The sequence below is a fragment of the Sorangium sp. So ce295 genome, from assembly GCF_051527405.1.
In the GTDB taxonomy this organism is placed as follows: domain Bacteria; phylum Myxococcota_A; class Polyangia; order Polyangiales; family Polyangiaceae; genus Sorangium; species Sorangium cellulosum_B.
Genome location: NZ_CP150324.1, coordinates 11,002,844 through 11,464,216, shown reverse-complemented (window position 1 = coordinate 11,464,216; position 461,373 = coordinate 11,002,844). Strand labels below are relative to the sequence as shown.

Below are 461,373 nucleotides of genomic sequence, written 5' to 3'. Positions count from 1 at the left end.
CGAACAGGAACCGCACATGGTAGCGGCCCGTCTCGTCGACCTCGGCGTACTTGCTCTTCGCGGCCGCCTCGACGACGCCCGTGATCACCCCGTGCACCCGCGGCTTGGGCGTCACCCGAGGCGGCCTGTACGCCGTCTTGAAAGGGATCGCCCGGAACTCGTTGGCATACGCGTCTTCGTGCCCCGTGCCCGTGCCGAGCGCCCCCTGTTGCAGGCGATGGCGCACCTCGACGAGCAAGAGCTCCATGTCCCCTCGCGGGTGCCCCTCCAGCGTGAAGCGCGCGCCGGCGCCGAGGACCTGCACGTCGCTCGCCCCCGCGAAGACGCGCCGCGTCGCCCGGAGCTCCTCGGCGCGGATCCGGGCGAGCTGCTGCGCCTCGTCCGGCGTCTTGAAGTGCGCCCCGTACTCGACGATGTCGCCGCCCGCCGCGCCGGAGACGGTGGCGGTCGCCATGAGCGGCAGGTGCGGCGTCCTGTAGTTGTAGTCCTTGACCACGTACCGGTTCGGGATCGTGCGCGTCGTCCCCTCGAACCGGTGCACGCCTCTCCGATCGCCGCGAGCGTAGAACGGGACGTGCTCGTCCCCCGCGATCGGGTGAAAACCGCTGTTGTCGTCGGTGAAGACGATCACGTCGCGACCGCTCTGGTGCTCGAAGAAGAAGGAGATCCCGAGGTGCTCCGCCAGGCGCGACACGAACTGGAGGTCGGTCTCCTGGTACTGTACGACGTATTCGCGCGGTTCGTAGGAGCCGTTGAGCCGGAGCTCGAAGTCGTCCGCCTCCGACAGGCCCGCCCGCTCGAGCTTTCTCTTGATGATCTCCGGCACCGTGAGATCCATGAAGATCTCCGACGTCTCGGTGAGGCTCAGCCTCCAGGCGCGCGGCACGAACGTGAGCGAGTAGCCGAGGTGCATCGTCTCGGTATGCAGCGCGTCGTTGACCACGGAGACCATCCCGAAGAGCTTTCGCTCCTCGTGTCCGCCCCGGGAAAAGACGAGCGCCGCGGGCTCCGTGAGGAGCGCCTCCTCGTCGATCCCGCCCGGATCCTTGCACACGACCCGGATCTCGAACGCGAAGAGCTGCGCCAGCGTCTCGTGCCCCGAGAGCTCCACGAGCTCGACGCTGCCGGCGGGGAATGCGCCGGAGTCCAGGCGCGCGGAGAGGATGTCTTTCACGAAGGCCTCTAGATGTCAGAGTGGAAGGATGCCCGTTCTTCGTCCTTGCCCGGCGCGCCGGGGTGCGCACGGCGTCCGTCGGGGAGGATACTGCTGTCGGACGTCATGGTGCCGGTCTTTCCGAGGACATCGAGCCAGGCGTGGTTCAGGACGAGCATGGTTCCCGGCTGCCACGCGGTGTGGGCCTGCGGAGACACCCGCCCCCTGCGCGGCGCGGCCTTTCCTGACGGCGCCCTGCGGCACGCGCCGTGCTGTTTCGGGCCGGCATGCCGCGCCCCCGACTCGCCACGTCGATCGCTTTGCTTGCGCTGATCTCCGGCTGCGCCGCCCGCCCGCAGTCGGCTCTTCCCGTTGCCCTCGAGGTCCCGCCTTCGCCTGCCCCGCGTTCGTCCGAGTCCAAGGGCGCTGAGGGCGCCGCGCTCGGCGGGGAGATCCTCGTCTGGGGCCGCACGGGCGATGGGCCGCCGAGGACATGGCACCTCACCGAGGAAGGCGCGGTGATCCGCGAGGAACCGGGGATCGTCGTGGCGACCGGTCGAGGGGAGTGGCGCTGGGAGGTGCGCGAGGTGAAGGTGGAGACCTCGGCCTGCGACTTCGGGCCCGACGAGACGCGCGAGCCGGGCGAGGGCACCGCGAGCCGCGCGGAGCTCGTGCTGCGCGGGACGGGCGCGCGCCAGCAGGTGATCGCGCCGTCGGACGCGGACGGGAGCAACGTGATCCAGCACGAGGCGGAGGCGATCGGGAGCGTCGGGCCGTACCTGTTCATCGAGGAACGGACGTACACCTACGCGTGCGGCGCACACGGCTTCGTGGGCGTGGGGTTCACGGTGTGGGACGCCGACAAGGGGGCGATCGTCAACCTGCTCGCCGAGGTGTCCGGCGTGCCGGCGCTGCAGGGCGAGGCCGAGGCGCTCCTCGACGAAGACGAGGACGACCCGGAGGCCGCCCGGCAAGAGCGGGATGCGCCGGAGCTCGTGCAGATCGCGCCGGCCTACGACGCGCGGGGGGCGCTCCGGGTGACCGCGAAGCTCGCGCGCGCTGCGTGTTATGCCTGCGGCGACGGCGCGTGGAGCTCTTACTCGCGCTCGGCGGTGGTGCCCGCCAAGAAGGCGCCGGAGCGCCTCGCGGCGTGGGCGTCCCCGCCGCCCGGCCTGCAGAGCTTCCTGGCGGAGCACCCGGACCTCAACGTCGGCGGCTGGTCGCGGGCCGGCCGGGAGGAGTGAGGCGAGCGAGCCCCGCTGGCCGGCCGGCCGCGTGAGGGCGGCGGGCGGCGCGGCGCCGTCACGGCCCGGCGTCAGAGCAGGTCGTCGAGGTCGTCCATCGCCTGCGACAGGTCCTCGCTCATCTCCTTCAGCTTCTCGCGGTCCTTCTCCAGGAGCACGGCCTGCGCCGCGCGGGCCTTGTCCCCGAGCTTCCGCGAGGCGAGCACGTTCTCGAGCAGGTACCGCCGCTCGGTCGCGCCGAGCGCCCCGAACGCGCGCCGCAGGACCGGGAGCGTGTCCTTGAAGCGCTCGGGAAGGATGCCCCCGAGGAACGCGTCGAGCGCCTCGACCACGGGGCGGCTCTTCACGAGCACCAGCGCGTTCACCTCGAGGAAGCCGGCCAGGAACGACGCCGCCGCCTCGGGCGGGGCCGCGCTCCCGAGCCGCAGGCCGACGATCCGCGCCACCTCCGCGTCATCGATCACCTGCGCCAGGTAGAGCAGCCCGCACGCGAGGCCCGACGCCGTGGGGTTCACCGCGTCGCTGTCCACGAGCGCCCGCGCCGCCTCGAACCACGCGGCGCGGTCGACGATCGGCTGCGACAGGGCCACGTCGTGCAGCGTGCGCAGCGCCTCCTTGGCCGGGGCGACGGCCTCGTCGCTGCCCGTGCAGCCGCCGTGGACGCGCAGGACCGCGCGCGCGTACGTCTTCTCCAGCATCGTGGCGATCACCCCGTCGCCGAGCGACGACAGCGAGCGCGACGATCCGAACGACGCGAGCCCCGCGAAGGCGCGGCACGCCCGGGCGAGCGACGGCAGATCGCTGTCGCCCGCGGCGAACCGGTCGCACGCGTCGAGCGCCGAGGCCGCCGCGCGGGCGCTCGACGCGAGCACGGCGTTCAGCAGCACGTCGGCGGCCTCGCCGGTCGTGTGGCACGCCGCGAGATCCTCCTCGAGCAGCCGCGTCGCCACCTGCTCCAGCGTGTCGCCGAGGACGATCTTCTCGACGAGCGCCACGTCGGTCGCCGGCGTCCACTGCGCCTCCCACGTCTCGCTCAGCTGCCGGAGCAGCTCGTCCGGCGGCACCTCGTTCGCCGCCTGCCCGCGCCGCTGCCCGCGAGCGCCCGCGCCGCCCCGCCCGGCCGCCCGGGTGCCGGCGTACGCCGCGTAAGGGATCTTCGCGATGCGGAGCCGGTGCAGGAGCACGCTCGTCCCGACCTCGACCTCGTTCGTGAGCGACAGCCGGAACGACTCGGGCGCGTCGGTGGCGGGGAGCCTGCGCTCGCGCACCTCGCGCCAGAACTCCTCCTGGAGCGAGTTCTTCCCGATGCCGCCCCCGACGCGGCCCACGTTGCGCCCGATGACGGCCGGCCAGAGGAAGCCGTCGACGTGCGTGGCGTCGCCGCGGCACATCGTGGCGATCGTCGCCTCGCGCACCTCGTCGAGGCCGGGCTCGGCCTTGCCGCGGAGCTCGGCGAGCGAGACCGCGAGGCGGAAGGCCTCGATGGTGTCGGCGAGCGAGGCCATGAAGCCGCGGAGGCGGAGGTGCTCGGTGAAGTCGATCAGCACCTCGAGGGTGGCGCGCCGGAAGTCGCCGCCCGCGTCGTGCGCGCGCTGGTAATACTGCGGCGCCCGGTTGCCCGCGCCGTAGCCGAGCTGCTCGGAGAGCCGCGGAAAGCTGAACGGGATGAGCGTCACGGCGCACGGGATCGGCGCCGGCAGCCGCGCCTCCAGCGCCGGATCGACGTCGCGCGCCGCGAACGCCGCCGCGTGCGCCGCGCCGAGCACGGCCGCGACCTCGTTCGGGGCGAGGTCCGGCCCCATGCGCTCGAGGATGCTCCGCGCCATGTACGCGTCGCGCGCCCGGTGGATCAGCCGGTCCCCGTCGCTGCGCACGAGGTCCGCGTACGCGAGCAGGGCCTCGCGGAACGGCTCGGGATCGTAGCGGGGCGCCTCGAACGACGCCTCCCAGAACTCCTCGAACGAGCGGAAGCCCCGGGCGCGCGCGCACGCCGCATAGATGCTCTCCTGCTCCCCCTCCGCGCTGGCCGGCCCGCCGTCGCCGCCGTCCCCTGCGCCGCCATCCCCTTCGCCGCCGTCGCCCGCGGGCTCGCCGGGTTCCCCTTGCTCGCCGCGGTCCTCGTCGATCTCGCGCTCGTGGCCGCCCGGATCGTCGGCGTCGTCGTGGCCGACCAGGGCGCCGTCGAACGGCGCGAGCGTCGTGCCGACGGGGATGTCGATGAGCTCGACGCGCACGCCGTGCTCGAAGGCCCATTTCACCGCGACGTACTCGGGCGAGTAGGCGGCGAACGGCCACAGGGACGACGCGGGCTCCCCGTCGGTGCGGTAGCCGAGGATCGCCACGGGCGGGACGGTCTTCGGGTCGACGAGCGCCTCGAGGAGCGAGGTGGCGTCGCTCGGGCCCTCGACGAAGATCGCCTTCGGGCGCACCTCGTCGAGGTAGGCGCGCAGCGTCGCGCTGGAGCGCGGCGAGTGGTGGCGCACCGGGAAGAGGTGCACGGCGGCGAGCCGGTCGAGGTCCATCGGGTCCCTTCCGTCAGATCGCGAGGCGCTTCTTGGCGGAGGCGTAGAACTCCTTCCAGAGCCCTGCGCGGCCCTTGGCCACGGTCTCGCAGTACTCGCGGACGGCCTTGAGGTCGTCGCCGCCCTCCTTGCTCACGGCGCCGAGCAGCGAGCGGGAGAGGTCGTCGGCGGTCACCTTCCCGGTGCCGAAGTGCTGCGCGAGGATGCCGCTGTTGAAGAGCACGCTGATGGCCTCCGCGGTCGACAGGACGGAGCCCGGGGTCTTCACCTTGGTCTTGCCGTCCTTGGTGACGCCGGCGCGGAGCTCCTGGAAGAGCGTGACGAGCAGCTTGGCGAGCTCGGCGGGCGGCTCGACGCCGACCTGGTAGTCGCCGCGGAGCTCGGCCTCGCGCTTCTGCACGATGCTGATCTCCTGCTCGAGGTCGTCGACGACGGGGACGGTGATGAAGTTGAAGCGGCGCTTGAGCGCGGCGCTCATCTCGTTGACGCCGCGGTCGCGGGTGTTGGCGGTGGCGATGAGGTTGAAGCCGCGCTGCGCGGGGACGACCTGGTCGAGCTCGGGGACGGCGATCTGCTTCTCGGACAGGATGGAGATGAGCGCGTCCTGGATCTCCGACGAGGTGCGGGTGATCTCCTCGAAGCGCGCGAAGCGCCCGTCGCGCATGGCGCGGAGGATGGGCGAGGGCACGAGCGCCTTCTGCGAGGGCCCTTCGGCGAGGAGCAGGGCGTAGTTCCAGCCGTATTTGACGTGCTCCTCGCTGGTGCCCGCGGTGCCCTGGACGACGAGGGCGCTCGTGCCGCTGATGGCGGCGGAGAGGTGCTCGGAGAGCCAGCTCTTGGCGGTGCCCGGCTCGCCGACGAGCATGAGGGCGCGGTCGGAGGCGAGCGTCGCGAGCGCGACCTGCACGAGGGCGCGATCGCCGATGTACTTGGGGGTGATCGCGACGCCGCCGACGGGTTTGTCGCTGCCGAGGATGTAGGTCTCGACGGCCCTCGGCGACAGGCGCCACCCGGGCGGCCTCGGCGCCGTGTCGTTGGCGGCGAGGGCCGCGAGCTCGTGTTCGTACTTGGTCTCGGCGGGCTGGCGGAGGTCGCTCATGGGTGGCGCAGGAGGTTACCGCAGAACGGGGCGGAGAGAGGGGGGGAGAACGGCGCGAGCGCTTTCGATCTCCTCGCCATCACAGCACCTGCTCGACGATGGGGTCGAGCTCCTCCTGTGGAAGCCCAGGATCGGGCACGCGCCGCCCGAGCCGCTCGATCTGCTCGACGGTCGGGTACCTGAGGTTCCTCAGGTCGGTCGCGTTCACCTGGGTGTGCCCGTTGAACTGCCGAACGTGCGTATCGACGAGCGTCGAGTTCAAGAAGGCCACGAGGCCGCGCGCCATCACCGCCGGCAGCCCCTTGCCGCTTCGGTGAAGCACGTTGAGGTGGTTCTCGAACCCGATCCTGTCTCCCGGCGCGCTCTCGGGCGTGAAGAGAGCGGCGACGACCCGCCGCCGCTCTTCCTTCGACGAGAAGCGCTTGACGAGCACGTAGTTCCCGCTGGGCATCCAGAGATCGGCCGTCTCAGGCGCCTCTACGAGGGCGTTCGGCTTCTTGCCGCGTTTGGGCCAGCGAACGATGCCCGACGCGAAGTGCGTCGGGTAGATCAGCGGGCCGGTGCTCCTGTCGGGCTCCTGCCGCAAGAACTCGCGCGCTCGGAAGTCGACGACCTTGCCCGTCGAAACGCTGATGTTCAAGTCCTTCAAGCGGGACGGCATGCGGGCGAACGTGGCCGCGACCCTCTCCCCGGCGTCGTCCGGCACCACATGGACAAACAGCTCGGGATCTCCAGGCCGGACGACGTCTTCAAACGGCACGGAACGGACTGACAGCAGCCCGTCTGCGGGCCCACGCGACGACGAGATGGTGACGGACGTGCACCGGCCGCCCTTGACGGCGTGAATGATGACGTTCTCTTGAAGGACCTCGTCCTCCGCGAACGCCGCTTTGCGCGACTCGAAGACGTGCACGCGTTTCAGCGCCATCTCTCGGAAGAACAGCCCCCGGAACGCTCGAAAGTAAGGACCGTTGCAGAAGCTCCGAGGGGTGAGCGCCACGAGCTCCCCGCCCGGCTCCAGGAGGAGGATCGCGAGCCCAAGAAAGGCCGTGTACAGGTTGCTGGTCTCGATGCCCACGCGCCGCAGCGCCGCCCTGGCCTCGGTGCCCGAATTGAGCTTCTTGTACGGCGGATTCAGTATCGCGTGCGTGAACGAGCGCGGCAGGCTCGGGCGAAGCCGTCCGCCATCGAGCTGCTCGACGGCCGACCGGATGAAGTCGGCCTCGATGATGTGGGCAGTGAACTTGATCCTGGCGCCGGTGCACTCGTCGCGACACGCGCGCGCAGTCCGACGCAGGCGCGCTGCAAGTCGCGGGTCGATCTCGAAGCCCGTCGCGCGGATCGCGCTCGGGCGTACCTCGCGGGCACATGCCTTGGCCGTGAACGCTGCAAGGAGGCTGCCTACGCCTGCGCCGGCGTCCAGAACGCGGACTTCCTCGCAAGACCGCTCGAACAGCGACGCCATGAACGACGCCACCGGCGGTGGCGTGAGGAACTGGCCCAGCTCGGACCGCGTGCGGGGATCCAGCGCCCGCGCGGCTTCGATGCGGTGGAGGTCAACGCGGTCGAGGAGCGGCGGCGGGGGGACTGCTTCGGATCTCGCGGCCCGGCTCATCGGCGACGTGGCTACCCCAGGTGGGGCGTTGAGCCAACCGTGCCCGGACGGCAAGTGTCCCTGGTCGCCTCGCCAAGAAGGCGATGTTCGCGGCGGTCGAGCTCGACGCGCACCGGGAGGCCCCCTTCTGTCGCCCGGAGGCCTCATGGACGCCGCGCAGGCGCGCCCTTCAGGCTGCCTGTTGTCGCGGCTCCCTCGCGGCGAGCGGCGGGATCCCGAACCGCTCGCGCACCTCGCCGAGCGGCAGGTGAACGACGCCCCAGAAGTCCCAGCGATCGCTCAGATCGACCTTGCAGGCCGCGCCGCGCGCCACCGCGCGCAGCACCTTGCGCGCCTCGAAGAGCCCGACCTGCGGCGCGGCGACGGGCGTGATCTGGATCCCGAGGTGGAACTGCAGCATCACGAAGAGCAGGAAGGCGAACCCGTCGCGCCGGACGAACCCCGCCTGGAACGAGCCGGCCTGGATCTCGCCCGCAGGATCGGTGTCGTACTCCGCGAGCACGTGGCCGAGATCGTGGAACACCATGCGCTCCGGGATCGCGTCCCGGCTCTCGCCGGGAAACAGGAAGCCGCGCGCTGTGCAGTGCTCCCAGAACACCCGGCCGAACGTGCCCTCGGGCAGGAGCCCGAGCTGCTTGTAGCGGAGAGCCCGCGAGCGATCCTCGACGCCCGCGCGGAAGAAGGGCCCGAGGAGCCTGCGCACGCCGGCCAGGCCCTCTTTCCTCAGGACCTCGCCGGCGAACGCGCCGACGAGCCGGCGCCTCACGGCGGCCTTGGCGAGCCCCCTGTGGCCGCGCGCCACGAGGCGGAGCACGCCCACGCCCTGCTCGCGCACGCCGAGCGCCCGGGCGAGCGCCTCGATCGCGTCCACCTCGGCCGCCGTCACCTCGCCGTCCGCCATCGCGGTCAGGAGCGCGAGCTGCACCAGCCGCTTGCGGCGGTGCGGATCCGGGATCGCGCTGGCCACCGCCCCGGGCGCGACGCGCGGCAGCCCGTCGACGTCGGCGCGGGCGCCGTGCAGGGCCGCGAGCTCCTCCAGGACGGCGCGCTGCTCCGGGTCGAAGCGCGCGAGCGGGCCGTCGGCCAGGGCCACCTCCCGGAGCGCGCCGAGCGCCGCCGGGAGCTCATGAGACAGAAACACGACGATATCCATGCTGACCTCCTCTTCGGACAAGGGGTTTCACGCACCACGTTCCGTGAACGTGGCTCACTCTCGCTGGAACGCGCTGATCGCTGACAGGATCGCCGCCGAGATCTCCGGCGGCAGCGACCTGGCCGTCTCCATGATCACCCGGACCCGCTCCGCGCTCGCCTGGTCGACGAAGCGGCGGCCGAGCGGCGTGAGCGCGAGCGTCTTCGCGCGGCGATCCTCGGGATCCTCCTGCCGCGCCAGGAGCCCCCGCTGCACCAGGCCATCGACGAGCCGGCTCCCGGCCGAGGCCGAGAGCCCGAGCGACGTGGCGAGCGCGGTGACGCGCACCGGGCCGTCCTGATCGACGAGGTGCAGCGCGGCCACCTGCGCCACGCTGAAGTCCTCCTCGTGCAGCGCGCGCGCGAGCCCCGCGATGATGCGCGAGAACATCATCCGCGTGAACCGCTCGAGCGGCGAGCCCAGGACCTTTTGCTTACTCACAATATTGTCTATTACGCATTAGTTGCTAATGAGCAAGTAATTTCCGGCGCGTTTGCGCGAGCCCAGCGCGGGTCCGTCCGCCGCCGAGGGCGGACCCGCGCGCCGCGCGGCCGGCCACACCGACCGGCGCTGGCGGTCAGCCGCACGGGCCGGCCGCGTCACGGGGCGGTCGCGTCGGGTGGCGGTTACCTGCGGGCGCCGGTCACTTGCGGGGGCCGGTCACGTGGACCTCGCGGAGGCGCGCCCGCGCCGCCGCGTAGTACGGCTCGATCTCCTTCGCCGCCGTCGTGCCCCAGAGGTTCTTCCGCTCCTCCGGGTCGCTCGCCAGGTCGTAGAGCTCGAACCGGGCGCCGCCCGAGATCGTCAGCTTCATGTCGCCCCGGAGGAACGACCGCCGCGCGTCGTTGTACGGCCCCGCCGGCATGTCGATCAGCACGTCGCGCGCCTGGGCCTGCTCGCCCGGGGCGAGGAACACGTCGGGCAAGAGCGACGCGCCCGACAGGAAGTCGTTCGCGGCCGCGCCCTCGGCAGGCCCGGGCACCCGCATCAGATCGAGCAGCGTCGGCGCGATATCGATCAGGCTGCGCCGCGCCGAGACCCGGGACGGCGCCGCGCCCGGCACGTGGACGACCAGCGGCACCCGCACGAGCTCCTCCCAGAGCTCGAAGCCGTGGCGGAACATCTTGTGCTCGCCGAACGCCTCGCCGTGATCGCTCGTCACGACGATCGCCGTGCGCCCGCCGTAGGGCGCCGCCGCGATCGCGTCGAGCAGCCGGCCGATGTGCCGGTCCGTGAAGGCCACCTCGCCGTCGTAGAGATCCCGCTGCGAGGCGGCGCCGAAGCCCGCAACGTCGTCGTGCCGGAGGTAGTCGGCGTGCGGGTCGAGGTAGTGGACCCACAGGAAGAAGCGCCCGCCCGTGTTGTCGGCCGACCCGATCAGCCGCAGCGCGGCGTCGGTCAGCGCGGCGCTCGTCGCCTTGTTGTCGACGTCCCAGGGCGCGCCCTCCGGCGGCGCCGCGGACATGTCCACCACGTCGAAGCCGCGATCGAGCCCGCCGAAGCTGCCGAAGTAGCGGTGCCCGTGCACGCTCATCGTGCGCACCCCGGCGCGCTTCAGGCGCTCGGCGACGAACGTGTCCTCCTCGCTGAACTTGTTGAAATGCCCCCAGTTCCTGTGGGTCTCGCTCCCGTACTTGCCGATGAGCATCGGGCCGACGCTCTTGCCCGTGTAGGACGCGAGCGAGTACGCGCGCTCGAACACGGTGGAGCGGGCCGCGAGGCCGTCGAGGTTCGGCGACACGGGCCGCGGGTTGCCCGCGTAGCCGAGGTCCCAGCGGAGCGTGTCGACGGTGACCAGGACGACGTTCAGGTCCGCCGGCAGGCGCGCGGTGGACGACCCGCGCGAGTCGGCGCCCGGGGCCGCCTTGGGGGCGGGGGCGAGCGCGGCGAGCGCGGCGGCCGTCAGATCGCCGCCGGAGCAGTCGTCGTCGACGCCGTTGTCGAGGATCTCCTCGGCCAGCGGGTGGACGCGCGCGTCGCGGTCGTCGCAGTCCCCGCCGCCGAACAGGGCGGCCGCGCGGTCGCCGTCGCGATCGGCGAGGCGGCGCAGGACCGCGAGGCTCTTGCCTCCGACGGGCGCGCCGCGCTCGATCGCCTGCGCCACCGCGGGCTCCGCGTTGAGCGCCGAGGCGGCGCGCGCGGTGAGCGCGAGCGGCAGGAGCGCGGCCAGGAGCGCGACCGGCGCGCGCGCCGTCCGGACGGCGACCGGCGCGAGGAAGGCGGCGAGCGCGACGACCAGGAGGAGCGCCGGGGCGCGCAGGTCGAGCTCGGGGCGCTTGAAGATGCCGTAGACGCCGAGGACGCCGCCCTCGCCCGAGACGCCGCCCGTGGCGACCCCGAACGCGAACAGGGCCGCGGCGATCGCGAGCGCGACGCCGCCCGTGACCGCCGGATCGACCCAGGCGGGGCGGCCGTCGCTGGCCTTGGCGAGCGCGCGCCGGAGCGGCGGCGTGAGGGCGAGCACGGCGAGGCCCGCGATGAGGCCGAGGCCGAGCGCGCCCGCGGCGACGGCGGTGCCGACCAGGAGGGGCGCGGCCTCGAGGCCGAGCAGGGCGCGGGCGAGGTGGGCGGACAGGGTCATCCAGAGGAAGGCCGCGAGCACCGCGAGCGGCACGAACGCCGCGATGTCGGCGGGCCGGCCGATCGCCCGCACCCGCAGCGCGCCCACGAGCGTGGCCGGCGACGGCGGGCTCGACGGGTCGACAACGATCGCGGAGGCGCCCGCGAGCACGCCGACGACGAGCGCGACGGGCGCGAACACCCCGGTGTCCGCGAGGTAGGTGGCGAGCTGGAAGGCGGCGTCGTCGCCGGCGCCCGCCGTGGCCCACCCGGCGTCGAGCGACGCGGCCACGACGCCGAAGACGCTGGCGCCGAGCGCGCTCCTGGCGAGCCGCCCCGCCCACGCGCGGGCCAGCGTCGGGACCGCGGGGCCCGGCGAGCTCGAGGCGCGCTTCACGCCGGGCCCCGCTTCCGCGCCATGGGGTGAGCGGCGTCGTAGACCTTCAGCAGGTGGTCGATCGAGACGTGCGTGTACCGCTGCGTTGTGGCGAGCGAGGCGTGCCCGAGCAGCTTCTGGATGGCCCGGAGGTCGGCGCCGCCGTCGAGCAGGTGGGTCGCGCAGGTGTGCCGGAGCGCGTGGGGGTGCAGGTCGGCCCGGCCGGCGCCGAGCGCGCCGTAGCGCTGGACGAGCGCCTGGACGCGGCGCACCCCGATGCGCGCGCCGCGGCGGGACAGGAAGAGGGCGCGGGGATCGCGGGCGCCGGTCGTCGGATCGGCGAGCTCGTCGCGCCGCTCGAGGTAGCGCTCGATGGCGGCGAGGGCGTGGGAGCCGAGCGGGACGATCCGCTCCTTGTCGCCCTTGCCGACGACGCGCACCGCGGCCCTGTCGGCCGGGCGCCGGTCGACGTGGGTGAGGTCGAGCCCGCAGAGCTCGGAGACGCGCAGGCCCGCGCCGTAGAGGGTCTCCAGCATGGCGCGGTCGCGGAGCCCCTCGGCCGTCTCGGCGCCGGGGATCTCCATGACCTCGGCGGCGGCGTCGACGTCCAGGAAGGTGGGCAGCGGGCGCCGGACCTTGGGCAGGGCGAGCTGGGCCGCCGCGTTCTTGTCGACCTCGCCGCGCCGCTCCAGGTAGCGGAGCAGGGCGCGGGCGGCGCCCACCTTGCGCGCGATCGAGGCGGGCGCGTGGGTGCGCGCGAGCGAGCCCAGCCAGCTGCGCAGCAGGAGCACGTCGAGGCCATCCACGGCCGTGGCCTCGTCCGGAGAGGGGGCCTCGCCGGTGGCCGGGGCCTTGCCGGTGGCCGGGGCCTTGCCGCGCGCTCGCGCAGGGCGGTGATCGGCGTTCGCGGCCGCCTTCTCGCGGGCGAAGCGCGCGAGCTGCTCGAGGTCGCGCCGGTACGCCGCCACGGTGTGGCGCGAGGCCCGCCGCTCGGCCGTAAGGTAGGTCAGGAAACGCGCGATCGCCTGCTCCAGCGTGGTCCCGCCGGATCGATCGCCGCTCCGCCGCGCGTGCATCACGGGGTTTGCCCTACCATCAGGACGGCGCCGCAGGCAAAGACTCGCCGGCGGCCGAGGTGGAGCGCCGCTCGGCCGGCGCCGCTGCGCGGCACGGCAGGGGAGGCGGGCGCTGGTCGGACGGGACCGCGGTCGCCACGTCCCGCGGCAGGCAGGTGGAGGTCGCGGGGCGTGTCTCGCCATGCCCTGACAAGAAACGCCCCTCACGGATCACGAGCGAACCACCCACCCGGTGGGCGACATGGCGCGAGCGCCGCTCGCTCCCGGCTCCGCTGTCCAGGATGATCCATGATCTGCGCTGTCGAGGCGTGAATCGGACTGCAGAGCGCGGCGGTGAATACCGGCTGTTTCGACGCGCGTGAGACCGGCGCCCGCTCGCTCGCCGCGAAGGAGCTGCTCAATCGTAGTTGCCCCTGACGGACCGCGGCGGGACGCGCCTGTGATCCAGGTGTGGACGCTGCTCTCGGTGTGGTACGAGGGCTTGCCCGGGGCCCGGGCGCACGAGGAGCATGAAATGACCAACGCCGCCGTGAGCGAGCCGGCCGTCGAGGCGCCGCCGAAGCTTTCCTTTGCTCAGACCCTGAAAAGCCTGCCGCGCTCCTTCTGGATGGGCTGCACCATGGAAATGTGGGAACGGCTGGCTTACTACGGCGTGCGTGTCGTCATGCCCATCTATATCGCGCAGGCCGACGAACCTGGAGGGCTCCACTTCAGCCAGCAGGACAAGGGCACCATTTACATGGTCTGGGCCCTCATCCAGTCGCTGCTCCCGATGATCAGCGGCGGTTACGCCGACCGGTACGGCTACAAGCGCACGATCTTCATCACGGTGTGGCTGAAGATCATCGGTTATCTGCTGATGGCGACGCAGCGGAGCTTCACCGGCTTTCTGCTCGGCGTGGTCATCCTCGCGACGGGCACGGCCCTCTTCAAGCCCGGTATCCAGGGCACCCTGGCCCAGTCGATGGACAAGTCGAACTCATCGGTCGGCTGGGGCCTCTTCTACTGGCTCGTGAACGTGGGCGCGGCGATCGGCCCGCCGCTCGCCGGCTACCTCCACGGCAAGAGCTGGCCGTGGGTCTTCTATGGCTGCGCCGCCATCATCTCCCTGAACTTCCTGATGCTGTTCACGTACAAGGAGGTCGACTCCGGCGCTGACAAGACCTCCGGGGCGTGGAAGGTCTTCAAGGACACGATCAAGAACATCTGGGACGCGCGGCTCATCACCGTGATCCTGCTGCTCTCGGGGTTCTGGCTGATGATGTACCAGCTCTGGGACCTGATGCCGAACTTCTACACGGACTGGATCAGCAGCACCTCCTTCGTGCAGAACAACCCCTGGCTCCCGGCGTCATGGCTCGAACTCAAGGATCCGCGCGGGGTCCAGCTCAAGCAGGAGAACGTGATCAACCTGAACTCGGTGAGCATCGTCCTGCTCCTCGTGCCCTTCTCGTACCTGGTGGCGAGGATGAAGGTGCTCTCGGCGATGACGCTGGGCATCCTCGTCGCCATCTTCGGCATCCTCGTCGCAGGGACCACGACGTCGCTCTACGTCCTCTTCGTGGGCATCCTGCTCTTCTCTATCGGCGAGATGCTGACCGGCCCGAAGAAGAGCGAGTATTTCGCGCTCATCGCGCCGAAGGGAAAGAAGGCGCTCTATCTCGGTTACGTCAACATCCCGGCGGCGATCGGCCCCGCGATCGGCGCGCAGATGGCGGGGATCCTCTATGGGACCCGGGGCGAGAAGGCCACGCTGGCCCTGCGCTACCTCGCCGAGAAGACCGATGTCGCCAAGGGGAAGGCCTGGGACGGCGATGTGGCGTCGCTCTCGGAGCTCCTCGGGGTGTCGCGCCAGCAGGCCTTCAGGACGCTGCAGGAGACGCTGCACATCGACGCCGCCGAGGCCACGCGCCTGCTCTGGGACACCTACCGGCCTTACGAGATCTGGTATTCGTTCGCGGCGATCGGGGTCGCTTCGCTCGTGGGGATGCTGATCTTCTCCCGGCGCTCGAGGCGGTGGAAGGACCTCGACGTGTAGGGCGCGTGGCCGCGCCGGTGCGGGCGAGGCGGGGGGGTGTAGGGCGCGTGGCCGCGCCGTCGCGGGCCTGGCGCCGGCTGGCGCGGCCAGTCGCCGCACGAGTGGCGCCTCCAGGCAGGGCAGCTCGCGGTTACGTCAACGCTTCGGCCGCCATCGTGGCGGTGACGGCGCGCTCGAGCCACCGTTCCAGGACCTCAAGCTCGGCGCAGCCCTCGATGCGTGCGTCCTCCTCAGGACGCAGCGCGAGCTGCCGCTGCGCGAGCACTCTGCGCAGCGCGGTTCGGGCCTCGGAGAGGCGACCCCGCTCGATGCCCTTCTCGACCAGTTTCTGCTGTACGTCCGGGTTTGCCCCGAGCAGAGCCTGAAGGATCTCTCGCTCCCGCGCCTTGACCTCGGGGTCCTCACCCTTGCCAACCCACCACAACAGCTCTTCGCGCACGGTCGCCGACATCGCGGTGAATCTTACCATGCCGAGCACCCACGCGAGCGGCATTCGCGAGGCGACCCACCGGGCAAACTCGTCGAGCGCCCGTCCGGAGCGGGCAACCAGGGAGGGCACGAGCTCGTCGCGCAGCGGAAGGTCGTTGGCTGCGATCCACAGGAAGGGGAAGCTCGACGGCTCCACACGGTAGCAAGCCGGCCCGATCGCGACGAGCGCGCGTTGCGCCCGCAGCCAGTCGGGCACGTGCGGCGCGACGAGCCAGAGCGGCTCCTGGCCCGACCACGCATGCGTGCTCTCTTCCGCCCGTTGCACCTGCCTTGCCTGCCGCCGGAGCAGCGCGCGCTCCACGGCCGGGAAATCGAGATGATCTCCTGGCATTTTCAGCTCGACCAGGACTTCCTCGTGGCTCCCGGCCTCTGGCCACGGGGCGGGCAGCGCTGCAATACGGTCGGGGTGGCGTACGAGCAGGAGCCCATCGCTCTGCACCTTCACCAGGCCGATCTCGGGCGGATCCTGCCATGTGACAGCGCCGCCAGTGATCCGCTCCGTCTCCGCGGCAAAGGTGCGTTTGGCGAACTGGTCCGGCTGCCCCACGCGCGGCTCAGTAACAGAGCGTGTCCACGGGAACCAGCGCGTTTTGCCGTGTTCTTCGCCGCTTCGTCTCTTACGCGCGGTGGTGCATGCGCATCACGAGATCGCATTGCGAACGATTTTTTATTTTTCGGATCATCCGCTCCGCTGCTGGACTCGCAGCGCTCCGGCCTACTCGCACGCCTCGCCGAGGACGTACCCGTGCTTGCAGATGCAGCGGCATTCGACCTCGAACTCGGGCTCGTTGCACGCCGGCCGGACCTGCCGCACCTGCTTCGCCGTCCGGCCCTCCCTGTCCTTCACCTGCACCTCGATCTCGTAGTCGTGATCGAAGATGTCGCTGCCCGACCAGTTGTTCGGGCAGACTCCCACGTTCGCGAAGGTCGAGATGTCGGCGTCGACGCTCGCTCCCCAGCCGTCGCCGGTCGGCCTGAGGTTGACCGTCCTCGACTCGGACATCACACGCCCGGACACGGGATCGCGGAGCGAGCCGGACAGCTGGACGCCGCAGGCGCTCAGGTTCGTCGCCCGGACGCCCAGGAAGAGCACCCGCCCGCCCTGCGGCGGCATGATGATGTCGATCCCGTCGCCGTCGCTCACCGGGTGCGCCGCGTCGCTCGAGTCGAGCGCGATGACCTCCATGCGGATGTCGGCGCCCTCCTCGCCCAGGTACCCGAGCTTGCAGGGGTGCTCGACCGGCGGGGGATCCCCGCCGTCGTCGGCGCACGCCGGCGCGGCGAGCAGCAGCGCAGCGAGCCCGCGGCTCGCCGCAGCGGGCCAGGCCATCAGCGGTCCCGCCCCTCCGGCGCCGGAGGATCACCCCCGTCGTCCTCGGGCTCCTCCCGCGGGATCGGCGCGCGCGGGCGCCTCGTGGCGCCCAAGGAGCTGGAGCTGATCGGCGCCATGGTGATCGGCGCCATGGTGATCGGCGCCACCGCCCGCGAGTCGGGCGCCGGGCGCTGAGACAGCGCGTCGCCGCGCCACCTGCCGTCGACGTCCGCCTCGGCGCGCCCCGGCGCCTCGCTGGGCGCCGAGCTCCATTCATGAAGACCAGCCTGCGGGAAGGGCGTGCGCTCGGCCAGGTACGCCGCGAGCAGCCGATCGCGCTCGAGCTCTTCCGTGCTCGGCGGCGGGGGAGGATCGAGCGTCGGCAGCTCGTCGGTCCACGTCAGGTCCGCGTCGTCCAGGCTCGATCCGGACCCGGCGCTGGAGAACGCGCGCGGCGCGTTCCGCTCCGTCGGGACAGGCTCCGGCGCGTAGCTCAGGGCACCGCCCGGCGCATGGCTGGAGGCACGGGCCGGCGGCGGGCTGGGGGTACGGGGCGCCGCGTGACCAGGGGCGCGGTCCGACGCGTGGCTGAAGGCACGGGCCGGCGTGGGGCTAGGGGTGCGGGGCGGCGCGTAGCCAGGGGCACGGTCCGACGCGTGGCTGGAAGGACGGGCCGGCGGATAGCCAGGGGCACGGTCCGACGCGTGGCTGGAAGGATGGGGCGATGGATAGCGAGGGGCAGGGGCGCGGTCCGACGTGTGGCTGGAAGGATGGGGCGATGGATAGCGAGGGGCAGGGGCGCGGTCCGACGCGTGGCTGGAAGGATGGGGCGATGGATAGCGAGGGGCAGGGGCGCGGTCCGACGCGTGGCTGGAAGGATGGGGCGATGGATAGCGAGGGGCAGGGGCGCGGTCCGACGCGTGGCTGGAAGGATGCGGCGGCGGATAGCCCGGGGCGCGGTCCGACGCGTGGCTGGGAGGACGGGGCGGGGTGTACGTGGGCGCGTGATCGAGCGCGCTGGCGGGCGGAGGCTCGGACGCGAAGGAAGGGCTCCGCGAGGTCGGCGGCGGCCCCGGCGGCGGCGGATCGATGGTCGGGAGCTCGTCGTCCCAGTCCCAATCCTCCGGATCAACTCGGGAATCCGACCGGCGCGACGACGCGCCGAGCCGGAGATCCCCCGACCTCCGCGACGCCGGGAACGCCGCCGGAGGGCCGATCGTCGGCAGCTGGCCCACGCCCGGGTCCCGCGCCGGCGCGTCGTCCCGGCGCTCGATCTGCCGCGACGGGCGCGTCGGCTCGGGCGCCGGCACGGAGTACCTCGTCGACGCGACCTGCCCGAAGGGCCGCGAATCCCGCGGCAACCGCGGCGGAGGAGGGACGGCCATCGCCGCGCGCGCCGCCGCCGTCGAGGGGGGCGGCTGCGTCGAGATGAGGTTCTCGTCGCGACCCCGCTCGGCCGGCGCCGGGCGCTCGGCCGGCGCGGGCTGCCGGGGTTGCATGCTGGTCGGCGACGACCCGGCCTGCGCGGAGCCCGCGAGCGGCCTGCCGAGCCACGCGGCCTCCTTGCGCGCCTGCGCGGAGCGCGCGCCTTCCTCCGAGCGGACCGCGCGCGGCGCGAGCGTGTCGCCCGGCTCCGTCGGCGGGACCTCGTCGCCGAAGAGCACCGGCGCGGCGGCCGTCACGCGCGACTCCACCCCCGCGGCGCCCCTCCCGGAACGGAAGCCGAACGCGGCGCGGATCGCCCGCTCGTGGTGAGGCTCGACCTCGACGGGCCGGACGATGAAGCACGGCTCCGCGCCCGGCGCCCGCTGCGAGAGGTCGACGTCGAACGGCGCGCCGAGGAGGTGGCCCTGCTCGTCGAACAGGACGCGCACCGGCGGCTGCGCGAAGTGCGCGGGCGACAGCGGCGTCGAGAGCACGACCCCGAGCTCGCCGGTGCTCAGCTGCACGAACGTCCCGGTCGGGATGATGCCGAGCGCGCCGACGAGCAGCTTGCCGATCGCCCGGTCGGTCGCGCTCTCGGCGCCCGTGATCATGCGCTGGAGCACGGCGTCGAGCGACGAGGCGCCGCCCGATGCCGTCTCGATCGTCGGGAACGGCGCCGTCCGGAGCTCCGTGAACTGGCGGGCCGCCGCCAGGATGCGCGCGAGCACCGTGGGGCTGCGCCGGCCGCCGTAGAGCGGGCCCTGCCGGCCGCCTTGCCGGAGCGCGAGCGCCTCGTAGGCGATGACCGTGCGCGTGATCGAGGGCGCGTGCAGCTTGCCGAGCGCCGTCAACATGACGGCCGCGCTCGCGGGCAGCCGCTCCTTCTCGTCGTCGCTCAGGCCGCGCTCGAGGAGAGAGCGCGCGACAGGCTCCTCGCCGTCGGCCGAGCCGGCGAGCACCCCCGTGAGCCGCAGCCGGCTCACGTCGTAGAGCAGCGCCGCGGTGACGAGGCCCCCGAGCATCCTCCTGTCGGTCGTGAGCTGCCGGGCGATGCCCAGCGCGACGATCGCCGTGGACACGCTGAGGCCCCCCTCGTCCGGGTCGGCGATCTTGCCCGCGGCGACCGAGAGCAGCAGGCGCGCGTCCTCCTCGGCCGCGGCGACGAGCTTCTGCGCGACGCGCTTCACCCGCTGCGGCAGGATCACCGGGGACGAGCGCAGGGCCGCGTAGAACGACCGCATCACGAGGATCGCCGCGGCGTAGGTGCGGCTGATCCGGCCGATGCGGGTGCCGTCGCCGTCGATGGCCCCGCCGGGGAACGGGTTCGTGAGCTTGCGGACGCGGACGCCCCGCAGGCTCGACTGGAGGAGCCGCGCGGCGATGCTGCGGTCGCGCTGGGCGTCGGCGAGGAGGCGGGCGAAGGCGGCGAGCTCGGCCCGACGGACCGCCTTGTCGAGCACGAGCTCGGAGACGTCGCAGGCCTCGAAGAAGCTGCCGAGCTCCAGGGCGACCTCGTACGTCTCGCGCGAGGCGCGGAGCATCTGGCCGTTGATGAAGAGGGTGTTGCCCGCGAACACGATCGTCGCGGCCTCGCTCCCCGACAGCTCGCAGAACTGGACGATGCTGTCGATCGCGGACGGGACGAGCGACAGCACCGCCTGGTTCGAGTCGCTGTGCAGGAGGCACGCCTTCGCGAGCCGGTAGATCATCTGCACCAGGCCGAGCGCCGCGCGGCGCCGCCCGTCGGCCTTCACGCCCGAGATCGCCGTGTCGCCGGTGCTCTCGTGGAGGTTGGCTTTCTCCTCGCTCACGGCTTCCTCCCGCCGCGGGGCGACGGAGACGGCCCCGGCTTCGTCGAGGGCACCGCGCTGCCGGGCGTAGGCTCGATGGCCGTGCGGGACGGCGCGCCGAACGGCAACGAGGCGGGGCCCTGCCGCGCGCTGTACGGCGCGACGCTGGCGCTCGAGGGCGGGGCGGGGGACCTCGGCGGCATGGCCGGGCGCGGCATCGACGGCGGCATCGGCGGCGGCGCGGCCGTCGGGGTGGACGACGACGTGGAGGAAGGCGGCGGCCCACGCCGGCTGAACGGCACGGAGGTGGGAGGCGCCGAGGCGGCGCTCGTCGAGGCGGGCACCGGCGAGACGAGCGGCGGCCTGTAGGCGGATCGGCCGGCGTCGCCGTTCGGGGCCATGGATCCGGGGCGCGGGGTGCTCCACGGCTCGAGCTGATCCGGCAGGCTGAGCGGCCCGCCCGGGCTCACGCGCCGGACCGAGACGGGCGAGTACGAGCGCTTCGCGCGGGAGGGCGGCGCGCTCGCGTCCGGGTGCGCCTGCGCCAGGGGACGATCGCTCGGGCGGGTCGGCGCGACGAGGCGCGCGGCGATCGCGACCGCGGCGCGCGCTGCGGCGTCGCGCACCGGCGGGGTGTTCCACCAGCGCGGCTTGGTCGCCTCCTTGACCGCGCGGAGCGCCTCGTAGCTCCGCGCCTGGCAGAGGAAGTGCGCGGCCAGCTCGCGGGTCTGCTCGATCGCCTCGGACGGGATGAGCTGGCGCTTCTCGAGCAGCTCGATCGCGAGCTTCTCGGCCCGCGCGGGGTTCAGCTGCGCGACGGTCTCGATCCACTGCCGCCGCTCTGCCCCCGAGAGGTCGTGGAACGACGGCGCGACGATCCGCCGCACGAGCGTCGGGCCCGCTGCGAGGACGCCGAGCTTGCCGATGAGGCGCAGGGCCTCACAGCGCACCAGCGGCGCGGGGTCGTCGAGGAGCTTCTGGAGCTCCTCCCGGACGCGGTCGGCGGCGGAGCCCGCGGAGCCGCCCTCGCCCGCGGCGGCGTCGGGGAGCTCGGCGAGCGCGTTGATGCGCACCTCGACGTGCGGGCTCGCGAAGCCGGCCTCCAGCGCGGCGAGGGCGCCGGGGGTCTTGAGCTGCGCGAGCAGCTGGAGGAGCGTCAGGGCGAGGGGGGCCGGGGCGCGAGAGAGCAGGTCCCCGAGCTCGGCCTCCCGGCCCGGCGCCCACCGCCGCATGTAGACGAACAGGACCTCGCGCAGGCGCTCGGACTGCACGGCGCCGTGGCACTGGCATGCGGCGCTGAAGAGCGAGCCGTCCTCGAGCGCGTCGAGCGCGTGGGCCAGCCCCTCGACGATCGCCGGGTCGAGCGGCGCCACGCTCCGGCTCGCGCCGGCCTGGGCCGCGCTCCGGCTCGCGCCGGCCTGCAACGTGTTCCGGCTTGCGCCGGCCTGCGCCGCGCTGCGCCCTGGGTCGGCCTGCGCCGTGCTCCGGCCCGCGTCGACCTGTGTCGCGCTCCGGCTTGCGCTGGCCTGCGCCGCGCTCCGGCCCACGCCGGCCTGCGCCGCCACACCTGCGGCCGCCCCGCCGTGGCCCGCCGCGCCGGTGGCCGACGCTCCCGTGGCCGCCGCGCCGGTGGCCGCCGGCTCCTCCGGGTGCGCCGTCGCGAGATCGTTGAGGATCGCCCGGAGCGCCTCGACCGGGAACATCGCCTGCGCGAGCGTCCGGTCGACGGCGCGCGCCGAGAGCTGCGGCAGCGCGGCGCTGGATCGACCTGCCGCGCCCGCCGCGCCGCGCTGCATGCCGTCGAGCCGCGCGAAGAACGCGCGCCGGAGCATCGTCTGCACCTCGAACGCGAGCTCGTAGCTGTGCAGGACGATCTGGTCGGCGGTCCACGCGGTGAGCGCCCCCGTCATGCGGTCCTCGTCGCCGTGCCGGACGGCGTCCACGTAGCCGTCGACGAACGCGTCCATGTAGCGCTCGTTCCACTGCTCCGACGGCAGCGCGATCTGGGCGCCGAGGGTGCTCCGGGTCAGCGGGTCGATGGCGAGCGCCGAGGCGGCCGCGCCCGTCTCCGCGAGCGCGGCCTCGACGTTCCGCTGGAGCGCCCTGCCCGCGAGCGAGCTCTCGTCCCACAGGCTCTCGATCTGCGCGAGGGCGCGCGCCCCCACCGCGACCTCCCGGCACTGCTCCTCGAAATCCTCCAGGTCCGCGTCGCCCTCGGCGAACTGGTCGATCGCCATGTACGCGATGTGCTCGAAGCGCCGGTCCCAGAGCGCGGTCACGGCGTCGTCGTCCTCGCCCATGCCGAAGCTCTGGTCGCGGAGCAGGATGGCCGCGAAATCGCGGAGCTCGGCCTCGGTGATGCCGGCCTTGATCTGGATCTTCCGGACGCCGTCGGCGAAGAGCTGGTAGGGGATGCGATCGAACGGGGGCCTGTCGGGCTGCCAGATCGGCTGGCCGCCCGAGGTGAACGCGCTCGGGGTGACCTCCCAGCGGACGCCGAGGGGGTTCTGCGAGAGCGTCCGCGTGATCTCGTCGAACGCGAAGTGGATGCCCTTGTTCACGTGGGGGTGGTTCCACCCGTACTGGCGGATGTTGCTGAGCACGAGCGCGAGCTGCCTCCAGACGCCGACGAGCCGCTGGCAGGTCTGCTCGACGATCGACGGCGGATCCTGGTCCTCGTCGATGGTGTCGTTGCCGCGGACGAGCACGCGCGGCGCCTTCTTCTCGCGCGAGGGCGTCAGCTGGCCGGCGGCGTGCGCGGCCGTCAGCCGGCGGAGCTCGCCGCGCATCGCGGCGGCGCTCTGGAAGCGGCCCCCGCGCTCGAAGGCGAGCGCCTTGTCGACGAACGCCACGATCTCGACCGGCAGGTCGGGGACCTCGGTCGCGATCGACGGCGCGGTCTGCGTCGCGGCGAGGAAATACGACTCGGACTCGCTCCGGCCGCGGTTGAGCCGCTTGCCCGACAGCAGGGTGAACAGGCTCGCGCCGACCGACCAGAGGTCGGACCGTCCGTCGATGCCGGACACGCCCATCGCCTGCTCGGGCGACATGAAGGCCGGCGTGCCGAACGTGAGCCCCGCGCGCGTGGCCTGCCGCTCGGGGTCGCGCATCCGGGCGATGCCGAAGTCGAGGACCTTCACGTGGCCGGCGCTCGTGACGAAGATGTTCGCCGGCTTGATGTCGCGGTGGACGATGCCGATCGAGTGGCACTTCTCGAGCAGATCGAGCACCACGTCGAAGACGGGCAGCACCTGGGCGAGGGGGAGGGTGCCGCCGGCGCTGCTCGCGAGCCGCTGGAGCGTGGTGCCGGAGAGCAGCTCCATGACGAGGAACGGCTCGCCGCGGTCGCTGAGGTCGTCCTCGACCACGGCGACGCGCGCCGGGTGATCGACCCGGTTCGCGATCTTGCCCTCGCGCAGGAAGCGGTCCCGCAGCTCGGCGTTGCGCGCGAACTCGATGTGGAGGACCTTGACCGCCGCGCGCGTCCCCCTGCGGTGGGTCGCCGCGAACACCGCGCCCATGCCGCCGACGCCGAGCAGATCGTCGAGCCGCCACTTGGCGTTCAGGGCTGTCCCGATCCGCGAAGCGGCGGTGTCCACGAGGTTCGGCTCCTCGGCGTGCGGGTCGAGCGGGGCCATAGACCGGGCAGCGATCAGGGGCCGCGCAGTGCGCGGCAGAGGGCGAGCAAGCCTGGCCGAGCATACATGGTTCCCGCTGAAGCGCGAACCATGACAAGAACGTCCGCCCCCACGGAACAAAGGTGGGAGAGGCATCCTGTGGGGCTGCTGCCAGGCGCTTCGCAGCGCGCAGCGCGCGGGTCACACGGGGTCACGCGGGGTCACGTGGGTTCATGTTGGTTCACGTTTCCGCGTGCAGCCGATAGAGACGATCACGGCCCGCCGCGGAGCGCGCCGACACGCTCGGACACTCACCGACGATTCCCTGCTTCAGCGCACGTCCAGCCGCGGCGCTGCGCCGGCGTCCTGCTCGGGGGCGCCTGGCCACTCGGGGCACGTGGCGCGGTAGTCGATGCCGGGCATGAGCTGCGCCCATTCCTCGCGCGTGAAGTTGCGCCCGGCGTAGGCGCACGCGCGCGCCATCAGCGACTCGGCCGCGATCGAGAAGACGCGCGCCGCGCCGTCGTTCGCGGCGGTCACGACGCGGGTGGCGTCGGGGCTGAACACGGCGTCCGTCAGCGTGACGCCCTCGGCGCGGAGGGTGATCGCCTCGCCCTGCCCGTCCACGGGGAGCACCCGCGCGATGCCGTCGCTCGACACCGCGACGAGGCGCGCGCTGTCGCTGCTGAACGCGACGGTCCGGACCGCCGCGCCGAGGCCGCTCAGGAGGACGGGCTGGCCCTGGCCGTCGACGCGGAGCAGCCGCACGCCGCCGTCGAGCGCGGCGATCGCGACATGGCTCCCGTCCGGGCTCACCGCGATGGCGGCGATCGCCCGGTCCTCGTACCCCGACGGGAGGACGCGCGGGACGCCGCGGCCGTCCGCGGGCCAGACCTTCACGTTGGGCCCCGACGTCGCCACGATGTGCTGGCCATCCGGGCTGAACGCCGCCCGGAGCAGCCCCGCGCGCTCGTCGCGCAGCACGACGGGCTCTCCCGGGACGCCGTCCTCGAACACGCGCAGGATGCCGTTCCACGAGGTCGTGACGATCCGGGTGCCCTCCGGGCTGAAGGCGACGCCCACCACCCGGTCGTCGTGGACCCCGAGCACGATCGGCTCGCCCCGCCCATCGGCGCGCCAGATCCGCGCCGTCTTGTCGGCCGAGCCGGTGACGAGGCGGCTCCCATCGGGGCTGAAGTCGACGCTGAGCAGGTGCTCCGCGTGCCCGCGGAGGACGACGGGCTCGCCCGAGCCGTCGGTCCGGAAGACGCGCGCGGTCTTGTCGGTCCCGGCGGTGGCGATCCTGCTGCCGTCGTGGCTGACGGCGATGCCGGTCAGCGGCCCCTCATGGCCGCGCAGGAGCAGCGGCTCGCCCGGCCCGCCGAGCCGCCACACCCGCGCGGTCCCGTCCTCCGACGCGGTGACGACGCTCGCGCCGTCGCGGCTGAAGGCGGCGCTGTTCACGACCCCCTCGTGGCCCTCGAGGACCATCGGCGCGCCCTTGCCGTCCGCGCGGAAGACGCGCGCGGTCCCATCCGCGGAGGCCGTGACGACCGCGCCGCCGTCGGCGCTGAACGCGGCGCTGCGCACCGCGCCCTCGTGCCCGCGGAGGACGACGGGCTCGCGCCGGTCCGCGCCGGGGATGCGCGCCGTTCCGTCGCCCGTCGCGAGGACGATGCGGTCGTCCACCGGGCTCGTGTCCGCGCTCTCGACGCCCGGCCCGTGCCCCTTCAGCGCCGCGGGGGCGCCGTGCCCGTCGGCGCGGACGACGTGGACCGTCCCGCTGATGGCCGTGGCGAGGATCCGGGCCCCGTCGTGGCTGAACACCGCGCGCCGGATGAGCCGCTCGCCCAGGGGCACGACGAGCGGCGGCTCGCCCTCCATGCCGAGGCGCCACACGTAGATCGCGCCGCCCGTCGTCCCCGCGACGACGCGGCTGCCATCCGGGCTGAACGCCACGCTGGTCGGCGCGGCGTCCCTCGTGCCGAGCGCGCGAACCTCGTGGCCGTCGGGGCGCCACAGGCGCACCGCGCCGTCGGTCGACGCGGTCGCCAGGAGGCTCCCGTCGTGGTTGAAGGCGACGGCGACGACGCCGCCGGGGGTGGCGGCGCGCAGCACGAGCGGCTCGTCGCGCCCGCCGAGGCGGAAGATCCTCGCGGCCCCGTCGGCCGAGGCGGTGGCGACGAGGCGGCCGTCGGGGCTGAAGGCCGCGTGGTGGACCGCGCCGCCGTGCCCGACGAGCACCTCCTGGTCGACGGCGGGGCCCCAGACCGCGTCGCCGAGCGCCTGCACCACGGCGGGGCCCGCGGGGCGGCCGCTCGCCCTGGTGGCGAGGGCCGCCTCCACGGCGAGCAGGCGCGCGCGGGGCAAGAGGCCCTCGGCGCGCTCCTTCGCCGACTGGGCCGCGAGCCGCCGGGCGTCGTTCTCGCGCGACTCCTGCCGCGCGCGGACCAGCGCCCGCTCCTCCTTCCCCATCTGCCAGAGCAGCACGAGGGTCAGGCCGCCGAGCAGCGTGACGGCGACGGCGAGCACGCTGATGAGCCGCCGCGTCGACCGCTTCTGGCCCTCCGCCCGCGCGCAGGCGGAGAGGAACGCCCTCTCCTCCGCCGAGAGGTCCGCTCGCCCATCGCACCACGACGTGAGCTCCGCGAGCGCCGCGCCGCCCACGAGGTAGTCGTCTCTCCGGCCGTGCGACAGCCAGCGCGCGAGCGGCTCCCTTGTGGCTCGGTCCGCCTCCCGTGACAGGACCCACGCCCGGTCGAAGACCCTGCGGACGACGCGATTGCGCACGTCGAGGTACGGCGCGCCCGAGGCCGCCGTCCGCTCCACGGAGAGCCCCGAGAGCAGCAGCGTCCGCTGGACCGGGTCGCCGGCGTCGACGCCCACCCGGTGGCCGTCGAGCAGCTGCTTGTAGAGCTGGAGGAGCGCCGGCGCCCGCCCGCAGCGGGGCCACTGCGCCTCCAGGCACCGCTCCGCGTGGCGCAGGTTCGGGTCCTCGGTCCGGCCCTGGTCAAGGAACCGCCGCGCCACGGCCTCGTCGACGTCGAGATCGCGCCGCTCTCCGGCGAGATCGGCGCAGAGCCGCTGCGTCATGTAGGGGTGGCCCGAGGTCCACGCGAAGACCGCGTCGAGCAGCGCGTCGGGGTCGGCCACGAGCCCCTCCAGGCCCGCGCGGAAGCCGCGCGCCTCGGCGCGGGTGAAGTCGTCGAGCCGGATCGGGCGGCCGATGTTGAACGGCGCGCGCGCCGGATCCGCGACGAGCTCCGAGGGCGCCGCCGCCCCGAGCAGGCAGAACGTCAGCCGGCTGTTGGCGGGGCGCTCCGCGCGCCGGTTCACGAAGGCCCGGAGGATGGCGAAGAAATCGTCCCGCGAGAACGGGAGGGCCAGCGTGGCGTCGACCTCGTCGATGAACAGGACGATCGCGGAGGAGATCTCCACGAGCACGACGTCCTCGAGCCAGCGCAACCAGCAGTGCACCGGCCCGAGGTGCCAGTGGGCGTCCCAGAACTCGTCCGGCGGCTCCAGCCCGAGCTGCTCGGCGATCTCCGACGCGATCCCGAGGTACCAGCTCACCGGCGAGGTGGTGTCGGTGCCGAGCGCCCCGAGATCGACGCTCGCGCACTCCACCTGCTCGGCGCGGAGCCGCGTCGAGACCTGGAGTCGCAGGCTGGACTTCCCGGTGTGCCGGGTCGAGAGCACATAGCAGAGCTCTCCGCGCAGGAGCGCCTCGAAGAGCTCCCTGTCGGCGGGGCGCTCGATATAGATCACGCCCTCGCCCACGGTCCCGCCCGCCTGGAACCGGCGCCTGTGATCTCCGGCACTGGCCTTCGCCTGAACGAGGTCGGGAGGCGCCGAGAAGGTCACGAATCTGACGGTGCCATGCGACGCCAGGACCGTCAACGGAACGACAGCCCGTGTCGCTGGCGTCCGCGGCGAAACAACAGGGCTCGCGACGGCGCGGTGAATGTCACGCGAATGTCGCGTCGACCGGATGGGCTGGCGCTCACACGATCGGGATTCGCCGGCGAAGGCGCAGGCGACGCGCGCCCCGCCTGCGCGCCTGCGCGTCTGCGTTGCGCGCGGCGCGATTGCGTGTGCGTCCATCGTGTCGCGCCGAGAAAACCCGCTTTTTACGTCCAGAAATTGTGGACCGGGCCACCGCTGCTGGTGTAGCGTTCGCGCCGTGCGAGGCGTGTTGAGGGCGGGGCAGAATCGCGTCGTGGTCGCGCCGGCCGCCGTGCCGCTGCTCGTCTGGGCATTGCGCTCCGCGGCTCGGAAGGCTCCTGCAGACACTACGGCTTTGCCTGACACTCCAGAAGCTCCTGCCGGAGCGCGCGGGGGGCCTGACCCGCACGCGCTCGCGCCGGCCGCGCCGCTGCCCATCGGGCTCATCCGTCGAGATGGGCTCTCGTCCGGCGCGTGTGTCGGCTCGCGTGGATGCGTGATGGCTCGACGCGCCGAGCTATGGTGATCACGATGGACCGGCGGCGATCGAGACTCTCCCTCTGGCGGACGGCGCGCGCGGCCGCGCTCGCGCGGACGGCCGGGGTCGCCTCACTGGCGCTCCTCGCGGCGGCGTGCGCCGAGCTCGACGAGGAGCCCGTGCGGTCGGCCTCGCTCGCGGCGCACGCGAGCGACTGGCGGGAGGAGATCATCTATCAGGTGCTGATAGACCGCTTCGCCGACGGCGACGCGGGGAACAACCACCGGGTGTCCTCGGCGCCGGGCAGGTGGCACGGCGGCGACTGGAAGGGGCTCGAGGAGGGTCTGCCCTACCTCGAGGCGCTCGGCGTCACCGCGCTCTGGATCTCGCCGATCGTCAAGAACGTCGACACCGACGCCGGCGTCGACGGATACCACGGTTACTGGACGCAGGATTTCACCGAGCTGAACCCCCATTTCGGCGACCTCGCGTCGCTGCGCCGCCTCGTCGCGTCGGCCCACGATCGCGGCATGAGGGTCATCCTCGATATCGTGACGAACCACGTCGGCCAGCTGTTCTATTATGATATCAACGAGAATGGGCAGCCCGACGCGGACGTCCACGGCGGCGGCGAGGACGGGCGCCTCCAGCTCGAGGCCGTGAACGAGTACGATCCGGAGTTCGACCCCCGCGGCGTCCAGGCGCGGACGTCGCCCGGCAAGTCGGGCCCGGCGCCGATCGTCTTCCGCCACGAGCCCGCGACCAACCACCTCCCGCCGCAGCCCGAGCTCTTCCAGGACCCCGAGGTCTACAACCGCAAGGGGCGCATCCTCGATTTCGAGGATGTCGACCAGCTCGTGCACGGCGATCTCCCGGGCGGCCTCAAGGACATCGACACCTCCCGCTGCGACGTGAAGCGGGAGATGGTCGACGTGTTCGTGCGCTGGGTCGAGCTCACCGACGTCGACGGGTTCCGCATCGACACGCTGAAGCATGTCGAGCACGAGTTCTGGCGCTATTTCACGCAGAACGTCCGGCTGCAGCTGGCGGCGATGGGCAAGACCGATTTCTTCATGTTCGGAGAGGCCTTCGACGGCAAGGACGACCTCGTCGGCAGCTTCACGAAGCACGAGGTCCCGGCCCACCCGCACGACGAGGCGCTCGGCGGCAACCTCGAGCGCGAGAACGCCGACGAGGCGGAGGGGGGCTGTCCGGGCGCCGCGCCGATCACGGGGGACTCTGTCGACTCCGTGCTGTATTTCCCCCAAGCTTATCGGGTCTTCCGCGACGTCTTCCGCGACGCCCGGTCCACGCGGCGGATCGAGGAGCTCTGGGACGCGCGGGCGCTCAACTACGGCGCTGAGCCGAACGCGAACGGCATCGGCGTCCCGCCGCTGAAGGCGCTCGTCAACTTCATCGACAACCACGACGTCCCGCGCTTCCTCCATGTCGGCCCGGGCGCCTCGCCCTTCAAGGCCGATCCCGAGGCGGCGCTCAAGAATGCGCTCCTGTTCCTCTTCACGGAGGAAGGCATCCCTTGCCTGTACTACGGCACGGAGCAGGGCTTCAGCGGCGGCGACGATCCGGCGAACCGCGAAGATCTCTGGGAGAGCGGCTATGACACGGAGCGCCCGCTCTTCCGGTGGATCCAGCGGCTCACGGCGCTGCGCAGGGGCTACCCGGCGCTCACCGCCGGCGAGCAGCGGGTGCGCTGGTCGACGGAGCGGACGGGCGAAGGGGACGAGGACGCGGGGATCTTCGCGTTCGAGCGGGGGGAGCCGGACGGCGACTATGCGCTCGTGGTGCTCAACACGCACCCCCGGAAGCAGAGCGCCACGAGCTTCAACGGGGCGGCGATGACGACGGGGCTGACGCGGGGGACCGTGCTCGTCGACGTGCTCTCGCCCGAAAAAAAGACATATAGGGCGGGCGCGAACGGCGCTGTCACCGTCAAGCTGCCCCCGGTGAGCGGGGCGCTGCTCATCCCGGAAGACCAGATCATCCATGGTCTCTGATCCTGCCTGGCACTCCTCCCTTCCAAGAGAGTCTCCAACATGGCGTCTGTCAAAGTGCGCGGACTCAACAAGCGATTCGGCCAGACCCACGTGCTGCGCGGCGTCTCTGTCGACGTGCCCGACGGCTCGTTCGCCGTCCTCGTGGGACCGAGCGGCTGCGGCAAGTCGACGCTGCTGAGGCTGCTCGCCGGGCTCGAGGAGGCAGACGACGGCACGATCGCGCTCGGTGACCGCGACGTCACGCGGCTGGAGCCGCGCGATCGCGACATCGCGATGGTGTTCCAGTCGTACGCCCTCTACCCGCACCTCACGGTGCGCGAGAACCTCGCCTTCGGCCTCAAGCTCCGGAAGACACCGCCGGCCGAGATCGAGGCGCGCGTGAAGGAGGCGTCGGAGATGCTCGGGCTCGGCCCGCTCCTCGACCGGCACCCCCGGGCGCTCTCCGGCGGCCAGCGGCAGCGCGTGGCCATGGGCAGGGCCATCGTGCGGCGGGCGCAGCTCTTCCTGTTCGACGAGCCGCTCTCGAACCTCGACGCCGCCCTCCGCGCGCAGGTGCGGGTCGACATCCGCAAGCTGCACGACCGGCTCGGCGCGACCAGCGTCTACGTCACCCACGATCAGGTCGAGGCCATGACGCTCGCGGACGAGATCTTCGTGCTCAACAAGGGCGTCGTCGAGCAGTCGGGGCCGCCCCTCGAGGTCTTCGCCCGGCCTCGCACCCGGTTCGTGGCGAGCTTCCTCGGCAGCCCGGCCATGAACTTCGTCGAGGCGCGCCTGGAGAGCCGGGGCGGCCGGTGGGTCGCGGCCCAGGGCGACCTCGCCATCGACGTCGACGCGGCCGACTTCCCGGGCGCGCTCTCGTCCGGGCGGCAGGTGACGGTCGGCGTGCGCCCGCACGAGGTGGACCTCGCCCCGGGCGACGGCGGCGCCCCGTTCGAGGTGGCGATCGTCGAGGCCCTCGGGGCCGAGTCGTACGCGCACGGCACCGTCGCGGGGGCGCCGTTCGTGGCGCGCCTCGACCCGGCCGCGCGCGTCGCGAAGGGCGACACCGTGCGGGTCGCGCTCCGCCAGGTGCACCTCTTCGACGCGGACTCCGGGCTGAGCCTGCGAGAAGCGTGAGGCGACCGTGCCGAGCCGTCGCTGTCGTCTCGCGCTCGCGCTCGCGCTCGCTGCGCCCGCGCTGATCCTCCTCTTGCCCGCGCTCGCGGCCGCCGCGCCGATCCGGCTGTGGCACGCCTACCGCGACGACGAGGCCAGGGCGCTCGACGCCATCGTCGCCGCCTTCGAGGGCGAGGAGGTCGAGGTCCTCGCCGTCCCGTTCGACGCCTACGCCTCGAAGCTCCAGGCCGCGATCCCGATGGGGGAGGGGCCCGACCTGTTCATCGACGCCCACGAGCGGCTCGGCGACTTCCGCGCGCGCGACCTCGTCACGCCCGTGGGCGACGCGCTCGAGCCGGGCGGCGAGGCCGTGTTCCTGGGGCCGGCGCTCGCCGCGGTCCGGCAGGGGGGCGAGATCCTCGGCCTGCCGATCAGCCAGAAGTGCGTGGCGCTCTACATGAACACCGCGCTCGTGAAGGAGGCCCCGGCGACCCTCGAGGACATCGCGGCGCTGGCCGGCTCGCTCCCCGAGGGCGTGTACCCGCTCGCGTACGAGGCGTCGAACGCCTACGCGCACATGCCGATCCTCGCGGCGTTCGGCGGCGCGATGCTGGGCGAGGACGACCAGTTCGGCTTCGTCGGCCCGGGGCCCGAGCGCTCGCTCGAGCTCGTCCGCGCGTTGATCCAGCGCCGGGTCGTCCCGGAGGACGCGAACGGCGCGCTGGTGACCGACCTGTTCAACGCGGGCCGCGCCGCGTTCGTGATCAGCGGGCCGTGGTTCGCGGGCGGCCTCGGGGAGGAGGCGCGGCGGCGCGCCCGCGTCGTCCCGCTCCCCAAGGTGCGCGAGACCGGCCTCCCGATGCGGCCGTTCCTGACCGTCGAGGCGGTGATGCTCTCGCCCCAGGGCGCGCGGCGCGCCGGGGCGCGGGCGCTCGCGCGCCACCTCGCGGGCGCCGCGGCCGCGGCCACGCGGCTCGAGGTCGCGCGCACGCCGCCGGTGCGGAGCGACGTGGCCGTCCCGGCCGGCGACGCCTTCATCGCGGCGTTCACCGAGCAGGCCAAGGCGGCCATCCCGATGCCGACCTCGCCGGCGATGCGCTCGACCTGGGAGCCGGCCACGCGCGCGATCCGCAAGGTGCTCCGGGGCGACGCGCCCCCCGACGTCGCGCTCTCCGAGGCCAAGCGCCGCTTCGACGACGTCCGCCGGCCGCTCCCTCCCCCCGCCTCGCCGGCGCCGCTCCTCGTCGCGCTCGGCGCGCTCGCGCTGCTGCTCGCTCTCCGGTGGGTCCGCGCCGCGAGGGGCGCGGCGCCCGGCACCGGGCGCTGGCGCTCGTTCCGGCGCGCGCTCGGGCGCTCGATCGGGCGCTCGATTCCTGCCTACAAGTACGTCGCGCACGCGGTCGTCGCGATCGGCGTGCTCGTGGTGATCCCGCTCGTCATCGGCGCGGCGACGTCGCTCTTCGCCGGCAGGGGCGAGGGCCTCCGGTACGTCGGCCTCGCCAACTTCATCAGCATCCTCACGGCCCGCGGCGGGCCGCTCTTCGCGAGCGGCTCGTTCTACCTCGTGCTCGCGGTGACCGTGCTCTGGACCGCGGTGAACCTCTGCCTCCACGTCCTCCTCGGCGTCTCGCTCGCGCTGCTCCTGCACCGCCCGACCCTGCGCCTCCGGGCGCTCTACCGGGTGCTCCTCATCGTGCCCTGGGCCGTGCCGAGCTACGTGACCGCGCTGTCCTGGAAGGGCATGTTCCACCGGCAGTTCGGGGCCGTCACCGGCCTCATCGAGGCGGTGAACTCCGCGCTCGGGACGAGCATCGAGCCCATCTCCTGGTTCTCGAGCTTCACGACGGCGTTCACGGCCAACGTGACGACCAACGTCTGGCTCGGGTTCCCGTTCATGATGGTTGTCACGCTGGGCGCGCTCACCGCCGTGCCGGAGGACGTGCTCGAGGCCGCCGAGGTCGACGGCGCCACGCGGTGGCAGCGTCTGCGGATGATCACGTTGCCCCTGATCAGGCCGGTGCTCGCGCCCGCGGTGACGCTGGGCGCGATCTGGACGTTCAACATGTTCAACGTCGTGTTCCTCGTGTCCGGCGGCGACCCGGACGGCACAACGGACATCCTCGTCTCCGAGGCGTACCGGTGGGCGTTCACCCGCGAGGCCCAGTACGGCTACGCGGCGGCGTACTCGGTGCTCATCTTCCTGCTCTTGACGCTCGCGACGCGCGACTGGCATTTCCGGCGGCGGCGGACGCCCGTCTCCGCCATCCCGCAGGGCGGGGCCGAGGCTGGATCGGCGCCCCTTCCGGCGGCGGCGACGGAGGTCGCGTGACGCGGAGGCCCTCTCCTGTCGAGTCGATCGCGGTGCACGCCGCGCTGGTCGCGGCGGTCGCGTTCGCGCTGTACCCGGTGCTCTGGGTCGCCTCGATCGCCTTCTCCGGGGCGCGCCCGCCGGTGCCGGAGGTGCTGCCCATCCCGAACCAGCCGACGCTCGAGCACATCGTCGCGGTGGTCACGACGTCGAAGAAGGTCGGCGGCGAGCCGATCTGGCTCTTCCCCCGCCAGCTCGCCAACTCGATCGTCGTCGCGCTCGCGACGGCGGCCGCCGGCGTCTCCGTCGCGGTCCCGGCGGCGTACGCGCTCGCGCGCTTCCAGTTCCTCGGCAAGGACCGCGGCCTGCGCGCGCTGCTCGCGACGCAGATGTTCCCCACGGTGGCGAGCGCGATCCCGCTGTACCTCCTGCTCGACGCGCTCGGCCTGCTCAACTCGCGGACCGGGCTCGTGCTCTGCTACGCGTCGACGGCGGTGCCGTTCTCGATCTTCCAGCTCCGGGCGGCGTTCGAGGCGATCCCGGTCGACCTGGAGGAGGCGGCGATGGTCGACGGGGCGACGCGCTTCCAGGCGTTCCTCCGGGTCGTGCTCCCGGCGGCGCGGCCGGCGATCGCCGTGACGGCGCTGTTCGCGATCATGACGGCGTACAACGAGTTCATCCTCGCGGCGACGCTGCTCGGCAAGGAGGAGATGTTCACGCTGCCGGTGGTGCTGCAGCGGTACATCGGCGAGTACGACGCGCAGTGGGAGCGGTTCGCGGCGGGGGCGCTCCTCGTGTCGCTGCCGGTCATGGCGGCGTTCTATGTGGTGCAGCGCCACCTGATCGCGGGGCTGACGACCGGCGGCGTGAAGGGGTGAGCGCGCCGCGGTGAGCGTGGCTGCGGGCGCCCCGGACGCGGCCCCGGCGGCGCGGGCCGCCAGCGCCGCGTCCGCCGGCGACGCGACCCGCGCTGCCCGGCCTTGTGCTGCCCGGGGCCGAGGGGCGTCCCTCCTACTTGCCCGCCGTGCCCGGGCGCCGCCCGTTCATGGGACCCGGCCCTCGCGGCCGTGGACGCCCGATCGCGACCCCGCTATCTCCATGAAGCCATGCCGAAGGCCGAGGATCCCCCGCCCGCCGCCGCGCCGGGGACCGCTCACGCGGACCCCCGCGCATCGGTGGGCGTGGGCGGCGAGCCCCGCCCGTCGCTGGGCGGCGAGCCGCGCCCGTCGCTGGGCGGCGAGCCCCGCCCATCGCTGGGCGGCGAGCCCCGCCCGTCGCTGGGCGGCGACGCCGAGGGCCGCGGCACGTTCCTGCCGCTCCCCACCGCGCTGCAGCGGCGCCTCAGCCGGCCCTCGTGGGAGAAGTTCGTGCTCCCGCTGCTCGGCCCCCTGCTCGCGCTGCTCGTCATCGGCGCCGTCGCCACGCTCGAGGCCGCGCTCGACTGGACCGTCCCGAACCCGCCCGCGATCCTCTCGATGATCATCGTCTTCGCGGCGTTCAGCGGCGGCCTCTGGAGCGGCATCGTCACGGCGCTCATCTCGTGCGTCTTCTTCGCGCTCTACTTCTCCAAGGAGGGCGTCCTTTTATCGTACGACGAAGACAACCTCCTCCGGGTCATCGTCTACGCCGTCACCACCCCCGCCATGGCGGTGATGGCGAGCATCGCCAAGCGCCGCGCGGACGCCATGGGCGAGGCCTCGCTCGAGAACGAGCGCGAGCACTCCGCGAGCCTGCGCGCCCTGCTCATGCAGCGCCAGGCGGTCGAGGACGAGCTCCAGCAGGCCAAGGAGGCCGCCGAGGCGGCGAGCCGCGCGAAGAGCGAGTTCCTCGCCAGCGTGAGCCACGAGATCCGCACCCCGATGAACGGCATCATCGGCATGACGTCGCTCGCGCTCCAGACCGAGCTCACCCCGGAGCAGCGCGAGTACCTCGAGATGGTCAAGATCTCGGCCGACGCGCTGCTCTCCATCATCAACGACGTCCTCGACTTCTCGAAGATCGAGGCCGGCAAGCTCGAGATCGAGCCCGTCGTCTTCGACCCGAGCGAGATCATCGGCGACGCCGTGAAGACGCTCGCGCTCCGCGCCCACGAGAAGCGGCTCGAGCTCGCCTACGACGTCGGCCCCGACGTGCCCGAGGCGCTGGTCGGCGATCCGCTGCGCCTGCGCCAGGTCCTCGTCAACCTCGTGAGCAACGCGGTGAAGTTCACCGACGCCGGCGAGGTCGTCGTCCGCGCCGAGGTCGTCTCGCGCGCGCCCCTCACCGCCGAGGAGGATGCCAGCGCGGACAGCCAGGGCACGCCGAGCCTCTACGCGGGCGAGGCGCTCGGCGACGCCGTGGTGCTGCGCGTGAGCGTGATCGACACGGGCATCGGGATCGCCCCGGACAAGCAGCGGCTCGTCTTCGACGCGTTCGCCCAGGCGGACGGCTCGACCACCCGCAAGTACGGCGGCACGGGGCTCGGCCTCACGATCTGCGCCCGCCTCGTCGAGATGATGGGCGGCAAGATCTGGATCGAGAGCGAGGTCGGCAAGGGAAGCACGTTCCACTTCACCCTCCAGCTCCGCGCGCTCGATGGCGCCGCCCGGTCGCGCCGCCTGGAGATCCCGAAGGACCTCCTCGGCACGAAGGTCCTCATCGCCGACGACAACGCGACCGCGCGGCGCATCCTCGCCGAGACCATCGAGGGCTGGGGGATGAAGGCGGTCCCCGTCGACTCGGGGGCGGCGGCGATCGCGGCGCTCTCGGAGGACTCGGGCGTGTGGGCGCTGCCCTGGGGCAAGCCGGGGGGCAACGCGGTCGGGCCGAGCAGCTCGTTTGGCCTCGCCATCGTCGACGCCCGCATGCCGAAGGTCGACGGCTTCGCCGTGGTCGAGCACTGCCGGAAGCGCGAGATCTTGAAGGGGCGCGTCCTCATGCTGCTCAGCTCGACGTCCGCGCAGGCGGACGTCGCGCGCTGCCGCGATCTCGGCGTCTTCGCCATGGTCACGAAGCCCGTGAAGACGTCCCACCTCCAGGAGGCCGTGTTCCACGCCTTCGGCGTCCCGACGCGGACCTCGCTCCGGTCGGCCGACCCGCGCCGCGCCGCGCCCGGGACGCGCGCGCGCGGCCTGCGCGTGCTCGTCGCCGAGGACAACGCGATCAACCAGAAGCTGATGCGCCGCTGGCTGGAGCGGCAGGGCCACCACGTGCACATCGTCGAGAACGGCCGCCTCGCCGTCGAGAAGATCGCGGGCGGGCAGTACGACGTGGCCCTGCTCGACGTGGAGATGCCCGAGATGGACGGCCTCCAGGTCGCGCGGGTCGTCCGGGCCCGCGAGCGGCGCGAGGGCGGGCACATGCCGCTCATCGTCGTGACCGCGTACGCGATGAAGGGCGACCGCGAGCGCTGCCTCCGGGCCGGCTTCGACGGCTACCTGTCGAAGCCGGTGCAGGTCGACGAGCTCTACGACATGATCGACCGGCTGGCCGCCGGGCCCTCCGCCCTGGAGATCGAGGACCCGGCGCGCATGTCGCTCGGCGCGCCGAGCTCGTATACGTCGGCGCCCTCGCCGGCGTCCGACAGCGGGCCGCCGAGCACCCGATCGGAGGAGCGGCTCCTGCCTTCGCCCTCCTCGATCGCGGCCCGGCCGATGTTCGATCGCACGAAGGCGCTGGAGCGGACGGGCGGCGACGCCGACCTCCTGCGCGAGCTCGCCGAGGTCTTCCTGGAGGAGTGCCCGCGCTGGATGGGCGACATCGACGACGCGGTGGCCGCCGGCGACGCCCGCAAGCTCCAGCGGGCCGCGCACAGCCTGAAGGGCGGGGTCGACAGCTTCGGCGCGCGGGGCGCGTTCGAGGCCTCCTTCGCGCTGGAGAAGATGGCGCGCGCGAACGAGCTCGGCAGCCTGGCCGAGGCGCAGTTCGCGCTGCGGGCGCAGATCGAGCGCCTGCTCCCCGAGCTCGCCGCGTTCGTGCGCGAGGGCGCGCCGGCGGACCCGGCGCCGCCGGTGCAGGGCGAGCGGCGCTCTGATAGCGAGGTGACGCGATGGTGAGGGTGCTCGTGGTGGACGACTCCCCGATGGATCGGCGCCTCTCCGGGAGCTTGCTCAAGAAGCGCGCCGGGATGGAGCCCGTGTACGCCGAGAACGGCGTCGAGGCGCTCGAGACGATCGCCAGGTCGATGCCCGAGATCGTGCTGACCGATCTCCAGATGCCGGAGATGGACGGCCTGGAGCTGGTCGAGGCGATCCGCCGCGAGCACCCGTACCTCCCGGTGATCCTGATGACGGCGCACGGCAGCGAGGAGATCGCGGTGCAGGCGCTGCGGCGCGGCGCCGCGAGCTACGTCGCGAAGCGGAACCTCGCGGCGGAGCTCGTGAACACGGTCGAGAACGTCCTCGCGGTGGCGCGGCTCGATCGGCGGGAGCAGCAGCTCCTCTCGTGCCTGACGGCGACCGAGTCCCATTTCGAGCTCGACAACGACGTGGCGAAGGTCCCCGCGCTGGTCGGCCACGTCGAGCAGAGCCTGGGGCGGATGCGGCTGTGCGACGAGACGGGCCGGATCCAGGTCGCGGTGGCGCTGCGCGAGGCGCTCGTGAACGCCATCGTGCACGGCAACCTCGAGGTCAGCTCGACGCTGCTCGACGAGCAGCCGAGCGCCTTCTCCGCGCTCGTCGAGCGCCGCCGGGCGGAGAGCCCGTACCGGGATCGGCGCGTTGTCGTCGTGGCGCGCGAGACGCGCACCGAGGCGACGTACGTGGTGCGCGACGAGGGGCCCGGCTTCGACCCGCGCAACCTGCCGGATCCGACCGATCTCGCCAACCTGGACAAGCCGAGCGGCCGCGGCCTGATGCTGATCCGCACGTTCATGGACGAGGTGCGGCACAACGAGAAGGGCAACGAGATCCGCATGGTGATGAAGTGCCGCTCGCCGGGGGCCGGCGGCGAGCCGGGCGACGACGGCGGCTGACGCGGTCCGTCGGATCGCCCGGGGGAAGGCTCGTGGTGATCTTCAGGACGAGCGCTAGCGTTCCGTGTAGCAGACCGTGAGCCACGGACGTCGGCCCGCGTTGGTCTGCTCGCTCGCTCCGAATGCGGTCCGCGCCCCTGGATCCTCCTCGAGGAGGAACCCGAAGTTGGGAGCCGCGCCGTCGAGCCACGCCTGCACCAGATCGGTCAGATCCAGGGTCACATCCCCGTACGGGACCCCTGTCACGGTCGCTTCGACGGCCGTGTCGTAGCTCGCGCCGAAGCTGCTCCAGGTCACCGTCGCTTCTTCCCATGGCGCAGTGATCCGGTGCGCCCGGATCGCCTGTGCGCCCGAGCTCACCGCGAAGGCCCCGAACGTGCTCGATGCGACCGCCGCGCCGGCGGGGAAGCCGCCGAGATCGAAGCGGAACAGCGCCCGCTTGGGGAAGCCGCCGCTGTGACCCGAGTGGGCGTAGGGCATATTCCCTTCGTTGTAACGGGGGTATGCCTCCCAGACCGTCGTGTCGGAGACCTCGCCGAAGAGCCCGCGCTGGATCGTGACGCACACCGGATCGCAGGCGTCGCCGACGCCGTCGTGGTCCCGGTCCTCCTGCGACGGGTTGGCGGCCTCGAGGCAGTTGTCCTCGGGATCACACACCCCGTCGGCGTCGCCGTCCGCGCAGGCGACGCAGCTCGCGCTGCACCCGTCGCCGTCGATGAGATTCCCGTCGTCGCATGACTCCCCGGGATCGACCTCGCCGTCGCCGCACGCGGGCGCGCGCTCCGCCGCGGCGTAAGCAAACACGTAGTCGAGCTCATCCCATGTCATCCGGCTGAGGGCGTAGGCCTCGGCGCCCACCGCCCCGAGCGCGGCGAGCGTCTCCTCCCGCGTGTCCGCCGAGCCGTAGAACAGCCGGAAGACGTGGGACTCGCCCGGACCGAGCGCGCCGAAGTCGAAGTCGAAGAGCGACCCGAAGTCCCCGGGTCCCACGTCGCTCACCGGCTCGGGCGGCCCTCCCGCGGCGACGAGCGGGTCGGCCGGGTTCCAGGGGCTCGTGCCCGTACCGAGGAGCGCAGGCGTCGTGCCCGGCTGCATCGTGACGTGCTCGCCCCCGCGGTACTCGATGATGTTCCAGTTCATCACCCGGCGGTAACGCAGGTCGACCGGGCTCGCGCTGATGTTCTCGATCGTCACCTCGACCTCGTACAGCGAAGGGGTCGCGGGCGACGGCCGATAGGCGTGCGTGACGAGGAACGTCGAGCCCACCTGGACCGTGGAGACCGCCGTGCTCTCCGTGGCCGAGAAGCTGACGAGCGTCATGTTCGCGGGGGCGCTGTCCAGGCCATCCGTCACGAAGCCGGAGACCTGCGCGATGGCGTCGCCGACGCCCCACCCCTCGGAGCCGGGGGTGCCCTCCAGGCCATCGATGGGAGAGTCACGACCCAGAGGCTCGCGGGAGATCCCGATCCACTCGTCCCGCATGTACGGGTCGAGCACCAGGTTCAGGTGGCCTTCGCAGTTGATGCCGAGCTGAACCCGACCGTTCCAGATCGCCGCGCCGCAGCGATCGCAAGGGTCGCCGATGCCGTCGCCGTCGCGGTCGCGCTGATCCGGGTTGAAGTGCCACCCGCAGTTGTCCAGGGTCTCGCATATCCCATCGAGGTCGTAGTCGTAGGCTGCGGTGCCTACGCAGTCGTTGCAGGCGTCGCCGAGCCCGTCGCCGTCCGCGTCCTCCTGTCCTGGGTTGTAGGTGGCGTAGCAGTTGTCGGTCCGGTTGCAGAGGCCGTCGCCGTCGTGGTCCCGGTCCCCCACGGCGAAGCAGGCATCACACGCGTCGCCGACGCCGTTGTAGTCGTTGTCGGACTGTCCCGGGTTGGGCGCGAGCGGGCAGTTGTCCTCGAGGTCGATCACCCCGTCGGCGTCGGCGTCGGGCTCCGCGAGGCACCCCGCGCTGCAGCCATCGCCGCTGCTGCGATTGCCGTCGTCGCATTCCTCGTCGGGCGCGAGCTCCCCATCGCCGCACATCGGCGCGTGATCCGAGCCGTTGTACGCCAGGATGAAGGTCGGCGGCGCTGGCCACTCCTCCAGTCGATCCAGGGAGTACGCCTGGGCGTCCACCGCCTCGAGCGCGGCGAGCGCATCCGCCTGCGTGCCCGCCGCGCCGTAGAACAGCCGGAATGCATGCGCGTCCCCCGGATCGAGCGTGCCGAAGTCGAAGTCGAAGAGCGCACCGTAGTTCCCGGGGCCCAGGTCGCTCACCGGTCCGGGCTGTTCCCCCACGAAGCCGAAGGGATCGTGCGAGCCCCAGGGCGCCGTGTCCGTACCGACGAGCTCGGGCACCGAGCCCGGCTGGAGGGTGACGAACTCCGAGTGGTAGACATACCCGAACCAGTCGATGCTCCGGCGGTAGCGCAGATCGACCGGGCTCGCCCCGATGTTTTCGATCGTCACCGCGACCTCGTACAGCGACGGCGTCGCTGGCGACGGGTGGAAGTCGTGCGTGACGCGGAAGGTCGAGCCCACCCGGACCGTGGAGACCGCCGTGCTCTCCGTGGCCGAGAAGCTGACGAGCTCCATGTGCCCAGGATGGCTGGAGATCAAGGTGCGCGCGTCGCCGACGCCCCACCCCTCGGCGCCGGGTATCCATTCGATGCCCTCGGCGACAGAGCGTCCCTCGCGCAGATAAACGATGCCCGTATAGGTGGGCACCGTCCACCACCCGTCGGACAGGTTCAGCTGACCGTTGCAGTTGACGCCCAGCCGGACCGTGCCGCTCGAGATCACCGCGCCACAGGGGTCGCAGGCGTCGCCGCGCCCATCGCCGTCGCGGTCCCTCTGGTCTGGATTGAATCCATCGAAGCAGTTGTCCTCGTTATCGCAGACGCCGTCCGTGTCGTTGTCCCAGACGCCGAGCCCTGCACAGTGGTCGCAGGCATCCCCGTCCCCGTCGCCGTCCGCGTCCTCTTGCCCGGGGTTGATCTCCCCGTCGCAGTTGTCGATGCGGTCGCAGACGCCGTCGCGATCGGGGTCCTGATCCCCCGCCGCGAAGCAGGGGTCGCAGGCGTCGCCGACGCCGTTGGCATCGCTGTCGCGCTGCTCGGGGTTGGGCGCGCTCGGGCAGTTGTCACACGCGTCGCCCCGCCCGTCGGCGTCGCTGTCCTCTTGCCCCGGGTTGTGGCGGTACCTGCAGTTGTCCGCGTTGCCGCAGATCCTGTCGCCGTCGTCGTCCCAGCCGTCCGCCTGCCCGCACGAGTCGCAGGCGTCGCCGAGCCCGTCGCCGTCGCGGTCCTGCTGCCCAGGGTTGCTGGCATGGACACAGTTGTCGGTCTCGTCGCAGACGCCGTCGCGATCGTCGTCCCGGGCTCCAGGGCCTGCACAGGCGTCGCAGGCGTCGCCGCGGCCATCGCCGTCGGCGTCTTCCTGGCCGGGGTTGAACCGGCCGTCGCAGTTGTCGATGTCGCTGCAGACCGTGTCGTGATCCGAGTCGGACTGGCTCGCTCCCCGGCAGGCGTCGCAGGCGTCGCCCACTCCGTCGCCGTCGCCGTCCTCTTGCGAGGGATCGAAGTTGTACAAGCAGACGTCGGCCAGGTCGCAGACGCCGTCGCGGTCTGCATCCCAGTCTCCCGCGGCCCCGCAGGTGTCGCACGCGTCACCGACCCCGTTGAGGTCGACGTCGAGCTGCTCCGGATCGGGCACGAGCGGGCAGAGGTCGCAGGCGTCGCCCACCCCGTCGCCGTCGCTGTCCTCCTGCTCCGGGTTGAAGACGTCAGGACAGTTCTCCACCCCGTCGCACAGCCAGTCCCAGTCCCGGTCCGAGGCCCCGGCTCCGTCGCAAGAGTCGCAGGCATCGCCGAAGCCGTCGCCGTCCCAGTCCTCTTGCCACGGATTCATGGCGTTGGGGCAGTTGTCCATGTCATCGCAGAGCGCATCGTAATCCCCGTCGTACTCGCTGAGTCCGGTGCAGGAATCGCAGACGTCGCCGCGGCTGTCGCCGTCGCTGTCCTGTTGCCAGGGATTGAAGTCGTACGGGCAGTTGTCGGCTTGATTGCACACGCCGTCGCGGTCGACGTCCCCGTCTCCCGCGGCAGGGCAGAGGTCGCACGTGTCGCCAATGCCGTTGTGGTCCCAGTCGACCTGATCCGGGTTGGGCACCGTCGGGCAGTTGTCGCACACATCGCCCACCCCGTCCGCGTCGCCGTCCTCCTGCGCCCAGTTGAAGGCGTAACGGCAGACGTCCGCCTCGTCGCAGAGCCCGTCCCAGTCCGAGTCCCGGTCCCCCGCCCCATCGCAGGAATCGCAGGGATCACCGTAGCCGTCGCCGTCGCTGTCGCCGTCGTCCTGCGCCGGGTTGTAGAGGTAGACGCAGGTGTCCGCGTCGTCGCATGCGCCGTCGCGGTCATAATCACCGATCCCGGCTCCGTCGCAATAGTCGCAGGGGTCACCGTAGCCGTCTCCGTCGGCGTCCTCCTGCTGTGCGTTCCACGATCCGTTACAGTTGTCGATATCGTCGCAGATCCCATCGTAATCATAGTCGTTCTGGCTCCATCCACGGCAGCGGTCGCAGGCGTCGGCATGGCCGTCGCCGTCGGTGTCCTCTTGCCACGGATTGAAGTCGTAGACGCAGCTGTCGTCCCGATCGCAGACGCCATCTCTGTCGGAGTCCTGGTCTCCCGCGGCTCGACAGACATCACACGCGTCGCCGATGCCATTGTTGTCTGTGTCGAGCTGCTCCGGGTTGGGCACGCGTGGGCAGTTGTCGCACGCATCGCCTACCCCATCGCCGTCGCGCTCCTCCTGCTCCGGGTTGAAGACGTAAGGGCAGTTGTCCTCCTCGTCGCACAGCCGGTCCCCGTCCGAGTCCCAAGCCCCGGCCCCGTCGCAATAGTCACAGGCGTCGCCGGATCCGTCGCCTTCGCTGTCCTGTTGCCAGGGATTGAAGTCGTACAGGCAGTTGTCGGCTTGATTGCACACGCCGTCGCGGTCGAGGTCCCAGTCTCCCGCCGCAGGGCAGAGGTCGCACGTGTCGCCAATGCCGTTGAAGTCCCAGTCTTGCTGATCCGGGTTGGGCACCGTCGGGCAGTTGTCGCACACATCGCCCACCCCGTCGGCGTCGCCGTCCTCCTGCTCCGGGTTGAAGACGTAACGGCAGACGTCCGCCTCGTCGCAGAGCCCGTCCCAGTCCCAGTCCCGGTCCCCCGCCCCATCGCAGGAATCGCAGGGATCACCGTAGCCGTCGCCGTCGCTGTCGCCGTCGTCCTGCGCCGGGTTGTGGATATAGGCGCAGGTGTCCGCGTCGTCGCAGGCGCCGTCGCGGTCATAATCCCCCATCCCGGCACCATCGCAATAGTCGCAGGGGTCACCGTAGCCGTCGCCGTCGGCGTCCTCCTGCCGTGGGTTCCGCGGTCCGTTACAGTTGTCTATCTCGTCGCAGATCCCATCGTCATCATAGTCCTGCTGGCTCCATCCACGGCAGCGGTCGCAAGCGTCGGCAAGACCGTCGCCGTCGGTGTCCTCTTGCCACGGATTGAAGTCGAAGACGCAGTTGTCGTCCCGATCGCAGACGCCATCCAGGTCTCTGTCCTCGTCTCCCGCGGCCCGACAGACATCACACGCGTCGCCGATGCCGTTGCTGTCTGTGTCCAGCTGCTCGGGGTTGGGCACGCGTGGGCAGTTGTCGCACCTGTCGGCGACGCCGTCGCCGTCGCCCTCCTCTTGCCCGGGGTTGAAGCGGTAGACGCAGTTGTCTGTCTCGTCGCAGACGCCGTCCCAGTCGCTGTCCCAGATCCCGAAGCCTGCACAGGAGTCGCAGGCGTCCCCGTGGCCGTCCCCGTCGGCGTCCTCTTGCCCAGGGTTGTACCAGCCAAGACAGTTGTCCACTCCACCGCAGACGCCGTCGCCATCGTGGTCCCACCTCCCGGGACCCACGCAGCGGTCGCACGCGTCCCCGAAGCCGTCGCCGTCGACGTCCGCCTGATCGGGGTTCGCCGCGTCGCCGCAGTTGTCGCAGCCGGCGCCGAGCCCGACCCTCACCCCATCACCGTCGATGTCCGCCTCGACGGCCCAGCCGAAGACGCTGTTTCCTTGGCACAGGTCGCGATCCGAGCAGCGCCCATACGGGTTGTCGTCCCATGCGTCGAAGATGCACGCGCTCTCGGAGCCGGCGGTCGACTCGACGGTCACGCGGACGAACCCCCAGCCGACGCCGTCGAATCCGCCGATCGCCTCCACGCCGAAATCGTTGCACTGCGCGGGGTCGTACAGCGCCAGCGCCGCTGGATCGGTGATCGTCCGCACGAGCGGCGTCGCGTTGCAGTAGCACCCATTGGAGCTCGGCACCGTCTCTAGGAGCATGCCGTTCATGAACAGCTCGAAGCTGTTCTGTCCGCAGTCTGCATGGTTTATCGTGAACGTGATGGAGCTCGGCGCCCCGTATGCCGGTCTCAAGCACACGAAGGACGCGAGCAGCGCAATGACGCTGATGAATCCCGCCCTGCCGTTTCGGCCCATAGGCCCTCCGCCTCTCCCCGCCCTGGGTGGACGGGTCAGCGTTGACGCGTTGTATACGGCTCAAGTTCGAAATGTCCCTGAGCGTAATCCATGATCTTCGCGCCTTGGCGGTGTTCTCGTCAACAGAAAAACCGGCGCGGGTGTGTTCGTCTCGTGTCCTCACGTGGCCGCGGGGCAGGCGCCGCCGCTGTCGAGCCTCTTCGACTTTCTTCGACATCGCCCCGTCGCAGAGAGATACGTCCGGACCGTGGTATATAGGTGGGTACGCGAGCGCAGCCGTGGGACGGGGGAGCAGGGAGACCGGGGCGATGGTTCAGGGTAGCCGGGGCAGTGAAGTCGAGTTGCCGGGGCAGCGGGGCGGCAGAGCTGACGGCTCGGCCCAGGAAGATGGAGCGGGCGGGCAGCCGGCCGCGGGAGGAGATGCCGGCCGCTCGACGCGTGATGTGAATCGCCTTGCAGAGCCGCCCCCCGGCGGTACAGGCGTTCATGGGATGCGACGTGGGATGACCGTGGGCGTCATCACCCCCTACCTGGACGGCTCGTTCTGGAACCCGGTCCTGACGGGTATCCACGAGGCGGCGCGAAAGCACGGCTGTCGCATGCTGGTGATGCGCGGCACGGCCGCCTCGCTCCAGGCCCCTTCGCTCGCCAGAGAACAGGTGGATGGATGGATCGTCGTGATCGGGGTGGACGGCATCGAGCAGCTCGCTGCCGCGCGGGTCCCGCTCGTCGTCGTCGGCACCCATGTCCACAAGGGCGACTGCCCGTCGGTGATCCCGGACAACCACAGCGGGATCCGGGGCGCGGTGCGCCATCTGATCGGACACGGTCACCGGCGCATCGCGTTCGTCGGCTGCTTCCACGAGTCCGATGTGCGCGAGCGCTTCGACGCCTACCGAGAGACGCTCGCCGAGGCGGGGATACCGCTCGACCCGGAGCTGGTCATCCGGACCGACGACAACTGGTATACCGGCGGCGAGAACGCTGCCCCGCAGCTCATCGCGCTGCGGAACGCGTGTACAGCTGCGGTCTTCGGGACGGACAAGAACGCGATCGGGATGATGCCGTCGCTGAAGGCGGCGGGCGTCCGCATCCCCGAGGAGCTGGCGATCGTCGGCTTCGACGATGTGCCGGAGGCGCAGACCTCCGACCCACCGCTGACCACGGTGCGCCAGCAGTTCGAGATGCTGGGGAGCGCCGCGTGTGAGCTCGTCGTCTCGATGCTCTCCGGCGAGACGGCTGTGCCAGAGCTCGTGCTCACGCCGAACACGCTGATCCAGCGGATCTCGTGCGGATGCGACGTGGTCCAGAGCTTCCTCGACGAGGACGCGGCGCCCGGGGAGCACGGCGGCGGCGACCTGGATCGACGGATGGTCGAGCTGCTCCTCGCGCCCCGGCCCCTGGCGCCCGATACACCGCCTGCCGCGGTATGGCCGGGGGTCGCCCTGGTGCTCGAGGCGTATGAGGCGGCGATCGAGGGCGCCGCGCCCCCTCCGGCGAAGGCGCTGGAGCGCGCCTACAAACAGGCCGTCGACATCTCCTCCGATATGGGCACCTTGATGGCGATCGTGCGCCTGCTCCGCCGGTCCCACGAGCGGCGCCGCGAGCGGCTGGGCGGGGATGCGGCGTCGGCGCAGCGGGTCGAGTCGTTCCTGGACGGCGCGCACCTCTCGATCGCGCGGGCTCGGCTCAGCGTCGAGGCCGAGTTCGTGGCGCAGCTCGGGATGCTCGTGCGGTCCAATCACGACGTGGGCCTCGCGCTGGTCAGCGCCTCGCAGGAGGAGTCCATGTCGCTCTCATGGCTCGCGAAGACCAGCGCGACCTGGGCCTGCCTTGCGCTCCGGGAGGACGCGAAGACGCTCGTCGTCGCCGGCGCCTTCAGCCGTGACGGCAGCGCGACGCCCCCGATCGGCGGCCGCCATCGGCTGGAGGCGTTTCCGCCGGAGCACCTGCTGCCGCCCGCGGCCGCGAGCGGCGCGCTCATGATGATGCTGCTGCCGATCCGCACCGAGCGGCGCGACTGGGGGGTCGTTGCGCTCATGGGGCCGACCCTCCGCGAGCTGGCCGGCGACGAGGGCACCGTCGGGGTCTGGGCGTCGCTGCTCGCCGCGGCCCTCGAGCGCGGCGAGCTCGTCCAGTCGCTCTCGACGAAGAACGCGGAGCTGCAGATGGCCTATGCGAGCGAGCGGACGCTCTCGGAGACGGTGCGCGAGCTCGGCTGCCCGCTCATCCCGCTCCTGCCCGGCGTGCTGCTCGTGCCGCTGATCGGCGCGATCGACCGGGACCGCGCCCTCCAGGTGCTCACGGCCGTGGTCGAGGGGGTGGGCCGGCACGAGGCGCGCTTCGTGCTGCTCGATATCACCGGCGTGCCGGCGGTGGACGCCCAGGTCGCCCACGCGCTGGGCCAGACGAGCCGCGCGGTCGCCCTGCTCGGCGCGCGCCTCTTCCTGGTCGGCGTGCGCCCCGAGCTTGCCAGGAGCCTCGTGGACGTGGAGCTAGGCAGTCTGGCCACGTACTCGTCGCTGGCGGGAGCCCTTCACGAGCTGACGACACGAGGCCTCCGCCCTGGCGGCGCGAGGCGCGGCGCAGCGCGCATCGCCTGATCGCCGGTATGCTTGAACTCCGGTGCAGGTCAGCGTTGACAATGGAAACCCGTGAACGACGATGCGCGCCTCGGAACAGTCCTTGATGAGATCGGTGCAGGCGCTCGTCCAGCCGGCGGACGTGCAGCGCGCTCTGTTCCCCGATTTCGTATGTGTGGGTGACGAGCTCGCGAATGGCTTCGACGTCAAAGCCGCAAATCAGAACGATTCGTGCATTTTTGCGCCTTTGCGCTCTTGGCGTCTTTGCGTTGAGCTCTCTCTTCGCTCGCGAGACCACGCACGCGCCCAGGCCGCGCAGGACCAGCGCTCATAGACACGAGTACACCGCCTCGATCAGCGCCGGCCACCGCGGATCGCCGCCCTGGCCGCTCGCGATCGTCTGGTTCGGCGTGTAGCCGAACCCGAGCCCCGCGTCGGGGTCGGCGAAGCCGAGCGCGCCGCCCGCGCCGGGGTGGCCGAAGGTCCGTGGGCCGCGCCCGAAGGGGCGCAGGGCGCTCGGCAGCATGAACCCGAGCGAGAACCGGCTCTCCGCGAGGAGGACGGCGTCGAGCCCGGCCGAGCGCTCCGCCAGCGCGGCCTCGACCGCCTCCGGCGACAGCACGCGCGCGGTGCCGGCGAGGGCCCCGCCGTTCGCGAGCGCGCCGTACATCCGCGCGAGCGCGCGCGCGTTCGCGTGGCCGTTCAGCGCGGGGATCTCCGCGCGCCGGGCGCGGGCGGTGTTGACGAGGCCCGGCGTCACGAGGTCGCGCGGCCTGGTGAAGGCCATCGAGGTGAGCGACGCCGGGTCGCGGAAGCTCGCGCCGAACGCGCCGCCCAGGCCGTTCGGGCTCGCGACGGTCGGGGGCACCTCGGCGATCCGCCCGTCGTGCTCGGCGCCGGTGCCGATGTGGAAGTCCAGCCCGAGCGGGCCCGCGACGGCCTCCCGGAGGAACGCGCCGACCCGCTGGCCGCTCGCGCGCCGGATCACCTCGCCCACGAGGAAGCCGAACGTCACGGCGTGGTAGCCGTGGCGGGCGCCCGGCTCCCAGAACGGCTCCTCCGCGGCGAGGGCGGCGGTCATGGCCTGCCAGTCGTAGAGCGCGCCCTCCTCCGGCTCGGCGCGGAGCGCCGGCAGGCCGGCGCTGTGGTCGAGCAGCTGGGCCACGAGGACGCGCCCCTTGCCGGCCGCGCCGAACTCCGGCCAGGCGGCGGCGACCGGCGCGTCCACGTCGAGCGCGCGCCGCTCCGCGAGCGCGTGGGCGCAGAGCGCCACGGCGCCCTTCGTCGCCGAGAAGACGTTCACGATCGTCTCAAAGCGCCACGGCACGGTCTTCGCCGCGTCCCGGAAGCCGGCCCAGAGGTCGACGACCACGCGGCCGCGCACGGCGGCGCACACGGCGGCCCCGAGCTCGGGAAACCGCTCGAAATTCGAGGCGAACGCCGCGCGCACGGGCGCGAACGCCGGGTCGCAGGAGCCATGGATCGCGAGGTGCATCGCTCGTCCCTTCGTCCCTTCCTCGGGGCAGCACGGGCCCGGGCGCGCGCGGGCGAGCCGCCCGGCCCTTTCGCGCCCGACCCCGATGATGCGCACCCTATATTGCGCAACCTTGGTTGATGAATAGGGCCGCCGCCCGCGGCCGTCAACGTCATTTGCGCAACCTCGGTTGCGGGTTACACGCTCCGGCCGTGAAGCCTGCGCGCCCGGACGAGGATCTCGTGCTGCTCTTCGCCGCCATCGCGGCCGCGAACAGCGACGAGGTGATGCGCCGCGTGGAGCGGGCCGGCCACGGGGATCTCCGGCCGAGCCATGGATACGTGTTCCAGCACCTCGTCCCGGGGCCGGTGAAGGTGAGGGAGCTCGCGGAGCGGCTCGGCATCACGGCGCAGGGCGCCTCGAAGGCGGTGGCGGAGCTGGAGGAGCTCGGCTACGTGCGCCGGCGCGTCGCCGAGGACGACCAGCGCAACCGGCTCGTGGAGCTCACCGACCGCGGGTGGGCGGCGGTCGAGGCGGGGCGCGCCGCGCGCGCCGCGGTGAACAGGCGGCTCCGCGCGCTGCTCGGCGAGGAGCAGGCCGGCGCGCTGCTCGCGTCGCTCCAGCGCATCGCGGAGCGCACGGGAGGGCTCGAGCTCCTGTCCTCGCGCCGGCTCCGCCAGCCGTAGCGCGCCCGGATCCGACCCGGCGGCTGCGCGGCCGGGTCGAGGACCGAGGCGTCGACGTGCAGCGCGCGTCTCAGTCGCCTGGCGCGGCGGGCGCGAGGAGCGATGTGTCGATGCGCAGCACGCGGGCCGTGAAGGGCCCCTCGCGTGACGCCTGCGTGCGCATGGCCACGGTGAGCTCCGTGCCGAACGCGGAGACATCGACGAGCGGGTGCTGCTCGTGCAGATCGTTGAAGTAGCTCCGTCCTGCGATCGCGGGGAGCGGCAGCGTCACAGCGACCTCGGGCGCGCCTCCGGCGGCAGGCACGCGCACGAGGCGCAGCTCGCCGCGGCTCTCGTCCGCCACGGTGTGGCCGACGCACACCCGGTCCAGACCGGTGTCCTGCAACTCGTACGTGAGCGTCTCGTCGATGTGGCTGATCAGGAGCGCGACCCACGCGTCGCCATCGCTCGTGCGCGCGGCCGCGAAGGCCGACCATTCGAGCCCGGAGGCCACCATGTGGCATTCGGCAGGGCAGCTCGTAGCGCCCGGGAGCGGGCCGTCGACGCCGTCCTGGCAGCGGTACGTGGGCGTCTCGGTGCCGGGGATCGCGACCTCGTCGAAGCCGCCGTCCTCGCTGGCGCTCGCCAGCCGCAGCCCGTCGGTGTGCTGCACGACCGCCGCGAAGCGCGGAAACGTCGCCTGTCCGGCGGGCTGCGGCGGCGGGACCGGCTCGTAGTCGAGCAGGAAGCTCGCCGATTCCGGGGCGCCAAGGCTCCGCTCCGTGGTGCCGTCGAGCACCGTGAGCTGCCGTTCCCCTGGGAGCGGTTCGACGAGCCCGAACGCCAGCGGCGCGTCGTCGGGCGCGAGGGCGAAGCGGGTGTAATCGCTGCCGCTCGGCCGGCTCGCCGGCGCGACGTCCCAGGCGCCGCCGGACGTGCGCGTCGCGTGCGCGACGCCGTCGTCCGCGCCCGTGTCGATCCAGATGTGGGGCTCGCCCCGGGAGTCCACCGCGACATCGAGGACCGGCACGTGGCCGTCGTCGCGATCGAACACCGCCTGCTTCTCCGCCGCGCTGCCGGCCAGCGGCAGGAACACGACACCGCCAGGATAGCCGTCACCGCTGCCGTTCGTCTCATCCACCGCGGCATACGCCCTTCCGTCCGGCGAGAGCGCCACGCTCACGGTGTTGGACTGCACGTCGAAGTCTCGTTGCGTCGCCCCATCGTCGTCGAGCTCGAACAGCCGCGTCGGGTCGTTGCTGCTCGTCACGAGGTATGTCGCGCCCGCCGCCGGCACAGCCCGCACCCCGCCCGCTGCAAACGTGGCATCGGTGCATGTCACCTCCACGTCGAGCGTGATCGCGCAAGGCGCGTCCGCGGGACAGGCATCGTCGTGATCGCCTCGCCGCGATTCACACGTCGCCGGGGCGTCGCCCGCGCCGCCTTGACCGCCGGCGCCGCCTTGACCGCCGGCGCCGCCTTGATCCTCGGCGCCACCGGCCCCTCCCGTGTCAGCTGGCGCGGTGGTATCGCCCTGGCACCCGAGCGTCACCGACAGGCCGGCGAGCATGCCGGTCCCGAGCATTCGAAGGATGTGGTTTTGCAATTTCTGACGCATGAGTGATCGCCTCCCTGTGATGCGCGTCTCAGTCGCCTGGCGCGGCGGGCGCGAGGAGCGATGTGTCGACGCGCAGCACGCGGGCCGTGAAGGGCCCCACGCGTGACGCCTGCGTGCGCATGGCCACGGTGAGCTCCGTGCCGAACGCGGAGACCTCGACGAGCGGGTGGCGCTGGTACACATCGCTGAAATGGCTCTCGCCTGCGATCGCGGGGAGCGGCAGCGTCACAGCGACCTCGGGCGCGCCTCCGGCGGCAGGCACGCGCACGAGGCGCAGCTCGCCGCGGCTCGCGTCCGCCGCGATGTTGCCGACGCACGTCGGCAGATCGGCGTTCTGCACCTCGTAGGCGATCGTCCAGTCGAGGTGGCTGATCAGGAATGCTATCCACACGTCGCCGTCGCTCGTGCGCGCGGCCGAGAAGGCCGACCATTCGAGCCCGGAGGTCACCTCGTGGCAGTCGGCCGGGCAGCCCGGCGACGGGGAGTCGCCGAAGCCGCGCTGGCAGCTGTACGCCGGCGTCGCTGTGCCGGGGATCGCGACCTCGCCGTCGCCCTCGCCGGCGCTCGCCAGCCGCAGCCCGTCGGGGTGCTGCACGACCGCCGCGAAGCGTGGGATCGTCGCTTGAGCGGCGGGCTTCGGCGGCAGGACGGGCTCGTAACGGATCGGCGAGCTCTCGGGGACCGGAGCGCCAAGGCTCTGCTCCGTGGCGCCGTCGAGCACCTGGAGCTGCCAGCTGCCGGAGCCCGCTTGGACCATGCCGAACGCCAGCGGCGCGTCGTCGGGCGCGAGGACGAAGCGGGGCCAACCGCTGTCGGCCAGCTGGCTCGCCGGCGCGACGTCCCAGGCGCCGCCGGACGTGCGCGTCGCGTGCTCGACGAGCTCCGGCGCGTCCGTGAGGATCCAGATGTGCGGCTCGCCCTGGGAGTCCACCGCGACATCGATGACCGGCACGTATTTGTCGTCGCGATCGAACACCATCTGCTTGTCGGCCGCGCTTCCGGCGAGCGGCAGGAACACCACACCGCCGGGGTAGCCGTCCCCGGTGCCTTGCGTCTCATCCACCGCGGCGTACGCCCTTCCGTCCGGCGAGAGCGCCACGCTCACGGTATTGGACTGCACGTCGAAGTCGCGTTGGGTCGCCCCGCCGCCGTCGAGCTCGAACAGCCGCGTCGGGGCGTTGCTGCTCGTCACGAGGTACGTCGCGCCCGCCGCCGGAACGGCCCGCACCCCGCCCGCTGCGAAGTCGTGCCCGGCGCACGTCACCTCCACGTCGAGCGTGATCGCGCACGGCGCGTCCGCGGGACAGGCGTCGCCGTGGTCACCCCGCTGCGACTCGCACGTCTCCGGGCTGCCGCCTTGACCGCCCGCGCCGCCCTGACCGCCGGCGCCGCCCTGACCGCCCGCGCCGCCTTCACCCCCGGCGCCGCCGGCCCCTCCTGTGCCAGCTGGCACGCTGGTCTCTCCCTGGCACCCGAGCGTCACCGACAGGCCGGCGAGCATGCCGATCCCGAGGATTCGAAGGATATGGTTAGGCAATTCCCTGCTCATGAGCGCTCGCCTCCTTGCGATGCGCTGCCACTCAGCACCAAATGTGCCAGTCGCGCTCCTTCGCAAAAGCCCCGGTTACGCTCGATGGCCTGTGCCGTTCTGTGTCGGAACGCTCGTGGTGTTCGCTGCCCGTTGCAGGCGCGGGCCCGACGATCACGCGCCTGCCGCGAGCTCGGAGCGCCTCAGAGGTTCATGCCGCCTGACGCCTCGATGCGCTGGCCGGTGATCCACTGGCCCTCGGGCGCGAGCAGCACGGCGACCGCGCCGCCGATGTCATCGGGGAGGCCGACCCGGCCGAGGGCGGTCTGGGCGGCGATCATCCTGTTCAGCTCGGCGTTGTCGCGCACGACGCCTCCCCCGAAGTCGGTCTCGATCGCGCCGGGCGCCAGCGTGTTCACCGCGATCTTCCGCGGCCCGAGCTCCTTCGCCAGGTAGCGGGTGAGCACCTCCACGCCGCCCTTCATCGCGGCGTAGGCGGCGTAGCCCGGGAAGCTGAACCGCGTGAGCCCCGACGAGACGTTGAGGATCCGCCCGCCGTCCGCGATGAGCGGAAGGAGCTTCTGCGTGAGGAAGAACGTCCCCTTGAAGTGGACGTTCATGAGCGCGTCGAACTGCTCTTCGGTCGTCTCGGCGAAGCTCGCGTTGCCGCCCATGCCGGCGTTGTTCACAAGGTAATCGAAGCGATCGCGCTTGAAGCGACCGGCGAGCTCCGCCTTGACCGCGGCGGCGAACGCGTCGAATCCGCGGGTGCTCCCCAGATCGAGCGCGATGGCCGCCGCCGTCCTCCCCTTGGCCTCGATCTGCTTCACCACATCCGCCGCCTCGGCCGCGGCGCCGCGGTAGGTGATGATGACGTCCACGCCGCGATCCGCGAGGTGGAGCGCCATGCTCTTTCCGAGCCCGCGGCTTCCGCCGGTGACGAGGGCGACGGGGCTACGCTTGGATGTGCTCATGGTCGGGTCCTTTCGATGGCGACGCGGCGGCTCGCCGCTGTCCGCGGCGGCTGCGCGCCGTTGTCTGCGACAGTGAATAGCGATCCGATCCCGGTTGCGGAAGGCGCGAGGCTCCGACACACTGTTTCGCCAATCGAAACAATGACCATCGACGTCGGATCGCTGAAGATCTTCGTGAAGGTGGCGGAGCTCGGCAGCTTCACGCGCGCCGGCGAGCACCTCGGCATGCCCAAGGCGCGCGTGTCGCTGCGGCTGAAGGCCCTGGAGGCCGAGCTCGGCACCCGGCTCCTCCAGCGGTCGACGCGCGTCGTGCGCCTCACGCCGGACGGGGAGGAGCTCCTCCCGCGGGCGCGGCGCCTCGCGCTCGAGGCCGACGAGCTCGGCGCGATGTTCCAGGCCGCGCGGGGCCTGCGCGGGCGGGTGCGGATCGATCTGCCGGTGAACTTCGCGCGCGACGTCATCATCCCGCGCCTGCCCGAGCTGCTCGCGCGCCACCCCGAGCTCGAGGTGCTCCTCAGCACGACCGATCGGCGCGTCGAGCCGCTCCGCGAGGGCTTCGACTGCGTCCTGCGCGTCGGCGCCCCGGGGGGCGACGGGCTCGTCGGCCGCAGGCTCGGCCTCCTGCGGATGGTGAACCTCGCGAGCCCGTCCTATCTGCGGCAGTACGGTACGCCTCGCCGGATCGAGGATCTCGATCGGCACCTCCTCGTGCATTACTCGTCGACGCTCGGCGCCGAAGCGCCGTCGTTCGAGTACCCCCACGACGGCGGCTACCGCGAGTGGCCGATGCGCAGCGTGGTGACGGTCAACAGCGCGGACGCTTATCTCGCGGCGTGTGTGGCGGGCCTGGGCATCATCCAGGCGCCGCGGGTAGGCAAGTTCGCCAGCATCACCGCGGGTGAGCTCGTCGAGGTCTTGCCCTCCCTCACCTGCGCGCCGATGCCCGTCTCGCTCCTCCACACGCACGGCAGGAGCGTGCCGCGCCGCGTGCGCGCGGTGATGAGCTGGATCACCGAGGTGCTCTCTCCGCACCTCGCGTCGCTCGCCTAGAGCGGCGGTCACCCGCTTCGGAGACGGGCCCATCTCGACGTTTTCGGTGCTCAGCGCACAGGAGTGCGCTTCCGCGCCGAAAACGCCGATCTGGACCCGTCTCCTGTGCGGGTGACCGCCGCTCTGCGACGCTCGTGTCGGGGGCGGGTGGGGACCGCTCTAACCTGCGCGCCCCGGGGCGATCCGGAGCAGATCGAACTCGGCCACGAAGCCTTCGCCGAGCGGGCTGCAAGCGTAGAGGCCGCACTCCACCTGGCGCGCGCCGTCGTCCTCGTGCAGGTGGGCCATGCGGATCTGCGTCCACGCCGCGCCGTCGTTCGAGCTGTCGACGAGGTAATCCGGCCCCTCCCGCCGGACGCGCAGCCAGATCTCGCGGCGATCCGAGGGAAATGGCTGGGTCGACCAGTCGCTGTAGCCCGCGTTCGTCACCACCGCGCCGAGCCGGCTCGGGCCGTCCGGCTCGAACTCGACCGACGTCTTCAGCCAGCACGACGCCGCGATCCGCACCATGAGCCCTGCCTGATCGTACTGGTGCGCCGGCCGGAACCGCACATGGCAGGTCATCACGAAGTCGCCGCCGGCGCGGGTGAAGAGGAAAGGCCCGTTGTCGTTGCGAAAGCCGTAGTGCGTCCGCTGCCAGTAGTCCGTCTTCGCGGCGGGCTCGACGACGAGCACGCCCCGCTCCGGCGCCACCGCCCAGCGCGCCGGCGGGTTGCGCCACGTGAGCCGCGGATCGATTCCAGGGTTGGTAAAGCCCTCTTCCAGAAGCTGTCCTGTCATGACGCAGACCTCCGAGCGCCGCACGGCGCGCGGTCCGCCCGCGCGCGGCGAGGGCCGGGAGGCTACCACGGAGCGCGCCGCGTCCAGGTGCGCCCCGCTGCGACCGGCCGCGCCGCTCACGCCGAGGGCTCGCGCGGGCCGAGCACCACGTCGTGGAGCTGGTCGAGATCGAAGGGTTTGGGGAGGAACCGCGCGAGCCCGAGCTCCGCGGCCAGCGCCGAGACGTCCACCGCCGCGCTCACGAGCACCACGCGCACCGCCGGATCGACCCGCGCGAGGATCGCCTTCGCGCAGACGCTGGGAGGGAGCCCTGGCATGAAGTAGTCGCACAGCACCGCCCGCAGCCCGTCGCGCTCGCGCTCGAGGAGCGGGAGCGCCTCGGCGCAGTCGGCGACCTGGAGGCAATGGAGCCCCCACCCGGTCAGGCTGAGGGCGACGAGCTCCCGGAAATCGGGGTCATCGTCGATGACCAGCACGCGGTTTCGCAGCATGTTCTCTCTGCCGGCTAGCGCCTCAGTTCCAGCGAAAAGACCACGAGGTCATCGGGCCTCCGCTCGATCCAGAACCTCGCGCCGTGGAGCCGGGCGATCCCCTGGGCGAGGTGGAGGTCGATGCCCGTGCTGCGCGGCCCGTCGCGCCGCCCCTCGAACGCGACGACGCCGAAGGGCTCCAGCAGCTTCTCGAGGTCCTCCGGGAGATCCTTCCCGCCCCGGACCTCGATCGTGATGAGCACGCGCGCGGCGGAGTCGGCATCGATCGTGACTAGCACTGGATCGTGCTCCAGCGCGACCGATATGGCCTGGACGAGCAGGCTCCAGAGCGCCTGCTCGAGCAGCTCAGGATCGCCCAGGATGTGCGCGTCTCCCCGAGGCACCAGGCGAATGCTGTGATCGCTGGCCACGAGCTCGAACTCTCCGATCACGCGGCGGGCGAGCTCCTCGACGTCGATCGCCTCGGGCTTGAAGGGGAGCTCGCCTCCGGAGATGCGCGCCGACCACAGGAGATCCTGGACCAGGCGGCCGAGGCGCGTCGCCTGGCGATCGATGATCGTGAGGGCGCGCTCGCGGATGGCCGTGTCGTCCCGGTGGGTGAGCGCGACCTGCGAGAACCCCTTCATGGTGGTGAGCGGCGTCTTCAGCTCGTGCGCGGCGACGGCGAGGAACCGGTCGCGATCCTTGTCGCGCTCGGCGATGGCCTTGAAGCTCGTGTTCAGCGTGCTGGCGAGCACGGCGAGCTCGTCGTCCCCCCGGTCCCCGAGCGGCTCGTAGACGCCGCGCTCGCGGAAGCGCTGGACGGCGGTCACCATCCGGTGGATGCGCGGCGCGATCGCGCGGCGCACCGCGAGACCGAAGAGCGACGCCGCCGTGACGCCCCCGAGGCCGACGGCCATGAAGACGAGGAGGATGCGCCGCCGGATGCGGTCGAACGCGTCGAAAGCGATCTCCATGTAGCGCAGGTTGATCCTGTGCAGCCTGACGAGGGCGTCGCTGAGGTGGTCCACGTCGGCGCGCCGCACGTGCGGCGCGGCGGGCGTCGGGCCCGTGAGCCCGGTCGTGCGCTCGAGGTGCATCACGACAGCGGAGATGGTGTCCGCCGCCTCGCGCTCTTCCTCCAGGAGCACGAGCTCACCGGCCCGAGCGAGCGCAGCGCGGAGGTGAATGGCCTCCGGTAGGGTCGAGGTCGCTGTCAACCAATCGCGCTGGTACCGATCGATGAAGGAGCGGAGCCGCATCATGGGCTCCCGGACCTCCACCGAGACGTCCGACGGCGGGCGAGCGAGCAGGGCATAGAGAGCGTTCGATGACTCGATGCCGCTGCTGATGACGATGAGCGGTTGGAAGACGTAGTGGCGCAGGTAGGTTGTCTCGGTAGCCAGCCGCTTGAGCGCGACGATGGACATCGTGATGCCCAGGGCGGCCAGGATCAGCTGGCTCAACACGAGCAAGGAAAGACGCCTTCCAATGGACATCCTCCCCGGAGCCCCGTTGCCTCCGCCGCTCGGAGGCGAGCCCGCGTGCTGAGCGCGTTGAGACCACCGAGGCATTGGCCACCTCCTCGGTGTCACCGTGGAAGCAAGGGGGGCACCACGACAAGGCCGGAGCGACCCTGGCGATCGCCCCCTCCCGCTCGTTCGCTATTGCGGCCGCCCCTGCGCGATCCAGCTCTCGACGAGCTGGATCTCCTCCGGCCCGACCGCGGGCAGCCCGAGCGGCATCCCGCGCACCGCCGGAGCCGCGTGGCCCGCCTCCTCCGCCTGCCGCGCCAGCAGCGCGGCGACGAGGCGAGGGGCGCCGTCCGGCCCGCGCGAGAACACGCTCCGCCGCTCGCCCTGATCGTCGATGTAGCCCGCGGCGATCCCCTCGTACGTGGCGAGGTTCAGCCCGCGCGGCTTGAACCCGAAGCCACCCGTGTTCCCGGGCCCGCCGTCGCCGAGCGCGTAATCCGGCTCGGAGTGGCAGTGCCTGCACGTGACGCGGAACACCCGGCGATCTACCTCGGCGTACGTCACCCGCCGCGACAGCAGCGGCAGCCGCTCGGGCGCGCTCGCCGGCGCCCGCGGCGAGAGCTCCGCGGTCGTGACGAAGGCCGCGATGTCCCGCGCCTCGGCGGGTGACATCGGCACCTGGGGCATCGGCGTGCCCGGCTTGATCGCCGCGGGGTCGAGCACCCACGCGGCGAGATCGGCGGGCTCCATCCGGTCGCGCGCGTGCCTCAGATCGGGCGCCAGGGCGATCGCGGCGCGCGTCTCCTTCTCCATCCCCTTCACGGGCGCGACCGCCGTCACCCCGGCCGCGCCGGAGAAGGCGTGGCACGTCCCGCACCCCTTGGCCTCGTAGAGCTCGCGCCCCCGGGCGGCGCTCGCGCCCTCCAGCGGCGCACTCGGACGTTCGCGCCGTTCGCGCGCCTCGCGGCGATCGCGGCGATCGCGCGTGAGGTAGGCCGCGATATCGCTCGCCTGCTCGGGCCCGATCGGGAGCCGCGGCATCGTCGCGTGCAGGCGCGGGCGCACGTCGTGCGGTGACAGCAAGAAGGCGCGGATCCAGTCGCGGCGCAGCCTGTCGCCGGCGGCGGCGAGCGACGGCACGTCGCGCAGCTGCACGAGGTTCTCGTTCCACCGCTTCATGGCCGCGGCCGGCGCCTGGAACCGGCCCGCCGCGATGTCCTGGTGGCACTGGACGCAGTGGGCGTCGCGCGCCGCGGGCGCCTGCCCGGTCCCGTCGTGGCAGCGGTTGCACTGGAGCTCCGCGACGAGCCGCTCCCCGCGCGCCGGATCGCCGGCCGGCGCCGCGGCCACGGCGGCCGGAGCGGCCGCCCCGGCGCCCTGGTCGCTCGCACGCGGCGCCGCGGCCAGCGCGGGGCCCCGCGCGTCCTCGGAGGTACACCCCGCGGCGCCCGAGGCGAGCGTTGCGAGCAGGGCGAGCAGCGGACGGGCGCGCATCGGCGTCAGCTCTGCGGTCCGACAGCGCCGCTCGTCCGGCAGAGCGCCTTGTTCTGCGCCATCGTCTCGCACCGGGTGGCCGCGGCGTCGTGCCCCGCGTTGTCCCCCGAGAGCGCGCGCAGCCGCGCCAGCGTCGCGTACGCCTCGGGGCTCGTCAGGAGGTCCTTCTCCGCCAGATCGCCGAGCAGCTTGAGCGCCTCGCCGCGGTGCTCGGGCGCCCTGGCGAGCGCCTCGCCCAGGTCGGTCTGGAGCGCCGGATCGTTCTTCCGCTGCTCGTTCAGCCGGCGCAGCGCGCGGATCGACCAGTCGATGTTCCCCTTGCGCTCCTCGGCCGACGCCCCGCCCCACGTCTCGAGCAGCTCGCGCGGCAGCTGCGGTCCGACCTGGAGCGCCCCGTCTGCGCGCGCGGTGGCCACCGCGAGGACGCGGAAGGCCCGGTTGATCAGCGGGTCCTTGTCATAGGAGATCCGCCGGATCTCGGGGAACATCCGGATCACGCTCCCCGCCGCCGCGGTGAACCGGCCGTCGTGAAGCGTTTGCTCGGCCTGGGCGATCCCCATCACGCGGTGGTCGATCGCGGGCATGATCTCGACTCCACCGCAGGCCGACGCGTCCGCCGAAGGGATGACGGCAGACGCGATGAGTGCACAAAAAAGCGTGAATCGAACGGCGGGACCATTCATGGAAGGACCTCCTCGGGAAGGCTGCGCCGGCGCGCCCCGTCGCTCATCGGGCGCTGCCGATCGACTGTGACAACGCTCGAGGAAAAAATGTTGCTCCCCCGATCGCGATCTCGAGGCGCGCCGTGCTCCCGCGCAGCTCGCCGTGCTCCCGCGCAGCTCGCCGTGCTCCCGCGCAGCAGATGAGAGCGCCCGTGTGAGCAAAGGTGCGCCAGTGCGATACGGTGGTTGCCTTGGTGCGCGGCCCGGTGTCCAATGCGGGCCTTCCAAGGAGATCCGGCATGTTGAAGAAGCGGCGCGTCGCGATCGCGGTCCTGCTGGTCCTCGCCAGCGCGCTCGCGGGGTGTAACAGCAGCAGCAAGAAGGCCGACTGCGCGAGCCCCGAGGTGTTCTGCGTGGGCCTCGTCACCGACATGGGCAAGATCGACGACAAGTCGTTCAACCAGTCGGCCTGGGAGGCGCTCCAGCGGGCGCAGAAGGAGCTCGGCGCCACGACGCAGTACATCGAGACGACGGATCCGAAGGACTACCCAAAGAACATCGCGACGTTCGCCGAGGAGAAGTACGACGTGGTCGTCACGTCGGGCTTCGGGCTCACGGAGGCGACGCGCGCCGCGGCGGATCAGTTCAGCGGCGTCAAGTTCATCGGCATCGACCAGTTCCAGAGCGCGACCAAGCCGAACGTCGTGGGCCTGGTCTTCCCCGAGGACCACGGCGGCTTCCTCGTCGGCGCGCTGGCCGCGATGATGACCAAGACGGGGAAGATCGGCGCCGTGCTCGCCACCGACGCCGTCCCGCCCGTGTGGCGCTTCGGGGAGGGTTTCCGCGCCGGCGCGCGCCACGTCAAGCCCGACATCGAGCTCAGCGTCGTCTATCACAACGACGTCGGCTTCGATAAGACGTTTACCGATCCCGAGTGGGGGAAGACGACCGCCGTCTCGATGATCGACAAGGGGGTCGATATCGTCTTCGGCGGCGGCGGCAAGACGGGCAACGGCGCGCTGCTCGGCGCGGCCACGAAGGGCGTTTACGCCATCGGCGTCGACACCGACCAGTACTTCACGGTGCCCGAGGCCCAGAAGGTCCTCCTCTCCAGCGCCGTCAAGCTCATCTCCGACGGCACCTTCGACCTCATCAAGTCGGCCAAGGAGGGGAAGCTGCCGTCGGGGAACTTCCAGGGCAAGTCCGGGTATGCGCCGTATCACGATCTCGACGCCAAGGTCCCCGCCGAGGTGAAGGCGAAGATGGAGGAGCTCCGGAAAGGGCTGCTCGACGGGACGCTCAAGACGGCGGTGCCGCCGGCCAAGGGGCCGTGATCGCCCTGGGCTCTTGAGGATGCGAGAGAAGCTGATCCGGCCCCTCCGGCCGCTGCTCCTGCCGGCCCTCTCGGTGTTCACCGCGATGGTCCTGGGCGGCGTCCTCATCGCCTTGGCCGGGGGCAACCCGATCGAGGCCTACGCCGGCATGCTCGAGGGCGCGCTCGGGTCGCCGCGGGCGGTGAGCGAGACGCTGGTCTGGGCGACGCCGTACATCCTGGCCGGCCTGTCGGTCTCGCTGGCGCTCAAGGGCGGCCTCTTCAACATCGGCGCGGAGGGGCAGCTCGCGCTCGGGGCGCTCTCCGCGGCCTGGGCGGGCCACTGGCTGCCGCAGCTCGTGGGCGGCGGCCTGCCCGCGGCGCTGCACGTCCCTTTGACGCTGCTCCTCGGCGCGCTCGCGGGCGGGCTGTGGGCCGCGGTGCCGGGCTGGATCAAGGCGCGCGCCGGGGGACACGAGGTGATCAGCACGATCATGCTCAACTACGTCGCCCTCAACGCGGTCAGCTTCCTCCTGAACGGTCCGATGAAGGACCCCGAAGCGTCCAACGTGCTCTCCCGCACGCCGCTCATCGACGAGAGCGCGCGCATCCCGGCGCTCGTGGACGGCTTCCGGCTGCACTGGGGCTTCCCGCTCGCCCTGCTCGCGGCGGCGCTCGTCGGGTGGGCGCTCCGGCGGACGACGTTCGGCTTCGAGATCCGCACGGCCGGGCAGAGCCCGGACGCCGCGCGCTACGCCGGCGTGCGGGTGAGCCGCACCGTGATCGCGACCATGGCGCTCTCGGGCGCCTTCGCCGGGCTGGCAGGCTCCATCGAGGTGAGCGCGCTGCACCACCGGCACGAGCTCGGGTTCTCGCAGGGATACGGCTTCGACGCGATCGCCATCGCCCTGCTCGGCAAGGCGCACCCCGGCGGGACGGTGCTGGCGGCTTTGCTGTTCAGCGTGATGCGCAGCGGCGCGACCCGGATGCAGTACCTGACGCAGGTGCCGATCGACGTGATCTCCATCATCCAGGCGCTGATCCTGCTCTTCGTCGCGGCGGACGCCCTGGTCAGGCGCATCTACCGCGTCCGGGGCGACCACGAGCGGCTCGTGCTCACGCGCGGGTGGGGCGGCTAGCGCGCCGGATCGAGCGAGGGGACCGGAGCGGGGAACGGGAGCAGGGAAGGACGAAGATGGGCTATCGACGCTACGCATTCATCGCGGTGGTCGTGGGCGTGCTGGTCCTCGTCGTGACGCTGGTCGGCGCGTCGCAGGTGCCGCCGCTGACGATCGTGGCCAGCATGGCGGCCACGACGCTCGCCGTCGCCACCCCGCTCACCCTGGGCGCCCTCTCGGGCGTCTTCTGCGAGCGCTCCGGGGTCGTCAACCTCGGCATCGAGGGCATGATGCTCGCGGCGGCGTTCTCGGGCTGGTTCGGGTCGATCTACGCGAGCTCGATCCTGGGCTTCCCGCCGCTGCCGAGCCTGCTGCTCGGCGTCGTGATCGCGGTCGCCACCGGCGCCGCGCTGGGGCTCCTGCTGGCCGCGCTCGCGGTGACCTTCTCGGTGGACCAGATCCTCGCGGGGACGGTGATCAACCTGCTCGCCGTGGGGCTCACCGGCTTCTTCAACCGCCAGCTCTTCTTCGGGTCGGGCAGCGTGTTCGGCGGGCAGGTGCCTCACGCGCCGGGCGTCCTTCCGCGCATCGGCGTCCCGCTGCTCGCGGACATCCCGGTCGTGGGCCCCGTGTTCGAGCAGCAGCCGATCGCCGTCGCCGCCATCGCGCTGGTCGCGCTGACGCACCTCGTGCTCTTCCGCACGCGGTGGGGCCTGCGCGCGCGGGCCGTGGGCGAGCACCCCCGCGCGGCCGCGACGGTCGGGATCGACGTTGCCCGCGTGCGCTACGTGAACGTCGTGATCGGCGGCGCGATCGCCGGGCTCGGCGGGGCGTATTTCACGCTGGAGTCGGTGCCGTCCTTCGAGCCGCTGATGACGAACGGGCGCGGCTTCATCTCGCTCGCGGCGATGATCTTCGGCGACTGGACGCCGTTCGGCTCGTGGGCCGCGGCGCTCGTCTTCGGCGCGGCGCAGGCGTTCCAGATCAACCTGCAGCTCTTCCGCGACCAGATCCCGCCGTCGTGGTCGTTCCTGCAGCAATCGTCGGTCGTCGGGCTGGTGCCCTATCTCCTGACGCTGCTGCTTTTGACCGGCGTCATCGGCAAGACCACGCCGCCGGCCGCCGACGGCCTGCCGTACGAGCGGGAGGGGCGGCGGTGACGGCCGTCCTCGAGGCCCGGGGGATCACCCGGCGGTTCTCCGGCGTCCTGGCGAACGACAAGGTCGATCTCGACCTCCGGAAGGGCGAGATCCACGCCCTGCTCGGGGAGAACGGCGCCGGCAAGTCGACCCTGATGAACATCCTCTACGGGCTCTTGCGCCCGGACGAGGGGTCGCTCCTCCGGAGCGGGCGCCCGGTCGCGCTGCGCTCGCCGATCGACGCGATCGCGCTCGGGATCGGCATGGTGCACCAGCACTTCATGCTGATCCCGGTGTTCACGGTCGCCGAGAACGTCGTGCTCGGCGCGGAGCCCGTGCGCGGCGCCCTGCTCGACCGCCGGCGCGCGAGCGCCGAGGTCCGCGAGCTCTCGGCGCGCCACGGGCTGGACGTCGATCCCGACGCCCGGGTGGAGGACCTCCCGGTCGGCGTGCAGCAGCGGGTGGAGATCCTCAAGGCTCTTTACCGGAAGGCGGAGATCCTGATCCTCGACGAGCCGACGGCCGTGCTCACGCCCCAGGAGGCGGACGAGCTGTTCCGCGTGCTGCGGGGGCTGACGGCGCGGGGGGTCTCGGTCCTGTTCATCACGCACAAGCTCAGGGAGGTGCTCGCTGTCGCGGACCGGGTGACGGTCATGCGCGCCGGGCGCGTGGTGGGCGCCGCGATCCCGGCGGAGACGGACGAGCGCGGCCTCGCGGCGATGATGGTGGGCCGCGAGGTGGCGCTCCAGGTGAGCAAGGCCCCGGCGAGCCCCAAGGACGTCGTGCTCGAGGTGCAGCGCCTCGGCGTCGCGGGTCGCCGCGGATCGGGCGCCGACGTGGTGCGCGAGGTGAGCTTCTCGGTGCGCGCCGGCGAGATCCTGGGGATCGCCGGCGTGCAGGGCAACGGCCAGACCGAGCTCTGCGAGGCCATCACCGGCCTCTCGCCGCCGCGCGCCGGGCGCGTGCTCCTCCGGGGCCGCGACGTCACCGGCGCGCTGCCCCGCGCCCTGATCGAGCGCGGCGTCTCGCACGTGCCCGAGGACCGCCAGCGCCACGGGCTCGTGCTCTCGTACGCGATCGCGGACAACCTCGTGCTGTGCACCTACTACAAGGCTCCCTTCGCCGTGCGCGGCGTGCTCCGCGACGACGCCCGCGAGGAGAACGCGAGTCGGTTGATAAAGACCTTTGACATCCGCGCGCCCGGCCCGGGGACGCCCGTCTCCGCGCTGTCGGGCGGCAACCAGCAGAAGGTGATCCTCGCCCGGGAGATGAGCCGCCCCGTCGAGCTGCTCGTGGCCAGCCAGCCGACCCGGGGCGTGGACGTCGGGTCGATCGAGCACATCCACCGCGAGATCGTGGCGGCGCGCGACGCGGGGGCCGCGGTGCTGCTCGTGTCGGCGGAGCTCGACGAGATCCTGGCGCTGTCGGACAGGATCGCGGTCATGTACCGGGGCGAGATCGTGGCGACGCGGGACGCGGGCGCGGTATCGCGGACGGAGCTCGGGATGCTGATGGCCGGGGTGCTCCCCGGCGAGGAGGCCCCGCCGCCCGCCGCGGAGGAGGTCGACGCATGAAGGGGAGGGCGCTGCGCGCGCTGGCCGTGGCGGCGCCGCTCGCGGCGGCGGCCGCGGCCTCGTTCGCGCCGCCGTCCGCCGCCGCACCGACGCTGGAGCAGTACCGGTATTTCCGGGCGCTCTCCCTCGACCTGAAGGGGCGGCTCCCGACGCGCGAGGAGCTCGCCGAGCTCGAGTCGCCGGGCTTCGATCTGGACGCCTGGATAGAGCGCCACCTCGACGGTCCGGGGTATGCCGAGCGGCTCACGCGCATCTACATGGATGTCCTGCGGCTCGAGCTCGGCCCGGCGGGGCTGTTCACGCCGTCTGCGACGACGCTCCGCCGGGTGCAGGTGCTCGGCCCGGAGGGCAAGCCGCTCTATGTCTATTACCGCGTCAACCAGCGCCGCCTGAACCCGGTGATCGACGGCGAGTTCTGCTTCTCCGACGCCGAGAGCGGGCTCGGGGTGGCGGCCTACGCGCCCATCAAGGGGACGCCCGCCCGCATCTCCCAGCGGCTGCTCGACGAGCGGACGACGCTCGTGCGCCCCTACTGGCTCTATCGCGATTACCTCTCCGTCGTCCCGACGCAGCGGTATGGCGACGGGTGGAAGGACCCGGACAGCGCCTATGTCCCGCTGCCGCAGCTCCTTGTCGAGCCGGACGGCAAGACGCCGACCGTCGAGGTCCGGGTCTGCAAGGAAGAGGCGCAGACCGCCGAGGTCGGCCACATCTACGCGAGCGACATCCCCCCGCCGCCGAAGGGGGCTCCGCTGCCGCCGGGCCGCGCGCGCCCGCCGGTGCGCGAGGATCGTTATGCGAAGGCGCACCGGGGCGAGCCGATCTCGTGCCGGAGCGCGCTCGCGCCCGTGATGAGCGTCGATTGCGGCTGCGGCATCGGCCTCGAGCATTGCTTGCCCGCCGACAGCGCGGGCAGGGATCCGCGGAGCTTCGTGCTGCCGGCGAATACCCCGCTCGGCATCGAGGACCCCATCGGCTCCGCGCCGCACACGATCAGCGGCTGGAACAAGTTCTGGTGGTCGCAGGAGGCGATTCATACGATGAATCACGTCTTCGCGGCGGATCGCGATTTCCGGGAGATCCTCACCGGTCGTTCTACGTTCATCAACGGGCCGCTCGCGCAGTTTTACCGGTCGAGCGCGCCCGCGGCGTGCTGCTCGCTGCACCCGTCGTACGGGATGCGCGAGGACGAAGCGCCCCTGTTCTTGCCGGGCGCGGTGCCGCCGGTCGTCGCGCCGCACGACGTCTCGACCTGGACGTTCATCCCCGATCGCGGGCCGCGCGCGGCGGGGATCCTCACGACGCCGGTGTTCCTCACGAAGTATTCCTCGCGCCGCGCGCGGGCGGCGGCGCTCTACAGCGCGTTCCTGTGCAAGAGCTTCACGGCCGAGCACGCGGAGCTCCCGCCGTCGGAGGAGCCCGACCTCATGGTCCGGCCGGGCTGCGCGAGCTGTCACGCGACGCTGGAGCCGCTCGCGGCGTATTTCACGCGGGTCGAGGAGACGACGTGGACCTATCTGCCGGCTGAGCGGTTCCCGATCGAGAACCCGGTGTGCAAGCTGAACGCGGAGGGGAAGACGGGGCAATCGTGCCAGCGCTTCTACGACCCCGTGTTCTCGAGCCGGGAGCGCGGCGTGCTGCGGGGCGCCTATGCCTCGGCGGATCACGCCGAGCGAGGCCCGGCCGGCGCCGCGGCCGATCTCACGCGTATGCCGGAGTTCGCGTCGTGCGCGGTCGAGCGCGTCACCGAGTCGTTCCTTGGGCGGCCGCTGCGCGAGGAGGACGAGGCGCTGCTCGGCGCGCTACGCGAGCGGTTCGTGTCGCGCGGCTACCGGATGCGGCCGCTGGTCGAGGCGATCGTCCGCTCGCCGGCGTATGCGCGCGCGAGCAACGTGCGGCCTGCGCTGGAGCGGGGCGGGGCGGCGAAGGGCGGGGCGGTGAGGGGCGAGGCGGAACGGGGCAGGGCGGCGAAGGGCGGGGCGGGGAAGCTGGGTGGCGCGACGCGCGGCGAGGGAGCGCGGTGATGCAGGGCCGGGGGAGGGCGCCCGGGCGGACGGGGGCCTTCGCCCTCGTCGGCGTCGCCGCGGTGGCCGCGGTGGCCGGCGCGTGCGGCCCGCCGGAGGCGATCGCGCCGCGACCTGCCGCGCCGCTCCGGGAGACGGGGCGCGTCGCGCAGAGCCGGGCTCCGAGGGAGGATCTGCGGCTCATCCCGGCGGAGGCGTACCTGAGGACCTATCTCCGGCTGTTCGGCGGCCTCGCGCCCGCCGAGGTCGAGCGCCGCGCGCGGGGGGACGACAAGGCGGCGCTTTTCGACACCTGGGGAGACTACCTCGCGGCGCTCGGGCTCCCCGATCACGGCCTGGATCTCCCGCGCGCCACGCAGACCAACGCGCTCATGCTGGCGGCGTTCGAGCGGCTCGGGATCGCGCTCTGCGACCGCGCCCTGGAGCACGATCTCAAGGCGAAGGAGCGCGTCCCGATCGAGCGGCGGCTGATCTTCGCCTTCGATCTGCCCGCGCAGGACCCGGACGAGGCGGCGTTCGCCCTGCGCTTCGACGTGCTGCACCGGACGTTCCTGAGCTACCCGGCACGCCTCGCGCCGCCGGATCGGGAGGCGAAGTTCTTCGCGCTGTACGAGGGGACGGTCGCGCGGCACCGCGCGAAGGGCGCGGCGAAGTCGCGCTTCTCGCCGGAGGAGGCGGGGTGGGCGGCCGTCTGTTACGGGCTCGTGCGGCACCCGGAGTTCCATTTGTATTAGCATCACCGCGGGAAGTCGCCCTGGAACAGGGGAAAAATCGCCAAGATGCCAAGGCCGCCAAGAGGAGAGGTAGAGAGGGCGCCGTCGTGACGATGCCGCCCGGTGAGCCCTAGATCGCCAATGACGTGGCTCGATACGGTGGGCGCGCTTTACGCTGCAGAGCTGGGCGCCGCGCCGGCTCGATGCGAGCCGGCGACGCGCGAGGAGCGGAGCGCGGGCCCGGTCAGCGCCGTGTTACGGCTTGACTCTCCGAGCCAGTTGGCGCGAGATGTTCTGCGATGGATCTCGCGGATCTGGCGGGCCACATCGACTTCGGCATTCTCACGATCCGCGAGGATGAGTTTCGCGCCGTCCTGGCCCGCTTTCCCGAGCGGTATGGCGATGGCCGCGCGCGCGGTCTCCGCGTCTACAACCTACGCCGGCTCGGCCTCGGCGCCGCCGGCACGTACACGATCGCGATCCTCCGCTGCATCGAGCAGGGCAACGGCGAGGCGCTCGCCGCCGCCCGCGACCTGCTCGAAGACCTCGCCCCGCGCTGGCTCCTCGTGATCGGCATCGCGGGTGCGACGCCCGCTCCCGAGTTCACCCTTGGAGACGTCGTTGTCTCCACGCGGATCGTCGATTTCAGCGTGGAGGCGCTGCTCCATGACGGCTCCTTCGAGCATGCCGTGACGGGAGGGGCTGTCCACCGCGAGGCCGCGATCCTCGCGGCCAATCTGCCTGCAGTTGAAGCTGAGCTCGGGCCTTGGAACACGTCAGCATCGATCCAGGTGCAGCGGCCGACCGTGGATCTCGCGCCCGAGAATTTCTATGGCGACGAGGCGTGGCAGGAGAAGGTGCGCAAGACGCTTCAGCACCACTTCGGTGGCACCCCGCGGCCGCCGTGCTTTACCGCCGGCGCGCTCGCGGTGAGCGATCGGCTGGTGAGGGACGCGGAGCGTGCAAAAGCGTGGCTGAGAGCGGCGCGGCAATTCCTGGCGATCGAGATGGAATCCGGCGGCGTCCACCGCGCCACGTACGGACGCGACGTGCCCTTCCTTGCGATCCGGGGGATCAGCGACGTGATCGGCTTCAATCGGGATCCTGCGTGGACCGAGTACGCGTGCCACAGCGCGGCAGCGTTCGCGCGCGCGTTTTTGCTGACGATGCCGATCGAGCCGCACGCGTCCGGACGCGCAGGCGCGTTGAGGGGGGGAGCCCCGACGAGCCCCGGCGAGCGCGACGACCCGCGACCGGGCCTCGGCGGATCGCCTCCGCCCGGCCCGGCGGCGGCTGCGTCGGTCGGCGGCAACCGTGAGTGCTTAAGCCCTCTCTCCGTGGTCCGGGATGCACCTCCGGCGGCGACGGCCCTTCCGGACCCGCTCTCCCATCGCGCCATCCACGCGTTGCCGCCGGCACCGCTGTTCGTGGGGCGTGAACGCGAGCTAGCAGAACTCCACCGCGTCTGGGATTCCCAGGACGTCGGTGTCGCCTCGCTCGTCGGCCTTGGCGGCGCAGGAAAGACTGCCATCGTTGCGGAGTTTCTTTCGAGGCTCGCGAGCGGCAGGCGGCATCGCCCCGATCGGCTCTTCGTGTGGAGCTTCTACATCGATCAAGACGTCGGCACGTTCCTCCGCGAAGCGTACGCGTACTTCGCAGCAGGCGAGCAGCCAGATGAGCGCGGGATCGGGCTCGCGTACCGCTTGGTCGAGCGACTCACGCAGGCTCCCGGCCGCAGCTTGATCGTCATGGACGGCCTCGAGCGGGTGCAGCGTGGCCTGAGCGACCGTCACGTCGGCTTCGGCGAGCTGGAGGATCCCTTGCTGCGGCACGTCATGTCGCGGCTCGCGCTGGGCGTTGGAAGCTCCAAATGCCTCATTACGAGCCGCTTCCCGCTCGCGGACCTGCGCCGCTGGAAGGGCAGAGGTTACCGGTGTGTCGACGTCGATCAGCTCGATCGCGGCGATGCAAGGCGGCTGCTCTCTCATCACAGGATTCGAGGCGAACAGGCGGCTTTCGACCGCATCATCGACGAGTATGGCGCCCACGCGCTCACCCTCGATCACCTTGGCATCTACCTCGCAGAGTTCTGTGGCGGCGATGCGCTGGCCGCTCACGATCTACAGGAGCCTCGAATCGACTCGGACCTCCCGGAGGAACGCAAGCTCGCACGCGTGCTACACGCTTACGAGCGTTCGCTCACTCCCGTCGAGCTCGCGTTGCTCTCCCGCTTCTGCATCTTCCGATTCGGGGCGACGCCCGAGACGCTGCACACGACCTTCGCAAAATCAGGCGATTCGAGGGTCGCCGGTCCGCTCATTGGGATGACCGAGATCGAGCTCCGTAGGATCGTCAAGCGGCTCGTGGATCTCCACCTCGTCCTGGTCGAGCCGGGGGAGCACTACACCGCACACCCAGCGATTCGCGATCATTTCTACCAGCTCTTCACCGAGTGTGCCGCGGCGCACGACGCCGCCCGGGCTTCGTACAGGAGCCTCTCGGCGGTCGCCACGCTGGAAGCGTTCGAGCAGTTCAAGGACCGACTCGAGGCACTTCAGACGGAGCTTGAGGCTCTGCGTCGGTCAGAACGCAGGAAGGCTGCTAATGAGATGAAGAGCGCGGAGGCTGCCATCCTCTCGTTGATCCGCGCTTGGCCAAGGCATTCGCGGCGCGCCTTCGGAGAATCCATATATTTGTTGACTCTGGCCGCAGTGCCTGAGCGTAGGTGGTTGGCTGGGTCTGTAAAGGTTCTGGTTCGTTCGTTGGTCTATCGTTGGGTTTTGTCGGGGCTTGATTATGATGACATTTTCGAAGGCGCGTTAGCGGATGAATTGTCGCTTTTTTCACGGGCTGACCACCGGGGCCATTTATCCGGGCTATCATCGCTGCAGCGACTGGCCTCGATGCCAGGGTGGCGTCCACTCGAAGAGATACTGAACAATCTCTGGTTCGCGTTGAGCGCAATCCGCGATCGATGGCAAGCTCATGAGCTGCGTCGCGCTGGCACCCTGGAGTTGGCGACCGATCTCGAGTCATTTCTATCCCGCTACCAAGGGCAGCTCGATCTGAAGGCTATCAACAAACTGAGGGGCGCGATCGTCGCGCTCCGAGCAGGCGATTTTCCGGAACTCCCCACATTGGCCTTGTCGCATGCACGGCTGAGCGCCGCTCCAGGCGTCGAGCACCCCTCGGACGGTCCCACGCTGGATCTGCTGGAGGAGCTCATCCATCACACCGTCCGCGCAGGTGATGTGCGCGGCGCGCTTGACATCTACCGCCAGAGGCTAGGGGGACGCGAGCACCTAGGAAAGCGCATCGGGGAGTACGCGCGAGGTCTGCGGATCCTACGCTCCCTTCCTGGCGAACCGCTCGATCTGGCATGGTACCTCCGTGCCTGCGGGGAGCTAAGCCGAGCACTCGATATCATTGATCAAGTGCATCCGCTCTGGGCCGGCACCATCCTGTGTCTCCGTGGATTCCTGCCCCGCGCGGCGACCGGCCGCTACTGGAGAATGACACGGGAAGTCGCGCGCTTCCTCATGGGTAAAGGCATACCGACGACCAGCGTCGGCTGGGGCGAAGCAATGGTTGACGCTGAGATCGCTGTGCTCGCGGGGCGTCTCGAGCTTGCCGAGGACGTGAATGAAAGCCACGCTCCCGAAATGGCGCGGACCCGGCTAGCCTTGGCCGACGCCGCGCGGCGCAGGGGCGGCATCGAGGAGGCTCGGCGGATACTTGACTCCGCCAGACCCTGGATCCTGCACTCTTGCTCGGTCGAGCATCTATGCCTGCTCCATCTGATCTCCGGCCGAATCAGCACCGATCGCGCCGACCATGCATGCGCTGCCGCGGAGCTGGCGGAGGGCCTCCATCTCGCAGATACGTGGGGCTTTGGTATCTACTTCATTGATCTGATGAACGAGCAGGCGCGGTCGTTCCTTGCACAGGCCTCTCTAGCGCGTGCGCAAGGGCTGAGTGAGGAGGCCTCGGCGGCGTTCGCCCGTGCTGCAGAGGCAGCCTTGAAGGCGCTGAACGGCGTTCTGCTCGATACGGATCAACCCGCGGCGACGCCGGATGCGCCCCTGAGCAACCTACGCCGGATAGGAGCGCGTCATCCGGAGTGTCAGTACGCCTGGGGGGCGGCGGAAGGAATGACGCTGCTGGGTAAGGCATCCTGCGGATTGGGACGACTCGACGAGGGCGCACGATGGAAAGACGAGGCAGCGAAGCTCCGTGCCTCCCTGCCGCGCGTTTCGGCATAGGTCGGAGTCGAGGTCGAACCGGCCGGCAGGTCACATCGGCGGCTCTCACTGCGGCAACTCGACGCGCGCGCCGTCGGTCTGTACCGAGCGCGTCCAGCAGCTCCGGGAAGCGCGCTGAGCTACCGCTGGCACGCGCGCCCGATCCGCTGGAGGGTGTCGGGGATGAGCTGGCATGCTCCTGAACGTTGCTGTCCTGGTGTTTACACCGCGGCGGACCTCTCCTGCTGTACCGAATCTCTGATCTTCCTCGACGAGGTCGACGCGCTCACCGGGCCCACGCTGCTCTCGGCGCTGCGCCAGCGCTGCGGAGGCCACCGGCGCAGGCCGCGGGGATTGCCCTTCGCCTATTGCCTCCATCGGGATGCACTGCGTCCCTAAAGGGCTAGATCGACGCCGCGCTCGGCACGCCGCTAGGTGGGCAGGGAAATCCGACGATCACCGGCCAACCCCCTCGGCGGCGCGCACCGCGACCTGCTTGCCGCTGAACGCCACCGCGAGCGCGTGCACCGGAGACGCGCCAGCGGCGCGGAGCTCGGCCGTGTAGTCCCTGCGGTCGATCTGCGACAGCCCCTCTTCCAGCGCTTGCTCCAGCGTCTGGCCGCCTCGCGCCACCTTCATCTCCAGCACGACGCCGGGTTTGCCCGGCTGCCGGGGCCGCACCAGCACGTCGGGCCTCCCTTCGCCGGACTCGCGGTTGGACCGCACCTCGTAGTCGGGCTCCAGCGTGGCGAGCAAGCCTGCGACGAACCCGTGATAGACCTCCTCCGGGCCGAGGCGGCGCGCCTCATGGTACGAGAGGACGTTCACGACGAACGCCCGGAGCTGCTCTTCGAAGGTGGCCACATCGCCGCTCAGCAGCGCCCGCACCAGCCGCCGCGAGCTCGCGCCCTGCCCGGACAGCCGCCCCTCCATCCAGTCGCGGAAGGTGCTGATATAGACCTCGCGCACCTCGTCGTTCGGGATCGACAATCGATACGCCGGCACGTGGGTCGTCCCCGCCTCGACCGCCTCGGCGCGCAGGTACCCCGAGAACACGAGCAGGGCAAAGAGCGCTCGCGGGCTGCCCGGCAGCTGGTCGAAGGCCACGTTCTCGTCGAGCCGCTGCTCGATCGCGCCCCCCTCGAGCAAGATGGCGATGTCGTCCTCGACGTCGAGCGCGTGGTGCACCAGCAAATCTCTGATGAGCTCGTTCGCGCTGGTCGACACCCAGTAGCTGCGGGTGCGCCTGTCGTCGCTGGCCAGGAAGCTCAGCACGGACCAGGGATTGTAGACCACGGTCTCGCCGAAGATGTAGCCGTTGTAGGCCTTGCGGACGCTCTCGAGCCTGTCGAGCGCGCTCCCGTCTTTGAGGAGCGCGATCACCTCGGGCTCGGTGAAGCCGAAGCAGGTGGAGAACTCGGTGCGGAGGAGCGAATAGACACCGATGTTGTTGAGGCAAGAGAAGATGCTCTCCCTCGCGATCCGCAGGACGCCCGTGAGAACGGCCCTGGACAGGTGAGGGTTGTCCTTGATCCCGCCGGTCAGGAAGGCGCGGAAGAAGTCGAGGACCTCGCGGGCGTAGCCCCCGACGAAGCCGGCGTGGATCGGCTCGTCGTACTCGTCGATCAGGATGACGACCTTCTCGCCGGAGGCGCGGTGCAGGTAGGCGCAGAGATCGAAGCGCGCGCGCTGATAGAGCACTTCGTCCGCGGTGCCGTCGAGGATGGCGCGGTAATCGCGCGCCTCGCGCTCGCTCAGGGCGCCCCCATCGACGAGCGCCCGGTGCTCGTCGAACAGCGCCTCGATCTTCCTCTGGATGGCCTTCCAGCACGCCTCGAAGGCGGGCGCCTTGACGTCCCGGAAGGTCATGAACACGACCGGATAGCGCCGGAAGTGCGCCCGGTACGCTTCGCCCGCGCGCCAGATGGAGAGATCCTCGAACAGGTGCGAGAGGTCCTCGTCGCGCCTCTCGAAGAAGTACCGGAGCATCGACAGGTTCAGCGTCTTGCCGAAGCGCCGCGGCCGCGGGAGCAGGAGCCCCACGAGCCCTGGGCGGTCGACGAGCTCCTGGATGAGGTGCGATTTGTCGACGTAGACGAGCCCGCGCTCGCGGAGATCGCGGAAGTCGGAGATGCCGAGAGCGACGTGCTGAATCATGGGGGCGCTCGACGGGCGGAGCATCACGAGCATGGAGGAAGGGCGAGCTCAGTAGCAAGCGGGCAGCGCCGGCCTTCAGCGTGCGCCGCTCTGGCCGCCAGCGCGCGCCGCCAACCGAGAGGCCGTCACGAAGGCGGCACGCACGAGCTCGTTGGACGGCAATGTCGTGCGGGCGCGCGCGGCCGCGGAGGGTATCCTGAGCCGCGCGCCCGATGCCTCGCCACGACCCCTGCCCCCGCCGCCTCGCCGTCCCGCGCCGCGCGCTGCTCGAGGCCGCCGCGGGCGCGGCGCTCGCCGGCGTCCTCGGCCTGCCGGCGCGCGCGCTCGCCGCGCAGGGCAAGGCCGCGGAGGACGAGTTCTTCCTCTTCATCCACGCGTCCGGCGGCTGGGACGTGACGCTGTGGGCCGATCCTCGGAACGAGGCCAGGGGCCTCGTGAGCCCCGCGACGACCGACAACACGGACACCGCGGGGCTCCGCCTCTGGGTCGACGCGCCCGCGGCCGGCGGCGCGAAGAGCTTCGCGCCGGTCACGCCCAGGGGCTCGAGCCTGGTGCTCGGCCCGGGCATCGGCGCCCTCGCGGACATGCATGACCGGCTGTGCATCCTCAACGGCCTGGCGATGAACACCGTGAGCCACCCCGACGGCACGGCGTTCTCGACCACGGGAAGGCACCTCAGCGGCGGCCGCACCCTGGCCTCCAGCGTCGACGCGATCTGCGGGAGCGAGCTCGGCGCGAGCCAGACCTTCCCCGTCGTCTCGGTCCAGTTCCCCTCGGCGTTCGTCGGCGACCGCCTCGATCGGCGCGCCGTCCCGCTCATGGTCGGGGAGATCGGCACCCTCAGCCGCTCGCTCTCCCGCGCGCGCCACTACGACACCGACGAGGACCGCGCCGCGGTGACCGCGCTCCTCTCCGAGGAGGCCAGGTCCCTCGCCGCGCGATCCAGCCACACAGACGCCCTGCGCGGCTTCGCCATCCAGGCGGAAGGGCTGGGCAAGATGCTGAGCTCAGGCCTCCAGGAGGTGTTCTCCAGGGGCAAGCTCATCCAGACGCACCCGGAGTTCAACCACGCGGCCCGCTACGCCAGGCAAGCGGCCGTCAACGCCGCGTTCGCGATCGAGGCCATGCGGCGGAACGTTGTCCGCTGCGTGAGCTTCTCGAGCAGCGGGTTCGACACGCACACGAGCACCTACCGCCAGCACGCGGCCACCCAGCAGGAGCTCTTCGACCTGATCGCCGCCCTGCTCGGCTCGCTCGACACGACCCCGCACCCGACCCGGGCCGGCAAGAAGCTCTCGGATCACACCCACATCCTCGTGACGAGCGACTTCTGCCGCACGCCCCAGCTCAACACGGCGATGGGCCGCGACCACTACCCCAACAACTCCGCCATGGTGATCTCCCCGCGCTTCCGCGGGAGCTTCGCGTTCGGCAAGACCGATCCCGAGCAGCTCCTGCCGGCCCCGGCGAAGACGTTCCAGGGCGGGCCGCGGCCGATCGCCCCGCCCGATCTGCTCGCCACCTTCCTGTTCGCCTTCGGCATCTCCCCGCGCGCGCACCTGCGCGACGGCGAGGTGGTGCCGGAGCTGCTCCGGTCGCCGTGACGCTCCTCCGCCGAGCGGCGTCCGCCGCCGCGCTGGCGCTCTCGTCCTCCGCGTTAGCGCTCTCGTCCTCAGCGCTGGCGCTCTCGCTCGCCGGATGCGCGGCGCAGGCCGCGGCGCCCCTCCCGCCGCTCGTCGTGCGCGAGGTCGCGTGGCCGTCCCCGGGGGAGCTCGGCGCGGTGCGCGCGGTCGCCGACGACGGGCGCCGCGTCGTGGTGTTCCACGACGGCGCCGCGGCCGTCTTCGTGAACGGCGCGCTCGCCAGGGTGGAGCGCGCGCCCCACCGCTGGGTGAGCGCCGCGGCCCTGCCCGCGCCCGACGGCTACGGCACGTGGATCGTCGGCGTCGACGCCGAGGGCCGGCTGCTCCGGCTCCCGGGCCAGGGGGCCTTCGAGGTCGTCTCCGACCGCTACGGCCTCGAGCGCGCCGCGGTGCGGTCCGCGATCGGCCTCGGCGAGGGCGGCGCCACCTTCGCGCTGGACCGCGAGATTGCGGTGGCGGACGGCGAGACCGTCACGCGCTACGCGACGGGCCCGCTCGCGACGCTCGCGGCGGGGGCCGGGCGCGTGGCCTTCGCGGCCGGGGGCGATGGGCTCGGCGCCCTCGACGTCGCCACGAGGGCGCTGCGATCGTACCCGCTCCCGGCGGACGGCGCCGCGCCGCTGCTCGCCCTGACGGGCGCGGGCGCGCTGCTCGCGGCGACGCCCGATGCGCTCTACGCGGAGGACGGCGCCGGCGTCCTGCGCCTCCGGTTCCGGGCGCGCGCCGCGCTCCACGGGCTCGCCGTCTCCGGCGACCGCGCGTGGTTCGCCGACGGCGACGAGCTCGGCGTGCTCGAGCAGGCCGGCGCGCGCGAGACCCGCGGCGCGCGCCTCCCGCAGGGCGGCAGGCTCGTCGGCTCGCCGAGCGGCGACGTGTGGCTGCTCGCGTCGGGCGCCCTCCGGCGCTTCGCCGCAGAGGACGGCGACGGGACCGCCTGGGGCGAGATCGCGCCCGTGTTCGCCCGCGCGTGCGCGCGCTGCCACCGCCCGCGCGGCGAGGGCGGCGTCGATCTCTCCACGCCCGCGGCGTGGGCCTCGCTCCGCGAGGCCATCGCGCGCCGGGTCGTGGACGAGCGGAATATGCCGCCCCCGGGATACGCGCTGTCGGAGGCCGACCGCGCGCGCATCCGCGCCTTCGTCGGGCGCGCGGGGCCGCCCGCGCGGCCGTGATGTGGGCTCGCCGCCGTGGCCGCGATGCGCGCTCGCCCGCGCGGCCGTGAGGCGCGCTCGCCGCCGCCGCGCGCCCGTCTTGCGCTACCCTGGGGCACCATCGCGAAGAGGAGAGCTGCCTGATGATGTCGTTCAGCCCGGATCCGCGCGTCGCAGAGCAGCAGATGCACGCCATCATCTACTACCTCACGGGGTTCGGGTACATCGACGGCGAGCTCGATCCGACCGAGAAGTCCTTCATCCGCGGCTACATCCACGACCTCGTCCGGCAGCGCGCGCGCGACGCCCTCGCCGGCGAGGCCCAGGAGAACCAGGACGTCGTCGGCCGGTGGACCAGCCACTTCCACGAGGTCTTCTCCGAGATCGACCACCAGATCCAGAGCCATTTCACCGAGAGCGTCGCCGAGGGAGAGGACCCGAAGGACTTCGTCCTCTCCAAGATCAAGCTCCGCTGCTTCGAGCTCCTCGACGGCTTCGACGACGACAACCGGAAGGCGCTGCTCGCGACCGTCGACGAGCTCATGCTCGCCGACGGCGTCGTCCACCCGAACGAGCAGCGGTTCCGCGACGAGCTCTCGTCGCTCCTGTCGGCGTCCCCGATCGAGATCGACGACGTCGACATCGAGACGATCGAGCAGGGCGCGGTGGTGATCGATCCGGCCACGCGCAAGCAGGCGCGCGAGGTCGATCACCCGTTCTTCAAGGCGTTCGAGTGGGACTACGCCAGCGACGCAGCCACGTTCGCGGAGCAGGCCAAGGTCGACATGGACCTGATGCGCAGGTTCGAGGCGAAGCTCGAGGAGCAGCGCGCGCGCGGCGCGGGCCGGCTCGACGGCGCGGCGGATTTCGCGGGCTTCGCCGGGCAGGCGCCCTTCCTCGACGGCCACGTCTACGTCGCCTCGCCCGACCCCGCCGAGGACGTCGAGCTCCTGGTCATCGGCGATCTGCACGGCTGCTACTCGTGCCTCAAGGGGGCGCTGATGCAGGCCGACTTCTTCGCCAAGGTGCAGGCCCACCGCGACGACCCCGCGAACCACCCGCGGATGATGCTGGTGTTCCTCGGCGACTACATCGATCGCGGCAGGTTCAGCTACAACGGCATCCTGCGCACGGTGATGCAGCTCTTCCTCGCCGCGCCCGACAGCGTCTTCGTGCTGCGCGGCAACCACGAGTACTACGTCGAGCTGAACGGGCGCGTCCTCGCGCCGGTGCGGCCCTCCGAGGCGATGAGCTCGCTCGCGGCCATCGCGCCGAACGAGGTGTTCGCGGCCTACATGCGCCTCTTCGAGGCGCTCCCCAACATGCTGGTCTTCGACAGGATCCTCTTCGTCCACGCGGGGATCCCGCGCGACGAGACCATCGCCGCCCGGTGGACGTCGGTGTCCTCGCTCAATGACCCGGAGATCCGGTTCCAGATGCTCTGGAGCGACCCGAGCGAGGTCGACGCGATCCCCGCGGAGCTCCAGAAGTCCACGGCGCGCTTCCCCTTCGGCAAGCGGCAGTTCAAGAGCTTCATGCAGAAGCTCGGCTGTACCACGCTGATCCGCGGCCACGAGCGCGTCCCGGAGGGCTTCCGCGTCGTGCACGACGACCCCGACGGGGTGCTGCTCACCCTGTTCTCCGCGGGCGGGAAGACCAACGACGACCTGCCGCTGACCAGCAACTACCGCGAGGTCACGCCGATGGCCCTCACCATCCGGTACAAGGGCGGCGTCAGCCAGCTGACCCCGTTCGCGATCGAGTACGAGCGGTACAACGATCCCAAGTACAACGCGTTTTTCCGCGAGCAGCTGCCGCCGCTCCATCCGTAGGACGTGATGCGCCTGCTCGATCCCTGTCGGCGGGATCTCCTCGCTGCTGCGGATTCCCTCGTCATCTCCGCGCTCGCGCTCGCCGCGCTCGCCGCGGTGGCGGGGGATGCCCGCGCCGACGCCGCGGCGAGCGCGGGCGGCGTCGAGCTCGACTGGATCGCGCCCGGGGAATGCGCGGATCGATCGCGCGTGCTGGCCGAGATCGAGCAGCGCCTCGGGCGGTCATCCGAGGCGAACGGCGAGCCGCCGCTGAAGGCGCGCGCGGTGGTGTCCCGGAACGAGCGCGGGTCGTGGGACCTCCGCCTCACGACGACGCTCGGCGAGACGACACGGTCGCGCGAGCTCCACGGCGAGACCTGCGCGGAGCTCGCGGACGCGGCGGCGCTGATCATCGCGCTCGCCATCGATCCCGACGCAGCGAGCCGCGGCACCCCGACGGTGGATCAGGGCGCCGGCGCGGCGCCAGGCGACATCTCCGGCGCGGATCCAGGCGCCGGCGGGGATCCGGGCGCCGGCACCGAGCCGGAGATGGACGCATCTCCGGACGCGCCCACCGCCGTCGAGGCGCCGACCGCGGCCTCGCCCCCGCCAGGGGCCAGCGCGGCCCCGGCGCAGGGCCCGTCGCGCCCCCTCGAGCTGCGCGGCACGCTCAGGGCCTCCGGCGTCCTCGACACCGCCTCGCTCCCGGCGGTCGCCCCGGGGGCCGGCATCGCCGCGGGCATGCTGATCGGAGCCGTCCGCGTCGAGCTGTCCGGCACCTACTTCGGCGCGCAGCAAGCGTTCGTCGAGCGGACGACGATGGGCGGCGACGTCCAGCTGACCACCGGCGGATTGCGCGTGTGTTACGCGATGCGTTATCGCTCGGTCGAGCTCGGACCCTGCGCCGGCGTCGAGGTCGGCGTCATGAGCGCGGACAGCTTCGGCGCGGCGTCGCCCGGCTCGAACCGGGCGCTCTGGGTCGCGCCGCACCCCGGAGCGCTCGCGACCTTCACCCTCTCGGACCGGCTCCGCGTCCCGCTCACGCTCGACGTTCCGTTCCCGGTGACGCGCGATCGGTTCGTGCTCGTCGGCATCGGCGCGGTCCACCGGAGCGCCGCCGCCACGCTCCGCGCCTCGCTGGGGGTCGAGGTGCGATTTCCGTGACGGATCCAGAGGGCGCCGGCCATGTACTTCGCGTGACGAGGACGTCCCCCGCGTCGGCGCTTCCCTTCGCGGGGTCCGTGTTCGATCCGCACTTCGGCGCCCACGACGCGCCCGTCGCCCTCGATTTCGACGCGGTCTACGACGAGCACGCCGACTTCGTCTGGCGAAACCTGCGCCGGCTCGGCGTCAGCGAGGCGAGCCTGGACGACGCCTTCCAGGACGTCTTCGTCGTGGTCCACCGGCGGCTCGGCGAGCTCGAGCCGCGGTCGAGCGTGAAGGCGTGGCTGTTCGCGATCCTCTGCCGGGTGGCGCGCGATCACCGGCGCCTCGTCCGGCGCAAGGGCGGGCTCGAGGAGCTGCCGGGTGGCGTGGCGGACCGCGGGCCGGGGCCGGCGGAGCGGCTCGAGCAGGTCGAGGCGCTGAAGCTCGTCGACGCGCTCCTCGCGGAGCTCGACGACGACAAGCGCGCGGTGCTCGTGATGGCGGAGATCGAGGAGCTGAGCGCGCCGGAGATCGCCGCGGCGCTCGACCTGAAGGTGAACACCGTCTACTCGCGGCTGCGCGCCGCGCGCCGCGAGTTCGAGCTGGCGCTGGCGAGGCGCGGGGGCGGGTGGCCATGAGCGAGCCGAGCGACAAGGCGCGCGCGCTCCTGAGGGCGGCCCGAGCGGACGGGCTCGCGCCGTCCGACAAGGCGCGGCTCCGCGCGGCGCTCGCGGGCAAGCTGGCGGTCGGCGCGCCGCAGGAGCCGTCCGGGGAGGCGCCCACCTCGCCCCCGGCGCCGCTCGCGGGCAGCGGGGCAGGCGGCGGCGTGCTCGCGGGCAACGCGGCCGGCGGCGTGCTCTCGGGCAAGATGCTCGCGGCGGGCGCGCTGATCGGCGCCGTCGCCTTCGCCGGCGGGTTCTTCACCGGCAGGGCGACCCTCGACGTCCCTCCGCCGGCCAGCGCAGCGCCGCCGGCGAGCGCGCCCGCGGCGCCTCCGCCGGCGATGACACCGCCCGCGATGACACCGCCCGCGATGACACCGCCCGAGGTGGCTCCGCCCGCAGCAGCTCCGGTCGACGCGCCGGCGCCGACGGCGGCGCCCCCGCCCCCGCGCGAGGCCCGCGCGGTCGCGCCGGCACCGCCGCGGCCGCTGGACCCCAGCGCGGAGGACGCCGCGCGGGCGTCCTCGACAGGGGACGGCGAACGCGAGTCGGCGCGCCCGCGCGGCGGACAGCCGGCCAGGCCGAGCACGCTCGCCGCGGAGATGGCCCTGCTGCGCGAGGCGCAGGACGCCGTGCGGGACGGCGATCCGTCGGCCGCGCTCGATCGCCTCGACGACCTCGGCGCCCGGTTTCCAGAGGGCCAGCTCCGCGAGGAGCGCATGGCCGCGCGCGTGCTCGCCCTCTGCGCCGCAGGGCGGGCGCCGGAGGCGCGCGCGGAAGCCGAGCGGCTCCTCGGCGAAGCGCCGAGCTCGGTGCACGCGGGCCGAGTCCGCGCTTCGTGCGCGTTCCGAGAAAATATCGACTGACAGAGACGAATGTTCCTCGCGCCGGCCATGTACCGATGGACCGCAAGAGACAGGAGGAACCATGAATCATTCGACTCGCGTCGCGCTCGCGTTGCTCTTCGCTGCTGCCTCGCTCGGGAACATCGGCTGTCAGTCGCAAGACCTGCCCATCGGCGGCGATGAGGCCAGCTCCGGCGGCGGGGAATCCGGCGGCGGAACCGGCGCGGCCGCGCTGCTCGTCGCGCACTGGGAGGGATACGTCGAGAACTTCAAGTTCCGTTCGGGATCGGACGCGGTGCAGCTCGACATCGATACGGTGGAGCGTTCGGCGATCCAGGGGACGGTGCGCTTCGGGGCGGGGCCATCGATGCCCCCGCCCACGGATCCGGACGTGGGTTATCCCCCGAACCCCGGGATAGAGGTTAGTTACGCGCTCGGCCTGCCCTACGAGGGCTTCGATTTCACGCTACTGGGCGCGCAGCTCAGCGAGAGCCGGTTGCGCTTCTCGATCGCCCCCACAGAGCTCTGGAAGGGCTGGTGCGAGCTCCAGACGCCGCGCCTTGTGGTCACCCCGGGCGGCGGCGAGCGCACCTACTTCTGCGAGTCCGACCAGGGCTACCTGCAAGGCAGCGACGGCTGCTTCCTGGCCGATCAGCCCGTCGACTGTGCCTATATCGATCTGTGCATCAAGGAGGTTTGCCATTGTCGCGAGTCCGGGTGCACAGTGGACGCGGAGCTCGCGGAGGAGCGGGTCGACTTCGATCTTGAATTCGGTCAACAGGAGGCGAACGGCAGCATCGCGATCGAGAGCGCCATTTTTTACAACGTCCGGCTGACGCGCGACCCCTGACGGCGAGCAGCTCAGGACCGGTCCCCTCGACGACGCTGTCATGGTGTGCCGCGCCGTCTGGCACACCGAGGCCCAGCGCCCGCGCGATCCGGGCCGAGATCGGCGGGCGCATCGACCGGACGCCCAGGGCATGCCCGTTGCAACTCGCCCGGCATGCCTCGGCGCTTATCCCTGGGTCTTGGCTTGCTTAGCTCCCTTCTGCTCGCCGCAGGCTGCTCCGGAAAGGTGGATCCCGCAGGCTCGGGCGGCGGGGACCCGGGCGGAGGCGGTTCGTCTGCGGAGACCGGCGGCGGTGGCGGTGGCGGGCAATTGCCCGTCCGGTGCCTGCTCCCGGCGGATCCTGGTCCGTGTGAGGCGGCGTTCCCGAAATACTGGTACGACCCGGCCGCCGGCGCGTGCAGGGAGTTCACCTACGGCGGCTGCGAGGGCAACGAGAACCGCTTCGATTCCCTCGCCGCGTGCGAGGAGGCCTGTCGGGGCGAGCTGCCCGACATAGGCGTCTGCAACGCGCCGAGCGATTGCATCCTCGTGTCGCGGGGCTGCTGCGGCGCCTGTGACACGGCCAATGCCGAGAACTTCAGGGCCATCAACCGCGCCGGGACGAAGCTCAACGAGATCATCCAGGGGTGCGGGGGCGTCGCGTGCGGCGCGTGCCCGGAGGTCACCGAGGCGGAGCGCACGACCCAGTACTTCACCGCCACGTGCGAGGCGGGGCGCTGCGTCGTCCTCGACGTGCGCGAGTCGCCGCTGACGGAGTGCACTGTCGACTCGGACTGCGCCCTGCGCGACGGCCTCGGCTGCTGCGAGGGGTGCGACGGGACAGGCATCGTCGCCCTCAACCAGAGCGCGGAGCTCGATGCCCTGGTCTGTCCCGCCGGCATGGGCGCGTGCCCTCCGTGCGCGCCCGTGTTCCCGGGCGGGATGACGGCGGTCTGCTCGTCGGGCAGGTGTCAGCCGCAGATGCCCCCGGCACCTTGAACGACCAGGAACGACCAGCGCTCCTGGCGTGCGTGATCAGGCGCTGTCTCCTGAATCGTGGATAAGGCACTTTCCTGCGCCCACCTGGGCGCCTTCCCGTCTCGGCGCGTCAGCGCCGCGCTGCGCCGATTCCGGTGAACAGCTCCGGCGCATTCGGCGGAACGGGCGGAATTGACGGAGACCGACGGGACCGACGGAACCGAAGGAACCGACGGGACCGACGGGACCGAAGGAACCGCCCGCTCCACCATCGCCTCGCATTGACGCTGAGCTCCTGGCCCCGATAGCCTGTTCCATGGAGCGCTCGTAGATTCTTCTTTCTTCGAGCTCATTCACGAAGGAGCTGCCCGTGAATCGAAGCACCCCGAGGATGCTGCTCGCGGCCATCGCGCTCTCCAGCGCGGCCGCGTGCTCGGGCTCGTCTGGAGACGGCGGATCGAATCCGGGCGACGGTCCCGGCACCAGCACCAGCACCGGCACCGGCTCAGGTCCCGACCCCGGCGCCCAGTGCGAGCCCGGCGTCACCGCGCCAGGCCCGACCCCGCGCCTGACGCGGCTGACGCACGCGCAGTACGACAACACCATCCGGGACCTCTTCGGCAAGGACATGAAGGCCTCGGCGGCGTTCCTCGCGGACCCGGCGTTCGAGGGGTTCAACAACAACGCCAAGGGGCTCCTCGTGTCCGACCGCCTCGCCCGCGATTACCGCCGCGCCGCGGAGACCATCGCGGCCGACGCCGTCGTCGACCAGGCCGTGCTCGGCAAGATCGTGCCGTGCGCGCCGGAGGGCGACGGCGCGGCCTGCGCCCGGCAGCTCATCCGCGAGCTCGGCAAGCGCGTCTACAGGAGGCCGCTCTCGGCGGAGCAGGAGGAGGCGTACGCCGCCGCCTACGCCCGCGGCAACGGCCTCTTCGACGCGGGCACGCCGTTCGAGCAGGGCGTGCGCCACGTCATCGAGGCGATGCTCCAGTCGCCGCACTTCCTCTACCGCATCGAGCTCAGCGAGGAGCTCGACGGCGGGGGGATCATCCCGCTCGACGCCTACGAGGTCGCGACGCGGCTCTCCTACCTGCTCTGGAACAGCCTGCCCGACGACGCGCTCCTCGAAGCGGCGGAGGGCGGCGCGCTGGGCACGCCCGAGGGCATCGAGGCCGAGGCGCGGCGCATGCTCGCCGACCCCAGGGCCACGAGCGCCCTGGACGACTTCCACGCCCAGTGGCTCCACATGAGCCGTTACGCGGATCTCTCGAAGGATCCGGCGCTCTACGAGGACTTCGACGCCAGCGTGTCCTCGGCCATGGCGGCCGAGACGAGGCAGTTCATCCGGCACGTCGTCCTCGAGATGGAGGGCGACTTCAGGACGCTGATGACGGCGCCCGTCGGCTTCGTGAACGACAGGCTCGCCCCGATCTACGGCGTGGAGGGGTCGTTCACGAGCGAGCTCGTGGAGACGCCGCTCGACCCGGCGGAGCGGGCAGGGCTCCTCACGCAGGCCGGCTTCCTGAGCTCGCACGCGTTCTTCAACAAGAGCTCGCCGATCCACCGCGGCGTGTTCATCCAGCGCCAGATCCTGTGCACCGACCTCCCGGACCCGCCGGCGGACATCAACACGACGCTGCCGCCCATTCAGGGCGAGATCAGGACGACGCGCGACCAGGTGGAGGTGCACACGTCGCCGAAGGCGTGCAACGACTGCCATGCCGTGATCAACCCGCCGGGCTTCGCGCTGGAGCACTTCGACGCGGTCGGGCGCTACCGCGCCGACGAGGACGGCGAGACGATCGACGCGACAGGCACGATCGCCGTCGGGGACGGTGAGATCAGCTTCGACGGCGCCGTGGATTTCGCGACGCAGCTCGCGGAGAGCCCCGTCGCACAGCGGTGTTATCTGACGAACTGGTACCGTTACGGCAATGCGCGCCAGCTCTCGCGGGAGGACGCGTGCACGATCGCCGAGCTCGACGAGAAGCTCGGCGCGTCCGGGTACAACATCAAGGAGCTGCTGGTCGCGCTCACGCAGACGAAGACGTTCAGGTACCGGGCCGTGGAAGAGGTGGACCAATGAATCGCAGAACGTTCTTGCGGGGCGCGTGCGGGGTGATGCTCGGCCTCCCGCTCCTCGAGTCGCTGCGCCCGCGCGACGCCAAGGCCGACGCGAGCGCGCCGCGCCGGTTCATCGCCTTCTTCATGTGCAACGGCGTGAACATGGCCAAGTTCTTCCCGAGCACGCAGTACGGCGCGCTGACGGCCGCGTCCTTCGGGGCGACGCGGGCGATAGCGCCCCTCGCCGCGTACCGGGACAGGCTCTTGATCCCGCGGGGCATCCACATGGTGCCGCGCGGCTACGGGTTCGACCCGAGCGCGGGCGACGATCACGCGAAGGGGATGGGCTGCAAGCTCACGGCGCAGCCGCTCGTCCAGGGCACCCAGTACGCGGCGGGGATCTCGCTCGACCAGTTCATCGCGAACAAGATTAACCCGCCGGGCACGCCCGCGCTGACGCTGATGGTCGGGGCGAAGACGCCGAACGTGCGCGGGCACATCTCGTACACCGGAAGCGAGCAGCCCGTCAGCGGCGAGAACAACCCGTGGCTCGCGTACCGGGACCTGGTCGGCGGGACGGACCTCGAAGAGGAGGCGCTCGTGCGGCTCACGAAGCGCCGCGAGAGCGTGCTCGACCTGGTCTCGGTCGAGTACGAGGCCCTGCTCAAGAAGAAGCTCAGCAAGGCCGATCGCGACAAGCTCGACATGCACTTCCAGACGGTGCGCGACCTCGAGGTGGGCATGGGCGGCTCGGGGATCATCCCGCGCGAGCTCTCGCCGGAGCGAGCGGCGGAGATCGAGGGGATCGACCCGGACACGGTGGGGTTCGACGCGGAGTTCAAGAAGGTCGGGCGGATGCAGATGGACATCCTCGCGCTGGCGATCGCGACCGGCGCGACGCGGTCGGCGACGCTGCAATGGGGCTCGGGCGCGGCAGGGCCCATCTTCAAGTGGGATGGGATGGCCCACGAGTACAACCACCACAAGCTCTCGCACGGGAACACGAGGGACGACGACACCGGGAGCGCCGTCGACGGTTACGAGGAGATGCTCTTCAACATCGATCGCTGGTTCATGGGCGAGTATGTCTATCTGCTCGACCGGCTCGCCGGCTACGAGGAGGGCGGGGCGACGGTGCTCGACAACAGCGCCGTCGTGTTCATGAACGAGCTCTCCGACGGCCTGCGCCACGATTTCCGCGACCTGCCGTACATCATCGCAGGGAGCTGCGGCGGCTACTTCAAGACGGGGCAGTACATCAAGGTGACGCGGCAGTCGAGCACGGTGCAGGACAAGGACGCGCCCCACAACAAGCTGCTCACCACGCTCGCGAACGCGGTCGGCTGCACCGAGGAGGGCGGGGGGCCGATCACGAACTTCGGCTCCTTCGGCCAGCCCGGCGAGCTCGACGAGCTCAAGGCCTGATCCGGCGCGCCGCCGGTACGGCGGCGCTGCCGTGAGCGCCGAACGAGGGAAGAACTCGGGCGCTAGTTGGAAGCGTCGTAGTTGAGGTTCGGGCCGAGCCAGCGCTCGACCTCCGCGACGGTCATGCCCTTGCGCGCGTGGTAGTCGACGACTTGGTCGCGATCGATCTTTCCCAGGCTGAAGTACCGGGCCTCCGGGTGCGCGAAATACAGGCCGCTCACGCTCGATCCGGGCCACATCGCGAACGACTCGGTGATCTGGATGCCGGTGCTCTTCTCGACGTCGAGCAGCCGCCAGAGCGTGCCTTTCTCCGTGTGATCCGGGCACGCGGGGTACCCCGCCGCGGGACGGATGCCGCGGTACTTCTCCTCGATGAGCTCGGCCTTGGTCAGGTCCTCCTGCCGGCCATAGCCCCACTCGTCGCGCACCCGCTTGTGCAGGCACTCGGCGAACGCCTCGGCCAGGCGATCGGCGATCGCCTCGGCCATGATGGCGTTGTAGTCGTCGTGCACCGCCCTGAACCGCTCGCACAGCTCCTTCAGGCCGATCCCGGCGGTCACCGCGAAGCCGGCGATGTGGTCCCGGAGGCCGGTCTCCCTGGGCGCGATGAAATCCGCGAGCGATCGGTTCGGCTCGCCGCTCTCCTTCGCCGTCTGCTGGCGCAGGAAGTGAAACCGATCGAGCACCTTCGCGCGCGTCCCGTCCGTGTACACCTCCACGTCGTCGCCCACCGCGCTCGCGGGGAAGAAGCCATAGACGCCGCGCGCCGTGAGCAGCTTCTTCTCGATGATCGTGTCGAGCAGCGCGTTCGCCTCGGAGAAGAGCTGGCGCGCTTGCTCGCCGTACTTCTCGTGCTCCAGGATCCGCGGATAGACGCCCTTCAGCTCCCACGTGTGGAAGAACGGCGTCCAGTCGATGTACTCGCGCAACGTGGCGAGCGGGAAGTCCTCGAGCACGCGCGCGCCGGTGAACTCGGGCACCGGCACGTCCTCGGCGCGCCATTCGATCCGCGTCCGGTTCGCGCGCGCGGCCTCGAGGGAGACGAGCTTGTGCTTCGGCGCCGCGTGGAGCCGCCGGAGCTTCTCGTACTCGGCGCGGTGCTGCGCGACGAACGCCGCCTTGCCCTCCTCGCTCAGGAGGCTCGTCGTGACGGGCACGGCGCGGCTCGCGTCGACCACATGCACGACCGGCTCGCTGTAATGCGGGGCCACCTTGACGGCGGTGTGCGCCTTGCTGGTCGTCGCCCCGCCGATCAGGAGCGGCAGCTTGAAGTTCTGCCGCTCCATCTCGCGGGCGACGTGGATCATCTCGTCGAGCGACGGCGTGATCAGCCCGCTCAGGCCGATCAGATCCGCCTTCTCCTGCCTGGCGCGCTCGAGGATCTTCTCGCACGGGACCATGACGCCCATGTCGATCACCTCGTAATTGTTGCAGGCGAGCACGACGCCCACGATGTTCTTGCCGATGTCGTGGACATCGCCCTTCACCGTGGCGAGGACGATCTTCCCCTGCGTCTTCACCTCCTGCCCGGCGGCGGCCATCGCCGCCTTCTCCTCCTCCATGAACGGCGTGAGGTACGCGACGGCCTTCTTCATCACGCGCGCCGATTTCACCACCTGCGGCAGGAACATCTTGCCGGCGCCGAAGAGATCTCCGACGACGCTCATTCCATCCATCAGCGGGCCCTCGATCACGGAGAGCGGGCGGCCGAGCTTGGCGCGCGCCTCCTCGGTGTCGATATCGATGTACGTGTCGATGCCCTTGACCAGCGCGTGCGACAGCCGCTCCTCGACGGTGCCTTTGCGCCACTCCTCTTCTTTCTTCTCGGTCGCGGCGGCGCCGGCGCTCCTGGCCTTCAGCGCTTCGCCGAAGTCGACGAGCCGCTCCGTGGCGTCCGGACGCCGGTTGAGCAGGACGTCCTCGACGAGCTCGCGGAGCTCCGGCTCGATCTCCTCGTACACCTCGAGCATGCCCGCGTTGACGATGCCCATGTCCATGCCGGCGCGAATGGCATGGTAGAGGAACGCCGAGTGCATGGCCTCGCGCACCCGGTTGTTGCCGCGAAAGCTGAACGAGATGTTCGACACGCCGCCGCTGACCTTGGCGTGCGGCAGGTTGGCCTTGATCCAGCGCGTGGCCTCGATGAAGTCGACGGCGTAATTGTTGTGCTCCTCCATCCCGGTGGCGACCGTGAGGATGTTCGGATCGAAGATGATGTCCTCGGGAGGAAACCCCACCTCGTCGACGAGGATGCCGTACGCGCGCTTGCAGATCCGGATCTTGTCCTCGTAGGTGGCGGCCTGCCCCTGCTCGTCGAAGGCCATGACCACGACGGCGGCGCCGTACTTGAGGACGGTCTTCGCGTGCTCGCGGAACTTCGCCTCACCCTCCTTGAGCGAGATGGAGTTCACGATGCCCTTGCCCTGCATGCACCTGAGGCCGGCCTCGATGACCTCCCATTTCGACGAGTCCACCATGAACGGGACCTTCGCCACCTCGGGCTCGCTGGCCAGGAGCAGCAGGAAGCGCGTCATCGCGGCGACGCCGTCGATCATGCCCTCGTCCATGCAGATATCGATGACGTTGGCGCCGTTCTCGACCTGCTGGCGCGCGACGCTCACCGCTTCTTCGAACTTCCCTTCCTTGATGAGCTTCGCGAACTTCGGCGATCCGGCGACGTTGGTGCGCTCGCCCAGGATCATGTAGACGCCGGGCTGCTGCGTGAACGGCTGCGAGCCGGAAAGGCGCAGGGGGATCGGCGGGCCGGAACCGGAAGATGTCGCGTCGCCGGGCGGGGCCTCGGCGGGAGGCCTCGAGTCGAGGGCGCGCGGGGGCTTGCCGGCGAGCGCCTTGGCGATGGCCGCGATGTGCTCGGGCGTGTTGCCGCAGCAGCCGCCGGCGATGTTGAGGAGGCCTGCGTCCGCGAAGCCGCCGATGTGGCGCGCCATGTCCGGCGGCTCCAGATCGAAGCCCGTGGGGGAGAGCGGGTTGGGCAGGCCGGCGTTCGGGTAGCAGGAGATCGCGGCGCTGGACTTCTCCGAGAGGTCGGACAGGAACGGATACATCAGGTCCGGGCCGAGCGAGCAGTTCAGCCCGATGGCGAGCGGGTTGACGTGCTTCACCGCGTTCCAGAACGCCTCGACCGTCTGCGCGGAGATCATCGTCTCTCCGCCGCGCCCGACCGCCGCCGAGATCATCACCGGCAGGGTCCTGCCGTCCTTGTCGAACACCTCTCGAATGGCGACGAGCGCGGCCTTCGCGTTGAGCGAGTCGAAGATGGTCTCGACCAGCAGCACGTCGGAGCCGCCGGCGATCAAGGCGCGGATCTGGTGGACGTACGCTTGCTTCACCTGATCGAACGTCACGACGCGGAAGCCGGGGTCGTCGGCGTCCGGGGAGTTGGACAGGGAGACGGTGAGCGGGCCGATGGCGCCCGCGACGAACCGCTGCCGCCCGTCGGCGTTCGCCACGCGATCGGCCCATTCGCGGCACTGCCGCGCGGACTGCTCGTTGATCTCCCAGGCGAGGTCGTTGAGGAACGGGTCGTCGATGATCCCTTGATAGAAGGCCGGGTCCTTCCGCCCGCCGTGCTCGCGCGGGTCGTCCACGAAGAACTCGCTCTGGGTGATGCTTGTCGCGCCGAAGGTGTTCGTCTCGATGATGTCCGCGCCGGCCTCGAGGAACCGCCGGTGGATATCGCAGATCATCTCCGGCTGCGTGAGCGAGAACAGATCGCCGTTGTTCAGCAGGTCTTTCTTCGAATCCGCGAACCGCTGGCCCCGGATGTCCGCTTCCTTCATCCCGTAGGTGCGGATGGTCGTCCCCATCGCCCCGTCGATGATGACGATGCGGCTCTGGAGGAGCTTCTGGAGTGGATGAAGGGGAGGCGTTGTGTTGTTGGACGGCATGATCAGCCTCGCTTGGCGCTCTTGGAGGGACCGGGGGTCGGCTTGTCGGCGATGGCGAGCACGACCTGGAAATGGGGTTTCTTTGTCTCGCGGCAGGCGACTTCGGACGCGGCGACATCGAGCTTCACGCGGGTGAGCATGGCGCGGATGTCGGAGGGCGAGAAGCCGGGGTGGCGCTCGCCGTAGGGCACGGTGATCTCCCGCTGCTGGTGCGCGTCGAGCGACAGGATGACCACGCGACCGCCCGGGCGGAGCACGCGGGCGCACTCTTCCAGCGCCCGCGGCGGGTCCTCGGCGTAGGTCAGCGTGTGAAACACGAGGACCGAGTCGAAGGAGGCGTCTCCGAACGGCAGCGCGTGGACATCGGCGACCTGGACGCGGACGTGGGGCTGGGTCGAAAACCGCTCTCTCGCGGCCTCGATCATCCGGCTGCTCGAGTCGATGCACGTGAGCGAGCGGCAGTAAGGCGCGAGCGCGCTGGCCGCGGCGCCGTCGCCCGATCCGACGTCGAGGACGTCGCCGAGGCGGAGCAACGCGGCGATGCCGACAGCGAGCGACTGCCACGTGCGGCCCGGGGAGTAGTGCCGCTCCATCTCGCCGGCGAAGGACTCGGGGAGGCCGCCGCGCCGCTCGGCGTCGAGCTCAAGGAGGCGCCGCTGGTCGCCCTCCAGGGTCGGGTCGGGCGATTTCGTGGCCTCATCGAGGAGGGCCTTCGCGGTCCCGGGCAGGGTATCGACCGCGAGCGCATAGAACGACTGCGGCCCCTGGCGCCGATCCCGCACGAACCCCGCCTCGCGGAGCCGCCCGAGGTGCGTCGAGACGCGCGACTGCGCGATGCCCGTCACGCGAACCAGATCCGTCACCCGCAGCTCGCGCTCGCGGAGGAGCACGCAGAGCCGTATCCGGCTCTCGTCCCCGAGGAGGTTCAGCGTCTCGATGTATTCGGAAAGACTCATGTATTCATGTATCTAGATGCGCGAATGTCATAGAGGCGCCGGCTGCAGGAGTCAAGCACCCCTCGAGAGCGACAGGTGCGTCAGAGCTCGAGCGTGCCGCCGAGCTCGAGGAAGCGCGTCGTCGAGGCGGGGCGAGCGAGTCGCCGCGCGCTCGGCACCGTCGTCACCACTCGGCCGACGCGCGCCTCGTCGGCGACGAGCGCACGCCCGGCCAGGTCGAGGTTGTCGGCGTGATGATCGTGGCTCAGCAGCACGGCGTCGAAGGTGCCGAGCGACGCCGGGCTCTCCGGCGTCACATAGCGCTTCTCCGTCGTCGCGGCCGAGGAATATCACGCCGATGAGGCCGGGCGGCTGCAGAAGCTGATGGTCACGCGGACGCCGCTGCTCATCATCAGCGGCGACAACGACATCAGCACCGCCGTGGACAACCGGTTCGCGCTGAACCGCAAGATCCCCAACGCTCATCTGGCCGTGTATCCTGAGTCGGAGCACGCCCCGCAGCATCAGTACCCGCAGCTCGCCGCCGAACAGGTGGCCTCGTTTCTGCGTCACGCCATTCGATAGATAGAAGGAGCGCCACATGCCGATTTTCAAGACCAAAGAAGGCGTCGAGCTTTTCTACAAGGACTGGGGCAGCGGCCGGCCTCTGGTGTTCCATCACGGCTGGCCGCTGTCGGCAGACGACTGGGATGCGCAGCTCATGTTCTTCCTTGCGAAGGGCTTCCGCGTCATCGCGCACGATCGTCGCGGTCACGGGCGCTCGTCGCAGACCTTCGACGGCAACGAGATGGACACGTACGCCAGCGACGTGTCGCAGCTCACCGCTCACCTTGGTCTCAAGGGCGCGGTGCACATCGGCCACTCCACGGGCGGCGGTGAGGTGGCGCGTTATGTCGCGAAGCACGGGCAGGACGGCCGCGTGGCCAAGGCCGTGCTCATCGGCGCCGTGCCGCCGATCATGGTCAAGAGCGACAAGAATCCCGGTGGCCTTCCCATCGAGGTGTTCGATGGGTTCCGCGCCGCGCTCGTCGCGAACCGCGCGGAGTTCTACCGCGCCGTGCCCGAAGGGCCGTTCTATGGATTCAATCGTCCAGGGGCCAAGACGCTGCCGGGGGTCGTCGACAACTGGTGGCGGCAGGGCATGATGGGCGGCATCAAGCCGCACTACGACTGCATCAAGGCGTTCTCGGAGACCGATTTCACCGACGACCTCGCGAAGATTGATGTGCCCACGCTCGTGATGCACGGCGACGACGACCAGATCGTGCCGATCGCGGACTCCGCGCTGCTGTCGATCAAGCTGCTCAAGAAGGGCACGCTCAAGGTCTACGAGGGCCTGGGGCATGGCCTGTGCACCATCAACCCGGACGTCGTCAATCCGGATCTGCTGGAGTTCATCCAGTCGTGAGAGCGAGGGCCGCGGACACGAGGGGCCGCGGCCTCTCATCGCCGTCCGCGTCGCTCAGGCTCCTTCGACGGCCGGCAGCTCGAAGCGAAGCGTCGCGCCGAAACCAGGGTTGGGCTCGGCCCAGAGTCGGCCGCCGTGGCGCTCGAGGATCGAGCGGCTGATCTTCTTCCGCGACCCGCTGCGCTTCCCCGACCTCAACCACGCCGTCAAGCGCGACCCCCGGACCGGGATGCGCAGCGCGGACAACAACTGGGACTTCTGGACGTCGCTGCCCGAGGCGCTCCACCAGGTGACGATCGTGATGAGCGACCGCGGGATTCCGCGCAGCTATCGCGCGATGCACGGCTTCGGCAGCCACACCTTCAGCATGATCAACGCCGCGAACGAGCGCGTGTGGGTCAAGTTCCACTTCATCAGCCAGCAGGGGATCGACAACCTCACCGACGCCGAGGCCGAGGCGGTGGTGGGGCGAGACCGCGAGAGCCACCAGCGCGACCTGTTCGAGAGCCTGGAGGCGGGGCGGTTTCCGCGCTGGAAGCTCTGCATTCAGGTCATGTCCGAGGCGCAGGCGCGGACGCACCGGCATAACCCGTTCGACCTCACCAAGGTCTGGCCGAAGGCCGACTATACGCTCATTTTCGAACCGACACGGCGAATGGGACGACAGCGCCGGCGCCGGTGAGCCGCCGCTGCCCGGACGCGTCGTCGTCGACGATATCGTGGCGGCCGAGCTCGCCGCCGCGTGGGCGCAGTACGCCACCGCCCGCGGCGTCATCCTCACCGAGTAAACGCGCACCCTGCCGCACGCGAGACCCGGGCGTCTCTGCACGACCCGCGTCTCGCGGCGGCGCTCGCGTCCGCTCCGCACATGGCCGATTCCCGACTCGCTCGCTCGTGGCCCATCGCTGTCCTGATTCTGGCGCTCATCGGGCTCGTGGTCTGGCGCGCGCCCACGAGCGCGTCCTCGCGCACGCCGGCCGACGCCTCCACGGCGAGCGCTTCGGGGGTGAAACCCGGGGCGGCGCGAGGCGGAGCCGCGGAGGCCTCGCTGGCTGCCGCGACGCGGGTCAGCCCGGCGGAGCGCTCGCCGGAGCGCGCGGCGGCCGGCTTCGTCGGCAGCGACCGCTGCGCGCCGTGCCACGCCGAGGAGCACGCCGCGTGGCAGGGCTCGCAGCACGCGCGGGCCATGCAGCACGCGACCGCCGCCACCGTGCTCGGGAACTTCGACGGGGCGCGCCTGCGTTACGCCGGGCAGGTCCACCGCTTCGATCGCCAGGGCGGGAAATACTGGGTCACCACGGACGGCCCCGATGGCCAGCCGCACCGCTACGAGGTGCTGTACACCTTCGGCGTCGAGCCGCTCCAGCAGTACCTCGTCGCCGGCCCGGGCGGGCGCTTGCAGGCGCTGCCGTTTGCGTGGGACGCGCGCCCCCAGGCACGCGGTGGGCAGCGCTGGTACCACCTGCACGAGCGCGACGACGTGCGCGCCGGCGACGTGCTGCACTGGACCGCCGCCAGCCAGAACTGGAATCTCATGTGCGCCGAGTGCCACTCGACGCACGTCACGAAAGGGTATGACGCGGCCGCGGATCACTTCACCACCACCTGGTCGGAGATCAGCGTCGGTTGCGAAGGCTGCCACGGCGGCGGCGCGCGCCACCTCGACTGGACCAAGGCGAGAACACCGGACCCCTCGAAGGGCCTCGACGTGCGCTTCGACGAGCGAAAGGACGCCACGTGGACGCGGCTTCCCAGCGGCACCGCGCAGCGTGGCAAGAGCGCCTCGAGCGGCACCGAGAGCGCCACGTGCGCGTTCTGCCACAGCCGCCGCGAGACCCTCTCGCAGCCGTTCCGGCACGGCGCCCCGCTGCTCGACAGCGTGGCGCTCGAGCTGCTGACCGCGCCCTTCTACACGCCCGACGGCGTGATGAGCGACGAGGTCTTCACCTATGGCTCGTTCCAGCAAAGCAAGATGGCGAATGCCGGCGTGACGTGCAGCGACTGCCACGAGCCGCACTCCGGCCGTCTGCGCGCCGAGGGCAGCGGCGTGTGCGCGTCCTGCCACGAACCGGCGCGCTTCGATGTCCCCGCGCATCACCGCCACGCCGCGAACGCTGCCGCCGCGAACGCCAGCGCTACGTCCGGCGCGCCCGCCGCTCCGCGCTGCGTCGATTGCCACATGCCGGCGCGCACGTACATGGGTGTCGACATCCGTCACGATCACGGCTTCCGGGTGCCTCGGCCGGATCTCTCGGTCCGCCTCGGGATCCCGAACCCATGCACCGACTGCCACGCTCAGAAGCCGGCGAGCTGGGCCGCTGACGCCGTGCGAGCCTGGCTCGGCCGCCCCGCGCAGGGCTACCAGACCTATGCCGAGGTGTTCGCTCTCGCGCGCACCGCGCCGGGCGACCCGGCCGTCGCCGCTGAGCTCCAGCGGCTCGCGACCGACGCCGCCATCCCCGCCATCGCGCGCGGCACGGCGGTCGCCTCGCTGCGCGCGGCGCCGACGGCCGCGTCGCTCGCCGTTCTCGGCGCGGCGCTCGCCGATCCCGACCCGTTGCTCCGGCGCGCTGGAGGGCTACGACCCTCGCCACGCCGCGGCCGTCGCCGCGCCGCTCCTCGCCGATCCCGTGCGCGGTGTGCGCGTCGAAGCCGCGCGCGTGCTTGCGGGCGTCGACCTCGGCGCCTTGCCCGAGCGCGCCGCGCGGGCGCGGGCGCGGGCGCTGGACGGGGCGTTGAGCGAGTACATCGCCACGCAAACCCTCCACGCCGATCGCGCCGAGGCCCAGAACAACCTGGGCCTGATCTTCACCCGCACGGGCAAGCCGCGCGACGCCGAGCACGCCTACCTCGCCGCGCTTCGCATCGAGCCCGGCTACGTCCCCACCTACGTGAACCTCGCAGACCTTTATCGCGAGCTCGGTCGCGACCCGGACGGCGTCGCGCTGCTCCGGCGCGGAATCACCCGCCTTCCCGAGCAGGCCGACCTGCTCCACTCGCTGGGCCTCGCCCTGGTCCGGCAAGGCCACCAGGATCAAGCGATCGAGCCGCTGAAACGCGCCGCCGCGCTCGCGCCAGAGCAGGCCCGCTTCCAGACCGTCTACCAGGCCGCGCTGACCGCCCTGCGGTCCTCCCCCCAGGCTGCTCACGCCCAGTCGCGTCTCGGACGGCCATGAGCTCCTCCATCCGCCAGCGGTCACGACCTGGGTCGTGAACGTGGGCTCGTGCCTGCGTTCGCATGGCATGTCCCCTGCAATCGGGCTTCGCCCTGAAAAGGAGCGTTGCCCTGTCATGACGAAGCGACCTTCTCGGCGGACCTTCCTCCACGCCGCGGGCGCAAGCCTCGCGCTCGGCGCGTGTGCGGGGAGCGCGCAGCTGCGGCAAAACGCTACATCCCCGGGCGCGGGCGCTCCGGAGCCTCCCGAGGGGCCTTCCTTCGGGGCGCCAGAGGAAGAGGACGTCACGCTACCGGCGGGCGGCGTGATGCCGACGAGGGCTCTCGGGCGGACCGGCGTGAAGGTCAGCCTCCTCGGCCTCGGCGGCTTCCACATGGCGGTCCCCAAGGACGAGCAGGAGAGCATTCGTCTCGTTCGCTTCGCGATCGATCACGGGGTCACCTTCCTCGACAACTGCTGGGACTACCACGACGGCAAGAGCGAGGAGCGCATGGGCAAGGCGCTCCAGGACGGATACCGCAGCAAGGTCTTCCTGATGACCAAGCTCGACGGCCGCACCCGGGCGACCGCCGAGGCGCAGCTCGAGCAGTCGCTCCGGCGGCTGCGCACCGACGTCATCGATCTCGTGCAGATGCACGAGATCATCCGGATGAGCGATCCCGAGCAGATCTACGGGCCCGGCGGCGCGATGGAGGCGCTGGTGGCCGCGAAGAAGGCCGGCAAGATCCGGTTCATCGGCTTCACGGGGCACAAGGACCCGGACATCCACCTCGCCATGCTGAAGATGGCCGAGCGGCAGGGCGTCCCGCTCGACACCGTGCAGATGCCTCTCAACGTCCTGGATCCCCATTACCGGAGCTTCGAGAAGGCGGTGCTCCCGGTGCTGACGCAGCAGGGCATCGGGGTGCTGGGGATGAAGCCGTTCGCCGGCGGGGAGATCGCGAAGGCGGGCGTGGTGTCACCGATAACCTGCCTGCACTATCCCATGAGCTTGCCGACGTCGGTGGTCATCACCGGCTGCGACAGCCTGGGTGTCCTCAAGCAGGCGCTCAAGGCGGCTTACACGTTCCAGCCGCTCGGCAGCGAGCGCGTCTCGGCGATCCTCGCGCGCACCGCCGAGCTCGGGGCCAGAGGGGAACACGAGCATTTCAAGACCACGGAGCGCTTCGACGGTACGACGAAGAACCCCCACTGGCTGACGACAGCGAACCTCTGAGCGCAGCCTGGGGCTCGTTCAGAAGCCGAAGGTCGGATCCTTCTCGGAAGCGCCCTTGCTGGAGGGCGCCCCCTGGGAGGGCCGCCTCGCTGGCGGAGGCGCCTGCGGGCGCGTAGGCCTTGGCGTGGCCTTCGCGGCGCCAGGTGGGGGGGCGGCCGATGGGGCGGCCGCCGAGGCGGAGGCCGCGCTGGTCGGGGCCGACGAAGCCGGCGTAGCGGGGACGGCGCTCGTGTCCGGGGGAGGCGCGGCAGGCACCTCCTCCACCCGTGTCGGCGGTGCAGCGGACGCCGGAGCGTCCGGCGGAGACGTCGTCGCGGGAGAAGCGGTGACCTCGGGAGCAGGCGAGCGTAGCAGGACGACCGCGGCGATCCCCAGGCCGACCACGAGCACGCTGGCAGCCACGGCGAGCACCGCCCGCGACGGGGCGCGACGATCCACGGGCGGGGACAACGCGCCTCCCACGGCCTCGAGCGTGCCGCTGGCGGTCAGCGTGCCGCCCGCGGCCAGCGTGTCGCCCGCGCCTACGACGCCACCCGGGACCCGCGTGCGGTCCTCGACGACCGTCCCGCCCGCGGCCAGCGTGCCGCCGGCGGTCACCGCGTCGTCCAGGGCCACGGTGCCACCCCCGGCCGGCGCGACGCCGTGAGCGTGCGCGACGCCGTGAGCCGGCGGGATGCCGAGCGCCTGCGCGATGCCGTGCGCCTGCGCGACGCCATGCGCCGGCGCGCTGCCGAGAGCCTGCGCGCCGCCATGCGCCGGCGCGACGCCGTGAGCCAGCGCCTCGGTCGAGTCCAGCGAGTCGCGCGAGTCCGGCACCGCCGTGCGCTGCACCGCCGCGGCGAACGCGCGGGCGAGCTCGCTCGCGCTCTGGAAGCGCTCCGCGGGCTCGCGCTTGAGCGCGCGTTCCAGGAAACGATCCAGCTCGGGCCAGAGGTTCGGCGCGAGCTGCGAGGCGACCGGGATGTCGCCCGTGCAGATCTCCACGAGCACGTCGCCGAGCTCTTCGCCGGGGAAGGGCAGCTGGCCGGTGAGGCACTGGAAGATGATCACGCCGAGCGACCAGAGATCGCTGCGGAAGTCGATCGTCTTGCTCCGGCGCACCTGCTCCGGGCTCATGTAGTGCGGCGAGCCGATGAGCGTACCGGTCTTCGTCGCGTCGGCGGCCAGCCCGGTGCCGATCGCCTTGGCGACCCCGAAGTCGAGGATCTTGACGACCTCCTCGCCCTGCCGCGCGAGGAAGATGTTCGCCGGCTTGAGGTCGCGGTGGATGAGCCCCACCTCGTGCGCGCGGCGGAGCGCCTTGGACACCTGGCTCACGATGCCGAGCAGCTCCTCCGGCTCGAGGCGCCCGTGGCGCGCGAGGTACGCCGCGAGGTCCTCTCCCTCGAGCAGCTCCATCGCGAGGTAGGGCGTGTCGCCCTCGAGGCCGTAGTCGTAGACGTGGACCACGTTGGGGGTCCGGAGCTGGGCCGAGGCCTTCGCCTCCCGCTCGAACCGCGCGCGCGCGACGGGGGAGTCGGCGTGCTGCGGCATCATGAACTTGAGCGCGACCTCGACGTCCAGCTGGAGGTGCCGGGCGACCCAGAGGAAGCCCATGGCGCCGCCCGCCAGCGGCCGCTCCAGGCGATACTTCCCACCGACGACGCTCCCCGCTTCAAGCGACAGCATGCGATCGAGCCTTCCGCGTCCCAGCGTCCTTCCGTTCGGGCCTCCGCGGTCTAGCAGAGGGCGGGCCCCATGTCGTGCTTCTTACAGCGGCCGGCATCTCGCCCCATCATGCCATGGGCGCGGCGACGCGACGAAGGCCGAGCGCGAGCGCGCTGCTGTCGCATCTTCTCCTTCCCCGCATCGGCAGGCTGCTCCCAGGCCCTCTGGGCGCCCCGCGGCATCGAGGCCAGGGGCGATGTCGCTGACGAGGGAGAAGCTGCCCCCGCCCAGGTGGCCCCGGGCTCTGCTCTCGCGCATGCAATACTGGTGAAATTTTCCGGCTGTTCGGGCGTTCGGGATCCGCCGAACGCCGACGTCGATGCGGCCCAGAGGTAGGGGCGAGCTGCCGTGCTCGTCCGTGACACGGGCCAGTGCGCTGCGTGCGCGAGCGTGATCCTCCGCATCAAGGCCCGCGCCTTCGACCGCCGCGTCCTTCGCGCTCTCCCGCGGTACGCGCACGCACACCCCGAACATCCGCCCGACGAACTGCCACTCTCCTGTTCATCGATTCGCGCCCCCCACGCTGTGGCGGTGCAGCGCTGAAGATACGAATTCTAGATGACATCGATGCGGCGCATGTAATAGCCAGATTCTTCTCCTCCCCATACGCGACGCCGCTCTCCCTCGTTTCGCAAAAACAGCATGCCTCGCGCGAAAATTGGCTTGCTGGCGCGTCCGATGAATCCCATTCTCGTCATCGCACCGATGCGCAGCAGATTCGACGCCTTCGGCAAAAGCGTCCTGCGCGAGACGCTCGATCTCGTCGGCGGCGCCGACACTCAGGTCGAGGTCATCGCAACTTCCCAGACCATGGACATCTGGTACACGCCCGATCCCGCCCGCGCCGCGTTGCGCGCAGAGCTCGGCCTGCTCGGCGAGCTCGCGGCAGAGCCTTGCCAGTTCGAGCCCTTCCACGACACCCCCGGTCCGGCCGAGCTGCGCGGCTGCGTCCGCAAGCAGCTCCACTGGCACCACGAACTCGAGCGCCGCAACGGCGGCCCCGTGCCCTTCCCGCGGCTGTGCGTCCTCAGCAGCGGCCGGCCCGCCACCGTGCTCGACGCGTTCGGCTTCGACCCGGTGCCCGGGCGCCCCGGCCTCTACCGGGCCGCGCCGGGATGGCGGATCGACCTCGTTGTCATCGCCGAGCTGCCGCGCACCCGAGACACCCTGCTCCTGCGCCTGCTCGGCGCGCGCGCCGTGCTGCGCGATGCCATCCGTGAGCTCATCGACCTGCCCGACGACGCCTGGGAGAGGGGCATCGCCCTGCCCTGGCTGTTAAGATTGCGTTTCGAGGTCCCGGCCGAGCCCTCGGCGCGAACGACGGAAGACGCGGAAGAGGAGGAGATCGTGACGGAAGTTCAGCAGTGGTTCGAGCAGCTCAAGCAGTCGCTACGCGACGAGGCGCGGAGGGAGGGCCTCCAGGAGGGGCGCAAGGAGGGCCTCCAGGAGGGGCGCAAGGAGGGCCTCCAGGAGGGGCAGCTCCGGGTGCTGGCGAGGCAGTTCGAGAAGAAGCTGGGCCGACCCCTGACCGAGATGGAGCACTCCGTTTTGGCTGAACGGTTCGAGCGCCTCGGCGCCGATCGCCTCGACGATGCCAAGCTGGCACTCCCGCCCGAGGCGCTCGCTGCCTGGCTCGCGGACCCGACGGCGCGCTAAGACAGATCCGTCGTTCGTCGAAGCGATCCGCGCCTTCGCCTGCCCACGCCGAGGAGCAGCAGCGCCGCGGCGGCGAGGAGGATGCGAGCGCCGGTCGGGGGAGGCGCGAGGCGGCAGCCGCACCCGCCGAAGGCGATGGGCTCGTCCGCAGGGCAGGCGCCCGGGGCCGCGCAGGGATCGACCGGCCCAGGATCGACCGGCCCAGGGCTGCACTCGGGCGCGACGGTGGAGGGGCTGCACACGCCGGCGCGGCAGATCTCGTCGAGGGTGCAGCCATCGCCGTCGTCGCACGCGAGGCCGTCGACGGCGGCGCAGGTGCCGTCCGCGGGGGCGCCGGCCGCGACGCTGCACGCCAAGCAGTCGGAGGGATCGCCGCCGCCACACGCGGTGTCGCAGCAGACGCCGTCGACGCAGTGGCCGCTCGGGCACGTGAGCGGGCCGCAGGGGCCGACCAGGCGCGCGCGGACGCGCGGGGCGTCGTAGGCGGGCTCCTCCATGAAGCGTGCGTAGGCCAGCAGCGCGGTGCCCTTGGCGTCGGCGGCGAGCGCGAGCGAGCCGAGGATACCCGGGTCACCCGCGAGGGAACGCACCGGGCTGACCGCGCCCGCGGGGTCGAGCACGGCGCCCTGGATCGCCGGCGTGGCCGGGTGAGACGACGGCAGGCTCCAGGCGAGCAGCGCGCCTTCCGGGGTGGACGCGATGCCGAGAGAACGGGCGCCGTGAGGCAGGGTCGAGCACCACGGGCAGGGGCTGAGCGACGCGACCCGGAGGCCTCCCGGATCGAGCACCTCGCCGGCAGGGGTGATCCGGGTTGCGTGGATCTCGGGCTCCCCTGTCTGGGTCACCGCCAGGCCGAGCACCACATAGTTCGGGTCCACGTAGCGCGCGACCAGCGGCCCACTGCCTCGGGGGAGCACGGGGAATGCGCCGGGGGCCAGGACCTCGCCCCCAGGGCTGACCTGAACGCCGAAGATCCCGTCGGCGTCTTGCCGCTGGAAGAACAGCAGGTAGCCAGATCCATCGGAGGCGATGGCCAGAGGGTGGCTGTCCGGAGGGAGGCCGAGGACGGGCGTAGGGCCGCTGAAGGTGCCGCTCGGATCGAGGTGGAACAGCTGTGGATTGGACCAGCCATCCTCGTCGACGAACACCGTCCCGCCGCCGATCCCGCGCGTGACGATGGCAGGGATGACCCTCAGCGGAGTCACGCGCGGGACTTCGTCCAGGACCACGCCGTCAGGGCTGATCCGCGCGGCCTGGACAGGCCCGCAGGGCGACCAGTCGCTGCAGCGGCAGGCGCGGGCCCAGAAGACGACCGTGTTCTCGCCGTCGAAGATCGCGCTGGAGTGAACGAGATCGCCGGTGGCGACGGGGATGGCGCTGGGATCGAGCACCGCGCCTTCGGGGCTGACGCGCGCGCCGTAGATGCCGCCGCGCACGCCCGAGGCGCTCGTCCGGGTGTCCCGCCAGAGGACAAGGTAGTTCCTGCCGTCGAAGGTGACCGAGGGCTCGTCCTCGGCGTTGGCGCCGAGGGCGATCGGGAAGAGCGGCCCCTCGATCGGCGCGGGCGCCTCGCCGAGCCGCGCGCCGGCGAGCACGTACGCGTCGTCGCAGGAGGTCAACCCGCGAAAGGAGGCGAGCACGGCGGCGCCGGTGGAGGCGATCGCGCCATCCCTGACGAACTCGCCGACCACCGGGGCATCGGCGTCGAGCGGGGCGCCGTCGGCGCTCAGCCGGGCCAGGTGCAGGACGGTGTACCAGCAGCAGTCGTCGCCGGTGAGGTCCTGGATGCCGAGCACGAACGTGGTCGTTCCCTCGACGGCGGCGCCCTGGATGGTGTCCAAGGGCGTGTCGGTGACGAGGAAGGGGGAGGCGTCGACGAGCGCCCCGCCGGGCGTCACCCGGGAAGCGAGAGCTCGCTGGTCGTGCCTCGTTGTCCAGACGACGACGTAGTGCGTGCCGTTGAAGGCCACCGCAGCGGTGACGGAGGAAGAGTCGACGCCGGACGCGAAGACGAGGTGCGAATCGAGGAGGACGCCGTCGGCGCTGACGCGAGAGCCGCGCAGGGTGCCCCTATCTCTCTCGTACTCGTACCAGAGCAGGAATGCGTCGGTGCCTGCGGAGGTGGCGGCCATGGGCGTGGCGCCGGGAAGGAGGGGTGCGCCGTCGGGATCGCGCGGCGGGCCCTCGAGCGGGATGTGCGCGCGGTGGAGGCTGAGCTTGCCCCCCTCGTTGCGGCCCCAGAACGCGAGGAACCCACCGGGTGCCGCGGTGAGCGCGAGCTCGCCGTCCCGGCGGTCGAGCGCCGGCGCGGTGAGGTCGAAGCCACCCGGATCGACGACGGTACCGTCGAGGTCCACGCGCGCGGCGCGCAGGTGGGTGGGTGGCCCGTAGCCGTCCTTGCCCGGGCCCGCCTCGATGCCGAAGGCGACCAGGAAGCGGCCGCCGCCCGCGGCGACCTTCAGCGCGTGGCTGCCGCCGGAATCGCTCCAGGAAACCTCGCCGAGGTCCATCGCGGGCACGTCGAGGACTCCGCCGTCAGGGGTGACGCGTGCCGCGCGAACGCGCACCGAACCGGACCGGGAATCCTTCCAGGCCACGAGGCAGACCCCGCTGTCGCAAGCGAGGGCGGGGTCGTGTTGATCGTTGACGGCGGCGGTGGTGACGGGGGCATCGATCTCGAGCTCGGGGGAGAGGAGGGGGTCGAGCACGGCCGGGTACGCAGCGCGCTCGAGGACGCCCTCCGGAACGCGCAGATCGAGGCCGCCGGGCACGGCCTGCACCGGGATCTCCACGGCCGCACCGCGGGCGTCAATCCAGGTGGCGCGGCCGACGCGGATCCCGACACCGCTGGAGGCGTCGGCGAAGTGGTGGCCGCCGGCGGTCTCGCCCGCGTAGCCCTGGCCGGCGGTGGAGAGGTGGACGGTGAGATCGCCGGCGCCCTCGGGGCGCGCGGGGAACGAGAAGCTCAGCTCGATGCCATCGTCACGATTGCGCAGGTGCTGAGCGAGCTCGCCGCGGTCGAGGACCAGGTGGCCGTCGCGCTCGACGCGGCCGCGCGCCGAAGCGGGCGGGTCCCCGAGGGCGCGATCGCCGCGGGCCACGCGCGCGGCAGCGACGCGCAGGGGCGCGACCGCGCGCGCGGCGGTCGGGGCGATGGGGACGACCTCGAAGGCCTCGGTGGCGGCGCGGACGCGGTAGGTCTCTCCGCCGCCGGTCCAGGCGCCGCCGTCGGGGCGAAAGGCGAGGTGCGCTGCGCGCGCGACAGCGCGGGCATCGAGGGGGACTGCGGCGGCCGCGGCGGCGGCCGCGGCGGCTGGAGTGGCAGGCGCCGCGGCTGGAGTGGCAGGCGCGGCGGGCGCGGCGGCTGGGCCGGCGACGTGCGGCGGGGCGGCCGCGGCCCATGCGAGGGTCGCCACGACGAGCAGCAAGCAGATGCAGCGGAGCAGGGGTGCGCCGCGGAGGCGCCGCTGCGCGCGAGCCGGATCGTTCAAGGGCATGTGCTCGCTCCTCCTCTGCGGAAATGGCCGAGCCTGAGCCGTCTGCCTGCGAGGCTATGGGCTTCGAGCGTGCCCGGCTACTGACCACGCTGTCGTTCCCAGCGACCACACCGGGCAGGTGTGCTGTCTCAGGAGCAGGTGTGCTGTCTCCGCTGGCGCAAGCGCAGGCTCACTCGGTCGCGGAAGCTGGAAACATGGGGTCCGGGCAGCTCTGGGCAACAGAGCGAGCCGCTCGCGCAGCTGCCGCCATGCGCGCCATGAGGTGGAGCATGTCGCCAGAGGTGCCAGAGGTGATCGACACCACCGGTGCCTCCGGCGCGGGTCGGGCTCCGCCGCTCTGGCTTCGCAGGGCCATCGGCGCCCGAGGACGAGCCCGCCCAGCGGCAAGGACCGGAGGCACACGCCCTCGGGTGTCGCGCGGGGGCGTAACCGCGGCGTCCGGTACTAAGCTGCGTGCGCCATGGTCGACGCTTCCCCCATCACCGCCGTCCTGGGCCCGACCAACACCGGCAAGACCCACCGCGCCATCGAGCGCATGCTCTCGCACGACTCGGGCATGATCGGCCTGCCGCTGCGCCTGCTCGCGCGCGAGGTCTACGACCGGGTGAGCACCCGGGTCGGCGAGGCCCGCGTCGCGCTCGTGACCGGCGAGGAGAAGCGCGTCCCGAGGCGGCCGGACTACTGGGTGTGCACCGTCGAGGCGATGCCGGTCGATCTGGAGGTCGACTTCCTGGCCATCGACGAGATCCAGCTCGCCGCGCACGACCAGCGCGGCCACGTGTTCACCGAGCGCCTGCTCCTCTCGCGCGGCCGGCGCGAGACCTGGTTCCTCGGCGCCGACACGATGCGGCCGCTCGTGGCCGAGCTCGTGCCGACCGCGAGCATCGTCCAGCACCCGCGCCTCTCGCGGCTCGCGAGCGCCGGGGCCGGCAAGCTCTCGCGCCTGCCGCCGCGCAGCGCCGTCGTCGCGTTCTCGACCCCGCAGGTCTACGAGATCGCCGAGCGGCTGCGCGCGCAGCGGGGCGGCGCGGCCGTGGTGCTCGGCGCGCTCTCGCCGCGCACCCGCAACGCGCAGGTCGCCCTCTTCCAGTCGGGCGAGGTCGACTACCTCGTTGCCACCGACGCGATCGGCATGGGGCTCAACCTCGACGTGCGCCACGTCGCGTTCGCGGCGCTCCGCAAGTTCGACGGGCGCGCCGTGCGCGACCTCGACCCCGCCGAGCTCGCGCAGATCGCCGGCCGCGCGGGCAGGCACCTCGCGGACGGGACCTTCGGCACCGTCGCGCCGCTCTCGCTCCCCGACGGCGTGGCCTTCGCGATCGAGGCGCACCGGTTCCCCCCGGTGCGGCGGCTGCTCTGGCGGAGCAGCGAGCTCGACATGAGCTCGATCGACGCGCTCCTCGCGTCGCTCCGGGCGCGCCCGCGCGCCCGCTCGCTGAGGCTCGTCGACGACGCGGAGGACACGGCCGCGCTCGCGAGGCTCGCCGAGGACCCGGAGGTGCGAGCGCGCGCGCGGGGTGAAGAGGCGGTGGGGCTCCTCTGGGAGGTCTGCCGCATCCCCGACTTCCGCAAGCTCCTGTTCGAGTCGCACGTCGCGCTCCTCGCCGAGATCTACGGGCAGCTCTCGGGCCCGAGCGCGGCGCTCGACGCCGGCTGGATGGCCGCCCGGGTGGCCGAGATCGACGAGGTGGGCGGCGACATCGACACGCTGATCACGCGGATCGCGTCGATCAGGACGTGGACGTACATCTCGAACCACGCGCGCTGGGTCCGCGACGCGGCCGCGTGGCAGGAGCGCACGCGGGCGATCGAGGATCGCCTGAGCGACGCGCTCCACGAGCGGCTCGTGCAGCGCTTCGTCGAGCGGGGCGGCGGGGCGGCGCGCCGCTTGCGGGCGGCGTCGAGCGCGCGGGCGGCGTCGGGCGCGCGCTCGTCGCCGGGCGCGCCCTCGACGCAGCGGCGCGCGGAGGCCGAGCCGCCGGCGTTGCCGGAGGGGCACCCGTTCGCGCGGATCGCGGCGCTCCGGGCCCGGCTCGCGCCGGGGCCCGCGGCGCCCGCGCCCGAGGACGACCGGGCGCGCTGGGTCGAGGAGCTCGTGGGGGCGCCGCACGAGCGGTTCTCGGTCGACGTGGGCGGGCGGATCTTCGACGGCGAGCGGGTGCTCGGCCAGCTCGCGCGCGGCCCGACGCTGCTCCTGCCCGACGTGCGGCTCGCCGCGCTCGAGGACCTCGGCGCGGGGGCGCGGTCGCGCGTGCTCCGGCGGCTCGTGGCGTTCGCGCGCGATCTCGTCGAGGCGCTGCTCGCGCCGCTGCGCTCGCCCGAGGTGCGCGCGCTCCCGGGCGCGGCGCGGGGGATCGTCTACCAGCTGGAGCAGGGGCTCGGGACGGCGGCGGCGCGCGACGCGGAGGAGCAGGTCGCCGAGCTCGCGCCGGAGGGCCGGGCGCTGCTCGCGGCGCGCGGCATCGAGGTGGGCGAGCGCGTGCTCTACGTGCAGCCGCTGCTCCGGCGCGGTGCGCTCGAGCGCCGCCTCGCGCTGTGCGCCGCCTGGTTCGACCGCGGCCGCGTGCCGGCGTGCCCGGCGCCCGGCGCGGTGTCGATGGCGGTCGCGCCGGGCGTGGATCCGAAGGCGTACGCGGCGATCGGCTACCCGGTGTTCGGGACGCGGGCGCTCCGCGCGGACGTGGCGGAGCGGGTGCTCCGGGCGCTCGCGAGCGGCGAGCCGGCGGAGCGGCTCTCGGGCTGGATGGGGTGCTCCGCGCGGGAGGCGCCGAGGGTGGCGGCGTCGCTGCTGGGGTAGGGGAGGGGGCCGGCGACCGTCCGACGTCGAGGTCGAGCGCAGAGGACAGCGGATTCTCGGCGACGTGCCGCCCAGCGCGCCGAGGACGCCCTCATCCCCTCACAAGCTGATTTCACAGGTAAGCTCGGGGGTACCTCTCGACTCGCCGTGCGTAATAGACCATTTGACGTCGCTCGACATGGCGCGTCGCACGATCTCCTCCATGACCCCTGCAATCCACAAGCGAAGCAGCACCGAAGGGGGCCCGAGATCGCCGATGGTCAGCACCACCTTGCAGGCAAATCCGGTGTCGACACGCCAAGATCCGGACGTGAAGAGGCACGACAAGATGCTGGTCGTACGGTGCAAGACGGGCACGACGTTCACCGTCGGCACCGCGTAAACCGAGCGCACGAACTGGTGCAGGTCGCCGCTGACCGCCAGTCGACCGAAGTCACGCCAGCGCTCGGGATCCCGCAGGACCAGCGACGTGGCGAGATCCATGTAGGTCGTGAGCGTCTCGAGCTCGTATCTCGCGAGCAAATCGATCGACTCATGGCGGAGGTCGTCGCGGCAGTGTTCGGGCATTTGCGCCACGACCTGGTCGCGTGCGCTCCTGCCGCACTCATCGATGAGCGTCCGATCCATGCTGCGCAGGACAACACCGCTTACTCGAACTTGTCCTGCGGCGCTCGCCCGGCGCGGCTGTCCCGGGGTGACGCTCGGCCGCGTGAGGCGCGTCACGGCGACGGCTTGCTCGATGCGCGCCGCGACGTCGGCCCAGGCGATCTCGGGGTCAGGGGAGCTTGCCAGCGGCTCGCCTCCCGCGGGGAGGGGCGTCAGGAACGCGAACGCCGCAGCGCTCCAGTCGCACGGGCGCAAGATGATCGGAATCACCCGCGCGCCGCCGCTGGTCAGCAGCCGCCGACGCGCCTGCTCGACGTCGGCGCCGCATTCGTCGTCCGCCAGGAAATCGGCGCTTACCAGCAGCAAGATGATACGGGCCTGCGCGAGCCGGGTGGCGGCCGTAGCGCTCCGTTCCTCGTCGGCCCCGAGCAGCCCTCTGTGCCAGGGCCGGATGAGCCCCTGCCGGACGAGCGGGCCTAGATGGCTATCGAGGCGACACCTCAGCGCCTCGTCCGCATGCGCATAGGAGATGAAGATGTCGATCGCCAGATCGGCCACGCTCGCGAGCATACCAGGATCGGCGGCGAACGCGCAGGAATTCGTGGCGTCCGCAAGGTCGATCCTGCTGGCCCCCGCGCCTTCCGACCGTGGCCGCGCGAGCACGGAAACGAGCGCGCCACGCAGCGCGCCTCGCCGGGGTCGTCGTTGATTCTTTGTCCTCGCCGCCGGCGGCCATCTAAACTCCCGGGGCCGTGCGATCGATCCACCCGGGCTCAAAACTGCGGCGGCCCCCGAACCTGCCTTGAAATGAGGCGATTCTCATGTCCGAATTGTCGTCCAGGAGCGCGAGCCAAGATCTGACGAGCGCCATCAGGCCGGCGGCCATCGTCGTCATCTCGTTCTATATCGCGGCGCAGCTCATCAGTCAGATCGCAAGTCTCAAGATCGGCGTCGTCTTCTCGCTGGCCGTGGATATGGGGACCTTCATCTATCCCCTCACCTTCACCTTGCGGGACATGGTCCACAAGACCATCGGCAAGCGCGGCGCCCAGACGCTGATCTTTTGCGCCGGCGGGGCCAATCTCCTGATGGCCCTCTATCTCCTCTGGGCCGCGCAGGTGCCGTCTGACCCGTCCTGGGGGCTCGGCGAGCAGTTCTCGGCGATCCTGAGCCCGGTGTGGCGAATCGTGTTCGCGAGCATCGTCGCGGAGGTCGTGAGCGAGCTGCTGGATACCGAAATTTTCCACCGGGTTCGCGAGGCCTATCTGAGAAAAGCGGGGCCCAGGCGCCAGTGGCTCGCGGTCCTCGCGAGCAACGCGGTCAGCGTCCCGGTCGACAACCTGCTGTTTTGCTTCGGCGCCTTCGCCTTCGTGCTGCCGTTCGAGGTGATCCGGCAGATCTTCGCCATCAACCTGGCGACCAAATTCGCCATGACCCTGATAAGCCTGCCGGGCATCTATCTCGTGCCCGACAAGAAGAGCGAGGGCGCCCCCGGGCTTCAGGCATAGCCCGCTGCTCAGGGCTTGCAGTAATCTTTGGCCGTCTGGACGGCGGCGACGGTGACCTTCACCGCCCTCGCGCCGCCGGAGATGACGTACTCGGACGCCCCGTAGATGTCCGCGCCCGGCGCCCAGTTGTACGAGTAGCCCAGCCTGGTCCAGGGGAAGCCCGTGGGCGTCTGACCCTTCTCCGGCACTTGCCACGACGACATCGCATGGTTCGTGAACCACCTGTAATAATCGGCCGGCGCCAGCTTGGGCTGCTTTTCAGGCAGCGTCGTCCCGTTGCAGGAGTCGGTGTCGACGCGGGCGTCCGTGCACGGGCGGAAGATGCTCGCGGCCGGCACCCCCGAGAACGTGACGAACTGCCGCTCCGTCGTGTCCGCGGGGAGCGGCGGCTGCGGGGCTGACAGGCCGAGGAGCTGGTGGATCTGGAGCACCACATCGCCTGTCCACGTCTTGCACTTGTTCTGGAGCTCGCCGTTGCTCGTGACCCACACGTCCCACTTCACGTTCACGGGCTGCTGCGCCACGTAGGCGCCGCACTTGTTCGGTCCGCCGTCGCCCCGGCAGCCGGCCCAGGTGGTCACGGTGTAGGTGCCGTTCGCGTCGGGCTTGAGCGGCACGAGCTTGCGCGCGGCAGAGGGCGTGACGACGGCGGACTTGAAGATCGCCTCGCTGTAGAGCGCATCGAGATCCACCAGCGCGGGGGCCGCCGGGCCGGGCGCGGCTGTCGCCGGCGCGGTGGCGGCTGTCGCCGATGCGGTCGCGGGTGGAGCGGGGCTCGCCGCAGGGGCCGCGGGCTCCGGGCTGGGTGATGGGGCGGCGGCCGCTGCGGGAGGCCGAGCCCCCGACTCCGCGACGCACGCTCCGAGCGGGAGCAGGAACAGGCTTGTCATGGCCGCCGTCGCGGCGCGTGAGGATCGGATCATCTTCGCGGCTTCTCCTTGGTTGCCGGACAACACTATCCGACCTGCGGCGCCGGCTACAGCCCCACGCTCTTCAGGACCGATGATCGAGGGCGGCGCGGTCGGATGCTCTCGACGCGTGCAAAGCCGGCACGGCCGTGCCACGTTAGGCGCCAGCCACGCAGAGCTCGATGCTGAGGCCCCCGCGCACAACAGGCCACGTCCTCACCCTGATGCTCCTCCTCGTGGTCGCGCCGGCCCAGGTCGAGGCGGGTGATGGCGCGCCAATCCCCCCGGCCACGGTCGCGCCAGGCGAGGCGCCAGCGACCGCGGCACCACCCACCAAGGATGTCTCCACCGGGCGCCGCGCCGTCGCCGCGGCCGGCGCGGTGTTCCCCGGGGTCATCGCCCACGGCACCGGCACCTGATCCTGGGTGAGCCGGGCACGGGCTGGACCCTCCTGGCGCTCGAGGGCGCGGGCGCCGGCCTCGCCGTGGGCGGGCTCGTGGGCGCGGCGGCCTCGGGGGCCTCGCGGCGCGTCATCGCGCCGATCGTGCTCACCACCGTGACGGGTGTGGGCCTGTTCGGGATCTCCCTTCTTGCGGACCTCTATGGCGTGCTCGCCCCGGAGGGCGGCACCGGCAGCCCTCCTTCGTCGCTGCCCTGGGTCGAGACGCAGATCGGATTCGCCTACGTCCACGACCCCACGTTCGCGTACCGCACGTTCCTCGTGCCGGGCATGGATCTGCGCCTGAGCTCCCTCCGCCTCTCGGGCTCCGGGTGGTTTGCCTTGAACGACGACAATGCGCGCCTCCGCGTCGAGGCCGCGCATCGCTTCATCGGCCCCGGCACGCCGGACGGCCCGCGCGCGGCGGACGGCTCGTTCCTCGAGATCGAGGGCGCGCTCACCCATCAGCGCTACACCTCCGACGACTTCTCGATCACCACCGGCGAGGTCAGCCTCGAGGGCCGGCTCGATCTCGCCCACCTCGGGCGCACGCTGCGGGGCTCGTTCGCGGAGATGGGCTGGGGGATCGCGGTCGAGGGCTACCGCCACGGCCGCCGCCCGCTCGAGGGGAACGAGCTCTTGATTCCCCGCTTCGCCTTCGGCGCGTACGTCGGGCACGCGGGGTATCCGCGCGGCGAGGCCAAGGTGGTTTACGATCACCGGCACGACGGGTATGTCGGCGGCGCGAAGCTCCCGGGCCTCGGCAGCGGCGTCCCGGGCCATTTCGGCCTGGAGGGCCGGCTCCATGCCTCGCCCCGCTGGGGCCTGCTCGCCGAGGTGAAGGCGGGCTCCGCGTACGTCGGGCGCCTCGCGCTGCTCTTCCGCCCTGGAGACTCGCCATGATCCTGAGAGACGCTCTCCTCGCGCTCGTCGCCCTCACCGCGCCGCTCTCCCTCTCCTGTCTGGACGTGGCCGAGGGCCGCGCGCGCCGCGACCTGGAGGTGGGAAAGGCCTCACGGGGAAAGGCGCGCGTCGCCGTGGACGAGGGGCTCGCGGCGATCCGCCGCCTCGACGCGGGCGAGCTCGTGCTCTGGGCGAGCGCGCCCGCGCTCTCGATCCGCCTCACCGACGAGGCGGGCGGGCCGTGGAAGATCACGATCGAGAACATGCTCGCCGACGCCGAGCTCTCGGCGCGCGTCGAGGACAAGAGCGTGCCCGTGGAGCTCGTCGAGGCGCCATTTCCGACCCAGCGCACCTTCCGCCTCTCCCTGCCGCCCGGCGCCGAGGCGACCCTCTCGCTGCGCCCGCCGGACGAGGCGCGGCGCGAGCCGTGGCGGTTCGCGGTCTTCGCCGACGTCCAGGAGGACATCGACCGCGTTCAGGACATCTACGCGAAGATGAACGAGGCGGAGGGCGTCCGCTTCGCGCTCATCAGCGGCGATCTCACGTCGCGGGGCTCGCCCGAGCAACTCGAGCGATTCCAGCGCGAGATGAAGACGCTCCGTATTCCCTGCTATGCGACGCTCGGCAACCACGAGCTCGGCACGCGGGACGACCTCTACCACGAGTGGTTTGGCCGCGGGAATTACCGCTTCGCGTTCCGAAGCGTGCAGTTCACGATGCTCGACTCGGCGAGCGCGACGATCGATCCGCTCGCCTACGGGTGGCTCGACGGCTGGCTCACCGAGGGGCAGGATCTCCTGCACGTGGTCACGATGCACCTCGCGCCCCTCGACCCGGTGGGCTCCCGCAACGGCGCATTCGCGAGCCGCGCCGAGGCGAACAAGCTCCTCACGATGCTCGCGGGCGGGCGCGTGGATCTCACGTTCTACGGCCACATCCACTCGTTCTATGCGTTCGAGAACGCGGGGATCCCCGCGTACATCTCGGGCGGCGGCGGCGCGATCCCCGAGCGGCTCGACGGCATCGGGCGCCATTTCGTGACGGTCGACGTCGAGCCCCCCGGCAAGATTGCGCAGGTCGCCGTGGTTCGCGTGGATTGAACCGAATCTGAACCGGATCGCTTCGCTGTCCGAGCCGATCGTCATCACACGCGACCTTCGCGCTGGCCCTCCGGGTCGTCCGCCCTCGTCGCGCCGCGGTCGTAGCCCTCGTCCGTCAGCCCCTTGCGGTAGCCGAGATCGATGAGCCAGCGCAGGAGCCTCGGGAAAGCGCCGGCGCCGCTGCCGAGGAGGCGAATCATCGCCGCCTTCGCGCCGCCCCCCTTGTTGAGCGCAAGATGCTGAGTCGCCAGCGCCATCAGATCGGGGACGGCGCCCGCGTCGACGTCGACGTCGGCGGAGCGTTGCCAGATCTTCGACCGCTGAAGGGCCTCGTTCGCCAGGAGCTCCGCGCGCTCCACGCGGATGACGAGCGCGGCCTGCGGTGGCTTTCCCGCGAGCGCCATGGTCGACAGGAGCGCCGGCTCGTCGGTGACGTGCGCCGTGCCGCTCACGTGGAGAACGTCGTCGCGCCCTGGAACCACGGCAGCGAGGGAGACCTTGTCGCACGTCACCACGTTGTGGAACGTATCGGTCCGCCGGTTTCCCCGGCGATCGGGGATCACGAGCGTCTCGTGGTCGAGGATCCGCAAGAAGCCCGGGAAATCTCCTCGCGGGCTCGTATCGCCCGAGCCCGCGGCGTCCCACGACGAGAGGACGGCAAAGGGGCTCGATGCGAGGAATCGAGCGACGCTCGGATCGCCGAGGGGTCCGCCTTCGCTTTCGTGGCGCGCGCCATCACGCGGCAATGGCGGCTCGACGGCGGCGGCGGCGCGAGCGCGCGGCCCCTCCCAGAGGCGGGATCGGAGGATGCTCCTCGCGCAGTGCACGAAGGCCTCTTCGACGGTGACGACGATCCGGCCGCCGCGTCGCTCGGCCACGGAGCCGTTGAGCCGAAGGGCCTCGCCGATCCCCGGCACGAGGAAGACGAAGGAGGCGCCGCTGCCGGACGCCGGCGTCGGGTGTCTCGCCGGCAGCTCGAACCGAACGCGCTTCGGCGATTCCACGTGCGCAAAGCCGCGGGCGCCTCCGACGAAGGTGCTGCGCCAGCCTCCCTGTTCGTCACGAAAACCGAAGCCGGCGATCGGAGCACTGGCGAGGACGCGCCGACATCCATCGTCCAGGGCGCCGATCTGCTTCATGCGCACGGCCGGGATCGGGGCGCCGACGATCGCCTCGATCTGCTGCGCGGTCATCACCTTCCGCATCGAAGAGCCTCCGCTTTCCTGCCCGCCGAAGAGCGGTTTCCCGGGCTCCGGCACGGCCGCCGGAGCGCGCAGAGGAACCATCGCAGCCGGCGACCTTGACCGCATTCCGAGATGAGGACATTTTGTTTCGCAATCCGGCCATGGGTTCGAAGCGAAGGAAGCGTCCCGCGTCGCCCGTGTCATCGACGGCATCGCCGGCGTCGGCCTCGCCCTCCGCCGGCTCCACCTCGAAAGGCTCGTCGGCCCCGCCCGCGTCGTCGATCGGCTCCCCCGGGTGGACCTTTCATGGCGACGTCCAGGTCGCGAACGAGCCACGCGCATCGGCGGCCGAGGCGATGGAGTCGCTCTCGCGTCGCTTCGCGCGCGAGGATCGTGGCGAGTGGCGAAGCACGCTCGCGCGGCCCGCCAACACCGTCGGCCTGAGCATGGTCACCGGCGGGCTGGAGAGCGAGTTCCACAGCCATCGCGAGTCACAGCTGTTCTTCCTCGAGCGCGGCGAGGTCACGTGCGAGGCGTCGAACGCGCTGTGGATCGTCCCGCCGCGTTCGGCGCTGTGGATCCCCGCCGGCGTGCTCCACAAGATACGAGGGCGCGCGCCGCTCGAGGGCTACGGCGTCTTCATGGAGCCAGACGTGGCTCCGAGCCTGCCGGCCGAGTGCTGCGCCGTCTCGGTCACGCCGCTCTTTCGCGAGCTGCTCGTCCGTCTCGCGGCGCGCCCCGCGCTGTACGACCTCGACGGGCCGGATGCGCGGCTCGTGGCCGTCCTGTTCGACGAGCTGGCGGCGGCGACGATCGAGAAACATCGCCTGCCGATGCCGGCCGACCAGCGCCTCCGAAAGCTGGTCGACGCGATGGCGGAGAACCCCGCCGACGGCGCGACGATGGGCACGTGGGCCCGCCGGATCGGCGTCGGCGAACGGACCCTCAACCGGCTGCTCGTCCGGGAGACCGGCCTCAGCTTCGGTCGCTGGCGCCAGCAGCTCCACATCGTCCTGGCCCTCCAGCGGCTCTCGCGCGGAGCGAGCGTGCAGAGCGTCGCCAGCGACCTCGGCTACGAGAGCGCGAGCAGCTTCGTCACCATGTTCCGCAAGGCGCTCGGCGCGTCGCCGGCGCGGTACATGGCCCGTCGTCTCGGTCGGCTAACGCTGGACCAGAGAGGTCAGCCATGACTCGATGTCCCGCGTCGGCGGGTAGCTGTCTTGCTCTCGCTCGCGATCGCCGTCGATCGACAACCTGAACATCGGGCACTCTTCCTCCGGCGGAAAGACCTTCTTCTGCACGACGAGCCCGGTCCGCCTATCGAACACGGTGGCCTCGGTCTCCTTGAACCGGATCGTCAGGTCGGAGAGCGGCTCGCCCGCGCGGTCCTTGTACCCGGTGCACGTCTTTCGGCCCTTGATCTCCGGGAGCCGGCGCGTGACGGCCACCAGATCGACGTCTTGCAGCAGGACCGCCTGGCCGAAGAGCTTCATGGAAGCCGTCTCGAGGAGGAGCACGCTGCTCAGATCGCCCTCCTGCTTCGGCTCGCCTTCGAAGACGACCGGACCATTCTTGACCCGATCGAGCACCGACAGGACGGACATGGCGGCGTCGGCCTGGCGCAGCTCGATGGAAGCTGCCTGTCCGGAGGGGAGCTCGATCTCGAGCTTCCCTTTGGGCCCTAGCAGGGGATCGCGGTACCTGGCGACAGGAACCTTTCCGAGCTGGCCCTCGACATTATCGAGCTTGATGATGTCATAGATATTGCTCTCGATGCGCCCGCTCTTCTCCCCGACCTTCCACCGGGTGCCTTCGGGGAAGCCGTGGAAGGTGATCTGGTAAGTGCCCTCGAAGATGGCGACGTCGCCGTGGAGCGTTTCGTCGGATTTGACGACGAATTTGCGCTCGTTCGACCACTCCAGCTCGAGCGGGCCGCGGAACGTCTTGGCGACCCGCGCGCCCCGCGGGGCGAGCACGGCGATGCTCACGAGCACGGCGATCGCGATGGCGACCCCGAGGAGGATCGCCGCGGACGTGCGTCTCGGCACCACAGCGGGGCGAGGCGCGGCGACGGGCGGGCCGGGCGGGACTGCGCGCTGCAGCGCTGGGCGCTGCAGCTCGTTGTGTGTTCCGCAGTAGCGGCACACGATCGTGCGGCTGCCCGGCGGGGCCTCCAGCGGCGCGATGCATCGCTGGCAGTGGTAAACGTTGACGGGGCTCATCGGCTGCAAGCTCCCCCAGGAACGCGAGGGCACGTGGACACTCCACGCGCGGGTCCCACGCTGGAGCTGAAAAGTGAACGAGTGAAGCTGAAGCTGAGGCTGAAGCTGAAGCTGAAGCTGAAGCTGAAGCTGAAGCTGAAGCTGAAACTGAAACTGAAGCTGAAACTGAAACCGACGGGAACGAGCCCGTCGACGATCCCTACATCATCGCCTCTTCCTCGCCCAGGCTTCCCGCTGTTCTGCCTTGACAAATGAACAGTATCGCGCAAAAGTTCGACCTGGCGTGTGTCCACCTTGACAGGTGAGCAGTACTGCGCAAAAGTTCGACCGGGTACGCCTGCGCCCGCACGGAAAAGAGGAGATGACGATGCCCATGATCGGACGACAGTGCACGCGCGACGGCAGGACGGTCTGCCTTCGGATGAGTCAGACCGGGCTACCGGTGAATCAAGAGGAGCGCGGGCTCACGCTCGTGTACGGGTGGGGGAGCGAAGAGCGCCGCGCGCAGGGGATTCCCGCGTCGATCCAGGGAATCGAGCTCCGCACCGACGCGGGCAAGGTCCTCGCGTTCGACTTCTGCCCGTTCTGCGGCGAGAAGCTCGCGGGGAGCACGAACAGCGTCCGAGCGCCCGTCGCGCGGCGCGCCGCTCCGGAAGGCGCCCGCGCCGAGCAGCCGGCGGCGGTCGAGCGCGCACAGCGGCCCGGGCGCGCGGTCGAGGCCGTGCCTCCCACCCCTCCGAGCGCACCAGCGCGCGCGCAAGGGGCGGCGGACTCGACGACGCTCAAGGTGCTTCGCGAGAAGCTCGGGCTCTCGCAGGCCGAGCTCGGCGAGAAGCTCGGCCTCGCGCGCAGCTCGGTCGCCAACTACGAAAACGGGCGGTCACCGCTGTCGCAGCGGCTCCGCAAGTGGGTCGCAAAGCACGAAGCGAAGCTCAACGACGGCGGAAACGGTGCCTCTGGCCGCCGGAGCGCGGCCGCCTAGAGCGACGGTCACCCGCTTCGGATACGGGCCCACCTCGACGTTTTCGGTGCTCAGCGCACGGGAGTGCGCTTGCGCGCCGAAAACGCCGATCTGGGCCCGTCTCCTGTGCGGGTGACCGTCGCTCTGCTCTGCTCTGCTCTGCACGTCGCAGAGGTGGGCGGGAACCGCTGTGGATTGACGAGGGGGAGCGGCCGGAGGCCGTCGCCCGCGCCGCCGGGACGCGCGGGCGCACTCGTCGCGACAAGCGCCTTGTTCGGGGGTAGAGTGGCCGCTTCGAGGTCGTCGTCCCCTCGGACTCGATCACGATCGAGGTCCCCCTCGCGGTGCCGTGCGGTTCACGCTGGGCGCCTCGCTCGTCGCCGCGCTCCTCAACGTCATCGTCGGCCTGCTCATCGCGTGGGTGCTCGGTCGGTATACGTTCCCGTTCGCGCGCGTGATCGACCTGCCCTTCGCGCTGCCCACGGCCGTGGCTGGCATCGCGCTTTCCCGTTCGTCGCGCGAGAGCTCATCCCGCTGATGCAGGCCCAGCGGACCGAGGACGAGCAGGTCACCCGCGTCCTCGGCGCGAACGGATGGCAGATCTTCTGGCGCGTCACGCTGCCCAACATCCGCTGGGGCCTCCTGTATGGCGTCATCCTGTGCACCGCCAGGGCGATGGGCGAGTTCGGCGCCGTGTACGTGGTCTCGTCGGGCTCGTCCGATCAGGTGACGCCGCCGCTCCACGTGGAGCGCGTCTACTACGCCAACATGGTCCGCGTGGTGCCCGCGTTCGCCGTCGCCAGCCTCCTCGCCGGCGTGTCGGTGATCACGCTGGGCGTGAAGGCGGCTGTGGAGTGGCGGTTCAAGGGCGAGCTGAAGAAGACGGACCGCGGCTAGCGGTCCCGGCGCCGGCGAGGCCCGTCCACCAGCCGTTCGAGAGGGCGAGCGCGATCCAGCCCTGCAGATTGGCCCGCAGCTGCGCTGCTTCCGCCGTCGTGCAGCCCTGCTCGACGGCGGCAAGGGCCTGCCCGAACGAGAGCTCCCGGCTGCGCTCGAGCAGGCGGGCGAACAGCGGATCCACCGAGGTCGTGGTCGTGCCGGCGGCGCTCCGGGCGAAGACCCACGCGCGGGTGGACGCGTGGCGATGCCTCGCGTCCAGGGGGCGCTCTTCCAGATCGCCCAGATCGCCCCCCGCGAGCCGCGAGAAGCGCGCGAGATCCCAGTCCTCGTGGGTGAGCGTGAAGGACACCGCGAAGCGCAGCCGCGTCTCGGCGAGCCCGGCGAGCTCCTCGGGCGTCGGCCGCCAGAGGCCCTCGAACGGCGACTCGAAGGCGCGCCGCTCCGCCTCGTCCATGCTTAGAGCCTGGCGGACCATCGCGATCGGCGCCCTGGAGAGCTCGATCCGCCGGCGCCACGCGTCCTCGTGCCCGCGCGCCGGGCGCCCTGGCTGGTGGCCGCTGCGCGCGCCGTCAGGGCCGCGCAGCGCGCCGCGGAGCCGCTCGGCGAACCCGCTGGACGCCGAGTCGAGGTCCGCGTGCCGGGGCGGGCACGCGGCGAGGTGCAGCGCGGCCAGGTGGTTGAAGTGCCAATAGCTCATCGCCCGCGACACGCGGGGAAAGCTCGTTTGCAGCGCGGTGAACAGCCGCATCCAGTACTGACGGTGATAGACCGCGAGCCGCTCCGCCGGCGCGAGGCTCCCCGGCCCGACCTTCACCTGCGCCACGAGCCCCGCGGGATACCGCTCCTGCCGCTCCCGGAACCTGCCTGCGCTCGCGTCGAGCGGCGCGCGGAGGACGGCGGTGAAGTCGCGCTGGAGCTCCCGCAGCCAGCCCGGAGGATCTCCACCTCTCGGGCTCATGACGATCGCACCTGCCGCGCCTTGTCGAGCTCCGCGAGCGCCACGTGCAAGGGCGGGATCTCCGCGTCCCACTCGAGGAGCGTCGGGAAAGGGCCGCCCCGGCGCCACGCCTCCTCGTAGAGCGACCATACCTCGTCGCACACCGGGCGATCGTGGGTGTCGTGCCGCAGGCCCGAGGGCAAGATCTGGTGGCCGGCCACGTGGACCTGCAAGACCCGATGCCAGGGCACGCCGTCCAGGTACTCGCGCGGATTGAACCCGTGGTTCTCGCTGGAGACGAAGACGTTGTTGATGTCCAGCATGCACCAGCAGCCGGACTCCTCCACCACGCGGCGATAGAACTCCCACTCAGGCATCGTGTCGCGCTCCCACGCGACGTAGGAAGACAGGTTCTCGATCCCGAAGGGCACACCGAGGGCCTCCTGGACCTCGAACGCCCGGCCGGCGGCGTACGGGATCAGCTCCGGATCGTACGGCGCCGGCAGGAGGTCGTGGTGCGTCACGCCCTCGAACGCCGTCCAGCAGAGGTGATCCGTGAAATAGGGGATCCGGAGCTCCTGGATCAGATCCTTGAGCCGCGACAGGTGATCCCGGTCGAGGGGGGCCTCGCCGAGCAGGTTCAGCGAGACGCCGTGGGCGACGATCGGGTAGCGCTCGGCGATGCGCCGGAGCCGCTCCCGGGGCAGCGGCGACGCGCCAAGGTAGTTCTCCGCGATGATCTCGAAGAACCCCAGCGGGGGCCGGAGCTGCTCGATCGCGTCGTAGTGCGGCGGGCGCAGCCCGAGGCCGAGCGCGCCTCGCGGGAGCGCCCGCGCCACGGGCGCCTGGCTGCCGGCCGGGCCTCGCGGCGCGCTCATCGGTCGCTCAGGGGCTCGGCTCGATAGGGTCGGCCGGCGCCAGCGGGTCGAAGCTCTTGCCCTCGGGCGTCAGGGTGCGCAGGTAGGCGATCAGCCGATCGATCTCGGCGAGCGAGAGCAGGTGGTAGGCGCCGGGCATGTTCGAGTAGGCGTAGCCTTCGGGGTGGACGCCGTCGATCCCGAACGCGATGATGGACTGCAGGTAGAGATCCGAGCGGCGCTCCCAGAACTCGGCGACGTAAGTGGCCATGTCCTCGGTGGGCCGCACCTTCACGCCGAACGAGCCCGCGGAGCCGGAGTGGCAGTGGTCGCACGTCGCCGCCTTGAACGCCGCGGGGCCGTCTCGATCCTGATCCTCGGCGGTCTCCACGCAGCTCCAGCCCGAGCATCCGTTCATGGCGCGGCAAGTATGCTCGTAAAGCTCGTTCCAGGACTGGTAGACCATGCCGCGGCAGCTGTTCGAGTGGCTGCAGGACGAGTTGATCTGGACCACGCCGGGGCGCGCGGGACCCGTCAGCGACGCGGACCTGGCGCACGCCGCGGCGAACTCGGCGAGCGAGATCTGGCCGTCGCCGTCCTCGTCCATGAGGTCGATCGCGTCCACCAGGTCGGGCTCCGGGCCGCCGTTCCACACGAGCGTCTTGACCGGCGCGTCGGCCTCGTCGCAGTTGGAGTCGACGCCATCGAGATTCCGCTCCTCGGCGTCGGGGTGGACTGTGTTGTTGAAGTCGTCGCAGTCGCCTTCGCGCGGGGTGAAGCCGTCCCTGTCGTGGTCACTGTCCTCGTCATCCACGGGCTCGCCGCCGCCCGCGCCAGAGCCGGTCACGGCGGGCTCCTCGCCGCCGGAGCCGCCGGCCCCGGCGGGAGACTCGCCGCCGCCGCCGCCGGTCCCAGCCGGCGTCACCGCTTCGTCGTCGCCGCAGCCTGGAGCAAAGGCGGCGAAGCTGGCGAGCGCCAGCGCAAGCAACGTGGATCTCGGCGATTGGGTCATGGTGGTCGTCCTGCCTCCGAAGGAACGCGCAGGGCCCTCTTGCTGGCTGCCCGGCGCACGACCTGTGGCACGGCCGCTGTGCGCGGAATATGCGGCAAGTTGTCGCGGGCCCGTCGTCGACCGGACGGATCGTCGCTGCACAGGCTCGCGTCCCTCGTGGCTCCCGCGTCCGCGCCGCGGGGAAGGGGCATCGCGCCTACGGCCGGTCCGCGGGGCTCGCCGCCCGCGCCGGTGTCGCGCCGACGGTGAGATAACCCATCAGCGCGTCGGTGATCGCCCGCCGGAGCGCGCCGTCCTCGACGCCCGCGGGCGGATCGAGGGCCGCTGCGTGGACGAGCTCCTCGAACATGCGCAGGACAACGTAGGTGGCGAGATCGAGATCCGGCTGGACGATCTCCGCGCCGTGGCGCGACAGCAGCCGCCGGGTGCAATCGAAGACAGCCCGGCTGGCCGCGCTCAGCGTGCGCTGTTGCTCCAGCGTCGGGAGATCGGCGTGAAGGAGCCGTTGCAACCGCGGCTCCGACCGGTGAAGCTCGAGGCTCCTCTCGACGAGCGCCTCCGTCGCTCCGCGCAGCGAGACGCCGTCGGCCGCCGCGTCCACCTGCTCGACGAGCCGCAGCATGTGGCGCACGTGGCGCTCGTGCAGCGCGGTGACGAGGGCGTCCTTGTTCGGGAAGTACTGGTACACCGACCCGACGCTCACCCCTGCGACCTTGGCGACCTGGTTCGTGTTCGCCCCGTCGTAGCCGTGCGCGTCGAAAACGCGAGCCGCGGCCTCGACGATGGTCTCCACGAGGAAGCGCGAGCGCGCCTGGCGAGGCTCTTTGCGCGGCTTTTCTGGGCGCTTCATCGTCTCTCCCGAACGCGAGTCTCCGCGTTTTGCCCTGTCGCTAGACTGGTGGGGCATGATCACCTCGAACGCACCCTCGCGCAATCTGCTCCCGCCGGTCCTGCTCCTCCTCGTGGTGGCGGTCATGTGGCTGACTCACGCCGTCCTGCCGTTCCCGCCGGTGCTCCCGGCGTCGACTCGCTGGCTCGGCGCCTTGTCGCTGGCGATCGGCGTCGTCATGGCGGTCGCGGCTCGGGCGCAGTTCGCGCGGGCCGCGACGGAGATCAACACCTTTGCCGAGCCCACGCGGCTCGTGACCGGCGGGCTGTTCCGGTGGTCCAGGAATCCGATGTACCTCGGGATGGGCCTTGCGGCCGCGGGCATGGCGGCGCTGAGCGGCGCGGCGACGTCGCTCCTGCTCGCGGCGGTCTTCGTCGCGATCGTCGACCGCTGGTACATCGCGTTCGAGGAGCGGCGGCTGCGCGCCCGGTTCGGCGCTGCCTACGAGACCTACGCCCGGTCGACGCGGCGCTGGGTCTGACGGCGCGCGCCGGCGGAGCCGCCGTCCATCGCCGCTCGCAGGAACGCGGCGCCGGATTTGTACGCAGTGGCCGAATAGAAGGAAGCAGAAGAGGTTGCGAGCGCAGAAAGAACGAGGCGAGTATCGCCGGATGACAGGCATGCTTCGCGATGGGCTGTGGATCGGTTGTGCAGCAGCCGCGGTGCTCACGGTGGCACCGGCGAGCGCCATGCAGCCCGCGTCCGGGGCCTCGCCTGCGCCCGCTGCGCCGCCGAGCGGTCCGGCCGCCGCGCCGCCTGCGCCGGCTCCGGGCGGCGCCGCGGCAGCGCCCCTTCAGCCGCCGACGGCGCCAGGCGACGAAGGCGCGCCACCAGCCGGGGTTGCGCCGACCGGAGCTCCTCAGGCGCCCGCGCGGTGGACGACGAGCCCGGGTCCCTGGCAGCCCGGGAGCGCTCCTGGTCGTGAGCGATCCGAGCCGAAGCGCAGCTGGTACGGCTGGCAGCACCTCCTCGTGCTCAGCGGGACCGTTGTGCTCTGGCCCCTCGCTGCCACCACGGAGAACGAGGTGTTCGGCTTGATGGCCGCCGGCTCCGTCGCGCTCGGCGGCCCGGTCACCCACTGGGCCAACGGCCACCTCGGCATGGGCTTCGTCAGCCTCGGCCTCAACGCCGGCTGCACGCTCGGCGGCGGCCTGATCGGCGCGGCCATCGGCAGCGCCTCGGACGCCAGCGACTGGGGCGGGCTCGCGGGCCTGTTTATCGGCGGCGGCCTCGGGCTGATCACGGCCAACATCATCGACGTCGCGCTCCTCGAGTACGAGGAGCAGCCCACGGCGGCCGAGACCTACGAGTACATCCGCCTCCGCCCGCCGCGGCTCCGGCTGGCGCCGCACGTCGCCCTCGCGCAGGGCGGCACCACCTTCGGCCTCCGCGGCGCCTTCTGAGGAGGCGCCGCCGGCCGCGCGCCTCGGGCGGCGCTTCGGCCTGGCCCGGCCGCGGCGGGGGTGTAGCATCCGCGCGTGTTCATTCCGAGATCAGGTGCACGACGGCTCGCGCTCGCCGCGCTCCTCGCGCTCGCCGCGCTCCCGGGTTGCGGCGGCGCGGAGCGGCAGGAACCCCAGTTCGCCGATTCCCCCGAGGTCCCGCTCCCCGGGCCCCCGGGCAGCTCCTCCGGCGCGCCGCTGCTCGACGCGCCCGGCGGCGCGCCGGAAGAGCTGCCCGGCGTGGACACGGCCGAGCTCGTGCGCCGCGAGCGCGATACCTGGTGGCAGCTCGTCTCGCAGCTCTACGCGCCGTGCACCGATCAGGCGGTGTCGCTCGCGCAGTGCGTCCGCGAGTCGCGCGCCTGCGCGGCCTGCGCGCCCGCCGCGCAGCTCCTCGCCGACAAGATCCGCGGCGGCGCGAGCGGCGCGGAGGCCCAGGCCGCGTACGGCGTGAGGTTCGGTCCGAACGTGAAGCAGATCGACCTCGCCGACTCGCCCTCTCGCGGGCCGGAGCGCGCGTCGATCCAGATCGTCGTGTGGTCGGACTTCGAGTGTCCTTCCTGCGGGCGCGCCGTCCCGCACCTCGACGAGGTCGTCGAGCGCCACGCCCCGCACGTCCGGCTGATCCACAAGGTGTATCCGCTGCGATCGCACCCGCACGCCGACGCCGCGGCGCGCGCGGCCATCGCGGCGCACCGCCAGGGCCGCTACTGGCCGATGGAGCGCCTCCTGTTCGAGAACCAGCAGCGGCTCGAGGAGAAGGACCTGCTCGGCTACGCGCAGAAGGTCGGCCTCGACATGGCCCGGTTCCGCGCCGACATGGCGGGCGAGCCCGCCGCCCGGGTGGTCGCGCGCGACAAGGCCGAGGCCGACCGCGCCGGGCTCTCGGGGACGCCGTTCATCGTCATCAACGGGCGGGAGTTCGATCTGGCGCTGTTCAGCCTGCAGGGCGAGCTCGACCGGTGGATCGAGACCGAGCTCGCGATCCTCGGAGGGCGCGAGGCGGCGCCCGGAGGCGGCGCGCCGCGCGACGCGAAGTAGGCAGGTGATCGCGGCGAGAGGGGTGGCATGGTTCCGTCACCCGTGATGAACGAGGCGTCTCCCTGTAATCGCGCGGGCGCGGCAAGGGAGGCCATCACCATCACGGCGCCGTCCACGACAGGGGCGGTTCGGATGCTGCCCATCGACTCCCGATCGGCGGGGCGTTGCAATCCTGCCCAGCCGTTCCGCGGAAAGCCTGTCCGCTCGTAGGCCCCCTCGATCGTGGCCGCCAACAAGAGAACCTCACGCCGGCAAGACCTGGCGTCCGTCTTCGTCCCTGGCGCCGACCCGCTGGCGATCGCGCCGCCCGCGGTCACCTCTCTCTCCGCGTAGCTTGCGGAATTCACGGCCGAGCCCCAGGGGACTTTGGCGGCAACGGCGCTGACGGCGGGGAACCCCAGGACGGCGGCCGAAGCGCACCGCGCGGAACGCTGGGGGATGAACTCGGCGCCTGTATCGGCGGCCGGGGCGGCCAAGGAGGGCCCGGCGGCCACGGCGGCCCGGGACGCGGCGGCGACTCGATCGGCATCGCCTACCTCGACGAGGACCAGCTCACGCTCGAGGGCGTCACCATCGAGACCGGGCAGCCGGGGAAGGGCGGGACCAGCTGGAACCACGATGGCAGCACGACGGTGAGAGAGAGCGGCGAGGCCCACAAAACGCTACGGTTTTCGGAATGGTCGCACCCGCGTCACGGGAGGACGGCGCGGATCTCCACGACGGCTACGCGGAAGCCTCGGGGGCCGAGGCCGACGGCCAATTCGCCAGGAAGCTGGAGGCCCCAGCGACCATGGCGGTGGGACCGCAGCGTCGCCACGCCTCGGCCTCGACACCACCGCCGCGCTGTGTGCTCCGATGCCGTGGGCGGATTTGAGCTTCACTTCGCTTCCTTGTCCGGTCGTTCCTCGATCAAAATTCGAGGGAACCAGTGTCCTATCGCGCCTTCCCGCGTGCGAAATTCCCCTTCTTCCGCCACGCTGTCCAGAAGGATCGGAACGAGATACAGCAGGTGCGTCAGCGCCTGGATCGAGTCCTCTCCTGTGCCGAAGCGACGCTGCACGGCGCCCTTCGGTCCGACGATCTCGCACGGAGCACGCCAATGTCCTCTGGACAGGTACGGGTGTCCGAGGCGCACGACGACCTTTTCCTCGCTGCCATCCTTCCGCTTCAGCGTCAGCTCTCGCTCACCAAGAACGTCCACTTTCGCAAGCATCAGCTCGTTGCTGAACTTGGAACCATCCTCTGATGCGATCCTCGGCGCGATGCGCCAAGCTTCCGCCTCTTCCGCGGACGCTCGCTCGACAGGTCCGCCGCCGTCGGACAGCTCAATGGATCCACGGTCCGTCATGGCCTCGATCTGAGCATCGAGAATCAGGAACGCGTGCGAGAGCGCCTGAGCCTGGTCCAGGCCGTGCGCTCTGTCTACCGTACCGGCTTCCCCTCCTTTTTCCACTTGGACGTCTACACACCATGTGCCGTCGCTTCCGGGTACCGGATGGCCAAATCGAGCGACCACCGGCTGGGCCGGTGAGCCGTCGGAAGGCTTGAAAACCAGCTTTCGCTCTCCGAGGATCTTGTCCATGCGTCGTCCGGTACACGTTTCCGACGCCTAGTCAAGTGAGAGAAGCGTCCGAGCAAGCTCAGGCAAGATTCTCCAACTCTTCGAGTGAGCCACCCCACGCGCCGCGCTCAGCCGCATTCGCGATTGAATACCATGCGCCCTAGCCTGTTGCGCAGGTTGCACTCGCCTTTGTAGTACCACGGGCAACGCTCGTCGCAGTACAGCTCCCATCTGTCGTACATGGCCGAACCGGCGGCTTCGCACCCGTCGCGACAATTTTTCTGACAGAGACCGTATCCTTCCATGGATTCAGAGTGGCACTGTCGCGCGCCGCCTCCTGGAAGACGAGCGCAGAGCTGGCTCCAATGCCGATGATACAGCTCGCACGCATCCTCGCAGGTGCCTCGTGACAATGGCTCGTCGAGCGCTTCAATGGCTAGATCCAGCGGCGCGGACGGAGCGCAAAGCGGATCGATGTCGTTCGTCTCCTGAACGTCCCGTTCTGACGATTCATGAACGGTCGGTTCGAACGGACTCGCCACGCAACCAACGCACGACATGATAAACGTGGCCGCGATGGATTTAAGAGTGATCATGTGCCCTCCCGCGAGGATCGGCCGATCCTCAGCGGCCTCCATAGGGCGTCGTTGGGATTTCATAAGTGGCTTCGTGTCGCGCTCAAGGTCGCTCCGCGATTCGTCCATGGGGAACACATGAGGTCTCGACGCTCAGGCGCCGGCGTCGCGTCCGTTGGCGGAGGAATGCACGTAAGCCCTTCGAACCGATGAACAGATCGGGGAAGCCGCGCGGCAGCGCCGGGCCTGGCGCTGGTCGGGTTCCGCCCGCACGGGTTGCCGTTCCGGCTCGGATCGTGGGCGCGCGGCGAACGGGGAGGAAGACTTGGGCGCGGAGCGTCACGGGCGAGGGAAAGGCGCCGCGCCACCTCGCGAGGCGCCGCGCCGCCTCGGACGCCGCGTGCGACGCACAGTGCTGAGTCGCTAATCTGGTCGCAATTCAGAGCGGCGGAGTACTGGGAACGTCATGGCTTGAGCCGTCGCGTGCCCGCGACGATGACAAGTCGATTCGAAAGTCGATCGTCCGCGGTGCGACAGTTGGCGCTGTTGCCCAATGATCGATTGCCGTGGTTGACGGTCCGCGACGCGCTCCTGGGCTTGCCCGCCATCGCCGAGGGGGATGTCGACAAGGATGACCCAAACCATTTCTTGAATCCCGGGGCGCGAACGTATGCGCGCCATACGGGCAGCCCGCTTGATGAGCCGGCGAAGACAGTGAAAGCTGGTAGTCATGGGGTTCCGGGCGGTGAGAGCACTGTGGCGCTCGACGATGAAAGGACCCGGCATTTCTCGGTCAGGGAATGCGCGCGTCTCCAAACATTTCCGGATGACTGGGTTTTCGAGGGTACGTGGTCGCGTGCGATGAGGCAGGTCGGCAACGCGGTGCCCGTCGAATGTGCTTGCGAATCCGGATGGCCGGACCGGTGCCCGAGCGCGCTCGTCACGATGGCCCCAGCGCGGATGCGGGTGCGACCGCTCAGCGGCATGGGCATGAGGCGTACAGGTAGGGGGACGTTTTAAACCATGCAGCCGGTCCTCATGGCAGTCTCCGCGAACCCCGCGCCGGGGGCGACGGCACGTCGCCACCCCCGGAGAAAAGGGGGACGGCCTACCGGCGCCCCGACGGTCACAGGCCGGCTTAGCTCGGCCGGTTCTTCTCGGACGTCTGGCCGCCGCCAGCGCTCGTCCCCTGCGAGGGCCCGCCGCTCTTGATCTCGACCGAGCGGCCGCGCTGCTGCTGCTGCGGCAGCTTCAGACAGACCTCGAGGACGCCGTTCTCGAACCTCGCGTCCACGTCGTCGACCTGCACGCCCTCGGGCAGCGGGATGGCGCGCGTGAACGACCCGTAGCTGCGCTCGGTGTAGCTCATCCCCTCGCGCTGCTCCTGCTGCTCCTGCCGGCGCTCGCCCTCGATGATCAGGGTGTCGTCGCGGAGCTCGACCCGGATGTCGTCCTTGGTGACGCCGGGGAGATCGGCCTTGACCACGAGCTGACCGTTGCGCTCGCCCAGCTCGATGCGCGGCGACCAGAGGCCGCCCCCGAGGGACGAGAGACCCCGGCCGCCGCCAGGCTCACCCATCGTGCGGCCCTGCCTGAACGGCGAGAGCAACCCTCCGAAGCCGAAGTCGTCGAACATGCGATCCATGTCCTCCATCATCCGGCTCATCATCGCGAACGGGTTGAAGACGCCGCCCGCCGCGCCGTACCGCCCCATCTGGCCGCCGCCCTGCTGACGCTGCAGCCCGGTGGACTGACCGCCGGCCCCCTGGGAAGGGGTCTGACCTGTCGCCTGGCTGCCGGGCTTGCCTTGCTGCGACTTGCTCACGGACACGTCCTGGCCTGTCGGCTGACGCTGCTGTTCCGCCATAAGAACCTCCTTTCTTGCGAACGTAGGACTTGCAAGTGTGGTGCCGTGTCGCGAGCGTGAACCAGCGTAGATGACGTGGCCTGTCGACGCGCGCCGCTGGCCGTGTCCGCCATGGCGCGCCGCGCAGCCCGTCGCGGAGCGCCACACGGGCGCGCCGTCCTCAGCAGAGCGCGCCGGGGCCGAGCTCGCGCAGGCGCCGCCGCGCCCGGGAGCCCGGTGGAATCGCTCACCGCCACCCCGCCAGGATCTCCTCGAAGCGCTCCAGACTGCACGGCTTCTGCAGCACCGGACGGCTGAGATCGGACTCGCGCAACCCGGCTTTGCCATATCCGGTCAGGAAGACGAACGGGATGCCTCGCTCGCTCAGGATGTCGGCCACCGCATAGACCTTCTCGCCGGCGATGTTGACGTCCAGGCTCGCCCCGTCGATCTCGGCCTCGAGGGCCAGGCGCGTCGCGTCCTTCATGTTCAGCGCCGGGCCGATCACCACACAGCCGAGGTCGGTCAGGGCGTCCTCGAGGGACGAGGCGATCATGGGCTCGTCCTCGACGATGAGGACACGCAGCCCCTCCAGCCCACGTTCGCCTCCTGGGACCGGCTTCATCCTGCGCCCACGCGCTCGAGGGGCAGGTCCATCACGCAACGTACGCCCCCAGGCAGGTAGTCGAGGCGCACCTCCGTGGCGAGCTGGCGCCCGAGGTCGCGCTCGATCAGGCGTGAGCCGAAGCCCTTGCGGCGCGGCGGCCGGACAGGCGGCCCGCCCGTCTCCTGCCATTCCAGGTGGAGCAGGCGCTCGTGCGCCTGGGTGATCACGTCCCATGTGACCGCGACGTGGCCGGACGGCTGCGATAACGCTCCGTACTTGGCCGCGTTGCTCGCCAGCTCGTGAAAGACCATGCCGAGCGTCACCGCCGCCTCGGGGCGGAGGCGGACGTCCTGGCCGGCCAGGCGGACGCGATCGGCGTCGCCATGGGCGTGCGGCGCCAGCTCGGCGCGGACGACGTCGTGGAGGTCGGCGCCCTGCCACGCGGTCTGGTTCAGGAGGTTGTGGGTCTGGGACAGGGCGAGCAACCGGGCGAGGAAGGCGCTCGTGAAGGCCTTGGGCGAGTCCGCCATGCGGAGCGTCTGCACGGCGATCGCCTGGACGATCGCCAGCGTGTTCTTCACCCGGTGGTTCAGCTCGTTCATCAGGAGCTTCTGGCGTTCCTCCGCCTGCTTGCGCTCGGTCACGTCGAGGAAGAACGCCACCCCCTGGCTCTCCGATCCCTCGAACCGCGCGCCGCCGATCACCACCGGGACGCGGCTGCCGTCCTTTCGGAAATACTCCTTCTCCAGCGGCCCGAACTCACCTGTTATGCGGACCTGATCGAGCGTCCGCTGGGTCGGCTCCTTGAACTCCGGCGGCGTGAGATCTGCCCAGCGGAGGGTCCCCGAGGTCAGATCTTCACGGCTGTAGCCGAGCATGCCCAGGAGCGCGTCGTTCGCGTCGATGACCCTGCCGTCGAGGTCCCAGACGGCGATCCCGATGATGTTGGAGTCCACGAGGCGCCGGATGCGCGCCTCTCTCTCCCGCAGCGCCAGCTCCGCCCGCCTGCGCTCGCCGTTCTCTTGCTGGAGCTGGGTGTAGAGGCGCGCGTTCTCCAGCGAGATGGCGGACTGGGAGGCCAGGAGCTCCAGCACCTCGATCCGATCCGCGGTGAAGGCGCGCGGGGTCAGGTTGTTCTCCAGATAGAGCACGCTGACGAGCGTGCCCTGCTTCACCAGGGGGAGGCAGAGCACGGAGCGGGGGCGCCGCGCGCGCACGTAGGCGTCTTCCGAGTACAGGTTGGGTACGGCGGCGTCGTCCAGGATCACGCTCTCTCGCGTGCGGATCACGTACTGGAGGACGGCTGTCGGGAGATCGCTCGAGGTGACGGGCGTCTGGCGAAGGGTGACCTCGACCCGGCCGCGCCGGGTGACGACCTCGGCCTCGACGTCGTGCGCGGCGTGCGAGGCGCTCGACGCGCGGATCAGCAGCCCCCGCTCGGCGCCCGCGTGCTCGACCGCGATCGTCAGCAGGGCCTCGATCACCCGGCCGAGGTTCAGCTCGCCGGAGACCGCCTGCGAGGCCCTGAGCATGGCCATGAAGTCGAGCCCAGGGCGCGCGCCGTGACCCACGGCGGCGCCGCGGACGTCGGCGCCCCCGTCCCGCGCCAGGTCGGTCCGCCTGCGCAGCGCCTCCGGCGCGAGCGCGTGCGGAAAGTCCCTCTCGAGGCGCAGCATCGGCCGCACGGCGCCCCAGCGCCCATAAAGCCTGTGCGCCTCGGTCATGTAGGCGCGCGCGACGAACGCCCTGCCCAGGTCGAGGTAGTGTCGAGCGCAGAGCTCGTTGGCCAGCGCCTCGTCGTGCAGGAAGCGGCCCTCCCGCGCGGCCGCGATCCCCTGATCGTACAGGGCGCCCGCGCCCTCTCGCCGCTCGCTCCGGGCGACCTCGGCCTCCAGGATCAAGCTGCGGTGGCGGTGGCTCTCCGGGCCGAGCGCCGCCCACGACGCCACCTTGCGCGCGCACTCCCCGAGCCTCGCGAGGTACGCCGCCCTGAGCGCGGGGGCGGCGGCGCACGCGGCCCGTGAGAAGGCCAGCCCCCCGTAGAAGTGATAACAAGGGCTCGCGTGCCACGCGGCGAGCATGCCGAGGCTGGCCGGATCGGTCGAGCCCCAGATCTCGGCCACCTCCTCGTACGCGCCCTGGAACACGCCGGCGAGGACCTTGAAGACGTTCACGAAGTAGAGCGACGCCCGGTTGTCGATGCTGCGGGCGGCCTCGGTGACCGCGTCGATGTCGACCCAGGCCCCGCGCTTCCAGTCGCCCTCGTCCTGCGTGCTCAGGGTTTCGCAGAGCTGCCCGGCGGCCCCGACGATCCACGTGATCGCGTTGAACTTGTCGAGCTTGCAGAGCGGCAGATACAGCCTCGCCTCCTCGATGACGTCGTGGAGGTGCTCCCCCCGGAGGAGGCCGTTCATGCTCGCGTTGCACGCATTGTAGAAGGCCCAGATGTACTGCCCCGTCTCCATGCCGGCGTGGACGCCCTTGCGCAGGGACGCCTTCGAGCGCTCGTAGGGATCCATCCAGTGCTGGACCCACGCTCCCCACATGTTGCACAGCATGGACTCGGACTTCGCGTCCGGGTGGCGCTCGTTCAGGCGGACCGCCGCCCGCCCGAACTCGTACCCCTTCTCGATGTCGAGCCTGGCGCACAGGAGCGTCCCGAAGTTCACGTAGGCGTAGATCGAGTTCCTCGAGATGCCATAGGTCAGCGAGTTCTGGAGCGCCTTCATCACCGTGATGCCGAAGTTGTTCGTGCCGAGCTGGTAGGTCGGCGAGAACATCTCCTGGAGCACGTCCTGCAGGGCGGCGATCTCGGGATCGTCGAGCGCGGGCAGATCGACGAGCGACGCGATCGGGCGATCGCCGATCATCGCGATCGTCCGCTCCATCTCGGCCATGAGCGCGTCGTCGTCCGGATAAGGCGGCAGGTCGATGTCGTACGCCCGGAGCGCGGCGAGCCCCTCTTCCATGGCGGCGGGAAGGTCGTTCTTGAGGATCTCCACGTTCATCTTCAGGCGGCGCACCTCCGTCTTGTGGAGTCGCCCCACCGCTCGTTCGAAGCTCCCCGCGAGGGTGGAGAGCGCGTCGTCGTGGCGTCCGCAGAGCGACTCCAGGAGCCCCTTCTTCGTGTGGTAGGTGAAGGTCAGCGCGTAGCTGGAGGTCCACGCGTCTCCGGGCAGCATGGATATGCCATGTTCCAGGTACCTGAGGGCCGCGGTGAAGGCCGACGACTCCTGGGCGCGCCCGGCCGCCTGGAGGTTGAGCCTGGCCGATTCCATGCGCTCTTCCGGCGCGCGGATCAGATCGCCGGCGCTGTTCAGGTGATTGACGACGTCGAACAGAGCGCGCCCGTCGCCGGAGCGCGGCTTGCCGAGCAGGAGCTTCCCGATCCGGTAGTGAAACGCCGGCCTGTCTCGCTCCGGGATCAGCGAGTACGCGGCCTCCTGGATCTTGTCGTGCGCGAACCGAAACTGCTCGTCCGCGCTCACGATCAGGCCCTCGGCGAGGGCGTGCTCGAGGCTCGCGTACGTCTCGTCGGGGGGCCGCTCGCTGACGGTGTTCAGGACGTCCATCTCGAACGTGTTGCCGATCGCCGAGGCCAGCCGGAGCACCCGCTGCGTCGCCTGCGGCAGGCGCCGGATGGTCTCCGTCATGAGGCTCAGGACGTTATCGGTGCACTCCAGCCGCTCGATGTGGCGCAGGTCCCAGCGCCAGCCCGCCCGTGGATCGAAGACCAGCGCCTTCGTGTCGTAGAGGTGCCGCATGAACTGCTTCACGAAGAACGGGTTGCCCCCGGTCTTCTTCAGGATCGCGGCCGCGAGCGCCTCTCCGCCGCCGATCTGCAGGCTGTCGTTGATGAGCTCGGTCAGGTGCGCGAGGCCGAGGGGCGCGAGGACGATGTCGCGCGCCTCGAGGCCGCCCTTCGTGAGCTGCTCCAGGGCGACGAGGAAGGGGTGGGTCGGGCTCACCTCGTTGTCGCGGTAAGCGCCGCAGAAGAAGAGCGACTCCACGTCCTCTCTCGCGAGGACTCTCGTGAGCAGGCTCAGGCTGGCCGAGTCCACCCACTGGAGATCGTCGAGGAAGAGGGCCAGCGGGTGGGCGTGCCGGGCGAAGACGGACACGAAGTTGTGGAAGTAGAGGATGAAGCGGTTCTGGGCCTCGACCGGGCCGAGCGCGGGGACGGGCGGCTGCTCGCCGATGATGTGCTTGAGCGACGGGAGGACGTCGCAGATCACCTGTCCGTTGGTCCCGAGGGCGCCCAGGATGGCGTCGCGCCACCGCGTGATCCGCTCCTCGCTCTCGGAGAGGAGCTGCCTGACGAGCGTGTCGAACGCGTGGACGATGGCGCTGTAGGGCGTGTCGCGGTTGACCTGATCGTACTTCCCGCTGATGTAGTAGCCCTTCTCGCGCACAAGCGGCTTCAAGATCTCCTGGACCAGCGACGACTTGCCGATGCCCGAATAGCCCGAGACGAGGACGATCGTCCGCTTGCCCCGCAGCACGTCGTCGAACGCGCCGACGAGCTTCCGGATGTCTCCTTCGCGGCCGTAGAGCTTCTGGGGGAGCCGGAAGAGGTCTCTCCTGTCGTGGCGGCCAGGGCTGAACGCTCCCATCTGGCCGCCGCGCTGCCATCGCGCTCGGATCTCCTCCAGATCGGCCCTCAGCCCCTCGGCGCACTGGTAGCGGTCCTCGGCGTTCTTGCTGAGGAGCTTCATCGTGACGGCGGAGAGCGCGTCGGGCACCTCCGGGTCGAGCTCCGAGGGGGCGACGGGCGTCACGGCGATGTGGGCGTGCATCAGCTCGAGGGGGTCGAGCGCCTCGAACGGCCTCCGCCCCGTGAGCATCTCGTAGAGGACGACGCCGAACGAGTACATGTCGGTGCGGTAATCCACGCTCCGGTTCATGCGGCCGGTCTGCTCCGGCGATGCATAGGGGAGCACCTTCGAGAGGACGCGACGTGAATAGATCTCCTCCTTCTCGCGCGTCACGATGGAATCCACGCCGAAGCCCGTGAGCTTCACCTGACCGTCCTCTCCGAGCAGAATGTTCGTAGGCCTCACGTCGCCATGGATGAGGCCATGGCGATGGATGTCGGCCAGGGCCTCGGCCACGGGGATCAAGACGTCCAGCGACGCGCCGACACCCAGCTTGCAGGCCGTCTTCGCGGACAGCGGGTCGCCCGGGAAAACCTCGGTGACGAGCGCCAGGCCGTCCTCGTGCTCCTCGACGGCGTACACCTTGACGACCCTCTCCGAGTCGAGCTGCCGTATCGCGCGGTAGGCGTGCCTGAAGCGCATGAACTCGCCGGCTCGGGCGTCATCGGTGTGCAGCATCCTGATCGCCACGTCGATGCCGTCGGCGTCTCGACAGGCTCGATACGTGGCGGAGCCCGGGCCCTCGCCGGTCTTCGCGGTGACGTGATACCCCCTGAGCTGGGCTGTGCCTGGTCGCACCGGGAGCGCGCGCCCAGGCTCGACGGAGCGAGCCTCCTGGACAGCAGGTCGATTCCATGCCTCCGACGTATCCGGCATATCGCGGGCGTTTGAGCCCACGAGTTGCCATGTCAACTGGACGGCCGGGGCCGGCGGGGCCGCCCTCGGCGCCCGCTCACACCGTCACATCGCGTACCGCAGGATGATCTCGGTGATCCCCGCCGCGAGCAGCAGCAAGAGCCCGCCCACGAAGCAGAAGAGCGTGAACCGGTCGTCCCGCCACCGCTGCCGGAGCGGCACGATGTCCCGCTCCGGCAGCACGACGGCCCTCAGGGTCGCGTGGATCGGCAGCCCCCCAGGCCGCATCGCGACCGCCACGTTGGGCGGCTGCGCCAGCCCCATGTTGATGAACCGCGTCACCCCCGCGCGGAGCCGGTCCCCCATGCCGGGCATCGCGCTGCCGATCGCCACCGCGCGGAGCCACGGCGCCCGCTCGAACGCGTTCGCCATCGCGATCACCCCGAACAGCTGCCGCAGCCGCGGCATCAGCGCCCGCACCTCGGCCAGGTGCTGGAACGCCCGCGTCCGCGCCTCGGGCGCGTCCTCCGAGCTCACCCGCGCGAGGCAATACGACTCCAGCCGCGCGTTCAGCCCCTCGAGCTCCTGGAGGATCCGCGGCCCGGCGTTGTCCGGGCTCGTCTCGAGCGGGAGCGTGAAGCCCCAGGGCTCCTCGCGCCCGCGCTCGGCGGTCCACTGGAACACCTCGGCGAAGCCCCAGAGCGTGTCGTAGCGCGACAGCACCACGTACGTCGGCACGTCGGCGTGCAGCGCCCGGCCGACCTCGACGAGGTACGCGCGGATGCGGTTCGCGTACGCGTCGAGCCCCTGCTCGTCGAGCTCGACGAACTCCGCGATGCTCAGGACGAGCAGGATGCCGTCGATCGGCTCGCGCTCCCGTGAGCGGCGCAGCTCGTCGCAGAGCCGCGAGAGCTCGGCCGGCTCCCGCCGCGGGCCGAGCACCGACGCCTCCGGCTCGATGAAGAGCGCCTCCTTCGCCAGCCAGTAGGAGCACCGCGCCGCGGGCACGCCGATCGGGAGCTGCCCGCCGCTCACGGGCCACGTCAGGTTCATCGAGCGGATCACCGTGGAGCGGCCCGACCCGGGCTCGCCGAGCACCAGGTAGCAGGGGACCGCGTAGATCCCCTGGTCGTTGCCCAGGTTCGCCTGCTCGACCAGCGTGTGAACGCTCGCCAGCTCGTAAACGAAGGAGCCGCTCATCGGACCCTTTGCGCGATCGTCCACGCGAGCGCGAGCGCGCCGGCGATCGCGACGAGCGACGCCAGCGCCCGCCCGACGAGGACGGACCGCCAGAACGACTGGGTGGGGAGGTGCTGCACCGCGACGCCTTCGACCTGCACCGGCTTGAGCACCCCGCCCTTCCAGTCCCGATCCGGATCCACGCCGAGCGTGAGCGACAGCTCGCGGCGGATCCGCAGCAGATCGTCGGGGTTCTGCCCCGGCAGCCCGTAGCGCCCGCGGAAGCCGAGCCCGAGCACGCACGCGTACGTCGCCATCACCGGGAGCGGGCCCTTCCGGACGCGCTCGAGCCGCTCGAAGAACTCGACGCCCGCGTTGTTGGTCGTCCACCGCGACGCCTGGAGCGGGCGCTGCGCCCAGACCGGCCGCAGGTCCGGCAGCGACATCGCGAACTCGTCCGCGCACGCGGCGATCGCGAACATCCCGTCGTCGACCGACGCGACCGGCATCCCCTGCGCGAGCCTGGACCCCTTCAGCTCCTCGAGCAGCAGGTTCGCCTGCCGCAGCACGTGATCGGCCGGAGGCCGCCGCGGGGACTGGCGGAGCATGCAGAGCCAGAGGAGCATCTCCTCACCGAAGACGCCGATGGACGTTTCCACGCGGGCGCGAGCTTACGCCAGGCGCGCACCGACCGTCGACCCGGGCGCGCGTCCACCTCGCGCCGCGCGTAGGTCGACGGGCCGACCGTCGGTCCTCGCCGGATCCCGCGCCGCGCGCCGCGGGTGCACCGGAGCGTCGACATCCGGGGGGGGCCGTGCCTATGCTCCGGCCGCTTCTCGAGCCCCCTTCGAGAGCAGCCGGGGTCGCGCGAAGGCGATCCCCTTGAGGAGAGGTCATGTCGGAGATCCAGAGCGTCATCGCGCGCGAAGTCATCGATTCGCGCGGCAACCCCACCGTCGAGGCCGAGGTCACCACGCTGAGCGGCACGGGCCGCGCGGCCGTGCCGAGCGGCGCGTCGACCGGCGAGCACGAGGCCGTCGAACTCAGGGACGGCGACAAGAAGCGCTTCCTCGGCAAGGGCGTGCTCACCGCGGTGAAGAACATCGAGACCGTCCTCGGTCCGGCCGTCCTCGGGATGGATGCGCTCGACCAGGCCGAGCTCGACAAGGTGCTCATCCAGGCCGACGGCTCCCCCAACAAGTCGAAGCTCGGCGCCAACGCCATCCTCGCCGTCTCGATGGCCGCCGCCCGCGCCGCCGCGGACACGGTCGACCTGCCGCTCTGGCGCTACCTCGGCGGCGCCGCGGCGCGCGTCCTCCCGACGCCGCTCATGAACATCCTGAACGGCGGCGTGCACGCCGACAACGGCCTCGAGATCCAGGAGTTCATGATCGTCCCCTACGGCGCCGAGTCGTTCGCCGAGGCGCTGCGCACGGGCACCGAGATCTTCCACACCCTGAGGGGTCTGCTCAAGAAGGACGGCATGGTCACGGCCGTCGGCGACGAGGGCGGCTTCGCCCCGCGCCTCCCGTCGAACCGGGCGGCGCTCGAGTACGTCGTGCGCGCCATCGAGGCCGCCGGCCACCGCCCGGGCGAGGACGTCGGCGTCGCGCTCGACTCGGCGCTCAGCGAGTTCTACGACGCGAAGACCGAGCGGTACACCTTCGACAAGCAGCAGAAGACCCGCGAGGAGATCGTCGCGATCTACGACGAGCTCTCCAAGGCGTTCCCGATCGTGTCCATCGAGGATGGCGTCGCCGAGAACGACGAGAAGGGCTGGCGCCTGCTCACGGAGCGGCTCGGCAAGAAGGTCCAGCTCGTCGGCGACGACCTCTTCGTGACGAACCCCGCGCGCCTCGCGAAGGGCATCGAGGACGGCCTCGCCAACGCCATCCTCATCAAGCTGAACCAGATCGGCACCGTCACCGAGACGCTCGAGTGCATCCGCCAGGCGGCCGAGGGCGGCTACCGGTCGATCATCTCGCACCGCTCGGGCGAGACCGAGGACACGTTCATCGCCGACCTCGCGGTCGCGACGAACGCGGGCCAGATCAAGACCGGCTCCGCGTCCCGCTCGGATCGCGTCGCGAAGTACAACCAGCTGCTCCGGATCTCCTACGCGCTCGGCGACGGCCAGGTCTTCGCCGGCCGCGCGCCATTCCGCCGCCCCGGCGCGAAGCGCTCCAGCTAGCTCTGCTCTACCCGGCCAGGAGTCCGGCCATCGCTGGCCGGGCTCCTGCGCGGGTCGCCGCGCCTTCGCGCTGGCGTTTCTTGCTTTATTTCCTGGGGGATCCCCCGGCGCTCCGCGCCCCGGGGTCCGTTGTCGAGAGGGCGAGGGGCCCCGCGCGGCGCTGAGCGCGCCGTCGGGGTCGACCTCTCAGCGCTACCAGCGGTCGCGCCCGCCGCCGCCGCGGCCACCGCCGCGCCCGCCGCCGCCACCTCCACGGCCGCCGCCGCCGCCACCCCCGCGGAAGCCGCCACCGCCGCCGCCGCCGCCGCCGGGGCCGCCGGTGCGCTCGCGCGCCTCGTTGACCGTCAGGGTACGGCCGTCGAGGTCCTTGCCGTGCAGCGCATTGATGGCCGCCTGCGCCTGGGCATCGCTCACCTCGACGAACCCGAACCCGCGCGACTGCCCGGTCATCCTGTCCGTCATCAACTGAATCGAGAGCACCTCGACGCCGGCGCCTTCGAACGCGGTGCGCAGGCTGTCTTCCGTCGAATGGAACGCCAGGTTCCCCACATAAAGCCGCTTGCTCATGTCTGCCGCCAATCCCGTTGCACGATCCCCGCTTCCCTCGCGGACGGCCCGGATCGTGCCGCGGGCCGCACACGAAAACGCTCCCCGACGACCGGCCGTCTCCCACGTTCGGACGAGGCAACCACGTTGCAGCAGGCGGCCGGATCAGAGGTCGAGGACGAACGAGCCTTGAGGCGCTCCGGAAGCTACCGGCCGGCGGCGGGGTACGCAAGGTATTCCCCCAGGCTGGCCGCGTCTGCCTGTTCATGACCGCCGATCGCGTCGGCCGGCAGGCGACGGCGCGCACCCACGTTGGATGGGGCGCGCGCCTCGCGCCGCCATGCTCGGTGCGATGTGGACGAACGGGATCCGGGTCCTCTTCGCGCCGTTCGTGCTCGAAATCCCGGGGCGCTGGCCGCCGGATCGGCTCGCCCGCGTGGATGCCGGCGAGCTCACGACCGCGTCGCCGGGCCGCGTCAAGGTGATCGCCGCCGGCGGGCCGCTCACGGCGAGCGCCGACGTCACCGTGAAGCTCGCCGGCACCGCTGCCCGGCGCTCCCCCCGGCGCGAGCGCCGCGCTCGCCGGGCCTCCCGCTCAGGCGGCGCGCGCGGCGGCCACCGCGGCGCGGGGCTGCACGACGCCGAAGCCTTGCCGCTCCGGCGCGATGCCGGGCAGCCCGCGCGCGGTCTTCATCAGGAGGCGCCGGCATTGCTGCGGGGAGAGGCGCGGGTTCGCCTCGAGCATCTGCGCCACGACGCTGCTCACGATCGGCGCGGCGAAGCTCGTCCCGTCCACGTGTTTGTAATGGCCGGAGATCACCTTCTGGTCGCGCAGCTTGGCCGCCGCGAGCTGGCGCACGAGGTACGGCTCGCGGCCGGCGATGGCGTCGAGGTCCGGATCGACGCACGCGTGCTCGACGAGCAGCCCGGGCAGCTCCTCGTCCCGGGCGCGGTCGAGCAGCGACAGGAGCTGCGCCTGCGCCGCCGTCGGCGTCCCGGGCAGGATGGGCGCCGCCAGCCAGATCGCCGGCGCGATGAGCTCCGGCTTCTGCAGCCCGTCGAGGGTGAGGCCGTACGAAGAGTGGTAGTTCCACGTCTGCTCTCCTGCGCCGCCGTCGTCGAGCCCCCCGACGGCGATGACGCTGGGCGCGCTGGCCGGCGGCAGGACGCGGTGCCCCGGGTCGTGCCCTGCGTTGCCCGCGGCGGCCACGACCACGATGCCGTTCCGGGTCGCGTCGTCGGCGGCGCGCGACAGGCTCCCGGTCAGGTACGACTCCTCGTAATCGCCTCCGCAGGAGATGTTGAGCACACGGATTCCGTACTGCTCGCGGTGCGCGATCACCCACTCGATGCCCCGCCGGATGTCGTCGTGGACGATGCGGTGGGCGAAGCCGACCTTGACCAGCACGAGGTTCGCCTCCGAGGCGAGCCCGCGGAAGCGCCCGTCGGAGAGCGCGCCGTTCCCGGCGGCGACGACCGAGGTCATCATGCCGTGCCACGACGAGGCGTCCCCGTGCTCGAGCGCCGAGGGGCCCGCCTCGGGCGCGAAGAGGTCGTGGTAGGCGAGGACGCGGTTCTGGGGCGTTGTGAGGTCCGGGTGGGCGTAAAAGCCGGAGTCGAGGAAGGCGATGGTGACGCCGCGGCCGGCGTAGCCGGGGTCGGCGTGCAGCCGGTCCGCGATGGGCAGGATACGCCTGGGGTCGAGGTCGCTCGGAGGCATGGGCAGGGCACTATTCCACCGTTTCGCCGCCTGGGCGTGCGGGAACTCCGCGCGAGCCCGCTCGCTCGTCCGAATGGCACGCTGAGGGCTGGCCAGTCCAGCGTGTCAGCAACCCCGCCAGAGAAACCGGCCGATAGCGAGTGGTCGCTCGACGTGGTGTGCGACACCCCCTACCCGAGCGAGCTCAGAGCCCTTTTTTCCTGAGGATGAACTGGCCACCGTCGCCCGGGGGATCGTAGGTCTCTCCGGCGAAGTCGAAACCCGTGTCAAAGGCCCCGCTGACCCATACGCCGCCCTTCGCGTCGACCGCGATGTGCGTCAGCCCGTTCGGAATGCCGCTCGCGAACTCGACGCTCTCACCCCTGTCGCCGTTCGCTTCGAAGCGTGTGAGGCACCCCCCTTGGGCGCTCTGATCGTTGGCGAGATCACCATAACGACAGGCCACATAGCTCTGGCCTCCGCTGCCCAGCGCCAGGGCCTTCCCGAAATGATCCGGCGCCCCGAGCGCGCTCGCCCAGCGCACCGCTCCAGCGTCCAGAAAATCATAGAGGACCGAACCTGTGACCTCCTCCTCGAAGCTCACCGCATGATCGAGGAACGTCGACGGAGAGGTCTGTGTGGCCAGGAGCATCAGCCGTCCGGAGCTCGTGGACTTCAGGTCATGCACATAGTCGAAGGACGCGCCCCCGAAGCGCTGCGCGCGCAGGGGAGCACCGCGCTCCGGATCGAGCCAGGCGAGCCAGCCATTGTAAACCACGGGGTCATCCCGTCCCCCAGCCTTCGTGAGCACGGCCTCGCCTACCGTGAGGACTCCAGTGAAGACGCCGCCGACGAGGACCTCACCGCTTCCAGTGAAGGCCAGCGCGGTCGCGTAGCCTTGACTCCTGTCGTGCTCGAACGTCTCGCTCCAGATCTGCTCGAGCGTCGAGCCGGAGAATTTCTGGATCAGGGGCTTTTGAACGGTGGCGTCGTCGTTATACACCCCGAGCCCGACGACAATATCACCCGCCGCGTCGACGGCCATCGCGCTCAGGGGCGTGCCTCCTTCGAGGGGTACCCCGACCGCGTTCGAGATCGAAAAATCGGGGGCCACTTTGACCAGGTAGTACCCGTACTCGACCGCCTTCAGCGTGAACTCACCGAAGGTCATCTCCGCATAGAGCTGACCGATGAGGAGGATCGACCCTCCGGGATCGACGGCCAATAGCTCGGGCTCGGCCGCGCCGGTGAGCGAAAGCACGTTCAGGACCTCTCCCTTCGTCGAATATTCAGCCAAGAAGGGCTCATCCACCGCGTCCGGGAGGAGCTCCGCCGGGGCCCGCGCTCCCACGGTCACGACGGAGCCATTCGGCATAGCTGCGAGCGGTTGACCAAACCCGAAGGCAGGACGCCGTGGAAAGCTCAGCAGGAACTCTTCGCCGCTATCACCGGGTTCACCCGCCGCGCCGCCGGTACCGCCGCCGCTGCTGCTCCCTCCGCCTGATGAACTACCGCCGCTCGATGCACCACCGGACGCCGCGCCACCGCCCGCGCCTGCTCCCGACGAGCGCTCCTCGTTCATCGCGGGGCCGCCCACGGTCGTTCCGCAGGCGAGGAGCGCGAGGGAGAGTGAGCCTGCCAGGAATGGGGCCGCGAGGCGCGTCGTCAGGCTCGGCCTCTGTCCTGCTTTGACACACCCTGGCACATGGAGAAGGTCGCTACTTCCTCTGCTCGGGCCAGGGAATGGCGCGATCGCTGGGTGTTTTCCAGGACTTCGAAGGATTGAGTTGGAAAGCATGTCTCGGTGCGGAGCAGAATTCGTGCCGCTATTGCGCGCCGCGGTCCGTCACCTCGCCCGCCTCCCGTGTGATCCCGTCGAGGATCCGCGTGAGCTCGGCCAGCTGAAAGAGCTTCAATTATAACATCCATTTAACCCACCCGCGCACTTCAAATTACATCCCATTTTCTGCTGCCATTCGATAAACGCCGCTTCATCAGGCTCGTGCTTCAAACCTTCATAAAAATGAACTCTATCAGCCATTCCTCTCGATTCTATGTGGCCAAAAAAATCCATCGTTTGAGCCATGATATCGTATTTGTCGCAATAATTTTGATCTGTAAATTTTTCGTAGTACCCGCTCACCAAACGCTCTGCATCTTCGAGTGAATATCCATAGGACGATTGTAAATGTTTCACGACTCGCTCAAACAAGAAAATTTCGTCTTCATCAGTTGAAATTTTCAGCCCCATAAAACTTATCCTTTTCTCAGCTAAATATCGATTAAATATATCAACTGCTTTTCACTATGAACACTGGACGACGATCGGGGGAAAATCTCCTTCCTCATCGATACGCTGGGGCGCGCTTGCCCTGAAACAGCTCCCGCTTTGAGCGCGACCTGTTACGATGCGCTGCTCGGCTGCGTGCGCTACGAGTGCGCCGACGACTGCGAATTTCACCCCTGATCGACGGGGCGCGGGGCGCTGCCGGTCGGGCACACGATCTCCACGATCGAGCCGTCGGCGCGTGCCTCGAACACGCCGAGCGCGTCCTTGCCGGTGTCGATGTGGCCCATCGCGGCGAAGGCGCTCGGGCCGATCCGCGAGCGGTGCCGCCAGTGCATGTGGCCCGCGACCACGAGCTTCGGCCGCAGCGAATCGACGACCAGCCGCGCGAGCTCACTGCCGACCTGCTCGGGACGGTGGGCGCGGCGCATGCCCGCGAGCTCCGCTTCCTGCTCGGGCTCGATCGCTCCGCGCGGCCACTCGTGCAACACGAGGATGTCGCAGCTGCCGTAGCTCGCGGCCTTCATCACCTCGTCTTCGGTGTAGTAAGCGAAGAGCTTCTTCTTCTGACTTTTGATCTCGCGCAGCGGCGGCCGCCAGGCGAGCGCGTCTTCCGAGTAGATGCCGCTCAGGCCCACCACCCTGAGGCCCGCGACCTCGACGCGACCGACGCGGCCGAGGTAGTAGCAGTTCGGCGCGAGCTCGCCGCCTCTGGGGAACTGATCGAGGAACCCGTAGGGCTCGTGGTTGCCGCCGATGAAGTAGATCGGCCACTCGAAGCTCGCCAAACCCTGGTCGAAGGCCCAGAAATCACCGAGATCCCGGTACTTCTGCGGGAGCGAGGCCGTGGCCAGATCGTCCTCGTGGCGGTGTGGCTCGAAGTCCCCGACCTGCAGTACGAAATCGATGTGACGGCGATGGCGGTGCTCCCAGGCGTCGAGCAGCTCGACCATGGAGTGCATGGCGCCATGCACGTCGCCGACGACGGCAACGATGGTGGAAGATGTCATGCCCGTTCGCGCATCGTACAGGAACGCGGGTTCGACGGCTGTGTCCTCGCTGGGGGACCCAGGCGGATCCGAGACCGCGCCCGCCGGCTGGGGACGCCCGCGCGAAGCCGCCCCGAGGCGGCGCAGGAGCCTGGCATCCATGGCCGGACCTCCGGCGCGCGGCGCTGGACGGGCCCGCGTTGCTCCGGCAGGCTCGGGCGCATGAGGTCGTTCATCGCGACGATGGTCTACGAGCTCCACCCGGACACGCCCCCGGAAGCGAGGAAGCTGCTCCGGGCGCACCTCGTCGGCAGGCGCTGGCAGGACAGGCACGAGGGCGCGGCGATGCCGTCGACCGCGGTCTGGATCCGCCGCTCCGCGGAGGACCACGAGACGACGGACGACCTGCACGCCGCGTGCGCGCGCGACCTCGGCGACGCGGTGGCCGCCGTGGCGCGGGCGGGTCGGCCGATCCAGGTGCTGCGCGCGTGGATCCAGGTGAGCGGCGCGGGGACGTACGGGCTCGTCACGGTGCCGAGGCCGGCGGACGGCTGAAGGCGCGCGGCGGAAAGCCGCGCCCCGCCGCGGCGCTTCGGATAGGCTTGGATGGCTCGAAGGGAGGCTTGGATGGCTCGAAGGCTGGGGATTGGCGCGGCGCTGCTCTCGCTGGTCGCGCTCGCGGTCGGCTGCGGGGGGCTCTCGACGGAGGAGGCGCAGCAGCGCTGTGCTCAGCTGCGCGACGCGGTGCCGTCCTGCTCCACCGACGAGAGCCACGATGCGTGCGTGCGCTGCTACGAGGAGTGCGGCGACGCCTGCGAGCCGTCGGGGGCATGCCCGCAGACGTTCACCTGCGCAGAATGAGAGGGAGCTGCATGAGCAAGAACAGGAAGAGTCCGCTGCTCGTCGCCGTCCTGGCCGCGGTCGCGGGCGCCGTGTCCGGCTGCGGCTACGACACGGAGAAAGCGAGGAAGGCGTGCGCCGAGCACGTCGGCGAGGTCACCTCGCCCGCGCTGGCCGCCTCGTACGCCGACTGCATGGACTGTTTCGAGGAGTGCGGCTCGCGCTGCGCCGTCATGGAGAGCGCTCCGCCGCAGTTCGCCTGCTCTTACTGATCGCCGCGCGCGCGAGCGTCGCAGGGAGGGGGCACCCCGACGAGGCGCCACGGGAGGGCCAGGCGCGCGGCCTCCCCCGTCGCCGGCGTCAGTTGACCTGGATGCCGCAGTTGAGGAACTCGATCGAGGTGTCGATCCGGAAGTGAGAGTCGGTCACGTGGCGCTCGGCGAAGAAGAAGTCGAGCTGGTACGTCTTCCCGATCTCGAGCCCGAGCTCGTCGAGGTCGACGACCTCGAGCTGCTCGGCGTGGATGCCCCCGAGGTCGACCACCTTCTGCCCGTTGATGTACGTGAAGACGTCGTCGTCGCCGGCGAACGTGAACTGCTCGCCGCCCTTGTACTGGAAGCCGATGTGCATCTCGAAGGTGAAATGGTAGTTGTGCGTCCGCCCCTCGTTGCCGAACAGCGCCTCGTCGATCGGGAAGAACTCCCGGTTGTTGTACGTCCACACGCCGTCGCCTTCGGGGTCCTCGAACTGCAGCGTGATGTTCATCGGCATGTTCACGCCCTCGGTGTCGCGGAACCACACGTCGAAGTTCTCCTTGCCGGTCGTGGTCGTGGTGCCCTCGGCCCCGCCGGCATAGACGGGTTTCAGGTCCTCTCCGAGGGTGTCCGTGACGATCATGTGATCGTTGCAGTTGATGCACTTGCCCTCGTCCTGCGGCTCCATGTCGGGGTGCGCCTCCTGGAAGTCGCGCACCCGGCCGGTGAACTTGCCGTCGCACGACTTGCCGGTCTCCTGGTCCTCCCCGGGGTTCCCGCCGACACCGCTGCTGCCGACGGTGGGATTGACCGAGCCGAAGCTGTCATCGTAGCCACCCGTCCCGCTGGGCCCGCCGGTGGTCCCGCCGGGCCCGCCTGCGCCCTGCCCCTGCGATGACGCGTCGCCTCCGCTGCTGCTATTGCCCTGATCGTCCACTGCGCTGCACGCACCCAGGACGCCCATAAGCGCAAGCGCCGCCACGCACCCAGCCGTCTTTTTCATCGCCAACCTCGTGTTAAGATGCCGTCCCAAGACCCCGCGGGTAAATTAGCATGATGGTGTCCCCCCGGCGTGCTGACGTGGCGCGTTATCTGGTGGAATTGCACCCGGCAAATGTGCCTATTATTTGATGGTGCTGGGATTTTCTTTTGGTGGTGTTCGCCGGGCGAATCATGGCGCGCGAGCGCGCCGGGAGCAGGGAGCACGTGAATCCGGTGATATCGACGCTTCGGCCACCCGGCGGCCGCCGGCCGACTGCCGAGCTGACGCTCAACCACCGACTGCCGAGCTGACGGCCACAACCATGTTCCCCTCTGCCGCGCCGGCGGCCCTCGCCCCGGCGCGCGAGGCGTCTTTCGTGGCGGTGCGATCTCCTGCCACGTCGTTTCGTCCACGGCGCCGGCCGCTCGTGGCTTGGGCCACGTCGCCGGGGCCGCCGCGCCGGCACGAAAGGCTCGACTTCCGGGCACGCTCGGGTTACGCGAGGTCCGCTCGTCACGGACACGGAAGAGACGCAGGTGCGCGGTGGACCACGAGACGCGGAGCGATACCGAGCCCGGCTCCAGCGCCGCTGAGGCGCGGGAGGCTCGCCACGCCGCCGAGGCGAGCCCGGTGCCCGTCCCGTGGGCGGAGCCGCCGCCCCGGCGCTCGACCGGCGCCGGCGAGGCGACCTGTCCTGTCTGCCTCGAGCGCATCGCCGCCGGGGTCGCCCTCTGCCCCGAGTGCGGGGAGCCGGCCGACGCGCCCAGGCGGACGGCGACGGCGCCTTCGATCCCCGATGCCCCCAAGGATGCGAGCTGGCTCTCCCTCCACTGGCGCCCGCTCGTCACGATCGGCGCGATCCTGGGGCTCATCAGCACCGGCGGCGCGCTCCGTTACCTGGCGCCCCATAGGTTCGCGCCGTCCCGGGCCGCGTCGCCGGTCGCTCCCCCGGCCCCGGTGTGCGGGGCGCCGTGCTGGAGCGGCGAGTCGTGCCAGCTCGGCCGCTGCGTCTGGCAGCGCCCGAACGACGTCGGCCACGTCGCCGAGGCGCCCTCGATCGCCGGGCCCTTCTCGCTCCCCAAGGACGCGCTCGACGCGCTCCCGCTCGACCGCGACCGCTTCGTTGTCGCGCTGTCCGCCGGCCTGGAGGTGCGCAGCTCCCGGACCGGCCAGGCGCTGAGCCTCGTCTCCGAGGCGCCCCACGTCCGGCGCCTGCACCGCGTGGGTGACGTGGTCTACGCGACCGCGCCCTCGCGCATCTACGTGATCGACGCCGCCACGACGCGGCTGCTCAAGACGATCGAGCTCGGCGAGGCCGTGGGTGACATCCAGGTCGGCGCCTCGGGCCGGCGCGCGCTCGCCTCGCTGCCGGCGGCGCACGCGGTGGCGATCCTGGCGACCGAGTACCACGCCGAGATCGAGCGCATCCAGTTCGGCGACGACGCCGTGGGCCCCGTGGCCGTGGACGACAGCGGCAGCCGGGCGATCACGACGACGGGCCAGCTCCCGCTGTCCGGCCAGCGCGAGCCCTCGGGCGGCGTCGCCTATCCGTTCGACCCGAGCCGGCTCGGCTCGGAGCAGGATCGCGTGCGCACCTCGATGGTGGGCAACCCGGCCAGCGCGCTCATGATCCCCGACGGCTCGGCGGGCTTCGTGGCCCTCCGGGCCGAGAACACCCTGGTGCCGCTCACCTGGCTCCCGTCGGGCGCGGTCCGGCAGGAGGCGCGCATCACGACGTGCCGGGAGCCGGAGCAGATCGCGCTCGTCCGGAGCGACCGGCGCGCGATCGTGCGGTGCAACGAGGGGCGGGCCATCCAGGTCTTCGATCTGTCGAAGCGCGAGCTGCTCCGCGCCGTCACGTTCCCCGGCCGCGCGCTCGACATGGCCGTCGCTCCCGACGGGGCGCAGGCGGTCGTCGCGCTGAGCGGCGACGGGGCGGGCTCGGTGGCCCTGGTCGATCTGAAGAGCTACGCGGCGAAGGTCCACCCGCTCGGCGGCGAGCCGACGCGGGTGCGGCTCGCCCCGGACGGCGGCTCGGCGCTCGCGCTCGGCGATCGCGCCAAGGTCGCATGGGTGCTGCAATGAGCGAGCGTCGCGTCCCGTGCCCGAGCTGCGGCGCGCGGATCGTCGAGGGGGCGCGCAAGTGCCGCGCCTGCAAGGGGTGGCTCGGCGAGCGCCACCGCGGCTCCGTGGGGTCGCTCTCCGGCCGCGAGCCGCGCCTGGCGCGGGCCGCGGTGACCGTGGCGAGCGGCGTCGCGGCCGTGATCATCGCCACCCTGACCAGCCTGAAGTCGCCCGTCGGCGAGGCGCCCCCGCTGACCGCGCTCGCGCCGGAGGGCGCCGCCTCGCGCGCCGCGCGCGACACGGCTGACGACGCGCCGGACCCCGCGGCGTTCGGCCCCGACGCCGCCGAGCCCGCGCCGCCCCCGGCGGAGCCGAAGGGCCGCTGGCGCGCCCGCGAGTTCCGGATCGGGGACGTGCACCCGCTCGACGTGGTCTTCAACCCGAGCGGCGCGTCGATCTACGTCAGCGGCGACGACGCCTCGCTGCGCGAGTACAAGCTCCAGAGCGGCGAGCTCCTCCACAAGGCGTCGATGCCGGCGCAGGGCGACCACATCCGGCTCCTGTTCGACCGCTACGTCGCGGTGCTGCGGCACCAGGACGCCGCGCGGATCCCGGTGATGGACACGACCGCGTGGGATCGCGATCCGGTCCTGCTCGACGTCGGCCGGACGCCCGGCGACATCGTGGCGCTGCCGGACGGCAGGACGGTGGTCGCGGCGACGACGGACACGAAGCGCGTGACGAAGTTCGAGCTGCCGACGGGGGTGCGGCTCGCGAACATCACGCTCCCGCACGCCACGGGGCAGCTGTTCCTCGTGCAGGCCGAGGGGCGCCCCTACATCGCGGCGCTCGGCGCGCTGACGCACGCGGGCCGGCCGGCCGGCGCGTGGATCGACCTGTTCGACCCGAGCGAGTCGCCGTTCGGCGCGACCCGGCGGAGCATCGCGGTCGGGCGCGAGCCGCGCGAGGGCGACATCACGCGGGACGGCGGCGCCGTGTTCTTCCCGGATCGGCTGTCCAACACGGCGATCCTGCTGAGCGTGGCCGGGGTGACCGAGACGAGGAAGACGCCCGTCGGCGTCGGGCCGACCGCGGGCTTCTTGCTCGACGAGGACCGGTACGGCATCACGCTCAACGCCGAGGCGCGGACCGCGAGCGTCATCGACCTGTCGACGATGCAGGTGAAGAGCACGCTCCCGCTCCGCGGGGTGCCGCTGACGGGCGTCACGTCGCCCGACCGGAAGACGCTCTTCGTGGCGCTCGGCGGGACCCAGTGGCCGCCGGTCGGCAGCGGCGTCGCGGTCATCGCGGGCGACCCGCCGAGGGTCGTCGCGTCGCTGCCCACGGGCAAGGGCGCGTGCGCCGTGGCGGTCTCGAAGGACGGCGCGCGGGCGGTTGTCGCGTCGTACTGGGACCGCTCGATCACGGTGCTCGAGCAGTAGTCGCCCGGCCGGGGCGGCGGGGCGGCGCTCCGCGCCGAGCGCCCCCGCGGCTCCTCTGGATGGCCGGCGTGTTTCTCCGAGGTTCCGCGGCGCGCAGGTGACGACACCTCCCGCGAACAGAGGTGTCGAACACGCAACATAATTTCGTCCCTGTCATCTTTGCGAAACCTCTCTGCGCAGAGAGTGGGAGCAGGCTCAGCGGAGCCGACGGCAGTTCCGAAGGTCGTCTCGTTGCGCCGGCGACGAGGCCACAGCGGTTGTCCTCCAGCCCAACCCCCTGCTCTGCCCATGACCAACAATCATCCATGTCGTCCGTTGTTCCGTGTGTTCCTCGGCGCGAGCCTCCTTTGCCTGCCTGCATTTCAGGCGTCGGCTCAGCCCGCGACGGAGCCCGCCGCCGCGGATCCGGCGGCGCCTCCGCCGGCGGACAAGCCGAAGCCCCCTCCGTATTCGTTGCCGTTTCAGCTCCGTCCGGTGGTCGCCGTGTCCGTCGTGCGCTCCGACACCGCGATCGCCTTCTACAGCCCTCCTTCCGCGAGCTCCTCCGGCTCGGCCGTCGCGTCCACGCTGCTCTTCAGCTACAAGGTGACCGACGATGTGGCCCCGCTCGTGCGGCTCGGCGTCGTCTCGAACTCCCCGCCTGCTGGCGACTCGGGCTTCGGGTTCCTGAACCCTGTCGTCGGCGCCACCTACGCGCTGAAGCTCACGCCGGAGCTGCGACTCGCCCTGTTCCTTGGCCTCACGGTGCCGGTGGGCTCCGGCGGCGGCAACACGCCGAGCCCGGAGATGGGCCCCGCGAGGACGGCCGGTATCTACGCCCGCTCGGCGATGGATAACGCGATGTTCGCCGTCAACGACTTCACGGTCTTCCCGGGCGTCGGGTTCGCCTATGTCGCGCACGGCTTCACCGCGCAGGCCGAGGCCACGGTGCTCCAGCTCCTGCGGGTCCGCGGGGAGGACGTGCAGCCGGACTCGTCGAAGACGAACTTCACCGCCGGCGTGCACCTCGGCTACTTCGTCGTCCCGATGCTGTCGATCGGCGCCGAGCTCCGGCACCAGCGCTGGCTCTCGACGCCGGTCTCCGTGCAGAAGGACGCCTCCCGCGCGACGCGCGAGACGACCACGGTGGCCGTGGGGCCGCGCGGCCACTTCAAGCTGGGAGAGAAGATGTGGTTGCGCCCCGGCGTCGCGTTCGCGATGGGGCTCGATGATCCGATGAAGGCGTCAGAGCACAAGATCCTGCAGATCGACGTGCCGTTCGCCTTCTAGATTCCCGATCCTGATCCGACCCTCGGTCCAGGCTGGCTCGCCCGTCCGGTGCGACCGGCGGCCCGAGCAGCCGGGCGATCGCCTCGTGAATCCCCTCCCGGGGTCGCCGTCCGTCCAGGGGCGGGCGCATCGGGGTCCCCGTGGTATCGATAGTGTATCGATACAGGAGGGGTCTGACGATGTCACGATCGCGGGAGCATGGGTCCCCTTACACGATCACCGGGACCCTCCACGAGGGCGGAAGAACCCGCCTGCTTCGCGCGGTCCGGAGCGTCGATGGCCGCCCGGTGATCGTGAAGGTCATCGACCCGAGGAGCGGCTGCTCGCAGGACATCGAGCGTCTCCGGCGCGAGTACACGATGGGCAAGGCTCTCCGCCACGAGGCCTTCGTCGAACCGCTCGCCCTCGAGACGTTCGAGGGGCTGCCAGCGCTCGTCATGGAGGATTTCGGCGGCGAGTCGCTCGATCACCTCATCGACGCGCCCATGAGCGCCGGGCGGTTCCTCGAGCTCGCGGTCCGCCTCGTCACCTGCGTGGCGGAGCTCCACCATCGGGACATCCTCCACAAGGATCTCAAGCCCCAGAACATCCTCGTCAACGCGACCACGGGCGAGGTGAAGCTCGCCGACTTCGGCCTTGCCTCCCGCCTCCCGCGCGAGCAGCCCCCGGCGGGGACTCCCCGGCTCATCGAAGGCTCCTTGCCGTACCTGTCTCCGGAGCAGACGGGGCGAATGAATCGAGCGATCGACAGCCGCGCAGACCTCTATGCGGTCGGCGTCATCTTCTACCAGATGCTCACGGGGCGCCTGCCCTTCGTGGCGCGGGATCCGCTCGAGTGGGTGCACTGCCACGTCGCCCTCGCCCCGCCGCCGCCCTCCGCGATCGTCCCCGGGGTGCCCGAGGTCCTCTCGGCGATCGTCCTGAAGCTCCTCGCCAAGATGGCGGAGGATCGCTACCAGACCGCCCGCGGCCTCGGGCACGACCTCGAGCGGTGCCTCTCGCAGCACCGGGCGTGTGGCAGGATCGAGCCGTTCTCCCTGGGCGAGCGCGACATCTCCGGCCGCGTCCAGCTCCCGCAGAAGCTCTATGGCCGCGAGCGCGAGGTGAGCGCCTTGCGGCGCACGTTCGAGCGCGTCCTGGACACGGGAGTCCCCGAGCTCGTCCTGGTCTCTGGCTATTCCGGCAGCGGAAAGTCGGCCCTCGTTCACGAGCTCTACAAACCGATCGTCCGGGAGCGAGCCCTGTTTCTCTCGGGGAAGTTCGAGCGATCCAGACGCGGCATCCCTCACTTCACGCTCGTCCAGGCCTTCCGGGATGTCGTGAGCGAGATCCTCGCCGAGCCCGAGGACAGGATCGCGGCCTTTCGGCAGCGGCTGCTCGACGCGCTCGGGCCCAACGGACAGCTCATCGTGGACGTCATCCCGCAGGTCGAGCTCGTCATCGGCCGGCAACCGCAGGTCCCCGAGCTCCCGCTGGCCGAGGCGCAGCACCGGTTCCGCGTCGTGTTCCGGAGGTTCATCGGGGCGTTCGCCCGGAAGGAGCACCCGCTCGTGCTCTTCCTCGACGATCTCCAGTGGACCAACCCCGCGAGCCTCGGGCTCCTTCATGATCTGATGACCCACCCCGAGGCGCGCCACCTCCTCGTCGTCGGCGCGTACCGCGACAACGAGGTGACGCCCTCGCACCCGCTCATGGCGGCGCTCGACAAGGTGCGGAAGGACGGCGCGCGCGTCTCGGACATCGTGCTCGGCCCGCTCTCCCGGGAGCACCTGGGCGCGCTCGTCGGCGACGCGCTCCGCTGCCGAAGCGAGGACGCCGCGCAGCTCTCGGCCCTCGTCCACGAGAAGACGGCCGGCAACCCCTTCTTCGCGATCCAGTTCCTCACCGCGCTGCACGAGGAGCGGCTCATCGAGCTCGACGAGCGCGCCGAGATCTTTCGATGGGACGTCGCGAAGATCCGCGACAAGGGCTTCACGGACAACGTGATCGACCTGATGGTCGGCAAGCTCGTGCGGCTCCCTCCGGGCGCCCAGGAGGCGCTGAAGCACCTCGCCTGTCTCGGGAGCGCCGCCGGCGTCGACCTCCTCGCGATGGTCCGCGGCGGCTCGGTGGAGGAGACGCACGCGGACCTCTGGGATGCCGTCCGCGTGGGGCTGGTCCTGCGCAGGGACGCCTCGTACAGGTTCGTCCATGACCGGGTCCAGGAGGCCGCCTATTCGCTGATCCCCGAAGGCGAGCGGCCGGCGATGCACCTCGGGATCGGCCGGCTGCTCGCGTCGCGCGCGGCGCGCGCGGCGTCGGAAGAGCTCGAGGAGAAGATCTTCGAGATCGTCAATCAGCTCGACCGAGGCGCTCCGCTGATCACATCACCGGCGGAGCGCGAGCGGGTGGCTGAGCTCAACCTCATCGCGGGCAAGCGCGCCAGAGCGTCGAACGCCTGCGTCCTGGCGCTCAGGTACCTGGCCGCCGGCAGGGCGCTGCTCCCGGAGGATTGCTGGGAGCGACGGTATGAGCTCACCTTCGAGCTCGAGCTCCATCGGGCCGAGTGCGAGTACCTCACCGGCGATCTCTCGGCGGCCGAAGAGCGGCTCTCGGCGCTCTCGCGCCGCGCCGCGGGCCTCGTCGATCTGGCCGCCGTCACGTGCGTGCGCCTCGGCCTCTACACGACCATGGACCGCAGCGATCGCGGCGTCGACGTGGGCCTCGACTACCTCCGCCGCGTCGGCGTCACGTGGTCTCCGCACCCCACGGACGAGGAGGTGCGGAAGGAATACGAGCGCGTCTGGGAGCTGCTCGGGAGCCGTTCGGTCGAGGACCTCATCGACTCACCCCAGATGACGGACCCGGAGTGCTGCGCGACCCTCGAGGTCCTGACCCACGCGCAGTCGCCGGCGCTGTTCACCGACGCGAACCTGAATTGCCTCGTCGTGATGCGAATGACGACCCTCAGCCTCGAGCGCGGCAACAGCGATGCATCGTGCATCGCCTACACCTGGTTCGGCATGCTCCTCGGGCCGCGCTTCGGCGATTACCGCATGGCTTACCGGTTCGCCAGGCTCGGCCTCGACCTCCTGGAGCGCCGCGGGGCCCTGCGCTTCAAATCCCGCGTCTATCTGGGCTTCGGGCACCGGGTCAACCCGTGGGTGAGGCACATGCGCGCCGGCGTGGAGCTCCTGCGACGGGGCTTCGAGGCGGGGCAGGAGACCGGGGACATCACGTATGCGTCGTACAACAAGAACTGCCTGATCACGATCCTCCTCGCCTCGGGAGAGCCCCTCGGCGAGGTGCAGCGCGAGGCCGAGCGCGCGCTCGACTTCGTGCGGCGGGCGCGGTTCGGCCTCGAGGTCGACATCGTCACCGCGCAGCTCAGGCTCATCCGGGCCCTCCGGGGCCTCTTGCCCGATCTCTCCTCGTTCGGCGACGCCGACTTCGACGAGCGCCGGTTCGAGCAGCGCCTGGAGGGCGATCCGCGCCTCGCGATCGCGACCTGCTGGTACTGGATACGCAAGCTGCAAGCGCGCTTCCTCGCGGGCGATATCGACGGCTCGCTCGAGGCCGCGGAGAAGGCGCGGCCGCTCCTCTGGACGTCGGGCTCGTTCTTCGAGGTGGCCGAGTACCATTTCTATGGAGCGCTCGCGCGGGCGGCGCGCTGCCGCGCGGCGGACGCCGCCGAGCGGCGCCGGCACCTCGAGGCGCTCGCCGCCCACCAGCGGCAGATCGACACCTGGGCGGAGAGCTGCCCCGAGAACTTCGGCCACAGGGCGGCGCTGATCGGCGCCGAGATCGCGCGTCTCCGCGGCGCACTGGACGACGCTGCCCAGCTCTACGAGCAGGCGATCCGCGCCGGGCGCGCGAGCGGCTTCGTCCACGACGAGGCGCTGGCCTACGAGATCGCGTCGGGGTTCTACCGGGAGCGAGGGTTCGAGCTGATCGCCGACACCTACCTCCGCGAGGCCCGCGCCTGCTATGTCCGCTGGGGGGCGGACGGCAAGGTCCGGCACATCGATCAGCGGAATCCGCGGCTCTGGGACGCGAGGCCGCTCGCCCCGACCGCCTCCTTCGCGGCGCGGTTCGAGCAGCTCGACCAGCTCTCGGTGATCAAGGCGTCGCAGACCCTCTCGAGCGAGATCGTCCTCGACAAGCTCCTGCGGACGCTGCTCACGGTTGTCCTCGAGCAGGGCGGCGCGCAGCGCGCTTGTCTCGTCCTGCACCAGGACGAGCGCCTCTCCCTCGGAGCCGAGGCCATCCTGGAGGAGAGCGGGGAGGTGAAGATCCTCCTCCCGCGCTCCGGGGAGGGCGCTTCACAGCGTGCCCCCCTGTCGCTCGTCCGCTACGTGCAACGGACGAAGGAGTGCGTCATCCTGAGCCCTACCGAGGCTCTCGACGGCAAGTTCTCCGGCGATGCGTACTTCGCGCGGCGCAAGCCCAGGTCGGTCCTCTGCATGCCCATCCTGAGGCAGGCGGAGGTGGCGGCCCTGCTCTATCTCGAGAACGACCTCCTCGCCGGCGCGTTCCCGCCGGAGCGGCTCACCGCCCTGTCGCTGCTCGCCGCGCAGGCCGCGATTTCGCTGGAGAACGCGCGGCTCCTCTCCAGGGAGCAGGCCGCGAGGACGGGGGCCGAGGCGGCGGAGCGGCGCGCGGCCTTCCTGGCCGAGGCCGGGGAGATCCTCGCCGGGTCGCTCGATTACGAGGAGACGCTGGCGCGCGTCGCGCGGCTCGCGGCGCAATCGCTCTGCGACTGGTGCATCACCGATGTCGTCGAAGGCGAGCAGATCCGGCGAAGCATCTGGGCGCACAGGGATTCCGCCAAGGAGTCGCTGCTCGAGCAGCTGCGGCGCCGGTATTCTCCTGCGATGGATTCGCCCCATCCGGCGGCCAGGGCGCTGCGGTGTGGTGAGCCGTTGCTGGTCTCCGGGTGCTCCGAGGAACAGCTCCGGCACTACTGCGAGGACGACGAGCATGCGAGGCTCATCCGCGAGCTCGGGGTGCAGAGCGTCATCGTGGTGCCGCTCATGGCGCGGGGGCGGCCGATCGGGGCGCTGAGCGTCGTCTCGTCCGCGCCGGGGCGCTGCTACGGGGAGGCCGACCTGGAGATCGTCCAGCACGTGGCGCACAGGGCCGCGCTCGCGATCGACAATGCGCGGCTGTACCGCGCTGCCCAGGAGGCCATCCGCATGCGCGACGAGTTCCTCACGGTGGCGACGCACGAGCTCAACACGCCGATGACGTCGCTCACGCTCTCGCTCGAGGCCATGGATCGGAGCCTTCGCTCGGGTCGGCTCTGCGATCCGCCGGCGATGGGCAGGCAGGTCGAGCGCGCGCTGCGGCAGGCGACGCGCCTGGCCCGGCTGAACCGCGAGCTCCTCGAGGTCTCGAGGATCGACACGGATCGGGCCTCGCTCGACCTCGCGGAGGTCGACCTCGGCGTGGTCGTGCGCGACGTGATCGCGCGGTTCGAGCTGGATCTGGCGCGCGCCGGCTGCTCGGTCTCGCTGAGGATCAGCGGCCGGAACGTGGGCTCCTGGGATCGCTCCCGCGTCGATCAGATCGTCACGAACCTCGTCGCCAACGCGATCAAGTTCGGCCCGGGCAAGCCCATCGAGATCGTCGTCGGCGAGGAGGCCGGGACGACGCGGCTCTCGGTGAAGGATCACGGGATCGGCGTCGACCCGGCGCGCCAGGAGCGGATCTTCGATCGCTTCGAGCGCGCCGTGTCCGACCGGCACTACGGCGGGCTGGGGCTCGGCCTGTACATCAGCCGCCAGATCGCGCGGGCGCACGGCGGCTCGATCCGTGTCGAGAGCGCGCCCGGCGCCGGCGCCACGTTCACCGTCGAGCTCCCCGGCGCCGGACCGCCGGTGTCGCCGCGGGCGCCGGCCTTCTCGAACGACTCGATATGATCGCGCACCTCCCCTGGAGGCAGCTCACGCAGTGATTATTGGGAATCGTTCGATTCGTCATGGCGTTCCCCTTCTTCGCGCGACCGACTCGCCAGAGGTGGTGAGAGCACCAGCCTTGGCTCTTCGCATGGACTCCCCCTTCGTTCCACGGGCCGTCACGGCATCCGGCGATGCCTCCCGGGTTGACGCTACACGCCGTTCGCCCGATAGCTTCCGCATGTGTTCGGGGAACATCCAGGCCCTGCTCGGAGTCGGGCTGCGGTGGTGAGCTATCCCCCCCTGCGCGCGCGCGTGCTCGTGTTGGCGGCGCTCGCCGCCTGCCGTGACGGCTCGGGTGCACCTGGCGCCGGGCCGGCGCCCGACGCGGGTGTTGTGGCGCAGGGGCCCTCCGTTGCGCCCACCGCGAGCGCGGCCAGCGCCCCGAGCGCGCCGTCGCTGGACGCGGAGGTGGCGGACGCGGCGGCACCGGACGCAGCAGCGGCAGACGCTGCAGCTTCGGACGCCGCCGCGCCAGACGCGGCAGCTCCAGACGCCGCCGCGCTGGGCGCCGGCTGCAAGCTGCGCCGAGGGCCGCTCTCGCTCTCGCTCCGTGGGCCGGCGCTGCTCTGGTCTCCCGACGAGGCGGAGCGCGCCGACTTCCGGGTGATCTTCAACCGCGACGGCGTGGCGCAGCACGTCGCGCCGTCGTTCGGCGGGCTCACCGCGCCAGGCTCTCCGCCCGCGGAGGCCGCGACCGACGCCGGGGATGGCAGCGGCGATCCAGCGCGCGCCTCGTGGCCGGCGTGCGTGGTGGCCTCCCGGTTCGTGTACTGCATGGATCACGGCGGCACGATCCGGAGGACCCCGCTCGGCGGCGGCGAGGGGCCGCCCATCGGCGCCGGGCGCCGCGGCACGGGGATCTCCGCCGTCGCGCTGCCCGGAGGGCACACGCTGCTCGCCTTTCTCTCGGATCGGAAGACGACCGAGGGCGCCGTGACGCAGGCCTTCGCCGTGCTCGACGACGGGGCCGCCGTGCCGCTCTCCGAGGAGGGCAGCGGCGCCACCTTCGTCGCGCTGTCGCCCTGGAAGGGAGGCGCGCTGGCGATGTACATCGACGCGCGCTCGGCGCTGACGCCGGTGCACGCCCGCACGCTGGGGCTCACGGCGGAAGGCAAGCTCGAGCTCGGCCCTGACGCTGTCGTCTTCGTCGGCGACGCCGGGGAATCGCGGATGGGCGGCGCGCTCGCCATCGGCGCCTCGGGGCCTGCGTACGTGCTCCTGCCGGCGGCGAAGGACATCTCGGCGTTCGGCATGGCGGCGATCCGCGTCGACGAGGCGCCGCGCGACGACATGCCCGCGGTCTGGTCGCTCTACCCGAACGGGCTCAGCCCCGCGCCGATCGCGGCCACGCAGGGCGTCTCGCCGATCCACGTGGCCCGGGTCCGGCCGGTCTCGCGCGAGCCCGGGGCGCGCCACGCGCTCGAGCTCGGGCAGCTCGACGGCGAAGGGCGGTTTCACGCGCGCTGCGTCGCGGTGGAGGGCAAGTCGTTCAAGCACGTGGCGATCGAGGCGGATCGCGGCGGCTCGCTGTGGATCGCGTACACGAACGCGGCCGGCACCTTCATCGAGCAGCGCGCCGCGGGGCCGTGATAAGCCAACCGCGTGGATTCGCGAATCCATCCCTATCGTAAATCTTAAGGAGTCGAGATGAAGCTAGGTTATATGCCCAGGGGCATTTCATTGCCGCTCGTGTCGCTGATCGCGCTCGGCGTCGCTGGCTGCGGCGACGGCGGCGGCGGTGACGCTGGCAGCGCGGAGAGCGCCTCGTCCGCCGCCGGCGGGCCGGGCGGCGCGGGCGCGGTCGGCGCCAGCGCCAGCGCCGGTACCGGCGCAGGGGGCGGGGACGGCGTCACGACGGGCGCAGGTGCTGGTCCGGGCAGCTCGACGACGACCGGCTCCACCTCCTCGACGAGCGGCGGCGGCGAGCCCAGCGCCGCGAGCACCGGCGCGACCACCTCGACGGGAACGGGCGGCGAGCCGGTGAGCTGCGACTATCCCGCGGAGTACGCGAACGGTTCCATCACCTTCTACACGCTCGACATGGGCTCGACCGAGGTGAACTGCAGCTACCCGATCGTCGGGCGCAACCCGGACGTCGTCGGGCACGTCCCGTTCGGCGGAGGCCAGTACTTCGCCGCCATGAACACCGCCGACTACAACGCCGCGGCGATGTGCGGCGCGTGCGTCGAGGTCTCCCGGGACGACGGGCGCAAGGTGCAGGCCATGGTCGTGGACCAGTGCCCGATCGCCACGAACCCGAAGTGCACGGCGGGCCACATCGATCTCAGCAAGAACGCCTTTCTCAAGATCGGCGAAGAGCGCGAGGGGTATCTGGGGACCACCCACGGCGGCGCTGCGGGGAAGATCTCCTGGCGGTACATCCCCTGTCCGACGACGAGCGCCGTCTCCTTCCGCCTCAAGGACGCGAGCAACAAGTACTGGAACGAGATCCTCGTCGAGGGGCACGCGCACCCGATCGAGAAGCTGGAGGTGGAGATCAACGGCACGTGGCAGACGGCCACGCGGCAGTCGTACAACTACTTCGTCGTCGGCGACGGGAACATGGGGAATGCGCCCTATCACGTCCGCGCGACCGACATCAACGGCTCCACCGTGGAAGCGATGCTGGAGCTCAAGGCCGGAAACCAGCCCGCGAGCGCGCAGTTCGCCGCCTGCAACTGAGACCGAGGCCCGCGCGCCCCGTGCTCGAGGGCGGCCGCCCGGAGGCCCGGTGGTGGACGCGCCCCTCGCCCGGCGCGGCCTAGCTCCCACGGGCGCCGCGGCCGCGCCGGGCTGCGGGGAAGCGCGCTCGCCAGCCGGCTGGTCGCGGGGCCAGCTGGTAGGATGGCCGCCCCCTGCGGTCGGGACGCGCCGCCGGGATCTCCAGGAGAACACCGTGCAAGACCCTCGCCCTGCCCCGTCGCTGCTCACCGTCGACGACTTCGAGCGCGCAGCGCGCGCCCGGCTGTCGAAGATGGCTTATGACTACTACCGATCAGGCGCCGACGAGGGCCGCACGCTCCGCGAGAACCGGCGCGCCTTCCGCCGCCTCGAGATCCATTACCGCGTCCTCGTCGACGTGGCCGAGCGGGACATGAGCACGACGGTGCTCGGCACGAGGGTGCCGTTCCCCATCCTCGTGGCGCCGACGGCCTATCAGCGCCTCGCGCACCCCGACGGCGAGATCGCCTCCTCGCGGGCGGCCTCCGAGCTCGGCACCATCTTCACGCTCTCCACCCTCTCGACGACGAGCCTCGAGGCGGTCGCGGGCGCGTCTCCAGGGCCGAAGTGGTTCCAGCTCTACGTCCACAAGGATCGCGGCCTCACGCGCGCCCTCGTCGAGCGGGCCGAGTCCTCCGGCTACCGGGCGCTGATGCTGACCGTCGACACACCGGTCCTCGGCCGCCGGATAGCGGACGTGCGCAACGGCTTCGCGCTGCCCGAGGGGCTCGTGATGGCGAACCTCATCGACGCCGCGGCGGCCGCCCCGGCCGAGGAGCGGGGCTCTCTCCTCGCGTCCTACGTCGCCTCCCGACATGACGCCTCGCTGACGTGGCGCGACGTCGGGTGGCTCGCCTCGCTCACGAAGCTCCCACTTCTGCTCAAGGGCATCGTCAGGCCGGACGACGCGGTCCGCGCGCTCGAGGCGGGCGCGGCCGGCGTCGTCGTCTCCAACCACGGCGCGCGGCAGCTCGACGGCGCCCCCGCGACGATCGAGGCCCTCCCGGCGATCGCCGACGCGGTCGCCGGGAGGTGCCCGGTGCTGATGGACGGCGGTATCCGGTGGGGTACCGACGTGCTGAAGGCGATCGCGCTCGGCGCCCGCGCGGTGCTGGTCGGACGCCCAGTCCTGTGGGGGCTCGCCGCGCTCGGCGGCGACGGCGTCGCGCGCGTGCTCGCGGGGTTGCGCGATGAGCTCTCGATCGCCATGGCGCTCGCCGGCTGTCCTACCCTGGCATCCATCGATCGCGACCTGGTCCGACGAGCTCAGGCGCGATGATGGATGCCTGAGTCGCACGAGCGCGGAGTTTTCCAAGATCGGCGCTGTCCCGCGTGCGGCCAGGCGGCGGACGGCGGCGATCGCGACGCGCATGTCGGTCACGTCGATGCATTGCCGCGGTCCGCTGAATCGAGGTGTCAAGGCGTCTTCGACGAAAGAAAAGGTGGCGGCCATTCAGCCTCACCCGTACACTCGGCCATCGTGAGCAGCGCAGTACTTGCGAGGGAGCGGTGGCGGAGGCTCTTCACGCGAGGCGCTGGCGCCTCCGGGGGGGAGCCCGCGCCCGAGGGAGCGGACCCGGCCATGGGGATTCGGCTCCGGCGTTTTGCGGGGCCGGCGGCCTACCTGGATCAGATGTCGTCGCTCCGGATTGCCCACCTGACCGATCAGCATGTCGGTCGCGTGACGTCGGTGCGGGTGCAGCGCGCGGCCGTCGCGCTGACGAACCTGCAGCGGCCCGACCTCGTCGTGCTCACGGGCGATTTCGTGTGTCACAGCCAGCTCTACCTCGATCAGCTGGAAGAGGTGGTGCGCGGCTTCGAGGCGCCGGTGATCGCCGTGCTGGGGAATCACGATCACTGGTCGGGCGCCGACGCGGTGAAGCGCGCGCTCGAGCGGGGCGGCGCCGCGGTGCTCTGCAACGCGAGCACGGTGATCACGCTGGGCCATGAGCGGCTCCAGGTGGTGGGGCTCGACGACGCGTATACGGGCCACGCGTCGCTCGAGAAGGCGGTGAAGGGGATGCGGCGCGACCTGCCGACGCTGGGCCTCTCGCACATCGCCGAGGAGGCGGACGGGCTCTGGCGCCATGGCATCCCGCTGGTGCTGTCGGGCCACACGCACGCGGGCCAGGTGACGGTCGCGCGCCTGAACGAGCTCTCGATCGGCAAGATCGCGGGGCACCGGTACATTCACGGGCTCTACGGCACGCGCAAGCGGGGGGAGCCTGGCCAGGGGGCGGTCTACGTCGGGGCGGGGATCGGCGCGGCGGTGATGCCGTTGCGCCTCGGCGAGCGGGGCCAGCGGGAGGTCGCGGTCTTCGAGCTCGGCAGCGAGCCGGGGTCGTTCGACGAGCACCACACGGAGCAGGTGCCGCACCTCGGGCGCAAGCCGACACCGGAGCTCATGGCGAGCCGCGCGGCGAAGGTGGCGAGGAACCGGGAGCGGCGGGCGCGGGTGCACCGGCACGGCGAGGGGAGCGTCGGCGGCGGAGAGCCGTAGCGCCGCAGCGCCAAAGGCCGTCCCTGGTTGCGCAGGTCAGAGATCCTGCCAGCGATCGGTTGGCCGGACTCCTGGTGGGTAGAATCAGTAGCGGAAGCCCAGGGCTCCCGAGGGCCCCCAGAGGATCGCCGAGGCGAGATCGACGTTCATCCGAGCCTCGAGGTAGATCGCGTGCTGATCGAGGGTGACGAGGTCGTAGCTCAGGTGCCCGCTGAACCCGAACGCCGTCGAGGTCATGGACGACGTTGACGTCGCGCGGGTCACCGCGAGCAGGAGCAGGCCAGCGCCTCCGCCGAGCCGGAAATCGCCGAGGTGGGTCTCCACCGCGAAGCTCGGGCGGAACATGCGCGCGGGGAGGCCGAACTCGGTAACGCCGACGAAGCCCTCGAACCCTCCCCAGAGCGCGACGTGCTCGAGCGTGCCCCCGGCGGCGGCGCCGAAGCTCGCTCCATAGATGGCGAGGGAATAGAAGCTTTGCCACGAGCCCCCGGCGTGCAGCTTGACGCCGAAGCCGCGCTTCCACCCCGCCGGGCCCTCGGGTGCGGGCGCCCCAGGCGGCGCGGCCGGCGGCGCCTCCTGCGCGCTGGCGAGGGCCGGGGCGAGGAGCCCGCAGAGCGCGGCCGCGCCGCCCCATCGCCGGCTCGACGAGCGGATACGCCGCCTCATCGACACACCACCGGGCGCGCGACGCCTGCGCTCCCCCCCTCGGCGAGCTTCATGCGCGCGGCCGCCTGCTCGCAGACGTTGCTCGCGACGAGATCGCCGCACTCCCTCTCCTGGATGCACCGGCTCTCGTCGGCGGTGAGCCACAGCTCCTCGTTCCCGTTACAGCCGACGTTCTGCTGGCAGAGCGCGGGAGTCGCGGCGAACGACGGACAGCACTCTTCGAGATGCGCAGCCGCGTTTTCGCACAGGAACTCCTGCTCGCTGACGCCCATCCCGAGGGCGAGCGGCGCGACCAGGATGACGCACAGGATTCGACGGGCAGAGATCCACGATCTCACGTTCAACCTCGCTGCAAAGCGTGAAGGCGGCGCGACGGAGCGCGGCGCCCCCGGACGCCATGGCATCCTACCGCGAGCGCAGGCCCATGTCCTCGGTCTCGCCCCCCGCGCGCTCGAGGAACCCCGCGGGTCGGTCGATTCGCATTGACGCCCGACATGTGAACGTTCACATTTGGGGTCGCGCCCATCCTCCTTTGGCTTCGTCCGGTAGGGTACCGGGCCGCTCACGAACCTGAACTGGCCACGCGAACGAGGCGCGAACCCTGAGCAACCACGTTTCGCGTCCCCAGCCTTAACTGCCGGCGCCCTCGCCGGACTGGTGTAAAATGAGAGTCTCTCTGATCGTAGCTCCTGCGATGTTGTTCCTTCTTGCCTGCGGCTCCGACGCCGACCCCCCTGCCGACGACCAGTCCAGCTCCAGCACGACGAGCGTTGCGGGTTCGGGCGGGGGAGCCTCGACGGCCGCCAGCACGAGCGCCTCCAGCAGCGTGAGCTCCAGCAGCAGCAGCGGCGGGACCGGCGGCAGCGGCGGCGCCGGCGGCAGCGGCGGCGCCGGTGGCAGCGGCGGCGAAGAAGAGAACCTGCTCGCCGCGGCCGACAGCATCGACGGCTTCCGCTGGGAGATGCCGTGCGACCGGGACCCGGGCAACAGCGACGAGTGTCCGTGTTCGGCGCTGGTCGACGAGACCAAGACGTTCGGCGGCTCGCCCGACACGGTCTATCTGGTGACCGTCCGGCTCCGCGGCGTCGTCGAGCCGGAGACCTACAAGGGCGGCACGTCCGACGGCAATCACTTCCGCGTGGGCGGTACACCCGACAACGCGACGTACAACCGCTACAGCATCTCTGTCTCCGACCCGGCCGAGGTCTACTGGCTCAACGATAACCCCACCGTGGGGCACGACACGTTCAAGATCGACCACACGAAGACCATTCCGATCCGGGGCGGATCCAAGGTGTCCTTCAAGGGCGAGGATCCGAATCACACCAGCATCGCCAACTTCAAGCATCTGGTCGTGGACGGCATCCCCCCGGCGCCCGAGCCGTACGTCGGTCAATTCATCCAGCTCGACGTGCAGTCCGTCGAGAAGAAGCCGTGAACGCGCGCCGCGCCGCCCGCGCTCCTCGCGCTCGATCCACCGCGGAGCGGGCCGCCGCGGAGCGGGGCGGCGATCTCGCTCACTCGATCGGCCCGTCCGCGCACGCGCCCCGCGCGTCGACGGAGGTGCCGCTCGCGGCCGCCGTGCAAGCGTTGGCGTACGTCTGGCCGTCACAGCCGCACACGGGCGCGAGCTCCTTCGTGCACACCTCGGGCTTCTCCGCGCAGGTGCCGGACGCGTCCGCGCGCCCGCAGATCGCGGAGGGCGCGTACTTGCAGTAGAGCCCCTCGCCGCACACGCGCGGCCCGCCGAGGGTGAAGCCGCCACAGCTCTCGCCGATCCCCACGATCGTGGGGCCGCACTCGCCCGCGCTCCTCACCGAGACGCCGGCCGTGGCCGCGACGCAGCCGTTGCTGTACGTGCGGCCATCGCAGCCGCACACCGGATCGTACTGCTGCGGGCACGCGTCGGGCATGAGCTTGCACGCGCCGCTCCGGTCGTACGCGCCGCAGTTCGCCTCGGGGGCGAAGTCGCAATATAGGCCCGCTGCGCACCGTATGCCGGCGATGCCCCCGCACATGCCGCCGGGCCGCGCGCGGGTGAAGCCGCTCTCGCGCTCGAAATACGCCGGTACTTCCGCCACGTCGCTCACCGCGAGCGCGCCCTCCGCGGCCCAGGTCTCCTCCGCATCCGCGAGATCCGCGACCTCGGCATCGTCGGATGTCGCCGTGCAGGCGGCGAGCGTCACAGCGAACACTGTACCCAGGACATGTGTCATCTTCATGATCGTGAAAACTCCTCGTGAGGAAGCGGCCCGGCGCTCCGGGCGTCTCCTCGGCCATGCGCATCGCGCGCGAGCAGGGCAACGCGTCGCTGCGCGATGTCGCCGTGTCCTCCAACGCGTCGAGCCCTGGCTCGACCTGGGGTGACAGTGCGTCGGCATGTCCGGACTCCAGCGCCTTGACGAGCGCTCTCCTTCACGCCCCACGGCGTCTTCGCTCATCGACTCGGTGTTTGCTCGCTTTCCGCGTTTGCCGTTTGTCGTTCATTGAGCGTCGATTGCCGGTGAGCGCCTGCCGTCTGTCATCCCCGCTTGTCGTTCGTTGCCCGCTGTCGTTGGCACGTTTGCAATCGGTGTTCCCTCGGAGAAGAGATGAGCCCGCCCGCCGCGGATCTTCGCGGCCTCGTCGGAGCGGGGAGCGGGGCGATCGCCAGGTCCGGGCGGGTCGGACGCCGAGAGGAGCGCGCGCGCTCCCTGTTTCCATCTCACCTGCGGCGATGCGGCGTTCCGCCACACGGGGGTGCGGGCTGTAGGAGCCCATCCCCTGAAGCGGGGCAGTTTGCTACGTGGAAGGCGGGAGGGGCGCTGCGCCGGTGGCCGTCCGGGCAGCGACGATTGTGGTGCTGACATAAGCAGCTCTGACGCGCCGCGAGGTGGCGGGGCCTCGAGGCAGCGATGCGTGCGGTGCGCGAGAGGAAGCGGGAAGACGTGCGGAAGACGTGCGAGGAGAGGGCGGAAGACGTGCGAGGAGAGGGCGGAAGCGCGGGGAACTACGGGTGAGGCGGGGAACCACGGGTGAAGCGCTCGCCGCGCGCGCTTTCGTGACAGCTCGGCTGCGACCCCCCTTGCTTTTGCTGCGCGAGGACGGCTAAGTCTGGTTTTGCTCGAATGGTCCGTGCCAACGACAAGACGGCGAACAACCGCACCCCTCGGGAGCTCAACCGCTCCCTCGTCCTCGACCTCGTGCAAGAGCACGGCCCGATCTCCCGCACGAACCTCGCGCGGTTGAGCGGGCTGACCAAGCCGACGGTCTCGGCCATCATCGAGGAGCTGCTCGACAGCGGCAGCGTCCGCGATGTCGGGACCGAATCGCGCGGCGGGCGCCCGGCGCGGCTCCTCGAGTTCAACGACGACAGCGCGGCCTTCCTCGGCATCGAGATCGGTGTCGAGCAGACGGCCGTGGCCGTGGCCGACGCCCGCGGGCGGCTGCGGGCGCGGCTGGAGCAGCCCACCGTCCTGCGCGATCCGCACCGGACGGTCCGCGATATCGTCGAGCTCTTGCCGAAGGTGCTGCAGCTGAGTGGGGTGCCGCGGAAGCGGCTGCGCGGCGCCTGCGCGGTCTTGCCTGGGCTCATCGAGCGGCCGAGCGGCGTCTGCGTGCTTGCGCCCAACCTGGGCTGGGAGCGGTTCCCTGTGCGCGCGGAGCTCAGCCGCGCGCTTCGCATGCAGGTGCCTGTGTACAACCTGCCTCAGGCAGCGGCGGTGGCGGAAGGGGAGCTCGGCGCGGCGCGGGGGCACGCGTCGTATGTGTGGATCTATGTCGGGCTCGGCGTCGGCGCGGGCCTCGTCGCCGATGGACGTCTGTTCTTCGGGATGCAGGGATACAGCGGGGAGATCGGCCACTGCCGCATTGCGGACGACGGCCCGCCTTGCGGCTGCGGGCGCCGCGGATGTCTGGAGACGTTCGCCTCGGTCATGGCGCTCCGGCGCGCCGCGGAGGCGGCGTCGGCGCGCTCACCCCAGCTCGCCGCGCTCGCCCGCCCGCACGCCGTCAGCGCCATCGCGAGCGCGGCGCTCGCCGGCGACGAGAGCGCCCGCGCGATCTTCCACGAGGCGGGCACGCAGCTCGCGCGCGGCATCGCGGTCCTGCTGAACCTGCTCAACCCCCAGCTCATCGTGCTGGGCGGCGAGCTGCTGGCCGCGCCCGATATCCTGCTTGCCGGCGTGCGCGAGGAGCTGCCGCGCCACGCCGTCCGCGGCGGGGACGTGCCGGTCGTCGCCTCTCCGCTGGGCGGCGAGGCGGGCGTGCTCGGCGCCCTCCTGCTCGCGCGTGAGGGCGCGGTTCGCTCGCTCCGCCTCGTGCCCGACGGCGTGCTCCAGGACAGCGCGCCGTAGCTACCGGCGCCGCCGCGCGGGTCCGCCGGCGGTCTTCTTCTCTTCTGTTGGTTTCCCGAACCTCTACTTGGCTCGGGTTCTAGGCGAGCGAGGCGCGCTCTCCGCGCGCCGGGTCGCCCTTCGGGATGGTCGACCCGGACCGCCCCTCGGCGAGGAGCGGCGCGAACGCGTGGCGATCATGCCAGGTGAGGGCGCCGAGCAGGCCGAGGAGGACGACGGCGTTGATGCCGGCGCGGGGGTCGAGCAGCAGGTGGAACAGGGCGATGTTCACCACGACCGGCCATAACAGCGCGAGCGCGAGGGGACGGCGGCGGCCCTGGAGGAGCAGGACCGCGGCGGCGATCTCGACGACCTTGACGGCGTAGATGTAGCCGCTGTCGACAAGCAGCTGGACGAACGGGTGGAGCGGCTCGGGGACCGGCACGATGCGCACGAATCCGTTGATGCCGCCGAGCAGGACGATGAGGCCGAGGGCGACGCGGGCTGCGCCGACAGCGCGGGGGGGCATGGATCCTCCTTGGGTTCAGGGGATCACCATGGGCCCGGCCGTGTGGCCTCGGCTTGTACGAAGCGGCTGCGAGCGATCGAGCCCGGTGTGCGGCCCAGCGTGGCGACGATCGCGCGGGTCAGGTGGGCCTGGTCGTGGAAGCCACCGGCGAGCGCCGCCTGCGCCAGCGGGGTGCCGTCCGTGAGCGCCCGGATGGCCGTCAGCACGCGAAGGAAGGTCACGTAATCGCGCAGCGGGTGGCCGAAGGCGCCGTGAAACAGGTGGGAGAGCCGCGAGCGGGAGAGGCCGTCCGCGGCGGCGAGCGGGCCCAGCGCGGGGCGGCCCGGCGCCTGCTCCGCCAGGCGGCGCATGGCGCGGAGCACGCGGCGATCGACCTGCGGGCCGCCCGGCGCGAATGCACCGGCGCACGCCCTCATGAGCTCATGCGTCGCCGCGTGATCGAGCCGGCCGCGGAGCACGTCGCGCGCCGCCGCGCGCGCCCGCTCGGCCTGCGCGCCTTCGAGGACGAGCACCCGCCCGCGGGCGGCCGCCTGCGCGCCGGCGCCGAGCCCCTCGGGCGCAAGGAAGGTCGTCACCGTCGCGCCGGGAGAGCCGATGGAATGGGCGACCCCGGCGCCGGTGAGCACGGGCGCGCGCACCTCGAACGGCCGCCCGACCTCGGCCTCGATCTCGAGAGGCCCCTCGACCGGCACCACCAGCTTGACCAGGTGGAGCGCATGGCGGCGCGTCCCCCCGGCGCCCTCGACGATGTGCACGCCGCCGTGGCCGACAAGCGCCGTGTGCTCGAGGGCAGTCACGCTCGAGAGCACATCACGCGGGCGTGGACGCCGCAACCGGCGCAACCCGCGTGCCCTCGTTGACGCTGCTGCCTCGAGCGGGCATAGGGAGGAGATGCGCAGAATCGTTATCGAAGGGATGACCTGCGGCCACTGCGTCCAGGCGGTCTCGAAGGCGCTCGCGAAGGTCCCTGGCGTGACGCGGGTGAGCGAGGTGAGCCTCGAGCGCGGAGAGGCGGTCGTCGAGGGGAGCGCGGCGGCGGATGCCCTCCTCGCGGCCGTGCGCGAGGCCGGCTACGAGGCGCGCGACGCTGGCTGACGCCGCGGTGCGCCGCGGCGCCGAAACGCGGCCGCCTTTGGTATGGTGGCGGCCACCATGACGCGACAGCAGAGCGAAGAGGGTTTTCCGGAAGGGTTCCTGTGGGGCGCCGCCGCGGCGTCGTACCAGATCGAGGGCGCGGCGCACGAGGACGGCAAGGGGCCGTCCGTGTGGGACATGTTCTGCAGGAAGCCGGACGCCGTGTGGAACGGCCAGACGGGCGACGTCGCGTGCGACCACTACCACCGGTACCCGGAGGACGTCGCCCTCATGCGCGACATCGGCCTCCGCGCCTATCGACTCAGCACCTCGTGGCCGCGCGTCCTCCCGGAGGGCACGGGCGCCGTCAACGAGCGCGGGCTCGCGTTCTACGATCGCCTCGTGGACGCGCTGCTCGAGGCGGGCGTCGAGCCCCACATCACGCTGTTCCACTGGGACTTTCCTCTCGCGCTCTACCACAAGGGCGGGTGGCTGAACCGCGACAGCGCGGACTGGTTCGCCGAGTACACGAGCGTCGTGGTCAGGAAGCTCGGCGATCGGGTGAAGGACTGGATGACGCTCAACGAGCCTCAGGTGTTCGCCGGCGCCGGCCACTACGAGGGGCGCCACGCGCCCGGCGACCGGCTGCGCTTCGCCGAGGTGCTCCGGATCTGCCACCACGTCTTGCTCGCGCACGGCAAGTCGGTGCAGGCCATCCGCGCGGCGAGCCCCGGGAGGTGCAACGTCTATTATGCGCCCGTCGCGCAGGTGAAATACCCCGCGACCTCGTCGCCGGAGGATCTGGAGGCGGCGCGCGCGGCCACCTGGTCGGTGAACGCGCGGACCACGTGGACCAACACGTGGTGGATGGATCCCGTGTTCCTCGGCAGGTACCCCGAGGACGGGCTCCGCCTGTTCGCGAACGAGCTGCCCGAGGTCCGGAGCGGCGACATGGAGATCATCGCGCAGCCGGTCGATTTCTGCGGCGTGAACGTCTACTGGGGAGTCCCGGTGCGCGCCGGGGCGAACGGCGCAGCCGAGGTGGTGCCCCACCCGGTGGGACACCCGATCACCGCGTTCGAGTGGTCGGTCACCCCCGAGTGCCTCTACTGGGGGCCCAAATTCTTCCACGAGCGGTACAAGCGGCCCATCGTGATCACCGAGAACGGCCTGTCGACCCGGGACTGGATCTCGCTCGACGGGAAGGTGCACGACCCCCAGCGCATCGATTTCATGGCGCGTCATTTGATCGAGCTCCGCCGGGCGATCGCCGAGGGCGCGGTCGTGAACGGCTACTTCCACTGGTCGATCCTCGACAACTTCGAGTGGGCTCACGGCTACAAACATCGCTTCGGCCTCGTCTTCGTCGACTACCCGACGGGCCGGCGCGTCCTCAAGGATTCGGCGCACTGGTATCGCGAGCTCATCGCCTCGAACGGCGCGACCCTCGGGGGGTGAGCGGGGCAGCGTCGCGCGCCGCGCCTCGAACTCTGCGGCACACGAGCCGGCTGAACGGCGGGTGGTGGGGTACTCACCCTACCCTGCTCGAATGACGGAACAGCAGGACGCCAGAAGACGCCAGAGAACGCCAGAAGACGCCAAAATTTCTGTGTTTTTTTTCTTGGCGTCTTTTGGCGTTCTCTGGCGTCTTCTGGCGTTCAAAAGACACCATCTTCGGCCATAGCACCCCACCACCGAACGTCGCGACCCAGACGCGGGATGGGATGGTCGTGAGCTCCGCCGACCCGAGTGCGAAGGTGGCGTGAGGAAAGGCCATCCGCCCGTGATCGCCGGGCGAATGGCCGTGTCGCCGGCGCGCGCTGCGCGGCCGCTCCTCGATAAAGCGCCTCGGTCGGCTCAGGAGGCGATCGGCTCGTCGCCGTCTTCGTCCTCGTCGTCTTCGTCCTCGTCTTCGAGCGACTCGTCGCCTCCGCCCGCCAGGTCGTACCCGTGCGGATCGAACCCATCGAACATGGCCTGCAGGCGCTCGCTCAGGGAATCCCACGTGTCCGGCGGCTCGCTCGCCTGGCGGTCCCGCTCGGCCAGGGCGAGCGCGGCGGCGACCACCGCCGTCAGCGGGCGCGCGTCCTGGAGCACCGCGACCTTCGAGGCGTCGCCGCTGCACGCGTAAGCCAGCAGATACGCCCTGTAGATCTCCTCATTCGTCTTGTCGCTCATTCCTGATCCTTCGTCCTTGTCGTCCGCGCGCCGCCTGTCGCCCCGTCGCCGTGCTCTGGCCTCCTGGGCGCCGTGGAACGCGGGGGCGCGAGCCTAGCCCATCTCGGCGGCCCTCGGGACCGCGTCGCGCCGGGAGCCCGCGCCACGCGGGCGCGGTCGGCTCAGTAGCGCAGCCGGTCCCGCAGGGCGCGCACCGCGCGCTCGAGCCCCTCGTGGTGGTGGAAGCAGCACTGCCCGATGCGCGGCTGGCACTGCGACGAGCGGAGCATCTCCAGGAACACGAGCGCGCGCGCGTCCCCCTCGAGCGCCGCGCGCTCGAAGAGCGCCTCCTTGCGCCGGCAGGGGGCCTCGCGCAGCGCCACGGCGATGCGCAGCGGGACGCTCGCGCGCTTCAGCACCTCGGGGCGGCGGAGCAGCGCCGCCGCGCGCTTTCCGCCCTGCGTGCCCCCGTAGCCGCTCCAGATCTCGTAGGCGATGTCGAGGCCCTCCGGGCCCAGGCGGCTCTCCAGCGCGTCGAAGATCGCGTCCGCGCGGCCGTCGGTCCGGTACGAGCTCTTCACGGCGACGGCGGCCGCGGCCGTCATCACGTCGCGTTGCTCGAAGGCGGCGCGATCCTTCTCGAGCAGCGTGAGCAGCGCGCTCTCCGCGTCGCCCCACCGCTTCGCCCGGACCGTCGCCACGAGGCGCTCGCGCTCGGCCGGGAGGCCCGCGCCCTCGAGCGGCTCCGGGCCGGCGAGCGCCGCGCCCGACGCGCCCGCGTCCGGCGCCGCCGTGCCCGCGTCCAGCGCCGCCGCGCCCGCGTCCAGCGCCGCCGCGACGTCGGCCGACCCGGGGGCCGAGGCGCTCGCGACGGGCGCCTCGGAGGGGGCTTGCAGAGGGGTGCCGAGGGCATCCTGCGCCTGGACGGCCGGCGCCCCGGCGGGGGCCGTCTGCGCCGCCGCGGGCGCCGCCTGGAGCTCCGGGCCGGCGGCCGCCGGGGCGCCCGCGCGCAGCCAGCCTGCGCCCGCGGGCAGCCGGCCGAGGAGCAGCGCGCCCGCCGCGCCCATCGCGGCCACGGCGGCCACCCCGAGCATCCAGCCCCACGCGCGCCCTCTCGCTCGTGGCCGGCCTCCTGCCGCCCCGCGCGCTGCCTTCCCGGGCGCCCCGCCGCCCGCGCCGGAGGCCCCGAGCTGCAGGTCGAACCCATCGGCCTCGGCGCCGCCGGTCGCCGCGCCGCCAGCGGTGGATCCCCTGGCCGCCGCGCCCCCGGCCGCGCCCGGGCGGTCTTGCCCTGCCGGCAGCTCGGGCGGCATGGCGTGCGGGATCGCGCGCAGCGGGTCGCTGAGCCGCCACGACCCGCTCGAGAGCGGCTCCTTCCAGGGGAGGAGGCCGAGCGCCTCGGACCTCGGCACGGCCGCGTCGAGCGCCGCGAGCAGCGCGCGGGCGTTCGCGGGGCGCTCCGCCGGGTCCTTGCGCAGGATGCGCATCACGAGCGCCTCGAGCTCGCGCGGCGCCGCCGTGCCCGGGGCGCGCAGCCGGAGCGGCGGCGGCGCCGTGTGGAGCTGCTCGCGGAAGATCTCGACGGGCAGGATCGCGTCGAACGGGTGCTTCCCGGCGAGCATCTCGTAGAGGATGAGCCCGAGCGCGTAGAGATCGGAGCGCTCGTCGACGTGATCCATGCCCTGCGCCGCCTCGGGCGCCATGTACGCGAGCGTGCCGAAGACCATGCCGCTCAGCGTGATCCGGCCGGCGTCGGGCCGCGCCTCGCTGCTGTGCGCGTCCGTCGTGGAGAGGCGCTCGATCGGCACCTTCGCCAGGCCGAAATCGATGAGCTTCACGGCGTCGGTGCCGTCCTCGACCATGACGTTGCGCGGCTTCAGATCGCGGTGGATGACGCCGCGCTCGTGCGCCGCGGCGAGCGCCGCCGCGATCTGCCGCGCGATCTCCGCGGCGCGCGGGGCAGGCAAGGGGCCCTTCTTGATGATGCGATCGAGCGTCGTGCCGCGGACGTGCTCCAGCACGAGGAACCGGGAGCCGTCGGGGAGGGTGCCGAAGTCGGTCGCCGAGGCGATGTTCGGGTGCTGGATGTGCGCGCCCGCGATCGCCTCGCGCTCGAAGCGCGCCGTGAGCTCCGGGGAGCCCTTCGCCGCGGGCAGGAGGAGCTTCACGGCCAGCCACTTGCGCAGGAGCAGGTGCTCGGCCTTGTAGACCGCGCCCATCCCGCCCGTCGCCACGAGCTCCACGATCCGGTACCGGTCCGAGAGGACCGTCCCGACCAGCTGGGCCGCCGCGCTCTCCGCGAGCGCGTTGCTCGCGGCGGGCGGCGGATCGCCGGGGGCAGGGGGCGGGGGAGCGCTCACGTGGGGCGTGAACTGTCCGGCCTACCCCGATTTTTGTCAAAGGTGGGCTGATGTGGCGTGGCCGCGCCGGCTTGCCTATTGAATTGGCCGGGCGCCCGGGCCAAAGGATGCGCCATGGCCGATCCCGTCCACGCCCTCGCCCGCGCACTCCAGGCGGCGATCACCGCCGCGTTCGGCGCCGAGCACGCCGCGGTTGATCCTTCCCTGCGCCGCTCCACCCACGCCGACTACCAGGCGAACGCCGCCATGGCGCTCGGCAAGCGCCTCGGCAGGCCGCCGCGCGAGGTCGCCGCGGCGATCGTGGCGGCGCTGCAGCTCGACGGGATCTGCCGGAAGGTCGAGATCGCGGGCCCCGGGTTCGTGAACCTGACGCTCGAGGACGCCTACCTCACGCGCGAGCTCGCCGAGACGGCGGGCGGCGGGCGGCTCGGGATCGCGCCCGCGGCCGAGCCCGAGACGGTGATCGTCGACTACTCGGGCCCGAACGCCGCGAAGGAGATGCACGTCGGCCACCTCCGCAGCACGATCATCGGCGACGCCCTCGCGCGCGTGCTCGAGGCGCTCGGCCACCGCGTGATCCGCCAGAACCACCTCGGCGACTGGGGCACGCCGTTCGGCATGCTGATCGAGCACATGCTCGATCTCGGCGAGGCCGCGGCCTCGCAGGAGCTCTCGGTGGGCGATCTCGACGCGTTCTACCGGCAGGCGCGCGCCAAGTTCGACGGCGACGCGGTGTTCGCCGAGCGCTCGCGCCGCCGGGTCGTGCGGCTGCAGGGCGGCGACGAGCAGACCCTCGCGCTCTGGCGGCAGCTCGTGCGCGAGTCGACGCGCTACTTCGAGTCGGTCTACCGCCGCCTCGGCGTGACCTTGACCGACGCGGATTTCGCCGGCGAGAGCTTCTACAACCCGATGCTGCCCGACGTCATCGAGGAGCTCGGTCGCAAGGGGCTGGCGCGCGAGAGCGAGGGCGCCCTCTGCGTCTTCCCGGCCGGCTTCACCGGCAAGGGCGGCGAGCCGCTGCCGCTCATCGTGCGCAAGCAGGACGGCGGCTACGGCTACGCCACGACCGATCTCGCGGCGATCCGCCACCGCCTCACCACGGTCGGCGCGCGCCGGATCGTCTACGTCGTCGGCGCGCCGCAGAGCCAGCACTTCGCGATGGTCTTCGCGACCGCGCGCGAGGCGGGCTGGCTCGCGCCGCCGGCCCGGGCCGAGCACGTGGCGTTCGGCTCGGTGCTCGGGGCCGACAAGAAGATGTTCAAGACGAGGAGCGGCGACACCGTGAAGCTCTCGGACCTGCTCGACGAGGCCACGGAGCGCGCGTCGAAGGTGGTGCGGGAGAAGAACCCCGAGCTCGACGCCGAGGCCGCCGATGCCGTGGCGCGGGCGGTCGGCGTGGGCGCGGTGAAGTACGCCGATCTCTCGAGCGACCGGATCAAGGACTACGTATTCGACTGGGATCGCATGCTGGCGTTCGAGGGGAACACGGCGCCCTACCTGATGTACGCGCACGCCCGCATCCGGTCGATCTTCCGGAAGGCCGGCGTGGAGTCGCCGCGCGAGGCCGAGATCGTGCTGAGCGAGCCGGCGGAGCGGGCGCTCGCGCTGGAGCTGCTCCGGTTCGGCGCCGTGCTGGAGGACGTGGCGGCCACGCTCGAGCCGCACCGCCTGTGCGGTTACCTGTTCGAGCTCGCCGGTTCGTTCACGAGCTTCTACGAGCGCTGCCCGGTGCTCCGGGCCGAGAGCGACGACGTGCGCCGCTCGCGCCTCGCGCTCTGCGATCTGACGGCGGAGGTGCTGGCGAAGGGCCTCGGCCTGCTCGGGATCGAGGCGCCGGAGCGGATGTAGCGCGTCAGGCAGCGGCGCCCGACCCTGCCTGCGTCCGGCGATCGCGCGTCCGCCTGAGGATGCGCACCTGCCTGAGTTGCGCGTGCCTGTCCGCGCATTCGAACCGAGGTTGCGCTCGCCCGCTCGAGGTTGCGCGCGACGTCGGTCCGTTCTCTCTGGCAAAGTGCAGCATGATCGAACAACGATTGGCTCTCCCCTGCGCCGGCATGGCCGTGATGGCGGTGCTCGCCGTCGCATTCGGGTGCTCCGCGGTGGGCGGCGCGTCCGTGCAGGGGGGTGGGGGAGACGGGCGCGAGGAGCCCTCGGGGACCCTCGGCGAGGACGGCCCCGGCGGGCTCGATGAGCCGGGCGAGCCAGGGCTGGGACCCGGTGACGCAATCCCCATCACCGATCCCAACGTGGATGGCGACGGGGACGGGTTCACGCCCGCGGAGGGCGACTGCAACGATGTTGATGGAAATGTGAATCCAGGCGCGATCGAAGTCGAGGTCACCGAGCCTGACGCGAGCGGCCAGATCCCCGCGCCGGCGGACGAGGATTGCAACGGGGTGATCGACGACGTGCCGCCGCCGTGCGACGAGGGCCTCTCGCTGGAGGACTTCGATCCGGCGAACGGGGCCAAGGCGATCGACCTTTGCGCCGTGGCGTCCCGTGAGGACAGGCGGTGGGGTGTGCTCTCCGCGAGGTATGTCCGCGGGGACGGCTCGCCTGCAGAGCGGTCGCCCGCGGTTGGCCTCTTCGATGGGTTCGGCCCCAACGTGCACGTGCAGGGCGGCGCGCGCCTGCTCGCGCTATCGACGGGGAGCGCACGCCTGCCTGGCCACCCCGACGCCTGCTGGTCCGGGAGCTGCGCGAGCTATGGTCCCGGCTCCGCGCCGCCCGGGTTCCCTCAGGACAACCCTTCCTGTCCTCCGTCCAGCTTCATCAACGACGACGTCGGCCTCGAGGTCGTCCTCCGCGCGCCGACGAACGCGACCGGCTACGAGTTCCTCTTCAAGTTCTATACGTTCGAATACCCGGAGTGGGTCTGCGAGGACTTCAACGATCAGTTCGTCGCGCTGGCGACGCCCGCGCCTCCCGGGTCGTACAACGGCAATCTCTCGTTCGACGGGGAGGGAAGGCCGGTCAGCGTCAATATCGCGTTCTTCGATGTCTGCGACGGATGTCCGCTCGGCTCGAGTGAGCTCGTCGGGACGGGGTTCAGCCCGCGCCGCGACGGCGGCACCCGGTGGCTCAAGACCCGCGCGCCGGTGCATGGCGGCGAGGAGATCTCGCTCCGGTTCATCCTGTTCGACACCGGCGACGATCGCTTCGACTCGACCGCGCTCATCGATGGCTTCCGCTGGATCGCGACCGGCGGCACGGTCAGCCTGGAGACGGTGCCCGTGGTCCAGTTCCTCTGAGGCGAGGGCGCTCTTCCCACGGCGGGCGCTCCGGGCTACCGGCACGTCCGGCAGTCCCCGCCGCAATCCACGGCGAGCTCGCTTCCATTCAGGACCCCGTCGTCGCACGAGGGCGGCTGGCAGACACGCTCCCTGCACACGCCGGACCCGCAGTTCTCGCCGGTGAGGCACGCCTCGCCCGCGGGGCAGAGCGGGCACGAGCGCGTGCCGCAGTCGACGCCGGTCTCGAAGCCGTTCGCCACGCCGTCGACGCAGGTCGGAGCCTGGCAAACCCCCAGGCGACACACGCCCTCCTTGCAGTCGATGCCCGTCTCGCACGAGGCGCCGAAGCCGCAAGGCTTGCACGAGCCGCCGCAGTCGCGGTCGGTCTCTCCTTCGTCCTCATCCGTGACGTCATTGCTGCAGTGCGGGGGGATGCAGGCGTCCGCCGTGCAGGTCCAGCCCTTGAGGCACTCCTCGCAATTCCAGATCTGGATGACACCACCACTCCCCTCGCAGGAAAGGAAAAAAGGCGCCGTCAGCCCCAATGCAATGACGCGTCGAAGCATGGTGCTCGCTCTTCTCGTAGTTGATGGTCTGGTGACGATGACAGTACATCATGCACGGGCATCGAGGGCACCGATCTGGCTTTTTGCGCGCGGATTTATAGCATTCCGGACTGGTGGTCCGGATTGTCAAATAATCGACATGAAGTGGTCCTCGGCGTGCGAGCGCCCTGATCCGACGCGCGGAGATCGGACACGCAGAGATGGGACGTGCAGAGTAAGGCGGGTGAGGAGAGGGGAGGGGGCTCATCCACCACGCGCCACGCGAGAGGGGCCGCAGCGGCCGTTCTCTACGGATCGGCAGGAGCGCGCCGCTCGATGGCTCTCGCGCCCGACAGGACCGCACCGAGCGCGCCGGCTGGACGGCGATGGGAAGAGGGGACTGAGAAGGCGCGCCTGGGCTCCTTCACGGGCGGCGCGCTCCTCACGCGAGGCGGCGCGCGCCGCGTGGCCGGGCGGCGCGCTCCTCACGCGAGGCGGCGCGCGTCGCGCTCAGGTGCGGGCGGCGGCGCGGCGCGCTGTGATGAAGGATCGCACGCAGAGGGCGACGTAGCCCGCCGAGAGGACGGCCATCACGGACTGGGCGATGACGGCCGGGGGGCGCGCCACGTCGCCGCCGGAGAGCAGCGTCGGCAGCTGGGTCAGGCCCCGGGCGGAGCCGAGGAAGCCGAGGACGCCGACCATGGCCGACGCGTGCATGGCGTGCATGCGGTACTTCTCCTGTCGCGCGAGCAGGCCGAGCCCGATCGCGACGACCCCGAAGCCGGCCGGGATGAGCGCCGTCGGCGCGCTCGTCGCCGCGAATCCGCCGACGCCGAGCGCTGTGAGCAGCGCGCCGTAGCCCATGGTCAACGTGGACATGCTCGACATGAAGAGCCTCCTTTTCTTTCGGAGGCCCGGGATACCGCGCCGGGCGCGCGTCCGCCACCGCATCCGCTCGCCCGCCGCGCGCCCGCGACCGCGGCCGCCCGTGATCGTCGCGCTCGCGTCCCTCAGCCCTCGCGCCCTCGCCGGTCTTTGCGGGCGGAGCGCTGCGGCGTGGTTAGAATTCGCCGTCCATGCTCGGCCTCTCCCGCCTGCGGGACAGCTTTGCCTACACACCACGGACGCTCCAGCTCGTCTGGCGCTCGTCGAAGGCGGCGAGCGTCGCCCTCGGCGCGCTCACGCTCGCCGCGGCGGCGCTGCCGCTCGGGGTGGCCTACGTGGGAAAGGCGATCACGGACGCGGTGGTCGCCCGCGACGAGCGCGCGGCGCTCGTGTGGGTCTCGGTCGAGCTCGGCCTCGTGGCCGCGCTCGCGCTCGCGCAGCGCGGGCTCTCGCTGACGCGGCAGCTGCTCGGCGCGCGGCTCTCGATCGACATCCACGGGATGATCCTCGAGAAGGCGCTCTCGCTCTCGCTGGTCCATTTCGAAGACCCCGAGTTCTACGACCAGCTCACCCGCGCGCGCCGCGAGGCGTCGTCCCGCCCCGCCGCCGTCGTGACCGAGAGCTTCTCCCTCGTGCAGAACCTGATCACGCTCGCGGGGTACGCCGCGCTGCTCGTCGGGTTCAGCGCCCTCGCGGTGCTCGCGCTCGTGCTCGCGGCCGTCCCCGCCACGGTCGCCGAGGCGCGCTTCTCCGGCGCGGCGTTCCGCCTCCGGAACTGGCGCTCTCCCGAGGCCCGCCGGCTCAACTACCTGGAGTACGTGCTCGCCAACGACGGCCACGCCAAGGAGGTGAAGCTCTTCGGGCTCGGGCCGACGTTCCTCGAGCGGTACAAGGCGCTCGCGGCGTCGTTCTACCGGGAGGACAGCGCCCTCGCGGTCCGCCGCGCCGGGTGGGCCTATGGCCTGTCGCTCCTCGGTACCGCCGCGTTCTACGGCTGCTATGGCGCCATGGCGGCCGGCGCCGCGGCGGGGCGCCTCTCGCTCGGCGAGATGGTCCTTTACGTCGCCGCCTTCCGGCAAGGCCAGCAGGCGTTCCAGGCCGTGCTCGCCGGCGTCGGCGGCATGTACGAGCACAACCTCTACATGTCGAACCTCTTTCAGTATTTGTCCATCCCGACCGGCGAGCCGCCCGCGCCGCAGGCCGGCCGCGGAGACGCGCCTGCGCCCCTGCCGGCCGACCGCGGAGACGCGCCTGCGCCGCTGGCGGAAGGCGGCGCGCGCGACCGGGGCGTGCGGTTCGAGGGGGTCGGCTACCGGTATCCTGGCCAGTCGCGCTGGGCGCTCCGGGGGATCGATCTCCACATCCCGAGCGGTCAGAGCCTGGCGCTCGTCGGGCACAACGGCGCCGGAAAGACCACGTTCATCAAGCTGCTCGCGCGGCTGTACGAGCCCACCGAGGGGCGAATCCTGCTCGACGGCAAGGATCTCCGCGCCTGGGAGCCCGACGCGCTCCGCCGGAGGATCGGTGTCGTCTTTCAGGACTTCAACCAATACCAGCTCACGCTGCGCGAGAACGTCGGGCTGGGCAGCGTCGAGCACCTCGCGGACGAGCCGCGCGTGGCGCGCGCGGTCGCCGAGGGCGGCGCCGACGAGGTCGTGACGGTCGTGCCCGGGGGCCTCGACGCGCAGCTCGGGCGCTGGTTCAAGGGCGGGGTCGAGCTGAGCGGCGGGCAGTGGCAGAAGGTGGCGCTCGCGCGCGCCTTCATGCGCGAGCAGGCGGACATCCTCGTGCTCGACGAGCCGACCGCCGCGCTCGACGCCGAGGCGGAGCACGCGGTCTTCCAGCGGTTCCGGTCCCTGTCCAAGGGGCGGACGACCATCGTCATCTCTCACCGCTTCCCGACCGTGCGCATGGCCGACCGCATCGTCGTGCTCGACGGCGGGCGCATCGTCGAGGAGGGCACCCACGACGAGCTCGTCGCCCGTGGCCAGCGCTATGCCCGCATGTTCGCGCTGCAGGCCGAAGGGTACCTGTAGCGCCGCCGGCGCGGCGCGTTCGGCGCGCCGGCGAGCGGGCGCGCTCCTCACGCGGGGCGGCCTGCCTTCTCGGGGGCTCAGGCGAGCTCTGCCTGCTAGGCTCGCGCTCATGCGCGACACGCTCCCCAAGGAGGTCGGCCAGGCGGTCCACATCCTCCGGTTGCTCCGTGGGCTCAGCATGCAGGAGTTCGCGGAGCGGGCGCAGCTCTCGGCCACGTACCTGCGGCAGGTCGAGCGCGGCGAGCGGGATCTCGGGCTCGGCGCCCTAGGCCTGATCGCCCAGGGGCTCCAGTGCGAGCCGCGCCTCCTGCTCCCCGGCGACGGGCGCAGCCCTGTCGGCTCCATCGTGGCAGAGCGCTTTGACCAGGCCGAGGAGACGCTCCAGAGCGCGATCCTCTTTCTGCTCATGGAGCCTGACGATTCACCGAGAAAGCAAGCAATGCTCGCCCTCGCCAGCGAAGATCCGGAGCGCGCACGCCCGGCGGCTCCGCCCAAGTCGCCCCGCCCGGAGCGCGCTTTTTCAGGGCGTATTACTCCGCCGTCGAGCCGTCGTTCCGGAAAGTGATAGACCCGCCTCGCGCGCTCCGCGGCGCCGGTCCGCGCTGGCGACGGCTTCCGCGCGCCTGAGACCTCTGTTACTGTCCCCGCCAACCGATGTTCCCCGCGCCGTGTCCGGGGGTGTCATGGACTCGAACCTCGTGCCGGAGGTCCGACGCAGTGAGCAGAATCTTTTGGGCTGATCCAACACCGCAGCCAGCATTGAAGAACGCGCGCCGCGCTGTCCTCTCCTTCCAGGGCGCGAGGCCTGAATCCTCCGTGCCCGTCGCGCGGATCGAGGCGGAGGGGCCATGGTGATCCTCGGGCAGGAGTTCGCGGGGTACACCATCGTCGCGAGCCTCGACTCTCCCGCTCCGGCGGAGGCGTATCGCGCGCTCGACGCGGATGGCCGCGAGGTGACGCTCTATGTCCAGGAGGGCATGGGCATCGACGCCGATGCGTTCCGCGGCGCGCTGGAGAGGCTCCTCTCGCTGTCTGCGCGGGTGCACGGCATCGTGCCTGTGATCGCGGGCGGGATGGAGGGAGACGCGGGGTGGATCGCTGCCCGGCAGAGCGACGATCCCTCGGTGGAAGATCTGCTGCCCCGGCTTCGCTCGGTCGCGTACGAGCTCGTCGTCGACGTCGCGCGGACGCTGGGCGCCGCGCACGCGCTGGGGCTCTCGCACGGGGATCTCGGCCCGCACACGGTGGTGATCACCGGTCAGGGCGCCGCTGTCCTGAGGGCGTTCGGGCTGCACACGCTGTTCGGGGCGCCCGAGGACGCCATGGCGGATGCGGCGCGGTACCGGGCGCCGGAGCTCTTCGATTCTCGCGCGATCGATGAACGAACCGACGTCTACGGGCTCGGGATGCTGCTGTATTGCCTCCTCGGGGGCCAGCGCCCGTTCGACGGCCGCGACGATCTGGATGTGTGCGCGCTCGACGAGGTGCCGCCGCCGCTCGAGGGCGTGTCGGCCCAGGTGAACGAGGCGCTGGCCCGGGCGCTCGCGAAGGACCCTGACGCGCGATTCCAGACGGTCCACGAGCTCATGGCCGCCGTGCGGCCGCTGCTCGTGGGCGCGGCGCCGCTCGCGGGGGGCGCTCCGCCGCCGGGGGGGCCGCGCCCTCGAGCAGCGGCCGCCTCGTCGCTGCAGGAGCCGGCGCCGGATACGGAGCGGAGCGTGCCCGCTCCGGCGTCCCGCAACACGCTGCCCACCGGGACCCTCCCTCCGGAGGCCATGCGGCACCCCGTCGTCGAGATCGCCGCGCCGCGCTCGCGCAGCAACGTCCTGCTGGCCGGCGGAGCGCTGCTGCTCGTCGCGCTGACGAGCGCCGCCGTCGCGGTGCCGTTGAGCTCGTACATCGCCCGACGTGGGATACCGCCCTCACCCGCCGGGCCGCCGGTTCACGTGAGTGATCCACATCACAATGAGCCGACAGCCTCCCCGGTACAGTGCGACCCCGGCGTCTCCGAGGCGGCGGGTTCTGCCGTGGAGGCGCCGGCGACGAAATCCGGGGTGACGCGCCGTGTTGAGCCCGCCCCGCTGGTCGCGACTCCCGCCGTGGAAGCCAAGGGTAGCCCCGGGCAACGGTGGTACGGCGACCAGCTGTTCTGAGGCAATCGCGCAGGCCGGGTAGCAAACGACACCCCGGCGGATTGGGGCCGCCGGGGTGTCTACGCCGCAGACCTCGTGCCGGAGGCCTGGACGCATGGCTACCCTACTCAATGCATTGCCTCGATCGATCGAATTTTCTCGCTTCGAGGACAATTTTTCTTCGATTGCCAGCAGAACCGCCTTTTCGGCGGGATTTTGGAGGGCGGGCGGCGGGTGAACCGACCGAGGTTGAGGGCGGGGTGCCGACCGAGGTTGAGGGCGGGACGCCGACCGAGGTTGAGGGCCGGGTGAACCGACCGAGGTTGAGGGCGGGGCGCCGACCGAGGTTGGGGATGCCGGCGCAAGCCCTAGGGCCCGGTCGGCCCTCGGGCGCCCCTCGGCTCGCCGCGATCGCTCAGCGGAGCTCGTTCCCCGGGAGCGGCTGGAACACGTTGGCCCGGTACCACCTGAGCTCCTCGATCGACTCGCGGATGTCGTCGAGCGCGCGGTGGATCTCGCGCTTCTTGGGCGCGGCGCGCAGCGGATACCAGCGGCGCACGAGTTCCTTGAGCGTCGAGACATCCACGATGCGGTAGTGCAGGAAGGAGAGGAGCTCCGGCATGTAGCGCTGCAGGAAGGCGCGGTCCTTCCACACGGAGTTGCCGCACAGCACGGCCGTCCCCTTGTGGCAGTGCGCCTCGAGGAACGCGCGCGTCTCGGACTCCGCGTCGCCGACCGAGAGCGTGGACGCGCGGATGCGCTCGAGGAGCCCCGAGCGCTCGTGGAGATCGCGGACGAAGTCGCTCATTCCCGCGAGGACGCTCTCCGGCTGGTGGATGACCAGGCACGGCCCCTCGGCGACCACGGTCAGGTCGGGCTCCGTGACGATGGTCGCGATTTCCACGATCGCACACGAGCTCTCGTCGAGCCCCGTCATCTCGAGATCGACCCACACCATGCGCTGCGACCGGTCCGTCATCGGCGGCGAGCATAGCCGATCCGCGCCGGCTCAGGTCCACCGAGAGCCGGCGCGACCAGGCTGCCCCGGGAACGGGCGGTGTGCTAAGCACGGGCCGGACACCGGGCTCGGAGGCCTGTCATGCGAGACGTCTTCATCGTGGATGCCGTTCGCACGCCGCGCGGGCGCGGCAAGGCGGGCAAGGGAGCGCTCTCGGGCGTGCACCCTCAAGAGCTCCTCGCGCAAACGCTCAATCGCCTGGCCGAGAAGACCGGGATCCGCAAGCAGGACGTCGAGGATGTGGTCGTCGGGTGCGTGACCCAGGCGGGCGAGCAGGGCGCGTGCATCGCGCGCACCGCCATCCTCGCGGCCGGCTGGCCGGACATCGTGACCGGCGTGACCGTCAACCGCTTCTGCGGCTCGGGCGCGCAGGCGGTGAACTTCGCGGCGATGGGGGTCATGTCCGGCCAGCAGGAGGTCGCCGTCGGCGGCGGCGTCGAGAGCATGTCGCGCGTGCCGATGGGCTCGGACGGCGCGCCCCTCGACGGGAACAACCTCGCCCTCCGCAAGAAGCTCGCGATGGTCCCGCAGGGCATCTCGGCGGACCTCATCGCCACGATCGAGGGCTTCTCGCGCGAGGACGTCGACCGCTTCGCGCTGGAGAGCCAGCGCAAGGCCGAGCGGGCCGCGGGCGAGGGGCGCTTCGCGAAGAGCCTCTTCACGGTCGTCGATCTCGACGGCAAGCCGCTGCTCGACAGGGACGAGCACCCGCGGGCCGGGGCGACGATGGAGGCCCTCGCGAAGCTCGAGCCGGCGTTCGCCAGCCTCGGCTCGACGCCGATGGGCCCCGCCGGCGAGACCGTGGATGCGCTGGCGCTGGCGCGCTATCCGCAGGTGGCGTCGATCCGGCACGTCCACACGGCGGGCAACTCGAGCGGCATCGTGGACGGGGCGGCGGTCGTGCTGCTCGCGTCCGGCGACTACGTGAAGGCGCACGGGCTCGCCCCCCGGGCGAGGATCCGCGCCACGGCGACGGCCGGCGCCGAGCCGGTGATCATGCTGACGGCCCCCGCGCCCGCGTCGGAGCGCGCCCTCAAGAAGGCAGGCATGCAGGCGCGCGACGTCGATCTCTGGGAGATCAACGAGGCGTTCGCGGCGGTGCCGCTGCAGACGGCGCGCAAGCTCGACATCGACCTCGACCGCGTCAACGTGAACGGCGGCGCGATCGCGCTCGGGCACCCGCTGGGCGCGACCGGGGCCTGCCTCATCGGGACGGCGCTCGACGAGCTCGAGCGCACCGGAAAGGCGACCGCGCTGATCACGCTGTGCATCGGCGGAGGGATGGGCGTGGCGACCATCCTCGAGCGGGTGTGAGCCGCTCCGGCGCGGCGATGGGGGTGCGCGACGATCACGGGAGCGCCTCGGACGAGCACCGGCACGGGCGCGGCGCTCGACGCGGCGAGGGGCACGATCACGGGCATCACCATGCCCCGGGGCACGACCACGATCACGGCCATGACCACGACCACGGCGACCCGCAGCACCACGACCACAGCCACGATCTCCGGCGCGCGCCGCTCCGCCGGCTGATCGCGGCGTTCGCGCTCACGACGTCGTTCCTGGTCGTCGAGGCGGCGGTCGGGTGGTGGTCGAAGAGCCTCGCCCTGCTGGCCGACGCGGGCCACATGCTCGCGGACGCCGCGGCGCTCGGCCTGGCCATCATCGCCCAGCGCATCGCGGCGCAGGCGCGGACGCGCGAGCGGACGTACGGCTTCCGGCGCGCCGAGGTGCTCGCGGCCTTCGCCAACGGCATCGCGCTGGCGCTGACGGCGATCTGGATCTTCATCGAGGCGGCCCACCGCTGGCGCGCGCCCCAGGCGGTGCACGCCGAGGCGCTGGCGATCACCGCGGCGCTGGGGCTGCTCGTGAACGTGGTCGCGGCGCTGCTGCTCTCGACCGGCGAGCACGGGCACAACATCAACACGCGGGCCGCGCTGGCGCACGTGCTGTCGGACGCGCTCGGCTCGGTCGGCGCCATCACGGCGGGCGTGCTCATCCTCGCCTTCGGCTGGACGCGGGCCGATCCGGTGATCAGCGCGGCCATCGGCGCCCTCGTGCTCTGGGGCGGCTGGCGGCTCGTGCGCGACACGTCCCGCGTGCTCATGGAGGGCAGCCCGATCGAGATCGATCTCGCCCACGTCGAGGACACCATCCGGAGCGTGCCCGGGGTCGTCGACTTCCACGATCTGCACGTCTGGTCGATCTCCGACGGCTTCAACGTGCTCACCGTGCACGTCGTCCTCGCCAAGGGGCACCATGGCACGAACGTGGCCGCCGCGGTGGCCCGGCGGCTGCGCGAGAAGCACGCGCTCACCCACTGCACGATCCAGCCGGAGCCGCTCCAGGAAGAGCTCCTGGTGACGCTCAGGCGGCCGGGCGCCGGGGCGCCGGGCGCGGACGGGCCCGCGGGCGACCGAAGCGGGTGACCGCCGCTCGGCGACGCGTGTATCCGGGGGCGACTGAGCGCCGCTCTAGATCCGGCTCTCCGCCCGCGTCAGACGCCGCACTCGACGTTGCCGCGCTGGAGCGCCGTGAGGCGCGAGTCGCCGAGCGCCTCGGCCTCGGCGAGGAGCCACCGGAACATCGCGTTCGCGATCACCCGCTCCTTGCGCGTGTTGAACAGCCAGACGGCCGCGTGGCACACGTCGGCGTGCAGCTTGGGGAACGCGAGGCGGCGGAACTCCACGCCGACGAGCACCGCCGCGGCCTCGTACTGCGCGCGCAGCGACGTCCACTCGCGCCACTCCGAGAGCGGCGGCAGCTCGCGCCGCTCGTCGACGCGGCGGCGCAGGGCGTCGCACGCGATCTCGACCTCGGACAGGAGCTCGTCGCGGAGGCGCCGGCGCGTGCGGCCGATGGTCGCGCCGAGGTCGTCCCACGCCGCGCGCGGCACGCGCGCCGCGCGCAGCGTCGCCGCGAGGTCCTCCTCGACCGCGCGCGCCAGCGGACCGAGCGCCGCCTGCGCCCCCGAGGCGCCGAGCGATGCCGCCCGCTCGCGGAGCTCGGCCTGCGCGCGCTCGTCGTCGAGCGCCGCGTCCCACGCGCCGCCGAGCCGCCTGAGGTCGTCGCCCGAGACCTGGTCCCGGGGCCGGAGCAGCAGCGCGGCGTGGAGCAGCACCGCCCGGCTCCACAGATCGCCCTCGGCGACCTTCGCGGCGCAGGGCTCGGGCGCCTCCGGCTCCGGGCGCGGCGCGCCCGCGCCCGCGGCCAGGGCCCGGCGCACGAGCGGGAGCGTGGCGCGGCGGTGGGGCGCGATGAGCCATCGCAGCCAGAGCCCGAGCGCCCCCCGCGCGGGCGCCTCCCCGACCAGCCGCGCGGCGACGGCGCCGAGCAACCACATCGTCCGGCCGCCCCCCACGCACGCGTATCCGGTCACGGCCGTCCAGTCGCCGCGGGAGGCCGCCTCGGCTGCGAGCCAGCCCGCGGCGATGCGGCGGGCCTCGCGGGGGCAGGCGCGCTCGTCCAGGCCGGCGACGCTGTCGAAGAGCGCCCGCGCGCCCTCCACATCGCCGCGGTGCGCCGCGAGCATCGCGCCGGCGGCGATCCCCGCGCCGCGCAGCGGATCGGCGCTCGCCGAGGGGGGCGCGGGCTCCGCGCCGATGCGCTCGATCCGCTCGCTGACCCAGGCCTCCACCGCGGCGTCCGGCTTCCGCGCGCGGCAGAGCGCCCACGCGGCCGCGAGCGCCGCGCCGCCGCGCCGGTCGGCGCGAAAGGCCCCGTCCGACAGCAACGCGACGAAGTACGCGGCGCGCGGCAGCCCGAGCGGGATGAGCACGTGGCGAGCGAAGGGCCAGGGCGCCATGAGCAGCGCGAGCGGCGCGAGCGGCACCGCGCACCAGAGCTGACCCCCGGCGAGCGCGAGCGCGAGGAGGATCGCGATCGGCACGAAGACGAACAGCACGACGACGTTCCAGAGGCCCACGCCGAGCATCTGGGGGCGCGGCGCCGCCCCGGGCGAGGCCCTCCGCGCGGCCGCCTCGCTGATCACCCGCACCAGGATGGCGAGCGCCAGGAGGACGCCCCAGGTCATCGCGCCCTCCAGCCGAGGGCGGACAGCGCCTCGGGCCACGGCGCCCGCGGATCCTCCCCGGGCGGCTCCGGCGGCGGCAGCTCGCCAAGGTCGTCGTCGAGATCGTCCTTCGGCGGCGGCCTCGGGTCGAGCCGCGCCCAGACCTCGTGCGCCAGGCGGCGCTCCGGGTCCCGCAGCGCCGCCATCGCCTGCCGCACCTTGTCGGCCGTCCGCGCGCCGGGGCCGACCGGCGTCGGGTACGCCGCGGCGCTCGCCAGCTTGAGCTCGAGCATCCCGAGCAGCTTCTGCCCCTCGCGCTCGATCTCCGCGCGGCTCGCGCTCGGGCGCAGGCCGAGCACGTAGAACGGGTTGTCGCGGATGCGGCCGAGCGCGTCGTCCATCACCGCACCCCCGACTCGTGGCCGAGCCTGCGCTTCTGCGCGTCGACCGGCAACAGGCGCCAGAGCTCCTCGGTGATCGTCCTGAGCGCCGCCGTGTCGCCGCGCTCCGCCGCGCCGCGCCCGTCGCGCACGAGCCGCTGCGCGCGGACCAGATCCGAGGCCTGGTGCGCCTCGGAGGCGGCGTCCTCGAACATCCACACCCACGCCTTCGGGTGGCGCTGGAACGCCGCGCTGCTCAGGTTGCGGACCAGGCGCAGCTGCCGCTGCAGCTCGACCTGGTTCTTCTCGGCGCGCGCCCGCGCGACGCCCTGCGCGGCCTCCTCGAGGAGCGCCTTCTCCGTGCTCGATCCGAGCTGCGAGATCCACGTCGACGCGCTCGCGACGGCGGCCTGCGCCTCGGCGTCGAGCTCCGGCCAGCGCTTGTCGGCCTCGGCCTGCTCGAGCAGGACGTCGAGATCGAGCAGCGCGCGCCGCGCCTTCTGCCCCGCGTCGGCGTCGCCGCCGCGCGCCGCGGCGGCGTCGCGCTCCACCTCGGCGAGCGCGCACTCCACGTAGGTCACCTTGCCGAGCGCGTGCGGCGCGTCCCTGCGCAGGGCGGCCTCGCGCACCGCGGCGAGCCGCTCGCGCATGGCGGCGATGGAGGCGTCGAGCACCTCCGGCGCCGCCTCGGGGACGAGCAGGTGCGCGACGCGCTCGAACACGAGCCCCTGCGACGGGATCAGCGCGCGCGCCGAGAGGTGCCCGCCCCGATCGAGCTCGAGCGTCAGCTCGATCGCCGAGCCCGCGGGCAGGGTCGCGGTGAGCCCGCTCCCGTCGATCTCGAGCGTCCCGACCACGCGGCAGAGGTGGGCGACGTCGAGCTCGCCCTGCACGACGGGGATCTTCAGCACGCACGCGCTGGAGCCCTTCGGGACGCTCTCCACGCTGTGGTGCACGAACGTCCGCCGGGCCGGCAGCGGCGCGCCCCGCTCGAAGTAGACGCGCACCGAGTTGTCCGCGAGCGCGACCCCGATCGTGCGCGACAGCGGCGGATCGCCGATCGTGAGCCCCTGGACGATCGTGATCGCCTGCGGGTGCACCGGCACCCGCGCGCCGCCGGCCGCGCTCGCCTCGATGTTGAACACGTTCGGCCGGCGCGGCAGCAGGTCGACGGTCACCACGAACGCCCCCTCGGCGTCGAGCGGCGCCTCGGCGCTCGTCCACCCGTCACCCTCGCGCGCGAGCCGGATCCGCTCGGGCGCGGCCCCCGGCCCCTCCATGACGCGGCCGACCACGTGGGGCGTGAGGTCGCTCGACATGGCCGGGTACTGCAGCCACAGCCGGCGCCCCTCCTCCTTGGGCCGCGCGCCCGAGGAGGAAGCCCGCGCGTCGAGCCCCGCCGTCGCCGCGTAGATCGCGGCCCCCTGCGCGACGAGCGTCATCGGATCGAGCCCCTCGCCGAAGGGAGCGCCGAGCGCGCCCCGGACGCGCTCGCGCAGCGCCGGCATCACCGTCGGCCCGCCCACGAGCACGACGCGCGCGAGCTGCGACGCGTCGAGCCCGTGCGCCGCGAGCAGCCGGCGGCAGACCTCGACCGAGCGGTCGATGATCGGCGCGCAGAGCGCGTCGAGCGTGGACCTCTGCAGGACCAGGTCGACGTCGACGGGCGCGCCGTCCACCTCGAACGCCGCGGGCACCGCGAGCGCCGCCTCGTCGGCGCGGGTGAGCTCGATCTTGATCTCCTCGACCGCGAGCTTGAGCTTGCGGAGCGCGGCGGCGTGCCGCGGGTCGGCGCGGCTCACGGTGACGCCCTGGGTGCGCGCGATCTCGGCGAGCGCCCAGTCGACGATCGCCCAGTCGAAATCGCGTCCGCCGAGGAAGTTGTCGCCGTCGTGCCCGACGACGCGCAGCAGCCCGTCGCGCGTCTCGAGCAGCGAGACGTCGAACGTCCCGCCGCCGAGGTCGTAGACGAGCCAGCTGCCCGTCGACTCCTCGACCGTCCAGCCGGCGGCCAGCGCCGAGGCCACCGGCTCCTGGATCAGCTCGACGCGCTCGAACCCCGCGCGCCGCGCGGCCTCCGACGTCGCCGCGCTCTGGGGCAGCTCGAAGAGCGCGGGCACGGAGATCACCGCCGAGGCCGGCAGGACCCCGAGGTGCTCCGCGACGTCGGCGCGCAGGGAGCGCAGCACCTCGGCGGCGAGCTCCTCGGGCTTCTTCGCGACCTTCGCCGCCGCGAACTCGATCGGCTGGGCCGTCCCCATCAGCCGCTTGAACTCCGCGCGGGTGTTCTGCGGATCGCTCTCGAGGAACCGGCGCGCGCGCGCGCCGACCGTGATCGTCCCGCGCGCGTCGATCCGCACCACGCTCGGGGTGAGCGTCGCGCCCTGGGAGTTCCTGACGAGGGTGACCTTCTCGCCGTCGAAGGCGGCCGCGGTCGAGTTCGTGGTGCCGAGGTCGATACCGACGTAAAGCGGGCGTGCAGCCATCGCTCGCAAGGATACACGCGCGGAACGGCCGCCGCCCGGCGAGGCATGGAACACGCCCGGCGAAGCCGCTGGCGCGCGGCTGGCGCGCGGCTGGCGCGCGGCTGGCGCGCCGCGGGCGCCCGCCCGCCCGCCGCGAGGCGCGTCCGCCCGCGGGGTACGGGAACAGCGTACGTCAGCGCAGCGCCGCGACGCCCGCGGTCAGCCTGCGAGCAGCTGCGTCACCCAGACCCGGCCGGTCGGGTCGCGCACGACCGCCACGCCGGTCCTCCGGTAGCGCCGGTCGAGCAGGTTGCCCCGGTGCGACGGGCTCGCCCAGATCGCGCGGTGCGCTCCCTCGGTCGTGCCCGAGCTGGCCACGTTCTCCCCCGCGATCGTCGCCTCGTACCCGGCCGCCCTGAGGCGCGCCGCCGGATCGCCCGAGCCCACGTCGTGGCCCACCATCTTCGCCTTGATCATCTCCTCGGAGTGCGCCCGCGCCAGCGCGGCGAGCGCCGCGTCGCGCGCGAGCGCGGGCAGGCGCTCCGACGCCCGCGCGGCGTTCATCATCCGCAGCATCGCGTCCTCGTCGCCCTGCGCCCCCTTCGCGGCCTCCTCGCCCGGCGCTGCAGCGCGGACGAACCGGCCCGGCGGAGCGCTCCCCGCGAAGATCATCGCCTCCAGCACGGGCCTCGGCCCGGTCGACACCGTGGCCAGCACCTGCACGAGCCAGCTCCCCGGCTGGTCGACCGCGAAGCTCGAGCGGAGCCGCGCGCCCGACAGGGAGCTCAGCACCGTCTTGGGCGCGCCTCGCGGCCCCAGCAGCACCACCTTCGCCGCGGTCGCCGGGACCCGCATCGTCCCTTCGAGGGTCACCCATTGCCCTACCCGCGCGGTCGTCGGCAGCGGCGACAGATCCGCGAGCGCGTCCACCCCGATCGCGGACACGATCACCGTCCCGTCCGGCTTCTTCGCCTGGGCCACCCCACATCGCCGCACCCCGAGGGAGGTCCACCCGGAGAGCCACCCGTCGATCCGCGCCCCGATCTCCGCCGGCCCGAGCCCTCGGCCGGAGATAGACCATCCCCTCGGCCAGGCGTGCGGCGCGCCGGCGGCGCGCAGCGTGAACGAAAGCTCGTCGGGCGGCATGATCTCCCCGCCCTGGAGCTGCCGCTCGACGTTCCGCTGGGCGACGGCGGCGAGCGCCGTGTCCGCGCTGCCGCAGCGCGCCGCGAGCGCGGCGATCTCCGGCGAGACCGCCTTGGGGGGCTGGGGCGAGCGCGTCGTCGCCTCCCACGTGAGCGCCGGCGGCTCCGCTGCCGCCACGCCCGCGGAGGCGAGCGCCGCGCCGAGCACCCCGCTGGCCCACCATGACCGCATTCGACTCGGCTAGCAGGTTTCCCGCCCCGGCGCTCGTTCACCTGAGTCGCCGCGAAAGCCGCGCGGTCCCGCGGGCGGCTCGTGCTACCGTGGCCGTCGCGCAGCATGGCTGAGGTCTCCAAGGCCGCGAAGGTCGGCGTGATGACGATCGTGCTCGCGGGCGCGGCCTACGGCGGGTACCGCTTCGTCTCGCGCGACGTCGGCGGCGGGAACGGCTACCGCGTCTGGGCCACGCTGCCCGACGCGATCGGCGTGTCGCCGCAGTCGCGGGTGATGATCTCGGGCATCCAGGTCGGCGTCGTCGACAAGATCTCGCTCTACAACGGCCAGGCGCGCATCGACATCAAGATGAGCCCCGACGTCCCGCTCTACGAGGACGCGGCCATCGGCAAGCGCGCGACGAGCCTCATCGGCGAGTCGTTCGTCGTGCTCTCGCCCGGCACCGAGGGCAAGCCGCGCATCCCCGACGAGGGGAGGGTCCTCTATTACATCGACGAGCCCACGATCCAGTCGATGCAGGGGCAGGTCTCCGAGATCCTGAAGGACGTCAAGACCGTCACCGAGACGCTGAGGAACACCGTCGGCTCCGAGGGCGGGCAGGAGCGGCTCGCGCAGATCCTCGACAACCTCGCCGAGGTCACCGAGCAGATGAACGCGACCGTGCGCGAGAACCGCGCGGGCGTCACGGAGACCATCAACAACATCAACCAGATCACGGGCGACTCGGGCCCGCGCCTGCGGGAGATCCTGCGCAACGTCGAGCAGGTGAGCCGCGACATCCGCACGATGACGGCCGCGGCCGAGGTGCCCGGCCGGAACGGGCAGCCCGGGGAGCTCCGGAGCGCCGCAGAGCGCGTGGGCCGCGCGACCGAGAGCCTCGAGTCGGCGCTGAAGCACGTCGACAGCGTCGCCGCGCGCGTCGACCGCGGGGAGGGGACGCTCGGCCGCATCACCCGGGACGAGACGCTGATCAACGAGGTCGAGACGGTCGTCGAGAACGTCGGCGAGCTCGTCGGCGGGCTCAGCCGGTTCCAGACCGTGGTCGGGCTGCGCACCGACTACAACTTCCTGGCGAACACCATCAAGAGCTACGTCGAGCTCAGGCTCCAGCCGACGGAGGACAAGTACTACGTCGTCGAGCTGGTGAACGACCCGCGCGGCAAGACGGACTTCCAGCAGATCGACGTCGACACGACCAACCCGAACGAGCCCGCGCACTACCGCGAGGTCCGCACGATCACGACGAACGCCTTCCGGTTCTCGTTCCAGTTCGCGAAGCGGCTCGGCCCCTTCACGGGCCGGTTCGGCATCAAGGAGTCGACGGGCGGCCTCGGCCTCGATCTCCACCTGCTCGACGATCGGTTCGAGCTCCGCCAGGACCTCTTCGGCTTCGGCGAGGAGCTGTCGCCGCGCTGGCGCGTCGCGCTCGCGTACGAGTTCATCCGGAAGCTGTGGCTGCTCGGCGGGATGGACGACATCCTGAACGGCGATCGCCGGGATTACTTCATCGGCCTGCAGCTCCGGTTCAACGACTCGGACCTGAAGACGGTCCTGCCCTTCGCGCCGTCGAGCTTCTGATCGCGCCCCCGCCCTCCCGGCGCGGCCCCGGCGGTGCGCCCGGGCCCCTGTGCTATAGCGCGAGCATGAAGCGCTCGCTTCTTCACGGAGTGCGTCGCGGATACGCGCTCTTGATCCCCTTCGTCGCGATCTCCGCGGCGGCCTTCGCTTCGGCCTGTCAGGGGTGCAAGCTCCCCGCGACGGCCGCCGTGAGCGCGGACGCGGACGTGGACGCGAACGCGAACGCGAACAAGCCGACGGTGCGGCTCTACGTGCTCAGCACCGTCGCCGGCGCGCTGGAGCCGTGCGGCTGCACGAAGGATCAGCTGGGAGGCATCGACCACCTCGCCGCCTTGATCGAGGCCCAGCGCGGCGAGGCCCCGGATCGGCTCGTGGTCGGCGCGGGGCCGATGCTCTTCACGGACCCCGAGGTGAAGCCGGAGCGCTCCTCGCAGGACGCGTGGAAGGCCGAGGCGATGGCGCTCGCGGCGAAGGAGATCGGGCTGACGGCGTGGGCGCCTGGCGAGAACGACTGGGCGCTCGGCCCGGAGGCGCTCGGCAAGTACCAGGAGCAGTCCGGGGCGGCGCTGCTCGGCAAGAACCTCGAGGGCGCGAAGGGCGTCCAGGGCGTCGTCGTGCGCGACGTCTCCGGCGTGAAGGTGGGCCTCATCGGCGTGAGCGACCCGAAGGGCCGCGCCGGCGCCTACCCCGAGGGCGTCAAGGCCGGCCCGGCGATCGACGCGATGAAGGCGGGCGTCGAGGAGGCGAAGAAGCAGGGCGCGAGCGTCTTCGTGGGGCTCGCGGCGCTGCCCAGGGGCGAGGCGCTGCGGCTCGCGGACAACGTGCCGGAGCTGCACGTGCTGGTGCTCGGCAAGCCGAGCGAGCGCGGCGACGGCAACGACGGCCCGAAGCCGCCGGAGATCATCGGCTCGACGCTTGTCGTGGAGACGCCGAACCACCTCCAGTCGGTGGCGGTCGTGGATCTCTTCGTTCGAGGCGGCGGCAGCGGCCCGCTCGTGTTCGCCGACGCGGGAGGCGTGGCAAAGGCCGGGGAGCTCATCAGCCTGTCGGAGCGCATCCGGGAGCTCGAGATCCGCCTCAACGGCTGGGAGGGCGACAAGCGGGTGGCGGCGAAGGACGTCGAGGCGCGGAAGGCGGATCTCGAGAAGCTCCGGGCCGAGAAGGCGCAGCTCGAGGCGGCGGAGACGAAGGTGACCGGCAGCTTCTTCCGCTACAGCTCGGTCGAGGTGCGCGAGAAGCTCGGGGCCGACAAGGACGTCGCCGGGCAGCTCCTCGCCTATTACAAGCGGGTCAACGACCACAACAAGCAGGCCTTCGCGGATCGCGTCCCCGAGAAGCCGGCGAAGGGCGAGGCCAGCTACATCGGCATCGACGCTTGCACGAACTGCCACGACGAGGAGCGCAAGGTCTTCGACGGCACCGCGCACGCGCGGGCCTACGCCACGCTGCAGCAGGATTTCAAGGAGTTCAACCTGGACTGCGTGAGCTGTCACGTGACCGGGTACGGCAAGCCGGGCGGCTCCACGGTGACGCACAACGCGTCGCTGCAGAACGTGCAGTGCGAGGAGTGCCACGGCCCCGGCTCGCTCCACGCGAAGGATCCCGAGAAGAAGGGGCTCATCGTGCTCTCGCCCCCGCCCCAGAGCTGCGTCACGCAGTGCCACCACCCGCCGCACGTGGAAGGCTTCGACCCCGTGGCCAAGATGCAGCTCATCCTCGGCCCCGGGCACGGCAGGGACTGAAGGAGGGGGCGCGGCGGCGGCCCTCTCCCGCTGGTTCTTCTGGTTCTGGGCTGCTCCTGGGCTGCGGCATTCCCGCGCCGTTTCGATCGCGCTACGGAATGCGCCTGTGACGAACGTCCACGCCGTCGTCTCCCGCCTTGGCCCGGTCGAGAGCGCGATCCTTGCGGAGCTCGCCGCGGGCGCGCCGCCGTTCGCCGTGCACCGCCGCGCCGCGCTGAGCTCGACGCTCCGCTACCTGGAGGGCGGCGGCGGCTCGCCGGTGGTCCTCCTGCACGGCCGCGGGAACGCCGCGACGACGTGGTTCCCGCTGCTCCCCGAGCTCGCGCGGCGCCACCGTGTCGTCGCGGTGGATCTTCCCGGCTTCGGCCACGCGTCGTCCCCGCCCTTCGAGGGAGGGGGCTTCGAGGAAGGTCTCCGCTTCTTCGCCGATCCCGTGGAGGAGCTCCTCCTCGAGCTGGATCTCGGCGACGCCGCCCTCGTCGGCCACTCCCTCGGCGCGCTGGTCGCGGCGGAGATCGCGCTCCGCAAGCGCGCGCGCCCGCGGAAGCTCGTGCTCATCGGCGCGATGGGGGTCGGTCCCGTCATGACGGCGTGGAGCCGCGCCTATTTCCGCGCCCCGCCGGAGCGCCTGGCGCGGGTGCTCGGCCCCGCGCTCTTCCGCCGCATCCGTCCGCCGCGGCCCACCCCGCTCGGCGAGCGCCTGGCCGCCTTGCACGGCGAGTTTTACGCCGTGCCCGACGGCCGGGTCGCGCCCGTCGCCGCGTTCAACGCGCTGTTCCCCGCCCTCGGCGCCGTTCCCCATCGCCTCCCGCGGCTCGGCGAGATCGACGCGGAGACGCTGGTGCTCTGGGGCGAGCGCGACGACATGTTCCCGGTGCCGATCGGCATCGCCGCGGCCGCGGCGATCCCCCGCGCCACGCTGCACATGGTGCCGCTCGGGCACGCTCCTCACCTGGAGGATCCGGCGCTCGTCCTCCCGGCGCTCACCGCGTTTCTCTCGGCCGGCGCAGATCCCTCCCTGTAGCCCTCCTGGGCGTCATGACACGGCCGTGCCCTCCAGGAAGGGGGCCGGTGGGCGTCCAGGAACTGGGGAGCGCCGTCCAGGGACGCCAGCGCGCCCCTGTCGAGTCCAGGGCCGCTCAGTGCACGCCGCCGACGAGCCACGCCTGCGCCGGGACGAGCACCTCTTCGGGCGAGCCTCCGCCCTGCGACGCCGGGCCGGTCGCGCTGCCGTCTCCCATCGGTGCCATGCGGAACCCGTGGTCGCCGAACACGAGCAGCAGCGTCCGCGGCGGCAGGCTGGCCATGAACCGCGCGATCACGTCGGCGACCTCCTCCGCGATGGCCTCGATCCGCTCGGCGAACGGCGGCCCAGCGGCGCGCAGGCGCGCCTCCACGAGGTCGAGCTTCATCAGCTCGCGCGACCCGACCCGCTCGCGCCGCAGCGTCGCCACCGCGCGCCCGCGGGCGATGGCGGGCTCCGCCTCGCTCGGGGGCATCGTCTCGCGGAGCCCGTCCGGACCTCGGGCGAGCAGCGAGATCTGCGCCGTCGTCGTCGGCGGCAGCGCCGCCCAGAGGAGCGATCGCTCCACCAGGATGGCCCGATCCACCAGGATCTCCTTCAGGTGCGCGGCGACCCGCTCGCCGAGGTCGAAGCGCATCGCGTCCACGAGCAGGAGCTTCACCCCGCGCGCCCCGTTGAGCCGGGCGATGCGGGAGGCGATGTCCGGGGCGTCGAACACCATGGGCGGCCGCTTGCCGGTCACGCGCAGCGCCGAGAACGCCTCCCGGTAGCTGTGCTCGAAGCTGGTCCTCCAGCTGTCGACCACGCCGCGCACGGCAGCGTCCGTCTCGCCCGCGAGCGTCGCGCCGAGCAGCGGCGTGTAGTGGGTCGCGAACAGCTGCTCGATGACCCGGACCGGCTTCGGGCCGCGGGCGTTGTCGAGCTCGACGGCGAGCGCGCGCCACTCCGCCGCGCTGAGGATCCGGTCGCGCGGCGCCTTCCGCTCCCGCCGCGCCTGCGGGGGCGCGTCGGCGTCCGCCTGGGCTCCGTCGGCGTTTGGCGCGCTCGACGCGCTCGGCACGCTCGGCGCGTTTGGCGCGGCCTCGTACGCCCCTCGCGGCGGCCTGAGCGTCATCGCTGCGCCGCGCTCCTCGTGCGGCGCGGCCGGCTCGGCGGCCGGCGCGGCCGGCTCGGCGCTGGCGGGCGTCATCCCGGCCGTCTCGTCCGTGGCCGGCGGCGTGCTCGCGCCCGGCGCCCGCGCCGCGACGGCGCTTCTCCCGGCGACGGCCGCCGGCGCGTCCGCGCGGCGGATCCTCGAGGAGCGGGGGGGCAGCACGCCGCGCAGCCGCCCGTCCGTCCGCCCTTCGGCGGAGGCGGGCGACGCCGGCGCACCGTGCGCTTCGGGGGCCGTCGGCCTGGCCTTGAGCGCCTCATCCGGGGCTGTCGGTCCGGCCTGGGGCGCCTCGTCCACGGCTGTCGGCCCCGCCGGGAGCGCCTCGTCCACGACTGTCGGCCCCGCCGGGAGCGCCTCGTCCACGGCTGTCGGCCCCGCCGGGAGCGCCTCGATCGGGGCTCTCGCTCCGGCGCTCGGCTGCGCCGGCCCGACGGGGCGGTCCTCCCCGCGCGCCGCGAGGCTCCGCGCCTGCCCGCGCGGGGACATGGAGGAGACGGCGCCGTACCCGCCGCGCGTGCTCCTCTCGACGAGGTCCGCGAGGGGCACCGGCGCGAGCACCTGCGCGGACCTGTCGTCCGCGTCGAAGACGAGGGCGACGGGCGCCTCGCGCGCCGCGCCGAGCCAGGCGAGGAGCGTCGCGCTGTCGTCCGGGTGGAGCGCGCGCGGCGAGGCTGAGCGCCCGCCCGCGAGGCGCGGAAGGGCGACGGCGAGGCCCGCGGCGCCGAGCGCCCTGGCCCGGAAGATCTGGTCGGCGATCACCACCTCGACCGGCGCGCCTTCCTGGACCCGCGGCGGCAGCGCGCCGCGCAGGGCCAGCGCGAGCTCGACGGCCTCCTCGATCGTCGCGCGGAGCTGCCCGTCGGGCGCCGCCGGCGCGCTCGCCCAGAGGAAGCGCTGCGACCTGAGCTCGCGCTCGGAGTCGGCGCCCTGCCCGCTCGGGGCGAAGCGGGCCGTGCCGCACGGGGGCGCAGGGGGGGACGTCGGTCGGCCCTCCTCGGAGGCGGAGTCGAGGCGGGAGACAGGATCGAGGCGCATCGCGCCGGACCCTCGCAGAGCTCGCGGAAATGGGCCAAGTTTCGGCGAGCGAGCGAATGCGCGTGCGTCCGAAGGCCGCGCCGGCCGCGGCGTCCGCGGGCCGTTCGCGAGGCCGCGGCGGGTCTCGGGTGGGGGCCTAGCGGGACTCGCGCGCGGTCTCGGCCATGAGGGCGAGCAGGGAGCAGGCGATGGCGAACCGGGCGTCGATTCGCCCCTGGTTCATCGACAGGTCGAGCGTGAACTCCTTCACGAACCACCGGAACACCTGCTTCACCTTCGCGACCTCCTGCTGATGGAGCTCGATGTGCCACTTCCCGATGAGGAGCGGGAACATGCGGCGGAGCAGCGCGGCGCCGTCCTCCTGCATCAGCCCGACCGGCTGATCCGCGGGGTCGAGGATGTCCCAGGTGTCGCGGACGATCGATTTGAGCCCGCGCGAGCGGATGGTGCCGACGCGCTCGCCGGTGCGCGCGTCGAGGACGTCGAGGCACCGGTTGAGGGCGATGACCTGCCGCGAGCGGATCGTGAGCAGCGGCTGCGACTCCGACTCGTCCGCGAAGAGGGTGAACTCCTCACGCAGCTTGAGCAGCGGGTGCTTGACGAAGCAGACGAGGGAGCCGTCGGGCGCATAGACGTGGAACTTGCGGCCGAGCAGCGACCAGAAAGGCCGCTTGATCGTGTACGTCGGGTGCGAGAACGGTTGAACCGCGAGGCCGCCGTACGCGGCTTGGGCTTGGACCATGGGGCTGGCAGGCTGCATTGGCGTCGAGTAGGCCGGAGCCGAGCGCGTCGGTCAAGCCGCGACGACCGCGCGTCTCGCGCGTCTACCGCGCGAGAGGGCCGCGCTCCTCCACGGCAATGCCCGCTGCGATGGTCTTCACGAGCTCTGGTTTGACGACCTTGCCCATCGCGTTGCGCGGCAGGGCCCGCACGACGATCGACTCGCGTGGGACCTTGTAGGGCGCGAGGCGCTCCTTCGCCCAGGCGCGGAGCGATCCGGTGGCGCACTCCGCCTCTCGCCCGGGCGCGGCGACGACGACCGCGACGACGCGCTCTCCCCACGCCTCGTCAGGGACGCCGATCACCGCGACCTCGGCGATCGCGCCGTGCTCCCGCAAGGCCTCTTCGATCTCGAGGGCGGACAGCTTGTATCCGCCGCTCTTGAGGATATCGACCGAGGTCCGCCCGAGGAGCCGGAAGCGCCCGTCGCTGGAGCGCTCGGCGACGTCGCCGGTGCGGAACCAGCCGTCCTGGAAGGCCGCGGCGGTGGCGTCATCGCGCCCGAGGTATCCCTTGAAGACGCTGGGCCCGCGGATCCAGAGCTCGCCTCGCGCGACCGCGGCGTCGCGCGGCGCCGAGGGATCGCCCGGCGGCCGTTCCCCCGGCGGTTGTTCACCCGGCGGTTGTTCACCCGGCGCCCACGCGTTGCCCGCGTCGTCCGTGATGCGGGCCTCGACGGTCGGCAGCGGGAAGCCGACCCAGCCTGCCCGCCGCGCGCCTGGATCGAGCGGGTTGCTCATGCCGACGCCGATCTCGGTCATCCCGAAGCGCTCGAGCGGGATCGTGCCGGTGAGGTCGCGCCAGCGCTCGGCGAGCGTCACCGGCAGCGCCGCGGAGCCGCTCGTCGCGAGCCGCAGGGCCTGCGCCCCCGCGGCGAAGCCGGGCGCGCCGCCCCGGTCGACGTGCTCGAACAGCCGCTGGTACATGGTCGGCACCGCCATGAACGACGTCACCGAGCGGCCCGCGATCTCGGCGGCGATGCGCTGGGCGTCGAAGCGCGGCAGCATCCTGGTCGCGCTGCCCGCGAGCAGCGACGTCATGAGCGCGATGACGACGCCGTGGAGGTGGTGCAGCGGCAGCGCGTGCAGCAAGAGGTCGTGATCCGAGAAGCCCCAGGCCGCGCGCAGGAGCTCCGCCTGCACGGCCAGGTTGCGGTGCGTGAGAAGCGCCCCCTTCGGCTTGCCGGTCGTGCCGCTCGTGTAGAGCAGCAGCGCCGGATCGTCCGCGGCGATGTCGGAGATCGCCGCGTCTCGCCCGGGTGCGGCGCGCTCGAGATCCTCCACGCGGAGCACGGCGCGGCCCTGCGCGATCGGGGCGGCCACGGCGGCGAGGTCGCCGTCGGCGATGATCCGCCGCACGCCGGCGTCGCTCGCGAGCCACTCGAGCTCTGCCGGCGGATAGAGCGCCGACAGCGGCAGCGCGATCCCCCCGGCGAGGAGGGTGCCGAGGAAGGCCGAGACCCACGCCGCGCCGGGCGACACGAGGAGCAGGATGCGCTCCCCCTCGAGGGAGCTCGGGCTCTCGGCCTCACCCGCGCCGCGCCGCGAGCCGCCGGCGAGCAGCGCGCCGCGGACGCGGAGGGCTCGCTCCAGGAGCGCCGCGAAGCTGGTCTGCCCCCGCTCGTCCTCGACGGCGGTTCGGGCGGACGAGCCGAACTGCGCGAGCCGTTCGACGAGCGGAGAAGCCATCGCGCGAACTCTCGCACAGCGGAGGTGCGCGGAGCCAGGCCGGTTGGTTACACTGCCGCGCCATGAGAGCTTCCTGCCTCCTTGTCAGCGCCTCGCCGCGCATCGCGCTCGCCGCCGGCCTGCTCCTGGCCGCGGCGGCGTGCGAGAGCGCGCCGAAGCCCTCCGAGCCTGGCGCCGCCGCCACGGTAGCCCCGAGCGTCGAGGCGCCCGTCGCGCCGCCGAAGCCGAAGGGCATGCCGGAGCTGCTCGTCGACTCCATGGGCCCCTACATCGGCGGCCAGCGCGTGGATCTGGCGCAGAAGGAGGGGCCCGAGAAGCTGACCAAGGTGATCCGCGAGCTGCCGATCGAGGGCAAGCCCGTGACGCTGCTGGCCGACAAGAGGGCGAAGCCGAGCGCCGTCGCCGCGGTCGTGACCGAGCTCGGCGCGGCCGGCGCGCCGAAGGTCGTCATCAAGACCGACGGTCGAGACGACCTCCCGAAGGAGATCACGGTGGTCCCCGAGGGGCGCGCGTCGAAGCCGCCCTCCTGCGCCGTCAGCACGATGGTGCTGAAGGACCTCGCGACGGCGATCTGGCCGTTCGGCGGCGGCATGGGCAAGAAGCAGCGCAAGGGGCTCGCCGGCCCGGATCTGTCGAACACCGGCGAGCAGCTCACGAAGGACATCGCCGCGTGCAGCGCGACGGTGGCCTTCTTCTCGGCGGACGACGAGGTGCCCTGGGAGATGGCGCACAACCTGGCGGGCACGGTCATGGCTTCCGACGCGAAGAAGAAGCTCGACACGCTCGTCCTGCTCCGCGCTGCCCCGGTCGCGGGGCGGCCGGTGCAGCTCGGTGGAGGCTGACGTGCGCGGCGCCGGGGGGCTCCATCGCCTGGATCGCCGTGCCTTCGGGGCGCACCGGCTGGAGGGGGCAGCGGGTGCGCTCGGTGCGCATTTTTGCGGAGGGGCTGTCGAACGCGGTGGCGCGAGATCGCGTGTGTGCTCGTTCGAGCGCGGGTAGGGTTGGCTGGGGTGACCGCGGCACGATCCGGCACAGGCGATGGTGCTGCGAAGGCACGGAAATGCGCGGGCGAGCGCTCGCCGTTGGGGTCGGCCTGGATCATGAATAGGGCGAGTCGCCGGTCCCCTGCGCCATCGGGGGCGTGACAATCACGGGAGGATGGTTCGGACATGTCGAAGCGACTTCTTGGATCGGCCCGCGCGAACAGGGGCCGAAGTCTCCGTCCCCGGGCTTCCCAGCCGCGGGTGTCGGCGGCGCCTGAGGGGCCGGCCGTCGCGACAAGGGACTCCGCGAGGCCGGTCGCGAGCGGCTCGGACGTCGTCGCCGAGGTAGCTGAGTGTTCCGCCGCTCCTGCGCTGGCAGCCAGCGCCGCGGACGATGCTCCCGCTGTGTCGCCGGCTCTCGAGGCGCCCGCCGCACCGATCGTCGCGGAGGTGGCCGCGGCTGCGCCGGCGGTTGCGGCTGCGCCGGTGGCCGCGGCTGCGCCGGTGGCCGCGGCTGCGCCGGTCGTTGCGGCTGCACCGGTGGCTGCGGCTGCACCGGTCGCCGCGGCTGCACCGGTCGCCGCGCTCGCGCCGGCGTCCGAGGCGCTCGCCGCGCAGCGCGCCGTTCCAGGCGACACGGACGACGCGGACCCTCACAAAGCGCTCGAGCACGACCCGTTGATCATGGCTCCACAAGCCGGCGCCCTGACCCAGCCGGGTGCCCTTGCGTCCCCGCCCGATGAGCTGGCGTCCGACGAGGATGCGCTCGATCTGATCGACCCTTCCTCGCCCACGGCGGCGTTCTTTCGGCGCGAGGAGGAAGAGTCGTTCCCGCCGCTCGCCGAGGTGGCCAGCGGCCCCGACGATCACGCTGACGAGCGGCTCGTCGTGGTTCATCAGCTGTCGCCCGAGACCCTCGCCCGGCGGGCGCGCCTTCGTCGGATCGTCGCGGGGGTCGCGGGGCTCGCCGGGGTGATCTCCGTTGCGGTCGTCGCCAAGGCGGTGTTCTCGAGCAAGCCGTCCTCACCTGCGCCGGTCGCGATGGCCGCGCCGGCTCCGAAGCCAGCGCCCGTCGAGACGAAGCTCCTGGCTGCGGCGGGTGCTCCCTCTCCGGCACGGGCGAAGACGCCTGCGCAAACCGAGTCGGCGCTGACGGAGTCCTCTGCAAAAGGGGCCGGCGCCGTTCCCGATCCGGTGAAGGCGGAGGCCGACGCGGAGAAGGCCGCGGCAGAGAGGGCCGCAGCGGAGAAGGCCGAGGCAGAGAAGGCTGCGGCGGAGAAGGCCGCGGCGGAGAAGGCCGAGGCAGAGAAGGCTGCGGCGGAGAAGGCCGAGGCAGAGATGGCCGCGGAGCCGGCGGCCAGCGCTGAGGACGCGGGCAAGCTGAAGAAGGAGGCGCTGAGCTTCCTCAACCGCGGCAGGTACAAGGACGCGATCGAGGCATCCCGCGCGGCCATCGCGGCCGATCCGAGCGACGCGCTGCCCTATCTCTACCTGGGCTCGGCGCTCCAGGACACGGGCAAGTGGAAGGACGGCCTCGCCGCGTACAGCGATTGCGTTCGCAACGCCACGAAGGGCCCCGTCCACGAGTGCAGGGCCATGGGCGGCCGCAAGTAGCGCTCAGAGCGGGCGGCGAGCGATCTGCGTGAGGAACGCCGCGGCCGCGGCATAACCGAAGGCCACGCCCGTGGCGAGGCGGCTCGCATGCCAGACGGGGCGCAGCCCGAGGTCCTGGGTCGCCACGTCGACCGCCATCAGCGCGGCGAGGGTGATGAGGATCGGACGCCACGCCGTCATCGCCAGGCGAGGGCGCGCGATCGCGGCGCCCGCCGCGATCCCGGCGAAGATGCCAGCGCAGCGACTGCAGAGCGGCATGACGACGCCGTCGAGCGCGAGGGATCGCTCGGGCATCCGGTGGCACATCGGCGCGAAGACACGATCGAGCGCCGCGCCGAGCTCTCCGAGCGGCGCGCGGCTTCGCGCGAGGGGGAGGCACCAGGGCAGGGCGCCGAGGAGGACCAGCGCGCAGCGCACGATCGACAGCAGCGAAAGCCGCTCGGCCGGGCTCGATTCGCCGGGCGCGTGCGGCTCGGCGCCTGCGCCGACAGCGGCGAGCGCGTGCGGCTCGGCGCCCGCGCGGACGGCGGCGGGCACCTGCGCCGCTGGCTGCCCGCGCCCGGAAGCGCACGGGGCCACCTCAGCCTCTGTCGGGCGCGCTCTTGCCGAGGTGGCGCATCACCTCTTTCAGGTCGCTCCAGACCTCTCGCTTCGCGCTCGGCTGGCGCAGCAGGTAGGCCGGGTGGAACGTGGGCATGATCGGGATCGAGCCCTTGTAGAGCTTCCACGTGCCGCGGAGCTTCGTGATCCCCTCGCTCGTGCCGATCAGCCCCTGCACCGCGGTGGCGCCGAGCGCCACGATCACCTTCGGCTTGATCAGCGCGAGCTGAGCCGTGAGGTACGGGCTGCAGGCCGCCATCTCGGCCGGCTCTGGCTTCCGGTTCTTCGGCGGCCGGCACTTCACGATGTTGCAGATGTAGACCTCGTCGCGGTGGTACCCCATCGCCGCGATCATCTTGTCGAGCAGCTGCCCCGCCGCGCCGACGAACGGCTGCCCCTGCTGGTCCTCTTCGGCCCCTGGCCCCTCGCCGACGAACACGACCGCGGAGCTCGGGTCGCCGCGCGAGAACACCGTGTGGGTGCGGCCCTCGTGGAGCGGACACTTCTGGCAGGTGCGGACCTCCTCCGCGATGAGCGAGAGCCGCGCCGCGCGCTCCTCCTTCGTGTCCGGCAGCGTTGCGCTCGCGCGCGCAGCCGTATCCGCGCGTTGTGCCGGTGCGGCGCCCACGGCAGGCCGGGGCGACGGCTCGGGACCTCGCTGCGCCTGCGTCTGCGTCGGCGACCACGTCCCCTGCGACTCGAAGCCGCCGCGCTGCTCCGGCTGCGGAGCGCCACCGCGCTGCTCCGGCTGCGGAGCGCCACCGCGCTGCTCCGGATGCGGCAGGGAGGGGCCCGCGGCGGCTCCGCGCTGCTCCGGATGCGGCAGCGGGGCGCCCGCGGCGCCACCGCGCGGCGGCGGCGGCGAGAACGCCGCGTTGCTGCCCCCTCGCGCCACCGGCGGCGAGGGCGCATCCTGCCCGGAGAAGCCGCGCTCCGGCCGCCGAGGCGCCGGCGTAGCGCCGTCCGAAGAAGTCGCGCCCAGCGCCTCGTGGAGCGCTGCGGGGTGGCCCGGCATTCCGTCCGCGCCGGTCGTTGCGTGCCATTCCAGGAACGCCCGGACCGAGGCGGTCAGATCGGCGAGCTCTTCGCGCAGCGCTTCGACCATGGTCGTCCTCTCAGTGGCCGCCCTGCTGCGCGAGCCAGCGCTCCGCGTCGAGGGCCGCCATGCAGCCCGTGCCAGCGGCCGTGACGGCCTGGCGGTAGTTCCAGTCCTGCACGTCGCCCGCGGCGAAGACGCCCGGGATGTTGGTGCGCGTCGAGCCCGGCACCGTCTTCAGGTAGCCGTTCGGGTGCGTGTCGAGCTGCCCGACGAAGAGATCGGTCATCGGCGTGTGGCCGATCGCGACGAACATCGCCGCCGCCGGCACGAGGTGGCTGTCGCCCGTCTTCGTGCTCTTCACGCGGACGCCCGTCACCATATCGGCCTTCACGTCGAGCACCTCCTCCACCACGTGGCTGTAGAGGATCTTGATCTTCGGGTTCTCGACCACGCGCTGGATCATCGCCTTCGACGCCCGGAACTCGTCGCGGCGGTGCACCAGCGTGACGCTGCTGCAGAGGCCGGACAGGTAGGTGGCCTCCTCCATCGCCGTGTCGCCGCCGCCGACGACCACGACGTCCTGGCCGCGGAAGAGGGCGCCGTCGCAGACCGCGCAGGCGCTGACGCCCTTGTTCTTGAGCTTGTCCTCGCTCTCGAGGCCGAGGTAGTTGGCGCGCGCGCCCGTCGCGATCACCACCGCCTTCGCCAGGTAGAGCGTGTCCTCCACCCACACCTTGAAGGGGTGGCCCGTCAGCTCGACCTTGGTCACGTCCGCCGTCACGATCTCCGTGCCCTGATGGGCGGCCTGATCGCGAAAGCGCTGCATCAGCTCCTGGCCGGTGATCTTCTCGGGGAAGCCCGGGTAGTTCTCGACGTCGGTCGTGAACATGAGCTGGCCCCCCGGGATCAGGCCGCCGGCGCTGAAGCCCTCGATGAGGAGCGGCTTCAGGTTGGCGCGCGCCGCGTAGATGGCGGCGGTGAGCCCGGCGGGGCCGGAGCCGATGATGACCAGGTTGCGGACGTTCGATTCACTCATGGTGGAGGCATCTTATAGGCGCGACCGCCTTCCGCGTCGACCGCCCCGGCGGTCCGGCGCGCCTCCGCTGCGCCGCGCGTCCTGCGCTCCGCTCCACCACGCCAGAGGCACGTCCGAGGCACGCCAGAGGCACGCCCGAGCAGCCGCCCGCTCAGAAGCGCATGGTTCCGCTCAGACCGAACTCGTCCAGGCCGCTCTCGAAGCGGCCGCCGTTGACGCTCTGGACGCTGCGGTAGCCGCTGAGCGCAGCGCCGGATACGGCCTTGAGGCGCCCGTTCCCGCCGTTGTCCAGCGCACCGAAGGACGTGTGCTGAAACGCGGCTGAAATGTCGACAGGGCCGACGCGCGCGGTCACGCCGGCCCCGACGCCGATCCGGTAGCCGAGGTGGAAGTCGAGGTTCAGATCGGCGTCGTCCTGCCCCTTGTTCTCGAAGAAGCCGCCGGCGCGCAGCGCGAGGAGGCTCGGGAGCACGACGAAATCGCCGCCGAGCCGGACTCCCAGGACGTCTCGCCAGCGGTGCGGGACGTCGGCGTTGGGCGGCACCGTGCCCACGCTCGTGCCGCGCACGGGGATGCCCTCGCGGAACCGGACCTCGATCGCGTCGACCGCGCTGTTGTTGGCCCAGGTGAAGTCGAGCTCCACGTCGAAGAGGTCATCCGCCAGCGAGTCGCGGACGCGGGGCTCGGCGGCGGAAGCGCGGCGTGAGTCCGCCGCGCGCCGCGCGCCGGCGCGGGGCATGTGGTACCGGAGCCCGAGCTTCGCCTCCATGGGGATCCGCATCGTGAGATCGCCGGCGCCCTGCTCCTCGGTGACGTTGCACTTCGGCGCCTCGCCCTTGCAGGGGTCCTCGTCCTTCGCCCCTGCCGGCGTCCAGTAGCGAGACTCGATGGTGAGATCGGTCTTCGCGCGCACGGCGTCCTGCCACTTGAACCATGCGCCCAGGTCGAGGTGAGCCGCCGCCGCCCAGCGCGCGCCGAGGACGAAGCCAGGGATGAAGAGGTCGGTCGCCTCCGCGCGCGTGCGCAGATCGCCGTGCGCCTTGAAGTCGTCGCCCCCTTCGCCCGAGAGCGCCTCGCTGAAGTTGACGAAATCGATCGCCGCCGTGCCCCAGATGAAGCCGGCGCCGAGCGAGATCCCCTCCGCGGGGGTGAAGCCGACCGAGAGCGTCGGCATCAACATCAGGGCGTCGAGCGACGTGAGCAGGTACCGCTGCGGCGACGGCTGCGTCATGTCGCCGAAGCTCGGGTGCGTGTACCGGAGCGACTCGGGCCATGCCCGCTCGCCGACGCCGTGCGGGCCGAGCACCGCGACGCCGAGGGCGAGCGCGTCGCTCACGCGCAGGGTCGCCGCGAGCTGCGGGTTCGGGAACAGGCCGCCCTCGGCGCACACCTCGGGGTCGGGGCCCCCGTCGCTGCCGGGCGCCGGGATCGCCGTCGTGGCGCTCGGCGGGACGGGGCGGCCGCCGGGGCCGAGCCTCGTGAAGCACTGGGCCAGCTGGATGAAGTGGACGCCGCCGTGCGCCCCGCTCCGCTGCGCGGCGAGCCCCGCCGGGTTGAAGTAGGCGGCGAGCGGATCGTCCGCCCGCGCGACCCACGCCCCGCCGCGGCCGAGCTGGAGCACCCCGATGTCGGGCGAGTCGAGCCCCGACGACGCGCGCGCGGCGCCGCCGGCCACCATCGCAGCGAACGCGGCGCCCGCGGCGCCGGCAGATCCTCGTTTCATGACCCCCCCGTCCCCACCGCGCGGCGATCCCCGCCGCTCGGCCTCACTTCACCGGAGACGCCTTGAGCGCCGCCTTGCCGTCCTTCACGTAGACCGTGAAGCGAACACGCGAGCAGTTGTGGCGAGCCACGAGCGCGTCCTTGTTGCGCTGCAGGGTCCCCTTGAACTTCTCGAAGGTGAGCGCGTTCGTGGGCTCCCCGCACTGCTGCTTGACCGACAGGAACTCCTCGTAGACGGCGTTCCATTCGGTGAGCTCGTCCGGATCTCCCGCGCCGTCCTGCTGCGGCGCTGGCGCGGCCGGCGCGCTCATCGGCTCGGGGAGCGGGTTCGGCAGGGCGGGCGCAGCACCCGGCGCCCTGGGCGGCGGCGGCGGCGGCGGGCGCCGCGGCGGCGGGCGCCCGGGAGCGCCCGCGGGCTCGGGGGCGGAGATCGCCATCCCCGCGTCCGAGACCTCCTCGATCGCCTCGACCGGCTCCACGGAGTCGCGGGCCGGCGGCGGGCCGCTGAGCGGGTGCGAGCCGGGCCGCCGCGTGGGGCCGCGCGGGCTCACCATGGGCTTCGGGTACGAGGGGCGCGAGTCAGGGCGCGGCTCGCCGGGGCCGAGCGGCACCGAGAACGCGCTCATCGCCGGCTGCGTCGGGATCGGGCCGAGCACCTGCTCGAGGTCGGCGGCCTTCCGGGGCGCGCCGCCCTTCGCGGCCACCTTCTCGACGCCGTCGTTGATGTCGGCCGCGATCTTCCGGAAGGCGCCGCGGAAGCGGCTCGGCGCCAGCACGTCGACCTCGCCCTTGGAGAAGCGCGCCGCCTCGCCGCGGAAGACATGGAGGGGCCGCGTGTGCTCCAGGAACGAGAGCACCAGCCCGATCGCGGCCATGGCGAGGACGCCGGCCAGGATCAGCGCCGTGGGCACCTCGCTCTTGTCGTCGTTGTTCGCCTTGTCGAGGAAGTTGAGCGGCGACTCGACCGACGCCGCAAGGCGGCCGACCGCGTAGCCGGCGCCGAGCTCCCACGCCTCGCCGGGCAGCCGCGCGTAGACCACGCCGAGGTGCTGGCCGATGACGCGGACCTCCGAGCGCCCCTTCTCGATGTAGTCCTTGTTGTCGTCGAGCAGCTTCAGATCCTGCGTGATCTGGTCGAGGTTCGCCTTGTCGAACCCCTCGGGCGCGCCGGAGGCGACGCGCGCCCCCTCGGCGTAGAAGCCGACGGCGGCGCCGGTGCGCTTCGTGACGGCGCGGGCGAAGGTGTCGTCGATGATCTTGGCGCCGATCACGGCGCCGACCGGCTCACCGTTGACGTCCTGCTCGACGGGGCGCGCCACGACGCGGAGGATGCGGCCCTTCCAGACCCACGCGTCATCGCGGATCCAGCCGTGGAGGGCGTCGGCGACCAGCGGGTAGCCGCCGAGCTCCCAGTCCTCGCGGTGCTCGAAGTCCACCGACGCCATCACCCGCCCCGCCGCGTCGACGGCCCACACGTGATCGAACTTGAGCTCCGGCGGCACCTCAGCGGTTGCGGTGCGCAGCGCGGTGCGGGCCTTCTCGCGCAGATCGGCGCCGGGCTTGGCCTCGGCCGACGACTTGGCGAGCGCGGTCCGCAGGGCCGGGTTCAGCGCGACCCGGATGAGCGCGCTCGAGCGCTTCCGGGCGTCGTCGTTGAGGAACCACTCGACCGCGCTGGAGTCGGCGCTGAGCGCCTCGCTCATCGCGCGGTGGCTCGAGCGGTTGTAGAGCTGCGCGGCGACGAAGAGGACGAAGACCGCGGCGCCGAGCGCGAGCGCGAGCACCCCGTACCAGAAACGCGACAGCAGCATGGCCTACTTTCCAGCCTCCGCGCTCGGTCCGCCGGCCTCACCCACGACGACCGGCTCCTTGATGAACTGCTCGTCCGGCCCGGGCTTCACGATCGCCTCGATGGCCTTCCCGACCGGCTCGCCGTTGAAGTAGCCCTGCAGCGTGTACGTGCCGGCCTCGATCTCCATGGCGAAGTTGCCCTGACGATCCGGGTAGGCGACGGCCACCGCCCTCGGCTCGACGACGATCCACGACCGGACGCTCGGGGCGAGCTGGTCGCGGAGCTCGTACTTGCCGGGGCCTGGCGGTGTCCAGGCGCGGGTCTTGGCCGCGGCGATCTCGACCGCCTGGAGCCCTTTGTTGCCGACGTCGTAGATCTTGTGCGGGAACGGGTCCTGGTTCTCGAACTGGATCTGCTGGCCCTCGGCGACGACGACCGTCACCGGGGAGGTGCGGCCGCCCGCGATGACGATCGAGCGCGGCGTCTTGAGCGGCGCGCCCTTCTCGCCGAGCGCGGCGATGCACAGCTCCTTCGGCGCGTAGCCGAAGAGCGCGCGGACATCGGCGCGGACGGTCGGGGACGGCTCGCGGAACGTGTACCGGTTCGCCTTCGGGTCCTTGGCCTCGTTCCAGACCGGGTTCAGGAGCTTGGGCATGCCCGTGGCCCGGCCCTTGATCGTCACCGCCGCCAGGGCAGCCCCGGGCACGGTGAGGATCGCGAGCGTCAAGGCCAGGCGCCGGACGAAGCGCGAGCTGCCGGGGAGGCAGCGCGCGAGGTGGCTTGACGACCCAAACCGCGCTGCGCCGACGAGCGGGCGCTGCTCGTCGTGCTGCGCACCTGCAGATCGAGGGGATCTCGTATCCATCGCAGGCCCGAAGCTACCGGAAGGGGGATGAGAACGGAAACAAAAGCCGGGCCGTGCGCCGCGTGCCCCGCCCGCGCCGCCCTGCGGGCTCCCCGTTCCTTGTGCGGTGTGCTTGGCCTTGTCCGGTGCCGCGAGCGCCGCAGCGCCGCGCCCAGGCGGGGGTACCCCCGCCGTCAGGTGATGCCGCGGTGCGCCGGTCGCCGTGCGCATGTCGAGGGCATCAAAAAACTGCGGGCCGCTTGGACGGCCCGCAGGGGAGAGATGTTCCGTACCGCCGAGGACGTGGGCCGAAGGACTTGAACCCCTAGCATAGCTGCTAGGTGGGAGCCTAAGTACCGCTTCAGGCTTCCCGGTGAATGGTTCCGGGCCTAGCTCACCACGGTATCGTTGCTGGCTCCCTGGTTCTTGCTTACTCGGGATTCAATCGTCCAGCGCCTCACGAAGTCGGCAGAGGGAACAACCATAGGATAGTTCACTGGGCGGCTCCGTCAACAGCTCTTCCGCACGTTCTCATGTTTTGATGGTCGCGGTCGCTGGTCGCCGGTCGCCGGTCGCCGGTCGCCGGTCGCCGTTGGCGGTTCACATCGCTCGCACGGGTCATGCATGAATCGCGCAGGGATCTCGCCCGATTCACCCGTGAGTCCTGCACGCGTCATGCATGAGCGCCTGATGGCGTACGGGTGGCCCCGAGCTGGCCGGCGCCTAGCAGGTCGGCGAGCCCGGGGGAGAGAACAGCGCGACGATGGGGGCATGGACGAGGCCGTTCGACGCCACGATGTTGCCTGTGTGGTAGTTCGGCGGACCGCCGTCGAGCGCGGTGATGACGCCGCCCGCGCCGCGGACGATCGCGCTTCCGGCGGCGACGTCCCATGCGTGCAGCCGGCGCTCCCAGTACGCATCGTAGGTTCCGTCCGCGACCATGCAGAGATCGATGGCCGCGCTGCCGCAACGACGCACGGCCTGCGCGTTGCGCTTGACGGTCATGAAGGCGTCGAAATTGTTGTCCGGCGCCCGGTCGCGGATCGGCGGGAAGCCGGTCGCCACCATCGCGCGCTCCAGCGACGCCGTGGCGCTGACCGCGCATCGCTCGCCGTTGCGGCGCGCCTCTCCGTCGATCGCCGCCGTGCCCACCGGCCCGCGAGCGGCGCCCCGCGGCTGGAAGCCCGTCCAGCGGAGCCCGAGCGCGGGCGCGACGACGGCGCCGGCGACGGGCACGTCGTCGTCCATCAGGCCGACGGACACGCACCAGAACGGATGGCCGTGGACGAAGTTCGTCGTGCCGTCGAGCGGATCGACGTACCAGACGAGCCCGCCGCGCGGCTCCGCGCGGCGCGCGGCGCTCTGCTCCTCGCCGACGACGGCGACGCCGGGCGAGAGCGCGTCGAGCCGCGCGACGAGCAGGTCCTCGCTCGCCCGGTCGAACTCGGTCACGAGATCGTGCGGCCCCTTCTCCTCCACGCGCAGGCCGCGCGGCCCTGCCCGGAACCCGGCCTGGACGAGCGCCGCCGCCTCCTCGGCGACGCGCAGGGCGATCTCGGAGAGCTCGAGCAGCTCGGCTGATCCGCGCCCGCTCATCGCGCCTCCGCCGACAGCGCGCCGCGGAGCTTCTCGTAGATGCCGCCGAACGCCCCGTTGGACAGGAGCGCGATCGTGTCGCCCTTCCGCGCGTCGCGCGCGATCGCGGCGACGATCGCGTCCACCGAGGCCGCCGCCTCCGCGCGCTTGCCCCCGCGCTCGATGTCGCGCACCAGCCTGTCGAGATCGAGCCGTTCGCCGGCGGCGATGTCCGGGCGCCCGAGCGGCGCCAGCACGACGCGGTCGGCCGCGTCGAACGCGCGCGCGTAAGGCTCCTGGTGCAGGGCGCGGCACGCGGTCGCGCTGCGCGGCTCGAACACCGCCCACAGCGCGCCTCCCGGGTGCCTGGACCGGAGCGCGCGCAGCGTCTCGTCCACCGCGGTCGGGTGGTGCGCGAAATCGTCGTAGACGCGGACCCCGCGCGCCTCGAACAGGAGGTCCTGCCGGCGCCGGACGCCCGCGAAGCCGGCGAGCGCCGTGGTCGCGGTCGAGAGCGGCACGCCGAAGCCCTGCGCCGCGGCCGCGATCGCGGCGATGGCGTTGCGCACGTTGTGGTGCCCAGGCATCTGCAGGGCAAAGCGCCCGGCCAGGACGCCGCCGGCGTACAGATCGAACGACTGGCCGCTCTCGCCGGCCTCCGCGGGCGCGGCGAGCCAGTGCGGCGGCCGCCCGTGCGTGTCGTCGCCCTCGAGCGCGAACCACGCGACCTCTGCGCGCGCCGATCGCGACACCAGCTCGACGACCCGCGGATCGTGCGCGGCCGCCACGAGGAGCCCGGTCTCCGGGATCCGCTCGACGAACCCGCGGAACGCCGCCTCGTAGGACGCGGCGTCGGGGTAGATGTCGATGTGATCGTGCTCCATCGACGTGACGACGCCCACCTCGGGCTGGTAGTGCCAGAACTTCGGCGTCTTCTCGAAGAAGGCGGTGTCGTACTCGTCGCCTTCGACGACGAACGGCGTCCTGCGGCGCCCGGCGCCCGCCTCGCCGAGGAGCGGCAGGCCGCGGCGGTCGCTCGCCGAGGAGGCGCTCCGGGGCAGGCGGAAGCTCGCCTCGAAGTTCTTCGGCAGGCCGCCGATGAGGAAGCCAGGGTCTCTGCCTGCCTCGTGAAGGATCCACGCGCACATCGAGCTCGTCGTCGTCTTGCCGTGCGTGCCGGCCACGACGAGCGGGGAGCGGCCGGCGAGCATGTGATCCGCGAGCGCGTGCGCCATCGTGGTCACCCGCATGCCTCCGTCGATCGCGGCGCGGGCCTCGGGGTTCGTCGGGCGGCAGACGTTGCCGATCACGACGAGATCGGGCCGGGGGTCGAGGTGCGCGGGATCGAAGCCGGTCAGGAGGCGGATGCCCCACCGCTCGAGGGCCGGCCCCATGGGCGGGTAGAACGAGACGTCGGAGCCCGAGACGTCGTGCCCTGCGGCCTTGAAGAGCCCCGCCAGCGCACCCATGCCGGTGCCCGCGACGGCGACGAAGTGGACGTGCATCGCGGCGCAGTGTGCCCGAGCGCCCCGGGGGGGCAAGGGGGCATCCGCGCGAGAGCTCGCCAGACCGCGCCGGTCCCCGGGAGTCGGCGCGCGCCGCGTCAGCGATGTCTGGAGTCGCGCGCGCGATCTCGTTGCGGGGATACCGAAGAGAACGAGCGCGCCTTGACTCGATATCTCACGCTCCGCGCGTCTACCGGTCCTGGCAGACTCCCTGTCTGGACGGCTCGACCGAGGAGGCGAGCTGGCGCTGCGGCTCGCGTCCAGCGTCAGGGCGGATCGACGAGCACGAGCGGCCTCAGCCGCTTCAGCGACCGCCGGCCCAGCCCCTTGACCCGGAGCAGGTCATCGATCTTCCGGAAGCGCTTGAGCTTGGCTCGCAGCGCCAGGATCGCGGCTGCCTTCGCCGGGCCGACGCCGGGGAGGCGCCGGAGGTCTGCCTCGGTCGCGAGGTTCAGCACGACCTTTCCGTCTGCAGTCACGCCGCCGCCCGCGGGAGCGCCCGTCCCGCCATCGCCGGGCGGCGGCGGCTCTACCGCTGCAGCCCCCGCGTCGGCGCCGGGCTCGGAGGTGGCCTGGGGCGGCGGGCTTCCGGCGGAGCCGAGCGGCGCTGGATCGCCGGCGACCATCGCCAGCTCCGCGGTCGGATCTGTCGGGCGGGCCGGGTTTGCCGGGCGGGTCGGGAGCAGGCTCAGCGCGTGCCCGGAGCCCACGAGCGCCAGCGCGAAGAACCCCGCAATGTAGGCCGCGACCTTGCCGCCCAGCGCGGTCCAGGCCGAGTCCCTCAGCGCTGCCAGCGCCCGCTCTCGCCACGGGCGAATCACCTCGTTGTCCTGCGCTGCATCGGCCGGCCCGGCGGGCGAGCCTGTCCCCTTCGATGTCGCTTGCATCGTGCCGCGTCTCCTTCCGGTCATCCCGTCTCGTGCCAGGGACGTCGCCCTCCGCGCACCCGCGATCGGCGTTCGTCTCCTCGGCGTCGCCACCACCGCCAAGCGAGCGGCGTGCCGGCGCGCGTTTGCTTGGAAACCCGAGCAAATCCCGGGTGGGAGGCGCTCCGGGGCCTGGCGCCGCCATGGCGGAGGCGCGCGGCGCGGCCGGCGCGGCGCTGTCGACCTCGCCGCCGGGCGGCCGAGCGCCGTGTCTCGAGCGAGAAGCTCGGCTACCATCAGCGCCCCGGGCGCCCCGCGACCGGCGGCATCCACCACCGCCGCGAGGCGCTCACCACGAGGTCTTATGCCCCACGATCCCCGTCGCTTCGTTGATCCCGGCCCCGCGGGGCGCTCGCGCCGAGGCTTCCTCGGCGGGCTCGTCGCCGGCGCCGCGGGCGCCGCGCTCCTCGGCCCGCGCGCGGCGTTCGCGGAGGCGCCGCTGAGCCTCGCGGCCTCGCCGCCCCCCGGCTTCACGCCGCTCTCCATTCCGGGGAAGATCGTGAAGGTCACGAAGTCGAACTCGATGCAGCCGAACGGCCTCTGGCCCGACGCGTCCGCGGCGAAGGTGATGCTCGAGCGGGCGATGGCCGAGCTCACCGGGAAGGCCGACCTCGGGGCCGCCTTCGCGCGGTTCGTCCACAAGGACGACCGCGTGGCGATCAAGACCAACGGGATCGCCGGCCAGAAGGGGGCGACCATGGCCACCAACAAGGAGCTCGTGCTCGAGATCGTGCGCGGGGTGATCGCGGCCGGCGTCCCCGCGGAGAACGTGGAGATCTTCGAGCAGTACCCGTCCTTCCTCGCCGGCACCCGCTGCGCCGACCGCAGCGCCAAGCCGGCGGCCGAGTTCCCGGCCGGGATCCGCGCCGCGGTTCACGAGAACAAGGACGCGGTGATGTCGAGCATCTCGGTCTGCGGCATCCCCACCAAGTTCGTGCGCCCGTTCACCCAGGCGACGGCGGTGATCAACGTCTCGCTGATCAAGGACCACTCGATCTGCGGCTATACCGGCTGCCTCAAGAACATCACCCACGGCGCGACCATCAACCCGCACTCCTTCCACGAGCACACCGCGAGCCCGCAGATCGCGGAGCTCTACGGGCAGGACATCGTGAAGAGCCGTGTCCGCCTGCACATCACGGATGGCTTCAAGCTCATCTACGACCAGGGCCCGCTCGACAAGAACCCGAAGCGGCGCGTCCTCCACGAGTCGGTCTATGCCACGACCGATCCGGTCGCGATGGACGTGATTGGCTGGGGCGTGGTCGAGACGTGGCGCAAGGAGAACGGGCTGCCCACGCTGAAAGAGGCGAGCCGTGAACCTTCGTACATTCGCATCGCGGGCGAGCTCGGTCTGGGCGTCTTCGACAAGAATAAAATCGCGATGCGCGAGGTCGGATTGTAGCGGCGCCGCGGGATCCGCCCGCGTGACCGCCGTCGATGAGGCCGCTCGCCGAGGCTCGTGTTGCTCATGTCCTGCTCCAGGTCGACTGCGCGCTCGTCCACACGCCGGAGGGCCGCGCAGGTGGTCCCGGTCCTCGCGTCCCTCGCGGTCGTCGCCTGCAGCAGCACTCCCCCGACGAGGCCTCCGGGGTTGCCTCCGACGCCGACGTCGGTCACCCGCGAGAACCCGGGGGGCGACGCGGCAGACCCCGAGCGGGCCGCGCTGGAGCGGCTGCTGGCCGAGCCGTGGGGGAGGCGGCAGGACCGGTTCAACACGCTCGACGTGCCCCTGGTCGACTGGAAGAGCTGGCGCAGGGTGCGCATCTTGACCTACCCGACGCGCGCGACCTTCCGGTACGGCGACGAGCACTACGCCGCCCTGTCGGTCGTCTACACGACCACCACGGGGCCGAGCGACCCCGACAGCTGCCTCGACGAGTTCTGGGCGAAGAACGCGCCGCTCGCCGACGGTTATGGCGTGCGGCTCGGGGAGGCGCAGATCATCCGCACGACGCAGGAGATCGACGGTGAGGTGCGGCCGCTCGTGTTCAAGGTCCTCCAGGGCAGCGTCGACTCGGTGCTCGCGAGCGACGAGTACGTCGGCGCGATCGCCGTCTACGAGTCGTGGCCGGGGACATGCCTCGTGGCCGCGATGGCCGTGAAGTCGACCCAGCACCCCGAGCTCGCGCGCCGCGTGCGCGACCGCTGGATCGACGAGGGCGCCCCGAGGCTCACGTGGACGTCCGGCATCACCGAGGCGCCCACGACCAGCGCGCGGTAAAGGCGCCGCCGCGCCCTGGCGATGGCCGGCGATGGGAGCGCCAGGGCGGCGTCGCGACGCCCCGCGAGATCACGGTCCTCCGGGCGCCGGGCTCTCCGCGGCCTCGAGCGACCACGGCGCGCCCTGAGCCACGCTGTGGCAAACGACGAAAGCGGCCGCGATGAGCAGGCCGACGGCGACCATCCAGGGGACCCGGAGCGGCGGCAGGACGCGGCTGTCCAGCACGACCTCGCTGTGCCGGTCGCACGAGGCGGAGGCGGGCTCGACGGCCGCGTCGGTCGCCGTGGGGCTGCCGAGGTCGTTCGCCGGCGCCGCCAGCATGGCGGCCATGGTCGTCTGATCATCCATCGCGCAGCGAAGCGGGGCCGCGACCGCGCCTACCGCGCTCCGCTTCACGATGGCGCTCCGCTCGGACGGCGGCGGGACGGGGATCGCGCGCAGCGACTCCGACGACGGCAGGGAGGCCGGCACCTGCACGATCGCGGAGAACGCTTCCATCATCTCCTTGCCCGACTGGAACCGCGCCTCCGGATCGAACTCGAACGTCCGGGCGAAGAACGCGTCGATCCCGGGCGGGAGCTCCGGCGCGAGCTTGGACGCCTTCGGGAACGACGTCTGGCAGATGTGCCTGACCAGCTCATTGATGTTGGCGCCCGCGAAGGGGCACTGGCCGGTGATCGCGCGGTAAAGGATCACCGCCATCGACCAGAGATCGCTCCTGTAATCGACCTGCCTGGGCGCCATGGTCTGCTCGGGGCTCATGTACCTGGGCGTCCCGAGGACCATGCCCGTCTTCGTGATCCGATCGCGCGAGCAGGACGACTTCGCGACGCCGAAATCGACCACCTTGACCAGATCGTCGCCCGCCGAAGAGGTGATGAAGATGTTCCCCGGCTTCAGATCCCGGTGGATCACCCCCGCGGCGTGGATCGCGTCGAGGGCCTTGCCGAGCTGCGTGAACAAGGCCGTCGCCTGCGCGAGCGGGATCCGCTCCTCGCGCTCGAGGCGGCGATTCAGGTCCTCTCCCTCGAGGTACTCCATGACGATGAACGCGCAGCCGCGATCGACGCCGTAATCATAGGTCTCGATGACATAGGGGCTCCGGACGCGCGCGGACGCGCGGGCCTCGCGCTCGAAGCGGGCGATGAGCTCCGGCTCCGTCGCCGCGAAGCTCCGGATGAACTTGATAACGACCCGCCGCCTGAGCTTGTTATCGAAGCCCAGCCACAGATCACCCATCCCACCGCCCCCGAGCCTGCGCTCGAGACGGTACTTGTCCATGACGGCACGACCTTCAGCAGTCTCCTTCATGGCTCCGCACCTGCCACCCAATGCTCTAGCCTGGGACAAGTGATCACCCGATTCCTGTCGAAGGGCCCACCCCCGATACTACGCCTGATCAAACTATAGAGCAATCCGTCCGGACGGTGAGCTGAAAACGTCCCGAAACAGAGCGCAGCTCACAATGAATGAGCGTATTGCGCCGAAGCGCGCGTGGCGCGTGTGTGACGCTATGTCACTCGATGTGACTCGAGGTGAATCGATGTCCGTCGAGGTGCGGCAGCCTGCGATTACAGGATATCGAAGGGGTAGGCGCGATCCGCATAAGCTCGCACCGCGATGGCCTTGCGCAGCTCGTCGTCGTTCTTCTGGAAATCGGCGACGTGCTGCCTCAGCCGCTTCTGCGCGATGCCGGTGAACACGGTCGTGAGATCGATCTCCCGCCGCGCCCCGTCCTCCCCGCGCCGCTCGATGGCCCGGGTCGTGCGCGAGATGCACGCGGCCATGCCGTAGAGGTCGATGGCCATCTCCGCGATGCGGCGCTGCGCGTACTGCATCTCCGCGATCTCCCGCCCGTGCTTCCGGAGCATGTCCTCGCTGTGGGTGGCGAGCTCGGCGGTGCAGTCCTCGAAGATCACCGCCTCCCGGCTGAGCAGCGGGTGCGCCTTCGACATCCGCTCGCGCCCGAGCACCGACCGCGCCTTGCGGAGCGCGAAATCGCTGAGCAGCCCGAAGCCCTTGATGGGCTCTCGCATCGCCTTCGCGACGTCCGAGAGCGCCTTGCCCGGGCCGCTCATCCCGGAGAGCGCCATGAAACAGCGCAGGATCTCGTTCGTCCCCTCGAAGATCATGTTGATCCGCGCGTCGCGCAGGTGCCGCTCGTAGGGGTAGTCCTCCATGTAGCCGATGCCGGCCGCGATCTGGAGCGTCTCGTTGACCACGAACCACAGGGTCTCGCTCCCCATGACCTTGCAGATCGCGCTCTCGATCGAGAAGTCGGGGACCTTGGCGTCGGCGAGGCTCGCCGTCAGGTACGTGATGGACTCGAGCGCGTACGTGTGCGCCAGCATCGTCGCGATCTTGTCCTTGATGAGCCCGAAGTCGCCGATGCTCCGGCCGAACGCGCGCCGCTCCTGGACCCGATCGAGCGCCATCCGGATCAGCGTGTTGCAGGAGCCCACGCACCCCGCCGACAGCCCGAGGCGCCCGTTGTTGAGCACCTCGACGGCGACCTTGAAGCCCTTGCCGACCTCGCCCAGCACGTTCTCGCGCGGGACCTTCACGTCGTCGAAGAAGAGCTCCGTCGTCGACGAGCCTCGGATCCCGAGCTTCTGCTCGTTCGGCCCGCTCTTCACGCCCATGCTCCGCTCCACGATGAAGGCGGTGAGCTTCGGCTTCTTGCCCTCCTCGAGCGCCGAGGTCCGGGCGAACACCGTAAAGACGTCGGCGAAGCCGCCGTTCGTGATCCAGATCTTCGACCCGTTCAGGGTGTAGTGCGAGCCGTCGGACGACAGCTCGGCGCGCGTCCTGATCGCCGCGGCGTCGGAGCCGGCGCCCGGCTCCGTCAGGGCGAAGGCCGCCATCCACTCGCCGGTCGCGAGCTTCGGGAGATAGCGCTGCTTCTGCTCCTCCGTCCCGAAGAGCTGGATCGCCTTGAAGCCGATCGACTGGTGCGCGCCGAGCGTGACGGCGATCGACGCGTCGAGCCCGCCGATCTCCTGCATCACGCGCGCATACGCCATGTTGCTGAGGTTGACGCCGCCGTGCTCGGAAGGGATCTGCAGGCCCATCAGGCCGAGCCGCTTCATCTCGGCCAGGACGCCCGGATCGATGGCGTGCTCCCGGTCGATCCGGCTGCTGTCGACGCTCGACGCGAAGAACCTCCGCACGCTGTCGAGCATCATCGACGTCGTCTCCCGGTCCTCGGCGGGCATCTCGGGATACGGGAAGATGATGTCCTCGGCGATGATGCCGTGGAAGAGGGCCTTCATGAAGCTCTGCTCGATCGTGGGAGGCATCGGACCTTCCTTTCCTGGAGCAGGCCGCTCGGCCTCCGCGGGAGCGCGCGGCGCGCTCGGCCTGCTCAGTGCGTCTTCCTCGGCGTCCGCACGGACTCCGCCGGGCTCTCGTCCTTCACGGGCCCTCCGGCTTCGTCCACGACGACGGGCGCGACCGCGCCCCGCGCGCTCGAGGAGGGCGGCGGGGCAGCGCCTCGCACGCTCGCGGGGGGCGGCGGGGCAGCGCCTCGCACGCTCGCGGGGGGCGGCGGGGCAGCGCCTCGCACGCTCGCGGGGGGCGGCGGGGCGGCGCTCCCGTCTCGACCCGGCGCGCTGGACGCGGGGACGGGCGTGGGCGTGCCGGGGCGCGTGGGGTGCGGCGTGACCGTCGGCGGCGCAGGCGTGTGCCCGGCGCGATCGCTCTCGCGCTGCCACGGGTACTTGATGCGCCCGTGGTACATGTTGACCAGCGTCGACGCCATCCGGCTCGTCATGATGCGCAGGTCCTCGATCGTCAGCCCGGATTGATCGAGCTGGCCAGACGCGAGCTTCGAGAACATCACCCGCTGGATCATCTCCTCGAACTTCTTGTGCTCGGGCGGCCAGATGGTCCGCGACGCCGCCTCGATGGAGTCGACGAGCATCAGGATGGCCGTCTCCTTCGTCTGCGGCTTCATGCCGGGATAGCGGAAGTGCTCCTGCGTCAGGTCCTTCGGGTTCCCGTGCTCGACGCACTTGTGCCAGAAATACTCGACGACCTGCGTGCCGTGGTGGGTGTACGCGAACTCGACCACCGGCTCGGGGATGTTGCCCTCACGCAGGATCTTCGTGCCCATCACGACGTGCGCCATGATCGCGTCGGCGCTCACCTCCGGATCGAGCTCCTCGTGCGGCGATCGCTCGCCGGGCGGGAGGTTCTCGATGAAGTACTTGGGCTGCACCGTCTTGCCGAGGTCGTGGTAGTAGGCGCCCACGCGCGTCAGCAGCGCGTCGGCGCCGATCGCCGCGGCCGAGGCCTCGGCGAGGTTCGCCATCGCGCGCGCGTGCTCCCAGCTGCCCGGCGCCTCCGCCGCCATCTTCTTGAGGAGCGGCTGCTCCAGGTCGGTGAGGTCGAGCAGCTTGTCGCGGGGCACGTGCCCCATCGCCCGCTCGGCCGGCTCCCTCAGGCTCCGACCGAGCACGCCGACGAGCAGCCCCCCGCCGACGCAGGCGAGCACGTTGGAGCCGAGCCAGCGCTTCAGATCGGCGCCGAGATCGAAGCTCCCCTCGAACAGCACGGTCAGCGCGATGAACCCGATCGCGCCGGCGATGCCCGCCAGGCTGCCCGCGACGAACAGCTGCCGCGAGCCCTTGCGCTTGAAGAAGAACATCGTCGCGGCGATGCCGCGCACGAGCAGCACCGACAGGAGCACGACGTCGAACCGGAGCAGCGACGACGCGATGAACGCGACCCCGACCTCGACGAGGAACGCGGTCCGCCGATCGAACGCGATCGCCACCCAGAGCGGGAGCGCCGCGACCGGCATCCAGAACTCGGGCAGCGCGGTGAAGAGCAGGAGGAGCTTCGCGACGATGAGCGAGCTCGTCATCAGGACGAACATGCCCACCTGCGTGCGGAGCAGCCGCACCCGGTTCTGCCCGAAGCGACGCAGGTAGACCGTCAGCATCAGGCAGACGATGAGGTAGATGGCGTACAGGCTCGCGAGGCGCGCGCCGAGCCCGGGCCGCCGCATCCGCCGCACCGTCTCGTACGCCATCGCGGCGTTGTGATCCTCGTTGTGCTCCGAGAGGACCGTGCCGCGCGGCACGATCACGCGCCTGTGCTCGTACGAGAGCGTGAAGCTCCCGTCGTGCGTGTCGCGCACGATCCGCGGACCGTACGGGACGCGCAGCGTCACGGGCGCAGGCATGCCCATCTCGGGGCTGAGCGCAGGGATGAAGAGCTCGCCCACGCCGAGCACGGCGAAGCACGCCGCGAAGAGGGCGCTCAAGACGAAGCCGGCGAGGGGACCTGCCCGGATACGCGTGCGCAGCATGGAACCGCTCGGTCTCGTCCGCTGGTGCAGCCTGAGAAACGGTTGACAGGGCACGCTCGCGCGTGGCCCCGCCTCCTCCACCGGACGACCGCGAGGGGCCGCCGATGTCGATGTGTAGGCGGGACCCTAGCAAAGAAGCAAGGCCGAGTCAGCGGCACGCGGAGCGTGGGGGGCGCCCCGGCGCCGCGCGCCCCTGCTTCCCCCTTCTTCCCCTTGCTTCCCCTTGCTTCCCCTTGCCTGATTGCCTCCGTTCTCTGCGCGCCCTCCGTTCCCTCCGTCCCGTGTCTTCCCCATGGTTCGCGCTGAATCCCCGCCCGAGCGTGGGGGCGGCCGCCGGGAAGCCGGCGCCCGAAGCGAATGTGGACGCCGGTGCGCCGTCCAACGCCGGCGCGCGCCCGTCGGCCCAGGCGGCGTTGGCGGAGCGCGACGCGCCGGACCCCCCTCGCGATGTTCCAATTGCTCCTGGAAAACATCGATTCGAGCAGACAATTGCCGTTCGGCGCAAAAGTTGCTACCCACAGGAAATGTCCCCGCTGCGCATGCTGCTCGAACGCCGCAGGAGCGTGGTGATCATGGGGGTCCTGAACCGCACGCCGGACTCGTTCTCCGATGGCGGTCGCTTTGCGGATGAAGATACGGCTCTCGCGCAGATCGATGCGATGCTCTCCGAGGGGGCAGACATGATCGACATCGGCGCGGAGTCGACGCGGCCGGGCGCGCGGCCCGTGCCGGATGACGAGCAGATCGCGCGCATCGGCGGGAGCGTGCGCGACGCGGTGAAGAGGGGAGCGGTGGTCTCCATCGACACGACCTCTCCCGCCGTCGCGGCGCGCGCGCTCGACGATGGCGCGGCCGTGGTCAACTCGATCTCGCTCGACAGCGCGGCGGAGCTCGGCGCGCTCTGCGCTCGGCGCGGGGCGTCGCTCGTGCTCATGCACAGCCGCGGCCCGATGTCGGCGATGGCCGGCTTCTCCGCGTACCCCGACGACGCCTACGGCGACGTCGTGGCCGACGTGGCCCGCGAGTGGTCGAGCGCCGCCGCGCGGGCGCTCGAGGCAGGCTTGCCGGAGGGCGAGCTCGTCCTCGATCCGGGCCTCGGCTTCGCGAAGAACGCGCGGCAGTCGCTCGAGCTCTGCGCCAGGCTGCACGAGCTCTGCGCCCTCGGCTTCCCCGTGCTCGTCGGGCCGAGCCGCAAGTCGTTCCTGGCGCGCGCCGCGGCCTCGGAGGCCGCGGCGCGAGGCGACGGCGGGGAAGCGCCGCTCGCGCCGCCCCCGGACCGCCTCGGCGGCTCCGTCGCCGCCGCGATCGCGTGCGCCGCGCGCGGCGCCGCGGCCGTCCGTGTCCACGACGTCCGCCCCGTGCGCCAGGCCCTCGACGTGATGCGCGCGATCGAGCGCGCGGGCGCCGGCGACCGTCGGCGCCCGGACGGCCCCGTCGCCCAGGGGGCGCGCGGCGATGGTTGAAGGGTTCCTCCGCCTCTTCTCGGTGAGGCCGGCGACGCAGGTCATCCGGGACTTCTTCGACATCTTCATCGTCGCCTACGTCGTCTATCGCGCGCTCCTCGTGCTGCGCGGCACCCGCGCGATGCAGATGGGCCTCGGGCTCGGCATCGTCTTCCTCATCTATCTCGGGGCGAAGATCTTCGGCCTGACCACGCTCCTCAACCTCCTCTCCTGGCTCCTCTCCTCGATCATCCTCATCGTGGTCGTCGTCTTCCAGAACGACATCCGACGCGCCCTCATCCGCGTGGGCGGCAGCAACTGGTTCACGAGCGGACGCGAGCAGCAGTCGCGCGTCATCGACGAGGTCGTGGCCGCCGCGACCGAGCTCGCCCGCCACCGCATGGGCGCGATCATCGCCTTCGAGCAGGACGCCAACGTGCTGGAGTTCGTCAAGAGCGAGGGGATCCACATCGACTCGGTCGTCACCCGGGAGCTGCTCGTCTCGCTGTTCGTCCCCGAGTCGGTGAACAAGCTGCACGACGGCGCGGTGCTGATCCGAGACCTCAAGATCGCGCGCGCCGGCGTCTTCTTCCCGATGCCGGAGACCAAGATCCTCGACGCCAGCCTCGGCTCCCGCCACCGCGCCGCGCTCGGGATCACCGAGGAGACCGACGCGGTCGTCGTCGTCGTCAGCGAGGAGCGCGGCACGATCAGCTTCTGCTTCAGCGGCAACATCGTCTCGAACCTCGACGGCCAGTCGCTGCGGCACGCGCTGCTCGGGCTCTTCGGCCGCTCGTCGCGCAGGCGGCGCTTCGCCAAGAAGGTCGCCCAGGTCGGCCGCGCGAGCCTCCCCACGCCGGCGGCGCGCGGCCCCGCCGTGGGCGCGACGCAAGGCGCCGGGCAGGCCCACGAGCCCGGCAAGCCCGCCGCCGCGAAGCCCGCGCCGATCGAGGCCAAGCCTGCAGCGCCGGTCTCGAAGACGTCCTCGATGATCAAGGCGGCCGTGGACCCGGACGCGCGGCCGATGGCGAGGATGTCGACGTCCACGCCGATGCGCTCGGGCGCCGAGGCGCGCGCCGCGACGGGATCCAGCGCCGACCTGCGCGCCGCGGCCGGGGCCGGCGCCGGGGGGCCGGCCGCGCCGCAGGACGCGGATCGCCCGTCCGAGCGCGGCCGACCGGCCATGGTCGACGTCCCCGCGGCGGGCGCGACCGACTCCCCCGTCCCGTCGCAGCGCACCTTCGTCCCGACCGGGCAGGTCGCGGCGACCGCCGCATCCAAGGGGAGCGCGGAGGGGATGCCCCCGCGAGATGAGCCATGACGCTTGCCGGCATCCGCGAGGCGCTCCGCTCGGCGCTGCTCGACAACCTCGGCCTCAAGCTGCTCTCGATCACCTTCGCGCTGTGCCTCTACGCCTTCATCCACGGCGCGGAGAACGCGCAGCGCACGCTGATGCTCAGCGTCGTCTCGATCCTCCCGCCCGAGTCGAGCAACCGGCAGCTCATGACCCAGATCCCGGACGAGGTGGCGGTCACGGTGCGCGGCTCCCGGACGCAGCTCGACGACCTGCGCGCCGAGAGCCTCGGGACGCTGCGGCTCGATCTCCGCAACGGCACGGTGACGCACATCGATCTCGACGCCTCGATGTTCCACGTGCCGGCCGGGCTGATGGTCGAGCAGCTGTACCCGTCGACGATCGAGCTCGGCTGGGACGACGTCGTCACCCGGGCCGTCCCGGTGCACGTCCCCCGCACCGGGGACGCCGCGCAGGGGTTCCTCGTGAAGGGGATGGTCTCGGTCGAGCCGCCGATGGTCAGCGCCCGCGGCCCGCGCTCGGTCGTCGACGTGATGCAGCTCGCGCGCACCGCGCCGTTCGACATCAGCGGGCTCACGGAGGGCGCCTACCAGCGGCAGCTGGCGCTCGATCGGCCGCCCAAGCTCGTGACGTACAGCTTCGAGAGCGTGATGGCGACGCTCGAGATCGGGCGCGAGCTCGCCACGCGGACGTTCGAGCGCAAGGTCGAGGTGATCGGCATCCCGCGCGCGACGGTCGCGCCGGCCGTGGTGCAGGTGAGGATCACGGGGACGCCGGAGGACGTGGGCGCCGTCAACGCCGACGCGATCGTGGCGCGCGTGGAGCCCAAGGCGGCGAACCTCGATCTGAGCCAGCCGGGCAGCGACTTCCTCGACGTGCTCGTCGACGTTCCGCGCGTCACCGCGGAGGTCAACCCGTCGAAGGTCATGGTGAAGTGGTGAGCGCGGCGCGCTGACGCTCCGCCGCCGCGGACGTCAGCGCGAGGGGACCACGAGCTCGCCCCGCGCGAGCCGCGCCTTCGTCGCGCCCGGGATCCCCGCCGCGGCCTGGCTCACGGCGAGCGCGTCGCGCCTGCGTCCCGGGACAGCCCGAGCTCGCCGAGCAGCGCGCGCAGCTTCTCGGGCCCGCGCTTCGGATCGGCGAGCTTGACGATGGCGTAGCGCTCCTCCTCGGTCAGCTCCGCCAGGCGGCCGAGCGCGCCCTCGTCGAGCGCGCCGTCCGGGCCGAGCCGCTCGCGCAGCCGCGCGCTGACGCTGTCCCGATCCCAGGCGGCGCGGCGCACCGGCGCGCCCGCGAGGGGGGCGAGGGCGACCCCGGCGCGCTCCGCGAAGCCGCGGAGCACCTCGGCGTAGACGGCGACGTCCTCGTCCGTGTCGGCCGGCAGGTGACACAGGGCGAGCCGCTCCGCGCGCGACAGCGCCTGCCACCCCGCGAGCGAGATCTTGATCTCGGCGAGGTCCAGCTTCCGCCGCACCGAGAGCGGCACACAGTCGAGCAAGGCGTGGACCTCGCCCTCGAGCGCGAATTGCCTGTACATGGTGGCGCCATTCTATACCCGCTGCCCGCGCCCCGGACGCTCCGCGAGCGCGGCGCTGCCAGGAATGGGATGCGCGGCGCGGTTGCGCTAGCCTGCCGATGTGCGCCGCTCCGGGCTCCTCACGATGCTGCTCGCGTCGCTCGCGCTCGCGTCGCTGACCCCGAGCGCCCACGGCCAGGTCGCGCCGTCGGCGGCGGCGCCGGTGCCGCTCGACCGCGTCGTCGTGCGCTGGCACGCGCCCGAAACGGGCGGCGTGCGCCGGCCTCAGTTCATCTTCGAGCGGGAGCTCGCCTTCGAGGCCCGCCTCGAGGCGCTCGCCGATCCCGACGCGGAGCCCGGGTTGTACCGGGACAGGCATGTCCGCGCCGCGCTCGACAGGCACATCGCGGAGACGCTGCTCGCCAGCCTGCCCATCTCGCCGGCGCCGACCTCGGCCGAGGTGGCGCAGCGGGCCGAGGCCGCCCGGATCGCGCTGGAGCAGCGCGCTCGCGGCCGCGCGCGCCTCCTCGCCGCGGCGGCCGCCGAGGGGATGAGCTCCGACGAGCTCGACGCGCTGCTGCGCCGCCAGGCGCGCGCGAGCTTGTACCTGGATCGCATGGTCGCGCCGATGCTCGAGCCCACCGACTTCGAGCTCAAGATCGTCCTGCGCTCCGGCGCCACGCCGTTCAAGGATCAACGCTACGAGGAGGTCGCCCCGGCGCTGAAGCGCTGGGTTGTCGGGCAGCGGCTCGCCCAGGCGCTCGACGCGTACTACCAGAACGCGCGGGCCCGGGTCTCCTTGAGCATCATGCCCGCTCGCTGAGCCGCGCCGAGCGACCGGCTGCGCGCCACGTCGAGCCGCACGACCGGGCGGCAGGAGAGCAGAAGTCCATCCCGCGGGTCGATTCCACCTCTCGATACGAAGGACAGCACCAGACATCGTGAAGAGGGCTCACGAGCCGTCGTTCATGCGGAGGATGGAGGCCTCTCTTTCAACGACTCGGGCGCTCGGCGCGGCGAGCCGGTGGCCTGACGGCGCTCGCCGCAACTGCGCCCGGAGGCCTGCCAGGCACCACCCGGCCTCGCCGAAGCAGATGGGATGTCTCGGGGCGACAGCGCAACGCCCTTCCTGGACAAGAACATGTCCACCCGCGCTGCACTGCAATCGAGACTGACCCGCTCTGGATCAGCGGCGGTCGTTGCGCCGTTGCAACGCGATGCGTTATCGTGTCGACCATGAGCGATCTGCCTGCGCTCTGCGGCACGGTCCTGCGCGCGCGCGCAGGATCCGCTCGCTGGCGCGGCGCATTCGTTGCGCCGGCGAGCGTCAATGACGCTCAGCGGGGCCGGCGGCTCGCCCTGGGTTCAACCCAGGAGAGAGACGAGCACCTCGGCGACGCCCCGGCCGGGTGTCGACATGAAATGCCAGGTTCGAGGTCCCGAAACACGCGCCACACCGTCGCGCGCGGCGGCGCCATCGCCCTGCGAAAGCGCAGCTGGTCGGGGCTCGCCAATGCAGCCTTCCTGTCCGTGTCACGCGCGTGGCGCGCACCGAGTAACGCACCAGGAGGCACCCGTGAATTCTTCTGGCAACACTTCAGCCAGCGCGAGCCTGTTTTGGTGCGATGCGTCATTTTGGGCCCCCCTTCCGGACCGCGGAAGAGAGCCGGTCCTGCTTAACCAAGTGATTTCGATTACTTAATAATAACGCGCCGCAGAAGATGACAAACTGCCGAAGGGTGTTCGGAGACCTTTGACATGAACAGAACGTTCCTGTTAACTGTGCCCCCCGCGGGCCCCGCATGTGTGGCAGCGGGTGGCTCTTTCCTACAGAGTCAACTTGGATTCTCTTGACAGGCCACTACCTCTGCCGCGCTTGGCCATCTGGCCGAATCACCTCCCATCACCCCAAAGCACACTCCCAGAGAATGGATAGGAGCGTCGTTCGATGACATCACTTATGAGAGACAGGTCGTCGGTCCCCAGCAAGCGAATCGCGGGTCGGCGCGCCGCTGTCCGAGCCCTCGGGCTGCTTTCCGTCTCCGCCCTTTGCCTCACGGCGGCGCCGCGGTCGGCTCACGCGGTGGGGAGCGAGAATTTTGAGTGGCACTGGTACTCACGCCTCGGCATGGCGTGGTCCCCGGTCTACGGGCAGAACGTCCAGGGCGCGTCCCTGAACCTGCTCGGGTTCGGCATCGGCGGCCGCTACGAAGAGGGCGATTACTCCGAGCCGTCGTTCGTCGCGCACGTGGTGAAGGGCGCGACGCCGGATGACTTCTACGTCAAGTCCGAGATGACGTTCGCCATCTGGAACCAGTACGGCGGGCCGTTCATGCAGCCGTCCTCGAACGGTGGCCAGTCGATCACGGTGCAGTTCAACCAGGCGTACATCGAGGCCGGCAACTTCCTCGTCCCGGGCCTCAGCGTCTGGGGCGGCGCGAAGTTCTTCCGCGAGCAGTACGCGCCCATCGGCGACTACTTCTACCTCGACGACCTCAGCGGCCAGGGCGGCGGTATCAAGTACGGCGGCCTGCAGCTCGCGATCCTCGGGTATCGCGGCTTTGGAAACACCACCCCCCCCTACAACGTCGACGTGAACGGCGACGGCGGCGTGGACGTCGAGCGCTTCCGCACCATCTTCGCCGGTAACTACAAGGCGGAGTTCGGCGGCGAGGCCAAGCACCACGTCAAGGTCCACGGCGAGTTCCACGTCCTGCCGGCCGCGAAGCGGGGTGAGGGGTGGGCGGTGCCCGACAACGCGCCGGCGGACTTCGGCGGCGTCATCGGCGCGAAGCTGCACCTCGGCCTCGGCCAGGGCAACTTCAGCGACACGGCGGTGCGCTTCGGCACCGGCATCGCCAACGGCGCCGCCGGCGGCGCGAAGACGTACCAGACCTGGGGCGCCGCGAACGACGAGGGCACCTTCGCGGGCTCCTTCGCCATCGAGGCGGTCGAGCACCTCGGCTTCCGGCTCGGCGACGCCGCCGCCCTGGAAGGCCTCGCCACCTTCCACTACACGAAGGCGGCGTACGAGGCCGAGGGCGCCGCGCCCCCCACGGCCCTCGAGAAGCAGATGGACTTCTCGGTCCAGGCGAACGCCACGATCTTCGCGCACAAGAACTTCCACCCCGTCGTCGAGGCCTCGTTCCAGGGCCGCAAGGACGGCGACGGCGACCTGGGCACCGCGGTCAAGGTCTCGGTCGTCCCGACCCTCGTGCCGACCGGCGAGCTCAGCGCCGGCGCGCGGCCGCACTTCAAGCTCATCTACTCGCTCGCCATCTACAACGATGCGGCGAGGGACGCGGCGATGTCCGGCTACCTGCAGCGCGTTGGCGCCGGTCCGGGCGTCGGGTCGAAGGTCGGCCAGTACATCGGTGCCCGCACCGACTGGTACTTCTAGACCGCTCGGCGATCGAAGCCGCCGCTCCCCTCCGTTCCCCCACCCACCCTCAGGCCAGCGCCCCGGCGCCGCGATCGCGGCGCCGGCGGCGCGCCCTCACGCCGTGTCGCTGCGCGACTCGCTCGCGATCTCCTGCGAAGCAGGCCCGGCGTCGTCGTCTACCGGCCCCTGGGCCTCGTGGTAGTGGTGCGCGAACGAGCGCGCCGCGCGGCGCGCCTTCAGGAACTCCGCGAACGCCGTCAGCGTATCGAGATCCCGCGGACCGAGCGCCTCGGCGATGTCGCGGAGGTTCTTGCGCAGGCTCTCCACGCTCTTGCCGCGGCGGGGCTCTCGCGTCTCCTCGCGCTCGCGCGCCGGCGGCTCCACCGCAGGGACCGCCGGGACGATCGGCTCCGGACGAGACGGCACCTCCGGCACCCAGAGCGGGCGAGGGACCGGGTTCAGCGCATGGGCGCTGAGCCACGCCTCCATGAAGATCCGCAGCCGCTCGCTGCGGAACGCGAACCAGCGCTCCCGCTCCGGACCGTAGGACATCAACACATCCTTGAAGCGACGGAACGCGCCCTTGCCATCGATCGCCTGGCTGAGCTTCGCCTGGAGATCCATGTCTTCCACCATCGGGATGTAGCGCTCCATCCACCGGTACTGCTCGCGCGAGCTCACGGGATCGATCCGGAGGTAGTTCGCGTCTGCCGCGATGCGCGCGTGCATCTGCGGATCCGCCACGCCGTCGACCACCCGCAGCACGTCGCCCGTGCCGAGGTGCAGGTACGAGTGCACCTCTGGGGCGTTGTTCTCGAAGGCGTCCTCCAGCGCCTCCCAGTCGATCGGGATGTCGCGAACGGCCGTCCCGCCGGCTGAAGCATTCTCGGTAGTCGGCATGTCCTCCTCGTCTCCATCGAAAGCAGCGAGGCGGCGGTGGGCTGGCCGCGCGCCTCGGTTCAAGTGCACCAAGTTTGAACGGAAATGCGCCGTCGTCATAGCACTCTACGCTGGTTGGGGGCTTCTGGGCCTAACTCTCGCAACCTAGGGTTGATTCCTTGATCCGGAAGCCCGTTCGGCCGCCGAGCCGCGGCGCGATGACGGCTCGGGAGAGAGCTTCGGAAGACCTGGTTCAAGCGGAAAACAGCGTGGAAATTCAGGGGAATCGGCGAGTGCTCAGCTGCGCTTCGAGCGCGTGCGGGCGACGGCGTCGGCCCAGCGGTGGAGGTGGGCGGATCGAGCCGCTTCGCTCATCTCGACCTGGAAGCTCTGCCCCACACGGGACATGCGGGCCGCGTCCTCCTTCGTGAGGAAGAGGCCGGCGCCGACCCCGGCGAGCATTGCCGCGCCTCGCGCCGTCGTCTCCAGGTCGGTGGGGCGCTCGATAGCGACGTTCGCCACGTCCGCCTGGAACTGCATGAGCAGGTCGTTCGCGGCGGCGCCGCCGTCCACGCGCATCCGGCGCAGCGGGTGGCCCAGGTCGTCGGCCATGGCCCGCACGAGATCCGTCACGGAGAGCGCGATTCCCTCGAGCGTCGCGCGGGCGAGGTGCGCCGCGGTCGTGCCGCGCGTCACCCCGGAGATGATCCCGCGAGCGTCCGGATCCCAGTAGGGCGCGCCGAGGCCCGAGAGCGCCGGGACGAACGTGACGCCCTCGCTCGATGGCACGCTGCGGGCGAGCGCCTCGATCTCCGCCGCGCTCTTGATGAGGCCCAGGCCGTCGCGGAGCCACTGCACCGCCGCGCCGGCGATAAAGGCGCTTCCCTCGAGCGCAAAGACCACCTCGGAGCCGATCTTCCACCCGACGGAGGTGAGCAGGCCGAAGCGGCTCCTGAGCGGGCGATCGCCGATGTTGGTCAGCACGAACGCGCCGGTGCCATAGGTGCACTTCGCGTCGCCCGTCGCGAAGCAGGCCTGGCCGAAGAGGGCCGCCTGCTGGTCGCCCGCGACGCCGGCGATCGGGATGCCGTCGGGCAGGTGCGGGAAGCCGCGAGTCGCCGCGATGCGGCCCGCCGAGCCGACGATCTGCGGCAAGAGCGAGCGCGGGATCTGGAGCATCGCGAGCATCGCGTCGTCCCAGCTCAGCGACGCGAGGCTCATGAGCAGGGTGCGCGACGCGTTGGTGACGTCGGTCGCGTGCACCGGCGAGCCGCCGGCCGCGTCGCCCGAGAGCCGCCAGACGAGGAAGCTGTCGATGGTGCCGAAGCAGAGCTCGCCGCGCTCGGCGCGCGCGCGCGCGCCGGGCACGTTGTCCAGGAGCCACGCGAGCTTCGTGCCGCTGAAGTACGGATCGAGCACGAGGCCGGTGGTCTCCTCGACCGCCTGCTCGTGGCCCGCGGCGCGGAGCTCGGCGCAGCGCGCCGCCGTGCGGCGGTCCTGCCACACGATCGCGCGGTGGATCGGGCGCCCGGTCGCGCGCTCCCAGACGAGCGTCGTCTCGCGCTGGTTCGTGATGCCGATGGCCTTGATCGCGCTGCCGGCCACGCCCGCGACCCTGAGCGTCTCGCCCACGGCATCCTGAACGCTCTGCCAGATCTCCTCCGGGTCGTGCTCGACGAGGCCCGGCTCCGGGAAGTGCTGGCGAAATTCGCGCGTCGCGCGGCCCAGCGTCGCGCCCGACGTATCCATGAGGAGAGACGTCGTTCCGGTGGTGCCCTGATCGATCGCGAGGAGGTACGCGGAATCCATGCGGCCGACTAACGCGGCGGCATGTGGGCGCATAGCCGTTCCAGGCGGCGCCTCCATGAGATGCAGGGCCCGGTCAGCTAATCATCCGGTCAGGTATCCATGCGACAGCCGGCGACAGCCGCCCCGGGCGGTCGAGCTCGGCGCAGGGGTTTCCTGCGGGGCGAAGGCCCATTTTGCGCGGCCCGGCACGGTCGCTCCCCGCGGCCGGCGCTGGACTTCGGCCGGAAAGATTGTCGGTCCGTGCCCGGCTGGGTAATCTGCCAGAACCGATGGCCCGCCTCATCCTGCAGACCGCCGAGGGCCAGCAGGCGATCGATCTGCGACCCGTGAACTCGCTGGGGCGCCACCCGAACAACTCCATCCAGTTGCTCGACAAGATCGTCTCCAAGGAGCACTGCATCATCGAGCAGCGGGGCGATCACTTCGTCCTGCGCGATCTGGGGAGCCTGAACGGCACGTTCATCAACAGCGAGCGTGTCCGGGGCGAAGCGCCGCTGAAGCACGGGGACGAGATCGCCCTGGGGTCGACGCGTGGGCGCTTCGACGATCCGGCCGCCCCGGTCGCGCCGCCCCTCGTCCCGGGCTGGCCGCCCGTGGTCAACCACCAGGGCGCGGCGCCGGCGCAGCCGCAGGGCCACGGGTATCCGCCGCAGCAGCCGCAGTACCAGCGCCAGCCGCCGCAGCCGCCGCTCCCGGGCACGCCGGTGGCGCCGCCGGTGACGCGGCAGCCGTACGTGCCGCCGCCGCCGCTGGGCGCCGGGCCGGGCGGGACCGCGCCGCTGCCGGGGCGCTCGGGGGCGCACGGAGGCTCGTTCGTCGCGCAGGGCACCCGCATCGACGTGAACGATCAGGCCCGGCAGATCGGGACGCAGATCGCCGCGGTCGACAAGGGGTTTTTGGCGTTCGATCGGATCGCCAACGACATGAACCAGCTGCGCGCCGACTACGAGCGGCTGCGCCTGTCGCACGAGCTGTCCCGCGAGATCGCCGCCGAGCGCGACACGACGAAGCTGCTCGAGAAGATCCTCACGAGCGTGTTCAAGTTCATCCGCGCCGACCGCGGGGTGATCTTCCTGCGCAACGAGAACGGCGAGCTCACCCCGCAGGCCATGCAGCGGCGCGACGGGACGACGGCCCCGATCAGCGTTTCGTCGACGATCCTGAACCACGTCGTCCACGAGCGGGCCGCGGTGCTGACCCACGACGCGGCGATGGACTTCGCGGCGTCGAAGGGCAAGAGCATGATCTTGAACCGGATCAGCTCGGCGATCGTCGCCCCGCTGCAGCACAACAGCGAGGTGCTCGGCGTGCTCTGGCTCGACTCGGAGACGCTCGCGCAGTTCCAGCCCAAGGACCTCGAGCTGGTGACGGCCATCGCCTACCAGGCGGCGATGTTCATCGAGATCAACATCCTCGGGAAGAAGATCGAGAACGAGATCGTCACGCGCGAGCAGCTGCGCCGGCTGCTCTCGCCGAACATCGCCGAGCGCGTGCTGAGCGGCCAGCTCGCCGTGAAGCAGGGCGGCCAGCACGTCGAGGAGTGCACCGTCTTCAACAGCGACATCCGCGGCTTCACGCGCATGGCCGAGAGCAAGCGGCCCGAGGAGCTCGTCGAGATGCTGAACCTCTACTTCGAGCGGATGGTCGACACGATCTTCCAGTTCGAAGGCACGCTCGACAAGTTCATGGGCGACGGGATCATGGCGCTCTGGGGCGCGCCGGTCGCCCACCGGGACGATGCGGTCCGCAGCGTGGAGTGCGCGCTGAAGATGGGCGAGGTGCTCGGCGAGTTCAACCGCGAGCGGCTCGAGAAGGGCGAGCTGCCGCTCGCGGTCGGCATCGGGATCCACACCGGCCCGCTCGTCGCCGGGTACATCGGGAGCTCGAAGGCGCTCAGCTACACGGTGATCGGCGACGTGGCGAACACGTCGGCGCGGCTCTGCTCCATCGCGCTGGCCGGACAGATCGTCATCAGCGAGAGCACGTACGCGCAGCTCGGGGGAAGGTTCGAGACCGAGGAGCTCCAGCCCGCCAAGGTGAAGGGCAAGGACAAGCCGGTCACGATCTACAACGTCATCCGGAGCCGGCCGATGTCGCAGGTCCCGGCGAACGCCTTCATCCACGCCGAGCCGACCAACGCCCTGCCCGAATGACCGAGGTGACGCGGCGCCTCGGCCGATCGGCCGGGGCGTGCGCGCGCGTCATCCCGTGGACGATGCAGCGCGGCAGCACAGCGCCGTAGCCGTCCGCCTGCTGCAGCGTTAGGGTCCGGGCCGTGGCTGCTTCGATCCTACCCTTTGAGAAACCTGTCGCAGAGCTCATCGAGAAGGTGCGGGAGCTGCGCGCGCTCGCCGCGGCGGACCCGCGGTTCGAGCCGGAGCTCGCCCAGCTCGAGGACAACACGGGCCGGCTGGCGCGCGAGATCTTCGCGGGCCTCACGCCGATGCAGAAGGTGCTGCTCTCGCGCCACGCGAACCGGCCGTACACGCTCGATTACATCAAGCGGCTCTTCACCGACTGGGTCGAGCTGAAGGGCGATCGGCGCTTCGCCGACGACTGCTCCATCGTGGGCGGGCTCGCGACGTACCACGGGCGGAGCGTGGTGGTGGTGGGCCACCAGAAGGGGCGCGGCGCGAAGGAGAACGTGAAGCGCAACTTCGGGATGCCGCACCCGGAGGGCTACCGGAAGGCCATCCGGCTCTACGAGATGGCCGACAGGTTCGGGCTGCCGATCCTGACGTTCATCGACACGATGGGCGCGTACCCGGGCATCGGCGCCGAGGAGCGCGGCCAGAGCGAGGCGATCGGCGCCGCGCTCGCCGCGATGGCGCGGGTCGGGGTGCCGATCGTGGCGACCGTCATCGGCGAGGGGGGCTCGGGCGGCGCGCTGGCGCTCGGCGTCGCCAACCGGGTGCTTGTGCTCGAGTTCAGCTGCTACTCGGTCATCTCGCCGGAAGGCTGCGCGGCCATCCTCTGGAAGGACGGCTCCCGCGCCGACGAGGCCGCGGCCCGGCTCAAGATCACCGCGCCGGATCTGCTGCAGCTCGGCGTCGTGGACACGATCGTCGAGGAGCCGACCGGCGGCGCGCACCAGGATCACGACGACGCCGCGGTGCGGCTCGACAAGGCGCTCTGGGCGACGCTCTCGTCGATGGACGGGCTCGGGCCGGAGGAGCTCGTCGACGATCGGTACCGCAGGTTCCGCGGGCTCGGGTCGTTCGTGGGTTAGGCGGCGCGCCGCCCCGGCTGGCTCTCCCTGAGCGCCGGGGCTATACGGCTCGCGGATGGACTACGGCAAGGCGGTGCGGATGCTGCTGCTCGTGGGCACCAGCGCCGCCGCCGGCGGCGCGGTCCTCTGGACGCAATCGAGGTTCAACGCCTCGGACCGCAGGGCGGCGCTCGGCGTCGTGCAGCAGTACCGCCCCGAGGGCGGCCGGAGCGTGCCGGAGGCGATCGGCGCGCGGCACCCGGGAAAGGCGCCCGCCTGGAGCGCCACCACCGAGTCGGCCTGCTTCCAGCACGTCCGCGTTCGCGCGACGATCGAGGGCGAGGCGCGCGCGCGGTACGACTTCCTCGTCGACATCAACGGGCCCTCGATCCACCCGGGCAACGCCGAGGGCGAGGCGATCCTCGGCGAGCTCACGCTCCGGCCGGCCGAGTCCGCCGCGGCGCCGGGGGCGCCGTGAGCGCCGCGAGCGTCCGGGTCGCGCTGGTGGGCTGCGGGCGGTGGGGGGAGAAGCTCCTCCGCGCGCTGTCGGAGAGCGCGCGGGCGCGCGTTGTCGCGGTGGCGGACGTCGACCGCGGCCGCCTCTCGCGGGCGCGCGCGATTGCCCCGCGGGCGCGGCTCGTGCGCACGATCGACGAGGCGCTGGCCGCGCGCGTGGACGCGGTGATCATCGCGACCCCCGCGGCGAGCCACGCCGAGCTCGCGCTGCGGGCCCTCGAGGCCGGCGCAGACGTCTTCGTGGAGAAGCCGCTGGCCCTCTCCGCCGCGCAGGCCGATCGCTGCGCTTCCCGCGCCGCGGCGCTCGGCCGGATCGGCATGGTCGGCCACCTGCTCCGCTACCACCCCTCGGTGGTGCGCCTCGTCGCGCTCGCGCGCGAGCGGCGCCTCGGCGATCTCGTCAGCTTCAGCGCGGCGCGCCTGTCGATGAGCGCCGGCGCAGCCGGCGCGGGCGGCGGGGCCCGGTCGGCGCTCTGGACGCTCGGGCCGCACGATCTCTCGTTGCTCTCGGCGCTCGACTCGAGCCCGCTCGCCGAGGCGCGGGCCCACCTCTCGCCGTGCGGCGAGCTCGTCACGCTGGAGGCGCGCCTCGAGAGCGGCCTCGCGGCGCGGATCGAGCTCTGCTCGTCGAGCCCGGCGAAGGAGCGACGGCTGCGGCTCGTCGGCAGCGCGGGCGTCGCGGTCTTCGACGACGTGCGCGCGCCCGACCGCATCGTGTTCCTGGACGTGCGCGGCGCCGCGGCGGGCGCGCCGGCCGGCGAGCGCGCCGCGCACCTCGAGCTCGCGCCGGCCGGGCGCGAGCTCGAGGTGCCGTGGCGCGAGCCGCTCTCCGTGGAGATCGATCACTTCCTCCGCTGCGTCGAGGACCGCGCGCCGCCGCTGACGCCGCTCGACGAGGGCGCCGAGGTCGTGCGGATCCTCGAGCGCGTCGAGGCGACGCTCGCCCCCGTCGATGCGCGGGTGGTCGCCGCAGGGTGACATGCGTGACGTGCGTGACCGCGGTCCGTTCCGGCCAGCCCGAGGCGCCCGGCAGGGCGCGGAGGGCGCCGGCGCGGCCGAGCCCGCGGGAGCCCTGGAAACCTCGGAGACACCGCTGAATCCGAGAAAAGCGGAGCGGCGCGCGGCCGACGCGTCGCGGCGCTTTGCAGCGCCGGATCGGCGTGGTACTGCCGTCGCCTGGAAGGGCACGATGCCGCAGGATCCGAAGCTGACTCCCACTCAGGTCAAGGCGCCGCACGGCGCGACGGTGATGGAGATCCACTGGGCCGACGGCCACCGCAGCGTCCTTCCGCACGAGCTCCTGCGCGGGTACTGCCCGTGCGCGAACTGCCAGGGGCACGGCGGCACGATCAACTTCGTGCCCGGCGGCGACCTGAACGTCCGCGAGATCGAGCAGGTCGGCAACTACGCGCTCCAGTTCACGTGGGGCGATCGGCACGACTCGGGCATCTACACCTTCCGGTACCTGCGCTCGCTCTGCCAGTGCGACGAGTGCAAGCCGCAGTTCCAGCCGCCCCGCTCTAAGTGACCACCTCCCGCCGCGCCCCCAAGCCTCAAGCTGCTCCGACGACGCGCGCCGAGCGGCAGCTCGATCCGTTCCAGATCGTCGACTCGTCCTTCGTCGCCGGCGCGGGATCGCTCGCGTCGCTCCCTCCGCCCGTCAGCGCGGAGGTGGCGTTCGCCGGGCGCTCGAACGTCGGCAAGTCGAGCCTCATCAACACGCTCGTCGAGCGCAAAGGGCTCGTCCGGACGAGCTCGAACCCAGGCTCGACGCGGCAGATCAACCTCTACGAGGCGCGGGCCCGCGACGGCGCGGTGTTCCAGCTCGTGGATCTGCCGGGGTACGGCTTCACCCGGCGCTCGAAGTCCGAGCAAGCGGCGTGGGCGTCGCTGATCGAGGGGTACCTGCGCGGGCGCGTCACGCTCGCCGCGGTGTTGCTCCTGGTCGATGGGCGGCGGGGCCTCGAGGAGGACGATCTCGAGCTCATCCGCTTCATCGAGGCGTCCCGCGACGTCGCGCGACGGCCGGTGGAGCTGCTGCTCGTCGCGACGAAGGTCGACAAGGTGCAGCGCTCGTCGGTCCGTCGCGCGCTGGACCAGCTGTCCGCGGCGGCCCCGCGCATGGCGGGCGGCGCTCTCCGCCGCGCGATCGGCTTCTCGTCGATCACCGGCGAGGGCAGGCGGGATCTGTGGCTCGCGATCCGGCGCGTGACGCAGCTCGGCGGCGCGGCGCCGTCATCGAGCGGCGGCGCCGCGCGCGAGGACGATGACCAGCGGACGACCGACGGCTGACCTCGCCGAGGTGCGAGATCCGCGCAGAAACAGCGCGTCTCGCGGCGGAACAGGGCCGATGGAAGTATTGACCCGCCCTGTGGCCCTCCATTAACGTGCGGCTCCTCCGGTTCCGCGGGGGAAGTCACCAGAGCCGACGGACACGTCGCGGGGTGGTTGCAGAGCAAGACGCGCGTGCCGGCCCATGTTCTCACCGGCTGCCCCAACGATGCCCGACTACTCCGGCCAGGTCACGCACGTCCACACGGCGCTGGCGCCACTCTGGTGGATTCCGCTCCTGCCGATGCTCGGCGCGGTGATCAACGCGCTGTTTGGCCGTGCGTTGCAGCGGAGCGCGTTCGGCCGCGACGTGTCGAGGCGGCTCCACATCGGGAGCTTCGGCGTCACGCTCGTCGCCGTGGGCGCGATGCTGGGCGCCTTCGCTCTCGGGCTCGCTAGCTTCGTCCAGCTCATCGGGCTCGCTCCGGGGGAACGCGCGCTCTACAGCTTCGCCTGGCAGATGGTCCGCATCGGATCGCTCGACGCGAACTTCGCGTTCGTGATGGATCCGCTGAGCTGCCTCATGACGCTGATCATCACCGGCGTCGGCACGCTCATCCATGTTTACGCCGCCTCGTACATGGAGGCCGAGCCGGCGTACTGGCGATTCTTTACCTACCTGAACCTCTTCGTCTTCTCGATGTTGCTCCTCGTCCTCGGGGACAACTTCATCGTGATGTTCTTCGGCTGGGAGGGCGTCGGCCTCTGCAGCTATCTGCTCATCGGGTTCTGGTACAGCGACTACAAGAAGGCCTCTGCCGGCATGAAGGCCTTCGTCGTGAACCGGATCGGCGACTGGGGCTTCGTGTGCGGCCTCGCGCTCCTCTTCTGGGGTCTCGGCGCCAGGTGGCTCGACGACGGCCGGTTCCTCTCCGATTACCGCGCGCGCTTCATCGCGGTGGCCGCGGAGGCGCGCGGCGATCACGGCGCCTCCGCCGGGGTGCAGGACGGCGCGGGCGGCAAGGCGGGCGAGCGCAGGGCGCAGCCGCTCGCCGGGGCGAAGGGATACCTCACCTTCACCGGTCATCCCGGCGCGCGCGTGTACCTCGGTATCGCCGACGCCGCTCAGCTCGCCTCGAGCCCGCGGCCGTTCGGCGTGTCCCCCTTCATCCGCAAGGAGATCGACGCCGGGGCGCACTCCGTGGTGATCGTGCCGGGCGACGGCGCCGTGATCGGGGGCGATGGCCTCGAGATCGCCGCGATCGAGCGGATGCGCGTCGAGCCGGGCAAGGAGATCGTGGTGGCGACCGTGGGCTCGACGGTCACGTTCCGCGAGATCCACGATCAGCTCGTCATCAAGGACGCGAGCGGCAAGGCGTTCCTCAAGGATGCCCTCGAGTCGAAGACGGTGTGGGGCGGCGTCGCGCTGATCACGCTGGCTTGCCTCTTCCTCTTCGTCGGCGCCGCCGGCAAGAGCGCCCAGATCCCCCTCTACGTCTGGCTGCCGGACGCGATGGCCGGCCCGACCCCCGTCTCCGCGCTGATCCACGCCGCCACCATGGTCACGGCCGGCGTTTACATGGTCGCGCGCCTCAGCTTCCTGTTCTCGCTGAGCCCGGTCGCGGGCGGCGTCATCGCGCTCATCGGGGCCTCGACGGCGCTCCTCGCAGCGACGATCGGCTTCTTTCAGTACGACATCAAGAAGGTGCTCGCCTACAGCACGGTGAGCCAGCTCGGCTTCATGTTCATCGGGGTCGGCGTCGGGGCGTACTGGGCCGCCGTGTTCCACCTGATGACACACGCCTTCTTCAAGGCGTGCCTGTTCCTCGGCTCGGGCTCGGTGATCCACGGGATGCACGCGGTGGAGCACGACGAGGCCGCGGCCCAGGACATGCGCAACATGGGCGGCCTCCGCCGCGTCATGCCGCTCACGGCGCGGACGTACCAGGCGGCGTGCCTCGCCATCACCGCCGCGCCCATCCCGTTCTTCGCAGGCTTCTGGTCCAAGGACGAGATCCTCTGGAAGGCGTTCGGCACCGAGAACACCGGCCCGATCCCGGGGCTGCTCCTCTATGCGATGGGCCTCGCGGCGGCGCTCGGCACCTCGTTCTACATGTGGCGGAGCTACTTCCTGACGTTCGAGGGACCCCACGCCCGCAAGGAGATCGAGACCAAAGTCCATGAGTCGCCGCCGGCGATCACCTGGGTGCTCGCGGTGCTGGCCGTCCTGTCGGCGTTCGCGGGCGTCGTGTTCGGCTTCTCCAGCCACTTCGTCGGCGGCCACGGCGAGCCCCTGCTGGAGGCGTGGCTCCATCCGGTGTTCGCCCACGCCGACGTCTCGTTCCGGCGCCACGGGCTGGGGCTCGAGCTCGCGCTCATGGCGCTCTCCGTCGGCGGCGCGGTCGTCGCCTTCTCGCGCGCGCGCGCCCGCTACGGCGCGCGTCGCTCCGCGCGCTGGGCCGAGGAAGAGCGGCGGCTCCCGGGCTTCCAGCTCCTCTCGAACAAGTACTACGTCGACGAGATCTACGACGCGACTGTGGTGCGCGCCGCCCTCTCGCTGCGCCTCTTCTTCGCCGAGATGGACCGCTGGATCGTCGACGGCATCGTCAACGGGGTCGCGGTCCTGGCCCGGGCCGCCGCCTGGGTCACGGGCGCCATCGATCGGTACCTCGTCGACGGCGTCGTGAACCTCGTCGCCGAGGGCACGCTGAGCGCCGGGGCGAAGCTCCGCTCTCTGCAGACCGGGCGCATCCAGAGCTACGTCTATTTCCTCCTGGGCGGCGTCGCCTTGTTCAGCATCGTTCATTACTTCCTGCGGTGAACGGCCGATGTCGAACCTCTCCCTCGTCAGCATGCGCCGTGGATTCGCCCTCGCGAGATCGGCCAGGTCCACCTCGATGAAGCTCCTGATCCCCCTCCTTGTCGCGCTCTCCGTCGTGCTCGGGGCGGCGCCGCCGGCGCTGGCGCAGGCGCTCGAAGCGCCGAGGGCGCCCGGGCCGCGCGGCCAGATCGCGCTGCGCGCGGAGCCGCCCGGCGCGCCTGTCGAGCTCGCCGCGAACGGGCCGGATCACGTCGGCTCGTTCACGGTCGAGAACCAGGGCGACGGCCCCTTGAAGGTGACGCGGGTGATCGTGCGGACGTCCCCCGAGGACCCGCGCGTCCCGCCGGGCGTCAGCGTGGAGCTCGAGGGCGGCGGCGCCGCGGCGACCCTCCCGCCGGGCGCGAGCCGGAAGGTCGTGGTCCGGTGGAAGACCGCGGGCGTGCGCGCGCGGGAGCTCTACGGGCACGTCGTCGTCGAGTCCGACGCTGTGGCGGCCGGCGCGGCTGCGCCGGGGCGGACCGTCGCGATGGGCATCCACGCGGAGCGCGGGAGCAGCCTTGGCTTCGTCGGCGACCACATCCTCTCCATCCTGACGTTCCTGCCGCTGCTCGGCGTGGTCGCGGTCTTCCTCGCGCACCTCCTGCGTTACCGGGACGACAGGAAGCTCCGGCTGATGACCGTCGTGCTGATGGGCGTGAACCTCGTGCTCGCGGCGTGGCTCTACGCGCAGTTCGACCGGGGCTTCACCAGGGCCGACGGGAACGACGGCTACCAGTTCATCGAGCACGGCGTGTGGATCCGCTCGCTGAACGTCGAGTACTTCGTCGGCGTCGACGGCGTGTCGATCTCGATGGTCCTGCTCACGGCGCTGATCTCGTTCGTGGGCGCCCTCGCGAGCTACAGCGTCCACGACCAGCTCAAGGGCTACTTCGCGATGTACAACCTCCTCGTCACGGGGATGTTCGGCGTCTTCATCGCGCTCGACCTGTTCCTCTTCTTCGTCTTCTGGGAGGTGATGCTCCTGCCGATGTACTTCCTCATCGGCATCTGGGGCGGACCGCGGCGCGAGTACGCGGCGATCAAGTTCTTCCTCTACACGCTGGCCGGCAGCGTCTTCATGCTGCTCGCGTTCATCTGGTTCTACCTGAACGCCGGCCACACCTACCTGGTCGACGGCCAGGCCACCGAGCGCATCTTCTCGATCCCGGAGCTCTCGCGGGTCGCCTGGGCGGCGCAGGGGCTCACGATCCTCGGCGTCGCCGCGGTGAAGGTGGTCTGGATCTGGCTCTTCGTCGGGTTCGCCATCAAGATCCCGATGTTCCCGTTCCACACCTGGCTGCCGGACGCCCATGTGGAGGCGCCGACCGCGATCAGCGTGATCCTCGCGGGGGTGCTCCTCAAGATGGGCACCTACGGCATCCTCCGCATCAACTTCACCCTGCTGCCCGAGGCGACGCAGTGGGCCGCGCCGGCCATGGCGGTGTTCGGGGTGGTGAACATCCTCTACGGCGCCTTCTGCGCCATGGCGCAGTGCGACCTGAAGAAGCTCGTGGCCTACTCCTCCGTCAGCCACATGGGCTTCACGCTGCTGGCGCTCGGCGCGATGACGCCGCAGGGCATCCAGGCCTGCCTCGTCCAGATGTTCAACCACGGCCTGATCACCGGGATGCTCTTCACCCTGGTCGGCGTGGTCTACGACCGCGTGCATACGCGCGACATCGACAGGTTCGGCGGCCTCGCCTCGGAGATGCCGCTCTACACCGCCCTCGTCGGCTTCGCGTTCATGGCGTCGCTCGGCCTGCCCGGCCTGTCCGGCTTCTGGGGGGAGGCGATGACGTTCATCGGCGCCTTCCCGCGCTACCGCGCCCTCACGATCCTCGCCGCCGTCGGCGTGATCCTCACCGCGGCCTACCACCTCTGGGCGCTCCAGCGGATGTTCCTCGGCACGTTCCGCGCGTCGTGGCGGCAGAGCAAGTACCTCGAGCCGTTCGGCGGGAAGTTCCCGGAGATCAGCGGGCGAGAGCTCGCGTCGATCGCGCCGCTCGCGGCGCTGGTCCTCGTCCTCGGCTTCTGGCCGCGCCCGCTGCTCAGCCTCATCGATCGCGGGGCCCTCGACGTGCACCGCCTCGTCGACAGGCCGGGGCAGTCCCAGATCGCCGGCGCGCCGAGCGCAGACAGCGCGGGCGGCGCCGCGTACGCCCGCGCGGGCGCCCCGGAGGAGGGCGCCTCGCCGGGCCAGGGCGCCCTCGCCAGCGCCAGGTAAGCCGTGGAACCCCGCACCCTCGACAACGTGGCGAGCCTCGCCTACTTCGCGCCGGAGCTCGTCCTCATCGCGGCGGCCCTGCTGCTCGTCGTGTGGGATCTCGCGTCCCCGGCGCGCCTCAAGCTCGCCGGCCTCGTGAGCCTCAGCCTCGCGGCGCTCGCCTGCTCGGGCGGGCTGGGCGCGTACTTCCTGGCGACGGACGCCGCCCCTCGCGCGCTCTTCCACGGCCTGCTCGCGTTCGATCGCTTCTCGAACCTCTTCCGCGTGATCTTCGCGCTCGTCACCGGGGCGATCGTCCTCTTCGTGGTGCCCCCGCGGGCCCCCGGGATCGAGCCCGAGCTCCGCCGCGACTCGGGTGAGCTCTTCACGCTGATCCTCGTGCTCTCGCTGGGCATGAACCTGATGGCGGCGAGCCGCCACCTGCTGCTCATCTACCTGTCGCTCGAGCTCGTCAGCGTCATCAGCTTCGTTCTGGCGGGCTTCAAGATCGACGACGCGAAATCGAGCGAGGCGGCGCTGAAGTACGTCATCTTCGGCGGCGTCGCGTCGGGGATCATGCTCTACGGGATGAGCTGGATCTTCGGCATCACCGCGTCGATGCGGCTCGACGAGTGCGCGGCGCGGATCGCCGTTCTCACGGCGCAGCAGGGCAAGGTGCCGGAGGTCGTGTTCGTCGGCACGGCCTTCATGCTCGCGGGCTTCGGCTACAAGATCAGCGCCGCCCCGTTCCACATGTGGACGCCCGACGTGTACGAGGGCGCGCCGACCCCGGTGACCGCGTTCCTCTCGGTGGGGCCGAAGGCGGCCGGCTTCGCGGTGCTGATCCGCTTCTTCTCGGACGCGCTCGGCGCCGGGAGCGCGCCGCCCGGCGTCGCGACGCCGTGGCCCGTGCTCTTCGGCTGCCTCGCGATGGCGACCATGACCGTCGGCAACCTGTCGGCGCTCGAGCAAGAGAACGTGAAGCGCATGCTCGCCTACTCGAGCATCGCGCACGCGGGGTACATGCTGCTCGGCTTCTCGGTGTTCAGCGGCGCCGGCGTCGCCGCGATCGCCTTCTACATCGTCACCTACTGCTTCATGAACCTCGGCGCGTTCATGGTGGTGATGGCCGTGGCCGAGGAGAGCGGCGGAGACGAGACGTTCGCCGCCTTCCGGGGGCTCGGGCGCCGCGCCCCGCTCGTCGCCGCAGCGATGGCCGTGTTCCTCGTCTCGCTCACCGGCCTGCCTCCGACGGCGGGCTTCATCGGCAAATTCTACCTCTTCTCGGCGCTGCTCGCCGCCGGGGGCGCGTGGAGCTGGGGTATCGCGGTCGTCGGCGTGCTGAACAGCGTGATCTCGCTCTTCTATTACGCGCGCCTCCTCCGCACGATGTATCTCGACAGGAGCGATCGCACCGAGCCCACACCGGTGCGGCCGCTGCTCGGCGCGACGACGTGCGCGCTCGCGGTTCCGACCGTGCTGCTCGGGGTCTACTGGGGGCCAGTTTACGACTTCGTGGCGCGCTCGGTGACGATCCTGCGCTGAGCGCTGAGCGCTGTGCCACGGCGCCGACGCCGTCCCATCCAGCGCGCACCGGGCCGAACGCGGCGGTATCGATCTCCCCGCGATCCTTGCTAGTGTGCGCGCGCGTGGCCACGACCCAGGACGCGATCTCTCCAGAGGAACGTTTCGCGCGGGGGGTACGCCTTGTCCCGGGCGGCCTGGACATCGGCGGCAAGCTGGTCCCGCTGTACGCCGGCAGCGTGCACTACTGGCGGCTCGACCCGCAGCACTGGCGCGCTTGTCTAGAGGCCACGCGGTCGCTCGGCGTTCACCTGATCGACATCTATGTGCCGTGGGCCGTTCACGAGACCGGGCCGGGGCAGTTCGATTTCGGCCGGCTCGATCCGCGCCGCGACGTCGGCGCCTTTCTCCGCCTCGCGCACGAGCTCGGCTTTTACGTCATCGCCCGCCCGGGCCCGCACATCAACGCGGAGCTCACCTGCTTCGGCATCCCCGAGCGCGTCATCTGGGACCCGAGCTGCCAGGCCCGCTCGGCGCGGAACAACCCGGTCGTGCTCCCGATGTTGCCGTACGGGTTCCCGGTCCCGAGCTACGCGAGCAACGCATTCCACGACGAGGTCGCCCGCTATTTCAACGCGCTCGCCCCGGTCCTGAAGCCGCACCTCTACCCGGACGGGCCCATCGTGCTCTTGCAGATCGACAACGAGGGCGCGCTCTACTTCCGCGACGGGGCGTACGACCAGGATTACCACCCGGACGCGATCTCCCTCTACCGCGACTTCTTGCGCGAGAAGTACCGGACGATCGAGGCGCTCCAGCGCGCTTACGCGACGAAGAGGGTGGAGCCCGCGCCGGAGGGCGACGCGACCGAGGACGCCGGCGCGGCGCTCGTGCGCGCGATCGTCCGCGAGCGCGCGCAGGCCGAGGAGGGCGATCTGCGGTTCGCCACGATCACGCCGCCTGTCGCGTTCGACGCCGAGACGCCGGCCGATCTCGCGCGCCACCTGGACTGGAGCGAGTTCCACGAGCACCTCCTCGAGACCGCCATGGGGCGCTTCGCGAGGGCGCTCTCCGCGGCGGGCGTCGACGGCCTGCCCACGATGCACAATTTCCCGATGGGACAGGACGCGACGCCGCTCAACCCGGCGCGCATCTCGCGCGTCGTGGACCTCGTCGGCCTCGACTACTACAGCGTCGCGAGCCCGAGCAGCCGGCAGATCCTCGCCCGCCGGACGAGCGAGCTCGCCGTGCGCTGCGAGGCGCTCTCGCTGCCGCCCTTCGCGTGCGAGATGGGCGCCGGCTTCCCGCCGTTCTTCCCGCCGCTCGAGGAGCGCGACAGCGTGTTCGTGATGATGGCCGCGCTCGCGTACGGGCTGCGCGGGTACAACATCTACATGGCGGTCGAGCGCGACCGCTGGATCGGCGCGCCGATCGATCCGCGCGGCCGCCCTCGCCCCTTCGCCGCCTTCTGGCGGAAGCTCTCCGCGGCCCTCGAGGCCACGAGGTTCCACGAGCTCCGCCGCCCGGCGCCGGTGCGCATCGTCACGCCGCGCACGGAGCGCCGGCTCTCCCGCGTGATGCACGCCTTCGGCCCGCTCACCGGGGCGTTCTTCTCGATCATGAACTTCGGCGCCCGCGATCGCTGCCTCGAGGACGACCTCGGGCTCGGTTACCCGCTCGCGGTGGAGTCCGACACGTTCGTGCGTGCGTTCGAGGAGGCGCTCGACGCGCGCGGCGTCCCCTACGCCCACGTCGGCGGCGAGGATCGCGACATCTCGCTCGTCGGGGCGCGCTGGGTCATCTGCGCCACCTCGGGCGGCCTGAGCCCGGAGCTGTTCGCGTGGCTCGAGGCGACGTCCCGGCAGGGGACGCTGATCACGCTCGGCCCCCGCGAGCCCACCTTCGACGGCGCCTTCCGCCAGCTGCCGCGGCCCTACGATCTGAAGCGGCTCCTCGCCCCCGGACAGAACCTGCCGGCGCTCCTCCAGGACGACCCCGCCGCGGCCGACGCCGCGGTGTCTCGCGCCATCGACGCGCTCGGCCTGCCGGCCTTCGCGTGTGATCCCGACAGTGTCTTCGCGACGCTGCACGAGGATGCGTCGGGCACGCCGCGGGTGCTCTTCTTGCTGAACCCCGGAGACGCGGACGTGGTGGCGCGCGTCACCGTGAGCGCCCAGCGCGCGCGCGATGTGCTGGACGACGCGCACTTCGAGGCGCGGCGCGGGGCGCTCGAGGTGCGGCTCGTGCCTCGCTCCGTGCGGATGCTCGCGCTGGAATAGCCCCGTCGCCGGGCGCTACGCCGTGACGGCCAGCGAGGCCAGGCAGCGCTGGCCCGCCCGCTCGCCTCCTGACCTGGCGTGCCCCTCGATCAGCGCTCGAACCGCAGCGAGTTGCCCTCTGCGTCGCGGAAGCGCCCCATGCCGATCATGAGGATGTCGATCAGCGACCAGATGCCGAGCCCGCCGCACGTCAAGAGCTTCGCTATGCCGAGCCCGGTCTGTCCCAGATAAAAGCGATCTACGCCAAAGTAGCCGAGGAAATAGGAGAGCAAGAACAGCGTGGACTGGCTCTTGGTCGGGTGACCGACGGGCGCGTCGCGCCTGAGCACGAGCCCCTGGGCGTCTCGCATCGATCCGGTGCCGATCAGGATCGTGTCGATGAGGCTCCAGAAGCCGAGTCCACCACACGTGAACAGCTTGAGGAGCCCGAGCCCCGTCTGGCCCAGGTAGAAGCGATCGACGCCGAAGGTCCCGAGAAACACGGCGAGCATGAAGGCTGTCGCCTGGTCCTTGTCGGAATAGGCCTGCGCCGGGGCGCCGTGCGGCGGTCCACCGCCGTGAGCCGGCGGCGGGCCCCAGCCGCCTCCGGGAGGCGCGCCATATCCGCCGGGGGGCGCGCCCCATCCTGCGCCAGGCGGCGGGTATCCTCCGCCCGGCGGTGGGTATCCGCCCGGCGGCGGATATCCGCCCGCCGAGGACGCGCCGCCACCGCCGCCCGGCGCCACGCCCTGGCCGCCGGGCGGGCTCGACCCCCAGCCGCCATTTCCCCAGCCTCCGCCTGCGTTGCCCCAGCCTCCGCCGCCGGGCGGAACTCCGCCTCCGCTGTTGCTCATCCTCGTTCCCTCCAGCTGATGCGGCTGTGGAGGCGGCCGTGCGCCCCGCGGTCGTCAGCCGAGCCTGACTGTATCCTGGAACCGAGGCGCCGCGCTTGCGCAACGCGGAAATCGCTGGTGGTTGCCGGAGGCCCACCCTACCTTGGCCCACGATGGGCCGCTGAGCGCGGCGCAGGAGCGAGCGCACCCGGCGATGCAGCAAGATTTTCAGTCCGATCGGTGGCTGTCGTTCGCCCTCCGGGCGGGGCTCATCGCTCTGTTCTTCTGGATGGTGAAGGGGCTGCTCGTCCCCGTCCTGCTCGGCGGTCTGGTCGCGCTCCTCGTCTCCCCGCTCCAGCGCCGCCTCGCGCCTCGACTCGGCCGCTTCCGCCCCTTCGCGCCCGCGATCTCGACGGCGGGCGTGATCATCCTCGTGTGCATCCCGCTCGCGGTGATCATCATCGAGGCCTCCGCCTCGATAAGCCGCTTCTTCGCGCGGGATTGGTCGAACACGATCGAGCGGGTCGAAGGCCTCCTGAACGACGGGAGGATAACGGGGCTCCTCAACAGGGCTGGCCTGTCCGGGGACGATGTCCGCACGTACGTGAGCAACCTGTTCGAGCGGGTGGGCAGCTCGATCGCCGGCTTCGCGGGGGGCATGGTCGCCGCGGTGCCGCAGACGATCGTCGACGCCTTCCTGTTCGTCGTCGCGCTCTACTACCTGCTCCGCGACGGAGGCCTGCTGCTGCGCTGGCTGCTCACGCAGTCGCCGTTCAGGAACGAGGAGACGGACGTCCTCTTCGCGTCAATCCAGGACACGGTGCACGGCGCCGTCCTCGGCCTGCTCGCGACGGCGGCCGTCCAGGGGACGCTGACGACGATCGCGCTGTTCGCCTGCAAGGTGCCGGGCGCGTTCCTGTTCGGCCTCCTGGCCACGCTGCTCTCGCTCGTCCCCATGATCGGCACCACGCCGGTCACGCTGGGGGCGGCCATCTACCTGTTCGTCGTCGGGCGCATCGGGGCGGGCATCGGCATGTGCGCCGCGGCGGTCCTCATCGGGCTCTCGGACAACGTGATCCGGCCGTGGGTCCAGAGCTCGCACGGCGGGATGCACCCGCTCATCGCGCTCCTCGCCATCTTCGGCGGGCTCGAGCTGTTCGGCGCGGCGGGGATCTTCATCGGCCCGGTCGTCGCCGCGATCGTCCTCTGGGCGGTCGACACGCGCGCGGGCATCTCCAGCTCGGGCCTCCCGCTGGGCCCGCACACGTCGCAGCCGCCACCCTCGCTGACGTCGCGACCGCCGCCGGCCTCGCGACCGCCTCCGACGTCGCGACCGCCGGCGTGACGCGTCGGCGCGCCGGAGCGCCGCGAGAGGCGCGGCCCGCGCCCTAGAGGGAGGCGCTCACGGCGACAGGCCGTAGCCGCGGGCGAGGGTGAGGGAGAGGAGGTTGCACGCCGCGTGGAACACGAGCGGCGCCCCGATGCCGCCTGTGCGCGCCCGCAGCCATCCGAAGAGGAGCGCGGGGAAGAAGACGGCGAGCCGGGCCGGGTGCTGGATCGTGAGCACGTGGCCGATCGCGAAGATCGCCGACGAGAGGAGCCACGCCGGGCCGAGCGTCGCGCCGGCGACGCGGAATCGCGGCGGGAAGACGCGGTCGAGGGCGCTCTGGAGGTAGCCCCGGAAGAACGCCTCCTCGGGCAGCGCGACCACGAGCAGCTGCGCGGCGATCTCGTCGGCGAGCGAGGGCGGCGGGCGCAGCACGAACGGCGAGGTCGCGCCCCAGTAGAGCCGGTAGCCCAGCCAGAAGAGCGGGAAGACGATCGCGGCGACCAGCGTCGCCCAGGCGACGGCGTGGAGCGCGGCGCGGGCGAGGCGCCTCGCCGACAGCGGCACGGGCTCCAGGAGCCCTCCGAGGGACAGGCCGTGGGCGCGGATCGTCGACTCGTCGTACCTCAGCACGAGCCAGGACGTCGCCGCGAAGAACGTGAGGCCGACGAGCGTGCCGGCGTAGCTCTTCGGCGCGGCGTAGGACACCGCCGTCACGGCGGCGGTCGTGATGCCAGCGGCGAGGAGCGCGCGCGCCGCGGTCGGCTCGGGCGGCCGCGGGCGCTCGCGCTCGCGCTCACCGGCGCTCGCATGCGCGGCGTTCGCGTCTGCCGGCGCGCCAGGTGTCTCGTCGCCGGCAGGTGCGCGGGCGTCTCGGCTCGGTTCGATGGGTGTGGGCGGCTGCAAGGCGTGTTCGTCGCGGAGGGGAGCGCGCGGTGCGGGGGCTTACGCGGGGATCGCGGCGACCCGGGGTCGCGGCCGCGCGCGCTCAGCCTAGCCGCCACGATGTCCCTCCGCGATGGTCAGCGCTCGGGGCGGCGCGATTCAGGTGCTGCACACGGGTCCAGCCACCGCCCATTTTCTAGCCTTCCAGCCCGGCCACGTTAGAGTGCGGCCGCTGTGGCGTTTTCCCGACTTCGCTGTCTGATGAAGCCGTTGGCCTGCGCGCTGCTTGCGTCCGTCGCGACGCTCGGTCCGGCGCCCGCGTCGGCCGCGTCGCCGTTCCTCATGACGCCGGCGGCGAGCGTCGCCGAGGCGTCTCCGGCGTACCGCTACGCCAACATGACGAACGAAGAGGCGCTGGCGGAGCTGGATCGCCGGAAGATCCTGTACCTCAAGGTCGACCACGCGCCCGGGGTGCGCGCTCCGATCCGGCTCACGGGTCGTCTGAACGGCGTGAACTTTCATTCGGTGCTCCCGCCCGAGCAGCGCGTGACGAGCATGTTCGAGATCCTGGACGCGCGCCTCGCGCTCGCCCTCGACGATTTCGCGGCCGTGCTCTCGAGGCACGATATCGACGAGGTCGTCCATTACACGATGTATCGACCCAACGTGCCGATGCGCGGCCGCGAGGGCGTGGACGGCGACGGAGAGCACGGGCACCCGATCGCTCATGCCAAGGCCGCTGACCGCGCGGTGCAACAGGCAGAGGCCGCGGACGGCGCTGCCCGCGAGGAATCGACGAGGCAGGCCTCGCCGGTCGAGCCTGCGCCGCCGGTGGAGCTCGGCAAGAAGGGCGCGCTCGATGCGACGTCCAAGGCACCTGAGGAGCGGCCGCGACGCCTGAAGGAGAAGGGGTCGGCGGAGGCGGCGCCGAAGGAGAAGGGGGCCGCGGAGGCCGCGCCGAAGGCGAGGGCCGCAGCGGAGGCCGGGCCGAAGCAGAAGGGTGTGGCAGAGGCCGCGCCGAAGGCGAGGGCCGCAGCGGGGGCCGCGCCGAAGGAGAAGGCCGCAGCGGGGGCCGCGCCGCAGGAGAAGGGCGCTTTGGAAGCCGATCCAGGCGCCGCTTCCAAGGCTCCTGGCCAGCGGACGCGGACGGTCGCTGCGCGCAGCGGGCCGGCCAAGAAGGACGCCGGCAAGGTCGGAGCGCGCCGCGCTGCTCGGCGCAAAGCCGCGGGGCCGACCCGGGCGACGACGTCTCCGGTCAAGCACCGTGGCGACGTCGCGCTGCGCAGCGATGCAGCGCAGAAGCCCCGCGGCACGTGGGCTCCGCCGGGCACGCGGCACCCCGCCGGCCTGGCCATCGACGTCGGCGCCCTCAAGAAGCGCGACGGCACGTGGATCAGCGTCGCGCGCCACTTCCACGGCCGCATCGGGGACAAGACCTGCGGTGAGGGGGCGCCCCAGCCCGAGCTCCCCGAGGCGCGCGAGCTCCGGTCCATCGTGTGCGAAGCGGCGGACCTCGGGATTTTTACATACGTGCTGACGCCCAATTTCAATGCGGCGCACGTCGACCATTACCATATGGAGATCAAGCCGGGCGTCCGGTGGTTCCTCTATCACTGAGCGAAGGCCTCGCGCCCCCTGTGCAGCCCTGAACGGCTCGCAGCGCCCCCCACTGCACATCCGTTGATTGCGCGTTTTTTGATGATCTGAGCGGTTTGTTCGCGCAACTTCTGCCACGAGAGCGACGATTCCCTTCCCGAACGAAGGCGCCGGCGCTCCGCCGCGCGCCCCCGCGAGGGAGGTCGACGGACATGGTGCAAAAGAAAGACGGACAGCCGCTGCCGGGGACTTCGTACCGTGTGCTCCGTCGGATCGGGGCAGGCTCGTGCTCGGAGGTCTTCGAGGTGACCGGGCGCCGCGGCCAGCTGCGCGCGCTCAAGCTGCTCCGTGCCATGCACGAGGGGTCGAGCGAGATCGGAGCGCGCCTTGTCCAGGAGGGGCGCGCTCTCTCGACGCTGAGCCATCCCCACATCGTGAAGGTCGAGGAGGTCGGCGTGACGAGCGACGGCCGGCCCTTCCTCGTCATGCCGCGCCTCTTCGGCGAGACGATGCGCGAGCGGCTCGACGCGCGCGGACCGCTCGCGACACCGACCGCCGTGCACATCGCCATCCAGGTGCTCGGCGGGCTCGCGGCGACGCACCGCGCTGGCATCGTCCACCGCGACATCAAGCCGGCGAACGTCTTCCTCGCGCAAGCGAGCTGCGCCGAGCAGGGCGTCGCCGATCTGGAGAGCGCGCCCGGTGTACCCGAGGCCGAGCACGCCGTGCTCATCGACTTCGGCATCGCGAAGGTGAGCCGCGAGGGGCTGGAGCCGTCGACGGGCTCGAACGTCCTCGGCACGCCGCGCTACCTGTCGCCCGAGCAGATCCGCGGCGAGGAGGTCGACGCTCGCACCGACGTGTACGCGGTGGGCCTCCTGCTCTTCGAGGCAATCACCGGGCGCGGTCCGTTTCCGGTTGTCGACTCGATGGCGGTGATGCGGGCGCACCTCAACACACCGGCGCCGCGGCTTCGCTCGCTCCTCTGGGTGCCTCCGGCGCTCGATCACGCCGTCGCGCGCGCGCTCGAGAAGGATCCGGGGCTCCGCTGGCAGACGGCGGACGCGATGGCCGCGGCGCTCGCGGAGGCGCTGGGCGAAGGCGGGGGCAAGGAGACGCCGGCTCACGGCGGACCGGGGCGCGCCGCGCCGCCGGACGGCGAGCGCAGCGCGCGGGCGCACCTCGCGGTCGGAGAGGCGCGATGAGCGGCGCGTCCGCCGAGTGCTCCGGGGCGCGCACGCTGCTCTACGCGCGCGGGGTGTCGCTCGCGCCGAGGGCGCCTCTCGCGCGGTCGCTCCGCGCGAAAGGCGAGGGCGAGCCGTCCGAAGGCGCGTGGCCGCTCCGCGCGCCGGGTGAGGGGGAGCCGCTCCCCGGCACACCCTATGTCGTGCTGCGCCTGCTCGGTCAGGGAGGCATGGGCGAGGTGTACGAGGTCGAGCACCGGGCGCTCGGTCGCCGGTTCGCGGTGAAGGTGCTGCACCGCAGCCACGCCGGCCGCAGCGATCTCTCGGCGCGCCTGCGCGCCGAGGCGCGCTCGATCGCTCGCCTGCGCCACCCGGGTCTCCCCGACGTGTTCGATCTCGGCGTGACCGACGGTGGCCGCCCCTACTTCGCCATGGAGCTCCTCGAGGGGCGCGATCTCCGGACCGAGCTCGCGCGCCTCGGCGTGGTCGCGGTCCCGACCGCGCTCGACCTGGTCCTGCAGGCCCTGTCGGCGCTGTCGCTCGCGCACGCGGCGGGCATCGTCCACCGTGATCTCAAGCTCGAGAACCTGTTCCTCTGCGACGACGGCACGCTCAAGGTCCTCGACTTCGGCGTCGCGAAGCTCCTCCACGCCAGCGCCTCGCTGACCGCCCCGGACGCCGTCATCGGCACACCCAGGACGATGGCACCCGAGCAGTGCGCCGCCCAGCCGATCGATCCGCGCGCGGATATCTATGCGATGGGCCTCGTCCTCTACGAGCTCGTCGCCGGGCGAGGCCCCTTCGACGAGCTGCGCGGCCGGGGCGACGCGCTCCGCTTCGCTCACTGCGAGCAGGAGCCTCCTCCTCCCTCGCGCTTCGCGCCGCAGCCGATCCCGGCGGCGCTCGAGCAGCTGATCCTGCGCGCGATCGCGAAGGCGCCCGAGCATCGCTTCCAGACGGCCGCCGACATGGAAGCCGCTGTGCGCCGAGTGCACGTCCGGTTGCACGAGGGATCGCCATCGAGCGCCGGGCCGGTGGTCAGCGCGACCGCGCTCACCCCGACCGCGGCCGACGCCGTCGCGGCCTGCACGCCTGTGCGCGGCGAGGTGCCCGCCGAGCTGCTTCGCCGACCGCTGCTCGCCGCGCCGGCCGGCGCCGCGCGCCTCTCGCGCCGCCCGAGGGCGCGCTCGACGCGGCGCGCACCCCCGGCGCGGCCCGTCGCCTGTGCGGCGTCGCGCGCCTCGGCGCTCGCCGTCTGCGCGCTCGCCGTCGCGTCGGCCGCGCTCGGGCTCGCGCTCGCGCAGCGCTGGATCGCGGCGAGTGAACCCTCCGCGCCCGCGCCGCCGTCCGCGCACGCCGGGGCGCAGGCGCGCTCGGCTGTAAGGTAGCCTCGTCGCGCCCGTTCTCTGGTCGACACCGCAAATGCGGAGTGGAGGGACCATGAACCGGATGCGACGAATCGGGCTGGCTTGTTTGGCGATATCGCTCCTCGCGGGCACCGCCGGCTGCGGCGGCAGCACAGCGGCCCGGCCGGCGGATTCCACGGCAAAGGGGGGACGCGCGATCACGGGCGCTCCCGAGCCCTCCGGCGCACAGGGGTTCCAGGACGGCGCCGCGTTCGACGAGCCGGGCGCGCCCGCCGCGCCGCCGTCGCCCGACGCCTCGCCCGCGGCGCCTTCGGCCGAGATCGAGCGGCCCTCTGCGACGGGCGGCGCCTCGCGCGCCGAGGGGGCCGCGCGCAAGGCGCCGAGCAGCCAGGTCGCGCCGGAGCCCATCGATCGCCCGGGCCTCGGCACCGAGTGGGGTGAGACGCGCGTGTCGCGCATCTCGACCGCGCCGTTCGTCCGGGCCGACGTCAACCGCCCCTTCGTCGTCGCGAGCCTGTTCTACAACGACGCCGAGGGTGCCCGCGCCATGGCGAGCGCGTCCGGCTTCCGCCGCACGTCGCCGCAGGCGTTCACGCTGGCCGGCGGCGCCGTCGCGGTCGGGCTCCGCGGCGAGGGCGGCGGCTTCCTGAGCGGCTTCGTCGCCGGCGAGAAGAGCCACGTCCTCGGCGAGGCCGGCCAGCGCTACAGCATCGTGCTGCGCAACCTCACGCCGACCCGGATCGAGTGCGTCGTCTCCGTCGACGGCCTCGACGTCATGGACGGCCAGGCCGCGACGTTCAGCAAGCGCGGTTACCTCATCGATCCCCACGGCGAGCTCGAGATCGACGGCTTTCGCCAGTCTGTCGACACGGTCGCCGCGTTCCGCTTCGGCTCGGTCCGCGGCTCCTACGCGAACCAGAAGCACGGCGACACGAGGAACGTCGGCGTGATCGGCGTGGCCCTCTTCAACGAGCGCGGGACGACGCCCTGGACGTTCGACGAGGTCCAGCGCCGCCGGGAGGCGAACCCGTTCCCTGGGCAGTTCGCCACGCCGCCCGGCATCTGAGCCTTTCCAGCGGGATCTCGCGCCTCCTCCGCGCTCCGACAAAATCAAGCTCCCGCTCCGCCGCGCGCCGGGCTAGGCCACGGCACGGTGTCGGACTTATTGAACCCGTCTCAACGTGCGGCCGTCGAGCACGAGCTCGGGCCAATGCTGGTGCTCGCCGGCGCAGGTTCCGGCAAGACGCGTGTGGTGACCACGCGGATTGCCCGCCTCCTCGATCGCGGCATCCCGGCGCGCTCCATGCTGGCGATGACCTTCACCAACAAGGCCGCCGCCGAGATGCACGAGCGCGTCGGCAAGCTCGTCGGCTCCAAGGTCGCGCGCGAGCTCAAGGTGTGCACCTTCCACCGCTTCGGGCTCGACGTCCTCGGCGCGGAGACCCGCGCCCTCGGCCTGCGCGGCGGCTCCTTCGCCATCTTCGACCAGTCCGACGCCCTGGGGGTCATCCGCGAGATCCTCCGCGAGCTCCGCGCCGGCAAGAGCTACGACGTCAGCGCGATCCTCTCGCGCATCTCGAACGCCAAGAACGCGTTCCTCGACGCCGAGACCTGGGCCGAGGCGCAGCGGCAGGGCAAGGGCATCGACGAGTACGACGAGATCTCGATGCTCGTGTACCCGCGCTACATGGCGGCGCTGCGCTCGTTCCAGGCGTTCGACTTCGACGATCTCATCTGCGAGGTCGTCCGCCTCTGGCAGACGCGCGCCGACGTCCTCGAGCGCTGGCGGATGCGCTACCGCTTCGTGATCGTCGACGAGTACCAGGACACGAACCGCGCCCAGCTGGAGCTCCTGCGCCTGCTCTGCGGCGAGCACCGCAACGTGGTGGTCGTCGGCGACGACGACCAGTCGATCTACGCCTGGCGCGGCGCCGACGTGCGCAACATCCTCGATTTCGAGGAGCACTTCTCCGGCGCGAAGGTCGTCAAGCTCGAGCACAACTACCGCTCCCGCAAGCCGATCCTCGACGTCGCGAACGCGGTGCTCGCCAAGTCCGGCGCCCGGCGGCACAAGAAGTCGCTCATCGCCACCCGGCTGGAGGGCGACAAGGTGCGGTCCATCATCTGCGTGGACCCTGACGTCGAGGCGAGCTTCGTGGCCACGGAGGCGCAGCGCCTCCTGGAGCGGGAGGCCGCGCGGCCGAAGGACATCGCCGTGCTGTACCGCTCGAACCTCCAGGCGGCCGCGATCGAGTCGGCCCTCAAGGAGCGGCAGATCCCGATCCGGATGATCGGCGGCCAGCAGTTCTTCGAGCGCAAGGAGGTCAAGGATCTCATCGCCTACCTCCGCGTCGCGCTCAACCCGGGCGACGAGATGTGCCTGCGGCGCATCCTGAACTACCCGGCGCGGGGCATCGGCGACGTCGCGGTGGCCAAGCTCGGCGCCTACGCGACGGCGCACGACGCGTCGCTCTGGACGGCGGTGTCGCGGCCGCACGCCGTCCACGAGCTGACCGCCGCCGCCATCGAGGGCTGCCGCCAGCTGCTCCGGATCATCGAGGCCACGCGCGCGCGGTTCGAGCGCGGCGAGCCCTCCGCGGAGGTCGCCCGCGCGCTCCTGGCCGACGCCGGCTTCAAGGAAGACATCATGGCCGGCTCGTCCACGGCCAACGCCGCGGCGCGCCGCTGGGGCAACATCGAGGGCCTGCTCAACGTCTTCGCGCGCCGCGACGAGAAGGGGAAGGGGGACCGCGCGAGCTTCGCCGAGTTCCTGCGGCTGCTCGCCCTGCGGCAGGACTCGGAGGAAGAGGAGGCCACCGATCGGGTGACGCTCACCACGATGCACGGCGCCAAGGGCCTCGAGTTCCCGTACGTGTTCGTGATCGGCCTGGAGGAGGGGCTGATGCCTCACCAGCGCAGCCTCGACGAGCGCGCCACGGACGCCGCGCCGAGCGGCGCGGAGGGCGGCGACACGGGCGGCCACAGCATCGAGGAGGAGCGGCGGCTCTTCTACGTCGCGGTCACGCGGGCCCGCGATCGGCTCTACCTCACGCGGGCGAAGCACCGCGGCTCGCGCGGCAAGATGGTGCCGAGGACGCCGAGCCGGTTCATGCTCGAGATCCCCCCCGAGCTCATCGAGGAGCGCGAGGAGCTCGCGCCGGTCGCTCCGGGGATGGAGAAGGTGAAGGCGGGGGCGGCCGGCGTGCTGGCCGCGCTGTCGATGAACCCGTTCGCCGGGGATCCCCCCCTCATCCCGCGCCGCCGCAGCTGAGCGGGGCGCGGGACGGCGGGGGCTCGGTCAGACGGCGCCCTCGGCGGCGGCGAAGCCGGCGCGGGTGATCTCCTGCACGCCCTTGCGCGTGACGAAGTCGCGGAAGCTCTCGCCCTCGGCGCGGCCGGCCATGTAGAAGCGCGCGATCGCGGCGATGACCTTGGGCGTCTCCTCCTCGGGGATGCGGCCGTCGAGGCGCTCGCCGATGCGCGCGCTCGGGCCGCAGCAGCCGCCCACGCGGAGCGAGTAGTGCGGGCGCTCGACGCCGTCCTTGCCCTTCACCATCAGGCCCGTCATCCCGATGTCCGCGACGTGGTGCTGACCGCACGAGTTCGGGCACCCCGAGATCTTGATGTCGAACTCGCCGAGCGCGCTGACGAAGTCCTCGGTCTCCTGCCGGCTGCCGTTCGGCACCAGGTGATCCCGGATGCGCGTGCCGACCTCCATGCTCTTCGTGATCGCGAGCGTGCAGTAGTCGCCGCCGGGGCAGGTCACCACGTCGGTGATGTGCCCCGCGTCCGCCTCGGCGAGGCCGATCTGCGAGAGCTCGCGGTGTAGGCCGAGGATCTTCGCCTCCGGCACCCAGCGCAGCACGAAGTTCTGCGTGTTCGTCGCCCGCACCTCGCCGTTGCCGAAGCGACGGGAGATGTCGGCCAGGCGCTTCAGCTGCTCGCCCGTGATGTCGCCGAGCGGCAGCTTGACGGTGGCCACCCGGTAGCCGGGCTGCTTCTGCGGGATCGTGTTGGTCCGCTTCCAGCGCGCGAAGGCGCCGTCGCCGAGCGTCTCCCGCGACGGCTCGAGCGGGGGCGGGTCGCTCTCCCGGTACTCGGACACGTACCGCGCCACGTCGGCCGCGAGCGCGTCGCCCCGCGCCGCCTTGATGCGATCGAACTCCTCGTCCAGCCTGCGCAGGAACTCGGCCTCGCCGACCTTGCGGATCAGGAACTTGAGCCGCGCCTTCTTCCGGTTCTTTCGCTCGCCGTCCCGGAAGAACACGCTGACCACCGCTTCGCACGCCGGCAGCAGATCGGCGATCGGGATGAAATCCCGCCAGAGGTGGGCGATTTCGGGCGTCGAGCCGAGCCCGCCCGCCACATAGACGGCGAAGCCCTGGCCGAGATCGCCGACCTTGGCCAGGAGGCCGACGTCGTTGATCATGATCTGCGCGTGATCGCGCGCGCTGCCCGACAGGCCCACCTTGAACTTCCGCGGCAGCCGCCGGTTGTGCTCGTGGAAGAGGAAATGCTCGGTGACCGCGTGCGCGTAGGGCGTCACGTCGAACACCTCGTCCTCGACCACGCCCGCGAGGTGCGACGCGGTCACGTTGCGGAGCGTATCGGCGCACGCGCCGACCGTCGTCACGCCAGCTTGCGCCAGCGCGCGCTGCAGGTCGATCGTCTCCTCGATCTCCAGGTAGTGCAGCTGGATGTCCTGGCGTGTTGTGACGTGCGCTAGCCCGCGACCCCACCGCTCGGTCACTTCCGCGAGCGCTTCCAGCTGCGCTGCGGTCAGCTGTCCGCCCGGGATCTTGATCCGCTGCATGTGCTTCACGTGCGCGAGCTGCGCGTAGACACCCATGGCCAGCCGTAGAGGACGGAACTGGTCGGGGGTCAGCTCACCACGTTTGAATTTGGCGACGTTCTCGGCGTGTACGTCGATGGCCGCCGCAAGGCGCTCGACTCGTTGCGACATATCCGATGGTATTCCCTATATTTCCGACGCGTCAAGTGCGACAATTATCACCGCCGGTTCTACGAGGTATCCAGCCCCCAGCACCATGAAGACCGCTCTGCCGAACTCGACCGAAGCCGTGCATGCGGGTGTACTCCGCCAGCGCCCCTCCCACACCCTCGCGCCTGCGATCGCGCAGACGGCGACCTACACCTTTGCGAACACGGCGGACCTCGAGCGCTATTTCGCCGGAGGGGACGCGGATCCCGAGCGGCAGGAGTACGGCCGTTACGGCAATCCCACCGTGCGCGAGGTCGAGCAGCGCATCGCGGCGCTCGACCGCGCCGAGGACGCCCTGCTCTTCGCGAGCGGGATGGCGGCGGTGACGACCACGGCGTTCGCGCTCCTCAAGGCGGGCGACCACGTCATCCTGTTCCGCGACGTGTACCGCCGCACGCGGCAGTTCGTGATCAACGTGCTCTCTCGGCTCGGCGTCGAGCACACGCTGATCGACCCGGGCGCGTTCGATCAGCTCGAGGCGGCGATCCGGCCGCGGACCCGCTTCGCGCTCAGCGAGTCGCCCACGAACCCCTACCTCCACTGTATCGACCTGTCCCGCTTCGCCGAGATCTGCAAGAAGGCGCGGGTGAAGACGGTCGTCGACGCGACGTTCGCGACCCCCTGCAACTCCGACCCGATCGGCCGCGGCATCGACCTCGTGGTCCACAGCGCCAGCAAGTACCTGTCCGGCCACAACGACGTCCTGGGCGGCGCGGTCTCCGGATCGAGCGCGCTGATCTCGCTGATCCGCGACATGCGGAGCGTCCTTGGGGGCATCATGGATCCCCACGCCGCGGCGCTGATCGGGCGCGGGATGAAGACGCTCGCGCTCCGCATCGAGCGGCAGAACGCGACCGGGCTCGCCGTGGCGCGCGCGCTCGAGGCGCACCCCGCGGTGGAGCGCGTGTTCTACCCGGGGCTCCCGTCGCACCCGGATCACAAGGTCGCGGCCGAGCAGATGCGCGGCTTCGGCGGCGTGGTGAGCTTCACCGTGCGCGGCGGGCGAGAGGCGGCCTCGCGCGTGGTGGACGGGACGCGCATCGCCGCGATCGCCCCGAGCTTCGGCGGCGTGGAGACGCTCATCGAGCAGCCCTGCATCATGAGCTTCCACGAGCTCAGCGACGAGCAGCTCGCGGCGATCGGCATCTCCCCCGCGCTGATCCGCCTGTCGGTCGGCATCGAGGAGACCGAGGACGTCGTGAGGGACGTGATCGGCGCGCTCGACGCGCTCGGCAACGCCTAGCCCCGGCCCGCCCGGGAGCGCCGGCGCGCGGCTAGCCGAGCTTCTTCAGCTTCCGCTGCAGCGTCCGCCGGTCGATCCCGAGCAGCTTCGCCGCGGTGGCCACCACGCCGCCCGACTCCCGCAGCGCGGCGCGGATCGCCTCGCGCTCGAGATCGTCGAGCTTCAGGCTCCCCGGCGGCGGCGTCGGCGCCGCCGAGGCCGAGGGCGGGGGCCGCTGGCGCTCCCGGAGGCTCGCGGCCTCGCGCAGCAGCTTGTCCGCGTCGATGGGCTTGCTGAGCAGCGTGTCGGCGCCCTCGCGCATCGCCGCCACCGCCAGCGGGATGTCCCCGAACCCGGTCAGCATCACGATCGCCGCGTCCGGCTGCAGCTTGCGGTACTGGGCGAGCGCGCTGAGCCCGTCGCCGCGCGGCATGCGGTAGTCGATGACCACGAGGTCCACCGGCTCGTACTCGAGCGCCACGAGCCCCTCGTCGATCGTCGCCGCGGTCCTCGCCACGACCCCGCGGCGGCGCAGCGCGCCCTGCAGGGTGGTGCGGAACGCGTCGTCGTCGTCCACGAGGAGCGCCGTCTCGATCCGTCGCGTCATCTTCACCTCAGGCGGCCCCGGAGCGCTTCAGCGCGCCGGGCAGATCCGCGTCCATGGGGCCCGTGCTCCCGTCGAGGCGGAGGCGCAAGGTCGCCTTCGCGCCGCCGGTCTCGACGCTCTCCATGCGCAGCACCGCGTTCATGCGGGAGGCCATCATCGAGCTGATGTAGAGCCCGAGCCCCATGCCTCCCTGCTCCATCTTCGTCGTCTGGAACGGCTCCCCGAGCCGCCCGGCGATGTCGGGGTTGAGCCCCGGCCCGTTGTCGGAGACCGCGATCTCGCAGACGTCGCCGCGCTCGACGACGCTCAGCTCGATCCGCTGCTCGGCCGAGTCGGCCGTCGCCTCGGCGGCGTTGGCGAGCAGGTTGACGAGCACCTGGCAGAGCGCCGGCCGCAGCACGTCCGCCTGCACCGGCCGCGGCGTGTCGAACGCGAGCTCGCCGCGGTAGCCGAGCCGCGCGAGCTCGACCTTCGCCAGGTCGCGCACGAAGCGGGTGAGCTCGAGCGGCTCCAGCCGCTGATCGAGCCGGATCTGGCCGCGCATCAGCCCGATGATGTCGCTCGCGCGCCGCGCCTCGCCGGCCACGGTCTCGGCCATGCGCGCGGCGTCCTCGGAGCCCGTCTCGCGCGCCACGTCGACGAGGTCCTTGCTCGCGAGGAGGATCGTCGCGAGCGGCGTGCTGAGCTCGTGCGACATCCCGCCGACCATGCGCCCGAGCATCGCCAGCCGCTCGTTCCGCTGGCTCTGCTGCCGGAGCTCCTCGAGCCTGTGGGCGTAGACGACGACGAAGAAGCCGAGGAACAGCGTCAGCGACGTGAGCGACACGAGGTCGCCCAGCCGCCGGATGCGCTCGCCGCCGAGCGGCGCCGCGTCGAGCGGCAGCGGCGTCGCGTACGTGAGCACGGCGATCGCGGCCAGCGTCAACAGGCCGACGAGCACGGTCGTGCGCCGCGGGCAGAGGAGGCCGGAGAGGGCGATGTGGAAGGCGAGGAAGACGGCGAAGGGGTTCGCCAGCCCGCCCGAGAACCAGAGCATCCAGGCGTTCGCGATCACGTCGCCCACGAGCTGGGCGCGCGCGTGATCCTGCGCGGGCTCGCGCGCCGCCGGCTCGCCCCCGTCCGGCCGGCGCGCGCGCCCGACCCGGATGGTCCAGGCGACGTTGGCCGCCGCGATCGCGGCGATGCCGACGATCAGCGGAGCGAGCCCGAGGTCGGGGACGAGCTTCCTGCCCGCGACCGTGGTCGCGATCATCCCCGCGATCGCCCCCCACCGCAGCTGGATCAGCCACCTGTCGGCGGTGTCCCAGGAGGGGGGCTTCGGCCCGGAGAGCAGGACCGCGAGCCGCCGGCGCGCCGCAGGGGGCGCGCTGCTCTTGGCGGGGTCGTGCCCTGCGTCAAGCGACCATGGCTGAAAGGAGGATTGCATCCGCGCGCGGACAGGGGGGCTTTCCAGGGCGCGGTCGAGGCGTCCGGCGTCCATCCCGGAGCAACCTTCCGACGTTGCCTTGCATCCGGTCCCTTGTACCGCGCACGAAAGCCGCGAGCACGCGCGAGGTGCGCCCCGGCCCACATCCGGGGGGTGTCAGGAAAAACCCCAGCGAATACCGTGACTTGAAATTGTTGGCTGGGTTACGTTCGGCCTCGCGCCGGCGGGGCGCTCGGCTCCGGGCCGGTCACTTGGCCTCTGCGGCTCCGTTGCCGTGCTGCGCGGGCGGCGGCGGCGCCTTGTGCGCCCGCTTCATCCTCCAGTCGTCGGCGGCGCGCTTGCCGTCGAACGGCGCCTTGATGTCCGCCGGCCGCTCGGCCTCGATCCCCTCGGCCCGGCCGCGGTTGGCCGTGTCGAACATGGTGAAGCCGATGAAGATCGCCAGGAAGATGAGCGACGACGCGAAGATCAGGGTGTGGAACTTATGGTCCCACTTGAGGTGCATGAAGATGAGCGCCACGACGCCCGCCTTCGTCGTCGCGATGAGGACCGCGATCGCCAGGTTGGCCGCGCCGAGGTCGACGTAGCTCGCGCCCACGGTGACGACCGTGAGCACGAGCAGCGCGAGCCACGTGGCGATGTAGACCTTGAGCGGCAGGACGTGAGGCACGTGGTCTGCGCCGTGGCCATGGCCGTGCCCGTGCCCGTGCGCGCCAGCTGCTTCTGCGTGTGTCGACATGCTGTCCTCTAGGCCTCAGCCCACCAAGTAGAGCAGGGGGAAGAGATAGATCCAGATGAGGTCGACGAGGTGCCAGTACAGCCCCACCCCTTCGACCGGCGAATAGTAACGGCTCGAGAACTCACCGCGCAGGTTGCGGATGAGGATCCACGTGATGAGCCCCATCCCGATGACGACGTGCAGCCCGTGGATGCCCGTCATCATGAAGTAGATGGCGAAGAACGTCCCCGCGTGGGCCGTCGTGAAGCCCTGGGCGGTGAAGTACTTCCCGGGCAGGAGGCCGTCGTGGAACTTGTGCTGGTACTCGAAGTACTTGATCACAAGGAACACGGCCGCGCAGAGCAGGGTCACCACGAGCAGCCGGGTGGTGGTCTTCTGGTCGCTCCTCTGCGCAGACCGGACGGCGAGCGCCATCGTCAGGCTGGAACAGATGAGCACGATCGTGTTGACGCCGCCCATCACCTTGTCGAGGTGATGGTGGGCTTCCACGAACGAGTCGAAGAACCAGCCCCGGAAGATGGCGAACGCGCAGAACAGCCCGCCGAAGAGCAGGATCTCCGTGACCAGGAAGAGCCAGATGCCCATCCTGCCGGCGTCGAACTGCGTGTCGGCGGAATCGAAATGATGGGCGACGTGGAAGTCGGGGGACAGGGCCGTGCCTGCCTTGTTCGGCCGGTCGGCGGCCTCGGCGTGCGCGCTCATGCGTTCTCCGTGTTGAAGTCGTAGGCGCCCTTGGTCACGACCGGGGTGCGGACGAAGTTCTCGGTGATGGGCGGGGAGGCGGTGGTCCACTCGAGGCTGAGCCCACCCCAGGGGTTCGCCGGCGCCGGAGCGCCGGAGCGCAGCGACTTGATGAAGCAGATGAACATCACGAGGAAGCCGGTGCCCAGGATCCACGAGCCCACGGTCGAGAAGGCGTGCAGCGGCTGGAACTGGTCCAGGTAGTTGTAGTAGCGGCGCGGCATCCCGCGGCTGCCCAGGACGAACTGCGAGAAGAACGTGACGTTGAAGCCGATGAAGATGAGCACACAGGCGATGGCGGCGAGCTTCTCGGAGTACATCTTCCCCGTCATCTTGGGCCACCAGTGGTGGAGCCCGCCCATGAAGGCGATGACGGTGCCGCCCACCATCACGTAGTGGAAGTGCGCGACCACGAAGTACGTGTCGTGCAGGTGCAGGTCGACGCTGAGCATCCCGAGGAAGACGCCGGTGAGCCCGCCGATCGAGAAGAGGATGAGGAACGACAGCGCGTAGAGCATCGGCGCGTTAAAGCTGATCGAGCCGCGCCACAGCGTCGCGATCCAGTTGAAGACCTTCACGCCGCTGGGGATGGCGACGAGGAAGGTCAGGAACGAGAACATGATCGCCGCGAACTCGCTCTGGCCGGAGGTGAACATGTGGTGGCCCCACACGAGGAAGCCGACCAGGGCGATGGCGATGCTGGAGAACGCGATCGCCTTGTAGCCGAAGATCCTGCGCCGCGCGTGGACGGCGATGAGCTCGCTGATGATGCCCATGCCCGGCAGGATCATGATGTAGACGGCCGGGTGGCTGTAGAACCAGAAGAAGTGCTGGTAGAGCACCGGGTCGCCGCCGAGCGCCGGGTCGAAGATGCCGATGTGGAACGCGCGCTCCGCGATGAGCAGGAGGAGCGTGATGCCGAGGACCGGCGTGGCGAGGATCTGGACGATGCTGGTCGCGTAGATCGCCCAGAGCATGAGCGGCATCTTGTACCAGCCCATCCCGGGCGCCCGGAGCTTGTGCATCGTGACGATGAAGTTCAGCCCCGTGAGCACGCTGGAGAAGCCGAGGATGAACACGCCGAGGGTGACGCTCAGGACCGACGTCGTGGTCACCGTGCTCGAGTACGGCACGTAGAACGTCCACCCGGTGTCGATGCCGCCCGTGACGAGCGACGACAGCGTGAAGAGGGCGCCGATCCAGTAGAGGTACAGGCTGAGGAGGTTCAGCTTGGGGAAGGCCACGTCCTTCGCGCCGATCATGATCGGCAGCAGAAAGTTGCCGAGCGCGCCGGGGATGCTCGGGATGATGAACAGGAAGGTCATCACCGCGCCGTGGAGCGTGAACATCTGGTTGTAGGTGTTCGCGCTCATCAGCGTCTCCTTCGGCGTCAGCAGCTCGAGCCGGAGGACGAGCGCGAACACCCCGCCCATCGCGAACGCGATGAACGTGCTGATGAGGTACATCAGGCCGATCCGCTTGTGATCGACCGTGGTGAGCCACGACATGATCCCGCTCTGGGCCCGGATGTAGTCCGTTCCGTGGCCGCCGGCGGGTGCCGTATTGACGTCGAGGGTTGTTACGGTCTGCGACATGACTGCTTCTCCCCGGCGCTCACTTCACCGACTTCAGATAAGCGATGAGCGCGTCCACTTCTTTGTCCTTGAGGAGCCCCTTGAACGACGGCATCACCGGCGGGTAGCCGCGAACGACCTGGCCGCCGGGGTTGAACACGCTCTCGCGGAAGTAGTTCTCGTCCGCGATGAGCTTGGATCCGTCCGCGAGCTCCTCCTCGCGGCCGAAGAGCCCCTTGAGCGACGGGCCCTGGATGCGCGTCCCGTCGAGCGAGTGGCAGGTCGCGCAGCTCCGCTTGGCGAAGAGCAGCTTGCCGAGCTCCTCGGGCGGCAGGTCGCTGTTGTTGTTGCCCTCGAGCCACTTCTCGAAGTCCGACGGCTCCAGCACCTTGACCGTGGCGAGCATGTCCGAGTGACCGGAGCCGCAGTACTCGGTGCACAGGAGCACGGTCTCCCGCGCCTCCGTCGCCTCGAACCACAGCGACGTGTACGACCCCGGGACCACGTCCTGCTTCACGCGGAACTCCGGGATGTAGAAGCTGTGGAGGATGTCCTTCGAGCTCATGATGAGCCGCACCGGGCGGCCCCGCGGTACGCCGAGCTCGTTCACGGTCGTCGTCCCGTCGGGGTAGGTGAACGTCCACAGGTACATCTCGCCGGTGACGTTGATCTCGTAGGACTCGGCCGGCGCGACGGAGGCGTGCACGTAGCCGCGCATGCCCACGAAGAAGAGCGCGATCACGATGGCGAGCGGGATCAGCGTCCACACGACCTCGACCGTCGTGCTGTGGTCGATGGGGCTCGTCTTGTCGCGCTCGCTCCGCCGCTTGTACTTGATGGCGAAGAGCACCGTCGCCCCCGCCACCAGGATGAAGAAGAGGACGGAGACCCAGTAGGCCGCGTCCCAGCCGGCGTCGATGTGCTCAGCGAGCGTCGAGCCCTGGCGGGGCAGCCAGAAGGAGCCGAGTTCGATCGGGTTTTTCATCACCATAGTTGTGGCTCCGCCACCTTGTATCTAGGAAGCCTCGTTTACACGCGCCCTCGTGCGGGCGCGTTCAGTCCGCCAGAAGCGAATGAGCCAGAGCCCGATGAGCACGACGGTGACGACGCCTGACGCCATCATCAGCCGCCTCGTCGCCAGGACGTACCCTCGGGCGTTGGGATCGTAATGGAAACAGAACAAGAGCACCCGATCCCAGGCGCTCCCGACCTGCCCGCTGCCCGCTTCGCGCAGCGCGAGGCCGAAGTTCTTCTGTGGGAAGGAGATGCCGTACAGCGTGCGCGACAGGCGCCCGTCGGGCGTGAAGACGAACGCGCCCGCCGCGTGTGCGTACTGCTTGGTCGTGTCGTCCCACCGGTAGTGGAAGCCCACCGCGTCGGCGAGCGCGCGCACCGACGCCTCGTCTCCGACGAGGAAGTCGAAGCCGTCGCCGGTGACCGGCTTGCCGTACGCCTCGATGTAGTTCGCCCGCTTCTTGCGCGCGGCTTCGGGCGTGTCGCGGGGGTCGAAGCTGACGACGAGCGCGCGGTACTCCTCGCCCGCGGTCCAGGCGCTCTCCTTCATGGCCTGGAGCACGCCGTTCAGGACCAGCGAGCACAGCATCGGGCACTCGAAATAACCGAGCACCAGGACGAGGGGCTTGTCGCCCGCCGCATATTTGGCGAGCTCGACCTCTTGCCCCGACTGGTCGCGGAGCCGGAGCTTCTGCGGGAGCAGGGCTCCCGGCCGCTCCTCGATGTCGATGCCGGCGAGCTCCGTCGGGATGGTCGTGTCCGCAGCTCGCGCGCTCCGCGCCGGGGTGACCGTGGCCACCACGAGCGCGAGAACGGCGAGCAGGGCAGACAGCGGGCGGGACATCACTGCTCCGGAGCGGGGGTCGCCGGGGCTGCGGGCTTGGGCGCCGCGCCTGCAGGCGCGGCGGGCTTGGCGTCCGCAGGCTTGGCGGGCTTCACGGCGTCGGCGGGCTTGGCCGTCTCGGCGGGCTTCACGGCGTCGGCGGGCTTGGCCGTCTCGGCAGGCTTGGCGGCGTCCGAGGGCTTCGCCGCGTCCTTGTTGCCCGCCGTCGCTGCGTCTTCACCCTTCGACGGCTCGCCGGCGGCGCCCTCGGCGGGCTTCGCCGCGCCGTCCGCGGGCTGCGTCGTGCCCTCGGTCGTCGCGGCGGGAGCGGCCGCGGTCCTCACGCGCTTCTCCTGGTAGTCCTTCAGGGTGAGCGCGACGGCCTGATCGACCGGGATGCGGACGACGCCCTTCTTCTCGTCGGCCCACTGGTAGCGGCTGAGCCGCTCCTTCTCCCAGGCCCGCAGGCTGCGGACCCCGCTGCTCGGCGGCTCCAGCACCTTGGTCGAGATCTCGCGCTCCATCGTCGACTTGAAGATCTCGTTGACGAAGAGCACGACCACCACGATCGAGAGCAGCGTGGCGATCACGATCACGAAGATGAGCGAGTTGTTCGGTCGATCCACCTCGGCCTGGGCCTCGGCGTGATCGGTCGCTGTGTTGTCGGTCGCTTCGCTCATGGCCGGCTCCTTACGGGTTGTCGATCCGAGCCGCTTCGGCAAGGTGAGGGTCGTTCAGGGGATACAGCGGGCTCTTGGACGCCTGGAGCGCGAGCATCCAGGCTCCGACGCCCAGCGGGCCGAGCAAGCCGGCGAGGTCGATCCAGCTCAGGTGCGCGCCGTGGTGATCCACGTTCGGCATGACGAGCCAGTAGAGGTCGACGTAGTGCATCACGAGGAGGAGCACCGACGCCGCGCCGAGCACGAGCGGGCTCCGCTTCGCGTGCCGCGACAGGAGGACGAGGAACGGAACGACGAAGTGCCCGAACAGCAAGGCCAGGCTCACGACCTTCCACGAGCCCTCCCAGCGGTGCTGGTAGAAGATCGTCTCCTCCGGGATGTTCGCGTACCAGATCAGGATGAACTGCGAGAACGCGATGTAGGCCCAGAAGATCGTGAATCCGAAGAGCAGCTTGCCGATGTCGTGCTGGCGCTCGACGTTGCTCACCTTGCGCAGGAGCCCCGCCTTGTGCAGCGCGATCGTGATCAGCGCGAGCGCCGAGAGGGAGCTCGTGGCCGAGCCGGCGAACACGTAGACGCCGAAGATCGTCGAGTACCAGTGCGGGTCGATGCTCATCAGCCAGTCGAACGCCGCGAACGAGATGGTCAGGGCGAAGACAATGACGGCCGGGGCGGCCCCGGCGCGCATCCTCGCGGTGGGCCGGAAATCGGCGCTCTTGTCCTGCGCGCGGGAGGTCTTGATGAACCAGAGCGCGAGGCCCGCCCACGCCGCGAGGAACACCACGGCGCGGATGTAGAAGAACGTCGGGTTCAGGTAGGGCGCCTTCTGGTGCAGCACATGATCGTTCGCCGCGTCGGGCCCCATCCAGTGATGGTAGATGTCATGGGCGAGCACCGCGACCGGGAGGAAGAGCACGATGCAGGCGGGCAGGATGCCGCTCATCCACTCCATGTGGCGGCGCGCGGCCGCCGACCAGCGCGCGCGGGTCAGGTGCTGGATGATCACGAAGAACAGCGCGCCGAGCCCGATCGTCACGAGCCACGTGAAGCCGGTGAGGTACGAGAACGCAAAGCGCTTCGCGTCGGAGACCGCCGCCGCCGCCGAGAGCACCACGCCGACGATCGCCAGCACCATGCTCCCCGAGACGAGCCGCTTCGCGACCGCCGGATCGAGGACCTTCGCGTCCTCGGCCAGAGCACTTCCGTGGGACTTCATGGAGTTCCGCTCTCCTTCGCGATGTTGCCCCGCTGGGCCTCGGGCACGTCGTCGACGCGCGCGTGCTGGCTGTGCTGCAGCACGCGCACCCACGTGACGATCGCCCACCGGTCCTTGACCGGGATCTGCTTCCGATAGGACGGCATGTTGCGCACGCCGTTCGTGATGACGTTAAAGATCTCGCCGTCGGGCAGGCCGATGGCCCGCTCGGACGCGAGGTCGATGGGGGGCGGGTATCCGCGCTTCACCACCATGCCCTGGCCGCTCCCGCTCTGGTCGTGGCACGGCGCACAGTAGATGTTGAAGCGATCCTGGCCGCGCCGGATCACCGTCTCATCGACGGTGATGGGCGCGAACGCCAGGAACGTCTCGCCTTCCTTGCCGGTGCGGTAGGCCTCGCTCTCGTCGAGCGATCCCTGGGCCACCGTGCCTTCGACGATCGGCCGCATCGCCCGCCCGTCGGGGAACAGGCTGGTGCCCTCCTCGGGCTGGAACTTGGGCTGCCAGTCCATGTCTCCGAAGAGGTGGATCGGCGGATCGCTGCTCGCCTGTCCGCGGCAGCCTGCCAGGACGACGAGGAGGGGAATGCACCAGCGCTTCACGAGGAGACCTCCCGGATGCCCTGGGCGCCGAGGCGCTGGAGGAGGTTGCGCGTCTCCGTGGAGTCGAACTTCGGGTCGCTCGCCTCGACGCTGATGAAGAAGGCGTCGTCGGTCGCCCGCGGGAACGAGGGGTGCGTCATGGTGGGGTGGAACAAGGTGGGCAGGCGCCCGAGCGCGAAGAGCCCGAAGAAGCACGTGAGCGCCGCGAAGAGGACCGTGAGCTCGAAGAAGATGGGGATGAAGGCCTGGTACGAGAACGACGGCTTGCCGCTGATGATGAGCGGATAGTCGTAGTACTGCGTGTACCAGGCGAGCGCGATGGCGCTGGCGAGCCCCGCCGCCCCGCCGCCGAGCACGAGCCACGGCAGCGGAGACGGCTTGAGCCCCATCGCCTTCTCCAGCCCGTGCACGGGGAACGGCGTGTGCGCGTCGAAGCGGCTGTACCCGGCGTCCCGGAGCGCCTCGCACGCGTGGAAGATGTCCTTCGGGGTCGTGAAGTAGCCCATCACCCCGAACAGGGTCGACTCGCCGTCCGCCTCGTGCTCGGCCTTGCGCTCCAGCTTGCGCTCGATCGCGAGCGCGGCCTGACCGTGCGGCCCGCTCTCGCGGGGCTCGTCGTACTCCGCGTCGTCCTCGGGCACGTGGCCCTGCGGCTTGATGTCGGGCTGGCTGTCGCGCGCGGAGTCCTTGTGCGCTCGTGCCTCCTCGGCCGAGGCGGGCTTCCCGGAGCGCTTCTGGCGTCGGGCGTCGCTGTTACGCTGCATGATGAGCCTCGTCGTTGCTGTGCGAGCCGTGAGGATCGGCCGCCGCCGTGACCCCCTTCACCTCGCTGATCGCGACCATCGGCAGGTAGCGGACGAACAGCAGGAAGAGCGTGAAGAAGAGGCCGAACGAACCGAAGAACGTCGAGATGTCCCAGATGGTCGGGCGGAAGTAGGTCCAGCTCGAGGGGAGGAAGTCGCGGTGGAGGCTCGTCACGATGATGACGAAGCGCTCGAACCACATCCCGATGTTGACCAGGATCGAGATGATGAACATCGCGGGGATGCTGGTGCGCACCTTCTTGAACCAGAAGAGCTGCGGGAAGATCACGTTGCAGCTCACCATGGTCCAGTAGGCCCAGGCGTACGGGCCGAGGATGCGGTTCCGGAAGGCGAACTGCTCGTAGCCGTTGCCGCTGTACCAGGCGATGAAGAGCTCCATCCCGTACGCGTAACCGACCATGGTGCCGGTCGCGACGATGACCTTGTTCATGTTCTCGAGGTGCCGCATCGTGATGAGCCCCTCGAGACCGAACGCCTTGCGCGCGAACACCATCAGCGTGACGACCATCGCGAACCCGCTGAAGATGGCGCCGGCGACGAAGTACGGCGGGAAGATCGTCGTGTGCCAGCCGGGGACGATCGAGACGGCGAAGTCGAACGACACGATCGTGTGCACGCTGAGCACGAGCGGCGTCGAGAGCCCGGCGAAGATCAGGTAGGCCTTCTCGTAGTGGAGCCAGTGGCGGTGCGAGCCGCGCCAGCCGAGGCTGAGGATCCCGAAGACGATCTGCTTCGTCCGGGTCGTGGCCCGGTCGCGGATCGTGGCGAGATCAGGGATGAGCCCGACGAACCAGAAGAGGGTCGAGACCGTCGCGTACGTCGAGACGGCGAACACGTCCCAGAGCAGCGGGCTCTTGAAGTTCGGCCAGAGGCTCATCTGGTTCGGGATCGGGAACAGCCAGTGGGCGAACCAGATCCGGCCCAGGTGGGCCACCGGGTAGATGGCGGCGCACGCGACCGCGAAGATCGTCATCGCCTCCGCGGCGCGGTTGATGCTCGTCCTCCACTTCTGGCGGAAGAGGAAGAGGATGGCGCTGATCAGCGTGCCGGCGTGGCCGATACCGACCCAGAACACGAAGCCGGTGATGTCCCACGCCCAGTTGACCGTGGTGTTCAGCCCCCAGATACCGATACCGGTCCCGACGAGGTGAACGAGCGAGCCGGCGAGGATGAAGAGGATGCTGATGGCAAGGCACAGCAGGACGAGCCACCCGGGGGGGCGCTTGCTGAGGACGATGCCCGAGATCTTGTCGGTGAGAGAGCGGAAGTCGTCCTTCCCCTGCACGAGCGGCGCCTCGTCCAAGAGGGCGGCGCGGTCCGAGAGCCGGGGGTGATCGACCTGGAGGGGTGCTGTGGCGCTCATGCGTCGGCGAGCTCCGGGTTCTTGTTGCGGATCTTGGCGAGGTACGTGACCCGCGGCTTGGTGTTGATCTCGTCCAGCAATCTGTAACCGCGCGGGCTAGCGGCCGCCGCGGCCACCTGGCTCTTGGGGTCGTCGAGGTCGCCGAAGACGATGGCCTGCGTCGGGCAAGCGCCCTGGCACGCGGTCACGACCTCGCCGTCCTTGATGTGCTCCCGCCCCTCTCGCTTGGCGTCGATCTTGGCGTGGTTGATCCGCTGCACGCAGAAGGTGCACTTCTCCATGACGCCCCGCGATCGGACGGTGACGTTGGGGTTGAACTGCATCTTCCGCTCCTCCGAGTCCACCTGGTTGTACTCGAGGAAGTTGAAGCGACGGACCTTGTAAGGGCAGTTGTTGGCGCAGTACTTCGTGCCGACGCACCGGTTGTACGCCATGTCGTTCAGCCCCTCGGGGCTGTGCGTCGTGGCGGCGACCGGGCAGACCTGCTCGCACGGCGCGTTCTCGCAGTGCTGGCAGGGGAGCGGCTGCGAGATGCTCTCCGGCTCGTTCGGGTCCGTGCCCTGGAAGTAGCGGTCGATCCGGAGCCAGTGCATCTCGCGGGTCTGCCGCACGCCGTCGGCGCCGACGACCGGGATGTTGTTCTCGGCCTGGCAGGCGACGACGCACGCGTTGCAGCCGAGGCAGGCGTTGAGGTCGATGGTCATGCCCCAGGCGTGCCCCTGCCGCCGGTTCGGCTCCTTGAACAGGCTGAGGAGCGGCGGCACGTGGACCTGCTTCTGGGCGAACTCCGGGTCCTTCTGGAACTCGGCGAGCGTGCCCTCCCGCGCGAGCGGGCGGCCCTCCATCACGAAGTGCTCCTGGGTGCGCGCGAGCTCGACGACCTCGCCGGTCTTCTCCAGCGAGAAGCCGCCGGCGAGCTCGAAGGCGTCGCTCTTGCGCAGCGGGGTCGTGTCGACGCCGACGCCATGGCCGACCCGGAGCTTCGCGCGCCGCCCCTGGCCGACGGTGATGCCCACCGAGTCGTCCGCCTGCCCCGGCGCGACGAGGACGGGGATCCGCACCGACGCGCCGCTGCCCGTCAGCGTCACGACGTCGCCGTCCTTCAGGCCGAGCCGCGCCGCCGTCGAGGGCGAGAGGTTCGCGGCGCTGCCCCAGGTGAGCTTCGTCATCGGGTGGGGCAGCTCCTGGAGCCACCCGTTGTTCGCGAACCGGCCGTCCCACGTGTGCACGTCGGGCCGGAAGGTCACCTCCAGGCCCTCGCCCAGGGCGGGCGCGAACGCGCGGAGCGCCTCGATCGCGCCCTGCGCCGCGGCGGCCACCTGCTCGTCCGCGAGCTGGGTCCCCGCGACGAGGCCGTCGTGCAGCGCGCGGCGGAAGTCGTCCTCGGTGCGCTTCGCGCCCTCGGCGGTCAGCCAGGTCGCCCGCACCAGATCGTAGGCCGTCCGCGAGCCGCCGAGCAGGAGCTCGATGACCTCGGCGTCGGTCCTGCCGCCGAAGAGCGGGGCGATGAGCGGCTGCGCGACGCTGGCCGTCCCGTCCTCCGCCCGCACGTCGCTCCACGACTCCAGCGGGTGGGCGCGGTTCAGGTGCCAGCGGGTGCGCTCGCTCGTCTCGTCGACGTGCGTCGAGACGTGCACGCTCACGGGCACCTTGGCGAGCGCGTCGGCGAAGCGCGCGTCCGCGGGCGCGTCGAAGGCCGGGTTGCCGCCCAGGATGATCAGCGTCTCGACGTCGCCCTTCTCGATGGAGCGCGCGAGCTCGACGAGCGCCTCGGGGCCCTCGCGCGAGTCGTCGAAGGGCGCGACGTGCCGGACCGCCTTGCCCGTGTTGTCGAGCGCGAGGTTGATGAGGTGCACGAGCCCGTGGACCTCCTTCGGCAGCGAGCGCCCGGCCACGACAGCGCCCTCGCCCCGGTTGGCGACGAGGTCGGCGGCGATGGCGGCGACGTGCCGGGTCGCCTTGGCGTCGAGCCCCTCCGATTTGCCCGCGAGCGCGCTGAGCAGCTGTGGGTCGAGCGCGACCCCGCGCTTGCCGAGCTCGGTCGCGAGGGCGAAGGCGAAGGCGGGGATCTTGCGGCTCTGGATGCGGAGCCGGTGATCCGCGGCCGCGCCGGTGATCGTGAAGGTGCTCTCGACGGAGTAGAGGCGGTTCATCGCCTTCGGGTCCTTGTCGACAGCGCGGCCCGCCGTGAACGCGCGCCCCTGCTTGAGCGGGCTGCCGTCGGAGGCGAACAGGTCGGCGTCGAGCGCGACGATCACGCGCGCCTTCGTCAGGTCGAGCGTGGTCTCGAGCGGCTTGCCGAACGCGAGCCGCGCGCCCTCACGCGCGGCGTCGCGCGAGAAGGGCTCGTACCGGACGACGCGCGCCTCGGGCAGCGTCTTGCGGAGATCGGCGAGGCGCGCGGCCAGCGTCGGCGACCGGTGCGCCTCGGTCAGGATCGTGAGCCCCTTGCCGCCGCGGCCGCGGAGCTTGTCGCCCTCGGTGCGGAGGAACGCCGCCGCGTCGTCCCAGGACTTTTCGGTCGCGCCCTCGCGCGGCGACTTGCTGCGATCGGGATCGTAAAGGTCGAGGATCGAGGCCTGGATGTGGAGGGTGGTCCCGCCGAGGCTCTCGGGGTGCTTCGGGTTGCCCTCGATCTTGGTGGGCCGCCCCTCGTGGCTCTCGACGATGACGCCGAAGGCCGTGCCCATCATCGGCAGCGCCGTCGCGAAGAACAGCGGCTTGCCCGGGATGACCTCCTCCGGGGTCCGCGAGTACGGCAGGATCTGCTCGACAGGCCGGCGGCAGCCCACGAGGCCGCCGAGCGCGAGCGACGCGCCCATGAGGCTCAGGAACGTGCGCCGCCCGACGCCCTCCGGCGGCTCGAACGCGGCCGGCGGGAACTCGCGCCCGAGCGCGTCGACGAAGTCGGGCGAGCCGGAGAGCTCGTCCAAGCTGCGCCAGTAGGTCTTTCCAGAGAGATCCTGGGCGAGGGGGAGAGGAGTTCGTTTACTCATCGGTGGCACCCCGAGCAGTGAAGCGGCGCTTGCACCTGCCGCCCGGAGGAAGTGACCGCTGGCACGCGATCGTTGTAAGGCTCGTGGCTCGCGGGGATGCCGGCGCCCGCCATGGCGGCCGTCGCGGGTGCCATATCCATCTTGGTGACGTCGGCGGGATTGCGGAGGTTGGGACCCGGATCGCGGTGGCAGTCCAGACACCATCCCATGGTGAGCGGCTGGACCTGCCGGACCTTGTGCATCTGGTCCACGCGTCCGTGACAGCTCACGCAGCCGACCCCTGCGGCCAGGTGGGCCGAGTGGTCGAAATAGGCGTAGTCCGGAAGGTTGTGGACGCGCACCCAGGGGATGGGTTGATCCGTCGCCCAGCTCTCCTGCACGAGGAGGAGCTTTTCGCTGTCCCGCCGCACCTTGGCATGACAGTTCATGCACGTCTCGGTGGGGGGAACCGCGGCGAAGCTGGATACCTCTACTGTGCTGTGACAGTAGCGGCAGTCGATGCCGAGGTCGCCGGCGTGCAGCTTGTGGGAATAGTCAACCGGTTGATCCGGCTGATACCCGACCTCGAGATGTTTGTTGGTACCGTAGTACCAGAATCCGCCGATCACAGCGGCGCCGAGGGGCAGAACTCCGAAGAGCAGCCCCAGCGGAACCACTTTGTTGGCCCATCGTGGGAACAGGAACCGAGCCATAGGGTTGTGGTGGGCGTCGGAGGGACGCGCGGGCGCAGTTATGGCTTGCTGGCGGGGTGCGACAAGACGGCAAAGTGCCGCGTGACTGCGGCAGATTGCCGCTGTGGGTAATTGAGGCTCCACGCCGCGGCAGGTCGCCGCGGGGGCGCGGCACTTTGCCGCGGGTGCAGGCGTCCGTCCTTACGACACGGGGGCGAACTGGATGTGACACCGGCTCGAAAAATTGTCGAAACGTCACGCCGGCCGGGGAACGTTCCGGGGAAGCCAGGGGAACAGGGGAAGGAGAGGGCTGGCGAGCGAGGGGGCCGCCGCGCCGAGGCCGCCTGCCCGGGGGAGCTCAGAACACCGGCGTGAACGTGCGTGGGGCCTTCTTCTTCCGGAGGCAGCGGGTCGCCCTGCTCATGTAGCAGACGGTGAACGCTCGCCTCGGCTGGCCGCTCCGGTTCATGGCGGAGCAGTGCCAGAGGTAGTTGTGGATCAGCAGCGCCTCGCCCGCGCGCGCCGGCAGCGCGATCTTGCGGGCGTCCGCGTCGGCCGCGCGCACGCGGTCGATCGGAATGACGCCGCCGAGCGGCGTCGCGAGCCCGTCGATGTGGCTGCCTTCCAGCACCTCCACGCAGCCGCCGCCGGCGGGCGCGTCGTCGAGCGCAGTCCAGATCTGCAGCTCGGGGTCGCGATCCAGCCCCCAGTAGCTGCCGCCGTCCTGGTGCCACGGCAGCGGCGTCCCTCCGGACGCGGCCTTGTTGAAGAGCACGGCCCGGTAGATGGAGACCTCGCCGTCGATGAGCGCGCGCGCGATCCTCTCGAAGAGCGGGTTCTCGATCCAGGCGAGGAACAGCGGGTCCTTCTCGAGCTTCTCGAGCTTCCGGTACGACGTGCTCGGCCCCTGGTAGCCCTTGCCGTACGGCAGATCCTCGTAGCGGCCCGACGCGGCGTCGTGCTGGAAGAAGAGCCCGGGGTACGTGACGCGCCCGAGCATCAGGTCATCCGAGCGCGCGCGCAGCGCCGCGAGCCCCGCGTCGGTCATCACGCGCCCGAGGCGGGCGTGGCCGCGGGCGGCGTAGTCGGCCAGGGGGCCCGCGAGATCGAGGTCCCTGGCCTCGGGCAGGAGGAGATCGATCATCGCGCGTAGCTCGCGTCGGTGCCGAGGTGATCGCGGTAGAGCGCGTCCATGCGCCGCGCCGCCTCCTCCGAGAGCGGGCGCCCGACGGCGTCGGCCGCCGCGTCGAGGTGCTCTGCCCGGACCGGGCCGACCAGGATGGAGTCGACGACGTCCCGCCCCGCGAGCCAGGCGTACGACAGCGAGAGCAGGCTCATCTCTTCGTCCGCCGCCACCGATGCGTAGCTGGCCGCGAGCTCGAACATGCGCCTGCTCCAGTACCGGCGCTGGTAGAGGCGGTTGCCCTCGAAGCGCGAGCCCGCCTGCGTCGCCTCCGGCCCCGCGTGCCGCCCCGTCAAGAGCCCGCCGGCGAGCGGGTTGTACACAGCGGTGGCCAGCGCGTACCGCCGCGCGAAGGCGGCGTACTCGACGTCGAGCTGGCGGATCAGCGCGTTGTAGAGCACCTGAGAGACGGCGGGGCGCGGCTTCCCGACGGCGTCGCGGCGCGCAATGATCTCGAGGATCTGCCACGACGCGAAGTTGCTGACCCCGTACTGCAGGATCTTCCCGTGCTCGAGCAGGGCGTCGATCGCCGACAGCGTCTCCTCGATGGGCGTCTCCGGGTCCGGCGCGTGGAGATAGCAGACGTCGACGTGGTCGGTGCCGAGGCGCGCGAGGCTCTCTTCGACGGCGCGGATCACGCGTTCGCGCCCGAGGCCCTCGGGCCTGCCCCGGACGCGGCGCAGGCCGACCTTGGTGGCGATCTGCGCCTCGGCCCGGCGGCCCCGGAGCGCCCGGCCGAGGATCCGCTCGGACGCGCCGTCCTGGTAGAGGTTCGCCGTGTCGAACGCGGTGATCCCTCGCTCGAGCGCGCGCAGGGTGATGCGCTCGGCCTCCTCGGGCGGCGTGCGGCCGCCGAAGTTCATCGTGCCGACGAGGATCGCGGGCGGCGCGCCCGGGCGCCGCTTCGCCGTCATTCCCGCCCTCACGTCGTCAGCCTTCACGTCAGGCGCCACGCCCTGCTCCTCACGCCCGCGCGACGAGGAGCGCGAGCACGTACACGATCAGCCATACGAGCCACAGGGTGCTCGTCCGCCGCCACCCCAGCCGGAAGCCGTACATCGGCGCGAGCGGCGGCACCACCAGCGCGACGAGCCCGCGCCAGCGCGGCTGGCTCCGGAGCGCGAGCCGCGCGGCCAGCGCGACGTGGGTGGTCACCCAGGCGGCGAACGAAAGGACGAGCGTCGCGGTCGCCGCGATATCCTTCACGGGGCGAAGCCTAGCGTCGCCGGCGCGCCCCGCCTCTGGAAAACGGCGATCCCGGGCAGCGCGGTGACCTCCCGGCGCGCCCGGAGCCCCCGCTCTGTCGCGCTACCAAATCCGGGCTAAGCTTGGCCCGTGCCTCTGCGCAACATGCCGTGTTTTCGTCCGGATTCCTTCCTCATCGCGCGCGCCGCCCCGCTCGCGACCCGCAGCGCGAGGGCGATCGCGGGCGCCATCCGCGCCCTCGTCGACCGCGACGGCCGCCTCATCCCCCTGAGCCTGCTCGCCGGCGCGGCGTGCAGCGTCGCCGTCGGCGTCGGCGCGGCCCAGGCGATCTCCGCTCCGCCCGATACGTTGCCGCTCTCCGAGGTGAAGCCGGGCATGAAGGGGTACGGCCTCACCGTCTTCTCCGGCACCACGCCCGAGAAGTTCGACGTCGAGGTCATCTCGACGCTCCGCAATTTCCGGCCGAACCAGGACCTCGTCCTCGTCAAGACGCAGCACCCGCGCCTCGAGGTCGCGCGCACCGTGGCGGGGATGAGCGGCAGCCCGATCTACCTGAACGGCAAGATGATCGGCGCCTACGCGTACGGCTGGCTCTTCGGCGCGGAGGCGATCGCCGGCGTCACCCCGATCAAGTCGATGCTCGACGAGCTCGCGCGTCCGCTCCCGCGCGGGATCGCCCCGAAGGTCGGCGGCCCGCTGCCGGCCCCGGTGAGCCGCGCCGGCGGTGCGACGCCGCCGCCGCCGCCGCGCGCCGCCGCGCCCGCTCGCCTGCACGGGAGCCGCGGCTTCCTGGGGGCCGTCGACGCCTACGACCTCGCCGGCCACGCCAGCCAGATCGCCGCGCGCGTCGCGCCGTCGCTCGCCCCGCCCGAATCGACGAGCCTCGCGCGCGCCTCGACGCCGGTGATGCTCGGCGGGCTCGGCGGGACGTCGCTGCGCATCGCGAGCGATCTGCTCGGCCCCATGGGGCTCGATCCGATGCAGGCCGGCGGCGGCTCGTCCGCGAGCCCGGAGCCGGGCGCGCCGACCAAGTACGTCGACGGGGGGGCGATCGGCGTCGAGCTCGTGCGCGGCGACATCTCCGCGATGGGCATCGGCACGGTCACGCGCGTGTCGGGCGACAAGCTTGTCGCGTTCGGCCACCCCATGATGAACGGCGGCGTCACGAACCTCCCCGCCGCGATCGCGCGGGTCCACTGGATCCTCGCGAGCCAGAACCGGAGCTTCAAGATCGGCGAGGCGGTGCGGCCTCTGGGCACGCTGGTGAACGATCGCCAGGCCGCGATCGTCGTCGACAGCTCGGCGAAGGCGCCGGTCTTCCCGATGCGCGTCCAGATCGACGGCGTGGCGGGCGCGCCGCACCCGACGTGGAACGTCGAGGTCGCGCACGATCAGTTCCTCGCGCCCGCCTTCGTCTCGATGGCCGTCGGCAACGCCGTCGAGGCGACGACGGCCGAGCGGCGGGACATGACCTGGCGGGCGGTGAGCCAGGTGAAGATCGGGCGCTACGGCACCATCTCGCTCGTCGACTTCGGCGCTGGCAACGGCACCCCGCTCAGCAGCGACGATTTCGTCCGCAGCCGGCTCGTCCGGGCGATGGGAGCCCTGCTCAACAACCCCTGGGAGGACGTCTCGATCGAGCGCGTCGACACCCGCGTGAAGGTCACGTTCGACCGCGAGGTCGTGCTGCTGCGCGGCGCGAAGGTGCTCGAGCCGGAGATCGAGGCGGGCGCGCCCGCGCGGATCCGCCTGGATCTCCAGCCCCATCAAGGCCCCATCGAGTCGCGCGTCATCGAGGTGCCGGTGCCGCGCGAGCTCGCCGGCGGCCAGGTGGACATCGATCTCGCGCCCGGCTACGAGGTGGAGCGCCCGATGGCGACCCCGAACAACGTCGCCGAGCTCGTTGCGATGCTGCCGAGCCAGACCCACGACGCGGAGAGCGTCGTCGCGACGTTCCGGCTCCGGGAGAACGGCGCGGCGTACCGCGGCAAGGTCGCCTCGCGGCTCCCCCCGGGCGCGATGGACACGCTGCGCCCGAGCTCCGCGTCCGACGCGCCCGAGACCTTCGGCGCGCAGGTGCAGGTGCCGGTGTCCCTCAAGCGCTTCCTGGTCGGGAAAGACTCCGTGAGCGTCACGGTCCGGCCTATCCTCCGCTGAGCCCGCCGGTCTCCCGCCTCCCTCTCTTCCCTGACCCCCCCCTCTCCCTGACCCCCCCTCTCCCTGACCCCCCTCCATCTTGCGACCCATGAGCACAGAGCGCTCTTCTGCCCATTCCCGAACGCCTCACCTTCGCGCCGTCCCCTCTCCGCGCAGGCTCCTCGCCGCCGCCGTCGCCGCCGTGGGGCTCGTCGCGCTGCCGGCCCACGCGGTGGGCACGCGCAGCTTCGAGCTCCGATCGCTCGAGGACCTGAAGGGCGGGGATCTCACCGGCGTCAGCGTGGACTCGAACGGCGCCGTGCGCGCCGGGCTGACGCTCGGCGCGACGCCGCTGCCGGACGCGACGTCCATCTGGAGCTCCGTGGTGCTGCCGGACGGGACGGTGCTGCTCGGCACGGGCAACGAGGGGAAGATCTACAGCGTCTCGGGCGGCCGGGTCGCGCTCGTGGCCACGACCGGGCAGATGGCGGTCAGCGCGCTCGCGCTCGCGGAAGGTGGCGACGTCATCGCGGGGACCTTCCCCGAGGGCAAGCTCTTCCGCCTGCCGCGCGGCGCGGGCAACGGCGGTCCGGCGAAGGTCTTCGCCGAGCTCCCCGACACCGAGGACGTGTGGGGCCTCGCGTACGATCCCAGGGCGAAGGCGCTCTACGCGGCGACCGGCTCGGGGGGGAAGCTGTTCCGCGTCGACGCCGCGGGCAAGGCTCAGGTGTACTTCGACAGCGACGAGCCGCACCTCATGTGCGTCGCCGTCGGGGACGACGGCGCCGTCTACGCCGGCTCGAACGGCAAGGCGCTCCTCTACAAGCTCACGGCGCCCGGGCGCGCGACCGTGCTCTACGACTTCGACGCCGACGACGTGAAGGCCATCGCGATCGCGCCGGGCGCGAAGGGCGGCGCGATCTACGCGATCGCCAACAAGTACGCCGAGGCGTTCGCCCCCCCGAAGCGCAACCGGAGCGGGCCGCCGTCGCCGCAGCCGGCGCGCGCGCCGAAGCCCGGCAAGGGCGTGCTCATGCGCTTCGATCGGAGCGGCGTCGCCGAGAAGATGATGAGCGACGACGACACCCACTACGTCTCGCTCGGCCTCGGCGACGACCTGACGCCGTACGTCGGGACCGGCGCGGAAGGCCAGCTCTACGCCGTGAGCGACAACCACGTCGCGCGGCTCGTCGCCGACACCGACGAGCGCCAGGTCGGCGCCTTCCTGATGGCCGGGCGGCGCAGGTTCGTCGCGACCACCGACCCGGCGGTCTTCCACGAGGTGAAGGGCGTCGGCGGCGCCGACGCGGTGTGGACGAGCAAGGTGCTCGACGCCGGGCTGCGGGCCACGTTCGGGCGCCTTTCGTGGCGCTCCGACGGCGCGCTGGAGCTCGAGACCCGGAGCGGAAACACCGACGCGCCGGACGGCACCTGGAGCCCGTGGTCCACAGCGCTCGCCGCGCCGGGCGACGTGAAGAGCCCTCCGGCGCGCTTCGCGCAGATCCGCGCGCGCTGGCGCCGCGATCCGGGCGCGGTGCTCCGCGAGGTGAAGCTCTCGTTCGTCACCGACAACGCGCGCGCCGTGGTCACGTCGATCGAGGCCGCGCCGAAGGGGCAGACGAAGCCCTCTCGCTCGAGCCTCCCGCCGTCGGGCGGGGAGGCGCCGAAGCCCGTGAGCGCGCTCCAGCTGACATGGAAGGTCGACAATCCAGATCAGGACGACCTCCGCTACCGCCTCTCCTACCGGATGGAGGGGCAGTCGACCTGGCGCAGCCTGCTGAAGCCGGGCGAGAAGGTGACGCGCGCCGAGCACGTATGGGACACGACCGCGCTTCCCGAAGGCGAGTACCGCATCCTCGTCGAGGCGAGCGACGAGCTGGCGAACCCGCCCGAGCGCACGCTGCGCCACAGCCTCGAGTCGGGCACCGTCCTTGTCGACAGCACGCCGCCGGTGTTCCGGGCGCTCGCGCTGCAGGGGCGCCGGCTCACGGGCGAGGTCGGGGACGGCCTTGGTCCGGTCGCGCGCGTCGAGGTCTCGATCGCGGGCCTGGAGGAGTGGCGGCCCATCTTCCCGAGCGACGGCGTCTTCGACGAGGCTGTCGAGCCGTTTGAGGCGGATCTCGGCGCGATCGTGCCGCCGGGCGCGCACCTGCTCGCGGTGCGCGCCTATGACAGCGCGGGCAACGTGGTCACCCGCGACATCGAGGCGCGGTAGGCGCCATCACACACCATCGCGCGAGGCCCGGCGCTCGGTGCGACACGGGCGTCATGCTTGCGCCAGGGATGCCCGCAGGCGAGGTGCCCCCATGTTCGCGGCGCACAGGACGGCGTCCTCACCCAGGTTGCGCTCGGCGCCCTGGCGACGACACACAGAATCGGCACATTCTGTGAATGCAGGAGGCGACATGATACGCTCATTCCGCTTGTGTTTTTCTGGTAGTCCTGGAATGAGCTCACACCACGCCGGTCTGCTTTCCAGTCTCGTGGCGGCCTGGGTTTTCGCGCTCTCGGCGTGCTCGATGGACGACGCCTCGGCGGGTGGGTACGACGACGACGGCGGCGGCGGGATGTTCGGGAGTGGGGGGAGCGAGAGCGAGTCGGCCCAATCGGGTGGCAGCCCTCCGCCCGCGAGCGCCGGCGGCGGCGGCGTGAGCGAGGATGTCAACATCCCGGCCGCTCCGGAGGCGCAGGATCCCTACACCCGCTTCGCTTACCTGTGCGGCGATGGCTGCACCCCAGGCGGCGAGCCGACCGAGTGCTCTTCGGACGGCGGCGCGGGCACAGGGACGGGGCTCCCTGCCGCGCAGACGCTGCACTGCCAGCTCGTGCTCGACGACGGCGACGCGATCCCGAGCTGCCAGCCGGCGGGCCGCTTCGAGGCAGGCGGCCCTTGTCACAGCGCCGCCGATTGCGCGGCTGGCCTGGGGTGCGTGGCAGCCGACGGGGAGGGCGGCGTGTGCCGGCAGTACTGCTGTGGTCACGTCGAGAGCTGCGCGGCGGGGACGTACTGCGACGAGCGACCGATGGCCGAGTCGGTCGCCGGGGCGAGCTCGAGGGCTCCGGTCCCGATACCCGTCTGTGTTCCCGCGATGAACTGCGAGCTCTTGAACGACAGCGTGTGCCCGACGGGCCTCACCTGCACGATCGTCCGCGAGGATGGGACGACGAGCTGCGTCGTGCCCGGCGAGGGGCGGGCCGACGAGCATTGCCCGTGCGCGCCCGGCTTCGTGTGCTCGATGCTGACGAACCAGTGCAAGCAGCTCTGCCGGATCGACAGCAGGGCGCCGGAATGCGGCGCAGGCGCCAAGTGCCAGGGCGGCAGCGCGATCTACCCCGCCGGGTTCGGCGTGTGCGTGAGCACGTCGTAGCCGCCGTCCGCCGCGTCGCTCCGTTAAGAAATGTTGTCGAGCCTGGCTCCGGCGCGGATGGGAGCGGCAGGCGCGCGCCGCCGTGGTCATGCTGGACGCGTGCAGCGGCCTCTCCTCTCCTTCGTCGTCTTCATCGCTGTCTTCAGCGCCATCGTGGCAGGCGTCCACTACTACCTCTGGCAGCGCCTGATCCGCGCGCCCGAGCTCGGCCCGCTCTGGCACCGCGTCGGCAGCGTGGCCCTGGTGGTGCTCGCGTCGCTGGTGCCCCTCGGCCTCTTGCTCACCCGCGCGCTGCCCCGGCACATCGCCGGCGTCGTCGCCGGCGTCGTCTACACGTGGGTCGGGCTCGCCGTCCTGCTCTTCTTCCTCCTGCTCACCTCCGAGTTCGTCCGCCTCGGCGCCCACGGCGTCACCGCGCTGCTGAACCAGCCGCTCGACGGCGAGCGCCGCACCTTCCTCTCGCGCGCCCTCGCGGGCGCGGCCGGAGCGCTCGCCATGGGCTTCGGCGTCGCCGGCGCCGCGAGCGCCCTCGGCGAGGTCGCCGTCCGCCCGGTGCGCGTCCGCCTCCGCCGCCTCCCCGCGGCCATGTCGGGCTTTCGCGTGGTTCAGCTGACCGACCTCCACATCGGTCCGACGATCGGCCGGGCCTGGCTCGAGCGCGTCGTCGCGAGCGTGAACGCGCTCGAGCCGGATCTCATCGCGATCACGGGCGATCTCGTCGACGGCTCCGTGGAAGAGCTCCGCGAGCACACCGCGCCGCTCGCCGATCTGCGCGCCAAGCACGGGGTCTTCTTCGTGACGGGCAACCATGAGTACTACTCCGGCGCCGAGGCGTGGATCGCGGAGCTCCGCCGGCTCGGCGTGACGGTGCTGCGCAACGAGCGTGTCGCGATCGGCGACGGTGAGCACGGCTTCGACCTCGCCGGCGTGGACGACTGGAGCTCCCGCGGCATGGGCCGCGGCCATGGCCCCGACCTCGCGCGCGCGCTCGCGGGGCGGGACCCTTCTCGGGAGCTCGTGCTGCTCGCGCACCAGCCCAAGCAGATCCTGGAGGCCGCGGAGCGGGGCGTGGGCCTGCAGCTCAGCGGCCACACCCACGGTGGTCAGATCTTCCCGTGGAACTTCTTCGTGCGGCTCGACCAGCCCTACGTGGCCGGGCTGTCCTCGCACGGCGACAGCCAGATCTACGTGAGCCGCGGCACGGGATACTGGGGGCCGCCGATGCGCGTCGGCGCGCCGTCCGAGATCTCGCTGATCGAGCTCGAAGGCGCCGCCGCGGCGGAGGCCGTGGCGTGACCCGACCTGGCGCTCACGGGAGCGGGTTCGCCGGGTCCCTCTTGCAGTTGATGACCGGCGCCGGGTAGCTGCTCGGATCGGCGATTCGCTCCATGGCGAAGTTGGAGCCCTTGAGGTTCAGGGGTATCGGCCTCGCCGCGCTGCCGGTGACGACGCCACAGATGAAGTCGGCGGGCGCGCAGAGGGAGCCGGTGAGCGTGATGGTGGCCTCGAGCTCGTTGCCGGAGATGGGGTTGGCGTCACCCGGCACGATGAGCGTGGGCAGCTGCGCGGTGAACTTCCCATCGGCGGACAGATCGAAGGGACCCACATCGAACGGCTCGCCCGTGGGCGTCCTGCGATCGGCGGCCACGAGCGGCTGGAAGGTCAGCGAGAAGCTCAGGCCGCCTTCGCTGGCCTCGGTGGTCAGGCTGGCCACGAAGAGGAAAGGGGCCCGCGGGTTGAGATAAGCCGAGAGGCTGAAGAGGAAATCGCCGTCGATGGCGCCCGCTTCCGGCAGGCAGTTGTCCCCGCCGCCTCCAGCGCCGCCATTTCCGTCGCTGCCACCACCACCGCCGCTGCTCTGGTCTTCGCGGATCGTGGTATCGCGAGCTTCGAAGTCATCGTATCTGCCTTCCGGGTCGGCGCAGCCGATGAGGAGCGCGGCGATGGTGAGGGCAGCTGAGGCGAGCGTTGTCCGGATGGTGCGGGAGAAAAGCATTTGACACCGTGCGAAAGGTGACATTTGACTTGAGCGGGTAGAACCTTCCCCGACGTGGCAGGTGTTGCAACCCTACCATGCAGGGTCCGCCGCAGGCGCCGCATTCCTCCGCCCTCAGAATCGAGAACACCGGATATGTCCATCAACCGCCCCTGTTTCGCGATCTCCGTCGGCCTCCTCGGCGGTCTCGCCTGGACCGGATCCGCGCTCGCCGGTGGGTTCGCGACCGCGCGGTTTGGCGGCGAGCACGGCAACCCGATCACGAGCAATCCGACCGCGGTCTACTACAACCCCGCAGGCCTCGCCGAGAGCGAGGGGATTCATCTTTTTTTGGACGGAAATATCGCGTTGCGCGCTGCCTCCTACACGCACTCGGCGGCGGCGACCGATGACGTGACGGTGCCGCAGGCGAACACGGGGGAGGCGAGCCTGTTCAACGTGGCTGCCGCGCCGATGCTCGGCGCGTCGGCCAGGCTCGGCGATCTGGCGCTGGGCGCCGGCGTCTATGTGCCCTTCGGCGGCGCCGCGTCCTGGGACACGAACGCGGCGTTCGAGGGCAATCGCGAGCTCGCCGGGCCGGTGGACGGCGTGCAGCGCTGGCACTCCATCGAGTCTTCGCTCCAGGCGATGTTCTTCACCCTCGCCGCCGCCTACAAGATCCCGGCGCTCCGCCTCAGCCTCGGCCTCTCCGGCAACCTGATGCGGACCCAGGTCAACACCGTGCGCGCCCGCAACGCCTCGGGCGACAACCTCCTTGCGACCGAGGGGCGCTCGCTGCTCGAGGTGAGCGGCTTCCACGCGAGCTTCGGCGTCGGCGCGCTGGTCGAGGCGGTGCCGGAGCAGCTCTGGATCGGCGCGTCGTACCAGTCGCGGCCGAACGTCACGGGGGGAGAGTCGCTCGAGGGCACGCTCACCAACCGCTTCAGCGGCGTGTCGAACGCCCCGAGCGACGTGGAGCTGCACCAGGGCCTCCCGGATATCGTGCGGCTCGGCGCCCGCTTCGTCCCGGCGGAGCGCTTCGAGGTCCGGCTCTTCGGCGACTGGACGCGGTGGAGCTCGATGGAAAACCAGTGCCTCACCCAGATCGGCGCGGCGTGCGAGATCGACAGCGACGGCTTCGCCGGAGAGGGCGCCCGCGTAGTGCAGAACATCCCCCGCCGCTGGAACGACACGTTCGGCGTTCGCGTGGGCTGGAGCCACTGGCCGCGGCCTGCGATCGAGGTCTTCGGCGGCGTCGGGTACGACTCCAACGCAGTTCCGGACGAGACCCTGGATCCATCGGGCGTCGATTTCCACGATGTCTCGTTCGCCCTCGGCGGGCGCTTCCATGTCGCGAAGCAGCTGCACCTCGCCGCGTCGTATACCCACCTGTTCTACGTCAGCCGCGACACCACGGGGGACAGCATCACCGCGGGCCTGCACCCCAACTCGAGGGCTCCCGACTCCGGCGGGCACTACGCGCAGAGCATCGGCGTGATCAACCTCAACGTCGATGTCGCCTTCTGAGCGCGGAATCTGCGTGCGGTGACCGAGCGCGAACTCACGTCGCGGCGGAGCCGCTGCGCCGCGGCGAGGCGCCTCAGGAGGTGCCTCGCCGGGTCCGGCGGAGCAGGCTGAAGATGCGAGCCCCCAGCTCGGGGGCGCGGAAGGGCTTCACCATGTAGTCGTCGGCGCCGCTGGCGAAGGCCTCGACCATGTCCTGCGAGGAGGCGTGCGCCGTCAGGAAGAGGACCGGGAGATCGCGGAGCCCGGGCTCCTGCCGCAGCGTCCGGCACAGGTCGATGCCGGTCATCTTCGGGAGGTTCCAGTCGAGGACCACGAGGTGAAACGGTGAGCCGCGGACCCGCGCCAGCGCCTCTTCCGCGCTGGCGACGGCGACGACGGCGAGCTCGACCGCCTCGAGCATCGCCGACAGGAGCTCGCGGATGTGGGGGTCGTCGTCGACAACGAGGACCCGTGAGCCTTTGCCCTTCAGCCGAGGCGGCGCAGGGGGCGGCGGCGCCCGGCCCGCCGGGCCGGCGCCCTGGACGCCGGATGACGCGGCGGGCCCGGCCCCGTCCGCGGCGCGGAGGAGCGCCGCGGCGTCGGTGTCGGGCACGGATCCGGGGCGGGGCGCCTCCGTCCGCGCGAAGTGGGCGAGGCGATGCCAGTCGCGCGGCTCGAACGTGAGCCGCGCCCCCTCTGGTGAGACCGACGCGCAGGCCGCGGCCGACGTCGCGCGGCGGTTTTCGCCCAGCTCGAAGATGGCGAGCACCCACTCGCCATCGGCCACGACCTCCCCCGCGGGCAGCCCGAGCTCGAGGTCACGCTCCTCCGGATCGCACACGATTTGCTCGAACTGCTGCAGATCCGGGAAGCGGTAGAGGACGCTCCGCACCTCTTGACGCTACACCCGCGCTAGCATCTCGCAAGGGGTCCGACTAAGCTCGCGCCGCGATGTCATTCCTGCGCTGGATGCCGCCGCTCCTCGCGTTGCCGTTGCTCGCGATCGGCGCCACGGGCTGTCCTGGGAACCCGAGCTCGAACGAGCCCAAACCGGCCGCGAGCCCGGAGGTGTCGGTCTCGCTGCCGGGCGTGGACACCTCCTCGCTGACTCCCCGCGAGCGCCGGGAGTGGGGGGCACAGGTCTCCGAGCTCCTCTCCCCTTGCCCGGACACGCCCGTGAGCATCGCGCAGTGCGTGAAGGAGCAGCGCCCGTGCAAGGCGTGCCTCCCCGCCGCGCAGCTCCTGCTCGATCTGGTCAAGGACGGCCGGTCGAAGAAGGAGCGCGACGAAGCGTTCCACATGCGCTTCGACGCGAACAAGGTGAAGACGCTCGCCACCGACGGCTCGCCGGAGATGGGGCCGCCCGACGCGCCGATCACGATCGTCGAGTGGGCCGACTTCGAGTGCCCGTTCTGCAGGCTGATGTCGCCGCTGCTCGAGGGGCTCGTGAAGCGCTTCGACGGGCAGGTGCGCCTCGTCTTCAAGTTCTACCCGCTCTCGGCGCACGTCCACGGCGAGCCCGCCGCGCGCGCGGCGACCGCCGCGCTCAACCAGGGCAAGTTCTGGGAGATGCACCACCTCCTCTTCGAGAACCAGGACAAGCTGGAGCAGGCCGACCTCGAGCGCTACGCGCAGCGGCTCAAGCTCGATATGGTGAAGTTCCGCGCCGACCTCGTCTCGACCGACACCAAGGCGCGCATCGACAAGGACAAGCTGCAGGCCGACGGGGTCGGGCTCGAGGGGACGCCCCTCGTCTTCATCAACGGCCGCGAGGTCAACCTCCAGCTCCTCTCGAACCCCGGCGAGGATCTCGAGGCGTGGGTCAAGCTCGAGCTGGAGCTCCTCGGCAAGACGCCGCGGCCTGCGCCCCCGAAGCCAGGCGACGCGTCGCCCTCCGGCAGCGCGATCCCCGCGGCCAGCGCGATCCCCGCGGCCAGCGCGACCCCCGCCGCCGGGACCAGCGCGCCGGCGGGCGGCGCGGCGCGCCCCGCGACCTCGGCTGCACCCGCCCAGCCCGCCAAGCCGAGGACGCCGTGAAGGTCGCCGACCCGTGCGGCTGCTTCCCGACGGGCCGGCACTACCCTGGGATCGCGCACCTCCTCAAGGTGCGCGCCGTCGGCGTCGCGTCGGAGATCGACGCGGGCAGCGCCTGGATCGATCAGCCCATCGCCTTCGTCGACGTCGAGACCACGGGGCGCGATCCGGCGGGCGATCGGATCATCGAGCTCGGCATCGTCATCGGCCGCTCCGGGGAGATCCTGACGCGCTACAACTGGCTCATCCACCCCGGGCGGCCCATCCCCGCGGAGAGCACCGCCATCCACGGGATCAAGGACGCGGACGTCGAAGGCAAGCCGTCGTTCGCCGAGGTCGCGGAGGAGATCCTCGGCTGCTTCAAGGGGGCGATCCCCGCGGCGTACAACGCCACCTTCGACCGCTCGTTCCTGCTCGCCGAGCTCGAGCGCGTGGGCATGCGCCCGCACGAGCCGCCGCCCGCCATGCGGCGCGAGGTCGACTGGGTCGATCCGCTCACGTTCGCCCGCGAGCTCTACAAGAACGAGGAGAGCCGCGCCCTCGGCGACATGGCCGCTCGGCTCGGGATCTCGCTCGAGAAGGCGCACCGCGCGACGGACGACGCCGAGGCGGCGCTCCAGGTCCTGTACGCGCTCGCGAAGGATCCGCGGGTGCCTCGCGCCTACGGCGGCCTGATCCAGGAGCAGCGGCGGCTGGTCCGCCAGCAGGACGAAGCGCGGAAGTTCTGGCGGAAGGCTCCTGCCGCGGCGCCGCCCCCGACCTCGAAGCCCAGCTGACGCCATGGGGGACGCGCCGAAGCGACGCCTCCCGGTCATCGGCAGCGGCGCGGCAGGCGCGGCGCCTCCTCAGGGCGGCGCGGCAGCGCCGGAGAAGCGTAAGCTCCCCGTGCTGCAGAGCAGCGGCGACGACGACGGCGAGGACCGGCCGCCGTGGCACTGGATCGCGCTCGGGACGGTGGCGATCTTCATCGCGTGGCTGCCGCTCGCGGGCCTCGTCAACACGCTGCTGCGCCGGATGATCGAGCGGGCGGGGGACGCCGGGGCACAGGGCTCGGTGCGGCTCGCGATGGTGGGGCTCAACGTGATCGCGTTCGCGCTCGCCGGGGTCGCCGGCGGCTACCTCGTGGGGCGGTTCGGCGGGCGCGCCGGGCGGCGCGAGGCCGCCGCGAGCGGCGCCGTCGTCGCGGCGCTCGCGTGGGCGCTCGCCTTCGCCGAGGGCGCGCCGGCGGGCGCGCTGGGGTGGGCGCTGCTGCTGGTCGTGGTGGTCACGATCGGCAGCGCGGCGTCGTACGCCGGCGGCCGCGCCGGCCTCCGAGCCCGCGCCGCATCCGGCCCGCCGCGCTCGCGCTGAGCGCCGCGCCCGCGCGCCGCTGCCGCGCCGATCAGATGGGATCGAGCTTGCGAATGGGCGCGCTCGCCTCGGGGAGCGCGGCGTACGCGACGGCCGTGCGAGGGTCGCGCGCGTCGGGGGCGACGTCGAGCAGCGGCCTGAGCGCGAACACACGGTCGCAGAGCCGCGGGTGAGGCACCTCGAGATCCGGCTCCGCGACGACCTCGCCCTCGATCCAGAGCAGGTCCAGATCGATCGTGCGCGGCCCCCATCGCACCGGATCGGGGCGCGTCCGCCCGAGCGAGCGCTCCACGGCGAGGGTGCGCTCGAGGATCTGGCGCGCGGGCAGCGACGTGGCGACGAGCACCGCGGCGTTCACGTAGTCGCCCTGCGGAGGGCCGCCTGCGGGCGGGGACTCGTAGCGCGACGACTCGAGGAGGACGTCGAGATCGGGATCAGCGCCGAGCGACGCGATGGCGGCGCGGAGGGTCGCCAGGCGATCGCCCAGGCTCGACCCGAGCCCGATGACGACATGCCGGCGGGATCTCATGGCGAGAACCTACCACGCGCCGCGCGCAGGCGGCGGCCCGCGGCGCTCCGCGCGGAGAGCGGGCGCCGCTCCGGAGATCGGCGCGAGGAGGGCGCCGGCGCGCGCGGCGCGCGCGAGGAGCGCGCCGGCGTGACGGTCGCGATCACTCCCCCGGATCGCTGGCGCGGCGTCCTGCACCGATCCGCCGGCCTTCCGGCCGCGGGGGGAAGACGCGCCGATCCTCGGGGTTGCGGCGCGCGATGGGGGAGCGGCGCTCGACGGACGGATCGCGCTGCGCCGGCTGCGCGCTGCGCTGGAGCCCCACGAACAGCGCGCGCATCTCCTCGAACGTCTCCGGCATGGCGGCGGCCACGGTCGCCGCGTGCGTGCGGCACAGGCTCAGCGAGCGCCCCTGGATGACCACGCGCGCCATCCGCGTCCTCGCGCGAGGATCCCCGGGCGCACCGCCGTCCCGATCACCCTGCTCGCCGTCGCTGCACACGGCACACCGCTCGAATGACTCGCCCATGGGGGAGCCTTCGCAGAGGTGGGCGCTCCGGGCCAACTTTCCGGAGCGAAGTGGGTCACGCGCGCGCGGCCTGACCGCGCGCCCGCTCCTCGGCCCAGGCGATCACCCTCGCCGCCGGATCCGCGCCGGTGAAGCGCCCGAGCTCCTGGATGCCCGTCGGGCTCGTGACGTTCACCTCGGTCAGGCGCTCGCCGATGACGTCGAGGCCCACGAAGAAGAGGCCGTCGGCGCGGAGGCGAGGCGCGACCGCGCGGACGAGATCGAGCTCGCGCGGCGAGAGCTCCGTCGAGACCACGCGCCCGCCGACGTGGATGTTCGAGCGGTGATCGTCGTCGCGGGGCACCCGGAGGATGGCGCCGAGCAGCTCGCCGTCGAGCAAGAGGACGCGCTTGTCGCCGTGGACGACGGCGGGCAGGTACTCCTGGACCATCGCGAGGCGGTGCCCCTCGTTCGTCATCATGTCCGCGATGGCGCGCGCGTTCTTGTCGCGCTCGTTGATCTGCAGCACGCCGAGGCCGCCCGCGCCGTCGAGCGGCTTGATCACCGCCGTGCCGCCGAGGGCGCGCACGAACGCGTGGATCTGCTCGCGGTCCGCGGTGACCAGCGTCCTCGGCGTCCACTCGGGGAAGTTCAGCGCGTAGAGCTTCTCGTTGGCGTCGCGCAGCCCGCGGGGGTCGTTCACGATGAGCGGGCAGCGCCGCGCGCGCTCCAGGATCAGCGTCGCGTACAGGTAGCTGCGATCGAACGGCGGGTCCTTGCGGATGAAGATGGCGTCCACGTCCGCGAGCCGGAGCCGCTGCGCGCCCCCCGCGAGCGAGATGAACGGGGGCGCGTCGCCGATGAGCACCGGCGAGGCCGAGGCGTGCGCCTCGCCGCCCTCGATCGAGAGGTCGCGCGGCAAGCAGTGGTAGCTCTCGTGGCCGCGCGCCTGCGCCGCTCGGATGAAGGCGAACGACGTGTCCTTGTCGTGCGTCACGCGGCTCAGCGGATCCATGACGAAGACGAAGCGCATGCGGTCTCTCGCGGTAAGGGTTGGTCGGGGTGGGATGATCGAGGGAGGGGAGAGAACGGCGCCCGCTGGAGAGCGGGCGCCGGCGCGCTCACTGCATCGCAGCGAGGACGAGCTGCGTGCTGACGTCGTCGCCGAGATCCGAGGCGAGCGCGTAGCCGACGCCGCTGCGCTCGGCGGCGGCGACCGAGTAGCCGTTGATGTTGCCCACGTAGACGGGGCGCTCGCGCACGACGCGCGGCTGCAGGATCGGCTGCGCCTTCTGCACCGGGACCGCGCGCGAGTTGAACATGTAGACCGTCACGCGGTGGTTGCCCCGCACCACGAACTGGAGCAGCGCGGCGCGCCGATCGCGCATCGTGTGCACGCGGGCGCCCATGAAGTTCGCCGGTATCGACTGGAACTGCGGCCTGCGGACCGGGACGCCGACGAACGGATCGAAGCGCGGGAGGTCCTCCGGGTTGGTCGTCTCCGGCGGCAGCGGCTGCGCGTGCTGGGTGACGAGATCGTCGAGCAGGACCTCGACGCTCTCGGTGGACGCCGCGCGATCGACCGCCGCCCTCGCGGCGTCCGCCTTCGCGGCCTCCGCCGGCGCGTCCGGCCGCCGCGCCACGCCCACGACGAAGACGACGCCCGCCGCCGCGGCGAGCGCGATCGCGTACCCCCTGTGCACGAGGCGCGGCCTCGCCTCGGCCGACTGCGCCGCGTCGCGCGCCTGCTCGTGCGCCACCGCCGCGGCGACGCGCGCCCGCAGCGCGTCCGGGCACCCCGACGGCCGCGCCCGCTTCAGGCTCGTCCGCAGCGAGCGCAAGAGCCTCACCTGCTCGAAGCACGGAGGGCACTGGACGAGGTGGGACTCGAGATCGACGGCGTGGTCCGGATCCAGCTCGCAGTCGACGTAGGCGGACAGCGCGTGGTCGAACCGCGAACAGCTCTCGATCGATTTCGCAGCGCTCATGCGGCACCCCGCTTCCGCTTGCGGTACGCGTCCAGGTCGGCGGGCGCGTCCTTCGCCGCGTCTTCGCTGACGATGCCCATCAGGACCGCGTGCTCGCGCAGCGTCTTCTGGAGGAGCTTGCGGCCCCTGTGCAGGCGCGACATCACCGTGCCGATGGGGCAGCCCATCGCCTCGGCGATCTCCTTGTAGGAGAGCTCCTCGATGTCCGACAGCACCACGGCCAGCCGGAACTCCTCGGGCAGGGCGTCGAGGGCGCGCTGCACCTCCGCCTCCACGAGCGGCGTGAGCGCCTGGGTCTCCGGATCGCGCATCGCGCGCATCGTCGTCGCGCCGACCCACGCATCGGTGAGCGGCTCGGCGTCGGGGCCGTCGAAGATGCCTCGCTCGAGGCCCCCGCGACGGTACCGGTTGATGAACGTGTTCGTCAGGATCCGAAGCAGCCAGGCCTTGAGGTTGGTGCCCGGCTCGAACTGATCCCGGGCTCGCATCGCCTTGACGATGGTGTCCTGGACCAGATCCTCCGCCTCCGTCGAGCTCTTCGTCATCCGGCAGCTCACGCCGTAAAGCGTGTCCAGATGACCCAGCAGCTCGATCTCGAAGGCGTCGGCTCGGCCACCATCGGTGCTGGCCAACGACAGGTCCTGCGCTACGGACGCAGGTTTCTTGCTGAAGAAGAACGGCATGGGCTCGCCCGGGGGAACAGAGGAGCGCCCAGGGCTATTCCAGCCTGCTCTCGCTCCCTTGCCCCTCGCCCGCGGGTTCGTCCGCGCCGGAGCCCGCCTGGTGCGGAGCCGCGCCCTCGATGGGTTCACCCGCGCGTCCCTGGAGCTTCGCCTCCAGCTCGTCAATGCGCTGCGACAGGCGCTTGACATCGGACTGGAGATCGCGAACGAGCCCGAGGCCCGGGAGGATGGCGCGGATGCGCTCGTCGACGGCCTGCTGCCACTGATCGAGCGTCTGCTTCGAGCTCTCGACGATCCCGCTCAGGCGCCCCTTCGCGTGGCTCGACCTGTCTGCGTCGAACGGCGGGGGCGGATGGGACGAGGGCGACGCGGGCGTCGCTTGCTCCGTCCCAGGGGCGGGCGCCGTTCCTGGCGCCGCCACGCCGCCCTCGCCAGGGACCGCCCCGGGGATGAGCCGGCCGATCGGGCCCTCGCGCAGCTGCGAGAGCAGCCGCTCGCCGCGCTCCTGGATCAGATCTCTCAGCGTGCCGAGCGGGACCGAGCGCGGCTGCGATTTGAGATCTTCCGAGATGATCAGCGCCAGCGTGACCTCGGTCTTGTCCTCCTTGGTCGCGTTGTCGATGATCTGGACCTCTTCGCCAGCCCGGACCATCTCCCCTATCTGCTGCAGGGTGACGTAACGACTGTCCTTCGTGTCGTAGAGCTTCCGATTGGAGTAGCGCTTAATAACGCGACGCGGTACCTCGCCGCCTCCCAGAGTCTCCTTCGCCGTTTCCATCTCCTCTACGCCTCGAGTCGATTGGACCACCGCAAGAAACCTCGCGCAAGGGAAGATCACTCGATATCACTCAAATCATTCGACAAAAGAGACCGCGTGCAGGGGCCGGCGATCGATCTGCGTGACGTGGCCGCGAGCTATCCCACCGGGAGGCTGGCGCTGGAGGGGATCAGCCTGGATGTGCGCGCGGGCGAGCTCTGCGCCGTCCTGGGGCCGAACGGCGCGGGGAAATCGACGCTGGTCCGGGTCCTCTCGGGGGCCCTGCGGCCGACGCGGGGCGAGGCGACCCTGCTGGGGAGGCCGCTCGCCGGCATGGACCGGCGGGCGATCGCGCGGTGCGTGGCGGTCGTGCCGCAGGGGATCGCCTCGGCGCCCGGCTTCACGGTGCGCGAGGTCGTCATGATGGGCCGCGCGCCCCACCAGGGCGCGTGGATGCTCGCCGCCGGCCGGGACGAGGAGGCGGTCGCCCGCGCCCTCGACGCCTGCGATCTCGTGGGGCTCGCGGGGAGGCCGGTGGCCGAGCTCTCCGGCGGCGAGCAGAAGCGGGTGGCCATCGCCCGCGCGCTCGCGCAGGAGGCGCAGGTGCTGATCCTCGACGAGCCCGGGGCGCACCTCGACATCCGCCACTCGATCGAGGTCCACGAGGTCGTGCGCAGGGAGGTGGCCGAGCGGCGCCTCGCGTGCGTCGCGGTGCTGCACGACCTCAACGCGGCCGCCCAGTACGCCGACCGCGTGGCGCTCCTCAACGCCGGGCGGCTGGTCGCCCACGGCACCGTCGAGGAGGTGATGACCTACCGCCGGCTCAAGGACGTGTTCGAGGCAGAGCTCTACGTGGGCGTGAACGAGCTCGACGGCAGCCGGTACTTCCTCCCCGTCCGAGGCCGGTAGGCAAGTCGGTAGGTGAGCCGGTCGGTAGACAGCGCCGAGCGCTTTTCTCCGCATTCTCGACCGCGCGAGCGGCGCGGTTTATAAGCGGCACCATGCGCGGATCTCCTCCCTGGAGAGCTCTCTCTCGAGGCTTCTTGCCGTGCCTCCTGGCCCTCCTCGCGCTGCTCGGCGCGGCCGGCTGCGCCGAGAGCAGGACGGCGCCCGAGCTCCTGAGCGTCGTCGACGTCGTGCCGCGCGAGGTCGACCTCGGCGACCGCATCGAGATCCTCGGGACCAACCTGCCGACCGCCGAGGCGAAGGAGGCGGTCGTCACGTTCCGCGGCACCCTCCGCCGCCCCGGCCAGGCGCCGCTCACCGGCCAGAGCATCGAGATCGAGGGCGCGCAGGTCAGCAGCACGAAGATCTCGCTCGTCTTCTCGGAGGGCCTGCAATCCCGCTTCGCCGGCCGCGGCGACGACGCGGTGCACACGACCTTCCACGGCGACGTTGTCGTCGAGATCCCCGCGACCGCGCAGGGGGCGCTCCCCGTGAACGGCACGGTGAGGGGCGTCACGATGGACTTCCTCCCGCCGACCCCGCGCCGCGCCGTCATCGAGGCGCGCGTGAAGGAGGGGGCGCGCGCGCTCGCGTTCTTCGGCGTCGAGGTCGCGGCCGAGTCGCCGCCCGCCGGCGGGCTCGTCGTGACGGGCGTGCGCGACGGGAGCCCGGCGAGCCAGGCAGGGCTCCAGCCCGGCGACGTCATCACGCGCTTCGAGGGCGTGAAGGTCCTCTCGAAGGCCGACGTGATCCCGAGCGGCCACGATCGGCGGTCCGCGGTCGGGATCCGGCGGGGCGGCGCGACCCCGTCCGAGATGGAGCTCTCGACCGAGGGGTTCCACGCGAGCGCCCCGACCGATCTGCTCGGCGCCGGGATCCTCCTTGGCGTGGCCGCCGCGATCATCCTGCTCTTCATGGCGCCGACCGCGGGGATCATCACCTGGGTCGAGCGCCGCGTCTCGGCGCGCATGCAGTCCCGCATCGGGCCGAACCGCGCCGGACCGCAGGGCCTCCTCGTCTGGGTCGCCGACGGGATCAAGTCGATCATGAAGGAGGACGTCATCCCGGCCGAGAGCGACAAGGCGCTCTTCCGGCTCGCGCCCTACCTCGTGTTCGTCGGCGTGTCGGCCACGTTCGTCGTCATGCCGTTCGGCCAGTACCTCATCGCGGCCGACCTCGACATCGGGATCCTCTTCGTCATCGCCGTGACGTCGCTGGTCACCATCGGCCTCATGACCGGCGGCTGGGCGTCGAACAACAAGTGGTCGCTCCTCGGCGGGATCCGCTCGGCGGCGCAGATCATCAGCTACGAGATCCCCGGCGCGGTCGCGATCGTGTGCATCGTCATGATGACGGGCTCGCTGCGGCTCCAGGACATCATCGGCGCCCAGGGCGGCGCCGGGCCATCGCTCCTCGACGTGGGCGGCTGGCCCTGGCACTGGTTCGTCTTCCGCAACCCGATCACGTTCGCGCTGTTCTTCCTGTATTTCACGACGGCGCTCGCGGAGGGCAACCGCGCGCCGTTCGACCTGCCCGAGGCGGAGAGCGAGCTCGTGGCCGGCTACTCGACCGAGTACTCCGGCATGCGGTACCTCTTCTTCTTCTTCGCCGAGTGGGCGAACGTCTTCGTGATGTGCGGCATCGCGAGCGCGCTCTTCCTCGGGGGCTGGCAGATCCCCGGCGTCTCGCCGGCCCAGCAGGAGGCGAGCTTCGGGCTCCAGCTCGTCGGCGTCTTCCTCTTCCTGCTGAAGAGCTGGGCTCTCGTCTTCGTGGTCATCTGGATCCGCTGGACGCTGCCGCGCGTCCGCATCGACCAGATGATGAACCTGTGCTGGAAGTGGTTCGTCCCGCTGTCGTTCGCGGCCTTCCTCCTGACGGCGCTCTGGATGGTGATCGGCGTCAGCAAGACGGTCCAGCTCGTCATCAGCGTCGTCACCTTCGCCGCCTGGGCGTACCTGTTCATCCACTTCATCCGCAGGGTCCAGCACAACCTGCGGGAGGCCAAGGTTGCGCTCCACCTGAATCCGTTCCTCTGAGCGCAAACCGCGGTGCCACCTCGGCCTTGCGCTGAGGTATGCTGTCGGCGTGGCGGTCCCCTCGAGCCCGGCCTCCGACTTCTGCTCCGCGTGCGGGTTCCCGCTGCGTGGGCCGCGGTGCGAGGCGTGCGGGGTGGACCGGTCGCCTGTGCTCTCCGCCTCGCGCAAGCCGCCCGCGGATGCGGACTGGGACGGGAGCTCGATCGACGCCTTTCGCACGCGCGACCCGGTGCGCTTCGTCGCGCAATGCGCCTCCGCGGAGGCCGGGGCGAGCCTCCAGGCGACGACGCTGCCGGAGGGCGTGGGGTGGATCGTTCCGCTCGGGGCGATGACGCTCTTCGTCTCGCTCGACGCGGCGAACGAGCGGGTCTCGATCGACGTCCCCGTCGTGCGCGTCGCGGAGCGGCACCGGGTGCCGCTGCTCAGGACGGCGCTGGAGCTGTCGAGCGGCCCCGAGCCGTTCCGGCTGTGCATGCGGGAGGATCTGCTGCTGCTCCGCCGCGTCGGCCGCGTCGCCGCCTTCACGCCGGAGGCGCTGCGCCAGGCGCTGCGCGAGAGCGGCGAGGCGGCGCAGCGGCTCGGGGAGACGATGGGCGCGTGGTTCGACGCGCGGCCGCCGTTCTCCGAGGAGCAGCGGGCGAGCCTCACGTGGGCCTCCGCCGGCCGCGCCCGGCCGCTCAAGAACCTCACCGTCCCGCCCGCGCCTGCGCGCGCGCAGAGCGCTCCGTCGGTGCGGGCCGGCGCGCCGGCGACGCCGGTCTCGGGGGCGCGGACGCCGCTCGAGGAGCTGGCGGCGTGGGCGGCGCCCCCCCTGCCGCGCCTGCCCGAGTCGGTCGCGCGCCCCATCCGCGACGCGGACGCGATCCCCGACATCCTGTCCCCGTCGCTGGCGTCGGCGCCGATGCCGGCGGCGGGCGTCGCGTCGTCGAAGAACGGCGGCGCGCCCGCGCCCAAGGCCGGCATCCTCCCGCCGGCGCACGACGCCGGCGCGGCGTCGGCGGCGTCGAAGTCGATCGGCGGCGTCGCGAGCCCGGGGTCCGAGGGCGGCGCAGCGAAGCCGGCTCCGGGGAGCGTGGCGGCCGCGGCGCCGCTGTCGGGTGAGCAGGCGGCGGCCGCGGAGACGCCGGCGCAGGTCAGCGATCGCCGTAGCGCGCGCACCGTGCCCTTTCGTCGCTCGTCCTCCATCATGGCGGCGACGCCGCTGTCGGTGCGCCCGCCCGCGCTGCCGGAGGTGGAGATCGAGCCTCCGTCGCGCCGGAGCATCCCGTCCCGCCCGGAGTCGGCGAACGCGGCGGCCGATCGGTTCTGCCAGCTGCTCCGGGACGCGCAGGTGCTCGGCGCGGCGCTCAGCTTCCAGGAGCGGCCGGGCGTCATGGTGCTCCTGATCCGGTGCACGGTCTTCCGCGCGATCTACGAGCACGGCGAGGCGATGCCCGACGCGGTGGCGCACCTCTACCGCTGCACGGCGGCCGCGACCCGCGAGCTCATCCAGGCCGAGGGCGGCGCGCGCCGCGGGAACACCGCGGGCGTCGCGGAGCCCGCGCTCCTCGCGATGGAGCGGCTCGTGGCGGTGCGCGGCCAGGTGCCCGAGGAGAAGCCGCTCCACATCGATCCGCTCACCACGGCGGCGCTCGCGCGCGAGCACCTCGGCCGCTACCTGCGCGAGATCGAGCGCGCGCCGGCCGACCCGATGCTCCGCCACTTCCTCGCGATCGGGGCCCTGTCCGAGCTCCTTGTGCGCACGAAGCTGCCCGCCAAGACCGAGCAGCGGCTGCGCGACATCGTCGCCTACGCGCAGCGGGACGGCGCCAAACCCGGCACGATCGAGCTCCTGATGACGGCGCTCTCGAGGATCGTCGCGCAATGACGTCGCAGCTGGCGGCGCACGGCGACGGCGATCTCGCGCTGCTCCACGAGCGCGTCGCCCGCGCCCGCCGCTCGGTGGTGGCGATCCGCGCCGGCGCGCTCGTGACGACCGGCTGGGTGGCGCTCGGCAACGGCGTCGTTGTGGCGAGCCGGCGCGGGCTCGGCTACCCGACGGAGGTCGCGCTGACGTTCGAGGACGGGCGGGGCGTGGCGGGGCGGGTGATCGCCGCGGACGTGGGCCGCGACGTGGCGCTCGTCGCGCCGGCCGATCCGCCCGGCGTCGCGGCGCTCGCCGTCCGCGCGGCGGCCGAGCCGCGGCTCGGCGAGCGCGCCGCGGTGCTGAGCTGCCTCCCGGGGCAGAACCTGCGCCTCGCGGTCGCGCGGGTCTGCCACGTGGCGCGCAAGGTCGACGGGCAGCTCCCGGCGTTCGAGCTCGACGTGGCGGCGCCCCTCGGCGCGCCGGTGCTCGATCCCGAGGGGCGGGTGATCGGCGTTGTGGCGGCGCTGTCCGGCGCGGCCGGGGAGCTCGCGGGTCACTGCGTGGTGGTCCCGGCGGGCGCGTTCCAGCCGCTGCTCGCCCTGGGGGATCGGCCGCTCGCGGAGCTCAGGGACCGGGCGCCGGTGTACCGCTGCCCGGCGTGCGAGGAGCCGTTCGACGTCGAGTGCGACCGGTGCCTGGGCTGCGGCCGCCTGCTGCCGCACGCGTACCCGCCGTGCCCGGCGCGCGCGGGCGTCGAGCGGGTGATCCGGCAGGGCCTGTCGGCGCTCGGGCTCATCGCCAACCGCGTGCGTGTCGGTCCGAGGGCGTGGCGCATCGCGCAGCGGCCGTACCCCACGGCGGAGACGGCGACGCAGGTGGACATCGAGATCGACGAAACGGGGCGCCTGCTGACGCTGCGCGCGCCGGTCGTGGGGCTGCCTGCGGCGAACCACGAGCCGTTCTACCGGTTCCTGCTCACGATGAACGACCAGACGACGGGGGAGTTCCGCGTGTCGCTCACGGGCGACGAGGTGTCGGCGTCGTGCGTGGCGTCGCTGGAGGGCTGCGCGGACCACGACGTGGCGCTGCTCATCGATGGGCTCGTGCAGATGGCCGACGAGTACCGGAGGACGCTGGCGGAGACGTTCGAGGCGGCGCCCAGGTTCGAGTCGGCGGCGGGGCGCTGAGGGGGAGGCCCGTCGGCGTCGACCAAGCGCGTTCAGCGCCCCACGCCCACCCCCAGCCGTCGTGGTCGTGGTCGTGAACGAGGTCGTGGTCGTCAACGGCTCGGTCGTGAACGTGAACGTCCCGCTCCGGCGTTCCGCTGCCCTCCGCGATGGGCCGAAACAAAAGCTTCCGGCGCGGAGGCGCGACGCGGAATTGGCCGGAAAACTCGTCCCCAGCGCGCGTCGGACGGCGCCGGCTCGGAGGCGCTGCGCTCGCTCAATGCGACGCTGGGGTACGCGCAGCAGCGGGTTGCCCGGAGCGACAGGACTGCGACCGCGCTGCTCGGCGGCGTCGCCCTGAGGCGGCAGGCGCTCCTCGGCTGGCCCTGACGATGTGAAGGATATTGACAGTGCCACCGGGAAGGTCGACATCGACCACGCGCTCACGCAGCTGGAGAATGCGATGAAGAAGCTGAGCGAAAACGGACTCGCCAGCGACGTCGAGCGGATCGAGTTCATCATCCCCAAGGGTGCGCCGCTCAAGAATGAGAACGAGATCGTCGAGGAGGGCTATCTAGTCGACGCGCTCACGGGTAAGCGCATCAAGCTTGAAGGCTTTAGGAACCTGGTCATGGTGATCCAGTGATGAGCGTATCAGGTCCCTGGCTCCATGCATGGTGTGACGAGAAGGGCCGGGGCGACGCGCTCGCGGCGGCTCTGTCTGCTCTTGTCATCCCGGGGGGAACGTGCGGCTTCCACATCGAGTCCATCGACCATCCAGACGGCACATGGCGATGGCGCGATACCTTCACCCTCAGCGAGACGGTCGCGGCGGTGCGCGCAGGATCACTGCAGGGACGCACGTCTTCGCATCCTTCGGCGCGACGCTGAGCTCCGGAAGCGCAATCGAGATCGCTGTCGAATGCAGCGGCGAAGAGTGGGAGCGCAGGTATCCCACCGGTCCTCTATGCGCACGTCCGGGCGATCGCAGCGATCTACTTCCCCGGAGTCTCCGCCTCGCCCTCGGCCATCTTCAGCGATGCAGGCTCCCCTGCGTGCTGCCGCGTAAATACGCCGGCCCAAACTTCGACGAAGAGCTGAAAAATCAAGATAGAGTGAGAGCAAGATGGCCAAGGTCAAATTCGTGGAGATCCACCTCGTCAGGGCGCACCAGGAGGTCGTCCCGCTGGCTCGCTTTGTCCTCAGGTCGGAGGGCCCCCCCGTGCAGATCGTGAAGCTCCACCCGAATTGCATGAACGCGGTGGGCGACATCCTCGAGCAAGGGCTGCCTAGCTACGAGCGCGTCTACAACGTCGAGGATGGGCTCGATTTCCTGAAGGCCTTGCGGCGAACCTATCACTCCCTTCGGTACTACGCGACCGAGGTCGCCGAGATGGACGAAGAGGAGGCGCTCCGTGGCTGCGAGGACGGCGAGGGGTAATGCGCGCGGGCCCACCGCGTCCGCCTCAACGCATGATCGACGCCTGAGCCCGGCGGATGCACGTAGAACGGCCCCTCTGTCGCGCTGGCGAACCTCATCGGAGCTCACTCGCCGCCCGCTACGCACACCATCTGAACGAAGTCAACCCACACGCCCCCACGTCGCCGCTGTCCGCGGGCGGCGTCGCGCAGGTCCGTCCCGCACCGCCGCGCCGCCGCCCTCCGCGCTGCCGTCCGGAACCCTCGCCGAGCGGCGCGTGGTAGCTTCACCCGCGCCCGCACGAGGCCGTGCGGCCACCCGTCATCGAGGAGACCATGAAGCGAGAGAAGCGACTGACCAAGCGCGAGCGGAAGGCGCTCGCGCCCGCGCGCCCGGCGCAGCCCCACGAGCACAAGCACATCCACTGCGTCGCCTGCGGCAAGCACCTCGATCCGGAGGAGTTCCTGGCGCAAGGGTCGGCGACCTGGATCCAGTGCCTGCACAAGTCGCGCTTCGCCACCTGCACCGAGTGCGTCGAGATCTCGAAGCGCCTCCTCGCCGAGCACGACCGGACCGGACAGCCAGTTCAGTCCGCTCAGGCATGGCACTGAGCGACCGACACCAGCCGACGCGCCTGCGCGGCCTCACCTGATCACGCCCGCGCGGCCCCAAGCTGATCACGTCCGCGCGGCTTCACCTGAGCACGCCCGCACCGCAGGCGGGCGGCTTGGACAGGCCGTCCCCCAAAACTTACTCCCCGTCTCCTTCGCTCTCCCGGAAACGGAAGCGCACCGAGGACGGCCAATCGCTGGAACGCACGGGTCGTCGGTAGTCCAGAGGACGCTGCCGCATCCGCTCTGGATGCACCACCCCTCATTCCGGTGCGCCGCCCCTCATCACAGCTGCCGCTCGCCCTCCACTCCCGCGCTGGCCCGTGCGGTATCCCACGTGCGCCGCCTCTCATTGCAGCTGTCGCTCGGTGTCGCACACCCGCGCTTGTCCGCCCGGCGTCCCGCGGCGCCCCGCCGCGCCTCGCCGATCAGCGCGCGCCCTCGACGGCGACGCGTAACCTTGCTCGCTCTCCCGCGCGGCCGTCCACCCCGGATACGCTTGCGCTCGGGGCCCTTTCCGTCAATGGTTTGCGCCCCATTCATCTCTCGGAGGATCTGCATGACGAAACCAATCCGCCGCGCGGGCGTCATCGGCGCGGGCGTCATGGGCAGCGGCATCGCCGCCCACTTCGCGAACGCCGGCATCGAGGTCCTGCTCCTCGATATCGTGCCCCCGAACCTCACCGACGCCGAAAAGAAGGACCCGGCCGCCCGCAGCAGGTTCGCCGCAGGCGGGCTCGAGAAGGCCCTCAAGGCCAGGCCCGCCGCGTTCTTCCACCCGTCGAACGCCCGCCTCGTGCGCACCGGCAACACCGAAGACCACTTCGCCGAGCTCGCCCAATGCGACCTCGTTATCGAGGCGATCATCGAGAAGATGGAGCCGAAGCGCGCCCTCTTCGCGCGGCTCGAAGAGGTCTTGCGGCCTGACGCGGTCGTGGCGTCGAATACGTCCGGGCTGCGCATCGAGGAGATGATGCAAGGGCGCTCCGCGGACTTCCGCAAGCGATTCCTCGTCATGCACTTCTTCAACCCGGTCCGGTACATGAAGCTCCTCGAGCTCGTCGTCGGGCCCGACACCGATCCCGCCGTCGTCGCGCGCGTGCGGAAGCTCGGCGAGGACGTGCTCGGAAAGGGCCTCGTCTTCGGCAAGGACACCCCGAACTTCGTCGGCAATCGCATCGGCACCCACGCGATGCTGACCGCCATCCACCTCATGATCGAGGACGGCCTCGCGCCGGAAGACGTCGACGCCATCACCGGCGTCGCCATGGCCCACCCGAAGAGCGCGAGCTTCAGGACAGGCGATATCGTCGGGCTCGACACCTTCGCCCACGTCGCGGACAACTGTTACTCGGCGCTCGAGCGCGACGAGGACCGCGACGTCTTCAAGGTGCCCGCCTACATCCGGAAGATGATCGAGGCGAAGCTCCTCGGCGACAAGACCAAGGGCGGCTTCTACCGCAAGGCCAAGGAAGGCCTGGAGACGCTCGACCCGGCCAAGCTCGAGTACCGCCCCCACGGCGGCGACGAGGCCATCAAGAAGGCCACGAGGTCGTGCGAGAAGATCGAGGACCCCGCCGCGCGCGTGAAGAAGCTCGCCAGCGACCCCGGCAAGGCCGGGCAGTTCGCCTGGAAGGTGCTCTCCCGCTCGCTGGCGTACACGGCGCGGCGCGTCGGCGAGATCGCCGACAGCATCGTGGCGATCGATGACGCCATGCGCTGGGGGTACAACTGGGAGCTCGGGCCGTTCCAGACCTGGGACGCGCTCGGGTTCGCCGAGACCGTCGAGCGCATGCAGAAGGACGGCATCAAGCTGCCCGAGTCGATCCTCCGCATGAAGCAGAGCGGCGCGACGTCGTTCTACCGCGCCGATGGGGCGGTGTTCGACCTGCTCAAGGGAGAGTACGTCGTCCAGAAGGTCGATCCGCGCAACGTGACGCTGGCCGGCGCGCGCGCGGCCGCGCGGGGCGCGAAGGCCGTGCTCGCCAACGACGGCGCAGAGGCCTGGGATCTCGGCGACGGCGTGCTCGGCGTCACCTTCAAGACCAAGGCGAACAGCCTCGATCCGGACTCGATCGGGATGCTCTCGCTCGCCGCCGAGAAGGCCGAGCAGGACTTCCGCGCGCTCGTGGTCTTCAACCAGGGCGAGCACTTCTGCGTCGGCGCCAACCTGTTCCTCGTGGCCATGGCCGCGGGCAACAAGGACTGGGACGCGATCCGCAAGATGGTGAAGGCGTACCAGGACGCGACCCAGCGGCTGAAGTACGCGAGCGTGCCGGTCGTGGCCGCGCCCTACGGGATGACCCTCGGCGGCGGCCTCGAGCTCTGCTTCGCCTGCGACGCGGTGCAGGCCGCGGCCGAGACGTACGCGGGGCTCGTCGAGGTCGGCGTCGGCCTGATCCCGGGCGGCGCGGGGACGCTCAACATGCTCTGGCGCGCGCTCGAGGGGATCCCCGAGGGCGTGACGGTGCCGACGTACGACGTCGTGACGCAGGTCTTCAAGAACATCGCCCTCGCCAAGGTCGCGACCAGCGCGGACGAGGCGAAGGCGCTCGGCTTCTTCCGCAAGACGGACGGCGTCTCGTTCGACCGGGCCCGCCAGCTGTACGAGGTGAAGGCGCGCGCGATCGGGCTGGCCGAGGCCGGGTACCACGCGCCCGTGCCGCGCGCCTACAAGCTGCCGGGCGAGAGCGGGATCGCGACGCTGCAGATGATGATCGACACGCTCGTCGCCGGCGGCCACGCCAGCGAGCACGACGCGAAGATCGCGCGCAAGCTCGCCGAGGTGCTCTGCGGCGGCGCTGGCGGCGGGGCGCGCGAGGTGACCGAGGACGAGATCCTCGAGCTCGAGCGCGAGGCGTTCGTCAGCCTGTGCGGCGAGCCCAAGAGCGCCGAGCGAATGCAGTACATGCTGATGAACAACAAGCCCCTCCGGAACTAGGTGAACGCCATGGTCGACGTCGTAATTGCAGAGGCCGTCCGCTCGGCCGTTGGCCGGGCCCACAAAGGGTCGCTCGCGCTGAAGCGCCCCGATGAGCTCGCCGGCGAGGTCGTCGCCGCGCTGCTCCAGCGCGTCCCCCAGGTGAAGCCGGAGGACGTCGAGGACCTCGTCCTCGGCTGCGCCATGCCGGAAGGCGAGCAGGGGCTCAACATCGCGCGCGTCGTCTCGCTCCTCGGCGGGATGGCGCAGGAAGGGTCCGCGATCACCATCAACCGCTTCTGCTCGAGCGGGCTCCAGGCGATCGCGAGCGCGGCGGGCAGCATCGCGATGGGATCGCTCGACATCGCCGTCGCCGGCGGCGTCGAGTCGATGACGATGGTGCCGATGACCGGCAACAAGCTGAGCGCGTCGCCGGAGGCGATGGAGCGGTGTCCGACGGTGTACACGCCGATGGGCATCACCGCGGAGAACGTGGCGAACCGCTTCCAGGTGAGCCGCGCCGACCAGGACGCGTTCGCGCTGAAGAGCCACCAGAAGGCGGCGGCGGCGCGCGCGGCCGGGCGCTTCGAGGACGAGATCGTCACCGTGAAGGGGGTGCGCTTCGAGAACGGCAAGCGCGCGACCTTCGACTTCCGCGCCGATGAGCTGATCCGCAAGGAGACGACGGCGGAGGCGCTCGCGGGGCTGAAGCCGGCGTTCTCGGCGAAGGGGAGCGTCACGCCGGGCAACAGCTCGCCGCTGTCGGACGGCGCCGCCGCGGCGCTCGTGATGAGCAAGGCGAAGGCGGACGCGCTCGGGGTGAAGCCGCTCGGGTACTTCCGGGCGTTCGTGACCGTCGGCGTCGACCCCGCCATCATGGGCATCGGCCCGGTGCCCGCGGTGCGCAAGCTGCTCGCGAGGACGGGGCTGAAGATGGCCGACATCGACCTCTTCGAGGTCAACGAGGCGTTCGCCTCGCAGGCCGTCTACGTGCAGCGGACGCTCGAGATCCCCGAGGAGAAGCTCAACGTGAACGGCGGCGCGATCGCGCTCGGCCACCCGCTCGGGTGCACCGGCGCGAAGCTCACCGCGACCGCCCTCTACGAGCTGCGCCGGCGCGGCGGCCGGTACGCCGTCGTGACGATGTGCATCGGCGGCGGCATGGGCGCGGCCGGCCTCATCGAGCTGGCCGGCGCGACCGCGCGCGCCTGATCCCACCGCGCCGATCCCGCCCGTCCCGTCCCATCGCGTCGATCCCGCCCGTCCCGTCCCATCGCGTCGATCCCGTCGACCGCGCCCCGCCGCGGCCCGAGCCCCGCGCTCCGGCTTTCCCGCGGCGGGGCGATGGCCTATAGAACGCCCATGCCGAGCCACCTGACGACCTTTCAGGGGTCGATCCCCGAGGCCCTGAAGCAGGCCATCGAAGCGAAAATCGAGGGCTCCACCGCCGAGGTGACCGGCGGCGGAGGCCACTTCAACCTGGTCGTGACCTCGCCGGTGTTCGCCGGCAAGAGCATGCTGGAGAGCCAGCGGCTGGTCTACGGGGCGATCGCCCACCTCATGGCCGGCGACCAGGCGCCCGTCCACGCGATCGACAGCCTGAAAACCCGCACACCCTGAGCGGGGGCGCCCCCGCTCAGGGCGTGGATCAGCGGTGGGGGGCGTGACGTCGGTCGCCCTCGGCGTGGCAGGTGCTGCTGCAGCCGTCGCCGTCGGTGGTGTTGCCGTCGTCGCACTCCTCGGGGCCCACCTCGATGCTGTCGCCGCAGACGGGGGCGCAGACGCTGGGCTCGCCGGTGCACTTGTAGCCGTGATCGACGTCGCAATCGGGGCTGCAGCCGTCGCCATCGACGGTGTTGCCGTCGTCGCAGCCCTCGTTGCCGATGAGCAGGGCGTCGCCGCAGAGCGGGCCGCAGGCGCTGGGCTCGCCGTTGCACTCGTAGCCCGCCTCGATCACGCAGACGGCGTTGCAGCCGTCCTCGTTCCCGACGTTGCCGTCGTCGCAGGCCTCGGCGCCCCGCACCAGGCGGTCGCCGCACATCGTCGAGCAGATGCTCGGCGCGCCGGCGCAGGTGTAGCCGGGCTCGACGGCGCAGCCCGCGTCGCAGCCGTCTCCTGCCGCGGTGCCGCCGTCGTCGCAGGCCTCGGCGCCGCCCACCGCGCCGTCGCCGCACACGCCGCCCCCGGCGCCGCCGTCGCCGGCGCCGCCCTGGCCGCCCTGGCCGCCGTCGCCGGCGCCGCCCTCGCCCGTGGCCCCGCCGGAGCCCGCCGTCGTCGTGCTCGACACGGCGCTCGACCCGCTCGTGCTCGATCCGGAACCGCCGCCCCCGCCGTCGCCGTCGCTCGCGCCTTCCCGTTCGCACGCGAGCAGCGCCGTGGCCGCGATCACCGCGGCCGCCCCAGTCCATCTCGTTAACAGCATCTGTATCCTCCAGGAGCGAGGTCCGCGAGCGACGGGGGCCTCCCCTCGACCCTCGAGCGCGCGCCGAGCACCTGTTGCCCCAACCTTCCACGGAATACTCCGCTCCGATCGTCCGGACAACTTCGCCCTACCCGGACGTCCCGGCGTTCGGCCGCGCGGCCCGCCGGCGCGCATCCGCGCGCATCAACTCATGATTTCCGGCAGAACGCGGGCCCTCGCGAGGGAGCGGCGGGCGCGCGCCGCTCCCAGGCGGAGCGCCCGGCGCCGGGCGCGTGGCAGGTCGCGTGACAGGTCCAACCAGGCGCCGCGATCGCTCGCGCCGCGAGCTCGCCGCGTCGTCTGTTTGACACCGGAATTCGCGCGGTGGTACGTGGCGCCGGGCGCCCCACGCGCTCGCCCGATAGCGACCTCACACGACCCCGAGGACCCTCCCATGACGCCTCGTTCCCCGTTGCTCCCCGCCGAACCGCTCCCAGGCGCTCCTGGGGCGAACGACGCCCGGCTCCCGGCCCAGGCGCGCCCCGGCCGAGCCTCCCGCCTGGGCGCCGGGCTGCTCTCCTTCGTCCTCGGCGCCGCGATGACCGCCGCCAGCGCGGGCGACGCCGCGGCCCAGACGCGCACGGGAGACGGCGCCAACGGCGACGGCATGGACCTGCACCTGTTCCGGCCGGCGGTCGACTCCAAGGGGCTCTTCTCCGTCAACGGGGCGGACATCCTCGGCGCGAACGACATCAGCCTGGGGCTCGTGCTCGATTACGGGCACAACATCCTGCCGCTCACCGAGAACGACCGGGGAACGGAGATGATGCTCAATCACGCGTTCCAGGGGACGTTCCAGTTCGATTACGGCATCGCCAACTTCCTGGTCGTCGGGCTCTCGGTCCCGGTGGTGCTCAACGGGGGCAAGCCGGTCGACGACATCGGCCCGGGCGGCAGCGCCAACTACGACGACGACTCGCTCGACGCGCAGGCGCTCGGCAACCTGGCGATCCACGCGAAGGCGCGCATCCTCCGCCCCGATCAGGACGTGATCGGGCTCGCGGTGATCGCCCAGGCCGGGATCGGCGTCGGCGGGAGCCAGGACTTCGGGTCGGACCCGGGGTTCTTCTTCTGGCCGCAGCTCGTGCTGGAGAAGCGGCTCGGCACGACCAACCCGTTCCGGATCGCGGCGAACGTCGGCTACCGCGGCCACGCCGGGAAGAACCCCGTGTTCGGCCTGCGCCAGGACGGCACGACGTTCCAGCTCAAGCACGGGGACCTCGAGTACTCCGACCTGATCACCGCCGGGGCCGGGATGAGCTACCGCGTCCTCACGCCGCTCGATCTCGTGGCCGAGACCTACCTGACCCAGCAGGTCGGCGGCGGCGACAGCGCCAAGCAGAAGCTGTCGGCCGAGGCGATCGGGGGCATCAAGCTCTTCATCGAGCGGAACAGCTTCCTCATGCTCGGCTTCGGGGTCGGGTACACGCCCGGGTTCCAGGCCGCGGCGCAGCGCGGGACCATCGGGTTCGTCTTCGAGCCGTCGATCGGCGATCGGGACGGCGACGGCATCAAGGACGACCAGGACGACTGCCCCGACGAGCCCGAGGACTACGACGGCTTCCAGGACACGAAGGCGGACTCGCCCCCCGGGAAGTACGGCTGCCCGGATCCGGACAACGACGAGGACGGCATCCTCGACGTCGACGACCGCTGCCCGAACAACCCGGAGGACCGCGACGGCGACGAGGACGACGACGGCTGCCCGGAGGGGAGCGACGGCGATCGCGACGGCGACGGCATCCTCGACTCGCGCGACAAGTGCCCGGACGACCCGGAGGACCGCGACGGCTTCCAGGACAAGGACGGCTGCCCGGATCCGGACAACGACAAGGACGGCATCCCCGACAAGTCGGACCAGTGCCCGAACGACCCGGAGGACAGGGACGACTTCGAGGACGAGGACGGGTGCCCGGAGCCCGACAACGACAGGGACGGCATCCCGGACGTTGTCGACAAGTGCCCGAACGATCCGGAGACGTTCAACGGCCTCGAGGACGAGGACGGGTGCCCGGACAAGGGCAGCGTCGTGATCGAGGAGAACAACATCGTCATCCTCGAGAAGATCCAGTTCGCGACCGGCAGCGCCGAGATCCTCCCGGAGTCGTTCGGCATCGTGCAGGCGGTGGCCGAGACGCTCAAGCACCACCCGGAGTTCACGATGATCGAGGTGCAGGGGCACGCCGACGAGCGCTCGGCCGACGCGTACAACCTCAAGCTGACCCAGGCCCGCGCGGACGCGGTCGCCGCGGCGCTGGCGCAGCGCGGCGTCAACAAGAACAGCGTTCGCTCGATGGGCTACGGCGAGTACTGCCCGATCGATCCGGCCCACAACGCGGCCGCCTGGGAGAAGAACCGGCGCGTCGAGTTCAAGGTCGTGCGGACCGACAAGGGGCCGACCAACGTGGAGCTCGGCTGCGCCCTGGCCCGATCCAAGGGCGTCAACCCGCCGCCTCCCTGAGCGAAAGCGCGGCGCCGCCCGGAGCAGAACCGCGGCGCCGCCGATCTGGACAGGACCGGTCGGGCCGGGAGAGAGTGAGCCCATGAAGGCCCGCGCCAGGCGCTCCGCCGCCACCACGCTCGCCGCCGCTGCGCTCGCCATCATGGCGAGCGGCTGCATCAACACCGACGCGGCCGTGTTCGTCGAGCCGTCCATCGCGGCGCCCGAGGCGACCGTCTCCTCGAACGCGCTCGGGACCGGCCTTACCGCGAGCTTCGCGCTGGAGCTGCACCTGAGCGCGCGGGCAAGCGGACCCAGCCGCGTCGCGGTGCGCACCTTCGCGATCACGAGCGCCGATCAGAAGACCTCGATCGTCGAGCCGCTCCCCGTCGAGACCACGGCGGCGCTGCCGGTCGAGGTCGCTCCGGACAGCGACGTCACCGTGGCGTTCACCGTCGATACCGGCGCTCAGGGCGGGACGCTCAAGGCTGACGCCGCGGCGGCGCTCTGCGCCGCGGAGGGGATCCGCATCACGGGCGCGATCGAGGACTCGCTGGAGGACGGGGCGACGCCGGTCGCCTCCGCGGTGTTCCACGCGGACTGCCCGTGATGCGGCGCGCGCCCGCCGCCCCGGCGCGTTCGCCGGCATTGCCCGGCGTCATCGCGCGCGCGCCGCGCTAAAATGCCCGCCATGGCGCCTCGAGAGATCACCCCCCCTCCGGAGACCGCGGCGGACCGAGCGGTCGGGTCCCCGGGAAACGCCGACGCGCTCCGTTCCACGAACGGCGGGGGCGGAGAGGGGCTCGCGCTCGACGAGGCAGGGCTCGCGGCGCTCCGGCGCGCGGTGGCCGCGTGGCGCGCGGGCCCGGTCGCCGAGGCGTCGGCGCGCTTCCCGCCGCGGAGCGAGCGCTTCACCACGTGGAGCGGCATCGACGTCCCCGACCTCGCGACCCCGGCCGACGCGCCGGTCGACCACGCGGCGGATCTCGGGCTGCCCGGGGAGTACCCGTTCACGCGGGGCGTCCAGCCGACGATGTACCGCGGCAGGCTCTGGACCATGCGGATGTTCGCGGGCTTCGGCACGCCCGAGCAGACGAACGCGCGGTTCAAATACCTGCTCGCAGAGGGCCAGACGGGCCTGTCGACCGCCTTCGATTTCCCGACCCTCATGGGCTACGACTCCGACTCTCCGCGGTCGCTCGGCGAGGTGGGGATGTGCGGTGTCGCGGTCGACACGCTCCGCGACATGGAGGCGCTCTTCGACGGCATCCCGCTCGACCAGGTGACGACGTCGATGACCATCAACGGCCCCGCGGCCGTGCTGCTCGCGTTCTATATCGCGCTCGCCGACAAGCGCGGGATCCCGCGGAGCCGCGTCGGCGGCACCGTGCAGAACGACTGCCTCAAGGAGTTCATCGCCCAGCACGCCTGGCTCGTCCCGCCGCGCCCGGCGATGCGCATCGTGACCGACATGATCGAGTTCTGCGCGCGCGAGGTGCCGCGGTGGAACTCGGTGTCGATCAGCGGCTACCACATCCGGGAGGCGGGCTCGACCGCCGCGCAGGAGCTCGCGTTCACGCTCGCGGACGGGCTCGCCTACGTCGAGAGCTGCGTCGCGCGCGGCCTCGACGTCGACTCCTTCGCGCCGCGCCTGTCGTTCTTCTTCGACGTCCACAGCGACTTCTTCGAGGAGATCGCGAAATTCCGCGCCGCGCGCCGCATGTGGGCGCGGTTCCTCAAGGTGCGGTACGGGGCGAAGAAGGCCGAGAGCATGAAGCTCCGGACGCACGCGCAGACGGCCGGCGTGTCGCTGACGGCGCAGCAGCCGTACAACAACGTGGTCCGCGTCTCGCTCCAGGCGCTCGCCGCCGTGCTCGGCGGCACCCAGTCGCTCCACACGAACTCGCTCGACGAGACGTACGCGCTCCCGACCGAGGAGAGCGTGACCATCGCCCTCCGGACCCAGCAGATCATCGCCCACGAGAGCGGGGTCGCGAACACCATCGATCCGCTCGGCGGGAGCTACTATGTGGAGTGGCTCACGGACCGCCTGGAGAAGGAGGCCCTCGAGTACATCCAGCGGATCGACGAGATGGGCGGGATGGTGGCCGCCATCGAGAAGGGGTATCCGCAGCGCGAGATCGCCGCCTCGGCCTACAGGTTTCAACGAGAGCTGGAATCGAACGAGCGGATCATGGTGGGCGTCAACCGCTACGCCGCGGTGGGCGAGAAGACGATCCCCCTCCTCCGGATCGACGAGGAGGTGCAGCGCGTTCAGTGCGAGAACCTGGCCCGGGTCAAGGCCCAGCGCGACCAGGATCGGGTGCGGCGCGCCCTGGCCGACGTGCGGAGCGCCGCGCGCGGCCGTGACAACCTGATGCCGCCCCTCATCGCGGCGGCCAGCGCGTACGCGACCGAGCAGGAGATCTGCGACGTGCTGCGCGACGTCCTGGGGACTTACAGCGATCCGGCCGAGTTCTGAGCACGCGGGAACGCGCGCGATCGCGGGGGTAGTCGCGCGGGTAATCGCTCGGGTAGGAGCGCGCGCGCGGCTTGCTGCGGTGCGCCGCGGCCCCGGCGTGCGCATCCGCTCAGGTCGCGGGCGGCGCGGTGGCCGGGGAACCCCTCGATTCGTCAGGTTGACACTTCTCTACCTCGGCCGGTAGAGTGCGCCGGCGTCAGGTTGCCGCAGTCGCGGCTCATCCGTGGCGCCGCCGTACGGTCTGCTGTTGTCGCTGCGCTGCGGCGCTGCGAGCTGTCGGTCGAGTGAGAGGATCGTCGTGGGCGACCGAGGTCGCCGCGTAGGGAGCAAGCTTATGAAGAGTCGATCCATGTCGCGCCGCATTTTTGCCCTTTCGGCGCTCGTCCTATCCGTCGGCGCCACGGCGGCCTGCGACAACAAGCCCGAGTCCGGTGGCACGGGGCCCGCGGGCTCGGCCGGGCCCGCGGCCACGGGCGCGGCGAAGGGCGATGCGAAGGGCGGCGCGAAGTTCGTCACCATCTCCAGGGAGCAGCAGGCGTCCTGGGTTCGTAACTTCAACCCCCTTCTCGGCGAGGGGGCCACGCGCTTCCCCACCGTCGCGGGCATCTACGAGCCCATGATCGTGTACAACACGATGAAGGGCGAGTACGTCCCGTGGCTCGCCACGAAGTACGAGTGGAGCGACGCGAACAAGAAGCTCACCTTCACGACGCGCCCCGAGGTCAAGTGGTCTGACGGACAACCCTTCTCGGCGAAGGACGTCGCGTTCACGTTCGGGCTCCTCAAGAAGTTCCCGGCGCTCGATCTCACGGGCGTTTGGAAGCTCGTCGAGTCGGTCGAGGCCAAGAACGACACCACGGTCGAGTTCGTCTTCAAGGAGGCGTTCGTCCCCGGCCTCACCTACATCGGCCATCAGCCGATCGTGCCGGAGCACAAGTGGAAGGACGTCGCCGACCCGGTCACGTTCACGAACGAGAACCCGGTCGCGACGGGGCCCTTCACCGAGGTGAAGACCTTCCAGAACCAGATCTACGAGCTCGGCAAGAACCCGAACTACTGGCAGAAGGGCAAGCCGGCGGTCGAGGGGCTCCGCTTCCCGGCGTACCCGGGCAACGACCAGGCGAACCTGGCGCTCATCAACGGCGAGGTCGACTGGGCCGGCAACTTCGTGCCCGACATCGACAAGACCTACGTCGCCAAGGACCCGGAGAACAACCACTACTGGTTCCCGCTCGTCGGCGGCACCGTGACGCTCTACCCGAACGCCACGAAGAAGCCGTTCAACGACATCAAGCTGCGCAAGGCCATCAGCATGGCCATCGACCGCGCCCAGATCGCGAAGGTCGCGGTCAACGGCTACACGGTCGGCGCGGACGGGACCGGGCTCGACGACGCCTACGGTCGCTGGCGCAGCGACAAGGCCGCCGCGGCCGGCGACTGGACGACCTTCGACGTGGCCAAGGCGAACGCCCTCCTCGACGAGGCCGGCTACGCCAAGGGCGCCGACGGGATCCGCGCGAAGGACGGCAAGCCGCTGAAGTTCGACATCAACGTCGTGACCGGCTGGTCCGACTGGGTGCGCGCGGTCCAGATCACCGCGCAGAGCCTGAAGGCCGTCGGCATCGAGGCCACGCTGAAGACGTACGACTTCAGCGCGTTCTTCGAGGCGCTCCAGAAGGGCACGTTCGACATGTCGATGGGCTGGACCAACACCGAGCCCACGCCGTTCAACTACTACCGCGATCTCATGGCCCCCGAGTTCGTGAAGGCCGTCGGCGAGGTCTCGAACCGCAACTGGCACCGCTTCGCCGCCAAGGAGGCCGAGCCGCTGTTCAAGAAGTTCGCGGCCGCGACGGATCCGGCGGAGCAGAAGAGCATCGTCGAGGACCTGCAGATGATCTACGCCACGCAGGTGCCGGTCATCCCGCTGTTCAAGAACCCGTCCTGGGGCGAGTACAGCACGAAGCGCTTCGTCGGGTGGCCCAGCAAGGAGAACCCGTACGCGAAGCTGTCGCCGAACAACTCGCCGGACTACCTGCTCGTCCTGACCGAGATCAAGCCGAAGTGACGGCTCCTGCGCTGCGCGCCGGGCGTCCGGCGCGCAGCGTGTGTGTCCCCGCCTAGCGGCGTTTCTCTCTCTCTTCTCTCTTTCACCCCCGACTCAGCACAAACCTTGGCCGCCGGCGGCGCCGGTGCGAAGATCGCACTGCATGCTTCCCTCGGGCGTCCAGATTGCGCGCTTCGCTGCGCTCCTCTCCGGAGTCTTCCTCGCCGCCTGCGGCGGCAACCAGCACGCGGGCGCCGCGGCGTTCTGGGAGGGCGACACCGTCGATCCCGCCGCGCCGGCGGATCAGGCGGGCGCGAAGAAGAAGGCGCCGCGCAGGGCTTTCGGCGCGTCCGACGATTTCGGCGGCGCCCCGCAGACGCCCGAGGAGCGGGCGCCCTCGTCGTGGGTGGGGGTGCGGCACGATCTCTCGCTCGCGCGCGCCGACTCGCGCAAGGAGCGCTGCAGCTGCCTGGCCGTCGAGGTGGGGGAAGCGCGCGATCCCAGGTTCCAGTGGGCGGCCGGCGCGCCGGAGACCTCGGCCAATACGCTGGCCATCGCGCTGAGCGCGCGCGGGGTGCCCTGCCCGGGCGGCGCGCCCGACGAGGAGAGCCGGCGACCCTCGATCTCGGCGGTCGATCAGGAGGGGAACGATATCGTCATCGAGGTCGAGGAGCTGCCCGCAGGACGGCCGCTCGCGACGGGCGCCGTGATCCCGAGGCCCGCTCCGGGCGGGGCGATCTACGTGAAGGGGCGCAGCGCGAAGATCCCGTATGCGCGCGCCGCGGGCGGCGCGCGCTGCAAGGTCTACTGAGCGCCTGCGCTGCAGGGACAGGCGCTGAGCCGGGCAGACGGGCTCACTGGGCGGGAGCGCCGGCGCAGATCCAGTCGTTGATCTTCTTGATGCTGGCCTCGGGCAGGGCAGCGCCCTTGTCCGGGGGGGGCATGCGCGTGTCGTCGCCGCAGAGGCCGGTGCCGCGCACCTTGTTGATGATGTAGCTCTCGCTCGGCTTGCCCGGCACGACGAGCATCCGGCCGGTGCACTTCGAGCTCGCGCCGTTGACGAGCTCGCCATGGGCCGCGTTCGCGCGGAGATCGAGGCCGGCGGCCGCGGGGCCGGCGTTGCCGTGGCACCCCGCGCAGGTCGTGTTCAGGATCATCCGCACATCAGCGAAGGTCGCGGTGCCCGCGCCGCAGAGGGGGTCGCCGGGAGCGGAGCCGCCTTCGCCGGCGCCGCCCTGGCCGCCCTGGCCGCCGGAGCCGCCTTCGCCGCCGCCGGTGGCGCCGCCCTGGCCGCCGGAGCCGCCTTCGCCGCCGCCGGTGGCGCCGCCCTGGCCGTCGGTCCCACCGGTGCCGCCGCCCTGGCCCGCGCTGCTGCTGCTGGCGCTGCTGCTGGACGAGCTGCTGGAGCTGGAGCTGGTGCTGGTGTCGGTCTCGCCACCATCGTCAGAGCAGGCAGCCGCCGAGAACCCGATGGTCAGACAGAGGACCAGTTGAAGTGCAGTTTTCTGGGAAAGCATGTGAGGACCTCTTTGACGCTGTGTTCGCGCGGCGAGCGCCGCGCTGTCGATTCGCGGAGGACCCTAGATGGCCTCGTGAGCATCTACAACGCATTTCACGAAGTGAAAATGGTTATCGTTATCGCGAGCTCGCGACACTGCAATGAAATGATGGTGCTGTACCGGGGTCGGTTCGCTCGCGTCTACGCGGAGAGCGCCTTCGAGGAGAGCAGCTCTCCGGGATCGCGCTCGGCCAGGTCCTCGAAGCGCGGGAGGTCGGCGAGGCGGCGCGTCGTCGTGGCGCAGGTCTCGGGGTCGCGCTGGAACGCGATCGCGCGGCTGAGGCCCTGCTTCGACACCCCCCTGAGCAGCGCGGGCGAGTGCGTCGTCGCCACGATCTGGCAGACGGAGGGCCGCGCCGCCCCCTCGAGGAGCTGCGCGAGCACGGCGGCGCGCTCGGGGTGCAAGCCGGCGTCCGGGTCCTCCACGAGGAGGAGCGAGCCCTCCGGCGCGGTGAGCACGCCGGCGATCTTGCCGAGCGCGCGCAGCGCGCCGTCCGGGAGGCTCGGCGCCGGGACGCGGGCGCCGCCCTTCTCGACGAGCACCATCATGACGTCGCCGAGGCCCGTCTCCGCGAACTCGATATCTTCGATCTCGGGCGCGAAGATCGAGCGCACCCAGCCGAGCACATCGGCCTTGTGCTCGGCCTCCTGGCAGAGCCAGCGGAGCACGGCGGAGAGGTTCTGCCCGCCGGCGCCGAGGTTCTCTATCTCGTGCGGCACATAACCCCTCATCCGCGAAGGATCGATGTCGAGCGACAGCGTGCTCCGCATCGCGACCTGGAGCGCGTTGCAGAGCGCGATGACGTCCGCGAGGCTCACGTCCTCGCCGCGGCCGCGGTGGTGCTCTATCTGGCCGAGCAGGCTGCGCCGCGCGGGGTTGCGATCCATGGATGCGATCCGCATCGAGCGGCCCTTCTTCGACGCCGCCTTCATCGCTCCGCCCGAGGCGAACCCCTCCAGCCCCTTCAGCGCCGACGCCGGCGTGTCGAAGAGCGGGCCCCCGGCCGACCTCGCCTCGAGCGACTCGTGCTCCACGATCACGTCAGGCTCGACCTGACACGTGATCTTGTGTGTGAGCTCCTCCTTCCCGATCGCCCATCGGCTCTCGATGGTGAACGATTTGGCGCCCCTGTGCGTGGCCCCTTGCGTGCCGCCGCGCAGGCCCGGCCACACCTCGCGCCTGCCGTCGACGCGGCCGCGGAAGATGTCGCACAGGGGTAGATCCAGCCCGACGCCCTGCAGGAAGCGCAGGGCGTCGAGGAAGTTGCTCTTCCCGGCGCCGTTGGCCCCGAGCAGCAGCGTGAAGGGGGACAGCTCCACCGTTTGATCGGCGAAGCTCTTGAAGTTCCTGAGTCGGATGAATGTCAGCATGCCTGGCCGCCCGCAGCCATCATGTGACCAGGCAGCCGGCCGGATGTAAAGCGCCGGCCGACGGCTCAGCGAAAGTCGATGAGCTCGACGTCGAACACCAGCATGCCGGCGGGCGCGCCGGGCCGTGTGGGCTTGTCGCCGTAAGCGAGGTCGGCCGGTATCCAGAATCGCGCCTTCTCGCCTTTCACCATCAGCTGTAAGCCCTCCGTCCACCCCTTGATCACGCCGCCCACCGGGAAGGTGGCCGGCTCGTCGCGGACGATGGAGCTGTCGAACATCTTCCCGTCCGTGGTCCACCCCGTGTAGTGGACGACGACGCGGCTCGTCGGCTTCGGGTGCTCGGTGCCGGTGCCCTTCTGCAGGACCTGGTAGGCGAGCCCGGAGGCGGTCTTCTTCGCGGTCTTCGGCGCCGCCTTCACGTCCTTCGGCGCGGGCGGAGGCTTCGGCGCGGGGGCGAAGTCGAGCAGCTCGACGTCGAACACAAGCATTCCGGCCGGGGCGCCCGGCTGGGCCGGCGTGTCGCCATAGGCGAGGGCCCCGGGGATCCAGAGGCGGCGCTTCTCGCCCTTGCTCATGAGCTGGAGCGCCTCCGTCCACCCCTTGATCACGCCGCCCACCGGGAAGGTGGCCGGCTCGTTGCGGACGATGGAGCTGTCGAACATCTTCCCGTCCGTGGTCCACCCCGTGTAGTGGACCGTCACCTTGTCGTCCGGGCCGGGATGCGCCGTGTCCTTGCCCGGCGCCAGCACCTTGGACGCGAGGCCCGATGCCGTCTTCTGCGCGTCGGCGGGCGGCGCCGCGACGTCCGGCGGCGCGGGCAGGCCGGCGGGCTCGGGCGGCGGCTGCGGCGAGGCGGCGGGCTCGGGCGCCGGCGGCGGGGCCGGCTTGACCGAGGCGCTCACCGGCGCGTCGGCGATCGCCTGTGAGGCGGGCTTCTGGTCGCACGCGGTGAGGGGGACGGCGAACATCGCAACGAGGACGAGAGAGAAGCGCTTCATGCGCGGCTTCATAGCTCGTCCGCCGTCGAGAGCCGGTATTTTTGTGAGGTGCACGCGTGAGGTGCACGCCGCGGTTCCGACGGCTCTGGATCCGATAGGGGCCGTCGGCGGTCGGCCGTCCGTCGTACCTCCATTCCGCCGTTCGAGGGATCTCGACCTGACTGCGAGGACGGTCTAGCGTGCACCCGCCATGGGGAGATCGATATATTTCTTCGGCGCAGGGCAGGCGGACGGGGACGCACAGCAGAAGGATCTGCTCGGCGGAAAGGGCGCGGGGCTCGCCGAGATGACCCGCCTCGGCATCCCGGTGCCGCCGGGCTTCACGGTCACCACCGAGGTCTGCAACGCCTATTACGCCTCGGGCAAGGCGCTCCCCGCCGGCGTCGAGGACGAGATCAAGGCGGCGATCGGCCGGCTGGAGGCGCTGCGCGGCGCCGGGTTCGGCAGCCCCGAGGCGCCGCTGCTCGTGTCGGTCCGCTCGGGCGCCCGCGCGTCCATGCCGGGAATGATGGATACCATCCTGAACCTCGGCCTGAACGACGAGATCGCGCGGGGGCTCGCGCGGCGCACGGGCAGCGAGCGATTCGCGCTCGACGCCTATCGGCGGTTCATCCTGGCGTATGCCGATATCGTGCTCGGCGTGCCCCGCGACCGCTTCGAGGAGGCGCTCGGCCGCGCGCGCAGGCAGGCCGCCGCGAAGCTCGGCGTCGACGCGACGCGCCTGAACTCCGCCGAGCTCGAGCGCAAGGTGCCCGACGCCCAGCTCGATCCGGAGTCGCTCGCGGCCTTGATCCAGCGCCAGAAGGATATCGTCCTCGGGGCGACGGGCCGCCCGTTCCCCGACGAGCCGTACGCGCAGCTCTGGGGGGCGATCGGCGCCGTATTCGATAGCTGGAAGAACCACCGGGCGCAGGTGTACCGGAAGATGCACGACATCCCGGAGGCCTGGGGGACAGCTTGCACCGTCCAGGTGATGGTGTTCGGCAACCTGGGCGACGACTCCGGCACGGGGGTCGCGTTCACGCGCGATCCGTCGACCGGAGAGCGGCGCTTCTACGGCGAGTGGCTCCCCAACGCGCAGGGCGAGGACGTCGTCGCGGGGGTGCGCACGCCGCACCCGCTGTCGATCACCGGAACTGGCACCGGAACCGGCGTGGACGACGAGAGCTCGCTCGAGGCGCGGATGCCCGCGGCGTACGCGGCGCTCGTCGAGGTGCAGGGCAAGCTCGAGCAGCACTTCCGCGACGTGCAGGATCTGGAGTTCACGATCCAGCAGAAGGAGCTCTTCCTGCTCCAGTGCCGCACCGCCAAGCGCACGGGCCGCGCGGCCGTGCGCATCGCGGTCGAGATGGCCAAGGAGGGCCTGATCAGCCAGCGGGAGGCCATCCTGCGGGTGGATCCGGGCTCGATCGATCAGCTGCTGCACCCGAGCATCGACCCGAGCGCGCCGAAGTCGCTGCTCGCGCGCGGCCTGCCGGCGAGCCCGGGGGCGGCGACGGGGCAGGTCGTGTTCAGCGCGGACGAGGCGGAGCGGCGCGCGGGCCAGGGCAGGGCGGTGATCCTCGTGCGCTCCGAGACGTCGCCGGAGGACATCCACGGCATGAAGGCGGCGCGCGGCATCCTGACGGCCCGCGGCGGCATGACGAGCCACGCGGCCGTCGTGGCGCGGGGGATGGGCAAGAGCTGCGTCGCCGGCTGCTCGGCCATCAGCGTGAGCCAGGGCCGGATGGCGGTGACGATCTACGACGATCACGGGCGCTCGACCGGCACGATCACGGTGAAGGACGGCGATCTCATCACGCTCGACGGCGGCACCGGCACGGTCTACCTCGGGGCGGTGCCGACCATCCCGGCGGCGCTGAGCGGCGAGTTCGAGGAGCTCATGGCCTGGGCCGACGCGGTCCGGCGCCTCCGGGTGCGGTCGAACGCCGACACGCCGCACGACGCGAGGACGGCGCGCAACTTCGGCGCCGAGGGCATCGGGCTCTGCCGCACCGAGCACATGTTCTTCGACGAGGAGCGCATCCAGGCGGTGCGCGAGATGATCCTCGCGGACGGCGAGCTCGGGCGGCGGCGCGCGCTCGAGAAGCTGCTCCCGTTCCAGCGCAGCGACTTCGTGGGCGTCTTCCGGGAGATGGCCGGCCTGCCGGTGACGATCCGGCTGCTCGATCCGCCGCTGCACGAGTTCTTGCCGCAGGACGAGGCGCAGCTCCAGCAGCTCTCGAGGGCGACGGGCGTCTCCGCAAAGGATCTCCAGCGCAAGAGCGAGGAGCTCGCCGAGTACAACCCCATGCTCGGCCACCGCGGCTGCCGGCTGGCGATCACGTCGCCGGAGATCTACGAGATGCAGGCGCGCGCCATCCTCGAGGCGGCGTGCGAGGTCGCGGCGGCGGGCATCGAGGTGGAGCCGGAGATCATGATCCCGCTCAGCATGACCCGGCGCGAGCTCGCGCTCACGCGCGCGCTCGTCGAGGGGGTCGCGGAGAAGGTCTTCGCCGAGAAGGGGCGGCGGGTCGACGTCCGCTTCGGGACGATGATCGAGCTCCCGCGCGCCGCGCTCAGGGCCGGCGAGCTGGCCGAGGAGGCCGAGTTCTTCAGCTTCGGCACGAACGATCTCACGCAGACGAGTCTGGGCATCTCGCGCGACGACGCGGGCCGGTTCCTCGGCGCGTACGTCGAGGCCGGCATCTTCGCGAAGGATCCGTTCCAGTCGCTGGACGTGCCCGGCGTCGGAGAGCTCGTGGAGATCGGGCGGGATCGAGGGCGCGCGGCGCGGCCCGGGCTGAAGCTCGGTGTCTGCGGCGAGCACGGCGGCGATCCGAGCTCGATCGCGTTCTTCGAGCGGGCGGGGCTCGATTACGTGTCGTGCTCCCCGTTCCGCGTCCCCATCGCCCGCCTCGCCGCGGCGCAGGCGGCGCTCGCGGCCGAGGCCGCGAGGGGTCCGCGCGCGACGGACTGACACCCACCCTCCGGCGACATATGCCCGGACAGGGCGCCGGGACATCCGTTCTCACGAGCGTGCTTTGATTACGCTCGTGCGAGCTTTGGTATCGCGCCAAGTCTGCTAAACCAGGAACCTCGCTGTTCATCGCCGGTGTCTCGCCGGGCGCGCCTGCCTGCCCGAGCTGCTGCACCGCGCGCTGGCGAGACATGGAGGTTTCATGCGTCATCTCGGCGTCTCCTCTGCGCTCCTCGCATTTCTCGGGGCCGCGACATCGGGTGTGTTCGTCGCGGTCGGCTGCCACGCCTCGGGCCCGCACGTCGATGTCGGCGCGAGCGGCGGTGCGCCCGGCGACGGCGGAGGCGGCGCGGGCGGCGGCGGCGCGCCCGAGGGCAGCAGCGGCAGCGGTGATTTCGTTCCGGATAACGGCCTTGGCGGGGCTGCCCCCGGCGACGACGCCGGCGGCGGCGGCGACGCCGCCGTGAACCCGTGCGGGACCCAGTGCGGCCGCGAGGAGCTCTGCGATCTCAACCACCTCGGCCTCGACGACGACTGCGACGGTCAGGTCGACGAGACGTGCTCCTGCGTCGCGGGGCAGGCGCACGCGTGCTTCATGGGTGATCCGTCGTACCGCGGGGCGGAGGGGTGTTTTCCGGGCACCGAGCTTTGCAACGAGGTGGGCGTCTGGGGGCCCTGCGTCGGCGGCAGCCACGCGACCGAGGCGTGCTTCCGCGAGAACCCCGCGGGGTGCCACGCGCTGAGGGTGCCTCCGTTCGCGAACGTGGATCTGAAGGAGGGGACAGGCACGTTCAGCGTGGACGCCGAGCCTGGCTCGGAGACCTGGAGCGTCGTTTGCCCCGCGGGCATCGACCCGTGTCCGGCGGTCTCCGGGGCGAGCCCGGCGGATGATTACAAGCCGCTCCAGTCGGGGGAGTACAAGGTCATCTACACGAAGCGCCTCGCCGACGGCGCGACCGACTCGTGCGAGTATGCCCTTTACGTCGGCGCGCCGGGCCTCCGGGTCGAGCTCGAGTGGGAGCACGACCTCGGCGGCGAGGGGGTGGATCTCGATCTGCACCTGCACAAGCCGGGCGACACGCGGCCGTGGGCGGTCGCCGGCTCGCCGGACGACTGCGGTTACAACAACTGCACCGTGGACACGCTGGGGTCGGATCCGGAGCTGCGGTGGTTCAGCGACGGCGCGTCTCCGCCGGAGCCGGTGAGCTGGTACGCGGACCCGGATGAGGCCAAGAACACGTGTTATTACGCCCCTCGCGGCGCCGGGCGGGCGTGGCGCGATCTCGGCAAGGGTTGCTACAACCCGCGGCTCGATATCGACAACATCACGTGCGACCCCGACGTCACGGACCCGGACAGCGATGATTTTTGCGCGCCCGAGAACATCAACGTGGATTTTCCGCCGTTCGGGCAGTGGACGCGGATCGGCGTCCATTACTACTCGGCGCATGGCCGGAACTACGCGGTGCACCCGCGGATCAAGATCTTCTGCAATGGCTCCCTCGGGGCGGATCTCGGCCCGACCGGGTTCTACGACCCGGAGGCGCCCGTCACGTTCGCGCCGGCCGACGGGAACACCCGGTACTGGCTGGTCGCCGACGTCGCGTTCGTCGAGGGGGGGGAGTGCGGGGAGGACACCTGCGTGGTGAGGCCGCTGTACGAGGACGAGACGCTGAAGACGCCGCTGCTGACGACGCGGTCGGCGGTGGAGTCGAGCTTCGGTCCGGCGTACCCGCCGGCGCCCTGATCGCCGGTCTCCCCTGGGCCGCGGGGGGCGCCCGCGGCCCCGCGCGCGGGCGCTTTACAGGGGCGGCGGGGCGGTGCACGCTAGCGGCATGGGCATCTTCGACCGGATGGGAAAGGTCATCTCGAGCAACGTCAACGCGCTCCTCGACAAGGCGGAAGATCCGAAAAAGTCGCTGGATCTCATCGTCGAGGAGATGAAGGACCAGGTCCGCGCGGCGCGGAAGGAGCTGGTCGACGCGGTGGCGGCCGAGAAGGTGCTGCGCAAGAAGGTCGACGAGCTCGACGCCGAGGCGGAGAAGTGGGAGAAGCGCGCCGAGCTCGCGCTGAAGGCGAACGACGAGAAGCTCGCGCGCGAGGCGCTCGTGCAGAAGAAGCGGGTGGTGGGCGAGCGCGACCGCGCCGAGGCGATGCGCGCGGAGCAGCGCTCGGCGGTGCTCTCGATGAAGACCGAGCTCGAGCGCATGGAGGCCAAGCAGGAGGAGTTCCAGGCGCGGAAGGGCACGCTCGCGGCGCAGATCCAGCAGCAGCGCGCCGGCGGCGGCGCCGAGGGGCTCGGGGCGAGGGGCGGCCAGAGCGCCTTCTCCGAGTTCCGGCGCATGGAGGAGCAGGTCGAGGGGCAGGTGGCGCAGGTCGCGGCGTCGCGCGAGATCGAGGAGGCGATCTCCGGCGGCGGGCTGTCGGCGGCCGAGCTGGAGGCGAAGTTCGCCCAGCTCGAGCACGGCCGCGGCAGCGCCGGCGCCGGCAGCGCGGACAAGCCGGGCGGGGCGGCGGTCGACGACGAGCTCGCCGCGCTGAAGAAGCGGATCCGGATCGGGTCCTGAGGGGCTGAAAGAAGAGCGGCAGGAAGGCGGGGAGCGGCGGCCGTCCTCGCCGGACGCGCTGTGGCGGCGCCGGCGCCGGCGCCGCATCGAGTGACATTCCGCCTCGGCGAGCCTCCTTCCTTCGACAGGTGACGAAGGCTCCACATCACGGAGCGGTGGAGGCGACCTCCCGCACCTCGGAGCGACCGCCGGGGGCGCGTCGCGAGATTGCGGGTTCAGCCGTATGGACCGAACTTTGGGGCGTACCTGTAGCTCATGTTACGCTTTCGCGCGTCACAGAAAGCCGAGGTGCGCATGAAGTGGAGTTCGATCGTCTTTCTTGGGTGCTTGCTGGTGGCCTGCGGGGATGATGAGATCAGCTTTGGCAGCGGCGGCGCGGGCGGTCGTGCCGAAGGTGGGGGCGGCGCGGGCACCGGCGGCAAGGCGGAAGGCGGAGGCGGCGCGGGCACGGGCGGCAGCGCCGAAGGCGGAGGCGGCGCGGGCACGGGCGGCAGCGCCGAAGGCGGGGGCGGCGCGGGCACGGGCGGCAGCGCCGAAGGCGGGGGCGGCGCGGGCACGGGCGGCAGCGCCGAAGGCGGGGGCGGCGCGGGCACGGGCGGCGATGCGGAAGGGGGCGGCGGCGCGGGCGGCAGCAGCCTCGATACGACGGAGCTCGCGATCGCTTCCGATGAAGCCGCCACGGCGGGTTGCGCGACGTTCGTGGACGGGGCCTGGGGTGTCGGGGAGACCGACTTCATCGACGGTGAGCCCACGAACGACGATTGCGCCCTGGTGCCCGTGCTGGTCGAGGGGAGTCCCTACTGGATCACGTCGGGTGAGTTCGAAGGGGACATCGATCTCGACAGCCTGGAGCACTCGTTCTCGACCGCGGCGGCGGCGATCGACGAGGGGAGTTATTCGATCGTCCTCCGCAACTTCACGTTCGAGGAGATCTTCACCGGAAGTATCGAGGTGGCGGACGTGACGGACGAGGCCGTGACTCTCTCCATCGAGTAGAGCACGTCGCAGATCTCAAGCGGCACGCCGCCCCCCGACGGAGGCCGCACCTGACGGAGAGGAAGAACGTAAAGGGCGCGACCAGGTAAGGCTGCTCGCGCGCGGTGCGGTTGCGCTGGTCGGCTTCGCTCGTCTCGACTCCTCATAAGCCGCTCGCGGCCGCGTGAGGAGCTCCGGGCGCGGGCCGCCGTGGGCGAGGTCGCACGGCGCGGCGGCCGCGCGACCTCGCCGGACGCCGTGAGCTCGGGCGAGCCTGCGATGAAGCTGCGCCTCGAAGGCGCGCCGAGCTGGGCGACCGGGCGCATCGGGGCGCCGCTCGAGCGCCGGTGGACGGCGATACGACCCTCTGCCCGGCGGCGCGCCTGGGGAGGCGCTCCCCGGAGGGGCGGCATACCGTCCTGCACAGCCGTGCCACGACGACCCCTGTGAGCTCGAAAAGCCATGCGGAGAATACAGATTGGCGTGACCTGCGCTATTGCTCGGGAAGCCTCGGGGGACGCCTGGGAAGGGTCGGCCCGAACAGGGCTGTGCGCGTCCGCTTGCCGACTGACACGCGAGACGGAGCGGAGTATACTCGGTGCGGCATGGCCACGCCCCGCTTCGCCGAGTCACCGCCGCAGCTCGATCGTCGTCCCGAGGCGAAAGCTTTTCAGATCGACGAGCTTCTCGCGAGGGTACAGGAGGGGAAGGTTCGTGTCCCCCCTTTCCAGCGTGCGCTCAGGTGGGAAGACTCCGATCGGCTAGATTTTTTCGACAGTATTTACCGTGGCTATCCGATCGGAACGCTGCTCTTCTGGCAGCGCCAAGCGCCCGCGGTGCGGCTCTCGCTGGGCAAACTGAACATCGACGCGCCCGCGCGCTCCGATGCTCTGTGGGTCGTCGATGGGCAGCAGCGTATCACCACGCTCGCCGAGACCTTGCTCGGGCGCCTGGTACCCGACGAGCGCGCCATGCATTTCGATCTGAAAGAGACGAAGTTTGTTTATTCGAAGGTGCGTAAAGAAACCATTGAAGTCGAGCTCCCCAGACTGCCGATGGCCGTTGTGTTGGACTCGAACCAGCTTCTCGAGTGGCTGTTCGCTCATCCCAAGCTCGGCCCGGCGCAGCGTGCCCTCGCGCTCGATGTTGGCAAGCGTATTCGAGAATACCAGATGCCGTGTTACATCGTCGAGACGAGCGACGAGCAAGTGCTCAGGACCATCTTTCACCGCACCAACCGCTCAGGTCGCCCACTCGAAGAGCATGAGGTGTTCAATGCGCTCTTTGGCTCATTAAATCAGAGTCAGCCTTCGGATCTGCGCCATGTTGCACAGAGAGCCTCTGAAATGGGGTTCGGCCCCCTGGCAGAGGGCGATGTGCTCAACGCGCTACTGGCGGTGAAAGGGCTCCCGCTCGATCGTGACTTCACCGACGCGCTGCATCGCGATGAGGTGCCTGCCGCGCTCAGCGCTACCGAGGCCGCCCTGCGGGAGACGATCGTCTTTCTCCGGCGGGATGCCGGTTTCGCGCACGTCGAGTTGCTGCCATACACTTTGCCCATTGTGGTCCTGTCGAAGTTTTTTTACGAGTTTCCAACGCCTCGAGATCGGAGTCGCTTGCTGTTGCGTCGTTGGTTGTGGCGCGGAGCGCTCGGCGCTCGCCTGACCGGAGCGACCGTGGGGATGAGGCAGCACCTTGCCTGTATCCGGAACGACGACGAAGAGGGATCGGTCCAGCGGCTGCTGGCGCTGGCAGGTACCGCGCCGGCAGAGGACGTCCAGCACCTTCACGGCTTTCACTTCGCCTGGGCGCGTAGCAAGCTGCAGTGCTGCGCGCTCGCGTCGTTGGGGCCGCGGGACCTGATGAGCGGGGAGTTGCTCGACGTGACGACGCTCTTCTCCGCTCCAGGGGAAGAGAAGGTGCCTACCGTGCTGCGAGGCAAGCTCGCCGAGGACGAACGCGCTTCCGGTCTGGCGAACCGCATCCTGCATCCACGGCTACCGACGCGAGAATTCATCAAGGCCATCACCGCGACGAGCGATGAACAGACGCTCGCGTCGCATGCGATCTCGAGCGAGGCGCGTGCGGCTTTGGGCGCCGGCGACGCGGCACGGTTCCTCAAGCTCCGCGAGACGACTCTGTGGCAGACGGTCAAGCGCTACTTCGAGCGCCAAGGCGAGTGGAACGCTGACGACAGTCCATCCCTATCCTCAATGATCGTGAGCGAGGACTGAGCCATGAGGTTGCGCGTTCTGCTCCGCGACGCCTCGGTCGGCATGATCGAACGGCACCAGGATGGGCGGGTCGTCTTCCGCTTCGATGAGGCTTACCTGGCGCTCTCGGAACGCCCCGTGCTCGGCCGCTGGTTCGAGGATCATCTCGCCCCACCTCTGGAGTACGCCGGACAGAGCGGACGGCTGCCACCGTTCTTCCAGAACTACCTGCCGGAAGAGGAGAGCGCGCTTCGCACGCTGCTGGCGCGCAAGGCGGGCGTGCGGGAAAATCAGGAGCTATCCCTCCTGGCGGTGCTCGGCGGTGACCTCCCCGGAGCCGTCGTCGTTCGCGCCGAAGATCCGGCGGCGGGTGGTGCCCAGCTTGACGAACCGGCGCCCTCATCCCCGGCCGAAGACGACACGCTGCGGTTTTCTCTGGCCGGTATGCAACTCAAGTTTTCGGTGCTTCAACAGGAAACGCGCTTCACGCTCCCCGTTGCCGGCCAGGGCGGGCGCTGGATCGTCAAGCTGCCGGACAGGCGTTATCCCAGGGTGCCAGAGAACGAGTACTCGATGCTGGCATGGGCACGGGAAACCGGTATTTCCGTGCCGGATTTCAATCTCGTGCAGGTCTCGGATATTCAAGGGTTGCCCGAAGAATTGCGCTTCGACGAGACCCTGGCGCTCGCAATCCGGCGCTTCGACCGGAACGAACAAGGAGCCCGCATCCATCAGGAAGACTTCGCTCAGGTTCTCAACGTGCGGCCTCGGGACAAGTACAAGGGTCACAACTACGCGACGATCGCGAACATCGTGCGCAACGTATCGGGCGAGGCCGATTACGAAGAGTTGGTGCGCCGCCTTGTCTTCGTCGTGCTGAGCGGAAACGCCGACGCACACCTGAAGAACTGGTCGCTCGTGTACCCCGACGGTCGCCGGGCGCGGCTCTCGCCGGCCTACGATCTCGTCTCCACGATCGCCTATGGCCCGGGCCTGGACCAGCGCCTCGCCTTACGGCTCTCCGGCGAGAAGGAGTTCTCCCGTGTTACCCGAGCTCACTTCGAACGGCTGGCCGAGAGGATCAAGGCGTCGCCGGCACTCACGAGCGACATCGTGTCCGAGACTGCATTGCGCGCGCGCGACGCGTGGTCCACGCTGCGCGGATCGTTGCCTATCGCTCCCGGCGCGCGAGAGGAGCTGGAGCGGCACCTGAACACGATCCCGCTCTGACCATGCGCGAAGTCAGCCGCCCTGAATGGGCGCGGCAGGACGCCCCTTGCGCCTTGCCCGCGGCGGCGCGCAGCGACGGTGCGGGGACGTTCCCCGGACAGGCAGCGAGATCCTGGGAAGGGGGGCCGCGCACGAGGCCGCCGCTTGCCAGGCTCGCTCGCCGGTGCTCGAGCGGGATCGAGCGACCCGGTAGCTTCGTGCACGCTCGAGATCGCACGTCCTCCGCGCTGCGCGAGGGGGCTGCGCCGCGGGGCGGTCGATTTGATGATAAATGGATGACTCCAAATGCAATGCTCGGCTCGCTCCTCTGGGCTGTTGCGAAGATCCGGCGGCTGCGGCAAAGCTGCGCCGTGCGCCCTGCCTCGATCGAGCCGACCCGCTGGGATTCCCCGCGATGCGATGACTACGAGGATATCGAGGCGGTCCGCCGGTACGAGCGCGAGGTGCGCGTCTATCGAGCGCACAGCGAGCCCTTCTCCGTCACGCCGCTCAGCGATCGAGTCGACGGCGACTACGCCGTGGCGAGCGGGAGCGGGGGGCGGTACGTCGTCGATCTCGTGGACGCCAGCGCGCGCCACGACACGTGCTCTTGCCCTGATTTCCTGGGCAATCAGCTCGGCACGTGCAAGCACCTCGAGGCCGTGCGCCGCGCGGTCGCGGAGCGCCCGGCGTGGCGCCGCGCGCTCGCCCGGATCGACGCGCCGGCGCGGCCCACGCTCACGGTCGACGCGCAGGACGGCCTGCGCCTGCTCGCGGTCGGCGCGTGGCCCGCGTCGCTCCGCGAGGAGCGCGCGCGCCTCGTCCAGGCGGGCGGCCTGCTGAGGATGGCTGCTGAGGGAGCTCTCGGGAATCACGCGTCCCCGTCCCGGATCGTCCATGCGGCGTTGCCGGCGGCGGAGCGGCTCGCGGGGGCGATCTGGCACAAGCGCCGCCGGCGCTCGCTCGAGGCGCAGGCGGGCCGAGAGCAGGGCGCGCTGGAGGCTCTCGGGCTGCCGCTCTTCCCGTACCAGCGCGAGGGCGTGCTCCACCTCTTCCGCAACGGGCGGGCGCTGCTCGCCGACGACATGGGCCTCGGCAAGACCCTCCAGGCGATCGCGGCATGCGAGCTCTTGCGGCGACGCGGGGAGGCGCGGCGGGTCCTCATCGTCACGGCGGCGTCGCTCAAGCACCAGTGGGCGCAGGAGATCGCGCGGTGGACGGGCGAGCGCGCCGCGGTCCTCGGCGGCTCTCCCGCGCAGCGCACGGGGGCGCTCGCGCTGGAGGCGGCGTACACGGTGCTGAGCTACGAGCTCACCTGGCGCGAGCTCTCGCGGCTCCAGGCGCTCGCGGCGGACGTGCTGGTGCTCGACGAGGCGCAGCGCGCGAAGAACTTCCGCACCAAGACGGCCGCGACGCTGCGCGCGATCCCGTCGCGCTTCCTGTTCGTCCTCACGGGGACGCCGGTCGAGAACCGCCTCGACGACCTGTATGCGCTGCTGCAGCTCGTCGACCCCGCGCTGCTCGGGCCGCTCTGGCGGTTCAACGCCGACTTCCACCGCCAGGACGAGCGGGGCAGGATCGTCGGCTACCGCAACCTCGGCGAGCTGCGCCGCCGCGTCGCGCCGGTCGCGCTCCGGCGCGAGCGGGCCGAGGTGCTGCTGGATCTGCCGCCGCTTCTCGAGCAGACGCGGTACACGCCGCTCACGCGGGAGCAGCGCGAGCTCGAGGCGGACTACCGCGCTCAGGCGGCCCGGCTGATCGCGATCGCGGAGCGCCGTGCGCTGCGCAAGGAGGAGCTGGACCGGCTCATGATGATGCTCTTGAAGGCGCGGCAGGCGTGCAACGCGCTCGAGCTGTGCGATCCTAGCCGCCGCAAGAAGGCGTCGCCGAAGCTCGACGAGCTGGAGGCGCTGATCGCCGAGGTGACGGCGCAGCCCAGGAACAAGGTCATCGTGTTCTCCGAGTGGGTGGGGATGCTGGAGCTGGCCCGCGAGCGCCTCGACCGGCTGCGCGTCGGCCACGCCATGCTCCACGGCGACGTGCCGACGGAGCGCCGCCCGGCGCTGCTCGACCGGTTCCGGGACGACACGGCGGTGCGGGTGCTCCTGAGCACGGACGCCGGCGGGGTGGGGCTCAACCTGCAGGCTGCGAGCTACGTCGTGCACCTGGATCTGCCGTGGAACCCGGCGCGCCTCGACCAGCGCACGGCGCGCGCGCACCGCCTGGGCCAGGCGCACCGCGTGAGCGTGACCTACCTCTGCGCCGAAGAGGGCATCGAGCGAGGCATCGAGGGCATCCTGAGCGAGAAGCGCAAGGTGCTTGTGGCGTCTCTCCGGGCCGACTCCGCGGTGGAGGAGCTCTCGGCGCCGAGCTTCTCGGTGGTGCTGCGCGAGATGAGGCAGGTGCTGGCGGTGGCGGAGGGAGTCGAGGCGGCGGAGGGAGCCGAAGCGACGGATGCGGGCGCGACCGAGGAGGGGGGCGGCGACGTCCTGCCTGCGGCGAGCGGCGAGGGAGGCCAGGGCGCGCCGGCGTCGCTGGTAGAATGGTGGGGGCGAGAGGCCGTGACGGCGATCGATCCCGCGGTGGGCGGGGCTGCGGCGGAGGGGGCCGCTGCGGGCGCCGGCGCCGTGAAGCCTGCCGTCGTGGAGACCGCCACGGCGGCGCTGCGCGCCCGTGTGGCCGAGGTCGAGGCCACCGGGGCGAAGGAAGAGGGCGCGGGAGCGATCGGGGCGGGCGTGGGAGCGACAGGGGAGGCCGCTGGGACGATGGGAGAGGCGACGCATGAGAACGGCGACGGACAGGCGCGCTGGCCGTCGGCGGGCCCTCGCCCTCCGGCGGCGACCGCCCGGAAGGCGGCAGCGGATAGGCTTCGGCTCGCGCGGGTGGTGTTGGACGCCGGCTTCGCCGCGGACGCCGCTCGCGCAGCCTACGAGGCGCTCGCCGGGACCATTGCGGGCATGCTGGAGGGGCCAGCGCCCGAGTCGCACGCGGCCCTCATCGCGGGCGTGTACCGCGACCTCGTGCCGGCCGGCGGGCTGCCCATCGAGGCCCACGCCGTGCTCGCGCGGCTCCACGACCTCGGCGCCCTCGCGCGCGCGGGCGTGCCGCTCGACGCGGCGCTCGCTAGGTCGGCCGTCGACGAGGCGACGAGCTGGGTCGAGCGGCTGGGGGGTGCGTCGCTCGCGCGCGCGGCCGAGCGGTAGCTTGATCCGGACATCGCGTCTCGCCGGGATTTCGGCGCGCGAGCCGGGCGCCGTACCGCCTCCAGCACGACCATGGGATGCGAGTCGGTCCGGTGATTCCGGCAGTCGTGGCTTGTGAAGCGGGCCTGAAGAACACGGCTCTCGAGACTCGGCAGCGGCGGCGAAGAAGGAGCCGCGACGAGACGGCGCCGGCCCTGGAAGAGGGCGGCGAAGACGAGTTTGGAAAACATGGCGTCGTGTGAACGCCTGAGCGTTGCAGCGCGCCCCCGCCTTGACTCGGAATTGCGATGCCGCGTGAAACAGGGTGAAGTGGCGCCATGAGCGAGGGGAACGGGAGCGCCTTCACGGATCTGCTCGAGCGCCTGCCGACGGCGGTTCATGTCTATCGCTGCGACGGGGCCGAGGCCACCGCGGAGCCGCGCTTCGTCGCGGCGAACCCGGCGGCCGTGCGCGCCCTGGGCCGCGGCGCGGCGGGCGCGCGCGTCGAGGAGGTGTTCCCGGCCCTGCGAGGCGCGGGCATCCCCGAGCTCTGCGCCCGCGTGGCACGATCGGGCTCGCCCGCCTCCCTGGGAGAGGTCCGCCTGGGCGCGGGCGACGGCGGCGCGCCCGTCCTGCTGGTCAAGGCATTCCCGCTCGGAGAAGGGTGTGTGGGCGTCGTGTTCGAGGACGTGAGCGGGCTCAAACAGGCGCACGCGGAGGAGCTGCGCCTCCTCCGGATCGCTTGCCAGGCCGCCATCGACGCGGTGCCCGATATCCTGTTCGTCAAGAGCGTCGACGGGCAACGCTATGTCTTCAGCAACAAGGCCGGCGCGGAGGGCGTCGGTCTGACGACCGAGACCATCGTCGGGAAACGCAACGACGATCTCTTCCCGCCGGAGGTCGCCAGGCACCTCACCGAGATGGACGAGCGCATCGCCGCCGGGCACGAGCGAGCCTTGTTCGAGGAGGAGCTGCCGCTCGACGACAAGCGGACACGAAGCTTTCAGACGACGAAGGTGCCTGTCCGCGACAGGGACGACAAGCCCCTTTACATCGTGGGCCTCGTGCGGGACGTGACCCGTCAAAAAGAGGTCGAGCTGGACCTGGCGAGGGCGCGGGAGAGCCTCCTCGACACGATCCGGCAGCTGTCCACGCCCGTGCTGCCGATCCACGAGGGCGTGCTCGTCGTGCCCTTGATAGGGCAGATGGACAGCGAGCGGGGGGAGCGGCTCACGGAGACCTTGCTCGACGGCATCCAGCGACACCAGGCGGAGATCGTCATCATCGACATCACGGGCGTGATGACGGTCGACACGTCCGTGGCGAGCCGCTTGATCCAGGCGACGCGGGCCGCGGCGCTGCTCGGCGCCGAGTGTGTGCTGGTCGGGATCGCGCCGTCGATCGCCCAGACGCTGGTGCAGCTAGGGGTCGATTTCGGAGCGCTGACCACGCGCGGCGATCTCCGGGCCGGCGTGGGCTATGCGCTCGATCGAAAGGGCTCGCGGGCGCAGAGGACAGGACCGCATCGGCGTTGACCAAGAACCTGGCTCACCGTGCTCCCATGAGCGATCGCGCCCGCCCGGCGTTCAGCGGCGAGCCCACCGGGTGACCGGCTCCGGCTAGGTGGAGTGGCTCGCTGCGCTCTCGGTCGAGAGCGGCAGCTCGACGCAGAAGGTCGAGCCCTGGCCGACCTCGCTCGACAGGCGAATTCGTCCGCCGTGCGCCTCGACGATGGTGCGCGTGATGTAGAGGCCGAGCCCGAGCCCCCCATAATTCCGCGACGAGACGCCGCGGCGAAATCGCTCGAAGAGCTGCGTCCGCACCTCGGCCGGGATCCCGAGCCCGTGGTCCGCCACCGAGAGCCGCGCGACCCCGCCTTCCGCGGTGATGGTGATCTCGATCGGCGCGCGTTCCCCGAACTTGATGGCGTTGGTCAGGAGGTTGGTCACGACCTGTTCGAGGCGGTACCGGTCCCACCAGCCGGTGATCGGCTGCTCCGCGCGCACGGCGAGCGTGCTGCCCGACTGCGCGAGCTGGTCGCCGAGCTGGGCGACGATCTCGGCGACCAGCTCGCGCAGATCGACGGGCGCCCGGTCCAGCTCGAGCCTCCCCGCCTGGATGCGGGAGACATCGAGGAGCATGTCGACGAGGTTGGAGAGGCGCTTGATCTGGCGGCCGGAGAGGGCGACCGCCGAACGCACGCGCTCGGCGTCCATGCCCCGCGAGAGCCTTTGCCCGAGCGATTGAATGGAGAGCTGCAGGGAGGTGACCGGGGTGCGGAGCTCGTGCGAGGCGATGAGGAGGAACTCGTCCCGCAGACGGGTGGCCTCCTCCGCCGCCGCGCGCGCGCGGCGCTCGTCCAGGAGGAGCCGATCGCGCTGCTGCTCGGCGTGCACGCGCGCGGTGATGTCGCGGAAGCTCCAGACCCGCCCGGCCACGCGCGCTCCGAGGCGCTGGGGCTGCGTATAACACTCGAAGACCCGCTCGTTCCGAAGCGGGAACGTGTCGAAGGCGCTCGCCTCGGGATCGGCATAGAGGTCACGGACGCTTCGCAGGAACAGCTCGGGCTCGCGGAGCTGGCCGCCGACGAATGCGAGGAGCACATCGGCCGATCCGCCGTCGAGGACATCGGTGGGGATGCTCCACATCTGCGCGAGCCTGTGGTTATGGCGCACGACGCGCCTCGCGTCGTCGACGACCAGGATGCCGTCCGCCGTGGATTCGAGCGTGGCCTCGAGGAGCGAGTAGGAATGGCGCAGCACGTCCTCGGCGTGCTTGCGGCCCGTGATCTCGGTGGCGATACCGCAGACGCCATCAGGTTCGCCGGCGGGGCCGCAGAGCGGGAACTTGAGAGAGATGTACGTGCGTGCGCCGTCGCGCTGGGGGGCCACCTCATCGAGCTCCATGGCCCGATTCTGCTGCAGGACGAGCAAGTCGTTGGCGCGATACGCGTCGGCCTGCTCGGGTGGGAAGATGTCGTGGTCGGTCTTGCCGATGATCTGCTCGCGGCGCATCTGGAAGAGCTCTTCCCACCCGCGGTTGACGAGCATGTAGCGGCCCTCGATGTCCTTGACGAAGACGACGGCGGCGGTGTTGTCGACGATGGCCTGGAGCAGATGCTGGCTCTCGCGGAGAGCGGCGTTCGAGCTGGCCAGCTCGGCCGTGCGCTCTCGCACCCGCTGCTCCAGCGCTTGATGGACACGCTGCAGCTCCGCGTTCTTCTCTTCGAGCTGCCTCTGCGCCTCGCGCAGGCTCAGGTGCGTCGTGATCCGTGCCATCACCTCTCCAATCTCGAATGGTCTGGTGATGTAATCGACGCCCCCCGCCCTGAACCCCACGAGCTTGTCGGCCGCGTCGGTCAGGCAGGTCATGAAGAGCACCGGGATGTCTCGAGTACTTTCAGCCGCTTTCAGGCGGCGGCACGTCTCGAAGCCGTCGATGCCAGGCATCAACACGTCCAGCAGGATCAGGTCGGGCCTCGTGAGGCTGGCCCGCTTCAAGGCCTCTTCACCGCCCTGAGCGACGAGCACGCGATGACCTATGCATTCCAGACTATCCACCAGCACGCCGAGATTGGCGGGCACGTCATCCACGATCAGGATAACGCGGGTGCGCGGACCGGGGGCCGTGGCGCTGCTCATGGTCGCTGACCGCCCCCCATGCACCGCGGCAGCTCCGGCCCCACCATCGCCATCGGCTCGACCCCCTGCAGGCGTTCCTCGACCAGGGTGAGGAGCGCGTGGGACTGGTAGTCCTGCGCGAGGCGATCGAGGCGGTCGGCGAAGGGGCGGTAGCGGTCGCCCAGGGTGAGCAGGTAGGCGGCCCGCTTTCGGATGTCGCGCATGTTGCCCTCCAGGGCCAGGGCATGGAGGACTTCCATCTCCTCCCGGGGAGGCGCCACGAGCTCCGCGGCGCCCCTGTCCCCGGCTTGCTCCTCGGCCGGTCTGGCATAGACCCAGGTGAGCCCGAGCTGGGCGCCGATGATCCGCAGCAGGCTTTCCTGGTCGATCGGCTTGCTGAGGAAGGCGTCGGCGCCGGCGGCGACGCACTCCGCCTGGTCCTCCTCGTTGGCGCTCGCGGAGACGACGATGAGCGGCAGCCGCGCGAGCCCCCGAGCCTCGCGATCGCGGCGAATGTTATGGATGGTCTCCAGGCCGCCCATCACCGGCATGACCAGATCCATCACCACCAGATCCGGCGACGCCGTTCTTGCCTGCTCGATGGCCTCCTGGCCATTCGCCGCCTCGCAGACCTCGAAGCCCCGGTTGCTCAGCAGGTCCAGAAGCACCGCCCGATTGCTCACCACGTCGTCGGCGACCAGCACCTTCCGGCGCGGCCCCTCGTAGCCGATGGCGACCCGCTCGGAAGGCCGGAGGGGCGTTGCGATCTCGGTCACCGGCAAGGTCGCGTCGAACCAGAAGCGGCTGCCTTCGTCGGGCCGGCTCTCCACGTGGATCTCGCTGCCCATGAGGTGCACCAGCTGGCGGCTGATCATGAGCCCGAGGCCGGTACCCGGGCGGCGCCGCACATCCCCCACCCGCCCGAAAGGCTGGAAGAGCTTGGCCAGCTGCTCCGGCGTCATTCCGACGCCGGTATCCTCCACCTCGAAGCGCAGGCGCGCCCCGGTCTCGTCCTGGGCGAGCAGCTGCACCCCGAAGCGCACCCGCCCCCGATCGGTGAATTTCACCGCGTTGCCGAGGAGGTTGAGCAGCACCTGGCGCAAGCGCTTCTCGTCGGCCAGCGCCGCCCGGGGCAGGTGCGGCGTGACGTCGTAGACGAAGTGAAGGCTCTTCTGCTCCGCCCTGACGCGGATGATGTCGGCGACGACCGTCAGGAAGGCCGAGAGATGGATCGGTTCGGGGTAGAGCTCCAGCTTGCTCGCCTCGATCTTGGCCAGGTCCAGAAGGTCGTTGATGAGGGTCAAGAGGTGCTGACCGCTCTGTTGAATGGTATTCAGTCCCACTGCCCGGCGGTCTTCGAGATCCGGGGGGTGCTTGAGGATCTGGGCGTAGCCGAGGATGGCGTTGAGCGGCGTGCGCAGCTCGTGGCTCATGTTCCTCAGGAACTCGGTCTTCGCACGGCTCGCGGCTTCGGCCGTCTTGCGGGCCTGGCGCTCGGCCTCGGCCTGCTTGCGCTCCGTGATGTCGGTGGAGATGCCGCAGACGGCATAAGGCTGCCCCGCCGCGTTGCACAGGGGATACTTGAGCGAGATGTAGGTGTGCAGCCCATCGTCCTGGAGGGCCTCTTCCTCGGCTTGAAGCGCGGTTCCGGTGGCCAGCACCTCCTGGTCGACGGCGCGGTAGGCATCGGCCCTCTCCCTGGGAAATAAATCGTAGTCGGTCCGGCCGACGATCGCTTGCTGACTGACGTGGAACAGCTCAGCGTAGCGCCGGTTGATCATCAGGTAACGACCCTCGATATTCTTGAGGGAGATGACCGCTGTCGAGTTGTCGACGATCGACTGGAGGAGCTCTTTGCTGTCCCGCACGGCCTGCTCGGCGCGCCGGCGTTCGCTGTTCTCCTGGAGCAGGTCGGCGTAGAGCGTGGCATTGGCGATCGAGATGGCGGCCTGGGCGGAGAGCAGCTCCAGCACCGAAAGCCGGTCCGGGGTGAACGCGCCGGCGATGAGGTCGTTTTCCAGGTAGAGCAACCCCACGAGCTCCGCCTGCCGCAGGATGGGCAGGCAGAGGGCGGATCTGGCGTACCGATAGAGGTCGTCGCCGGCGATGATGGGGTTCCGTGCCGTCCCGTCGTCCAGGATCACCTTCTCCCGGCTGCGCCGGACGTAGTTGAGCAGGGACGCCGGCAGATCCGGAGGGAGGGCTTCGGGCTCGCGAGGAATACGCACCTCGATCTCGGGCCCCTCCGCCCTCGCCTCGGCCGTCAAGAACAGGGTCTCGCCGCGGGCGAGGAGCAGGCAGCCCCGCCTCGCGCCGGCGTTCTCGACCAGGATGCGCATGAGCGCGTCGAGCAGGCGGTCGAGGACGATCTCGCCCGAGATGGCCTGGGAGGCCTTGAGCACCGAGCTGATGTCGAGCGCGGCGCCGGTGGGCGCGGTGGCCTCCGGGCCTGTCGCGACGCGGAGGAGCTCGCTCGGGACGAGGTCGGGGTACGCGCGTTCGAGGCGCCGCATCGCCTCCGTCGCGCCCCAGCGGCCGTAGGCCCTTTGCGCCTCGGTCATGTAAGCGCGGGCAATGGTGGTCTTGCCGAGGACGAGCCAGTGGCGCGCGCAGAGCTCGTTGCCGAGGGCCTCATCCTGGAGGAAGCGGTTCTGTTTCGCGAGGGCGATCCCCTCGTCGTAGTGATCGCTCGCAGCGTGCGCATCGCCGCGGACGCGCTCGAGCTCGGCAAGGAGCAGGGCGCGGCGGTGGGCGAAGTTCTCCGGGCCGAGGTCGGCCCAGCGGGAGACCTCGGCGGCGAACTGCTCGGCGCGGGTGATGAAGAGCGCACGCTCGTCCGGCGAAACGACGTCCGAGGCCCGCGCGAGCGCGATACCGCTGTAGAAGTGGAAAGACGGGGTTCCGAGCCAGGCCCGATTGGGCTCGAACCCGAAGTTAACCTGGAGGGTCGCGCGCGCCCCCTCCTCGAACTCACCCTGGAAGACGAGCAGGAACACGACATAGAAGCTCGCGAAGTAATGCCAAGCTTGGTAGTTGTGCCGGCGCGCCTCGTCGAAGATGTTCTCGATGTCGACCCACTCCCCCACGAGCACGGCGGGGCGCTCGGTCGCGATCGAGAGGTTGTGCGCGATCTGCCCGACCGAGCTGGATATCCAGGTGATGGCGTTGAACCGGTCGAGCTTGAACATCGGCACGAGGCTCCTCGCCTCGGCGAGGAGGTCAGGGATCGGCAGACCGCGGATGAGGCTATTCGTGCTGAGGTTGGCCGTGTTGTAGAAAGCCCAGATGTACTGGCCGGTCTCGACCCCGGCGTGAATGCCGGTGAGCAGCGGCTCCCTGCAGGCGTCGAAGCTATCTTTGCAGTGCTGGATGTGGGCGGCCCACATGTTGCACAACATCGCTTCGGATTTCTTGTCCGGGTATCGCTCGGCGAGCGCGAGGGCGGCGCGGCCGAACTGGTAGCCGAGCTCGACGTCGCCCCGGGCACAGAGGAAAGACCCGAAGTTCACGCAGCCGTAGATCGAGTTTGGTGACAGGCCGTGGAGGTAGGAGATCTCCAAGATCTTCGCGAACATGATGCCGTAGTTGTTCGGGCTGATGTGGTAGGTGGGGGAGAAGAGCTCCTGGAGCACGTTCTGCAGGGCCGCGATCTCCCGGTCCACGAGCGGGGGCAGGTCCAGGAGCGCCTCGAGCGAGCGCTCGCGGACGATAGCCATCGTCGTGCGAATGTGGGCGTCGAGCGTCTCGTCGTCGGGCATGAGAGGCAGGTCGATCCCGAACCCCCTGAGGGCCTCGAGCCCCTCGGCGAGGGCGGCCGAAAGGTCGTTTCTCAGCACCTGCACGTTCATCTTGAGCCGCAGCACCTCGGTGCGATCGAGCCGGCTCGCGGTCCGCTCCAGGCAATCGGAGAGGAGCGCCAGGGCGTCGTCGTGCTGGCCCGAGAGCGAGAGCATGAGGCCGGTCTTCATCGCGTATGCGAGGCGGAGCGGGTACTGCGACGTCCAGGCGTCCTCCGGGAGGCGCAGCAGGCCGAGCTCAAGGTAGCGCAGGGCGGCGCCGAAGGCGGCCGAGTCCTCGGCGCGGCAGGCGGCATCGAGGCTCATGCGGGCGAGGGAAAGGCGCTCCGCGGGGTCCGACACGAGGTCGCCAGCGCTGCTCAGGTGGCCGACGACGTCGAAGAGGCTCTGGCTCTCGGAGAGGTCCAGCTTGCCCGCGAGCAGCCGGCCGATCCGGAGGTGGAAGGCGGGCCGGTCCGCCTCCGGGATCATCGCGTAGGCGCCCTCCTGGACCTTGTCATGGGCGAAGCGGTAGCCCTGGCGCCCGGCCAGCACGAGCCCCTCGTCGACGGCGGGATCGAGGCGGCCGTACACCTCTTCCGGCGAGCACTCGCTCACCGTGGCGAGCATGTCGAGCTCGAACCGGTTGCCGATCGCCGCGGCGAGCTTGAGCGCCTCCACCGCCTCCGGCGGCAGGCGCGCGATGGTGCGCACCATGAGGTCGACGACATTGTCCGTGTACGCGAGCGCCTCGATCCGGGCGAGGTCCCAGCGCCAGCCTGACCCGGCCGCGAACGTGAGCACGCCGTGGTCGTGCAGCGACCGGACGAACTCCTTGACGAAGAACGGGTTGCCGCCGGTCTTCTTCTGCACCGCATCGACGAGCGGCCCGCAGTCGTCGCGCTCCAGGCTGTCCGAGAGCATCTCGAGGAGGTGCGAGCGCGCGAGCGGGGCGAGGACGATGTCGCGCACGACGAGCCCGGCATTCTTTAGCTCCTCGACGGCCCGGACGAACGGGTGCGCGGGCGACACCTCGTTGTCGCGGTAGGCGCCGCAGAAGAAGAGCGCCGCGAGCGAGTCGTCGGCGAGGAGCGTACGGAGCAGCCCGAGGCTCGCGGCGTCGATCCACTGGAGATCGTCGAGGAACAGGACGAGCGGGTGCGCGTGCCGTGCGAACACCGAGACGAACAGCAAGAAGCAGCGGTTCAGGCGGTTCTGCGCCTCGAGCGGGGCGAGCGCCGGCACGGGCGGCTGCGCGCCGACCACATGGCCGAGCGAGGGGATGACGTCGCAGACGACCTGCGCGTTCGGCCCGAGCGCCTCGAGGATCGCGCTGCGCCAGCGCTCGATGCGCGCCTCGCTCTCGGTGAGGATCTGCCGCACCAGGCCGTCGAACGCCTGGATCACCGCGCTGTAGGGCGCGTCGCGGTTGTACTGGTCGTACTTGCCGCTCGTGAAATAGCCTTTCTGCCGCGCGAGCGGCCGCAGGATCTCCTGCACGAGCGAGGACTTGCCGATGCCCGAGTAGCCGGAGACGAGGACGCTCTCGCGGCTGCCCTCGAGCGCGCGCTCGAACGCGGCGGTCAGCGCCTCGATGTCCTGCTCGCGGCCGTAGAGCTTCTGGTGGATCCGGAACAGGTCCTGGCGATCGTGCTGGCCGGCGACGAAGGGCTCGATCGTCCCCGTGCCGCGCAGGGCCTCGCGACAGCGATCGAGGTCGGCGAGCACGCCCTCGGCGCTCTGGTAGCGGTCCTCGGCGTTCTTCGCGAGCAGCTTGAGCACGACGCCGGAGATGGCCTCGGGGATCGTCGGGTCGACGCGGGACGGCGGCGCGGGCGCGAGGGCGAGGTGCGCGTGGATGAGCTCCATCGGGTCCAGGGCCTCGAAGGGGCGCTGACCCGTGAGCACCTGGTGAAGGAGGACGCCGAGCGCGTAGAGGTCCGTCCGGTAGTCGACGCCGCGGTTCATGCGGCCTGTCTGCTCGGGGGAGACATAGGGCAGCACGTCGGCGAGCACCGCGGGCGCGTAGAGCCGCTCGTGGGCGCGGGTGATCTCGGCGTCGACGCCGAAGCTCGTGATCTTGACCGCGCCGCATGCGCCGACGAGCACGTTGTGAGGGCGCAGATCGCGGTGGATGAGCCCCGCCGCGTGCACGGCGGCGAGGCCTTCGGCGAGGGCGGCCGCGAGATCGAGCGCCTCGCAGAGCGGCATTCTGCGCGCCGGGCGCGCGGCGAGGATCCGCGCGAGATCGCGGCCCGGGAAGTCCTCGAGAACGACCGTCAGGGCGCCGGCGAGCTCCTCGACGCCGTGCAAAGCGACGAGGCGGGGTGAGGCGAGCTGGGCGATGCGCTCGCACTGGTGCTTGAAGCGCGCGACCTCGGCGCGAGTCGCTCTCTCGGCGCGCAGGACTTTCAGCAAGACCGGGACACCGTCGTCCTCGCGGCACGCGCGGAACAAGCTGAAATCAGCGTGTTCCTCGATCTTCCCGAGGCGCGCATACCCTCTTTCGACGATCATCAATTAGCCTTGCTCGCCTGCCCGTGAAAGGCGGCGCATTCAACCAGTTATATCTCCGGAGGCGGAGATCTGGCACCGAGCTGTGCCGCCAGGGGGGTTGGCGCTGCCCACGCCCCCCAGCCCGCCAGCATCATAGCGAACGTTCGATGACGGGTACGAGCGGCGGAACGAGCTCCCCAGAGCCAGGTGCGGATCGGCGGACGACACCAACAACAACCGCCTGCGCGCCGCCCTGCGGGAGATCGAAGTCCGTCGAATCGACCCAGGACGGACGAAGGAGGGGAGCGCGATGTATGTCTGAACTGCGGTGTACTGATGCGCAATCAGCAGAACCGGGCCAAGCAGGCGCGTCCCGCGGCGAGCCGCCGGTCGACCTCGGGAATCGGGTCGTCCCCCGCTCCTCGGCGCTACTTCGGCCCCGCCCTGCCGATCGCGATGACGTTCTGCTGCGCCGCCGGCTTGCCGCCCTCGTTCGCCGACACGAACGCGCGCGGGTGCGCCCTGAGGAGCGTCACCGTGAGCGTGATGCCCCAGCCGTCGTTCGTCTTGAGCTCGGCGTGACCATGGCTGTCCTCGACCGCCAGGATCAGCCGGCCGAGCGGCTCTAGACCGGCCGGCGCGGAGCCGGGGGCGGTGAGCACGCGCTGGAGCGCCGACTCCGGCAGCCCCAGGCCGAAGCCGACGTCCAGGATCGACAGCTGCACGCCCTGGGGCGCCTCGCGCACCGACACCACGGGGCCGTGGCCGGGGAGCCCGCGGCCCGCGACGTCGGTGAGGAACGCCTCGAGCACCTGCTCGAGCTCGCCGCGGTGCCCGAGGGCGTGCGTGGCGCCGCGGATGGGCTCGAGCCGCACGGCCCGGCCCGTCGCGCGGGAGGCGCTGGCGACGGCATCGGCCACGACGTCGCCGAGCTGGAAGGCGCAGAGCGGATCGGCGGCGTCGCGCACCGCGAGCGGCCGCACGTTGTCGGACACGGGGGCCGCCTGCTGGACGGGGATGAGCGCGGCGACGTAGCCCGCGATCCACGAGGAGCCGTCGGACTCGCGCCGCAGGGGGCGCACCGAGAGCACGGCCGGCTCGGGCGCGCTGACGCTCAGCTCGATGCCGTCGTCGCTCGCCATCACGCTGGAGAGCGACACGGCGGCGTCGCTCGCGGACGTGGCGCCGAGGACGTCGCCCAGCGTGAGCGAGCCGGGCGGGAGCGCCGCGCTCGCGCTCTCCGCGGGCACCGTGACGTCTCGCGCCCGCAGCCACTTCGCGAACTCGGGCGCGACGAAGCGGACGTCGCCGAAGGCGTCCGCGTACAGCAGCCCGACCGGCGCGCTGCGCAGCATCGAGCCGAAGAGCTGGAGGTCGTCGAGCGCGACGCGCGCGCCCTCGACCAGATCGTCCTCCGGCGAGCCGCCGCCGCGCGCCTCGCCCGCGCCGGCCTGCGCCGTGCGCGCGAGGCGCTTCCTGCGCAGGAGCAGCGCGAGCTCGCGGCCGACGTGCTCGGCGCGCTCCGGCTCGCGCGAGAACGTCTGCTCGGCGACAGGGCCGCAGAAGAACACGTACCCCTCGATCTCGCCGAACGCGATGAGCGGGACCACGACCGCCGGCATGTCCTGCTTCGCCAGGAACCGGCGCGAGAGGCGGATCGCCGGCACGCCCTGCTCGCTGCTGTACGGGGGGCGGCGGACGTCGCGGCGGAGCTCGGCGACGAAGCTCTCGCCGCCGCCCTGCCTGTCGTTCCAGAACCGGAGGTGCCAGCTCCCCGCGGGCAGCTCCGCGACGAGCACGAGATCGGCCGGGTGCGCCTGCTCCGCGAGGCGCGCCACGCGCGGCCAGAACTCCTCGTCCGGCAGCGTGTGGACGCCCTGCATGCGGAACAGCGCGGCGCGCTGGATGAGCTCCGCGGCGCGATCGACGGAGCGCTGGACGACGAGCCCGCGCACGATCATGACCCCCGCGAACGCGACCGCGAGGCCGAACAGCGCGCTCGGCAGCGCGATGAGGCTCGCCTCGGCCCGCGCGGCGAGCACGCCCTGCCCCGCCGCGAGCGCGAACACGCCGAGGAACAGCGCGGCCGTGGCGACCAGGCTCCCGTAGCGGCGGCGCGCGGTCCTCACGAGCCCGCCCGCGAGCAGCACGAACAGCGCCGGCACCCACGCCGGCGCCGAGGCGCGCCGGCCGCCGTCGAGCAGCCCGCCGAGCACCGCGGCGACGCCCCTCGCCGGGGGCAGCGCCGACGTCGCGACCGCCTGGGGAGCAACGCCGCCGGCGCCCACCGCGACCACGGCGACGCGGCCCTCGAGCGCGCTCGCGGGGACCTGGCCGTCCGCGAGATCGCGCAGGCTGACCGCCGGGACGCTCTGCGGCGCCTTCTTGAGCACCCAGGGCGCCGCCGAGACGCCGAGCGCGCCGAGCTCCGGCGCGCGCTCCCCCGCCGGGAGCGGGAAGAAGCCGACGACATCGCCGGCGCTCAGGCGGAGCAGCTCGGGCGGCATCCGGACGACCGGCGCGGCGCTCGCGGCGCTCGTGGCGTTCGTGGCGCCCGCGCGGCTCGCGGCGCCGCCGCCGCAGAACGCGTCGGCCGGGGGGATCAGCAGCGCGCCGCGCGCGCGCCCGCGCTCGAGAAGCCCGGGGAGCGAGCGCTCGCAGAGCCCCTCGCGCAGCGCCTCGGGCGAGGCCGTGACGAGCAGCACCTGCGCGGACGGCGCGGCGTCGGCGAGCGCGGACGCGGTGAGGCCGCGCGCCACGTAGTCGAGCCGATCGAGCGGCGCCACGGCGGCGATCAGCGCCCCCGCGACGATCGAGAGCACGTCAGGCGTGAGCCACCCGAAGCGCATCGCCTCCGCCTGCGCGGCCATCGGGCGCGGGATGCGAAAGGGCTTGGGGATCCGCGGACGGTAAGTCTTCGCCATAATCGCTGAAGGCCGCGGCCCTCGAGGGGGGGCGCGGGACGCCCCGGGCAGCCTGAGCGTCGCATCGTGGTCGAATCAATACAATTGTCCACCCGGGTCCGCCGCGCCAAAAACATCGGCTGTGCGACGAGACCGTCGCTCCCCAGGGCAGCAGGCGCAGCCGTCGCGCCCGCCTCTAACGTCCTCCGGTGCGCCGCGATCTCCGACCTGGCCGCGGCGCCACGGTGTGTTCTGGGCCGCGGCGCCGCGGTGTGTCCCGGGCCGGGGCGGAGCGGTGTGTCCCGGGCCGGGGCGGAGCGGTTCGCGACAGGGTGCGACGTGGTGCTCCCAACGCTCCGCCGACGCGCGTTGTGTTGCGGGCGGCGCACGTGTGATGCGACGTCAGCGCGCTGTGACGATTCGGCTGGATCGGCCTGTCGGAAGCGGTTTGAATCCTTGGTGCCTATGCGCCGTGCTTCACCTGTGCTTCGTGCCGCGCCCGTCCTTGGTCTGCTCAGCTTGGTCAGCAGCGTGGCCTTCTCGGCCTCTGGCTGTGGCTGCGAGTCGGATGTGAAGATCGCAGATTCTTCGGGCAGCGGGGGCGCTGGCGGCGGCGCTGGCGGCGGGGGCGGCGGCGGCGCGGCCGGGAGCGGCGGCGGCGCGGCCGGGGGCGGCGGTGGCGGCGGCGGCGGCGCGGCCCAGGCCGGCGGCGGTGGGGCCGGCGGCGCCGGTGGGGAGGAGCTGCCGGACGAGCTGCCCGACTTCACCGAGGAGGAGCGTGAGCCCACCGAGGCCACCGACGGCATCCCGAGCCCGCTGCCGGGCGTGTACACCGACAAGGGCGTGGCCGGGGGCGACGAGGTGGTCCGCGCGCTGATGGGCTTCCCCATCCGCAACTCGGGGCTGCTCGAGCAGCGGATCGCCGAGATCTACGACCCGACGGGCCCGCGGTTCCGCCAGTACCTCACCCGCGACGAGTGGATCGCGGCGTACGCGCCGCGGGAGCGCGACGTGCACCTCGTGAAGCTCTGGCTCGAGGAGCAGGGGATGCAGGTGAACTTCACGGCCACGAACCGGCTGCTGATCCAGTTCACCGGCACGGTGAGCCAGTTCAACGAGACCTTCGACACGGAGCTCCGGGTCTTCGAGCGGGAGAACCCTCAGGCGGGGAATCCGCCCTTCGACGTCTTCGGCTCCCTCGGCCAGCTCACCGTGCCGACGTGGGTGTCCGCTCGCACGACCGGCATCATCACCGCGGATCTCGCGGCGAGCACCCGGGCGCTCCCGGGCGAGGCCGGGGAGATCGAGCCGGATCCGCCGCCCGGCGTCGAGCGGGGGCTGACCCCGGCGCAGATCGCGGGCGCGTACGACGTCGATGATCTCTACGAGCTCGGGTTCACCGGCGAGGGCGTGAAGCTCGGGGTCACGATCGGCGCGACCTTCAAGTACAAGGACCTGCAGTCGTTCTGGCGGGCGCTCGGCGTGGAGCGGGCGAACCCCGAGGTCGTCCAGACGATGGAGCCGGTCGCGACGCGCTACGTGGAGTCGACGCTCGACGTGGCGTGGTCGGGCGGCCTCGCCCCGGGCGCGGACCTCGTGGTGTACCAGGGCCCCGACGCGCGCAACACGTCGATGGTCTACACGTTCAACGAGGCCATCGGCCGCGGCGAGGTGTCGGTCATCACGGACTCGTTCGCCCACCGCGAGGACTCCGAGCCGCCGGCCGTGCGGCTCCAGTACCACCGCTCGGCGCAGATGGCCGCGGCGCTCGGGATCACCGTGGTCGCGGCGACCGGCGACTCGGCGCAGACCGACACGCCCTCGGCGAGCCCGTACGTGACCGGGGTCGGCGGGACGTCGCTCTCGCTCGACGAGGACGGCGAGGTCGAGGACGAGATCGCCTGGCCCGGCTCCGGCTCCGGCCCGACGCTCTCGTTCCCGATCCCCTCCTGGCAGGTCGGGATCGTCGAGGGATCCGGCGGCAAGCGGGCGGTCGCGGACGTCGCCATGCACGCCGCGACCTCGCCGAGGCCGTACTGGGTCTACTACCTCGGCGAGTGGCGGACGTACGGCGGGACGTCGTTCTCGGCGCCCGCGTTCGCGGGGCTCATGGCCGTGGTGAACAGCTACCGCGCCGCGCAGGGCCTGCCGCGCGCCGGGTTCCTCAACGCGATCCTCTACACGACCCCCGCGGTGCAGGCGACGTTCCGCGACGTCGTGCGCGGCGAGACGGAGTTCTTTGCCGCGGGGCCCGGCTGGGACTACCCGACGGGCTGGGGCGCGCCGAGCGCGATCGGCCTGGCCACCACGCTGCCGTAGCGCGCCCGCGCCGGCAACCGCGCCGGGCGCCGGCGCGCGCCGACCCGCCCCGCCGCCGCCGTCCCGCCGCATGCTCGAGAACCTGCCGCTCTTTCCCCCGAACGGGCTCGATCGGAGCCTCCACACCGCGGTCCTGATCGGCCTCGTCTTCGGGACGTTCTTCACCGAGACGCTCGGCTGGACGTACGCGGGGCTCGTCGTGCCCGGCTACCTCGCGACGGTGTTCTTCGCGGCCCCGGTCACCGCGGTGTTCATCGTCGCGGAGTCGATCGTGACGTACCTGTTCGTCGCGCTGATCGGCCGCTGGATCACCCGGACGGGCGCGTGGTCCACGGCGTTCGGGCGCGAGCGCTTCTACCTGTTCATCGTCGGCGCGGTGATCGTGCGGCTCTTCGTCGAGGGCTTCGTCGTGCCCGAGGTCTCGGCGCGCTACGACTTCGTGCACTCGCGGGAGCTCTACAGCATCGGGCTCGTGCTGGTGCCGCTCATCGCGAACGCCTTCTGGAACAGCGGCCTCCTGCGCGCGGCGCCGCGGCTCGCGCTCGTCACGGCGCTGACGGCGCTCGTGCTCGGCGTGCTGCTCCGGACGACGAACCTCTCGGTCTCGCGCTTCCAGGTGCTCAACGAGAGCCTGTCGCTCGAGTTCCTCGAGCTGCCGAAGGCCCACATCATCCTGGTCATCGGCGCGCTGCTCGGCGCGCGCAACAACGTCCGCTACGGGTGGGACTACAACGGCATCCTCGTGCCCGGCCTGCTCGCCGTGGCGTGGTACGAGCCGACGAAGCTGCTCACGACGACGATCGAGGCGCTCGTCGTCTTCTACCTCTCGCGCTGGATCACCTCGGTCCGCCCGTTCTCGCGGATGCTCCTCGTGGGGCCGCGGCGGATGATCTTCGTGTACGTGCTCGGCTTCGTCCTGAAGATGGCGATCGGCTTCGCCATGGTGCGGTACGCGCCGGGGCTGCAGATGGTCGACTACTTCGGCTTCGGTTACCTGCTCCCGAGCCTGCTCGCCGTGAAGATGTGGAACAAGGAGCACGTCGGCATCGTGATCATGCCGACGATCCAGGTGTCGCTCACCGCGTTCCTCGTCGGCAACGGCGTCGGCTACGCGCTCGTGGCGCTCGGCTGGGGCGGCGCGCCGCCGCCGCCCGCGGCCGCGGCGAGGCCGCTGCCGCGCATCGAGAGCGCCGCGCTGTCGCTCGTGCTGGCGGACACGGCGCCCCGGCCCGGCCCGCGCCCGAGGGCGGCCGCGATCGCCGCCGACATCGAGTCGCGGCGGATCGCCCACCGGCTCGCGCGCGGCGTGCTGCGCGACGGGCGGCCGGCGGACGAGCTGCTCGGCGCGGCGGAGCGCGCGCGGGTGTCGGTGGCGCGGGAGGGCGACGGCGAGCGGCCGTGGTTCGTGCTGAGCCCGCGGTTCGACGATCCGGACGACACGCCGAGCGCGCCGCGGGCGGCGATCCGCAAGCGCGTCGGCCGGAGCGCGATGTCCGCGCCCGCGCCCGAGTGGCTGGTGCTGGCCGCGCCCACCGAGCTCGGCTCGGCGCTGCCGGCGGTGGCGCTCCGGGTCGCGGAGCTGCTCGACGCGGCGGGGGTCGTGCTGCTGTCGCGCCACGGGGCGATCCGGCGCCACGACGAGGCGTTCGTGGCCGCGATGATCGACGCGATGGAGAACCCCCAGGTGCTCCTCGTCGAGCCGGGCGGCGGCGACGGGCCGGAGCTCAGCGTGGTCGGCTCGCCGGCGGGGCTGCCCGTCGTGTCGATCGGCCTGGGGCTCGGCGCCGAGACGGCGATGACGTTCCGCCCGGCGGCGGAGCCGGCCACGCCCCTCGGCGACGCGCCGCGCTTGCACGTGCCACGCGAGGTCGCCGAGGCGGTCGGCGCGCGCTCGCTCGGCGCGCCGGAGGCCGTGCGCTGGACCGGGACGCTGGAGGAGGAGCTCGCGAAGCGGATGGTGTCCTTGACGGAGGTCCAGCCGGGCCGCTTCCGCCCGCCGTCGCTCGAGGAGCTCAGGCTGTTCGACGCCGTGGTGGCGCCGCGGCTGATCGCGGCGGCGACGCGCCCCGACGGCGCGTCCGGCGCGGCGCCGCCGACCGCGTGGGAGCGGGCGATCCTCGGGCGCCTCGGCTTCCGCGAGGTGCGCATCGGCGGCACCGACGCGGCGCCGGCGGCGTGGGGCATCGCGGAGCCCGGGCCGGCCGAGGGCGGCCCGGAGCGGCGCGGGAACCCGGCGTGGCTCGTGCTGGCGCATGCGTCGGCGTCGCCGCCGGCGGCGTCGACGAGCGCCATCTTGCCCGCGGCGCCCTCGACGGAGGCGGTGAGGTCGCCGCTGACGGGCGCGATGCTCGTCGAGGTGCCCGCGCCGCGGTGGCAGATCGGGGCGTTCGGCGCGGGGCTCGCGCTCGCCGACGCGCTCTCGGCGCAGTCGCTGCTGCTTGCCGGGGCGGTGCCCACGGCGGAGCCGGGCGGGGCCGCCGACGTGCGGCGCGCCGAGGGGCTGCGCAGCTACTTCCAGCGGGCGCACGAGGTCTGGGTCGGGGACGGCGGCAACGCGCTGTCGGTGCAGGCGATCGAGGCGGATCGGACCTACGAGCGGGACGCGGTGATCTCGTTCGGGTACGAGGTCGTGCGGCCGGGGCACGTGCCGACGTTCGCGGGGCCGCTGCTGGAGACGCTGCGCGATCTCGAGCTGCGCGTCGGGATCTTCGACGGCTCGCGCGAGCAGGTGCCGTTCAGCGGCGCGACGGACATGGCGATGGCCTACGCGAAGCGGTTCGCCGAGGGGCGGTTCGCGATCGTGTACCTGGGCAGCGTGATCCGGCGCTTCTTCGAGCTCCGGCGCTTCGTGGAGCCGGGGCAGGGGGAGACGCGCCTCGAGGCGCGGCTCGCGCGGCTCGGCGTGACGCCCGAGCCGATCGACGTGGCCGCGCGGGCTCAGGCGCTCGCGTCGTGCGCGGGGAGCGCCGGCGCAGGCGCGAGCGGGGACGAGCTCTGCCCGACCCGGGCGGTGACCGCAGCGTGCGATCTCTCCGCTGCGATAGAGCCCTTCCGGCGCTACACGACCGAGCGGAACCCGTATTACCTGAGGGCGCACTTCGCGACGCAGGCGGCGCCGACGGCCGGGCCGGCGAAGGCGGACGCGACGCGGGCAGCGGTGGCGGACGCGACGCGGGCCGGGTCGGACGCGTCGCGGGCAGCGGTGGCGGTGGCGCCTCGGGCAGGGCTGGCGGCCGCGGCGCGCGCCGCGGCGGCGGCCGCGCTGCGCGGGAGCGCGCCGGTCGCGCCGCGGCGCGAGGCGCAATGCCATGTGGAGATCGGGCGCGACGTGATCACGGGGCGACCGTGGGTCATCGCGGCGCGGCCGGGGGAGGCGCAGCTGCTGCCGATCGACGGCGCGCTCGTCGCGGTGCCGGGCGCGGCCGTGCCCGGCGGTTCGCGGCTGCGGCGCGCGGTCACCGTCGGCACGAGCGCGCTCCGGGTCGATGCGGCCGGGCCCGGGGCGGCGCCTCAGCGGGCGGCCCCGTGACCGCCCCGGCGAAGCGCCGCGCGCCGGCGGGCCACGAGGCGCCCGCGCCGCCGCGCTCCCACGCGGCGCGGCCGCCGTCGCGGGCGCGCCTGGCGACGGCGGGGTTCCGCGCCCGCGACGGCGCGCCGCGCAGGGCGCTGAACCCGCGGTGGCTGATCGCGATGGCGCTGCTCGGGGTGACGGCGTTCGCGCTCTCGCAGCTGTCGAGCGCGCCGCCGCTGGGCAGCGCGCTGCCGGCCGAGGACGAGATCCTCGCCTACCACATCGAGCCGGAGCGGGACCTGGTGATCAAGGTCCCGGCCGAGATCGACGCGGTGGAGGTGACGACCTGGGGGAGCGTGAGGGCCGACGCCTGCGACTCGGCGCGGCGCTACCCGTACGGGTTCGTCGCGGCGTTCGTGAACGAGCGCGGGGAGGAGGTCGCGCGGCACGCGATCGATCTGGAGAGCCGGGTCAGCTGCGATCCGGATCGTCCGCTCGGCGAGGGCGAGTACGCGGCGCGGCTCGCGAGCGGCGGGGGCGCGGTGACGGATCCGCGCTCGACGCTGCTCATCACGCACGACGTGCTCCCGCAGGGCGGGCAGGTGCGGCTCCGGGCGAAGCCCGCGGTGGGGAGCGACGGCGGCGACGGCGCGCGTGTGCCGAGCGAGCTGACGATCCTGTCCCGGCTGGAGGGGCGCTACCAGCGCAGCGAGGCGTCGCGCGCGGTCTACGAGCAGAGCCTCGACGCGGAGGAGCGGCGGCAGCTCGGGCTCCGGGCGTCGGCGCTCGGCTTCGCCGACCTGCCGGAGCCGGCGCGGAAGGAGCTGCTCCGGGGCTGGGCGCGGCGGCTCGAGGCGGGGGGCCGCGAGGGGATCGACTACGAGATGTCGCGCCTGCTCTTGCGGCGGTTCCGGATGCCGTACCCGCGCGCCGAGGGGCGCGGCGCGTCCGAGTTCGTGATCGGCGAGCGCCGCGCGGCCGCGCTGAACTTCCGCGGCCCGCTGTCGCTCGACATCGAGGGCCCGCCGGGCCGCACGGTGCGGGTCGCCGACGGCGCGAGCGGGTCCGCGAGCGTCGAGCTCGGCCCGCTCGGGAGGGCCACGGTGCGGCTCCTGCGGGAGGACATCCGGACGGTGGTGATCGACGGCGTCGGCCCGGATTTCGGCGTGCGGTTCGGCGCGCCGGAGGCGCAGGCGATGCAGCAGATCGGCGAGATCGTCCACCCGGCGATGCCCTCGCCTGCGGGCGAGGGGGGCCCCGGCGCCGCGCCGGGGGCACTTCCGTCGGCGGCCGCCGCGGAGCCGCCCGCGCCGTTCGCGCCCGCCGCCGCGGCGGCGGAGGCGGCTCCGGCGCGGCTGCAGACGCCGCCGGACGTGCGGATCGTGCGCTACCTGGCGCTGGATCCGAGCGACCCGGTGATCGCGCGGATGGCGCCCGGGCAAGAGCTCCTCGGGCTGCTGATCCGGACCGAGATCGACGCGAGCGGGGGCGCGAACCAGGGCGACGCGACGGTGGTGGCGCGGTGGGGTCCTGGGCCGTCGGAGCGGGCCGAGCTCAAGGTGACGCTCCCGCGATCGCGGTTCGAGTGGTGGAACGAGGGGTTCGACGCGTCCGAGCCGCGGCTCGCGATCCTCCGACCGCCGGCGGGGGTGGAGCGGATCGAGATCACGGGCGACGTGAGGACGCGCCTGCGGCTGCGCGCGATCGAGCCGGGCGTGAACGAGACGCTGTACCGGCTGCCGTACCGGGTCACGCTGGCCGAGGACGAGACGTGGCGCTACGCGCCGTTCGACGTGAGCACGTGGACGGACGTGCGGGCGTTCAACCTCGACGATCTGGAGCGGAAGGAGCGCTTCTCGGATCTGCGCGAGCAGGTGCGGATTGAGCGGGCGGGGGAGGGCGGGAGGTCGAACGCGGATCGGCCGGAGCGGGTGCTCGTCCCGGAGCACGCGCCGGTGCGCCGGCGGCTGCTGATGCCGGCGTGGCAGTCGGCGGGGGAGCCGTCGCCGGGCGACGCGTGGACGCCGCTGCTCGTGGCGAAGGACGTGCGGGTGGACGGGGCGGGGGCGCGGGCCGGGCGGCTGTCGGTGATCTACCGGGCCGCGCGCGCGTCGCTCGGCAAGGAGGTGGCGGTGCGCGTCGACGGCGAGGTGGCGCTGAAGGAGCCGATCGTCGCGCTGTCGGGATCGCTGCGGGTGGCGGCGCCGGCCGGCGCGCGGCGGGTCGAGGTCGAGGGGCTGGGCGAGACGGGGGTGGCGTACACGGACGCGCCGCCGGCGAACGGCGGGGCGATCGTGCGCCGGCGCGACGTGTTCGAGCTGACGCGCGGCCGGCCGATGACGTACGAGTTCGAGCAGGAGGCGGGCGAGACGCTGCACCTGGTGCTGTTCGTGGTGACGCCCGGGGAGAACGCGGACTACCGGATCCGGTACCGGCTCGAGGGGGCGAAGCCGGCGTCGCGGGAGGCGGCGTTCTTCCGGCGGGTGACGATCCCGGACGGCGTGCTGGCGGGCCGCGGCGGCGACCTGACGCGCGCGACGCTGTGGGAGGCGGCGACGGAGAAGCGCGGCACGGACGGGGTGGGGCGCGCGGTGATCCGGCTGGGCGACGATCTGGAGCCCGGGGAGCGGGCGGTGCGGCTGTCGCTGCTGGGGGCGCAGCCGGGCGACACGGGGGAGCCGGCGAAGGCGGTCTGGGTCGGGGCGGTGCTGGTCGGGCAGAAGGCGCCGGGGCGGGACGACGGGCCGAGGCTGTGGGTGGAGGACGATCCGTGAGGAGAAGCGGGGGGCGCCGCAGCGCTCGGCTGCCGCACCCGTGAGGCGCCGCGCATGGGGCGTTGCGTTCAAGGCGATCTGGAGAGTGAGTTTTCCAGGGACCTCGGCAGTGGCGCGGTCGTATCGCTCGCGGCTCGATCAGGCGTGCGCGGCTCGAGGCCGCGCAGCCGCGAGAATCGCCTCGGCGAGCTGCTCCTCGAACCGGCGGAACGCAGGCAGTCGGCGTAGCGTCCGAGGGTCGATGTTGGCGCCGAAGAAATCGTAGAGATCGGCACCGCAGAGGCGACCGCCGCCGCTCGCCGTGAGGACCTCTTCCAGCGCACGCTTTGGATCGAGCACGCTCTCTGGATCCGCCGGTAACAGAAGCGGCGACATCGGCGGCAGCAGCTTCTGGAACGGCAGCGCGTCGACGAGGAGCCATGCCTCGATCTCGCGCACAGGAACGCACGCTGCGGCCGCCAGATCAGCAAACTCTGCTCGGGCCAGCTCCAGCCCCGGCTCGATCTGCTCGCGCTGTGTCCGCTCGGAATCGCCCGATCCATCCGAGTGGATGACGAAGAGCGTACATTGATCCCAATACGCGCGAATGGAAGCCGCAATCCGGACGTCGCGCCGCCGTGACGTGCGGGCCGGGGCGTCGATGCCCACGCTCGGGCCGATCATGGGAACCTCGGGAAGCACCTTGGCGGCGAGCGCGGGGATCAGCTGATCGAGGAGCGGGAGTAGCAACGCATAGTCGGTTTTTCCCTCGGCGAAGAGCCCTGCGCACAGATACGTCATGCCTCCGCGAGCTCCGCGGGGCTGGCTGTCTCCAGGATGCGCCGGAGCTCTGCTGTGGAGATGTACCGTTCGCGATCGATGACACCCACAGGCGCAACCCTGCGTACCCGTGTATGCCGGAGCCCGCTGCCCAGCCGCACCAGGTCGAGCGCCATGATGCACTCCGGGTGATCCATCAGGGCCGCGAGGACGACTGGAGAGTGGCTGGTGATCAGCACCTGCGCAGTGCCAGCGGCAGCCGATTCGGTGTCGCTGGCGACGGGGCGCTGCGTCGCCTCCAGGATCCGCTCGATGAGCGTCCTTACGCGCGCAGGGTGGAGCCCGTTCTCCGGCTCTTCGATCGCGATCAACGCGTTCGAGGCGTCTGCACGGAGCGCTGTCGAGAGCGCCAGGATGCGCAGCGTCCCGTCGGAGAGGACACGCGAGGGGAGGCGCTGGCCATCGGACGTTTCCATCTGCACGACGAGCGTGTCGCCCTCGACGACGACCTCGAAGGTGCGGACTCCAGGTACGAGGCTCGCGACGTCCGCCCGGATCTCGGCGATCGCGCCGGGGCTCTGCGCCGCCAGCGTAGCCGCCAGGTTGGCGCCGTCCGTCGAGAGCCTCGCTGGTGCGCCAGGCTCGCTCGGCTCGCGGATCCGTTGGGCTTCCAGGTGCAGGACGCGCAGGCCACTGAGCTCCTCGGCGACGGCGCGCAGGTGCGGCGAGCGAGCCTGCATCTCCGGCTCCGAGAGAAAGGTTGCCTCGGGAACGTACTGCACGGTCGCTGTCATCGAGAACTGGGACGCGCTCGGATCCGCGACGGTCAGAGCCCGCTCGTACTCCACCAGCGCGCCGCCATCTCCGTGGCGTAGGCGTGACGCAAAGGCGGGATGGCGCCTCAGCCATGTATCCTCATCCGACGTCATCGACCGCAGCACCTCGCGAACGACCGTCAGACGCTCTCTCATGGAGCTGAGCTGCTGAAGCTCGATGTTCACCTCATAACGGAGCCGCGTCGCCTGGAGCGGTACGTCGCGCAGGCCGACCCTCACCGCGGAACGCGGCAGGATCACCTCGATCGCGAGCGCCATGCTGGCGAGGGCGCCGAATCCGCGTGCGACCGTCGTGGTCGGCTCTTCGTCCCGGCGACGGAACTGCTCGCGGATGCGCCCTCTCCCCTCTCCGACGGCTGCGGCGAGCGGGCTGCCCGCGAGCCGCGCAAGCAGCGAGAGCGCGTCGAGCAGGTTCGATTTTCCGGCTCCGTTCGGGCCGATCAGAACGGAGAACGGCTCGAGATCGAGGGCGAAGCCCTGAAAAGACTTGAACCCGTCTATCTCGATGCGGGTGATCATCTCCGGCGCCCTTGTGGCAGAGCCTACAGCACATGAGTCCCGCGGGCCAGCGGTTCTCGGGGCTGAGCCTGCCACGCGAAGCGGGCGGCGCCAGCGGCTCGTGCCGGTGCGGCGTCGACGAAGGCAAACTGAGCCGGCACCCGGATCGAGGGCATGCGACCGGCCCGCCGAGAGCAGCCGCGTCGGCTGACCAATCCGTGCCGGTATGCAGCCAAATGGGTCACCTGAAAGCGTGTATGGCCGACGGGAACGAACTGGCACAGTGCCGCCTCGCACACGCCTGCGTTGTCACCATGGCCGCAGCTGCCGCGGTCCGTCGCGTCTCGGTGTACACGCTCCGCGCGCTGCACAGCTACGTGGGAGCTACGTCGAGCGGTGCGGATGGCATCGGAAGGCTCTCTTCTTAGTCAAGCCGAACCATGCGCTTGCTCACTGACGGGTTGGTCGTGCGGCCCTTTTTGTTGTAGGGTCTCCCCGCGCGCCCCTGCGGCTCGCTGCAGCGGAACGAGCACACATGGCGGAAACGACGACGAGCCCGCTCGGGAAATGCCTTGTTGCGGTGCCCATCCTTCGCCTCGCGGACACCCGTCGTGGCGCCAGCCGCGCGCGAGGCGCGCGCGCCTTCGCCGGCCTCGCGTCTGCCGTCGCGGTCGCGCTCGGCGGCGCGGCGGCGCACGCGCAGGGGTCGGCGCGCGACCCGGTGGCCGCGGAGGCGCTCTTCAAGGCCGCGCGCGCGCTCGTCGACAAGGGGGACGACGCGGCGGGGTGCCCGAAGTTCGAGGCGAGCCTCGCGCTCAACCCCTCGGCGAGCACCCAGATCAACATCGCGCGTTGCCGCGAGCGCGAGGGCAAGCTCGCGACGGCCTGGCACGATTACCACCGGGCCCTCGTCCTGAACCGCGAGACGGCCGGGGAGCAGCGGCGGCGAAGCCTGGAGGAGGTCGCGAACAAGGGGATCGCGGCCCTCGAGCCGCGCGTGCCGAAGCTCGTGATCGTGGTCAAGGGCGCGCCCGCCGGCATGGAGGTGCTGCGCGACGGCACGGCGCTCCCGGCGGCCGCGCTCGGAGAGCCCCTGCCGGTCGATCCTGGCCCGCACGAGATCCGCGCGAGCGCCCCCGGGCACCAGGCAGAGACCCGCTCGATCACGCTCGCGGAGGGCGAGACGACGACGGTCGAGCTCACGCTGCGACGCGCGGCCGCGGCCGCGGCCGCGGCCAGCGCTGCGACGCCGCCCGCCAAGGCGAACGAAGCGCGAGGCGGGGGCACCCCGACCTGGGCCTGGATCTCCGGAGCCGCCGGGATCGCCCTTGCCGGCGCGTCGGTCGGGTTCCTGATCGACGACCTCTCCGCGATCAGCGCATTGCGCGAGAACTGCCGCGATGTCGCCGGCGGGACGTACTGCGACCCCGGCTATGACTTCGCGGCCGACAATGCGCGCAAGAACCGCGATTTCGGCCTCTTCGTCGGCCTGGGCGCCGCGGGGCTCGTCGCGGTGGGGGTGGCGGCCTATGGGATCGTCCGGTCGGGCGGCGAAGAGGCGCCGGCGGCCGTCGCGCTCCCGTGGATCGCGCCGTCCGGCGCCGGCGCCAGCATCTCCGGGAGCTTCTGATGCGAACGGGCGAGACAAGACGCGTGGTGTTCTTCAGGGCTCTCTCCGCGATGGTGATCCCGCTGTTTGCAGCGGGCGCGTGTGTCCCTGACGTGGAGCCCACGGAGGGCGTGGTGGTGGGCGGCCAGTTCAACCGCCTGAACGACGCGCGTTATCCGGCCACGGTCGCCGATTTCCAGCTCGATCGCTTCGAGGCGACGGTGGGCCGGTTCCGGCAGTTCGTCGCGGGGTACCCGGCGACAAAGCCGAAGGCGGGGGCGGGCGCTCATCCGCTCATCGAGGGCAGCGGCTGGGACCCGGCGTGGGATGCGAGCTTGCCCGCGGGGCAGGACGAATTGCGGGCCTCGCTGCAATGCGACCCGAACTTCCGGACGTGGACCGATGAGCCCGCCGGTAACGAGGCGGCGCCCATCAACTGCGCGAGCTGGTATCTCGCGTTCGCGTTCTGCGCATGGGACGAGGGCCGGCTGCCCACGGAGGCGGAGTGGAACTACGCCGCGGTCGGGGGGAACGAGCAGCGCGCCTATCCGTGGGGAGACGAGGCCCCGAGCCAGGATCTGGCGGTGTTCGGCTGCGACTCCACGATGACGGTGTGCCCGATCCCGTCGGTCGGGTCGAAATCCCCTGCGGGCGACGGGAAATGGGGACACGCCGACCTGGCGGGCAGCCTGTTCGAGTGGGTCCTCGATTATCACGCCGATCTGACGGCGACGTGCATCAACTGCGCGACACTGACCGACGGAGGCTTCGGCAGGGGCTCCCGCGGAGGGGCGTTCTCGCACACGGAGGAGACGCTCAGTCCGACGTACCGTATCGGCGAGCTGCCGGAGAGGACGCTGTCTTTTTACGGGTTCCGCTGCGCGCGGGGCGAGTAGGGGGCAGACGACGTCCCGGCGCAGCCGTGCTCCTCGACATGTCAGCCCGTCGCGCCGCCTCGCGCGGTGCGGTGCGCACGAGCGGCGGCGAGCCGTAGTGGAGGACACCTCGACGGAGGTGTCATAGGCGGTGCCGCTCGAGGTGCACCTTGAACATGAGCGAGAATGGGAAATCGGGCTGGCAGAAGCTCCGCAGCACTTCCTTCTCGTTTTCGTTCATGTCCTTCCGGCCGTCAGCGATCTGGGCATCCTTGATGCGGACGAGCGCTTCGTTGAAGAGTTGAAGCTGCTTCAGCCGTTTGTGGTCCAGATCCTTCCGGTCGAGCTTGTACTTCTTGATGGTCGCGAGTCCTTGTGCGGAGCCTTCTCGAGCTCGAATGAGCTCCTTCTCGAACATCAGGTGAGCGGAAGGCTGAGCATCCGGGGCGCAAGGGTCCACGCAGCAGGTCGCCGGGATGGCCCTGTGAGGCTGCTTTCGATGATTGCACTCCCAGCAGGATAGGTAAAGGTTCTCCCATGTGAACGCGCGCGTCGGATCCTCAGCTACATCGATGTAGTGGTCGACTTCGCGTTGCGTCTGTTTCGTGCTCTGTTCGCAGTAGAAGCATTTGTGATGGCTCATTGCCTCCAACGTGGAGACGATGTCCGGATGTGCATACTGCTTGGAGCTGGGTCGCTTCTGTGGGGCCTTTGCGCGTTGCTCCAGGAATGCGGTCCGCCAGCGCTCTTCATTCCGCGCGAGTACATCAGGTGCTGGCAGTCGCTTGATCGGGATCATTTTCCCTCTCCGTGCAGCGTCTGCAGCCGCTCTTCGATATCGATGTACGAGAAGTACTCGGGGTTCTTGTCCTTGAGCTGCTTCTCGATTTCCTTTTGCCGGACGGAGTCCCCCGCCTCGAAGGCGGCCTTCCTTTCCTCCATCAGGCGCGATATTTCCTCGCCAAACGGGTGCGTGCCATCGAATGCGGGGGAGAGCAGGATTTCCTCCACCGGCTTGTTCGCGTAGACGTCTGTGGCGTCATCGACCACGCAGGTCTTCCGCTCCCGGTCATAGCGACAGACGAACACCCGGGCGCCTGGAACCGAGCCGACAATGAAGGGAGAGTGCGTTGTGGCGATGATCTGAAGATTCGGGAAAATGCTGAGCACGTCGCCCAGGAAGCGCTTCTGCCAGCGAGGATGCAGGTGGTTCTCGGCCTCGTCGATGAGCAGCAGCCCAGGCGTTTTGCAGAGCTCGGAGGCTTCCTTCTCGCGCAGGACGTGCACGGCGTACATCTTGCCGAGCAATCCGATCATGTGCTGAATGAGGTACGCGTTGCCGCTGCTCAGATTGGAGAGCGGGACGAGCTGGCCGCTCTGCCGCACCATGGGCATGAAGGCGCGACGGTCCACGTGGCTCAGCTCTCCGTCAAGCACGCTGAGCTCGACGATACGGCGTATGGTGTCGTATAGAACCTCGCCATCCCGGCGGTCGCGGGGATCGTCACTGCCCCGCAGGTAATCGAAGGCGCAGATGAGTTCGGTCACCGCGGCGTTGCGCTGAACGCCCTTCAGAGCATCCCTCAAGAAGCTCTTTGGCGCAGGCCGTGCGAGCTGGCTGATCGTGTAAGCATCGGCAGGAAGTGAAGAGCGCCAGAAATCCACCACCCAATCGGGGGATGGCGTTCCTCCCTCGACGTCGATGGGAAGGCGCAAAATTTTCGGGTTGTGCGGGAGAAAGTCGAATGCTCCTTGTGAATATTGTTTTCGGTTCGAGAGTAATTTTTCTGGGTGTCCGTCGATGAACAGGGCTGCTTCTATCTGGAATGGTGTCCCGTTTCGCCAGAGTGCGCGCTCGAGCCGTCCGTAGTATTCGCCGAACAATCCCCGGATTGCGTCGAGCAAAATCGTCTTCCCGGTCCCGTTTTCGCCGGTGATGATCGCCACTGGTACCGGGTCGTCGTGCGCCGACAGGAACTCTAGACGTGCCTCATCGAACGGACCGATATTCTGGATGGACAGATCGAGCAGTCGCATGGGAGATCCATGTGCACCCTAGCACTCCTCCCGGCGCGTCGGACAGCTCTAGAGCACCGATCACGTTGAAACCCGGAGAATTTTCACAGGGAGGCGGGGAGGCGGGGAGGAAGAAGAAATGAATTTCTCCCTCCTCGCCGTCTCTCGCTCCCCGCCTCCCCGTCTCCCTGTGAAAAATTCCTGCTTTTTCTTGTGGTTTCAACCCGTTTGTCGCTCTAGCGGTCCGCCTCGCCGAGTACGACGCCGAAGAGCTCAGTGCACCGAGGCTGCTCGACGGCCTGGCAGGCAGGTGTGCCGAGCGGTACAGGAGCGGGCGGCGAGCAGGTAGGCGTACGCAAGCCGTACGCAGCATCCGGCGAGGCCTCGGACCGGTTCCGCAAGACGGTCTCCGGTGTTCAGGGGTGGTCGAACCGGTTCCGTGGGATCGTTTCCGGTGGCGATGGGGCGGTCCAACCGCCCCCATCTCCCAGTGGACCGGCGAGGAGGCGTCACTCGTCGAACTCGATGGGGCAGGGCTCGCCGCCCTGCGGGAGGGCTGAAGCGCGAGCGGCGCTGGTCCCATGCCGTAGGCTTCGGAGCGCCGCCCGCCAGCGGCAATCACGGCGCACACCGCCTCTGCGAGGGCTGCGGCGCTTCATCGCCGATCGCGCGCTTGCGCTCGAACCCGGAAATCGGGTAGCCCGGTAGGTCACGGCGCGGGGCGTAAGTGGGCATGGTGCAAGGGTAATCGCCGTGGATCTCGACGCCTTCCCCGGGGCCGCCGCCCGCCGCGCGCTGCTCGCCGCGGCGCTCGTGCTCGCGTTCGGCGTCGCCCACGGCGTCCCGGGGGCACGCGAAGCCGCCGCCGCAGAGCCGCTCGTCTGGGTGGCGCCCGGCAGCGCCGGCGTCGTGCCGTGGAGCAACGGCCCGCAGCAGGGGGCCCCCGCTCCGGACGAGGCGCGCGCCGCGCCCGCCGCGGTCGACCCCACCGCGCCCGTCGCGCTCGCCGCGGGGCAGCTGCTCCTCGTGCCCGTGGAGCCAGGCGACCGGCTGGAGGTGCGCGGCGACGTCGCGGGGATCGGCCTCGGCTCCGGCGTCGGGAGCGCGCCCGATGTGATCACCTGGATGCCGCTGCCTCCCACCAGGGCCGGCGCGCGCGACGTCGCGGTGCCGACGTGGTCGAGCGCGCGCTTCGTCGTCGTGCGTGCGGCCGCCACGCGCGGCGCCGGGGGCACGCCGGTCGCCGTGCGGGTCGCCGCACGGGAGCGCGCGCCGCTGGCCTGGTACCGCCTCGACGAGGACGTCGCCGCCTGGCTCGGCGGCCGCGCGCCCGCGCCGGCCGCCGCGCCGGGCGAGGCGGGCGCGCTGCTCCGCTGGGTCGACGCCGCGCGCGCGGCGCTCACCGCCCCGGCCGCGGCGGGCGCGCCCTCCGCGCGCCTCGACCCGGCCGCCGCGCGACTCGCCCCGGCCGCGGCCGCATGGCTCACCGCGCGCTATCTCGAGGAGTCGCTGCTCCTCCGGCCGCTCGTCGAGCCGTACTTCGGGGCGCGCGGCGTCGAGCTGCGCGGAGGCCGCGAAGGCCCCGACCTCCCGGCCGTCGAGCGCGCCACGCCATGGCGCTCGCTCGGCGCCGGGGCGCGGCTCGAGCTCCGCGCGCCCGGCGCGGACGTGCTGCGCATCGCCCTCCGGGCGCGCACCTACGGGACCACGCGCGTCGTGGTGCGCGCCGGCGGCGCCGTCGTCCGGGAGCTCGTCGTGCGCACCGGGTCGCGCCTCGCGGACGCCGCGCGCTGGAGCGAGCCGCGGTGGATCCGGGTGCCGCTGCCGGTCGATGCGCGCGCGGCGACCGTCGACGTCGTCGAGGGGGAGCTCGCCGTCGCCGCCAGCGGCTACCAGCAACGCACCAGCGTCGCCGAGCTCCTCGCGCCGCAGCGCGACCGCGCCGGCCTGCTCGAGCGCGCGGCGCGACGCGATCAGGCCGGCGACGGCGATCGCGCGCCGGTCCACGCCGAGGCGCCGCGGCTCCTCGCCGCCGCAGACCGGGCCGCCGCGCCGGACGCCGCGAAGGCCGCGCTCGACCTCGCCGCGCGGCCGGCCGTGCCGCCGCCGCTCCGGGCGCTGCTCCTCGCCGAGTCGGTGCGGTGGGCGCCCTCCTCCGGCGCGGCGTTCGCGCGCGCGGCGCAAGCCTACACGGCGGCGCAGGCGTCGGTCGCGGCGAAAGGTGATGCGGCGGCGCAGGGCCGCGCGGCGGCGGGCGCCACGTCGCTCCAGCGCGCCATCCTCGTGCGGCTCGCCGCGGCGCACGCGGAGCCCGGCGCCGCGGACGCGCCCTGGTCCTGGCCTGCTGGACCCGTGCCCGCTCAGCCCGGGGCCGCGGCGCCGCGCGAGCCCGCCGGAGCCCGCGCGCACCCGGACGACGTCGCGGCCGTGTCCGCGCTTGGCGCGGCGATGTCGCCGCCGCGCGACGGCCGCCGGCCAGCGGGGGCGCCGCTCGCGGAGCGTTACGCGCTCGGCCATGGCGATGTCGAGAGCGCGGCGCCGCTCGCGCGCACCGCCTGGGCGCGCGAGGCCCCGTGGGACGCGCTCGACATCCCCGACGGCGTGGCCGCGTGGAGCGCGATCGCGCAGCCTCGCGACGCGCTGCCGCCGGCGGGAGGCGGCACACCGGGGCGCGCCGCCGCGGACGGCCTCTGCGAGGTGGACGCGGAGTCCGGGCTCCGCTGGACGCTCCTCGACGCCGCGCGCGCGCAGATCGACGTCGAAGCGCCGCCGGGGGCCCACGCGCGGGTGCTCCTGCGGAGCGCCTCGAACCAGGTGGTCCCCGAGTCGCCGGTGCTCATCGACGGCGCGCCGGCCGCGGTGCACGGCGGCGCCGGGCTCACGTCGGTCGTCGCCGTGGCGCCCGGGGCGCGCACGTTCCAGCGGCCGGCGGGCGCTCCGCCGGTGCTCGCGCGCATCCCGCGCAGCGGGCGCGCGCCGTGCGCCTCCCTGCGCGAGATCGTGCAGTGGGCCTGGGTCGATGGCTCCGCGACCTTCGCGCTCCCCGACCCGGAGCGCGCCACGCTGGCCCGCGTCGTCCTCGCGCCGCCCGCCGTGGCGGGCGAGGCGGCGCTGGCGTCCGGAGCGCAAGGCGCCGCTGCGCCGGCGCCTGGAGCGCAAGGCGCCGCTGCGCCGGCGCCCGGAGCAGCGGCGCCGGCGCCCGGAGCGCGAGGCGCGCCGCCCCCGGCGGACGGCCCCGCACGTGTGCTCCGCGTGCGCGCAGGCGCCGCCGTCCACGAGGCCTGGGTGCGCGCCGGCGCCACGGGCTCGATCGAGGTCCCGGTCCCCGCCGGCGCGCATGAGCTGCGCGTCGAGACCGATGCGCCGACGCTGCTCCGCGCCTCGGTGCGCCTGCACCCCGCCGCGCCCGGCGCCCCGCGCGCCGTCACGCCGGTGCGCCCGCCGGACGGCGCGCCCGTCGACGGCACGCTCGAGCAGATCCGCGGCGCCACACGCGCCCTCCGCGCCGCGCCCTCGCCTGCCCGCGCCGCGCTCCACACGCAGCGCGCCGCGGCGCTCGACGCCCTCGGCTTCCCGGCGCTCGCCGCGCTCGACCGCCCCGCCGAGGAGGATCCCTGGGACGCGGCGCACCTGCCCGGCGCGTCGACCGCGGGCGCGCCGCCGAGCACCGTCTTCACCCTGCCGCCGGGCAGCCCGGTGGCGGTCCCGCTCGGCCTGCCCGCGCGCGTGCCGCCGCTCCCGCTGCCCGACGACCGCGCGCCCCTCGCTGCCGCGCGCGCCGCGCGCCTCAGCGTCGACCCGCGGCGCGGCGTCGCGCTGCTCGCGGGCCCTGCGGGCGACAGCGCGGGCGCGGACGCGCTGCTGCTCGGCCTCCTCGCCGAGCGCTCCGGCGAGGTGCAGCTCGCCGCCGACGCCTTCACCCGGATCGGGCTCGCCCACCGGTCCGCCGCGGCGCTCGCCCGTGCTTCGAACCTGGCCACCGACGTGGCTTCCGCCGCCCCGGCGCCCGATCGACGGCTCACGCTGCGCGCCCTCGTGCTCGCCGAGCTCGCCGTGCAGGAGGCCGCCCGCGAGGCCTCCGCCGGTCAGCAGGGCGCCGCGCCCGCAGCCTCGGGGAGCGCCCCGCAGCGCCCGGCCGTCGCTCCTCCCGCCGGCGCCGCACCGCCGCCTGTCCAGCTCCCGCCGGCCGCCCTCGCGCGGCTGGCGCCGGTGACCGGCTGGACCGTGCCGCCGCGCGCCGATGCCACGGCCGGCACGGCCACGCTCGAGATCCGGGCCAGGGCCGATCGCGATCTGCCGCTCCGCGTGCGGGTGCGGCGCGCGCTCGTTGATGCGCCGGAGGCGTCGCTCCTCATCACCGACGGCGCGCGCGCCGAGTTCCGGCTCGACCGCGCCGCGCCGGGCGCGATCGCGCTCGACGGCGTCTGCCGGGCGCTCGACCGCGAGGAGACCCCCTGCGCGTTCTCGATCGCGCTCGACGGCGAGCCGGTCGCGTGCTCGCCGGCTTCCGCGCCGATGGCCGACCGCTGCGTCGTGCAGGTGCCGCGGGGCAGCCACCGCATCGAGGCGCGGCCTCCGGCGGACCGGAGCGTCCTCGGCTGGATCCGCGCGACCGCGGCCGGCGCGGCGCAGCCCTTCTCGGGCCGCGTCCTGTCGACATGGAACGACATCGACCCCGCGCGCCCCCTGGAGCTCGCGTTCGTCGGCCCGACCGTCGTGCGCATCCGCGCCCGCGCCGCCTACGAGTGCGCGTCGCCCCGCGCGCGCGCCGCGCCCGCGGACGGCGGGGATCCGGCTTGCCGTCCCGAGGTCGCCGCGGCCGCGCCCTCCGGCCAGCTGCGCTTCTCGGTGGCGCCGCTCGACGGCGTCGGCGGCGAGTCCGGCGGCGGCGGCGCGGTGGAGGAGGGGACCCTCGCGCTCGACGCCTCGGAGGACCGCGCCGCGCGTCGCCTGGGCGTCACGCGCGAGCCGTTCTTCTGGCTCGGCGGCGAGGTCGAGTCCCGCGTCGCCGTCCTCCCCGAGGGCCCGCATGTGCTGCGCGTCGCCTCGCCCGGCGGCCGGGCGCTGCTCCGCGTCGAGCTCGCCGTCGCGAACGGCGCGCCCCGCCCGCGCGTGCCGCCGCCCGCGCCGCCGCCGCTGCCCGCGCCGATCGCGCCCGCGGACGAGCCGCTTCGTCCGGCGCCCCCGGTGGGAGAGGACCCGGACCCGGGGCCGCTCTCCGTCGGCGGCTACGCGCGCCTCGTCGACAGCGAGCTCGCCGAGGAGGACGCCCGTCTTCCGGTCCGCTTCCTCGAGCTCGGCCTCGACGTGCACCGCGAGCTGATCGAGCGGCGCGCCTGGATCGCGGCCGCGGGGTTCGGGCGCCTGCGCGACGGGCCGGAGAGCTTCGGCGCGGAGGCGCGCTTCGACCTGAGCTCGAGCGGCTGGGTCCCCGGCGGTTCGCTGAGCGGCCGCGTTGTGTTCCAGCCGGACGCCAGCGACGCCATGGGCGCCAGGGCGAGCGCGAGCGCGTTCTGGTCCATTCCGCTCGGCGAGCTCACGCTCTCGCCGTGGGCGGGCTTCACGTGGCTCATGGTGGACGAGTCGCTGAGGGGCTTCGTCGGCGCCGACAAGGACGTCTACACGCCCTACGGCGCCACGCACGACACGCAGGCCTCGCTCGGGGCGCGCCTCCGGTACCGGCCGTTCGTCGACGCGCTCGTCACGGCGGGCACGTCGCTGCGCCTGAGCCCGGTGCCATCGGCGCTCGACCGCATCGACGCGACGCTCGACCTCGACGTGCTCCCCGGCCGTGGGCTGTGGCCGTGGATCCAGCTCGGCTGGCTCGCGAGCTACCGTCCGGTGAACGAGACGCGCGACGAGGCCTTCCTGCGCGACGCGTTCACTGCGGGGCTCACGTTCTGGAGCTGGCTCGCCCGCGGGCACCGGGTCTCGCTCGGCGCGGAGGGGACGTTCCTGTTCGACCTCCCGAGCCCGGCCGAGACCTCGCCGCGCGCCTCGCCGCGCGTCTCGGGGCTGGTCTTCCTCCGCTACGACTACACCGCCCGCCGCGGCCTCCGCGACTTCCCGCCGGCGTCGACGCCGTTCCGCGACCGGCAGGAGGAGGGGAGTGGGCGCATCATCGAGCGCGAGCGACCCGCCGTCGAGCCCTCGTGGGAAGAGCCGTGAAGCAGGTTGCCCTGCCGGCCCGGGCGCGCGCCCTCTCGCCGCAGCACGCGTGCGCCGCGTCCCCCGCGGATTGACCGGCTCGTAGCGCAGGCCGCCACAGGCGGCTGCAGTGATACCCAACGAGCCGCAGATCTGTGCGATCGTGCGACATCGACCAAACCGCAAGAACCATTGAAAGTGAACAAGTCGAGCGGGAACGCACGAGCATGACACTCAGCAAGCTCTCGATTCCACTCTTCTGGATATCTTCGAGATCATCGATCGTCTCATGTGCGCCGATTGAGCTCGCGTCTATTTCTTCACCGTTGAATGCACGAAGTGCAGCTTCCATTCACTCCCAACCTTCTTGAAGATCGCGCTCTCCAGAAAGTCGCGTGTCATGGTGCTCGCGTCGCTCTGCGTGAACTTGCCATGGTTGATGTAGATCATGCTCCCTGAGTTGTTGTCGACGTCGATCTTGACATCGTCCAATGAAAAAGTGGCTTTGGCTATCGGGGATCCATTGATGATCGCGATCAGTCCGTCGTTGTCGATGATCTTTCCGTTTTCGTAGATGACGAAGTCGGGCGTCGTCAAGGTCTTCATTCGTGCGAAGTCCCTCCGGGTGACGCAGTCGAAATACGACACGACGACTGCCTTCAGCTTTTCGGGACCATCGGGTCGATTCGGCTGACAAGCGGACAACGCGCCGGCGAGCGCCAGGGGAATGAACGCTGCTTTCATGAATGCCGTCGACATTGCCATCGTCGAGAGCTGGTATCAATAGATATTCCCGGCGGCCGTTCACGGGGGGGAGGCGGTGCGGGCGCGGGCCGCGGCGCCGCTCGCTTGCGCCCCGTGACTTCCAGGCAACCTATCACGCCATGCGTACTGAATAGATCGGCGGCAGGTTATTGGCGACGGTCGTCCAGCCTTCTCCGCCGTCATCGCTCACGTAGAGCTGAGCCCGGTGCCGTCGGCGCTCGACCGCATCGACGCGACGCTCGACCTCGACCTGCTCCCCGGCCGGGGCCTGTGGCCGTGGATCCAGCTCGGCTGGCTCGCGAGCTACCGGCCGGTGAACGAGATGCGCGACGAGGCCTTGCTGCGCGACGCGTTCACCGCGGGGCTCACGTTCTGGAGCTGGCTCGCCCGCGGGCACCGCGCCTCGCTCGGCGTGGAAGGGACGTTCCTGTTCGACGTCCCGAGCCCAGCCGACACCTCGCCGCGCGCCTCGGGGTTGGTCTTCCTCCGCTACGACTACACCGCCCGCCGCGGCCTCCGCGACTTCCCGCCGGCGTCGCCCTCTCGCCGGACGGCGCGTGGGCCGCGCCGGCGCGCGATCAGCGCGAGGACGCCGCCCTCGATCTCGGGCGCGGGGCCCACCCGCGCTCTCAGCGCGTGAAGTTTTGGACGGCCCAGACTTTGCCGCTGCTCGTCGTGTAGAAGCCGCAGGCGACTTGGGTGACGGAGTCGTCGGTCATGTTGATGAAGTGGCCGTGCGTTTCGTAGCAGTCGCCGGTGCAGTTTGCGGTGGGTGGCGGGCCTTCGTCCCACATCTGTTGCATGCACAGGCCGATGACTTGCTTGTTGGAGGAGTAGCCAGGGCAGGAGTTTTGCGCGCCGCCGGGCTGACAGATTTTTGCTTGGATGCCGGCGTGAGCCATGTTGTGATCGGCGTCGTATTTCGCCATCTCGTTGGCGCAGGCTTCGCCGTCTTCGCGGCGCTTGAGCGCCGGCAGGCAAGCGCACTGCGTGAGGAACTGGTTGATGCGATTGACGCAGTCTTGCGCGAGGTCGCCGGTGCTCGGCGGTGGGTCCAGCTTGCAGGCGAGGTTCTTGACGCAGGCCCCGCCGCCGCCGGTTCCGCCGCTCGCTCCGCCGGCTCCGCCGCTCGCCCCGCCGGCTCCGCCATCCGCTCCGCCAGCTCCTGCCGACGCTCCGCCGCTCGCTGTGCCCGCGCTTTCCGAGGAGCCGCCGGCTGGCTCGCCGCCCGTCGACGCTCCGCCCATCGCGTCTCCTCCTGTCGTTGCGCCGCCATTCGTCGCATCGCCGCCGGGGCCCGTCGCGCCTCCGTTTGGTTGGGTGACGCCGCCAGTGCCGCTCGTGCTCGGGGCGCCCGCGGCGGCGCCCCCTGCGCCTCCTGAGCCGCCGGGCTCGTCTGGTGAGCTGGAGCAGGCGAATGCGAACGCGAGCACGCTGAAGGAAACGATACGCATACCTGCAACTGTGCAGCTGCTGCGACTAAACGATCAAGTAAAAGCGGGATGACGCGAGACGTTCGAAAATTCTGCTGCGTTTGGACGAGGTTCGCTTCCAACCGCTCGCTTCGTTACGGACAGCTCTTGATGTCGACAGGCGCCGCGTGGATTTCTTTAGCAGCTCCCGCCCCCCGCCAGCAGCGCGCGGGAGTTCGTGAGCGGAGGGTCGGTCCTCTATCTCGGGCGGCAGTTCCGGCTCCGCTTGCTCCCCGAGCAGGACCCGCGCCCGCTGGCCCTCCGCGGCGGATGGCTAGAGCTGCCGCTCCCTCGGGGGCTCGCCTGAAAGTCAGACCGCTATGGAAGACAGCGACATCATCACGCTTGATGGCTTGGACCAGGTGCGAAGCATTACGGCCCGCACCGCTCGGCGCGTTCTTGTAACAGGCGCCTTGTCCTGCCTTGCTGTCGCTGCCTTGATGGCGGGGTTTGCTTATGCCCTGTTTGGGCCCGTGCGCGTCTTCATTGCATGCATTTCCGGCGGCCTATTTGTTGTTATTGGCCTATCTCATGTCGTTCATTGGGCGCGACACTACAGGGCCCTCATGCGCCAGCTTGACGAGCTGGAGCATCGAATCAACAAAGGCGAGATCATCCACGGGTCGCAGGTGCAATTCACTCATACCGCTAGGGGCCTGACGATTCATTCAAGCCGACGCCGCTTCGCGGCGCGGCTTGATTCAGGCGTTGGGCCGGAAGAGCGCGGGGACGCCGGCACGATCCCGAAACAGGCGGCAGCGCATCGAAGGGCCCGGCAACAGGGCGGCGAGACGCTCGACCGCCACCGCCTCCCCATCGTCGTTGCGCCCGACGCAGTCCTCGACTCGAGATCAGAATTGCGTGATGAATTTCCACGCCTCGGGGGCGTTCCAGCTCGTCGATTGCCCGGGGTCCTTCGGCTCCCAGCCGTGCGGGCCGTCGAACACGCAGTACTTGGTGGGGTGACCTGCGGAGCAGCCCTTGTACTCGGTACACGTGTGGGGCTGGCCAGCTGCCGGGAAGGTGGTCGCCGACGGCTCCTCCATGCAGCCGTTGACCTTCGCGAATTCGGCTTGTTTGACGCGACCGCTGGTCGGCATGGGGGGGCCGCTGCTGTCACCGCTGGCTTGCGACGCGTAGTAGGCGATCGGCTTGGTCAACGTCGCCGTGCAGGAGCCCGTGAGATCTGCCCCCGAAAAGAAGGCGACGCCTCGGAACACGTCCGCGCGGGTGCAGGCGAGAGCCAGCGACATCGCTCCCCCGAAGCTGAAGCCGGTGGCGAAGATCCGCGTTTTGTCGATGCAGAGATCTCCCTCGAGCTCCTCCAGGATCGCGTCCGTCAGCTCCACGTCCGACTTGCTCCAGGAACCGGCGCCGTTCGCGGCGTCCGGCGCGACGAAGATGGTGGTAGCTCCAGCGTCGAGCGTCGCCATCGTGAAGTAGTTCCGGTTCGCCACCGACATGGCGGAGGAGCCGGACTCCGCGAAGGCGAACACGAGCCGATACGGATTGTCCTTGTCGTAATCGCTCGGCACGCGAAGGATGTACTTGCGAGAGGCGCCGCCGAACGAGATGTCGATCGTGCCGTTTTGCAGCGTCTTCGCTTTGCCGCAGCCGGCGCTCTTGGCCGCGTCCGTGCCGGTCGCGCCGCCTGCGCTGCCGCCGGCTTGACCGCCACCACCGCTCGCCCCCCCCATGCCCGCGCCACTCGCGCTGCCGCCCTCGCCGCCGCTGGCACCGCCGGAATCGGAGCCACCCGACGCGGCGCCCGCTCCGCCCGCGCCCGCGGAGCCGGGCTGGCCATCGCCCGGGGTGCTGCCCGCGCTCTCGGCGTTACCACCGGCGCCCGCCTGCGCTTGGCCGCCCGCGCCTGCGACCCCCGGTTCTTCCGACGGAGGGGTGCTGCTCGACGAACAAGCAACACCCGAGAGTGAGAGCAGGGCGAGGACCAGGGAGGAGCAACGGGCGCTTGTCATCGGTGACTCCGCGCGCGCGAAGGGCGCGACTGGGACTCGACCCTAGCTCATGGCCTCCCGACCAGCAATGGATTGAGGCGCGCCGGTTCAGTTGTGAAGCAACAGCTCAAAATAGGCGCGTCACCATACCGGCCGCGACCGTATCGCTCGGCGCGCAGGTAAAAGAAGCCGGGCGCGTAGGTAGAAGGCGGGCCCACGCTCTTCATCGCGGGCGCTCACTCGCCTGGGAAGAGCTCCTCGGCCGTCATGTACTTCGCCCCGAGCGCTTGCGCGAACTCCCGGTCGCTTTCCATATCGCCGACCATGACCAGGTGCTCGCGCGCGAGCTTGTGGCGCTGGATCAGCGATATCCCGAGCCCCGGCAGGGGCTTGCGGCAGAAGCAGCCGACCGGAAACGCCGGGTGCGGGCAGTACACGACCTCGGCCACGGGCAGGCCGAGGAGCTCGATCGTCCGCGAGAACGCGGCCAGGACAGCCTCTTCGGTCACCGATCCTTTCGAGATGCCGCTCTGGTTCGACACGAAGAAGAGCGTGTATCCGTCGTTGATCCAGCGCTCCAGGGCCGCGCGCCGACCGGGCAGGAGCGCGACGTCGTCGGGGTCGCGCGGGTAGATTTCGCCGCTCTTTGTCGTTCGCAGCGTGCCGTCCACGTCGAGGAGCAGGCCCTTGCCCGTGAAGAGCGGATCGACGCGCCGGGCAAACGGGATCTCCTCGACCACCGAGAAGCCCTCATCCACGTGCGGCGCCTCGAAATTCGCAGCCCACCGCGAGAGCGCCTGCGGCGGCGGCAGGTTGGGATCCTCCTTGCCGAGCGCCTTCATGTCCTCCGGCCCGAGCAGCTTGCCGTAGCGCTCGAGGACGCGGAGGACGACGTTCGCGTAGGCCTCGTTGATGGGCGTGGCCAGGTACCGGCACCGGACCGGCACGCCGTGCGCGTGCGCCATCCGGAGCACCGCATAACGCGACGCGCGCGTGCCGTACGTATTGTCGAGGACCACCCGCGTCTGCCCCGAGGAGAGCAGCTCTCCGAGCTTCTTGACCACGCCGTCGAGCGTGCCGCCGAGCTCATCGCGGTTCAGGCGCGCGTACCCTTTGGCCGTGTAGCGGGCGACCTCCGACGATTTGCCTGCCCCTTGAATTCCCATGATCACGACCACCTCGGGCGCATCGCCGGGGCCCTCTCCGGGCTCGAGCTTGCGCAGACCGGCGGGGATCACGGGCGGCGCGATCGACGCCAGCACATCGGCCGTGGGCGCAAAGCTGGTCTTCGAGAGGTCGGCTCGATCGCGCGCGCCAAAGGGGACCCGGAGCGCGCGCAAGCAGGACTCGACGCTCTCCCGCCTGGTCGCCCCGAACAGGGGAAGGACCGGGGGGCCGAGATCGAGCAGGGCCGCGAGGGCCGCCTCCTGGGACGTGACGCTGTGCCGCGCGGCGATGGGCTTGATCGCGCGGTTCTTGAGGAGGCTATCGACCTTGGCGTGACCGCCGAGCGGCCGGTGGGCGAGGAACGGGATGCCCATTTGCTTGGCGAGCTCGAAGAGGCCTCGGGCTGCGCTGCCGCGATCGAGGACGCTCAGCTCCTCCTGGAGGGCCCGCACCGGAAAGTGCCGCTGGGCCTGGCGGACCTCTGCGATGGAGGTGTTGCTGAGGCCGAGGTGCTCGATGAGGCCCTCTTTCTGGAGCTCGGCGAGCGCGGCGAGGCTCTCTTCGAGGGGGGTCCTGGGGTCGGTCACGTGGAGGAGGAGCATGAATATCCGCGAGACGCCGAGCGCCTTCAGGCTGCCCTCGACCGTGCGGCGCAGGTGGTCGCGGCCGCCGTTCGGGGCCCATCGCCCTTTGGGTCGGGTGAGGCCCGCCTTGGTGATGACGCGCACGTCGTCGCGCGGGCCGGACCACGCGTCGAGCGCCTTGCGGACGAGGCGCTCTCCATAGTGGGCCTCGCGGTCGGTGAGGCAGTAAGAATCGGCGGTGTCGAGGAGGCGTATGCCTCGATCGAGGGCAACGTGGATGACGGCGGTCGCGTCCTCTTCGGAGGGGCGCCCCTCCGTGGCCAGCCGGAGCAGGCCGAGGCCGAGGGGGAGGTCGAGGTGGCCTAGGACACCGTAGGGCGAGGGGGCGGGAGTCACGGAGACGATGACGTAGCCAGGTCCGCGGATCGATGCAAGCGCCAGCGCTGATGTCGTGATGTCGCGAGGGCTCGGCGGCGCGCGAAGCGAGCGGCCCTCGACGGGCCCGCGCTGCGCGCCGCGATGGCCGAGTTCGTGGCGCTCGTGCTCGCCGGTACGCGCGCGGCGCCTGGTAGCAGCATGGGCTCGCTCACGAGGTGGGCAGCTCCGACGGCACGCCGAACAGCGGGTACACCTCGGGCAGCATGAAATGGTCGACGGTCGCGATCGCGCCGTCGCGCGTGGTGACGAGCTGAATCGCCGACAGGGTGTGTGGCGCGCCGGCGGCTCGGGGACGATAGAAGGCCAACGCCGGTTGTCCGTTCGCGGCGATGCGCAAGTGCAGGAATTGCCGAGGGACGATGCTGCCGAACATCATCCGGTAGAAGCGCTCGTTGGCGGCGCGCCCGGAGACCCAGGTCGGCGCCGGCGGCATGGTGGTGCGCATCTCTTCGTGGAACAACGCGACCAGGGCGTCCAGGTTCGCCTCCTCGAAGGCGCGCACGTACTGCTCGAGCAAGCGCGGATCCACCTGCGTGGTCGTCGCGATGTCGACCGGCTCCGCCCCGCCGAGCTTGCTGCCGATCGCGCTGCGGGCGCGGAACAACGCGCTGTTCGCGGCCTCCACGCTCGTGGCGAGCGCCTGCGCCGTCTCCGCGGCCGACAGCCCGACAACGTCGCGGAGCAGCAGCGTCGCGCGCTGCAGCGGGGACAGGCATTGCAGGGCCGCCACGAAGGCCAAGGCCACGCTCTCCTTGAGCGCGTAGCGCGCCTGGGGATCGCGCTCCTCGACGCCTTCCAGCCAGGCGCTGGGCATCGGCTCCAGCCAGACGGGCTCTTCGACGCGGGGCAGCGGGGGCCTGGCGTCCTCCGTCGCGGGGAACGCGTCCGTCGGAAACAGGCGCCGTGGCCGGCGCTTCAGCTCGTCCAGGCAGACGTTGGTCGCGATGCGGTAGAGCCACGGCTTGACCAGCGCCTCGTCCTCCAGCGAGTCCTTGGCGCGCCAGGCGCGCAGCCAGGTCTCCTGCAGCACGTCGTCGCCGTCGTGCGCGGAGCCGAGCATGCGGTAGCAATGCAGGCGGATCGCGCCGCGCAGGGGCTCGACCGAACGCAAGAACGTGGCGTCGTCTTTAGGCGGCATGGGGCCTCATGGCGGCCTGGGCGTCGGCGAGGGCGCGGCGCATGCTATCGCGGCCGAGCACGCGCGTGAGCCACGACTCGAGGTGCGGAAACCCGGCCAGCGAGAGCCCGCACAGGGGCGCCAGGCTGTAGTGCGACGCGAGCGCGAAATCGGCGAGCGAGAGCGATCCGGCCAGGTAATCGCGCCCGGACAGCGCCCCATCGAGCACCTTGCTGAGGTGCGCGAAGTCGGCGCTGCTGGCGGCGATGACCGCCTCGTTGGGCGCCCCCTGGCCGGTCAGGCGCTTCACGACGCGCTCGAACGCGACCGCGGTCATGGCCGGTCCGAGGTGGGCGAGCTGCCAGGCCAGCCAGCGATCCAGCTCGGCCTGGGCGCGCGCCGTGGCCGGCACCAGGCCGCCGCCGCATTTGGTGGCCAGGTAACGCATGATGGCGGTCGACTCCCAGAGCACCAGGTCGTCGTCCACCAGCACCGGGACGCGCCCGTTCGGGTTCAGCTCGAGAAATTGGGGCGCGCGCGAAGCTCGTTGAAACAGGTCGACGTGGACCGGCTCGAACGAGACGCCGAGCTCGTAGGCGACGGCACGGACCTTGCGGCAGTTGGGAGAAAACGCGAAATCGTAAAGTTTCATGGCAGTCTTGTCCTCTCCCCTCCAAGACTGCCGCCGGGGCCGAAACTGTTCGGGGGCCGCGAAGTTTTTTCAACCGCGGCCGGCCGGCCGGCGCGCCCGCGCCCGGTCGGGCCAGGTCGGACGCCCCGGTCAGCTCCAGCAGTGCGGACAGCTCCGCCTTTTGCGTGGAGCTATCTGTATACCGCTTTCCCTGGCCAACCAACCCATCACGCCATGCGTACCGAATAGATCGGCGGCAGGTTATTGGAGACGGTCGTCCAGCCCTCTCCGCCGTCATCGCTCACGTAGAGATTGCCCGTGGTGGTGCCGAACGCGACAGTGCCGTCTTTGTTGGCGAGCGCGTGGCGGTAGATGACGTCGTAGGCTTGCTCCTGGGGCAAACCCCTGCGGAGCTGCTCCCAGGTCTCACCGCCGTCCTTCGTGCGAGCCACGAAGAGCGCGCCGTCGACGGTGATTCGCTGCATGTCCGATTTCCCGGGGACGACCCACGCCGAGCGTCCGTCCTTCGCGTCCGCCGTGATGGGGAAGCCGAAATGAACGCCTTGCTCCGGGCGGCTCACCTTGCGCCAGCTCTTTGCGCCGTCGCTGCTGTAGTAGATCCCGACGTGATTCTGCTGCCAGATATGGTCGGGATCGCCCTCGCATTGCTCGATGTAATGCGTATCGTGGCCCCACTCGGCGTCCGGTTCGGGCGTGTGATCGAGCCGCATGCCGCTGTTGCGCGGTCGCCAGGTCTCTCCACCGTCCGCTGTTTCGATGACGCCCGCCGTGGACACGGCGATGAGCATCCGCTTCGGGTCACGCGGGTCCACCACGATGGAGTGAATGCCGGGGGCGAACTCGCCACCCTCGGAGGCCGGCGTGCCAAACCATTTCGTCTCGCCTTTGCCCTCGCCTGTGAACAGGTCGCCGCCGCGTGACTCGTGGTTCCAGAGCGGCCGGTTGAGCTCGAAGGAGCCGCCGCCGTCGCGGCTGACGAACAGGCCACCCGGAATGGTGCCCACGTAAACCGCGCCGCCCGGGCCGAAGCCGATGATCCAGAGCTTCTGTACCGTGGCCGGGCGCGTGACGATCTTGATGCCGACGCCGAAGTCGCTGCCGGCGTCTTCGTACATGTCCTGGCCGATGTAGCGAGCGCCCTCGGGATACTTGATCTGGGCGGGGTTGTCGTTCCAGGTCTCGCCTTCATCCGTCGACACGGACAGCTTGGCCCCCCAGTGGCCGAAGCCGAGCAGCGCCCAGAGCTTGCCCGTGTAGGGGTCGCGCGCGACATAGTTGACGCCGCCGCCGGCGTGGCCCGCGAGGCGCGGCTTCCACGAGCCGTTCTTTTTCTCGACGATGAATGTGCCTTTTCGCGTGCCTACCAGGATACGGCTTGCCATTTCACCCTCCGCTCAACGCTTGCAGAATGTGGACCTCGTCGTCGGCAGCGACCGCGTCTGTGAGTCCCTTGCGGTCGCGGATCATCTGCTTGCCGACGAAGATGTTGACGTGCGTCCGCAAGCGGCCGCGCTCGTCGCAGATGTAGAAGCCGATGCCGGGCGCGAGCCTCTCCAGGGCCGCCACGACCTCGCCTGCCGTCGACGCCTCGACGAGGAGGTGTTGACCTTCGAGGTGCGGGAAGAAGGTGAAGAGATGGCGCGTCAGGTGGACAGACGGCATGGTGGGCTCATCCTACTCCCGAGCTTGCCGCGGGTCAATTGGTTCTGCCAGGCCGGCAGGCGAGACGCAGCCTCACGCAGCCACACGCAGCCACACGCAGAGCCCCGATGTTCTCAGGGCCCAGACATTCACCTTCCGAGGCTTCTGTCGAGCGAAGACGGAAGCTCAGGGCGACAGCATCCTCGGTCGATACCCTCCTTCATCACGTCGTCATGGATGTGGCTCGCGAGGTGCTCGATCAGCGCCCGGACCGCGGGCGGTAAGCCGCGGCGCGAGGTGAACACGATGTGGACGATGCCCTCGGTCACGTACCACTCGGGGAAGACGCGGACGAGCTTGCCAGCCCTCAAGTCCGCCGCAGCGATGTGATCGGGCAACAACGCCACGCCCAGCCCTGCGATCGCCGCCTCTCGCAGGGCGGCGCTTGCCGGAAGAGGTGGCCAAGGCCGCCGTCTTCCTCGCCTCCGAGGACAGCAGCTTCATCAACGGAACCGAGCTCTTCGTCGACGGCGGCATGGCGCAGGTCTGAGCGCTCGGCGCCTGGTTCACGCCGGCGCGAGGGGCTCCGAGGCGCGCTTCAGGCCGGTCAGCACCCTGTAGCGGGCGGCGATGGCCTCCAGCTCGCCGGGGGCGAAGACGTCCTCGATGCGGTCGAAGCCGTCGGGCGCGCGCTCATAGGCGATCTGCAAGCACTGCTCCGGACCGCTGCGGCGATTGGCCGCGACGATGGCGGCGGTGGCGGGCAGGCGCTCGGCCTCGTAGGCGGCCAGCGCTTCCACCGGATCGGCGTGGGCGGCGAGCGCGCGGACCAGGGCGCGGGCGTCCAGGATGGCCTGGCTCGCCCCGTTGGAGCCGTTCGGATACATGGGATGGGCGGCGTCGCCGAGCAGCGTCATGCGCCCATGGCTCCAGCGCGGCAGCGGATCGCGGTCGACCAGCGGGAACTCGTAGATCGCCTCGGCGCTGCGGATCAGGTCGGGCACATCCAGCCAGCCGAAGCGCCAGTCCTCGAACCTGGGCAGGAAGTCGGCGGGGTCGCCCCGCCGGTTCCAGTCCTCGCGTCGCAGGCTCCTGGCGAACGCGAGATCGGCGGCCCAGTTGATCCTCTGGCGGCCGTCCGGCCCCGGTGGGGAAATCGGATAGACGACGAACTTCTGGTCCTGATGCCCGGCAATGATCATGCTGGCGCCGGTGAGGAAGGGCGCCGCCAGGCTGGTCCCCCGCCAGAGGATGTGACCGCCGTAGATCGGCGGCCCCTCGTCCGGATAGAGGCCGGCGCGCGCCGCCGAGTGGATGCCGTCGGCGCAGATCAGGAGATCGGCAGAGACCTTCCACGCCGCGCCCTCGCGGTTGAGGAAGCGCGCCACGATGCGGCCGTTGCCCTCTTCGTGGCCCGCGAGGCGCCGATCGCAGAGCACCCGGTCGGGGCCCAGCCGCTCGACGGCGGCGTCGAACAGCACGCCTTGGAGGGCGCCGCGGTGGAGGGAGAGCTGCGGCGTGGCATGACCCGCGAAGCGGCCGCGGGGCTCGTCCCAGATGCGCTGGCCGAAGCGGTTGAAATAGATGAGCTCGCGGGTCGCCACACTCTGGGCCAGCAGGGCCTCGAGAAGACCCAGCTCGCCCAGCACCTCGGCGGCGTGGGGCAGGAGGTTGATGCCGACCCCGAGCGGCAGGATGGTGGGCGCCGCCTCGAACACCGTCACCTCATGACCCGCGGCGTGCAGCGCCAGCGCCGCGGCCAGGCCGCCGATCCCACCGCCCGCGACGATCACTTGCATAAGTCCTCCCGTTGACATGCGGCTCGACGCCGCCCCGTGTTGAAGCCGCCGCTCTCGATAGCCGGCACGGCGGCCGCCGTGCATTAAAACGGGCGCGCCGAGCGGTCCACAGCTCCTTACCACGATGGCCTCGCCGCCGCGCGATCACAGCACGTACCTGGCGTCCAGCGCCGTGCCCGATCCGAGCCGCTGGGAGTCTCCTCCCCATCAGGTCCTGAACGTCGTCGAGCAGGAGGCTTTCGGGATCACCCGCAGGCTACATGTCCGAGAACTCGATCCTCTCGGCTTCGAGGAGCAGCGCGAGGTTCGCGGGATCGGTGCGTGACGGCGCGAAGCCGATCCACCGGAGGCCGCTGGCCCTCGCCCTTTCCCATGTCGCGCGGCATGCCGCGAACCATTCACGAATGAACTCGTCCTGGCTATCTCGGAACATTTCCGGCCGGTACATCATGGATCGATAGGCCATGAGCATCATGATCTTCGTGAACGTGGACATCTCGACGTCGCGCGGTTCCTCATCCGACCACATCAGGATCCCCTTGCTCAGCTCGTAGCCGACCGTCGCGTTGGGATCCTCCGTGAGCGCCTCGATCTTCGCCCGATCGGCAGGCGGGAACAGATCGTTCGAGTCGCTGTCGAACACGTCGTTCATTCGATGAGCGTATCCAGGTGTCCATCCCGCGTCCAGGGACCGCGCGCCTCCGCTTGGCGGCCGCGCGCGTGACGCAGCGTGCGGCCAAGGACGCCGGCGAGAGCCTGCGGTGGAGCTCTCGCTCGTCGAACGGCTCTCCTCGTATGTCGTGGGGATCGACGTGGTAGCCGGTGTAGGACGTCCCGAAATGGGACCCTTGATGTGAGCTCTCTCCGGGCGAACGCGACCGCTACCGCATTCGGCCCGCGCGAGCAGGCGAGTCACCTTGCGGAGCACCCGGTGCGGCGCCGGGCGCCCCGCGCCCCGAGCAATGCGGCCAGCAGGAGCCAGGGGGCCGCCGAGCCCACCGGGCGCGGTGAGGCGCTGCACCCGCCGCTGCCGCCGCCCGCCGGCCCGCTGGATCCCGGGCTGCCGCCGGCCCCAGCGGCGCTGGTGGAGGCGCCGCCCGTGCCGCTGGCGACCGCGGCGTCTCCACTGCCGCCGGTGCCGCCGCCGCCCGCTCCGCCCTGGCCCCCGGCTCCGGGCGCCGCGCCGCCGCTGCCTCCAGCGCCACCCGCGCCACCTGCCCCGGTGGCCGCTCCCGTGCTCGCCGTGACGCCGGCGCCGCCGGTGCTCGCGCTGCCGCCCGCGTTCACCCCGCCGTCGCCACCGGCGCCACCGGAGCCCGCTTCGCCACCGGCGCTACCGGAGCCCGCTTCGCCACCGGCGCCACCGGAGCCCGCTTCGCCACCGGCGCCACCCGAGCCGCCCGCGTCGACCGTCACGCAAGCACCGCTCTGGCACACGCCATCTCCAGGGGAGATGACACCGGGCGCATACAGCAGCACGTCGGCAAAGCCACACCAGTAAGCGTCGTTCTCGCAACCACCCAGGACGAGCACACGGCCATCCGCGAGCTGCGTCACCGTCTCCAGCCTCCTCGGAGAAACAGGCATCGGCACGTCCCACGTCCAGCCGACGCCGCTGGTGAGGTCATCGCGCCCGTCCGGCGGCCCCGCAGGGGCCCAGGTGTTCGTCGCCGGATCGAACAACCGGCCACCATCACGCGTGCCGACGACGAGCACCCTGCCGTCCTGGAGCAGCGTGGCCGTGAAGAAGCCGAGTCGCAAATCGAGCATTGGCGCGGTGGGCGCCCAGGTGTTCGTCGCTGGATCGTAGATCTCGGAGCTGGCCCAATCCGGAATACCGCCGAGGACGAGCACCTTGCCGTCCTGGAGCAGCGTGGCCGTGTGCCTGTCGCGGCGCTCGGGCGCCACCGTCGCTCCGGTCACCGTCCAGACGTCGGCCCTCGGATCGTACCGCTCGGCCGAAGGCCCCTGGGCAGCGTCGCCGGTGCCGCCGACCACGAGGACCGTGCCGTCCTGGAGCAGCGTGGCCGTGTGATATGCGCGCGGCTGCAGCATCGGGCGGACCGCCGTCCACGTATCGTTCGCTGGATCGTACCGCATCGCGCTGTCGAAGCGGGGATCGCTCGCTCCATACCACCTTTGCACGTGGCCCGCGAGCCCTCCGGTGACCAGCACGGTGCCGTCCTGGAGCAGCGTGGCCGCGTGCCCGCCTCGGCCGGTTTCCATGGGGGAACCGGCGGTCCACGCGCTCGTGGTGGGGTTCGAGCACGGCGCGCCGTCGGGCAGCCGCGGCCCCGCCTGACACGCGCCTCCAGAGCCAGCATACCGGTCGCAGAAACCTGGCTGATGACAGCCATTGACAGCCGGACAGACCGTCGGAGCACCGGTCGTGCACACGCCTGCCTGACACGCGCTGTCCGTACAGCGCTCGCCGCACGGGGTACCGTCAGGCAGCGGAGCGTCGGCGCAGAGCCCCGTGGCCTCGTCGCACGCGGCGGCGTGACAGGCGTCCGTGGCCGTGCACGAGACCGGCGTTCCGACGCAGGCGCCCGTCTGACATGCGTCGTCCTGGGTGCAGAGGTCGCCGTCGTCGCACGCGGTGCCGCCGGGGGCAAGCGCGGGGATGCACTGGCCGGACGCCGGATCGCAGAGGCTCAGCTGACACGTGTCCGCTGCGGCGCAGGCCACCGGATCGGCGCCGGCGCAGGCGCCCGCCTGGCAGGTGTCGATCCGGGTGCAGGCGTCGCCGTCGTCGCACGGCGCGCCGTCGCTCGCCGGCGCGCCCGCGCCGGTGCAGGCGCCCGCCTGGCAGGCGTCGCCCTGCGTGCAGGCGTCGCCGTCGTCGCACGGCGCGCCGTCGCTCGCCGGCGCGCCGTCGCAGGCGCCCGCCTGGCAGGCGTCGCCCTGCGTGCAGGCGTCGCCGTCGTCGCAGGCCGGGCCGGTGACCGGGGCGCAGACGCCGTCCTGGGCCGCGCCGGCCGCGACCGCGCAGGCCTCGCACGCCCCGTCGCAGGCCGAGCTGCAGCAGACGCCGTCCACGCAGCGCTCGCTGCCGCCCCCGCACTCCGCCGCGGAGCTGCAGGGCTCGCCGGGGCGGCGGCGCTCCAGGGTGAACAGCTCGGCGCTCGCGATCGCGACGACGTTGTCGCCCGTCGCGCCGTCGTGGTCGCCGATGAGGCCGCCCGCGAGGAGGACCCTGCCGTCCAGGAGCAGCGTCGCCGTGTGATGGCCGCGCGGGGAGAGCATCGACGGGCCGGCCGTGAAGCGGCCCGCCGTGGGCTCGTAGATCTCGGTGCTGTCGCGAAGACGAACGCTCGGGCAGGGCCACGCTCCATCGTCGCAAGGGAGCATGTAATCGATGCCCCCCGTGAGCAGGACCTGCCCGTCCGGGAGCGACACGGCGCGCTGCCCTGAGAAATTCCAGACGCCAAATGAGGGGGTCGCTCTGGGGACCGGGGTCCAGGAGCCCGTCGCAGGATCGTAGATGTCGGCGCTGAGCAAGGTCTCGGGGCCTAGGTCGCCGGCGCCGGCCACGAGGATCCGGCCGCCCGGCAGCAGGGTGACGGTGGCCCCTGGCATGCGCATATCGCCTCGAGCCCCCGTGGTCGACCAGGCGTCGCTCGCAGGGTCATAGATCTGGCCGCGGTGCTCGCCATAGGGACCCTCGTTGCCATCGAGGAAGACCCTGCCGTCGGCGAGCAGCGCGGCGCCGTCGCTGTTGCCGTACCCGCCGCGCGGCAGCCTGGCGCCGAGGTGCCATTCGCCGGTCACGGGATCGTAGATCTCGCAGGTGAACGTCGCCTCTTCGCCCCCTCCTGCGACGAGGACCCTGCCGTCGAGGAGCCGCGTCGTCGCGTGCCGCCAGGGGCGGGGCAGCGCCATCGGCGGGGTGGCGGTCCAGGCATCCAGCGCAGGGTCGTAGAGCTCGGCCCTGAGCTCCGGGCTCCCGCCGACGACGAGCACCCGTCCGTCGGCGAGCAGGGTCGCCGTGTGAAGCTGGCGGATCGTGCCCATCGAGGCCGCCGGCGCCCACGTGTCCGTCGCGGGATCGTAGAGCTCCGCGCTCGCCTCGCCGGTGCCCCCCGCGACGAGGACCCTGCCGTCGAGGAGCCGCGTCGCTGTGTGGTACGCGCGCGCGACGCTCATCGAGGCGGCGGCCCGCAGCGGGAGCCGCGCCTGCTGCGCGACGCCGGGAGCGCCGCGCTCGGGCTCTCCCCCGGCGCAGCCCGCGACGAGGGCGAGGCTCAGCAACAGAGGCACGAGGAGCGCGGCGCGCCCCCCGCACCGGGCGGCGAGATCGCGCGCGCTCCGCCGACGTGGAGCCCAGGACGGTGATCGAGGACGGCCCATGGTTTCGCCTTTTTTTGGCGGAGAGCTCACGACATACCGGACGGACAGACCTTCGCGGCCGACGCCGCGCTTCGCGTCTGGTGCGCGCGCCCGCCCCTGAGTTCACGGCGCGCGCGTTGCGATCGCGGCTCTCGCCACGCGGTGGCCCGGTCAGGAGCGTCGACGGCGGGACCGTCGAAGTCGCGCACGGCGTCATCACCCAGAGGTCGCTGCAGTGGGCGTCGCGGGGGCCCTCCCGCGTCCGGCTGAACGCGATGAGGCGCCCGTCGGGCGACCACGCCGGGTCGCTCTCGTTCGCGTCACCGCGCGTGATCTGCCGCGCCTCACCCCCGCCGGCAGGGACGAGGAAGAGGTGCGTCCGGCGGTCCAGCACGAACCCCACCCCATCGCTCTTGTACAGGGCCCTCGTCACCACCCGCGGAGCCCCCGGCGGCGCATCGGAGGCGACCTTCGCCGAGAGGACCAGGGCAGCGCCGTCAGGCGACCAGGCGGGGATACCTGCGCCCGACTTGAGGTCGGTCAGCCGCTTTGCCTCGCCGCCGTCGATCCGGACGGAATGGCACTCAGGGAACTGCGCATCTTCCCGACATGAGCGCCGACAGGCTCATGCGCTCGTCGCGGTCCACGGCGAGGGTGACGGGCTCGCCTTCAGGCGCTCGGCCTCGTCCAGGGGCGCCGCCGCAGCTGGGGGAGCGCCGCGCTGCAACGGAGAGTCTTCGCCTGCGCCACCGATCTGTCACGAGCGCGGAGCATGCTGTGGAACATGCGGAGCGACCCACCTGCCACGCTGGGACGACACACCGTGACCCTGTACGTCGGGCCGGCGGAGGACGAAGGCCCGGAGGCCAGCGAGTCGTCTGGCGAAGCCATCTGGTTCGACCGCCGAGATCCACGATCCATTCGCCGCGCCCAGGAGATCCTCAAGGACCGGCTGGGACTCTCGGTCGCACCGACGCTGTGCGACGAGCCTTCGCCTGGCCTCGGGGCAGCGCTGGGCCGGATCCTCGCGGCTCTCGTCGACTGGTGGGCGCCGGGCTCGTGGTCGCCTGAGCGGTATTGACGGCGCTCATCCCTCTGCGAGCGCGAGAGGCCGCTGGGCGATGACGTCCACGAGGTGGTCGCGCAGGGCTGTCACCTTGCGCGGCACGTGCTGAGCCGGCGGGTAGACGAAGAAGAGCGTTCCGACGGTTTGCTTCCAGCTCGGAACCACCCGTACCAGCCGCCCCGCGAGCACGTCCTCGTGTGCCAGGTAGCCGGGCAGCACGGCGAGCCCCGCCGCCATCCGCACCATGCCGTGGGCAAGCAGCAGATCATCGGTGGACACGCGAGGCGACGGCGGGCCTTGCAGCTCCTTCGGCAGGCGGCGCATGTCGGAGAAGGACACCCAGCGGTGCCTGGCGCAGTCGGCCAGCGAGCGCGGCGCACCGAATTGCGCGACGTAGCTGGGCGCAGCGAAGATCCCCAGACCCACGGCGCCGAGTCGGCGCGCCACCAGGCTCGAGTCCTTGAGCCTGGGAAGTAGCGTCGCGCCCAGCGGATCCGCGGTTCACCTGCGCATTGTGCCGCCGTCGCTGGACGCGACGGCCAGCTCGAACGTCGACTCACACACGCTTCATCATGGCTCGCTCGCCCGATTCGCGAGACGGACCGACGTCGATGAAACCGTGGCGGACGTACAGCGAGATGGCGCTGAGATTGTCCTGCTTCACGTCGAGGCGGAGCTCACTTCCGCCCTGCTCGCGTGCCCACCGCAGGATCTCCTCGACCAGTGCATCTCCGACGCCGCGGCCGCGCACCTCCGGCGCTACCCACATGCTGATCAGCTCGTAGGTGCCTTCGAAGGGCGCGCCTGTAGCCATGCCGACCGGCTCGCCGTCGACGTAGGCCACGAGGTTGCGGGAACCAGGCAGCTCCAGGCGCGCGCGCCAGCGCGCCTCGGATGCATTTTCCCATTCCTCGAGCGTCGAGCCGAAAGCATGGGGAGCGTCCGCGAGCGCGCGCAGCCTGACGTCGCGCCATGCGGCCCAATCTTCAGACGTCAAGGCCCGCAAGTCGATCACGTGAATCCCTCATGTGCTTGTGGCGAACTGCCCGAGCCGAACGTTCGAGGCCATCACTCCATGGGTTGGCGGATGATGGTCTTCCACTTGGCCGGATCGGCGCGGCGGATGTCGCTCAGATACACCTCGTGGTGCTTTCCTGCAAGCGCCGAGCGCGCGCCGATAAAATCGTGGACTCGCTGAATGGTCGGCCCTTCTTCCGTAAAGGGGCCAATGTGAAGTATCTGGGCGCACGACCCTTCGGTGAAGCTCTCCAGTCTGAGCGCGTCCAGCGCGAGGAGCGCCTTCTTTCGCCTCACCTCCGCCATGGCCGCCTGAATCACCGCCTCCCCAACGAAATGAGGCTGCATGATCATCATCGTCCATTTCCATCGTGACCTGTCGTTGGAGGTGAAGACGGACATGTCGTCCGACCACCAGAGGCCTTCGAGGGGCATGACCGCGTAGTCGATTCCTCGCGCCCCCTTCTTCACCATGAACTTCGTCGTGTAGGAGACGGAGAACAGCGCTTCCACGGCCTCGGCATACTCCCGTGATGTGTTGGGATCGCCCTTGCCGTCGATCATGAGGAACTGAAACGTCGGCACGTCAACCTGAACCACCTCCTTCGCGGATGCCTGGTAGAGATGTTTGAGTTCCCGCTTGAGATCGACTTTCGACATAAATGCACCTGATGATAGCCAACGTGTTGCGCTTCAGCTAGAGCGACAAACGGGTTGAAGCTACGAGAAAAAGCAGGAATTCCACAGGGAGGCGGGGAGCGAGAGACGGCAAGAGGGAGAACTTCATTTTCTTCTCTTCCTCCCCGCCTCCCCGCCTCCCTGTGAAAATTCTCCGGGTTTCAACGTGATCGGTGTTCTAGGGAGCGTCAGCGCCGTGGGCTGCAAGCGGCGGTCAGGCGCCTCTTGCTGACCGGCAAGGCTTCTTCAGAGCGGGGTACGTCGACGCAGGATGCGCCCGGCTCGTCCACCGGTCGGCATCCGCGTCACGCGCCCGGAACCCAGCTGCCGAGCGTCGGGCTCACGGTGCGCACGTCCTAACGCGGTCCCTCCACGCGCCTGACGAAGGCGCTCATCAACGCGGCGCATTCGGCCGGATGGGTCTCCAGCAAAAAATGCGGGCCGTCGAGGATGTGCGCCTCCATGCGCGGGAGCGCCTTCATCCAGGAGAGGGTCTCCTCGAGATCGAAGAAGATATCGTGCCGCCCCCACAGCATCAGCGCCGGGGGTTGCCAGCGACCGAGATAATCGGCTATGTCCCCGAACCGCGCGACATGGCTGCGATAGTCGAGCACCAGCGCGCGCTGCGTCTCGAGCCGGCCGGGGAGCGACATGATCCGCCAGTCCTCCTCCCACAGTCGGGGATCGATGCGCTCGGCGATGTCCCGGGGCACGCCGCCCAGATATTGGTCGCGCGTGCCCTCGAAGGTCAGGTGCGCGGTCGCCTCGGCTTCCCGCTCCGGCGTGGGATCGTCCCAGTAGGCCCTGGTCGCCGACCATTGCGGCCCCATCCCGCTCTCATGGGCATTGGCATTCTGGACGATGAGGCTGCGTATCCTGCGCGGCGCGCGCGTGGCAAGATGAAGTCCTACCGCGGTTCCAAAATCGTGGAGGTAAAGGTGGAAGGACCCGGCCCCGAGCCGCGCGAGCAATCCGTCGATCATGTCCGCGAAACGCGAGAATGAGGGGCGCTCGACCGGCTCGGAGCCGCCGAACCCCGGAAGGTCCGGGGTGATCACGAAGCAGTCCCGCGCGAGACAGTCGATTACGTTCCGGAACGATTCCGAGGAGCTTGGAAAGCCGTGGATCAGGAGAAGCGCCGGCTTCTCCCGATCGCCCGCCAGGCGGACCGCGATTTCGGCACCTTCAATCTCGAACCTCACCAGCTCCGGTTTACTCGCCATTGAACGCTCGCTGTAGGTTCTCCGGCAGCGGCGCGTCGAAGTCATCGGCGATCTGGACCGTACCCCGATCCATGCCAAGTGCTGCCCGCTTGTCGCGTGTCGCAGCCTTCTGCGGGGCGGTGATGAGGACGATCACCTCCGCTGGACCTTCTGGAAGGTCTGCGGGCACCTGCAGCTCTACCCGACGGTCTGCGGGGATGACGATGGGGAGCCTGGCGGCTTGCACGCTGCTTCCTACTGCTCCGTTACCAGCGATTTCAGTCTAGCGTCAGAGCTCCGCGGCGTCACGCGCGATGTCCGAGGTAGGCCGGCCGGTGCGCGCGGCCCGGACGAACACGTCCGGCAGGTCATGCATTCATCTCCGCCCGCCGTCCTCAGGCCCGGCCGAGGATGCGGCGGAAGAAACCGGTCTTCGGGGGCGGCGCCTCGACGGGTCGCCCGACCAGCCAGCAGTCGGCGACCACGAGCGTCGCGCGCTCCGGGACCTCCACGGCGTCCGCCGGCGCGACGATGTCGATGGGACCGCCGAGGGTACGGACGCGCGTGTGTACGAACCTGCTCCCGGTGATCTCGTTGCGTGCAAGGGTGACCGACTCGACGTTCCCTGTGAGCAGGGCGCGGGCGCGCGCGCCGAGCTCGCCCGCGGCGCCGAACATGCCGTGCGGCAGGAATGCCTGGTCCGCGAGGCGCATGGGCTTGCCGGGCTCGCGCGGGACGCCGGGCTCTGCCTCGCCGAAGAGCGCCGCCTGCGCGCGCTCGAGGTCGTCGGGCGTGGTGCAGAGTGAAAGGGACGAGGCGAAGCCGACGATCACGACCTCGAACGTCCGCTCGTCCGCGAGCCAGGCCTGATAGGGCTCGAAGAACAGGAATTGCAGCGCGGTCCGCGTGCACGTCACGCCGGACGAAGGGTCGAGCACGTCGCAGTCCGCGCCGCTACAATGCAGGCATTCGCGATCGAGGTGCGGCGCGCTCGTGTGCACTCGCCAGCGCGTGCCGCCGTCGGGCGCGGCGAAGAAGGGGGTGATGCAATCGATCGCCTTTTGGTCGTCAAGCCGGGCAGCGAGCGCGGCGCCGCTCGCGTCGCGGAACCAGAGGTAGTGCGCCGCGGACGCGCCGAGGTCCGGCGGCGGAGCGGCGCGCTCGAGCGCGGCGCCGACCGTACGCCGCAAGTCGTCCTCGGAGAAAGCAGCGAAGCCGATCGCGGACAGGTTGCTCATGGGGGAGGTATACCCGAGATCTGCACGCGTGCGTTCATGCGCGCGATTTAACTACGGGATCTACGGCGCGCGAGGCACCGCCGCACGCCTTCGCGCCGGAGCTCCCTCCCGCTCCGCGTTGCCCCCGTGTGGCTGTCCGTAACACTGATGCCAGAACACTGATGCCAGGCGACCACACCCACCTTGCCGCCGCCCATCGCTCCCCGCACCTCTGAACACCGCGCCTCCCGGGCCCGCCGCGCGCGCCCGCGCCTCCGCGCCTCCGCGTCCGCGCACGCGCCTTGCTCCTGCTCGGCCGCGCGCCGTCGACTCCCCGACGGCGTTCTGGGTTTGCTGTTGCTCGCGCTCGCCGAGCAGCCCGCCACCTCCGGAGGCCTCATGCATCGGAACCTCTCCTGCACGACAACCCACCTGGCCCTCGCGGCCTTGAGCGCGATCGCCGCTGGCGTCGCGGCCTGCTCCTCTCACCCCGACGACTCCGGGAATCGGTTGCCGTCGGGCCCCGCGCTCGACGGGCCCCCGCCGCCCATCAGCGGCGGCACGCTGCTGATCGCCCGCGACGGACACACCGCCGTGGCGGCCGACCCCGATCGCGACGGCGTCTGGGTGGTCGACACCGACGGCGGCGAGCCCCGAGCGATCCCCCTCGCGCGCGGCGACGAGCCCGGGCGCGTCGTCGAAGACGGGGCCGGCCGCGTTCACGTCGCCCTGCGCCGCGCAGGCGAGCTCGCGACGATCGATGTCGGGACGGCGAAGGTGCTCGACCGGCGCGCCGTCTGCCCCGCGCCGCGCGGCCTCGCCTACGATGCGTCGCTCGACGCGATCCATGTGGCCTGCGCCGGCGGCGAGCTCGTGACGCTCCCGGCCCAGGGCGGCGCCGCGCTCCGGAAGCTACGGCTCGACGCCGACCTGCGCGACGTGATCGTCGAGGGCGATCGCCTGCTCGTCAGCCGGTTCAGATCCGCGGAGACCCTCGTCATCGGCCCGGACGGAGAGCTGCTCTCGCGGCGGTCGCTCCCGTCGTTCACCGCGAAGGCCGGCGTCGCCCCCGACTACCGCCCCTCGGTCGCCTGGCGCATGGTCGCCCTCCCCGGCGGCGGCGCGGCGATGGTCCACCAGCGCGCGTTGACCTCGCCCCTCGTGCTCGCCCCCACGGGCTACTACGGGGGTGACTACTGCGATAGCGACATCCTGCACGGCGCCGTCAGCGTCCTGCCCCCGGCCTCGGCCGCTCCAGGGGACGGAGCCGAGCTCCCGACGCCGGCCCTCTGGAAGATGCCGCTCCCGGTCGACATCGCGGTCGCGCCGGACGGAAAGCGCGCCGCGGTCGTGAGCGCCGGCAACTACATCATCGAGTTCATCGACCTCGACACCATCACGAGCGAGGAGGCCTCGGGCACGTGCCGTATCAACAAGCAGGTGCAGCGCTCGAGCCAGCCGATCGCAGTCGCCTTCACGGCGCGGGGCGCTGCGGTCGTCCAGTTCCGCGAGCCGGCGAGGATCGAGGTGGTCCATATCGACGCGCTCGATCGCATCGACTCGTTTCATGGCGTGAGCATGGACCTCCCCGGCGACAGCGTGGCGGACCCGGGACACGCGCTGTTCCACGAGCCGCCGAGCGGCTCCCGCGGCGTCGCGTGCGCCTCCTGCCATCCGGAAGCGCACGAGGACGGTCACACGTGGCGCTTCGACGAGCTCGGCCTCCGGCGCACCCAGACGGTCGCGGGCGGCGTGCTCAAGACAGCTCCCTTCCACTGGAGCGGCGACCAGATCGACCTCACCCACCTCATGCAGGAGGTCTTCGTCTCGCGCATGCGCGGCTTAGTACTGCCCGGAGCTCGGGATATCGAGCTCCTCGGGCGCTTCCTCGACAGCGTGCCGGCGTTCCCTGCCTCGCCCCCCGACGATCTGGCCGCCGTCCGGCGAGGAGAGGCCCTGTTCCATGACCCGCAGGTAGGCTGCGCGAAATGCCACGCTGGGCCGATGCTCACGAACAACCTCAACGAGGATGTCGGGTTCGGCGAGGCATTCCAGGTGCCCTCGCTGATCGGCCTCTCCGCGCGAGCGCCGTTCATGCACGACGGCTGCGCGAAGACGCTCCGCGACCGGTTCGACCCGGCCTGCGGCGGCGACCGCCACGGCGACGTCTCCGCGCTCGCCCCCGCGCAGCTCGACGATCTCGTGGCGTACCTCGAGTCGCTCTGACGCCACGGAAGACGCTCAGCCGCAGCTGAGCCGGTACTCCTCGTCGTCGCAGTCGCCGTCCTCCTCGACGACCCACAACCCGGTCGCTCCGTCGCAGTCGGCGCTCGCTGTGCCGCATGCGGCGCGGTAGCTGCACCGCGTCGCACCGTAATGGCCCTCGCAGCTCGTCCCGTTCTCGGGCAGCGCATCGGGGCACGGATTGCACTGCTCGACCCACACGCCATCGATGCATCTGCTCCAGCACCCCGAGCAGGGGTTGTCGCAGATCTCGCCCTCGTTCGTGCAGGCCGTTCCGGGCGGAGCGCCGATTCCCTCGACGTCGCACTCCACGGGGCCGCCGCCGGTATCGCCCGACGCGCTCGACGACGTCTCGGGGCCGCCGCCGGTGCCGTTCGACGCGCTCGACGACGCCTCGGGGGTGCCGCCGGTGCCGTTCGACGCGCTCGACGACGTGGTTTCTCCGGACGAGTTGCCCCCCGAGCCGGTTTCAGCGGGCTGCTCGACGGAATCGGAGCAGGCGAGCACCTGGAGCAGCGCAACGGGGATGAGCCATCGAATCGAGGTCTTCATGCCGCGCCCCTGAAGCACGCGGCGGGCCAGCGTCAATCGCGAGGATTTCTGCGGGATGCGGATGTGCCTGTGCCAGAGTGAGTCTTCTTGTGCGCCGTCCCAAGCCCGCCAGGGCTGCGGGCTGACGCCGCAAGTTCGGGCGGGTCGCCTGGCTCGAGCGTCGGGCGCGTCTCGAATTGCACAATAGAAGTTCCGCGAGCTCCACGGAGCCATGGTCGATCTGATCGCGCTCATGAATCAGCCGCAGCGCGATCAGGAGCTGCTCGGTCGAGTCGACATCGTGGTGACCGAACGCTGCAACGACGACGCGACAGGCACGACGCGCTGGCTGCTCGACGCCTCCACCTGCAAGTCGTCAGCGAGCCATGGGGCGCTTTACGCGCGAGGTTCACGGTGTCACCCTCCGTTGGATGACGGACGCCAAGGCCGCCTATCACCACGGAGATCTGCGCAATGCGCTGGTGGAGACCGCGACCGAGCTCGTGCGCACCTCCGGCGCGGAGGGCTTCAGCCTCCGCGACGCCGCCCGGACGCTCGGGGTCTCGGCGAACGCGACCTACCGGCACTTCGACAGCAAGTCCGCGCTGCTCACGGCGGTCGCGAGCGCGGAAGCAGACAAGCTCGCGCGGAGGATGCGACGCAAGATGGCCGACGCCGAGCGAGCCCTCGAGGGACGAGACGACGCGGAGGTCGCGATCGAGTGTTTCAAGGCGATCGGTCGCGCGTACGTCGCCTTCGCGACGGAGGAACCGGAGCTCTTTCGTCTCATGCACGGGCCGAGCGGCCTGTGTCAGATGAGGCGCGAGCCACGTGCGGACGCCGCGGACCATCCCACGGCAGATCGGATCCTCGGTGAGGCGCTCGACCGTCTGGTGAGCGGCGGGGTGATCCCGCCCGAGAGCCGCATCGACGGCGAGATCCGCGCCTGGACCGTGGTCCACGGCTTCGCTTCGCTGGTGCTCGACGGCGCCTTCGCCACGGTCGCTTCGCGCGCGGAGGTGCTCGAGGGCCTCCTGGACTTCGCGCTTCGAGGGCTCGGCGCGAGCCAGGCCGGCGCGAAGGGGCCTCGGCGACCGCGGCGGCGCCCGTGACCCTTGCGTCCTGACGACCGGCCCGAACCGCGCCGTTCGCGCGCTCGTGCGACGCGATGTTGACACTGTGAACTCTGGCGCCTATGTTCACAGTGTGAATATCGGGGGTGCGCATCCACAAGGAGCGAGCGTCCAATGGCGAAGTTGAACGGGAAGGTCGCGGTGGTGACGGGTGGGAGCGACGGCATCGGGCTCGCGACGGCGAAGCTCTTCGTCGCGGAGGGAGCCACCGTCTACGTGACGGGTCGGAGGCAAGAGAGGCTCGATGAAGCGGTCGAGGAGATCGGCGGCGGCGCCGTCGGCGTCCAGGGCGACGTCGCCAACCTGGCCGACCTCGACCGGCTCTTCGCGCGGATCCGGCGAGAGCAGGGCAAACTCGATATCGTGTTCGCCAACGCCGGCATCTCCGGGGTCGCGACGATGGGCGCGATCGACGAACACCACTTCGACCGCATTCTCGGCACGAACGTCAAAGGGCTGCTCTTCACGGTGCAGAAGGCCCTGCCTCTCATGAAGAGCGGAGGCGTCGTCGTCCTCAACGGCTCGATGAGCGGGAGCAAAGGCTTCCCGAATCAGTCGGTCTACAACGCCACCAAGGCCGCCGTGCGCTCGTTCGCGCGGACCTGGACGACCGACCTGAGAGGCAGCGGCATCCGCGTGAACGTGGTCTCGGCGGGGGCCATCGACACGCCGGGCATGCGCCGCTTCGTCGGCGGCCACACAGAGGCTGCAGAGGCGCAGATCTCGGGCCTCAGTCAGTCCGTGCCGCTCGGGCGGTTCGGGGGCGCGGAGGAGGTCGCCAAGGCCGTGCTCTACCTGGCGTCGGACGACAGCAGCTACGTCGCGGGCGCCGAGCTGTTCGTGGACGGCGGGGTCGTCGCGGTTTGAACGTCGTGACGTCAACTCCGCTGCGTGAGCCCCGCCTTCCGGGATAGCCCGCCCGCGCCCAGGATGGCGGCGTGAACACCTCGCCCCAGGGCGTGGGCGCAGGCGGCCACGCGACCAGCGGGCGCGCTCGTCGAAGGTGGCGCGACGCTCCACCTCGGGACGGTGGCCGACGCGCTGGAGCGGCTGGTCACCGCCGCCCCCTGGGGACGAAAGAGCGCTTCGCGCCCACGCGGCCGAGGTGCGTGTCGCCGAACGCCGTCCCGTACTTGAGCCCATAGCCCAGCATCCGATCGAAGCCGATGTGCCCGACCCAGATCGCCGCGCCGAGCAGCAGCGCCGGCGAGCCAAGCGCGACCGACGCGGCCGCGAGCAGCCCCGGAGCCAGATGGCTGTGCCCCGCGTTGTAGGCCGCCGCGCCCACCCGCGGGCCCGCAAGGTAGCCGAGCATCGACAGGTCGGGCACGAGGAACAGCGCCGCGAACCAGCCCCAGCTCCCGCCCAGGTGGCCGTAGGCGAGCAGCGCTGCTCCGAGCACGAGCGCGCCCTCGAGGCGCAGGAGCGCGCGCGGCATGCCCGTGGCCCCGCCCGCCGAGACCTCGCAGGTGGGCTGCGGCGCGGGGCGGCGGGGAGGGGGAGCAAGGTCGAGCGCAGGGAGCATCGCGGCGGTGGTCATGGTCGTTGTCCTCGTCGTGCGTACCGGCGCGGGTGCCGGCGACGTGGAGAGCATGGTCGCTGCGGGTGCTCATGAACATTGTACAAATGCCTCCATCTGCTCATCATCTTTTGATGAGCCCTGCCGAGCCCTCGTGGGACCTCTACGGTGCCTTCCTTGCCGTCATGCGCACCGGCAGCCTCTCCGCCGCCGCGCGTGCCCTCGACGTCGCGCAGCCCACCGTGCGCCGCCAGATCGAGCAGCTCGAGTCGCAGCTCGGCGTCGTGCTGTTCACCCGCGCGCCGAACGGCCTGGTGCCGACCGAGCTCGCGCTTGCCACGCTGCCCTACGCCGAGTCCATCGCCGCGAGCGCGCGTGCCCTCGTGCGCGCCGTGTCGAGCCCCACCGAGGCCGACCGAGGCACCGTGCGCGTCACGTGCAGCGAGGTCGTCGGCGTCGAGGTGCTTCCCCGGATGCTCGCCCCGCTCCTCGTTGCTCATCCGCGCCTTCAGATCGAGCTCGTCGCCACCAATCGCACCGAGGATCTCCTGCGCCGCGACGCCGATGTCGCCGTGCGCATGACGGAGCCGACGCAGGCCGGCCTGGTGAGGCGCTGCGCCGGGCGCATCGAGCTCGGCCTCTTCGCCACCAAGGCGTACCTCGCCGCGCACGCTGCCCCGACGTCGCTCGCGGGGCTCGTGCCGGGCCACGCCCTCATCGGCGCCGACGGCTCCCGCGCCATCATCGACGCGCTCGCCGCCGCCGGGCTCGTCACCACGCCGCGCGATTATGCGTTCCGCAGCGACAGCGACATCGTGAAGCTCGCCGCGGTGCGCGCCGGCCTCGGCATCGGGGTGTGCCAGCTCCCGCTCAGCCGGCGGCCGGTGCCGCTCGTGCGCGTGCTGCCCGCGCTCGCCTTCCACCTGGATGCCTGGGTCGTCATGCACGAGGATCTGCGCGCCGTGCGCCGCGTCCGCCTCGTCTTCGAGCACCTCGTCGCGCAGCTCGGTGCCTACGCGACCCAGGCACGCGAAACACGGCCGGTGGCGGCGAAGGCCCGGCCGCCGGGCACGCGCGGAAGGCGCAGCTCGGGCTGAGCGGCGAGGAACCCTTCCTGACGACCGAGGTGGGGTCTCCCACCTGGCCCACGTTGACACTGCGCCCGCCCGCCGAACGTCGCGATCCGTCGCGTCGCAGGGCTGGCGGCGGGTTATCGCATGCAGGCGGCGAGGCACCGCGGCCAATCTCCTTGGCACCGCGGTGCTCGGAGCGAGCCAGTCAGGCCGCCTCTGGGCCTCTTTCTGCACGGAGGCGTCACGAGCGACGTCGCGCGGTCGGCGACCATTCGAGCCGGAGCTCCGGATACTCACGCCCAAAGGGGTCGCGCTCCAGCTGCGCGGCTTTGCTGAACTCGACATCTCGTGCGCCATCGACGTAGAGCAGCCGAAACGGGCAGCAGCTGCCGTCCACGAAGGCGACGCAGAAGGTCGTGAACGGATTCGTCAGCCCCGCGGGGCCCAGGATGAACGCTTCAAGCTCTGTACGATCGGCGAAGCCCCAGACAGAGGACGCTGGCACATGGGCCTCGTGATCGACGACGATGAAGCGATCGTTCAGCTCGAGCTCCGTGGAGAACGGCGGCTGAAGAATACCGGCCGTCATTTCGATCCTGGAGAGCGTCTCCAGGAGGTCGCCGCCGTCGAACGCCCAGGGATCCGCGACAGCGCATGTGGTCAGGGCGTCGGCCAGCTGAATCAGGTTCATAGAAGCTCGCAGGAAGCGGTCACGTAGGTCGGCCTGACGGCTGCGCATGACCCGCGGCTCAGAAAATAGCACCTCGTGCCGCTCCCATACATCGTGGAAAGATAGCGTATCCGACGGCTGTCCCACCTTGTCAAGGAGACCGGCGCAGGACCGTGCGGGCCCTGCACCGGACGAAGGCGCCTGCGGGCCCTCAAGGCCCTACCCCTCCGAAGCGAAGCATGGCTCGGCTCCGCCACGACCGATCCACGGCGCGCGAGGCACCGATCTACGGCGCATGAGGCACCGCCGGCGCCCCCGGCCAGGGCATCGGGCGCATCAGCGAGGCCGGCTGGGAAGCGGACTGGGCCGGCGACGGCGGCTGGGGCACGCCGGGCCAGGGCGGCGGCGGAGGCGGCGTGCTGGGCGCGCGGCGCGCGCGGCAGCGAGATGGTGTCAGGCAAGGAGAAGACCTCTTGGCCGGCCGCTGCGAGCTGCGCTCTCAGTGACGGGCTGCGCCCGGCGGCGGAATGAGTGCTCGCCGGCTGCAAGCCATGGTTCGGCGGCTCAGGGGGCGGAACGCCGGCCGATGCCTATGCGGCGTTCTCCTCCGGAGTATTCGTGAAGATGAACTCGATGTTCTGCAGGGCACCGGACCCAAGTTGCTGGCGCAGGTAGCTCCAGACCGTTTCCTGTCGCTGCGCCTCGTTCTGGTCGCGGAACGACCCGGACACCACGGTCGCGATGAGGCTCTGCTCTCCGACGACGTTCGCTTCGTCGACGTTGGGCATCGTGGTGAGGGCTTGCTCCAGTTCTGCTCGCGTCGCCATGTTCGTCCTCCTGACGTCCTACAGTTGAGCCAGCACACCCGCGCCGAATTGCTTCAACGCTTCGCTCCACACCTCGACGGTTTCCTGCTGCAGAGCGCGCGCGGCGTGATGGCCGCGCCCCGTCGCGGTGTTGCGGTCGGCGCGGTGAACGATCCAGTGCCGGCGCTTCATCATGGGACCCAGCTTATCTCGGTAGGGAACCAACAGAACCTTCGGCAGTCCGATCCGCTCCAGGACACCTTCCACCTCGCCCGGATCGTTAAAGTTCGATCGTTCGAGATTCTCCAGGACGGAGCGAGCAATGAGGTCGTCCACGCTCGTGCCACGAAAGGGCGCGAGATCGTCCAGGGTGAAGGTCGATCGTGGCTTCTTCCCCGCCAGCGGTACGTCTTTGAGGTGTGCCGCGGCGGCCAGCGGGAGCTTCCACTCCAGCAGGCTGCGGAGGAGGTCTTCGAGCGTGGCGTGCAGAAAGACGACCGCCGCGCGCAGGACGTCGGTTGTCTCCACCGGGCGGCGTCCCGGCCCTGCCGCGGCGCCTTGGTACACGTCCACGAGGTGTCGGACGCGCTCCAGGTTCTCGGCGAAGCGGGTCTCGATCTCTGCCTTCACGCCATCCATCCTAGAACCAGCCTGCCGCACTGTCCAGCGAGCGAGCCGCGGCGTCGAGCCCGCCGCCGAGGCCGCCGAGGGAGGGGGAGGGCGGGACCTTCGGGGCGCAATGGTTCCCTCCCGCCGCCAACGGTGACACCTGTAGCCGATCATGGAGGTGCGTCGGCGCTGCGATGGGCTTGCAGTGCCCGGGGACATAGCCGCTCTCCGAGACCGAGTGGTGTTCGATGTCCATGGCGCGGGAGTTGAAGCTGACCGACGACCCGCTGCTCCCCAGCGCGATAGCTGCCGCCAACCTGAATCCAGAGCGACATGCGTACGCTGCCCGGCAGGGAGGAGCCCGGCGCCGACGTCGGCGGTGGATCGAGACGTTCCACGACCGCGTTCTGAAGCCAACCGTTGTCAGCGAGCCAGCTCTGAAGATCTGCGGCGGGGCGGAGGAACATGTTGGCCGTTTACCGATTGTGAGTAGCCGTGCACAGGTGCTGTTTCAGGTGGGCGCGTGGGCGTGGGTCGTCACCGGGCTCGGGCACCTCGCGATCACCACGCTGCTGCTCGGTCGCCCCGCGCCGCCCGCCGCGGAGACCGCGGTCCTTGGCGCGATGCGGGCGCACCGGATGACCATGATGGGGCTGTCGCGCGACCTGCTCGGCCTCTTCAGGGGGTTCAGCGTGGCCATGGGCCTGGTGCTCGCGCTGCACGGCGCCGTCTGCGTGCTCGCCGCGCCCGCCCTCGCGGCGCTCCCTGCTGTCGTGGCGCTGAACGCGGCGGTGTCGCTGGCGCTGCTGGCCATCGCCGTCCGCGCGTTTCCGCCGCCGCCGATCGTGACCATGCTGGTCGCGACGGCGTGCTTCGGCGCGGCGCTCGTGGTGGGCTGAGATAGCTTCCACGAGGGCATGATTGCTCAGATGGGCCTCGCCCGGCCAGGGCGACGCCCGTTCGCGCGAGGCGGCCGACGGGAGCCGCGCCCGGGTATAGTCGTCGCCTATGCTCGATCGCCAACAGGTGTTGCACCAGACGCGGACCCGGCTGCACCCGGAGCGCATCGCCCGGCGGGAGGGCGCGCTCGCGCGAGCGCGCATGCTGATCGATGGCTCCCTCGGGCAGCTCGACGAGACCGGCCTCCGGCGGCTGCTCCAGCTCTTCAACGCCGACCACGTCGACGGCCGCGACGTGAACAATCGCTTCGCCACCGGCCTGGTCGGCAACAACGCGAACCTGCTGGTCGCCGCGCTTGACGGCGTGAACGCGGCGGTGCCTTCTTTATGGCAAGCCGACGATGCCTGGCTCGCCGAGCACCTGGCCGCGCTCCGCCGCGGGGGCAGCCTGCCGGGCGGCGGCTGGCTGTTCCCGTCGATGATCCTGCACACCCGGGATCCCATGCGCTTCTCGCCGGCGACCACGACGATGGCGCGGGGGCTCGCCGCGATCGACGGCGGCCCGCCCATCGCGCTCGGCAAGCCGACCGGGTACCTCGACTACAGCGCACGCGTCCGCAAGCTCCTCGAGGAACACACGATCTCGCCACACGGCGCCGACGTGCTGCTCTGGCAGGGGGCCCAGCTCGCCGGAGAGGCGGCGGACTCGGACGCGGGCGAGCTCGAAGAATCCCCGGCCGCGACCCCCGCGCCGGAGCCCGCGCGGCCGACCGCCGGACGCGACGCCACGACCGTCGACCTGGCCGCTCGAGGTCTCGACTCCTCGGCCAAGCTGTCGCGCTCGACCCGCCCTCCCGAGAAAGACCCGAGCGCCCCGCGGCCAGCGCCGTCCACGCCCGCGAGGCCCGCGTCGGTCGGCTGGCTGCACCTCACCGACCTCCACCAGGGCATGGGCGGCACGAGCTGGCTGTGGCCGAACGTCATGGCCACGCTGTTCGACGACCTCGCGCGCCTGCACGACCTGTGCGGCCCGTGGGACCTCGTGCTGTTCACCGGGGACCTGACCCAGCGCGGCAGCGCCGACGAGTTCCAGAAGCTCGACGCTACCCTCGACAGGCTGTGGCGGCGCTTCGACCAGCTCGGCTCGCAACCGCGGCTGATCACCGTGCCCGGCAACCACGACCTGAGGCGCCCCAGCGATCTCGATCCGTACGTGCTGGCCCTCTCGCAGTGGCACGCCAACGCGCGCCTGCGCGACCAGGTGTTCGACGTGAATGACAGCCTCGGCTACCGCGAGCGTCTCGCGCAGATCTTCAGGCCCTACACCGCGTGGGTCGATTCCTGCCGGTGGCACGTCCGTGACCGCCGGACGCTCGGCATCCTGCCGGGCGACAGCTCGTACTCGCTGTCGCTCCACGGCCTCGAGCTCGGCGTCATCGGTCTCAACTCGGCCTTCCTGCAGCTCACCGGCGGCGACTACCAGGAGCGCCTCGCCGTGGACCCGCGCCAGCTCCACGTCGTCTGCGACGATGACGCCCCCGAGTGGTTGCAGCGCCATCACATCAACCTGCTGCTCACCCACCACCCGCCCGAGTGGCTCCACCCGCAGGCACGCCAGGACTTCCGCCAGGAGGTCGACCCGGCCGGTCGCTTCGCCGCCCACTTCTTCGGCCACATGCACGAGGGCACCGCCACCTCGACCGCCCACGGCGGCGGCCACGCACGTCACGCCCTGCAGGGCGCCTCCCTCTTCGGTCTCGAGGAGCACGACGGCCCCGGCGGCCGCGGCGTCACCCGCCTCCATGGCTTCAGCGCCGGCCGCTTCGAGCTCCTCCCCGGCGCCGCGCAGGCCCGCGTGCGCGTCTTTCCCCGGCGCATGTTCACGAGCGCCGGCGGGCGGAAGATCGACCGTGACGTCTCCGCCTACCACCTCGATGAGCGCGGCTCGTTCGCCTACGAGGTCCCGACCGCCCGCCGCACATGACGCCTCGCCCGCGTCACGCTCACCCTCCGGCAACGGGTCGTGGAAGGTGGCAGTACTCACATGCCCCCTGGGCGCGCCGCTGGACCAGCTCTCGCGTGTCGCTCGGCAGCTTCACGACGCCGCGCGCATGCTCCAACCCTCCTCTGCCTGAAGCTTGAGGAGGCTGAGCATGTCGTTCAAGCGGACGACCTCGGTATATTCTCTGTGCTCTTCAGGCGTGAGGACGCCGCTTGTGCTCTTCTGAGCGAGCTCCTCGACGCGGGGCGCCAGGTCCTTGCTGACGGCGTCGAGCGCCGCCTCGAGCTGCTCGATGGTTCGCTTCTCCATGAGTGTCTCCGTCTTCAGCGCCTCGCGGCAGGCTGTCATCGGTCTGCCGTCGGTTCAAGGTCCGCCACGGATCGGCGGCCGTGCAGCCCACCCGAGCATCGAACGCATCAGCGAGGCCGGCTGGGAGGCGGACTGGGCCAGCGACGGCGGCTGGGGCACGCCGGGGCGGGGCGGCGGTGGAGGCGGCGGCCGCTGGGGCGGGCTCGGCGTGTGCGGCGCGGCGTCCAGGGGCCTGGTGGGACCGCATGCGGCGCTCCCATCACCTCTTTCTCCAGTAGCCCGGCCTCTGCTTTGCGTGTGCGATGGCCACGACAAGAATGCGCGTCGACTCGTCTCGGTACACGACGACATAGGGAAACCGTGTCAAGCGCACCCGACGCGTCCCATAACGGGCGGTGGGCCAGCGGTCCGGCGCCTCCGCAATTCGGTTCAATGCCGCCTCGATCTCTTCGGCGAACCGTGCCGCTATGCGTGGATCCCGTTCCGCGTACCACGCCGCAGCCTCCTCGGCTTCCGCGAGTGCGGCTGGCAGGACCTCAAGGAGCTACACGACGGCCGTTTGCAGCCGCCAGGATGCGGCGCCTGGCTTCCGGCCAAGGGACCGGCGTGACGACCCCGGCGTCGACGTCGGCGAGACGTTGCTGGATCTCCTCGGCCCACGCAGCCTCGACGTCCTCGGTCGTCTGCTCGGTCTCGTCGAGGCTCTGGATCAGCGCGGCCGCCACGGCCGCTCGTTCCTCCGCCGACAGACGCAGCGCTGCGACGAGGACATTCTCGACGTCGCTCATGATGCAGGGAGCTTACCGCAAGTTCGGCAGGGTCACGAGCCGCGCCCGCCTCAGCGCGGGTCCTGGGCCGCGGGTCCTGGGCGCATCGGCGAGGCTGGCTGGGAAGCGGACTCGGCCGTCGACGGCGTCTGGGGCACGCCGGGCCGCGGCGGCGGCGGAGGCGGCTCCTGGGCAGCCCCGGGGAGTCTCCTGGGCAGCCCCGGCGTCGTCTCTTCATGCAGATTCGTAATTCTTGAGCTTCACGCCCGTTCTCAGGCTTCTCCGGCGGCCGCGAGGACGTGCTGCTTCAGCGCGGCGCCGATGTGAAAACCTTGACGACCGAGCGCGTCGATCCACGCTCGGACCTCGCCAAGGTGCCCCTGACGTTTCCCCTCGAGCAAGACGCCGAGGGTCCCCGTCATCCGTAGCCCGTGTCGCCGGCCCACCTTTCTGCCGTCAACCTCGTCGATGAGCAACAGCGACGCGCTCCTCTCGACCGCCAGCGCGATGGCCGCAGCCTCTCCGGGGTCGAGCTGCACGAGGAGCTGCCGCAGAAAAGGCCCATCAAGCGGCGCGGCCACGACCAACGCATTGGCACCTGGCGCCTCACGCCAAGCGCCGAGGGCGTGCTGGCCTCAATCGAGCTCGTCGACCACCTGGGCGGGAACGAGCACGCGCCCGAACAGAAGCCCGAGCAACGGAACCTGTCCCATCCGGAGGAGGTGCGACACGGGCGTGTTGTTCGTCACCACCAGCGGCGTCGTCATGGGAGCCCGCCACTGCCCGCGGCTCGCCGGAACGCAGCGAGGTCGGCGAGATCCTCATCGAAGTCCTCGACCGTGAGCCGTGACGGGATCCCGCGTTGCCCGAGGAGGTCGTCGAAGGCAACCCGATCCATCCCCGACAGCCGGCGAGCGGCGGCCTTGGGCAAGAGCTCGCGAGCGTACAGCTGCACGGCCAGCTCCCGCTTGAGCACGGCCTCCCGCTCGACTGGCGGAATGCGTGCCTCGTCGAGGATGTCGTCCGAGATTTCGAGGTTGAACGACCCCATGCTGCCTCACGTCCTGCCGGTGCACCCCGAGGATCCCACCCGACGTCGCGGCCTGCAAGGCCGAGATGCTCCCCGCCCTACACTGCCCGCGGTCGACGGCCGGGCGAACGTTCACGTGACCTCGGGGTCTACTCCACGCGAATCTCGCGTCGACGCAGCTCACAGGACCAGGGCAAGATGATCTCGGGCTGAGGACGGTGTCGCGGTGGAGACGCTCCGGATTCCTGAATAGCTGGATGGGAGCTCGCCCGCGCCCGCACAGCGCTTTGACAATCACCCGCAGCGCAAAGCGGCGTCGGGTGCATTGTCGTATTGGGCGGGCCATTCACAAGGCACGAGTGAGCCAGTACAGCGGACGTCGCTTTGCATGCGCGATGGCGAGCACGAGCGTGTGCTCGGGGCGCATCTCAAACGCAATGACGTACGGAAAACGGTCGACGATCGCTCTGCGGATGCTCCGTGGTGCAGGAGAAGTCCCTGGCCAGATCTGAAAAGATGTCGGGGCCTCTCCAATCTTATCGAGCATCGACGAGACCTCGGCGATGAACTCGTCGCCCAGCCCGGGGCGCCTCTCGTCGTACCAGATGGCCGCCGCACGAAGCTCAGCGCGCGCTTCAGGATGAAGCTCGACCCGCACGCCGGTCCTCGAGCTCCTTCAGGATCTCCGCCCGCGCCGTGCCCCAGTCGACCGTCTGGACCTTACCCTCCGCGACCTCGCGCGCCCGGCGCGTCAGCTCACCCGCCCACGCTGCTGCGACCTCCTCGACGTCGGGCTCCTCAAGGCTGGAGAGCACTTCTTCTGCCAGCCGGGCCCGCTCGTGGCGGGGCAACAGCAGCACCTGCGCGAGAAGTTCCTCGGTGGACATAGGGAAATTGTAGCACGGCTCGGGTCCGCGACGCAGGGCGATGCCGCCTTCAGCTCGATGGCCCGCCGCGCCCGCGCCAGGCTGGTCTGCTCGCGGGCCAGAACAGGCATCAGGGAGGCTGGCTGGGAAGCGGACTGGGCCGGCGGCGGCGGCTGGGGCACGCTGGGCCAGGGCGGCGGCGGAGGCGGCCGCAGGCGCGGGCTCGGCGTGTGCGGCGCGGCGTCCAAGGCGGGCGCCGGGGGGGGCTCGGGCGGGCCGGCGACTGCGGTGACCGAGGCGGCAAGGGGGGCGAGAACGGCTACCCGAGCATCGGCATCGTCGCGCTGCACGCCAGAGTGACCGTGCGGGACAGCGAGATCGAGACGCTCGACGCCGGCCAGGGCGGCGACGGCGGCGAGCCCCAGCGAGGCGGACGGGGCGCCGGCGTGGAGACGGCGTGGGGGCGCGGCGTCAGCCGAGCACGCCGAACAGCTCGCCTTCGAGCGGACGCGAGCGGAACCCGTCGGGCCCCTGGGGCAGCTCGCCTGCGACGGTGATGCGGCGAACGACGCGCGGCAGGTCGAAGTGGGCGTAGTCGATGGGGCCGGCGTGGGCGGTGGCCTGGTTGTCCCATACGGCGATCGCGTTGGGCGTCCAGCGGAAGCGCACCGCGTACTCGGGCCGCGTCACCTCGTCGGCGAGCAGTTCGAGCAGCGCCTGGCTCTCACGCTCTCGCAGGCCCACGATGTGGCTCGTCGTCCCCGGGTTGACGAACAGCGATTTGCGGCCGGTCCGCGGGTGCACGCGCACGAGCGGGTGAAGCGCGGCGAACGGGCCTGCCGCCCTGCGGCCCGGCCTGGGCTCTTCGCTATCGTAGCTGCTCGTGCGGTGGACGGCCTGGAGCCCGTCGACGAGCGCCTTGATCGTGGGCGACAGGCCGTCGTAGGCGCACTCGAGGTTGCTCTAGAGCGTGTCGCCGCCGTACGGCGGGATCTCCACGCCGCGCAGGATGGAGTACCTGTTCGGGTTGGCGACGAAGGTGATGTCGATGTGCCAGCCCTTGTAGTCGCGCGGCGGCTTGGCGGTGGGGATGGAGAGGTCCGACCGGTGGTTCTCCTTGTACTCGGCGGCCTTTCGTTCCCAGATCTCCGGGTGCTCAGGGAGCCCCAGCGCGATCGGGTGGGCCGGCGTCAGCGGGCCGAAGGTGAGCAGCTGTTCGTTGGAGATGTCCTGCTCGCGGAAGAAGATCACCTTCCACTGGAGCAGGGTTTGCTCGATTGCCTGCACGGTGGCAGGGGCCAGCGGCTTGCGCAGGTCGACGCCGTGGATCTCCGCCCCGATCACGGGCGTCAACGGTCGTACATCGAGCCGCAGTGGGTGGGTCTGTTGTTCGGCAATGAGGGCGGACATGGCACTCTTCTCGCAGTCTTGAACGAGCCTGGACGCCAGCTCGCGGCTCGCCCTGAGCATGCGCCGTTCCAGTCGGGTGACTCGAGAAATTCTTGAAGGGCCGCACAGCTCGGAGCATGGCCCCACCACGCCGTGGCGCCGCGGTCGCGCGGTCTGTCGCGGCGAGTGCGCGTGGAGCAAGGGGTTGCTCGCGGCGATGCATGGCGAGGTGGCGGACGTGTCATGTGCGGCCGCGCCTGTTTCGCAGGCAGCAGGATTGCGGGTGCAGTGTTGCGCACGAAGCAGTCCCCGGAGGGAGCGACCCGGGGGGAGCGGCCCAGGTTGGGGACCCAGGGTGATCACCCTGCGGGAAGGGGCCGCAAGGTGCGTCCTATGCAGGACGACACCCCGCTCGAACCCATTGCAGAACGCCGCCTCTCGGTCGTAGGCGAGCCCGGCCGGATGGTGACCGTGACCATCGGCAAGCCGGTGCAGAAGGCGTCCGGTGACTGGGCCTGTCCGGTAGAGATTCAGGGAATTCCAGATCCCGTCCGAGACTCGGCCTACGGCTCTCGAGCGTCGGCGGCAAGGGCGGTGACCGATTGCCCGGCGGCGCGGAGGACGGGTGCGACGGCGAGCCGACGCCTTTCGCCGATAGCCTCGCCGATGCTCCGGCCCCTCATTCCGAGGGGCGCTGGCCCCGACAAGGAGGCGTATTTTTACCGTGACAAAGGCGTCCCCGCGCTGACACGCGAGGAGATCCACGCGCTCCGCGGCAAGATCGAGCTCCTGCGCGCCACGCAATCGCGCTGGCAAGCCCTCCGAATCCAAGGACAGACAAACGCCTTGCGGCGTCGGACTGTTTTTTCTCATCTGAAGCGACGATTTGTGGCGATTTCTACCCCGTTGACCCTGTGCGGCTCGCGGACGTACGGTCCGTGCATGCGTGTCGTTGAGCCATCGCTGCACGGCTGCCTGACGCTCGGCGGGACCACACCGGCCGCCGAGGGCCTCCGCGCCGTTCCGGCGGCGGTTCGCGAGCAAGCAGCGCTGCTCCGTCAGGACGCGCGGTGAGGCGGAGGGGAGCTCATGCGTCGTCCGGTCGATGATCGATGCCGCGGGGTTGCTCGTGCCATCTCGCTCCTCGCGATGGCCTCGACGGGCGCTGCCGGTATCTCCGGGTGCTCCTACGACCACGACTGCGCGAGGACGTTCACGTGCGAGCCGCTCCCCGGCGAGTTGCCGCCGCAGCTCCCGGCGTCGCCGTGCGACGGCGATCCTGCGAAGAGCCTGGCGAAGGACGGGTGCGGGGTGTTCGTCAGCGCGTCGTCAGGCGACGACGGGAACCCTGGCACGAAGGGCGCGCCGGTGAAGACCTTGCAACACGCCGTCGGGCTCGCCGCGCACGGACGAGGCGACGGCAAGCCGCCGACCCGGCGCGTGTACGCGTGCGGCGGGTCGTTCGAGGAGGAAATCACGCTGCCTTCGGGGATCGACCTCTGGGGCGGCCGCCGCTGTGAGGGCGGCGACTGGTCGTACGCGTGGTCGTTCGGCGGGCCGGACGAGCCCACCGTCATCGCGCCGCCCGAGGGGATCCCGCTGCGGATCCTCGAGGGGCAGGACCTGCGGGCCATCCCCGGGGACGACGCGACCTCCATGATCATCGGCGTGCGCGCCGTGGCGGCGGACGCCTCGGCGCCGGATGGCAAGTCGTCGATCGCGATGATCCTGAGCCCGGGGGCCCGGGCGATCGTGCGGGACGGCAAGATCGTCGCGGGCAACGGCAAGGACGGGGAGCCGGGCGAGGACGCGTCCAGCGAGCGGGCGTGGGACGGGGAGCCGGGGAACCACGGCGCGCACGCCTGCACGGCGGACGTCGCGACGGGCGCCCTTCCGGTTGTGACCGTGTGCGACGATGGAACCGAGTCCATCGGAGGCTACGGGGGCGACGGCGGGCTCGACGCGGGGGGCGACGGGGAGCCGGGACAGCCGGAGCCGGCGGTGAATCCGGGGGGCAAGGGCCTCGCGGGGACCGGCGCGCGCAGCAGCGTGTGCACACCGGGGAACGACGGCGCCGAAGGCGCCGATGGCGGGCGCGCTGCCGGCGCTGTGGGCGCGGGCTACCTCTCGGAATCGTATGGCTGGGTCGGCATCCGGGGCGAGGACGGCAAGAGGGGCGGCGTCGGCCAAGGAGGGGGAGGCGGCGGCGGCGGCAAAGGGCGAGACGGCACGATCGCGTGTCGCGCGGGCGGACCGCAGGGCGGCGCTGCCGGCGGCTCGGGCGGGAGCGGCGGTTGCGGTGGCCGGGGCGGCATGGGGGGCGGCTACGGCGGCTCGAGCATCGGTATCGTCGCGTTGCAGGGGAGCGCGATCACGCTCAAGGCGACCGAGATCATCACGGGCAACGGGGGGCAAGGCGGCGCCGGCGGAAGGGGTCAACCGGGCGGCGGCGGTTGGGGTGGCGGCTCAGGCGGGACTCACACGGAAACGGAAATGTTGCCCGCGTGCCGCGGCGGGCGGGGAGGCAATGGCGGCCGCGGAGGGGACGCCGGCGGCGGAATCGGGGGCTCTTCCTATGGTGTCGCGTTCGTTGGTGCCTTCTTGAGCATCGATCCGGGCGTGAGCGTCCGCGCCGGACAGCGGGCCCAGGGCGGGCCAGCAGGCAATGCGGCGCCTGACGACGACCGGGGCCGTGGCCAGAGCGGCGACATCATGGCCTACCGGCCGTTCGATGCGCCCGATCCAGGGCCTCCCCAGTGACCGTGGTGGCGCGCGACGTGCGGCGCCGAGAGCCGAGAGAGGACCATGAAGACCACCCGAGCGACCTGTCCGCTTCTCGCACTGCTGTTCGTCGTGGCCGGTTGCGGCACCGCATCGACCGCGAGCGACGCTGGCGGAGCACCGTGCGACGGCTCCGCGGCGTGTCACGACGAGGCGCCGCCGGAGTCCGTCTGTCTCGAGCGCCTCGCCGCCGATGAGCTGGTGGACGGTTGCGGCGTGTTCGTGACCAACGAATTCGGAGGCGGTGACGACGCGAACCCCGGCACGACGAAAGACAAGCCGGTGCGCACGCTCCAGCGCGCTGTCGAGCTCGCGCGCACCGGGCGCGGGCGCGTGTTCGTCTGTGCCGACGGGTTTCATGGTCCGCTGGTGCTGCCTTCCGGGGTCGATCTCCTCGGAGGGTTTCATTGCTTCCAGTGGCACCGTCAGACAGGGAGCAGGTCCCAGCTTTATGTCACCGACAAGCCGGTCTTTCCGCTGACCGTCGTGCCGGCGACCGCCGAGGACACGGGCGCCGCGGACGGGGTATCGAGAATCGTCGACATGATCATGAGTTCATTTGGCCCGATCACGATGCTCGTCCAGTCGAACACCGAGGTCGAGATCCTCCGAGGCGGGTTTTACCCCGCGTATGGGTGGGGGGGCCATGATGGCGAGGACTTGCCCGAGCCGAGCCGTGCACCCGACGGCGCCCATGGGATGTACGGTGGCGACGCGTGCTCGGCGGAGACCGTGGCCGGCGGGGCTGCCGTGGTGAACCCGTGCGAGGGCGGGCTCCCGAGCGTCGGCGGCAAGGGCGGTGACGGATTGCCCGGCGGGGCGGAGGACGGGCGCGACGGCGAGCCGACCCCGACGCCGAACCCCAACAACTACGGACGGCGAGGGCTCGGGGACGTGGCCGACGTGAACTGCACGGACGGCGACTACGGGATCCACGGCGCGCGCGGCACGGTCGGCGCGCCCGGCCAGGGCATCGGGCGCATCAGCGAGGCCGGCTGGGAAGCGGACTGGGCCGGCGACGGCGGCTGGGGCACGCCGGGCCAGGGCGGCGGCGGCGGAGGCGGCCGCAGGGGCGGGCTCGGCGTGTGCGGCGCGGCGTCCAAGGGGGGCGCCGGAGGAGGCTCGGGCGGGGCCGGCGGCTGCGGCGGACGAGGCGGCAAGGGGGGCGAGAACGGCGACCCGAGCATCGGCATCGTCGCGCTGCACGCCAAGGTGACCGTGCGCGACAGCGAGATCGAGACGTCCGACGGCGGCCAGGGCGGCGACGGCGGCGAGCCCCAGCAAAGCGGCCGAGGCGGCCGGGGCGCACCGGGCGGCGTGCTGGAGGACCGCTCGGCCTATTCCTGCAACGGGGGTCCCGGGGGCGACGGCGGCGAGGGCGGCTACGGCGGCCCGGGGCGCGGCGGCGACGCGATCGGCATCGCGTACCTCGACGAGGACCGGGTCACGGTGGAAGGCGTCACCTTCACGCTGGGGCTGCCGGGCAAGGGCGGCATCAGCTGGGACGACCAGGGCGAGATGATCTCGGGCGAGGACGGCGTCGCTGTGGAGATGCTCCGGTTTCCTGAATAGCTGGATTGGAGCTCGGCAAGCGAACCGCGTCCGTGGAAGCCGGCGCGTCCACAGGCCCGGGTGCAGTGGCGGCCATGGGGGTGATCGGTCGAGCACCCCAGGCTCCTCCCACCACGCGGGGCCGCCCCGTCAGCGGGGCGCGCCGGCGGGAGGCGCCGGCACCTCCTCGAACACCACGGCGTCAGGCAAGGAGAGGACCTCTTGGCCGGCGGCCGCGAACTGCGCTCTCGGCACGTCGCGGAAGCGCGCGCGGAAGGCGGCCGATGGGCGGAGGATCATGGCCTGTCCGGTCGACCTGCGCCGGTAGGTTGTCTCGACGCCGGCCTCGCTCGCCTCGACGAGGTTAAGGTTGAGCTTCCCGAGGCTCGCGCCCGTGGGAGCGGCGGTGCCGTCCGCGATGCAGGAGAACTGCACGCTACGCGGGCGGTGGTGGACGACGACCGACCGTGCCCCCGCAATGGACCGAAGAAACGGCGACGGGGAGCAACAACGCAGCGCAGAACACCGTCTTCCGCATGCTCGATCCCTGTGCGGCAGGCGAAGTGTCTCCAATCCTTGGCGGCATCAAGGGAGTCGCCTCCCAGCGTCCCGCGCCGCTCCGCGCGCAACGGCTCGGGCCTCAGTGTTACCGAGCCAGCTCATTGATGGCCATGAAGTCCGTCTGGATGGTGGCCATCATCGCGCAGCAGCACGCCCACCACGGACGCGATGGTGCGGGCGTAATCGGGCGCGTCAAGGGTGCGCTCCCTGCCGGTCGCCGCTGCGCGCCCTTGACCCGCCCTGCGTGCGCCCGCTGGCTGGCGCCCGGGTGATGGGCATACGGATGCCGCCGGCGGGGGTTCCAGGCTCCGGATGGCCATCAAGGAGTCGGCTCATAAAGTGCCCCAAAAGGCGCATCTACCGGGCGCGATAACACCTCAGCCGCGGCGCGAAGCGCCGTCGGCTGCAGACCCTTGTTCGTCCGTCCAACAACGAATGCAAGCTTGCACGTGGGATGCTCCCCATACCTAGACTGTGCCGTACTGACGCGATTAGCGCCTCGACGCGATTGACAGGCGATCTTCGGAAGGTGGTCGATCAGGCGCCCTCTGACTCGAATTTGCGAGACAGAGCCAGCGCGACGCGCACGGCGCTGTGTGCCGCTGTGTCGCGCAATTGAGCAGCTTCGGCGGCATCGTGTTTGCGGCCGTCCATAAGATCGGAGATGCCGCGCACAATGACGAGTGGCGGGTCGGGTCTCGACATTGATACCGCGGTTGCCACGCCAGCGCCCTCCATTTCCACGGCGAGCACCCGTCCCCAGCTACCAAGCAGGCTGTCGAGCTGGCGCTCGCTCTGCAGCACCTTCTCCCCCGAGGCGACCGCGCCGACGTGGACGTTTGGCGCCCCGGCCAGAGCGTTTGAATCAGAGCCGGGCGGATGCTCCATCAGATCACGGCCAACGTCGCGCGCCATCTGGCGGAGCCAGGCCGGTGTCAGTCCCACAACTCGAAAGCGAGGATCGACGCCAGCCTCAGTCAGTTTCGCGGGTTCGTAGTGAATGATCTCGGACGAGACGACGACATCGCCAAGATCGACCCCGGACGACGAAACGCCGCCCGCTAAGCCGACGAGGATCAAGCCGTGCACGCGATGTTCCCGAAGCAGATTCGTCGTCGCAACCGCCGCCGAGAGGTTGCCCATCGACTCCAAGCCGTGGACGACAACGATGGGCCCTTCCTGCCCAAGCCGTCCTGTGAAATAGACAGTACCGCCCCGCTGCTCGCGGGTCACACCTTCCAAAGACCGCAGGACGATTTCCAACGTCCGCTTATTGTCGGCAAGGATGCCCACATTAGGCTTCGCGTTGACCGACGCCGTGGGAACTACGCCGGCCTCCGACATCTGTCCCTTCAGAGGTTCACGAGTTAACTCGAGAGCGACCGGTCGCACCCCCATCATTTCGAATGCTGGAACAATTGATTTCGCAAAGACAATTCGAATCGTCGCTGCGGAGAATGCCAACGGGTTTGAGACAGTCCGGACGAGAATCCTATGAGGGGATCGCGCTGAGGGGCGCGTTCCGGCTCTGGGCCCCAACCGGTCGAGATCGGGGCGGCCGCGGCACGGCGGTGGGTGCAGCGACGGGCTCGGACGCCGCGCTGGTCGTGCCCGTGTGCGGCGGCGCCGCGTCCTCGCATGCGGCGGCGTCGACGGACAGCGGATTGATGGCTACCGAAGCGGGCGGCCTGCGTACGACGGGCGGACCGTTCGGGAAGCGTTCGGGATGCGCGGCGTAGGCCGTGTCGAGGGCGACCTGGCGCCGAGCCGCGATATCTTCGACGCGGCCATAGAATACATCAGCAGGTGTGAAGAGCGCAAGGCCAGAATGCTGATGAATGTCGTTATACCAGCTGAAGAACTCCTGGCACCACGCTCGTGCATGAGCCAACGAGGCAAAGCGTTCCGGATAGTCGGGCTGGTATTTGAGCGTCTTGAACTGCGACTCGGAGAAGGCGTTGTCATCGCTGACGTGAGGCCGGCTGAAGCTACGAACAACGCCGAGCGAGCCGAGGAGCTGAGCAAGCCCCTCCGACCTCATCGCGGAGCCGCGGTCGGCGTGCACCGTGAGCGAGCCGGGCTCGACGCCGTGGCGGGTGACGGTCTCTGCGAACAGGTGCTCGGCGAGCTCTGCGCTCTCCCGCTCGGCGAGCAGCCAGCCGACGGTCATGCGACTGAACAGGTCGAGGACGACGTACAGGCAGTAGAAGACCCCGGGCAGCGGCCCGCGCAGCTTCGTTATATCCCACGTCCAGATCTGGTTGGGGGCCGTGGCGGTGAGCGTCGGCTTGGCATGCTTCATCGGCCCACGCTGCGCGCGGCGCTCGCCGCTCTCGCCGGACGCCGCGAGCAGGCGGTACATCGTGCGGATGGAGGCGAGGTAGACGCCGCGCGACAGCAGCGTCGCGTAGACCTCCGGTGGTGGCTGGTCGACGAACTCGTCGCTGTGCAGCACGTCGAGCACGGCTTGCCGCTCGGTGTCGCTGAGCCCGCGTGGGCTCGGAGCGGGCCTGGTCAGCGCGGGCGGCTTCGCGGGCAGGGTCTGCCGGTAGAGCGTGGCGCGGCTGACGCCGAGTGCCGCACACGCCTGGGCGATGGGGACGTGCGGGTCATCGAGCTCCTCGATGACGTCCATCAGCGCTCTTCGTCGTTCGTGAGGTTGATGCCCAGAATGGCAGAAACTTTTTTTTGGAGATCAATGAGCTTCTCAGCGAGTGCGAGCTTCTCCTCGAGGCGCGCTGAGCGCTTCTCGAGCTCGGCGATGCGCCGATCCTTCGCGTCCTGCTTCGGCTTGCGGCCGGGCTTTCGCCCCGCGAGAGCCTCGCTGCCATGGAGTGCGAGCTGCTTGCGCCACGCCGTCAGGAGGGAGCTGTAGATGCCCTCGCGACGCAACAGTGCCTCGATGTCCCCGCGCTGGGTGCACGCGGCTGCCTCGCGAACGATGCGCAGCTTCTCCGCCGCCGAGAACTTCCGCCTCTTGCCCGGCTTCGGCATGGCCTCGACGGCGACGCCACTCGGGCGGGGAGCAGCGCCCTGCGCCGCTGGGGCGGGGGTAGGATCGACGGATCGGAGATGGGAAGGCTTCGGCACGGGTCAGGTCCATTCTCCGCCCTCTCACCACAGATTTCCAGGGGCAGCCTGTCTCACCCGACGTTGGCACAGAGGGCTGCTTCGAACTCGTGCGCCATTGCGACGAGGAATCCAACCGGCCGCCCGTCGCTGTCGACAATGATGCATCCGGAGTCCCCCGTCTCCAATGCACCCTCGACGACCCGCACTTCGAACAAGTCGGTCATCGACTGTACGCCATCCACTCCCGAAAAGTGGAGCGTGGCGGCGACGCCGGAAATGACTCCAGCGACAGTACGCCCTGGCAGCACGAAGCGCACCTGGAGTTCGAGCGTGGGTTCGGCCAGCGCAATCGCTGACCGGGTGACACTTGCCGACGGCACCGCCAAGAGGGCGACGTCCGCTGCGCGGTCCCAGCGCGCCACCGATGCCGGAAGGAGTTCTCCCGTTGCTTCAGAGCGAACCTCGACACGGGCGTCGGCTGGTGAGGAGTCTACCGCGTGTGCGACGGTCGTGAGCAGGAGGTTGTCCTGCTCATCAGTGACCCACATCCCAACACGGGCTAACCCCTGCCCTCCGCGATAAATCACTAGATCTCCGCTACGTGGGATCCGAAGGGAAGAAAACCTTAGCTTATCGATCTTGCGAACGACGACGTCAATGTCGTCAAGCTTGTCGGGAATGGTCACCGGTGTGCCGTCCTCCACGAAAACGACGAGGGCATGACGAACGACAAATGTTACGATGCCAGGCGACCTGAGTAGCGCATCGTGGCGCTTGAGGGTTTCCGTGACGTCATAGGCACGGCTGCCCGCTGCGGCCCCACTCGGCGCAGGGGCGGCCGCCGCTGCGGGTATCGGTGCGACGGCGTCACCGGCATTGCTGCCGGCGAGCGGCAACGCCGATGAAGGCACGGATACGAAGGCTGAACTTGCTGCGGGGGCGCGGACTACAAGCGAATCCCGCAGCGTCTTGGCCGCCTCCTCCCACGAATTGGTCGTCAGCAAGTGTTCGAACATCTGATGCGCACGCTGCCCGGCAGTCCGTTCATCGACGAGAGTCTTGAGTAATTCTTGGGCATACGCCTTGGCAACCATCTCGTCGCCGCTCGCATGGTGCACAATAGTTCCCGATACATCCTGACCGGTACGCTCGGACATCTCACGAATGGTCTCCGCCAACCCGCTCTCGGACGTGATGACGACTGGTACGCGCCGCGACAGGGCCTCGCATGCCACGAGTCCGAAACCTTCCTCGCGCGACGGCATGACGAAAACGCTTGCCGCGCGCAGGTCCTGGTTGAGTTCCTCGGCGCGGGTAGTGTACGGCCGCACGTGAATCTTGGCAGCGATATCACCCACGCGTGCCGATAATTCCACGAGTCGCGACTGAAGATGTTCGGGCTCCTCTTTCGCGCCACGTACGATAAACTCGGGAGTCGGCCGCTTATTAGTAGCGGGGTGTTCCAGCCACTTCTTGGTCAGTTCGCCAGCGGCGATCGCAAAGATATCAAGCCCTTTTACGATCATGCTGTCGGCGCGTCCCATGCATAAGACCGTGGGCTGTTCAGGAACAGAGCGCTCGGTCTCCACGCGCTCGAACCCGCAGTTTACGCGCACGACGCGAGGCTTCGCCTTGGCCGCAACGAGTTGCTGGTTCATGTAGCGGTAAAGGCGTGGTCCGACGCAGGCCACGATGTCGGCGCGCCCGGCGAGCGAAAGCTCCAATGCGAGTCGCCGTTCTCGCTCGACGACGTACCGGTCTCGACGGTACTCTTTGAGGGCCTCCGTGTGCATGGGGCTCATGTGAACAAATTGGACAGCCGTGGCGTTCGGGAACAGGTTGTCCCTGAGGTGTAATGCCTGCGGTCCAGAAAAATGGCTATGCCCAACTACGGCCGTCACCGTTGATGGGTCCAGTCCCCTGACCTCCTTCAGCAGCAGTACAGATGTCCAGTCCTCACCGGACTTTCCCCTGATGAGCGTTACGCCGTTTCGCGCGGCCTCCTCGACCTCATCGTCCGATGCGGACATGATGACCGCGACGCATTCAATCGCACCGTCCAGCGCAGCCAGCGCGCAGGCCAATTTCCTGTTGACGGTCTGAATTCCACCGGCGGAACTTAGCCATCGATCCATGAGAAAGAGGACCCGCCGTCTGTCTGTGGATGCCATTGTGTTCTCAGCTTACTATAAAATGGGTGTACGAGGCAAGACCGCCAGATCTGCGGGCAGCGCCCGCCAGCAAACTTGCCGCAGGGAGTAACCCGGCTGAGCCGGCTGCGGGCCTGCCGCTACCGGGACGTGGTTTCGGTCGGCCGTAACCACCCGGCGATCGCCATGGGCACGGCCCCTTTGCGGCTCTCGCCGGGGTCGACGATGCTGGGCGCGGGGCGGCGTCAGCCCACGACTCGGCGCAGGCGCGGGTGGTCTGCAAGGGGGCCCGGCGAGGCGGCCTCCGCCTGCGTCGCCGACCGACGCTCGCGTTGTTCAGCTCGCGTCGGTGTCGCCGCTGCTCGGAGCGGCGCGCGACGAGTGCGCGCAGACGTCGGGCAACAGCTCGTCAAGCAGTCCGCGCGGCCAGTCCGCCTGCAGCTTGCCGACGACGTCTGTCGCCCAGGTAAGCGGATTGACTCCGTGCATCCGACACGAGCCGAAGATCGTGTAGCCGATGGCCAGACGCTGAGCACCCTTATCGGAGCCCGCGAATAGGTAGTTTTTGTTTGTGCGCCAGGAAAACCCTGGTTGAGCAGGAAATCATGTGGTAATCGTTCACCGCTCGGATCTGCGATGGATGCCGTCCTACAGGCCCGCACGTTGGCCTGTTTGCATCGAGGTGCGGCGCGGGTAGCGTTCGCTGATCGTGGCGCGTGACTGGCGGGACGATCGCATTGAGGAGTGGGAGGCGATCGTGCGCGCCCAGCAGGCTACGATCGCCGCCCTCGAGCGAAGGATTCAAGAGCTCGAAGCTCAGCTTGCCCGATACTCGGGCAACTCGTCGCGCCCACCGTCGTCCGATCCGCCGGGCGCGCCGCCCCCGGCTCCGCTGAAGCGGAGGGGGCGCAAGCGTGGTGGCCAGCCTGGTCACGCGAAGTTCAGGCGCGCGCTGGTTCCGGCCGAGCGTGTGACACGGACGGCGGCCCGAGTCCGCCAGCACGGCGACGAAGGGCCGTCCTTACCGCGACCGCCGGAATAGCGGCTCGGTAATCCGCGGGGCGAAGCGCCACCGGGTTCAGCGCTGAGTTGAGCGGCGTGAGATATGGGGGCGAGGATCTGAGCATATTCACGCGAGCATTGTTGCATACTATGACAAGATTCACTGGAGCAGGTCTACGAGCGAGTCGTGCTCATTCAATAGTTTCTGCTCGAACTCTGACTCGAGCAAAACGGTAAGGTCGATCGTGACTCCGATTTTATCGCCAAGTGTCCTGAAGATCACGGCGAGACTCGCATAGCGTGCCCCTGGGTCAGCGACCTGGTTATCGAGCACCAGCAACAGATCGACATCCTCGCTACGGTCAGCTCGAAAGAACGAGCCAAAACCGAAAACATTTACCACGTCAATGTTTTTCAGTTCCGATCTGATAGATTGGATTTCCTTTTTGATCGAGTTGGTGGTAATTCCAGTAATCATCCTTCCACAGCGCCCCATTGATCTCTGTCGAATTGTAGAGCCCAATCTGGGCTTGGAGACAGTACCGTTTGGCCTCAGTTGTGTACTTGTTCCACGTGCCTCCCACAGATATGATGTTTACGCCTGGAAACTCTCGGAGTGCTCGCTGAGCAGCGGCGAGACCAAGAACATATTCATCTAGGCACAGAACGGACACGGCTCGTCCGGCGCGTCTCAGAAGATCGAATACGATGTCGTCGTGTCGGTGAAAACTCGCAGTGTTCTTATGAGAGGCAAGAACTCCTTCGAGCCAGCTGATGCGACTGTACTTCACGTTCCACGAGTTTGATCCATTAGTCACGACACTTAAGCTCCTCCGCAAACTCCGTCGGGAAGCGCGGGTACTGATCGAGCGGACTATTGACGTGGCGTTCGTATGCCTCTGCGTGCAGCTTAAACTTGTGGAATGCGGATAGCGCCCGTTGCGGTACAAGGCTGATGTTTTTCGCTACCATGTCGACAATTTTTCGGTTATTTGGCACGATTCTGTCCAATCGACGAAGCTCCCAGAGTTGGTGGAGATTGGACGATGGGTCGGCCGTGGCCGCATCGCTGTTGGGACCCAGCGCATCGAACAGCAACCGATTCTCCATGAGAAGCGTACAAACCGCGCCGGAAAGATCGTCGAAGGTCTCGAACACGGCGGATGAGCCGGTCCCGCGCACTCGTGTCTTGTGCGAGGCCCAGTCTACCTTCACGAACTGAAGGACGTGGAGCACAAATTCGGCTGCATTTTTCGCCGCAAGAGCTTGGCGCGTTGCCTTGTCCTTGGCCTTCTGGCCATCAGCAAAGTCGCAGATCGCCTTGACCAGAATCCAGTCAACCTTTTCGGCATGGCACGCCACGTAAAGTCCAGCCCCCTCCATCTCGCCACCAATGGCCTCCAGTTCGAAGCCCCGGAGTTGCTCTCGGAAATCCAAGCTGTCTACAAGTTTGCTGCCAGTCAGGACTGTGCCAAATCGCAGTGCCGCGCCGTCCCAGGTAACCTCCGAACTCTTGAGGAGATTGAGCAGCCATGGAGACGCGTGCGGCTTGTCATCGCGCAGGATGAACTTTACGCTCCCGTCAGCTTCGGTGCCGACTCGCTGAAGCTCGTACGGGCGCAACTGTTCCGTTACCAAGATGTCGCCGATGCTCTGCTTCTCTTCATTCACGCCGAACGCGATGCCCACCATAATGACGGCTGCAGGCGAGAGCGCTGCGATCCCTTTAGCAACCGCTTGCTGTGAGGCTCCAAGACCACCGGCACCCATCTCGCACCGCGTCAGTTTTAAGCGTGCACCATTGATTGGGCCGAGGTCGAAGTACACGCGGCCGTCAATGCTCAAGGGATTGGCCGGCACTGCATCGCCGAACGCCTCCAAGATAGCCTTCGTCTCGACCGATGTAACTGCCACGAGGAGAACGTCGGTGCTCACGTCGCTAACCATCTTCCATTCCTATCACAGATGGATTGTTCATGTTCTCGTCCGACGCACGCTCGAAATCGGCCGAACAGGCGGTCGGGCACCCACATCATCGACCGCGGCCCTCTCGGCATCACCAGCCCCATCGACCTCTGAACGCCGCCTCCGCGTGGCGCGCCTTGAACTCCGGCCCCACCCCCACCTGTCGTCCCCACCCATCGTGGAAAGGTAGCGTACCCCACCGCTACCCCGCCTTGTCAAGGCGACCAAGGCAGGAGCGTGCGGGCTCACACCGGACAACGGCGCGAACGTGCTTTCGAAGCCTACCCCTCCCAGCCGATGAAATCACCCTTCAACGGCCCGGCGGAGCATCGGCCGGGCCGTTCAATCTGCCGCGGCCTGTCGAGTCCGCGATTGCGCGGTGCAGCGTCTACCGCAAAGCACGCGCCAGCTCTGCGTCACATCAAGGAGCGTTGGAGGGCCGCGGGCAGTCGAGCTGCGGGGAGCGAGGGATCGCCGTCAAGCACCGGCGGGACGCTTGCGGGGCCTCCCCCGTGTCGTCTCGGGCATTTCGGCCGGCCGAAATAATGCTGCTGGTGTCACACCGAGGGCGTTGGCGATCGCTACAAGAGCCGCGACGCTGACGTTGGTCTTGGCGCGTTCGAGGCGATGGAGCAGGCCAGGGCTCACGTCCGCCGCTGCCGCCAGCTCGTCTTGGGTGAGCCCTTGCCTGACCCGAAGCCGCTGCACGTTCGCCGCGATGTACCGAAAAATCGTGTCAGTCTCGATGGGTTCCATCGCCACGGGCTGAACCTGGGCAGACCAAAAGTAGTCGTAGATGGCGACTTTCCTTGACCCGGAACGCGCCTCGCACGTACCCTGAACAAAACACAAAGTGCCCCCGCGACGGCTGGCACCGTCCGGAGGCGTGGCCGAACCCCGCGTTCACGAGGTCCGACATGGAAACAGTACGTCTACGCCCTGACCAGGGCCAAGAGATCGATCCGCCCTCCCGTCGCCGTCCCCGTCCCGCTGCTCTCAACCGGCTCGCCCGCCCGTCCAAACCCCTCCGTCAGCAGCCACCGCACCCCGCCGTCCACCTCGACCCCACCGCGCTCCTCGAACAGCGCCCGCTCATCCGCCGCACCCTCCGCGCCCGCGGCGTTCTCTCCGCCGATCTCGACGATCTCACCCAGGACACCCTCCTCGGCGCGTGGCGCAGCATGCGCGCCGGCCGCTTCCGCCCGTCCCCCGCTCTCCCTCCCGCCGACGCCCTCCGCCCCTGGCTCGCCGGCATTGCCTCGCGACATGCCTCGCACTACCGCGAGAAGGCCCACCGCCGCCACGAACTCCCCGCGGTCGACCCTGGCCGCCTCTCCGCCTTCGCCGCCCCCTCTCCCGAGGCCCGCCTCGTCGCCCGCGGCCTCTTCCGCGCCTTCAACCGTCTCCGCCCCGAGCTGCGCGAGATCCTCTCGCTCGCCGCCACCGGCCTTTCCTCGCTCGAGATCGCCGCCTCCCTCTCGCTCCCGCGCCCCACGGTCGCCACCCGCCTCCGCCTCGCGCGCCGCCTCTTCGCCCGCGCCCTCACCCGCTCTCGGAGGTGGCCCCGATGAGCCCGATGAGCCGCGCCCCCGTCGACGCCCCCGCCGAGACGGCGGCCGAGCTGCAGACCGCGACCGAGGCCGCCCTCCTCGAGATGGTGCTCGGCCTTCCCGGCGTCGGGCCGCGCATCCTCGGCACCGCCGCTCTCCCCTCGCTCGGTCGCCTCTCGCCCGCGGCGCTGGCCGAGCGCACCCAGATCGCCCTCTTCGACGCGACCCGGCTCGCCGCCGCCTTCGAGCTCGGCCGCCGCTACCACGCCGCCCGCGCGCGCCGGGGCGCGCTCCTCACCGACGCCGCCCGCGTGGCGCGGTACTTCGGCCCCCGCCTCGCTCCCCTCGTCCACGAGGAGCTCTGGATCGCAGCGCTCGACACCCACGGCCGCGTCCGCGAGACGCGCCTGCTCGCCCGCGGTTCCGACGACGCACTCCACGTCGGCCGCTCCACCGTCCTGCGCACGGCGCTGGACATGGCCGCTCACAGCTTCGTCCTGGCCCATAACCACCCCAGCGGCGACCCGACGCCGACCCGCGAGGACGAAGCGATGACCCTGGAGCTGCGCCACCTCTCCGCGGAGCTGCTCGTCCCGCTCACGGCCCACGTCGTCGTCACCCCCAGCGGCCGCTACGCCGCGGTTCACGAGTAGCCCTCGCGGCGCGCAACGTCCCTGCGCCCCTGCGGCTGCGCGCTGCGCCCCTGCGCATCCAGCCGCCGGCGCACCGCCCCGGCCGGCAGCTCCGCAGGCCTCCGGCAGCCGCACAACGAGCTGGAGCACGCAGAGTCAAAGGCGGTGGCTTGGTTCCCTCAACCTCGGTCGGGTCACTCGCCTCGTTCCCGGGGACCCGTCGCCTCTCACCACGAGCGGCGCGTCCACGGGCGGGTCGAGCGCATTGTCCGGCAAGAAAGGCGTGGTCGCGCGGACAGAGCTCACGCCGGACGAAGCGCTGTCAGGGGTCAAAGAGTGACCTCGGGTGGATCTGGAGGGATCACGATGCGCGGCGAGCTCGGAGCGGTAAGCCGGAGGAAGTCCGAGCCGTTGAACGTCACGAGCGCATCCGCGCCGGCATGCTCGGCAGCCACGAGGTGCAGGGCATCGAAGAGGACGCCGGAAGAGAGCAGGCGATCGGTGCACCGCTGCATCGCCTCGTCGTACACGGCCGGATCCACAGGGCGGACGTCGTACACACTCCGGACCCGACGGACGACTTGCAACGCCTGCTCCGGGCTCGCTCGCGCCGGCTTCGGCAGGCGGGTGAGCACGGACCAGAGCTCCCCGAGGGCGTGTCAGGTGGCCAGGCCGCTCACCCGTCCCTCGGCCACCGCGTCGATCCAGACGACGGCGCGATCGTGGTGCGGATGCGTTCGGTGCAGTCCGGCGACGAGCACGCTCGTATCGAAGGCGAGCTTCACGAGTCTCCCTGGATCCGGTTCGCTCGTGCATCGCGATCGGGGCGATGGTCGAACACTTCCGCCGGCATGGTGGCGTGAGCGTCGACGAGCAGCAGGCCGTGCCGCTCGGTCAAGGTGACGCCCTCACGTCGAGCTGGATGGTCTGCAGCAGGGACGTCGCCGGCGGCCTCGTGCGCGACCAGCTCGATCACGCGAAGCCGATCGGTGACAGGGAGGGCGCGGATGGCGGCGACGATCTGCTCGACGGTCATGCCCAGCAGGATGCCATCCCCGCAGCTAGGAAAAAAGTCGAGGATCGGTTGCAGATGCATTGAACAGGCGGAACGAGCGCGGCCGCGTCCTCGGCGAGCAACGCCGCCACGTCGTCCAGGAGTTCCGCAACCACGGGCTACGTCCGCCGCGAGGCGCATGTGAAACGCTCCGGCATCCAGCCGCCGATGGGGAAGCGCGCCTGCGCAGCCGCCGAGCCGCGCGGTACAATCCCCCCGTGAACCTGCCCGAGCTCGAAGCCGAAGCCCTGAAGCTGCCCGTCGCGGAGCGCGCACGTCTCGCAGAGACGCTTCTGGAAAGCCTGGATGAGCTCTCCGAGGAGGAGCACAGGCGCCTCTGGACCGAGGAAGCGACGCGCCGGGACGCAGAGCTCGACGCGGATCCGTCTCGGGGGCGACCGGCCGAGGACGTCTTTCGTGACGCCCGCGCGCGGCTCCGGTGACGCTCCCGGTCATCGTTCACGCCCGGGCGGAGGTCGAGCTGAACGAGGCCAACATCCGGCAGCGGCGGCTCAGGCTGGCGGATGGCGCCCCCGCCCCATCTGGTCCGTCCTGGTGGATGGCCATCACGGAAGTCTCTGGCCACGACACCGGGCAGGATCCGCGCAATGACGGCCGGCGAGACGCCTGGCGCCGTATGCCTGGATGGCGTGGAGTGCGGCACAGCCCGCCGCGATGCGAAGGCTCGTCCGTCGCATCCGTGCGTGATACGCTCCGCCCAAGATGGTCGATCCTGAAGCGGCACCTCCGGTCTACAATGAGGACGGCGTCGACCTCACGCTCATCCGCTGGATGCTGAGCCTCACGCCAGCAGATCGGGTCGCCACCCTCCAGGCCCACATCGACTTCGTCACGCTCGCCCGCGAGAGCAGGCGCGCGCGAGAGCCGCATGCCCGCTCCGACGAAGATCGCTGAACTCCTCGGGGTGCTCGCCCGGCATCGAGTCGACTTCATCGTCGTCGGTGGCGTCGCCGCCGTGATCCAGGGAGCCCCCGTCAACACGTTCGATCTGGACGTCGTACACGCTCGCACGCCGGACAATATCGAACGGCTGCTCGGCGCGCTGCGTGAGCTCGATGCCGTCTACCGGATAGATCTCCAGAGGAGGCTTTCACCAACCGCCTCTCATCTGGCCTCCACTGGGCACCAGCTGCTGGCGACCAACATGGGAACGCTGGACCTGCTGGGCACAATGGCATCTGCCGCCCTGCCGGCGCCGCGTGACGTCATGAGCAGCTCGACGGATGTCGTCTCCGCGTTGCGCGTGGCCGCCGCGCTCGAGAGCCTCGGCTGCGAGTAGCTCATCGGTGGCAGCCTCGGCTCGGGAAGCTTCGCTGCATCAGCGACGCTTGGATCAATCTGAGGAACCTGTGTCCTTGAGGCAGCCGCTGCGACCGACGATTCCGCTTGCGCTCGGATCAGCTCGGGCTCTGTGACGCGATGAGCGATCGCAGCCAGTCGTCCGAGGCCTTGCGGTACTCGGGGATGCGGCTTCGCTCGGCCGCGGCGAGCGCCTCCTTCAGCCGAGGCGCGTCGAGGTCGTGGATGTAGCCGGGGGTACCCGGCTGCTGGCGCCACGAGTCCTCGAGGCCGCCTGCGTCGACCGCATCGAAGCCGAGCTCGTCGACGAGGCGCATGACCTTCGCCCGCGCTTCCGGTGGATCCCCCGCGATCGGGAGCGCGACGCGCCCCGGCGTACCCTTCGGCTTGCCCTTCGCGAGCAGGCTCTCGAAGTAGATGTTGTTGAACGCCTTGACCACCGGCCGCCCGATCTGCTCGGCGACCCACGCGCTCTCGACCTGCCCCGCCTCGATGGCCGGGATGCTGCCGTCGCGGACCGGGTAGTAGTTGTTGGTGTCGATCACGACCACGTCGGCGGGCACGCCGGCGAAGAGATCCTTCGGCAGGTCCACGACCGCGCGCTGGGGGATCGTGACGACCACGATCTCGCCGCCGCGAGCGGCCTCCGCGGCCGTGACGGGGGTGGCCCCGCTCTCGGCGGCAAGCTCGCGCAGCGTGTCCGGCCCGCGCGAGTTCGCGATCACGACCTGGTGACCGAGCTTCCCCAACAGCTTCGCCAGCGACCCACCGATCGAGCCGGCGCCGATGATTCCGATCTGCATTCGTCACTCCTTCGAGCCGAGCCGCCCGCGATCGAGCGCGGACGCCGGCGGTCCAGGTGCATCGTCTGACGCAGACGGGCGATCGCTCGCGCCGTTCACGTCGGGGATGGGCTCTACCACGACCAGCCACCCTCGGCCCGCGCACGAGAAGCACACTGCGCCCCGCCGGCGCTGCGCCCCTGCGCATCCAGCCGCCAGCCCCAGCGCATCGCGCCGGCCGGCTGCTCCGCAAGCCTCCGGCAGCGGCGGCTCAGGCTGGCGGATGGCGCCCCCGCCTCATCTCGGTTGTGCCGAGTGGGTCCGGTGTTTGCCGTCAAACGGTGGGCACAGTGCCCCCGTCGATCAGGTACTCGCTCCCGTGGATGGACGCAGCCCTGTCGGAGGCAAGGAATGCGACGAGCTCGGCGACCTCTTCGGGCCATGCGGGACGCCCGATGGGGATACCACCGAGCGCGTTCATGATGCCCTGCCGGGCCGTGTCCTCATCCGTACCGGCGTCGTCGGCAAGGCGCTTCACCAGGGCCTCGGCTGCCGTCGTGCGGATCCATCCCGGGGCGATTGTGTTCACGCGGACGCCCTTCGGTCCCAGCTCCTTGGAGAGCGCCTTGCTGTACGTGGACAGCGCGGCTTTCGCCGACGCGTACGCGATCGTCGCGTCGTGGAGAGGGAGCCGGCGCTGGATGGACGAAACGTGGAGGACGACCCCCGCGCCTCGCGCGATCATGTGCGGGAGGAGCGCGCGATCGAGACGCACGGCGGCCATGAGGTTGAGCGACAGCTCGTCGTGCCAGATGTCCTCGGTGAGCGACGCGAAGCCGCCGCCCGGCGCAGAGGAGCCGCCGACGGTGTGGACCAGGATGTCGATCCCGCCAAGCTCGCCCAGCACCGCGCGGACGACGGCGTCCACCCCTGCTGCCGTGGCGAGGTCGGCCTGTACGAAGACGTTCGGCGACTGGCCTTCTGGGAGCGCAGAGCGCGCCGTGGTCGCCGTCACGGCGCCCGCCGCGCCGAGGCGGCGGACGATGGCCTCGCCCGCCCCCTTGGTGCCGCCTGTGACGAGCACGCGCTTGCCGGCGAACTCCGCGGGATCGATCGAGAATCTTCGGGAGTAGGCGTGCATGGCATCGACGCTCCGCGCGTTCTGCGCGGCGACGTCCCCTGCGAGCGGTTCAGGTACTTGCATGGGCGGTGATTCCTCCTGAGGGACGATGACGCGCGGCCCGGCGCGTGGGCCCCCTCGCGCGCAAAGTTGGGCTAGGCTCATCGGGTGGCAAGAACGCACGAAAAGGTGGGGTACGCACCTGGAGGTGAGTACGACGAGCCGGCGACTCCCGAGATCGCCGCCGAGCGTGTCGAGCAGGCCCTCGAGCTCCTCAAGGGGCGCTGGAAGCTGGTGATCCTCTTCCGCCTCTTCGGAGGGAAGGTGCAGCGCTTCTCGGAGCTCGAGCGCGCCATCCCTGGCATCTCGCAGAAGATGCTGATCCAGCAGCTCCGGCAGATGGAGCGCGACGGGATGATCTGGCGCGTCACGCACCCCGAGGTGCCGCCCCGGGTCGAGTACGGGCTCACCGACTGGGGACAAGCGCTCTGCCCGGCGCTGGACACGCTGCTGCGATGGGCAGCCAAGCGCAACTCGTCCTCTCCCGTCGATTCGCGTTCGTGATGGCTGCCCCAGCGGCCGCTCTTCAACCCGCGCCACCATCGCTGGACCGATCACTTCACGTGGAGCGTCGACGTAACCAGGGTAGAGGGCGCGACTCCATCGGGTAGAGCAACGGTCATCGCGCTCCGGATGAACCGCGCGACGATCGTCGCCGCACGCCGGCGCTGGGCCGAGGTGGGCTGGCACCCGCCCGCGTAGCGACCGGCCGAGGACGTCTTTCGTGACGCCCGCGCGCGGCTCCGGTGACGCTCCCGGTCATCGTTCACGACCGGGCTGAGGTCGAGCTGAACGATCGTGCCCGGGCAGGCGGACGAGAACGCGCGCCCGGGCTCCGGGTCGTCACCGCCGCGGCCTGGGCGCGGTAACAGCCTCACCTCGGGTCGTCAGTCCGAGAAGTTGATCGCCAGGTGGTACGAGGCGGTCTCGGCCTGGTCCACGATCACGCGCATCACCCGGTTGATGCCCGGGGTCGACTCGGAGAAGCGGAGCAGGACGCCTTCGCCGCCGCTGTAGTTACCCAGCGTCTCATCGCGGCCGACGATCCTCTTCCGGAGAACGCGGAGCCGGAGCGAGCCACTCAGGACGTCCGCGTGCCCCTCTGTCGTCTTGGCGCGTCCACCGCTGCTGATGCTCCGGTTACCAGAGCCACCCAGGATACAGTGGTCGGTCCCGGATGTGCAGAAGCGCGCGGAGAAGTCCGCCGCCGAGAACGCCGACGCCGCCGTACCGAGCTCTTCGGCGCGCCCCGGTCCGCGGTCACCTGCGCCGTTCGGCTGCCCTTGCGTCGCCAGGGCCTCCGGGTTCGACAGAAGGTCGCCTCCGCGTTCCGAGGCGATGAGGTCCGGCGGCGCCGGGCGATTCGTCAGGTGCGTGAACAGCTCGCTCGGCAGAAAGCGGCTGATCTGGATCCCGCGCAGCGGATCGAACCCTGTCTTCTCGAAGACGGATCCGATGAAGACGCCCCCCTCTTCATTTCGCAGAAACTCCACGTACCCACCCCCGTCGTAGTCGACTCGCGCGAGCAGGCCCGCCTGGGGGTCGGAGTTCACCTCGAAGTCGTCCTCCATCGTCCCGGCGCCGGCGCTGCAGCCGACAACGGACGCCCCGGCAAGACAGGAGATCATGAAGGCGAATGCGAACGTGAAACGTCGATCGATTTTCATGGCGATTCTCCGCGCTCATTCGACCTTGACCGGCGGTGAGATCGAGACGCGCTCCATCTCGTCCCCCGGCCCGATGCACCTCGGGCGAGCGGCGATGCCCGGCGCAATGAGCTCGATTCCGCAAGAGACGTTCCATGTGCAGGCGACGCACGGCGACGAGCTCGCCGCGGCACCGTGATACGGTCACCGCATACGAGCGCTTCGACGTCGCCCACGAGCCCTCTCCATCGTCCTGCGCCTTTGCGCCTTTGCGTTGAACTCTGGCTGCTCCACAGGATATGCGCCGTGCGTACGGATGGCGTCGCGGTCAGCTGGCGACGAATCCGGATTTCAGGGCAGCGTGGCCAACCTCGGTCAGGTCACGGCGCCTCGGGCGTGACGTCCACCAGGTGGAGCGCCGTCCACCGAGATCGAGCTCATGCGCGACGAACGAAGCCCCCTTGCGCCTCGCGCGGGGCGGAGTTCTGCTCGCCGCATGTCCGACCTCACATTCTATTACGCCCCCATGACGAGCGCAGACCGGGTGCACTGGGCGCTCGAGGAGCTCGGCGTCCCCTACGAGAAGGTCAAGCTCGACCTTGCGGCGGGAGATCAGCGCAAGCCCGAGTACCTCGCGCTCAACCCGAACGGCAAGGTTCCGCTGCTGGTCGTGGATGGGAAGCCCATCTTCGAGGGGCTCGCGATCCTGCTCTACCTCGGCGAGCGCTTCGGCGTGGACAAGGGCCTCTTCCCGCCGCTCAACGCCGATCGCGCCGAGGCGTTCAAGTGGATGGCCTGGGGCAACGTCACGCTGTTCGAGGCGACGACGCGGCTCCTGCGCAACACCCTGGAGCGCTTCCCCGCCGACGAGCGCAACCCCAAGGTAGCCGAGGGCGCGAAGCAGGACCTCGCGAACGGGATCGAGATCCTCGACCGCGCGCTCGAGGGCAAGGAGTACCTCGTGGGCAACCAGTTCTCGCTCGCCGACGTGTCGCTCGTGACGGCGCTGCCGTTCCTGGCCCGCTTCGGCGTGGACCTCTCGCCTTTCGCGAACGTGAACGCGTGGATCGCCCGCTGCACGAGCCGGCCTGCGGCCAAGCGCGTCAGGCCGGGCTGACGTCTCCGCCCTCGCCCTGACTCCTGCGGAGATCACCAGGAAAGCCGGGCCGCCGATCGGCGCCCGGTCGGCGATGGGCACGGCGGGAGCGTCGTGGCGCAGTCGGCGGCGAGGTCGAGCGCATTCCCGCTCTGCTGCGCTCCCGTCTGGCCCGTCTTGATCTATCTCCCTGTCCCCTCATGCCAGCGAGCTTCACCCAGCCCCGCCTCGTCGTCCTGCTCGCCTTCGAGGGCGTCGCGCTGCTCGATCTCGCGGGGCCTCTCGAGGCCTTCACCGTGGCGACCACCTTGCGCGCGCCGGGCGCGCCTCCGCCTTATCGCGCGATCGTCGCCTCGACGGCCGGCGGGCCGGCGCGCACCACGACCGGGCTCGCGGTCTGTGCCGAGCCGCTCGCGGCGCTCGACGGCGAGGCCATCGACACCCTGATCGTGCCGGGCAGCGGGCCGCCGGAGGCCCCGGCCGTGCCGCCTGATCTCGTCGCCTGGCTCGCCCGCCGCGCGCCGCGCGTGCGCCGCACCTGCGCCGTGTGCACGGGCGCCTTCCTGCTCGCCGCCGCGGGCCTGCTCGACGGTCGCCGCGCGGCGACCCACTGGCGCTCCGCGCCGCTCCTCGCGGAGCGCCACCCGCGCGTCCGCGTCGACGCGGACTCCGTCTACCTGCGCGACGGCTCGATCTGGACCTCGGCCGGCATCACCGCCGGCATCGACCTCGCCCTCGCGCTCGTCGAGGAGGACCTCGGGCACCGCGCGGCGATGGCGGTCGCCCGGCAGCTCGTCGTGTTCCTCAAGCGGCCTGGCGGGCAGTCGCAGTTCAGCGCGCCGCTCGCGGCGCAGGCCGCCGAGGGCGGCACCTTCGCCGACCTGCATGCCTGGATGGCGGACCGCCTCGCCGGCGATCTGCGCGTCGAGCGCCTGGCCGCGCAGGCGGGGATGAGCCCGCGCACCTTCGCGCGCGCGTACACGGCCGCGCTCGGGCAGACGCCGGCGAAGGTGGTCGCGGCCATGCGCCTCGAGGCCGCCTGCCAGGCCGTCGCCGGCACGGACCTCCCGCTCAAGCGGATCGCCCACCAGTGCGGCTTCGGCGACGAGCAGAACCTGCGCCGCGCCTTCCTGCGCCGGCTCGGCGTGGGACCGCTCGAGTACCGGGAGCGCTTCTCCGGGAACGCCCGCGCGCGTGGCAGGAAATGACGGCAGTTCGGCGGGGCGCCCCGCCGGCGAGCGCGCACCCTCCTGGAGCTTGGCCTTCGCCGGCAGACAGGAGCCCCCGACATGACCACAGAGATCGCCGGAATCCACGCCCCCGACACGCGCCTTGCCCATGACGCGACCGTGCTCGCGCGCGAGGTCTCGGCCCCTTACCTCTTCCACCACGTGATGCGCTCGTACTACTTCGGCGAGCTCGCGGCCCGGCAGCGCGGCATCGCCCTCGACCGCGAGCTGCTCTACCTCTCCGTGGTGCTTCACGACCTCGGCCTGACCGAGCGCTTCGCCGGCCCCGAGCGCTTCGAGGTCGACGGCGCCAACGCCGCCCGCGCCTTTCTCGTCGACCGCGGCCTGCCCCGGGAGAAGGCGTCCCTCGTGTGGGACGCCATCGCGCTGCACACCAGCCTGGGCATCGCCCCGCACAAGGAGCCGGAGGTCGCCGTCGCCCATCTCGGGATCGCGATCGATTACGGCGGCCTCGGGCTAGAGGCGCTGCCGCGCGGAGCGGTCGAGCAGATCCTGAGGGCCTATCCGCGGCTCGAGATGAAGCAGGAGCTGCGGCGCGCCCTCTGCGGCGTCGTGGAGCGGAAGCCCCACACAACGGCCGGCAATTTCCTCGCGGACTACGGCCGCCGCTACGTGCCGGGTTTTCAGCCCTTCGACGCCAGCGCCCTGCTGGAGGGCGCCCCGTTCGACAGCTGAGCTGGGCGGAGCGCTCATGAAGATCGATGCGTCCTTGCTGCGCCAGCAGCGGGCGCGTGCTGCGCGTGTGCTGCTGGAGCAGCAGAGCCGGCGGGCCGCGCGCTGGCGCCGGCCTCCTGCCGTGGCGCCAGGGGCGGCGAGGCGGTCGCCATGGGCCTGCTCCGGCTCGGGAGCGTGGTTTGCAAGGCGCCCGCGCGGCAGCACCACCCGATTCGGCGCGGCGGACGAACGCGCCGATCGACCGGCCGCTCGCCTCGGTTCGCCTGATGACACCTTCGCCGCCTCTTCCCCAGCGTTATCTCCTCGGCTTCATGGTGCTCGGCCTGCTCGCGGGCTCGAGCAACGGCGTGGCCAAGGTGGTCCTGCCGCTGTATGCCGCCTCGCTCCACGCTTCCCCCTGGCAGATCGGCCTGGTCGGCGGCCTGCAGTTCACGGGCATGCTGCTGCTCTCGATGCCGGTCGGGGGCTTGATCGACCGCCACGGCAGCCGGCCGCTGTTCCGCTTCGGCGGCCTCGCGGGCGCGGCGCTGTACCTGCTCGGCTTCACCCACATGGATCGGCCCTGGCAGCTCATCGCGGGCGTGGTCCTCTTCGGGCTGCTCAACCCGTTTCGCATGGTCGCGACCCAGACCGAGTTTCTTCACCTGCTTCCTCGCCTCGGCCCGCGCAAGGCAGGGTGGCAGCGCGCGTCCCACGCGCTCGGCATGTTCTTCGTGGGCCCGATGCTCGGCGCGCAGCTCCTCGGCCTGCTCGGCTACACCGGCGTGTTCGTCGTGACCGGGCTCGGGCTGCTGGCGACGGTCTTCGTCGGCGATCGCGTGCTCTCCGGGGCTCCACCTGGCCGCGGGCGCTCGGCCACGCCGCTCCTCGAGCGCCTGCGCGGACAGGTCGGGATCATCCTGTCTCGCCGCGAGCTGCGCCAGAGCATGCTCATTGAGCTGTGTGGTCAGATGGCGATGTCCTACTTCGCCGTGTTCGTTGTGTTGATCGGGATCCGCGAGTTTCACCTCTCGGTGCCCCAGGCCGCGACCCTCGTGACCCTCCAGGGCGCCGTGTTCGTGCTGACCCTGCTCCTCGCCGGGGGTGCCCTGTCGCCGCTGCGCGACGCTGCGCGCTACGCGATCGCCTTCTCGCTGCTGCTCGCGACCGAGCTCCTGCTCGCTTTCCCCCTCGGCGTCGCGTCGCTGTGGATCGGGGCGGTCCTGCTCGGGCTCGGGCTGGGCGTGCAGCACCTCACGAGCGTCAATCGCTTCGCGGCGCTCACCGCCGAGCTCGGCCGCGGCCGGGTGGGCGGCCTGTTCTCGCTCTCGGGACCGGCCGGGGGCCTGATCGGCGCGGTGGCGGGCGGCTCGCTCGGCCAGCGCTTCGGCCTGTTCAGCGGCTTTCGCGTGCTCGCGGCGCTCTATGCGGTGCTGATGCTGTGGCACGGGCGCGGCGTCCTGACCGAGAACGCCCAGCGCGTCGTGCTCGCCGAGGGCGAGCCGGAGTGACCGCAGCAGCTACGCCAGCTCGCGCAAGAACGACAGGACCACCTCTCCCAGGCGCTCGGGTTGTTCGAAGGGAAGGCCGTGGCCGGCCTCCTGCACCTGTTCGATTCGCACGCGTGGGTTGAGGCTCCGCAGCTCCGTTGCCATCTCGAGCGTGACGACGGGGCTGTCGTCACCGATGACGAGCAGGCTCGGGACGTCAATCGCGCTCACCACGTCGCGGTACGCGGGGTTGGGCGGCGTGAGGACGTCGAACGCGTCCATGCGGGTCTTCAGCCTCGCCTCGGCCTGGAGCTCGATGATCTCGGGCGAGCGGTGCGGCTGTCGGGCTCGAGCCCGCGCAACGAGGTCAGACTTCTGCAAGCCGAGGACCTGGCGGTGTTGATCGGCGACGTCGCTGTCGTGCACCTCGCGCTGGCGCTCGGGGCTCAAGAACGTCGGGTCGACAAGGACGAGGCCGCGGAGGACCGCCGCCCCTCGACTCGCCACCACCGCGGCGGTCATGCCGCCCATCGAGTGGCCAAGCAGGACCGGACGAGAGAGCGAAAGGCCTCGGATGAGGCCCACGACGTCGCTCGCGTGATCGTCGTACCGGTATCCGTGGGGCGGTGCGCCCGAGCCGCCGTGCCCTCGGGCGTCGGGCATGACGACGTCGAATTCACCTTCGAGCGCCCGCGCCAGGGGAGTCCAGCAGGCGCCGCTCCCCATCAATCCATGGAGCAGGACGACGGGAACCTTGGCGCCTCCGGTCCGGAGGTAGTGGATGTTGATGCCGTTCGTTTCGCAGACTCCGCTGAACCAGGTCGTCATGAGGCTGTTCCTGCCTGCCGCAGCTTCGCACGTGTGATGTCTCCCGTCGCTCATTCGACGGCCCTCGCCAGCAGGACTACGCCTTGCGCACCGGGTAGCGCAGGTGTGTGACGCCGACGCCCGCGATCACCGTCGGGTTGCCGAGGATGGCTGGCGTGCGGGCGAGGTGGTCAAAGAGTCGAACTCCGGACCCAAGAAGAACTGCCGCGATGTCGACGTGGATTTCGTCGAGGAGCCCAGCATTCAGGCACTGCTGGATGGTGTCGGCGCCATGGACCCCGACGGACTTCCCGGCGGCGGCGGCTCTGGCCTGGTTCACGGCGCTCTCGATGCCGTCGGTCACGAAGTGGACAGTCGAGTTGGGTCGCGGCCATCCGGCGGGGATGTCGTGGGTGAGCACGAACGCTGGTCCCCAAGCGTGATTTCCACCCCAGCCCTGGGCGAAGTCGAACGTGCGTCGACCGGTGAGCATGGCACCGAGTTCGGACGTGAGTCCGCGAAGGTGCTCGGCGCTCGGCCCGGACACCTTGAATGTCATGGGATCCGACCCTCCGGTGTGGATCTCGACGTCCCCCGAATTGGCGTACCAGTCGAACACCTCGGCCACGCCATCGTTGAGGTCGGCGACGTAACCGTCGAGCGACATGGACATGATTGCGACGACCTTCGACATTGCGATGCTCCTCTGGAGGGTGAAGGCTGCTTTCAGGGGATAGGAAAGAGTACCATGAAAATCGACGCTGGGACGCATTGGAGGGCGGACGCGGCTTCTGCCGCGTGGGGGTGCGCAGCGCATCCCATCGCATCCACGCGTCGGTCAGCAAGCCCTCGCTGGGCGGCGCTCCGTGTCAGTCGTCAGGCACGGGGACCCTTTCGGAATCCCACTCGAAGAAGCCGCGTGCACGGATGGTGCGGTCCGCCAGGGCTCGCGCTGCGAGCTGGCGCTCCTCGATTGTGGAGACCCCGAAGAAGCGACGCGCCGCCTCGGCGACTTCACGGTCGCTCCGTTCGACCTCAAGCAGCAGGTTCTTGTTCCCTGGCACCGTCCCGCGCTCGGCGCGCAGGTGGTACCGGAGCATCTCCATGACCGCCTCACCGAGCAACGCGCTGGCCGTGGTGGGATCGCGCTCCGCGATGTCCTCGCCGTCTTCCAGGAGTGTCGCCGCTGAATAACGAGCGAACGCGTCCTCATCCGGAGTGAGCTCGGCGCGCTTCTTCAGCCACTCGGCGGCCTCCTCCCGCAGGCCGTCGATCGCTTGGCCGCCGAACACAGGGAAGCCGGTGGCAATCATGTGCGCCGCGGAGGGGCGACCGTGCTCATGCTCGCTTGCGAAGTACGCTCGAATTGCGCGTGCCGGGTTGACGAAGATCTCGACCGGAACGTCGCCGAACCACCGCTGTAGACGCTGCTTGTACGGACGCTCCTGCACAACGAAGACGTCGAGATCGCTGCTTCGATCGCCTGCGCCGCGGACGACCGACCCCGCGGCGACGATCGCCCGCGGCTCGAACGTCTCGAATACAAACGCGACGACCGCGCGGAGCGCTGTTGCATACCTCGACGGGAGGTCGGGCCAGCTGCACATGGCGAGCACGTCGGGGCTCATGTTGTTCTCCGAGATCGTCTCATCTGCCGGCCCAACGCGGCGACAAGCTGCGGGTGCGAAACGCCCGTCAGCTTCATCGGCTTGTCAGGCGAAGTCAAGGGAAGATGCCCAGGGTCAAGGCTCCTGAGGTGCGGAAGCCACCGAGGGCTCACTCCCTGTCCGTCGCAGCGCTTGATCCAGGTCGGCCCAGAGGTCCTCGACGTCCTCGATGCCAACGCTGAGCCGGAGCAAAGAAGGCGGGAGATGCTCCTGCCCAGGGATCGCTGCCCGCCGCTCGATCGTAGACTCCACCGCGCCGAGGCTCGTGGCATGCTGAATGAGTCCGAGGTAGGCGCAGACCGCGTTGGCCGCGTCGGCGCCACCTCGGACATCGAAGGAGATGATCGTTCCGAACCCTCGGAGCTGACGCCGCGCGACCTCGTGGGTCGGATGGGACGCCAGTTACATTACATGCCCAACGTCTTGCCGGTGTGCCGCGGCGCGGAGTGCCGCCGGCACCAGGGGCGTGTTCGGCACGTGCCGCTGCGCCGGCTCACGGGTACCGGTTTCGGCGCAATAGCAATGCACGCAGGCGAACTCGGTCCTCGCCATTCATGTCCAGAAGCTGGACTGTGGCGCGCCCCTCGGCCGTCAGCCCTTGAAGCGTACCCTCAATCGCGACCGTGAAGTGCTCGCGCCAAGAGTGACACCTGGGATGATACAACGCCACGAGGATCCCAGTCGTTGGATCGATGGAGGCGATGTTAGGACCCTTCTTCAGATTGCAATGGATGCAGCAGAGGCACAGATTGGAAATATCGTCGGAGCCACGATGCTGCCTCCCGATGATGTGATCGACTTGATGGGGGAGGATTGAAGCTTCTTGAGGAAGCCGGCAGTACTCACACACACCCTGGGCGCGCCGCTGTACGGTCTCCCGCACATCGTTCGAGAGCGTCACGAAGCCGCGCGCATCGTCCAGAACTCCTCGGCCTCGAGCTTGAGGAGGCTGAGCCTGTCGTTCAAGCGGACGATCTCTGCATACTCCCTTTGCTCCTCCGGGGTGAGCGCGCCTTCGGTGCTCTTCTGCGCGAGCTCCTCGACGCGTGGGGAGAGATCTCTGCTGACAGCATCGAGCGCCGCCTCAAGCTGTTCGAGGGTTCGCCTTTCCATGAGGTTCTCCGTTCGACGTCGGCACGGAGAGCATGCCATCCCTCCGCCGTCCCTTCAAGCTCCGCCCGCCTCGGCCGGGCGAAGCAACTCCACGGCCCGGGGGCCGCACGGCCCGTAGCAGGATCCACCCCGTGCGCCGGCGGTGAGGAGCCTGGCTTCGCGGGGCCGTTGCTTACGCCCGTCAGCGTCTTCGGGCAGAGCTCGCTGAGCACCGAGCCCGTCTGCCGAACGACCTGCGGCTCAGCCGCGTAGCGGCGTCGGCTGCTGCCGCTGGCTGGGCAGCTGCGGAGCCGGATCGCTGGACACGGGGAGGCACGTCAGCAAAAATGGCACGTCTGGCGAAGAGCGCAGCCGAGGCATCGCTCGGCGAGCGCCGTGAAGTCGGGCACAGCAAAGGGAAGACCTCCCTCGCGCGAGAACAGGTCTTCGAAGAGCCGGGCAGGCGGAAAAACGTAGTTGCCAAAGGTGATGCTCACCCATGAACGAGCGGCAGCGATTCCGGCGATCTCCATGTACCCGGCCTTGTAGGGGTAATTGGCGATAGCAACCGGCGGAACGTCCCCGAGATCCACGCGCGCTCCGAAATCGAGCGCCGCGTCCTCGGCGTCGCGGCCTTCGGACATCGACACGGGCACCTGGGTACGATGGCATGTGATCGCGACGTAGTAGACGTCGTCGAACTGCGCCTGCGTCATGTCGATCCGCGCCCCGCCTTGGAGCGCTTCGAGCGCAAGCAGAGGCGGCCGCTTTGGTCGGAGCTCGCTCCAGATCGTGGCTTGAACGTTGTCATCATTCTCCAGAGAATGGCAGAGCTCCTCCGCGGAGTCGGGACGCCGCCACGAGCCCGGATTGCGCCCGCGGTACTTGCCGGCCTTGGGCATCCCGCGCGACATCGTGAACACGAAGGACCCAACGGGCTCGGGGTCCGTCCGCACAAACCGCTCGGGGTCCTTCCCGACGAACCCAGCGCTCATCGCGGCTTCGAGAAACGCCGTCATCGCCTCCGCCTTGAAGACCAAGCTCGGATCGAGCGGGACGAGCAGATGAGAATAAACCATGCTCATGGATTGCCTCGCGGTGCTGGGAGCCCTCCGTGGACGAGTCGCCACGTATCGATGGAGGGCGACCGGTACGACGAAGCTGAGGCTCGAACTATCTCTTCCTCGTACATGTCACCTCCGCTGCCCCGCATCAGGTAGCGCCGATCTACGGCATGTTGTCCGGCGGCTCGTTCCCGGCGCTCACAATGCCGAAGCGCGCGAGCGCGTTGGCGACAAGCGCTGCGAACGCGGGGTCGCTCCAGAGCGCCGAGCCGGCGTTGACGGATCCGGCGTTGAACACGCGCCCCCCGCGCGGACGCTCCCAGTAGATCAGCTCGCCGCCCTGGCTCGTCGCGCCTCTCTCCTGGCCATCCGTCGTGTGAAGGATCTGCCCGAAATAGTCGAACGCGCGCGAGCACGGCAACGTCGAGGTCGCGAGCACCTCGATGCCCGGCTCCGGTGTGGGCTCGGCGGCACCGTAGGGCACCGGAGCCTGCCGCAGTGGCAGTAACGTGGCGATCGTGACGTCGTATTCGTGCCCGACGGCGGCCAGCGTCCCGGTGCCGAGTTTGTCGCCCGCGCGTAGGCCGGTCTCGAGCGGCTGATGAAACAACGGGTGCGCGCCGTCGACGACCGTGTAGGGCGCGAAATCCGCGGAGCTCGCCGCCTCGGTGTACGCGAGGAACATGAGCCCCGAGAGGCTCGACCACGACCGACCGCGATCGCGCAGCAGCCCTCCGCGTTGCCCGTCGGCGGCGTGCCAGCTCTCGCCCCATCGGTCCGTGGTTGTCCCGAGGCCGGGACCCACCTTGCGGCACTCCAGGATCGACCGATCGCGATCGTACGCGACGGTCCACCAGACCGCATTCCCCGTGAGCGACACGAGGCAGCCGCCGCTGGTCAGCCACGCGTCGACGGTGTCGAACATTCGCGTGGTCCAGTACTCGGCATGACCTGCGAGGACGAGGAGCGAGGCGCCTGCGAGCGCCCGCAGCCCCTCGCGATCCAGATCCGAGTCCGCTATCACGTCGTAATCATAGCGCTGTGCCTCGAGCCATGCGTGCGTGAAGTGCTCTGCGCGCACCAGATGGTGGTACCCGGCACCGTACGCGATCGTGTCCGGCGCCGCCGCTGGCACAGGGATGCGCAGGCCGAGCTGGAAGCCGGGTTGACCACCCCGATGGGGCGCGTAGCAGCTGTGCTGCGGAACGTCACCGCCTTCGCCGCCGAACGGATTCGTATTGTACGCACGCCAGGTGTGCGTGTTCGCGAGGACAACGACGCGTGGCCGCGGTCGCGTGCGGGGCGCGCGCACCACGAATGACACCCATGTCTCGCCGCTCGCGCCCCGAAATCGCGCGCCGTAAAGGCCAGGGCGTGCGTTCGCGGGGATAACGACGGTGTCCGTCGCGGTCCACCCGCAATCGTGGAGATCATCGCGCGCGAAGCGCACCGAGCTTCCCCGATCGGGATCGGCGTAAGGATCGTACGCGCTGAACTGCGTGACTTTCGCCTCGGCGAACGAAGGACCGCCGATGTTCCACGTCCCGTTGTTGATCATCGTCCCGTGGCGAGCATCGTCGGAGATGTCCGGCGCGAGAACGCCTTCACGATGGTCGAGCGGCCAGCAGCCGAACGCGGGACGCGCCGGAGGGGTCCGACCCCGATCGTTGAACCTGCCGAGGACCTCGGAGGCGGTGAGCGCCTCGGTGTAGATGACGGGCATCGCGAGATCGCCGTCGAGGAACTGATCCGCAACGCCGTTGTTCCCGTACGCGCCCAGCCGGATCGGACTCACACCACCGGCGACGTATCCAGTGAAACCGTTGGCTGCGCTGCGCTGCCCGTCGACGTAGAGGCAGCGCGTGCGGCCATCCCAGGTACCTACGACGTGGTGCCACGTGCCCGGCGTGAGACACAGGAGCGCCGCGCAGTCGCCGGCCTGCCGCCACGCGGCTCCGTCACCGAGGTAGAAGTACGGTGTGAGCGTCGGGTCGAGGAAGAGCCCGAAGCTGCACGCCGACGGGTAATCGTGCTGCGTGACGAGCCCGGTCCAAGCGCCCGCCACCGTGGGCCGGACCCAACATTCGATGGTGATCTGGTTCACCACGAAGCCCGGCTGGAGGCCGATCGCGTGGATGTACGACCCCGGATAAACCGGTTGTTGCATGGGCCTGGGCTGCGCCTGTGTCGCGACGATCGTGTCGCTGCCGCGATCGCCGACCACCGTACCGAGCCTCCGGATCTCGATGTCGTACGGCGTATGGCTGCTCACGTAGAACTTGATACGCTCGCCCGGGTAGACACTCTCACGGTCGGCGTACGCGTGCAGCCCGGCGAGATCGATGCGGCGGTGCGGCGGCAAGGAGCTCATTGATGGATCTTTCCTTCTTCACGGAGTTTGGTGCCGAAGGTGCGATTCGTGTGAACCCTCAAGTGGGAGTGCCTCGATGTATCGCCTCCCAGCGTCGCAATCAGCTGTGCTGCGCGACATCTGTTCGCGTTTTGCATGTAGGCTGCGAACTGTGGTGCCCGATCACCGTATTCTCGCGGATGAGTCGCGGCATCTTGTAGCATATCTTCGTATTCCCGTGGATAGGTCGCGATGTGCCGCAGGCGATCCGCGCATCTCCGGAGATAGGCCACCGCTGCATGACTACGTACCCCCGTTGATGGGCTTCGGACGGCGACGGTGCACTGCGAGGCAAGATGCGTGCCTGTGGTGGGTTGCCTCGGGCGACTGAAGTGCGGCCGAATGATCCGCGGTTCGGCCTGCCGCTCGATCTTCCTGCATGGCCGCGGCGCTCTCCCGGCGTCACCGCAGGCGCCCTTCCGGCAGGGCCGCGGCTGCCCTTCCGGCGCGTCCGCCGGGCCGGGCGCCCGGTCAGGGGCGGCGCGGCGGTTTTTTTCCGGCGACCGATGATTCCTGGTGGGGCCGGGGGTCTACGGGGTGAATCCCAGCACGGAGGCACCCATGACCGCGATCTCCACCAGCATCCATCATCGTGACCAGGATCTCACCACCGGGCCCCGGGCCGAGGCGCCGGCCAGCGTCGCAGCGCCTGGCGCGGCGCCGTCCCGGCGAGCGCTGTGGGCGGGGCGCGTCCTGAGCGGGCTGGGCGTGCTGTTCCTGACGTTCGATGCCGCGGTGAAGGTGCTGCAGCTCTTCCCCGCGGATGCGGCCACGGCCCAGCTCGGATTCCCGGTCAGCCTCGTCCCCACCCTCGGCTACCTTCAGATCGCCTGTCTGGTGACGTACCTGATCCCGCGCACCGCGGTGCTCGGCGCGATCCTGTGGACCGGTTACCTGGGCGGCGCGATCGCGATCCACGTGCGGGTCGGGAGCCCGCTCTTCAGCCACACGCTCTTTCCGATCTACATCGCCGCGCTCCTCTGGGCGGGGCTCTGGCTGCGCGACCGCCGCGCGCGCGCGCTGCTCGCGAGCCCGGCGTCGCTCGACCGATGAGCTTCACATGGGCTTCCCGCCTCCCCGCCTTCATGGTCAGATGGGGCCGCGGCCTGCCCGCCTCTCGAACCATGGATCGCGAGCAAGGAGACCACCGATGATCAAGGTCTACAACTTCGCGCGCGGGGCCCGCGGCCTGCGCGTGATGTGGCAGTGCGAGGAGATGGGTTTGCCCTACCAGGTCGAGATGGTCTCGTTTCCGCCGAGCGAAGCCTACCTCGCGCTGCATCCGCTCGGCACCGTGCCGTTCCTCGAGGATGAGGGCGGCGTGGCGATCCACGAGTCCGTCGCGATGATGCTCTACGTGGCGCAGCACTACGGGCCCACGCCCCTCCTGCCCGGCAAGGGCGATCCGGCGCTCGCGCGCGTGCTGCAAATGACCGTGTTCGGCGAAGCGACGATCGGGGCAGCCGTCAATGCCCTGCTGACAGCACATTTCGGCGCGCCGGAGGCGGACAAGCGCAACTGGTCGGTCCGCGCGCACGAGGCAAGCATCGAGAAGGCCTTGCGCTTCACGACCGGCATGCTCGGCAACATGCCTTTTCTCGCCGGCGAGCGCCTCACGCTCGCCGACATCTCCGTGAGCACCGCGATCGGAATCTATCGCGGCGCGCTCGGCAAGACGCTGCCCGACGAGCTCGTCGCCTACCAGGAGCGGATCGCCGCGCGGCCGGAGTACCAGCGCGCGCGCTCGAGGTGCCGTGGCGAGGACGGGGGGCTGAAATGAATCGATCGTGGCCCGCGGTGGTCAAGTCGTTGATCTTCGTCCTCGCGGCGGTGCCCGCCGCGTGCAGCGACGCTGGCGTGGATCCGGGCGGGGCAGGGGGCTCGCCCCAGAGCTCGGGCACGCCGGCGTCGACGTCCACCTCATCGGCGTCCGCCTCATCGACAACCGCCGGCGGGGGCCCCGGCGTCTGGATCCCGGCGCTCGAGACGTCGTGGCACTGGATGATCGACCACCCCCTGGACCTGGACGACCCCAGGGACATGGGCCTGGTCGATCCCACGGGAGCGCCCATCGATTCACCGCCTCCCACGGTCTACGACCTCGACTGGGAGTTCACGCCGGCCGAGACGGTGGCCGCGCTGCACGCGAAGGGCGCCAAGGTCATCTGCTACGTCGACGTCGGCGCGTTCGAGGACTATCGGCCAGACGCCGGCGACTTCCCGGAGTCGGTCAAAGGCAACCCGGACTACCACTGGGAGGGCTCGTTCTGGCTCGATATCCGGCAGATCGATGTCCTCAGGCCGATCATGCTGGCCCGGTTCCAGGTCTGCAGGGACAAGGGCTTCGACGCCATCGAGCCCGACGAGGTCGACGGTTACGCCAACGACTCCGGGTTCCCCCTCAGCTATGGAGACCAGCTCGCCTACAACGTGGTCATCGCAGATCTCGCCCACTCGGTGGGCCTGTCCGTGGGGCTCAAGGGCGACATCGAGCAGGCGGCGGACCTGTGGCCGTACTTCGACTGGACGCTGAACGAGCAGTGCTTCGAGTATGAAGAGTGCGAGCTCCTCGTCGATTCCTTCCTGGCGAACGGCAAGGCAGTGTTCGAGGTGGAGTACGACGATCCGTTCTCCGGTCACATGACCGACAGGTCGCTCTTCTGCGAACAGGCGAACGCCTGGGGCTTCAACAGCATGGAGATGCCGCTCGACCTCGACGGCGGCCGGTGGCCCTGCCGGTGACCCGCAGCCTTCCGCTGCCGCAGCCGGAGCCTTTTCAGGCTTCTCCGTAGAATCTGTGGGTGCATGGTCGCCATGGCGGCGCCAGATGGCCGCTGCTTGGCCAGGGTACCGACGACGCGTGATCGCCGCGGCTGGCCACCCCGTCACCAGGCGCCGGTGGCCTCGTCGCGCTCGCGTCGCACCGGCGGATACCGGCGGATACCCGTCAGCCCGAGCCCGCCCGCGAAGTGCTTGGCGACTGGCGAGCCCGGGACTACGGATTTTCCGGGACGGCGAGACGCCGTTCAGCGGTGACAAGCAGCTGAGGAGCGACGACGAAGCTTGTTCTTCCCTCGGTCGACTCGATCCCCCATGGTTGACTCGTGTCAACCTCGACGACCGCGTGCCCGGATGACGTTCGTTGGCCCCGAATCTGGCAGGCGAGCGTTACCGGACGCGGGTACGTGCTCGACGCATCAAGGTTCTCCGAGGTCACCACGGGCACCTTCTCGCGAAAGAGGTGGACTTTCCCCTCAGCGTCCGTGAGCTCGCACTCGACCCACCCGGGCTGCGCGTCATCAACGAAGCGCTTGGCCCACGCGAGCAGCGAGGTCAGCTCGGATGGCTCGGATTCTGTTTCCAGAAATGCTCGGACGTCGGCTTCGACGGCATCGACGGTTCCATACACGCCCTCGTCCGCGAGGCTGCGCTCGTCGTCGAAACCGAAGCAACGCCCTGCGAGAGGTGCAGGAACCTGCCCCTGGATCGCGAGCTCTTCAAGCACGTGCGTGACCACGCGCCAGATGTCGGCGCGCGCGCGGACCGCGTCACGTACCCGGGCGAGGAACTTTCGAAACACAAGGTCCGGATCGGGTCGAGCGGCGATCGCGCGGAGCATCCGCGCCACGTCGGGAGGATTCGGGCGGACAGCGCCCGCAAGCTCGAGGAGCTCTGGCGATGGGCTTGCTTCGCGCGCGACCAGCTCGCACGCCCAATCAATCGCTTCGCGCTTCTCCGTCAGTCCGTGCTCGACGGCCAACGCGAGCGCTCCCGCTTGCTCACGAAGCTCAGGCGTCATGAGGTGACCGCTGCTCCCGCGTGGAGCGCCTTGATCCCCGACCCCACCTCCTCGCGCCGCCCCCACGCATCGTGGGAAGTTAGCGTATCCGACGGCTGCCCCACCTTGTCAAGGAGACCAGCGCAGGGCCGTGCGGGCTCTACAATCTTCTCCGGTCACATGACCGACAGGTCGCTCTTCTGCGAACAGGCGAACGCCTGGGGCTTCAACAGCATGGAGATGCCGCTCGATCTCGACGGCGGCCGGTGGCCCTGCCGGTGACCCGCGGCCTTCCGAGCGCCCGCATCATCGCCTTGTCGGTGAGCGGGACGTAGGCCTCGAACCCCGAGGTCCACTCGGCTTCTTCCTCGTGCCCTCCGCCGCGCGGCCTCGCGCGCGCGGGCCGTCGCGGAGCGCGGCGATGACGAGCTCCCGGAAGCAGCGGGCGCCCTCATCCTCGTGGGTCCGCTCGTGCCAGACGAGCTGCATGCGGAAGACGAGCGCGGCCACCGGCGGCTCGAGGAGGGTGAGCGGCGCGAGGCGCGCGAGCGCCTCGGCGATGCGGCGCGGCATGGCGGCGACGAGGTCGGTGTTCGCGGCGATGACCGCGGCGGCGGAGAAGGTCGGGACGGCGGCGGCGATCTCGCGGCACAGCCCCTGGGCCGCGAGCGCCTCCACGGCGGCGCGGTTGCCGATGCCGCCGCGCCCGAGCGCGATGTGGATGTCGATGTGGCGCAGCGAGTTGAACGCCTCGCGCGTGAGCCGGCGGCGGGCGCACGGGTGACCGCGGCGGACCACGAACACGCTGTCCTGCTCGAAGAGGTCCGCGGCGTGGTGGCCCGGCGGGAGCGGGTGCGCGGGCGCGATCGTCGCGTCGACGTCGCCGCCGCCGAGCCCCCCGGTCGCCTCGAGGTGGTCGACGCTCACCACGCGGAGGGTCGCGCGCGGCATCTCGGCCGCGGCCGCGCGCGCGATCGCCGGCAGGCTGCAGATCTGGTCGAGGTCCGAGAGCGCGAGCGTGAACGCGCGCGTGGTCGCCCGCGGGTCGAACGCGCGATCCCCCTCGATCGCGCCCGTGATCTCGCCGAACGCGGCCCGGAGCCGCGGCGCGATCTGCTGCGCGCGGGGCGTGGGGACGAGGCCGCGCCCGCTGCGCACGACCAGCGGGTCGCCGAGCTGCGCGCGCAGCCGCGCGAGCGAGTTGCTCACCGCCGACGGCGTGACGCGGAGCCGCCGCGCGGCCCGCGCCGCGCTCCGCTCCTCGAGCACCGCGTGCAGGACGAGCAGCAGGTTGAGATCGAGCGTCGACAAGTTCACGGTTGGTGACGATTACCATCACGAATCATCACTGGAAATGAGCGTCAGTCCCACCCATGCTGGCCAGGAATCGAGGTCGGAGGTGGCGAGATGACACAGCGAGGTGTGCGGCGGGTGGTGGTCGTCGGCGGGGGCATCGCGGGCCCGGTGCTCGGGATGTTCCTTCAGCGCATCGGCGTGGAGGCGACGATCTTCGAGGCGCGCGCGGCCCCCCTGGAGCAGGAGGGCGCGTTCCTGGGCGTCGCGCCGAACGGGATGAACGTGCTCGCGGATCTGGGCGTCGCGCGCGCGGTGCAGGCGCGGGGCGCGGTGTGTGACGGCATCCGGTTCGAGAACGCCCGCGGGCGGCGCATCGGCGTGATCGATCAGCGCGACGCGGCGCGCCGGTTCGGCGCGGGGCTCGTGATGATCCGGCGCGGCGCGCTGCACGCGGCGCTCGCGGAGGAGGCGGCCCGGCGGGGCGTCACGATCCGGTACGGCATGCGGCTCGAGGGGGTGGACTGCTCGGAGCCGCGCGAGGTCGTGGCGCGCTTCGAGGGCGGCGGCGAGGCGCGCGGCGACGTGCTCATCGGGTGCGACGGCGTCCGATCGCGCACGCGGGCGGCGGCGCTGCCCGGCGCGCCGGCCCCGGGATACACAGGCCTCATCGATTTCGGCGGCTTCGCGCGCTGCCCTGGCGCGCCGCTTCAACCTGGCTGGAGCGTGATGGTCTTTGGCCGCCGCGCGTTCTTCGGCGCGTTCGCGGCGCCGGAAGGCGAGGTCTGGTGGTTCCACAACAGCGGGGAGCCCGCGCCGGAGGGCGCCGCCGCGCCGGGGCCGCTCCGCGAGCGCATCCTCGCGCTCCACGAGGGCGATCCAGGCTGGATCGCGGACGTGGTGCGCGCGACGCCCGAGGTGCTCGGTCCGTGGCTGCTGCACGACATCCTGACGATGCCGCGCTGGCACGCCGGCCGGGTCTGCCTGATCGGGGACGCGGCGCACGCCGCGACGCCGCACGCCGGCCAGGGCGCCTCGCTGGCCATGGAGGACGGGATGCTCCTCGCGAGGTGCCTGCGGGACGAGCCCGAGCCGGAGCGAGCGTTCGCGGCGTTCGAGCGGCTGCGGCGGCCGCGGGTCGAGGCGATCGTCCGCCAGGCGCGCCGCAACGGCAGCCGCAAGGCGGTCTCGGGGCCCGTCGCGGGGTGGCTCCGCGACAGGGCGCTGCCGCTGTTCTTGCGGATCGGCGCTGCCGCGCAGGAGCGCGTGCACGCGTACCGGATCGACTGGGAGGAGCGGATCGCGTAGCCGGGGAGAGGGCGGGGCTGTGTACCCCTCGACGTGGGCGCCCTCGACGCGCTTGGATCAGCGCCCGAGCGCCCGCGCGGTGATGCGCGCGAACACCGGCCCCGCCACCTTGCCACCCGTCGCGTCCTCCGCGGCGACCACCGCGCCGACGAGGATGACGAAGCGCGGCTGCTCGGCCGGCGCGACCCCGATGAAGCTCGCGTAATTGCGCGGCTCGCCCGCCGCCGATTGCTCGTCCGTGGTGCCGGTCTTGCCGGCGATCCGCACCCCTTGCACACGCGCCGCTTTGCCCGTCGCCTGCTCGTCGCTCACGGCGCGCTCCAGCATGCCCATCACCGCCCGCGCCGTCTCCGGGCGGAGCACGCGCTCGTTCTCCACGTGGTGCTCGAAGCGGACACCGCCGTCCGCGCCCCGGGCGCGCCGGGCGAGCGTCGGCGCATTGAACACGCCGTCATTGGCGATCGCGGCGTAAGCGGCGGCCATCTGCAGCGGGCTGGCCATCGCGCCGCCATGGCCCGATGCCAGGGCCACGCCGCGGAGCGAGCCGTCCGCGATGACCGGAGGCACCTCGCCGACCGGCGCGCCGCGGAGCTGGATGCGCATCGCCTCGCCGAAATGAAAGCGCCGGAGCCAGCGCCCGAGCGCCTCGCCGCCGAGCTTGTCGAAGATCCGCGAGGCCCCGATGTTCGATGAGAGCGTGAGGATCTGCGGGACGTCGAGCCACTCGTTCGGGCTCGCGTCGCGGAGGATCTCGTTGCCATAGCTCCGCGCTCCCTTGTCGCAGAAGAACCGGTCGGTCACCGCAATGGCCCTCTCATCGAGAGCGGCCGCGACGGTGAGCGACTTGATGGTCGAGCCGCTGATGCGCGGCGCCGCGGCGGTGCTCGGATCATGGATGGCCAGCACCTCGCCGGTCTTCGGATCGAGCACGATCGCCGTGGCGGTGACAGGGTGCCATTCGTCCGCCATCCGCTTCATCTCTTCATCGACGATCGCCTGGATGTCGCGATCGATCGTGAGCTCCAGGCGATCGGCTGGGGCGCCCAGCACGGAGGCGACCTCCGCGGTCAGATGGGCCAGAGAGGCCGGCGTGGAGCCAGCAACGGCGGAGGTAGCGGTCGGAACGGACGCGCCCGCCGGTGCAGGAGCGACCGGCTCCGACTTCCCGGACGGATTGGCCGGATGGGCCGCCACGGCCGCGGCAGGTCCTTCCTTGCCGGCGGTGACGCACGCCACCACCCCGAGCAGCGCCGCAGCCGACGCGGTGATTGCAACGCCCCGCGCCGCCGACGTGCGCAACGACCCCGCCCGCGGTCGCACGATGGCCTCGACCCGCGCCAAGAGCTGCGAGGGCTCCGCCATCCCGAGCGCTCCGCCCGGCACCTCACGGAGCCGCGCCACGCTCGTCGCAATGGCCAGCAGGTGCTCGGCATATTCGGTCGGCCGCGCCCCGCTCGCCAGGACCCGCTCGTCCGCCGAGAGCTCGCGCTCCATGCGAAGCCTGCGCGCCGCGAGCCACACAAGCGGGTTGAACCAGTGCATTGCACAGGCGAGCTGCCCCACGATCTGGGCAAGACAATCGCGCTGCCGCACGTGCGCCAGCTCGTGCAACAGCACGGCTCGCCAGCGCGCCTGGCTCCACTCGAGCGCCTCCCGCGGCACCAGCACCACCGCCGAAAAGACCCCGGTCACCGCCGGCACATCGATCTCGGAGCTGACGCACACGCGGGCGTTCATGCGCGCTTCGCCGAGCGTTGCCGTGATCCCGGGAAACGAGAGCGGGGTCGCGCGCCGGGCGATCCCACGCGCCTTGGCGAGGCCATGGGCGAGGCGAGCGAGCACCGCAAATGCCCCGAGCGCCCACACGGCAAGGAGCACCGGGCCCCACGGAAAGGACTGAGTTGCCGGGGCGACCGGCGTGAACGGAGCCTGCACCACGGCGTGGGAGACAGGCTCGACGGAGGGTGGGGCAATGGCATCCCCGATGGGCTCGGCGAAGGGTCTACTCGCGTCTGCGACGCCAAGCTCGACCACCGGCAGCACGCGCCACGCCGGAACGAGCCGCGAGGCGACCGGCACCAGCGCCGCGGCCGCGAGCCCGAGCACCAGCACGAGCCGGCGTGTGGAGGCCGGCGCGCGGCGGAGCAGCGGCATCACCGCGAGGGCGAGCCCGAGGAGCACGGCGCCTCGCGCGGCATCGACGAGGAACGGCAGCGGGCTCATCTCGATCGGGCTCATTTCAACCCCCTTCTTTCTTGGCGCGCTCGATCACCTGGGCGATGCGATCCAGCTCTTCGCGCGATAGCTTGGACTTCGACGTGTCGACAAGCGCGGTGACCGCTTGCTCGACCGAGCCTCCAAAGAACGTCCGCACGACCTGCGCCAGCGCGCTCCTGCGAGCCTCGCTCGGGGCCGTGACCGGCGTGTAGACGTAGCGTTGCCCTTCCTCCACGTGCTTGACGTGCCCGCGCTCCTCCAGCAGGCGCAGCAGCGCGCGGACCGCGGAGTAGCTCGGCGGATCCTCGAGGTTGTCCTTCACCTCGTGCGCGGTCGCGCGCCGCAGGCGGTACAAAATGTCCATGATCTCGCGCTCTCGGCGCGTGAGCGGCGGCTTCGGCATGACGTCCATCCGTAGCCTGATGCTAAGAAATTAGCAAGCAATGCGTGCTAATTTCTTAGCACGTGCGATCGCGAGCTATCCTCGGGCCTGCACGCCATAGAGGGGGAGGGTGAGCGCCGTCGAGGCCTTCCGGCCCTTGCGACCGGGGAGCCCCGTGCGCGTCAGCCATGGTGCCACCCGGAGCGCTTGATTCCGGATCCACAGCGCTCGCGATGTGGCGGGGATCAGACTGGCCGCGCCTCCGCCGGCGAGCGCCTGGTTCACCTCGACGAACGGCCTCATGACGCGCTCGTACGAGGCGAAGGCGGCGCCAGGGGCGGAATGGGTCGCCAGCTCCCCCGCCAGGACGTAGGCGCCGACCATGGCGGTGCTCGTACCTTGGCCCGACAGGAACGACGGCGCGTGGGCCGCGTCTCCCACGAGGGCGACCCTTCCCTTCGACCATCGAGGCATGCGGATCTGGCTGACGACGTCGAAGAAGACATCGGTGGCCTCCTGCAGAGCGGCGAGCATCCGCGGTACTTCCCAGCGGGCGCCGGCGAAGACACTGGCGGTCAACCTTCGCTGGGCCTCGATGTCGGCGAACTCCGAGAAGGGAGGCTGGGGACGGGCGAAGGTCAGGAACGCGTGCAGGCGATCGCTGTCGCCGGCCGCGAACAGCACGGCCGCCTTCCCGGGCGTGTTGCTGATGAACGCCTCGTGAGAGAGCCCGAGGGTGTTGGGGATGGTGAACCCCGCAAAGCAGTAGCCGAGATAACGGTGGTACTGCGCCTCGGGCCCGAAGGCGAGCCGCCGTGTGTTCGAATGCAATCCGTCAGCGCCGATGACCAGGTCGAAGGGGCGTCGCAGGCCGCTCTGGAAGTGCACATCGACGCCGCCGCCGTGCTCGTTCAAGGCGGTGATGGAGTCGCCGAAGCGGAACTCGACGTCATCACGGACGGCGTCGTAGAGCACCGTCGTGAGCTCTCCGCGAGGCAGCTCCAGATCCCGGCCTTCCTTGCCGCCGGTGAGCGCCTCGGGCCGGATCGACCCGATGAGCGCGCCGTCGCCGTCGACGAACGTGATTTTGCGTGAGTCGATGTGCGCGGCCGCGATGCGCGATAACACGCCCATGCGCTTCACGACGTCGATCGCGGTGCCCCGGATGTCGATCGCGTAGCCGCCGCCTCGCACAGCGCCGGCCTTCTCCACCACCGTGACTTCAAAGCCGTACCTGTGAAGCCAGTACGCGAGCACGGGGCCGGCGATGCTCGCGCCGGAGATCAGGATCTTCTTGTTCCGCGAAGTCGCCATGTGTCCGCCTTCCTTCGGTGTGAGCTCGCAGCGGCGGAGGGCGCATCCGCGAGAGATCGGCGCGACCCGCCCGCTGCCACGAGGCAGGGCAAGCAGCTGCCGACCGCGGTCCACTCGGCCCAGGGAGCTCTGACGTCGACTACACTACACGGTGTAGTTTACAAAGGCCAGGGCAAAATGAGGCCGAAATGGGCTATACCTGGAGGTGCATGTCCTCCACCGGCGCACAAAAGGCTCTTCGTGAAGGGTCCGCGCAGAAGCGATCCGCCATCCTCGTGGCGGCCCGGGAGTTGTTCCTGGCCGACGGGTTCGACCGCTCGAGCGTCGATGCCGTCGCCGCTCGCGCCGGCGTCTCCAAGAGGACGGTGTATGACTATTTCGGCGACAAACAGGCTCTCTTGCTGGCCGTCGTCGAGTCCACAGGTGACCTGCTCATCGCGGCGATCCGACGGGCCATCGAGGACACCTTGACGCACGTCACGGACCTGGAGGACGCCTTGATCACCTTCTCGGCGCGGATCGTGACCGAGATGCTCGGCTCGGTGGACTACCTTGCCCTCATGCGGCTGGTAACGGTGGAGTCCGTTCAGCTGTCCCAGCTGCGCGGTCGCGACCACTGGATGATGAACGCTCCGGAAGAGGCGATCGCGGAGCGGTTCGCGGAATTTGCGCGTGCAGGGCTGCTCGACGCGCCGAACCCCCGGCAGGCGGCCGATCATTTCATCGCGCTGACCGTCTTGCTCGCCGCCAACGGGTTCGGGCCGGTGATCGCCCCGAATGACGCCCGCATGCGAGACCTCCTCGTCGAGGGGGTGCGCGCATTCCTTCGAGCCTACGCGCCCAGCCGCCCGGCCCAGCCTCGATCCCTCGCGTAGCGCAGGCGGCCGCGGCGGCGCGCGGCGTCACGGCCAGAGCGCGATGGCGACCGTGACACTGCATGCCGGTGACCGACAGGCTCAAGGGTTTCTGGCGCAACGCGACCCGATGTTGCCTCGGAGCTCGGGGTAGTAGACGTGGCGGGTGGCTGACCGAAGGGTCGGGGCGAGGTCGTCGTTGCTGCCGCTCCGGAAGGCCCGGTAGGAGCCTGCTGTCACGGCGGCGCAGTCATGACATGGCACTGGGTACTGGACCGGATCCCAGTCCAGCGTCCATTCCCACGCGTTCCCGCCGAGGTCGGACTGCCCCCACCTCGCGTCGCCTTTGGGCGACTTCGATCCGACGTTCCGTAGGCCGCAGGTGCCGCCGCAGTAGACCGCGTAGCTGTCATCGATCGCCGTAGAGGTCGCTGGCTTCGACCACGGATAGTACCTGTGCTCGTTGCCCCCGGAGGCCGCGTAGTTCCACTCCGCCTCTGTCGGCAGCCGTCCCTCGTCCCACGCACAGAACGCGAACGCCGCGTACCAGTCCAGGCAGTTGATCGGTTTATTTTCGTCGCTCCACGCTGTGTCCGTCCAGCTCTGATGGACAAAGCAATTCAGGGTGTCTCTTAGAGCAGCCGTGTTCGGCGGCAGCTTGGTGTTCCACGCCGAGCTCCAGCCAGAGCCTGGGATCTTTGGATGTGCGCCCGCACCATCCCCAGGCGGGCTGGCCTGCGTGCCCATGCCTGCGTTCACGAACGCCCGGAACCGGCCCACGGTGACCTCGTACCTGTCGAGGTAGAAGTCGCTCACCGTCGCCGGGTAGCTCCGGTCCAGATAGTCCACGCCGTCGTAGCTTCGAGCGAAGGTTCCGCCGGGGACGAGCAAGCTCTCGCAGCAGTCCCCGCTCCCCGAGGGCCCGCAGGTCGCCGGCAGCCCGGTGCAACTTGGCGCCGTTCCAGCCCAGGCGCCCGCGCGGCCGCTGCTTCGATCCACCGCGATCGCCTCGTCCGCCGCGGTCCTGTCATCGTTTCCGCAGGTGCAACCTGCCGAGAGCAGCAGCCCGAAAACCGCGATGCCGACGGTGTGGTAAGGAGGGGCAAGCGAAATCATAGGTCACCCACGAGGGGCAGATCCTGTTCCCCTCCCACGAGCAGGGCTCACCGCTACGTTGCACACACACATCTGTGCGGACATGCGCGCGCCCGTCGACATCGCAGCTCGTCTCGCTGGGCCTGCGCTCCGATCAGCCCCCGAAGAACGCCTTCGCCTGCTCTCCCAGCACATTCTCGCCCTTCGGGCTGCTGGCGTGGCAGCCGTCGCTAACCTCGCCCGCGTCGTTGTTGAGGATGAACTTCCCGAGGTAGCTCATGTTCTCGTTGCTGGTCGGGTCCTTGGCCAGCTCCTGTGCCTTCATGTCCGTCCAGTCGGCGCCGCCCGCTCCCGCGATGAAGCAATCGTGCCCTGCATTGTAGACCGGCTGGCCCACGATGTAGATATGGGTGCCCGGGTTGACGTGCTGGCGCGCCGCGTTGACCATGTCACGGAGCTCCTTGTCGGTCGCCCGCTGCGACAGGATGCAGATCTGGACCATGATGGCTTTGACGACGTCTTTCCCGCCGATCGACTCCATCTTCCGGTCGAAGAGCTGCCAGGAAGAGCTGCTCGGGTTGGTCCAGTTCTGGACCACCATGGCGCCCGTTTGATAGTTGTCCGCGTTCCACATGATCTTGCCGCCGACGCGCTTGTAGCCGGTGCCGATGTTGTTGGCCATCGAGCAGCCGGTGTATGCAACCGAGTTCTCGCCTGTTGGAGGCAGGCCGTCATCCCCGCCGCCCGTTCCGGGATCGCCGCCCGTGCTCGTGCTGCCCACCGACGCTGGCCCGCTCGGGTCTGCGCCGCCGGTGCCACCTCCGCCGGTGCCGGATGCACCGCTGGTACTGCCGCTCGGGGCTCCTCCTGCTCCGGTCGTCCCCGTGGTTACTCCGGCGGAGCTGGAGGCTCCAACACCTGTCCCACCGCTCGTCGAACTTCCGGTCGTGGAGCCGCCGGTGCCCGCCGTCCCTCCGGTTGCGGCGCTCTCCGACTCCGAACCGTCGTTCAGGTCACTCTCCGAGCTGCAAGCTCCGAGGCAGAACACGGTTATCCCAAGAGCGCAGCGGATCACCAATCGGGAGGAAAGAGCAGGATAGTTCATCGTCGTCACCTTCGGTTAGGGGGCGCTGGTCAGGACCTGCGGAGACTCTCGGCTCGCGTCCGACCGTCCTTGTTCTATTGCCGCTGCGACCCGCTCGAATAGACGGCGAGATCGTCGTCGCCCCCCTTGGACAGATCTGTCATCCCCCGCTCGTCGACCTGGAGCGTCATCGCGATGCCCACCTCTCCGAGGGGAGCGTCACCGCGGGGCGCGCCGGGCGCGCGGGCTCCGACGCGCCGCCCATGCTTCTGCTCGCGACCCTTGCCGCCGCCCCCTTCGGTGCGCTACGTGCGCCGCCATGCGCACGTTGTTTCTGGATCTCGACGGCACCTTGACGGACCCGGCCCCTGGCATCGCCGCCTGCTTCGTGCACGCGGCCGATGTGCTCGGGCACGGCTCGGTAAGCCTCGCCGAGGTGCGCCGCTTCATCGGTCCGCCGCTGCGCGAGGCGTTCGCCGAGATCCTGGCGACGCGCGACAGCGCCCGCATCGAGGAGGCCGTGCGCGTCTATCGCGAGCGCTTCGGCACGCTCGGCCTGTTCGAGAACAGCGTGTATCCCGGTGTGCCAGAGGCGCTCGCGCAGCTCTGCCAGGCGGGCCACGGCCTCTGCCTCGTCACCAGCAAGGCGGCCGTCTATGCCGAGCGCATCGTCGACCACTTCGGCCTTCGCTCGCACGTGCCCCGCGTCTACGGCGCCGAGCTGTCCGGCGAGCGCTCGACCAAGGCCGAGCTCATCGCGCACGCCCTGGAGCGCGAGTCGCTCACCCCCGCCGACGCCTGCATGATCGGCGACCGCAAACACGATGTCCTCGGCGCCAAGGCGCACGGCCTCGTGGCGATCGGGGTGACCTGGGGATACGGGTCGCGCGCGGAGCTGGAGGCCGCGGGCGCCGACCGCATCGTCGACACGCTGGAGGAGCTGGTGCTGGCGGTGCGTGCGTTGAGGGAGACGCGAGGCCGAGCCGCTCGATGAGCCCGCGGCTCCGCAGCGCCGGCCGTCGCCGACGGCGAGCGGCGGCAGCGACATCGCGGCAACCCGCGTGGACGCGCTGTTCGTCAGGTCCATCGTCCACGTAGGGAAGCGGCTTCCCTCACACCACAGCCCCCCTGCAGGCCCCCGCATGGCCCGCCGCTCGTCGCCCCTCTCCACCCCCGGGGGGCGTCGGGTTTGTCACTCCCCCGCTGGCCTGTGCGACGGTACTCTGTGGCGCGCAACGAGGCTTCTCGTCGATATTTATCAATCTATGACGGTAGAGCTGATTCATGCCATCGTTCGTCAGACCACCGTCCTCATCGCCCAGCTGGCGACCTCGGGCGGCTGGCGTGCCCCTCTGGCCCAGCTCGCAGACCAGGTGTTCCAGGACCTGGTCACCGAGCTCGAGCGGCAAGGCGTCAGCCGCAAGGTGGGCGCGGACATGTTCGGCATGGGGCTCCGGACCTACCAGCGCCGCGTCCGGCGGATCACGGAGAGCTCGGTCGAGCGTGGCCGTTCGCTCTGGGAGGCCGTGCTGGACCACATCCGCCGCCGGGGCATCACGCCGCGGGCCGAGATCTTGAGGGCGTTCGCCGGCGAGGATGACGTCCTGCTCCGCGGGGTGCTCTTCGACCTCTGCGAGAGCCGCCTGATCTTCCAGGCGGGGCAGGGGGCTCAGGTTGTGTATCGCGCGGTGTCCGACGACGAGCTGGGCGCGCTGCGCGCGCTCCGCTCCGGCGAAGGCGTAGACGAGCTCGTGTGGGCGATCATCTATCGGGAAGGCCCGCTCGCGCGCGACGAGCTGCTGCAGCGGACGCACATCGAACGCGCGGAGCTCGACGCCGCCCTGGGGCGCCTCGTGGAATCGGCGCGCGTCGAGCGGACCGGGGAGGGCGCCGGGGCGACCTACAGCGCCGGGAGCCTCTATGTGCTGCTGGGCTCCCCCGTGGGGTGGGAGGCGGCGATCTTCGATCACTTCCAGGCGATGGTGAAGACCATCCTGTGCCGGCTGCGCGAGGATCGCTCCGCGCCCGGCCTCGCCGACCGCGTCGGAGGGAGCACCTATACCCTCGACGTGTGGCCCGGCCATCCGCACGAACAGCGGGCGTACGAGACGCTGGGGCGCCTGCGTGCCCAGCTGGTCGAGCTGCGCGAGCAGGTCGAGGCCTTCAACGCTTCGCACGAGAGGCCGGACAGGTACACGCAGGTCGTTCTGTACATCGGACAGTGCTTGATCCAGCAGGACAGCGGGGGCGGCGATGAGATCTAGGGTGGTCGTGACGGCGTGCCTCCTCGCGAGCGTGACGGGCGGGGCGCTCCTCGGCTCGGCCTGCAGGGACATCGGCCCTCAGACCGGGAGCGAGACCAACTTTCTCAGGAGCTGTGATGCCAGCTGCGCGGACGGTCTCTCCTGCATCTGCGGCGTCTGCACGCGCGCCTGCTCGGTTGCCCGCGAGTGTACGGCGCTCGCCTCCGGCGCCGAGTGCGTGGCCGTGGCGGAGCGGCCTGCCGAGGCCGTCTGCGACGCGGCCGAGAGCGCTGCGTTCTGCGATATCTCCTGCAGCGGCGACGCCGACTGCGAGCCGCTCGGCGCGCCGTTCCGCTGTCAGGGCGGCTTCTGCCGGACGCCCGGCGAGGACGAGACGGCGACCGCCTGCCCGGTGACCACGCTTTCGCCCGGCGACAACGAGCGCGCGGTGACGGTCGGGGACACCACCCGAAGCTACGTCGTTCGCCTCCCCGCGAGCTACACGGGCGCGAGCCCCATGCCGCTGGTGCTCGATTACCATACGCTGGGCGGGACCCCGGCGGAGGAGGCCGAGGCCTCGGGGTACCGCGAGCTCGCCGAGACCGAGGGGTTCATCGTCGCGTGGCCGCAGGGCATCGACGGCGCGTGGAACATCGGTCCGTGTTGCACGACGTCACGCGACGTCGACGACGTGGGGTTCGCGCGCGCCCTGGTCCAGGAGGTCCAGAAGGAGGCGTGTGTCGACCTCAAGCGGGTCTATGCCGTCGGCGTCGCGAACGGCGGCGGGATGGCCTACCACCTGGCCTGCAACGCCGCCGACGTCGTTGCCGCGGTCGCTCCCAGCGCGTTCGACCTTCTGGCGGAGTCGGAGCAGCCCTGCCAGCCATCGCGGCCGGTGACCGAGATCTCGTTCCGGGGTACCGCGGACTTGCTGGTGCCTTACGAGGGCGGGCCTCAGCAGGCGCCCAACGGCGCGAACATCACCTTCCTCGGAGCCGCCGGCACCTTCGAGAGGTGGGCCGAGCTGAACCGGTGCACGGGATCACCGAGCCCGGCGGACAGCGACGGTTGCTCGACGTACTCGAGCTGCGCAAGCGGCGCGGAGGTGACGCTGTGCACCGCGGAGGGCGGCGGCATGACCTGGGGGAGCCCCGAGATCGGGTGGGCCACGCTGAAGCGGCATTCGCTTCCTTGACACGGAGGCGGCCACCGATTCCGGCGCCGGCCGGCCACCCCCCGCCGGCGCTCACCACCAGCCGATGTCCTGGATGACGGTGCCGGCGTCGCCGTACCGCACGATCGCGCGGTTCTGGCGGATTTCATAGGACTTCGGCGAGCTGTCGACGATGTCCTGATCGAAGGTGTGGCACTCGAGCTTGTAGGTGCCCTCGCCCTGCATCAGCGCGCCCTTCAGCTTGATGTACGTCTCGTTGTAGCGGCTCCTGAGCCGCAGGATCGCCTCCTCGGTGGCGTCGATGAGCAGCTCGAGGTGGACCGTCTTCTCCCGCTTCGGGTGCGACGCGTCGAAGGCGAGATTGACGACGACGCCGGCGTCGAGCAGCGCCTCGATATCCGACTTGGAGAACGTCTCGAAGACCATGAGCTTTGCCATCGCGCGCTCCTTCCAGGGATGTGCTCGTGGCTATGTACTACGGCGCGCAGCCCGGGGCCGAGGATCCTCGCGCGGCGCGACGCCGGGGCCCCGCGATCGCCCTCGGGCAACGGGGCGGACCGCCGCGCGCGCTGCGGCCGAGCGTCAGAAAATCCCTTCAGATCGCGGTCGAAATGCTGCTTCCGCCGGTCGCCCCATGCGGTGAAAATAAAAATCAATTGCATCTGCGCCAGCTCGTATGCTAGGAGACAGCAAGCACGCTGGAGAGGGAGAAGCAGGGGTGCCGTGTGCCCCGGGGCTGCCTTTCGGATCGCGTTCGTCCGAGGAGGTGGCGTCGTGGGCACCATGGCGCCTGCGGACGCTCACGTCTGCGCTCTCGATGTGGGGACGTCATGAGAACAGATCTCTTCCAGCTGCGTTGCTGTCGCGCGCGTGGAGGGCGGCGCGGCTTCGGCCGTGTGGAGTCGATGACACCGAATCGACGGAGATCTGTGCCATGAACGATAGAGACACGCAGAAGCAGTTCATCCTCGAGGGGAAGCTGACGAGAGTGATGTGGGAGCTCTCGTGGCCGGCGGTGCTGGCCATGGTGCTCTACGGGCTCAACGCCTTCCTGGACGCCGTGTTCGTGGGCCAGCTGATGAACAAGAGCGCCCTGGCCGGCGTCGGCATCGCCTACCCCTTGTCCCAGATCACGCTCGGCCTCGGCAGCCTGGTCGGGACGGGCGCGGGCACGGCGCTCAGCATCTACCTGGGCGCCGGCGACAGGAGCAAGCTCCACAGCCTGCTGGGCAGCGTGAACGGGCTGTCGCTGCTCCTCAGCTTGCCTTACACCGTGCTCGCCTACGTGTTCGCCGAGCCGCTGGTGCGCATGATGGGCGGCACCGGGGAGATCCTCGCGTACGGCACCGAGTACTTCAAGGTGACGGCGCTCGGCTCGGTGTTCTGGGTGCACGGCCTGGCCGTGAACATGACGGTGCGCGGCGAAGGCAAGATGAAGACCGCGGCGTGGATGATCTCCCTCGGCCTGCTGGTGGACGTCGCCCTGAAGCCCCTGTTCATCCACACGTTCGGCTGGGGGGTGCAAGGCGCGGCGTGGGCCACCAACGCGGCCATGCTCGTGTACTCGGTCGTGGGGCTCCTGTATTTCGCGAGGGGGCGCGCCTCGTTCGACACGGCCTGGCGCACGATCCGCGTCGATCCGGCGATCCGGAAGCAGATCGTCTCCCTGGGCATGCCGGGCATGATCTTGACGATCATGGGCATCGCCCAGAACGTCGTTGTCTACAACGCGGTCTCGGGCCAGGGCACGGAGAACGACGTCGCCTTCTACGCCGCCTGCAACCGCCTCTTCCTGTTCATGCTGACCCCGATGCTCGGGCTGATGCGCGCCTTGCAGCCGGTGGAAGGGATCAACTACGGGGCACAGCGCCACGTCAGGGTGAAGCGGGCCTTCAGCCTCTTCGGGCTCGCCGGGGTCGCGTTCGTCCTGCCGTTCTGGCTCGCGATGATGCTCGCCCCGAACGCGGTCCTCGGCTTCCTGCTGCCGGGGTCCGAGTTCACCGCGCAGCAGCTGCTCGACTTCCGGATCTACATCGTCGTGCTGCCCCTGCTGCCGTATGTCTTCAACGCGCTGGTGCTGTTCCCCTGCCTGGAGCGGGCGAAGCTCGCGAGCGTGGTCGCCCTCCTGAGGCAGGTGGTGCTCTTCATCCCCTTGATGTGGCTCCTGCCGAGGCTCGTCGGGGTGAGCGGGGTCTACTGGGGGACCACGGCCATCGACGTCGCGATGTTCCTCCTCGTGCTCGTCATGGTGAACCGAGAGTTCCGCAGGCTCGACGGGCGCGACGTGGAGACGAGCGCCGCGCTCAGGGAAGCGCCCGCCGGCTGAGCCCGGCCCGGCCTCCGAGATCTCCCGCCGGCCCGCGGCGATCACCCGGTGGGCCGCAGCACGCACCGGCCGACCCACGCGCGCGGCGCCCTCCCCGCGCGCGATGTCCCCCCCTCCCTTACCCGCCCAGAGAGCCCGCGCGGCCATGAACGGCATCCTGAGTGCACATGCAAAACTATTGCAACATGTATCGCGTTGCTATAGATGGAGCCGCATGAACACCGAGGCTCCCGCGCGTCGAGGCCCAGCGCGCCCGTCCCGGGCGCGAAGGAGCGCCGGCGCCGCCGCTTTTGTCGCGGCCGGAGCTCTGCTCGCGGGCGGGGCCGCGCACGCGCAGGACGCCGGCGCGGTCTCGCCGGCGGAGCCGGCCCGGGACGCCGCGCCGGACGGCGAAGCGCCTCCGGGCGCCGCCGATGAACCCCGACAGGCGCCGGAGAATCACCCGCCGGTCCTCACCTCGTTCGTCGAGGCCGACTACCCGGCGGCCGCCCTCGCGCAGAGCCTGGAGGGGACCGTCGTGCTGAGGCTCAGCATCGAGGCGGACGGGCGGGTGTCGGCGGCGGACGTGGCGCAGGCCGCCGGGTACGGCTTCGACGAGGCGGCGCAGGCCGCGGCGCAGCGCTTCCTGTTCTCGCCTGCGCGACGGGGGGACACCCCGGTCGCCTCCCGGATCCTCTACGCGTACGAGTTTCACCTCCCGAAGGCGCCTGCGAGCGGCGCGCTCCGCGGGCGCGTGCTCTTGCCCGGCGCGAGCTCGCACGGCGTCGCCGGCGCCGAGGTGCTCGTGCGGCACCAGGATGGCTCCACCGAGCGAACGCGCACCGACGGCGAGGGCCGGTTCCAGATCGAGGGCCTCGCGCCCGGGCCCTGCGTCGTGATCGCCGAGGCGAGCGGCGTCGGCCGGGCCGAGGTCGAGACCGAGATCGCCGGAGCGCACGTCGCCGAGATCGCCTTGCGGCTCGTGCCATCCGGCGTAGAAGCCCCGATCGAGGTGACCGTGCGCGGGCCGTCGGAAGCCGAGCGGCGCCGGCAGTCGGCCGAGGCCGTGACGGTCGTCGAGACGGACCGCGTCAAGCGGGAGTCCTCGGACATGGGCGAGGTGCTCGCGCGCACGCAGGGGGTCGGCGTGCGCCGCGAGGGAGGCCTCGGCTCGGCCACGCGCTTCTCGCTGAACGGGCTGACGGACGATCAGGTGCGGTTCTTCCTCGACGGCGTGCCGCTCGATCTGGCCGGTTATCCCTTCGGCGTCTCGAACGTGCCGGTAGGCCTCGTCGAGCGCGTCGAGATCTACAGCGGCGTGGTCCCGGTGCGCCTCGGCGCCGACGCCCTCGGCGGGGCGGTCGACCTGGTCACCGATCAGGACCTCTGCGAATCACGCGCCGGCGCGTCCTACGAGGTGGGCTCGTTCGACACCCACCGAACGGCGCTCGCCGGCAGCCACCTGCACAGGCCGAGCGGCTTGTTCGCCCGCGCGAGCGGCTTCTTCGATTACGCGAAGAACGACTACCCCGTCGAGCTCGAGGTCGAGGACGAGCGCGGGCGCCTCTCGTCGGCGCGCGTCTACCGCTTTCACGACGCGTACCGCAGCGCGGGAGGCCACGTGGAGCTCGGGGTCGTCGATCGGCCGTGGGCGCGGCGGTTGCGCCTGCGCGCCTTCGTGACCGACTACGAGAAGGAGTACCAGCACAGGCTCGTCATGAGGGTCCCGTACGGCGGCGTGACGTACGGGGAGACCTCGGCAGGCGTGAACCTCCGTTACGAACAGCCGCTCGGGCGCGGCGTGTCGCTCGACGCGGTGGGCGGCTATGCGTACGTCCGAGGGCGCTTCCTCGACGTCGCGACCTGCGACTACGACTGGCTGGGACGCTGCGACCCCGAGGACAGCAAGCCTGGCGAGACGGACGCTGTCCCCCACGACCAGGTCTTCTGGGACCATTCCGCCTTCGCGCGCCTCAACGTGGAATGGCGCATCCAGCGGTCGCACGCCGTCCGCCTGGCCGTCGCGCCGACCTACGTGACACGGACGGGGGAGGAGCGCCGGCAAAGCGATCCAGATAGCCCCGATCCGCTCGCCGACCGCCGCAGCGTGCTCGCGCTGGTGAACGGCCTGGAGTACGACCTCGACCTGCTCGAGGACCGGCTCGATAACGTCCTGTTCGTCAAGCAGTACGTGCAGCGCATCGCGAGCGAGAGCCCGGTCGCCGGTGATCTTGCGCGCGACCGCGACGGGAGCACCCACCGCTTCGGTATCGGCGACGCGCTCCGGTACAGGTTCACGCCGTGGCTCTACGGGAAGGCGTCCTACGAGTGGGCGACGCGGCTGCCCAGCCCTGACGAGGTCTTCGGCGACAACACGTTCATCGCGGCCAACCTCGGGCTCGATCCCGAGGTCAGCCACAACGTCAACCTCGGGCTCACCCTCGACGCCCGCGAGACGCCGGCGGGCGCCTTTCGCGCGACGGGCAATGGCTTCCTGCGCGCAGCGGACCGGCTGATCGTGCTGCTCGGCAACGATCGGGACCAGAAGCACGAGAACGTCCACGGCGCGCGGTCGCTCGGCGTCGAAGGCTCCGCCGGATGGACCTCGCCCGGGGAGCACCTCGCGCTCGACGGCAACGTCACCTACCTCGATTTCCGCAACACCTCGAGCGAGGGGGCGTACGGCGCCTTCGAGGGAGATCGCATCCCGAACCGCCCGTACCTCTTCGCCAACGGCACCGCGCGCCTCCTGTTTCGCCGCGTCTTCGCCGCGGAGGACGAGGTCGCGCTCACGTGGAACAGCCGCTACGTACACGAGTACTTCCGCACCTGGGAGAGCCTCGGGCGGCCTGACTCCAAGCAGGTGATCCCCTCGCAGCTCGTGCACTCGGCCGGGCTCGGATACGTCGTCCGGCGCGGCAGCGCGAGCCTGAGCACGACGCTCGAGATGCAGAACATCACGGATGAGCGTGTGTTCGACTTCTTCCGCACGCCGCGCCCGGGCAGGAGCTTCTACGTCAAGACCACGGCGGAGCTCTGAGCGCGAGGGGCAGGTGATGGGATGAACGGCCGCGCGACGAATCAACAGACCCTGCGGCTCGCCGAGCACACGAACTCGAGGAGATGAGATGCACACCGTTGTAGCCGTCAAGAACCTGCTCGTTCAGTCCGGCGCGTCCTGGGTCCTGTGGCTCCTGTTCGCGCTCTCGGCGGGCAGCATCGCCATCGCGATCGAGCGCTGGCTCTACTTCCGATCGAAGGACGACGACGTGCGAGCGCTCGCCGCCGAGCTCGACGCCCACCTGTCGAACGGCTCGGTCGCCGCCGCGCTCGACGCGCTCCGGCCGATGCGGTCGGTCGGGGCGATCGTCGCCCGCGCGGGCCTGAGGCTCGCGCAGCGCGGGTCGGCCGCGGCGGACAAGGGGATGCAGAGCGCGATGGCCGCCGAGCGGAAGGCGCTCGAGGCGCGGCTCGCGTACCTCGGGACCCTCGGCAACAACGCGCCTTTCGTCGGCCTCTTTGGCACCGTCATCGGCGTGATCCTGGCGTTCGAGCAGCTCGGTCAGGCCACGGGGGCGGCGGGCGGCGGGGCCGCGAGCCAGGTCGCCTCCGCCGCGGTCATGGCGGCGATCGCGGAGGCGCTCGTGGCGACGGCCGTGGGCATCGGCGTCGCGCTGCCGGCGGTGGCCGCTTACAACTACCTGCAGCGCCGGATCGCCGCGATGCTCGACGACGCCGAGACGCTCTCGAACCTGGTGCTCGCCTATCTGGCGACCGGAGAGGCTGCCCCGCAGTCCTCTCGTGTCGAGCCCGCGCGCGCGGCCCATGGCAGCGCGGCGATCGACAAGCCGATGAACGGTGAGGCGTCCCGCCCGGAGGCGGCCTAGTCATGGCGAGCGCCGGGCAGAGCGCGAGATCCCGCCGCGGCGGGATCATCGAAGGGATCAACGTGACGCCGCTCGTCGACATCACGCTGGTCCTCCTGATCATCTTCATCGTCACCGCGAAGATCGTCGTCGCGCCCGCCGTCCCGCTGGATCTGCCGCACGCGTCGCAGAGCGAAGAGGTCCAGGCGGTGCTGAGCGTGGTGCTGCCCGCGGAGGGGCCCGCGCAGGTCGACGGGGCCGCGATCGACGATGCGGCGCTGCGCGAGCGCGCGCGGGCGGCCCTGTCGCGCGATCCGCAGCTCCGGGCCGTGATCCAGGCCGACCGCGCCGCCTCGCACGGCCGCGTGATGACGGTGCTCGACACGCTGAAAGCCGCGGGGATCGCGCGTGTCGCCTTCGGCGCCGTCCGCCCGGAGGCCGAGGCCCATGCGGCGGAGAGGACGGGCCACCCATGATTCAATCGGAATTCCACCCCGAGAGCGTCGCCGGCATCGTCCTCGACGCGGCGCGCTCCCACGTCCAGCCCCGGCGCGCGAGGGGAGGAGCCCGCGCATTCGCGGCCGACAGCACGGCCGGGATCGTCCTGGGAGCCGTCAAGGAACATTCGGCCCGAGCGCTCGTGCTCGCGCTCATGCCGGCGGCCGTCATGCAGGGCACGGTCGGGATCATCGCGTTCCGCCTGGGCCCGGACGACACGACGGCGAGCCAGCGCGACGCGCGCCCGCCGCTGCAGGTGGAGCACGTGGTCGATCTGGCCCCACCGCCGTCGCCACCGAGCCCCTCGCCGCAGGCGGAAGCTCCGGCGCCCAGGGCCGCCGAGCGCTCCCCCGCGCGCGCGGCCGCTCCTGCCGCTGCTCGGGCGCCTGACGCGCCCGCCGCGCCTCCTCCGCCCGCGCAGGCAGGGCAGGTCGCCCTGGCGGAGAACGCGGCTGCGCCGCTCGATTTCACCGGGTTCGACATCGCCGTTGGCCTCGGAGAGCGGTATGCCGGGGGCGTCACCTCCTCTGCGGGGACGAGCGCGCAGGCGGTGAACGCCGCGCGTGTGGACCCGAGCGCTCCTCCGGAGCGCCGGCAGGGAGGCCCCTCGCGCGCGAGGCCCGTCGGGCAGCCCGCGCGGGAATGGAATTGCCCCTGGCCGCGAGAAGCGGACGCGCTCTCGGTGGACGAGCAAACGGTGGTCATTCGCACGGTCGTTCGTTCGGACGGCACCGTCGCCTCGGCGGAGCTCCTCTCGGACCCGGGCTACGGCTTCGGCCAGATGTCGCTCGCGTGCGCTCGCAAGCAGCGATTCCTGCCTGCCGCCGACGAGGGAGGCCAGCTCATCACGGCGACGTCGCCGCCCATCCGCGTGAGGTTCACGCGACATCCGCGATCCACGGGCGCGCTCTAGCGAAGCCCGACGCGAGAAAGGAAGCAGGACATGAGCTCTTCACGTACTACCAGGCTCCTCGAGGTCGAGGCCGCCGCACGCCCGAGCGCCCGGCACCGCGAGGAAGGGCCGCGGCTCATGGAACGATGCCGGAAGGGGGGCGCTCGCTGGGCTCTCGCGACGTCGTGCCTCATCGGCCTGCCGCTCATGGCTGGTTGCGGCAGCGACCCCGGGGAGAGCGGCGCCCGGGAGCCGGACGACGGCGGTCCCCGCTATGCCGTCGCCAGCCGTGTCGAGGACAGCGACTTCACGAACAGCACCATGTTCGTCTGGGTGGTGGGCGACCTGAGCGGAGGAACCGTCAGCCTGGACGAGGCCACCGAGCTCCCCGGGAGAGGCTCTATCTGGGGACTCCCACGAACCGAGGTCTTCTATGTCGTGAGCTCGGAAGAGCTCACCGTCTCGAAATACAGCGTGGCCGGCGGCAATCCGGAGCTCCTCGCTCGGCTCGGACTGGGCGCAGCCGGGATCTCCTTCCTCCTCGGGGAGAGGATGGTGTTCGACGGCCCGGATCGAGCGTTCCTCTTCGACCTCGTCTCGGGGCAGGCGCTCGAGCTCGATCTCGCTGCCATGGAGATCACCCGGAGCATCGACGTGTCGGACGCGCGGATCGACTCCGCGGACACCACGTTCCTCGGGGAGCCCGGCTTTCGTGAGCACGGCGGGCGGCTCGTCGCTCCACTCTACGGCACGAGCGCGGCGTACGATCGCGTGGCCAGCGAATCGAAGGTCCTCTTCTTCGATCCGACCGACGGCTCGATCGAGGTGAAGGGCGCCCCTTGCGGAGGCCTCTACTACACGGTGAAGGCGCCGAGCGGAGACCTCCATTTTGCGTCCGATCCCTATGTCGCCTCGATCTTCATGATCGACCCGGAGAGAGCTCCAGCGCCGTGCATGGCGCGCATGGCTGCAGGCCAGGACGAACTCGACACCGACGTCGTGGCGCTCAACGACGTGACCGGCGGCCCGACCGGCGGCCTGATCCCCGGCTCCGACGGCGTGGCGTACCTGCGCGTGCTGGACACCGGCATCTACTCGCCCAGCGCCGACGCCACCCACCTGGAGGCTTACTCGGCGCCGGGCTGGCAGACGTGGCGCATCGCGCTCGACGATCCAGGAGCGGCCGAGCGCCTCGATCGCCAGCCGCTCGCCGGCGGCATCAAGGTGTTCGAGGTGGACGAGCAGGCCTACGAGAACGAGTCAACGGCAGGCTTCGGCTCGACCACCCTGGTGCGGACGACCGGGGACGGCGCGCCCGCGCGCGCCCTGACGATGCCTGGCGCCACGTGGGGTGTCCTGCGCGTGCGCTGAACCGGAAGCGGAGAGATCCAATGTCCAACTCGAACGGGCTGATCGTGAAGGGGTTGATGAAGACGTACGCCAACGGCGTTCGAGCGCTGAACGGCGTCGACCTGAGCGTCGGACCGGGGCTCTACGGGCTCCTGGGCCCAAACGGCGCGGGCAAGAGCACGTTGATGCGCACCCTCGCCACGCTCCAGACGCCGGACGCGGGGACGATCACGTTCAACGGGATCGACGTCATTGCGTCTCCTGACCGCCTCCGCCGCCGCCTCGGGTACCTCCCGCAGCAGATCGGCGCGTACCCGGGGGTGACGGGGCGGTCGCTGCTCGAGCGATTCGCATGGCTGAAGGGGCGCACGGACCGCCGCGAGCGCGACGCGGAGATCTCGACGCTGCTCGCGCGCGTCAACCTGAGCGACGTCGGCCACCGCGAGGTCGCGACCTACTCCGGGGGCATGCTGCGGCGGTTCGGCATCGCGCTCGCGCTCGTGGGATCTCCGCAGCTCCTCATCGTGGACGAGCCGACCGCCGGCCTCGATCCGGCCGAGCGCAACCACTTTCATCGCGTGCTCGCGGAGGTCGCCGCGGAGGCCGTCGTGCTGCTCTCGACGCACATCGTGGACGACGTGGAGAACCTCTGCGGGCGGCTGTCGATCGTCAACCGGGGGCGCGTGGTCGCCGAGGGCGCGCCGGCCGAGCTCACCGCGCCGCTCGCGGGCCGCCTGTGGACGCGGACGTACGCGCGGGGCGAGCCGATCCCCGACGACGCGCTGAACGTCTCGCCCACGCCGAGCGGCACCCGCGCCGTCGTGGTGCGCGATGTGTCGCCCGGCGACGGCTTCGTCGCTCACGCGCCCAAGCTCGACGATGCCTATCATTACCTGCTGGCCGAGTCGCGACAGGCGGAGGCCGCGTGAGCTCCGCGCGCACCTATGTCGTCGAGGCGTGGCACGAGCTGCGGGCGGGGCTGCGTACCTCGCTCGTCCCGCTCATGTTCGTCGGCCTCGTCGGCTATCTGTTCATCATGCTCTCCAGCGCGGAGTACCTGCGCGACATGGGCGGGGCAGACGTCGCGCGCAACAGCCCGCATGTGGTCTTCCTGATGACCTCCGGGCAATCGTTCTGGCTCATCTTCGCGTGGGCGTGGATCTTCGCGCAGGTCGTCACGCGGGATCGCGCGGCGGGGCTCCACGAGCTGGTGCTCTCCGCGCCCGTGTCGCTCCGCGGGCTGCTGATCTCGCGCTACATCGGCGCGGTCGGGCTCGCTTGCCTCCTGGGCTCGGCGAGCTCGCTCGGGTTTCTGCTCGTCCCCGGGCTCGCCGCGCTCGGGGTGTTCCCCAGAGAGGCGGTCGGGCCCACGCCGATCCTGG

Annotated in this window: 354 protein-coding genes, 1 other RNA gene and 10 pseudogenes (2 of these 365 only partly in view); 181 read left to right on the top strand and 184 right to left on the bottom strand. The window is 71.0% G+C overall.

From position 1 onward, the window contains the following. Both WMF11_RS43530 and WMF11_RS43525 read right to left on the bottom strand, forming a co-directional pair. Positions 1-1,174, bottom strand: the 5' end (the start) of a protein-coding gene (locus WMF11_RS43530; protein WP_437974950.1) for a type VI secretion system Vgr family protein. It extends 1,712 nt beyond the left edge of the window; the window shows 1,174 of its 2,886 coding nt (coding positions 1-1,174); its start codon is at positions 1,172-1,174; its stop codon lies off the left edge, out of view. Between the two features lie 8 nt (positions 1,175-1,182). After that, positions 1,183-1,332, bottom strand: coding sequence for a hypothetical protein (locus WMF11_RS43525; protein ID WP_437974949.1), 150 nt, complete (start codon positions 1,330-1,332; stop codon positions 1,183-1,185). A 108-nt stretch (positions 1,333-1,440) separates the two neighbouring features. Between WMF11_RS43525 and WMF11_RS43520 the strand changes: the two genes are divergently transcribed. After that, a complete protein-coding gene (locus WMF11_RS43520; RefSeq protein WP_437974948.1) occupies positions 1,441-2,397 on the top strand; it encodes a hypothetical protein in 957 nt (318 codons plus the stop codon). A 71-nt stretch (positions 2,398-2,468) separates the two neighbouring features. Here WMF11_RS43520 and WMF11_RS43515 read toward each other — a convergent pair whose 3' ends face one another. The 7 genes from WMF11_RS43515 to WMF11_RS43485 all read right to left on the bottom strand — a co-directional run bounded on the left by WMF11_RS43515 (position 2,469) and on the right by WMF11_RS43485 (position 12,836). Further along, positions 2,469-4,919 carry a DUF5682 family protein gene (locus WMF11_RS43515; RefSeq protein WP_437974947.1) on the bottom strand — a complete coding sequence of 817 codons (2,451 nt, stop codon included), beginning with the start codon at positions 4,917-4,919 and terminating at the stop codon, positions 2,469-2,471. A gap of 13 nt (positions 4,920-4,932) precedes the next feature. Continuing rightward, a complete protein-coding gene (locus WMF11_RS43510) occupies positions 4,933-6,018 on the bottom strand; it encodes an ATP-binding protein (RefSeq protein ID WP_437546245.1) in 1,086 nt (361 codons plus the stop codon). 79 nt (positions 6,019-6,097) lie between these two features. Beyond that, positions 6,098-7,633: an Eco57I restriction-modification methylase domain-containing protein gene (locus WMF11_RS43505; RefSeq protein ID WP_437974946.1), complete on the bottom strand. Its 1,536-nt coding sequence runs from the start codon at positions 7,631-7,633 to the stop codon at positions 6,098-6,100. A 169-nt stretch (positions 7,634-7,802) separates the two neighbouring features. Continuing rightward, positions 7,803-8,786, bottom strand: coding sequence for a hypothetical protein (locus WMF11_RS43500; protein ID WP_437974945.1), 984 nt, complete (start codon positions 8,784-8,786; stop codon positions 7,803-7,805). A gap of 54 nt (positions 8,787-8,840) precedes the next feature. Further along, positions 8,841-9,266: a MarR family winged helix-turn-helix transcriptional regulator gene (locus tag WMF11_RS43495; protein WP_437546235.1), complete on the bottom strand. Its 426-nt coding sequence runs from the start codon at positions 9,264-9,266 to the stop codon at positions 8,841-8,843. 202 nt (positions 9,267-9,468) lie between these two features. Further along, the gene (locus tag WMF11_RS43490) at positions 9,469-11,781 is read right to left on the bottom strand and encodes a sulfatase-like hydrolase/transferase (protein WP_437974944.1); all 2,313 of its coding nucleotides are present in this window, start codon (positions 11,779-11,781) and stop codon (positions 9,469-9,471) included. Further along, complete coding sequence (locus WMF11_RS43485) at positions 11,778-12,836, bottom strand: tyrosine recombinase XerC (RefSeq protein ID WP_437911086.1); 1,059 nt, start codon at positions 12,834-12,836, stop codon at positions 11,778-11,780. Before WMF11_RS43485 ends, WMF11_RS43490 begins: the two co-directional genes overlap by 4 nt. A 439-nt stretch (positions 12,837-13,275) precedes the next feature. On the opposite strand from WMF11_RS43485, the gene WMF11_RS43480 reads away from it, so the two are divergent. Further along, positions 13,276-14,874 (top strand): MFS transporter, encoded by a 1,599-nt coding sequence (locus WMF11_RS43480; RefSeq protein WP_437974943.1) that lies wholly within the window; start codon positions 13,276-13,278, stop codon positions 14,872-14,874. Between the two features lie 130 nt (positions 14,875-15,004). On the opposite strand, the gene WMF11_RS43475 is transcribed toward WMF11_RS43480, so the two are convergent. From WMF11_RS43475 to WMF11_RS43455, 5 genes are all read right to left on the bottom strand, one after another. After that, the gene (locus tag WMF11_RS43475; RefSeq protein ID WP_437974942.1) at positions 15,005-15,910 is read right to left on the bottom strand and encodes a hypothetical protein; all 906 of its coding nucleotides are present in this window, start codon (positions 15,908-15,910) and stop codon (positions 15,005-15,007) included. A 168-nt stretch (positions 15,911-16,078) separates the two neighbouring features. After that, complete coding sequence (locus WMF11_RS43470; RefSeq protein WP_437904976.1) at positions 16,079-16,693, bottom strand: hypothetical protein; 615 nt, start codon at positions 16,691-16,693, stop codon at positions 16,079-16,081. Then, a complete protein-coding gene (locus WMF11_RS43465; RefSeq protein WP_437974941.1) occupies positions 16,693-19,911 on the bottom strand; it encodes a hypothetical protein in 3,219 nt (1,072 codons plus the stop codon). Before WMF11_RS43465 ends, WMF11_RS43470 begins: the two co-directional genes overlap by 1 nt. Further along, on the bottom strand, positions 19,908-23,528 hold the full coding sequence (locus WMF11_RS43460) for a protein kinase domain-containing protein (protein WP_437974940.1): 3,621 nt from the start codon (positions 23,526-23,528) through the stop codon (positions 19,908-19,910). The genes WMF11_RS43465 and WMF11_RS43460 overlap by 4 nt, the downstream gene beginning before the upstream one ends. Positions 23,529-23,837: 309 nt before the next feature. Beyond that, complete coding sequence (locus WMF11_RS43455; protein ID WP_437974939.1) at positions 23,838-27,371, bottom strand: AAA-like domain-containing protein; 3,534 nt, start codon at positions 27,369-27,371, stop codon at positions 23,838-23,840. 612 nt (positions 27,372-27,983) lie between these two features. Here WMF11_RS43455 and WMF11_RS43450 point away from each other — a divergent pair. From WMF11_RS43450 to WMF11_RS43425, 6 genes are all read left to right on the top strand, one after another. Further along, on the top strand, positions 27,984-29,945 hold the full coding sequence (locus WMF11_RS43450; protein ID WP_437974938.1) for an alpha-amylase family glycosyl hydrolase: 1,962 nt from the start codon (positions 27,984-27,986) through the stop codon (positions 29,943-29,945). A 39-nt stretch (positions 29,946-29,984) separates the two neighbouring features. Continuing rightward, a complete protein-coding gene (locus WMF11_RS43445; RefSeq protein WP_437904971.1) occupies positions 29,985-31,064 on the top strand; it encodes an ABC transporter ATP-binding protein in 1,080 nt (359 codons plus the stop codon). A 7-nt stretch (positions 31,065-31,071) separates the two neighbouring features. Further along, positions 31,072-33,372, top strand: a complete 2,301-nt coding sequence (locus WMF11_RS43440; protein WP_437974937.1) for an extracellular solute-binding protein — start codon at positions 31,072-31,074, stop codon at positions 33,370-33,372. Further along, positions 33,369-34,229, top strand: coding sequence for a sugar ABC transporter permease (locus tag WMF11_RS43435; protein ID WP_437546213.1), 861 nt, complete (start codon positions 33,369-33,371; stop codon positions 34,227-34,229). The genes WMF11_RS43440 and WMF11_RS43435 overlap by 4 nt, the downstream gene beginning before the upstream one ends. 228 nt (positions 34,230-34,457) lie before the next feature. Further along, entirely contained in the window at positions 34,458-37,385 is a 2,928-nt protein-coding gene (locus WMF11_RS43430; RefSeq protein WP_437974936.1) for a response regulator, read from the top strand. After that, positions 37,379-38,302 (top strand): response regulator, encoded by a 924-nt coding sequence (locus WMF11_RS43425; RefSeq protein WP_437546209.1) that lies wholly within the window; start codon positions 37,379-37,381, stop codon positions 38,300-38,302. The genes WMF11_RS43430 and WMF11_RS43425 overlap by 7 nt, the downstream gene beginning before the upstream one ends. 54 nt (positions 38,303-38,356) lie before the next feature. On the opposite strand, the gene WMF11_RS43420 is transcribed toward WMF11_RS43425, so the two are convergent. Continuing rightward, positions 38,357-44,662, bottom strand: a complete 6,306-nt coding sequence (locus WMF11_RS43420) for a thrombospondin type 3 repeat-containing protein (protein ID WP_437974935.1) — start codon at positions 44,660-44,662, stop codon at positions 38,357-38,359. Here WMF11_RS43420 and WMF11_RS43415 point away from each other — a divergent pair. Together WMF11_RS43415 and WMF11_RS43410 are read left to right on the top strand one after the other, a co-directional pair. Further along, complete coding sequence (locus WMF11_RS43415; protein ID WP_437904967.1) at positions 44,661-44,903, top strand: hypothetical protein; 243 nt, start codon at positions 44,661-44,663, stop codon at positions 44,901-44,903. The genes WMF11_RS43420 and WMF11_RS43415 overlap by 2 nt on opposite strands. A gap of 397 nt (positions 44,904-45,300) precedes the next feature. Next, positions 45,301-47,412 (top strand): substrate-binding domain-containing protein, encoded by a 2,112-nt coding sequence (locus WMF11_RS43410; protein ID WP_437974934.1) that lies wholly within the window; start codon positions 45,301-45,303, stop codon positions 47,410-47,412. 307 nt (positions 47,413-47,719) lie between these two features. Here the strand turns inward: WMF11_RS43410 and WMF11_RS43405 are convergent, their stop codons facing one another. Beyond that, positions 47,720-48,886: a serine hydrolase domain-containing protein gene (locus tag WMF11_RS43405; RefSeq protein WP_437974933.1), complete on the bottom strand. Its 1,167-nt coding sequence runs from the start codon at positions 48,884-48,886 to the stop codon at positions 47,720-47,722. Between the two features lie 191 nt (positions 48,887-49,077). On the opposite strand from WMF11_RS43405, the gene WMF11_RS43400 reads away from it, so the two are divergent. Next, the gene (locus WMF11_RS43400) at positions 49,078-49,551 is read left to right on the top strand and encodes a MarR family winged helix-turn-helix transcriptional regulator (protein ID WP_437853886.1); all 474 of its coding nucleotides are present in this window, start codon (positions 49,078-49,080) and stop codon (positions 49,549-49,551) included. A gap of 70 nt (positions 49,552-49,621) precedes the next feature. Here the strand turns inward: WMF11_RS43400 and WMF11_RS43395 are convergent, their stop codons facing one another. The 3 genes from WMF11_RS43395 to WMF11_RS43385 form a co-directional block, all read right to left on the bottom strand. Further along, positions 49,622-51,148: a hypothetical protein gene (locus WMF11_RS43395; protein ID WP_437974932.1), complete on the bottom strand. Its 1,527-nt coding sequence runs from the start codon at positions 51,146-51,148 to the stop codon at positions 49,622-49,624. 28 nt (positions 51,149-51,176) lie between these two features. Beyond that, positions 51,177-52,697: a hypothetical protein gene (locus WMF11_RS43390; protein ID WP_437974931.1), complete on the bottom strand. Its 1,521-nt coding sequence runs from the start codon at positions 52,695-52,697 to the stop codon at positions 51,177-51,179. A gap of 182 nt (positions 52,698-52,879) precedes the next feature. Continuing rightward, positions 52,880-53,650: an SDR family NAD(P)-dependent oxidoreductase gene (locus WMF11_RS43385; RefSeq protein ID WP_437904959.1), complete on the bottom strand. Its 771-nt coding sequence runs from the start codon at positions 53,648-53,650 to the stop codon at positions 52,880-52,882. A gap of 141 nt (positions 53,651-53,791) precedes the next feature. On the opposite strand from WMF11_RS43385, the gene WMF11_RS43380 reads away from it, so the two are divergent. Further along, positions 53,792-54,700, top strand: a complete 909-nt coding sequence (locus tag WMF11_RS43380) for a LysR family transcriptional regulator (RefSeq protein ID WP_437904958.1) — start codon at positions 53,792-53,794, stop codon at positions 54,698-54,700. A 159-nt stretch (positions 54,701-54,859) separates the two neighbouring features. Here the strand turns inward: WMF11_RS43380 and WMF11_RS43375 are convergent, their stop codons facing one another. The 5 genes from WMF11_RS43375 to WMF11_RS43355 form a co-directional block, all read right to left on the bottom strand. After that, entirely contained in the window at positions 54,860-55,480 is a 621-nt protein-coding gene (locus tag WMF11_RS43375; RefSeq protein WP_437974930.1) for a DUF1349 domain-containing protein, read from the bottom strand. Between the two features lie 116 nt (positions 55,481-55,596). Continuing rightward, a complete protein-coding gene (locus WMF11_RS43370; RefSeq protein WP_437974929.1) occupies positions 55,597-55,971 on the bottom strand; it encodes a response regulator in 375 nt (124 codons plus the stop codon). 14 nt (positions 55,972-55,985) lie between these two features. Then, a complete protein-coding gene (locus tag WMF11_RS43365; RefSeq protein ID WP_437974928.1) occupies positions 55,986-57,416 on the bottom strand; it encodes a sensor histidine kinase in 1,431 nt (476 codons plus the stop codon). A 198-nt stretch (positions 57,417-57,614) separates the two neighbouring features. Then, a complete protein-coding gene (locus WMF11_RS43360) occupies positions 57,615-58,919 on the bottom strand; it encodes a c-type cytochrome (protein WP_437974927.1) in 1,305 nt (434 codons plus the stop codon). A 5-nt stretch (positions 58,920-58,924) separates the two neighbouring features. After that, on the bottom strand, positions 58,925-59,503 hold the full coding sequence (locus WMF11_RS43355; protein WP_437904954.1) for a hypothetical protein: 579 nt from the start codon (positions 59,501-59,503) through the stop codon (positions 58,925-58,927). Positions 59,504-59,880: 377 nt separating this feature from the next. On the opposite strand from WMF11_RS43355, the gene WMF11_RS43350 reads away from it, so the two are divergent. The 7 genes from WMF11_RS43350 to WMF11_RS43320 all read left to right on the top strand — a co-directional run bounded on the left by WMF11_RS43350 (position 59,881) and on the right by WMF11_RS43320 (position 71,723). Beyond that, positions 59,881-60,915: a BMP family lipoprotein gene (locus WMF11_RS43350; RefSeq protein WP_437904953.1), complete on the top strand. Its 1,035-nt coding sequence runs from the start codon at positions 59,881-59,883 to the stop codon at positions 60,913-60,915. Between the two features lie 19 nt (positions 60,916-60,934). Continuing rightward, complete coding sequence (locus WMF11_RS43345; RefSeq protein ID WP_437904952.1) at positions 60,935-62,032, top strand: ABC transporter permease; 1,098 nt, start codon at positions 60,935-60,937, stop codon at positions 62,030-62,032. Positions 62,033-62,088: 56 nt separating this feature from the next. Beyond that, positions 62,089-63,171 (top strand): ABC transporter permease, encoded by a 1,083-nt coding sequence (locus tag WMF11_RS43340; protein WP_437546178.1) that lies wholly within the window; start codon positions 62,089-62,091, stop codon positions 63,169-63,171. Further along, positions 63,168-64,724 carry an ABC transporter ATP-binding protein gene (locus tag WMF11_RS43335; RefSeq protein ID WP_437974926.1) on the top strand — a complete coding sequence of 519 codons (1,557 nt, stop codon included), beginning with the start codon at positions 63,168-63,170 and terminating at the stop codon, positions 64,722-64,724. The genes WMF11_RS43340 and WMF11_RS43335 overlap by 4 nt, the downstream gene beginning before the upstream one ends. Continuing rightward, positions 64,721-66,748, top strand: a complete 2,028-nt coding sequence (locus WMF11_RS43330; protein WP_437974925.1) for a DUF1585 domain-containing protein — start codon at positions 64,721-64,723, stop codon at positions 66,746-66,748. The genes WMF11_RS43335 and WMF11_RS43330 overlap by 4 nt, the downstream gene beginning before the upstream one ends. Next, on the top strand, positions 66,748-67,482 hold the full coding sequence (locus WMF11_RS43325; RefSeq protein ID WP_437974924.1) for a hypothetical protein: 735 nt from the start codon (positions 66,748-66,750) through the stop codon (positions 67,480-67,482). Before WMF11_RS43330 ends, WMF11_RS43325 begins: the two co-directional genes overlap by 1 nt. A 278-nt stretch (positions 67,483-67,760) precedes the next feature. Then, positions 67,761-71,723 (top strand): phosphorylase family protein, encoded by a 3,963-nt coding sequence (locus tag WMF11_RS43320; RefSeq protein WP_437974923.1) that lies wholly within the window; start codon positions 67,761-67,763, stop codon positions 71,721-71,723. A gap of 435 nt (positions 71,724-72,158) precedes the next feature. On the opposite strand, the gene WMF11_RS43315 is transcribed toward WMF11_RS43320, so the two are convergent. Next, positions 72,159-73,859: an AAA family ATPase gene (locus tag WMF11_RS43315; RefSeq protein WP_437974922.1), complete on the bottom strand. Its 1,701-nt coding sequence runs from the start codon at positions 73,857-73,859 to the stop codon at positions 72,159-72,161. Between the two features lie 212 nt (positions 73,860-74,071). Between WMF11_RS43315 and WMF11_RS43310 the strand changes: the two genes are divergently transcribed. From WMF11_RS43310 to WMF11_RS43265, 10 genes are all read left to right on the top strand, one after another. Next, a complete protein-coding gene (locus WMF11_RS43310; protein WP_437974921.1) occupies positions 74,072-75,463 on the top strand; it encodes a DUF1501 domain-containing protein in 1,392 nt (463 codons plus the stop codon). Then, positions 75,460-76,671, top strand: coding sequence for a c-type cytochrome (locus WMF11_RS43305; protein ID WP_437974920.1), 1,212 nt, complete (start codon positions 75,460-75,462; stop codon positions 76,669-76,671). Before WMF11_RS43310 ends, WMF11_RS43305 begins: the two co-directional genes overlap by 4 nt. A 122-nt stretch (positions 76,672-76,793) precedes the next feature. Next, positions 76,794-78,482, top strand: a complete 1,689-nt coding sequence (locus WMF11_RS43300; protein ID WP_437974919.1) for a metallophosphoesterase family protein — start codon at positions 76,794-76,796, stop codon at positions 78,480-78,482. Positions 78,483-78,488: 6 nt separating this feature from the next. Further along, entirely contained in the window at positions 78,489-79,625 is a 1,137-nt protein-coding gene (locus WMF11_RS43295; RefSeq protein WP_437974918.1) for a hypothetical protein, read from the top strand. Further along, positions 79,622-80,245 carry an RNA polymerase sigma factor gene (locus WMF11_RS43290; RefSeq protein WP_437974917.1) on the top strand — a complete coding sequence of 208 codons (624 nt, stop codon included), beginning with the start codon at positions 79,622-79,624 and terminating at the stop codon, positions 80,243-80,245. Before WMF11_RS43295 ends, WMF11_RS43290 begins: the two co-directional genes overlap by 4 nt. After that, a complete protein-coding gene (locus tag WMF11_RS43285; RefSeq protein WP_437974916.1) occupies positions 80,242-81,135 on the top strand; it encodes a hypothetical protein in 894 nt (297 codons plus the stop codon). Before WMF11_RS43290 ends, WMF11_RS43285 begins: the two co-directional genes overlap by 4 nt. 61 nt (positions 81,136-81,196) lie before the next feature. After that, positions 81,197-81,964, top strand: a complete 768-nt coding sequence (locus tag WMF11_RS43280) for a hypothetical protein (protein ID WP_437974915.1) — start codon at positions 81,197-81,199, stop codon at positions 81,962-81,964. Between the two features lie 183 nt (positions 81,965-82,147). Continuing rightward, positions 82,148-82,942, top strand: coding sequence for a BPTI/Kunitz domain-containing protein (locus WMF11_RS43275; protein ID WP_437546149.1), 795 nt, complete (start codon positions 82,148-82,150; stop codon positions 82,940-82,942). Between the two features lie 349 nt (positions 82,943-83,291). Next, positions 83,292-85,007, top strand: a complete 1,716-nt coding sequence (locus WMF11_RS43270) for a DUF1592 domain-containing protein (RefSeq protein ID WP_437974914.1) — start codon at positions 83,292-83,294, stop codon at positions 85,005-85,007. After that, on the top strand, positions 85,004-86,410 hold the full coding sequence (locus WMF11_RS43265) for a DUF1552 domain-containing protein (RefSeq protein ID WP_437974913.1): 1,407 nt from the start codon (positions 85,004-85,006) through the stop codon (positions 86,408-86,410). Before WMF11_RS43270 ends, WMF11_RS43265 begins: the two co-directional genes overlap by 4 nt. A 62-nt stretch (positions 86,411-86,472) precedes the next feature. On the opposite strand, the gene metH is transcribed toward WMF11_RS43265, so the two are convergent. From metH to WMF11_RS43250, 3 genes are all read right to left on the bottom strand, one after another. Further along, a complete protein-coding gene (metH, locus tag WMF11_RS43260; RefSeq protein WP_437974912.1) occupies positions 86,473-90,318 on the bottom strand; it encodes a methionine synthase in 3,846 nt (1,281 codons plus the stop codon). A gap of 2 nt (positions 90,319-90,320) precedes the next feature. Further along, a complete protein-coding gene (locus WMF11_RS43255) occupies positions 90,321-91,274 on the bottom strand; it encodes an ArsR/SmtB family transcription factor (protein WP_437974911.1) in 954 nt (317 codons plus the stop codon). A gap of 80 nt (positions 91,275-91,354) precedes the next feature. Then, positions 91,355-91,570, bottom strand: coding sequence for a hypothetical protein (locus WMF11_RS43250; RefSeq protein WP_437974910.1), 216 nt, complete (start codon positions 91,568-91,570; stop codon positions 91,355-91,357). 67 nt (positions 91,571-91,637) lie between these two features. On the opposite strand from WMF11_RS43250, the gene WMF11_RS43245 reads away from it, so the two are divergent. From WMF11_RS43245 to WMF11_RS43220, 6 genes and pseudogenes are all read left to right on the top strand, one after another. Continuing rightward, entirely contained in the window at positions 91,638-91,838 is a 201-nt protein-coding gene (locus WMF11_RS43245) for an alpha/beta fold hydrolase (protein ID WP_437974909.1), read from the top strand. A gap of 16 nt (positions 91,839-91,854) precedes the next feature. Then, complete coding sequence (locus WMF11_RS43240; protein ID WP_437904923.1) at positions 91,855-92,682, top strand: alpha/beta fold hydrolase; 828 nt, start codon at positions 91,855-91,857, stop codon at positions 92,680-92,682. A 157-nt stretch (positions 92,683-92,839) separates the two neighbouring features. After that, positions 92,840-93,319, top strand: a pseudogene (locus WMF11_RS43235) (catalase); the annotation flags it as partial. A gap of 231 nt (positions 93,320-93,550) precedes the next feature. Continuing rightward, positions 93,551-94,747, top strand: a pseudogene (locus tag WMF11_RS43230) (multiheme c-type cytochrome); the annotation flags it as partial. Between the two features lie 670 nt (positions 94,748-95,417). Beyond that, entirely contained in the window at positions 95,418-95,858 is a 441-nt protein-coding gene (locus WMF11_RS43225) for a tetratricopeptide repeat protein (protein ID WP_437979429.1), read from the top strand. Between the two features lie 115 nt (positions 95,859-95,973). Continuing rightward, on the top strand, positions 95,974-97,074 hold the full coding sequence (locus tag WMF11_RS43220) for an aldo/keto reductase (protein ID WP_437974908.1): 1,101 nt from the start codon (positions 95,974-95,976) through the stop codon (positions 97,072-97,074). Positions 97,075-97,092: 18 nt separating this feature from the next. Here the strand turns inward: WMF11_RS43220 and WMF11_RS43215 are convergent, their stop codons facing one another. Beyond that, entirely contained in the window at positions 97,093-98,742 is a 1,650-nt protein-coding gene (locus tag WMF11_RS43215) for a serine/threonine-protein kinase (protein ID WP_437974907.1), read from the bottom strand. A gap of 717 nt (positions 98,743-99,459) precedes the next feature. Between WMF11_RS43215 and WMF11_RS43210 the strand changes: the two genes are divergently transcribed. After that, positions 99,460-100,437, top strand: coding sequence for a hypothetical protein (locus tag WMF11_RS43210; protein ID WP_437974906.1), 978 nt, complete (start codon positions 99,460-99,462; stop codon positions 100,435-100,437). Here the strand turns inward: WMF11_RS43210 and WMF11_RS43205 are convergent. Next, positions 100,434-103,934: a hypothetical protein gene (locus tag WMF11_RS43205; protein WP_437974905.1), complete on the bottom strand. Its 3,501-nt coding sequence runs from the start codon at positions 103,932-103,934 to the stop codon at positions 100,434-100,436. The two genes, WMF11_RS43210 and WMF11_RS43205, sit on opposite strands and share 4 nt — an antisense overlap. A gap of 460 nt (positions 103,935-104,394) precedes the next feature. Between WMF11_RS43205 and WMF11_RS43200 the strand changes: the two genes are divergently transcribed. After that, entirely contained in the window at positions 104,395-106,731 is a 2,337-nt protein-coding gene (locus WMF11_RS43200) for a helicase-related protein (RefSeq protein WP_437974904.1), read from the top strand. Positions 106,732-106,830: 99 nt separating this feature from the next. Here the strand turns inward: WMF11_RS43200 and WMF11_RS43195 are convergent, their stop codons facing one another. Continuing rightward, a complete protein-coding gene (locus WMF11_RS43195) occupies positions 106,831-107,907 on the bottom strand; it encodes a toll/interleukin-1 receptor domain-containing protein (RefSeq protein WP_437974903.1) in 1,077 nt (358 codons plus the stop codon). Between the two features lie 251 nt (positions 107,908-108,158). Between WMF11_RS43195 and WMF11_RS43190 the strand changes: the two genes are divergently transcribed. Next, on the top strand, positions 108,159-108,845 hold the full coding sequence (locus WMF11_RS43190; protein WP_437974902.1) for a queuosine precursor transporter: 687 nt from the start codon (positions 108,159-108,161) through the stop codon (positions 108,843-108,845). 8 nt (positions 108,846-108,853) lie between these two features. Here the strand turns inward: WMF11_RS43190 and WMF11_RS43185 are convergent, their stop codons facing one another. After that, positions 108,854-109,768: a hypothetical protein gene (locus tag WMF11_RS43185; protein ID WP_437974901.1), complete on the bottom strand. Its 915-nt coding sequence runs from the start codon at positions 109,766-109,768 to the stop codon at positions 108,854-108,856. A gap of 167 nt (positions 109,769-109,935) precedes the next feature. Between WMF11_RS43185 and WMF11_RS43180 the strand changes: the two genes are divergently transcribed. The 3 genes from WMF11_RS43180 (at position 109,936) to WMF11_RS43170 (ending at position 112,195) form a co-directional block, all read left to right on the top strand. After that, on the top strand, positions 109,936-110,172 hold the full coding sequence (locus WMF11_RS43180; protein ID WP_437974900.1) for a hypothetical protein: 237 nt from the start codon (positions 109,936-109,938) through the stop codon (positions 110,170-110,172). Between the two features lie 65 nt (positions 110,173-110,237). After that, on the top strand, positions 110,238-111,095 hold the full coding sequence (locus tag WMF11_RS43175; RefSeq protein WP_437974899.1) for a hypothetical protein: 858 nt from the start codon (positions 110,238-110,240) through the stop codon (positions 111,093-111,095). Next, positions 111,092-112,195, top strand: a complete 1,104-nt coding sequence (locus tag WMF11_RS43170) for a metallophosphoesterase family protein (RefSeq protein WP_437904909.1) — start codon at positions 111,092-111,094, stop codon at positions 112,193-112,195. Before WMF11_RS43175 ends, WMF11_RS43170 begins: the two co-directional genes overlap by 4 nt. 44 nt (positions 112,196-112,239) lie before the next feature. On the opposite strand, the gene WMF11_RS43165 is transcribed toward WMF11_RS43170, so the two are convergent. Beyond that, on the bottom strand, positions 112,240-113,583 hold the full coding sequence (locus tag WMF11_RS43165; protein WP_437974898.1) for a pyridoxamine 5'-phosphate oxidase family protein: 1,344 nt from the start codon (positions 113,581-113,583) through the stop codon (positions 112,240-112,242). Between the two features lie 152 nt (positions 113,584-113,735). On the opposite strand from WMF11_RS43165, the gene WMF11_RS43160 reads away from it, so the two are divergent. Continuing rightward, the gene (locus tag WMF11_RS43160) at positions 113,736-114,569 is read left to right on the top strand and encodes an AraC family transcriptional regulator (protein WP_437979391.1); all 834 of its coding nucleotides are present in this window, start codon (positions 113,736-113,738) and stop codon (positions 114,567-114,569) included. Here the strand turns inward: WMF11_RS43160 and WMF11_RS43155 are convergent. Further along, complete coding sequence (locus WMF11_RS43155) at positions 114,540-115,601, bottom strand: hypothetical protein (protein WP_437904906.1); 1,062 nt, start codon at positions 115,599-115,601, stop codon at positions 114,540-114,542. The two genes, WMF11_RS43160 and WMF11_RS43155, sit on opposite strands and share 30 nt — an antisense overlap. An 81-nt stretch (positions 115,602-115,682) precedes the next feature. On the opposite strand from WMF11_RS43155, the gene WMF11_RS43150 reads away from it, so the two are divergent. The 4 genes from WMF11_RS43150 to WMF11_RS43135 all read left to right on the top strand — a co-directional run bounded on the left by WMF11_RS43150 (position 115,683) and on the right by WMF11_RS43135 (position 117,459). Next, complete coding sequence (locus WMF11_RS43150) at positions 115,683-115,856, top strand: hypothetical protein (RefSeq protein ID WP_437974897.1); 174 nt, start codon at positions 115,683-115,685, stop codon at positions 115,854-115,856. A 112-nt stretch (positions 115,857-115,968) separates the two neighbouring features. Further along, positions 115,969-116,583: a helix-turn-helix domain-containing protein gene (locus tag WMF11_RS43145; RefSeq protein ID WP_437546053.1), complete on the top strand. Its 615-nt coding sequence runs from the start codon at positions 115,969-115,971 to the stop codon at positions 116,581-116,583. 328 nt (positions 116,584-116,911) lie between these two features. After that, positions 116,912-117,100 carry a hypothetical protein gene (locus WMF11_RS43140; RefSeq protein WP_437904903.1) on the top strand — a complete coding sequence of 63 codons (189 nt, stop codon included), beginning with the start codon at positions 116,912-116,914 and terminating at the stop codon, positions 117,098-117,100. Further along, positions 117,100-117,459 (top strand): ABC transporter permease subunit, encoded by a 360-nt coding sequence (locus WMF11_RS43135; protein WP_437974896.1) that lies wholly within the window; start codon positions 117,100-117,102, stop codon positions 117,457-117,459. Before WMF11_RS43140 ends, WMF11_RS43135 begins: the two co-directional genes overlap by 1 nt. On the opposite strand, the gene WMF11_RS43130 is transcribed toward WMF11_RS43135, so the two are convergent. The 4 genes from WMF11_RS43130 to WMF11_RS43115 form a co-directional block, all read right to left on the bottom strand. After that, positions 117,425-118,420 carry an HvfC/BufC N-terminal domain-containing protein gene (locus WMF11_RS43130; protein WP_437974895.1) on the bottom strand — a complete coding sequence of 332 codons (996 nt, stop codon included), beginning with the start codon at positions 118,418-118,420 and terminating at the stop codon, positions 117,425-117,427. The genes WMF11_RS43135 and WMF11_RS43130 overlap by 35 nt on opposite strands. After that, on the bottom strand, positions 118,417-119,277 hold the full coding sequence (locus WMF11_RS43125; protein WP_437904900.1) for a DUF692 domain-containing protein: 861 nt from the start codon (positions 119,275-119,277) through the stop codon (positions 118,417-118,419). Before WMF11_RS43125 ends, WMF11_RS43130 begins: the two co-directional genes overlap by 4 nt. 7 nt (positions 119,278-119,284) lie before the next feature. Next, positions 119,285-120,268, bottom strand: a complete 984-nt coding sequence (locus WMF11_RS43120; protein ID WP_437974894.1) for a MopE-related protein — start codon at positions 120,266-120,268, stop codon at positions 119,285-119,287. A gap of 196 nt (positions 120,269-120,464) precedes the next feature. Further along, positions 120,465-121,118, bottom strand: a complete 654-nt coding sequence (locus WMF11_RS43115) for a TetR/AcrR family transcriptional regulator (RefSeq protein ID WP_437546040.1) — start codon at positions 121,116-121,118, stop codon at positions 120,465-120,467. A 55-nt stretch (positions 121,119-121,173) separates the two neighbouring features. On the opposite strand from WMF11_RS43115, the gene WMF11_RS43110 reads away from it, so the two are divergent. From WMF11_RS43110 to WMF11_RS43100, 3 genes are all read left to right on the top strand, one after another. Further along, positions 121,174-121,638, top strand: coding sequence for a methyltransferase family protein (locus WMF11_RS43110; protein ID WP_437974893.1), 465 nt, complete (start codon positions 121,174-121,176; stop codon positions 121,636-121,638). Between the two features lie 130 nt (positions 121,639-121,768). Beyond that, a complete protein-coding gene (locus tag WMF11_RS43105; protein WP_437974892.1) occupies positions 121,769-122,560 on the top strand; it encodes a hypothetical protein in 792 nt (263 codons plus the stop codon). A 75-nt stretch (positions 122,561-122,635) separates the two neighbouring features. Beyond that, positions 122,636-123,640, top strand: a complete 1,005-nt coding sequence (locus WMF11_RS43100; RefSeq protein WP_437974891.1) for a DsbA family protein — start codon at positions 122,636-122,638, stop codon at positions 123,638-123,640. An 877-nt stretch (positions 123,641-124,517) separates the two neighbouring features. On the opposite strand, the gene WMF11_RS43095 is transcribed toward WMF11_RS43100, so the two are convergent. Together WMF11_RS43095 and WMF11_RS43090 are read right to left on the bottom strand one after the other, a co-directional pair. Then, positions 124,518-125,222, bottom strand: a complete 705-nt coding sequence (locus WMF11_RS43095) for a DUF6968 family protein (RefSeq protein ID WP_437974890.1) — start codon at positions 125,220-125,222, stop codon at positions 124,518-124,520. A gap of 107 nt (positions 125,223-125,329) precedes the next feature. Then, a complete protein-coding gene (locus tag WMF11_RS43090) occupies positions 125,330-125,797 on the bottom strand; it encodes a hypothetical protein (protein WP_437974889.1) in 468 nt (155 codons plus the stop codon). Between the two features lie 474 nt (positions 125,798-126,271). On the opposite strand from WMF11_RS43090, the gene WMF11_RS43085 reads away from it, so the two are divergent. Further along, positions 126,272-126,796 carry a DNA cytosine methyltransferase gene (locus tag WMF11_RS43085; RefSeq protein ID WP_437974888.1) on the top strand — a complete coding sequence of 175 codons (525 nt, stop codon included), beginning with the start codon at positions 126,272-126,274 and terminating at the stop codon, positions 126,794-126,796. A gap of 118 nt (positions 126,797-126,914) precedes the next feature. Here the strand turns inward: WMF11_RS43085 and WMF11_RS43080 are convergent, their stop codons facing one another. The 5 genes from WMF11_RS43080 to WMF11_RS43060 form a co-directional block, all read right to left on the bottom strand. Beyond that, positions 126,915-127,643 carry an Hsp20/alpha crystallin family protein gene (locus tag WMF11_RS43080; protein WP_437974887.1) on the bottom strand — a complete coding sequence of 243 codons (729 nt, stop codon included), beginning with the start codon at positions 127,641-127,643 and terminating at the stop codon, positions 126,915-126,917. Positions 127,644-127,869: 226 nt separating this feature from the next. Then, positions 127,870-128,178: a response regulator gene (locus tag WMF11_RS43075; protein WP_437904890.1), complete on the bottom strand. Its 309-nt coding sequence runs from the start codon at positions 128,176-128,178 to the stop codon at positions 127,870-127,872. Positions 128,179-128,243: 65 nt separating this feature from the next. Continuing rightward, positions 128,244-133,760: an AAA family ATPase gene (locus WMF11_RS43070; RefSeq protein WP_437974886.1), complete on the bottom strand. Its 5,517-nt coding sequence runs from the start codon at positions 133,758-133,760 to the stop codon at positions 128,244-128,246. An 84-nt stretch (positions 133,761-133,844) separates the two neighbouring features. Next, entirely contained in the window at positions 133,845-134,939 is a 1,095-nt protein-coding gene (locus WMF11_RS43065) for a type VI secretion system protein (RefSeq protein WP_437904887.1), read from the bottom strand. Next, positions 134,936-135,577 carry a DotU family type IV/VI secretion system protein gene (locus WMF11_RS43060; protein ID WP_437974885.1) on the bottom strand — a complete coding sequence of 214 codons (642 nt, stop codon included), beginning with the start codon at positions 135,575-135,577 and terminating at the stop codon, positions 134,936-134,938. The genes WMF11_RS43065 and WMF11_RS43060 overlap by 4 nt, the downstream gene beginning before the upstream one ends. Positions 135,578-135,813: 236 nt before the next feature. Here WMF11_RS43060 and eno point away from each other — a divergent pair, with 236 nt between their 5' ends. Next, a complete protein-coding gene (gene eno / locus WMF11_RS43055; protein WP_437904884.1) occupies positions 135,814-137,109 on the top strand; it encodes a phosphopyruvate hydratase in 1,296 nt (431 codons plus the stop codon). 192 nt (positions 137,110-137,301) lie between these two features. Here the strand turns inward: eno and WMF11_RS43050 are convergent, their stop codons facing one another. The 5 genes from WMF11_RS43050 to WMF11_RS43030 form a co-directional block, all read right to left on the bottom strand. Continuing rightward, the gene (locus WMF11_RS43050) at positions 137,302-137,676 is read right to left on the bottom strand and encodes an RNA recognition motif domain-containing protein (protein WP_437325517.1); all 375 of its coding nucleotides are present in this window, start codon (positions 137,674-137,676) and stop codon (positions 137,302-137,304) included. Positions 137,677-138,250: 574 nt separating this feature from the next. Further along, positions 138,251-139,375 carry a S8 family serine peptidase gene (locus tag WMF11_RS43045; protein WP_437904883.1) on the bottom strand — a complete coding sequence of 375 codons (1,125 nt, stop codon included), beginning with the start codon at positions 139,373-139,375 and terminating at the stop codon, positions 138,251-138,253. A gap of 184 nt (positions 139,376-139,559) precedes the next feature. Beyond that, on the bottom strand, positions 139,560-141,152 hold the full coding sequence (locus WMF11_RS43040; protein WP_437974884.1) for a hypothetical protein: 1,593 nt from the start codon (positions 141,150-141,152) through the stop codon (positions 139,560-139,562). A 114-nt stretch (positions 141,153-141,266) separates the two neighbouring features. After that, entirely contained in the window at positions 141,267-141,605 is a 339-nt protein-coding gene (locus WMF11_RS43035; RefSeq protein WP_437974883.1) for a hypothetical protein, read from the bottom strand. A gap of 206 nt (positions 141,606-141,811) precedes the next feature. Beyond that, positions 141,812-142,651, bottom strand: coding sequence for a metallophosphoesterase (locus tag WMF11_RS43030; RefSeq protein WP_437904881.1), 840 nt, complete (start codon positions 142,649-142,651; stop codon positions 141,812-141,814). 201 nt (positions 142,652-142,852) lie between these two features. Between WMF11_RS43030 and WMF11_RS43025 the strand changes: the two genes are divergently transcribed. From WMF11_RS43025 to WMF11_RS43015, 3 genes are all read left to right on the top strand, one after another. Beyond that, positions 142,853-143,185 (top strand): hypothetical protein, encoded by a 333-nt coding sequence (locus tag WMF11_RS43025; RefSeq protein ID WP_437526997.1) that lies wholly within the window; start codon positions 142,853-142,855, stop codon positions 143,183-143,185. Between the two features lie 72 nt (positions 143,186-143,257). After that, a complete protein-coding gene (locus tag WMF11_RS43020) occupies positions 143,258-143,491 on the top strand; it encodes a hypothetical protein (RefSeq protein WP_437974882.1) in 234 nt (77 codons plus the stop codon). An 11-nt stretch (positions 143,492-143,502) separates the two neighbouring features. Next, entirely contained in the window at positions 143,503-143,742 is a 240-nt protein-coding gene (locus tag WMF11_RS43015) for a hypothetical protein (protein WP_437974881.1), read from the top strand. A gap of 88 nt (positions 143,743-143,830) precedes the next feature. On the opposite strand, the gene WMF11_RS43010 is transcribed toward WMF11_RS43015, so the two are convergent. After that, positions 143,831-144,727, bottom strand: coding sequence for a fibro-slime domain-containing protein (locus WMF11_RS43010; protein WP_437974880.1), 897 nt, complete (start codon positions 144,725-144,727; stop codon positions 143,831-143,833). 522 nt (positions 144,728-145,249) lie between these two features. Here WMF11_RS43010 and WMF11_RS43005 point away from each other — a divergent pair. The 8 genes from WMF11_RS43005 to WMF11_RS42970 all read left to right on the top strand — a co-directional run bounded on the left by WMF11_RS43005 (position 145,250) and on the right by WMF11_RS42970 (position 160,641). Beyond that, the gene (locus WMF11_RS43005; RefSeq protein WP_437974879.1) at positions 145,250-146,791 is read left to right on the top strand and encodes a YncE family protein; all 1,542 of its coding nucleotides are present in this window, start codon (positions 145,250-145,252) and stop codon (positions 146,789-146,791) included. Continuing rightward, entirely contained in the window at positions 146,788-148,212 is a 1,425-nt protein-coding gene (locus WMF11_RS43000; protein ID WP_437974878.1) for a YncE family protein, read from the top strand. The genes WMF11_RS43005 and WMF11_RS43000 overlap by 4 nt, the downstream gene beginning before the upstream one ends. Positions 148,213-148,500: 288 nt before the next feature. Beyond that, entirely contained in the window at positions 148,501-149,481 is a 981-nt protein-coding gene (locus WMF11_RS42995) for a hypothetical protein (protein ID WP_437974877.1), read from the top strand. A 179-nt stretch (positions 149,482-149,660) separates the two neighbouring features. Then, positions 149,661-155,381, top strand: a complete 5,721-nt coding sequence (locus tag WMF11_RS42990) for a sensor histidine kinase (protein WP_437974876.1) — start codon at positions 149,661-149,663, stop codon at positions 155,379-155,381. Between the two features lie 264 nt (positions 155,382-155,645). Beyond that, complete coding sequence (locus WMF11_RS42985; protein ID WP_437974875.1) at positions 155,646-157,010, top strand: hypothetical protein; 1,365 nt, start codon at positions 155,646-155,648, stop codon at positions 157,008-157,010. Positions 157,011-157,067: 57 nt separating this feature from the next. Then, positions 157,068-158,102 (top strand): expansin EXLX1 family cellulose-binding protein, encoded by a 1,035-nt coding sequence (locus WMF11_RS42980; protein ID WP_437904868.1) that lies wholly within the window; start codon positions 157,068-157,070, stop codon positions 158,100-158,102. A 214-nt stretch (positions 158,103-158,316) separates the two neighbouring features. Then, positions 158,317-159,420 carry an alpha-hydroxy acid oxidase gene (locus WMF11_RS42975; RefSeq protein ID WP_437974874.1) on the top strand — a complete coding sequence of 368 codons (1,104 nt, stop codon included), beginning with the start codon at positions 158,317-158,319 and terminating at the stop codon, positions 159,418-159,420. 303 nt (positions 159,421-159,723) lie between these two features. Next, entirely contained in the window at positions 159,724-160,641 is a 918-nt protein-coding gene (locus WMF11_RS42970) for a metallophosphoesterase (RefSeq protein WP_437904866.1), read from the top strand. Positions 160,642-160,725: 84 nt separating this feature from the next. On the opposite strand, the gene WMF11_RS42965 is transcribed toward WMF11_RS42970, so the two are convergent. Next, entirely contained in the window at positions 160,726-161,307 is a 582-nt protein-coding gene (locus tag WMF11_RS42965) for a hypothetical protein (protein ID WP_437904865.1), read from the bottom strand. Beyond that, positions 161,304-161,645, bottom strand: a complete 342-nt coding sequence (locus WMF11_RS42960; protein ID WP_437904864.1) for a hypothetical protein — start codon at positions 161,643-161,645, stop codon at positions 161,304-161,306. The genes WMF11_RS42965 and WMF11_RS42960 overlap by 4 nt, the downstream gene beginning before the upstream one ends. 356 nt (positions 161,646-162,001) lie before the next feature. Between WMF11_RS42960 and WMF11_RS42955 the strand changes: the two genes are divergently transcribed. Further along, the gene (locus WMF11_RS42955) at positions 162,002-162,745 is read left to right on the top strand and encodes a hypothetical protein (RefSeq protein ID WP_437974873.1); all 744 of its coding nucleotides are present in this window, start codon (positions 162,002-162,004) and stop codon (positions 162,743-162,745) included. A gap of 79 nt (positions 162,746-162,824) precedes the next feature. On the opposite strand, the gene WMF11_RS42950 is transcribed toward WMF11_RS42955, so the two are convergent. Further along, the gene (locus tag WMF11_RS42950) at positions 162,825-163,529 is read right to left on the bottom strand and encodes a Kazal-type serine protease inhibitor domain-containing protein (protein ID WP_437974872.1); all 705 of its coding nucleotides are present in this window, start codon (positions 163,527-163,529) and stop codon (positions 162,825-162,827) included. An 885-nt stretch (positions 163,530-164,414) separates the two neighbouring features. Here WMF11_RS42950 and WMF11_RS42945 point away from each other — a divergent pair. Then, positions 164,415-165,641, top strand: coding sequence for an ROK family protein (locus WMF11_RS42945; protein ID WP_437545982.1), 1,227 nt, complete (start codon positions 164,415-164,417; stop codon positions 165,639-165,641). Between the two features lie 79 nt (positions 165,642-165,720). Here WMF11_RS42945 and WMF11_RS42940 read toward each other — a convergent pair whose 3' ends face one another. Then, positions 165,721-166,149: a membrane spanning transport protein gene (locus WMF11_RS42940; protein ID WP_437904860.1), complete on the bottom strand. Its 429-nt coding sequence runs from the start codon at positions 166,147-166,149 to the stop codon at positions 165,721-165,723. A 23-nt stretch (positions 166,150-166,172) separates the two neighbouring features. Then, on the bottom strand, positions 166,173-166,946 hold the full coding sequence (locus WMF11_RS42935; protein ID WP_437904859.1) for a helix-turn-helix domain-containing protein: 774 nt from the start codon (positions 166,944-166,946) through the stop codon (positions 166,173-166,175). A 94-nt stretch (positions 166,947-167,040) separates the two neighbouring features. Between WMF11_RS42935 and WMF11_RS42930 the strand changes: the two genes are divergently transcribed. Both WMF11_RS42930 and WMF11_RS42925 read left to right on the top strand, forming a co-directional pair. Next, the gene (locus WMF11_RS42930; RefSeq protein WP_437904857.1) at positions 167,041-167,244 is read left to right on the top strand and encodes a CopZ family metallochaperone; all 204 of its coding nucleotides are present in this window, start codon (positions 167,041-167,043) and stop codon (positions 167,242-167,244) included. Between the two features lie 57 nt (positions 167,245-167,301). Then, positions 167,302-168,681: a GH1 family beta-glucosidase gene (locus WMF11_RS42925; protein ID WP_437974871.1), complete on the top strand. Its 1,380-nt coding sequence runs from the start codon at positions 167,302-167,304 to the stop codon at positions 168,679-168,681. A 399-nt stretch (positions 168,682-169,080) separates the two neighbouring features. On the opposite strand, the gene WMF11_RS42920 is transcribed toward WMF11_RS42925, so the two are convergent. Together WMF11_RS42920 and WMF11_RS42915 are read right to left on the bottom strand one after the other, a co-directional pair. Then, positions 169,081-169,401, bottom strand: a complete 321-nt coding sequence (locus WMF11_RS42920) for a hypothetical protein (protein WP_437545973.1) — start codon at positions 169,399-169,401, stop codon at positions 169,081-169,083. 161 nt (positions 169,402-169,562) lie between these two features. Continuing rightward, positions 169,563-171,740, bottom strand: a complete 2,178-nt coding sequence (locus tag WMF11_RS42915) for a protein kinase domain-containing protein (RefSeq protein ID WP_437974870.1) — start codon at positions 171,738-171,740, stop codon at positions 169,563-169,565. A gap of 114 nt (positions 171,741-171,854) precedes the next feature. Between WMF11_RS42915 and argS the strand changes: the two genes are divergently transcribed. Next, positions 171,855-173,588, top strand: coding sequence for an arginine--tRNA ligase (argS, locus tag WMF11_RS42910; protein ID WP_437974869.1), 1,734 nt, complete (start codon positions 171,855-171,857; stop codon positions 173,586-173,588). A 170-nt stretch (positions 173,589-173,758) separates the two neighbouring features. After that, the gene (locus WMF11_RS42905; RefSeq protein ID WP_437904851.1) at positions 173,759-174,991 is read left to right on the top strand and encodes a choice-of-anchor L domain-containing protein; all 1,233 of its coding nucleotides are present in this window, start codon (positions 173,759-173,761) and stop codon (positions 174,989-174,991) included. Positions 174,992-175,026: 35 nt separating this feature from the next. On the opposite strand, the gene WMF11_RS42900 is transcribed toward WMF11_RS42905, so the two are convergent. Next, entirely contained in the window at positions 175,027-175,539 is a 513-nt protein-coding gene (locus WMF11_RS42900) for a hypothetical protein (protein WP_437545965.1), read from the bottom strand. A gap of 489 nt (positions 175,540-176,028) precedes the next feature. Then, positions 176,029-176,406, bottom strand: a complete 378-nt coding sequence (locus WMF11_RS42895) for a hypothetical protein (RefSeq protein WP_437545963.1) — start codon at positions 176,404-176,406, stop codon at positions 176,029-176,031. Positions 176,407-176,594: 188 nt separating this feature from the next. Between WMF11_RS42895 and WMF11_RS42890 the strand changes: the two genes are divergently transcribed. From WMF11_RS42890 to WMF11_RS42880, 3 genes are all read left to right on the top strand, one after another. Then, positions 176,595-178,439 carry an ABC transporter ATP-binding protein gene (locus tag WMF11_RS42890; RefSeq protein ID WP_437974868.1) on the top strand — a complete coding sequence of 615 codons (1,845 nt, stop codon included), beginning with the start codon at positions 176,595-176,597 and terminating at the stop codon, positions 178,437-178,439. A gap of 109 nt (positions 178,440-178,548) precedes the next feature. Next, positions 178,549-179,004, top strand: a complete 456-nt coding sequence (locus WMF11_RS42885) for a helix-turn-helix domain-containing protein (protein WP_437545959.1) — start codon at positions 178,549-178,551, stop codon at positions 179,002-179,004. Between the two features lie 283 nt (positions 179,005-179,287). Then, positions 179,288-180,592 carry a serine/threonine protein kinase gene (locus WMF11_RS42880; protein ID WP_437974867.1) on the top strand — a complete coding sequence of 435 codons (1,305 nt, stop codon included), beginning with the start codon at positions 179,288-179,290 and terminating at the stop codon, positions 180,590-180,592. Between the two features lie 394 nt (positions 180,593-180,986). On the opposite strand, the gene orn is transcribed toward WMF11_RS42880, so the two are convergent. Continuing rightward, on the bottom strand, positions 180,987-181,550 hold the full coding sequence (orn, locus tag WMF11_RS42875) for an oligoribonuclease (RefSeq protein WP_437904847.1): 564 nt from the start codon (positions 181,548-181,550) through the stop codon (positions 180,987-180,989). Between the two features lie 120 nt (positions 181,551-181,670). On the opposite strand from orn, the gene WMF11_RS42870 reads away from it, so the two are divergent. Both WMF11_RS42870 and WMF11_RS42865 read left to right on the top strand, forming a co-directional pair. Beyond that, positions 181,671-182,903: an acetyl-CoA C-acetyltransferase gene (locus tag WMF11_RS42870; RefSeq protein WP_437974866.1), complete on the top strand. Its 1,233-nt coding sequence runs from the start codon at positions 181,671-181,673 to the stop codon at positions 182,901-182,903. After that, positions 182,900-184,015 carry a cation diffusion facilitator family transporter gene (locus WMF11_RS42865; protein ID WP_437904845.1) on the top strand — a complete coding sequence of 372 codons (1,116 nt, stop codon included), beginning with the start codon at positions 182,900-182,902 and terminating at the stop codon, positions 184,013-184,015. Before WMF11_RS42870 ends, WMF11_RS42865 begins: the two co-directional genes overlap by 4 nt. Positions 184,016-184,083: 68 nt before the next feature. On the opposite strand, the gene WMF11_RS42860 is transcribed toward WMF11_RS42865, so the two are convergent. The 4 genes from WMF11_RS42860 to WMF11_RS42845 all read right to left on the bottom strand — a co-directional run bounded on the left by WMF11_RS42860 (position 184,084) and on the right by WMF11_RS42845 (position 189,820). Continuing rightward, positions 184,084-185,619 carry a hypothetical protein gene (locus WMF11_RS42860; protein WP_437974865.1) on the bottom strand — a complete coding sequence of 512 codons (1,536 nt, stop codon included), beginning with the start codon at positions 185,617-185,619 and terminating at the stop codon, positions 184,084-184,086. Then, positions 185,616-185,999 (bottom strand): hypothetical protein, encoded by a 384-nt coding sequence (locus WMF11_RS42855; protein WP_437742007.1) that lies wholly within the window; start codon positions 185,997-185,999, stop codon positions 185,616-185,618. The genes WMF11_RS42860 and WMF11_RS42855 overlap by 4 nt, the downstream gene beginning before the upstream one ends. Next, a complete protein-coding gene (locus tag WMF11_RS42850; protein WP_437904843.1) occupies positions 185,999-188,464 on the bottom strand; it encodes an Hsp70 family protein in 2,466 nt (821 codons plus the stop codon). Before WMF11_RS42850 ends, WMF11_RS42855 begins: the two co-directional genes overlap by 1 nt. A gap of 198 nt (positions 188,465-188,662) precedes the next feature. Then, positions 188,663-189,820: a CAP domain-containing protein gene (locus WMF11_RS42845; RefSeq protein ID WP_437974864.1), complete on the bottom strand. Its 1,158-nt coding sequence runs from the start codon at positions 189,818-189,820 to the stop codon at positions 188,663-188,665. A 105-nt stretch (positions 189,821-189,925) separates the two neighbouring features. Between WMF11_RS42845 and WMF11_RS42840 the strand changes: the two genes are divergently transcribed. From WMF11_RS42840 to WMF11_RS42830, 3 genes are all read left to right on the top strand, one after another. Then, positions 189,926-191,398: an MlaD family protein gene (locus WMF11_RS42840; protein ID WP_437974863.1), complete on the top strand. Its 1,473-nt coding sequence runs from the start codon at positions 189,926-189,928 to the stop codon at positions 191,396-191,398. 65 nt (positions 191,399-191,463) lie between these two features. Next, a complete protein-coding gene (locus WMF11_RS42835; protein ID WP_437974862.1) occupies positions 191,464-193,140 on the top strand; it encodes a multiheme c-type cytochrome in 1,677 nt (558 codons plus the stop codon). A gap of 106 nt (positions 193,141-193,246) precedes the next feature. Then, positions 193,247-194,164, top strand: coding sequence for an alpha/beta fold hydrolase (locus WMF11_RS42830; protein WP_437974861.1), 918 nt, complete (start codon positions 193,247-193,249; stop codon positions 194,162-194,164). Positions 194,165-194,279: 115 nt separating this feature from the next. On the opposite strand, the gene WMF11_RS42825 is transcribed toward WMF11_RS42830, so the two are convergent. The 3 genes from WMF11_RS42825 to WMF11_RS42815 form a co-directional block, all read right to left on the bottom strand. After that, positions 194,280-196,352 carry a hypothetical protein gene (locus WMF11_RS42825; protein ID WP_437974860.1) on the bottom strand — a complete coding sequence of 691 codons (2,073 nt, stop codon included), beginning with the start codon at positions 196,350-196,352 and terminating at the stop codon, positions 194,280-194,282. A gap of 136 nt (positions 196,353-196,488) precedes the next feature. Continuing rightward, positions 196,489-197,094: a hypothetical protein gene (locus tag WMF11_RS42820; protein ID WP_437295507.1), complete on the bottom strand. Its 606-nt coding sequence runs from the start codon at positions 197,092-197,094 to the stop codon at positions 196,489-196,491. An 82-nt stretch (positions 197,095-197,176) separates the two neighbouring features. Next, positions 197,177-198,820, bottom strand: a complete 1,644-nt coding sequence (locus tag WMF11_RS42815) for an AMP-binding protein (RefSeq protein ID WP_437974859.1) — start codon at positions 198,818-198,820, stop codon at positions 197,177-197,179. Between the two features lie 62 nt (positions 198,821-198,882). On the opposite strand from WMF11_RS42815, the gene WMF11_RS42810 reads away from it, so the two are divergent. Both WMF11_RS42810 and WMF11_RS42805 read left to right on the top strand, forming a co-directional pair. After that, positions 198,883-199,662 carry an ExbD/TolR family protein gene (locus tag WMF11_RS42810; RefSeq protein ID WP_437904832.1) on the top strand — a complete coding sequence of 260 codons (780 nt, stop codon included), beginning with the start codon at positions 198,883-198,885 and terminating at the stop codon, positions 199,660-199,662. Positions 199,663-200,208: 546 nt separating this feature from the next. Further along, entirely contained in the window at positions 200,209-201,417 is a 1,209-nt protein-coding gene (locus WMF11_RS42805) for a hypothetical protein (protein ID WP_437974858.1), read from the top strand. Positions 201,418-201,420: 3 nt separating this feature from the next. Here the strand turns inward: WMF11_RS42805 and WMF11_RS42800 are convergent, their stop codons facing one another. From WMF11_RS42800 to WMF11_RS42755, 10 genes are all read right to left on the bottom strand, one after another. After that, positions 201,421-201,996, bottom strand: a complete 576-nt coding sequence (locus WMF11_RS42800) for a DUF2085 domain-containing protein (protein WP_437974857.1) — start codon at positions 201,994-201,996, stop codon at positions 201,421-201,423. Position 201,997: 1 nt separating this feature from the next. After that, a complete protein-coding gene (locus WMF11_RS42795; RefSeq protein ID WP_437904829.1) occupies positions 201,998-203,122 on the bottom strand; it encodes a uracil-DNA glycosylase family protein in 1,125 nt (374 codons plus the stop codon). 10 nt (positions 203,123-203,132) lie between these two features. After that, positions 203,133-204,092 carry a thioredoxin-disulfide reductase gene (gene trxB, locus WMF11_RS42790; protein WP_437545928.1) on the bottom strand — a complete coding sequence of 320 codons (960 nt, stop codon included), beginning with the start codon at positions 204,090-204,092 and terminating at the stop codon, positions 203,133-203,135. A gap of 151 nt (positions 204,093-204,243) precedes the next feature. Then, positions 204,244-205,815 carry an OmpP1/FadL family transporter gene (locus tag WMF11_RS42785; RefSeq protein ID WP_437974856.1) on the bottom strand — a complete coding sequence of 524 codons (1,572 nt, stop codon included), beginning with the start codon at positions 205,813-205,815 and terminating at the stop codon, positions 204,244-204,246. A gap of 43 nt (positions 205,816-205,858) precedes the next feature. Continuing rightward, entirely contained in the window at positions 205,859-207,625 is a 1,767-nt protein-coding gene (locus WMF11_RS42780; RefSeq protein ID WP_437974855.1) for an MXAN_5187 family protein, read from the bottom strand. Positions 207,626-207,628: 3 nt separating this feature from the next. Further along, positions 207,629-208,471: a cupredoxin domain-containing protein gene (locus WMF11_RS42775; protein WP_437904826.1), complete on the bottom strand. Its 843-nt coding sequence runs from the start codon at positions 208,469-208,471 to the stop codon at positions 207,629-207,631. A 264-nt stretch (positions 208,472-208,735) separates the two neighbouring features. Then, positions 208,736-208,928: non-coding RNA, 6S RNA (gene ssrS / locus WMF11_RS42770), on the bottom strand. 245 nt (positions 208,929-209,173) lie between these two features. After that, the gene (locus WMF11_RS42765) at positions 209,174-210,046 is read right to left on the bottom strand and encodes an inositol monophosphatase family protein (RefSeq protein WP_437974854.1); all 873 of its coding nucleotides are present in this window, start codon (positions 210,044-210,046) and stop codon (positions 209,174-209,176) included. Further along, complete coding sequence (locus WMF11_RS42760) at positions 210,043-211,530, bottom strand: UDP-N-acetylmuramate--L-alanine ligase (protein ID WP_437904824.1); 1,488 nt, start codon at positions 211,528-211,530, stop codon at positions 210,043-210,045. The genes WMF11_RS42765 and WMF11_RS42760 overlap by 4 nt, the downstream gene beginning before the upstream one ends. A gap of 266 nt (positions 211,531-211,796) precedes the next feature. Then, complete coding sequence (locus tag WMF11_RS42755) at positions 211,797-212,417, bottom strand: ComEA family DNA-binding protein (protein WP_437904822.1); 621 nt, start codon at positions 212,415-212,417, stop codon at positions 211,797-211,799. Positions 212,418-212,760: 343 nt separating this feature from the next. Between WMF11_RS42755 and WMF11_RS42750 the strand changes: the two genes are divergently transcribed. Together WMF11_RS42750 and WMF11_RS42745 are read left to right on the top strand one after the other, a co-directional pair. Beyond that, the gene (locus tag WMF11_RS42750; protein WP_437545915.1) at positions 212,761-213,861 is read left to right on the top strand and encodes a DUF362 domain-containing protein; all 1,101 of its coding nucleotides are present in this window, start codon (positions 212,761-212,763) and stop codon (positions 213,859-213,861) included. A gap of 120 nt (positions 213,862-213,981) precedes the next feature. Next, a complete protein-coding gene (locus tag WMF11_RS42745) occupies positions 213,982-214,680 on the top strand; it encodes a hypothetical protein (RefSeq protein ID WP_437974853.1) in 699 nt (232 codons plus the stop codon). A 69-nt stretch (positions 214,681-214,749) separates the two neighbouring features. Here the strand turns inward: WMF11_RS42745 and WMF11_RS42740 are convergent, their stop codons facing one another. The 3 genes from WMF11_RS42740 to WMF11_RS42730 all read right to left on the bottom strand — a co-directional run bounded on the left by WMF11_RS42740 (position 214,750) and on the right by WMF11_RS42730 (position 219,994). Beyond that, positions 214,750-215,961, bottom strand: coding sequence for a serine/threonine-protein kinase (locus WMF11_RS42740; RefSeq protein WP_437974852.1), 1,212 nt, complete (start codon positions 215,959-215,961; stop codon positions 214,750-214,752). A gap of 290 nt (positions 215,962-216,251) precedes the next feature. Then, a complete protein-coding gene (locus WMF11_RS42735) occupies positions 216,252-217,979 on the bottom strand; it encodes an acyl-CoA dehydrogenase family protein (RefSeq protein ID WP_437904818.1) in 1,728 nt (575 codons plus the stop codon). A gap of 65 nt (positions 217,980-218,044) precedes the next feature. Then, a complete protein-coding gene (locus WMF11_RS42730) occupies positions 218,045-219,994 on the bottom strand; it encodes an HDIG domain-containing metalloprotein (protein WP_437904817.1) in 1,950 nt (649 codons plus the stop codon). Positions 219,995-220,518: 524 nt separating this feature from the next. Here WMF11_RS42730 and folP point away from each other — a divergent pair. The 3 genes from folP to WMF11_RS42715 are packed head-to-tail and all read left to right on the top strand — an operon-like array spanning position 220,519 to position 223,692. Next, positions 220,519-221,457 carry a dihydropteroate synthase gene (gene folP, locus WMF11_RS42725; RefSeq protein WP_437974851.1) on the top strand — a complete coding sequence of 313 codons (939 nt, stop codon included), beginning with the start codon at positions 220,519-220,521 and terminating at the stop codon, positions 221,455-221,457. Next, positions 221,450-222,757 (top strand): diadenylate cyclase CdaA, encoded by a 1,308-nt coding sequence (cdaA, locus tag WMF11_RS42720; protein ID WP_437904815.1) that lies wholly within the window; start codon positions 221,450-221,452, stop codon positions 222,755-222,757. The genes folP and cdaA overlap by 8 nt, the downstream gene beginning before the upstream one ends. Continuing rightward, positions 222,754-223,692 carry a CdaR family protein gene (locus WMF11_RS42715; RefSeq protein ID WP_437545901.1) on the top strand — a complete coding sequence of 313 codons (939 nt, stop codon included), beginning with the start codon at positions 222,754-222,756 and terminating at the stop codon, positions 223,690-223,692. Before cdaA ends, WMF11_RS42715 begins: the two co-directional genes overlap by 4 nt. A 110-nt stretch (positions 223,693-223,802) precedes the next feature. Here the strand turns inward: WMF11_RS42715 and WMF11_RS42710 are convergent, their stop codons facing one another. After that, on the bottom strand, positions 223,803-224,288 hold the full coding sequence (locus tag WMF11_RS42710) for a nitrate reductase associated protein (protein WP_437904813.1): 486 nt from the start codon (positions 224,286-224,288) through the stop codon (positions 223,803-223,805). 100 nt (positions 224,289-224,388) lie between these two features. Here WMF11_RS42710 and WMF11_RS42705 point away from each other — a divergent pair, with 100 nt between their 5' ends. Both WMF11_RS42705 and WMF11_RS42700 read left to right on the top strand, forming a co-directional pair. Further along, positions 224,389-225,090, top strand: coding sequence for a hypothetical protein (locus WMF11_RS42705; protein WP_437904812.1), 702 nt, complete (start codon positions 224,389-224,391; stop codon positions 225,088-225,090). A 1,305-nt stretch (positions 225,091-226,395) separates the two neighbouring features. Continuing rightward, complete coding sequence (locus WMF11_RS42700; protein ID WP_437974850.1) at positions 226,396-227,667, top strand: carbohydrate porin; 1,272 nt, start codon at positions 226,396-226,398, stop codon at positions 227,665-227,667. Between the two features lie 96 nt (positions 227,668-227,763). Here WMF11_RS42700 and WMF11_RS42695 read toward each other — a convergent pair whose 3' ends face one another. Then, positions 227,764-228,549, bottom strand: a complete 786-nt coding sequence (locus WMF11_RS42695) for a UPF0158 family protein (protein WP_437545893.1) — start codon at positions 228,547-228,549, stop codon at positions 227,764-227,766. 276 nt (positions 228,550-228,825) lie between these two features. Beyond that, positions 228,826-230,370 (bottom strand): glycerol kinase GlpK, encoded by a 1,545-nt coding sequence (gene glpK, locus WMF11_RS42690; protein WP_437974849.1) that lies wholly within the window; start codon positions 230,368-230,370, stop codon positions 228,826-228,828. 236 nt (positions 230,371-230,606) lie between these two features. Between glpK and WMF11_RS42685 the strand changes: the two genes are divergently transcribed. The 10 genes from WMF11_RS42685 (at position 230,607) to WMF11_RS42640 (ending at position 245,198) form a co-directional block, all read left to right on the top strand. Further along, positions 230,607-232,490, top strand: a complete 1,884-nt coding sequence (locus tag WMF11_RS42685) for an adenylate/guanylate cyclase domain-containing protein (RefSeq protein ID WP_437545890.1) — start codon at positions 230,607-230,609, stop codon at positions 232,488-232,490. Positions 232,491-232,612: 122 nt separating this feature from the next. After that, positions 232,613-233,566, top strand: coding sequence for an acetyl-CoA carboxylase carboxyltransferase subunit alpha (locus WMF11_RS42680; RefSeq protein ID WP_437711984.1), 954 nt, complete (start codon positions 232,613-232,615; stop codon positions 233,564-233,566). A 55-nt stretch (positions 233,567-233,621) separates the two neighbouring features. Beyond that, on the top strand, positions 233,622-234,023 hold the full coding sequence (locus WMF11_RS42675) for a hypothetical protein (protein WP_437545886.1): 402 nt from the start codon (positions 233,622-233,624) through the stop codon (positions 234,021-234,023). Further along, positions 234,020-235,039 (top strand): Gfo/Idh/MocA family protein, encoded by a 1,020-nt coding sequence (locus tag WMF11_RS42670; RefSeq protein ID WP_437974848.1) that lies wholly within the window; start codon positions 234,020-234,022, stop codon positions 235,037-235,039. Before WMF11_RS42675 ends, WMF11_RS42670 begins: the two co-directional genes overlap by 4 nt. A gap of 211 nt (positions 235,040-235,250) precedes the next feature. Beyond that, a complete protein-coding gene (locus WMF11_RS42665; RefSeq protein ID WP_437545883.1) occupies positions 235,251-235,589 on the top strand; it encodes a gamma-butyrobetaine hydroxylase-like domain-containing protein in 339 nt (112 codons plus the stop codon). After that, positions 235,586-236,353, top strand: coding sequence for a ribosome biogenesis GTP-binding protein YihA/YsxC (yihA, locus tag WMF11_RS42660; RefSeq protein WP_437974847.1), 768 nt, complete (start codon positions 235,586-235,588; stop codon positions 236,351-236,353). Before WMF11_RS42665 ends, yihA begins: the two co-directional genes overlap by 4 nt. A 208-nt stretch (positions 236,354-236,561) precedes the next feature. Continuing rightward, entirely contained in the window at positions 236,562-239,153 is a 2,592-nt protein-coding gene (locus WMF11_RS42655) for an NADH-quinone oxidoreductase subunit L (protein WP_437904806.1), read from the top strand. 7 nt (positions 239,154-239,160) lie between these two features. Next, a complete protein-coding gene (locus WMF11_RS42650; protein WP_437974846.1) occupies positions 239,161-241,416 on the top strand; it encodes a complex I subunit 4 family protein in 2,256 nt (751 codons plus the stop codon). A gap of 3 nt (positions 241,417-241,419) precedes the next feature. Then, positions 241,420-242,940: an NADH-quinone oxidoreductase subunit N gene (locus tag WMF11_RS42645; protein ID WP_437974845.1), complete on the top strand. Its 1,521-nt coding sequence runs from the start codon at positions 241,420-241,422 to the stop codon at positions 242,938-242,940. A 104-nt stretch (positions 242,941-243,044) separates the two neighbouring features. Further along, a complete protein-coding gene (locus WMF11_RS42640) occupies positions 243,045-245,198 on the top strand; it encodes a beta-galactosidase (RefSeq protein ID WP_437545873.1) in 2,154 nt (717 codons plus the stop codon). A gap of 89 nt (positions 245,199-245,287) precedes the next feature. Here WMF11_RS42640 and WMF11_RS42635 read toward each other — a convergent pair whose 3' ends face one another. Beyond that, positions 245,288-246,031 carry a TM2 domain-containing protein gene (locus tag WMF11_RS42635; RefSeq protein WP_437904803.1) on the bottom strand — a complete coding sequence of 248 codons (744 nt, stop codon included), beginning with the start codon at positions 246,029-246,031 and terminating at the stop codon, positions 245,288-245,290. A gap of 193 nt (positions 246,032-246,224) precedes the next feature. Between WMF11_RS42635 and WMF11_RS42630 the strand changes: the two genes are divergently transcribed. Further along, the gene (locus WMF11_RS42630) at positions 246,225-247,355 is read left to right on the top strand and encodes an AI-2E family transporter (protein ID WP_437904802.1); all 1,131 of its coding nucleotides are present in this window, start codon (positions 246,225-246,227) and stop codon (positions 247,353-247,355) included. 57 nt (positions 247,356-247,412) lie between these two features. Here the strand turns inward: WMF11_RS42630 and mrtC are convergent, their stop codons facing one another. After that, the gene (gene mrtC, locus WMF11_RS42625) at positions 247,413-248,243 is read right to left on the bottom strand and encodes a myxosortase MrtC (protein ID WP_437974844.1); all 831 of its coding nucleotides are present in this window, start codon (positions 248,241-248,243) and stop codon (positions 247,413-247,415) included. A gap of 240 nt (positions 248,244-248,483) precedes the next feature. Between mrtC and WMF11_RS42620 the strand changes: the two genes are divergently transcribed. The 5 genes from WMF11_RS42620 (at position 248,484) to WMF11_RS42600 (ending at position 255,640) form a co-directional block, all read left to right on the top strand. Further along, a complete protein-coding gene (locus WMF11_RS42620; protein ID WP_437974843.1) occupies positions 248,484-249,839 on the top strand; it encodes an extensin family protein in 1,356 nt (451 codons plus the stop codon). 191 nt (positions 249,840-250,030) lie between these two features. Then, the gene (locus WMF11_RS42615) at positions 250,031-251,023 is read left to right on the top strand and encodes a serine/threonine-protein kinase (protein ID WP_437974842.1); all 993 of its coding nucleotides are present in this window, start codon (positions 250,031-250,033) and stop codon (positions 251,021-251,023) included. Then, on the top strand, positions 251,020-252,390 hold the full coding sequence (locus WMF11_RS42610; protein WP_437974841.1) for a serine/threonine-protein kinase: 1,371 nt from the start codon (positions 251,020-251,022) through the stop codon (positions 252,388-252,390). Before WMF11_RS42615 ends, WMF11_RS42610 begins: the two co-directional genes overlap by 4 nt. Before the next feature lie 52 nt (positions 252,391-252,442). Next, on the top strand, positions 252,443-253,435 hold the full coding sequence (locus tag WMF11_RS42605; protein ID WP_437974840.1) for a hypothetical protein: 993 nt from the start codon (positions 252,443-252,445) through the stop codon (positions 253,433-253,435). An 87-nt stretch (positions 253,436-253,522) separates the two neighbouring features. After that, a complete protein-coding gene (locus tag WMF11_RS42600; protein WP_437904797.1) occupies positions 253,523-255,640 on the top strand; it encodes an ATP-dependent helicase in 2,118 nt (705 codons plus the stop codon). Positions 255,641-255,667: 27 nt separating this feature from the next. On the opposite strand, the gene WMF11_RS42595 is transcribed toward WMF11_RS42600, so the two are convergent. Then, entirely contained in the window at positions 255,668-257,332 is a 1,665-nt protein-coding gene (locus tag WMF11_RS42595) for a nitrite/sulfite reductase (RefSeq protein WP_437904796.1), read from the bottom strand. An 85-nt stretch (positions 257,333-257,417) separates the two neighbouring features. On the opposite strand from WMF11_RS42595, the gene WMF11_RS42590 reads away from it, so the two are divergent. Beyond that, positions 257,418-258,614 (top strand): trans-sulfuration enzyme family protein, encoded by a 1,197-nt coding sequence (locus tag WMF11_RS42590; protein ID WP_437974839.1) that lies wholly within the window; start codon positions 257,418-257,420, stop codon positions 258,612-258,614. A gap of 31 nt (positions 258,615-258,645) precedes the next feature. Here the strand turns inward: WMF11_RS42590 and WMF11_RS42585 are convergent, their stop codons facing one another. From WMF11_RS42585 to WMF11_RS42505, 17 genes are all read right to left on the bottom strand, one after another. Then, positions 258,646-259,200 carry a response regulator transcription factor gene (locus WMF11_RS42585; protein ID WP_437545854.1) on the bottom strand — a complete coding sequence of 185 codons (555 nt, stop codon included), beginning with the start codon at positions 259,198-259,200 and terminating at the stop codon, positions 258,646-258,648. A 7-nt stretch (positions 259,201-259,207) separates the two neighbouring features. Further along, positions 259,208-260,680: a sensor histidine kinase gene (locus tag WMF11_RS42580; protein ID WP_437974838.1), complete on the bottom strand. Its 1,473-nt coding sequence runs from the start codon at positions 260,678-260,680 to the stop codon at positions 259,208-259,210. A gap of 193 nt (positions 260,681-260,873) precedes the next feature. Continuing rightward, positions 260,874-261,365 carry a cytochrome C oxidase subunit IV family protein gene (locus WMF11_RS42575; RefSeq protein WP_437545850.1) on the bottom strand — a complete coding sequence of 164 codons (492 nt, stop codon included), beginning with the start codon at positions 261,363-261,365 and terminating at the stop codon, positions 260,874-260,876. 15 nt (positions 261,366-261,380) lie between these two features. Continuing rightward, a complete protein-coding gene (locus tag WMF11_RS42570) occupies positions 261,381-262,067 on the bottom strand; it encodes a cytochrome c oxidase subunit 3 family protein (protein WP_437545848.1) in 687 nt (228 codons plus the stop codon). Next, on the bottom strand, positions 262,064-263,701 hold the full coding sequence (ctaD, locus tag WMF11_RS42565; RefSeq protein WP_437904793.1) for a cytochrome c oxidase subunit I: 1,638 nt from the start codon (positions 263,699-263,701) through the stop codon (positions 262,064-262,066). Before ctaD ends, WMF11_RS42570 begins: the two co-directional genes overlap by 4 nt. A gap of 19 nt (positions 263,702-263,720) precedes the next feature. Beyond that, entirely contained in the window at positions 263,721-264,665 is a 945-nt protein-coding gene (coxB, locus tag WMF11_RS42560) for a cytochrome c oxidase subunit II (RefSeq protein WP_437904792.1), read from the bottom strand. Positions 264,666-264,695: 30 nt separating this feature from the next. Continuing rightward, entirely contained in the window at positions 264,696-265,538 is an 843-nt protein-coding gene (locus WMF11_RS42555) for an SCO family protein (protein WP_437904791.1), read from the bottom strand. After that, on the bottom strand, positions 265,538-266,197 hold the full coding sequence (locus WMF11_RS42550) for a hypothetical protein (RefSeq protein ID WP_437974837.1): 660 nt from the start codon (positions 266,195-266,197) through the stop codon (positions 265,538-265,540). Before WMF11_RS42550 ends, WMF11_RS42555 begins: the two co-directional genes overlap by 1 nt. Before the next feature lie 10 nt (positions 266,198-266,207). Then, positions 266,208-267,413 (bottom strand): hypothetical protein, encoded by a 1,206-nt coding sequence (locus tag WMF11_RS42545; RefSeq protein ID WP_437904789.1) that lies wholly within the window; start codon positions 267,411-267,413, stop codon positions 266,208-266,210. Continuing rightward, positions 267,410-268,015: a c-type cytochrome gene (locus tag WMF11_RS42540; protein ID WP_437974836.1), complete on the bottom strand. Its 606-nt coding sequence runs from the start codon at positions 268,013-268,015 to the stop codon at positions 267,410-267,412. Before WMF11_RS42540 ends, WMF11_RS42545 begins: the two co-directional genes overlap by 4 nt. Further along, complete coding sequence (locus WMF11_RS42535) at positions 268,012-268,779, bottom strand: DUF3341 domain-containing protein (RefSeq protein ID WP_437904787.1); 768 nt, start codon at positions 268,777-268,779, stop codon at positions 268,012-268,014. Before WMF11_RS42535 ends, WMF11_RS42540 begins: the two co-directional genes overlap by 4 nt. After that, the gene (gene nrfD, locus WMF11_RS42530; RefSeq protein ID WP_437904786.1) at positions 268,769-270,202 is read right to left on the bottom strand and encodes an NrfD/PsrC family molybdoenzyme membrane anchor subunit; all 1,434 of its coding nucleotides are present in this window, start codon (positions 270,200-270,202) and stop codon (positions 268,769-268,771) included. Before nrfD ends, WMF11_RS42535 begins: the two co-directional genes overlap by 11 nt. Then, the gene (locus WMF11_RS42525; RefSeq protein WP_437974835.1) at positions 270,199-273,198 is read right to left on the bottom strand and encodes a TAT-variant-translocated molybdopterin oxidoreductase; all 3,000 of its coding nucleotides are present in this window, start codon (positions 273,196-273,198) and stop codon (positions 270,199-270,201) included. The genes nrfD and WMF11_RS42525 overlap by 4 nt, the downstream gene beginning before the upstream one ends. Continuing rightward, the gene (locus WMF11_RS42520; protein ID WP_437545829.1) at positions 273,195-273,890 is read right to left on the bottom strand and encodes a cytochrome c3 family protein; all 696 of its coding nucleotides are present in this window, start codon (positions 273,888-273,890) and stop codon (positions 273,195-273,197) included. The genes WMF11_RS42525 and WMF11_RS42520 overlap by 4 nt, the downstream gene beginning before the upstream one ends. Positions 273,891-274,227: 337 nt before the next feature. After that, positions 274,228-275,013: a phytanoyl-CoA dioxygenase family protein gene (locus WMF11_RS42515; RefSeq protein WP_437545828.1), complete on the bottom strand. Its 786-nt coding sequence runs from the start codon at positions 275,011-275,013 to the stop codon at positions 274,228-274,230. Beyond that, entirely contained in the window at positions 275,010-276,005 is a 996-nt protein-coding gene (locus WMF11_RS42510) for an aldo/keto reductase (RefSeq protein WP_437904783.1), read from the bottom strand. Before WMF11_RS42510 ends, WMF11_RS42515 begins: the two co-directional genes overlap by 4 nt. A gap of 10 nt (positions 276,006-276,015) precedes the next feature. Beyond that, on the bottom strand, positions 276,016-276,258 hold the full coding sequence (locus tag WMF11_RS42505) for a hypothetical protein (RefSeq protein ID WP_012240189.1): 243 nt from the start codon (positions 276,256-276,258) through the stop codon (positions 276,016-276,018). A 129-nt stretch (positions 276,259-276,387) separates the two neighbouring features. Here WMF11_RS42505 and WMF11_RS42500 point away from each other — a divergent pair, with 129 nt between their 5' ends. The 4 genes from WMF11_RS42500 to WMF11_RS42485 all read left to right on the top strand — a co-directional run bounded on the left by WMF11_RS42500 (position 276,388) and on the right by WMF11_RS42485 (position 283,058). Next, the gene (locus WMF11_RS42500; protein WP_437904782.1) at positions 276,388-278,415 is read left to right on the top strand and encodes a SpoIVB peptidase S55 domain-containing protein; all 2,028 of its coding nucleotides are present in this window, start codon (positions 276,388-276,390) and stop codon (positions 278,413-278,415) included. A gap of 88 nt (positions 278,416-278,503) precedes the next feature. Continuing rightward, positions 278,504-280,609: a hypothetical protein gene (locus WMF11_RS42495; RefSeq protein ID WP_437904781.1), complete on the top strand. Its 2,106-nt coding sequence runs from the start codon at positions 278,504-278,506 to the stop codon at positions 280,607-280,609. A gap of 268 nt (positions 280,610-280,877) precedes the next feature. After that, entirely contained in the window at positions 280,878-281,762 is an 885-nt protein-coding gene (locus tag WMF11_RS42490; protein ID WP_437974834.1) for a hypothetical protein, read from the top strand. A gap of 99 nt (positions 281,763-281,861) precedes the next feature. Next, positions 281,862-283,058 carry a metallophosphoesterase gene (locus WMF11_RS42485; RefSeq protein WP_437904779.1) on the top strand — a complete coding sequence of 399 codons (1,197 nt, stop codon included), beginning with the start codon at positions 281,862-281,864 and terminating at the stop codon, positions 283,056-283,058. A 13-nt stretch (positions 283,059-283,071) separates the two neighbouring features. Here WMF11_RS42485 and WMF11_RS42480 read toward each other — a convergent pair whose 3' ends face one another. Continuing rightward, positions 283,072-283,758, bottom strand: a complete 687-nt coding sequence (locus WMF11_RS42480; protein ID WP_437974833.1) for a hypothetical protein — start codon at positions 283,756-283,758, stop codon at positions 283,072-283,074. 135 nt (positions 283,759-283,893) lie between these two features. On the opposite strand from WMF11_RS42480, the gene WMF11_RS42475 reads away from it, so the two are divergent. Continuing rightward, positions 283,894-285,264 carry an OmpP1/FadL family transporter gene (locus tag WMF11_RS42475; protein WP_437974832.1) on the top strand — a complete coding sequence of 457 codons (1,371 nt, stop codon included), beginning with the start codon at positions 283,894-283,896 and terminating at the stop codon, positions 285,262-285,264. Positions 285,265-285,337: 73 nt separating this feature from the next. Here the strand turns inward: WMF11_RS42475 and WMF11_RS42470 are convergent, their stop codons facing one another. Then, positions 285,338-286,135, bottom strand: a complete 798-nt coding sequence (locus tag WMF11_RS42470; protein WP_437904776.1) for a response regulator transcription factor — start codon at positions 286,133-286,135, stop codon at positions 285,338-285,340. Positions 286,136-286,194: 59 nt separating this feature from the next. Here WMF11_RS42470 and WMF11_RS42465 point away from each other — a divergent pair, with 59 nt between their 5' ends. From WMF11_RS42465 to WMF11_RS42455, 3 genes are read left to right on the top strand one after another with little or no spacing between them, the layout of a single operon-like run. Continuing rightward, the gene (locus WMF11_RS42465) at positions 286,195-287,280 is read left to right on the top strand and encodes a DsbA family protein (protein ID WP_437974831.1); all 1,086 of its coding nucleotides are present in this window, start codon (positions 286,195-286,197) and stop codon (positions 287,278-287,280) included. After that, entirely contained in the window at positions 287,277-288,053 is a 777-nt protein-coding gene (locus WMF11_RS42460) for a 3'-5' exonuclease (RefSeq protein WP_437545809.1), read from the top strand. The genes WMF11_RS42465 and WMF11_RS42460 overlap by 4 nt, the downstream gene beginning before the upstream one ends. Before the next feature lie 4 nt (positions 288,054-288,057). Next, positions 288,058-288,627 (top strand): hypothetical protein, encoded by a 570-nt coding sequence (locus WMF11_RS42455; RefSeq protein ID WP_437974830.1) that lies wholly within the window; start codon positions 288,058-288,060, stop codon positions 288,625-288,627. Between the two features lie 31 nt (positions 288,628-288,658). On the opposite strand, the gene folK is transcribed toward WMF11_RS42455, so the two are convergent. From folK to WMF11_RS42425, 6 genes are all read right to left on the bottom strand, one after another. After that, complete coding sequence (gene folK / locus WMF11_RS42450) at positions 288,659-289,156, bottom strand: 2-amino-4-hydroxy-6-hydroxymethyldihydropteridine diphosphokinase (RefSeq protein ID WP_437545805.1); 498 nt, start codon at positions 289,154-289,156, stop codon at positions 288,659-288,661. A 142-nt stretch (positions 289,157-289,298) separates the two neighbouring features. After that, complete coding sequence (locus WMF11_RS42445; protein ID WP_437974829.1) at positions 289,299-289,664, bottom strand: hypothetical protein; 366 nt, start codon at positions 289,662-289,664, stop codon at positions 289,299-289,301. Positions 289,665-289,719: 55 nt separating this feature from the next. After that, positions 289,720-290,676, bottom strand: coding sequence for a glutathione synthase (gshB, locus tag WMF11_RS42440; protein ID WP_437741930.1), 957 nt, complete (start codon positions 290,674-290,676; stop codon positions 289,720-289,722). A gap of 88 nt (positions 290,677-290,764) precedes the next feature. Next, positions 290,765-291,631, bottom strand: a complete 867-nt coding sequence (locus WMF11_RS42435; RefSeq protein ID WP_437904772.1) for an anti-sigma factor family protein — start codon at positions 291,629-291,631, stop codon at positions 290,765-290,767. After that, positions 291,628-292,314, bottom strand: a complete 687-nt coding sequence (locus tag WMF11_RS42430; protein WP_437711896.1) for a sigma-70 family RNA polymerase sigma factor — start codon at positions 292,312-292,314, stop codon at positions 291,628-291,630. The genes WMF11_RS42435 and WMF11_RS42430 overlap by 4 nt, the downstream gene beginning before the upstream one ends. Before the next feature lie 34 nt (positions 292,315-292,348). Next, a complete protein-coding gene (locus tag WMF11_RS42425; protein WP_437974828.1) occupies positions 292,349-293,092 on the bottom strand; it encodes a polyhydroxyalkanoate synthesis regulator DNA-binding domain-containing protein in 744 nt (247 codons plus the stop codon). A 96-nt stretch (positions 293,093-293,188) separates the two neighbouring features. Here WMF11_RS42425 and WMF11_RS42420 point away from each other — a divergent pair, with 96 nt between their 5' ends. The 10 genes from WMF11_RS42420 (at position 293,189) to WMF11_RS42375 (ending at position 305,635) form a co-directional block, all read left to right on the top strand. After that, on the top strand, positions 293,189-293,980 hold the full coding sequence (locus WMF11_RS42420; protein ID WP_437545795.1) for an ABC transporter ATP-binding protein: 792 nt from the start codon (positions 293,189-293,191) through the stop codon (positions 293,978-293,980). Between the two features lie 92 nt (positions 293,981-294,072). Continuing rightward, positions 294,073-296,052, top strand: a complete 1,980-nt coding sequence (gene nuoH, locus WMF11_RS42415; protein WP_437974827.1) for an NADH-quinone oxidoreductase subunit NuoH — start codon at positions 294,073-294,075, stop codon at positions 296,050-296,052. A 49-nt stretch (positions 296,053-296,101) separates the two neighbouring features. Then, positions 296,102-297,919: a hypothetical protein gene (locus tag WMF11_RS42410; RefSeq protein WP_437974826.1), complete on the top strand. Its 1,818-nt coding sequence runs from the start codon at positions 296,102-296,104 to the stop codon at positions 297,917-297,919. After that, positions 297,916-299,085: a trypsin-like peptidase domain-containing protein gene (locus tag WMF11_RS42405; protein ID WP_437974825.1), complete on the top strand. Its 1,170-nt coding sequence runs from the start codon at positions 297,916-297,918 to the stop codon at positions 299,083-299,085. Before WMF11_RS42410 ends, WMF11_RS42405 begins: the two co-directional genes overlap by 4 nt. Positions 299,086-299,458: 373 nt before the next feature. Next, positions 299,459-299,710: a hypothetical protein gene (locus WMF11_RS42400; RefSeq protein WP_437974824.1), complete on the top strand. Its 252-nt coding sequence runs from the start codon at positions 299,459-299,461 to the stop codon at positions 299,708-299,710. A gap of 480 nt (positions 299,711-300,190) precedes the next feature. Beyond that, entirely contained in the window at positions 300,191-300,505 is a 315-nt protein-coding gene (locus tag WMF11_RS42395; RefSeq protein WP_437974823.1) for a hypothetical protein, read from the top strand. Positions 300,506-300,819: 314 nt separating this feature from the next. Then, complete coding sequence (locus WMF11_RS42390; protein WP_012240164.1) at positions 300,820-301,095, top strand: hypothetical protein; 276 nt, start codon at positions 300,820-300,822, stop codon at positions 301,093-301,095. A 559-nt stretch (positions 301,096-301,654) separates the two neighbouring features. Continuing rightward, on the top strand, positions 301,655-304,036 hold the full coding sequence (locus WMF11_RS42385; RefSeq protein ID WP_437974822.1) for a 3-hydroxyacyl-CoA dehydrogenase/enoyl-CoA hydratase family protein: 2,382 nt from the start codon (positions 301,655-301,657) through the stop codon (positions 304,034-304,036). A gap of 9 nt (positions 304,037-304,045) precedes the next feature. Continuing rightward, complete coding sequence (locus WMF11_RS42380; protein WP_437974821.1) at positions 304,046-305,227, top strand: thiolase family protein; 1,182 nt, start codon at positions 304,046-304,048, stop codon at positions 305,225-305,227. Between the two features lie 150 nt (positions 305,228-305,377). Beyond that, on the top strand, positions 305,378-305,635 hold the full coding sequence (locus tag WMF11_RS42375) for a BolA/IbaG family iron-sulfur metabolism protein (RefSeq protein ID WP_012240161.1): 258 nt from the start codon (positions 305,378-305,380) through the stop codon (positions 305,633-305,635). 28 nt (positions 305,636-305,663) lie between these two features. Here the strand turns inward: WMF11_RS42375 and WMF11_RS42370 are convergent, their stop codons facing one another. Next, positions 305,664-306,437 carry a DUF4215 domain-containing protein gene (locus tag WMF11_RS42370; protein ID WP_437974820.1) on the bottom strand — a complete coding sequence of 258 codons (774 nt, stop codon included), beginning with the start codon at positions 306,435-306,437 and terminating at the stop codon, positions 305,664-305,666. Positions 306,438-306,870: 433 nt separating this feature from the next. On the opposite strand from WMF11_RS42370, the gene WMF11_RS42365 reads away from it, so the two are divergent. The 5 genes from WMF11_RS42365 to WMF11_RS42345 all read left to right on the top strand — a co-directional run bounded on the left by WMF11_RS42365 (position 306,871) and on the right by WMF11_RS42345 (position 314,256). Continuing rightward, entirely contained in the window at positions 306,871-308,937 is a 2,067-nt protein-coding gene (locus tag WMF11_RS42365) for an OmpA family protein (protein WP_437974819.1), read from the top strand. Positions 308,938-309,019: 82 nt separating this feature from the next. Further along, positions 309,020-309,526, top strand: coding sequence for a hypothetical protein (locus tag WMF11_RS42360; RefSeq protein ID WP_437974818.1), 507 nt, complete (start codon positions 309,020-309,022; stop codon positions 309,524-309,526). 81 nt (positions 309,527-309,607) lie between these two features. After that, positions 309,608-311,398 (top strand): acyl-CoA mutase large subunit family protein, encoded by a 1,791-nt coding sequence (locus WMF11_RS42355; RefSeq protein WP_437545775.1) that lies wholly within the window; start codon positions 309,608-309,610, stop codon positions 311,396-311,398. Between the two features lie 334 nt (positions 311,399-311,732). Continuing rightward, entirely contained in the window at positions 311,733-313,466 is a 1,734-nt protein-coding gene (locus WMF11_RS42350) for an ABC transporter substrate-binding protein (protein WP_437974817.1), read from the top strand. A gap of 142 nt (positions 313,467-313,608) precedes the next feature. After that, positions 313,609-314,256, top strand: a complete 648-nt coding sequence (locus tag WMF11_RS42345; RefSeq protein WP_437904759.1) for a hypothetical protein — start codon at positions 313,609-313,611, stop codon at positions 314,254-314,256. 43 nt (positions 314,257-314,299) lie between these two features. On the opposite strand, the gene WMF11_RS42340 is transcribed toward WMF11_RS42345, so the two are convergent. From WMF11_RS42340 to WMF11_RS42330, 3 genes are all read right to left on the bottom strand, one after another. Then, positions 314,300-314,962 carry a c-type cytochrome domain-containing protein gene (locus WMF11_RS42340; protein WP_437974816.1) on the bottom strand — a complete coding sequence of 221 codons (663 nt, stop codon included), beginning with the start codon at positions 314,960-314,962 and terminating at the stop codon, positions 314,300-314,302. Positions 314,963-315,144: 182 nt separating this feature from the next. Continuing rightward, entirely contained in the window at positions 315,145-316,374 is a 1,230-nt protein-coding gene (locus WMF11_RS42335) for an AAA family ATPase (protein ID WP_437974815.1), read from the bottom strand. Between the two features lie 65 nt (positions 316,375-316,439). Then, the gene (locus tag WMF11_RS42330; RefSeq protein WP_437974814.1) at positions 316,440-317,372 is read right to left on the bottom strand and encodes an FKBP-type peptidyl-prolyl cis-trans isomerase; all 933 of its coding nucleotides are present in this window, start codon (positions 317,370-317,372) and stop codon (positions 316,440-316,442) included. Between the two features lie 190 nt (positions 317,373-317,562). Between WMF11_RS42330 and ppdK the strand changes: the two genes are divergently transcribed. From ppdK to WMF11_RS42290, 8 genes are all read left to right on the top strand, one after another. Further along, the gene (gene ppdK, locus WMF11_RS42325) at positions 317,563-320,331 is read left to right on the top strand and encodes a pyruvate, phosphate dikinase (RefSeq protein WP_437974813.1); all 2,769 of its coding nucleotides are present in this window, start codon (positions 317,563-317,565) and stop codon (positions 320,329-320,331) included. Positions 320,332-320,533: 202 nt separating this feature from the next. Then, positions 320,534-322,078 (top strand): hypothetical protein, encoded by a 1,545-nt coding sequence (locus tag WMF11_RS42320; protein ID WP_437904755.1) that lies wholly within the window; start codon positions 320,534-320,536, stop codon positions 322,076-322,078. An 88-nt stretch (positions 322,079-322,166) separates the two neighbouring features. Continuing rightward, positions 322,167-322,898, top strand: a complete 732-nt coding sequence (locus WMF11_RS42315; RefSeq protein ID WP_437545761.1) for a PspA/IM30 family protein — start codon at positions 322,167-322,169, stop codon at positions 322,896-322,898. Positions 322,899-323,192: 294 nt separating this feature from the next. Beyond that, positions 323,193-323,894: a hypothetical protein gene (locus tag WMF11_RS42310; protein ID WP_437904754.1), complete on the top strand. Its 702-nt coding sequence runs from the start codon at positions 323,193-323,195 to the stop codon at positions 323,892-323,894. A 584-nt stretch (positions 323,895-324,478) separates the two neighbouring features. After that, complete coding sequence (locus WMF11_RS42305; RefSeq protein WP_437974812.1) at positions 324,479-326,107, top strand: DUF262 domain-containing protein; 1,629 nt, start codon at positions 324,479-324,481, stop codon at positions 326,105-326,107. Positions 326,108-326,110: 3 nt separating this feature from the next. After that, positions 326,111-327,316, top strand: a complete 1,206-nt coding sequence (locus WMF11_RS42300) for a type II toxin-antitoxin system HipA family toxin (protein ID WP_437974811.1) — start codon at positions 326,111-326,113, stop codon at positions 327,314-327,316. Between the two features lie 275 nt (positions 327,317-327,591). Further along, positions 327,592-330,498, top strand: a complete 2,907-nt coding sequence (locus tag WMF11_RS42295) for a DEAD/DEAH box helicase (protein WP_437974810.1) — start codon at positions 327,592-327,594, stop codon at positions 330,496-330,498. A 317-nt stretch (positions 330,499-330,815) separates the two neighbouring features. Beyond that, positions 330,816-332,012 (top strand): PAS domain-containing protein, encoded by a 1,197-nt coding sequence (locus WMF11_RS42290; RefSeq protein WP_437974809.1) that lies wholly within the window; start codon positions 330,816-330,818, stop codon positions 332,010-332,012. Between the two features lie 84 nt (positions 332,013-332,096). Here WMF11_RS42290 and WMF11_RS42285 read toward each other — a convergent pair whose 3' ends face one another. The 3 genes from WMF11_RS42285 to WMF11_RS42275 form a co-directional block, all read right to left on the bottom strand. Then, on the bottom strand, positions 332,097-334,118 hold the full coding sequence (locus WMF11_RS42285; RefSeq protein ID WP_437974808.1) for an ATP-binding protein: 2,022 nt from the start codon (positions 334,116-334,118) through the stop codon (positions 332,097-332,099). Further along, a complete protein-coding gene (locus WMF11_RS42280; RefSeq protein WP_437974807.1) occupies positions 334,115-340,390 on the bottom strand; it encodes an AAA family ATPase in 6,276 nt (2,091 codons plus the stop codon). The genes WMF11_RS42285 and WMF11_RS42280 overlap by 4 nt, the downstream gene beginning before the upstream one ends. Positions 340,391-340,797: 407 nt before the next feature. Beyond that, positions 340,798-343,293, bottom strand: a complete 2,496-nt coding sequence (locus WMF11_RS42275) for a hypothetical protein (protein WP_437974806.1) — start codon at positions 343,291-343,293, stop codon at positions 340,798-340,800. A 549-nt stretch (positions 343,294-343,842) separates the two neighbouring features. Here WMF11_RS42275 and WMF11_RS42270 point away from each other — a divergent pair. The 3 genes from WMF11_RS42270 to WMF11_RS42260 all read left to right on the top strand — a co-directional run bounded on the left by WMF11_RS42270 (position 343,843) and on the right by WMF11_RS42260 (position 351,876). Then, on the top strand, positions 343,843-345,591 hold the full coding sequence (locus tag WMF11_RS42270) for a S53 family peptidase (RefSeq protein ID WP_437974805.1): 1,749 nt from the start codon (positions 343,843-343,845) through the stop codon (positions 345,589-345,591). A 70-nt stretch (positions 345,592-345,661) separates the two neighbouring features. After that, on the top strand, positions 345,662-349,120 hold the full coding sequence (locus WMF11_RS42265) for a poly-gamma-glutamate biosynthesis protein PgsC/CapC (protein WP_437974804.1): 3,459 nt from the start codon (positions 345,662-345,664) through the stop codon (positions 349,118-349,120). After that, positions 349,117-351,876, top strand: a complete 2,760-nt coding sequence (locus tag WMF11_RS42260; RefSeq protein WP_437974803.1) for a hypothetical protein — start codon at positions 349,117-349,119, stop codon at positions 351,874-351,876. The genes WMF11_RS42265 and WMF11_RS42260 overlap by 4 nt, the downstream gene beginning before the upstream one ends. Before the next feature lie 138 nt (positions 351,877-352,014). On the opposite strand, the gene WMF11_RS42255 is transcribed toward WMF11_RS42260, so the two are convergent. Then, positions 352,015-352,656, bottom strand: coding sequence for a hypothetical protein (locus tag WMF11_RS42255; protein ID WP_437974802.1), 642 nt, complete (start codon positions 352,654-352,656; stop codon positions 352,015-352,017). Beyond that, complete coding sequence (locus tag WMF11_RS42250; protein ID WP_437904741.1) at positions 352,653-353,990, bottom strand: AAA family ATPase; 1,338 nt, start codon at positions 353,988-353,990, stop codon at positions 352,653-352,655. The genes WMF11_RS42255 and WMF11_RS42250 overlap by 4 nt, the downstream gene beginning before the upstream one ends. A 514-nt stretch (positions 353,991-354,504) precedes the next feature. On the opposite strand from WMF11_RS42250, the gene WMF11_RS42245 reads away from it, so the two are divergent. Both WMF11_RS42245 and WMF11_RS42240 read left to right on the top strand, forming a co-directional pair. Then, a complete protein-coding gene (locus WMF11_RS42245; RefSeq protein ID WP_437974801.1) occupies positions 354,505-355,599 on the top strand; it encodes a PEGA domain-containing protein in 1,095 nt (364 codons plus the stop codon). A 26-nt stretch (positions 355,600-355,625) separates the two neighbouring features. Continuing rightward, positions 355,626-356,474, top strand: a complete 849-nt coding sequence (locus WMF11_RS42240; RefSeq protein ID WP_437904739.1) for a formylglycine-generating enzyme family protein — start codon at positions 355,626-355,628, stop codon at positions 356,472-356,474. A gap of 121 nt (positions 356,475-356,595) precedes the next feature. On the opposite strand, the gene WMF11_RS42235 is transcribed toward WMF11_RS42240, so the two are convergent. Together WMF11_RS42235 and WMF11_RS42230 are read right to left on the bottom strand one after the other, a co-directional pair. Next, positions 356,596-357,252: an HNH endonuclease gene (locus tag WMF11_RS42235; protein ID WP_437974800.1), complete on the bottom strand. Its 657-nt coding sequence runs from the start codon at positions 357,250-357,252 to the stop codon at positions 356,596-356,598. Next, the gene (locus WMF11_RS42230; protein WP_437974799.1) at positions 357,249-358,490 is read right to left on the bottom strand and encodes an AAA family ATPase; all 1,242 of its coding nucleotides are present in this window, start codon (positions 358,488-358,490) and stop codon (positions 357,249-357,251) included. Before WMF11_RS42230 ends, WMF11_RS42235 begins: the two co-directional genes overlap by 4 nt. Positions 358,491-359,222: 732 nt before the next feature. On the opposite strand from WMF11_RS42230, the gene WMF11_RS42225 reads away from it, so the two are divergent. Further along, positions 359,223-364,637: a hypothetical protein gene (locus WMF11_RS42225; RefSeq protein WP_437974798.1), complete on the top strand. Its 5,415-nt coding sequence runs from the start codon at positions 359,223-359,225 to the stop codon at positions 364,635-364,637. A gap of 291 nt (positions 364,638-364,928) precedes the next feature. Here the strand turns inward: WMF11_RS42225 and WMF11_RS42220 are convergent, their stop codons facing one another. Next, on the bottom strand, positions 364,929-365,381 hold the full coding sequence (locus WMF11_RS42220) for a nuclear transport factor 2 family protein (RefSeq protein ID WP_437974797.1): 453 nt from the start codon (positions 365,379-365,381) through the stop codon (positions 364,929-364,931). Between the two features lie 205 nt (positions 365,382-365,586). On the opposite strand from WMF11_RS42220, the gene WMF11_RS42215 reads away from it, so the two are divergent. Then, positions 365,587-366,021 (top strand): hypothetical protein, encoded by a 435-nt coding sequence (locus tag WMF11_RS42215; protein WP_437974796.1) that lies wholly within the window; start codon positions 365,587-365,589, stop codon positions 366,019-366,021. Here WMF11_RS42215 and WMF11_RS42210 read toward each other — a convergent pair. From WMF11_RS42210 to WMF11_RS42175, 8 genes and pseudogenes are all read right to left on the bottom strand, one after another. Further along, positions 366,011-366,628, bottom strand: a complete 618-nt coding sequence (locus WMF11_RS42210) for a CAP domain-containing protein (protein ID WP_437904734.1) — start codon at positions 366,626-366,628, stop codon at positions 366,011-366,013. The genes WMF11_RS42215 and WMF11_RS42210 overlap by 11 nt on opposite strands. Before the next feature lie 1,076 nt (positions 366,629-367,704). After that, positions 367,705-368,829 (bottom strand): alpha/beta hydrolase family esterase, encoded by a 1,125-nt coding sequence (locus WMF11_RS42205; RefSeq protein ID WP_437974795.1) that lies wholly within the window; start codon positions 368,827-368,829, stop codon positions 367,705-367,707. 215 nt (positions 368,830-369,044) lie between these two features. After that, positions 369,045-370,955 carry an aldo/keto reductase gene (locus tag WMF11_RS42200; RefSeq protein ID WP_437974794.1) on the bottom strand — a complete coding sequence of 637 codons (1,911 nt, stop codon included), beginning with the start codon at positions 370,953-370,955 and terminating at the stop codon, positions 369,045-369,047. Between the two features lie 190 nt (positions 370,956-371,145). Further along, on the bottom strand, positions 371,146-372,135 hold the full coding sequence (locus WMF11_RS42195; RefSeq protein ID WP_437974793.1) for an RNA polymerase subunit sigma-70: 990 nt from the start codon (positions 372,133-372,135) through the stop codon (positions 371,146-371,148). Then, a complete protein-coding gene (locus WMF11_RS42190; RefSeq protein ID WP_437974792.1) occupies positions 372,125-372,766 on the bottom strand; it encodes a glutathione S-transferase family protein in 642 nt (213 codons plus the stop codon). The genes WMF11_RS42195 and WMF11_RS42190 overlap by 11 nt, the downstream gene beginning before the upstream one ends. A gap of 206 nt (positions 372,767-372,972) precedes the next feature. Beyond that, entirely contained in the window at positions 372,973-374,148 is a 1,176-nt protein-coding gene (locus tag WMF11_RS42185; RefSeq protein WP_437974791.1) for a WD40/YVTN/BNR-like repeat-containing protein, read from the bottom strand. Position 374,149: 1 nt separating this feature from the next. Further along, entirely contained in the window at positions 374,150-374,428 is a 279-nt protein-coding gene (locus WMF11_RS42180) for a MoaD/ThiS family protein (RefSeq protein ID WP_437545718.1), read from the bottom strand. Between the two features lie 128 nt (positions 374,429-374,556). Continuing rightward, positions 374,557-374,850: pseudogene (locus WMF11_RS42175) on the bottom strand (LysR substrate-binding domain-containing protein); the annotation flags it as partial. A 5-nt stretch (positions 374,851-374,855) separates the two neighbouring features. On the opposite strand from WMF11_RS42175, the pseudogene WMF11_RS42170 reads away from it, so the two are divergent. Further along, a pseudogene (locus WMF11_RS42170) lies at positions 374,856-374,957 on the top strand (SDR family oxidoreductase); the annotation flags it as partial. A 16-nt stretch (positions 374,958-374,973) separates the two neighbouring features. Here WMF11_RS42170 and WMF11_RS42165 read toward each other — a convergent pair. The 3 genes from WMF11_RS42165 to WMF11_RS42155 form a co-directional block, all read right to left on the bottom strand. Beyond that, a complete protein-coding gene (locus WMF11_RS42165; RefSeq protein ID WP_437979390.1) occupies positions 374,974-376,206 on the bottom strand; it encodes a flavin-dependent oxidoreductase in 1,233 nt (410 codons plus the stop codon). 256 nt (positions 376,207-376,462) lie between these two features. After that, positions 376,463-376,858 carry a hypothetical protein gene (locus WMF11_RS42160; protein ID WP_437974790.1) on the bottom strand — a complete coding sequence of 132 codons (396 nt, stop codon included), beginning with the start codon at positions 376,856-376,858 and terminating at the stop codon, positions 376,463-376,465. A gap of 260 nt (positions 376,859-377,118) precedes the next feature. Then, complete coding sequence (locus tag WMF11_RS42155) at positions 377,119-380,466, bottom strand: kelch repeat-containing protein (RefSeq protein ID WP_437974789.1); 3,348 nt, start codon at positions 380,464-380,466, stop codon at positions 377,119-377,121. Positions 380,467-381,307: 841 nt separating this feature from the next. Between WMF11_RS42155 and WMF11_RS42150 the strand changes: the two genes are divergently transcribed. Continuing rightward, positions 381,308-381,616: a hypothetical protein gene (locus WMF11_RS42150; protein WP_437904725.1), complete on the top strand. Its 309-nt coding sequence runs from the start codon at positions 381,308-381,310 to the stop codon at positions 381,614-381,616. A gap of 6 nt (positions 381,617-381,622) precedes the next feature. Here WMF11_RS42150 and WMF11_RS42145 read toward each other — a convergent pair whose 3' ends face one another. From WMF11_RS42145 to WMF11_RS42120, 6 genes are all read right to left on the bottom strand, one after another. Next, on the bottom strand, positions 381,623-382,090 hold the full coding sequence (locus WMF11_RS42145; protein ID WP_437979389.1) for a LysR substrate-binding domain-containing protein: 468 nt from the start codon (positions 382,088-382,090) through the stop codon (positions 381,623-381,625). A gap of 67 nt (positions 382,091-382,157) precedes the next feature. Beyond that, positions 382,158-382,616 carry an N-acetyltransferase family protein gene (locus tag WMF11_RS42140; protein WP_437904724.1) on the bottom strand — a complete coding sequence of 153 codons (459 nt, stop codon included), beginning with the start codon at positions 382,614-382,616 and terminating at the stop codon, positions 382,158-382,160. Between the two features lie 53 nt (positions 382,617-382,669). Further along, positions 382,670-383,278: a GyrI-like domain-containing protein gene (locus WMF11_RS42135; RefSeq protein WP_437974788.1), complete on the bottom strand. Its 609-nt coding sequence runs from the start codon at positions 383,276-383,278 to the stop codon at positions 382,670-382,672. 374 nt (positions 383,279-383,652) lie between these two features. Then, positions 383,653-384,519 carry an alpha/beta fold hydrolase gene (locus WMF11_RS42130; protein ID WP_437974787.1) on the bottom strand — a complete coding sequence of 289 codons (867 nt, stop codon included), beginning with the start codon at positions 384,517-384,519 and terminating at the stop codon, positions 383,653-383,655. After that, entirely contained in the window at positions 384,509-384,655 is a 147-nt protein-coding gene (locus WMF11_RS42125) for a hypothetical protein (protein ID WP_437974786.1), read from the bottom strand. Before WMF11_RS42125 ends, WMF11_RS42130 begins: the two co-directional genes overlap by 11 nt. A 238-nt stretch (positions 384,656-384,893) precedes the next feature. Then, positions 384,894-385,736 (bottom strand): hypothetical protein, encoded by an 843-nt coding sequence (locus tag WMF11_RS42120; RefSeq protein ID WP_437974785.1) that lies wholly within the window; start codon positions 385,734-385,736, stop codon positions 384,894-384,896. Between the two features lie 330 nt (positions 385,737-386,066). Between WMF11_RS42120 and WMF11_RS42115 the strand changes: the two genes are divergently transcribed. After that, positions 386,067-387,941 carry a cytochrome-c peroxidase gene (locus tag WMF11_RS42115; protein ID WP_437974784.1) on the top strand — a complete coding sequence of 625 codons (1,875 nt, stop codon included), beginning with the start codon at positions 386,067-386,069 and terminating at the stop codon, positions 387,939-387,941. A gap of 15 nt (positions 387,942-387,956) precedes the next feature. Here the strand turns inward: WMF11_RS42115 and WMF11_RS42110 are convergent, their stop codons facing one another. Beyond that, the gene (locus tag WMF11_RS42110; RefSeq protein WP_437974783.1) at positions 387,957-388,511 is read right to left on the bottom strand and encodes a hypothetical protein; all 555 of its coding nucleotides are present in this window, start codon (positions 388,509-388,511) and stop codon (positions 387,957-387,959) included. A gap of 410 nt (positions 388,512-388,921) precedes the next feature. On the opposite strand from WMF11_RS42110, the gene WMF11_RS42105 reads away from it, so the two are divergent. Next, positions 388,922-389,602 carry a TetR/AcrR family transcriptional regulator gene (locus WMF11_RS42105; protein WP_437974782.1) on the top strand — a complete coding sequence of 227 codons (681 nt, stop codon included), beginning with the start codon at positions 388,922-388,924 and terminating at the stop codon, positions 389,600-389,602. Between the two features lie 135 nt (positions 389,603-389,737). Further along, the gene (locus WMF11_RS42100; protein WP_437974781.1) at positions 389,738-390,490 is read left to right on the top strand and encodes an SDR family NAD(P)-dependent oxidoreductase; all 753 of its coding nucleotides are present in this window, start codon (positions 389,738-389,740) and stop codon (positions 390,488-390,490) included. A 187-nt stretch (positions 390,491-390,677) separates the two neighbouring features. Here WMF11_RS42100 and WMF11_RS42095 read toward each other — a convergent pair whose 3' ends face one another. Then, positions 390,678-391,163, bottom strand: a complete 486-nt coding sequence (locus tag WMF11_RS42095) for a DUF4260 domain-containing protein (RefSeq protein ID WP_437904712.1) — start codon at positions 391,161-391,163, stop codon at positions 390,678-390,680. Positions 391,164-391,276: 113 nt separating this feature from the next. On the opposite strand from WMF11_RS42095, the gene WMF11_RS42090 reads away from it, so the two are divergent. After that, positions 391,277-392,239 carry a LysR family transcriptional regulator gene (locus tag WMF11_RS42090; RefSeq protein WP_437974780.1) on the top strand — a complete coding sequence of 321 codons (963 nt, stop codon included), beginning with the start codon at positions 391,277-391,279 and terminating at the stop codon, positions 392,237-392,239. Positions 392,240-392,456: 217 nt separating this feature from the next. Here the strand turns inward: WMF11_RS42090 and WMF11_RS42085 are convergent, their stop codons facing one another. The 3 genes from WMF11_RS42085 to WMF11_RS42075 all read right to left on the bottom strand — a co-directional run bounded on the left by WMF11_RS42085 (position 392,457) and on the right by WMF11_RS42075 (position 394,321). Then, positions 392,457-392,954 (bottom strand): hypothetical protein, encoded by a 498-nt coding sequence (locus tag WMF11_RS42085; RefSeq protein ID WP_437974779.1) that lies wholly within the window; start codon positions 392,952-392,954, stop codon positions 392,457-392,459. A 521-nt stretch (positions 392,955-393,475) separates the two neighbouring features. Next, on the bottom strand, positions 393,476-393,712 hold the full coding sequence (locus WMF11_RS42080; RefSeq protein ID WP_437764098.1) for an AMP-binding enzyme: 237 nt from the start codon (positions 393,710-393,712) through the stop codon (positions 393,476-393,478). An 18-nt stretch (positions 393,713-393,730) separates the two neighbouring features. Next, positions 393,731-394,321, bottom strand: a complete 591-nt coding sequence (locus tag WMF11_RS42075; protein ID WP_437974778.1) for a hypothetical protein — start codon at positions 394,319-394,321, stop codon at positions 393,731-393,733. Positions 394,322-394,548: 227 nt separating this feature from the next. Between WMF11_RS42075 and WMF11_RS42070 the strand changes: the two genes are divergently transcribed. Beyond that, complete coding sequence (locus WMF11_RS42070) at positions 394,549-395,199, top strand: LIC_13387 family protein (protein WP_437974777.1); 651 nt, start codon at positions 394,549-394,551, stop codon at positions 395,197-395,199. A 109-nt stretch (positions 395,200-395,308) separates the two neighbouring features. Further along, positions 395,309-397,183: a metallophosphoesterase family protein gene (locus WMF11_RS42065; protein WP_437974776.1), complete on the top strand. Its 1,875-nt coding sequence runs from the start codon at positions 395,309-395,311 to the stop codon at positions 397,181-397,183. A gap of 111 nt (positions 397,184-397,294) precedes the next feature. Here the strand turns inward: WMF11_RS42065 and WMF11_RS42060 are convergent, their stop codons facing one another. From WMF11_RS42060 to WMF11_RS42025, 8 genes are all read right to left on the bottom strand, one after another. Further along, on the bottom strand, positions 397,295-397,510 hold the full coding sequence (locus WMF11_RS42060; RefSeq protein ID WP_437974775.1) for a hypothetical protein: 216 nt from the start codon (positions 397,508-397,510) through the stop codon (positions 397,295-397,297). A gap of 259 nt (positions 397,511-397,769) precedes the next feature. After that, the gene (locus WMF11_RS42055) at positions 397,770-398,042 is read right to left on the bottom strand and encodes a type II toxin-antitoxin system RelE/ParE family toxin (protein ID WP_437979388.1); all 273 of its coding nucleotides are present in this window, start codon (positions 398,040-398,042) and stop codon (positions 397,770-397,772) included. A gap of 4 nt (positions 398,043-398,046) precedes the next feature. After that, positions 398,047-398,298, bottom strand: coding sequence for an addiction module protein (locus WMF11_RS42050; RefSeq protein ID WP_437974774.1), 252 nt, complete (start codon positions 398,296-398,298; stop codon positions 398,047-398,049). A 251-nt stretch (positions 398,299-398,549) separates the two neighbouring features. Beyond that, positions 398,550-398,858 (bottom strand): DUF3368 domain-containing protein, encoded by a 309-nt coding sequence (locus WMF11_RS42045; RefSeq protein WP_437974773.1) that lies wholly within the window; start codon positions 398,856-398,858, stop codon positions 398,550-398,552. A gap of 54 nt (positions 398,859-398,912) precedes the next feature. After that, positions 398,913-399,044 carry a hypothetical protein gene (locus tag WMF11_RS42040; protein ID WP_437974772.1) on the bottom strand — a complete coding sequence of 44 codons (132 nt, stop codon included), beginning with the start codon at positions 399,042-399,044 and terminating at the stop codon, positions 398,913-398,915. Further along, positions 399,041-399,328: a UPF0175 family protein gene (locus tag WMF11_RS42035; RefSeq protein ID WP_012240120.1), complete on the bottom strand. Its 288-nt coding sequence runs from the start codon at positions 399,326-399,328 to the stop codon at positions 399,041-399,043. The genes WMF11_RS42040 and WMF11_RS42035 overlap by 4 nt, the downstream gene beginning before the upstream one ends. Positions 399,329-399,653: 325 nt before the next feature. Next, positions 399,654-399,965 carry a type II toxin-antitoxin system RelE/ParE family toxin gene (locus WMF11_RS42030; RefSeq protein WP_437974771.1) on the bottom strand — a complete coding sequence of 104 codons (312 nt, stop codon included), beginning with the start codon at positions 399,963-399,965 and terminating at the stop codon, positions 399,654-399,656. Next, positions 399,943-400,194 carry an addiction module protein gene (locus WMF11_RS42025; protein WP_437974770.1) on the bottom strand — a complete coding sequence of 84 codons (252 nt, stop codon included), beginning with the start codon at positions 400,192-400,194 and terminating at the stop codon, positions 399,943-399,945. Before WMF11_RS42025 ends, WMF11_RS42030 begins: the two co-directional genes overlap by 23 nt. Before the next feature lie 108 nt (positions 400,195-400,302). On the opposite strand from WMF11_RS42025, the pseudogene WMF11_RS42020 reads away from it, so the two are divergent. After that, a pseudogene (locus WMF11_RS42020) lies at positions 400,303-400,613 on the top strand (hypothetical protein); the annotation flags it as partial. A gap of 31 nt (positions 400,614-400,644) precedes the next feature. Here WMF11_RS42020 and WMF11_RS42015 read toward each other — a convergent pair. Further along, positions 400,645-401,583 (bottom strand): annotated as a pseudogene (locus WMF11_RS42015) (TauD/TfdA dioxygenase family protein). A 372-nt stretch (positions 401,584-401,955) separates the two neighbouring features. Here WMF11_RS42015 and WMF11_RS42010 point away from each other — a divergent pair. Genes WMF11_RS42010 through WMF11_RS42000 form a run of 3 tightly spaced genes read left to right on the top strand, consistent with a single transcriptional unit; the run spans position 401,956 to position 405,915 of the window. After that, positions 401,956-402,636, top strand: a complete 681-nt coding sequence (locus tag WMF11_RS42010) for a DUF6968 family protein (RefSeq protein ID WP_437974769.1) — start codon at positions 401,956-401,958, stop codon at positions 402,634-402,636. Positions 402,637-402,651: 15 nt separating this feature from the next. After that, positions 402,652-404,322 carry a hypothetical protein gene (locus WMF11_RS42005; protein WP_437974768.1) on the top strand — a complete coding sequence of 557 codons (1,671 nt, stop codon included), beginning with the start codon at positions 402,652-402,654 and terminating at the stop codon, positions 404,320-404,322. A gap of 45 nt (positions 404,323-404,367) precedes the next feature. Then, positions 404,368-405,915: a hypothetical protein gene (locus WMF11_RS42000; protein ID WP_437974767.1), complete on the top strand. Its 1,548-nt coding sequence runs from the start codon at positions 404,368-404,370 to the stop codon at positions 405,913-405,915. Positions 405,916-406,044: 129 nt separating this feature from the next. Here WMF11_RS42000 and WMF11_RS41995 read toward each other — a convergent pair whose 3' ends face one another. The 5 genes and pseudogenes from WMF11_RS41995 to WMF11_RS41975 form a co-directional block, all read right to left on the bottom strand. Continuing rightward, complete coding sequence (locus WMF11_RS41995; RefSeq protein ID WP_437974766.1) at positions 406,045-406,329, bottom strand: FmdE family protein; 285 nt, start codon at positions 406,327-406,329, stop codon at positions 406,045-406,047. Between the two features lie 663 nt (positions 406,330-406,992). Further along, positions 406,993-407,919 carry a phosphorylase family protein gene (locus WMF11_RS41990; protein WP_437974765.1) on the bottom strand — a complete coding sequence of 309 codons (927 nt, stop codon included), beginning with the start codon at positions 407,917-407,919 and terminating at the stop codon, positions 406,993-406,995. A 196-nt stretch (positions 407,920-408,115) separates the two neighbouring features. Next, a pseudogene (locus WMF11_RS41985) lies at positions 408,116-409,455 on the bottom strand (IS3 family transposase); the annotation flags it as partial. Positions 409,456-409,598: 143 nt separating this feature from the next. Then, on the bottom strand, positions 409,599-411,698 hold the full coding sequence (locus WMF11_RS41980; RefSeq protein ID WP_437974764.1) for a glycosyltransferase: 2,100 nt from the start codon (positions 411,696-411,698) through the stop codon (positions 409,599-409,601). Between the two features lie 315 nt (positions 411,699-412,013). Continuing rightward, positions 412,014-412,244: pseudogene (locus WMF11_RS41975) on the bottom strand (transposase domain-containing protein); the annotation flags it as partial. 169 nt (positions 412,245-412,413) lie between these two features. On the opposite strand from WMF11_RS41975, the pseudogene WMF11_RS41970 reads away from it, so the two are divergent. Next, positions 412,414-412,653: pseudogene (locus tag WMF11_RS41970) on the top strand (DUF6444 domain-containing protein); the annotation flags it as partial. 186 nt (positions 412,654-412,839) lie between these two features. Here the strand turns inward: WMF11_RS41970 and WMF11_RS41965 are convergent. The 3 genes from WMF11_RS41965 to WMF11_RS41955 form a co-directional block, all read right to left on the bottom strand. Continuing rightward, a complete protein-coding gene (locus WMF11_RS41965; RefSeq protein WP_437974763.1) occupies positions 412,840-413,157 on the bottom strand; it encodes a hypothetical protein in 318 nt (105 codons plus the stop codon). A gap of 332 nt (positions 413,158-413,489) precedes the next feature. Further along, positions 413,490-414,614 (bottom strand): phosphorylase family protein, encoded by a 1,125-nt coding sequence (locus WMF11_RS41960; protein WP_437974762.1) that lies wholly within the window; start codon positions 414,612-414,614, stop codon positions 413,490-413,492. A gap of 507 nt (positions 414,615-415,121) precedes the next feature. Then, complete coding sequence (locus tag WMF11_RS41955) at positions 415,122-415,400, bottom strand: helix-turn-helix domain-containing protein (RefSeq protein WP_437974761.1); 279 nt, start codon at positions 415,398-415,400, stop codon at positions 415,122-415,124. Positions 415,401-415,561: 161 nt separating this feature from the next. Between WMF11_RS41955 and WMF11_RS41950 the strand changes: the two genes are divergently transcribed. Continuing rightward, the gene (locus tag WMF11_RS41950) at positions 415,562-416,215 is read left to right on the top strand and encodes a sigma-70 family RNA polymerase sigma factor (RefSeq protein ID WP_437974760.1); all 654 of its coding nucleotides are present in this window, start codon (positions 415,562-415,564) and stop codon (positions 416,213-416,215) included. 5 nt (positions 416,216-416,220) lie between these two features. After that, positions 416,221-416,847 (top strand): JAB domain-containing protein, encoded by a 627-nt coding sequence (locus WMF11_RS41945; protein WP_437979387.1) that lies wholly within the window; start codon positions 416,221-416,223, stop codon positions 416,845-416,847. A gap of 308 nt (positions 416,848-417,155) precedes the next feature. Here the strand turns inward: WMF11_RS41945 and WMF11_RS41940 are convergent, their stop codons facing one another. Both WMF11_RS41940 and WMF11_RS41935 read right to left on the bottom strand, forming a co-directional pair. After that, a complete protein-coding gene (locus WMF11_RS41940) occupies positions 417,156-417,461 on the bottom strand; it encodes a type II toxin-antitoxin system VapC family toxin (protein ID WP_437974759.1) in 306 nt (101 codons plus the stop codon). Positions 417,462-417,485: 24 nt separating this feature from the next. Beyond that, complete coding sequence (locus tag WMF11_RS41935; protein WP_437974758.1) at positions 417,486-417,611, bottom strand: hypothetical protein; 126 nt, start codon at positions 417,609-417,611, stop codon at positions 417,486-417,488. Between the two features lie 44 nt (positions 417,612-417,655). On the opposite strand from WMF11_RS41935, the gene WMF11_RS41930 reads away from it, so the two are divergent. From WMF11_RS41930 to WMF11_RS41915, 4 genes are all read left to right on the top strand, one after another. Then, entirely contained in the window at positions 417,656-417,925 is a 270-nt protein-coding gene (locus WMF11_RS41930) for a hypothetical protein (protein ID WP_437974757.1), read from the top strand. Between the two features lie 173 nt (positions 417,926-418,098). Continuing rightward, the gene (locus WMF11_RS41925) at positions 418,099-418,323 is read left to right on the top strand and encodes an addiction module protein (RefSeq protein WP_437613523.1); all 225 of its coding nucleotides are present in this window, start codon (positions 418,099-418,101) and stop codon (positions 418,321-418,323) included. A 280-nt stretch (positions 418,324-418,603) separates the two neighbouring features. Further along, positions 418,604-418,795, top strand: coding sequence for a hypothetical protein (locus WMF11_RS41920; RefSeq protein ID WP_061613758.1), 192 nt, complete (start codon positions 418,604-418,606; stop codon positions 418,793-418,795). Then, positions 418,770-419,180 carry a hypothetical protein gene (locus WMF11_RS41915; RefSeq protein ID WP_437974756.1) on the top strand — a complete coding sequence of 137 codons (411 nt, stop codon included), beginning with the start codon at positions 418,770-418,772 and terminating at the stop codon, positions 419,178-419,180. The genes WMF11_RS41920 and WMF11_RS41915 overlap by 26 nt, the downstream gene beginning before the upstream one ends. A gap of 118 nt (positions 419,181-419,298) precedes the next feature. Here WMF11_RS41915 and WMF11_RS41910 read toward each other — a convergent pair whose 3' ends face one another. Next, a complete protein-coding gene (locus WMF11_RS41910; protein WP_437974755.1) occupies positions 419,299-420,003 on the bottom strand; it encodes an NADPH-dependent F420 reductase in 705 nt (234 codons plus the stop codon). Between the two features lie 313 nt (positions 420,004-420,316). Beyond that, positions 420,317-421,123 carry an SDR family oxidoreductase gene (locus WMF11_RS41905; protein WP_437979386.1) on the bottom strand — a complete coding sequence of 269 codons (807 nt, stop codon included), beginning with the start codon at positions 421,121-421,123 and terminating at the stop codon, positions 420,317-420,319. A 147-nt stretch (positions 421,124-421,270) separates the two neighbouring features. On the opposite strand from WMF11_RS41905, the gene WMF11_RS41900 reads away from it, so the two are divergent. Further along, positions 421,271-421,666, top strand: coding sequence for a winged helix-turn-helix transcriptional regulator (locus tag WMF11_RS41900; RefSeq protein ID WP_437974754.1), 396 nt, complete (start codon positions 421,271-421,273; stop codon positions 421,664-421,666). Positions 421,667-422,049: 383 nt separating this feature from the next. Here the strand turns inward: WMF11_RS41900 and WMF11_RS41895 are convergent, their stop codons facing one another. Next, a complete protein-coding gene (locus tag WMF11_RS41895) occupies positions 422,050-422,829 on the bottom strand; it encodes a hypothetical protein (protein ID WP_437904686.1) in 780 nt (259 codons plus the stop codon). Between WMF11_RS41895 and WMF11_RS41890 the strand changes: the two genes are divergently transcribed. The 5 genes from WMF11_RS41890 to WMF11_RS41870 all read left to right on the top strand — a co-directional run bounded on the left by WMF11_RS41890 (position 422,828) and on the right by WMF11_RS41870 (position 427,319). After that, positions 422,828-423,007, top strand: a complete 180-nt coding sequence (locus WMF11_RS41890; protein ID WP_437974753.1) for a hypothetical protein — start codon at positions 422,828-422,830, stop codon at positions 423,005-423,007. The genes WMF11_RS41895 and WMF11_RS41890 overlap by 2 nt on opposite strands. Positions 423,008-423,304: 297 nt before the next feature. Further along, positions 423,305-423,925 (top strand): glutathione S-transferase family protein, encoded by a 621-nt coding sequence (locus WMF11_RS41885; RefSeq protein ID WP_437974752.1) that lies wholly within the window; start codon positions 423,305-423,307, stop codon positions 423,923-423,925. 179 nt (positions 423,926-424,104) lie between these two features. Further along, a complete protein-coding gene (locus WMF11_RS41880; protein ID WP_437974751.1) occupies positions 424,105-425,112 on the top strand; it encodes a GlxA family transcriptional regulator in 1,008 nt (335 codons plus the stop codon). A gap of 81 nt (positions 425,113-425,193) precedes the next feature. Beyond that, positions 425,194-425,829, top strand: a complete 636-nt coding sequence (locus WMF11_RS41875; RefSeq protein WP_437974750.1) for an HD domain-containing protein — start codon at positions 425,194-425,196, stop codon at positions 425,827-425,829. 266 nt (positions 425,830-426,095) lie between these two features. Beyond that, positions 426,096-427,319 (top strand): MFS transporter, encoded by a 1,224-nt coding sequence (locus WMF11_RS41870; protein WP_437974749.1) that lies wholly within the window; start codon positions 426,096-426,098, stop codon positions 427,317-427,319. A gap of 9 nt (positions 427,320-427,328) precedes the next feature. Here WMF11_RS41870 and WMF11_RS41865 read toward each other — a convergent pair whose 3' ends face one another. The 8 genes and pseudogenes from WMF11_RS41865 to WMF11_RS41830 all read right to left on the bottom strand — a co-directional run bounded on the left by WMF11_RS41865 (position 427,329) and on the right by WMF11_RS41830 (position 434,299). Beyond that, the gene (locus WMF11_RS41865; protein ID WP_437974748.1) at positions 427,329-428,126 is read right to left on the bottom strand and encodes an alpha/beta fold hydrolase; all 798 of its coding nucleotides are present in this window, start codon (positions 428,124-428,126) and stop codon (positions 427,329-427,331) included. Positions 428,127-428,202: 76 nt separating this feature from the next. After that, positions 428,203-428,799: a dihydrofolate reductase family protein gene (locus WMF11_RS41860; protein WP_437974747.1), complete on the bottom strand. Its 597-nt coding sequence runs from the start codon at positions 428,797-428,799 to the stop codon at positions 428,203-428,205. A 175-nt stretch (positions 428,800-428,974) separates the two neighbouring features. Next, positions 428,975-429,733, bottom strand: coding sequence for a nucleotidyltransferase domain-containing protein (locus WMF11_RS41855; RefSeq protein ID WP_437974746.1), 759 nt, complete (start codon positions 429,731-429,733; stop codon positions 428,975-428,977). A gap of 114 nt (positions 429,734-429,847) precedes the next feature. Continuing rightward, positions 429,848-430,174 (bottom strand): annotated as a pseudogene (locus tag WMF11_RS41850) (PLP-dependent transferase); the annotation flags it as partial. Between the two features lie 91 nt (positions 430,175-430,265). Continuing rightward, positions 430,266-430,622 carry an HNH endonuclease gene (locus WMF11_RS41845; protein WP_437979385.1) on the bottom strand — a complete coding sequence of 119 codons (357 nt, stop codon included), beginning with the start codon at positions 430,620-430,622 and terminating at the stop codon, positions 430,266-430,268. A 47-nt stretch (positions 430,623-430,669) separates the two neighbouring features. Then, the gene (locus WMF11_RS41840; protein ID WP_437741843.1) at positions 430,670-430,885 is read right to left on the bottom strand and encodes a hypothetical protein; all 216 of its coding nucleotides are present in this window, start codon (positions 430,883-430,885) and stop codon (positions 430,670-430,672) included. A 317-nt stretch (positions 430,886-431,202) separates the two neighbouring features. Next, entirely contained in the window at positions 431,203-431,766 is a 564-nt protein-coding gene (locus tag WMF11_RS41835; RefSeq protein WP_437974745.1) for a hypothetical protein, read from the bottom strand. 325 nt (positions 431,767-432,091) lie between these two features. Then, a complete protein-coding gene (locus tag WMF11_RS41830; protein WP_437974744.1) occupies positions 432,092-434,299 on the bottom strand; it encodes a N,N-dimethylformamidase beta subunit family domain-containing protein in 2,208 nt (735 codons plus the stop codon). A 600-nt stretch (positions 434,300-434,899) separates the two neighbouring features. Between WMF11_RS41830 and WMF11_RS41825 the strand changes: the two genes are divergently transcribed. The 3 genes from WMF11_RS41825 to WMF11_RS41815 all read left to right on the top strand — a co-directional run bounded on the left by WMF11_RS41825 (position 434,900) and on the right by WMF11_RS41815 (position 437,080). Continuing rightward, entirely contained in the window at positions 434,900-435,391 is a 492-nt protein-coding gene (locus WMF11_RS41825) for a DoxX family protein (protein ID WP_437545582.1), read from the top strand. 97 nt (positions 435,392-435,488) lie between these two features. Continuing rightward, complete coding sequence (locus WMF11_RS41820; RefSeq protein ID WP_437974743.1) at positions 435,489-436,118, top strand: glutathione S-transferase family protein; 630 nt, start codon at positions 435,489-435,491, stop codon at positions 436,116-436,118. Next, positions 436,115-437,080, top strand: a complete 966-nt coding sequence (locus WMF11_RS41815) for an endo alpha-1,4 polygalactosaminidase (RefSeq protein WP_437974742.1) — start codon at positions 436,115-436,117, stop codon at positions 437,078-437,080. Before WMF11_RS41820 ends, WMF11_RS41815 begins: the two co-directional genes overlap by 4 nt. A 253-nt stretch (positions 437,081-437,333) precedes the next feature. On the opposite strand, the gene WMF11_RS41810 is transcribed toward WMF11_RS41815, so the two are convergent. Next, positions 437,334-438,137 carry a hypothetical protein gene (locus WMF11_RS41810; protein ID WP_437974741.1) on the bottom strand — a complete coding sequence of 268 codons (804 nt, stop codon included), beginning with the start codon at positions 438,135-438,137 and terminating at the stop codon, positions 437,334-437,336. Between the two features lie 285 nt (positions 438,138-438,422). Then, positions 438,423-439,433 (bottom strand): LysR family transcriptional regulator, encoded by a 1,011-nt coding sequence (locus WMF11_RS41805; RefSeq protein WP_437974740.1) that lies wholly within the window; start codon positions 439,431-439,433, stop codon positions 438,423-438,425. A 90-nt stretch (positions 439,434-439,523) separates the two neighbouring features. Here WMF11_RS41805 and WMF11_RS41800 point away from each other — a divergent pair, with 90 nt between their 5' ends. After that, positions 439,524-440,717 carry an FAD-dependent oxidoreductase gene (locus tag WMF11_RS41800; protein ID WP_437974739.1) on the top strand — a complete coding sequence of 398 codons (1,194 nt, stop codon included), beginning with the start codon at positions 439,524-439,526 and terminating at the stop codon, positions 440,715-440,717. 57 nt (positions 440,718-440,774) lie between these two features. On the opposite strand, the gene WMF11_RS41795 is transcribed toward WMF11_RS41800, so the two are convergent. The 3 genes from WMF11_RS41795 to WMF11_RS41785 all read right to left on the bottom strand — a co-directional run bounded on the left by WMF11_RS41795 (position 440,775) and on the right by WMF11_RS41785 (position 444,630). Beyond that, positions 440,775-442,955 (bottom strand): penicillin-binding transpeptidase domain-containing protein, encoded by a 2,181-nt coding sequence (locus WMF11_RS41795; protein WP_437974738.1) that lies wholly within the window; start codon positions 442,953-442,955, stop codon positions 440,775-440,777. Between the two features lies 1 nt (position 442,956). Continuing rightward, entirely contained in the window at positions 442,957-443,337 is a 381-nt protein-coding gene (locus tag WMF11_RS41790) for a BlaI/MecI/CopY family transcriptional regulator (protein WP_437974737.1), read from the bottom strand. Positions 443,338-443,412: 75 nt separating this feature from the next. Further along, positions 443,413-444,630, bottom strand: coding sequence for an FAD-dependent monooxygenase (locus WMF11_RS41785; protein WP_437974736.1), 1,218 nt, complete (start codon positions 444,628-444,630; stop codon positions 443,413-443,415). Positions 444,631-444,839: 209 nt separating this feature from the next. On the opposite strand from WMF11_RS41785, the gene WMF11_RS41780 reads away from it, so the two are divergent. After that, positions 444,840-445,505 (top strand): TetR/AcrR family transcriptional regulator, encoded by a 666-nt coding sequence (locus WMF11_RS41780; protein ID WP_437974735.1) that lies wholly within the window; start codon positions 444,840-444,842, stop codon positions 445,503-445,505. Between the two features lie 81 nt (positions 445,506-445,586). Here WMF11_RS41780 and WMF11_RS41775 read toward each other — a convergent pair whose 3' ends face one another. Together WMF11_RS41775 and WMF11_RS41770 are read right to left on the bottom strand one after the other, a co-directional pair. After that, entirely contained in the window at positions 445,587-446,600 is a 1,014-nt protein-coding gene (locus tag WMF11_RS41775) for a formylglycine-generating enzyme family protein (protein WP_437974734.1), read from the bottom strand. Positions 446,601-446,733: 133 nt separating this feature from the next. Further along, a complete protein-coding gene (locus WMF11_RS41770) occupies positions 446,734-447,261 on the bottom strand; it encodes a hypothetical protein (protein ID WP_437974733.1) in 528 nt (175 codons plus the stop codon). Between the two features lie 721 nt (positions 447,262-447,982). Here WMF11_RS41770 and WMF11_RS41765 point away from each other — a divergent pair. The 3 genes from WMF11_RS41765 (at position 447,983) to WMF11_RS41755 (ending at position 451,101) form a co-directional block, all read left to right on the top strand. Continuing rightward, positions 447,983-448,657: an HAD hydrolase-like protein gene (locus WMF11_RS41765; protein WP_437974732.1), complete on the top strand. Its 675-nt coding sequence runs from the start codon at positions 447,983-447,985 to the stop codon at positions 448,655-448,657. A 271-nt stretch (positions 448,658-448,928) separates the two neighbouring features. Continuing rightward, a complete protein-coding gene (locus WMF11_RS41760) occupies positions 448,929-449,927 on the top strand; it encodes a hypothetical protein (RefSeq protein WP_437974731.1) in 999 nt (332 codons plus the stop codon). Continuing rightward, positions 449,917-451,101 (top strand): alpha/beta hydrolase family esterase, encoded by a 1,185-nt coding sequence (locus tag WMF11_RS41755; RefSeq protein ID WP_437974730.1) that lies wholly within the window; start codon positions 449,917-449,919, stop codon positions 451,099-451,101. Before WMF11_RS41760 ends, WMF11_RS41755 begins: the two co-directional genes overlap by 11 nt. Before the next feature lie 51 nt (positions 451,102-451,152). Here WMF11_RS41755 and WMF11_RS41750 read toward each other — a convergent pair whose 3' ends face one another. Further along, positions 451,153-451,518, bottom strand: coding sequence for a hypothetical protein (locus tag WMF11_RS41750; protein ID WP_437904665.1), 366 nt, complete (start codon positions 451,516-451,518; stop codon positions 451,153-451,155). 496 nt (positions 451,519-452,014) lie between these two features. Between WMF11_RS41750 and WMF11_RS41745 the strand changes: the two genes are divergently transcribed. From WMF11_RS41745 to WMF11_RS41710, 8 genes are all read left to right on the top strand, one after another. Next, positions 452,015-453,406: an MATE family efflux transporter gene (locus WMF11_RS41745; RefSeq protein WP_437974729.1), complete on the top strand. Its 1,392-nt coding sequence runs from the start codon at positions 452,015-452,017 to the stop codon at positions 453,404-453,406. Between the two features lie 214 nt (positions 453,407-453,620). Beyond that, positions 453,621-456,425 carry a TonB-dependent siderophore myxochelin receptor MxcH gene (mxcH, locus tag WMF11_RS41740; protein ID WP_437974728.1) on the top strand — a complete coding sequence of 935 codons (2,805 nt, stop codon included), beginning with the start codon at positions 453,621-453,623 and terminating at the stop codon, positions 456,423-456,425. Positions 456,426-456,513: 88 nt separating this feature from the next. Continuing rightward, positions 456,514-457,272 (top strand): MotA/TolQ/ExbB proton channel family protein, encoded by a 759-nt coding sequence (locus tag WMF11_RS41735; RefSeq protein ID WP_437974727.1) that lies wholly within the window; start codon positions 456,514-456,516, stop codon positions 457,270-457,272. Between the two features lie 2 nt (positions 457,273-457,274). Then, complete coding sequence (locus WMF11_RS41730; protein WP_437974726.1) at positions 457,275-457,727, top strand: ExbD/TolR family protein; 453 nt, start codon at positions 457,275-457,277, stop codon at positions 457,725-457,727. Then, entirely contained in the window at positions 457,724-458,662 is a 939-nt protein-coding gene (locus tag WMF11_RS41725) for a ferric siderophore ABC transporter substrate-binding protein (protein WP_437974725.1), read from the top strand. Before WMF11_RS41730 ends, WMF11_RS41725 begins: the two co-directional genes overlap by 4 nt. Positions 458,663-458,692: 30 nt before the next feature. Further along, positions 458,693-460,012: a hypothetical protein gene (locus WMF11_RS41720; RefSeq protein WP_437974724.1), complete on the top strand. Its 1,320-nt coding sequence runs from the start codon at positions 458,693-458,695 to the stop codon at positions 460,010-460,012. A 20-nt stretch (positions 460,013-460,032) separates the two neighbouring features. After that, entirely contained in the window at positions 460,033-460,920 is an 888-nt protein-coding gene (locus WMF11_RS41715) for an ABC transporter ATP-binding protein (RefSeq protein WP_437904658.1), read from the top strand. Next, positions 460,917-461,373, top strand: the 5' end (the start) of a protein-coding gene (locus WMF11_RS41710; RefSeq protein WP_437974723.1) for an ABC transporter permease. 2,948 nt of this gene lie beyond the right edge of the window; the window shows 457 of its 3,405 coding nt (coding positions 1-457); it begins with the start codon at positions 460,917-460,919; its stop codon lies off the right edge, out of view. The genes WMF11_RS41715 and WMF11_RS41710 overlap by 4 nt, the downstream gene beginning before the upstream one ends.

What these genes read in the sequence shown, in the direction of transcription:
- WMF11_RS43525 (WP_437974949.1), bottom strand. Translation starts at nt 1,332, where the DNA reads ATGCTCGTCCTGAACCACGCCTGGCTCGATGTCCTCGGAAAGACCGGC.
- WMF11_RS43520 (WP_437974948.1), top strand. Translation starts at nt 1,441, where the DNA reads ATGCCGCGCCCCCGACTCGCCACGTCGATCGCTTTGCTTGCGCTGATC.
- WMF11_RS43515 (WP_437974947.1), bottom strand. Translation starts at nt 4,919, where the DNA reads ATGGACCTCGACCGGCTCGCCGCCGTGCACCTCTTCCCGGTGCGCCAC.
- WMF11_RS43510 (WP_437546245.1), bottom strand. Translation starts at nt 6,018, where the DNA reads ATGAGCGACCTCCGCCAGCCCGCCGAGACCAAGTACGAACACGAGCTC.
- WMF11_RS43505 (WP_437974946.1), bottom strand. Translation starts at nt 7,633, where the DNA reads ATGAGCCGGGCCGCGAGATCCGAAGCAGTCCCCCCGCCGCCGCTCCTC.
- WMF11_RS43500 (WP_437974945.1), bottom strand. Translation starts at nt 8,786, where the DNA reads ATGGATATCGTCGTGTTTCTGTCTCATGAGCTCCCGGCGGCGCTCGGC.
- WMF11_RS43485 (WP_437911086.1), bottom strand. Translation starts at nt 12,836, where the DNA reads ATGCACGCGCGGCGGAGCGGCGATCGATCCGGCGGGACCACGCTGGAG.
- WMF11_RS43470 (WP_437904976.1), bottom strand. Translation starts at nt 16,693, where the DNA reads ATGGCCTGGCCCGCTGCGGCGAGCCGCGGGCTCGCTGCGCTGCTGCTC.
- WMF11_RS43460 (WP_437974940.1), bottom strand. Translation starts at nt 23,528, where the DNA reads ATGGCCCCGCTCGACCCGCACGCCGAGGAGCCGAACCTCGTGGACACC.
- WMF11_RS43450 (WP_437974938.1), top strand. Translation starts at nt 27,984, where the DNA reads ATGGACCGGCGGCGATCGAGACTCTCCCTCTGGCGGACGGCGCGCGCG.
- WMF11_RS43445 (WP_437904971.1), top strand. Translation starts at nt 29,985, where the DNA reads ATGGCGTCTGTCAAAGTGCGCGGACTCAACAAGCGATTCGGCCAGACC.
- WMF11_RS43430 (WP_437974936.1), top strand. Translation starts at nt 34,458, where the DNA reads ATGCCGAAGGCCGAGGATCCCCCGCCCGCCGCCGCGCCGGGGACCGCT.
- WMF11_RS43425 (WP_437546209.1), top strand. Translation starts at nt 37,379, where the DNA reads ATGGTGAGGGTGCTCGTGGTGGACGACTCCCCGATGGATCGGCGCCTC.
- WMF11_RS43415 (WP_437904967.1), top strand. Translation starts at nt 44,661, where the DNA reads ATGAACAGCTCGAAGCTGTTCTGTCCGCAGTCTGCATGGTTTATCGTG.
- WMF11_RS43420 (WP_437974935.1), bottom strand. Translation starts at nt 44,662, where the DNA reads ATGAACGGCATGCTCCTAGAGACGGTGCCGAGCTCCAATGGGTGCTAC.
- WMF11_RS43410 (WP_437974934.1), top strand. Translation starts at nt 45,301, where the DNA reads ATGCGACGTGGGATGACCGTGGGCGTCATCACCCCCTACCTGGACGGC.
- WMF11_RS43405 (WP_437974933.1), bottom strand. Translation starts at nt 48,886, where the DNA reads ATGCACCTCGCGATCCATGGCTCCTGCGACCCGGCGTTCGCGCCCGTG.
- WMF11_RS43395 (WP_437974932.1), bottom strand. Translation starts at nt 51,148, where the DNA reads ATGCGTCAGAAATTGCAAAACCACATCCTTCGAATGCTCGGGACCGGC.
- WMF11_RS43390 (WP_437974931.1), bottom strand. Translation starts at nt 52,697, where the DNA reads ATGAGCAGGGAATTGCCTAACCATATCCTTCGAATCCTCGGGATCGGC.
- WMF11_RS43385 (WP_437904959.1), bottom strand. Translation starts at nt 53,650, where the DNA reads ATGAGCACATCCAAGCGTAGCCCCGTCGCCCTCGTCACCGGCGGAAGC.
- WMF11_RS43380 (WP_437904958.1), top strand. Translation starts at nt 53,792, where the DNA reads ATGACCATCGACGTCGGATCGCTGAAGATCTTCGTGAAGGTGGCGGAG.
- WMF11_RS43375 (WP_437974930.1), bottom strand. Translation starts at nt 55,480, where the DNA reads ATGACAGGACAGCTTCTGGAAGAGGGCTTTACCAACCCTGGAATCGAT.
- WMF11_RS43370 (WP_437974929.1), bottom strand. Translation starts at nt 55,971, where the DNA reads ATGCTGCGAAACCGCGTGCTGGTCATCGACGATGACCCCGATTTCCGG.
- WMF11_RS43360 (WP_437974927.1), bottom strand. Translation starts at nt 58,919, where the DNA reads ATGCGCGCCCGTCCGCTGCTCGCCCTGCTCGCAACGCTCGCCTCGGGC.
- WMF11_RS43355 (WP_437904954.1), bottom strand. Translation starts at nt 59,503, where the DNA reads ATGCCCGCGATCGACCACCGCGTGATGGGGATCGCCCAGGCCGAGCAA.
- WMF11_RS43350 (WP_437904953.1), top strand. Translation starts at nt 59,881, where the DNA reads ATGTTGAAGAAGCGGCGCGTCGCGATCGCGGTCCTGCTGGTCCTCGCC.
- WMF11_RS43345 (WP_437904952.1), top strand. Translation starts at nt 60,935, where the DNA reads ATGCGAGAGAAGCTGATCCGGCCCCTCCGGCCGCTGCTCCTGCCGGCC.
- WMF11_RS43340 (WP_437546178.1), top strand. Translation starts at nt 62,089, where the DNA reads ATGGGCTATCGACGCTACGCATTCATCGCGGTGGTCGTGGGCGTGCTG.
- WMF11_RS43330 (WP_437974925.1), top strand. Translation starts at nt 64,721, where the DNA reads ATGAAGGGGAGGGCGCTGCGCGCGCTGGCCGTGGCGGCGCCGCTCGCG.
- WMF11_RS43325 (WP_437974924.1), top strand. Translation starts at nt 66,748, where the DNA reads ATGCAGGGCCGGGGGAGGGCGCCCGGGCGGACGGGGGCCTTCGCCCTC.
- WMF11_RS43320 (WP_437974923.1), top strand. Translation starts at nt 67,761, where the DNA reads ATGGATCTCGCGGATCTGGCGGGCCACATCGACTTCGGCATTCTCACG.
- WMF11_RS43315 (WP_437974922.1), bottom strand. Translation starts at nt 73,859, where the DNA reads ATGATTCAGCACGTCGCTCTCGGCATCTCCGACTTCCGCGATCTCCGC.
- WMF11_RS43310 (WP_437974921.1), top strand. Translation starts at nt 74,072, where the DNA reads ATGCCTCGCCACGACCCCTGCCCCCGCCGCCTCGCCGTCCCGCGCCGC.
- WMF11_RS43300 (WP_437974919.1), top strand. Translation starts at nt 76,794, where the DNA reads ATGATGTCGTTCAGCCCGGATCCGCGCGTCGCAGAGCAGCAGATGCAC.
- WMF11_RS43295 (WP_437974918.1), top strand. Translation starts at nt 78,489, where the DNA reads ATGCGCCTGCTCGATCCCTGTCGGCGGGATCTCCTCGCTGCTGCGGAT.
- WMF11_RS43285 (WP_437974916.1), top strand. Translation starts at nt 80,242, where the DNA reads ATGAGCGAGCCGAGCGACAAGGCGCGCGCGCTCCTGAGGGCGGCCCGA.
- WMF11_RS43280 (WP_437974915.1), top strand. Translation starts at nt 81,197, where the DNA reads ATGAATCATTCGACTCGCGTCGCGCTCGCGTTGCTCTTCGCTGCTGCC.
- WMF11_RS43265 (WP_437974913.1), top strand. Translation starts at nt 85,004, where the DNA reads ATGAATCGCAGAACGTTCTTGCGGGGCGCGTGCGGGGTGATGCTCGGC.
- metH (WP_437974912.1), bottom strand. Translation starts at nt 90,318, where the DNA reads ATGCCGTCCAACAACACAACGCCTCCCCTTCATCCACTCCAGAAGCTC.
- WMF11_RS43255 (WP_437974911.1), bottom strand. Translation starts at nt 91,274, where the DNA reads ATGAGTCTTTCCGAATACATCGAGACGCTGAACCTCCTCGGGGACGAG.
- WMF11_RS43245 (WP_437974909.1), top strand. Translation starts at nt 91,638, where the DNA reads ATGGTCACGCGGACGCCGCTGCTCATCATCAGCGGCGACAACGACATC.
- WMF11_RS43240 (WP_437904923.1), top strand. Translation starts at nt 91,855, where the DNA reads ATGCCGATTTTCAAGACCAAAGAAGGCGTCGAGCTTTTCTACAAGGAC.
- WMF11_RS43220 (WP_437974908.1), top strand. Translation starts at nt 95,974, where the DNA reads ATGACGAAGCGACCTTCTCGGCGGACCTTCCTCCACGCCGCGGGCGCA.
- WMF11_RS43215 (WP_437974907.1), bottom strand. Translation starts at nt 98,742, where the DNA reads ATGCTGTCGCTTGAAGCGGGGAGCGTCGTCGGTGGGAAGTATCGCCTG.
- WMF11_RS43210 (WP_437974906.1), top strand. Translation starts at nt 99,460, where the DNA reads ATGAATCCCATTCTCGTCATCGCACCGATGCGCAGCAGATTCGACGCC.
- WMF11_RS43205 (WP_437974905.1), bottom strand. Translation starts at nt 103,934, where the DNA reads ATGCCCTTGAACGATCCGGCTCGCGCGCAGCGGCGCCTCCGCGGCGCA.
- WMF11_RS43200 (WP_437974904.1), top strand. Translation starts at nt 104,395, where the DNA reads ATGGTCGACGCTTCCCCCATCACCGCCGTCCTGGGCCCGACCAACACC.
- WMF11_RS43195 (WP_437974903.1), bottom strand. Translation starts at nt 107,907, where the DNA reads ATGCTCGCGAGCGTGGCCGATCTGGCGATCGACATCTTCATCTCCTAT.
- WMF11_RS43190 (WP_437974902.1), top strand. Translation starts at nt 108,159, where the DNA reads ATGTCCGAATTGTCGTCCAGGAGCGCGAGCCAAGATCTGACGAGCGCC.
- WMF11_RS43185 (WP_437974901.1), bottom strand. Translation starts at nt 109,768, where the DNA reads ATGATCCGATCCTCACGCGCCGCGACGGCGGCCATGACAAGCCTGTTC.
- WMF11_RS43180 (WP_437974900.1), top strand. Translation starts at nt 109,936, where the DNA reads ATGCTGAGGCCCCCGCGCACAACAGGCCACGTCCTCACCCTGATGCTC.
- WMF11_RS43170 (WP_437904909.1), top strand. Translation starts at nt 111,092, where the DNA reads ATGATCCTGAGAGACGCTCTCCTCGCGCTCGTCGCCCTCACCGCGCCG.
- WMF11_RS43165 (WP_437974898.1), bottom strand. Translation starts at nt 113,583, where the DNA reads ATGACACGGGCGACGCGGGACGCTTCCTTCGCTTCGAACCCATGGCCG.
- WMF11_RS43160 (WP_437979391.1), top strand. Translation starts at nt 113,736, where the DNA reads ATGGAGTCGCTCTCGCGTCGCTTCGCGCGCGAGGATCGTGGCGAGTGG.
- WMF11_RS43155 (WP_437904906.1), bottom strand. Translation starts at nt 115,601, where the DNA reads ATGAGCCCCGTCAACGTTTACCACTGCCAGCGATGCATCGCGCCGCTG.
- WMF11_RS43145 (WP_437546053.1), top strand. Translation starts at nt 115,969, where the DNA reads ATGCCCATGATCGGACGACAGTGCACGCGCGACGGCAGGACGGTCTGC.
- WMF11_RS43135 (WP_437974896.1), top strand. Translation starts at nt 117,100, where the DNA reads ATGCAGGCCCAGCGGACCGAGGACGAGCAGGTCACCCGCGTCCTCGGC.
- WMF11_RS43130 (WP_437974895.1), bottom strand. Translation starts at nt 118,420, where the DNA reads ATGAGCCCGAGAGGTGGAGATCCTCCGGGCTGGCTGCGGGAGCTCCAG.
- WMF11_RS43125 (WP_437904900.1), bottom strand. Translation starts at nt 119,277, where the DNA reads ATGAGCGCGCCGCGAGGCCCGGCCGGCAGCCAGGCGCCCGTGGCGCGG.
- WMF11_RS43120 (WP_437974894.1), bottom strand. Translation starts at nt 120,268, where the DNA reads ATGACCCAATCGCCGAGATCCACGTTGCTTGCGCTGGCGCTCGCCAGC.
- WMF11_RS43115 (WP_437546040.1), bottom strand. Translation starts at nt 121,118, where the DNA reads ATGAAGCGCCCAGAAAAGCCGCGCAAAGAGCCTCGCCAGGCGCGCTCG.
- WMF11_RS43110 (WP_437974893.1), top strand. Translation starts at nt 121,174, where the DNA reads ATGATCACCTCGAACGCACCCTCGCGCAATCTGCTCCCGCCGGTCCTG.
- WMF11_RS43105 (WP_437974892.1), top strand. Translation starts at nt 121,769, where the DNA reads ATGACAGGCATGCTTCGCGATGGGCTGTGGATCGGTTGTGCAGCAGCC.
- WMF11_RS43095 (WP_437974890.1), bottom strand. Translation starts at nt 125,222, where the DNA reads ATGGACAAGATCCTCGGAGAGCGAAAGCTGGTTTTCAAGCCTTCCGAC.
- WMF11_RS43090 (WP_437974889.1), bottom strand. Translation starts at nt 125,797, where the DNA reads ATGATCACTCTTAAATCCATCGCGGCCACGTTTATCATGTCGTGCGTT.
- WMF11_RS43085 (WP_437974888.1), top strand. Translation starts at nt 126,272, where the DNA reads ATGACAAGTCGATTCGAAAGTCGATCGTCCGCGGTGCGACAGTTGGCG.
- WMF11_RS43080 (WP_437974887.1), bottom strand. Translation starts at nt 127,643, where the DNA reads ATGGCGGAACAGCAGCGTCAGCCGACAGGCCAGGACGTGTCCGTGAGC.
- WMF11_RS43075 (WP_437904890.1), bottom strand. Translation starts at nt 128,178, where the DNA reads ATGATCGCCTCGTCCCTCGAGGACGCCCTGACCGACCTCGGCTGTGTG.
- WMF11_RS43070 (WP_437974886.1), bottom strand. Translation starts at nt 133,760, where the DNA reads ATGCCGGATACGTCGGAGGCATGGAATCGACCTGCTGTCCAGGAGGCT.
- WMF11_RS43065 (WP_437904887.1), bottom strand. Translation starts at nt 134,939, where the DNA reads ATGAGCGGCTCCTTCGTTTACGAGCTGGCGAGCGTTCACACGCTGGTC.
- eno (WP_437904884.1), top strand. Translation starts at nt 135,814, where the DNA reads ATGTCGGAGATCCAGAGCGTCATCGCGCGCGAAGTCATCGATTCGCGC.
- WMF11_RS43050 (WP_437325517.1), bottom strand. Translation starts at nt 137,676, where the DNA reads ATGAGCAAGCGGCTTTATGTGGGGAACCTGGCGTTCCATTCGACGGAA.
- WMF11_RS43045 (WP_437904883.1), bottom strand. Translation starts at nt 139,375, where the DNA reads ATGCCTCCGAGCGACCTCGACCCCAGGCGTATCCTGCCCATCGCGGAC.
- WMF11_RS43040 (WP_437974884.1), bottom strand. Translation starts at nt 141,152, where the DNA reads ATGCTTTCCAACTCAATCCTTCGAAGTCCTGGAAAACACCCAGCGATC.
- WMF11_RS43035 (WP_437974883.1), bottom strand. Translation starts at nt 141,605, where the DNA reads ATGGGGCTGAAAATTTCAACTGATGAAGACGAAATTTTCTTGTTTGAG.
- WMF11_RS43030 (WP_437904881.1), bottom strand. Translation starts at nt 142,651, where the DNA reads ATGACATCTTCCACCATCGTTGCCGTCGTCGGCGACGTGCATGGCGCC.
- WMF11_RS43025 (WP_437526997.1), top strand. Translation starts at nt 142,853, where the DNA reads ATGAGGTCGTTCATCGCGACGATGGTCTACGAGCTCCACCCGGACACG.
- WMF11_RS43020 (WP_437974882.1), top strand. Translation starts at nt 143,258, where the DNA reads ATGGCTCGAAGGCTGGGGATTGGCGCGGCGCTGCTCTCGCTGGTCGCG.
- WMF11_RS43015 (WP_437974881.1), top strand. Translation starts at nt 143,503, where the DNA reads ATGAGCAAGAACAGGAAGAGTCCGCTGCTCGTCGCCGTCCTGGCCGCG.
- WMF11_RS43010 (WP_437974880.1), bottom strand. Translation starts at nt 144,727, where the DNA reads ATGAAAAAGACGGCTGGGTGCGTGGCGGCGCTTGCGCTTATGGGCGTC.
- WMF11_RS43000 (WP_437974878.1), top strand. Translation starts at nt 146,788, where the DNA reads ATGAGCGAGCGTCGCGTCCCGTGCCCGAGCTGCGGCGCGCGGATCGTC.
- WMF11_RS42995 (WP_437974877.1), top strand. Translation starts at nt 148,501, where the DNA reads ATGACCAACAATCATCCATGTCGTCCGTTGTTCCGTGTGTTCCTCGGC.
- WMF11_RS42990 (WP_437974876.1), top strand. Translation starts at nt 149,661, where the DNA reads ATGTCACGATCGCGGGAGCATGGGTCCCCTTACACGATCACCGGGACC.
- WMF11_RS42980 (WP_437904868.1), top strand. Translation starts at nt 157,068, where the DNA reads ATGAAGCTAGGTTATATGCCCAGGGGCATTTCATTGCCGCTCGTGTCG.
- WMF11_RS42970 (WP_437904866.1), top strand. Translation starts at nt 159,724, where the DNA reads ATGGGGATTCGGCTCCGGCGTTTTGCGGGGCCGGCGGCCTACCTGGAT.
- WMF11_RS42965 (WP_437904865.1), bottom strand. Translation starts at nt 161,307, where the DNA reads ATGAGGCGGCGTATCCGCTCGTCGAGCCGGCGATGGGGCGGCGCGGCC.
- WMF11_RS42955 (WP_437974873.1), top strand. Translation starts at nt 162,002, where the DNA reads ATGTTGTTCCTTCTTGCCTGCGGCTCCGACGCCGACCCCCCTGCCGAC.
- WMF11_RS42950 (WP_437974872.1), bottom strand. Translation starts at nt 163,529, where the DNA reads ATGAAGATGACACATGTCCTGGGTACAGTGTTCGCTGTGACGCTCGCC.
- WMF11_RS42945 (WP_437545982.1), top strand. Translation starts at nt 164,415, where the DNA reads ATGGTCCGTGCCAACGACAAGACGGCGAACAACCGCACCCCTCGGGAG.
- WMF11_RS42940 (WP_437904860.1), bottom strand. Translation starts at nt 166,149, where the DNA reads ATGCCCCCCCGCGCTGTCGGCGCAGCCCGCGTCGCCCTCGGCCTCATC.
- WMF11_RS42930 (WP_437904857.1), top strand. Translation starts at nt 167,041, where the DNA reads ATGCGCAGAATCGTTATCGAAGGGATGACCTGCGGCCACTGCGTCCAG.
- WMF11_RS42925 (WP_437974871.1), top strand. Translation starts at nt 167,302, where the DNA reads ATGACGCGACAGCAGAGCGAAGAGGGTTTTCCGGAAGGGTTCCTGTGG.
- WMF11_RS42920 (WP_437545973.1), bottom strand. Translation starts at nt 169,401, where the DNA reads ATGAGCGACAAGACGAATGAGGAGATCTACAGGGCGTATCTGCTGGCT.
- argS (WP_437974869.1), top strand. Translation starts at nt 171,855, where the DNA reads ATGGCCGATCCCGTCCACGCCCTCGCCCGCGCACTCCAGGCGGCGATC.
- WMF11_RS42905 (WP_437904851.1), top strand. Translation starts at nt 173,759, where the DNA reads ATGATCGAACAACGATTGGCTCTCCCCTGCGCCGGCATGGCCGTGATG.
- WMF11_RS42900 (WP_437545965.1), bottom strand. Translation starts at nt 175,539, where the DNA reads ATGCTTCGACGCGTCATTGCATTGGGGCTGACGGCGCCTTTTTTCCTT.
- WMF11_RS42895 (WP_437545963.1), bottom strand. Translation starts at nt 176,406, where the DNA reads ATGTCGAGCATGTCCACGTTGACCATGGGCTACGGCGCGCTGCTCACA.
- WMF11_RS42890 (WP_437974868.1), top strand. Translation starts at nt 176,595, where the DNA reads ATGCTCGGCCTCTCCCGCCTGCGGGACAGCTTTGCCTACACACCACGG.
- WMF11_RS42885 (WP_437545959.1), top strand. Translation starts at nt 178,549, where the DNA reads ATGCGCGACACGCTCCCCAAGGAGGTCGGCCAGGCGGTCCACATCCTC.
- WMF11_RS42880 (WP_437974867.1), top strand. Translation starts at nt 179,288, where the DNA reads ATGGTGATCCTCGGGCAGGAGTTCGCGGGGTACACCATCGTCGCGAGC.
- orn (WP_437904847.1), bottom strand. Translation starts at nt 181,550, where the DNA reads ATGACGGACCGGTCGCAGCGCATGGTGTGGGTCGATCTCGAGATGACG.
- WMF11_RS42870 (WP_437974866.1), top strand. Translation starts at nt 181,671, where the DNA reads ATGCGAGACGTCTTCATCGTGGATGCCGTTCGCACGCCGCGCGGGCGC.
- WMF11_RS42860 (WP_437974865.1), bottom strand. Translation starts at nt 185,619, where the DNA reads ATGACCTGGGGCGTCCTCCTGGCGCTCGCCATCCTGGTGCGGGTGATC.
- WMF11_RS42855 (WP_437742007.1), bottom strand. Translation starts at nt 185,999, where the DNA reads ATGGACGACGCGCTCGGCCGCATCCGCGACAACCCGTTCTACGTGCTC.
- WMF11_RS42850 (WP_437904843.1), bottom strand. Translation starts at nt 188,464, where the DNA reads ATGGCTGCACGCCCGCTTTACGTCGGTATCGACCTCGGCACCACGAAC.
- WMF11_RS42845 (WP_437974864.1), bottom strand. Translation starts at nt 189,820, where the DNA reads ATGCGGTCATGGTGGGCCAGCGGGGTGCTCGGCGCGGCGCTCGCCTCC.
- WMF11_RS42840 (WP_437974863.1), top strand. Translation starts at nt 189,926, where the DNA reads ATGGCTGAGGTCTCCAAGGCCGCGAAGGTCGGCGTGATGACGATCGTG.
- WMF11_RS42835 (WP_437974862.1), top strand. Translation starts at nt 191,464, where the DNA reads ATGAAGCGCTCGCTTCTTCACGGAGTGCGTCGCGGATACGCGCTCTTG.
- WMF11_RS42825 (WP_437974860.1), bottom strand. Translation starts at nt 196,352, where the DNA reads ATGCGCCTCGATCCTGTCTCCCGCCTCGACTCCGCCTCCGAGGAGGGC.
- WMF11_RS42820 (WP_437295507.1), bottom strand. Translation starts at nt 197,094, where the DNA reads ATGGTCCAAGCCCAAGCCGCGTACGGCGGCCTCGCGGTTCAACCGTTC.
- WMF11_RS42815 (WP_437974859.1), bottom strand. Translation starts at nt 198,820, where the DNA reads ATGGCTTCTCCGCTCGTCGAACGGCTCGCGCAGTTCGGCTCGTCCGCC.
- WMF11_RS42810 (WP_437904832.1), top strand. Translation starts at nt 198,883, where the DNA reads ATGAGAGCTTCCTGCCTCCTTGTCAGCGCCTCGCCGCGCATCGCGCTC.
- WMF11_RS42795 (WP_437904829.1), bottom strand. Translation starts at nt 203,122, where the DNA reads ATGGTCGAAGCGCTGCGCGAAGAGCTCGCCGATCTGACCGCCTCGGTC.
- trxB (WP_437545928.1), bottom strand. Translation starts at nt 204,092, where the DNA reads ATGAGTGAATCGAACGTCCGCAACCTGGTCATCATCGGCTCCGGCCCC.
- WMF11_RS42785 (WP_437974856.1), bottom strand. Translation starts at nt 205,815, where the DNA reads ATGAAACGAGGATCTGCCGGCGCCGCGGGCGCCGCGTTCGCTGCGATG.
- WMF11_RS42780 (WP_437974855.1), bottom strand. Translation starts at nt 207,625, where the DNA reads ATGCTGCTGTCGCGTTTCTGGTACGGGGTGCTCGCGCTCGCGCTCGGC.
- WMF11_RS42775 (WP_437904826.1), bottom strand. Translation starts at nt 208,471, where the DNA reads ATGGATACGAGATCCCCTCGATCTGCAGGTGCGCAGCACGACGAGCAG.
- WMF11_RS42765 (WP_437974854.1), bottom strand. Translation starts at nt 210,046, where the DNA reads ATGAGCGGGCGCGGATCAGCCGAGCTGCTCGAGCTCTCCGAGATCGCC.
- WMF11_RS42760 (WP_437904824.1), bottom strand. Translation starts at nt 211,530, where the DNA reads ATGCACGTCCACTTCGTCGCCGTCGCGGGCACCGGCATGGGTGCGCTG.
- WMF11_RS42755 (WP_437904822.1), bottom strand. Translation starts at nt 212,417, where the DNA reads ATGCAAGCGACATCGAAGGGGACAGGCTCGCCCGCCGGGCCGGCCGAT.
- WMF11_RS42750 (WP_437545915.1), top strand. Translation starts at nt 212,761, where the DNA reads ATGCCCCACGATCCCCGTCGCTTCGTTGATCCCGGCCCCGCGGGGCGC.
- WMF11_RS42740 (WP_437974852.1), bottom strand. Translation starts at nt 215,961, where the DNA reads ATGGACAAGTACCGTCTCGAGCGCAGGCTCGGGGGCGGTGGGATGGGT.
- WMF11_RS42735 (WP_437904818.1), bottom strand. Translation starts at nt 217,979, where the DNA reads ATGCCTCCCACGATCGAGCAGAGCTTCATGAAGGCCCTCTTCCACGGC.
- WMF11_RS42730 (WP_437904817.1), bottom strand. Translation starts at nt 219,994, where the DNA reads ATGCTGCGCACGCGTATCCGGGCAGGTCCCCTCGCCGGCTTCGTCTTG.
- folP (WP_437974851.1), top strand. Translation starts at nt 220,519, where the DNA reads ATGTCCCCGCTGCGCATGCTGCTCGAACGCCGCAGGAGCGTGGTGATC.
- cdaA (WP_437904815.1), top strand. Translation starts at nt 221,450, where the DNA reads ATGGTTGAAGGGTTCCTCCGCCTCTTCTCGGTGAGGCCGGCGACGCAG.
- WMF11_RS42715 (WP_437545901.1), top strand. Translation starts at nt 222,754, where the DNA reads ATGACGCTTGCCGGCATCCGCGAGGCGCTCCGCTCGGCGCTGCTCGAC.
- WMF11_RS42710 (WP_437904813.1), bottom strand. Translation starts at nt 224,288, where the DNA reads ATGTACAGGCAATTCGCGCTCGAGGGCGAGGTCCACGCCTTGCTCGAC.
- WMF11_RS42700 (WP_437974850.1), top strand. Translation starts at nt 226,396, where the DNA reads ATGGCGTGGTCCCCGGTCTACGGGCAGAACGTCCAGGGCGCGTCCCTG.
- WMF11_RS42695 (WP_437545893.1), bottom strand. Translation starts at nt 228,549, where the DNA reads ATGCCGACTACCGAGAATGCTTCAGCCGGCGGGACGGCCGTTCGCGAC.
- glpK (WP_437974849.1), bottom strand. Translation starts at nt 230,370, where the DNA reads ATGCGCCCACATGCCGCCGCGTTAGTCGGCCGCATGGATTCCGCGTAC.
- WMF11_RS42685 (WP_437545890.1), top strand. Translation starts at nt 230,607, where the DNA reads ATGGCCCGCCTCATCCTGCAGACCGCCGAGGGCCAGCAGGCGATCGAT.
- WMF11_RS42675 (WP_437545886.1), top strand. Translation starts at nt 233,622, where the DNA reads ATGGACTACGGCAAGGCGGTGCGGATGCTGCTGCTCGTGGGCACCAGC.
- WMF11_RS42665 (WP_437545883.1), top strand. Translation starts at nt 235,251, where the DNA reads ATGCCGCAGGATCCGAAGCTGACTCCCACTCAGGTCAAGGCGCCGCAC.
- WMF11_RS42655 (WP_437904806.1), top strand. Translation starts at nt 236,562, where the DNA reads ATGCCCGACTACTCCGGCCAGGTCACGCACGTCCACACGGCGCTGGCG.
- WMF11_RS42650 (WP_437974846.1), top strand. Translation starts at nt 239,161, where the DNA reads ATGTCGAACCTCTCCCTCGTCAGCATGCGCCGTGGATTCGCCCTCGCG.
- WMF11_RS42635 (WP_437904803.1), bottom strand. Translation starts at nt 246,031, where the DNA reads ATGAGCAACAGCGGAGGCGGAGTTCCGCCCGGCGGCGGAGGCTGGGGC.
- WMF11_RS42630 (WP_437904802.1), top strand. Translation starts at nt 246,225, where the DNA reads ATGCAGCAAGATTTTCAGTCCGATCGGTGGCTGTCGTTCGCCCTCCGG.
- WMF11_RS42620 (WP_437974843.1), top strand. Translation starts at nt 248,484, where the DNA reads ATGAAGCCGTTGGCCTGCGCGCTGCTTGCGTCCGTCGCGACGCTCGGT.
- WMF11_RS42615 (WP_437974842.1), top strand. Translation starts at nt 250,031, where the DNA reads ATGGTGCAAAAGAAAGACGGACAGCCGCTGCCGGGGACTTCGTACCGT.
- WMF11_RS42610 (WP_437974841.1), top strand. Translation starts at nt 251,020, where the DNA reads ATGAGCGGCGCGTCCGCCGAGTGCTCCGGGGCGCGCACGCTGCTCTAC.
- WMF11_RS42605 (WP_437974840.1), top strand. Translation starts at nt 252,443, where the DNA reads ATGAACCGGATGCGACGAATCGGGCTGGCTTGTTTGGCGATATCGCTC.
- WMF11_RS42595 (WP_437904796.1), bottom strand. Translation starts at nt 257,332, where the DNA reads ATGTCGCAACGAGTCGAGCGCCTTGCGGCGGCCATCGACGTACACGCC.
- WMF11_RS42590 (WP_437974839.1), top strand. Translation starts at nt 257,418, where the DNA reads ATGAAGACCGCTCTGCCGAACTCGACCGAAGCCGTGCATGCGGGTGTA.
- WMF11_RS42585 (WP_437545854.1), bottom strand. Translation starts at nt 259,200, where the DNA reads ATGACGCGACGGATCGAGACGGCGCTCCTCGTGGACGACGACGACGCG.
- WMF11_RS42580 (WP_437974838.1), bottom strand. Translation starts at nt 260,680, where the DNA reads ATGGACGCCGGACGCCTCGACCGCGCCCTGGAAAGCCCCCCTGTCCGC.
- WMF11_RS42575 (WP_437545850.1), bottom strand. Translation starts at nt 261,365, where the DNA reads ATGTCGACACACGCAGAAGCAGCTGGCGCGCACGGGCACGGGCACGGC.
- WMF11_RS42570 (WP_437545848.1), bottom strand. Translation starts at nt 262,067, where the DNA reads ATGAGCGCGCACGCCGAGGCCGCCGACCGGCCGAACAAGGCAGGCACG.
- ctaD (WP_437904793.1), bottom strand. Translation starts at nt 263,701, where the DNA reads ATGTCGCAGACCGTAACAACCCTCGACGTCAATACGGCACCCGCCGGC.
- coxB (WP_437904792.1), bottom strand. Translation starts at nt 264,665, where the DNA reads ATGAAAAACCCGATCGAACTCGGCTCCTTCTGGCTGCCCCGCCAGGGC.
- WMF11_RS42555 (WP_437904791.1), bottom strand. Translation starts at nt 265,538, where the DNA reads ATGTCCCGCCCGCTGTCTGCCCTGCTCGCCGTTCTCGCGCTCGTGGTG.
- WMF11_RS42550 (WP_437974837.1), bottom strand. Translation starts at nt 266,197, where the DNA reads ATGAGCGAAGCGACCGACAACACAGCGACCGATCACGCCGAGGCCCAG.
- WMF11_RS42545 (WP_437904789.1), bottom strand. Translation starts at nt 267,413, where the DNA reads ATGAAGTCCCACGGAAGTGCTCTGGCCGAGGACGCGAAGGTCCTCGAT.
- WMF11_RS42535 (WP_437904787.1), bottom strand. Translation starts at nt 268,779, where the DNA reads ATGCAGCGTAACAGCGACGCCCGACGCCAGAAGCGCTCCGGGAAGCCC.
- nrfD (WP_437904786.1), bottom strand. Translation starts at nt 270,202, where the DNA reads ATGAGCGCCACAGCACCCCTCCAGGTCGATCACCCCCGGCTCTCGGAC.
- WMF11_RS42525 (WP_437974835.1), bottom strand. Translation starts at nt 273,198, where the DNA reads ATGAGTAAACGAACTCCTCTCCCCCTCGCCCAGGATCTCTCTGGAAAG.
- WMF11_RS42520 (WP_437545829.1), bottom strand. Translation starts at nt 273,890, where the DNA reads ATGGCTCGGTTCCTGTTCCCACGATGGGCCAACAAAGTGGTTCCGCTG.
- WMF11_RS42515 (WP_437545828.1), bottom strand. Translation starts at nt 275,013, where the DNA reads ATGATCGATCTCCTCCTGCCCGAGGCCAGGGACCTCGATCTCGCGGGC.
- WMF11_RS42495 (WP_437904781.1), top strand. Translation starts at nt 278,504, where the DNA reads ATGAGCACAGAGCGCTCTTCTGCCCATTCCCGAACGCCTCACCTTCGC.
- WMF11_RS42480 (WP_437974833.1), bottom strand. Translation starts at nt 283,758, where the DNA reads ATGCTTTTCTCCCGCACCATCCGGACAACGCTCGCCTCAGCTGCCCTC.
- WMF11_RS42475 (WP_437974832.1), top strand. Translation starts at nt 283,894, where the DNA reads ATGTCCATCAACCGCCCCTGTTTCGCGATCTCCGTCGGCCTCCTCGGC.
- WMF11_RS42465 (WP_437974831.1), top strand. Translation starts at nt 286,195, where the DNA reads ATGTCATTCCTGCGCTGGATGCCGCCGCTCCTCGCGTTGCCGTTGCTC.
- WMF11_RS42455 (WP_437974830.1), top strand. Translation starts at nt 288,058, where the DNA reads ATGGGGGACGCGCCGAAGCGACGCCTCCCGGTCATCGGCAGCGGCGCG.
- folK (WP_437545805.1), bottom strand. Translation starts at nt 289,156, where the DNA reads ATGAGATCCCGCCGGCATGTCGTCATCGGGCTCGGGTCGAGCCTGGGC.
- WMF11_RS42445 (WP_437974829.1), bottom strand. Translation starts at nt 289,664, where the DNA reads ATGGGCGAGTCATTCGAGCGGTGTGCCGTGTGCAGCGACGGCGAGCAG.
- gshB (WP_437741930.1), bottom strand. Translation starts at nt 290,676, where the DNA reads ATGCGCTTCGTCTTCGTCATGGATCCGCTGAGCCGCGTGACGCACGAC.
- WMF11_RS42435 (WP_437904772.1), bottom strand. Translation starts at nt 291,631, where the DNA reads ATGAGCGCTGCGAAATCGATCGAGAGCTGTTCGCGGTTCGACCACGCG.
- WMF11_RS42430 (WP_437711896.1), bottom strand. Translation starts at nt 292,314, where the DNA reads ATGCCGTTCTTCTTCAGCAAGAAACCTGCGTCCGTAGCGCAGGACCTG.
- WMF11_RS42425 (WP_437974828.1), bottom strand. Translation starts at nt 293,092, where the DNA reads ATGGAAACGGCGAAGGAGACTCTGGGAGGCGGCGAGGTACCGCGTCGC.
- nuoH (WP_437974827.1), top strand. Translation starts at nt 294,073, where the DNA reads ATGCGCGGATCTCCTCCCTGGAGAGCTCTCTCTCGAGGCTTCTTGCCG.
- WMF11_RS42405 (WP_437974825.1), top strand. Translation starts at nt 297,916, where the DNA reads ATGACGTCGCAGCTGGCGGCGCACGGCGACGGCGATCTCGCGCTGCTC.
- WMF11_RS42395 (WP_437974823.1), top strand. Translation starts at nt 300,191, where the DNA reads ATGGCCAAGGTCAAATTCGTGGAGATCCACCTCGTCAGGGCGCACCAG.
- WMF11_RS42390 (WP_012240164.1), top strand. Translation starts at nt 300,820, where the DNA reads ATGAAGCGAGAGAAGCGACTGACCAAGCGCGAGCGGAAGGCGCTCGCG.
- WMF11_RS42385 (WP_437974822.1), top strand. Translation starts at nt 301,655, where the DNA reads ATGACGAAACCAATCCGCCGCGCGGGCGTCATCGGCGCGGGCGTCATG.
- WMF11_RS42380 (WP_437974821.1), top strand. Translation starts at nt 304,046, where the DNA reads ATGGTCGACGTCGTAATTGCAGAGGCCGTCCGCTCGGCCGTTGGCCGG.
- WMF11_RS42375 (WP_012240161.1), top strand. Translation starts at nt 305,378, where the DNA reads ATGCCGAGCCACCTGACGACCTTTCAGGGGTCGATCCCCGAGGCCCTG.
- WMF11_RS42370 (WP_437974820.1), bottom strand. Translation starts at nt 306,437, where the DNA reads ATGCTGTTAACGAGATGGACTGGGGCGGCCGCGGTGATCGCGGCCACG.
- WMF11_RS42365 (WP_437974819.1), top strand. Translation starts at nt 306,871, where the DNA reads ATGACGCCTCGTTCCCCGTTGCTCCCCGCCGAACCGCTCCCAGGCGCT.
- WMF11_RS42360 (WP_437974818.1), top strand. Translation starts at nt 309,020, where the DNA reads ATGAAGGCCCGCGCCAGGCGCTCCGCCGCCACCACGCTCGCCGCCGCT.
- WMF11_RS42355 (WP_437545775.1), top strand. Translation starts at nt 309,608, where the DNA reads ATGGCGCCTCGAGAGATCACCCCCCCTCCGGAGACCGCGGCGGACCGA.
- WMF11_RS42350 (WP_437974817.1), top strand. Translation starts at nt 311,733, where the DNA reads ATGAAGAGTCGATCCATGTCGCGCCGCATTTTTGCCCTTTCGGCGCTC.
- WMF11_RS42345 (WP_437904759.1), top strand. Translation starts at nt 313,609, where the DNA reads ATGCTTCCCTCGGGCGTCCAGATTGCGCGCTTCGCTGCGCTCCTCTCC.
- WMF11_RS42340 (WP_437974816.1), bottom strand. Translation starts at nt 314,962, where the DNA reads ATGCTTTCCCAGAAAACTGCACTTCAACTGGTCCTCTGTCTGACCATC.
- WMF11_RS42335 (WP_437974815.1), bottom strand. Translation starts at nt 316,374, where the DNA reads ATGCTGACATTCATCCGACTCAGGAACTTCAAGAGCTTCGCCGATCAA.
- WMF11_RS42330 (WP_437974814.1), bottom strand. Translation starts at nt 317,372, where the DNA reads ATGAAGCGCTTCTCTCTCGTCCTCGTTGCGATGTTCGCCGTCCCCCTC.
- ppdK (WP_437974813.1), top strand. Translation starts at nt 317,563, where the DNA reads ATGGGGAGATCGATATATTTCTTCGGCGCAGGGCAGGCGGACGGGGAC.
- WMF11_RS42320 (WP_437904755.1), top strand. Translation starts at nt 320,534, where the DNA reads ATGCGTCATCTCGGCGTCTCCTCTGCGCTCCTCGCATTTCTCGGGGCC.
- WMF11_RS42315 (WP_437545761.1), top strand. Translation starts at nt 322,167, where the DNA reads ATGGGCATCTTCGACCGGATGGGAAAGGTCATCTCGAGCAACGTCAAC.
- WMF11_RS42310 (WP_437904754.1), top strand. Translation starts at nt 323,193, where the DNA reads ATGAAGTGGAGTTCGATCGTCTTTCTTGGGTGCTTGCTGGTGGCCTGC.
- WMF11_RS42305 (WP_437974812.1), top strand. Translation starts at nt 324,479, where the DNA reads ATGGCCACGCCCCGCTTCGCCGAGTCACCGCCGCAGCTCGATCGTCGT.
- WMF11_RS42300 (WP_437974811.1), top strand. Translation starts at nt 326,111, where the DNA reads ATGAGGTTGCGCGTTCTGCTCCGCGACGCCTCGGTCGGCATGATCGAA.
- WMF11_RS42295 (WP_437974810.1), top strand. Translation starts at nt 327,592, where the DNA reads ATGACTCCAAATGCAATGCTCGGCTCGCTCCTCTGGGCTGTTGCGAAG.
- WMF11_RS42290 (WP_437974809.1), top strand. Translation starts at nt 330,816, where the DNA reads ATGAGCGAGGGGAACGGGAGCGCCTTCACGGATCTGCTCGAGCGCCTG.
- WMF11_RS42285 (WP_437974808.1), bottom strand. Translation starts at nt 334,118, where the DNA reads ATGAGCAGCGCCACGGCCCCCGGTCCGCGCACCCGCGTTATCCTGATC.
- WMF11_RS42280 (WP_437974807.1), bottom strand. Translation starts at nt 340,390, where the DNA reads ATGATCGTCGAAAGAGGGTATGCGCGCCTCGGGAAGATCGAGGAACAC.
- WMF11_RS42275 (WP_437974806.1), bottom strand. Translation starts at nt 343,293, where the DNA reads ATGGCGAAGACTTACCGTCCGCGGATCCCCAAGCCCTTTCGCATCCCG.
- WMF11_RS42265 (WP_437974804.1), top strand. Translation starts at nt 345,662, where the DNA reads ATGCTCGAGAACCTGCCGCTCTTTCCCCCGAACGGGCTCGATCGGAGC.
- WMF11_RS42255 (WP_437974802.1), bottom strand. Translation starts at nt 352,656, where the DNA reads ATGACGTATCTGTGCGCAGGGCTCTTCGCCGAGGGAAAAACCGACTAT.
- WMF11_RS42250 (WP_437904741.1), bottom strand. Translation starts at nt 353,990, where the DNA reads ATGATCACCCGCATCGAGATAGACGGGTTCAAGTCTTTTCAGGGCTTC.
- WMF11_RS42245 (WP_437974801.1), top strand. Translation starts at nt 354,505, where the DNA reads ATGGCGGAAACGACGACGAGCCCGCTCGGGAAATGCCTTGTTGCGGTG.
- WMF11_RS42235 (WP_437974800.1), bottom strand. Translation starts at nt 357,252, where the DNA reads ATGATCCCGATCAAGCGACTGCCAGCACCTGATGTACTCGCGCGGAAT.
- WMF11_RS42230 (WP_437974799.1), bottom strand. Translation starts at nt 358,490, where the DNA reads ATGCGACTGCTCGATCTGTCCATCCAGAATATCGGTCCGTTCGATGAG.
- WMF11_RS42220 (WP_437974797.1), bottom strand. Translation starts at nt 365,381, where the DNA reads ATGGCAATGTCGACGGCATTCATGAAAGCAGCGTTCATTCCCCTGGCG.
- WMF11_RS42210 (WP_437904734.1), bottom strand. Translation starts at nt 366,628, where the DNA reads ATGGGCGGAGCGTCGACGGGCGGCGAGCCAGCCGGCGGCTCCTCGGAA.
- WMF11_RS42205 (WP_437974795.1), bottom strand. Translation starts at nt 368,829, where the DNA reads ATGACAAGCGCCCGTTGCTCCTCCCTGGTCCTCGCCCTGCTCTCACTC.
- WMF11_RS42195 (WP_437974793.1), bottom strand. Translation starts at nt 372,135, where the DNA reads ATGCCGCCTAAAGACGACGCCACGTTCTTGCGTTCGGTCGAGCCCCTG.
- WMF11_RS42190 (WP_437974792.1), bottom strand. Translation starts at nt 372,766, where the DNA reads ATGAAACTTTACGATTTCGCGTTTTCTCCCAACTGCCGCAAGGTCCGT.
- WMF11_RS42185 (WP_437974791.1), bottom strand. Translation starts at nt 374,148, where the DNA reads ATGGCAAGCCGTATCCTGGTAGGCACGCGAAAAGGCACATTCATCGTC.
- WMF11_RS42180 (WP_437545718.1), bottom strand. Translation starts at nt 374,428, where the DNA reads ATGCCGTCTGTCCACCTGACGCGCCATCTCTTCACCTTCTTCCCGCAC.
- WMF11_RS42165 (WP_437979390.1), bottom strand. Translation starts at nt 376,206, where the DNA reads ATGCAAGTGATCGTCGCGGGCGGTGGGATCGGCGGCCTGGCCGCGGCG.
- WMF11_RS42160 (WP_437974790.1), bottom strand. Translation starts at nt 376,858, where the DNA reads ATGAACGACGTGTTCGACAGCGACTCGAACGATCTGTTCCCGCCTGCC.
- WMF11_RS42150 (WP_437904725.1), top strand. Translation starts at nt 381,308, where the DNA reads ATGCTGTGGAACATGCGGAGCGACCCACCTGCCACGCTGGGACGACAC.
- WMF11_RS42135 (WP_437974788.1), bottom strand. Translation starts at nt 383,278, where the DNA reads ATGTCGAAAGTCGATCTCAAGCGGGAACTCAAACATCTCTACCAGGCA.
- WMF11_RS42130 (WP_437974787.1), bottom strand. Translation starts at nt 384,519, where the DNA reads ATGGCGAGTAAACCGGAGCTGGTGAGGTTCGAGATTGAAGGTGCCGAA.
- WMF11_RS42120 (WP_437974785.1), bottom strand. Translation starts at nt 385,736, where the DNA reads ATGAGCAACCTGTCCGCGATCGGCTTCGCTGCTTTCTCCGAGGACGAC.
- WMF11_RS42110 (WP_437974783.1), bottom strand. Translation starts at nt 388,511, where the DNA reads ATGAAGACCTCGATTCGATGGCTCATCCCCGTTGCGCTGCTCCAGGTG.
- WMF11_RS42105 (WP_437974782.1), top strand. Translation starts at nt 388,922, where the DNA reads ATGACGGACGCCAAGGCCGCCTATCACCACGGAGATCTGCGCAATGCG.
- WMF11_RS42100 (WP_437974781.1), top strand. Translation starts at nt 389,738, where the DNA reads ATGGCGAAGTTGAACGGGAAGGTCGCGGTGGTGACGGGTGGGAGCGAC.
- WMF11_RS42095 (WP_437904712.1), bottom strand. Translation starts at nt 391,163, where the DNA reads ATGACCACCGCCGCGATGCTCCCTGCGCTCGACCTTGCTCCCCCTCCC.
- WMF11_RS42090 (WP_437974780.1), top strand. Translation starts at nt 391,277, where the DNA reads ATGAGCCCTGCCGAGCCCTCGTGGGACCTCTACGGTGCCTTCCTTGCC.
- WMF11_RS42085 (WP_437974779.1), bottom strand. Translation starts at nt 392,954, where the DNA reads ATGCGCAGCCGTCAGGCCGACCTACGTGACCGCTTCCTGCGAGCTTCT.
- WMF11_RS42080 (WP_437764098.1), bottom strand. Translation starts at nt 393,712, where the DNA reads ATGGCGACGCGAGCAGAACTGGAGCAAGCCCTCACCACGATGCCCAAC.
- WMF11_RS42070 (WP_437974777.1), top strand. Translation starts at nt 394,549, where the DNA reads ATGTCCATGGCGCGGGAGTTGAAGCTGACCGACGACCCGCTGCTCCCC.
- WMF11_RS42065 (WP_437974776.1), top strand. Translation starts at nt 395,309, where the DNA reads ATGCTCGATCGCCAACAGGTGTTGCACCAGACGCGGACCCGGCTGCAC.
- WMF11_RS42060 (WP_437974775.1), bottom strand. Translation starts at nt 397,510, where the DNA reads ATGGAGAAGCGAACCATCGAGCAGCTCGAGGCGGCGCTCGACGCCGTC.
- WMF11_RS42050 (WP_437974774.1), bottom strand. Translation starts at nt 398,298, where the DNA reads ATGAGCGACGTCGAGAATGTCCTCGTCGCAGCGCTGCGTCTGTCGGCG.
- WMF11_RS42040 (WP_437974772.1), bottom strand. Translation starts at nt 399,044, where the DNA reads ATGACGACGCCGCTGGTGGTGACGAACAACACGCCCGTGTCGCACCTC.
- WMF11_RS42035 (WP_012240120.1), bottom strand. Translation starts at nt 399,328, where the DNA reads ATGGGGTCGTTCAACCTCGAAATCTCGGACGACATCCTCGACGAGGCA.
- WMF11_RS42025 (WP_437974770.1), bottom strand. Translation starts at nt 400,194, where the DNA reads ATGTCCACCGAGGAACTTCTCGCGCAGGTGCTGCTGTTGCCCCGCCAC.
- WMF11_RS42010 (WP_437974769.1), top strand. Translation starts at nt 401,956, where the DNA reads ATGCAGGACGACACCCCGCTCGAACCCATTGCAGAACGCCGCCTCTCG.
- WMF11_RS42005 (WP_437974768.1), top strand. Translation starts at nt 402,652, where the DNA reads ATGCGTCGTCCGGTCGATGATCGATGCCGCGGGGTTGCTCGTGCCATC.
- WMF11_RS42000 (WP_437974767.1), top strand. Translation starts at nt 404,368, where the DNA reads ATGAAGACCACCCGAGCGACCTGTCCGCTTCTCGCACTGCTGTTCGTC.
- WMF11_RS41980 (WP_437974764.1), bottom strand. Translation starts at nt 411,698, where the DNA reads ATGGCATCCACAGACAGACGGCGGGTCCTCTTTCTCATGGATCGATGG.
- WMF11_RS41965 (WP_437974763.1), bottom strand. Translation starts at nt 413,157, where the DNA reads ATGATTACTGGAATTACCACCAACTCGATCAAAAAGGAAATCCAATCT.
- WMF11_RS41955 (WP_437974761.1), bottom strand. Translation starts at nt 415,400, where the DNA reads ATGGAACCCATCGAGACTGACACGATTTTTCGGTACATCGCGGCGAAC.
- WMF11_RS41950 (WP_437974760.1), top strand. Translation starts at nt 415,562, where the DNA reads ATGGAAACAGTACGTCTACGCCCTGACCAGGGCCAAGAGATCGATCCG.
- WMF11_RS41945 (WP_437979387.1), top strand. Translation starts at nt 416,221, where the DNA reads ATGAGCCGCGCCCCCGTCGACGCCCCCGCCGAGACGGCGGCCGAGCTG.
- WMF11_RS41930 (WP_437974757.1), top strand. Translation starts at nt 417,656, where the DNA reads ATGGTCGAACACTTCCGCCGGCATGGTGGCGTGAGCGTCGACGAGCAG.
- WMF11_RS41920 (WP_061613758.1), top strand. Translation starts at nt 418,604, where the DNA reads ATGGTCGATCCTGAAGCGGCACCTCCGGTCTACAATGAGGACGGCGTC.
- WMF11_RS41915 (WP_437974756.1), top strand. Translation starts at nt 418,770, where the DNA reads ATGCCCGCTCCGACGAAGATCGCTGAACTCCTCGGGGTGCTCGCCCGG.
- WMF11_RS41910 (WP_437974755.1), bottom strand. Translation starts at nt 420,003, where the DNA reads ATGCAGATCGGAATCATCGGCGCCGGCTCGATCGGTGGGTCGCTGGCG.
- WMF11_RS41905 (WP_437979386.1), bottom strand. Translation starts at nt 421,123, where the DNA reads ATGCACGCCTACTCCCGAAGATTCTCGATCGATCCCGCGGAGTTCGCC.
- WMF11_RS41890 (WP_437974753.1), top strand. Translation starts at nt 422,828, where the DNA reads ATGGCGATTCTCCGCGCTCATTCGACCTTGACCGGCGGTGAGATCGAG.
- WMF11_RS41895 (WP_437904686.1), bottom strand. Translation starts at nt 422,829, where the DNA reads ATGAAAATCGATCGACGTTTCACGTTCGCATTCGCCTTCATGATCTCC.
- WMF11_RS41885 (WP_437974752.1), top strand. Translation starts at nt 423,305, where the DNA reads ATGTCCGACCTCACATTCTATTACGCCCCCATGACGAGCGCAGACCGG.
- WMF11_RS41880 (WP_437974751.1), top strand. Translation starts at nt 424,105, where the DNA reads ATGCCAGCGAGCTTCACCCAGCCCCGCCTCGTCGTCCTGCTCGCCTTC.
- WMF11_RS41875 (WP_437974750.1), top strand. Translation starts at nt 425,194, where the DNA reads ATGACCACAGAGATCGCCGGAATCCACGCCCCCGACACGCGCCTTGCC.
- WMF11_RS41870 (WP_437974749.1), top strand. Translation starts at nt 426,096, where the DNA reads ATGACACCTTCGCCGCCTCTTCCCCAGCGTTATCTCCTCGGCTTCATG.
- WMF11_RS41865 (WP_437974748.1), bottom strand. Translation starts at nt 428,126, where the DNA reads ATGACGACCTGGTTCAGCGGAGTCTGCGAAACGAACGGCATCAACATC.
- WMF11_RS41860 (WP_437974747.1), bottom strand. Translation starts at nt 428,799, where the DNA reads ATGTCGAAGGTCGTCGCAATCATGTCCATGTCGCTCGACGGTTACGTC.
- WMF11_RS41855 (WP_437974746.1), bottom strand. Translation starts at nt 429,733, where the DNA reads ATGAGCCCCGACGTGCTCGCCATGTGCAGCTGGCCCGACCTCCCGTCG.
- WMF11_RS41840 (WP_437741843.1), bottom strand. Translation starts at nt 430,885, where the DNA reads ATGGAAAGGCGAACCCTCGAACAGCTTGAGGCGGCGCTCGATGCTGTC.
- WMF11_RS41835 (WP_437974745.1), bottom strand. Translation starts at nt 431,766, where the DNA reads ATGCCCAAGGCCGGCAAGTACCGCGGGCGCAATCCGGGCTCGTGGCGG.
- WMF11_RS41830 (WP_437974744.1), bottom strand. Translation starts at nt 434,299, where the DNA reads ATGAGCTCCTTGCCGCCGCACCGCCGCATCGATCTCGCCGGGCTGCAC.
- WMF11_RS41825 (WP_437545582.1), top strand. Translation starts at nt 434,900, where the DNA reads ATGACCGCGATCTCCACCAGCATCCATCATCGTGACCAGGATCTCACC.
- WMF11_RS41820 (WP_437974743.1), top strand. Translation starts at nt 435,489, where the DNA reads ATGATCAAGGTCTACAACTTCGCGCGCGGGGCCCGCGGCCTGCGCGTG.
- WMF11_RS41815 (WP_437974742.1), top strand. Translation starts at nt 436,115, where the DNA reads ATGAATCGATCGTGGCCCGCGGTGGTCAAGTCGTTGATCTTCGTCCTC.
- WMF11_RS41810 (WP_437974741.1), bottom strand. Translation starts at nt 438,137, where the DNA reads ATGACGCCTGAGCTTCGTGAGCAAGCGGGAGCGCTCGCGTTGGCCGTC.
- WMF11_RS41800 (WP_437974739.1), top strand. Translation starts at nt 439,524, where the DNA reads ATGACACAGCGAGGTGTGCGGCGGGTGGTGGTCGTCGGCGGGGGCATC.
- WMF11_RS41795 (WP_437974738.1), bottom strand. Translation starts at nt 442,955, where the DNA reads ATGAGCCCGATCGAGATGAGCCCGCTGCCGTTCCTCGTCGATGCCGCG.
- WMF11_RS41790 (WP_437974737.1), bottom strand. Translation starts at nt 443,337, where the DNA reads ATGCCGAAGCCGCCGCTCACGCGCCGAGAGCGCGAGATCATGGACATT.
- WMF11_RS41785 (WP_437974736.1), bottom strand. Translation starts at nt 444,630, where the DNA reads ATGGCGACTTCGCGGAACAAGAAGATCCTGATCTCCGGCGCGAGCATC.
- WMF11_RS41780 (WP_437974735.1), top strand. Translation starts at nt 444,840, where the DNA reads ATGTCCTCCACCGGCGCACAAAAGGCTCTTCGTGAAGGGTCCGCGCAG.
- WMF11_RS41775 (WP_437974734.1), bottom strand. Translation starts at nt 446,600, where the DNA reads ATGATTTCGCTTGCCCCTCCTTACCACACCGTCGGCATCGCGGTTTTC.
- WMF11_RS41770 (WP_437974733.1), bottom strand. Translation starts at nt 447,261, where the DNA reads ATGGCCAACAACATCGGCACCGGCTACAAGCGCGTCGGCGGCAAGATC.
- WMF11_RS41765 (WP_437974732.1), top strand. Translation starts at nt 447,983, where the DNA reads ATGCGCACGTTGTTTCTGGATCTCGACGGCACCTTGACGGACCCGGCC.
- WMF11_RS41760 (WP_437974731.1), top strand. Translation starts at nt 448,929, where the DNA reads ATGACGGTAGAGCTGATTCATGCCATCGTTCGTCAGACCACCGTCCTC.
- WMF11_RS41755 (WP_437974730.1), top strand. Translation starts at nt 449,917, where the DNA reads ATGAGATCTAGGGTGGTCGTGACGGCGTGCCTCCTCGCGAGCGTGACG.
- WMF11_RS41750 (WP_437904665.1), bottom strand. Translation starts at nt 451,518, where the DNA reads ATGGCAAAGCTCATGGTCTTCGAGACGTTCTCCAAGTCGGATATCGAG.
- WMF11_RS41745 (WP_437974729.1), top strand. Translation starts at nt 452,015, where the DNA reads ATGAACGATAGAGACACGCAGAAGCAGTTCATCCTCGAGGGGAAGCTG.
- mxcH (WP_437974728.1), top strand. Translation starts at nt 453,621, where the DNA reads ATGAACACCGAGGCTCCCGCGCGTCGAGGCCCAGCGCGCCCGTCCCGG.
- WMF11_RS41735 (WP_437974727.1), top strand. Translation starts at nt 456,514, where the DNA reads ATGCACACCGTTGTAGCCGTCAAGAACCTGCTCGTTCAGTCCGGCGCG.
- WMF11_RS41730 (WP_437974726.1), top strand. Translation starts at nt 457,275, where the DNA reads ATGGCGAGCGCCGGGCAGAGCGCGAGATCCCGCCGCGGCGGGATCATC.
- WMF11_RS41725 (WP_437974725.1), top strand. Translation starts at nt 457,724, where the DNA reads ATGATTCAATCGGAATTCCACCCCGAGAGCGTCGCCGGCATCGTCCTC.
- WMF11_RS41720 (WP_437974724.1), top strand. Translation starts at nt 458,693, where the DNA reads ATGAGCTCTTCACGTACTACCAGGCTCCTCGAGGTCGAGGCCGCCGCA.
- WMF11_RS41715 (WP_437904658.1), top strand. Translation starts at nt 460,033, where the DNA reads ATGTCCAACTCGAACGGGCTGATCGTGAAGGGGTTGATGAAGACGTAC.